Consider the following 461,373-nt stretch of genomic DNA (forward strand, 5'->3'; position numbering starts at 1 on the left):
GTAAGAATCAATCCCTGCACGTCATCACGAGCGGTATTGATGCGTTCTAGCATCGGCAGCACGAAGGCAAGCGTCTTGCCGGTTCCAGTCTGAGCTTCGGCTATGACATCCTGCTCCTTTTGTATCAAGGGTATTGACGCTTCTTGAATTGGAGTCGGAGTGTGAATGCCCAGCTCTTTGAGCTGCTGAACCAGCTCTGGGCAAATGCCTATTTTCTTAAATGTCGTTGTCATGTGAATGTGATATGCTCCCTTGTTTAAAATCCTCATGTTATTGTATCATGAACCGCCCTTGAAGCAAGCAAAGACCTTTTTATTACGGTAAAGCTTCAGCATAGAGCGGGTTCCACTCGTTCATTTTCCTTCCTTTTTATCAATATCAAAGGTAAGCACTTGCTCCAGCAGCTTCTCTTGCGAGGTGTCAGGCGTGAAGCTGACCGACTGCACGGTTGAGGAATCAAGCTTTGCCTTGAGCTCTATTCGCTTGTAGGAGAACTGCTGCGACTTGAGCGTTTCTGCGATGGCAGCGGCAGTGGACACAAGCTGTTCCTTGGACATGGCCGAGAACTCATCGACGGATGATCCGCCGAGCGCAATCACATAGTGGAGCTTCGCGCCTTCGCTCAGTCGAAGCAAGGCCGCCTGCTCTTTTCTGGCTGGATCATAGGAGAGATGCTCATAATGATGATTGAGCTCATCTTGAGAAATATGAAGCTTCTCCTCTTCATCTACGACTGCGGATACGTAGAACGGCTTGTATTGCAGTGCTGCAGCAATCGCGGCCTTTAGATCAGCGCTGCGTTCGTCAGCGAACTGCCATTCCAATGTATCCTTATAGCTGTCGCTTACATCTCCATCTGGGTAAACCTCAATCGAGGCTTTTCGCGGCACGCCATCCAAAATATATTCAAAGCTCCCAAAATGTTTATTGAACTTGAAATTGTAATAGACGCCTTTAAAACGGAGCGTTCCCTCCGGATACGTCCGGTCCACATATTGGCGAGTTTCGATCATAGCTTTGACATAACCAATCGGGTTACCCATAAGCGAGAAGTATCCATTGCAGCTGAATAGAAGAAGGGCGATAGAGACGAGCCCCAGTCCATATCGGCTAACGCTCCGCCTGCTGCTTAATGCTTGCTTCAAGAGAACGGCAGCACCAACGCCTACACAAGCGAGCACGAAGGCAATGACCATAAAGAAAGGGATATAGCTGCCGTTATTTTCACTAATCCAGCCTCCAAGCATCGCAAAGGGAAGGGTGGACAGCAGGATCCATAAGGAGCCTTGATAATACAATCTGCATGCAAAAGGCACGATGATCAGCAGCGGGAACGTGGACAGGAACTGCACGCCTGCTCCCGTAATCACACAGCTGAGCAGCGTAGCAGCGAGCACCGCAGCAAGCTTAATATTGCTTTGGTACTTTGCAAGCTTTTGAACAAGCGAGTGAATGTCGCCTGATTCTTTAGCCATTATCGGCTGGGCGATGTAATCCTCACTCATCTCTTCGTACAGCTGCCTACAGGCTGAGCATGTCTCCAAGTGCTCTTTGAGCAGGGCACTGCTCTCATCATGCAGCAAGCCTTCTATTTCAAGCGGCATGAGATCTTTTGCTAGATTACATGTCATCATAATGGAGCTCCTTTCGCAGTTTTTCCTTGATACGATAGTAATACACGCGGCAATAATTTTCCGTCTGCCCGATTTTGATTCCAATTTCCTTAAAGGAGAGCCCATACAAGAGCCTCAGTCGCATAATGTCACGCTGCGGTTGTGTAAGCGCATTGACCTTATGGATGATCTCATTTGCAAGCAGTGCAGTATGGGCGTGATCTTCCTGAATCATCTGCACGCCTATGCGGGTATCGGCTTCCATGTCCTTTGCATGCTTGCGATAATGACGGTACAGCTGATGCTTCGCGATGGCAAACAGCCAAGTTTTCAACGAAGATTGATGATGATAGCTTTCCATGCTCTTTAGGGCTTCAAGGAAGGTTGCCTGAATGAGATCATCGACAACCGTGTGATCTTTGCAGTGGCGTGACAAAAAGCGATGCAGCTCAGGATAACAACTTATATACAGCTCTTCGATGTCCTCATGCACAAGCCATCCTCCTTTCCTTGCCTGCTCAGCATGAGCGCTGCTTTCCGCAGCATTTGACGGCAAATCGTTTGTTATATCTATTAGTGTATCTTGGAATGGGTTTCGTTACAGTCTCAGGAAAGAAAAAATAAAGAAGAATCGAGGTGAAAGGGAGAAAGCGAAGAACTGGCCTAGTGGAACAGGATGAAGCGGGATAAAAGGAGCGCCTGTGTTCTTCTTAACAAGGAGCACAGGCGCATAAAAAGTATGGGGGAGCTAGAAGTCTAGCGGGACATCATTCTTATAGACGTGCACACTTAAAGCAAGCCCAATGGCAATCTGATTCGTAAGCATGGAGCTGCCTCCGTAGCTGATAAAGGGGAGGGAGATCCCCGTTAACGGCACAAGCCCGATATGCATGCCAATATTTACAAAGATCTGAAAGATAAACATGCCCAGCACGCCAATCACAAGGTAGGAGCCAGCCAGATCTCGACTGTCCCTCGCGATCCCGACCAAGCGCCAGATTAGGAGGAAATATAGCAGTATCAACAGTGATGAGCCAATAAAGCCATAGCGATGGCCAACAACGACAAATATGGAGTCTGAATAGGCATAAGGAACAAATCCCCCTTTTAAATACAAGCCATCGCTGCCGCTTAATTGTCCAGAACCAATCGCTTGAATGGCATTGTTGACATGCCAGGACTTGTCTGGGTCACTGGTTGGATCCAGGAAGGTTTGGATTCTCGACAGCTGATGCGGACGGATAAACTTGGCAAGCAGCTCTTCGTTCGCAAAGTACAGCCAGCAGATGATGCCGACAAGACCGCCGCTTAAGGCAAGCCCGCCAAACATATAGCTGGCGCGCATATTGCCCATCCACAGCATACAGAGCAGAATGCCAACGAACACTAGTCCAGTCCCGAGATCGGGCTGCTTTAAGATGAGCAGCAGCGGGATTAGAAAGATGAGCATGATAGGAGCAATGTCACGAAAGGAGCGAAGCTCATTCCCGTTATGTTTTTTTAACAGATGCACAGCAAGCAGGACGGCTGCAACCTTCATCATTTCTGATGGCTGGAGCTGGAACCCGCCAATGCCGATCCAGCGCTTCGCTCCATTAATAGACGTTCCGATGGCAATAACAAGCACGAGCAGCCCAAGGCCCAGTCCATATAGCGCATATGCGAACCGGCTGATGAGAACATGATAGTCGATTACCGCGATAAGAAACATGGGCACGCAGAACACCAAAAACAGCACGACGTGATTCCAATACAGTCCGTTCAGATCTGAATACTGGGTAGCATCATGCACAGCGACCGTGCCGACGGCAACTAAGCCGAGCAAGATGATGAAAGTAAATCCATCGATATGTTTAAGCTTTTTCAAATCAAGCATATGATTTAACCTCTATTTCCTCTTTTTCCTCGAATTTGGATGTTCGCTTAACACGGCTCTTTTGTTCATGTCACGCGTGATGCTGAGCAGAATCCCTGTGCTGGCCATGCACAGCAGCAGGGAAGAGCCGCCATAGCTGATAAAAGGAAGCGGCATGCCAGTGACAGGCAGTGTGCCGGTTACAGCTCCAAGATTAAGCAGAATCTGAGTCCCGATCATTGTGACGATGCCTGCAGCGAGCAGAACACCAAACGTATCCTCGCTTCTAAGCGCCGCGCGGAAGCCGCAGCCAAGATAAAGGACGAACAACATAATGACAAACAGCGCTCCGACCAATCCGAACTCTTCCCCAATTACGGCAAAAATAAAGTCGGTATGAGCTTCCGGCAAATAAAAATATTTTTGCACGCCGTGTCCAAGTCCTGTTCCAAGCGCGCCGCCATGAGCGAAGGCATATAAGGATTGGACAAGCTGATAGCCGGTGCCGCTTGCGTGATCAAGCGGGTTTAAATAAGATACGAGCCGATTGATTCGGTAGCTCTTGCCGAAGGCGAGCAAGAGACAGATCGGTATCAGACCTGCGCCAAGCATTGCAAGCTGCCCGGGGTGTGCGCCGCCAATTACGATCATCGTGATCGCAATCATAACAAACAGCAACGCAGTTCCAAAGTCTGGCTGCAGCATGATGAGCGCTAGGAGCAGTCCAACGACGATCAGGATCGGCAGCAATCCCCGCTTGAAGGAGGCGATACGCTCTTCTTTGTTGCTGATGAGCGCTGCCAAGTAAATAATAAGTGCGAGCTTGGCAAACTCCGTTGGCTGAAACTGAAAGGAGGCAATGCTGATCCATCTTCTGGCCCCATTCACAGGGGTGCCAATAAGGCTGACCAACAAAAGCAGCCCCAAGGCGGTCAAGATCAAGATAGGCGCAGCCTTCTTCCATGTCCGGTAAGGAATCGCCATACATATGAACATGGTCAATAGGCCGGCGATGGCAAACAAACCTTGCCTCGCAGCATAATGCCAAGGATTATCATAGCGGACCGCTACGACTCCCGCACTCGCGCTAAAGATCGTCACCATACCAATACTGACCAGACTTAAAGTCAGCAGCAGCAGGAGATAGTCAGGGCGCCCCTTAATCGGCTGCTTCATCATAAGACAACCTCCTGACCGTTACGTAACGTAATGAGGAACGCTTGAGTCTCTTGTATTACGACAGCGTGCTCGCTCCTTCTTGCGCGCTGTTTATCAGCCTCAATGCGGTAGCAGATGCCGACTTTAACCATTTTCAATCCTTGTTCTTAAAGGGAAGCAGCAATGTATCGATATCCATCTGAGGGTCAAGCCAATCCTCAATCATCTGGTGAGCCTCCTCTACCGTGCTTTCATCGAGCATGTAGTACCAGATGCCATCCATCATCTTCCCATCTCCCGTCAGCGCATAGCTGTGGAACTCAGGCACCTCATCTCTCATAAAGATCAGCTTGCCGAGGTCCACCATATTGCTTGGCGGGATGTCGGTCTGAAAATTGCTTCCTGCAATATTAAGCAATGTAGGAATCTTGCTTAGCTGCTTCCACTGAAGCGCGCGCGCTGTAATGGCCTGCAGGAAGATTTGGTTGCGTTCCATTCGATTCTGATCGGTATCTTCACGATAGCGGACATAATTCAAAGCCTCCAAACCGGTATACAGCGGCTTGTTGGCTGGGATGAAGAACTTGTCATGATTCCACTGCTTGTTTTCGATATCCTCTGTAATGGGAAGCGCGACACCGCCAAGCGCATCAACGACATCTCTAAAGCCCTTGAAATTAATGGAGGCGTAGTGATGCACCGGCTGCTCTAGCAGATGCTCCACCGTATTCACACTCATCTCGGCTCCGCCAAATGCATAGGCATGTGCGATTTTGTCTTCTTTGCCTTTGCCGATGATCTCCGTATAGGAGTCTCTTGGGATCGACAGCAGCAGCACTTGATGATCCTTGGGCCGAATCACGCTGTATATCATAGAATCCGAGCGCCCAACCTCCTGATCTCGCTGATCGATGCCAAGCAGCAGGAGGGAGAAGGGAGGCTCTTCGCTTAGATCAAGACTAGGGCGGTCTATATCGAGCGGCTTATACACCTGCTCTAATGATTGCTCTACGCGCTTCGCAAGCAAATGATCATAAGCCCATAGAGAAAGGGGCTTGCGAAAGGCAAAGCCCGAGGTGATTAAAATAATGAGAGCGAGCCAGATCATGCTCCACTTGCGTCTTTTACGTTTTCGATTCATGAATAAATAACCTGCCTTTCATTCAGCTCGAAGGAATTGGCAGCAGGGGATTGATGGAGATAAGAAAAAAGGGCTCCCCGCATGTGAGAGCCCGGCAATGAATGTAGACTAAGGAAGGGAAATCTCTTGCTCGTTAGAATCCAGTGGTTGATCGCGGTAGCCTTTCTTATGCAGCAGCTCAAGGGAATGATCTTTCCATGTGTAAACATCGAGTCCCTTCTCGCCGCCGCCCAGCACCCAGCCTAGTACGACGTCTGGAATGCCGTCATGATCGACATCCTTGATCTGTGTGAAATCCAAACCGTTGCCGGCTCCTTTTGTATCCCACACGACTTTCCATTGTCCCTCTACTTTTTTAAGCATGGCGACCTGATGACTGCTGTTCATGGAGCCGTCCTCAAACACCACAATCGCCTCTTCCGCTTGATCGCCGTCGATATCGCCAAACATAATGCCTGAGCCCTCTTCTTGAGACAATGGCAGCAGGATGCGGGAGCCCTCAGGCAGCGCTTGCCTAAGCTCATTTTCGTCCTCTGAAGCATCCTGTGCTGCTGGAGCTTGTATCAAGTCAATCGGTGCGGCCGGGATGCTGCAGCTCTGCATTCCAAGCATTGCCGCTGCAATCATCGTCGACATCCACTTCTTTTTCATTGCCGTATTCTCCTTGCCATTCTCTTCTTGTCCAGTGTAATGAAGTGTGGGCGAAAAGGGGTTATGAAATCGTTAAAGATAAGATGCAGGACCTTTGATCGGCAGCTTGAGGCGGACGGTGGTGCCTTGTTCCCATACGCTGTCGATCGTAATCGATCCCTGATGCAGCTTCATGATCTCCTGGCAGATCGATAAGCCGAGCCCGCTGCCTGAGGCCGACATCTTCCCATGATAGAATTTCTCTGTAATATAAGGAAGCTCGCTCGATGGAATGCCTTGTCCATTGTCTGAGATTGTAAGCAGAAGCGCATCGTTGCGAGCAGCCGCACTTAGTATGACCGTACCGCCTGCGCGAGTGAATTTGAACGCATTATCAAGCAAGTTGATCAGCACCTGCTTCATGCGATTCTCGTCCAGCAAGGCGGCAGGGAGAGTCGCAGCAGCTGTGACCTCGAAGTGAAGTCCAAGCCGCTCTGCGCGCGGCGTAAGCTGGGCTTCAATATGACGGAGCAGCTTCGGCACATCAACCGTGGATAAAGAGAGCTGTATCCGGCCATTCTCCAGCTTGGAGAAATCCAGCAGTTCTTCGACTAGCTGGGTCAAGCGGATGCTTTCCTCGTCAATAATATCAAGCCCTTCTCTCCATAGGCCCTCATCCTTGCTAGGATCTGCCTTCAGGGTTACGACCCAGCCATGAATATTGGTGAGCGGCGTTCTGATCTCATGGGAGATGGAGGAGATAAAGTCGTTTTTAAGCTCTTGATGCTGCTCAAGACGCGCAGCCATCGTGTTGAAGGTGTCTGACAACGTGCCAAGCTCATCCTGATACCGCTTGCTTGTCCGGATGGTGAGATCCCCCTCGGCCAACTGAGAGGCCGCTGCAGTCAGCGCGAGGATGGGCTCTGTGATCGTGCGGGACAAATAGATGCCAAGAATGGCAACGAGAATGAGAATGAACAGTCCTGCGCCTACTGCCCATGACGCAATATATTGGATCGTGGCAATGACTGGGGCCAAGGAGGTAACATAACGAACGACGCCTACGATCGAGCCTGCTGCCTGAAGCGGGTAGGAGACGGCAAGCAGCGTATCCGCTGAAGGCCCCCATGAGATGTCTTTGCCCCGCCAGATTCCGGGCTTGCCAGCCATGGCTGCCGCAATATCCGGATATTGGGTCATGCTGGGCTGATCCTCGTTGCCGTTGGAATCCTCCAGAAGCGTGAGAGAAGCATCTATAATTTGTACTTGCGCAGACGTATTTTGCGCAAATCCCCGCAGCAGGCGATCGGATTGCTTGCTTAATTCTTCTTCAGCGAAATAGTTATTGAAAAACGAAGCTGAGATTTCGGCTTGTTTGATCAGCGATTGCTGCACATTGTGATGATAGTAATGATTGACGGCAGCAATGAGTATGATTTCGAGCAGGCCTACAGTAATAAGAATGACGGCGAGGTAGCTGCCAACAAGTCTTTTTTGAATGCTCACGCTTAACCATCCTTTCTCAGACGATAACCGCGCCCCCACACCGTCTCAATCCATTGCGGATGAGAGCTGTCATCTTCAAGCTTCTCTCTTAGCTTGCGAACATGCACATCGATGGTCTTCGGGTCGCCGACAAAGTCCTCGCCCCATGCCAAGTTCAAGAGATCATCCCGGGTTAAGGCTTTGTCCGGATGCTCCATGAACACCTTGATGACAGCATATTCCTTCGGCGTAAGCTCGATCACCTGATCGTGCTTATAGAGCCGATTCGCGTCAATATCGAGGCGCAAGGGACCAGCTGTTAGGACATGACGGCTGCTGGCAGACGATAGCGGATCCTTCGGTATTTGTGTACGTCTCAGCACGCTGTTGATCCTTGCGACGAGCTCTAGCGGATTGAACGGCTTCACGATGTAGTCGTCTGCACCAAGCTCGAGCCCTCGAATCTTATCCAGATCCTGGCCCTTCGCGGTTAGGAACATGATGACAACATGCGGATCCTTAGCCCGAATGCGCTCGCAGCATTCAAAGCCGTCGATATCCGGCAGCATCACATCTAGGATGATGACATCAGGCTGGTGATGTTCTACGGCCTGAAGCGCTTCTGTTCCCGTTGATGACGAGATGACCTCAAATCCGCTGCGCTCCAGATTGATGCGAATGAAGCGCTGAATGTGTTGATCATCCTCCACGACGAGGATGGGTTGTTTTGTCTCGTGTTGCAGCATAGCAGCTACCTCCTTTGTCAGCACATGTGTTGAAGCAGGAACATCGTTGGTATTGGGAATCATGGCTCTTCATGTAGAAAATCTAGCTATTAAAAAAAGCCCCCCCACGTCCATAGGGAGAGCTCAACATGCAGCAAGCGAAGAATCAAGGCATCACAGCGGTATACAAGCGCTGCCTTAAGCTTCATTCCCCCTAGTCACAGCTTTGGCACTATACAACGTAAAGAGCATGAGCCCTTAGCCACATTATGAAAAGCCTTAATCCGGCAATCCCTGTTCTACCCATTGGCATCTTTCGATGTTTCCGGGCAGTGGCCTGTATTTGTATAGGAGCCTCACCTAACGAGGACCTGATTACGATTACTATGGATGAATAGTATATGCATCCGGCATGAATGTCAAGGCGAGGTGCGTTTTTTGCATGCAGCATAGACCAGAGAATTGCTGTATCTCATCGTATGCAAGCATGAAAACGAAATGAGCACAAAGCCTTTCTAGGATGTAGAATGAAAGCAGGCCTATTTCAAGTATTCTCAAGTCTTGCTATACTCATAAGCTTCATACGCAGCAGGGATCGTTCGTTGGATCACATCATGAGGGAGGAAGAAGAATAATGGATACCAATCAGCCATGGGAGCAAGCAGAGCCTGGAGTCACCCGTAGAATCATGAAGCCTGGACAAGCATTGATGATGATGGAAGTTCAATTCGAAGCAGGAGCAGAGGGCTATATGCATCGTCATGTGCATGAGCAGATGTCCTACTGCTTATATGGCAAGCTTGCCTTTACGATTGAGGAGAAGACGACGATTCTGGAGGCAGGGGACAGCATCGTCATTCCAAGCGATGCGCTGCATGGGGTGAAGGCGCTCGAAAGAAGCGGGCTGCTGGACTGCTTTACGCCGTTAAGGGATGATTTGCTTAACAGGTGATAGAAGGAAGGCTTCGTTAGGGAAAGGCCGCTGATTTAATCTCATAGAGGATAGCGATTAGAGAAGGACGATAAGCGCAGTGATTCGCGTCATGAGCTGTCGTTCTTTTTTTGTGCCTTAAACAAGATTTAAAGAGCGCTTGTCTGTCAAAAAGAAGTGGGTGAAGGGAGAGATTGACAAATGGAGGAAAATGGGATATAATTAACTTACATACCGACGGTCGGTATAATTAATGATCGTCTGATTGCTTTACGAGCTATCTATTCACCATACAGGCGGGATCATTTGAATCACGGTATATGTTTTATGGAAGCCCGGAAATCTGGATGTTGCAGCTGCATAAAGGTCTTGTTTTTCAACGCTATCTGTAACCATTTATATTTTGCGGTTCCCGTTTGTTCACTTATTCCATATAAGGAGGGATAATCAATGAAGCGATACAATGAGAAGATATTGGCAGATACGAAGAAGCTTGCCCAACAGTCGGTCGACAAGGCTATGCATAGCGCCGCTCACTTGACGAAACCGCCGCGCCACGTTGCTCGTGCAGGATCTGTCATCGGGGGAATTGCTGGAGGCATTCTGCTGGTAGTTGGCGGAGTATGCTTGCTGCTGCAATACCATACCGCAGCTTGGGTGACCTTGGTTGCAGGCGCAACAACGATTGTCTCCAATCGACTGAACTACAAGCGCAATCAATAGCGATAGAAGCCTGATATAGCCTATGCCAATGAGGAGGCTGTACAGCATAGGGGGCATAACGTGGTTATGCCCTATTTTATTTACCCAAATAGAATGCATAAGCTGCGTCATAGACGGACCAGCATTCTATTTGTCGATCAAAATTGCCTTTAGACGCAATTGCTCATCTTTATGTGATGGTCTCGGGTATAGGTTACTTATCTTAGCTGCTTAGGAGGATAACTCTTTGAAGTGGATCGAGAGCTGTTCATTAGTCTTCGGATTGAAGCGTACAGATACCAAGAGTCAGAATTCGCGTGTTCCCTGCTTGATCCACAGTTTGAATTGCTCTTCGGCTTCGTCAGAACTGAGCTCGGTACGGCCGATATGCTCATAATCAAGCACATTGGCTTGATAGCGCTTAATGGTTTCCTGAACGGCTATTCGTCCCCAGCGTGCATAATCTGGCTCAGCCTGAAGGGAGTCGGGGAGACCTCCATACAGCAGAAGCAGCAAGGCGAAGCCTGTGGCAAGTACTGCTGCTCTTGTTCGAAAAATACTTATGATCTTCATGGGTCTTCATCTCTCCTCAAGTATTTTTGCCCTGTTTCTTCAAAAGGCACTATTCACATCGTGTGTGAATAATGGTTATTTCATGCATCGAGCGTAACATGATTGAAGCGGCTAAGAAGGGCTGAGGCCGCATCCATCGTGGATTCGAGCGGCAATACTGCGCAGCGGTTGCCCGAGCTCCTTGTTGCGGGCTGGCGTGAGAACCTGCCAGCAGATTGTGATTCTCTCTTGTCTTGACTTGAGGTATAATGGTGGAATGCACTTTGAGGACAGATAGATAGTGGAGGCTTCGTACGTTTGGCTAATTATCCTTTTGAATTTAACCCGTCAGAACCGTATATCAAGCAGGCAAGCGATTGGATTGCAGATGTGTTCTATGATTTGCTGCCTGAGGCGGGCTTTGAAGTACGTGATGAACAGATATATATGGCGTTCCAACTGGAGCGAGCCTATCAAGAAAAGAAAACGATCCTTGCAGAAGCAGGGGTCGGCACGGGCAAGACGCTTGTGTACTTGCTCTATGCAATCAGCTATGCGAGATATACGAGAAAGCCTGCGGTGATTGCCTGCGCGGATGAATCGCTTATTGAGCAGCTCGTCAAGTCCGAGGGGGACATAGCGAAGATTGCCCAGCATTTGAACCTGACAGTGGACGCAAGGCTTGGCAAATCCCAGAGCCAGTATCTATGCTTGAACAAGCTGGATACAGCGCGTTATGGGGAGGAGGAGCGGGAGCTGTACCGCGATATCTATCAGACGCTGCCAGCGTTTGTTAGACAACCGGATACGTTGCAATCCTTCTATCCGTATGGCGATCGCAAGGATCATGCTCACTTGTCAGACGAGCAGTGGTCAAGAATCGGCTGGGATGTATTTCAGGACTGCTTAATATGCCCTCAGCGCCATCGTTGTGGACAGACGCTCTCGCGTGAGCATTACCGCAAGTCCAGCGATCTGATTATTTGCTCCCATGACTTCTATATGGAGCATGTGTGGACGTATGAGTCGAGGAAGCGCAACGGCCAGCTTCCGCTCCTGCCAGAACACAGCTCCGTCGTATTCGATGAAGGCCATCTGCTGGAGACGGCTGCGCAGAACGCGCTGACCTATCAGCTTAAGCACGGGATCTTTGAGAGCATCATTACTCGCTTGCTCGAAGGCGAGATCCGAGAGTCGCTAGCAGTAACGATTGATGAGGCAATTGAGCAAAGCGACATGTTGTTCGATACGCTGCAGCGAGCGGCAGTAAAGATTGAAGGCTCAGACCGTATGGAGTATGCGCTTAGCGAGTCGTTAAAAGATCAGGTTGGCCGCTTCCGTGCTGTGCTGAACACCATTGAAGAAGAGCTGGTCTACGAGAGTGGAACCTTTACGCTTAACGACTATCAATTAAAGATTGTCGAAGAGCATCTTGATATGATGCAGACTGCGCTCCAGCTCTTTGAAGAGCCCGAGCGGCTGATCACATGGCTAAGAGAGGATCAGGATGGGCTCGCGCTGGTGATTATGCCGAAGAAGGTGCAGGAGGTGCTCAAGGAGAGGGTGTTCGCACAGCAGCTCCCGATCATCTTCTCGTCAGCGACGATGTCTGTGGACAATTCCTTTGACTACATGATGTCAGGACTTGGACTCGCGCATTCACTACAATTTTCTACAGCTTCACCTTATGATTACGAGCAGCAGATGAAGGCAAGACTGTATGCTGCCTATGCGAGAAGAGACAAGGTTATGAAGACCATAGAACTGCTGCATGAATCCGAGGGAAGAGCCCTCATCCTATTCCGCAGCGAAGAGGATATGAGGCAGTTTAGACAAGAGGTACAGGAGATTGCTCCCATGCTCTCCTACCCGATGCTCTATGAAGGCACACAGGAGATCAGCCGCTTGATCGAACAATTCCAGCAGGAGGAGACAAGCGTGCTGTGCGCGGTATCCTTATGGGAGGGACTCGATATTCCGGGACCTTCGCTGTCGAATGTCATCCTATGGGACCTTCCATTCCCGCCGAATGATCCGGTCTTTGCAGCCCGCCGCCAGGATGCCAAGGATGCCTTTCTTGAGGTGGACATGCCCTATATGCTGCTTCGCTTGAAGCAGGGCGTTGGGCGATTGATTCGATCAAGCGGGGACAGCGGTATCGTCGCGATCTTCGGCGATGAATTGACACAGAATGAGGTAAGGCAGCAGGTTGAACGAGCCCTGCCTGTAAAAGGAGAGTTGGAATCATGTTGACGATAACGGGCTGCGAAGCCGAACAGGTGCGAGATCCATTCGGCATTCTAAGCGGAATTCGCTACGAATGCAAGGTGATGATCGAGGTTCCTGAAGAGGATGAGCTGTACTTGGAGAACGGTGTATATGCTCGCGTCATCTATCGTGTGGATGGCGAGCAAGCCGGTATTGTAAAGTATGATCTTCACGAGCGCTTTACTGAACGCTACTTGGATGTGGAGCTGGAAGAGGACGAGCTTGCACAGATCGATGCCTGCTGCCTTGAGCATGTTCGTAGTGAGCAGATAAGCGATTAAGAGCAGCCTTTAGGCCAAGCTTCGATTATAGAAGCGAGCATACAACAGCGGTCACCTCTTGTGTTATGGCATAAGCAGGTGACCGTTTTTATAAGAATGAACGTAGAGGAATGGAGGCGTGACATGATCTTTGTCAACTGGAGGCGCATATCCATCGCGACTCTATTGTTGCCGTTGATGTTTGTATGGTTTGACGAATACTTGATTCACGAAGGGGTGTTGGAAGGAATAGGTCTCGCATCAGCGATGATCATCCCGCCAATTGGCATGCTGTTCGCCATGCTCTCCTTTCGCAGCACGGAGTCTACTAGGGATCTTGCTCTTGTTGCTGCTCATTTTATGCTGGGACTGTTTTATTTTATATATATGTCTGTCGGGACGCTTATTTTCGGCATCTGACTCACGCTTGCAGGAATAAGACCTTAAGGGTAGTTATGTATGCCCACTAGAAACGAAGATAGACAAAGCTGCCGTAGGCAACCCAGAAGCAGTGATACAGCCCAACAGCGAGATACAAGAGAACGGTTGTCTGAATGAGCCCTTTATGGAGCCGGCGCGGCGGTAGCGCAGGATAGAGAAGGAGTAGCAGGATCGGAAGCGCGAGCTTCCACCCGTAAAAAGCGGACACATGCCATTCATACACGGCTTTTGCAATCGGATTTGCCTCCGTCACCCATCCAAGCTTGATTCCGACGTCTGTACAGAAGGCATCGAATAAGCTTAGTCCTATCATCGCTTTTATCCACACTCGCGTCCAGTCTCTGGACATCTCCATCCCTCCTTTGACTAGCAGCAGGCTGTATTGCTCCTTAACGGATGCTTGATTGCTGCTGGTGATCGATGATGATCATTGTTTCTACTAGCTTATTCCTAGATTGATAGTTTCATGATGGATCGAGCGCAAGGCAGGCGAACGGTCCTTTTTTTGTTGCAAATATGGCGATGAAATAAGATATGCTTGTCCATGTAGCGCTTATCAGCGGCTCCTCATGTTCGTCTTAGTGAGAGACTATTCAAGCTGCTATATCGAGTTGATATTAACAGCATAGACGGATGAGTGAGTTGCTATACGGCCTTGCTATTCATTGTGAGGGCTTATCAAAAACCGAATGCACGAAGGCATAACGTGAAGCATATGCCCTAGTCCTGTGGAAGGTGCTCTTCGTTAGCCGAGAGAGTAAACAAATCAGAAGCATGTAAAGGGATCGAAATTGTTTGCCGCATGCGGATTAGGATATGATCAACATGTAAGCGCTGTATCATGAGCTGCAGGAGGAGAAGCGGATGAATAAAGTGAAGCTGGCACTGATCGGAGCTGGACTTCGAGGGGTTAATTATACGAATGTTGCGATTGACCATCCCGAAGAGGTCGAGATTGTGGCGGTTGCGGAGCCTTGGGATGAACGAAGAGATCATTTTCAACAAGTACATCAGCTGCAAGATGAGATGTGCTTTACCGATTGGCGCGATATGCTCAGCCAGCCTAAGCTGGCCGATGCTGTGCTCATATGCACCCATGACCATATGCATTTTGAACCGACGATGAAGGCGCTAGATGCAGGCTATCATGTGCTGCTTGAGAAGCCGATGTCGCCTGATCCGGTACAATGCATACAGATGGGTGATAAGGCGAATAAGCAAGGCTTGGTATTTTCGATTTGCCATGTGCTTCGGTATACGCGATTTTTCGGCACGATCAAGCAAATGCTGGATGAGGGCAAGATCGGACGGCTAATGTCGATCCAGCATAATGAAAATGTAGGCTATTGGCATCAGGCACACAGCTTCGTACGCGGCAATTGGCGAAGCGAGAAGGAGAGCAGCCCGATGATCTTGGCGAAGTCCTGCCATGATATGGACATCTTACTGTGGCTCGCTGGCGCATCCTGCAAACGAGTATCTTCTTTTGGAAGCTTGTCGCACTTTCGATCCGAGCATGCGCCTGCCGGTGCAACGAAGCGCTGTCTGGACGGATGCCCTGCTGCAAATACATGTCTCTATTATGCGCCGAAGACTTATCTCACCGATGAGCCGAATTGGATGCAGCTTGCGATCAGCAATGACCAGAGTGTTGAGGCTCGTACAAAAGCGATTGAAGAAGGGCCATATGGGCGCTGCGTCTATTACTGCGACAATGATGTCGTCGATCATCAGGTGGTCAATATGGAGTTTGAAAATGAAGTGACGGCGGTGTTCACCATGTCCGCCTTTACGCAGGAATGCTCGCGCACAATCAAGCTGATGGGGACGCTGGGCGAGATTCGAGGAGCGATGGAGAAGAATGAGGTGGAATGGATTCCATTTGGAGCAGAGGAGTCAGAACGCATGGAGCTGGGGACGCCTGGCGGGCATGCGGGGCATGGAGGCGGCGATGAAGGCTTGGTTTGGGACTTTATCAAGCTTGTACGCGCCAATGGTCTGGAAAAAGGCTTAACTTCCGCTGACATATCCGTGCAAAGCCATTTGATGGCCTTTGCGGCAGAGCATGCCCGATTAGCGGGGGAGGTTGTTGAGCTTGCCTCTTATGCAGAACAGTTTAGGTCCAGCGATCAGTCGTAGTGCTTGAGCAAAGGAGCAAAAACTTTAAATTTTATGGATTGTTATTTTGTTCACAAATCTTTGCAAATTAACGTTCACGGAGAAAACATCCCGCATCCATTTTCCTTTATAATGCAAAGAAGAGGGCCATTGCTCTCGCAAACATGAACGATGTGAAATGGGATGTGGATTTGTGAACAAGAACAAGAAATGGTTCCAAAACAAATTTCTGTGGGGACTTGTCATCTTGATTATACTGCTGCTGCTGTTGAGGCTGCCGGAGCAAATGGATAAGAAGGCGTTGACGCCAATGAGCAATCAGCAGCTTGAGACATTCCTTACAGAGAAGCAGACAGGTTTCATATATATCGGACGTCCAACTTGTCCGGTATGCAAGGAATTCGAGCCTCGGCTTATTAAAGAAGTGAAAGCAAACAAAGCAGAGGTGCGTTATTTCAACACCGACGAAGCCCGCAAGGACAATGAACAACAGATGGTTGGGATGCTGAATGGACTTAATGTATCCTCCGTGCCAACATTCATTTATTTTAAGGATGGACAAGAGGTTGAGCGGATTCACGAAGGACAAGTATCCAAGGAAGATATCCAGCGCATCATGAATAAATACTTGCCGGCCTCATAAGCCAAGCATCATGAACGCCAACAAGACGCAATAAGGCGCTCCTATGGTTTCAATCTGTACGACAGCAGTTCGGCTGCGACACAGATTGGAAGCGGGAGCGCCTTTTATGTTAAAGCATGTGCCAGAGCTGCAAGCTTAAACGCCGGAATAGGCCATGAATCCGCCATCGACAGGGATAACCGCACCTGTGATGAAGCCAGACGTATCCTCATCCACGAGCCATAGCAAGGTGCCAAGCAGATCCTGAGGCGTACCGAAGCGGCGCATTGGCGTATGGGTGATGATCTTGTTTGAGCGCTCTGTCAAGCTGCCGTCCTCCTGAGTTAAGAGCGAGCGGTTCTGCTCGGTAAGGAAGAAGCCCGGCGCGATGGCATTGACGCGAATGCCCGCATCAGCAAGGTGCACGGCGAGCCATTGCGTAAAGTTGTTGATCGCGGCTTTGGCCGCACTATAGGCGCCTACCTTCGTTAGCGGAGCGAACGCGCTCATGGAGGACAGATTAATGACGACAGCGCCTGCTCGTCCAATCATGTGCTTAGCAAACACCTGAGTCGGAATCAGCGTGCCCGTAAAGTTCAGATCAAGCACATGCCGGAATCCTTCCACTTTGGTGTCAAAAAAAGAAGTAACGTCAGGCGTCTCAAGATCCTCTTTCCGAAACGTCTCATGAGTCGTATTGGCGCTCGGATGATTGCCGCCTGCTCCATTGATAAGGATGTCGCATGCTCCAAGCCGTTCGCTGACGATTGTTTGCGCATCCTGCACGCTTTTTGCATCGGTAACATCGCATGCGATGGCGATGGCTGTCCCGCCTTGCTTCGCGATCGCTTCAGCCACGGCTTCTCCCTTAGCGAGCGTGCGATTCAGGATCGCGACCTTCACGCCCTGACGAGCAAGCTCCACGGCCATCGCGCTGCATAGGACGCCTGCTCCGCCTGTAATGACCGCTGCCTTGCCTGCCAGAGAGGGATGCAGGGGAAGCGGCTTGGCCTGCGCATTAGGGTATGCTTCCTGATTGTTCATACAACTGCCTCCTTCGCTGCTTGTGCCCGCTGTGCGACCCGCTCATAGGCATCCCACAATCCCCATAGATGCATAATGCCAAGCGCTCGGTCGTACAGGCCATAGCCTGGACGGCACTGCTCGCCCCAAATATGGCGGCCATGATCGGGTCGAACGTATCCGACAAACCCGACGTCATGATACGCCTTCACGATGCCCGCAATATCGACGGTCCCGTCTTGGGTGCGGTGCGAGGTCTCGATGAAGTCGCCATTGTCATACACGTGGACATTCCGAATATGGGCAAATGGAATTCGATCTTTGAACGCATGGATCATCGCGACAATATCATTGTCCGGATTGGCGCCGAACGACCCGCTGCACAGCGTTATCGCATTGGATGGGCTGTCATACAGGCCAAGCATTCGACGCAAATTATGCTGGCTCGTAATAATGCGGGGCAGTCCGAATACCGGCCATGGCGGATCATCCGGATGGATGGCCATTTGGATGCCGTGACGCTCGGCGACAGGCACTACTTTTTGAAGGAAATAGTCAAGATGCTCCCAAAGGTCCTCTTCCGTAACGCCTTGGTATGCTTCAAACAAGCGGGTCAGATGCTTCAGCCGCTCAGGCTCCCAGCCCGGCATGGTCAGCTCGCTATTCTTATTAATGGAGTCGACCAGCTCAAACGGATCGATGCCATGTATGCGGGACTTCTCGAAGAAGAGCGCATTGGAGCCATCTTCCATCTGCTTGAACAGGTCGGTACGCAGCCAATCGAAGATCGGCATGAAGTTGTAGCAGATCACCTTCACTCCAACACGAGCGAGCTTCTCAATGGTCTTGATGTAATTGTCAATATACCGATCCCGAGAGGGGAGGCCAAGCTTGATGTCCTCATGCACGTTAACGCTTTCAACAACGTCGAGATGAAGGCCGTAGGCTGCTGCCTGGGATTGAACCTCCTGAATCTTCGCCCATGGCCATTCTTCGCCTGCAGGAATATCATGCAGCGACCATACGATGCCTTCAACGCCTGGGATTTGCTTGATTTGGCTTAAGGATACCGTATCATTGCCTTCGCCAAGCCATCGAAATGTCATACGCATACGTTCACCACCTCAATATGGTTAAAAACCTTGCTAACACTTCTTCTTCACTTCGCTGCTTGCTGGAATGAAATACTCGGAATATTGCGCTCGCAATACTTCAAGATCTGTAATGCTCAAGCTCAGATGCTCCTGCATAAGCGCTTCCGCACGCTCACCGTCTTGCGCTTCAATGTAAGCCGCCATCTGTTGATGATGCTTGTACAGATGCCGCCAATCCGAGGAGGCATTGAGCCACAATCTTCGGCTGCGGTTCAGATGCGCGTTCATCTGCTGCATGACGCTCCATATTCCGAGCTTCTGGCATCCTTCGAACAAGGTGCGATGGAAGGCCTCGTCTAGTTCGAACATTTGCTTGCCGTCATGCTTCTCCATGCTCTCTTCCTGAAGCATCAGATTGTGCTTCAGCTGCAAGAGCTGTTCTTCAGGAAAAGAGACGCATGCTAAGCGAATGACGGCCTTTTCGAGCTGCTCACGCATAAATCGCGCCTCCTCAACATAGGCAGGATCGATCAGCGCTACCTTCGTGCCGCGCTGAGGCAGCACATGCACAAGACCTTCCTGCGCGAGGCGAACGAAGCTTTCCCGCACAGGGGTACGGCTGACATCGAATGCAAGCGCCATCTCTTTCTCGGATAGCGAGGCGCCAGGCGGCAGGTCGAGATTCATAATGCGCAGCTTCAGCTCGTTGTACACCATATGGCCAGTGGAATCCGTTGAACGCTGGAAAGATCCATGCAAGGTACTCACCTCCTTATAACTACCATACTACCATACAAGTTGATGCTCGAATAGACAATTAGTGGAAGAGTGGGAGAGGTTTAAGTCATGATTTTGTTCCTGCTCTCATATAGTCCTACAATGAGCAGCGGCGGCAGGTAGACCGCTGGCGAATGGGAGGAGAGCAATGAATCCATACGTTGGGGTTGATATAGGAATATCGAAAATGTGCATCGTAGCGGAAGCCGATGAGGGCTTCCTTGAACAGCAGGTGGCGATTGACGCATCGACGAGCGTTGAGGAGCTGAACGCGAATATCGCAGCCTTTTTAACCCAACATCAGCTAGAACCCAATGGAATCGGAATTGGCGTCATGGGCTTGGTGGAAGGGGACGAGCGCATTTCATTCAGCGACATGGCCGTGCTGAATGGAGTTCGCGCAGAGCAATTGGGCAACGGCTGCTGTCCAGTAAAGCTGATTAATGATGTGAAGGCGGCGACGATTGCTGAGGCAAGACATTATCCCAATCATCGAGCCGTGCTCTTCGTGCTGGCTGATGCAGGCATCGCTGCTGGCATTGTTGTGGACGGCAAGCTGCTTCAAGGCGCCTCAGGCTGGTCAGGCGAGCTTGGCTATACGATGGTTCCTGTCAGCGGGCGAGTGAAGAAGCTGGATGATCTTGCCGGGGGAGCGGCGATTCTTCGTGAAGCAGGCGTGAGCAGAGAGGTGCTCTTGCGCAAGCTGGATCGGCATGATCCAAAGGCCAGTGGAATCATTCAGCAGGCAGGCTTCTACTTCGGGCTTGCGCTCACGAATCTTATTCATTTGTACAATCCAGATGTCATTATCGTAGGCGGCCGTACAGCAGAGTATCCGGGCTATCTGGAGCGCTCGGTTATGATCGCAGCGCAGTATACACTGCAGGACCTGTTTCAAGCTTGCCGCATTGAGACGGCGCTCGAACGTCATCTAAGCGTAGCAGTTGGGGCATGCGAGTATGTGAAGCAGCAGCTGGCACTGGTGCAGGGATGATTGCTGGCTCTAGATTGCGTATTGCATTGCAATTCACAAAGGCCTGGCTTGCTGCTGGTATGAAATCATATAGAAGCTTATAAGCGGTGCGATTGGGATGGGTTGATTACGAGGTGTTCTGCGCATATAAGGAGGAGATGGTGGAGCAATGGATGCCCAAGTAAAACGCTATTATCAGTTGAAGCAGAAGAAAAAGGAACTAGAAGCGGAGCTTCAAACCTTGCATGAAGAGATTATGGACTTCTGCCAAGAGCAAGCGTCTGCAGATATGGAGATCGGCGCTTACCGTGTGAAGCTTGTGCTGCAGGAGAGAAAGGAATACGATGATGCCAAAGTGTATGAGGCTCTGCCAGATCCTGAAGTATGGCGGCTCTGCTCCAAGGCGGACCCGTCCAAGCTTGCGGGATTAGTCAAGCTGAGGGTGATTCCTGAAGAGACGCTGAAGGATACGTACACACTAAAGCCGGTAACGCTGCTGAAGATTGAGAAGAAATAAAGATGCATCTCTACCAAAGTATAGGCTTTACAATCAAAGACTTGTGTTTTCATAGCAGCGTGGAGCAGATCGGCGCCAAGAGCAAATGGTGCAACGATACAACGATGCAACGATGATGGAAGACAGACAGTGAAAGAGGCTGCTGCTTTTCATTACGCACAATAATTGATGTGACTAATGATATCGTTTCAAGTGAAAGGTCTGCTTCAAGACGTTCTTGCAGCAGACCTTCTTATGCAGTCGTGGACGGAGCACTGCCGCGGCAGCCTCCTCGAAGCTAGAATATGCTTGCATCTTGGGGAACAGCGGCTTGGAAGAGCCTTAGCCAATAGGCAGCATTTCAATAAACGTATTTGCGGCTGAGGTTAGCGGAATTTGCTTCATGGTAATGATGCCAACCTTGCGCGGCGGCAAGGGCGGATCGACAGCGACCTCATAGAAGGTGTCCTTGTCGAGCTCGTTCTGGATAAAGTTCTTAACGACACAAGCAACGCCTAGTCCTCTGCGCACAAATTCCACCAGCAGATCCTCGCTGCCAAGCTCAATCTCGGGCTTCATCTCCACTCCCTGCTCAGCGCAGAATTGATCGATATAATTGCGTGTATTGCTGCCTTTTTCAAACAGGATTAGCGGAAGCTGTATCAATTGTTCCCATGTTAATGGCTCATGGATCGAATGCTTGTATTTTGCGCTCGTAATGAAGCAGTCGATCAGCTCCCAGCTTTCTAGGATTGTAACCTGCTTGTCAGATATGGGCAGATTGACAATGCCGAAGTCGATCTTGCCTGCCTTTAACAGCTGTATCGTCTCAGGTGTTGTCCGATTAGTCACTTGAATGTGAATATTCGGATAGCTTTCGTGAAATTGCTCAAGATAAGGTAATAGATAATGCTTGCACAAGGTGTCGCCGGCGCCAATGCGAATCTCGCCTTCCATGAGCTGATGCAGTTCGGCCAGCTTGCGCTCGCCCGTGCTAATAAGGTTCATCGCTTGCTCGATGTACGTGTACAGCATTTGCCCCGCATGCGTGAGATGAACGCCTTTGGAGGATCGGAAGAAGAGCTGTCCGCCCAGCGCATGCTCAAGCTGCTTAATATGGTGGGTAACAGCCGGCTGCGTAATAAACAGCTGCTCTGCGGCAAGCGTGAAGCTGCCGGCCTTGGCTGTCACATAGAAGACGCGGTACCACTCCATATTTTCAACCATGACATAAATCTCCTTTATAGAAGGTATTATAAACATTAATTTAATTTATATGAATATTCCCATTATACTGATCATAGGGAAACAATCTCAAGTATAGAAGAGGTGTGTCAATGACGATTACAGCAATTGTTGGTGCGAACTGGGGAGACGAAGGAAAAGGGAAAGTAACCGATGTACTCGCAGCGAATTCCAAATATGTGGTTCGCTATCAAGGCGGAAGCAACGCAGGCCACACGATTATTAATGATCATGGCAAATTTGCTCTCCACTTGCTTCCTTCCGGCGTATTCTATCCAGGCGTAACTAATATTATTGGACCTGGCGTAGCTTTTAATATCGGCGACTTTGTAAAAGAATACAAGGAACTGGTATCAAAGGGAGTGCCTGAGCCTATCGTTCGTATTTCTGATCGCGCTCAAGTGCTTATGCCGTACCATAAGCTGTTTGATGAACTCGAAGAGGAGCGTCTTGCGGATCGCCAATTCGGTTCCACGAAGTCAGGGATCGCCCCTTTTTATTCGGATAAATATGTGAAGCTTGGCATTCAGGTTGCAGACCTGTTAAATAAGGAACGCCTGCAATCCCGCATTGAGGCGGCTCTTGAATCCAAAAATATCATGATGGAATACCTCTACAAGAAGCCAGCGCTTAAGGTTGAGGATGTTATGAACGCCGTGCTTGAGCACGCAGACTTCTTGAAGCCGTTTGTATGCGACACGGTTACGCTTCTGCACGAAGGCTTGAAGAAAGGCGAGAAGATTCTCGTTGAAGGACAGCTTGGCGCGCTTCGCGACCCGGATCACGGTATCTACCCATACTCCACTTCTTCCTCCACGCTTGCAGGCTTTGCAACAGTCGGGGCAGGCGTTCCTCCGCATGCAATCACGCAGGTTATTGCGGTAACGAAGGCTTATTCCAGCTGTGTGGGCGCAGGCCCATTTGTTGGCGAGCTTGAAGGCGATGTGGCTCAGGAGCTTCGTGTTCGCGGTGGCGATGCAGGGGAATTCGGCGCAACAACTGGCCGTCCACGCCGCATGGCATGGTTCGATGCAGTTGCGACGAAGTACGGCTGCATGCTGCAAGGCGCTACAGAAGTGGTGCTGACCAATCTGGACGTGCTTGGTTACTTGGATGAGATCCCGGTATGCGTGGCATACGAGGTGGATGGCGAGCAATCGATGCATTTCCCAGTAACAGCTGAACTGGATAAGGCTAAGCCTGTCTATGAGAAGCTTGCTGGCTGGAAGAGTGATATCTCCGGCATCCGCACATTCGAAGAGCTGCCGAAGGCGGCACAGGATTATGTGCTTCGCATCGAGCAATTGATCGGAGTGCCGATTCACAATATCTCTGTTGGCCCTAGACGCGAGCAGATGATCATCCGTTAATTTGCGTTTGGATGGCCAATAAGGACAAATACGATAAAGTTGACAAGACCTTCGTTCCATGGGGTACACCCGTTGGAGAGCGAAGGTCTTTTTTTGCGCTCAATGATGGCTAGTTGAGCAAGCAACTCACTCCTATCGTAAGGGAAGAAAACGAACTCGTTTTGGAACATTAAAGGTTGAATGCAGGCGATCAGGCGGGCCTCATCCAGAAGCCCATCAACAGATGGATAGCAGGAAGCCAAGTTGTGCTCTACACGAGAGGGATCACTTAGAACAAGTCCAATGGATGAACAAGCTCGAAAAATATAGGCATGGACTTATCATGTCATCCATATGATGGAAGGGAAATCATCCATTTTATATTTGTAAACGCTTACCAATAATTGGAGGAGGGTGTTTATGAAAAGAAGAATATCGCTTCTATGCCTGATGGCAGCCATGCTGGTTATGGTTCCTCTGCTGCAGGCATGCGGCAAAGCGGGAGATTCCGGGGGGAAGGTTGAGCTTACGATGTCTGCATGGGGCAATCCAGCAGAGCTGAAGGTATATCAGCGAGCGATTGATGCATACGAAGAGAAAAATAAAAACGTAAGCGTTAAGCTGATCCCGATCCCAAGCGATGGCTACGAGCAGAAGCTGCTGACAGAGCTGTCGGGAGGCGCTGGAGCGGACGTATTCTATGTTGGCGATACGACGATGGCTAAGCTGGTGAAGAGCAATTCGGTGCTGCCGCTCGCTGATTTCCTGAAGACGGATGCAAGCTATACCAAGGCAGAGGAGTATGCTGAGGGCTTATGGGGAGCCGCTAAGCAAGGCGAGGAGCTGTATGGCATTACCGTCGACTGCAATCCATACGTCATGTACTACAATATCAAGCTGTTTAAGGAAGCAGGGTTGAAGACGCCGCAGCAGTATTTTGACGAGGGGACATGGAACTGGGATACATTCAAGGAAGTGACAGCAACGTTCAAGTCCATGAACAAATATGGATTTGTGCAGGAGAAAGGCTCTCTTCCTATGCTGAACTGGGTCTGGTCGAACGGCGGCAATATGTATGACAAGGAAGGCAGCTACGTGTATGACAAGGACCCGAAGGCGCAGGAAGCGATCGCTTATATTGCAGATCTCGTGAAGAGCGGAGGGGTCATCTATGGCGGCTCTCTGCCAAAAGGGCAAGGCATGGATGCGATGTTTATGTCTCAGCAAGTGGCAATGGTGACGGCAGGGCGCTGGCTGACACCAATGTTCAGCGAGAATAAGAGCTTGGAATTCGATTATATCCCATGGCCGACCAATACGCCGGAGAAGACGAACCCTTCTGGCATCGCGGTTGCTTATGTGGCGGTCAATAAGAATTCGAAGCAGCAGGAGGAAGCGAAGAAGTTCTTGTCCTTCTATGTATCGAAGGAAGGGCAGAAGGCGCGGCTTGCAGATACCGGCAATGCGGTGCCGTCAGTAGCAGGAATTGATGAGGTTGTGCTGGATACGGGAATTCCTGCCCATGCGAATTATCTGTTAACTGGTCGAGATATCGGTATCGCTCCAGGCTCTCCGCAGACGTATTATGCGCAAATTCCGGGGTTGTCCAATGAGGTGGAGGATCTATATGATCTGATGCTGCTTGGCAAGGCGAGCTCGGAAGAGACGATTGAAAATATTTCTTCGATCGTCAAGAAGAAGACGGAGGAAGCGAAGTAAAGCGTCCTCTGTGCGCATAAAGGAAGGGGAACTTCGGATGCATGATCGCAAGCGAAAATGGTGGGGGATGCTCTTCATCCTCCCCCAGCTGATTGGGCTAATCGTCTTCGCGCTGATTCCATTGGTGCTGACCTTTGTCATCAGCATGTCTGAATGGGACGGCTTTGGCACCATGGAATTCGTGGGGTTCGCGAATTTCTTGGAACAGTTCTTGGACCCTGATTTTAAGAAAGCAATGGTCAACACCTTGTATTATTCCCTTCTTACCATTCCATCGGGCATTGTGCTTGGGCTCCTGCTGGCTCTTGCTATCCATAACATTAGGGGCAAGACGCTGTACCGGCTGTTCTTCTTCATGCCCGTTGTCACAAGCTCAGTCTCCATCGGTGTCATCTGGATCTGGCTCTTGAACGGCGACTTTGGCATCATTAATCAGCTGCTTGGAATCGTGGGCATTACAGGTCCAAAGTGGCTGACTGACACGCAATGGGTCATTCCTTCCATCGCCATGCTGAGCATTTGGTGGGGATTAGGGTTCAATATGGTCATCTTCTTGGCAGGGCTACAAGGGATATCACAAACCTATTACGAAGCAGCGGTCATTGATGGAGCGAGCGCCTTCCGCAAGTTCTGGCATATTACACTCCCGCTGTTGTCGCCGACGACGTTCTTCGCAACGATTATGGCGACGATCAGCTCCTTCCAAGTCTTTGACCAAGCCTTCGTTATGACAAGCGGGGGTCCGGCCAAGGCGAGCTATACGCTCGTCTACCATATCTTCAACCGCGGCTTCGTCGAATCCAACATGGGTGCGAGCGCTGCTGCGGCCACGATTCTGTTCTTAATGATTCTCGTCTTGACGCTTATTCAATTTAAGTTCTCACGGAGGTGGGTGCACTATGAAGGCTGATGCTTCCAGGCAAATAGGGCACCAGCATATGCCATCCGAGCATGGACAGCCGCATGGCCGTCCGATTAGGAAGAAGCGAGCTTGGCATCTTGGAACAGTGCTGCTTCACCTCGCGCTGATCTTGGGCTCTGTGGTAATGGTGTTTCCTTTTTTGTGGACCATCAGCAGCTCGCTAAAGGACATTAGCCAAATCTTTATGATGCCTCCGAGCTGGGTCCCTGATCCTTTTGTATGGAGCAATTATGTGGATACGCTGCGAGCGATGCCGTTCGATGTGGCTTACTTCAACAGCTTCTACATTTCAATAGTCGTGGTCGTGGCGTCGCTGCTGACCTGCTCCCTTGCTGCATATGCTTTTGCTAAGATAAAATTTCCGGGTGCAGGGATTGTATTTATTCTCTTCTTATCGATGATGATGATACCGAAGCAGGTCACGATTGTGTCTTTGTACGTCGTGATCCAGAAGCTTGGGTGGGTGGACTCTCATCTGTCCATTATTATGCCAGCGGCTTTCTTTAACGCCTTCGGCGTGTTTTTGCTGAGGCAGTTTATGATGGGGATTCCTAGGGATCTAGAGGAAGCTTCAATTATGGATGGGGCCAATCCGCTCCGCATCTATTGGAACGTCATGCTGCCATTGGTGCGCTCTGCATTAGTGGCATTTGGAATCTTCGCTTTTAAGGATATTTGGAATCAATTTTTAGACCCGCTTATTTTCCTCAGCACGCCAGAGCGGTTTACCGTTCCGCTCATGCTGAATATGTTCAAGGGACTGTATGTTGCGGATTGGGCCTTGATGATGGCGGGAACGGCGATATCTGTCATTCCTGTGCTGATTGTATATGTAATCGCCCAGCGGCACATCATTGAGGGCATTGCGCTGACTGGGATTAAGGGATAACGGGTACGAGCGGCAAGGTGCAGGTCCTGATTGACAGGGGCTTGCACCTTCTATAAGTGATATTCATCATATAATGTTTGAAAAATAAAAATTAAAATAAAAGGTTGACTTTTTAGGGTGTAGTCCGATATATTAATAACCAAGAAATATACCTATAGGGGTATATGTATAAATGAGTTTAAGAGCACATCATTAGCATGGTATAGGATCTCATCAACAGCATAAAAAGGAGGAAGCTATTTTTTTGGTCGAAAATATACCCAGTGGGGTATAACGGAAACAATCATACTAAGCTGCAGAAAGAAGGAAGGAACTGCAATGGACATTGCATGGCTGTTGACCTTGATTGCCATTGGGTTTGTAGGTTCCCTGATCTCAGGGATGGTCGGAATTGGTGGGTCCATCATCAAGTATCCGATGCTCTTGTATATTCCGCCGGCGCTTGGCTTTATGGCATTCAGTGCTCAGGAAGTATCTGCGATTAGTGCCGTGCAAGTATTTTTTGCAACATTGGCCGGCATGTTTGCTTTTCGCAAGGGAGGATACATCAACCGATCCCTCGTGCTGACGATGGGAGCGGCGATTATTATCGGCAGCTTCGTTGGCGGATACGGGTCCCAATTTTTAACGGATGAGACCATTAACTTAACGTATGCGATTCTTGCGCTTATCGCTGCTGTCATGATGTTTATGCCGAAGAGGGGGGACGAGGTCGAAGACTATTCGAAGGTGAGCTTTAACAAGCCGCTTGCAGGCATACTCGCCTTCATCATTGGAATTTTGTCAGGAATCGTTGGAGCGGCGGGAGCATTCATTGTGGTTCCTGTGATGCTCGTCATTTTGAAGATACCGACACGGGTAGCCATTGCCTCGTCGCTTGCAATAACGTTTATCTCGTCGATTGGATCGACAGCAGGCAAGCTGATGGGCGGTCATATGCTGCTGATCCCGTCCATCGCGATGATTATTGCAAGCATGATTGCCTCGCCGATTGGAGCTAGAATCAGCAAGAAGCTGAATACACGGGTGCTGCAATGGATATTGGCTGTTCTTATTGCGGCTACTGTCATCAAGATCTGGGTTGAAATATTAGTTTAAGGAGGACATCAGAACAATGTCAGCATTGAAAGTAGATCAAGTATTGGATTGCAAAGGGCTGGCTTGCCCCATGCCGGTCGTGCGCACGAAGAAGACGCTGGAAGGCTTGAACACAGGGGAGGTGCTGGAGATTATGGCTACCGACCGCGGCTCAGTCGCTGATCTTCAAGGCTGGGCGAAGCGAACCGGGCATCAATATATTGGGCTTAAGGAATCCGGTCAAGTGTTCCATCATTACATTCGCAAGGTTGATCCAACCGAACTGAAGGAGGCGGTCAGTTATCCTCATACGATCACGCCCGAAGAGGTGAAGGCAAGACTGAGTCAAGGTGAGGCGCTTCATATCGTGGATGTGCGCGAGCCTGCGGAATTTGCGTTTGGCCATATACCAGGGGCGCTATCCATTCCGGTTGGCGATTTGGATAATCGATTGGATGAGCTTGATGCGTCCGACTCCTTTATTATCGTATGCCGCTCTGGCTATCGCAGTGATCTAGCCTGCCAGCTGCTTGAAGAGAAAGGGTATCACAAGGTAAAAAACATGGTGCATGGCATGAACGCTTGGGATGGAGACATCTTGATTAACGATTGAGCTTGAACCAGAATGGATCGACACTTTATTCATTTATATAAGGAGGATTATGAATCATGACAACCCCAACTGTAACTAAAATGAGTGCGAAGGAAGTGACCCGTTTCATCATCGGCAAGGAGGCGCTGTTTATCCTTGATGTACGCAACGAGGACGCTTATCAGGATTGGAAGATTGAAGGAGAGGGCATCGTTTCGATTAATATTCCTTATTATGAACTGCTCGATGAGATTGAGCCGGCGCTGAAGCAATTGCCTCCAGAGCAACCGGTGCTGGTTGTATGCGCGAAGGAAGGCTCATCCCAATTCGTTGCGGAGCAGCTCGCAGAAGCAGGCCGCAAGGACGTGTTCTATCTGGAAGGCGGCATGAAGGGCTGGAGCGAATATTTGGAGCCTGTTAAGATCGCGGATCTCAGCCAAGGCGGCGAGCTGTATCAATTTGTTCGCATGGGCAAAGGCTGCTTGTCGTATATGATCATCTCCGAAGGAGAAGCGGCAATCATCGATTCTGCCCGAATGACAGATGCCTATCAGCAGCTGCTTGCGGATAAAGGAGCGGTGTTGACGCATGTGATGGATACTCATCTGCATGCAGACCATATCTCTGGCGGCCGCACACTTGCAGCCAAGTATGATGCGCAATATCATTTGCCGCCAAAGGACGCCGAAGAGGTTACCTTCGATTATACAAAGCTTGTGGAAGGCAGCAACATCGTGGTCGGCAAGGAAGAGATCATCGTACAGCCGATCTACACACCGGGCCATACGATCGGTTCTACCTCGTTTATTATTGACGATCAGTATTTGCTGTCAGGCGATATTCTGTTTATCGAATCCATTGGCCGCCCGGATCTCGCAGGCCTTGCGGAAGACTGGGTCGGGGATCTCAGAGAGACGCTTTATGCACGCTATAAGCAGCTGCCTGAGCATCTAATGGTGCTGCCTGCTCACTTTGCAAGTCCATCGGAGCTGGGCGAAGATGGCCGTGTAGCTGGACAGCTCGGCGTGTTGTACCAGCACAACCCGGGACTTCATATCCATGATGAAGAGGAGTTCCGCAGAACCGTAACGGAGAATCTTCCGCCTCAGCCTCATGCCTATCAAGATATTCGCAAGACGAATATGGGCAAATTGGAGCCGGATGAGGACACGCAGCGCGAGATGGAGATTGGGCCGAACCGCTGCGCGGTGCATGACAACTAATCAGCTGTAGTGAAGCAAGCAGCGGTTACAATCAATCATTGTTTTCATTAGAATGAGACTCATATCTGCATGTCGAACGCATCATTGTTAAATAGGAGAAGGAGAGATTACGATGAATCACGATAAATTAGTTGACGCAACAGGGCTTGCTTGCCCGCTGCCTATTGTACGCACAAAGAAAGCGATGAATGAGCTTCAATCGGGTCAGGTGCTTGAGGTGCATGCGACGGACAAAGGGTCCAAGAACGATCTGTCGGCATGGGCAAAAAGCACAGGGCATGAGCTGGTATCGGATACCGAGGAGAACGGTGTTTATAAGTTTTGGATCAAAAAAGGCTAGCTTGAGGCAATGTCATCGAAGTTAGCGGCAGTTGATTGCCGCTTCAAGAAGCAGCGTCCACCTGTCAATGAATACAGCTGCCAATTCCATTTGGGAGTCTGACGACCTGAATGGAATGGATGGAACGCAAACGATTAATTACGATGCAAGCCCCTGTAGGTAAGGCAGCTATGCACTTTTATATACCTATGGGGGTAATTAAATTATTGAAAGATTGTTAGATTGCTATTGATTACTACACTTGCCTGAGCTCTATATTTTTTGCATAAAGAAGGGATGAATACGTGTGACACAACAAGCCGAGAAATCAACGATCGTACTGTTTAGCGGGGAGTTGGACAAAGCGATTGCGGCGTTTATTATTGCCAATGGGGCTGCTGCCTACGAGCAAGAGGTGACGATCTTCTTTACATTCTGGGGACTCAATGCGCTGAGAAAGGATCAGCAGGTGCCGGTCAAGAAGGGCCTGCTTGAGAAGATGTTTGGCTGGATGATGCCGAGGGGCGCAGGCAAGCTTCCTTTATCCAAAATGAATTTCCTTGGAGCGGGTCCGAAGATGATCAAGCATGTAATGAAGAAGCATAATGCGCTCAGCCTGCCTGAACTGATTGAGCTTGCACGCGAGCAGGGCGTGAAGCTCGTTGCCTGCACCATGACGATGGATCTGCTTGGCCTTAAGCAAGAGGAGCTGATTGACGGCATTGAATATGCAGGCGTAGCCGCCTATCTTGGCGATGCGACTGAAGCGAAGGTCAATCTGTTCATCTAGAGGAAGCGGCCTCATCCCGGCATATTGTTCGTCCGACACATTTCGGCAATAATATACCTATAGGTGTATAGGAAGGGATGACGAGCCATGAAGTACGATCATGATGTCAAAATGAGACTAAAACGCATCGAAGGCCAAGCAAGAGGCGTACTGAACATGATGGAGCAGGAGAAGCATTGCAAAGATGTTGTTAGTCAGCTGACTGCGATTCGCAATGCCGCTGACCGAGCGATTGCTTCGATTGTTGCTGCCAATCTGGAGAAGTGCATTCTAGAGGATACGGGCTCTTCAGGCGCCTCGCTTGATTCAAGCAAGTATGTGAAGGAAGCGGTAGATTTGCTGGTGAAGAGCCGCTAATGAGAAAGCTCTGGATCGGCGCAGGACTAGAGATGAAGCGAGAATTTTTGCTGGATGGCGGAATCACCGCATCATCTCATCGATGGACCGAGTGATTGATTCTTGTTTGAGTCTTTGGAGGCAGGAGCACTAGGCACTGCCTGACGTTAATTGATCATTATTAGACAAAAGTAAACTCGACGGGCTTCGCTGTGAAGCTCGTCTATTTGTTTTTTGGTTGAAAAAATTATCCATGTTCCGGGGCAATAGCGTCTATGTGAGGATGTTATGTTTAACGATATAATAGTGATAATGATTCTCATTATTAACAAGAGGAGTAATATTATGATCGACCCTATGTTCACCGCAGAGCAGGCAACCGTAAGCACGCTCTTGAACTGTTATCTTAGAGAGACAAGGAGCGGGGAATGGATGGCTTCCAGCCCGCTTGTCGGTCAAGCTCCGATTGTGCGAATAAAACTATCCGCCCTTCATCTTACGATCATTGCACCTGTGTGCTATCACTCGGAGACTGGCAGGCATCGCTACCGCCTTCCGATATATGTTCAATCGGCTTCACATGAGCTAAGGCCGATTCGCCTAACCACCCTTGCGTCCTTGCTGCTCGAACAGATCGCAGCTTCCGAGGGCACCTCATTTCCTGAAAAACTGCTGAAGCGCATCGTGAACAGCTGCAGGAATCTAGAGGGCTATATCCGTACAAGGCTTCATCATTCGGACAGCCTCTACGAGCCTAATCTCCGCTTTTTGGATTATGAGCAATCCCTTCTGTTTGGCCACCCATTTCACCCGAACGCGAAGTCCCGCGAAGGCTTTAATTCTGAAGAGCATTTCCACTGTTCGCCTGAGACTGGCGGGCGCTTCAAGCTTCATTACTTTGCCGCACACCACACCATTGTTAAGGAAGGTTCTCAATGGAAGCCTTCTGCCTCAGCTTCTGCGCTCATTAAGCGTAATCTGCTTGGTGAGCTTGTTCAGGAGAGCGCCAGGACAGGAGCAATTCAACGAGAGGATAAGACAAAGCCGGCTATTCACAGCTTTCTGCATGACCCTGCTTATGCGCTAGTGCCTGTTCATCCTGTGCAAGCGAGGTGGCTGCTTCAGCAGCCGCATGTGGATCGTTGGATGAGAGACGGCCTCCTTATCAACCTTGGCGGCTTAGGCGAGAGCTATGCTGCGACTTCCTCCATCCGAACCGTATACCGGGAATCCGCACACCTCATGTATAAGTTTTCCCTTCATGTGAAAATAACGAATTCGGTGCGCGTCAACAAGCGAGGCGAGCTGGATCGCGCGCTTGAGGCCTGTCAGGTCCTTGACTGTATTGAACCGAGGCTGCATGAGGTTCATCCTCAGTTCCACTTCATTCGCGACAGCGCCTATCTGACGTTGGGTGAGACCGAAGGGGAGGAATCGGGCTTCGAGCTCCTGATTCGGGAGAATCCGTTCCAAGGTGATGACGGGAAGCGGGCGATCGTGTCCGCATCCTTTACGCAGGAAGCCGTAGATGGGAGCAAGCCGCTGCTTGCAAGAATAATAGACCAGCTAATAATGAAGCAAGGCCTGAACGGCCAGTGCGATGAGAGCGTCGCACGCGTACGGATCAGCCGCGGCTGGTTCCAGCGCTATATGAAGCTTACGCTGTATCCGATGCTGTGGCTGTACAACGAATACGGCATCGCGCTTGAAGCTCATCTGCAAAATAGCGTCATCGTTCTAGGAGAGGACGGTTATCCTGAGCGCTTCTATTATCGGGACAGCCAGGGCTATTATTACGCTCGCTCCATGATTGGGTATTTGGAGCAGGATATCGAAGGCATTAAAGAGAGCGGCAATGGCTTCGACGACGCTATCGTAGAGGAGCGCTTTGGCTATTACCTGATCGTGAATCATATGCTCGGGATGATTCAATCGTTTGGCAGGGCCGGGCTGGTGAGCGAGAAAGTGCTGCTGTTCGACCTCTATGAAGCACTGCAATCGATGCGCGACCTGCACCGAATCTATAACGGGCTTATTGCTGCATGGCTTGGCAAGAAGGAGCTTCGAATCAAGGCGAATTTGATAACCCAATGCTGGGATATTGATGAGCTGGAGAATGAACTGGAGCAAGCGGTATATGCCCAGATGCCGAACCCTCTGCATGAGATTGGAGCGAAGGCTGCGCTCATCCGGAAGGCGAGACAGGTCACGGCTCCTTGGCGCGATCAAGAGCGGCTTGTGCCTTCGCAGCGCTCAGGATAAGGAGGACGAAGTTGCATGCAACAGCTTAGCATGAACAGTCAATTACGAGCGCGGCGCAGGGTGCTGCAGCAGTTGATTGAGGCGCTGCTGTTCGAAGGCGTCATAGTGCCGCAGGAAGGATTCGCATCCTCACAGCTCATTTATGATCCTGGGCACGCTGTAGGGGAAGCAGTGCCATCACTAGAAATCCCATCAGATGCTGCGAGGCAACCGCATTCCTCCGTAGTGGTCTTATCAGATGCTGCGAGGCAACCACATTCCTCCGTAGTGGTCTTATCAGATGCTGCGAGGCAATCATATTCCTCCGCAGTGGTCTTATCAGATGCAGTGAGGCAACCAAATTCCTCAACAGCAGTCATATCAGATGCTGTAAAGCAATCCGACGCTTCTGTGCAGCAGCTTGTATTTACCGGAAGGGATGAAGCGAAGCGGCTTGTAACCTATGCTTGCACAGCCCGCAGAAGATTCACCTTCGGCTGGCTGGAGCTGCTGGCTGAGCCGATCATGAGAACGGTTCAAGGACAGTCCGATCCCACAACCGAGGAGGCCTGTGACCCGCAGCTGTTTCTGCGAGAGGTGGTCGCCCATGCGCTTTCTTCCTATTCTATTCTGCCATCTTTCTATCAAGAGATTGCAGCCACCCTTCAAAACGAACAGCTTCGCTTGGAGGAAACGCGCACAGGGAGTGCCCTTGTCCATTTGTCCCTTGCTGAGGTCGAGGCGCTTGCCTCTCAGGGGCACCCCTATCATCCCTGTTTTCGCTCGCGGATCGGCTTCGACCTTGAAGACCAGCGAAGCTATGCGCCTGAGTTTGCACCCTCCTTTGCCGTAATGTGGGTGGCCGCTCATCAAGAGAAGGTAGGCACATGGGGGCAGGATGGGAAGGCATGGGAGCATGTCCTTGAGATGCAGCTTACCGCTTCGGAGCTTCAACGCTTGCAGGTTCGTCTGCTGGAGCATGGAGCAGAGCCTGCGACATATCGTCTCCTTCCTGTGCATCCATGGCAATGGGAAAGCTGCCTGCAGCATGCCTATGCGGAAGACATCGAGCAGCACTGGCTTATTCCGCTCGGCCTCGGCGAGCAGTCCTATAAGCCGCAGCAATCGATTCGCACCTTATCGAATGTGAGCACACCGGCAGGAGCGGCTCTGAAGCTGCCGCTTCACATTGTTAATACCTCCTCATTGCGGGAGCTTACACCGCATTCTGTAGCCGCTGCTCCAGAGGTATCCAGCTGGCTTCAGCGTGTGGTGGCCACCGACGATTACTTTTGGAAGGAAGCGCGAGTCGTTCTGCTGCAGGAATTCGCCAGCGCTTCCTACCTTCCTGCGAATGGAGCGCTAAGCGCGATCTGGCGAGAACCGATTGAAGCTTACTTGCAGGAGGGGGAGCAAGCTTATCCTTTCCATGCCTTGCTCACCGTTCAAGAGCATGGAGCAGCAAGAGCGAAGCGAGCATTCGCAGCCATGACAGCGGGCGTTGAAGCTTGCTGTGGTCAGGACATGGAACGAGCAGCAAGCGTAAGCGTCCAAGAAAATGAAGCTGGCAGAATGGGTGAGCAGCAGAGCGAGAGCCTCGCCATCCAACCATGGCTTACGCAATATGGACTCGAACGATGGTTTCGCGAGCTGATCCGAAAAGGGGTCATGCCGGTTGTTCATCTGCTTGCTGCTCACGGGATTGTGCTCGAATCGCATGCTCAGAATATGATTCTGATTCACCGTGAGGGCTGGCCAGTGGGGGTTGCGCTGCGGGATTTCCATGAGGGTGTTGAATTCACTGCATCCTATATTGCTTCGCCAGAGCTGGTTCCTGACTTTGCGCAGCTTCATCCAGCTTATCGGTCTGGTTCTGTTGGAGATTATTTCGAGATGCTGGATGTTCAATCTCTGCAAGAGATGATGATCGATGCGCTCTGGTTTATGAATATTGGCTTTCTGATTATGAGGCTTGCTGATGATGCGGAAGCTGAAGGGCAACAACGAGAAGCACTTGAGCAGAAGCTATGGCAGATCATACGCTTGGAGCTTGCGGAATATGAAAGACAGCATCCTAAGCTTCGCGAGCGGCTTGCAGAACTCAAGCTGTTCGTTCCGTATTGCAGCATTGAGCCATTGGCTCAGCAGCGCATGACAGGAACGGTTGCAGCCAAGCCGCAACAAGTGCCGAATCCACTGCATTGGTGCATGGAAACAAAGAACATGTGAATTGATGGACAGATCAAATCTTACTGAGGTGGAGACCTATGTTTATCGTAAATGATCGCTTAATCACGCAAGAAGCCTTTTCGGCTCGCGTCGAGCAATACAGTCAGCTGGAGCCCTTTCTAGCTGTAGAATCAGCTCGTTATGCCATATGCGCATCCGATGCCGAGATGGTTATTGCTTTAGTTGAACTGATTCGAGCAAGGAATGATTCTGTGCTGCTGCTCTACGGCGATACGCCGCTGGAATCGGCATTGGAGCGGGCGGCTGAAGCGGGGTGCTGCTGGCTGTTCTACGGCACGGTGCAGGACGCATACCGTGTACACATTCCTGAGGACACAGGCGATGCGCCTCCAAGCTTGTATCAGTTCAGCTCAGGTACGACAGGCAGGCCGAAGCTGATCGGCCGAAGCTGGATCGAGGTCATTGAAGAGCTGAATGCATATAATCAAGTCCTGCTTGCTCGTGGTCTTGGCGAAGCCGAGCCAGTTATTCTCACCTCCATCACTCATTCCTATGGGCTGATCACGGGAGTGCTGAGCGCCCTGCAGCGGGGAGCAGTGCCTTTGATCTGCCAGAACACGAACCCTAAGTACATGCTTCAGCGCATCATGAGAAGTGAGCGTCCGCTCGTGTATGCAGTGCCTGCGCTGCTGCAGACTCTGCTTCCATGGCTGCAGGCGAGAAAGCAGAAGGAGAAGCGGCTCTATGCGGTCATCTCTTCTGGAGCACAGCTGTCCATGAATCTGTGTCAGATGCTGCGCGAGCATACGGATTGCCTCATTCAGCAATACGGCTGTACAGAAGCTGGCTGCGTCAGTCTGGCAGTCGGCATGGTGAGCTTTGACGATCTAGGCAAGCCTTTAAGTCATATTCAAGTACAAGCTGCCTCCTATCCTACCGAAATGATCTTCTCAACGAAGCATGGCAAGCTCATCCCATCTGGAGATCTAGGCACGGAAGCGCCTGATGGAAGGCTGCGCTTTATCGGCCGCTTGGATGATCTGATCAATGTATCTGGCCTCAAGGTGCATCCCTTGGAGGTCGAGCAGATGATCGCGCGCATGGAAGGCATTCAAGAGGTAGTTGTGTATCGCGGCGCCCATCCTGTATCTGGCGATACCGTACATGCCATGATTGTGGCAGCTGGCTTGATTACCCGCGAGCAGGTGCTTGCTTGGTGCCAGAAGAGCCTTCCCGCTTATAAGGTGCCGTCTGAGATTGAATTCGTTCATGAGATTCCACGCCTGCCATCTGGCAAGATTAGCCGCAAGCTGCTTATTCAAGGAGGAACAGGATGCTAAGACGTGAAGAGCTGCATCATAAGCTGGTCATTTTAATGCGAGACAAGTTCAATTTGCCGCAGGAGACGCTGGCGGAATCTATGCGCTTGAATGAGGACTTGCGGATCGATTCGGTTATGATCATTCAGCTTATTGTCTATATTGAGCTTGAGCTCGGACTTGAGGTGCCAGACGAGACGCTTGACCCGAGAATATTTGCAACAATAAGCTCTGTGCTTGATTTTATGATGGAGCTGACTCCAGTGACGTTACCAGAAGAGCTGGAGGGCGCACGATGATCAAAGGCGAGGAAGTGAGCATTAAGGTTCACTGTATTGTAAGCAGTCTGTGCGAGGTCATTCGAGAGCAAAGCCACATTGATTACCGTCCGTTTTACTTTGGCCTATGGGATGCTCCCTTTGATGTTACGGTGGAGGGGGAGTTTACTTATTATCAGCATGATCTCAACCATCAGCATTATTACACCAGCTTCGAGCGATTGTTTGGAGCCAAAGTGCACGTGTGGTATGACTTTGAGGCTGGTTGCGAAGCAAATTTCACACGACTGAAGGATCTTGTGGAACATTCCTCGCAAGAGCGGTATGTGGCCGCTCAGATTGACATGTCCCTCATGCCTGAGCGCGAGAACAAGTTCAGCCAGAAGCCCTTTCCTCACTTTATGATTCTAAGAAGCACATCCGAGAAGCAGGAATGGCTGATGATTGATGCCGACTTTCGCTGGCGAGGCGTTGTCCCGGTACACAAGGTCGAAGAGGCGTTTGTAGGCAACGCCTTTGGCGGAGGCTTCTATGTGGATGCGAATGAACTGCAGGAGGCTGCCCCACAGAGGGTAGAGGAATATGGTGCAGCCGTATTTCGCAAGGAGAATGCACTGACGATGCGATTAAAGGAAGTTATTGAAGATATGGTGCGCGGGAGAAATGGCCTCTCGATCGAGCAGCTGACGCGGGCTGTTCGCCAGCTGCCGGTATTGGCAATTCGCAAGTACAGCTATGAGCATGCGCTCATGTACTTTTTGGACGAGACGGATGAGGATGACTCGATGTTCGAAACGTACTGTGACCGTATTGAGGAACTGGTGAAGGGCTATCATCAAGTGCAGTATATGTGCATCAAGATGGGGATGACCAAGAACGGCAAGCTGCTTGAAGGGGTTCTATCCAAGCTTGAGGAGATGGAGCGGATCGAGGCAAGCATCAAGCAAGAGGTACAGAGGCTGTATCATATTTGGCGGCGCAAGATGTTGGAAGATGCTAGTCAGGGACAGAACCCACAGCATGTAATTATGAGAAAGGAGAGGGCACGATGAAATTTGCATTTTGTACAATATCCTTTCGTCATCAATTGATCTCATTCTTTGAGCTTGTTGACTTTGCCAAACAGCACGGCTTTGATGGGATTGAGCTGTGGGGCGTCCATGCGGATCGCCTGTATGAGCAGTACGGCATGGGACGAGCCGATCAAGCGCTGCTGCAGAGAAGGCTTGCACAAGCAGGGCTTAAGATCTCCATGCTAAGCGATTACTTGGAGCTGTCGAGCCATGAGGGGTTCCTGCAGGCGCTTCAACGCTGCGAGCATTTAATGACGATAGCCGAATGGCTGGGAGTTGACCGCATTCGCACTTTTGCAGGACGCCTGGGAAGCAAGGAGATATCGCCATCGGAACGCGCCGTCAATATCCATAGACTGCGCCAGCTTGGCGAACGGTGCCGCCTTAGAGGAATGAAGCTCTTGATCGAGATTCACCCCGGCACCTTAACGGATTCGCTAGATTCGACACTGGACCTCGTCTGTGCGATGGAGGAGGAGCAGATCGGATTGAACTTCGACGTGCTGCATGCATGGGAATATGGGCGGGATGTGTCAGATACGCTCAGCCAGTTGAAGCCTTGGGTGCAATATTTCCATTTGAAAAATGTAGCGCTGCCGAGCCAGGTTCATATTTTCGAGCCTGCCAATGTCTATTCCGCCTCCGGCACACGCGAGGGGATGGTGCTGCTTAAGGACGGGGTTGTCGATTATAAGTCTCTAATGGAGCAGGCGCTGGAGATGGACTGCTATGCCTCAATCGAGTGGTTCGGACCGTCCCCGCTGAAGGTGTTGGGCGAGGAGATTCGCTGGCTCCGCCAGCTTCAAGGGCAGGCGCAGGCTGTTGAGGTGTAATGGAGGAATTCGATTTGCACGGTTATTCTGCTGTTATCTATGCCTGGCCTCCCGTATAATCAGGTGATGAGAAGGAAGATTGGCACAGCTTAATTAGATGCTTATATAGCTGTTAATGAAGCTCAAGGAGGCCATAGAATCACGGTTGGTTATATAAGGCTGTTGCTAATCGAAGGAGGAGCTTAGATTGAGATACATTCTTGCACAAGGCGTAGAAGAGGGCGAGTGTTATTATTTCGAAGTGGATCAGGATGGAACGGCCTACAGGCAGGTCACGGTCTTGGGCGATCAAGTGCTCGTCTCAATTGCTCCCCATTTTCACTTGGCGGAATCAGCCGTTGAGTGGTATGAGGGTGATCAGGAGATAAGCGCTGAATCATTCAACGAGGTATGGACTAGGGCGGTGGAACCGTATAAGGACGCATGGCAGCGATCAAAAGCGCACTATGCGATTGGTGTGCAAGTTCAAGGGATAATTAGGATGTTCTACCCTCAAGGTGTCATTATTCAATTGGATGAGGAAAGCTATGCCGTGGCCAATGATGCCTCGTTAAGAAAGCAGACGAATCCAGCTCATATGTATCCGGGCTTCGTGATTGAGGGCACAATTGGTGGATGTGATGAGGCTAACTTTTGGCTTGTTCTTGACCTCTGTACTGTGGTGGGTCCAGCAGAGTCATGAAAATAAGAGATTTAGATGTATTAAAACCATCTTGAAGCGCGTTGTCTTTACGCTCCTTAGCTTGTTTATAAGTGGATCCGAGCTTGATTGTTATATACCCTAGAGGGTATAATGAATTTATAATACCTGTAAGGGAAATTCAACAAGAGGATGATTGCTATGACATGGATGCTAGGAGCAATGCTTGCAGCTGTGATCATCATTGCAGCATGGTATCGTAAGTGGAGCATAGAACGTCAGATGAAGCTGACTGATCCTGAGCAGGTCTGCCGACAGCTGTCGGAAGAGGATGTACAGATCTTGGATATCCGCGATCCGTCGGATTACAATGAGAGGCATATTCCGAATGCAGTAAATATCTACATCGGCAGGCTGCCTTATGTCAGCAAGAAGGAGCTTCGCCAAGAAGAAGATATCATTATCGTGTCGCCCTCCAAGTCTAAGGTGAGACGTGCGATGCGCATTTTGAACAAGTCCGGCTTTCGCACAAGCGGGAGCATTGTCTGGAAGGAATCGAATTCTTTGCCTTGCAAGGAGAGACAGGCGTCATAATTGGAGTGTAGTGAAGCGGGTGGTTGTGCACTCGCTTTTTTGTTGCCTTGTAATTTGTAAGAGTAATTATTTAACCGTATGTTCACGATGTTTGCTTTGCACATGTAAAAGTACTTGAAGGGAAATTGGATATGGCATCGAATTTATGTAAAGTGCGAATGTATAGCGCACATGATTTCCCTGGGGGATTCGCACCTGTTGCTGCATAAGGGCAGACGTCTTTCTTGCGCATTTTTGACATGGTTTTATTTTGTCTTTTTATACGATTCGCACCTTTAGGCTTCTGAGCCCTTGCGGTGACTGGGTTCATCTTGGCCGCTGTCGCACCTCACGTAGGTGCGTGGATTGAAATTCCAGACAGAGATGGAAGATGAAGAGATCCCTGTTCGTCGCACCTCACGTAGGTGCGTGGATTGAAATAAAATAAATCAGCCAATCGACTAAATAAGCTGCAGTCGCACCTCACGTAGGTGCGTGGATTGAAATATCGAGAATCAAAATCTTAGGAAAATCACGATTGGTCGCACCTCACGTAGGTGCGTGGATTGAAATATCTGGAAGCACTACAAAGAAGTATCCTTGATCATGTCGCACCTCACGTAGGTGCGTGGATTGAAATTGGAGCATCCTTATCTGGACAAAGAGCAATTACTTGGTCGCACCTCACGTAGGTGCGTGGATTGAAATAATTAACTTAATATACAGTGGATAGCCCACATAGTCGCACCTCACGTAGGTGCGTGGATTGAAATACTTTGATGTTTGGGCAAAAGGAAGCACCTCACCTAGTCGCACCTCACGTAGGTGCGTGGATTGAAATTTGGAGAGCCAACCGTCTTTTGATCGCCTCGGGGTGTCGCACCTCGCGTAAGGGTGTGAGTAAAAACAAGGACACATGCAACCATAGTTCTACAAATAACAAAATGATATATAAAGCAGATTTATATTGACAAATGTTAACTTTGTTGGGGATAATAATAAGGGCCTAGGTGAAAGGAAGAAATATAGTCCTACATAACCATCCCTCTCATATGAGTTTTAGGTATAAATAAGCATGCTTAAACTATGAACGAATGATCATATAATATTTTATTAAAGCGTGTTCCATTCATTAAAAATATAATATAGCAGGTGATCTCATGAGTTTTTTGAATAAGTTTAAAAAAGGTGTGGCTGAAGCAGGGACGTTAGCGAAGGTAACCGTTGAAGTGAACCGTCTCAAGCTTCAAATCTCGAATAAGAAAAAAGAAATACAAGAGCAATATTCGCGCATAGGAGAGACTGTATTTCAGATTCGACAGCAGGGAGAGTCGGAGGCAAGTCTCGCAGCTATTGATGAACAATGTGCGAAGATTCTAGAGATTCAAGGTGAGATGCAGCAGCTGGAGCTTAAGATTAATGAGCTCAGCAATGAGAAGATATGCGGCTGCGGTAAGGTTCTTGATCTTGATGCTAAGTTCTGTGTATCGTGTGGACATAAGTTTGAAGAGGCGGTTGAGGTCTTCACCGAACCCGAGGAAGCGGAAACAGCAGCGTGTCCTTCCTGCCAACAAGCGGTACAAATTGACGCAAAATTCTGTGGCAGCTGCGGCTGCACATTGTCTTAGGGGGTCCCTATGCAGCAGTTTTCCCATGTGTTGCGCGAATATCGCAAGTGGATGGTTTCCTTGCCACTCGTAAATATGTTGCTGCCTTATGCCTTGTACATTTGTTTTGGTTCAATTGCAGTTGATTTTATCGTGAAGCTAACCTATACGATCTTCCCGCGTATTTTTGGTTCTGGCATTTTTACTGTTTTTAACTTCTTGGATTCATTGGCTTATTTCGGTTTTTGGATCGGTTTCTGGCTGCTTCTGGCTGCGAAAGAGATGAAGTGGGCGCCTTACGCCTTATTCGCAACAGTGTTCGTCCTGATCTTTCCATTCACAAGCTTTAGCTTGTTTATCGTGCTGAAGGCAGCGCTCTTTATCTGGCTAGGCTACTTGCTGCTTAAGTTCACTGCATCCTCCAGCTATTCAGAAGTCAACGAACGCGAGATTACCTTGTAATAGAGGAAACATATCACTATAAACGTCTTCGATCCAAACCCCGACATGTGCCGACATGAAGGGGTTTGTTTGTTGTCTATATCCTATTATATTCAAATGAATACTGGCTAAGCCAAGGAGGGGAAGGACTGTGAAGCGGAAACTTGTTCTGCTATGCTTGATGCTGTTCATGATCGGCTCAACCGTTAGTGCGACCAACGAATGGACGTTAACCCCATTCAAAGGAAAGCTGGTTTGGAATGGAGTGGATCTGCCCCGTGATCAGGATATGCCTTATTTGCACAACAACGGCACGGTATATATTCCGATACGCTCGCTAAGCGAGACAAGTGCAGGGATCGCGAGCTATGATGCAGGTACGAAATCCATTTACTTTGATACGTTCGGCTCATCCATCTCACAAGTGAGCTCTGCTATCTATAAGCAGGCAGCAAATGAACATGTAACACTCCGAATCAACAGTGATCAGGATATCTATCAGTCAGGGGAACCCTTAAGCATTTGGGCCACCTTGGAATCGAACAGCAGTTCAACCCTTGACCTATCTTATACGCTGCCGTTAATGAAATTTTATATCGAAGATCAGGATGGGATGACGGTAACAGCGCCCTATGCGCCTAAGCCTCAGACCAGATCGTTCAAGCCAGACGAACAGACTATTCAGCTATGGGATGGCTCCTTGGCTTATCAATATGCAAGGGCTCAATCCGAACTATTGGAAGAGTCCTCGCCTTTATTCAGGCCGCTTCATCTGCCGCCGGGGCATTATATCATCGGGGTAGAAAGTCAGTATATGATCGCAAAGAATGATAATGCCAATCTGAACGCGGATATGACGGAAATCAGTGTCAGTATCCCGATTGTAATCGAATAAGATTCTTCAACCATCAGCATGCGGCAGGCTGTCCATGTCTCACACCCATTTTGAACAGCGAATAGGCGTGCTGGAATTGAGCATGAAGCCAGTAGTAACAGCCTTAAAAGAATATATGGTGATAGGAATACAGCGGCTAAGAGGGCAGATGCTCTCATAGCCGCTTGTCTGTTTCAAGAAGTTAGCCCGATTTAATACTTTGCCACTCCTCATGCTGGCATGATGGACAACGGATAATCGCTAGAGTGACTTTTTGGATTAGAGGCTATCGAATTTCCTTCTGGCTTTGGTTAGCAGCTTGAACCTGAATTGATTGACATAGGCATCATTCTTAGCTAACAGCTTATAGGCTTCAAGTGTTGTTAGCATTTGAGCAAGCATAAAAATGCCAACAGCAATCAATCCGATGCACACGGGATAATAAGGGGCTAGGAAATCAGATGAAAGAACTTCTTTTTTCGCCAATCCAAAGGGGAGAATTCCCGCAAGAAGAAATCCGAATCCAGCAATAATCAAAATGGTGTACTTGTTCTTCAACTGCTCATAACGAGCATGTAATTCCTGGACATACTCCTAATCTATCAATAAGAATTCCTGTTTGAGCACTTTATATTTGTCTTCTTCCAATAAAGAGGCAGATACGATCAAGCCTATTCCAATCACTGCAAGCAACATTGTCGAAATGATATACATGGACGGCTCCTGCTTAAACAAAAAATATGGGACGAAGGCTAGTGCTGCAAAGAAACAGCCGAATGAGAGGGATCTAGTCGATTTGCGAGAAGTGAGCAGAAATCCTTCTTCCATTTCTTTGCTATTTTTAAGATTGCTTTATCCTCAATTGATTCACCGAAAGGTTCTTCAATGATCAAACTCCCCCTTTGCTAACTTCCTTTTGTTCAGTGTTAAATCGACTTGCAGTTCAATTGCTACCCCTAGCTTAGAAAATAATGGCTTTATCACTACCAGCTGCAGGTTGCACTTTGTCAATTTGAGGTTGCTGTTATGCAGCGCCGAGTTAGTTGTCAGGAACGATTGCTGAGGATGAACGACACGATATTGGGCGGTTCTGCTGTTGTTGTTTTGAATGGCGATGGGCTGCGATGCTTACTGCTGCGCTGTATCACAATATGTCTAATTGCGTGCGAAAATATTGCACAGCCCTTCAAATTATGCTGCTTGTCTTTCGGCTTGAACTCCCTTTATCATGAGATCAAGCCCCATGATGAAGAAATTATTGCCCGGGAAAAGTTTCTCTCCATTGCACTCTTGTAAGCGCTAACTTCGCTAGAGTTCAATTCTCCATTTGAATTCAGTACCTATCCATAAGCAAGGTCGTTTTTGAGCGTTTTGCCATACAGGTTCAATATTGCTGGTAGATTGCTGAACTTGGATTCGCAAACTAGACAAGATAGAGGACAACTTGGTCAAGCCTTGATGTGGTCGGAAAGCAAATTATTTCACAAATGATCTTTAGTGCCTCTAATTAGTGAAATCAGTGTAAAAGTGTGAGGACTTATCATCCGCATGTATATAAGATAAAGCGCTCGGAAGAAGCACTTTTGAAAGGGGGGATCTAAATCTAGCATCGTCCGAAACAGCAATACAGATGAATGAAATGCTGAACTGTCTGTACTTGAGAACAATGAAAAGGAGATGACCTTTATGTATTCCAATAAAAAATGGGTTTTTGTTCTGATGGCAGCCGTGCTGCTCATGTCACCACTATCTTCAATTTACGCCCAGCCAATGGATTCGGATTCTGTGATCACACAAGTGGAAGAGATCGAGCAGATAGAAGGAGAACGTGCTGCGGAGAATCCACAAGCTGTAACCGAACAGACAACGGATGCGAATGAACCAGCTGCAGATCCGGTGCAGCAAGCGCCGGAGCCTCATCCAAACACATCTGCCTCTAGTATGGATCAGGCCCAATTCCGCAATCTCGCAGCAGGACTGCCATATGAATGGTCTGAGCAGCCAGCCGCGTCGCGTCCTGATGACGGGAGCAAGCTTACAGATGGCAAATATGCTTCATTAGATATGAATGATCCGGCGTGGGTAGGACATGTTCGCGGCAAGACGCGTGAAGTCATGTTTGATCTCGGCGAGGAGAAGTCAATCGGCAGGATTAGCGCCCATTTTTTTCAAGACTATCCTGCGAACTCTATTTTGGTACCGCTAACCGTATCGATGTATGTGTCAGATGATAAAGTGAATTGGGGGCTCCTCTCCCACAATGCAACGCAGCTGCTATGGGGAGAAGGTCCTCCTAGACAGGAGACGTATGTCTGGGATGGGAACCGTGACGGCATCAAGGGCGGGAACACAGATGGCAAGCTGGCATATGCCCGTTATGTGAAAGTAACCTTTACGATGCATCATTCCCAATGGGAATACGTAGATGAGATCGAAATTATGGGTACGGACGGAATGGTCGAAGGTGCGGTCAAGGTACCTGCTGAACAGCCTCATTTTTTGCCGCCGGGTGAAGCAACAGCAGGTATCCATAACTTGAATTTGCTGTATAACGGTCAGTATGCCAATGGCTTGGGAGACTGGAATAAGGAACGCATCATCCCTAATATCAGCTATGTGAATAAGGATGGAGAGCCTACGGATTGGATGTTTGACGGTGTATTATATCTTGGGCTTGCTTCGCCTGCTGGTCGTGACTTCGGTCTTGGACAAACAAATCTAGGAGATTGGAACTGGTACTTAGACAAAACATTCGCCGCTGCAGGCGACATGCAGCAGTTAAATGAAGCGACGAAGGAAGTCGGAAGCAAGCTGAATCAGCCTGATCATAAAATGAAGGTTGTCCTCATGATTCCGAATCCAGGGGAATATTTGAATGACTTTGGTGATGTTGATGGCGACGGTGTAACCGAGAGCTTCAACGACTCCGCTGTGGGCAAGGAGAAGGCATTCGAGAATCGAGAAAAGGCCATCCAGTGGTGGCTTGATCAGGTACAGAACATATGGCAGGCACAACAATATTCTAATCTGGAGCTTGTCGGCATGTACTGGCTGGAAGAGCAAATCAGCACAAGCGCAACAGGACCGGCCTTGATCAAATCGGTTAGCGACAAGGTTCATGGCAAGAACATGAAGTTTTTCTGGATCCCGCATTCTTTGGCCTATAAGAGCTACATGTGGAAAGACGTAGGATTTGATGCCGTAGCTTTTCAGCCGAACTACTTTTTTGGCGATATGGATGCTGATCGCTTGGAAGATGCCGCGAATCTTGCCAAGCAATATGGAATGTCCAATGAAATTGAGTTTGATGACCGGATGCTGACAGATGGCGTATTCCGCGAGCGCTTTATCGATTACTTGAACAGCGGAGCTTCTACAGGCTTAATGCATCAGGGCTTCAAGGCCTATTACCAAGGCAATGACGCGATTCGCAATTTGGCGGTCAGCAAGGACCCGAGCTTGCGCTTAATGTACGACTGGCTGTACCAGTTCACGAAGGGAACATATGTTGTAAATAACAGCCCGGCACCTGAGGTAGACGTATTCCTCAATGGTCACATGATGGAAGGAGATACGGTTGTACCGGATACGGAAACCGTGCAATTTACCTGGAATGTCAAGGATGATGACGGCAGCGGATTAGTAAAGGTCACAGCCCAATTTGATGGCAAGCCTTACACCTCTGGAACGCCAATCGACTTAACCGGCAAACCAGGCAAGCACAGATTGGATATTACGGTTACAGCCGCCAAATCTCAAACGACTACGTATATCATAACGGCTGCCGCGAATGCTGACACGATGAGCACGCATGTGAAGCGCTTTGAAGAGCAGAAGCAGTTCATGACTTCGCGCGCCCCTCGTTCGTTGAACAATTATATCGCCTTGATGAAGCGTTACGAAGGAACGGATGCTGTTCAATTCAACAAATACCTGCTTGGCTTTCGCACAAGACTGGATCAATTGGCTGAGGCGAAGATGATCACGGATACCGCTTATACGGCATTGAAGGAAGAGGTCTATAATCTTGTTGGCAACCTAGCTGAAGGCAAGCCTGCAACGGCTTCATCGGTTGAAGGTTCCAGCAGTAGATTGGTGCCTGAGCATGCTGTAGATGGCTTCTCCTCGACAAGATGGGCCAGCAACTATGTGGATGACAGTTGGTTCCAGGTTGACCTTGGCGAAGTCAAATCATTCGATACGCTTCGGATTGACTGGGAATTGGCTCGTGCGAACACGTACAAGCTTCTCATTTCCAACGATCGACAGAACTGGACCAATGTGATCAAGGACAATGACGGCATCATTACGGCGCATGACGGCAAGGAGACGGTTCGCTTCAAGCCTGTCCAAGCAAGATATGTCAAATTCCAAGGCATCAAGCGTAATACGGATTACGGATATTCCTTCTTTGAGTTTGGCTTATACAACCTCTCAGGCGCTGAAGAGGTGATGCCAATCGACGGCACAACTGTAGACGTCAATGAATCTGCAAAGACACTAACGATCGATGGCCTGTTGATGGACGGCAATCTGGCTAAGGTATATCTGAAGATTGTCGATTCCAAAGGCAAGGTTCGTCACAATAGTGAGGTGAGAAGCACCGAAACGGGAAGCTTCGAATTCACAGTTAAGCTTACCGGCAACCTGAAAGGAACATGCGATGCCTACTTGTCGACCGATGGCATGACAGAGCCTGTGAAGCTTACCTTTACTTACGATAAGAAGGATTGAACAAAAAAGTTGACATAAAAGCTTTTTGCCCGTACAGGCACGCATAGGCTTCCGCCCACATAGAATGTAACGTTCCCTTGTTCGGATGGGTTCGTTCATGTCTTAGGAGGTGGAGTAATGTTTGGATTTTTGTCAACGATCGCTTTATTTATCAAGCAAATCTCGCTGCTTGTATCCTACGTTAAAAATAATGCTTTTCCCCAGCCTTTATCCGAAGAGGAAGAGCTGAAGCATCTTACACAGATGGCAGAGGGCAATGCCCATTCACGTAATATGCTGATTGAACATAACCTCCGGCTAGTGGCGCATATCGTCAAGAAGTTCGACAACACCGGAGAAGATCTTGAGGATCTTATATCCATAGGCACCATCGGCTTGATTAAAGCGATTGAGAGCTTCCAGCCGAACAAAGGGACGAAGCTTGCGACGTTTGCGGCTCGTTGTATCGAGAACGAGATCCTTATGCATCTTCGCAGCCTGAAGAAGACGCGCAAGGATGTTTCCTTGCATGATCCGATCGGGACGGATAAAGAAGGGAATGAAATCACCCTCATCGATATTCTGTTTACGGAAACGGACGATGTGGTGGATAAGGTCCAGCTTAAGATCGAGAAGAGCAAGATTTATCGCAATCTTGATATCCTGGACGAACGTGAGCAGGAGGTCATTCGCGGCCGCTTTGGTCTCGATGGAACCGGAGAAGAACGAACGCAGCGGGAGATCGCGAAGGAGCTCGGCATCTCCAGAAGCTATGTTTCGCGCATTGAGAAGCGTGCGTTGATGAAGCTGTATCATGAATTTTACAAGGCGAAGCGCTAGGTATTCAGGGATGGTTCCTGGGTGTGAATGGTTGCGGACCTCTCGATTCATGCGTAACATCACAAAGGATCTCATGCACATCTGCACAAGCAGAGGCTGAGATCCTTTTGACTTGTTTTCCTTTTGCGTATCATAAGGCATTCGATGCCAGCTTAAGCTTACGCACTCTCTTGTTCAACCTGAACAGACGGCTTCTTCACCTTCGTCTTCAGGTGATAGTCATGCGGATGAAGGAAGTAATCGATGGCGGCTGCTGTGTACATGAGCAGAAAGACCATATTCGGGTAGCCATACCGTGAGAACGTGATAAAAGGCATATAGATGACCGTAAAATATAGGATGGTCAGCAGCAGGGGCAAGCGATGGCGCCAGCTGCTTGTCTTTCGTGACATGCGCATGCCTATCAGACTCATAATGACCAGCAGGCCCTGAATGATATGCGCTTCTATTAGCCCTACACCAAGCAGAGGCAGCCAATAATAAGCTTCAAAGTAAAGCCCGATGAACTTGCCCAGCGTGTACCAGAGCAGATACAGCAGCGGCTGATGCGTAAAGCCGTATTTTAAGATGTCCAGGCCCTTGGCTACGGCGTCAGCGTCGGCCCCGTGATAGATCGTCGACGGATCATACTGCGGATAGGCCTCGAAGAATCCTGCTGGTAGATTCCAATTGAAGATTTGAGTGCCAAGCAAAAAAGGGCTCCCGCCCGAATCCGTGAACAATATAAATCGATCAAACGTAATGAGGTTGCGCATCCACCATGGAGACAACAGCACCATATAGGTTAAGGCGATCATGCACGTAAACTTAAGCATCTCTTTCCACGAGTATTTTTCTTTCCACCATAAGACGATGAGAACGGCAGGAAAGAGAGAGGCATGCGGTTTAAAGTAAGCAGCAGCAGCTGTCAGCATCCCAATAAGCACATATCCCTGCCAGCGTCTGGCTTGTACGGCAGAGATGAGCGCAGGGACGAGCATTAGAATCACAATGCGGAATAAGGATTCGGATAAAATAACGCCGGATGAGAAATAGTCGGGAGGATAGAGGGCGCTTACCATACAGGCGATCAGGGCTATTCTCGAATTGAACATATACCGCGCAATAATAAATACAAAGTACAAAGAGCCTGCTTGCAGCACACACTGAAATAAGCGGAAGGCAATGACGCCTCCGCCATCTTGCCCAAACAAGGCTAGGAAGCCAGCAAGAATGAGAGGGAAGCCCGGCATAATAAATGCAGAAGGCTCCGTTCCAGTATTGTATGCAAGCGTACCTTCATTCAGCAGCAGCTTCGCGGTTTGAATATATTTCACATCGTCATTGTTGGGGTTCGCAGGATCACCTAGAAGAAAATAATCTCCATAATAAAGAACGATCGATGCGGACATCACGAGTACAAACAACATGAGTCCAAGCAGCCATCGTTTTTCCTTGCTGTCTGTTATGGCATATGAGAACAACGACCTTCGCTTCCTTTCTACATAAACTAACACATATAAAGAGGATATCATAATATGGAGAAGGGTGTCTCCTGACTATGGGGAAGGTGGCGCCTAAGACTTTAGTCTAGAAAATCAAGGGAATAGCTATCTTCTTGGATTATGGAGTCTGTTGAAATGAGGATCATGCAAAGAGCCGCCAAAACCAATGTTTTGACGGCTGTTTGGGTAGAAACTATGCTATAGCGCGGCTTGTTTGCCATGCCTAATTGCAGGAGTTTGCAGGAGTGAGATCGCCTGCTTGTACTCAAATGATGAAGTTCATGTGACGGATAACATGTGAAATATACCACAATCATCCAGACACAGTTATTATTTTACACCCTTCATATAGCCCTGGATCTTCGGAGACAGGATAAACAGCAGAAGGCTGAGCACGAGTGCAGCACCGCCAATGACCCCAAAGTACATCATTTCAGTCTCAGGTGTATAGAACTTCACGATTTGCGCGTTGATGGCTTGTGCCGCGGCATTGGACAGGAACCATAAGCTCATCGTTTGCGCGGAGAAGGCTGCTGGCGCAAGCTTCGTTGTTGCAGACAAGCCAACCGGTGACAAGCACAATTCGCCGATCACAACAACAAAGTAGCTGAGCACGAGCCACAATGGATTTACCAAGGAATCGGCGCCACCAAAGTAAGCTGGCAGCAGGATGATCAGGAATGACAATCCGGCAAACAGCAGACCGAGCGAGAATTTTTGCGGGATGGACGGCTGACGATTGCCAAGCTTCACCCACATCCACGCGAATAACGGTGCTAGCGTGATAATAAAGAGCGGATTCAACGACTGGAACCAGGCAGGTGAGATATGAAGGCCTGCGAATTCCAATTGCGTGCGTTTGTCTGCATAATTGGCAAGAATGGTGGAGCCTTGCTCTTGAATCGCCCAGAACATAATCGATGCGATAAACAATGGAATATAAGCAATGATTCGAGAGCGCTCAACAGCGGTTGTTTTCGGACTGCGGTACATAAACACAAAGTAAAGGGTAGGGATCAGAATGCCCAAGACCCCGACGAGCTTAATGAATGTATCGAAGGTCAGAATACCGAGCGGAATGCTGATGGCAACCAAGATGCCGATCACTACGATGCCTGCGCCAATGATCGTAAAGACTTTCTTTTTTTCTTCCTTGGACAGCGGATTCACGACTACCGTTCCAGCAAGTCCGAGGTTCTTTTTACGAGTAATGACATATACGACCAAGCCGATGAACATTCCGATCGCAGCCAGACTGAAACCGAGGTGGAAATTGTTCATGCCGACCGTACCGACAACGAGTGGAGACAAGAAGCCTCCAAGGTTAATGCCCATATAGAAAATACTAAAGCCTGAATCGCGGCGGTTATCCTGCTCACTGTAGATATCTCCCACCATGCTGGAGACATTCGGCTTCAGTAAGCCTGTCCCTAATACGATGAGAATCATGGAGACAAAGAACAATGTGGCGTTGCCTGGAATGGCCAGCACGATATGTCCAAGCATAATCAGGACTCCGCCATAGAATACAGCTTTTGATGTCCCGAAGATGCGATCGGCTAGCCAGCCTCCGATGATGCCCGACATGTAGACGAGCGATCCATAAATCGACATAATCGCAAGCGCCAATTCCTCAGGAAAGCCTAGGCCGCCCTTTGTAACTTCATAGTACATAAAGAATACGAGAATCGCTCTCATTCCATAATAGGAGAAACGTTCCCAGAATTCGGTGAAGAAGAGGGTAAAGAGGCCCTTTGGATGTCCGAAAAATCCATTTTGAGGCACGCTCTCGACGATCTTCTCTTTCGTGATGTTCGACATAACAACTCTCCTCTTTGATGTCCTATTGCTTTACTGTGATAAAGTTGTGTTGTTCATCATTATAAAGGCTGATGCAACAGGACTCAATCAACAATATAAGGCAATTCATAGGATGAGCCGGATAATTATAGGTTATGCCTTGCACCTGATCTCTTTTAATAAGACATTAAAAAAGACTGCCCGAAGCATGTGAGATGCGTTCGGTTCAGCCTTTTTCCTTCTGATAAATATTGGTCTGTTATTCACTATTTCGCCATGTCTTTGAACGCTCTGTGACGAAGCGCTGATCGGCGATAAGCCTGCCTGCGTCTAGCTGTAAATAGGGAAGCGGGCTTATTGCTGCCCAATAAGCGTTTTACTTGAGGCGGCAGCTTCCGCTTGCGAGATTGGGTCAAACGCATGTTCCTTCTCTTGCTGGAGTGATTTGTTGAAGGCTTTCGATTCAATGAAGGATTGCTGCGATCAGCCTGTGTGGAATCCATTGTTGTATCGCAATCAACTTGTTCAGATGCGGATGCTGGCGGCCGATACCCGGTTGTACGGTTCCATCGTCTGGACAAGGCTATTCCTCTCCTTTAGCATCGATCCTTTACAATGCTTCATCGCTAGCTTGGGTATCGATGCATATTGCTCTCCATATCCATATGTGACGAGAGACTCATTCGACCTGTACAAATGTACAGGTGTTGCATCTGTTTTGTGTAATCATTCGGTTCGAAGCTCAATCCGCCGCTTGCGGAAGTCCTTAGGCACAACACCCTTCATCGAACGAAATACGCGAGAAAAAGTGTTGTAGGAACCGTATCCGACTTCCAGCGCAATCTCAGCAACACTCATATCGGTCGTAGCCAATAGGCTTGTGGCATGGCGGATGCGCAGATCGTGAAGGAAGTGAACAAAGGTCTGCCCTGTCGTCTCCTTCACCAGCTCGCTGATGCGGGATGCGCTCATATTGAAGCCCTGAGCAAGCCCTGATAAGCTGAGCTCCTCCTGATAATGGTGGTGGATATATTGAATCATGGGCCACACCGCAGCTTGCTTCGTCGTTGAGGCGCGCACCTGAGGGCTGATGCCTTCAAGACGGCGTCTGATTCGGTCGAATCTAATCAGGATCTCCTTGAGCTTGATCTGAATGAGCGAATGCTTCCACGCTTCATCATGCTCATATTCGTTGGCCAAGTCCTCAATCAGCCTAGTCATCTGTGTCTGCTCAGCCCCTTCCAACAAGATGGAGGGCTGCGTGTCATGCTGGTCCATCCATGCCAGAAATCCTTCGTCCTGATTTTTCTCCATGAGAAGGTCCATACTGAACATGCAGTTGTAGAGTACAAGCGTCTCGCCAGGATCGGTAAAGATCTCATGCACCTGATAGGGAAGAACGAAGGTGAAGGTGCCTGGCACCATCGCATGCATCGTATCATTGATCCTTTCTCTGCCCTGACCGCTTATCACAAATGAAAACTCCAAGAAATCATGGCGATGGGCTCTAAACCCGTTCGGGATGTGGTTCAAGCTGATATGAAGCGAACTTTTGCTGTTCATATTGGGATAGGATCGAAAATAATCCGGAATATGCGTCATACAGAATATTGGCCTCCCGAAGAATTGGGACATTTTTCGAAAAACACGCATGCTTTTCGATATAGTTACTATTAACATAGGAGCAGGAGTGAAGCAATACAAAAATAAATGAAAATCTTTTTTATGGAGCATTTCTTGACAATGGGGGGCATTGCCATGAATGAGAGCAAGGTGAAGATTGGAATCATTGGAGCCGGCAATATTGGCGGGGTGCATGCGGCTCAATTTTCGAGGCTTGGCGATGAGTGTGAACTAACCGCTATCACAGACGTATTTCGTCCGCAGGCAGCCAAGCGGGCAGAGAAGCATGGGATCAAGCATGTGCTGGATACACCTGATGAGCTTATTAAGCATCCGGAAGTGGATGCGGTTATCATCGGTGTGCCGAATCAATATCATGCAGATCTAGCGATTAAAGCCTTGAAGGCCGGCAAGCATGTCCTGTTGGAGAAGCCAATGGCGCTAAATGGAACAGAGGCAAGAAGAATTTATGAGGCTTCGCGTCAAACGGACAAGCTGCTGATGGTTAGCCATCAGATGCGTTTTGAGTCCGTGCCGATGATGATCAAGGAACAGATTGATCGCGGTGAGCTTGGGCGTATCTATACGGCTAAGACTGGATGGTACCGCCGCAAAGGGATTCCAGGCTGGGGGACATGGTTTACCCGCATGAACGAATCAGGCGGCGGCCCGCTGATCGATATTGGGGTGCACATGCTGGATCTAGCGTTGTATCTTATGGGCAATCCTAAGCCAGTATCGGTATATGGCGCCACTTATGCGGAGTTTGGACCGAAGCAAAGAGGGATTGGCACTTGGGGCAAGCCGAATTGGAACGGCGTCTTTGATGTGGAGGATCTCGCAACCGCTCTAATCAAGATGGAAGATGGCACTGCCTTGTCGCTAGAGGTGAGCTGGGCGGTTCATATGGATACTGACAATACGCCGTTCATCCATCTGATGGGCACAGAAGGAGGAGCCAGCTATCGTGGGGAGACAGGGAAGCTCCTGATGGAAAGGTTCGATCGGCCATTTGAGGTGGAGCTGAAGAAGCCAGAGGAAGATGAAGGCGAACGGCTTCGACTCAGCCGATACTTTTTGGAATGCATCCGAGAAGGCAAAGAACCTATGTCTTCTGCTTGGACCGGACTGACTAACAATATGGTGCTTGATGCCATATATGAATCGTCTCGAACGGGGCATGAAGTCCGACTTGACTGGAGCGGCATCTGACAGAAGCAACATCCTAATGAAGGTTTACGATACACATACAAGCAACAAGAGGAGGAAGGACATATGCTTAGAGGAGTTACGAGTGCAGGCTTAGGTTCAATTGAGAGCGAGGAACGCATGATTGAGCTGGCTGCTGCGTATGGATTTCAAGCGGTGGATCTCGATGCCGCTGCGCTTATCGCGCGTCATGGCGTGGACGGTGCGAGATCCTTGCTTCAGCAGCATGGTATTGTGCTGGGTGCGATTGGACTGCCTGTCGAGTGGAGAACGACCGAGGAAGCTTTTCGTCAAGGCTTGGAGAAGCTGGCCACTTACGCTGCAGCGGCGGCTGCACTAGGGGGCACAAGCTGCTGCACGTATATCCTGCCATCGACAGACTTGAAGCCAGCTCCGTTCATGGCGCAGGCAGCGAGAAGGCTGCGTACATGCGCACAGATTCTTGGCGCTTACGGCATCCGCTTAGGCTTGGAGTTCGTCGGTCCGCATCATTTGAGAACACAGTGGAAGCATCCCTTTATCTGGACGTTGGAGGAGACACTCGATCTGATCGCGGTCATTGGGGAGCCGAATGTCGGCCTGCTGTTCGATGCGTACCATTGGTATACAAATGAATTGAATGTTGCAGATATTGAGAAGCTCCGTCCTGAGCAGATCGTGCATGTCCATATCAACGACGCACCAGATGTTCCTGTATCTGAAGCTGCAGACAATCAGCGCCTGTATCCGGGGGAGGGCGTCATCGATCTAGCTGGTTTCCTTCAGGGCTTGCAGAAGATCGGTTATACGGGTGTGGTTGCTCAAGAAATCCTGACGGAGGCTCCATCGACAGAGTCGCCAGAAGTGCTTATGCAGCGCTCCAAAGCGGGCTTTGACCGGGTATTTGCCGCTGCGGGAATGGCATGATGGTTTGGCATGATAGTACGAGAGCGTTCAATTAAGATAAGCGCGCACTAATCCATAAGCGAAGAAGAGCATGAGGCATAGGAGAAATCTTCCGGCCTGATGCTCTTTCGTATGATCAGGCGAGCCAGAATCTTATGGCTGGCTTTTTTTGTGGTCGTTTTATGTTGGAGAAAAGGAAGCAGTAGTAGCGTGGCGGGCAGGGTCGCAAATCCATTTACAGGATCTATACATGCCCATGATATTCCATTAACATCCATTCGATATACTCTCTTGTACATGCGTGTTAGTCATCTTATAGAGGAGAGGGTAAGAAATCATGAAAAAGCGTACTTATCGAAAATGGAGTTCACTTGTGATGGTGTGCAGTCTTCTTGTTGGCCTGCTGCCGGCACCAGGCCTTGGGCATGCGATGGCTGGCGGACAAGCACCAGCCCTGCTGATTACTGAGATGGTCCCAGACACCACCAACATCTCTAGCAAGGACGGCTATGAATTTATCGAGATTTATAATGCGACGGACACCCCAATTGATATGAAACAGCAGCATCTATATTATGTGAATGGCGGCAGCGAGAAAGAGTGGGAATTAGCAGCGCCTGAAGCTCTTATTCAACCGAAACAAGCCATTGTGCTGTGGCTGATGAATAGTGTGAACGGTAAGCAGACCGCGCAGGACTTCAACACGGTATTTGGGACATCGTTAGTTGAAAATGTAAACTTGTTCCGGATGGATGCGGGCGACGGCATGTCTAATTCGGGACCAAGAACCGTAATCATTAGAGACGGGGCAGGCGTGGACATCGTACAAGCCTCCTACGACAACGATGAGCAGACCAAGCCGGACAAAGGCATGTTCTATCAGCATCCTGTGCCAAGAACAACAGCAATGGTGATGATGGATGCGCCTGGCACGCTGCCAGCCACACCAGGAACGGTAACAGAAGAGCAGCTAGTACCTGCCGCACCGTCTTTATCGCTCAATATCGAACATGTCTCCCAAGAAGAGATCTATACGGGCCTTGATGTTCCTGTCTATGCTGGAATTTCTGATTATATTGGGACGGTTACCGCAGATGTCTACTATAAGACTGAGCTGGAGCAGGAGTATCGGAATCTGCCATTGACTGTCACGGGCGCGACTTATGGGACGGTGATCCCTTACACGGAATTGCTTGGCGCCAATACGCTGAGCTATTATATTCAGGCACAAGATGAGCTTCAATTGGTAAAGTCTCCTGACGTTCACATGAAGCTTGCACCTGTGCCAACGGGCAAAGAACAACCTTCGCCGATGCTGATTACAGAGCTGCTGCCTAACAGTTCCAATGTTGGCGATGCAGACGGCTATGAGTTCATTGAGATCTATAACAACACGGACAACGATATAAACTTTAAAGACTATAAGATCTTCTACCGTTATACCGACTCAGGCCCAGATGCGGATGTGGTGTGGCCGACGGATCGTGAAGACCTGATGATTAGATCCAAGCAGACGATGGTGTTCTGGGTGATCAATAAAGCCAACTCAAGCAAGACCGTCGACGACTTCAACCATGCCTTTGGGACGAGTCTTGTGGAGAATGAGAATATCGTGAAGATATACAGCGATGGCATGGCAAATGGCTCACGTCGCGGTGTGGTGATTGGCACGAACACCCATAAGGAGATCGCTTCAGCCTACTATGACGGCAGTATCGTAAATGTGGAGAATCAAGGCACGCATTATCGCTATTCGACAGACGGCACAGGTGTTATGCTGCCCATCTACTCGGGAACGAAGCCGGCAACGCCGGGAATATGGGAGCCCGCTCAAGTACCTCCAGCAGCTGTTCATGAAGAGGATCAAGCAGAGCCCGTTGTTACTGATCTGACGAAGCCGCAAGAGGTGCAGCAGACTGACGATGTGAAGATCGTGCTGGATGCGAAGGATGATCAACAAGTCAAGACGGTGGCGCTCTACTACAAGACCAGCGGATCCAGCACTTTTACGAAGCGCTATTTGTATGAAAATTATAATGACAAGCTGTACAGCTATACGATCTACTCGCCCGATCTTATCGGTCAAGCGTCACTCACGTACTATGCTGAAGTGTCCGATGGATTCCATACGATAACGACGCCAACCCGAGACATCGCCATTACAGGCGGCGTTCAAGAAACTCCGCTCCGACTGAATGTGAAAGACGGCGACTTCGTACGCGGCACGAAGGTGATCAAGGCTTCTGCGAATGCGGTGGATGCCGAGCAATTGAAGCTTAAGCTTGCTGGCGAAGAAGCACAGGATACGTTCCGGGCATTAGAGCTCGACCCGATCTTTGCTTTTGATACAACGGAAGTCAACTATTACTTTAAAAATGCGGTTACGATGGGAGAAGACATTCTCTATACGTTCTTAGATCCCATTAACATTTATACGACCTTGTCTTATCCGATTGCTTCAGACCGACTCCATCTAGGCACCAATGAGATTGCGATTCGGGCTGGAACCAAGTCCGGACCATTTGATGATCGTCCAGAGGAAAACAAGGATGATTTCAAGGTGCGCAATGTCCGCCTTATACTTGCAGATGGTACCGCAATCTATGATTCGGCCTACAGTGACAAGGAGCAGGAGATTAAGATGGGCGACAGCTCTGGTCGCTTGGAGGCTCTTCCTCTGCGCTTTGAAATTACGAATGAGCATCTGGCTGCGAAGGCAGCCAAGTGGGATACGACGAAGCTTCAAGACGGCGAATACACCGTACAAGCCGTTGCACCAGATCAATCTACGGTATCGGCTGTTGTGAAGATTGATAACACCATTCCACAGATCTCACCTTCCTTGGAGGATGGCAAGACCTACCGCGGGAAATTTGTGATTCAGGCTGAAGTGAAGGATGAGCTGTCTGGGGTTGAGGCCGTCAAGGCCAGCTTGGACGGTGAAGAGATAAAGCTGCCTTATGCAGCTTCATCCGGAGAGCTTACACCTGGCCAACATACGCTCGTCATTCAAGCGACTGACAAAGTAGGCAACGAGGCTGTAACGACGGTTTCATTTGAGACGCCAGTGGAGAATCCAGACAAGCCAGCGGTTATCTCGGTTAAGGATGGAGAGACGGGGGTGTCGGTGAATCCGGTGCTGGCAGTCAAAGTCCGTGATGCGCTGAATGATACGATGAGTGCGATCTTTTTAAGAGGCTTCCATTATGATGCTTCACGTGCACAAGGCTTTGCAGGCTACAGAGGATCAAGCGAAGTAGAGCCTCCGAGACAGCTGGTTCCGGGTGGGGAGCAAGCGATGACGAAGGAGGACTACAACAAGATCAAGGCTGCTGACGGCCTGTATTTGACAGATGATGCGACGGAAAAATTCCCTTATCATCGCTTCGATATCACCTTGGATTCAAGCGTCAAAGCGACTGACCGAGTCGAGGTGGAGTGGAAGGGGAACTCGCTTGAAGGCCGGAAGGTAAGCATGTATGCATGGAGTCCTGCTGAGGGCAAGTGGAAGCTGCTGACATACCGTATCGCTGGAACAGAAGACTTTGAGTTGAAGCATACCGTGCCAGCCGGTGATTACAATAATGACGGCAAGCTTCACGTGATGATTCAAGATGAGAGGCCTGTATCCGAGGACCCGTATGACTTCTCTTTCATCTGGATGTCGGATACACAGTATTACTCCGAGAGCTACCCTGATATTTATGATAAAAATGTGAAATGGATTGTTGATCAGCAAGAGGCAATGGATATTCGCTATGTCATTCATACGGGTGATATCGTTGATGATGCAGATCAGGATTATCAATGGGTCAATGCAAACCGATCGATGAGTGTGCTGGATAACAGCAGCATCCCGTATGGGGTGCTGGCAGGCAATCATGATGTCGCTCATCAAACAGGCGATTACCATTACTACTGGCAGCATTACGGTGAAGATCGATTCAAGCATCAGCCGACTTATGGAGGGTCCTACCAGAACAACCGCGGTCATTATGATCTTGTTTCTGCGGGCGGCGTTGATTTTATCATCGTCTATATGGGCTGGAATATTGGAGACCAAGAAATTCAGTGGATCGACGATGTGCTGAAGCAGCATCCGGATCGCAAGGCGATTCTTGCCTTTCATGAGTATTTGCTTGTATCGGGTAATCGAGCCCCAATTGCTGACCAGATCTACGAGCAGGTTGTGATCCCCAATAAAAATGTGATTGCGGTGTTGTCCGGTCATTATCATGATGCGGAGACGCTGGTTGATCAGCTTGATGATGATGGTGATGGAACGCCTGACCGCAAAGTATATCAGATGCTGGCAGACTATCAAGGAGCTGAGATGGGTGGACTTGGCTACATTCGCCTGCTGCAATTTGATCTTGATGCTAATCAGATTCATGTGAAGACCTATTCGCCTTATCTAGATGATTATAATTACTATGATCCTGCGGCGTTCCCTGACAAGGATGAATTTGATATTGATGTGGATTTGTTGCCGATGGAAAAGCGTGTGGCGACCGATTATTTTCAAGTTAACCTGTATACCGATCAGCAGATTGGCAAGGTGGACAAGCTTACGAGCGGAAGCCAAGCTTCTGTTACATGGACAGGCTTGAAGCATGGACAGCTCTATCAATGGTACGTGCAAGCAGAAGATGACCATAGCGGAAAGTCCATCTCTGATGTTTGGAGCTTCCATACGAAATCTGCGGACAGCGGATCTGGCGGCTCGAATGGCGGCTCAGGTTCAAATAACAATCATACAGGCGGAACGACAGATCCCGAGCAAGGAGGAGAGGACGGTTCCGATGGGGATGGCTCTGAGGGCAGCGATTCTAATGGATCCACGGAACATGTTCAGCACTTCAAGGATGTTCCGGCATCTCATTGGGCTTATGACTATATTCAGGCCTTGTTGAAAAAGGACATCGTAAATGGAGTAGATAAAAACCACTATCGTCCGAATCAGGCGCTTACTAGGGCTGAATTCGCGAAGCTGCTGGTCAGAGCCTATGAAGTAAAGCCTTATCTCAGCAAGGTGGATCGCTTCAAGGATGTGGCCCATGGAAGCTGGTACGAGGAACCTGTTTACGCAGCAGCGGCTGCGGGATGGATTCAGGGCACAGGCGATGGCCGCTTCGAACCGAACCGCCACATTACACGCGAGGAAATGGCCGTCATGATCATGCGAGCCTATGAATGGAAGCATGGCACGGGAGAGAATAAGGAGAGGACCGCAGTCTATAGCGATCAGCAGCATATTAGCAAGTGGGCAATGGCAGCTGTTGCTGGCGCAAGCGAGCTTGGTTTTATGCAAGGCCAAGGACGCAATACGTTTGCCCCTTCCAAGCCTGCAACCCGTGCTGAAGCAGCAAAGGTTATCTATATGATGATCAACAGCCATTCATAAACGATGCGTGAGCAAAGCTCATTCATTCTTATCAACAATGAGCGAAAGAAAAAGGCGCTTCGGGGCAAATGCTCCGAGCCTTTTTCATCTGGCATGATCTAATTGGTCGGATATGGTATGATGAACGCATATTCATACTTACTACGATTCATAGAAAGGGTGGAATCATGGATCAAGCATTATTCAAGCAGCTCGCCTTTGTGCGCGAGGTTACACTACAACTTGTCCAGAATGTAAGCGAACAAGAAGCAGACGTCGTACCAGATGGATTCAACAACAACATCCGTTGGAATCTTGGACACATTTATCTTGTTCAGGAGGTGTTCGCGTTTGCCCGTGCAGGGGAGATTCCTAAGATTCCCGATGGTTTCGTGGAGTGGTTTAATATGGGGACCAAGCCTGCAGATTGGGAGCAAGCTCCTCCTTCCTTGGAAGAGCTTAGCGGATTGCTTCGAGAGCAGATCAAGCGTATTGAAGAGACATTTATGAACCGTTTGCAGGAGCGCTCAGCACAGCCGATGGCCATTCGCACGCTTAATCTTGAGACTGTAGAAGAGTTCCTGACATTCAGTTTGTATCATGAAGGCACGCATACTCAGGTGATAAAGTCCATCAAGAGGCTTATTCAGCATAGCTAGTCAATAAATATTACACATACGGACCCCCGCACCGCCCTCTTAGCGGCAGCGGGGTCTTTTTTTTGCCTGAAGCTTCTTGTAAGTCTTCATAAAAACTCCGAAGACAAGACGAGGCCACTGAAGAACTTACGTTTTTTATTCAATTTATCCCTATGTTTTCAATCTATTAACTTCAATATCCGCTTTAAGTTCACAGCAAATATCGTCATCGCACCTTGTAATTCCATACCAATCAGACCAGAGAAGTAGCTACATCATACCCGTGTCCATGTTTAAGTTCGCTATTCTTCGCTTCAATTTTGTAGCGTTCCTTCGATTTTTCTTTAAATTACTCTGTTTCCTTAAACGCCATCTGTTCCGAATGCTCTTCAGATTTAATCGTTACAGAGTAGGCTTTGCTCTTCGATCCTTCTTTATAACAACCCTCTTTAAACGGTCAACGCTTGCACTGTTCCACGTCAAAATAATAGGTGTCTGCCTGGTTTTTGCCGGTGCCTTTCTTGCCCTGTCGGGACTTCCGAATAGCCATATGACCGGCGCATACGTACATTCCGGCATCCTTATTAAATGAGCATTTTACATTAACTTGAGCCCTTGATACACAAGGATTTTCAAGCATAAAAAATGGACTTCACCCCAACTTGGTGAAGTTTTTGGGTGACCAAACCCAAGAAACCAAGAATGGAGAAAGTCATCTTGTATATTCTCCAAGAAAGACAGAGCGGACAGGATCCCCTTCCCTTGGAAGGCGATTTCCATAATCCTTTTCCTCTATGCGTCTTTGCCAATCCTGAAGCCCCCTTTATATAGTTTGTACCTGACTAGCAGGTGTATCTAAAGTATAGAGGGATATGGGTTAAAATAGGAATTTGCCATATTTAACGCGGGATATTGCAAGTATATGTGATATTATGGAAAATAATATGAGCTATTCTTTCTGTGTAGTCCGTCATAATTACGATCATAAGCTATGCATTTCTATCAAGTGGAGAGAACAACTTCGATGTGAGGCAGCTGAGTCATTTTTCCGATGTAGGAAATGTTATTGTTTCATAGTCGGAGGTGTCAAGTGAACGTTCAAGCAGATCCCAATAAAATCGAAGAACTCTCGCAGCAATTCAAGTGTTGGAGAAGAGAGCTGGAATCGAGCTATGTTCAGATGGTCAATGTGGCGAATCGTACCGCTGGTTCTGCTCGGTCCTCATATTCTGAGGATAGCGGGGTGCGGAGCGCAGCCAATCAAGTCGAACGATTAGCGCAAGAGATTCAGCACGAGGCTAGGGAACTGGTAGGGAGATTAGAAGAGCAATCCCGGCTGCTGTATCAGGCGGCTGGCGAGTACAGGCAGCTGGAGCGCGAAGCCGAGCGGAAGCTTCAATCCGCAGAATCTTCTCGCTTGCCCACAGAGTTACAGCGCTTTATTTCTCAAGGGGTACACGCTGGCAGTGGTGTTCTAGCGCCAATGAGCGTTCAGATACTGCCAGCGATGAAGCAATTGTATCGCATTATGGATCAGACCTCCTTTGTCAGGAAGCTGATGGATATGCTGCTGTCCAAGCAAGTGGCAGTTGTGCATGCTGACCCTATGGTCGCGGAATGGCTTCGTACCTTATCGGGCGGTACACCAGTAGAGAAGGAAGCGGCTCGCTTAAAGCTCTCTACGATTGCAATGTCCTTGACCGCGATTAAGGAAGCTCAGCAGGAGTACAGTGTATACCACTATTTCGGGCGCTCGGGTTATATGGACGAAGCGCGTGTGCGAGCGAATGAAGCAAGAGTGAAGCTGCGAGCACTAGGAGTGGATGATACCTACTACAATGAGCAAGTCAAGCTAGCGGGAATGAACCTGCTGGATTCGCTGGAAGCCTGCTGCTACAATCCGCTAAAGGACGACGGTTCGCCGATGCCAGAGCAAGCAGAGCTGCTTGCATATATTCAGCAGGCTATAACCAAGGGACAGGTTGATCCTCTGGATGCCTTGCAGTATCAACTGCTGGAGGAGAAGCTAAGGAAGATCGAGAGTGGAGAGCTTCCGCCAACAATATCCATCGCTTCTGAGCAGGTTTTTGAATAGGCATTGTTCGTTAACTAATCATTTGCCCGATGGAACGCTTATTGATGAGAACAATAAGTGGAACGAGACCACCTTTGCTTATTTTGAAACATACATCAAGCATGAAGGAATGGAAGCGCCGCTTACCCACTATGACAGCTGGGTAAAAGAGACGTATGGCAGAACGAAATGGGAAGGCTTCGTCAAGACATCCGGAGAAGTGACGATGGGCTTTACAAAAGGCCTGCTTACCGGCATCATTGAAGGCATCGTCGATACCGCAGGCTTGGCATACCAACTGGTCGTAGACCCTCAGCAGGTGGGGCAGGATATGCTGTATGCGGCAGAGTACCTTATACAGAATCCGGACATGGTGGTTGAGGCAGCCAAGCAGATGTACGCGAACTTCGAAAGTGCATCGCCTGAGGAAAAGGCAGAAATGATTGGCAAGGTGTCCTCCATTCTCGTGCCGGGAATGGGCGTGACGAAGGCTGGCAAAGCGGCGAAGGTGCCGGAAGCGTTAAGCAGCATGACCCAAGCGGTGAAGACAAGCAAGGCTGTAAACGTGCTGTCCGATCCCCTGAAGAAGCTCAAAGGGATCGATTGGCGAACTTACGCCAATTCGTTCCAAGATTGGACTAAAGGCCTCCAGCCAGGCCGTTATGCCGTAACACCAGAAGGGATGTTTATCAGGATACCGGATGAAACCTCTTCTGTGGTCAGGCGAATCGATGCTGGGGATGGTAAGAAGATTGAGGGAATGGGTAAACCTCCGCATCGTATTTTTGATGAAAATGGAAATCCTCTTCCTTTCGGCTTTTCCAGCGATAAGCAATATGATGATTTTGTAAAGTCTTTGAAAGAAGAGCTTCCAGAAGGGACACAAATCTTATTCCAAGGAAGTTCCGTGACTGGAGTGAGTCACAAAAAAGGATTACCATTTGACCAAGACAGAAAAAGCGATTTTGATATTGCTTTGGTTAATGATGATTTATTCTTAGAAGCATTAGAGATTGGAAGAGGTGGTGGGTTTAAAATGAAAACTGACCCAAATAGAATTGGACCACTGGATGAAAAACAGCTTGATAGACTTGGATTGTTGGAAATTATAGAAAAGAAATCAAAGGAAGCTGGTCGCCCTGTAAGTTTTATGTTATATGAGAGTGTAGAACAAGCACTTAAACGACCAAGTTTAACGGTGACACCATGATGAATAGGTACTTAAAGTTTGGTGTAAGTAATGATGATATGGAACTTGTGACAAAAGATTTACAAAAACTATTAAACATATGCTTTGAAGAGCATGAAAGTAGCTACTGGGGAGAATATAATGTTGCCCAATTATCCGAAACCGAGAATATTAGGCTGATTTATAATTACATTGACGATGACTGGCAGGAAGAAGATTTCAAAGAATATCCATTACTACTTGAACTAAATCGGATAAACGAACCTGAGAAGATGTCGCACCTTCTTTGTGAACATCTTTCTTATATTTGTCTATTGTATATGGATGAAATTGATGCAAAGGTTTCATCGAGAAGATATGTTCTTGAAAACGGTAAATTCAAATTGGTTTATGAGAACTTGAATAATAAAAAATAATGAATCGTCACACTTGTACATCTGTTTTTTTATTGGGCGGGCTACCCAGTAGAGATTGAAACACTATACCTCATCATTGCTAGCATAACCTTTGGTCTACATGTAAGATACTTTTACAAATTAAGATGCACGTACTGAAGGTCTGGAAAAAGTATACCTTTTTATCGTAGTAGCGTTACACAAAACAGGTCAATTATGGTCAGATACCACCATGATTGACCTATTTTTTGATATATTCATTTCTTGTGACTTTTCCCAATCTGTTTCAACTGCATATTAACCTACAACACAAAAAGGTGCTGGTTGAGGCAGCCAAGCAGATGTACGCGAACTTCGAAAGTGCATCGCATGAGGAAAAGGCAGAAATGATCGGCAAGGTGTCCTCCATTCTCGTGCCGGGAATGGGCGTGAAGAAGGCTGGCAAAGCGGCGAAGGTGCCGGAAGCATTAAGCAGCATGACCCAAGCGGTGAAGACAAGCCAGGCTGTAAACGTGCTGTCCGATCCCCTGAAGAAGCTCAAAGGGATCGATTGGCGAACTTACGCCAATTCGTTCCAAGATTGGACTAAAGGCCTCCAGCCAGGCCGTTATGCCGTAACACCAGAAGGGATGTTTATCAGGATACCGGATGAAACCTCTTCTGTGGTCAGGCGGATCGATGCTGGGGATGGCAAGAAGATTGAGGGGACGGGTAAAGTTCCGTCAGACTTTGCCGACCGTGCTAAACTTAAAGGACATTTTGACAAACACGGAAAAGAATTTGGCGGACTCTATAAAAATGTCGATGAGTATTTAGAAGGTGCAAAAAAAGTAATAAATAATGGCATAAAGGTGAAGTACGAATACAAGGATGAAATACGAACAGGTTACGTTAGATTTATGGGGAATAACAAAGATGGTAAAGCAAAGTTTGAATTTGTAGGAACAAATAATAATGGTGAAATTACTACGTACCATACTCAAAGTGGCAAAAAGTTCTGGAAAACTATTAATGGAGAGAATATCCCTGTAATAAATCCTGCCGAGTAAGGAGAGAGGTGTTAGAAATGAAGTATTGGGCTGTAGTTAAAAGACTAGACCCACATATTGAAGAGGAAGTAACTCTTGAAGTCGAAGGTTTTGAATTTACAGGGTTTGCCTTTATCTGCCCCTATGAAATTGAAGTAGGAAGGAGATACCCTGTATCAATAGGGTTTACTATTTTAGATGAGTTAATTATTCGTGAAATTTATGAGGGCAGGCAAGAATTGGAACGAATTGATGAAGGCTTCCAATACTATCTTCGGGGGTTATTACAAGTGGACTCAATTGACACTGGGGTCGTTTTTACTGACGAGGATGAGTATTTTGCTGATTATCCCGATTTGATAGGTAAGTATGTTGAAATGAAAGTTGATAGAATTAGTATTGAATTTTTAAAAGAAGATAACATATAAAGGACAACAATCATGGTGTGGAAAGGTAGACTATGTATTGTGGTGGGGCTACCCAGTGTCGAATGAACCACTTTACCTCATCTTACCAACATAACCTCTGTTCTACCTGAAAAAAGTTTTTATGAATTGAGCATTTTGCATATTTCCATTTATGAAGTTTAGGCAGTGGAAATATGGGGCCCGTTAAACTAGCATTTCAGCTAAATCAACTTCGAATACTCCAGACGTGCATGGCGTCTGCGGTGAGATAGGTTTTCAATCTGGAGTTGCATCGTTCTACGCTGGTTCTTTCGTTATAAAGCTCCTTCCAGCGTTTCGTGTCTCGATGTGGACTTGAATAGCGCCGCAATTCGTTTTTCGTATCGATTTTGACGAACATTCCATAGTTGGAAGATGAGCAAGCAGCCATCCCAAGTGGACAGTCTACCTTGCCAGTGACATGGGGACAGCGGAATTTCAGGTGTTCTCCATCAACGCCCCAATAAGTCAATATATAGCCTATCGAGCAACAGGGTGTGCCACTGGATGTCATGCCTGCAGGTGGTTCCTTCTCGTTGCGAAGGTTCATTGGAATAATCGCCTGCGCCTTTACGTTTCGCGCTGCTTCGTAGTTTTTAAGCTGGTCATAACCGGCATCAAGCACAAAGAACTTCACCTGTGTACCCGCAGCCACTTGTTCTATGAGAGTCGGAGCCATATCGCCGTCATTGACGTGAGCCAGTGTAACGGAGAGCGCCATCGGCAGCTCGCTTGCTGTGTCGACGGCGAGATGAATCTTGTAGCCAAACCACATGACCTTGTTGCCAAACGAATCGAACTTAGCTCTCCAGTTAGCATTGCCAGTCCGTTCGCTTTTCCGTTACGGTTGCTTCTTCTCATAAGCATGAATCGCGGCACTGTCAATCGCCACATGACTTCCGTCGATGATTCCCTCCTTCTTGCATTGTACAACGAGATCATCAAAAAGGAGCTTAGCCAATTCCTTGCCGGTTAATTCAGCGAACACGCGGCTTAAAGTCGCGATGGAAGGAGCCTCACGGTCCAGTCTAAGTCCACATTGATAACGAAAGCGAAGATCGACATCCAAACGACGATGTAGACCAGTAAGTGTATCGATGTTCTCAAGCGGGGCAGCAAGTAGCGCACGAAGAATCCCTTGCCTGCAATGCCCGTCGGCACCTCGGGGTGAATGACTTCTCAATTCCTTGGCATAGGGGCGTAAGTCCAGGGCACTGAAAAAGATAGGCAATCGTTCTTTGGATTCAAGTTTTTGAAGCTCATCAAAGGAAAATAGACTTTCTTGTAGAATATACAAAGTGACTTCCCTCGGGGTGAAGTCACTTTTTTGTGCTCAAAAACCTTTCGTGGAGCATTACCAGCAAGCCAGAAAATTAATAAACCAAGCGGATAAGCTGGAACAGCCAGGACAAACCGACGCACAGGTAATGACAGAAGTAAATCAGTTACTTGGACAAGACGGATGTCCTTTCCTGGGGTCCGTGTGATATAGTGGCTTCGAGGTGAAGAATGATGCAGGTGCACCGAATGTTCGAGATTATTTATCTTTTAATGCATAAGAAGACGCTCACGGCCAAGGAACTGGCTGATCAATTCGAAGTTTCACCACGGACGATTTACCGCGATATAGACACCTTGTGCGAGGCGGGCATACCGATCTATACCACAAAGGGCAAGGGCGGGGGGATAAGGCTCGTTGACTCCTACATATTGAACAAATCGATCCTTTCGGAAAAGGAGCAAGAAGAGATCTTATCCTCGCTGTATGGTCTCCATGCTGTCAGTGGAGATACCGAGCAGGTACTCTCCAAGCTCAGCGGATTGTTTAATAAGACAAGTCCAAGCTGGATCGAGGTGGATCTGTCTCAGTGGGGTGCGGATGACTCAGGGAAGTATCAGCTGCTTCGTACCGCGATATTGCAGCAACGGGTTATCGTGTTTGATTACTATAACAGCTATGGCCAATTCTCCAGACGTCGGGTTGAGCCGCTTCAGCTGTGGTTCAAGCATAAGACGTGGTATTTAAGAGCGTATTGCACAGACAAAGAAGCGGTGAGGCTGTTCAAGCTGACACGCATGAAGCGCCTAGAACAATTAGAAGACATCTTCGAAGAATGTCCTTTGCTTCGTACAGATGGCCTTTTGCCTGATCCTCCATCCAGGCAAACACCTTCGATTCAGCTCGTCCTTCGTATAGATGCCTCGCAAGCATATCGAGTATTCGATGAATTTGAAGAGGAGCAAATCACTAAAGAACAAGATGGCAGCTGGCTTGTTACGGTGGAATACCCAGAGGATGAGTGGGTATATGGCTATCTCATGTCGTATGGGCCTTATGCGGAAGTACTGGCACCTGCGTATATTCGAGACATACTCAAAGAGCGGCTGCAGCTTGCTGCGAATCGATATTTGTAATATGACACGCTGTTGTCATATTCCACCCCTTACAATAAGCTTATCAACTGCGAAAGGGGAAAGAAGAGATGGAACAGGTATCATTTTGTCAGAGCTGCGGTATGCCTATGAAGGCGGAGGACAACTTGTACGGGACCAATGCTGATGGCAGCAACAACGAAGACTATTGCATGTATTGCTTCAAGGAAGGGGCATTTACTTCCGATATGTCTATGGAGGAAATGATTGAGTTCTGTGTGCCGCACATGGTGTCAGGCAATCAGGAGATGACGGAAGCAGCGGCGCGTGCGAGCATGCAGGCATTCTTCCCAAGGCTGAAGCGCTGGGCCAAATCGGGAGCATAATGTCCCTTGCTCGTTGGACTAGCATGAGCAAATGGATTGGAAGCAGGAGAATAAGGTTTATAGATGCATATGAAATAGACGGAAGATCCAAGGACGCTTATGGCATTTCTTTGGATCTTCTCCTTGTATACTTGTCTTATGCTTGGCGAGGAGAATGGATATGGAATGGATTACGGCCAAGAGCCTTCTTGTGAAAAACAAGCATGCGGATTGGTTCGGCCATGATTATACGATGAACCTGTACCGTGGCTGCCATCATGGATGCATTTATTGTGATTCTAGAAGCAGCTGCTATGGAATCGAGCATTTTGATATCGTACGGGGAAAGGAAAATAGTGAGGAGCTTCTGCACCGCGAGCTTGCAAGCAAGCGAAGCAAGGGGGTCATTGGGATGGGCTCCATGAGTGATCCCTATAATCATGATGAGCCGGAGCAGCAACTGACTAGACGAGCTTTAAGCGTAATAAAGCAGCATCGATTCGGTGTGTCCATTGCAACAAAGAGCGCCTTGGTCACTCGAGACTTGGATCTGCTGTCACAGATTCAAGATTTGGCCCCGGTCAATGTCAGCTTGTCCATTACTGCAGCGGATGACACGTTAAGCGAGCGAATCGAGCGGCGAGTCGCATCTTCTTCTGAGCGATTTCAAGCCTTGAAGCAATTGAGAGAAGCTCAAATATTTGCTGGAGTATTAATGATGCCCATCCTGCCATTTATTACAGATACGGGTTCGAATATTAAGAGGATCATTAATCTGGCGCATGAAGCAGGCGCGAATTACATCTTTCCTTCGTTTGGTGTAACGCTTCGTGATAACCAACGCGAGCACTATTTTCGCTGGCTGGACAAGCTGTATCCGGGAATGAAGGAGCAGTATATACATACGTATGGATCACGCTATGGCTGCATGTCGACACGCCAGCGGAAGCTGGAGCAGGCATTCAAGGAGGCCTGTACAGAGCGGGGAATACTGTATCGCATGCCGGATATTATTAAGGCCTATAAGCAGGAGCGACAACTCGAAGAGCCTGAACAGCTGTCTTTATTCTGAGAAGGGAAGCGAGAACACCGTTGTCCCGCGATGAACGGCCCTGAATGGCGATTCTCTGCTTCCCTTTGGACAGAATATCGCGTACGATATAACAGATGTAAAGACGAGATAGAGATCCTATCATTGGAGTGAGAGTAACGATGACCTTGCATACGACAACCAATCATTCTGCAGCATCCTTCCATCCATCTCATGTACCAGCTTATGACTGTGTATTCACAACAGCCCCGCTTACGGAAGAGTATTGGCTGAGCCTTCCTAAGCTGTCGCTGGCTGAGGTAGTAACAGGGGAGAAGCCAGCATTAGAGACAGCAGCAAGCTTATGCTGGACGACTACGAGCTTGCATATTCGTTTTTGGTGCCTTGATGATCATGTCTTCAGCCCATACCAAGACCATGATGACCCTTTATACGAGGCCGATGTAGTGGAATGCTTCATTGATCCAGAAGGACAAGGCAATTTTCACTATGAGTTTAATCTAAGCCCCAACAATATTGTCTTTGATTCCAAGATCATCAATAAGAACGGCGAGCCCTATGAATTTCATACCGAATGGGACGCCCAAGATCTTGTGACATCCGTTCATGAAGGTGGGCTTGACGATCTCAGCATGATGGATAATGCTGATAAGAACAAGATTGCATCTGAACAATCCAAGCTGCTTGTGTATGATCTGGACATTCCTTTTGCAGCTCTTGGCTCAGCGCCATCCAAGGGGCAGGAGTGGAGGATTAATCTGTTTCGCATCGATCAGGATAAGGAAGGCGCACGTGCTTTCACAGCATGGTCGCCAACAGGGGAGATTAAGTTTCATGTGCCAGCCTTATTTGGCAAGCTGCAATTTGTGTAGCTTGTTCCAGCGCTGCTAGAACAGAAGTCATATCATGATGAAGACCTCAGTCACCGCGTAACAGTGGGACAGAGGTCTTTTTTTGATCCATGAGATTCTAACTCAAAATGCCCGTTTTGAAGAGGGTTCAAATAGAAGTTTGCTTGAAGCTTGTTTTCTAGTCGCATCCCCATATATGAAAGCATATCGTGTTACTAAACCAGGTTCTATCGAAAGCTTACTTAAGGAGGCGACGATATGCCAAGAAAGTCGAAGTCGGCAGGAAAGGCCTCAAGAGACAGACGACATCGCTTGAATAAATCTGTCTCCCATGAACAATGGCTGTTCAGCCTATTGGCGCTTGTCCTATTCGTGCTGCTTGTCATCTTATGCTTATGGTTTGCGATGGAAAATGTAACACATCCGATCATGCAGCTTGAATAACATAATCTCGCACATTTGAACAAATACTGTATAGGAAATCAGCAATGAGACGGATGTCTTCATTGGAAGATAAGGAGGTATGCCTATGGCGACAAAATCAAAATCAAAGACTCCTGCATGGAAGACGGGCGAGTGGAGTATTTCACAAGAGCAATACAAACAAATAGCCAACAAGCGAGAGCCTTCACGTTCCGTTTATAAGAATTGCATCCGAGCGTTCTTAGTGGGCGGAACGATATGCTTGATCGGACAAGTTATCCAACAGATGTTTATTTCGTTTGCAGGCATGAGCAAGGAGCAGGCAAGCAGCCCTACTGTTGTAACGCTTATTCTTATATCCGTCATACTAACTTGCTTTGGTGTGTATGACAAAATTGCGCAGTGGGCAGGAGCGGGCTCGGCTGTGCCTGTCACTGGCTTTGCGAACTCCATGAGCTCGGCAGCAATGGAGCACCGCAGCGAAGGATTGGTGCTTGGCGTAGGAGCCAATATGTTCAAACTGGCAGGTTCCGTGATTGTGTTTGGTACCGTCGCAGCGTTTATTATTGCGCTAATTTACTTGATCTTTGGCATCAATATCAAGCACGGATAAAGAGCATTACAGTGAGGAGGCAAACCAATGCATGTCGGCAGACAGACATGGCTGTTCAAGAACAAGCCGGTCATTATTAGTACGGGAACGGTCGTCGGTCCTGACGAAGGAGAAGGACCGTTAGCTGATACATTTGATTATGTGCATGAAGATCTGGATATGCAGGAGAAGAGCTGGGAAAAGGCGGAACGCAAGCTGCTAGAACAGGCTACACAAGCTGCAGTACAAAAATCAACCATACAGGAGAACCAAATCAACTATTTTGTAGGCGGGGATCTGATGAATCAGATCATAAGCAACACGTTTGCTGCTCGGAAGATGGGACTTCCCTACATAGGTGTATTTGGCGCCTGCTCAACCTCAATGGAGTCCCTCGCGATTGCATCCTTATTAGTGGACACCGGCAATGCGGAGTATGTGATGGCAGGAACGTGCAGCCATAACTGCACCGCGGAAAAGCAATTCCGCTATCCGACCGAATATGGTTCCCAGAAGCCCCCTTATGCGCAGTTCACGGTGACCGGAGCTGGGGCGGCGATTGTTGCTGCCACAGGAGACGGGCCTAGAGTAATCGCTGCCACCATCGGCAAGATTATGGATTTTGGACTTACGGACCCTTTCAATATGGGGGCAGCGATGGCGCCGGCAGCAGTGGACACAATCCAAGCGCATCTTGCAGACCTGAATCGCACGCCATCTGATTATGATCTAATCGTTACGGGGGATCTGGCAAGCGTTGGACTGCCGATTGCAAGGGATTTGTTCAAGGAAAATGGCCTATCATTAGAAGGAACGGTCTTTAATGATTGTGGATTGATGGTGTTTGATCTGGAGACCCAAGCCGTGCAGGCGGGAGGAAGCGGCTGCGGCTGCTCAGCAGTCGTAACCTATGGTCATATTCTTCAGCGGATGCAAAAGGGCGAATTGAAGCGGGTCATGATTGCCGCAACCGGCGCGTTGCTCTCCCCGCTGTCCTATCAGCAGGGCGAGAGCATTCCATGCATCGCCCATGCGGTAACGCTTGAGATGGAGGGATAATAACATGATCTATTTTTGGGCATTTGTCGTTGGAGGGCTGATTTGTGTGATAGGTCAGCTCATGTTTGATGTGGCGAAGCTGACTCCTGCACATACGATGGCCACTCTAGTGGTAGCGGGAGCCATCATCGATGGCTTGGGCTGGTATGAGCCTTTGATTGACTTCGCTGGCGCTGGTGTAACCGTTCCGATAACGAGCTTTGGCAACTCGCTTGTCCATGGCGCTATATTGGACTTGCACAAGGATGGCTGGATCGGCGCTGTAACAGGCATATTCAAGACAACGAGTGCAGGGATATCCGCTGCAATTGTATTTTCCTTCTTGGCAGCTCTGCTTGTGCGTCCTAAGGGCTAATTTTCAGTCAAGCAGTTAAGCTCCGACATGTAATGTATCAGTCATGCCAACTCGGGTATATGCCAGAAGCGTACATGAAGTAGCTGCCGTGCTTGCGCATAAGCTGTGTTCAAGTTGACGAGCTGCCTTAAGCAAGCCGCCGCAGGAGGCCTTCCAAGCAATTGGATAGGCCTCTTTGTGTTGATTTTATCTCTTCCATCAAACTGACAATCTGAATGTCTGGTGGAAGAAACAGGACGTTATCTTCTGGGACTGCTGAAAATATTTGTGGAATTGGTGAATAGTCGATCGTACTTAATTGTTGTAAAATGAGGAAATGAAAGCGGATAACTCATTTTAAGAACGTTAAGGGGGTCGTTGTCTTGAGTGCTGTAGCGCCTATGTATTCCATTATTCAGCAACTTCGTGATTCCTTGCAATCAAGCATATTAGGCAAGCCATTGGAAATAAATCTGCTGCTGACAGCGATGCTCGCTAAAGGCCATGTTCTCATAGAAGATGTTCCGGGCACAGGAAAAACTCAGCTTATTAAGTCCATTGCCAGAACAATCAATGGTCAATTTCGAAGAGTACAATGCAACCCGGATTTGCTTCCTACTGATATTACCGGCATGTTTATTTTTCATCCGAAGGATCAGGAGTTCGTATTTCGGCCTGGCCCTATGATGACGAATGTTCTTCTTGTTGACGAGATTAATCGGGCTACGACCAAGACGCAGTCCGCACTGCTTGAAGCGATGGAGGAGCGTCATGTGACGATTGAAGGGGAGACCTTTATGCTTCCCTCGCCATTCATGCTGCTTGCTACGCAAAATCCCATTGAGTTTGAAGGCACTTATGTGCTGCCAGAAGCTCAGATGGATCGCTTTATGATGAAGATCAGCCTTGGCTATCCCGATGAGATGACTGAACGCATCATGCTCGCGCGACATGTGGAGGGGCTGCCTTCCGAACGAGTTGATACGATCACGGATGTAACCGTTATTGAAGACATGCAGCGGCTCGTTGAAGAAGTCCATATCGACGATGCCATATTGGCCTATATTATTGACATTACTCGCCGTACGAGAGAGCACGATCAAGTCCTGCTTGGTGCAAGTCCAAGGGCATCCATAGCCTTGATGCAGGCGGCGAAGGCCTTTGCATGGCTGAACGGCCGCGATTATGTCTCGCCGGATGATGTGAAGGTGCTAGTCCGTTATGTGCTGGGGCATCGTCTGGTGCTAACGATTGATGCTAAAGTCGAAGGTATAGAAACGGCGGATATCCTATACGACATATTAAATCAAGTGACGGTACCTGTACGTCTGGGGATGTAGCAATGACAGGGCGCAGCCAGAACTCTCATATTCGCAAATACCTTGTAGTTTACGTTTCCCTCCTCATTTATGTGAGTCTCGTCTTTTATTTTTTGTTTCAAGGGGGCAAGACCTCGTTTATGGTGCTCGCTATGGCCACGGTTCTAGGGGCTTACTGGATTGCGGGGCTGTTTGGCGGCATTCGCAAGGCAGAAGGCACCCATCAATTCGGAGGCGAGCGGGCTGCACCAATCCAAGCAGGCTCACATATTCCGGTTACTCTTCAACTGCATATGCCTGGATGGATGCCAATTCCTTATATCGAGGTTCGTGATGAGCTGTATCGTTTCGATTCGCTTATCCATGTGCAGGAGACGATCGTTTTTTTGGATCAAAAAAGAACCGCGACGCTTAAGTATCATACTCCAATACTTGAGCGGGGCTGTTATCAGTTTGTGAGGACGACATGCACGACACGCGATTTGTTTGGATTATTTCGCTATCGTGGGCACTTTAAAAATGGACAGACGCTTTATGTTCTCCCTCAAATGATCCCGATTCAGAACTGGAAGCACGTATCCAAATATAAGGGATCGCTCGATCCAGAGGCTTTCTTCACGAAACATCGACGTGAGTCAACGGTCGTGGATGGGATTCGGGATTATGTTCATGGTGATCGTCTATCTCGAATTCATTGGAATGCAACCGCACGGAGCGGATCGCTAAAGTCCAAGCAATTCGAGCCGGAAGGAGCTCCGATGCTTGCGATTGTGCTTGATCTATCACAAGGTTCATATCCAACCGCTGCTTCATTTGAACTCGCAGTCTCCATTGCCGCATCTTTGATGCGCTATGCAAGACGAATGAAGCGGCGCGTAGTCATCGCAGGAGTCGGAGATGAGTTGAAGCTGTGGAGTGCAGAAGCTGTGCGTCATGAGACGACAGGACTTCGCGAGTGGCTGTCTTCCGTTCAGCCTGCGGCTTTGCCGGCAAGCGGAGAAGATCACGAAGCTGCATGGCTTCGCGCATGGCAGAAGCATCCAGAGCTAAGACGGGGAGGGACTATTGCTTGGATATCAGGGAGCCTGACGATAGAGCAGGAGCAAAGCCTTAGCCATCTCTCCAAGCTGAACTGGAACGGCAGCTTTATTGCTGCCTCTCAGCATGCAAGTCAAGATGCGCGGAGGCTCAGTTCGAAGCTATCCCGCTACGACTATTGTTATATCCCGATTGAGCGGCTCGATCAACTCCCTGAGCGATTGGAGGGGAATACAGCATGAGGACAAGCCAATCTGCTCAAGGCGTGAAAAGGTCCTTTTTACAATGGCATTGGGAGGATCGCTTGATCTGGGCAAGCTTGTTTGTCATTTTGACCCAATGGGCGCATACGCTCATTCCTTATTGGTATGAAGAAACGATCTCGATGACATTCTCCATGCTTAACCTAATGCTCGTGATTGGTTTGCTCATCCCTGTTCACCCATGGATACGCATACCGTTTGGACTCATCATTGTCGCTTATAGCGTGGTTGATCAGCTTAAGGCATATGATTTGTGGCTGCCGCTGGCTATGGAAGGAAAGCTCGGGTGGCTGCAGGTGCATCCGTATATTTGGCTTGTTGGACTGATTTGGATAACCTATGAGCTGTTTATGAGGTTTGTGCGAACAAGCTGGCATGTAACCTTGCTGCTTGTCATCCAACTGCTCGTATTCGGCATCTTGGATTCCTTTACGATGGATACCCTTTGGGATCAGGTAGCGTGGACGATGGGGGCCTCCTTGCTGTGGCTGATCGGTGTTCATTTTCGGCGCATGAAGGCCAGGTTTCCTGAACGCTGGGAGATTCGGCCCAAGTATGTGCTTCAGATTGCGCTCAGCGCGATCCTTCTCTTGTCTTTGGTAATAACAGTAGGCGTCAGCATGCCAGGGCTGCGTCCGATCTTGATGGACCCCTACACCGCATTCGTCATGAAAGGCGAACGAACGGGGCCGCTGGGTGAGCTAAGCGGGCTAGGGGCTGCGAATAGCGGGACAAGCGATCAAAGACTGGCCGAATCGGGCTATAGCTCAGATGACACGAAGCTTGGCGATGGCTTTAGGCTTAATTATTCGCCTGTGATGTTGGTGCAGACCGAGCAAGTTGGCTATTGGCGAGCGGAATCCAAGTCCATCTATCAAGGGGATGGCTGGCTTGATTATGAAGGCTATGACAACTCGCCATATGCCATCGTCGAGCAGAATGAGAGCCTGCGAGATGCTTTCTCAAGAGACAGCAAGGTCAAGACGACATTGGTCAAGCAAACCATAACGATGCAGCATCGCGGCAGCTATCCCGCGCTGTTCGGGATCGGAACCATTCAGAAGGTGGAGGCTGTGCAGTCAGAATCCAATGATCCGCTGTACTGGCATCGCTATGACAGCGAATTAGCATCATTTGGCAATCGAGATGCGTATCCTTCTTCATATACGATTGTGTCAGAGGTACCTGTCTATACACCGGATCAGCTTCGAAGTTCATCGCGCAACAAGACCTATACGCGCACATTGTGGGAGCCTTATCTACAGCTGCCGCAGGATTATTCGCCTAAAGTTGCAGAGCTGGCCCAGCAGATTGTAGAGGGGGCAGACAACGACTATGATCGCGCGAAGCGGATTGAGGAGTACCTGCGAACCAATTATCGGTATACGACTCAGCCGAATACGAAGCGGCGCGCCAGCGAAGACTTTGTAGAGTCCTTCTTGTTCGAGGTAAGAGAAGGCTATTGTGACTACTTCTCATCGTCGATGGCGGTTATGCTTCGCACCTTGAATGTTCCAACTCGCTGGGTCAAAGGGTTTGCTCCAGGAACCCGCAATATTCAATCCAGCGAATGGATCACAGGCCGTGAAGCATTGACGCTCGAATCCAGTGAGGGAACCTACCGAGTAACGAATGCGGATGCTCACTCTTGGGTAGAGGTCTATCTTGGCGACTATGGCTGGATAGCATTCGAGCCAACTCCAGGCTTTACGATGATTGAAGCCACGGATAATCAGGCGGAAGAAGTAGAACCAGAGCAAGAAAAGCCTGCGCAAGAAGAGCAGGAAATAAAGGAGACCCGAGCCGCTGATGAAGCGATGGAACTTCCAGCATGGCTTGGGCTGACAGCCAAGCTGATCGTAGGGACGGCAGTGGCAGCAGGATTTATCTTTGCACTTTTAAAATGGTATGCGGTTGGATTCTCCTTCCGGTGGTTCCGAATCTGGAACCGCAAGCTGACGATAAAGGAACGGATGATTCTAGAGACAGAACTGTGGCTCAGTTACTGCAGGCTCAAAGGAATGAAAAAGCATCCTGCAGAAACGGTAAGAGAGGCAGCGAAGCGATGGAGTGCAGACAAACCAGAGCTTGCAACCTCAGCTGCAATCATTGTAGAATGCTTTGAGCAAGCTAAGTATGGTCGAGAAGCCGTAACTTCCGACAATTGGCAGCGATTAAAGCAAGCAATCCGCCAATTTAAGCATACACGATGACGGATTTATGATAAGATGATCAACGATTGCCGTATTCGAAACGTACTGCATGTATCGGATACGGCATTTTTTTGCATGAAAATCAAGGAATATGGTATAGTTTTTCGTATAAAAAAAGAGGTGACCTCATTGTTTGAAGTGCTCATTCCAAGACTTCGAGTACGTACCGTATACGATATAGACCTGAATTTGCTTCAAGAAAAAGGATACAAAGGGATCATCACAGATCTTGACAATACATTGGTAGGTGCAAAAGACCCGCTAGCAACGCCAAAGCTGACGGCTTGGCTGGAGGAAGTAAAACGGCAGGGCTTCAAGCTCGTTGTTGTCTCTAACAATGATCAGGCACGAGTATCGACGTTCTGTGCGCCACTTGATATTCAATTCGTTCATAAAGCACGCAAACCTTCTTCTCGACCTTTTAGCAAGGGCATGGAGCTGATGGGGCTTCATCCGGAAGAAACGGTAGTGGTTGGAGACCAGTTGCTGACAGACGTGCTTGGCGGCAATCGAATGAAGCTGTTTACCATCCTGGTTCAGCCGATTGCCATTCAGGACGAAGGCTTCGGCACACGAATCAACCGACGCATTGAGCGTATCGTAACGTCACGACTTCGCAAACAGGGTCTCTGGCACGAGGAGGAGTAAATAAATACATGACTGAAATGACCGAACAACAAAAACAATGTGCAGGCTGCGGAGCGTTTTTGCAGGCAACGAATGCAGAGCAAGCAGGGTATATCCCGGAGAAGGCCTTAGAGCGGGAGCCTGCTATATGCCAGCGCTGCTTTAAGATCAAAAATTATAACGAAGCACAATCCGTAGCGATTGATCATGATGAATTTCTACGCATGTTAAGCCGAATTGGCGACGAGGATGCGCTTGTCATTCATATTGTCGATCTCTTTGACTTTGAAGGCAGCCTAATCTCCAGTCTTCAGCGCTTTGTAGGCAATAATCCAGTGCTGCTAGTAGTGAACAAGATTGACCTTTTGCCAAAAGGCATGAACTGGAACCGCATTCGCAACTGGGTTCAGCATCAAGCCAAGGAGCAAGGCATTCGGATCGTCGATGTCCTGCTTGTTAGCGCGAAGCGTGATCTAGGCTTCGATCGTCTAGTAGAAGTGGTGGCGGAGTGGCGCGGAGATCGCGATGTCTATGTCGTCGGCGCGACGAATGTAGGAAAGTCAACCTTAATCAACCGCTTAATTCGCGATTACAGTGATATGGATCGCGAGCTGACAACCTCCCGCTACCCAGGAACGACGCTTGATCTGGTCAACATCCCGCTTGAGGATGGCCGAAGCATCATTGATACGCCTGGGATTGTGTATACGCATCGCATGACTGAGCTTGTGGATCGCAAGGATCTCGGCGCGATTCTGCCTGATAAGACGCTCAAGCCAACGGTGTTCCAATTAAATGAAGGACAGACGTTGTTTTTCGGTGCTTTGGCACGCTTTGACTTTGCAGAAGGCGAACGCCAATCCTTCACCTGCTATATGTCCAATGCCATAAAGATTCATCGGACGAAGCTCGAACGAGCAGATGATCTGTATCGGAATCATGCCGGAGATATGCTTGCACCGCCTGCGAAGGACCGTCTTGAGCAGCTGCCGGAGTGGACCAAGCATCAGCTTCGTGTTCCACGTGGAGGAGAAATGGATGTTTTCATCTCTGGGCTTGGCTGGATTGCCTGCAACGGAAAGTCAGGGGCATTGCTTAATGTGCATGCGCCAAAAGGCGTCAAAGTAATGCTTCGTTCGACATTGATCTAATGGAGAAGAGGATCGGAGGAACTGGAGCTATGGGAAAGATCACTTCTATGTCAATCGATAATGGAAGGATTACGAGTGCTACACAGCTGTATGCTGTCATCGGGGACCCGATCCGCCACTCGAAATCTCCGCTTATGCAGAATGCGGCACTTAACAGCTGTCAGATTGATGCCGTTTATACCGCTTTTCATGTCAAACCAGAGCAGCTTCAAGCGTGTGTGGAAGGAATGCGCGCGCTCGGCATCCAGGGCATGAACGTGACGATTCCGCATAAGGAGCAAGTCATGAAGCTCCTAGACGAACTTGATCACAGCGCGCAGGTGATTGGAGCGGTAAATACCATTGTAAACGATAATGGCCGGCTTATCGGCTATAATACTGATGGCATGGGGTATGTGCGGTCTTTGAAGGAGGAAACCGGTGCTGACCTTCAATCAAGCCGCATCCTGATGATTGGTGCCGGCGGGGCGGCAAGGGGGCTTGCTTATGCGCTGCTTAATGAAGGCTGCGAGCAGCTGACCATTGCCAATCGCACCTTAGAACGTGCACACGCTATTGCTGCTGAGCTTCAAGCTTTCGGCTCGATTCAAGTCGCGCAGCTAGAAGACGGCAGGCCGGACATTTTACCTGAAGAGGTTGATGTTGTCATCAATACGACCTCCGTAGGGATGCATCCAGCAGTTGAGATCTCTCCGATGGATAAGAGCTGGCTTAGATCCTCAATGATTGTCAGCGACATTATTTATAATCCGCTTATGACGCAATTGCTTCATGACGCAGAAGAGATCGGCGCGGTTACGCATAGCGGTCTTGGCATGTTTGTCTACCAAGGAGCCATTGCATTTGAATTATGGACAGGACAGCAAGCGCCCGTTCACGTTATGCGTGAAGCAGTCCTTCAGGCGCTGTAGAAGTATGTTCTGTACAAGGCAAGTTAATGACCAATAGGAGTACTGCATGTACTCTCAGGAAGGAAGAACAAGATGTTAACAGGCAAACAAAAGCGTTATTTGCGCTCACTCGCTCATCACATTCAACCGATCTTTCAAGTAGGAAAAGGCGGGGTGAATGATCAATTGATCCGTCACATTGAGGAAGCAATTGAAGTGCGGGAATTGATCAAGATCTCCATTTTGAACAACAATATGGATGATCGCCAAGAAGTGGCTGAGGCGCTTGCTTCAGGCTCTGGTTCTGAGCTTGTACAGGTAATTGGCAAGACCATTGTGCTGTACAAAGAATCCAAGGATCATAAGGAAATCGTACTTCCTTAAAGCCTTGTACCTGCATTATCTGCTCAGGAGGCTTGAATCATGGGACAAGTCAAGAGACATGTAGGCATTATGGGCGGAACCTTTGATCCGATACACATCGGTCATCTCATAGCTGCAGAAGCAGCAATGGAGTGTGCTGAGCTTGATGAAGTATGGTTCATGCCTGCGCATGTTCCGCCACATAAGAGCCGTCAGCCAGAGGCGTCGGCTCATCAGCGGATGGAGATGACAGCACTTGCCCTAGCCGGAGAGGAGCGATTCCAGGCAAGCGCTTGGGAGATGGAGCAAGGAGGAGTCTCCTATACTCTTCATACTGTGCAAGCGCTGCAGGAACAATTCCCTGATACGCAATGGTATTGGATTATCGGTGCAGATATGGTTGCTTATTTGCCACAATGGCATGGAATCGAGGAATTGATAGCGCGAATTCGCTTCATCGGCGTCCGTCGACCGGGTACGCCATGGCCAATCGAGGCCTTGCCTTATGAATGGAGGCATCGTATTCTGGAGGCGGATATGCCGAAGCTTGATATATCATCAACGGATATTCGTAATCGCGTGAAGGAACGACGCTCCATCCGATACTTTGTTCCTGATTCGGTTCTTAATTACATACAAAGGTGGGAGCTGTATGAATAGAAGCCGTGATGAAGTGCTGCAGGCGGTTCGCGAACAGATGCCAGAACAGCGCTGGGCCCACACAGAAGGAGTTATGCAGTGTGCAGTGGAGCTGGCTAATCGCTATGGCGGGGACCCGGTCAAAGCGGATATCGCAGCACTGCTCCATGATGTGGCCAAGTATTGGCCGACGGAGAAGATGGAACGTATTATCGTAGAGCAGAAGCTGCCTAGCGAGCTGCTTTCACATGATAAATCATTATGGCATGCGCCTGTTGGCGCATTTGTTGCAGAGTATGAATTTGGCATAACGGATGTGGAAATACTGGATGCCATTCGATATCATACATCAGGACGAGAGAAGATGACGCTCTTGGACCGCATTGTATGCTTAGCGGATTATATAGAGCCAGGCCGCAATTTCCCTGGCGTGGATCATATTCGTGCACTCGCTGAGAAGAACCTTGACGAAGCGCTCGTAGCGGGATTTGATTCGACGATACAGTTCTTGCTTGAGAAGAAGCGTCGGATCTTCCCATTAACGGTGATCGCTCGCAACAGTTTGCTGGCTTCACTTGAACGAACTTCCTCTGATTCTAAGGCTTGAGCGGCTTTGAGAGATGGCCGATCGCGCTGCTTGGCAAAGCGATCATAGAGGGCGAAGAAAGCGGATGCTTTTGCAAGTTGGAAGCGAAATTGTTATGGTAGTCTTGTCTAACTCTAAACAAGGCTTCACACAGCGAAGCATAGAAGAATCATGTTCATAATGAAATTGTAGACCTTACACAAAGATAAACAAGAGGATAGAATGGAGGCTTACTATGACAGTTACACCTGAACAATTGCTTCAGTTGACCGTTGACGCAGCTGAGGATAAGAAGGCATCGGATGTTATTGCTTTAGACTTGAAGGGGATCTCGCTGATCGCAGATTACTTCGTGGTGTGCCACGGGAATTCCGATACACAAGTACAGGCGATTGCTTCTGAGATTCGCAAGACCGCACAAAAAGCGGGCGTTGATGTCCGTGGGACAGAAGGCTTGGACTCCGCACGCTGGGTACTTATCGACCTCGGCGATGTGGTTGCGCATGTATTCCATCGTGAAGAGCGCGAATACTATAATATCGAGAAGCTCTGGTCCGATGCGAAGGTAGTTGAGTTCGCATGACATTGACCCCGGGGTTAATACAACGGCTGCGCATTGACCGCGAAGTCTCGCCGTATGGATATTTTTTAACTGACGGAGAGCAAGATGTGCTCTTGCATTATACAGAGCTTACACGCAAGGTGAAGATAGGAGAAGAGATCGACGTCTTCTTGTTTTTTGATACAGAGGATCGTCTTGCTTCTACCATGAAGACACCGCTCATTACGCTTGGAGAGGTTGCGCTGCTGGAGATTGCAGACATCCATCCTCGCTATGGCTGCTTTCTTGAGATGGGGATTGGGCGCCAATTGCTGCTGCCTAAGTCGGAGCTTCCCGAATTCGCGGAGCTTCACCCCATGGTTGGGGAGCGCATTTATGTCGTGATGGCGCATGACAAGATCGGACGCTTGGTTGCCAAGATGGCGCTTGAGAAGGACCTTGAGCGCTACACCTTTCATGCTCCTTCGAACTGGCTGAATACGTGGCAGGAAGCTATCGTGTACCGCCCGCTTCGTATGGGGACCTTTATGATTGTAGAAGGCGGCGTGCTGGGATTTGGCGCGATTGGCTTTGTGCATGAGTCAGAGCGTCCGCGTCTGCTTCGATTAGGGGAAAAAGTACGCGTACGCATTTCGCATGTGCGTGAGGATGGCAGAGTGAATGTAACCTTGGCTGAGAAAAAGGAAGTAGGCATGGATCAGGATTCGAAAATGCTGCTGTCCTTTATTAAAGAGCGGCCAAATGCCGCGATGCCATACTCAGATGCAACAGATGCGGATATAATTAAGCAGCGCTTCTCGATCAGCAAGTCAGCTTTCAAAAGAGCGCTTGGCCGCCTGATGAAGGCAGGGCTTATCGAACAGAGCGGAGATTGGACCAAGCTTACTGCTCTTGGTGATGAACTCGCCATTGATGATGCGTTAAGCAGGCTTGAGACGACGAAGGCTTCGACCCGCAAGCCGGAAAAGAACACGCTAGACAAGCCGAAGCCTTCCTATGCAAGCCGCAACGAGCGCCCGCAGTCACAGCAGGGAAGACGAGAGCGTTCAACGAATACGAGCGATGCAGGATCTTCCCGTAAGCCGGCATCGTCTAGAACACCGCGCCAGAAGTAATTCATAGTCGTTCGGTGTTGCGGATATGATCCGTTTATGCGTGGAAAGTGGGATAGAGGATTAGCTGTTAAGCGGAATGCTGGCAGTTAATCCTCTTTGGTTTAGCACGGTTTTAAGAAGGGATGGATGAGCATGCAAGCGTATGGTCAATTCGCATTGGTCTACGATCGCTTGATGGAGGATATGCCCTATGCAGAATGGCTGGCCTTTGCTGAAGAGGCATGGGAGCGTTATGGCGTAAAGCCGACAACCGTTGTCGATCTTGGCTGTGGGACTGGAAGCTTAGCGATACCGCTTGCGAAGAAGGGCTATCGCGTTATTGGACTGGACCTATCGGATGCGATGCTTACCATGGGTCGAGAGAAGGAGAGCCAAGCAGGCAGGCTTAAAGGAGATATCCAGTGGGTGCATCAGGACATGAGAAGCTGGGAGGTGCCTGATGCGGTTGATGCGGTCCTGTCTTTTTGCGACAGCATGAATTATCTGACCGAGCCTGAGGATATTAAAGCGATGATTCGACAAACAGCAGGGCAGCTTCGCACTGGCGGCGTGTTGCTCATGGACATGCATCATGTGCGCCAGTTTGAGGCCTATGCGGAAGAGCAGCCCTTCACCTTAGATGAAGGGGACGTTGCTTACATATGGTACAGCGACTATGATGCTGATCGTATGGAGATTGAACATGAGCTCACGATATTTGTGCGTGATGATTCCACAGGGCGATATGAGCGTATTGATGAGAGCCATCGGCAGCGGGCATATGATCCCGCTTGGATCGAACAAGAATTAAGACAGGCGGGATTTGAGCAGATTGAATGGTACGGAGACTTTACTTTTGAAGCTCCAGCTGAGGACTGCCGACGAATGTTTGTTGCGGCCAAAAGAGCGTAGCGGCGTCTTGGGCATGACTTTGTTCAACACTAGACGAGCTTATATCGTCATACATTGACATTGGCTGTTTTTTTTCTTATGATGGATGTAATCTTTTTCAATGATTCATATGTTTTGACGGAGACTAGGAGTAGTAGCTTACGTTGTATGGCAGACAGAGAGTCGGCGGTTGGTGCAAGCCGATAGTCAGAAGACAAGTGAACTCACCTGGGAGTCGCATCGTTGAACAGCATGGATGGTATGTTCCGTTCATCCTTTAGATGATGCCGTGATGCTCGCGTTAAGAGCTTCAAGGGAGCGCAAAGCAAGGCATGGTTTGCGCTAACTAGGGTGGTACCGCGGGAACGTCAAGTCTCTCGTCCCTAGCGAATTCGCTGGGGATGGGAGGCTTTTTTTTGAGCCTAATGGAGTGCGAAGCAGTACATATGCAATGATTTACGCTGCTGCGCATTCGGTTACGGCAATAAACGATAATAAACAAGGGGGCTCTGTACGAATGACGACAGAAGAGAGACAGCCGGCAGGCTATCAGCCGCTTAACATCGAGCCAAAGTGGCAAAAGTATTGGGATGAGCACAAGACGTTTGCAACGCTGGAAGAGGGAGACAAGCCGAAGTTCTACGCTTTGGATATGTTTCCGTATCCATCCGGTGCGGGACTTCACGTAGGCCATCCAGAAGGGTATACGGCAACAGATATCCTCTCACGCTATAAGCGCATGAAGGGCTATAACGTTCTTCATCCGATGGGATGGGACGCATTCGGCCTTCCTGCGGAACAGTACGCCCTTGATACAGGCAAGCATCCGCGCGAATTCACGAAGCGCAACATTGATAATTTCCGTCGCCAGATCAAGTCTCTTGGCTTCTCATATGATTGGGATCGCGAGATCAGCACTACGGATCCAGAATACTACAAGTGGACGCAATGGATCTTCATCCAACTGTACAACCGAGGTCTTGCATACGTAGACGAGATCCCTGTCAACTGGTGTGAGGCGCTTGGAACGGTTCTTGCTAACGAAGAAGTTATCGACGGCAAGTCTGAGCGCGGTGGGCATCCGGTTGTACGCAAGCCGATGCGCCAATGGGTGCTTAAGATTACAGCATACGCTGAGCGTCTGCTTGAAGACTTAGAAGAGCTGGATTGGCCTGAGAGCATTAAGGATATGCAGCGCCACTGGATCGGCAAGTCAACAGGCGCCGAAGTGCGCTTCAAGATTGATGGGGTGGATGCTGAAGAGTTGGTTGTGTTTACGACACGTCCGGACACCTTGTTTGGAGCAACGTACTGTGTGCTTGCACCTGAGCATGATCTGGTTGAAAAGATTACGACCGAAGCCGAGAAGGCTCGGATTAAGGACTATCAAGAACAGGCTGCTCGCAAGTCTGATCTGGAGCGCACGGATCTTGCCAAAGACAAGACGGGCGTATTCACAGGCGCTTATGCGATCAACCCTGTAAATGGAGCGAAACTGCCGATCTGGATCGCAGACTATGTGCTTGCAGGCTATGGCACAGGTGCTATTATGGCGGTTCCGGGCCATGATGAGCGCGACTGGGAGTTTGCGAAGCAATTCGATCTTCCGATTATTGAGGTTGTGGAAGGCGGCAACGTGGAAGAAGAAGCTTATACAGGCAACGGCAAGCATGTGAATTCTGGCTTCTTGGATGGTCTTGATAAGGAAGAAGCGATCAGCCACATGGTGGAATGGCTTGCTGAGAAAGGTGTAGGCGAAGCAAAAGTAACCTATCGTCTCCGCGATTGGCTGTTCAGCCGTCAGCGCTACTGGGGAGAGCCGATTCCAATCCTTCACCTAGAAGACGGCACGATGAAGACAATCCCTGAATCCGAGCTTCCACTTGTGCTTCCAGAAGTGGATCATATTCGTCCATCCGGCACAGGTGAATCTCCACTTGCGAATGTGGAGGATTGGGTGAATACCATCGATCCGGAGACAGGCATGAAGGCTCGCCGCGAGACGAATACGATGCCGCAATGGGCAGGAAGCTGCTGGTACTATCTTCGTTACATTGATCCGAAGAATGATGAGCAGATCTGCTCCCCGGAACTTCAAGCGAAGTGGCTGCCAGTCGACCTGTATATCGGTGGTGTCGAGCATGCGGTGCTGCACTTGCTCTATGCTCGTTTCTGGCACAAAGTCTTGTACGATATCGGTGTGGTAAACACGAAGGAACCATTCCAGAATCTGATTAACCAAGGCATGATACTAGGCACCAACAATGAGAAGATGTCCAAATCCCGTGGCAATGTCATCAACCCGGATGATATCGTTTATGAATATGGTGCGGACACGCTTCGCCTATATGAAATGTTCATGGGGCCTCTTGAAGCTACGAAGCCTTGGAACACGAACGGTGTGGAAGGAATGCATCGCTTCTTGAGCCGGATCTGGCGTTTGTTTATCAATGAAGAAAATGCACTCAATCCAAAAATCATGGACAATGGCGGTACGGATGAGTTTATTCGCACATGGCATAAGACCGTGAAGAAGGTTACCGAAGATACAGATGCGCTTCGCTTCAATACGGCTATCAGCCAAATGATGATCTTCATTAACGATGCTTATAAGCAAGAGACCCTGCCGCGTCAAGCGATGGAGAACTTTGTTCAAATGCTTTCTCCTTACGCGCCTCACATTGCTGAGGAGCTGTGGGAGAAGCTTGGCCATAGCGGTTCTGTTACGTATGTACCTTGGCCATCTTATGATGAGAGCCTGACGGTGGATGCGCAAGTGCAAATCGTTGTTCAGGTGAACGGCAAGATTGTGGACCGCATCATGGTTCAACCGGATGCTGAGGAAGCTTCAATGCAAGAAACAGCGATGAGCTCTGCCAACGTTCAAGCCGCAATAGAAGGCAAGACCGTTCGCAAAGTCATCACTGTCAAGGGTCGTCTCGTTAATATTGTGGTCGGTTAACTTCTTGGCCATAAAATACATGGTGTACCTTTTCCAAATCTTCTTCATATTTGGCATGGGTCACTTGAATCAGCTGGTGGAACACACCTTCTAGTTGATTCTGCAGCAAGCGCAGCGCCTCGGCGGTAATGCCGCCGGGGACAGCTACGCGCTGCTTAAGTTGTTCTGGCGTAAAGCCGCCTTCTGTGAGAAGCTTGCCTGTTCCATGGACCATCTCACAAGCTAGGCGCGTGGCCTCCTTTTTATCTATGCCCGTCACTTCAACAGCTGCCTCTACCCATTTCTCTAGGAAAAATGAGATGAAGGCAGGTCCGCAGCTGCACAAATCACTCGTAATACGCGTGTATTCCTCCGATATTTGAATCGGTCTACTGATCGACATCATCAGCTGCTCGAGCAGCAATCGATCCTCAGTCTGTATACGGGAGCCGTACATTCCAATGGACGCCCCGCTCCACACATAATTCGTAATGCTCGGAATAATCTTAGCAATTTTACACTTCAACTGGCTTTCCAGATGCTCAATAAGAACAGGACTTGTGATCGATACAAGAATCAGATCTGGTCGATCGCACTGTGCGATCTCATCCACGACCTTTTTATATTCCATAGGTTTGATGCATAAGAACACGATATGGCTGTGTTCAATTACCTCTGCTATCGTTGAAGCGACATGTAATCCCTCGTATTGAGCGGCAAGCAGCTGTGCCTTTTGCGGGGTTCGATTAATGGCTGTGACCTGTTCTGGCTCCAGGGCCCCTGATTGAATCAGGGCTTCGATAAGTATGGATCCCATGCTACCTGTTCCTATGAATCCGACCTTCACCGGGGTATCCCTCCTTAACCGTATTGTTCGCCCACAGCTGCAAGGGATGATAACAGGAAATGGACTTGTCGTGACAAGGAATAGGCGAACACGATTATTCCATGATAGCTTCACTATATGTCGACATGGTTGGCCATTATTCCGCTCCAAGCTGTGATACTTGTGCGGAAGGTCATCTCGCCAGTACAGCGAGATGGAATCCTCCAACGTGCTGCGTCAGATCCTGCTTCCATGATTGCAGCGGCATTCGGAATTGTTTATGGGTAAATAAAGAGTCGGTGGATATGGAGCTTAAGGAAGTGCCATTGAACTGCTAACGATATTCTGAAATGAGAATAGAGGAGATGCAGGGATGAATCGAGGATTAAGGAAAAGTACATTCAGTAAGGAAAAAGTCATATTAACGATATGCGGTGGGGTTGGAGCTTTGTTATTTGTCCTCATGTGGATCCTGCCTCAATTCGCCAAGGAGGAAGCCGGCTGGCAGGCTATCAATCAGCTTGTTGAAGAGCGAATTTTGGAAGAGCAGCCAAAACCGACCGCTCGTGAGGAGAAGCAGCAGGGGCAGAAGGAGGCAGCGAATCCTAATGTTGCTTCATCCCATACAGAATCGAACAATCCACAGACTCAGCCTAATCAGGCTGCAGGCGAGTCTAGTGAACAGGTGTCGGCACCAGCTGCCGAAGGCTCTCTCAAGCAGCCAAAGCAAGCGCTGGAAGCAGAGCAGACAGCATCTGCTGCACGCCCACCAGCAGTGAAGCCAGAGGGCAGTATAGACATTAACACGGCAACAGAGGAGGAATTGACATCTTTGCCAGGCATAGGCCCCGCTAAGGCAAAAGCGATACTGGCATATCGAGAACAGCGTGGCCGTTTTAAGAAGCCGGAAGATTTGCTGGAAGTGAAGGGGATCGGCCCGAAGATGCTCGCTAAGATGAAGGACAAGCTCTATTTTGACTCGTAAATGAAGGCTTTATATCATTATGCTTAAGCCGCATATTGCGAAAGATCAAAAAACGTGATTACAATAGAAGCATAACTGGCGGATCAATGGACGATCTACAAGGCAGCAAGTGAGCGAACTAACCTTAGACAGGAGCATCAAACACATGACATCTACGATTAGAAAAGACTGGGATACGTATTTTATGGATATCGCTTATATGGTCTCTACACGCTCCCAATGCCCAAGGCGCCATGTTGGTGCTGTGCTTGTGCAGGGCAAGAAGCTGCTCGGAACAGCTTATAACGGAGCGCCTATGGGCGTGCCGGATTGCACAGAAGCTGGATGCATGATTGCAGAGCAGCTTGAGCTCGTGATTCATCCAGACGGTACGGAAGAGATGGTCAAGAAGGAGCGCTGCATCCGCACGATTCATGCTGAGCAGAATCTGCTATTGTTTACAGATCGAATGGACCGGGAAGGGGCGACCGTATATGTGACGGACCAGCCATGCTGGACGTGCGCCAATATGCTTGCCAACAGCGGAGTCAAGGAAATTGTATTCCACCGCCCTTATTTGAAGGATGCGGATAAAGTAACGGCTCTCATGAGTCAGTTAGGCATTACGTTTCGATCATTGGACCATTATCAACCTCCTGCCGAAACGGTTATGGAGCCTACTCCTTAATTTATTATTCATAGGTTTACTTACAAGGAAGAACCTTAATCTGGCTTAGCATTGCCGGATCTAGGTTCTTTTTTTACGTTGTATCTCGGCTAGAAATAAAGGAGGCGATTACATGCTGATGCGGCGCCCGATTGCAGCGTGTGCGGTGCTGTGGATCATCGGAATTCATTTGGCTGTATCCTACAAAGGGGTTATGGCCTGGGGAATGATAGCCTGCATAATGGCCATGCTAGGTGTTTTGTTTTATACGAAGAAACTATCGCTTTTGCTGCTGCTGTTATATGCGGCAAGCGTCATTCTATCCTATGGTTATTTCTTTTGGTACGATTCCAATCAGAGCTCTGCTTTTCAATCAACGGGCCTATCCGCTAGCCAATATATAGACAACACAGGTGAGTCTTCATTTGTTGGCCAAGCCGAGGGGTGGATTGATTCACCTGTTGAGGTTGATGGCGATCGTGTGCAATTTGAGCTTCGTACGATTAGCTGGACGGATTCTAAAGGCGAAGTAGCCGAGTTTCGCGGTGAGCGGCTGCTCGTTCAAGTGAAGCTGAAACAGAAGAAGGAAGTAGAGCAAGCGAGCCAATGGGCAAGAGGGCAGCGGGTAAACGTACAGGGGGAGCTGGAGCTTCCGGGGACAAGCAGCAATTTTGGCGCATTTGATTATAGAGAGTATCTTCGCTATAAGCATATGTATTGGCTGCTGAAGGGAGAAGGGGGACAGGCAGTCAGCTTCTTAAGTGATTCGTCAGCTTGGTCGCTGACGGGATTCATGGGCAGCATCGAGGCATGGAGAGAGAAGGCTGCGAGCATCTATGATCAACTGCTTCCCAAGGATCAAAGCACCTATCTCCAAGGACTTGTGCTTGGCATGCGAAGCGATCTGGATGTTCAGATTGAGCATTCCTTCTCAGAGCTGGGATTAACCCATGTGCTTGCCATTTCTGGTCTTCATGTTGCGGTATTTGTGGGGAGCTGTTTGTTTGTGTTCAGGCTGCTCAGACTTACCCGAGAGACCTCGCTTGTGATCGTGATGATCCTTATTCCGCTGTACGTTGTATTTACGGGAGCCTCTCCTTCTGTTGTTCGGGCAGGCATGATGTCTGTGCTGGCGCTTATTGGCCTTCGCCAGGGATGGATTAAGGATGGGCTTCATCTGTTGGCGGGAGCACTGCTCGCGATGCTGTTCTTTGAGCCGTATTATGCGATGAATGTCAGCTTTCAGCTGTCCTTTACCGTCACGGCAGGCTTAATCATTGGAGTACCTCTTCTACAGAAGCTGTGGCCTGTGAATTGGCCGGGCTGGCTGCGCTCCTCTTTATCGGTATCCATCACCGCGCAGCTCGTGTCTTTTCCCTTAACCATCTATTATTTTAATCAAATATCGCTCTTATCTTTGCTGGCGAATTTGGTCTTCGTTCCCTTTATCAGCGGTGTTGTGCTGCCGCTTGGGACGCTTACGCTACTTGTGTCTATAGCCTGGTACAAGGCAGCGCTTCCGCTAGCTTGGCTCTTGAAGCAGTGCAATGATCTAACGTTCACGCTTATTCACGGGCTGTCTCGTTTTGAACAAGCGACCCTAATCTTCGCCACTCCTCCATTATGGTGGATTGCCGCCTATTATGGATTGTTGCTCACCATTCTCTTTTCTCTTCATAAACTTAGAACAAGGAGTGGCAGGCATTCCTCTTCTACCGAGGATACTGTTCCGCTTGAAGCTTTTCAGCGCGTCTCTAGAAGCACAAGCAAAGTGCAAAGACTAGGCTTGTCAGGCGCCATACTCGCCTTCACGTTCACATTGTATATAGGTTATACGTATGGACCGCCAGCTCACACAACGTTGTCTGTCCTTGATATCGGTCAAGGCGACAGTCTGCTCTTGCACACTTCAAGCGGTCGCGCTATTCTCATTGATGGTGGCGGGACGATAAGCTTTGAACGAAAAGGAGACGAATGGAAGCGCAGGAGAAAGCCGTATGAGGTTGGTGCAAGCAGAATTGTGCCTCTCTTGAAGCAGCGAGGAATACGCCAGTTGGATGCGGTTGTTCTGACACACGGAGACGCGGATCATGCGGGTGGTCTTCAAGCCGTCATCGAACAAATTGGTGCGGACCGCCTCATTATGAATGGGACCTGGAAGACCTCATCCACGTTGACCCGACTATATCAAGCTGCCTTGGATCGCGGGATACCTATTATTGGCTGGAATGCGAATGATCAGTGGGAGATAGATGATACAGCCAAGCTTACAGTCATGTACCCGAGCAAACACGAGCTGCCGCTCCCTGTAGAGAAGGATCAAAATGACGCCTCCTTAGTGTTGATGCTCACCATGATGAAGGGGAAAGCGTCGGGCACGGTTCTACTAACTGGCGACATCGGCATGCCGCAAGAGCGAGAAATTGTGTCATTGCTGGAGTCAACAGATGTTGATATCCCTCATTTCATTGATGTCCTTAAGGTTGCGCATCATGGCAGCAAGACCTCGACTTCGAAGCAGTGGATGGATCATTTTAAACCGCGCATAAGCGTGATTTCAGTCGGCAAGAACAACCGTTACGGGCATCCGAGCGAGGTTACGCTTCAGACATTAAAAGAGGCTGGCAGTCAGGTATGGCGCACCGATCATCACGGGGAAATACAACTATCCATGGATTCGCAAGGTTTGAAGCTAAGAGCAAAACATGATAGGATGACTCAGTAGATTTATGCGGCTAAAGTTCATGATGATGCGTTGAACCAAGCAGGCAAACGATCCCTTACCCTACATAATTGTCACACAAACGAACAGACTTTTGAGCCTGTTCCTGTTATGATAATAGCTAATTCCAACCTTAACATTGAAAGATAAGAGAGAACTTATGCCGACTAATGCACATGTTTTAAGATGAGCATGTCACGATTTGGACACTTCACAATAAAAAAAGAAACCAACCTGCAACCATTTTCGCCTTGTTTGCGTCAATGGATATGCAAGAGAGGGGGATCTAAGTGGTAGAGCAAGAACTCATCCGAGCTGCTCAATCCGGCGATCGCGATGCTTTGATTACTCTTTTGCGAGAGATAGAACCGTATGTGTACCGTACGGCCTATTATCTGGTACACAATGAGCAAGATGCCATGGACGCGTCCCAAGAGGCCTTAATCCGCATTTATACAAAGATTAATTCGTACGAAGAGAAAGCGCAATTCAAAACATGGGTTCAGCGAATTGTGACTAATATCGTCATTGACAAATTCCGCCGCTCCAAGCCGACGGTGTCTATAGACGAGCACAATCTCGTGTTTCTAGGGAAAGAAGACGTAGAAAAAGAAGTGCTGTCATCTTATGCAGCTCAGGATATACGTGAGGCGATTGATCGCCTTCCTGAACATCACCGTACGGTAGTCGTACTGCGGTATCTTCAAGACTTTTCATACAATGAGATCGCGGAAAGTCTGAACTTGCCTCTAAATACGGTTAAGTCTTATCTATTCCGTGCGCGTCAACAACTGCAGACGATGCTGCAAGATTATGAGAAAGGTGGTGTGCGAGGATGAACTGCCAAGAGGTGGTGACACTTATGCAGCGTGAATTGGATCATGATTTGGATGCTCCAGAACAGAAGCTTCTGGCAGAGCATTTGAATCGCTGCCCCGCCTGTTCCGAGATGTATGAGCGTTTGAAGCTGCTTAATGAAGATTTGGAGATGCTGCCTAAGGTGATGCCGCCATTCAGCATTGTCGATTCGATTCTGCCGAAGCTTGATGAGATTGATCGTGAGCAGGCAGCCACTGCAACATCATTTGCGTCAGACCATAAGGAACAGCCGCGTGACCAACGAACAGCTGATCCACTAACTAAGACATCAGAAGGATATGGAATAGAGAAATCCAAGAAGGGATTTCGATTCAATTGGAAAGCAGCAGGTGCTGTTGCTGCAGCAGCTGCCGTATTCGGATTGATTATTGTCAATTCCGATCTGCCAAGAACACAAGAAGCTGCGGACTTTTCATCATTAGCCAATACAGCGTCAGAAACTGCACAGAACCAAAGTGCAGAAAAGGCAGCTTCTGGTTCTGAAGAAAAAATGGGTGCGGCCGCAGAAGACAGAAGCATCGCAGATTCGTCTAATCAAGAGATCGAAGGGGACTCGGCGGATAAGAGTACTTCGACTGCAGATCCAAAGGTTGATGACTCCGTGGCGAACCCCAATCAGCCTAGTGAACGGATGAAAAATGCGCCTGGAAGTGTGGCGGAGCAAGAGGTCAAAGTACCTGCCAAAGAGGACAACGGTTCGTCTGCAGACAGCAGCCGTGTTGGTTCCCAATCCATCGCTCCAGTAGATCCTACTATTCCGCCAAGCCGTGAAGGGGAACCTGTGCCAAGCAAGAATACGAATACGGGTTCAACGGATAGCGGCAGCCAAGGTGGTTCTACCACTCCGGAAGACCAGCCTGTAGTGGATGAACAAGAGGAACAAGTGACGGATACGAAGGATCTTCAGGGTGAAGATACGAAAAGTATATTTCAGATGGTAGATCAGGTCTATTCCTTGTCGCCCGATCAAGCATTTGAGATCATTTGGGTGGAAGGGACGCTGAAGCTGTATCAGAAGGAAGGCGAAGCCTCTAAGGAGGTTGCTGCGATTCCTTGGAAGTCCAGACCCGAGCATATCTCTTGGTCTGAGGACAGCAAGCAAGTGCGGCTTCATTTTACAGCTGCTGATAAAAAAGTGACGACATGGTCCTATGAGGTTGGCCAGGATGGGTTCAAGAACCGGACATCTGTCACCCAAGAGGGGGAGAGTGTTCTTCATCATACAGACCCCTCAGCTGAAGCTAACAAGGATGCTTCGGTCGACCAGCAAAATCAGCTCCCAACAGGCCAGAACAACAAGTAATAATAGCAGTGCATAAGCTAGCGGTGTTCACGATTAAAACATAATCTTGTCTTGGCTCTTTATGCACACATTGACTTGAAGCTACGTATAGTATGGTATATATGAAGTCAAGACGTTCCCGTACGTCGGTGTAACCATTAACACGCAAGGACCTAGGCTTGTGCTGTTAATGTTTATCATAGATGTTATGGGACAAAGGGATTGTTCGACAGATGTCGTTCAATCCCTTTGTTTTTATGAAGAAGTTTGTTATCATGAAGGGCGTACAATTGAAGGAGGTACCCTTGGTGGATGTGAAAGATGCGTTAAAAGAAATAAAGCGAGGCGAGCCTCGCTCTCTATATGTATTGTATGGTACAGAGAAGTATCGCTTGCAGGAATTTGTCTCTGAGCTGATTAACAGAACAGTCCCTGAGGAGAATCGAGACTTAGCCATAACCAAGATGGACACATCAGAGACAGCAATCGAGCAGGTCGTAGAAGAGGCTGAGACGATGCCGTTTCTCGTGGAACGCAAGCTTATTCTCGTTAAAGATCAGACGATCTTTGCATCGGGCAAGGATAAGATGGAGCATCGCGTAGATCGCCTGCTCAAGTATATGGAGTCTCCCCTTGAATCAAGCATTCTCGTGTTCTTAATTCAGGCGGACAAGCTGGATGAACGCAAGAAGACGGTCAAGGCGGCAAAGGCTGCCGGAGGCGTGCTATCCTTCCTTCCATTTGGCGCTGAGGAGCTTATGCAATGGGTGAGGAAGGAAGCTGAGAAGCGTTCGAGCCCTATGGACCAAGAAGCGATTCAGACTCTCTTGAACAATGCGGGAACGAATCTGCAAACGCTGGTCGTGGAGATTGAGAAGCTGAGCTTGTATGCAGGTCAAGGACAAGCCATTAATAGTGAGATGGTGGATCAGCTGATCTCGCGTACAACCGAACAAAATGTATTTCGCTTGGTGGAAGATGTGATTAACGGAAAAGTGGACTCTGCGTTATCCATGCTCTATGAGCTGCTGAAGCAAAAAGAAGAACCTATTAAGATTCTCGCTCTTATCATTCGTCAGATTCGTATTATGCTTCAGGTAAAGGAGTTGACTGGCCGCAGTTTCAGTCAGCAGCAGGCAGCATCCCAGCTTGGACTTCACCCCTATGCGGTGAAGCTCGCAGCGGAGCAAGCACGCAAGCATGACAGCAAAGCACTGGCAAAGTGGCTCTCTGAGGCAGCAGATCTGGATTATGCGATGAAGACAGGAAGAGTGGAGAAGACGCTTGGACTTGAATTACTTATGATGAAAATGGCTGCTCGATAATGATGCTAGCTTGGCAGCCCCACACATAAAAGAAGCCGTAAGTTGTTCGCATAGGCGATCACTTACGGCTTCTTCGCTTAGTGTCTAAGTATGAAAGGCTCGACTTACGCTTGTGCAAGCAGAGCGTTCAATTTTTGTGCCAAGCGAGATTTCTTGCGGGCAGCTGCATTCTTGTGGATCAAGCCTTTAGTAACAGCTTTATCCAACTTCTTAGACGCCAAAGCTACGGCTGTCTGAGCAGCTTCCGTTTCGTTATTAGTCAAAGCAGCATCTGCAGCTTTAACTGCTGTACGAAGTGCGGATTTTTGGGAAGCGTTAAGCATGCGACGTTTGTCGGATGACTTTACGCGTTTAACAGCGGATTTAATGTTTGGCATTGCTTTCACCTCCGTTGCATCGTAGTGCGACAACAGAATCCATTTTCGAATATAATAAAATGAAAAGGATTCACAACTTAAAGTATTCTATCATGATGTATATTAAATTGCAATACATAACCCGCTTGAACTCGCGATTTGGAAGGGGATTCACATGTGCTGTCATTTTGCTCTCGGGCTGCTTGTGCAGAATAACTTTCTTTTATGTAACGCAAAATAGATGGGAATAGAGTTAGCTTACGGGAGGAACAGCAATGACAGTGGATCTAAAAGCTTATTCTGTGCGGACAGACCTGGCTCTGGAGGCTAGAGAACTTGTTCAGCCAGATGCACATATTCCGATTCCGGGAGTATTCGAGGATGTGAAGGAGGAAGCGGGAATCAAGGTAACCCGCATTCATGTTCAAAATGAAGAAGGCGCGCGTGCAATCGGCCGTCTTCAAGGGCGATACCTGACCCTTGAAGTGCCTTCTTTGCGGCGCAAAGACTCAAAGCTGCAGGACCGTGTCGCAACAAAATTTGCTCAGCTTTTTGCAGATTACCTAAAGGAAGTAGGCGTACAAGAAAATCACAAGGTGCTTATCGTAGGACTGGGCAACTGGAATGTTACGCCGGATGCGCTTGGACCAATGGTTGTAGAGAACGTGCTTGTGACCAGACACTACTTCGAGCTTATGCCTGATCAAGTAAGTCCAGGATATCGGCAAGTTAGCGCAGTGGCGCCAGGAGTGCTTGGCATTACGGGCATCGAATCCAGCGAGATTGTTCAAGGCATCGTGGAGAAATCAAAGCCTGATGTTATTATTGCGATTGATGCGCTTGCTTCCAAGTCCTTGGAGCGCGTCAATACGACCATTCAAGTAGCGGATATCGGCATCCATCCGGGATCGGGCATAGGGAATAAACGCAAAGGGCTGACAAAGGAACTGCTCGGCATTCCTTGCATAGCCATTGGCGTCCCGACAGTATGCTATGCTTCCACCATTGTAAACAATGCGATTGAGATGATGAAGTCGCACTTTGCGCAGGAGACAGACCAAACAAGAGATATCCTTGGCATGCTGGATGATATTAGCGAGGATGAGCGCTTGGCTTTGGTTAAAGAGGTGCTTCAGCCTTTAGGCCATGACCTGATTGTGACGCCTAAGGAAGTGGATGAGTTCATTGAGGATATGGGCAATATTATCGCCAGCGGGCTTAATGCTGCTCTACATGAAGCGGTTGATAATAGCAATGTGGCGGCATATACCCATTAATATTTTTTCTGATGCAACAATGTTACATGATTCGTCATGTTTTGGTTTTTCATCCTAAATATTGACAATTATTTCAACCGTGTGCTTCAATACACATACATCCAAGCAAGGAGGTATTGTATTGATGAACACGGTTGAACGTTATCCTTTAACGGCCCCTCAGCAGCGGATATGGTATTTGGAACAGCTGTATCCGAACACAAGCATAGGTGTAATATCCGTTATGCTTCGCTTAAGGTCCAAAACAGACCGCTTAGACCCTGTCAAGCTGGAGCAATGCGTGCATCGAATACTAGAACGCAATGATAGCTTACGATTGCGCATTGTGGACCAACAGGGCTCACCGCCCTATCAGTACGTTCATTCTTATCATCCATCCTCACTTCCGCAGCTCGATATGACAGGGTTAACTCCAATAGAGCTAGAGACATGGCTCAGACAAAGATCGAACGAACCGATGGAATGGAATGATGCGCCTCTTTATGAATTTACGATTCTAACAAGACCCCACGACCTTCTGTTATACTTTCGCCTTCACCATATCATCTCAGACGGAATCACCATCCACCAGTTTATTGACGAATTAATTACAATCTATTGCTTGCCCCATGATTCGGCACCATGCCTTTATCCTGCAAGGCCATCCTACCTCACGTACATGCGCAACGAGACGCTTTATAATGAATCAAAGCGAAAAGAGCAAGATAAGCAGTTCTGGCTCAGTTATATGCAGAGACATCAATTAGATGAGCGTGAACAAGCGGAGTCCGCGGTCACTCGTGTGCTTCATCCTGCTGCCGATCGACATATGGCAGTTCTTCCTTCCTCTATTGCCAAACGGCTGTATGAGCAGTGTGAACATTACCAATGGAGTCTTGCGTCCTTTTTTACAGCGATGCTGCTTCTGCATCAATCGATCCATACCCAACATTCATTGTCTACCATTGGACTTACCATAAGCAACCGAACGGGACGAGAGGAAAAAGAGATGCCCGGGATGTGCGTCAGCATTCTTCCTATGCAGATGAACGTGCAGGAGCACCGAACGGCTGCCTCCTTTATTACGGCAGTCGCACGTGAGCAGTTCAAGCTGGTGCGCCATCAGCGCTATCCGTACAACGAGCTCGTAACGCTTCTGCGGGAGGAAGCAGGCATAGAGCCGCCTCTATTCACAACAGCTATTGAATACCGTGTGACGGATTGTTTGAACCTTCATGGGAATCCTGTGCTGGAATATGAATGGGAGCATATGCACTCCGGGTATGAGGAGAATGACCTGCTCTTGCGAGTCCATCAGGTGAAGGAAAGCGAAGCCATTCATTTGGAGCTGGATTATCGCACGCATGCATATACCAAGGATGATATCGTTAGCATGGCGGAACAGCTGCTATGGATAGCAGAGCAAATGGTGACTGCACCAGAGCAGTCACTGCAAGATATTGAGAGCTGCCCCACAGCGGATCGCCAGCTAATATCGGCATTTAATGCGACCGAACAAGCAGTCGATCTGAATCATCATGTTGTCTCATTGTTTATTCAGCAAGCGAGCCGTACGCCAACAGCTCTTGCTGTTATTGGAGGGGGGATTCAGCTTACCTACAAGGAGCTCGATGAGAGGAGCAATCAGCTTGCCTATACGCTAATCAGCATGGGGGTAACAAGAGAATCCATCGTTGCCATCATGATGGGCAGGACACCTGATCTGCTCGTGTCTATGCTTGCGGTATGGAAGGCAGGAGGAGCATGTCTGCCCATTGATCCTATGTATCCGATTGGGAGGATTCATTATTTGATGGAGGATAGCGGTGCCATCGTGCTGATCACGGACCGTTCGGGAGCTGTAAGCGATCTTTTGCATGAGGGGATTGCATGCTGCTTTTTAACAGGAGCGTGGTGGGGCCAAGAAAGTGAACGGAATCGAACACAGGAAGATAACCGACGAGATGAACAGTCCGGCTCCATTATGGCTTTGCCGGATCTCTCTGCTTGCCAACTGGCTTACTTAATTTATACTTCTGGCTCAACAGGGGCACCCAAAGGGGTCATGATCGAGCACCGCTCTTTCAGCAATACGCTGCAGTGGAGGAGACAGGAGTATGATTTTCAGGAGCAGCACGTGATCTTGCCGCTGTTGTCCAGTGCGTTTGATGGATTTTTGATCTCCTATTGGACACCGCTTCTTGCAGGCTGCTGCACGTTGCTGCCTACAGAAGATGAGCTCAAGGATCTAACTCTTATACAACCGCTGCTGAATCACTATGACGTAAGTCATCTTGTAGCAACGCCAACGCTGTATGAAGCAATGCTGGATAGAAGAGCCACGATGGATCTATCCAGCCTTCACCATGTGACGCTCGCTGGCGAGCGAATATCGAACAGGCTGCTCCATAAGTCGAAGGAGAGCTATCCGAAGCTCGAAGTGATTATTGAGTATGGACCAACAGAAAACAGTGTAGTTACAACTCTGCGTCGCCATGCTGCCCCAACTGAGCGATACAGCATTGGTCGTCCGGTAGCGAATCAACGTTTGTATGTCTTGGATGCGAATCGGAAGCTTAAGCCGATAGGGGCTGCAGGACAGCTGTATGTCGCAGGAGCAGGATTAGCTAGAGGCTATCATCGTCAGCCAGCACTTACAGAGGAACGCTTCCTTACTGGGGAAGAGGTGAGCAGACTCGGAGAAGAACGGCTGTATCAGACTGGAGACATCGCAGCTTGGCTGCCTAATGGCGAGCTTGAATTTATTGGGCGCGCGGATCACCAGATGAAGATTCGCGGCTACCGACTTGAGCTTGGAGAAATAGAGGCAGCGATTGCAGCGCTTCCTGATGTGGAGACTGCTGCCGTCATTGCCAACAGACAAAGCGAGGATCAGGAGCACAGACTGCTTGCCTTTGTCGTGCCGGTAGACGGCTTGCTGGACATAGAGCAATGCCGTTCGCTGCTGGAAAGACAGCTTCCGTCTTATATGCTTCCTTCGGCATGGATAATCATCTCTCAAATGCCGATGACTGCTCACGGCAAGCGAGATGATCAAGCGCTGCTCTCCCTCGCTCAAGACTGGGCAGCCGATCTTGCCTATATTCCAGCAGCAACGTGGGAGGAGGAGCAACTCGTTCGAATATGGGAAGAGGTGCTTCACATCAATCCTATCGGAGTGGAAACCTCCTTTTGGGATCTCGGCGGGGATTCGATTAAAGTCATGCACGTAACAGCGACTCTGCACGCAGCGGGATATGTATTAAGGGCACAGGATATGTATCGGTATCCGACGATTAGAATGCTCGCTCAGCGCATGATGAGAGCGCAGGACGAACATGCGGCAAGTCAGCTAATAGAAGGGGAAGTGCTGCTCACCCCCATTCAGCTCTGGTTCTGGACACAGTCTATTCGCAATCGGGACTGGTGGAACCAAGCCTTTATGCTGAGGTTTCATGCACGATGCCATCTCCCGGCACTCACCCGCATGTTGGATCAGCTTGTCGCGCATCATGATGCGCTGCGCATGGCTTTTGATCAGCAGCCGGATTCGGTTGTTCAACGCTACCGCAGCGTTGGAGATGGGGAGATGTACAGTCTGGACGTATATGACCTTCGCAGCCATGCTAATCCACAGATGGAGATCAGAAGGCTTGCAACGATCGTACAACAGAAGACTAGGCTCGCTAGTGGCCCGCTTCTTGCAGCAGCACTCTTTCAACTTCATGAAGAGGACAAGCTGCTTCTTACGATCCATCATCTGATCGTGGACGGATATTCATGGCGTTTGCTTCTAGAGGATGCCGCCGATTGGTATGGACAAGCCCTGGTAGGCGCTCCGCTTGAATTAAAGGCAAAAACAAGCTCTTGTCAGCAGTGGTCCCAAGCTCTGCATCAGTATGCTGCGAGCGACAAGCTGACGGAACAGCTAGCATATTGGAACGCTGTTGCCAGCTCGCCTAGAGGAACGCTGCCCATGAAGCGTACATGCGATTTGAATCGAATCGCGGATACAGAGGTTGTGGGCTTTGCGTGCACGTCAAGCGAAACCAATGATCTGCTGCGCAATGTGCATATGAAGACAGGGATCGATACGATGCCGCTATTACTAGCAGCTCTTGGAATAGCATTGAGAGAGTGGAATGGGCTTGAGCATTTTCGATTGGATATCGCAGGTCATGGACGGCAGTTGGCCGAGTCGGAGTGTGATGTATCTCGAACGGTAGGCTGGTTTACATGCACCTATCCGCTGGAGATGAACTTGGTTGGGCTTGGTGACAGAGAAGTAGCAGAGGTTGTTAGAAAAGGGCTGGCTTTAGTTCCCGATCATGGGATAGGATATGGACTCCTGCGGCACATAAGAGAATCAGATGAAGAAGGATTTGAGCTCGTCAATGAGGAGGAGCCTGCTATCTTTTTCAATTACATGGGTCAGTTCGGTCATGAGGCGGATAATGAATGGTTCGTGCTGGAGGAAGATGAATCTTTGCTTGGACAACTTCTAGATGGGGAGAACAAGAGATTTTACCCGCTTGAAGTCATCGCGAAGGTCGTCCAAGGCAAGCTTAAGGTAGTGATCGGTTACAGCCGCGAGCAAATATGCGCGCTTCGAATGTCGGAGCTTGCAAGCAGCTACAAGCGCCAATTGCTGCGAATGCTTCATGATTTGCTGATTGGACAACATAGGGAGGCAGGAAAGTCAGTACTTGAGCGCACTCTATAAACATATCAATTTTTAACAGAGAAAAGAGACAAGAATGGTTCTATCAAATAAAAAGCCCTCATAGATTCTAGTAATAGCGAATCTTTCACGTGCCCCTTGTTGCTCATGGAGTAGAGTTGAAGGAATCTGTCAGCTAGAAGAGGAGGGCTTTTTGTTATGAGATCAACGATCAAAACAATAAATATTGCACGCTGGAAAAAGAAGTGGATGTCCATTCTCACAGCCGGCCGAACCTTTATTCTAATGGCTATTGCCTCAGCGGTATTCATCATTGTCGTAGGCGTAGGGGGAATATTAGAGCAAAAGGGCCAATCCTCCCCCTTTGCATCTATGAGAGGGATTACAGCTCAGCTATCCTCCAGCTTGTTCTCTAATATGCTGGCGATGGAGATTCCGACGATGGAAGGGGAAAAAAGTGAAGATGCGATCTCGATGAATCAGGTAAGCCAGATGCTGTTTCGATTAGCGACGAATGTAAGCCTGAACGACCCAAGATCCTTGGTGGCAGGCGAACTCCCAGGCGCTGTGCGGGAAGTAGCAGTACCTCTGCGGCTTGGCACGGGCAATCAGGTGGCCAAGGGGCCAGAGGATCTAGCTCCTTCTGAGCAAGAAGCAGGAGCGGATAGTGACCTCTCTCACGGCGGCGCACCAAGTGATGATCCGACAGACGCTGTGGAACCAGTGAAGCCTGATTCTGAACCAGACAAGGAGCAGCCCGGTCAAGAGTCCGCTGATCAGGAGGGTAAGAATAAGCTTGTTTTCATTTATCATTCTCACAATCAAGAATCCTGGAAGCCGGAATTATCAAAGCCAACGAACAATCCCAATGATCCGAAGATCAATATTACGCTGGTAGGCAAACGAATGCAGCAGCAGTTGGAAAAGCAGGGCATAGGTACGCAGCACTCGAATGTCGACTACAAGTCAGCGATTAAAGATTACAATTGGAACCGATCCTATCAGTATTCGAATCAAACGGTCAAAAAGGCGATGGCGAACAATAAAGAGTTGGAATTTTTCTTTGACATCCATCGGGATTCCTCTAAGCGTGAGAATTCTACCGTGACGATAAATGGGAAAGACTATGCCAAAGTATACTTTATCATTGGTCACAAAAACCCAAATTGGAAGCAAAATGAGAACTTTGCTGCGAGCATACATGAGCGATTGGAAAATAAGTATCCAGGCATCTCCAAGGGGATATGGGGAAAGACAGCAAGCACAGGCAATGGAGAGTACAATCAATCGCTATCCCCGAACAGCGTCATTATTGAAATCGGCGGCATTGAGAACACGTTAGAGGAAAATTATCGAACGGCCGACGTTCTGGCTGAATTAATCGCCGAGATCGTGCATGAGAAGCAAGGAACAAAGACGGTACAGCAAACGAAAACGAAGGCCGACAATACCACAAGCTCAAAAGATAAAGCTAAATCGTAAATAGAGCGGTTTAGAAAACTTGATGTACGATCTGAAAAGGAGGAATCCGCATGAAACGTTACATGACCCGATTATTGGCCCTGATCTTATTTCTTTGCATCGGCGTATTCATTGGCATGGAGCTGACTCAAGCAGGGATTGAGCGTATTCAAGGACCGTTTGAGGATACGGTCATGGATCGCGGTTCTGTGCCGAGGACTCCTGATCAGGAAAATATCAAGCAAGCTCAGCAGGAGCAAACAAAAGAGGAGCAGCTTGCGCTTGCTGACAAAGAGCTTGAAGAACTGGAGCTTAGAATCAAGGCGCTGCGTGAACAGAAGCGGCAGGCTGGAAGTGAGGCATGGGATGACGAATCTATCGAACAATTAGCACGAGAGCTGCAGGCGAAGGAGAACGAGCTTACCTTAAGTGCAGCCGAGGATGCGCCTGTCAATAAGCTTGCTGATCAAACGGCAGGATTGCTGCAGCATTTGTCAGAGGCGGGAATTAAGGCTGTTGTTGGCATGTTTGGAGGACTTTTCTAATGAGGGAGCTTAGAGCAGCAGCTCTCATGCGGGTTTTCTTCTAATGCTGCTATGATGGTCTGAAGTGACTTCTTTTATTATTGAATGATCGTTCATATACACACGTGTTAGGGAGGCAGATGGGAGCCGAGAGGCTCCTTTTTTGTGTTCATTCCCCCAATTGGCGAATGATTCCATGAAGTCAAAAAGTACCAAACATTGATGTGAGGCGCCATCTTCGGTATAATATGTTGATTGAATAATTGGCCAGTAGTGGGGGTATGGATGACGAATGACGGAACTGCTGACGAGACAAAAGAAAATTCGTAATTTTTGTATTATTGCGCACATTGACCATGGCAAGTCTACACTTGCCGATCGGATCTTGGAATATACAGGTGCTCTCACCTCACGTGAGATGCAGGCCCAAGTTCTCGACAAGATGGATCTGGAGCGAGAACGAGGCATTACGATCAAACTGCAAGCGGTTCGCCTGAACTATAAGGCGGATGATGGCGAAGAATACATTTTGAACCTGATTGATACACCAGGGCATGTCGACTTCACATACGAGGTATCGCGAAGCCTTGCCGCGTGCGAAGGTGCGCTGCTTGTGGTCGATGCGGCTCAAGGAATTGAAGCGCAAACGCTCGCCAATGTATACTTAGCGCTTGATAATGATTTGGAGATCATTCCGGTCATTAATAAGATTGACCTGCCAAGCGCAGAGCCGGAGCGTGTGAAGCAGGAGATTGAAGACGTTATTGGACTTGATACTTCCGATGCGGTTCATGCTTCTGCGAAGGCTGGAATCGGAATCAAGGAGATCTTGGAGCAGGTGGTACAAAAAGTGCCTGCGCCAACAGGTGATCCAGAGGAGCCGCTCAAGGCTTTGATCTTCGATTCCCATTATGACCCTTACAAAGGGGTTATTGTATATGTTCGTGTCGTGAACGGCTCGATCAAGTCAGGCAGCAAGATCAAGATGATGGCGACGAACAAGACCTTTGAAGTGATTGAAGTCGGTGCGTTCAAGCCTTCCATGACCATTATCGATGAGCTGAATGTCGGCGATGTTGGCTTTATTGTTGCGGGGATCAAAAACGTAGGCGATACACGTGTCGGTGATACCGTAACAGATGCGAAGCATCCAACGGCTGAACCGCTGTCAGGCTATCGAAAGATTAATCCGATGGTATTCTGCGGTCTTTATCCGATTGAGACGTCTGATTACAACGATTTGCGTGAAGCGCTGGAGAAACTGCAGCTGAACGATGCTTCCTTAACCTTTGAACCGGAAACATCAACAGCCCTTGGGTTTGGTTTCCGCTGCGGCTTCTTGGGACTTCTGCATATGGAGATTATCCAGGAGCGCATCGAGCGTGAATTCAATATTCCGCTGATTACAACAGCACCAAGCGTTATTTACCGCGTCACGCTTACGAACGGTGAAGAACTGCAAATTGACAACCCTTCGCTTTATCCAGAGCAGGGCAAGATTGAGTTTGTAGAAGAGCCATTTGTTAAGGCGTCAATTATTGTGCCAAATGACTTTGTCGGCGCGATCATGGAGCTTTGCCAAGGCAAGCGTGGCGAATTCGTGGATATGCAGTATCTGGACACTACCCGTGTAACGATTACGTATCAGATTCCATTGTCTGAGATCGTATATGACTTCTTTGATCAGCTGAAGTCGAGTACGAAGGGCTATGCGTCCTTTGACTATGAGCTGTCCGGCTATCGCCGTTCGAACCTAGTCAAGATGGATATTATGCTGAACGGCGAGCAGGTTGACGCTTTGTCTGTTATTGTACACCGTGAACGTGCTTATAACCGCGGCAAGCTCATCTGTGAGAAGCTGCGCGAGCTTATTCCGCGCCAAATGTTTGAGGTGCCGGTGCAGGCATCGGTTGGTACAAAGGTTATCGCGCGCGAGACTGTTAAGGCGATGCGCAAAAACGTCTTGGCGAAGTGCTACGGCGGCGATATTTCCCGTAAACGGAAGCTTCTTGAGAAGCAGAAGGAAGGGAAGAAGCGCATGAAGCAGGTCGGCAGCGTAGAAGTGCCGCAGGAAGCATTCATGGCGGTTCTGAAGATCGACGAGAGCAAATAAAGGATTTGTGAGCATGGAGGCTATAAGCCTCCTTGTTCGCTTTAAAGATCTGTTTTGATGATGAACACGATCATGGGAATTGAGGATTCAACTGCCCATGAAGAGATACAAGTGAAGGAGGGAGCTACATGTCAGCTGCACCACATGCAATCTATATTCACATTCCATTTTGCACGAATAAATGTCATTATTGCGACTTTAACTCATATGTGCTGAAGGGACAGCCTGTCATGGATTACCTGAAAGCCATGGATCAGGAAATGGCGCGAACGGTTGAAGCCATCCCTCCACAGACGATTGACACCATTTTCGTAGGCGGTGGGACGCCGACTGTACTGGAACCCGAGCAAATGGCGTATTTTTTGAATACGGTAAAAACTCATTTCCCAGATTGGAATCCTGCGATTGAATTCAGCATGGAAGCGAACCCCGGTACGACTGACAAGGAGAAGCTCAAGGCGATGCGCGATGGCGGTGTCAATCGCATCAGCTTCGGTGTTCAGTCTTTTAACAATCACCTGCTTCATGACATTGGACGTATCCACAATACGGATGATGTATATCGAAGTCTTGAAAATGCGCGTGCGGTTGGGTTTGAGAACATGTCGATTGATTTGATGTTTGGCTTGCCGAAGCAGACCCTTGAGGTTCTCTCTGAGACGCTTGATCGCGCATTGGAGCTGGATCTTCCCCATTACTCGATCTACAGCCTGAAGGTGGAGGAGAATACGCTGTTCCATCGCTTGTACCAGCGCAATCAGCTGCCGCTTCCTAGCGAAGATGATGAGTTGATGATGTATCAAATGATCATGGATCGCTTGCGCAGCGCTGGCTACCATCAATATGAGATCAGCAACTTTGCCAAGCCTGGCTATGAGAGCAAGCACAATACGACGTATTGGCGCAATGAGGATTATTATGGCATCGGGGCTGGAGCCCATGGCTACGTGAACCATGCTCGACATATCAACATCAAAGGCGTTAATCCCTATATCGAAGCAGCCTGCAAAGGGCTGCCGCGCTTGAATACATTCACAGTGGACAAGAACGAGGCGATGGAGGACTTCATGATGGTCGGACTTCGCATGGATGAGGGAGCGAGCAAGACAAGATTTGCGCTTCAGTTCGAGGGCCGGCAGATGGATGAGGTGTTCCATAAAGAGCTGACCAGCCTGCTGCAAATGGAGCTGGTTGAGGAGCTCCCTGATGGATACCGGCTGTCCGAGAAGGGGATCTTGTTTGGGAACAATGTGTTTGGCACCTTTGTCGGGGCATTAAGTGAAGGCTGACAAGCTTGGTGACTTGAAGTTAAGCTTGCTGATAATGATTAGATTCATCAGCGGCTAGCAGCAAAATTTGAATCGTATACAGTAGAACCAAATATACAATGCGGCTTGTTGCATGGAAGAAGACAGCAGTGGAATGCTCAGAGGATTTTCCTTGAAGGGTTCACGGATTCTTACATGGCAGCAGCCGCATTTTTTTGTGTTTTTGACACGTATTCTCTTTACAGCTAGCCCTACAATCATTTTTCTCGAACAATCTGATAAAAAATGGTTGCAACACTATGCATATTGATGTATATTCATACACATCTATCGTGATAAAGATCACCAACAGCATAAGGAGGAACCATCGATGACAGCGGTGTGCAGACGCGCAACAGAACAGGATGTGGAGCAACTATATGAATTGATTCTCGGCTATTCCTTGCAGGGGATCATGCTGCCAAGGAGTCGTGATATGCTGAGGGATCAACTCCACGACTTTGTTGTAGCAGAAGCGGACGGCGAGCTGATCGGATGTGGATCATTGACACAATTGGGTCAAGAGCTGGTGGAGATCCGTTCATTAGGGATTCTGCCGACCTATAAAGGCAGAGGGGTTGGCACTATGATCGTGGACGAGCTCTTGGAAATGGCCAAGACACGAAGTCTCCCACGGGTGATGGCGCTCACTTATGAGGTTCGTTTTTTTGAAAAGAATGGGTTTGAAGTGGTGGAGAAGGATATCTTCCCTGAGAAGGTTTGGACGGATTGTGTCCACTGCAAGAAGCGCCATGCTTGCGATGAAATTGCAGTGCTTAAGATTCTAGAATAGCGGATTCTTGCTGCTCCTTAAAATATCGAAGCTAAAACGTACCGAACTGACTTGACAATCGTCTCGTCCGTTTGGTATTTTTGTATTAATGTTTAGCACTCGCTAGAGATGAGTGCTAACGAATTGAACTTGAACTGCATAAGCTATGAAGACAAAGGTTCAAGATTACTTGTGAGGATAGATAGAGAATCGACGCAGTGACAGCCACGAAGGAGGGATGCGCATGTTATCAGAACGCCAGCGCTTAATACTTGCAGCCATCGTCGACGATTATATAAGTTCGGCAGAGCCTGTGGGATCACGTACCATATCGAAGCGTGGAGATGTCGGCTACAGCCCGGCTACGATTCGCAATGAGATGGCGGACCTTGAGGAGCTCGGGTTTCTGGAGCAGCCGCATACTTCTGCTGGGCGTATCCCCTCACAGAAAGGATATCGCTACTACGTCGATCATCTCGTTCGATTGGATACACTGTCAGCTGAAGAGATGAAGAGACTGAAAACGATGTTTGCGGAGAAAATAATGGCCATGGAGCAAGTTGTTCAGCATGCTTCATCTGTGCTTGCTCAGCTGACGAATTACACATCGATTGCCTTAGGGCCTGAGATGTTCAGTACAACGTTAAGACATTTTCAGCTTCTGCCGCTAAGCGATGACACGGCTGTTGCCATTGTGGTGACAAGCACGGGACATGTTGAGAACAAGACCGTTTCCATTCCACAAGGTGTGTCGAGGGAGGAATTGGAGAAGGTTGTGAATATCCTGAATGCTAAGCTTGCAGGCATTCCATTGATTCAGCTTCGCTCTCAGCTGTATACAGAGGTTGGGGCCGAGCTTAATAAATATGTAAGCCACGCGCAGGAGATGATTGGTCTCATTGAGCATGTCGTTGGGGACACCGATTCGCATCGAGAAGTGTATCTTAGCGGAACCTCGAATATGCTGTTTCAGCCTGAATTTAAGGATATTGATAAGATTAAGACGATCTGGGATCTGCTGGAGGAGACGCCAGCGCTGATTAAAGTGATTGGAGATGTACCTTCCGGGATACAGGTCCGCATCGGTCAAGAGAATGAACATGAAGCCATTGCGAACTGCAGCCTGATAACGGCAACGTATACGTTGGATGGGCAGCCGCTTGGCACGATTGGACTTCTCGGCCCGACTCGCATGGAATATGCGCGTGTATTGAATTTGTTGAATGTGGTTTCCAAACAGCTTAATGTGTTTTTGAATCGCTGGCCCCACTGAGGTGGGCCCTCCGTTTCGGATATAAGGAAACTCGTCAAGTGAGGAGGTCAGCGGATTGACGCAAGGATCGAACACTTGGAACGAGAGCGATGAACGGCATGCGACATTGTTGAACAATGCTCAAGCTGTTCGAGCTCTTTGCTCTGCGATAGAGGGTACTTTAGGACCAAAGGGACTTGATGTTATGCTTGTCGGTCCCAATGGCGATGTCATTATTACCAATGATGGGGTGACGATCCTTGAATCAATGGATGTCAGTCATCCTATTGCTAAGCTCGTCATTCAGGTTGCAAGAGCCCAGCAGCATGAGGTGGGAGATGGCACGACAACTGCCACTGTGCTTGCTGGCGCACTTGTACAGGCTGGTGTGGAGCAGGTGGTTGAAGGCGTGCCTGCTGCCAAGGTAGCTGCTGGTGTGGAGCATGGAGTAAACATTGCAAGAGAGCTCTTGCAAGAACGCGCCATTCCGATTCAAGGCTTTGATGATCCTCTGCTGCATCAGGCAGTACATATTGCAGGAAGAGAACACAACGATATTGTACAGCTCGTTATGGACGCTGCTCGCGCAGTCGGAATTCACCAGCTGCAAAGTCCGCAATATCGTTTCGCAGACAGCATTGTTGCACATGAGAAAGCCAAGAATGAATGGTTTGAAGGGCTGCTGCTGAAGCAAAAGCCTCTTCAACAGGAATGGCACAGCAAGCGAGAGAACTGCCGAGTCGTTGTCATGCAAGACAGCTTGGAGCCAGAAGCGATGGATGAGCACCTGCTAACCACTGAAGCGGGCTTCGAGCAGTATATGAGGCTTAAGGCAAGCTTTATGGAGCAGCTGCAAGAGCTTCATGCCCTTCATGTCGGCTTTATCGTGCTCGAGCGAGGTATTGCGCCAGAGGCTGAGCAGTTCTGTCTGGATCATGAGATTATGGTCATTCAGAGGGTCAGCCGCGAAGATGTGAAGAAGGTAGCTAAGCTTACTGGCGCGAAGCCGCTTAAGCGTTCGGCACTGCACAAAGATCAAGAGGCTCTTCGTTCTATGCTTGGCAATGCCGAACTGGTTTATTATGATGAACGCTTGGAGCGAGTTAGACTGTATGCAGGCAAGACATCAGAATACACAGCTAGAACTGACAAGCTGGTCACCATGATTGTTGGCGCAAGCACAAGGGAAGTCGTTGGCGAGCGTGTGCGAATCGCTGCTGATGCTGCTGCTGCCCTGCAGGCTGCTGTGCAGAGCGGCATACTGCCTGGCGGAGGCGCAACTGAGCTAGCTCTTGCCTATAAGCTTGAACGCTATCGCGAAACAGTTAGAGGGATGGAGGCGTTTGGGATTGCGGCTGTAGCGCACGCTTTGCGCAAGCCGATGTCCCAGATTGTGCTTAATGCAGGCTTCAATCCACTTGAGAAGCTGGAGGAAGCAAGGGCAGCACAAGCGAGTGAAGGGACTGATACCATAGGGATTCACTGTGATACAGGGAGTCTGATGGATACCCTGAAGGCTGGCATTGTAGACCCTGCTCAGGTGAAGCTTCATGCGTTGGCTGCAGCAGGCGAAGTTGCCTGTGCTGTGCTTCGCATTCACACGGTGATTAAGATGAAGAGCCAATGAAGATGATGATCTATCTACTACAAAATTGATGATAGATGTTTGTATTTCAAATGGGAGGTGAATGGTTTGAAACCAGAACAAGAACAAAGCCAAACCAATACGGCAGAGCAAGAGAAGGATATGGAGCAAGTAGAGGCCAATGCTTCTCATGATCATATGCAAGAATCAGATTCAACCCCTGCTGCTGAGGAGGAGATTCTAGAGCAAGAAGCAAACGCACTGAATGCGGAGCTTCAGCAAGCTAAGAAAGAATCTGAAGAGAACTATCAGCGTTTGCTCCGTGCGCAGGCGGATTTTGATAATTTCCGTCGCCGTACACAAAAGGAGAAGGAGGATCTCGCCAAGTACGCTTCGCAGAAGCTAATCGAAGAGATCGTACCTGTTCTCGACAACTTTGAGCGCGCGATGGCTACAAAGCCAGGTACGCCAGAGGTTGAGTCTTTTGCAAAAGGAATGGATATGATTTTCCGTCAGCTTCAGCAAGTCTTGGAGCAAGAAGGCCTGCAGGCAATGAATACAGTCGGCGAAGCCTTCAATCCTGAATTCCATCAGGCAATTATGCAGGTGGAATCTGATGAGCATGAAGAGGGCATCGTGGTGGAAGAGGTTCAACGAGGCTATATGCTGAAGGACCGCGTTCTACGCCCAGCCATGGTAAAAGTGAGTGGTTAATCGTCCCAAGCGAGACCATTTAAATAATCATAACAATATAGGTTACGTAATGACTAAGGAGGTTATTCAACATGAGCAAAGTAATTGGTATTGACTTAGGAACAACAAACTCATGCGTAGCGGTTATGGAGGGCGGCGAAGCTGTCGTTATTCCTAACCCTGAAGGCGCGCGTACAACGCCATCTGTAGTAGGCTTCAAAAAAGACGGTGAGCGTATTACAGGCGAGACTGCTAAGCGTCAAGCGATCACTAACCCTGACCGCACGGTTAGCTCTATTAAGCGTCACATGGGTACTGACTTCAAAGTATCCATCGATGACAAAAATTACAGCCCGCAAGAAATCTCTGCTATGATCTTGCAAAAGCTAAAATCCGACGCAGAGGCTTATTTGGGCCAAACTGTAACGCAAGCCGTTATTACGGTTCCTGCTTACTTCAACGACGCTCAGCGTCAAGCTACAAAAGATGCGGGTAAAATCGCAGGTCTTGAAGTTCTTCGTATCGTGAATGAGCCAACAGCGGCTGCGCTTGCTTATGGCGCAGACAAAGAAGGCGACCAAACGATTCTCGTGTATGACCTTGGCGGCGGTACTTTCGACGTATCCATCCTTGAGCTCGGCGATGGCTTCTTCGAAGTAAAAGCAACAAGCGGTGACAATAGCCTTGGCGGCGACGACTTCGACCAAGTGATTATTGATTATCTGGTAGCTGAATTCAAAAAAGAACAAGGCATTGATCTTAGCAAGGACAAAGCAGCGGTTCAACGCTTGAAGGATGCAGCAGAAAAAGCAAAGAAAGAGCTTTCTGGCGTACTTACAGCTTCCATCAGCTTGCCGTTTATTACGGTTGTTGACGGGGTTCCACAGCACTTGGAGTTGAGCCTCACTCGTGCGAAGTTCGAAGAATTGTCCCATCAGCTTGTAGAGCGTACGCTTGGACCTACTCGTCAAGCGATGCAAGATGCGGGTCTTAGCGCTGCTGAGATCGACAAGATCGTATTGGTCGGCGGATCTACTCGTATCCCAGCTGTACAAGAAGCAATCAAGAAGCTTACAGGCAAAGAGCCTTACAAAGGCGTAAACCCTGACGAAGTGGTTGCCCTTGGTGCGGCTGTTCAAGCAGGAGTATTGACAGGTGATGTGAAGGATGTCGTCCTTCTCGACGTAACGCCATTGTCCCTTGGAATCGAAACAGCAGGCGGCGTGTTCACGAAGATGATCGATCGCAATACAACGATCCCGACGAACAAGTCCCAAGTGTTCTCCACATATGCAGACAATCAAACAAGCGTGGAAATTCACGTGCTGCAAGGGGAGCGCTCCATGGCTTCTGACAACAAAACACTTGGACGCTTCATCCTGTCCGATATTCCGCCAGCACCACGCGGCGTGCCTCAAGTCGAAGTATCCTTCGATATTGATGCGAACGGTATCGTTAAGGTATCTGCAATGGATAAAGGCACAGGCAAGAGCCAAAACATCACGATTACTTCCAGCAGCGGCTTGACGGATGATGAGATCGACCGCATGATGAAAGATGCGGAGATGTATGCAGATGAAGACAACAAGCGCAAAGAAATGGTCGAAGTGAAAAACAACGCGGACCAATTAATCTATACAACAGAAAAAACAATCAAGGACCTTGGCGACAAAGCGGATCAAGCGGAAGTTGCAAAAGCAGACGAAGCGAAGGAAAACTTGAAAAAAGCGCTCGAAACAAACAATGTAGACGAGATCAAGGCTGCTACAGAGAAGCTGATGGAAATCGTTCAGCAGTTGTCAGTGAAGCTCTATGAGCAAGCGGCTCAAGCCGAGCAAGCAGCTCAAGGTGCTGAAGGTCAAGCGCAAGGCGGAGCAAACAAGGATAATGTTGTTGACGCAGATTATGAAGTTGTAGACGAAGACAAGAAATAATCAGAGTCGCAGCAAGCAGTCAAAGTCTGGGATGACCAGGCTTTGACTTTCCTTTTGTTATCATCCAGAATAGATGTTTAGACCTATTATGGGGGTGGAAGAGTGGCAGAAAAGCGTGATTATTATGAGGTTCTTGGAGTAGGAAAGGACGCTGGCGAAGATGAGATCAAAAAGTCTTATCGCAAGCTCGCGCGCCAATATCATCCTGACGTAAACAAGGCTCCAGATGCTGAAGAGAAGTTCAAGGAAGTAAAGGAAGCCTATGACGTCCTGAGCGATTCTCAAAAACGTAATATGTATGATCAATATGGCCATGTTGATCCGAATCAGGGCATGGGAGGCGGCTTCTCGGGCGACTTCGGAGGATTTGGCGATATTTTCGATATGTTCTTTGGCGGTGGAGGAAGACAACGCGATCCGAATGCGCCACAGCGCGGCAACGATCTTCAATATACGATGACCGTAGAATTCAAGGAAGCGGCCTTTGGCGTTGAAAAGGATATCACCATCCCTCGCACCGAGGAATGCGATACTTGTCACGGATCTGGAGCGAAGCCTGGGACTTCTGCAGAGACTTGTTCGCGCTGCCGCGGAACAGGTCAAGAGGAAGTGGCACAGAACACGCCGTTTGGCCGCATGGTCAATCGCCGTACTTGTTCGGCTTGTCAAGGCCGAGGCAAGATCATTCGCGACAAATGTACGACTTGTCATGGCAACGGTACAATGAAGAAGCAGCGCAAGATTCATGTCCGCATCCCTGCAGGTGCCTTTGACGGCGCTCAAATTCGCATGACAGGCGAAGGGGAAGCTGGGCTTCGAGGTGGACCAAGCGGCGACCTGTACGTGGTGCTTCGTGTGAAATCACATGAATTTTTCAAGCGTGAAGATGATGATATTTACTGTGAAGTACCGGTCACCTTTGCTCAAGCAGCCCTTGGCGACGAGATCGAGATTCCGACATTACATGATAAAGTAAAGCTGAAGATTCCTGCAGGAACGCAGACGGGAACGAACTTCCGCTTGCGCGGCAAAGGAGTTCCGCATCTGCGCGGTTCTGGCAACGGAGATCAGCACGTGAAGGTGATTGTCGTTACACCGACAAAGCTCAATGACGAGCAAAAGAATGCGCTCCGTCACTTTGCAGACCTTAGCGGTGAAGCGCCGACAGGGACGCATGAGGAAGGCTTCTTCGATCGTATGAAGCGTGCTTTCCGCGGAGATTAGCGCTTAGCGGCATTCTAGCAATCGTGTTTGGTTTATATAAACCTAAAAAGAGAGCATGAGCCACATTGTTGGCTCATGCTCTCTTTACTTAGTGAACGCTAGAAGAACGGTGTTCCATATAATAATGAGGATATATCTCCTGATCGCGCTGTTGATTAGCTGCCTGTGCACATTCATAAAGCACATGCTCTACATAAATCTTGATATCTTCTACTTGCTTGCCACATAGATGACATTCCATCTTTTATCTACTCCTTATTGCAAGACTGCCCAGTAGCCACTGCATCTTGTTATTACCCGAGATAGACAGATATGAAACATTAGAGCAGGATACTATCCAGGCTCTGATGATCTCTCGGTGTGTGCATGATCGCTCCCTTCTGGAAGAGACGGTCCTATTAGCTTATGCAGATGTTTTGGTTTCATTAGCAGCATTTGTGAATATTTTGCAACAGGATGTGAAATAATAGTTAAGCGTTTACACCTATCAGGAGGGATACGGATGACAACACCTAACCAGGACAAGTTTCATTCATCTCAGCAGGCCCAATTCGCAGAGGATAAGCTCCCAGTGACGAAGTCTGAGGACGTCGAATACTCTGAAGAACTTGCAGATGCTGCGGACCATTCAGCACAAGCGCGCGCCAAGGCTGCGGATGAGAGAGCCGAACAATGATGAATCAACTGAATGTACAATTCCAACATGATGTTGAAGCAAGATTATTCGAGATGAAGCTGCAAGCGCTTCGAATTGATGGTGTGCGAGTCATCGACTCGACCCTCCCAGGGCTTGCAGCGTATGTCGTGCAGGCAGATGTGCCTATGGAGCTTATGCCTCAGATTGAAGCTGTTGTGCAGGATCATCATGGGCTGTACTAATCGAGCTGCATGTCTCCACCTTTGTTGAACTCCTTACATGTACGAACGGTTGTCCAGCTGCCGTTGTCGTTGTAAGGAGTTTGCTTTTTGTGTACAATGATAAGAATGTGGATAGATAGACTTGAATTGTAGACAAGGGGGACACATGCGTGTTTTGGCATGAATTGACGATACATACAACTGAAGAAGCAACCGAGATGATCAGTAATTTTCTGCATGAAGCAGGTGCAGGCGGTGTATCCATAGAAGAATCCGGAACGCTGAATAAAGAGAGAGATACATCATATGGACAATGGTACGAGAAGCCGTTAAATGATATTCCGGAAGGACAGGCTGTTATTCAGGGCTATTTCTATGACGGCATGGATCTAGCTGCAATTGAAAAGGAAATTAAAGAGCGAATTGAGGAGCTTCGCACGTATAACATCGATCCAGGCGAAGCTGCTATGAGCTGGAAGACGGTGCATGAGGATGACTGGGCGAATGCTTGGAAGCAGTATTTCAAGCCGATGCGCGTCTCAGAGCGCTTAACGATAAAGCCGACTTGGGAGCAGTACGAGCCTGAGACCGAACAGGAGCAGATCATCGAGATTGATCCGGGCATGGCCTTTGGTACCGGCACTCATCCGACAACTTCGCTGTGTCTGCGCACACTGGAAATGGTAATCAAAGGCGGAGAAGATGTGATTGACGTCGGTACCGGCTCAGGCATTCTTGCCATTGGCGCCATGAAGCTTGGAGCGAAGCAGGTGCTTGCCATTGATCTGGATCCGATTGCAGTGACGAGCGCGAATGCGAATGCTCTACTCAATGATCTGACAAGCAAGATTACAGTTCGAGAAGGAGACCTCCTGCAGGTGCTGAAGACGAGCGAATCCGCTTCAGCTGATGCACTTGGCGTTCAATTGCCAGTGCAAGTGGTAGTGGCCAATATATTAGCAGAAATTATTGTGCTGTTCCCTGATGATGTCTATGAAGCATTGGCTCCAGGCGGCATTTACATCGCGTCTGGCATTTACAAGGACAAAATTGATCTCGTAACGAACACGTTGGTGAAGAGCGGTTTTGCAATCCAAGAGAAGCATCATGATGAAGACTGGTGCGCCATCGTCGCTCGTAAAGATGGATAGAAGGGCGGGATGTGAATGGATGCTTTAAATGATATCTTGCGTATTAAGCTGGAGACGCTGCCGTTTGTATTGCTAGTGCTTATGATCGCCTTTGCGGTGCACGAATTCGCTCATGCCTACTTCGCATGGAAGTTTGGCGATCCAACAGCGAAGATGCTTGGGCGCGTGACGCTCAATCCTGCCAAGCATATGGACGTGCTTGGTACCCTGCTCTTCATTATTGCAGGGTTCGGATGGGCGAAGCCTGTGCCTGTTAATCGAGCGAACTTTAAAAATCCCCGCATGATGGGGATTGTCGTATCCGCAGCGGGACCGATAAGCAACTTGTTCTTGGCCTTTATCGGAACGATCATGCTCCATGTCAGCTTGAAAATGGGGTGGGTCGCGTTTGAAGGCATGACGCGTGCACAAGATGCGCTGATGATCTTCTTGAACTTATTTATTCAATACAACATTGTGTTATTTCTATTTAACCTGATTCCACTGCCGCCGCTAGACGGTTATCGCATCATTGAGGATTTGGCTCCAAGACGAGTTCAGGCGAAGTTGGCGCAGTACGAGCAGTGGTCGATCTTTATTTTCTTATTGATCGTGTTTATCCCACCGATTCGCGAGAGAACGATTGATCCTTTGTTTAGCCTAAGCTATGACATTCTTCTCGCTTTCAGCAGGGCGGCCTTTTTTATTACTGGCGGTTAAGCGTTATTTAAATTTTAACAACTCTAGCACTTCACTTCTAAACGTTGTATGATGAGGAATGTTGAGTACGATGCAAAAATATTTTGTGGCTCCCGAACAGTTCGGAGAGCAATATATTGAAATTACGGGGCAGGATGCCCATCATATCACGAAGGTTATGCGACAAAAGCCAGGAGATGCGTTCATCGTAAGTGACGGAGTATCTCGCGAAGCTTTGGTTCAATTGGATGTGATCGAGGACAAAGCGGTGCGAGCCATTATCGTTGAGCATCGCACCTTGGACCGCGAGCCTGCCATGCAGGTTGCGATTGCACAGAGCCTGCCAAAGGGCGACAAGATGGAGCTCATTATTCAAAAGTGCACGGAGATCGGTGCGGTGGCGTTTGTGCCTTTCGTGTCTGAGCGCACGGTCGTGCAGTACGATGCGAAGAAGGAAGCCAAGCGCATGGAGCGCTGGGGCAAGATTGCCAAGGAGGCGGCAGAACAATCGCATCGCAACCTTGTGCCAAGCATCGAGCGGGCATTGAGCTGGAAAGAGCTCCTGCAGTCGATAGAGGCATACGATCTTGCACTGTTTTGCTATGAGAACGAACAGGGGACTGAGCTTCGAGACGTTGCAAGGCCATTTGTAGAGCGCCGACTTGCGGACAACCAGCGTGCTGCTAGAGTTCTCATTATTGTAGGCCCAGAAGGCGGATTTGCAAGCCGCGAGGTCGAGGAGATCATGCAAGCAGGCGCCAAATGTGTAGGTTTGGGACGTCGCATCCTTCGTGCGGAGACAGCGGGCATGCTTGCCTTGGGCTGTCTTCTCTATGAGTCTGGAGAAATGGGAGGAATATAAGCCATGCCATCAATCGCCTTTTATACACTAGGGTGTAAGGTAAACTTCTATGATACTGAAGCGATATGGCAACTGTTCAAGCAGGAAGGCTATGAGCAAGTTGACTTTGAGCAAACCGCGGATGTATATCTGATCAATACATGTACCGTAACAAATACCGGAGATAAGAAGAGCCGTCAGATTATTAGACGCGCTGTTCGCCGCAACCCGGATGCAATCATTGCCGTGACAGGCTGCTATGCGCAAACGTCGCCAGCGGAGATTCTGGATATTCCTGGCGTAGATTTGGTCATCGGTAACCAAGACCGTGAGAAGCTCCTTGATTATGTGAAGGAGATTCAAGAGAAGCGCGAGCCGATTAATGCCGTGCGCAACATTATGAAGACCCGTGCCTTTGAAGAGCTTGATGTACCGGACTTTGCAGATCGCACCCGTGCATTTCTCAAGATTCAAGAGGGCTGCAACAACTTCTGCACATTTTGCATTATTCCATGGTCTCGCGGTCTGTCTAGAAGCCGTGAGTCTGATAGCGTGCTGAAACAGGCTCGTCAGCTTGTAGCAGCTGGCTACAAGGAGATCGTTCTGACGGGCATCCATACTGGCGGATACGGGGATGATCTGGAAAACTATGATTTGACTAATCTCTTGTGGGATCTCGATAAGATCGAAGGACTTGAGCGCATTCGGATCAGTTCGATTGAAGCGAGCCAGATCGATGATCGCATGATTGAGGTGCTGAACAAGTCCTCCAAGATGTGCCGTCATCTTCACATTCCGCTGCAAGCGGGCAATAGCGAAGTGTTGAAGCGCATGCGCCGCAAATACACGGCGGAAGAGTTTGCAGACAAGATTGCTCGCATTCGCGAGGCGATGCCAGATGTCGCGATTACGACAGACGTGATTGTCGGCTTCCCAGGCGAGACGGATGATCATTTCAAGGAAGGCTACGACTTTATGAAGAAGGTCGGCTTCTCAGAAATGCATGTTTTCCCATACTCGAAGCGTACAGGCACACCGGCTGCTCGCATGGAGGATCAGGTGGACGAAGAGGTGAAGCATGCGCGAGTTCATGAATTGATCGAATTGTCTGAGCAGATGCAGCTGGAGTATGCGAAGTCCTTTGTCGGACAAGTGGTAGATGTTATTCCTGAGGGAGCAGCAAAGGGCAGACAGGAATCTGGCCTTATCATGGGATACTCCGACAATTATCTCCAAGTTATCTTTGAGGGCAGCGAATCATTGATCGGCAAAGTATGCCGCGTGAAGCTTACTGAAGCGGGTGTAAATGAGTGCCAAGGCGTGCTTGTTCGCGTTATGGATTCGAACATGAACCAAGCAGCAAACATGTAAATGACACGATTATAGGAGGATTTCATCTCTTGCTTGATGGAGAGGGTGAAATCCTTCTTCTATTCGGTTAACATAAGTACATATACGAATACGGGAGGTTCTGGACATGAAGGAAATATCAGCAGGCGGAGTTGTGTATCGCAAGCAAAATGAAGCTTTGCAAATCCAGCTCATTCAGGATCGTTATGGGAAAATTTCTTTTGCAAAAGGCAAGATGGAGCCTGGAGAGACAGTGGAAGAAACCGCGCTGCGCGAGATCTTGGAGGAGACGGGCATTGAGGGCAGAATTGAAGCCCCTATCGATGTGATTCGCTATCAGTATGAGCATCCGATGCATGGGCTCGTAGATAAGGAAGTGCACTACTACCTGGTTGAAGCCAAGAGCGGGCAGCATCAGGCGCAAGTGGAGGAGATTCGCGGGGTAAGCTGGTTTTCCCCAGAAGAAGCATGGAAACAGCAAAAAGAGGCAGGCTATAATAATAATGACCACATTTTGCAGCATGCACTAGCGAAGCTGAACATTTCCACGGATGAAAGGTGAGATTAGAAGATGGATCAAGCATCTTTAGCAGCCTATATTGACCATACCCTGCTGAAAGCAGACGCCAATCGCAGTCAGATTGAAAGGCTGTGCCAGGAGGCGCGCGAGCATCAGTTTTACAGTGTTTGTGTAAATGGAATCTGGGTGAGCACCTGCCAGGAACTGCTGCGGGGCACAGATGTGAAAATTGCAGCTGTGTGCGGATTTCCGCTAGGAGCAAACGCTACAGCAGCCAAAGCCTTTGAAGCTGCACGTGCCGCCGAGGACGGGGCGAAAGAGATTGATATGGTGCTTCAGATCGGAGCGCTTTTAGACGGTGATTACGCGCTTGTAGAACAGGATATTGCGGCAGTCGTCAGGATGGTGGAAGGCAAGGCGATTGTAAAAGTAATCTTTGAGACGGGCATGTTAAATGACGAGCAAAAGATCACTGCTTGCAAGCTGTCCGAGACAGCAGGCGCACATTATGTAAAGACGTCGACAGGATTTGGCACAGGCGGTGCCACGGAAGCGGATATCAAGCTGATGAGAGCAAATGTGTCCTCATCGATTGGCGTGAAGGCCTCCGGTGGCGTAAGGGATTATGCGACGGCTGTGAACATGATTGAAGCAGGCGCAACACGTATTGGAACCAGCTCCGGCGTTCAAATCGTCAGCGGAGGCGTTTCCACACCGACAGGTAGCATAGCGGAAGGGCAGCAATCGAGCTCGCAATATTAAAAATGGTCTGAGCTCGAGCAATCTGGCCAGCTTCCTGGCTGCTCATCAAGCTGGCTGCATGGTGAAGCTGGTCGATGAACGGGTAGAACAGCAGGGCACCGCCGACATTAAGCACAATATGGCTCCAGGCGACGTATTGGCCGCTGCGGCTGCCGCCTAAGGAAGCGATGAGCGCGGTGAAGCAGGTGCCGACATTGGAGCCGATCACGATCGCAATGCCGACTTCAACAGGCAGGGCTCCTGTTGCGGCAAGGCCCATCGCCATTGCAATGATTGCTGCGCTGCTGTGTACGAGCGCAGTAATGATCATGCCGGCAAGAAGTGCCCAGACCAAGCTTTCTTGGGAACGCTCAAGGAACCAAGTGAACATGCCTCTTTCTTGAAGCGGCTCGCTGATCGTCTTCATCCATTCCATGCCAAGCAGCACCAAGGAAAAGCCCGCCAAGGCAATGGAGGCATACTGAAGCGGCTTCCACCAGTGCTGAACGCGTGGAATGATATTGGGAATAATATCATCAGCAATGACGCCCCACATCCATGCCGTAATCGACAGGAGCAGGAGCGGCAAGGCGTAATGGGTGATGTCAAGTCCAATCAATTCTGTCGTCAGGCAGGTGCCGATGTTCGTGCCGAGAATGATCCCTAAGGTGCGCGGGAAAGTAACAAGACCTGCGTTGACAAGCCCGATTGCAATGACGGTAATGGCCGTACTGCTCTGCATGGCGGCAGTCATGACGGAACTGAACAGCATGCCATGCATGGGCGTCTTGGTGAAGCGATGCAGAACGCGCTGCAAATAAGGGCCTGCCCAGAGATGCAGGGCGAATTCCATCGTTTTCATGCCGAATAGAAATACAGCAAGTCCAAGGATAAGGGGAAGTACGATTTCGTAGAACATACAGGTTCACTCCTCTTAGCTGGTCATCGCAGGTCTTGAAGACGACGGCATGCTCGTCTTCCATCGTGACCTTAGATTGAACGTCGAGATTCACACAATTCAAGCAGCATTTATGTAACTTTATGCATCTAAGAGGACAACCATGACAAGCATCCTTGGCTTGTCTTTCATTGGTTAGAGGAGGAGACATCTTATCGAAGCTACAAATGATTCACGCCCGCAAATCGTCTTATCGCGAGCAAGAAAGAAGCGGATCGAGCGCTCGCACCCGTGGGTGTACAAGACAGAGATTGATAAAGTGATAGGGGAGCCTGCACCAGGAGATTTGGTCGATATTTTAACGGAAAAAGGAAAGTATGCGGCAACAGGCTATTACAATCCTGCCTCGCAAATTACAGTTCGCGTTGTATCATATGAACGCGATGTGCAGATGGATAAGGATTATTTTGTTCGCTGCTTCACAGATTGCTTGTCGCATCGGGAGCGGTTTCTCGGCGAGGCAACAGCATACCGTCTTGTATACGGCGAGGCTGACTTCCTGCCCGGATTAATTGTTGACCGCTTTGATGACGTTCTGGTGGTGCAGATTCTGACATTAGGCATGGACACGAGAAGAGAAATGATCGTAGAAGCGCTTGTCGAGGTCATGCAGCCGCGTGGCATCTATGAGCGAAGCGATGTGCCTATTCGAGAGCGTGAAGGCTTAGAACAGGTTACAGGCGTGTTGTATGGCGAATGCCCGCGTCACGTGCAAGTGAAGGAGAACGAACTGACGATTGAAGTGGACATCGTGGCTGGGCAGAAGACGGGGTACTTTTTCGATCAAAGGGAAAACCGTGCTGCCATTGCTCCATTAATGACAGGCTGGGGCAAAAGAAGCGGGATCAAGCTGCAGGAAGCAGAGTCAGAGCAAGGAACAAGCCTCTTGCCTGTAAATGCCAATGGCAAGATCGTGACATTTCCCTGGTGGGATGGGGCGACGGTGCTCGAATGCTTTTCCCATACGGGAAGCTTTACGCTGCATGCTTGCAAATATGGCGCGAAAAAGGTTACATGCCTTGATATTTCCGAGCATGCCATAGAGAGCGCGAAGCGCAATGTGGCGCTTAATGGGTTCACGGATCGTGTTGAATTTGTGGTGGCGGATGCATTTGCCTATCTGCGCGCACAGGTTCGAGGACAACAGGAGCGCTCAGATCGCGCACTGGCAAGCGAAGGCAAAAAGCAAGATACCTCCAAGCCGCTTACCGCAGGAGGCGGACGGACATGGGATGTAGTCATTTTGGACCCGCCTGCATTTGCCAAGACAAGAGGGGCAGTGGCAGGGGCAACTCGCGGTTACAAGGATATCAACCTTCAGGGCATGAAGCTTGTCAATGAAGGGGGCTATCTTGTTACGGCTAGCTGCTCTTACCACATGCGTCCTGAGCTGTTTATGGAAGCGATACTGGATGCGGCGCATGATGCGGGCAAGGTGCTGCGCCTTATTGAATGGCGTGCAGCGGGACACGATCATCCGCAGATTGCCGGTGTGGACGAAGGGCACTATTTGAAGTTCGCCGTGTTTGAGGTGCGGACCAAAGGAAAATAACTGAGCCAAGCGCAATGTATTTGCTGAGAAGCTGTCATCTTGAGAAGCTGTTAATATGCCGAACAATGCGATTTAAGCATCGGTATAGAGAAGAACTGTAACTGTCTTGCAGGTCGTGGAAGTTGACCTGGGAGGCAGTTCTTTTTTTTGCAGTGGGCATCTTTGGCATGGACATGATTGCATATGCTGCCAAACCTGACAAACGTGTGTTCTGTGTGGTGCGCATGTTATAATGGCTCTATTAGTCTATGGGGAAGGATGAATGAGATGTCGTTAACGTTCATCATCGGACGATCAGGAAGTGGGAAATCCACTTATATACTAGATTCCATACGTAAAGAATTAATAGCTAATCCTCAAGGCCCACCCATTGTTCTGCTGGTTCCAGAGCAAGCGACCTTCCAGATGGAGCATGCGCTGGTGAAGACAGAGGGACTTCATGGGCTGCTTCGCGCGCAGGTGTTGAGCTTTCGCCGTCTGGCATATCGCGTTATGCAGGAGACTGGGGGGACGGCGCTGACGCCAATTAATGAAGAAGGCAAGAAGATGCTGCTCTATAAGATTTTGCAGCGAAGAAAGACGGAACTGCCCTTATTCTCATCTGCGGCAGAGCAGTTTGGCTTTATCGAGAAGCTAAACAAGCTTTTTGATGAGATGAAGAGATACCGTATTCAGGCGGCGGATATTGACGAGCATCTGTCCTATTTAGGAGGAAGCAGTCAGCCGCTCTTATCTGCAAAGCTTAAAGATATTGGAAGTGTTCTGCACGAGTTCGAATCCGAGCTTGCCAATCATTATCTCGATGGCGAGGATGTGCTGATGCGGCTTGCCGAGCATGTTCCTGAATCAACGTACGTGAAGGAGGCTGCCATATGGATTGACAGCTTCCACGGCTTTACCCCTCAGGAGCTGTCCGTGCTTGCCTCCTTGCTGCTTCATGCCAAGGAGGTGAAGCTTGCCTTAACGCTCGATCGGCCGTATGAGCAAGGTGAGACCCCGCATGAGCTGAATTTGTTCCATCCCACAGCCACCACTTATTGCAAAGTAAGAGAGATGGCAGAGACTTTGGCTGTGCCGATGGGAGAGCTCGTTTGGCTCCGAGCGCAGGATGGGATGCGCCTGCCGCGTGCTCGTCATGTGGCGAAGCTTGCCCATCTGGAGCAGCACTTTGAACGGCCGATTCCATGGAAGGGGGGCCATGCACACCCTGCTTCGTTATCGGCCGCTATGAGCGAGTGCGATGCTTCTGGTTCGAATGGAGCTGATCTGCTGCCGGTAGCGAAGCAAGCGGCGATGCGCGCTAATGCAGATGCTATTCGCATTCACGCTGCGGTCAATCGCAGGGCGGAGGTTGAAGCTTGTGCTGCAGATATGCTGCATCACGTACGCACAGGCAAGGCGCGCTGGCGTGATATGGCTGTGATGGTCCGAAACATCGGCAACTATGCTGAAATCATTAAAACCGTCTTCCAAGATGCGAAGATTCCGTACTTTATGGACCACAAGCGAGGTGTGCTCCATCATCCATTTGCGGAGATGACGCGTTCCCTATTTGATATTATACTCGGCTATTGGCGACCAGATGTCGTCTTCCGATTTGTGAAAACAGGCTTCATTCTTCCTTTGGATGGATCTGTGACAAGGCTAGACTTTGATCGGCTGGAGAACTACGTGCTCGCAACAGGAATTGAAGGTTCGAGATGGACGAATGGCAAGCCTTGGCCTGCCGTGCCTTCGTTATCCTTAGAAGTAGAGGAAGAAGCTCCCTCCGATAAGGAGCGATCCGCTCAAGCGCCGGAATGGATTGAGGAGCTAAGACAGCTGATTGTTAAGCCGATCTCTCATTTTGAGCAGCAGGTAACCAAGGCGAAGACGGTTGAAGGCAAGTGCAAAGCGCTTTATGAGTTCTTTATCGATCTGGAGGTTCCGAAGCGTCTTGAACAGATGAGCGCTGATTCTCTCTTCAAGGGGGATGTGGAGCGTGCTCGTGAGCATCGCCAGATGTGGGGAGCCATGATCGATATTATGGACCAAATGGTCGAGATGGTTGGCCAGGAAGAGATGAGTGTGGAACGATTTTTTGGCATGCTGGAAACCGGGCTTGAGAGCTTGAAGATGGCGTTGGTACCGCCAGCATTAGACCAAGTGCTGATCGCCTCCATGGACCGTACGCGCCCTGATCAGCTGAAGCATCTGTATGTACTCGGGGTGAATGACGGCATTATACCAGCACGGCCTGTCGAGGATGGCATTCTGACAGAGAATGAGCGTGATGTGCTTCAAGACATTGGGCTTGAGCTCGCCCCTGGCATTCGCAGAAAGCTGCTGGATGAGCGCTTTTTGATCTATACGGCCTTAACCGCATCAAGCGAGAGCCTATGGGTAAGCTATGCCCTTGCTGATGAGGAAGGCAAAGCGCTGCTCGCCTCTGAAGTCATCCGCCTGCTGCGCCGTTTGTTCCCTGAACTAGAGGAGCATTTAATCATGGCTGAGCCAAATGAGTTCATGGCTGAGACGGAACAGATGGCATACATTGCTCATTCTGAAGCAGCGCTTCGGCACTTGATCGGTCAGCTAAGGGAATGGCGAAAAGGAAGAAGCATTAAACCATTATGGTGGGAAGTATACCGTTGGTTTCAGGCAGAGCCGAAGTGGCATGATCGTCTGCGCACCCTGACGAGCTCGCTTGTGTACCGCAATCAGGTCGAAGCCTTGAATATAAGTACAAGCCGCAAGCTGTACGGCAAAAAGCTGAGAACAAGCGTGTCTCGAATGGAGCGCTTTGTTGCGTGTCCTTTTTCTCACTTCGCCTCTCACGGCTTGAAGCTGAAGGAGCGACAGGTGTACCGGCTGGCTGCTCCTGATATAGGACAGCTCTTCCATGCGGCATTGACCCGCTTTGCGATGGACTTGAAGGATGGCGGCAGAGAATGGGCAGCACTGACGCCTGAAGAGATGCAAGCAGAGTCTGATCGGATCGTGGATGAGCTTGCCCCGAGGCTTCAAGGGGAGATTCTGCTCAGCACGAAGCGTTATCAGCATATCTCCCGCAAGCTAAAGCGCATTGTGGAGCGAGCGGTTGTGATTCTAGGCGAACACGCCAAGCGAGGAGATTTCGAGCCGCTGGCGCTGGAAATGGACTTTGGTCCGAACAAGCCGCTGCCGCCATTAACCTTTACCTTGGAGAATGGATGTACGATGGAGATTATCGGACGCATCGATCGTGTAGATTGCGCGGACAGCGAGCAGGGCGTTCTGCTGCGTGTTATCGACTACAAGTCAAGTCAGACGGATCTGAAGCTTCATGAGGTCTACTATGGGCTCTCGCTGCAAATGCTGACTTATCTAGATGTGCTCTTGTCCAATGCGGAAGAGTGGCTCGGCCAGGAAGTAGTGCCGGCCGGAACGCTGTATTTCCACGTGCACAATCCGCTGCTTGTCTCTGCCAACGGCATGACCAAGGAGCAAGCGGAAGATCAGATGCTCAAAAAATTCAAGCTCAAGGGACTTGTTCTTGCTGACCGTGAAGTGGTCTCGAAGATGGATGCTCCCCTTGAGAAGGGGTATTCGGATATATTGCCGGTTGCGGTGAAGCAGGATGGTTCTTTCTACAGCAATGCAAGTGTGGCGACAACGGAGCAGTGGGATGTGCTAAGGCATAATGTGCGTGATATTATCCAGCGCATCGGCACACGCATTACAGATGGCGATGTGCATATCGAGCCTTATCGGATGGGGACGAGCAAGGCTTGCACATTCTGTTCCTATAAGCCGGTCTGTCAGTTTGACGAGCTTATGGAAGGCAATGAGTATCAGCAGCTTTCCCGCATGTCCAAGGATGAGGTATGGATGAAGCTTGAGGGAGGAGGAGACGAGCATGGAGAAGCTTAACATCGGCACCGGCATGATGCCGGCAGATCAATTATCAGGACTAGAGGCGGAGAGTAAGCACCAGACTAGAGAATTTGAGGATGTCCAGTCAACTGCAGCTTATGGCGAAGATCATGGCGAAGTTTTGGAAGGCCTTAATCTTGAGCGCATATCGGATCAGCAGGAAGCAGCGATTGTGGCGGATATTCCTGCCAAGCCGGTTGATTCGAGATGGACGGATGAGCAGTGGCAGGCGGTCGTCGATGGCGATCGCAATATTCTGGTTGCCGCTGCTGCCGGCTCAGGAAAGACCGCGGTGCTTGTTGAACGAATCATACGCAAGATTAGCGATGAAGTAGATCCTGTGCATGTTGACGAGCTGCTTGTCGCTACCTTTACAAAGGCTGCTGCAGCAGAGATGAGAGAACGGATCAGGCTTGCCTTGGAGAAGGAGCTTGCACAAGCGCCGGACTCCGAGCATCTGGCGCGTCAGCTGGCGTTATTGAATCGAGCTTCCATCACGACGCTGCATTCCTTCTGCTTGGAGGTCATTCAGCGGTATTTCCAGACGATTGAGCTTGATCCTTCCTTTCGCGTTGCAAATGAGACGGAGACCGAGGTGCTGCGTCAGGATGTGCTCTCGGATATGTTTGAGCAAAAATATGATTCGGATAACGAGACCTTCCGCCGACTCGTGGACTGGTTTAGCGGCGAGCGCAATGATGATGCGGCCTTTCATCTTATCCAGCGCCTATATGACTTCTCACGCAGTCACCCTTGGCCAGCAGAGTGGTTAAAGGGCATGGCCAAGGCCTTTCGCGCAGAGAGCGTAGAGGGACTGTCCAACTCGCCATGGGCGCATAGCATTATGCAGGATGCGAAGCTGTCCCTACATGCCATCGTGCAGCTTCTAAGCCAAGCTGCAAGGCTTACGACGGCGCCAGGAGGCCCTGAGCCTTACGCTGCAGCGATTCAAGCTGAGCTAGTGGCTGCGAGTCATGTTCAAGCTGAGGCTGAGCACCTGCCATGGCATGAACTGAAACCGCATCTAGAAGAGCTTGTGTTTGGAAGGCTGCCGGCGTGTCGGGGTGATCAATATGAGAAATCGCTGCAAGAAGAGGTGAAGGGTCTTCGCGACCAAGCCAAGGCTCGTTTTGCCAAGCTTAAGGATGAGCTGTTCTCAAGAGAGCCGGCGCAGTTTCTGCAAGAGCTGCAGGTCATGGCTCCGATTATGGATGAACTGGTTGATATCGTGCTTGAATTTGGCCGCCGCTATGAGGAAGCAAAGCGTGGAAAAGGACTGCTTGATTTCTCCGACCTGGAGCATTATTGCCTTCGAATTCTGCGAAGCGAAGAATCTACTCCGCAGGATACAAGGCCCTCTGAGGCAGCGCGGCAATATCAGCTTCAGTTCAAAGAGATTCTATTGGATGAATATCAGGATACCAACATGGTTCAAGAGGCGATCGTTGAGCTGATCTCACGTCAGCCAATTGGCAATCGCTTTATGGTCGGTGACGTTAAGCAGAGCATCTATCGCTTCCGCTTGGCTGAGCCAGGGTTATTTATGCAAAAATACGCTTCCTATCAATCAGACCGCAAGCTCCCAGCCGAAGGCACGCGAATTGATCTGGCTCGCAACTTCCGCAGCCGCAAACAAATTGTTCATGCTGTGAACATGCTGTTTAGGCAGCTCATGAATAAGCAGGTTGCCGAGCTTCAATATGACCAAGCGGCAGAACTGCAATTTGGCGCCGCGTATTATCCTGAGCCAGCGCATAGCGGCGAGGGAGCTTGGGCCGCTGAGCTGGTCCTGATTGAAAAAGGAAAGGGCGGAACGGCTCTTGATCTGGACGATCCTGAAGAAATCGCACCGCTTGAGCCGGCGCTTGAAGAAGAAGGAAATCATAGGTCGGACGATCTCTTTCATCCAGCAGAGATTGAGACAGCTAGGCTTGAGGCCAAGGCGATTGCGTCAAGAATACGTCGAATGCTTGGCGAAGAGGGCGGCGAGCCCTATCAAGTGCATGATGGGCAAGGCGGCATGAGAGCGGCGACATATCGTGATATGGTGATATTGCTGCGCGCAACGCAGGCTTGGGCTCCATTGATGGTAGAGGAGCTTCGTCTAGAGGGGATTCCTGCATACGCTGAGTTCAGCACAGGATATTTTCAAGCGACGGAAGTAGAAGTCATGATCTCGCTGCTCCGAGTCATCGATAACCCTTATCAGGACATTCCTTTGGCAGGGGTGCTCCGATCTCCGATCATTGGCCTGTCAGCTGAGGAGCTGGCGCTCATTCGTTTGCAGGGCTCCAATATGCCTTATTTCGATGCGCTGCAGCAGGCTTGTGCTGACGAGGCGCATGACGGAGAAGGAGCACTGGAGGGACAAGAGGGCTCTGCTCTTTCCCAAGATACGAGATTAAGACTGAGCCATTTTCTTCATCGCTTGGAGCGCTGGCGTGATGAAGCGCGTCAGGGCAGCCTCTCTGAGCTGATTTGGAGCATTTATCGTGAAACGGGCTACTATGAGTGGATTGGCGGTGTTGCTGGTGGACAGCAGCGTCAAGCGAATCTGAGAGCACTGTATGATCGGGCCTGTCAATATGAATCCTCATCGGTGCAGGGCTTGTATCGATTCTTGCGCTTTATTGATCGGATGAAAGAGACGGGGGGCGATCTTGGTACCGCTCGTGCCTTAGGCGAGCAGGAGGATGTTGTTCGCATCATGACGATTCATAAGAGTAAGGGACTCGAGTTTCCCGTCGTATTTGTTGCTGGATTAGCCAAGATGTTTAATCAGCAGGATATTCACGCGCCATTTCTCATGCACAAGCAGTTGGGATTCGGTCCAAGGTTCATTGATGAGGAGACGAGAGCGGCCTATCCCACGCTTGGGAATCTGGCCATTCGAAGGCAGATGAGGCTTGAACTGTTAGCAGAGGAGCTTCGCGTGTTATATGTTGCCTTAACGAGGCCAAAAGAGAAGCTGATTCTAATTGGTACGGTATCGGATGCGGAGAAGGCCATACAACGATTCGGCGAAGCGCTCGATATCGAGCCGCTCTTGCTGCCAGATTACTTGATTGCAAGAGCGAGGTCGTATCTGGATTGGATCGGCCCTGCCGTAATTCGTCTGGCTGCAGCTTCTGGCTGGAGACAGTATGCCGGGCTGCCGAATCGCAATGGCGCCTGCCTGATCGAAGATCCATCTGAATGGAAGCTTACCCTTCTGCCAGCTTCTATTATTGGAATGCAGGAAGCTCCTGCCTCTATGATAGAGGATTCAACTCATCGAGCAGACAGGCTGGAACGATTAGTGAAGGTAGAGCTGCTCTATGAGCAGGACGAAACAAGACGAGACATGCAAGAGCTCATTGACAGCAGATTGTCATGGCGCAATCCTTACCGCATTGCAGAGATGTTGGCCGCAAAGACATCCGTGACGGAGATGAAGCGTCTGTTCGCCCAAGAGGAGCTTCCAAGCTCGGATTGGGTACAGCAGCCCGAAGCTTTGGATGATGCCGCACAGGATCAAGCAGATGGTCAAGCGGATATAAGCTATACCCTGCATTTGAAGCGTCCTCGCTTCATGGAGAAAGAGAAGTTGACTCCAGCTGAGCGTGGTACTGCCTATCATCTGTTCATGCAGCATTTGCCGCTTCTTGAGGAGATAGATATCGACACAATTCAGGAAACACTCCAACGAATGGTTCAAAGAGAGCTGATGACGAAGATGCAAGCTGCGGCTATCAATGTCCAATCCGTGCAGGCCTTCTTCCACGACTCAATTGGAAAGCAGCTTGTTAAAGCCGCTTGGGTGAAGAGGGAGCTTCCATTCAGTTATGGACTGACCGCAGCTGAGGCGTATGCTATTGAGCTTGATCAAGACACAGAGAACGGCGAGAAGCTTCGTTATGTGGCGACTTCGACCTTTGCAGCCAAAGATGAAACCGGCCTTCTGGATGAGGAGACAGTGCTTGTTCAAGGAGTGATAGACTGCTTGTTCGAAGTCGAAGGAAGACTTGTATTGTTAGATTATAAGACGGATAAAGTGCTTGCGCATCGCGGAGGTATAGAAGCGCTTGCTAATCACTATCGTTTTCAGCTGGATCTGTACAGCAGAGCCATTGAGGAGATGTGGGGCCGGCCAGTGGACGATAAGGTGCTGTATTTCTTTGATTCCCAGCAATCGATTACATTGTAATTTAGGGCGATAAAGTTCTTCACAGCTAGTCTTGGGATAAAGAATCTTATATTGCTGAGCTGCCTATAATCGTAGAGGCTAGCAGCTGTATCGAATGGAGCTGTAGAAGGTAAACCCATTCCTGTTGAAGGATCATCGAGAGTCAGTGCAGCCATATATTCTATTATTCTGAGCCTTTTTAGAGTGACAGATTGATAGAGCTGCTAGCAGGTTGGTCCTTCAACGATTAATAAACTAGCATGTGTCGGTATGAATAATATCACAGTAACAGTTTCAAGACACTGTTATAATACAGATGCCGACATCTTATGGATGGCACCTCGATGATCGTATTGATTCTACAAATGGATGTACAACGAAGCTTGTAGAATCAATACGCTCACAGCGCATTTGTCGCTGCCTGTGTACAACAGGAACGAGGTGTCTTTTTTTTGTCACCGATTGGCTCTGGGCGAATACCATGTACCAAGTGAGCTTTAAGTAATGAGGAGGCCAACATGGATCACGCAAATCAAATGGGTCAATCGCCAGTGACAGCAGCAGGCCAGGTACAAGTGCCAGCAACTTTGCCAGCAGAGGTGCCTGCTAAGAAGAACATGCCAAGCGAGCAGTCCCAAAAGCAGGGCTCGCATGCAGATGCCATGCATCATTTGTGCAAAAATCATATGCATCACTATGTTCAGCTTCATACCCAAGACAATCAAGTGTACTCAGGCATTATTACGTACGTTGATGATCAATATGTGCATCTGTCTCCGCCTATGCCGGCTCCTGGGATGATGGGAATGCAGCAGCATTCGTACAACTGCATGCCAATGGATTGTGCCATGCCTCGTGCATATCATGGCGGGTATGGCGGTTATGGTGGCTATCATGGAGGGCCATATGGCAGGCCTAGACCGCCTTATTATGGCGGCGGCTATGGATACGGCGGTTATGGCTATGGAGGATACCCTGGGTATGGGTACGGTTATGGCGGGTACAGTCCAATCATCTTGCCCTTGGCCACGCTTGTAGCCTTATCGCTGCTGCCTTGGTAATGCAGATCTATACGATTATAAGCGAAGGGTGAGTCATTCCTCCTTCGCTTATTTTTCTTATCATATGGCGGAGAATTACAATGTAAACCGTTACGGGCTAAGTAGGGAGATCCATGCGGCTATAGCCTCTGCTGTCTCCTTCCACTGATCTTCTTTGGAAATATCCGCAGTCGCATCCCCTTTTTGAAAACCGTAGTCTCCAAACTGGGCGTGGTTGCCCCCTTCAATAATATGCTCGGTTGCAGATGGGGGAAGCAGGCTCCATTTCTCTTGATAACTCTTGAGATTGAGCACTTGGTCCTTGGAACCGTAGATCGACAATGCGTGAAGAGAGGTATTGGACAGATCATCATTGGCATAGGCAGCGAGCAGAATCAGGCCATCGAATTGATCTGCATGCTTGCCTGCATACGAAGCGGCCATTGCGCCCCCTAAGGAGTGCCCAGCGATAAAAGTAGCGGAAGACTTCGGGATATCATCAAGGATATCCTTCGCTTTATTGATGCCAAGCACAGCTAAGTTCAACGGCATTTTGACAATATAGGTATTGATGTGATGACTCGCTAGCTCTTTGGCAAGCGGCGCGTAGCTTTCAGGCTCAACAAGTGCTCCAGGATAGAAGATGATGCTGGCCTTTGGCGATTTTGGCACCTCAAATGAAATATGTGTAGATGAATTCGTTACCGATACATTAGCTGTACTTCCAAGCGCTTCAATCGCTTCTGATTCCGCGTGATAGGGGGTTAGGTATACATACAGGCCGATGCCGCCTCCAACGAGGATTATCAGCAAAAGGAAAGACAGGATGCTCCGTCTTCTATGCTTCATCGTCATACGCTCCTTCTTAGGTGTATAGAATCATCGGTTCTCCTCACTTTAGCGCAAGCGAATGGTCAATATCAAGTTGACCCCTTTGATCAGGATTGGACGAGGCTTCTGTTTTTGGTTATGATACTAATACTAGTGTTACATATCGATGGAGGGATCATTACATGGATTGTATTTTTTGCAAAATCGTAGAAGGGTCGCTCCCTTCCAAAAAGGTATATGAATGCGATCAGGTTGTAGCATTTGAGGACATTCAGCCTAAGGCGCCTGTTCATGTTCTTATTATTCCCAAGCAGCATATCCCTACAATGAATGACGTGGAAGGCGAGGAACAGTTTCAATTGATCGCCAAGATTCATGAAGTGGCACAGGTGGTTGCTCAGAAGCTCGGTATTGCCGACAGCGGCTATCGGTTAGTGAATAATTGTGGGAAGGACAGTGGCCAAATTGTATTCCACATCCATTACCATTTATTGGGTGGGGAGTCACTTGGCGACTTAGTAGGTCCAAAGGCCTGAGTAACGCGTGTTTTTTGAGCTTGAAAATGCAACAAATGCAACGCTTGCCATGAACAATTGTTTACAGTGAACGATGCAAGGTTGACACTGGATTTCCCTTTCACATATAATGTAGTTTGATGAACCGTGTAACCGTGTTTTTTTCTTGGACGGTCTGGTCGGAGGGAGGGAAAACTGGTGTCTGAAACTAAAGTTCGCAAAAATGAGACTATCGATGCGGCTCTTCGTCGCTTTAAGCGCTCCATCGCAAAAGACGGGGTCTTGGCAGAGGTTAAGAAGCGTAAGCACTACGAAAAGCCAAGCGTCAAGCGCAAGAAAAAGTCCGAGGCTGCTCGTAAGAGAAAGTTTTAGGAGGATAAGCACCAATGGATCTTAGCCAACGATTGAACGAAGATATGAAGCAAGCGATGAAAAGTCAAAACAAGTTCAAACTCTCCACCATCCGGATGATACGTTCGGCAGTCAAGAATGTTGAGATAGATCTTAAGAGAACTTTGAATGACGATGAAGTGCTTGATATTCTGAGTCGTGAAATCAAACAGCGGAAAGATGCCCTCCAAGAGTTCGAGAAAGCGAATCGAGTCGATCTTGCGGATAATGTAAAAGCAGAAATTGACATCTTGTCGGAATACCTTCCTGCTCAACTTTCCGAAGAAGAAATAAAAGCTATTGTACAAGGGACCATCCAAGAAACCGGTGCTTCTTCGAAGTCCGATATGGGTAAGGTTATGGCTGCTCTCATGCCTAAGGTCAAGGGACGTGCCGACGGCAAACTTGTCAATGCTATTGTTCAACAGTATCTGCAGTAAACCGAAAAGCGCAAACAGGAACGTTTATCAGGTCCATAATGGACAAAGCTTTCCTGACAAAAAATATAAGCATGGTTTATACATCGATGTTATAAACACTTATATTTTAGGAAGCACTCCTTATTTTAAGGGGTGCTTTTTCTATTGGGATGAAAATGAGGGCTAGGATTCAAATAATAAGAGAAACTACGAAAAACGATGAAACGCAAGGGATAGGAGTTACGTATAATCCCATATAATGAAATGAAGAACCTGATAGTCGGGTAAAGACGTTCGGAGGAGGTACTTTTGTGAGACAACAGCATACGAAGTCCATGAGCTCTATTGTAATCGCTGTCTTCATGCTGTTCGCCTTAGGTCTGACAGTAATTGCAGGAATGCCGAACCTTCCTGCAGCAGCTGCGGAATCGGTTAAGGCTACAACGAGTCAAGGCGATATTGTAGTTGTCGTTCCATTGGAAGGGGAGGTTAATCCGGTTCGCTATTCGTTCATGAAGCGCTCATTTGAGGAAGCGATGGCGATGGGAGCGGATACCGTTATTATTGAGATGAATACCCCTGGAGGACTGCTGAAGAGTGCGGAGGATATTGGAAAATTAATCTCTGACAGTCCAATGAAGACCGTGGTATATATTCATGACAAGGCGGCTTCGGCTGGCAGCTATATCGCGCTAAGCGCAGATCAAATTGCCATGTCAAGAGGCGCTGCAATTGGTTCAGCTGCGCTGGTCGATGTAAATCACAAGTTGATTGATGACCCCAAGACCAATGCCTTTTGGATTAGTCTTATGACAGGGGCGGCTGAAAAAAATGGTCGCGATGGAGACATCGCACGTGCTATGGTGGATGTAAAAGCAGAAATTGAATTGAAAAGCTTGAACAAAGTGAAGCCAGCTGGTGAGGTGCTTTCCTTAAACTCCAGCGAGGCCATTCAAGCAGGTTATGCCGAATTTGAAGCATCCTCAATCAGCGACCTGTTGAACAAGATGAATCTGAATGAGGCGCTCAGCACTACCATCGAGATGAAGACGACGGAGAAGATTGCTGAGTTTTTGAACCAGCCTGTCATTCAGACGATTTTGCTGTTCTTAGGTATTGCGGGCGTGGCTATTGAATTGATCGTGCCAGGCTTTGGGATTCCAGGGCTTGTAGGGATGATTGGATTCGGTCTTTATTTCTTCGGCTCTTATGTGGCCGGCCTTGCGGGGGTGGAGACCATTATACTGTTTGGAATCGGATTAATTCTGCTGGTGCTGGAATTGTTCATACCTAGCTTTGGAATATTAGGACTGCTTGGTTCAGCAAGCTTAATTGGCGGTGTTGTGAGGGCAGCCTATGATACGTCCAATGCGCTGGTGTCTCTAAGCATCGCCTTTGTGGCAGCGGTTGTTGTGGTTGTGATTGTCGGTTATATCTTCAAGCACAAGGGCATCTGGAATCGATTCATACTAAGAGACAAGATGACAACCGAGGAAGGCTATGTGTCCAATCGCAATGACCTTGAACTGCTTGGGCTTGAAGGTGAGGCGTTAACGACTTTGCGCCCTGCTGGAGTCGCCAGTATTGGCGAGAAGAAGCTTGATGTCGTTACCGATGGTGCTTTCCTGCAAAAAGGAACCAAGGTAAAGGTAATCAAAGTGGAAGGATCAAGGATTGTTGTTCGAGCAATCGAGGAATAATGAGTTCTAGGGTGTGCCTTGCCACTCCTTCTTTTGGGAGTATAAGGAAGATAGATGAAATTGAAAATGGAGGTTGTGCTCAATATGGATCCAAGTATTATTACATTTTTACTGATTGCTGCAGTCGTTATTATCGTACTCAGCGTATTTTTCAGCTTCTTCCCGGTGATGCTGTGGATTAGTGCGATCGCTGCGGGCGTTCGTATTGGCATTATTACGCTTGTGGCGATGCGTCTGCGTCGTGTAACACCAAGCCGTATCGTGAATCCCTTAATCAAGGCTACGAAAGCAGGCCTTGGCCTTAACATCAACCAGCTTGAGAGCCATTATCTGGCTGGCGGTAATGTTGACCGTGTTGTAAATGCATTGATTGCGGCACAGCGTGCTAACATCAATTTGGAATTTGAACGTGCTGCTGCGATCGACCTAGCAGGTCGTGACGTGCTTCAAGCCGTACAAATGAGCGTTAACCCGCGTGTTATTGAGACACCAATTGTCGCTGCCATGGCGAAGAACGGGATTGAGGTTAAGGTTCGTGCGCGTGTAACGGTGCGTGCCAATATTGATCGACTCGTCGGTGGTGCGGGTGAAGAGACGATAATTGCCCGTGTCGGCGAAGGTATCGTCACAACTGTAGGTAGCTCGGAATCGCATAAGGATGTATTAGAGAACCCTGATATGATCTCTCGTACTGTATTGGGTAAAGGTTTAGATGCAGGAACGGCTTTCGAAATTCTATCGATTGATGTAGCGGATGTGGATGTAGGCAAGAACATCGGCGCAAATCTGCAAACAGAGCAAGCAGAAGCAGATAAGCGAATCGCACAAGCGAAGGCAGAAGAACGCCGTGCAATGGCCGTAGCGCAAGAACAAGAGATGAGAGCTCGTGTTATCGAGATGAGAGCTCGCGTTGTCGAAGCGGAATCGCAAGTGCCGCTTGCAATGGCTGAAGCGTTAAAAACAGGAAATATAGGCGTTATGGACTATATGAACTTCAAGAACATTGAAGCTGATACGCATATGCGCGATTCGATTGGCGACAACAAAGGCAACGATACCAAATCGGAAAGCTAGGCGATAAGCCATGGATAAACTTTTTGAGATTATTTTCAGCAATCCCATTATTATGATTGCGATCATTGGCGGCCTATTCTCGCTGCTTGGCAAGAGCGGCAAGAAAAGAACAAACGGCATGCCTACCTTTGGCGGCAATTCAACCAGAAGTGACACACAGACTTCCAGCCCGAATGCATCTGAAGATGATGAGCTCATCACCTCTACCTTCTCCACAATGGCGGAGGAACGGGAAGAAGGGCGAGGTGGAATGGCGTATTCGTCGGATCCTTATTCGCTGGATTACGCTTCACAAGTAGAGACTGCAAGCAGCAGAATGGCTCCCCCTGCTCCTAAGGAGATGGAGACAGACAGCTATCAGCTCAATGTGAAGCGAGAGGAAGGCGGAAGGATATCTGCCGAACAGGCACGGCAAGGTGTTATTTGGGCCGAGATTCTGGGGCCGCCTCGAGCAAAGCGCCCTTATGGCCGTCGACCAATCAAATAGAACTCAATCGTAGAGAAGCTCTAATTTCTGTTTGGCATCCGTGATGTCATCAGGAATTAGAGCTTTTTTTGTCTATCTCAAGCCTTCATAAAGCTGTCATCTGTCGCATAAGTTGTAAAGTACAGGAAGGGGGCCTTATCTCACATGAGCCGCTTCACTCGCAAAGTACGCCAATGGACGGCGCAACTGTTCGATCTGCCGCAGGAGATGATGTTAGAAGTGCCCCGGCTTTCCATGATCGGCAATCGACAATTGTTTATTGAGAATCACCGCGGAGTGATCCATTTTTCAAGTGAACTTATGCGTCTTGCGCTATCAGCGGGAGAACTTGAGGTTCGTGGACAAAATCTCGTAATCAAAGGAATTTGGACAGAGGAAGTATTTATAGAAGGCGATATCCTGGAAGTTAAGCTACATGGAATGGAGGGGCAATGGTCGTGAAACCACCTGCTACAGCCAAATGGCGCGGTTATGTGCGAATCGCTGTTCGCGGCAAGCATACGGAGCAATTGATCAATGAGTTGTACACGCAAGAAATCTCAATATGGGACATCAGCCGTTTAGGTGAGGATCAGGTTAGTATGATGTTGATGCTGCCGGATTTCTTCCGGCTTCGTCCGCTTCTGCGGCGGACAGGCTGTAGAGTGCATGTGTTGGAGCGATACGGCCTTCCATTCTCGCTGAGGCAATTAAGCAAGCGGTCATTCTTTGCATCAGGGCTATTGCTGTTCTTGCTCGGATTGTACATGCTGTCTTCACTCGTATGGACAATTGAAGTGAAAGGAAATGAACGCATCCATACCGAGCAAATTCTGGAGGCTGCCAAGAAAGAAGGCGTATTTCCATTTCAGTGGTCTTTTCGTCTTAAGAAAATGGACGAGATCTCCAAAGAAATTCATGCACAATTGCCTGATGCTACATGGATCGGCGTCTCGAAGCAGGGGACGAAGATTATGATTCATGTAGTGGAATCCGCCGTTCCTGATTCGAAGAAGCTTGTGAACCCAAGGAATCTGGTCGCCAAGGTGGATGCTGTCGTCACGCAGATCATTGCTTCTCAAGGCAAAGCCGTTGTACGGCCCAACACGCGTGTCAAAAAAGGGAATGTGCTGATATCGGGTATCATTGGATCAACAGATATGCCTCGAATCGTGCCTGCCCAAGGAACTGTCAAAGGTCTTGTGTGGCATGAATACAACATCAGCGTCCCATTTTTAACGAAGGAAAAGACCTTCACAGGAGCGTATAAGGAGCGCCAATATATCCAACTAGGAGATAGAAGGCTTCAAGTAAGCGGGTATGGCGGAATCGAGTTCGCCAATTATGAGATTATAGAAGAGGAAGAACAGGCAGGAGTCAGCAGGATCAAGCTTCCAATTAAGTGGGTGCATGAGAAGATTATGGAAGTGGCGGAAGTGGCAAAAGAGCGAAGCGAGGACGAAGCGGTGCGGGTAGGGCTTGAACAGGCACATGCTGATATCGCTGCCAAATATGGCGGAGATTCTCGAATTGTAACGGAAAAAATTTTGCATCAGAAGGCGGACAATGGTAAAGTGAATCTAAAGGTGCTGTTTGAAGTCGAGCAGTCCATTGCGGTGGAACAGCCAATTGTTTCAGCACCAGAAGACTTAAGGCAAGGAGACTGAGGTTTTTGTCGCAACCATACACTGCTAAACTTGCATTACTGAACGCTGCAGAAGGTCTCGCTGTATTTGGACCGCAGGATAAGTTTCTCCGGCTCATTCAGAGCCGTACAGACGCGAAGTTAACATCCCGTGAAGCGGAAATCGCGATTGCTGGGGAGATGGAAGAAGTAGAGAAGTACAGGCAGCTGTTTGAAGTGCTGCTGGAATTGGTTCGCAATAACATCGTGTTGTCGGAGCGAGACATTATGTATGCACTTGAGCTCGCTCAGGAATGGAAGACAGAAGAATTGCTGGACCTGTTCAAAGGAGAGATTGCCACGACTTATCGGGGCAAGCCCATTCGGGTCAAAACGATCGGCCAGCGTCATTATGTTTCTACAATCAATAAGAAAGATATCGTATTCGGCATTGGACCCGCAGGTACGGGCAAGACGTACTTGGCCGTCGTACTTGCAGTCGCTGCTTTGAAAGAGAGCGCCGTTAAGCGCATTGTTCTAACAAGGCCTGCTGTTGAGGCAGGGGAAAACCTGGGCTTTCTGCCAGGGGACCTGCAAGAGAAGGTCGATCCTTATTTGCGGCCGCTTTATGATGCCTTATACGATGTTATGGGACCTGATCAGACGGCGAAGGCGCTAGAACGAGGCTTGATCGAAATTGCACCTCTTGCTTATATGCGTGGGCGAACATTAGATGATGCATTCATTATTCTGGACGAAGCGCAGAATACGACCCCAGAGCAGATGAAGATGTTTTTGACTCGGCTTGGATTTGGATCCAAGATGGTCATAACAGGGGACGTTACGCAAATTGACTTGCCTAGAGGCAACAGCTCGGGTCTTGTAGAGTCAGCTCGCATTCTAAAAGACATCGAGGAGATTGGAATGGTGCATTTTGCCGAGCAGGATGTTGTTCGTCATTCCTTAGTACAGAAGATTATTATGGCTTACCAAAAGGAAAGCGAAAACCAAGAATAGAGAGGAATGTTCTCTATGCTGCAAGCACATCATTCCGGCAACGGAAGTGAGAAGACACCTGTCCAGAAGGCAGGGTGGAAATATAGCATTGGTGTAAGAGTTATTATTTTTATATGTCTGGGCGTTCTGTTCTATTTTGGAATGTCTGGAAGCGTATTGCCGGAGAAATTCGATATTGAAGTTGGACATAAGAGCGAGAAGGATATCGTGTCGCCAAAGCAGATTGAAGATAAAAAGGCGACATTGAAGGCGCAGGAGGAAGCGGTTGAAGCCATTTCCCCGATTTATCCTATTGTATCGATTCGTCAGGAGAAGCTCATTGATGACATTTTTTCACGAATAGAAGATATCAATAAGGACGATCTCATCTCTTTTTCTGAGAAGGTGGACTTATTTCGGCGTGTCATCCCGCAGATGTTCGAGGATCACGTCAGTAAATTTGTTCGTGACAGCCGCAACAATGATACATACTCCGCCACACTGCTTGATGAGATTGCCAAGCGTGTGAGTGAGCAGGCTTATCAAATTCCAGAAGAGACGTATATTAAGATTGCTCGCTTGACGCCAGAGGACGTGCAGGAGATGCGCCCTGTGGGAAGAGAGATCGTCGGCAAGCTTATGAGCGACTCGGTGCTCGATGCAAGCGGTGCGCGTACAAAGGTTGCCGAGCACGTGAATGCCAGCAGCCTCTCTAAGCGCTCGTCGCGCGAGGTAGTCCAAGAGCTTGTGCGGCTGTCCATTACGCCGAACAAATTCTTTGATGCTGAAGCAACGCAGCTTGCGAAGGATGAAGCGCGAGAAAAGACGCCTGTTGTCTACATCAAGCAGGGAGATGTCATCGTAAAGCGCGGACAAGTCATTACACAAGAAACGTACGATCTCTTGAAGGCAAACGATCTTCTTAAGACAGAAGTGAACTTATGGCCGCAGTTCGGCCTTCTGGTGCTCTCCCTTCTGTTCACGTTTGCCATCTATATGTACATTCGCCAGAACAGCCTGCACCGATTCAAGTACAATAATACGCAGCTGCTTATGCTGGCATTGATCTTCGGGATTGAGATCGTGCTGTACACGATTGTGGCGGCTGCCCAATCTGCCACAGTACATTACGTAGGCTTTTTGGCGCCAGCAGCGTTAGGCGTTATTTTAGTTACGCTGCTGCTTGATGTGTCTGCCGCGTATGTATCTGCAATCGTATTGAGCTTGGCGGGCAGCATCATCTTGAATCGCCAGCAGGATATTTTGTTTGATTTTAACTACGGACTCTTGAGCCTGGTGGTGTCCTTCGCCGCAATCTTTGCGCTAAGCCGTGCCAGCCAGCGATCTACGATTATCAAGTCCTGCATGATGGTCTGCATCTTCGGTGCGGGCTCCGTATTTGTGCTGTCGATCCTGCAGGATGGCTTGATGACGAGTCGAGAGACATTGTTCGCTGCGGGCTTTGCCTTTGCGAGCGGACTGGTTACAGCTGTGCTGGTGCTTGGCCTTATGCCATTTTTTGAGGCAACCTTCGGCATCCTGTCGGCGCTTAAGCTGGTTGAACTGTCGAGTCCGAATCAGCCGCTCCTGCGCAAGCTGTTGACAGAGACTCCGGGTACTTATCATCACAGCGTGATGGTCGGCAACTTGGCCGAACAGGCCGCTGAGGCGATAGGGGCTAACGGACTGCTCTGCCGTGTGGGTGCCTTCTATCATGATATCGGCAAGACGAAGCGTCCAAGTTACTTTATCGAGAATCAAACCAATATGGACAATCCACATGACTTTATCGATCCTGATCTCAGTGCGTCCATCATTACGGCGCATGCGCGTGATGGAGCGGAAATGCTGAAGGAGTACAAGATTCCGAAGCCAATCCGAGATATCGCTGAGCAGCATCATGGAACGTCCTTCTTGAAGTTTTTCTATTTCAAGGCACTGAAGCTTGCTGAGCAAGAAGGTGTGGAGCCTAGCTTTACAGAAGATGATTTCCGTTATCCCGGACCTAAGGCGCAATCTAAGGAAGCGGCCATTGTAGGGATCGCCGACAGTGTCGAGGCTGCTGTTCGTTCCCTTCGCCATCCAACCGTGGATCAGATTGAGTCCATGATCCAGAAGATCATTCGTGATAAGCTGGAAGACAACCAATTCAATGAATGTGATCTCACGATGAGAGAGCTTGATAGCATCGCTCATTCTTTGAAGGAGACCGTTATGGGCATATTCCACTCAAGAATTGAGTATCCGGACATGGTGAAGGATAAAGCAAGCAAGCCGCAAGGGATTCAAGAGCCGAAGCCGAGCCAACAAGGAACAGCTCAGTCTAAATCGCAGGACAACGTGGATTCAGTTTCCTCGTCTGCGCCATCCGAAGCCTCGGATATTTCCGAGAAAAAGGATTCCAACAGTAAAGAATAGTGAGGCGAAAGATGCGATGAGTGTAACGCTTGAATGGAATAACGAACAGGATAAATACCCTATATCTCCAGGATTGATCGCAAAGCTTGAGGAATTGCTGCAAGAGGCAGCAAAGCTTGAGTCAGTGACAGAAGGAGAGGTTGCACTTACCTTCGTAGACAATGAAGACATTCATGAATTGAATCGTGATTATCGAGGCATTGACCGTCCGACAGACGTATTATCCTTTGCTCAGCACGAATCGACTGATGAGGAATTGGATATTCTGTATGAAGTAGAGGATGAATCAGAGCTTGCTCAAATCGGCGATATGCTGGGAGATATAATCATCTCCGTCGAACGCGCTCAAGAACAGGCTGAAGAATTCGGACATTCCATCGAACGAGAGCTTGGATTCTTGTTCGTTCATGGATTTTTGCATTTGCTTGGCTATGACCATCAGGATGAGGCTAGTGAAAAAGTCATGATGGACAAGCAGGAACTGGTGCTCCAGAAGATTGGATTAACCAGATAATGAAGCGGCCTTGGCGAGATACATTCTATGTTGCTGTAGAAGGCATTGTCTATGCTTTTAACACCCAGCGCAATATGAAAGTTCATGCCATCATCACGTTTATGGTGATCCTTCTTGGCATTGTGGCCAGGCTTTCATGGATGGAATGGCTGTGGATCATGGCAGCGATAGCAATGGTGTTTGCTATGGAGCTGATGAATACAGCGGTAGAAGCTGTTGTTGATCTTGTGATGCCAGACCCTCATCCGCTGGCTAAGATTGCTAAAGACACCGCCGCGGGTGCAGTATTTATCACGGCGGTGTTTGCCGTCCTTGTAGGTGTGGTCATATTCGCTAAGCCGCTTTTTTATATTGCACGAACCATGCTACTCTGACTTAAAAGGATATTTATTCTTCCTAGGAGGCTACGCTTATGAATGGACAACAATTGATGGAGCAAGCGAAGCAAGCTCGTGAGAAAGCCTACACTCCTTATTCCCAATTTAAGGTAGGTGCGGCCCTGCTGGATGAAAGTGGACATGTGCATGCAGGCTGCAATGTGGAAAATGCTGCTTACGGACCGACGAATTGCGCAGAACGAACCGCGCTGTTCCGTGCCATAGCGGATGGATGCGAGGCTCGAAGCTTCAAAGCTATTGCGGTGATCGGGGATACTGCGACTCCGATTACGCCATGTGGTGTATGCAGACAGGTGCTGATTGAGCTGTGCGATCCTAAGATGCCTGTTTATATGGGGAACCTAAAGGGAGATTTTGTAGAGACTACGGTTGGAGCGCTGCTTCCTGGAGCATTTGATCAGGACAGTTTGGAAAGCGATCCGGCTCGTCAAGCATAAATGTAAATAAGAAGAACTTGTGGGCGCCCGTTATCGTCGAGGAAGACAAGGGGCGCCTCTTGCATGTATGATAAGGAATATATGATATACACCGAATATATGATATACACCTCGCAGCTAAGAGTTGGTTTGAAATCATTCGAAGAGGAGATTAATGATAGATGGAGCAACCAAAACATTCGTTTAAATCAGGATTTGTGGCAATAGTGGGCAGACCTAATGTAGGGAAATCAACGCTAATGAATCATGTCATTGGTCAGAAGATCGCCATTATGTCCGACAAGCCGCAAACCACTAGAAATAAAATCCATGGTGTGTATACAACCGACACGACACAGATTGTATTTCTGGATACGCCAGGTATTCATAAGAGAAAATCCAAGCTTGGCGATTACATGAATCAAACGGCTTTGAACACCTTGAATGAGGTGGAGGCAATTTTATTTCTCGTTGACGTAAGTACTGGACTCGGCGGAGGTGACCGCTTCGTCATCGAACAGCTCAAGAAAGTAAACACGCCGGTTATCCTTGTCATGAATAAGATTGATCAAGTGCATACCGATGCGCTACCGGCTATGATCCAGACGTATCATGAGCTGCATGAATTTGCTGCCATCGTGCCAATATCGGCCCTTACGGGCAATAATGTGGATCGACTGTTAGACGTAATTACTACGTATCTGCCTGAGGGACCACAGTATTATCCAAATGATCAAATTACGGATCATCCAGAGCAATTTGTCGTGGCAGAGCTTATTCGGGAGAAGATTCTTCAGAATACGCGTGAAGAGATTCCCCATTCCATTGCCGTTGCGATAGAAGACATGAAGGTACAGGACAATGGGGTTGTCTACATTGCTGCGGTTATTTATGTGGAGCGCGATTCGCAAAAGGGGATTATTATCGGCAAAAAAGGAGCGCTGCTTAAGGAAGTCGGCAAGCAGGCGCGAGCTGATATCGAAGCGCTGCTTGGCTCTAAGACCTTTATGGAGCTGTGGGTTAAGGTGAAGAAGGATTGGCGCAATCAAGACCGGGTCCTTCGCGATCTTGGCTTTAGACATGATGCTTAATCGTTAAGCTCAGTCCGACCTTCTACTAACAGAATCGAATAGGTAATGTCAAGTGCCTGGGCTCGCAAACACTCAGCCAATTATTGCAACGGATATTCCCCCTTTGATGGAAACATCATAAATCTATGACGAAGTCATTTTACAAGAGGGGGATTTACGTATGCGTGATTTCTCGTGGAACGTGTTTGCAATGACTGGTGATGTGGATGCTTATATACTGTATTCGCATATTCGAAACCTGGACGAGCCGACAGAGCTTGAAGTGGAAGAACAAGAAACGCTAGAGCAGACCGTAGAGTGAATATGGCTTGTCGCATGGGAGGCGAAGGCGAAGGATGCTGTATCGGGTTGAGGGTATTGTCATCCGCAGTATGGACTATGGGGAAGGCAACAAAATCATTACACTGTGCACCAAATCGCATGGGAAGATGGGCGTATTGGTCCGAGGTGCGAAGAAGGTGCGCAGTCGCCATGCTGCGGCGACTCAATTATTTACATATGGCGAATATGTTTTTTTTCGAGGCATGGGTCAGATCGGCACGTTGAATGGATGTGAAATTCTAGAATCCCATCATGAGATCAGGGAGCAGCTCCATGCCGCTGCATACGCCTCTTATGCAGTTGAGCTTGTCGACAGGGCGTTGCAGGATGAAGAGGCAGGAGGATATATGTTTGAGCAGCTTCTTGCCTATCTTCAAGGCTTGTGCGAGGGCAAAGATGAGCAAGTTATGACGCATCTTTTCGAGATGAAGCTGTGTCAGGCTGTTGGTGTGGCGCCTGAGCTTAATAGCTGCGTGTGCTGCGGTCGGAACGATCAGCTGGTCTCTTTTGGCTGGAGGCTCGGGGGAGCTGTGTGCTCCACCTGCCGCAAAAGGGAGCATTCACAGTACCTGTCGCCGCTGCCTATATTGAAGCTGCTGCAGGTATTTGCTCATACAGATCTCCGAAGAGTCGGAAATGTGAAGGTAAAGCCCGAGACCAAGCAATTCCTTCGCACCTGCATGCGCGGGTACATGGATACGCATGTAGGTGTTCGCTGCAAATCCACAAGCTTTATCGAGCAGATGGAGAAATATGACCTTGCTCCGCCGAAGGTGCAGGAGAAGCCAGAGCAGCATACTGAAAAGCTTGAAGAGCAAGTACAAGATGATGCGAAGCTCGCTTGGAATCAAGATATTAAACTTGACGAATGATTATACATTCGCTATGATATCATTTATAGCTTTACAAGATTATAGCCTTGCTATGATGAAGAAAGTAATTGGTTGCAGTTCGCAATAAGCGATTCAGGGATGGTGGAAGCCTGAACGAACGGACGAATGAAAGGGCACTTCGGAGCAGGATTATTGAAGAAAGTGGATGGATTCATGATAGGGCTTCTTGTTAGGGAAGCATCCTTTCGGAATGTATCAAGTAGGGTGGAACCGCGGGAGACAACCTCTCGTCCCTACGTCTGGCATCAGGCGTAAGGACGGGGGTTTTTTGTGCTTTAAGATAAAGGGTAGAGCGCAATGAATGACCGCATACGTCAGAAGCCTTCTCGTTTACATGAATCAAACCAGAAGGAGTGAGTCGCATGAATTTTCAAAAAATGATTCTGACTTTGCAGCAATTTTGGGCAGAGCAGAACTGCATCATCGTACAGCCGTATGATGTGGAAAAAGGCGCGGGTACCATGAACCCGATGACCTTCCTTCGTTCCATCGGTCCTGAACCATGGAATGTTGCTTATGTGGAGCCATCCAGAAGACCAGGGGACGGTCGTTACGGCGAGAACCCGAATCGATTGTATCAGCATCATCAATTCCAGGTCATTATGAAGCCATCTCCAGACAATATTCAAGAGCTCTATCTCGAAAGCTTGGTGCGCCTTGGCGTTGACCCATCCGTTCACGATATTCGCTTTGTCGAGGACAACTGGGAATCCCCAACACTAGGAGCATGGGGGCTTGGATGGGAAGTATGGCTTGATGGCATGGAAGTTACACAGTTCACTTATTTCCAACAAGTAGGCGGCATTGATGCGCATCCTGTTGCTGTAGAGATCACTTATGGCTTGGAGCGCCTTGCGTCTTATATTCAGGATAAGGAAAATGTGTTCGATCTCGAATGGGTCGATGGCATCACTTACGGCGATGTATTCCATCACCCAGAGTACGAGCATTCCAAATATACGTTTGAAGTGAGCGACATCCAAATGCTGTTCCAATTGTTCAACACGTACGAGGCTGAGGCTAATCGCGCGATGGCAGAGCACCTTGTATTCCCAGCCTATGATTATGTGCTGAAATGCTCACACACCTTCAACTTGCTCGATGCTCGCGGCGCGATCAGTGTTACAGAGCGTACAGGCTTTATTACACGCGTACGCAATCTGGCGCGACAAGTGGCAGCGACCTATTACGAGGAACGCGAGAAGCTTGGCTTCCCATTGTTGAAGAAAGGAGAGGATCAGCATGCCTAAGCATATCCTTTTGGAAATTGGAATGGAAGAAGTGCCTGCCCGCTTTATGCGCGCAGCCATGGAGCAATTGAAGGAGCGTACAGCCAAGTGGCTGCAAGAAGCGCGAATTCAACATGAAGGCATTCTTACCTATGGATCGCCTCGCCGCTTGACAGTGCTTATCCAAGACGCTGCTGACAAGCAAAGCGACGTGCACGAGGAAGTCAAGGGCCCTGCTCGCAAGATAGCGCTTGACGAGAACGGTGAATGGTCTAAGGCAGCTCAAGGCTTTGCAAGAAGCCAAGGCATCACGCCTGATCAGTTTTTCTTTAAAGAGCTGAATGGCGTGGAGTATGTTTATGCAAACAAGAGCAGCATGGGATCAGAGACCAGCGATGTGCTTGTTGAAGGGCTGTCCGGTATTATTACAGCGATGACATTCCCTAAAAACATGCGCTGGGGTGCTCATGAGATGCGGTTTGTACGTCCGATTCGTTGGATGGTCGCCCTTCATGGCACAGCGATTATTCCGCTTGAATTTGCTCAGGTCAAAGCAGGAAATGTAACGCGAGGACACCGCTTCCTCGGTCAGGACACGATTATTGAGGAACCCTCTCAATACGTGGAAAAACTGCGTGAGCAATATGTGATTGTTGATATTGAAGAGCGCGAGCAATTGATCGTTGAACAGATCAAAGCCCTTGCCAAAGAGCATGACTGGGATATTGGCATGAAGGAAGATCTGCTTGAGGAAGTCTTGTTCCTCGTGGAATATCCTACAGCGCTATACGGCTCATTCGATGAGTCCTTCCTCCATATTCCTAAGGAAGTGCTCATTACATCCATGCGAGAGCATCAGCGCTACTTCCCGGTCTTTAACAAGGATGGGGAACTGCTGCCTCACTTCGTAACGGTGCGCAACGGAGATTCAAAAGGCATTGAAGAAGTGGCTCGCGGCAATGAGAAGGTACTGCGCGCTCGCTTGTCTGATGCCAAATTCTTCTACGCGGAAGATCAGAAGCTTGAGATTGCTGCTTGCAATGCGAAGCTTGACCAGATCGTCTTCCATGAAGAACTAGGAACACTCGGAGACAAAGTTCGTCGAGTGACGAAGATCGCTGACCAATTGGCTGAGGCGATTCAAACCGATGCACAAACAAGAACGCTTACTAATCGAGCGGCAGCTATCTGCAAGTATGACCTCGTTACACAAATGGTCTATGAGTTCCCTGAGCTGCAAGGCGTCATGGGCGAAGATTATGCTTTGAAGCTTGGTGAGCATCCAACAGTAGCACGTGCCGTTAACGAGCATTATAAGCCGCGTTATGCTGGAGATCCTGCCCCTGAGACAACAGTCGGAGCATTGGTGAGCATGGCGGATAAGCTAGATACAATGGTAGGGTGCTTCGCCATTGGCATTATTCCAACAGGCTCCCAAGACCCTTATGCATTAAGAAGACAGGCTACAGGCGTGGTACAGATTCTGCTTGAGCGCAATCTTCCTATTCAATTAACAACCTTGTTTGATATCACGATCCAAGTGTTGGATAATGAGGGATTGTTGAAACGAAACAAGGATGAAGTACGTAAAGACTTGTATGAGTTCTTCGGTCTTCGTGTCAAAAATGTATTGTCGGAGCAGGTGCGATATGACGTTGTAGATGCGGTTATGGCAGCTGGCTATGACGATGTGAAGTATGCGATCGAGCGCGGAGCGAGCCTGATGCAGGCCGTGCAGGTGGAGTCATTCAAGACGGTTGTGGAGTCATTCAATCGGGTTGCTAATCTAGCTTCGAAGGCGGCAACGACAGCTGTCGAGGCATCGCTGTTTGATCAATCCGAAGAGCAGAAGCTATATGACAGCTGGCAGTCGGCAAGCGCGAGCTACAAAGTAGCAGGCAGCACAGACGAAGCCCTCGCTGCGCTTAGCAGCATGGAGCAAGCGATTACGGACTTCTTCGAACATGTGATGGTAATGGCAAAGGATGAAGCCGTGAAGAACAACCGTCTGGCCTTGCTTAAGCTGATTGCGGATGATTTGAAGCAGTTCGCTGATTTCTCCAAGCTGGTTTGGGCGTAAGACGGACTCTTTTCGCCCATTACCATCGTTTTAAGTGGACTTGTGAAGCTGTGTTATCACCTGAAATATAGATAAAGAGGCCGCGAGACATGAAGAGATCTCCAATCTCTGACATGTTTCGCGGTTTTTGTGGGCATTTGACACATATTGAAGACCAATTTTTGAAAAGCTATTTTTAATTGCAGGAATTTTCGAACTTACAGCGTATATAATATACGAATCATGTAAGCTTCAGAAGTGACATGACCTTAACGTGGACAATGGAATCATGTTAAGTCAATGCGTGTTGTGGATACGTTTTTAGTCTCGGATTGGTGATGGTAAATGAAGCGAATCATATCGATCATTGTGGATGCAGATGCTTGCCCGGTTAAGGATGAAGTGCTGGCTGTCAGCCGTGAATACGGTGTGGATGTGCGATTTGTAGCATCCTACGCTGCTTACACGCACTTTCCATCTGAGCAGGAGCTTGTAAAGTGGGTATTCGTTGATCAGGATTATCAGGCGGCAGATATGTATATTGCAAATCATGCGCGGTCAGAGGATATAATCGTAACGAACGATTATGGTTTGGCCGCGCTCTGTTTGCCAAGAGGGGCCATAGTTCTAACGCCAAGAGGCAAACAACTGGATGCGTCGAATCTTGATGATCTTCTTACAAGCCGACATCTTGCAGCAAAAGCCCGTCGCGCTGGGCAGCGAACAAGAGGCCCGCGGCCGATGACAGAGGATGATCGCGCGTTTTTCCAACATAAATTGACAAAACTTTTGCTTCATTTGCAGGAGAACCATGCAACATAGCGAATAGTATATTTGTTCGATTGAAGGTGATGAGGCTGTGCACGGAAAAGGACTTATTCCTGAAGAATTCATCTCCGAGGTACTGAAGCATAATGATATTGTCGATGTCGTCGGCAAATACGTGCATTTGACGAAGCAGGGGAAGTATCTCAAGGGATTATGCCCATTTCATTCCGAGAAGACACCGTCATTCACTGTGACGCCGGACAAGCAAATTTACCACTGCTATGGCTGTGGCGCAAGCGGTAATGTCATTCATTTTGTAATGGGAATTGAAGGTTATTCATTCCCAGAGGCCGTCAAACAATTAGCAGAGGATGTAAGCCTGAACTTCCAATGGGATACCCTTTCCATGGAGCGAAGTCCGCAGCATGAAGCTAGGGAACAGATTATTGAAGCTCACGAGCTGGCAGCAAAGCTGTACCATTATATACTGATGAATACGGTTCATGGCCAGGAGGCGCTTGCGTATTTGCGCGAGAGAAGCTTCTCCGACAAGCTTATTGAACAGTTTCAAATGGGGTATGCACCCCCTCAATGGGATACACTTGTGCAGCTGCTCATGAAGCGCAATTTTCCTCTTCGCTTGATGGAGCAAGGCGGATTGATCTCGGCTAGACACCAGCAGGAAGGGTTTGTTGATCGCTTCCGTGACCGTGTTATGTTCCCGATCTGGGATCGCAACGGCAAAGTCGTAGGCTTTTCTGGAAGAATAATGGGAGAAGGACAGCCGAAGTACTTGAATTCGCCTGAGACGATGGTCTTTAACAAGTCTAAGCTCTTATACAATCTTCATCAGGCTAGACCCCAGATCAAGCGAACAGGACAAGTGGTGCTGTTTGAAGGCTTTGCGGATGTGATTCAAGCCTGGAACGGCGAGGTGCTGAACGGGGTTGCGACGATGGGAACTGCTCTGACTCAAGAGCATGTAACTGCCTTGAAGCGACTTACAGATCGTGTAGTTATTTGTTTTGATGGCGATGATGCCGGACAAGCTTCGACATTGAAGAGTGTGCCTATGCTTGAAGCGGGGGGATTGCATGTAGCGGTTGCCATGCTGCCGGATCGACTAGATCCAGACGAGTACTTGAAGAAGTATGGAGCGGAGCGATTCAGACATACAATCCTGGCTGCGGCAGTAACTCCGGCTAAATTCCAATTGCTAAGTTTGCGAAAACATCATACCTTGCTCGAAGATGATGGAAAAAGGCGTTACATGGACGAAGCGATGAAGGTTATTGCACCTATTGACTCGCCAGCTGAGCGTGAGATGCATTTGAAGGAGCTGTCAGCTCAAGTGGATATATCGCTTGAAGCGTTGAAGCAGGAATGCTTTGAGGTTCGGCAGAAGCTTCAAAAAATGCATTATGGCGGGGATAATCCAGACAATTGGTGGAATAATGATAGGAATGATAAGCGAAGTATGGCTCCACCTACGCTGAAGCCAGCTTATGTTTATGCAGAGCAGCGGCTGCTTGCTCTTATGTTTCAAGATGCCGAGGTTGCTTTATATGTTGAGGAAAGACTCGGCGAACAATTCAATGTAGATGATCATGCGGCGCTCGCCGCTTATCTATATGCTTACTATACCCAAGGGAAAGAACCGGATTTTAGCCGTTTTATGGCCACCCTGCACGATGATCGCTTGGAGCAGACGGCTGCGTCCATCTCATTGGCAGAGGTCCCCTTGAGTTATGATCATGCGCTGCTCAATGATTACATTGATCTTATCAAGAAGGTGCCGAGACAGCGTGAGGTCGAGAGCAAAAAAGAACAGATCGTGCAAGCAGAACGTGCTGGAGATGTGCTGCTTGCTGCTAAGATTGCACAAGAAATTATTGCCCTAGAGCAAGAACTGAAGCGTTAGCCGAGGAGTCTAGGGAGGAGGGAGTCGGAATATGGCGAATGATCAACATACTGGACTAGAAGCCGAGGCTGCTTTAGATCAGGTCAAAGATCAGTTGATTGAGCTCGGAAAGAAGCGAGGGACATTAACGTATAAAGAGATAGCTGAGAGATTGTCTACGTTCGAGCAAGACGCCGATCAGATGGATGAATTCTATGAGCAGCTAAATGATAATGGAGTTGAGATCACGGAGAACGAGGAGCTCAATACAAGCCCTACGCATGCCGAACCTGGTCATGAGGAACATGACGATTTCCATTATGATGATGATCTTTCATTGCCGCCAGGCATCAAGATTAATGACCCTGTTCGTATGTACCTGAAGGAGATTGGACGTGTTCCGCTCTTATCTGCTGAGGAAGAGATTGAACTCGCAGAACGTATTGAGAATGGAGACGAAGAAGCGAAGAAGCGTCTAGCGGAAGCCAATCTTCGCCTCGTTGTAAGTATTGCCAAGCGTTATGTAGGACGCGGAATGCTGTTCCTTGACCTGATTCAAGAAGGTAATATGGGTCTTATCAAGGCGGTAGAGAAGTTTGACCATCGCAAAGGGTTCAAATTCAGTACGTATGCTACATGGTGGATCCGTCAGGCGATTACGCGTGCCATTGCCGACCAAGCACGTACGATCCGTATCCCGGTTCATATGGTGGAGACAATTAATAAGCTGATTCGTGTATCCCGTCAGCTCCTGCAAGAGCTTGGGCGTGAACCGACGCCAGAAGAGATTGCCGCAGAGATGGAACTTAGCGTAGAGAAGGTTCGTGAGATCATGAAGATTGCTCAGGAGCCAGTATCCTTAGAGACACCGATAGGTGAAGAGGATGATTCTCATCTTGGAGACTTTATCGAGGACCAAGAAGCGCTGGCGCCAGCAGATGCTGCAGCATATGAGCTTCTGAAGGAGCAGCTAGAAGACGTACTCGATACTTTGACAGAACGTGAAGAGAATGTACTGCGTCTTCGTTTTGGCCTTGATGATGGCCGTACACGTACGCTTGAGGAAGTAGGTAAAGTGTTCGGCGTTACTCGTGAGCGTATTCGCCAGATAGAAGCGAAAGCCCTTCGTAAGCTTCGCCATCCAAGCCGAAGTAAGCGTCTTAAAGATTTCTTAGAATAGTGATTCCATGGATAGACCTTCTGTCGGCTGCCTAAGCTCGTACAGCGAGGTCTATTCTTCCTTATTCCTGCTGCTTCATGCAACCCTTTCAATATGACGTGAGAGTAAGGAGGATATAGACACTGGACACGGAACAAAAACATTTTATGAGGCAGGAAATTCAAAATTGGCGTAAAAGCCGGATACTGCCAGAAACATACTGTGATTTCCTGCTTACCTTATACGGGCTTGAGGCTGACAATCCAGCGCAAGCTCAATCAAGTCATTCGCAACAGCACTGGACCGATAAAGTCCTGTCCTTGACAATGAGGCAAAGTTTGACTGTTTTTATCAGTATTGCCTTCATTTGTATTGTTGGAATTTATTTTACCGTTTTTCCTTTGCCATTGCAAATATTGACCGTTGGAAGCCTCTTTTTTTTATTAGGCATTCGTGCGGTAAAAGTAAAAGAAGGTCACGCGGCAGCACGTTCCTTCCTCATGGGAGCGGGTCTGACTGTATTAAGCATCGGCGGTTACTGGATATTGACACAGCTTGAAGGCATTACAGCAGAAGAATGGCATTATTATCGGATTGGCTTCTTGCTGTTGGCTGCTGCATTGTGGTGCCTATGCGGTAACATGATTCGAAGCGCTTGGATTCAGTGGATAGGCGTGATGCACGGAGCTGTCGTCTACGCCCTCATGATTATGAAGACATTGCCAGAGATGAACAGTCTATTGCTGCAGTGGCTGTGGATACCCGAAAGCTTCTTGCTGGTTTGGCTGGCTTGGATGGTTCATAAGCAGAAGCGAGGCTTATCAGGTGCGCTGCTGCTAAGCGCACTATCGTGCATCATCGCGCCAGAACTGATGCAGTTCTTTCGTTCTGATATTGATTCAAGCTGGCTTGTTCAAGTGGAGAGCATTCTGCTCGCCAAGCTGTTAACGCTTTTTCTTATCGCTTTTTATTTTCGAAAACAGTGGGTGAAATGGATTCGTGACAATGAAACTGTCTAGACGTTTACAATGTATTGCTGATCTTGTGCCAAAAGGAAGCCGTATGGCGGATATCGGCTCAGATCATGCGCTTCTGCCGGCTTATCTGGTCAAAGTAGGGATTGTGCCTTTTGCTGTTGCTGGTGAAGTCAATCAAGGTCCCTATGAAGCGGCTCTTCGTCAAGTTAAAGGCAGCTTGATTGAAGATCAAGTTCAAGTCAGGCTGGGTGATGGGCTCGCTGTTCTCACTCCTAACGAAGTAGACTGCATAACGATTGCGGGTATGGGCGGCAGTCTGATTGCAAGCATACTCGATAAAGATTCTGCCAAGCTGGAAGGCGTGAGCACGCTTGTGCTTCAGCCTAATGTAGGGGAAGAGTTTGTCCGAAGCTGGCTGAGTAAGCACGGCTGGCTTCTTGTCGAGGAGCATATTTTGGAGGAAGACGGAAAGATATATGAGATTCTACTTGCTGTCAAGCAAGATGAAGACACCTTCAGCGTAGAGGATAAATTGCTGTATACAGAGCAGAAGCTAGGGAATGTGACCTTGGATCGGCAGTGGCTCATGCAGCTTGGTCCACATCTTATCCGCGAGCCTAATGATATTCTTATAAGAAAGTGGAGCAGTGAAATTGCGAAGCAGGACAAGATTCTGGCTACGATGGCGGCAACAAGCTCAGAAGAAGTAAAGGTGAAGCGTGAACAATTCGAAGCGTATAAAAAAGCATTGGAGGAGATTGTAGCATGCTGGCAAAAGGACAGACGATCATTCAATGGATGGAAAAACTAGCACCGAAATCTCTCGCCGTGCCTGATGATCGGATCGGGCTTCAGCTAGGATCGCTGCAGCGGGAAATCAATCGAGTGCTGATTGCGCTAGATGTGACAGAAGAGGTTGTGGATGAAGCGATTGCTCTGGGCGCAGAGCTGATCATTGCGCACCATGCGATTATTTTCAGACCTCTTAAGGACTTGCAGACCGATACCCCTCACGGACGCCTTTATGAGAAACTGATCAAGCATGACATCGCGGTATATATTAGTCATACCAATTATGATATTGCGGATGGCGGAATGAATGACTTGATGGCTGATGCGCTTGGCTTGCAAGGAACAAAGGTGTTGTGGAAGACAGGGGAGGACAAGCTTGAGAAGCTCGTCGTCTTTGTTCCTAAGACACATGAGGACAGCGTACGTACTGCAATCTTGGATACAGGAGCTGGGCATATCGGCGACTACAGTCATTGCAGCTTCAATCTTCAAGGAACAGGGACCTTCAAACCATTGGAAGGGACAAATCCTTATATCGGCACGACAGGGACTGTTGAGCACGTTGAGGAAGTCCGCATCGAAACGATTATACCCTCATCGATCAGAAGCCGTGTGCTTCGAGCTATGCTCAAGGCTCATCCCTATGAAGAGGTCGCTTATGATCTCTATCCAATAAGCCTGGAAGGCAAATCCTATGGGCTTGGAAGAGTCGGCAAGCTGGAGCAGCCTAAGCCTCTTGCTCAAGTCGCTGAGCTTGTCAAGGAGCGCTTCGAGGTCCCTTATGTCCGTGTAGTCGGCGATCTGGGCCGCGAGATACGAAAGGTGGCCGTTCTCGGAGGATCAGGCGGTAGAAGTGTGAAGCATGCATTGTTCCATGGAGCCGATGTGCTGGTAGCGGGCGATATCGATTATCACACTGCGCATGATGCGCTTGTCGCTGGCTTATGCATCATCGATCCAGGCCATAATGCCGAGAAGATCATGAAGAAGAGCGTAACAGATCGTCTTCAAAGTATGGCAGTGGAACAAGGTGCCAAGACCACTTTCCATGCATCTAATATTGCTACCGAACCCTTTCATTTTATGTAAAAGTTGAGTATTGAGTTTCTCTTGCGAACCTAGTATACTTACGAATGTTGCCGGAAAGTTTGTCAGACAATCGCTGGTGAGGTAGCTCACGAGAGGAAAGTCCGGGCTCCATAGGGCAGGATGCTGGATAACGTCCAGTCAACGCAAGTTGAAGGATAGTGCCACAGAAATGGACCGCCGATGGCCGCTTGCGGCACAGGCAAGGGTGGAACCGTGGTGTAAGAGACCACGAGGAACGCTGGTGACTTCGTTCCTGGTAAACCCCATCTGGAGCAAGACCTAATGAGACACATGCCCTGCGAAGGGCAGCCTTAGCCCGAGGTGTGTCTGGGTTGGTCGCTTGAGCGGCTTAGCAATATGCCGCCTAGATAGATGATTGTCTCCTAGTAGTGGAAGGGTTGTTCCCGCAACACCACGAACGGTACAGAACCCGGCTTATGCCAAGCTTTCCATCACTGCAACTTATTACTACAATTTAACAAGGGTGCTTCATTCGTCACTAAGACGAGGAAGCACCCTTTTTATACGCATATATGTGTGTCAAGGTTAATCAATAGGAGAGACAATGTCCGTTCTGCTCATGCTCATCTATCAGGTAATATCGCTACAGGCACACAACGATGCACCCATGACTTAGATCATTATCGATGCGATCCGAGCTTATTAAGAAAGCGTGATACCATGCTTGACAGCTTGCGGTCTACGTTTTGCGGATACATCGACAGCGAGCTTTGACGCTGTGATGCCATGCTCAGTGCTCGTTCGACGTCAATCGCGCCGTAGCCAAAATAATTATCCTTCCCCCCAGATCCTAAGTCAGCAGCGCTTTGACGCATAATATCATACACCTCTGTGTTGCGAAGCGACGGATTGATGGATCGAATGAGACCAGCAAGAGCGCTTACGTGAGGCCCGGCCATGGATGTGCCGGATAAGGCTGCGTACTGGTTGTCTGGATAGGTGCTGGCAATAGATGTTCCTGGCGCAACCACGTCGACATAGTTGCCGTAATTCGAATAGCTGGCCTTCGTGTTGTCCTGATTCGTTGCAGAGACAGCGAACACCTCGGGATAGGCTGCCGGGAAACCAGGCTGGCTTGTATTGTCATTGCCTGTAGCAGCAACCAGCACGACATCCTTGTCGTATGCATATTTGACCGCATCATGAAGGAAAGCGCCGTCTGCATAGTTGCCAAGGCTCAGGTTGATGACCTTCGCCCCTTGGTCGGTAGCCCATATAATGCCCTCTGCGACAGAATACGAGGTGCCAGCTCCTGTGCTGTCCAATACCTTCACAGGCAAGATAGGATTATTCCAAGTCATGCCGGCAATACCCTCGTGATTGTTGACTTCTGCCCCAATTATGCCTGCGACATGGGTGCCGTGCCCAACATCATCGTTTGGCGTTGTATTAGGATCAATGACATTATAACCCTTTAGCAGCTTGGACTTTAGATCCCAATGCTTCGTATCTACCCCTGTATCGACCACGGCAATGGTCACATCGCCGCTTCCCTTTGTCAGCGACCAGCCTTCATTCGCTTTGATCAGAGGAAGATTCCATTGATAAGGCTTATAAAACACATCGTTGGGCTCGTTCGATGTATTGTCTGCCATCGGTCGGAACGTGCGGGCATTGAGGCTGGTAGGTGTTCCGTCCGGGCGTTTTATATCATTGGTCATATACAGATAATGCGGCTCCGTATACATCGGATCATACTGGGAGAAGTACTGCTTCAGCTCTTCCATCCCCATTGCTTTGGACTTGAAAATGTAAGTATATCCTGATTTACGCACATGGGTGCAGGATATATCCTGTTTGATTTGATTCAGCTGCTCCTCGGTAGGAGGCGTGCGGAACCGAACGACCAATTCATCTTTATAGTAATGGCTAGTGCCCTGATTGTCTTCTCCATCCTTGACGGCAATATCCTTCATGGAGTTCGTGTCCACTGATTTGACCTGATATTTATGCTCTCTTGGATAAGGAACCATCCGCAGGTTGCGAAGCTGATGGTTGCGAATATTCTCGACCACCTGTTGGTTTACGATCGCGACAACGCCAAACGGAGAAGCTGCACCGCTCTTAGGGATACCTATAACGACATGCTGCTTTCCATTGATCTGCAGATTAGGAGAACGGTATTCCTTGCCTAGACTAACATGACGCTCGCCAGCGCGTATGTAGGTCGTAAGCTTCTTGTATACCTCGGGCTTATCCTTATGCGGGATGCTGCCGCTAGAGATGGCTTGTTTGTTCGATTTGTTGATCCAATACACATATTCAACATGCGGATGTGCGTCAACAAAAGATCGGATCTTGCTTGTTAGCTGCTGAGCGCTTAATGTCGACCACTCTGCAAGCCCTGTTTGAATATCGTTCATGGCATCGTGCTGTGAGAGCTGTCTTGTGATATTGACATCCTGCTGCAGAATATGCTGCTTTGATATGCGTTCAGCAGAAGCAGTGTGCACCTTAGCCTGCTTGTTGGACGGGCCTGTGCTGTTCCACAACAAAGGAACAGCCAGTACGGCAATTCCTAGTGCAGTAAGTCCGATTACGGTCCCTTTACGCATTGCGTATCCCTCCATTAATCCTTGAATTCATTTCTGGTCATGCAAATGATTGCCTCATGATGTAGGTTGAAACGAAGAGATGCAGATTATGCAGATGTGTAATTTAGGGAAAGTTTGGGTGGAAAGGAGTACCCTTTCCTATAAAATTGTGGTAGGATGTTGGTGCAAGCATTCATACTCAAATTGAAGCTACATACATGATTAATTGCCAGCCATATTTTTTAAAAGGATCGTTTAAGGGGGAGCAGACATGCCAGCATCCAATGTGAAGCAACTTTGTGAAGTCTCAAGAGAGAAACTGAAATTTGTAAATGAAAAATTGGAGTCTTTCCTTAATACGCACACGCTGCCGGAGCTTGTTCAAGACGTGCAAGAGGAAGAAACGGTAAGCTTCTATACAGGTTTCTTAAGTGATCTTCGCCATTTGCTTGTATTCTCTGAAGTCAGCTATGAGAAGTTGGGTGTAACGCTTCGCAGAGCGAAGTTCGATCTGGATTTTGCTGAACGAGCGCTGTATGATGTATACCATCAAGTGGTCAATGCCTACTTCTATCCTAAGAATGAATGCTACTCCGAGGATGGACGCTATGCTTATACCGGACAAGATGCAATTCGTTTCCGCATGAAGCCGATTCGCCCTGTACGTGATATTGTCTTGGAGATTAATAAGATCTTTGAAGAGCTGCGAGATGAATTGTCTTATTTTGAAAGCGATTATTTGACGCAGCGCAAGATGCAGGGGACAAAGTAATCTGGTTGGCTAAAGAAGCCCAGCCTTGCGGCAAGGATGAGAGGCGTGGATGATATTTTTACGATATAAATATAAATTGATATAGGAGCTTCCTTCAGGGGAAGCTCTTTTTTTTGTTAGCGCAAGTTGGAATCAGTTGTCGGGAGTACCCTTCACCTCTTCAGGAGAACCTCATAATGGAGGTGATATCATGACACAGGAGACATTTGTGAAATGCAGTGTTTCAAACTGTCATTTTTGGGGACAAGGAAATAAATGCCAGGCAGCTTCAATTGCCATTGATATTGACGCTCATGCAACGAAACTGATGGAGGAATATGCTGATGAGCTTAATGGTCTTCATCAAGATTGTGCTTCCACATCTTCTGTAACCTGCTGCAAGACGTTTAAGCCCAAAGATGCTAACGGCTGCTGAAAAGAGAGTGATGAATCATGAAGCATGATTATCGTTTCCAAGGCCGTCGCATAAAGCGAACACGAGAACGTGCTGAACAAGCAGAAGCTCATTCCTATAAGGAAGAGATCGCTCAAGAGCTGACGGCTCCGTTGTCGGCTGGTCGCTTAAGCGAGGTCAATGCGGAAGCTGAGGAAGAATCCAAAACATTCTCCGCTGTTATTGGAGTCGTTGCCGTTTTGTTCGCTTTTGTCTCTTTTTTCTTTTTCCCTTTTATTATGGGACTTACCAGTATTGCGTTAGGGGTATTTGCTTACTTTCAAGGCAGCCAAACAGCTGGTTTTACCGCTGCCGTGCTCGGACTTGTTGCCTTTTTGATGGCGATAATGTTCATTTAGCTCCTGCAAGGGCGTGAGGGTAATTTCTTTCACGCTCTTTTTTACGTGTAATCTTGAATTGCTGATCGTTAAAAAGATGGAGATTTGACACCAAAACGTGTACAATAGGAATGTTATATTGATCGACTCTTGGATCAACAACGGATGCCTGCCATCTGTTTTGATCTTTTTTGCTGTTAATGGAACGGGTATGCTGACTTTACGGTCATCCTAATGATAAGGAGGGTAATCACATGAGTACAACATCGGTTATTTATGCCGATCATAGCGCGTCAACACCTCCTCATCCTGAGGTGATCCGGACGTTAACCGAAGTGACACAACGCATCTACGCGAATCCATCCTCCATTCATGAGTGGGGAGGACAAGCTGATCAGCTTGTGCAGCGCGCTAGAGCAGTGATTGCAGAAGCGCTCAGAGTAAAGCACTCGGAGGTGCTGTTTACCTCTGGAGCCACAGAGAGCAACAATCTTGCTGTATTTGGCGTCGTTCGCGCCATGCAGTCACAAGGAAAGCCAGTGCATGTTATTGTATCCAAGATTGAACATGCATCCGTGTACGCCTGCTATGAGCAGCTGGAGCGTGAGGGAGTGGAGGTCACCTATTTGCCGGTGAATGCCTCAGGCCTAGTCGAGCCAGAGCAGCTGAAGCTCGCCCTGAAGCCCCATACAGCGCTTGTCAGCATTATGCATGTTAACAATGAGACAGGCAGCATACAGCCGCTTAAGGAACTCGGTGCGCTCATTAAGGCTGAGAGCCGCGCTCTATTCCATGTTGACGGTGTTCAAGGCCTAGGCAAGCTGCCAGTGGAGCTTGCGAGCTGGAAGGTGGATCTGTACAGTCTTTCAGGTCACAAGATCCGTGCTCCAAAAGGGGTCGGTTTGTTGATTCATCGAGGGCAATTCCCGCTAAAGCCGCTTATGTACGGCGGATCACAAGAAAAAGGGCTTCGGCCGGGGACGATGAATGTTCCAAGCATCGTTGCCTTGGCAAAAGGCGTTCGGCTTGCGACTGAAGGCCAAGAGGCGGCTTATGGACAGCTAAGACAGCTTCACGATCAACTTGTTGATTATCTACAGACACAGCCGCAGCTCATCATAAACAGCCCGTTGGAAGAAGCATTTGGTGCGCCCCATATCATCAATATATCTTTTGTGGGGATGAAGCCTGAGGTGGTGGTGCACGCGATGGAGAAGAGAGGCGTCATCTTGTCCACTCAATCCGCATGTTCCTCGAAGCTTGACAAGCCAAGCCGCGTATTGACCGCCATGACTAAGGACAACGCTAGGGCAGCGAGCGGACTTCGCATTAGTCTAGCTCCAGACATGACGCTTGAACAGGTGGAACTCATTGCAAAAGCGCTGGCGGAGACGGTGAACGAGCTTAAAGGGCTTATTCGTTAAGAAAGGGTGTCAAAAAGTGATGGAATACGATATGATACTGCTCCGTTATGGAGAGATTACGATAAAAGGGCGCAACCGCAGCCGATTTGAGAAAGCCGCTCACGAACATGTGAAGGCGGTTCTGGCTCCATTCCCACAAGCACGGATTATTAAGGAGTTCGGACGCTTATATATTGAGGCGAATGGCGAACCGATCCAGGAGATGATTCAGGTACTGCGACATGTTTTTGGCATTGTGTCACTGAGCCCTGTCAAGCGAGCGCCATCTGAATTTGATGCGGTGTTGAAAACAGCGATGGAGATGGTTGAGGAATACAATCCAGCGCCTGGCACTACCTTCAAGGTAACGGCTAGAAGAGCATGGAAGAAGTTTCCTCACACTTCACAAGAATTGAATCATCTGGTGGCAGCGCCAATCTTGAAGGAGTTTCCGAATCTATCTGTAAATGTTCGTCAGCCTCTGTTTAATCTGCATGTTGAGGTTCGTGAAGAGAACACGTATGTGTTCCATGAGGTAATTCCAACGGCGGGCGGATTCCCGCTTGGATCAAACGGCAAGGGGATGCTGCTTCTCTCCGGGGGCATAGACAGCCCTGTTGCGGGCTATCAAGCCTTAAAGCGAGGGCTTGAGATCGAAGCGGTGCATTTCCACAGCTTCCCTTTTACAAGCGAGCGTGCTAAGCAGAAGGTTGTTGACCTAGCACAAATTCTGGCTAACTATGCTGGCCGGATTCGTGTCCATATGGTGCCGTTTACCGAAGTGCAGACGAAGCTGCACCAGGCAGGAGAAGAGCATCTGACGATTACTTTGATGCGAAGATCGATGCTCCGCATTGCATCAATGCTGGCGGACAAGCGCAAGGCATTGGCGCTCGTAACGGGAGACAGTCTAGGGCAAGTTGCCAGCCAAACGCTGGGAAGCATGAATGTTATTGGCAGAGCGACGGAGCTGCCGCTCTTGCGTCCACTCATTACGATGGATAAGGAAGAGATCGTGCAGATCGCTCACCAGATTCAGACATTTGAGACGTCTATTCTTCCCTACGAGGATTGCTGTACGCTATTTGTTGCGAAGTCGCCAGCGACGAACCCTAACCTCAGAATCGTGGAGAAGATTGAAGCACGCATTCCTGAACTGGACGATCTCATCCAAGATGCGGTTGATCGCACAGAGATGATCACGCTGTATGCTGGACAGCAGCAGCCAGACGCTCTGCTTAAGCAACATAATCAGCCGCATGACCAAGCAGAGGAGTCGTTGCATACATCTTCCCCGGATCATGCTGTATCAGAGGGAAGCTCCAATCAGGAGGTAGGCGACTGGTTCTAGTTCCTTTGAACGGGGAAGCAAGCTGCAATACAAACTAAAAACGCACACGCATTGGAAGGATTTCGCAGTCATAACTCCATCTCTGCTGTCATACACCTGTACAACAGAGGAGGGACGGGCTGTGGAATCAATCTGGCTGTTAATCGAAATACTCGTTATCAATATCGTTCTTAGCGGCGATAATGCTGTTGTTATCGCGATGTCAACCCAGCATCTACAAGAAAAGCAGCGCAAGCAGGCCGCCTGGTGGGGAGCGCTTGGCGCCGTGCTGCTTCGAATCGCGCTTACCGTAGTCGCGATGAAGCTCATGGGCATACCGCTCCTGCAGGCAGCTGGAGGGATTATGCTATTCGTCATTGCCGTGCAGCTGTTAGCTGATAGTGGACATGAGGGCAATAAGCGTGAGGCCAAGGATAGCTTATTTGCTGCCATACGCACCATACTCGTGGCGGACATTGTCATGAGTCTTGACAATGTGCTTGCGATCGCGGCGATATCTAAGGGGCATTTTCCTTATCTGGTGATGGGCATCGCGCTAAGCATACCTATTATTGTGTGGGGGAGCACCTTAATCAGCACTTGGCTGAAGCGATTCCCGATATTGGTCTATGCTGGAGCGGGTATCTTAGGATTTACAGCAGGCGAGATGATTGCAGGGGATATGAGGCTGTCCGTATGGATGCCAAGTGTATGGCAATCATTGCAAGCCAGCCTGCCTTGGATACTCACGTTATTGGTGCTTGTCTTAGGCTTATGGATGAAGCGGCAACCAGCAGCGAACGGATAATAAGTGACGAGTGTGGCAGGTATGTATGATATACAACATGTCTTGTATCCTGCTTAACATCAACCAACTAAGCTTTCCGATGCCATAGCCGCTGCAGGCGGGGCCGGGAAGTTTTTTTTGAGGATAGTAGTAATTTTTTAATGGATCATATACACTAGTAAAAGTAAAATGGGCGCGAAAAACGTCGGTTGCGTCCTTTCATCCTTGTCCATTATTGTCATGGATGTCAGAGGTGATCTACGCTTGAACAGAAAAGAACCGGCAATTGGTATTGTCATTATTGCAGCTGGCTTATTTATATTGCTTGGGAAGTGGGGGTTTTTCTCCTTCCTCGGAGGTACGTTGTGGCCGTTGTTTGTATTTTTGGCAGGAGCAGCGCTGTATGTGCTCATTCGCTATAGAATGCTTCCCGCGGTGGCCTTCGTGCCTGCAGGTGCCTTATTGGTGTACGGATTGCTATTCATGATCTGTCATTGGGTAAGCTGGGGATTGTTTGCTTATCTATGGCCACTCATTCCATTTGGACTTGCTGTTGGGTTATTTGGATATTGTCAGTTGGATCCTTATGCCCAACGAGGGGTATACGCTTTTGCCATAGCGCTTGCTGGGATCAGCGCTTTGCTGCTCTTGTTTACTCTCTTTGTAGGTCTAATCGTTTATCTGATTGCCTTATTCCTGATTCTGGTCGGTGTCGTGCTTGTATTCGGCCCCCGATTCGGTTTGTGGCGAAGATAAGAAGCCCAGCATAAATGCTCCATTCATTTTGCTTGTAGAAGAAAGGAAAGATTGATTGTATGCATCAAAGAGATCATATTCGTAATATTGCCATTATCGCTCACGTCGACCATGGCAAAACAACACTTGTCGACAAGCTGCTCCAGCAGTCTGGAACGTATCGAGACAATGAAGCGGTTCAAGAGCGCGTAATGGATTCGAATGATTTGGAGCGCGAACGCGGTATTACCATTCTTGCTAAAAACACAGCGATCACGTATAAAGACCATTTGATTAATATCGTGGATACACCAGGACACGCTGACTTTGGCGGCGAGGTAGAGCGTATCATGAAGATGGTAGATGGTGTATTGCTTGTAGTAGATGCGTTTGAAGGCTGTATGCCGCAAACGAAGTTCGTCCTTCGTAAAGCCCTTGCTCATAACTTGACTCCTATTGTTGTTGTTAACAAAATTGACCGTCCAAACGCTCGGCCAGCTGAAGTCATCGATGAAGTGCTTGACCTATTCATTGAACTGGATGCGAATGAAGAGCAGTTGGAATTCCCCGTCGTATATGCTTCTGCCTTGAATGGGACTTCAAGTCTTGAACCAGAGAAGCAAGATGAGAATATGCAGGCGCTCTATAATACAATTATTGAGCATATTCCAGCTCCTACAGAAGATCCAGAAGAACCACTTCAGTTCCTTGTAACGCTGCTTGACTATAATGAATATCTTGGACGAATTGCGATTGGACGCGTGAACCGCGGTAAGATCCGCCAAGGACAGCCAGTTACGGTTATTAATCGTGAAGGACAATTGAAGCAAGCGCGTGTAGAGAAGCTGTTCGGCTTCCAAGGCTTGAAGCGCATTGAGCGTGATGAAGCTGCGGCAGGCGATATTATCGCTATCGCGGGAATTAAGGAGATCAACATTGGCGAGACCATTGCAGATCCAGCGAAGCCTGAGGCGCTTCCAGTGCTGCATATCGATGAGCCGACGCTTCAGATGACATTCCTTGTAAACAACAGTCCATTCGCAGGCCGTGAAGGCAAGTGGATTACTTCGCGCAAGATTCGTGAGCGTCTCTTTAAGGAGCTTGAAACCGATGTTTCCTTGAAAGTAGACGAGACGGACAGCCCGGATGCCTTTGTCGTATCAGGCCGCGGTGAGCTTCACCTTGGGATTCTGATTGAAAACATGCGTCGCGAGGGCTATGAACTACAGGTGTCCAAGCCTGAGGTTATTATTCGTGAGATTGATGGCCAGAAGTCCGAGCCCATGGAGCGTCTGCTAATCGATGTTCCTGAGGAGTCCACGGGAGCTGTAATGGAGAGCCTTGGATCACGCAAAGCGGAAATGGTCAATATGGTCAACCACGGCAATGGCAATGTTCGACTTGAGTTCATTATTCCAGCACGCGGATTGATTGGGTATCGTACACAATTCCTTACCCTTACACGCGGCTACGGGATCATGAACCATGCGTTCGATCATTATGGTCCTTATGTCGGCAGTCAGGTAGGCGGCCGTCACCAGGGCGTGCTCGTGTCCACTGAGTCAGGAAGCTCTACTTTGTATGGTATCTTGTCTGTTGAAGATCGCGGTACATTGTTCGTCACCCCGGGTACAGAAGTGTATGAAGGGATGATCGTAGGCGAGCATACGCGTGACAATGACATCGTCGTTAATATTTGTAAAGAGAAGGCGCTCACGAATGTTCGCTCTGCGACAAAGGATGAGACCGTCAAAATGAAGACACCGCGTCTGTTCTCAATGGAACAAGCGCTTGAATATTTGAACGATGACGAGTATTGTGAAATTACACCGAAGTCGATTCGTCTTCGTAAAAAGATTCTGAACAAGAGTGAGCGTGAACGTGCAGAGAAGCATCGCAAGAATGCAGAGGCGTAACGCGAAGTTTGTTGCAGGCTGGCAGTCTAGTATCATATCGTTGCTTTAGGTTTATAACAGACATCATGAGGTGCGGCAGGGGAGAAGGCTTTTTCTCCCTTGCCCCCAATCATCTTAGAATGAGAACACACTTTTGCTATCAAAGGAGTGTAAGATCATGCAAACTTGGTTGGCTGAACACCCCCTTGTCAGTTACGTGCTCATTTTCCTGTGTGTGATGTACATATTCAACAAAGTGTTTAGAGTTCGTAAACTGCCGATTCTGCAAGAAGTCGCTATCCATGTCCTCATGGCTATCGGCTGTTTTTTGTTATTAATCTTCCAAATCGACAAGCTGCCCATTCTTCAATGCTTGCTTGTAGCTGTAGCCTTAATGTTCATGGTTCGTGTTCGTTACTTTGTCGAAGCTCGACAAAAGAAGAAGGAGCAGCACTCCTAAACGTACGATGAAGTGAGGCTAAGGGAGGTTTTGTGTGGATGAAGCTTCAAGATGCACTGTTTAATTGGCTGCAGATGGATATTGTGTCGAAGAATAGACCTCAAGATCAAGCTGCTTTGGATACGCTTTATTTTTTTTCTGCTATGCTTGAAGAGGACCACAGCATTACGAATATCCGAGCAGAGGAAGATTCTACGCAGGATGACACTTATACGATCACTTATGAGCTAGACGGGCAGCAATCTCAAGTCAAGATAGACCGCGAACGTGCGGAACAGTTGTGGCGTGATATTGAAAGTAATCCGAAATATAACGAGTAAGTGAGGTTACGCATGAATCATCAAGCAAACTACCCACCGCGACATGCTAGACACACTCAAAGCAAACGCAAGAAAAAGAAGAAAAAGGGCATGGCAACATGGCTAAAGGTATTATTTACGGTTCTCATTCTTATGCTGCTTGCTATTCTTGTGTATGCAGGCTATTTAATTAAATATGGAAACGATTCCTTGGGAAGGATTTCGACTGTTCCGAATACAGCTGGCGGCTCCAGTTCAAATAGCAGCAAGGAACCAGTCGTTGTAAAGGAAGAACCGTTCTCGTTTATTCTCATGGGAATTGATTACCGCAAGGAGCTTCCAGGCTTGCGAACGGATGTTGTGATGGTTGGAGCGATTCATCCGGATACGCAAGAAGCAGTTCTTGTCTCCTTGCCCCGGGATACCTATTTTCAAATTCCTGGATATGGACCAGACAAGCTGAATCATTTTTATCCGAATTTTCACTCGCTGCAGAAAAAAGGTGTACTGGACAGTGCTACACCAGAAGATGAGATGAAGATCATGCTTGGCCAATATATGGGCATGGATCTGGATCATGCAGCAGTCATCAACTTCCAAGGCTTTGTCGACGCTGTTGATGCGCTGGGCGGAGTGAACGTGAATGTTGACCAGAACATGTGCTACCGCGACCGGGCTGACGGCACGAACATCAATCTGAAGGCCGGCCAGCAGACGCTGAATGGTCAGGAAACGCTTGACTTCGTACGTTACCGCAAGTCTAACTGCAGCCCTATGACAAAAGGAACGACAGACTTTGATCGCAATGTTCGGCAGAATGCTGTGCTGCAGGAGCTTATTGGCAAGATGCAATCCTTTGGCGGCATTGCGAAGGTTACCGACCTTATTGATGCGATCGCGGATAATTTCAAGGTAGATATGACACCTGAACAGATGCGTTCTGTGCTGACGACGTATCTCATGATCGATCGCAGCAACATTCATTATATATCCGTTGATGGCAATTGGGTGAGCCCTTACATTTATGTGGATGAAAATAAGCTTGCAGAAGCGAAGCAAATGATTCATGATGTACTTGAGGGGAAAAGCATTAACCCTCCTGCCGAGAGCACAGAAGGAACAGCGGATTCGTCTGTAGGAGAAGGGGAATAGCTGCACCACGAATGACGGCATACATGAAGCAACAACCGCATCGATAGCAAAATGGATGTAGGCAAGTGAGACAACCTGGAGTGTTTGGCTCAAAGTTCATGCAATTTTTTGGCCCTGTCTTAATACAATAAATTGTAACCATGAACTTCAATGTAGGAGGTCGCAAGATGCCAATAACCTTTGCAGCCTGTAACCAAGCTATGAATCATGCTCAATACCATACATGGCCAATGTTATGGCGTGTCATTGGTGAGCGTGTGGGCGTGGTTATGACTGGCAAGGGTCCATTTGCTAATGAAATGCCGGGGGAGGTTGCATTCGAGCGCTTCCTTTTATGCGGTATTGGAATAGTCATGAACAAAGCCTAGTGGAATTCCACTAGGCTTTTCGTGCTTATTTCCTGCTTGTTTATGCAAGAACTCGCATCCATTACGGCATGATGGATTAACGAGGGGGAGGGGAGGAAGGCGTGTTCTTTTGCTTGGGTATGCCGGTATCCTTGGAGGGCTGATGATCCTTCACGTCCCTTGGAATCTGAGGAACAATTCTTCCGACGATATCCGCAAGCTCATCCGTAAGCCCTCCTATCGGTCTACCGCTTTGCATATCATCTCCAATTTCCTTAAGGCGCTGGTTAAGATCCATATCGGCAGTCACATAAGCATTTACGCCATAAGGATCTTTACTTAAAGCCTCAGCAACGGAGAATTTAATCGTTCCCACTCTAGAACGATCCAAGCTGCCATCTACATCAATACCAACGACTGCGGTATTTCCAAAGACAACACAATTAACACCCTTAACCCCAGGCACATGCTTTGCAAGATCAACGAGATGCTTTCGAACCGCTTCCCTGTCATAAATCGGCGTTTTTGCTCCTGTATCTTGTTGAATGACCGTTCCAGGTGCCTTCGCTTGAGCTTTTGGAGAGGCGCTCTTATTTGCCGTACCGCACCCAGCAACAACTCCAACTACAAGGAAAATAATGAGTAGTTTTCGCATGTAAAGTATCAATCCTTTCACATCCATTCATGAAACAACATTTGCGGCATTGCTCAAACTATAGTGTGAGCGACGAACTCAGCTTTTATGTACGTGCAATAGTAGGGTCGCGAGACGTTCGTGCTTGTGTGATGCCGCATCAAAGCGGAGGGGAATTCATGAATAAGATTTTTGTATTGGATACGAATGTGCTTTTGCATGATCCGAATGCATTATTTGCTTTTAAAGATAATGAGGTTATTATTCCTGCTGTCGTCTTGGAGGAGATTGATTCAAAGAAGCGAAATGCGGATGAAATTGGTCGCAATGCGAGAGTGGTATCTCGGCTGCTGGATGGATTAAGAGAACTCGGACATTTGCACAGTGGCGTGCCTCTGCCTAACGGCGGAACACTGAAGGTGGAGCTTAATCATCGGAGCTTTCTCAAGGTTCAAGAAATGTTTGGCGAGATGTCGAACGACAATCGAATACTCGCGGTTGCGCTTAACTATAGCTTGGAGCAGCAGGATCTGGACACGCAAAAGCCTATTGTTCTGGTCAGCAAGGATGTGCTGGTTCGTGTAAAAGCAGATGTGCTCGGGCTGATGACCGAGGACTATCTTTCCGATCAGAGCGTGCGCTCCGGAGATGAATTGTACACAGGGTATCAGACGGTGCTGGTTCACCCGGCTGTGATCGATGAGTTTTATACGTATCGCTATTTGCAAATCAAACATCTACAGCTTCAGATGAAGCTTTATCCCCATGAGTTCGTCATTCTAAAAGACGAGATGGGCACTAGCAAATCTGCCCTGCTTAAAGTCAGCGCCGATGGAACGAAGCTTGAGCCCTTGTATTTAAGCAATGACCCTGTGTGGGGGATTACGGCTCGCAATGCACAGCAGCGAATGGGGCTTGAGCTGCTGCTCAATGATGATATCCCGCTCGTAACACTGTCTGGCAAGGCAGGAACGGGGAAGACATTGCTTGCGCTTGCCTCAGGTCTGCTTAAGGTTGAGGATGAGCGCAAATACAAGAAGCTTCTAATTGCAAGACCTGTTGTCCCAATGGGAAAAGATATCGGCTACTTGCCAGGGGAGAAGGAAGAGAAGCTTAGACCTTGGATGCAGCCGATCTATGATAATCTGGAGTTTTTATTTGACACGAAGAAGTCAGGTGATATTGACAAGATCCTGCTGGGCATGGGCAGCATTCAGGTCGAAGCGCTGACCTATATCCGCGGCAGGTCGATTCCAGGCCAATTCATTATTATTGATGAAGCACAAAATCTATCCAAGCATGAGGTGAAAACGATCGTCTCACGTGTCGGCGAAGGCAGCAAGATTGTGCTGATGGGTGATCCAGAGCAGATTGATCATCCATATCTTGATTCTGCCAGCAATGGTTTGACATATCTTATCGAGCGTTTTAAGCAGGAGACGATCAGCGGGCATGTGATGCTGGAGCGTGGGGAGCGCTCAAAGCTTGCTCAAGTGGCTGCCGATCTCTTGTAGGGTTCTATCGCAACGTGCATAAGGGAAGGATGCGCCTGCAGCTTGTTCAAAAGCGGCAGGCGTTTTTTGTGTGGCAAGATCAAGAAAATATTAGAAAAACGTCCATAACTAAAGTGATCCCAATCACACTGAGCGAGTTTGGTATTCGGTACGATTCAATCAACAAAAGAATGTTACTTAATTCACAATATAGAAAAGAGATCGGAGGAGCAAGGATGAAAAATCAACTGGTGATGATCGGCAATGGTATGGCAGGGGCGCGCTGCATCGAGGAGATTATAAAGCGGCAGCCCGACTTGTATGACATCACAATGATCGGGGATGAACCTTACCCAAACTACAACCGAATTATGCTCTCCAACGTTCTGCAGGGCAAGACGAGTTTTGACGAAATCAACATTAACGATTGGGCTTGGTACGAAGCTAACCGGATTCGCCTGATCTCCAATGAGCATGTTACACGCATTCGCCGTGAAGATCGTCAGATTGAGACGGATAAAGGAACCATTGTCTCGTACGATACGCTCATTATTGCGACGGGATCAAGTGCTTTCATTCTGCCCGTTCCTGGACATGACTTGGAAGGGGTAGTAGGCTTTCGAACAATCGCGGATACAGAAGCAATGATGGAGTCGGCGAAAACGTACAAAAAAGCTGTTGTCATCGGCGGAGGACTGCTTGGATTAGAGGCGGCTCGGGGCTTGCTCGATCGTGGAATGGACGTTCATGTTGTCCATTTGCTAAGCGACTTGATGGAGATGCAGCTCGATCATGCGGCAGCGACCCTGTTAAAGCGTGATCTGGAGAAGCAGGGCATGAAATTCCTGATGGAGAAGAAGACGACTGAGATCTATGGCGAGGATCGTGTACAAGGGATTCGGTTCGAGGATGGAACGAGCGTCGAGTGCGATCTAGTCGTGATGGCTGTAGGGATACGCCCAAATGTTGCGATTGCAAGAGAAGCGGGCTTAGAGGTAAACCGTGCAATCCGTGTCAATGATCGGATGCAGACGTCAGACCCTGCTATCTATGCAGTGGGCGAGTGTGCGGAGCATCGTGGGATTGCTTATGGGCTGGTCGCGCCCCTCTATGAACAAGGTGCTGTATTGGCCGATCACTTAACCGGCAAGCCGACAACAGGATATCAAGGAAGCATTTTGTCGACACAGCTTAAGGTTGCCGGCTGCGATCTATTTTCTGGAGGGGAGATCCACCCGTGTGAGAACACGAAGGCAATCGTTGTGCAGGACGAATGCTTAGGGACGTATAAAAAGGTGCTGGTGCGCGACAACAAGGTGGTTGGCGTGGTGCTGTACGGCGATGCTTCCGATGGAACACGACTATTCAGCATGCTGAAAAAACAGTCTGACATCTCGGAATTTACAAACGCCTCAGTGCTTCATAAGGCTGGCGAGGAGAGCGGACTTGACGTCGCCACGATGAATGCTGATGAGACGGTGTGCGGCTGTAATGGGGTAACCAAAGGAAGCATCGTAGGCGCAATCCTCGAACATGGACTTACGACGTTCAATGAAGTGAAGACAATTACCAAGGCAGGCGGCTCTTGCGGAAAATGCCGTGGCATGGTAGAAGCGATTCTTGCCCATACCCTTGGCGATAAATTCGATGCATCTGCTGAAGCAAACGGGATGTGTGGATGCACATTGCTGTCTAGGGATGAGGTTGTTGCTGCCATTAAAGAGAAAGGCTTGCATACGCCTAGAGAGGTGCGCAACGTGCTTGGCTTTAAGCATGAAGAGGGCTGCTCCAAGTGCCGGCCTGCACTGAATTATTATTTGCGCATGCTCCGTCCTAATGAGTATGAGGATGATAAAGCGTCGCGCTTTGTGAATGAACGAATGGAAGGGAATATTCAAAAGGATGGCACCTTCTCGGTGATTCCTCGTATGTACGGCGGAACGACGACGCCAGAAGATCTGATCCGGATTGGCGAAGTCGCGAAGAAATACAATGTTCCTCTCGTCAAAATTACAGGCGCTGCCCGTGTTGGGCTCTACGGGGTTAACAAAGAAGATGTGCCAAAAGTATGGGCCGATCTTGAGATGCGCTCAGGCTATGCTTACTCCAAATCGCTTCGCAATGTGAAATCCTGCGTTGGTGCGCAGTTCTGCCGTTTCGGCACGCAGGATTCCCTTGGTCTTGGCATTCGTTTGGAAAAGGAAATTGAAATGGTAGATACCCCGCACAAGATGAAAATGGGGGTGTCGGGATGCCCGCGCAACTGTGCGGAGGTACTGACTAAGGACTTTGGCGTTGTCTGCGTAGAGAATGGCTATCAGCTTTATGTGGGGGGCAACGGCGGAACGGAAGTGCGTGAATGCGACAGCCTCATGACCGTAACTACGGAGGACGAAGTGATCCTCATGGCTAAGGCCTACGTGCAGATGTATCGCGAGACTGGTATTTATGGGGAACGTACCGCACCTTGGGTGGAGCGTGTCGGAGTGGACACCGTTCGCATGACGCTTGCTGATCAAGCGCAAGCAGCCGCGCTCGCTGCAAAATTCGAGCATGCAAGAGATACGTATAAAGAGGCATGGGGCGAAGCGTTAGTGAACAAGCAGCGTACAGCGCTCTATACGGTTGAGAAGCGATAAGGGAGGAGAGCACGATGAGCATGACAACAGATAAGGTGAAAGTAATGAGACTGGATGAATTGCCTATGCAGATTGGGAAGGAGGTACAGGTAAATGGACAGTCGATCGCGATCTTTCGTTTATCGAATGGAGATGTTTGCGCAGTAAGCAATCGCTGTCCACATAAGAACGGCCCTCTCGCTGAGGGGATTGTGTCTGGAGAATTTGTGTTCTGTCCGCTTCATGACTGGAAGATATCGCTTGTGACGGGAGAAGTGCAAAAGCCAGACGACGGCTGCATTCAAACCTACGAGACGGATATCATCGACGGCTATGTGTATATCGGAGGTGCCAAGTAGATGAATGAGATCATTCAGCAAATTAACCAATCGGGGCTTGGCAAAGTAAACTTGCTTAATCAGAGCAAGGGCAAATATGTCGTCTCTTCCATGCTTGCAGGGTTATTCGTAGGACTTGGCATCATTCTTATCTTTACGATAGGAGGACTGCTGATGCCCGCTCAAGTTCCAAGCACCAAGATTATTATGGGTGTTTCGTTTGGAATCGCCTTGAGCCTTGTCATTATGGCTGGCGGTGAATTGTTTACGGGAAACAATTTTATTATGACCGTCAGTACGCTCGAGAAGAAGACGACGTGGCTCGACACGTTCAACATATGGCTTTACAGCTATGTTGGCAATTTAGCAGGCTCATTCTTGGTTGCTGCGATCTTTGTCCTTACGGGACTGGTAACTGGCAGCGTTGCTGAATTCATTCAATCGGTGGCAAGTGCAAAGATGAATGCACCCTTTATGGAATTGTTCATGCGTGGTATTCTATGCAACATCCTTGTCTGCCTAGCGATATGGTGCTCGGTGAAGCTGAAGGAAGAAACAGCGAAGCTAATCATGATCTTTTGGTGCTTGTTCGCATTTATCACCTCTGGATTTGAACATAGCGTAGCTAATATGACGCTTCTTTCCATTTCGCTTCTCGTCCCACATCCAGAGACTGTATCATGGGCAGGATTTGCTGCAAATTTGATTCCGGTGTCTTTAGGGAACATGGCAGGAGGAATTCTCTTTGTCGGAATGTCCTATTGGTATATTGCTAAGGGCAAAAAGGGAATGCAAGACGAGAAAAATATAAAGATTTGAAGATCCGTCGAAAACGCCGCATGGCGTTTTTTTCTTTGCAGCGAAATAGAGTTGTATGACCTAGCGGGTAAGGAAGTTATCTTTCGCCAAGCTGCTCAGGGGCAGAAGCTATTTAGGTAATGTAAATGTAACAGACAGGCCTCTATCATTAGTGGTAAAATAGTGAAATGAAAAGACAGCCCGTTCAATGCATTGTGAGTGATTCGTTCATGCCTAAGGATTCCATTACACTATCGGAAGGGAGTCTCTCATGCCCAGCACGAAGAAAATGATGGTCGCGGTTATGATGGTTCTCATCTCAGTGCTGATCTTCTCACAGCTCAATAATAAGCTGATCAAGGTAAACAACAACCGTGATCCGAAGCAATTGCAGTCGATTGGCGGAAGCCGTCTCGATCGAGATACCGAACAGCGTACTCTGCGTGTAGAGGTATCGCTCCCGAGACTGGCTTTTCTTAGCTTACAAAAAATGAATGAGACTTATATGGAGCGCTACGGTTATCACGTAGAACTCGTCAATCAGGAGGCTCCTCATGCTATGGACTCTTTGGAGGGGCAGTTCCGTCTGGGCCAGCCTCCAGATGTGCTTCTTATCGATAGCGAGTCTATTAAGCGCTATGCGAGAAAAGGCTGGCTGCTTCCTTTTGAATCCCCGATACATAATCTGGAAACTATTCCGTATTGGATGAAGGAGCAGGCACGCTGGAATGGATTGACATGGGGCGTTCCGGCATATATGGACCCGTATGTTCTCGTATGGAACAAGAAGTCGCTAGCTGCCTATACGGGTAAAGAGACGCCGCCTGCTTCAACGGCCGAATGGATGAATATCATGACCAATTGGTATACGGCTCATTCCCTTGAAGAACGTCCCGTGCAGGAAGGGGCCGGTCATGAGGAAGAATCCGTTTCAATGCTTCCAGAGGCCTTATTTGCGTGGCAGGAACAGGATCAGGCTGCTCTGCTAGCTTATATGTGGAGAATGGGCTGGATTCAGCCGAAGCAACCTGGCGAGCTTCGTGGCGAGCCTGATTTGTCCTCGTGGCGTCCACCCGGCTTATCGAAGTCTGGTTCAAATGGCGAACCTCCTGAGCGTTCTTCAAGCACGCAAGTTGCAGGAGGAAGCCAGGAGCAAGGGAGCGCACGAAGTCCTAATCAATGGCAGCAAAGCCTTATTGAGCTCCAAGAATTTGAGGAAGCGTTTCAACCCATTGCAGAGAAGCAGCAGATGCAATTATGGGATGCTCTCGAGCAAGGAGACGTACTGTTTGCTATGCTTCCTTACTCGGAAGCGATGCAAGGTCTCAAGGAGCCCTTTGCTTATGAGGAGCCGTGGGACGTGAAGGTGCCTTATGGCACATGGGTGCATGGAAGAAGCTTCGTCATCTCTGCGAATTCCTCATTGGAGGAGGAGGCGAGATCATGGATTCTTTATATGACCGAGCAGGAGCAGCTACAAGACATGTGGGAGCTGGTATCGCTTCTGCCTGCTGATGCAAGAATATTTGAGCAGAATGGGACCTCACAGCGCCGCTATGTAGCAGAAGCGTATTTGCAAGATGAGGATGCCATGCTTGCGATGTTGAGCAGATCCGAAGAACTACTAGACTTTATGGAGCCTTTGAAGCGATGGATGCTTGGGGATCTTCCATACGATCCTATGATGAAGGAATGGAACGAAGCATGGCATATCCTGCCCTTTGAGCAGACGCCTGCAGAGCAAGAGCCCGCAACTCCGAAAGTATAGGAGCGGGCTCTTGTACTGTTTAGTCATATGCTTGCATGATAGGAAGAATAATAGCTAATCACGCCTGCAACTCGGTGCTATAGCTTCACGGCGAGCTTTACGGTGAGCTGATGGGGCTCAAGCTTCACTTCCTTCGCTTCAATAAAGGACACGAGCTGCTGCGGGTAAAAGTTCAAATCAAATTGCTTTTCAAGATCTTTGCGGGTAGCTTCCGATAGTTCCAAGCCATTGAACTGCAACCGTTCCACGTGGAAACGGATGGCATGCTGAGGCTCATTTTCAATCGTATAACGTCCTTCAACATAGACCTTTAATCCTTCGCGTTCCCCAATCGCGGCGATTACATTGTCCTTAAACACGAATTGAAATTGGTTGAACATCTCGTCTTGCTTTCTCAAAAATGCATTCAATTCCTCATCTTTAATGGAGAGCGTATATTCAAGACCTTTCCCTTTGAGATTGCCATTCTCTTTTACAAAGTCGGGCAGCTTCTGCATGGACTGCGCAATCGCCTGGAAGTAATGCCTCACTTCAAACAATCCAACACTTTGCCAATACTTCGTAAACTCGCTGATCAGCTTCTGCATGGCTTCCGGATCACTGCTGTTTGCCACATCCAGATTCAGATCTTCTTTCAACTGAAGCATGCGCTCACGCTGTTCCTCTAGATTCGTGCGAACTTGAGTCAGCTCCCGGACGAGCGCAGCTTGCTCGGCTCTTAGCTGATCAATTCGCTTGACATTGCTCTTATAGGCGGCAAGGATTTCTTGATCGGTTTCTACTAGAAACTGATAATAATCCAAAAGGGCAAATATATCTTGAAGACGATCAGCCGACAGCGCCGCATCAAGCAGCATATCTCGTTCACCCATATAATAGGCACGAAGCACTCTGCCAGCATCCTTTTGTTTGGCTTGGAGCTTCTTTTCTTCTTTGTCTAATGCTTGTTCGAGATTAGAACGAGTAGAGATGGCTTCTTGCTCTCGCAGGGAGATGCGCTTGATCTCTTCGTCTAGCTCCTGAATGGACAGGCTCTGCTGTAAGATGTTCTTTACCTCATCAGAAGCCTCTGCTTTCTCCCACGGTATAGAGGGGATAGGCGCTGCATGAGCGGCAAAGGGAATGCACGCTAACCACAAAAGGAATGCGCAGATGCGAATATTGAATCCCGCAACTCTTTTGCCATATCGCATGAGGGACCTCCATATACTATTATCAAGCCGTAAATCATGATGTACCTCTACCTCTTCATCGTATGTAGCCAACCCTCCCGACATGACCTTCTAGTGAAATTGAAACCATGAAAGGGTGAAAGTTATTCGAAACACGACCTTATACAAACGAATTCAGCAGGAGTTGTCACAATTTCCCGATAATCGTATTCCCTTTTCACTCTTTATGTCAAGATGCTTATATGATCATGAAGATGGTTACTACATGAATAAACGTCCGAAGCTAGGCAGGGAGGGAGACTTCTATACGAGCGCTTATATCGGAGAAGGAATGGCTAGGACCCTTGTGCGTCGTTATGCCCGCTCTTGCAGCGAGCGAGGCTGGAACGAGAGGGATGTATACTGGGTAGAGCTTGGGCCGGGGACAGGACGGCTCGCTTATCAACTCATCAAGCATCTATCACTTATGAAAATATGTCCCAGGAAATATGTACTTGTTGAAAAAAGCCCGTATCACCAAGAGGAGAGCATGCAGCTGCTAGCTGAGCTTCAGCATGAGCAACATCAGATGGATATCGAATGGTGGAGCGAGGAGCAGTTGATGGAGAACGCGCATAAAGCGCCAATATTTGTCGTGGCTAATGAGCTGCTTGATGCATTTCCTGTCGAACGCGTGCGAAGGCAGGGGAGTCAGTTGATGCAGGCGTACATTGAGATGCATAAGGGGCATCAACATCTTGAGTGGGCGTGGAGAGAGGCGGCGGATGAGGTAACGGCCTTTATTCAAACACATCAGCTGCAGCTTTATGATGGCCAAATCTATGATGCGGCATTACAAGCTTCAAGATGGCTTCAGTCATTTGTACAGGGATTAAAGAAAGCGGAGTTGTTGTTTGTTGACTATGGAGGCACTAGTGAAGAGTTGACAGGAGAGCACCGCATGGAGGGGACACTGGCTTGCTATCATCATCATCGCGTGCAGTATGATCCGCTCCTTGCTCCTGGAGAGCAGGATATTACCGCTCATGTTGATTTTGATGTCATGAGTCGTGCCGTCAGTGCTTGCGCAGGTGCCAGGGTACATCCGCTTGTCACCCAGCAGCAATTCTTAGTGGAGGAAGGGCTCTTGGATGACCTGGTATCCCATCAGCTCCAAGATCCATTCTGTGAAGAAGCACGCTGCAACCGTGCCATTCGTCAGCTGCTCTTGTCCGATATGATGAGCGAGAGATTCCAAGTCATGAGGATCACGGTTGATCATCGTTAGAGATAGAGTCCATCATGTGCTTAAATGAGTGAGCCTGTTATAAGAATATTGCGCAAAAAAGCAAAATAGCCGGAGGTTCGCCTCCGGCTATCGGTAGAAGCAGCTGCTTCCGAGCCTGCCATTGTTAGAACGGCATACCCATTTTAAATACGGTCCAATACGAAAATCCGGTAAAGCATATGATCATGTAGGCCCAAAAGGAAAGTATGTAAGTACGTTCGCTAAGCTTCAAGTAGCCCAACAACACGAAGACGGCGGTTTGCATGAAAAACAGCAATGCCATCTCGATCATATCACCGGCAAAGGCCATCAGACCGATGACTAATGTCCAGAATCCAAGTACCCGAAACATTCTTGCCACGATTCATCCCCCTCTCCTTACTGCCGATCATCACACCTTGCATTGACAATATTTGCTCATTGACATTATAGCTGGATAAGCAATTGGTGTAAACTGCCAACTGTGAACAATTGCATATTATTTTTGCAAAACATCCTGTTGCAGCTTAAGGGCATTGCGGCGTGCGTATGTTTCATAGGGAAATTGGATATACATTTTAGTATCGATAGATTCTATGAACTCTACTATGGGCATAGAGATGAATAAACGGTGTATTAACCGAAGTGGATAAAGAAGGATGTCGTTAGGAGGTTATGGCATGACAGCGATCAGACAAGATGCTTGGACAGCCGATGATGATTTAATGTTAGCCGAAGTTACGCTTCGGCATATTCGAGAGGGAAGTACGCAGCTAGCTGCCTTTGAGGAAGTTGGGGAACGAATAGGGCGTACTTCTGCCGCATGTGGATTCCGTTGGAATAGTTGTGTGCGTAAAAAATATGAAGCAGCTATCCAGCTAGCTAAGGCGCAGCGCCAAAAACGAAGCTACATGAAAAAACAGCAAGTAGGTGCTCAGGTTGCCTCCGTTACGTTAGCGGAACCTGAGGAAATTCAATTGAATGCCGAAATTACTGATGATTCCTTATCTATGGATATGGTCATTCGCTTCTTAAGACAATGGAAGAATTCTCAGCAAGATCTCTCAAGACAAGTGAAGCTGTTTGAAAAGGAACTTCAAGAAAAGGATGAAGCCATTCAAAGGCTGCGTCAGGAAAATGAATATTTAAGTCGTCAGGTAACGGAGGTCCAAACGGATTATCGCACGGTCAATGATGATTACAAGACCCTTATTCAAATTATGGATCGGGCTAGAAGACTAGCTGTTCTGAATGAAGAGGAAGAGGAAGCGAAGACGAGATTCAGAATGGATGCAAACGGTAACTTAGAACGAATTGAATAACCAAGGGTATACAACGAATGCTGAAGCGTGTTACGGAAGTTTTACTTCCAGTAAGACGCTTTTTGTATGTTAGAATTGAAAGGGATATAGCAGATACACGGTCCACGAAACGAATGTGAGGAAAGGTTGAATAATAACCATGCGTATAGATATTGTCGGAGCAGGTTCAATTGGCTTGCTGCTAGCTGCTGTTCTTCGAAAGAGCGGTCAAGAGGTAAGAGTCTGGACGAGAACGAAGGAGCAGGCAGTAAGGATATCCTCCTCTGGAATCAAACTGCATGAATTAGATGAGCAAGCGTATCGTATAGATGGCGTTGAGGCTTTGCCATTGGATGAAGCGCCAGATATTCTTCGTACTAGACAAGAAAGACTCCAATGCCTCTTTCTCGTTGTAAAGCAGACTCATATTGATCAGCGTCTAATAGACATGCTAGGTAGAATGCCACTTGCTGCCAACGGGGTTGTGGTGTGCTTTCAGAATGGCGTCGGACATATGGAGAAGCTGGCTCGAGCGGTTCCTGCCGAAGCACTGCTGCGTGCGGTAACGACAGAAGCGGCCAAGCGAACCTCTTCCCATGAGGTTTGGCACACAGGCACAGGCTCTATTATGATAGAGGATTCGGATGAGCTGACGCCTGAACGAAAACTTCAGCTCATAAAATTGGATAAACAGTTAAATGATGCAGGATTTTCTTCCTTTTTGTCGAACCATATTCAGGATATCATCTATCGCAAATTGCTCGTTAATGCAGTCATCAATCCTCTTACTGCACTTCTTCGTATCCCGAATGGCTTGCTGTTAGAAGGTCAGGAGCGCCAGGATCTTATGCGTGCTGTATATGAGGAGGTCGCGATGATTTATGCGCGTGAAGGGATTCACTTGAATGAGGATGACTGGCAGCATCTTATAAATGTTTGTCAACAAACAGCGATGAATACCTCCTCGATGCTTGCAGATGTACAAGCAGGCCGCAAGACGGAGATTGATGCGATAACAGGCGCAATTATCCGCATGGCTGAGCAGCATCAGATCGACGTCCCCCTCCAGCGGGTGCTCTATCAGCTTATCCAAGCTGTGCAGAGCGCTTGATCTACTGAAGCGGCCGTTCAAGAAGAGATTAGGGGAGGAATATGAACAATAGAGAAAGGGGTGGATACTGACCATGTTTAGCTGGATTGCTGATTCCATGCTGTTGTTTACGGCGCTTCCATTTTTCCCTTTTATCATCCTATGGTTCTTATCTTCCTATTGGATAAAAGAGAAGAAGAGGCGAATGAAGCTGGCGATTGACGTAACGACCGTGTTCTTAGTTGCATCAGTTGCTGGTCTGTATAATGTGATCTTCAGTTCGGAGATGGGTATTTATCTTCTCTTGCTGATCTATCTGCTGACTGCGGGGTTGATTGGCGGATTTATGTACCGCAAGCAGGGGCAAGTGGATGTGCTTAAGCTGCTACGAGCAATTTGGAGAATTTCATTTCTTATCCTTTCCGTGGTCTACATCTTATTGATCATCATCGGAATTATGACGTATTTCTACAAGCTCTAATGGCAGCATAATCGGCTCTAAGCCCTCATTTCCTTCTTTGACGAAAGATGTGTGGATTGTGTACAATCGACTCTAGAGAGGGAGGCGGCTTACAGATGAATATACAGACGATGCCGATTCCAGTGCAGAACGCACTGTCTAGACATTACATAGAACAGAAAACAGATGTTTTACATACGATGTATGAATTTCATCCTGATCAAGATTGGGCAAAGAGAGTGGAGTGGCTGGATCAAGCGAGTTGTATTCGCGCAGACCAAGCTCAGTTGATTACCGCATTGTCAGACTATCAGCACAACATAAATGCCCATGAACAGGCGTTTGCTTCCTTGGAGCGCCTAAGAGATCCTAAGGCGCTTGTTGTTGTGGGAGGCCAGCAGGGCGGGCTGCTCATGGGGCCGCTCTTAATGATATACAAGGCGATATCCATTATTCGCATGGCACAGGAAGCAGAGCGTACGCTCGGACGCCCTGTTGTTCCTGTCTTCTGGGTGGCTGGAGAGGATCATGATTATGATGAAGTCAATCATACTTATCTGCTGACTTCCGAGCCAGCAGTAAAGCGTATTCGTTTATCGCAATCAAGCGAAGGGCGGACACCGGTCAGCTATCTTCACCTTACAGATGAGACTTGGGAAGAAGCGCTGAATGAAGTGGAGTCGATATTGCCACAGACGGAATTCAAGGAAGAGCTTATGTCTGACATTAGACATATTGCAGCCGAGAGCGACAGCCTGACTGAGCAGTGCGCAAGAATTGTTGCCAAGCTCTTTGGCGAGTATGGCCTTGTATTGCTGGATTCCGCTGATCCTGCACTTCGTAAGGTAGAGCAGGCGATGTTTGCTGAACTCATTCACAAGCAGGAGAAGTTGAAAGGTGCTGTGGAGAAGAGCGAGGAAGCAGTCCTTCAGGCTGGATATGAGCTGCAGGCGGTGCATCATAAGGATAGCGCCAATCTGTTCTACATTCATAAGGGCGAGCGGGTGCTCTTGTTGTGGGACGGCGTGTCCTATAGAGATCGTGAGGGCCAAGTACAATTTACATCCGATGAATTGTTGGCTGAATTGGAGCAGCATCCTGAGCGATTCAGCAACAATGTGCTAACCCGTCCGTTGATGCAGGAATATTTATTCCCTGTGCTTGCTACTGTGCTCGGTGCTGGCGAGATTGCATATTGGGCTCAGCTTAAGGAATCATTTCGAGCGATGGATATGAGGATGCCTTTATTGTGGCCGCGCATGAGCTTTACCCTTATTGAAGGCACGCTGCAGAAGCTGTTAACGAAGTATGCGGTAACCGTCGAGGATATTTGTTTCTCCTATGAAGAAAAGCGCGAAGCATGGCTTGCGGATCAGGATCATATTCATCTAGATGAACGATTCAAAACCCTTCATGACCGTGTAGACGCCGAGTATAAAGAGCTCCTTCAAGTGTTGAACGAATCGCTTCCGGCCTTAGGGAAACTTGGGGATACAAACCATGCCAAGGTGCTCGAACAAATCGAATTTTTGCATCATAGGGCCAAGGATGCTTTGTCCAAGCAGCATGAGACAGGACTACGGCATTGGGAAAGACTCAAAACCTCGATTTGGCCGCTGGATCGCCCGCAAGAACGCGTGCTGAACCCGATCCAATATGCTTGCCGGCATGGACAGCAGTGGTTTCTGCCTATTATGGAGGCGCCTGTTGTATGGAATGGGGAACATCGTTTAGTTTCACTGTAATACAATAAGAGTGTTCGTTGCCTGAACGCACGATTAATTCATAACATGCCAATCGGAGGGGAACCGTATGTCACCATCAAAATCTTTGCAAGATAGCATCATTCATGATATTGCCCTTGCTCCAGAGGGTCATTTGAAGATTGATTGGGTAAGGGCGCATATGCCCGTGTTGAACAGCATTCGCGAACAGTTCGAGAAAGAACAGCCCTTTGCTGGACTAAAGGTTGCAATTTCTCTACACTTGGAAGCAAAGACGGCTTACTTGGCAAAAGTTGTTCAAGCCGGCGGGGCCCAGGTGACGATTACAGGCAGCAATCCTTTGTCTACGCAAGATGATGTGTGTGCTGCGCTTGTTGAGGATGGCATTACGGTATTCGCAAAATACAACCCAGAGCCGGAGGAATATAAGAATCTATTGATTCGCACTTTGGAAACGAAGCCGGATCTAATCATAGATGACGGAGGCGATCTGATCTCCATCCTTCACTCTGAGCGCCCTGATCTTCGTGAACAGGTTCGTGGAGGGGCGGAGGAGACGACAACAGGCATTCTTCGTCTCAAGGCGATGGAGAAGGAAGGAAAGCTTGAATTCCCTATGGTCGCGGTCAATGATGCGTTCTGCAAATACTTATTCGACAACCGCTATGGAACAGGGCAGTCCGTATGGGATGGCATCAATCGCACAACTAATCTCGTCGTAGCTGGGAAAACGGTGGTTGTGGCAGGTTATGGCTGGTGCGGCAAAGGGGTTGCAATGCGCGCGAAAGGGCTCGGCGCAAATGTAGTGGTGACCGAGATTGATTCCATTCGTGCGGTTGAAGCCTACATGGATGGATTTACGGTGCTCCCGATGATTGAGGCTGCTAAGATTGGCGATATTTTTGTTACGGTAACGGGCAATCGAGACGTTATCCGCGGTGAGCACTATGACGTTATGAAGGATGGCGCGATTCTGTCCAACGCAGGCCATTTCGATGTTGAAGTCAATAAGCCTGAGCTTGAAGTACGCTCAACACAGGTGCGTACCGTACGTCGCAACATTGAAGAATATAAGTTAAAAGATGGTCGCAGCGTCTACGTACTGGCTGAAGGCAGACTTGTCAATCTCGCAGCTGGAGACGGGCATCCGGCAGAGATCATGGACATGACTTTTGCTTTGCAGGCGATGAGCTTGAAATACGTCAACGAGAAATATCAAGAGCTTGGCAAACAAGTGATTAACGTTCCTTATGAGTTGGATGAGCAGGTGGCTCGCTTGAAGCTCGCTTCTCTGGGAATTGCGGTAGATTCGCTCACTGATGAGCAGAAGAGCTACTTGGACAGCTGGCAAGAGCACTAATATTGCTTGGATTGCCGCAATCCTATAAGCAGGTCCCATATCTCAATTGTTAATAGCAGGCACTGGTGCAACATTCCAGTGCCTGTTGTCGTATAGTACATATCAGCCAGAATATCCAATAAATAACGAATAGACAAATAGGGGGTTATTTAATGGTTAAAAGGGACAGGATGTGCAGCATTCGTAAGTTAAGCAATATGAGCCTGATTGCTGTTCTGCTGGTTATGCTTATGATCATGGGTGGTTGCTCTTCTTCGGCAAGTGATCTTGCTTCAAGTTCATCAGCGAACACAGCGGAGAATTCAGAACTTGCGAATGCCTCAACCCAATCAGAAGCTCTTCCTGCGGCGACAGAAGACAGTAAAGCTGAAGGCAATAGCCAAGAGACAGGCGCTTCAAAGTTAAATTCTGCAGCCGAGCAGCGCAAGCTGATCTACCGGGCGAATCTTGTTATGGAAGTTCAGGATTACGAAGCTTCGAAGCAGCGCATTCAAGATATGATCCATCTGTCGGGGGGATACATTCTTGAGTTCAATGATCAATATTCGGAGTATGAGCGAGCTGGCTTATACAAGATCAAGGTGCCCGCACAGGGCTTCCAATCCATGCTGGAACAGTTGAACAAGCTGGAGCATCTGCGTTATGAGCGCAGCTATTCGGCAACGGATGTGACCGAAGAATATGTGGATTTGGAAGCAAGACTGAAGGTAGCCAAGGTGGAGGAAGAACGGCTGCTTTCCTTTATGGAGCAAGCGAAGAACACGTCTGATTTGCTGAAGTTCTCGGAGGATCTCACAGCTTCTCAGGAAAAGATCGAGCGAATTCAAGGCAGAATGAACTATTTGAATCAGAATGTATCGATGTCCACAATCGAGCTGAGACTCTATGAGACCATTATGGGAGCCAAGACCAGCACGCTTGAGCAAACGTTTGGCGAGCGATTGGACAGGACGCTTCAAGAAAGCGTGAAATCATTAATCGATCTGCTGCAGGGACTTGTGCTGCTTCTTACGGCGATGCTTCCATTCCTTGTTGTCATTGCGCTTGTTGGCCTTCCGGTGGCTTGGTTGGTGAGAAAGAGCAATCAGCGGCGTCAAGAGCGCCACAACCAGCGCCAATTGGAGCTGCAAGAACGCAACAAGCATTTATATGCATCTACGCATCAGCAATCGGAAATAGTGGTGGCCGATACAGCAGATACAGTTAAGAAAGAAGATGTACCACGGAAAGAAGCAACAGCACGAAATGAAGAGACAGCACAAAAAGAAGAGAAAACAGAGCCTGTATCTGGTATTGACAATGAAAAATAAATGAAACTTACAATAGAAATTATTGGGAATTATCGCTATCATCTAACATAAATAAGGAATAGAATCCGCGGTGGATCAGCATCTAAAGCGTTTTCGCGGGTTTTATTCTGTACATCTGCTTTTTTCAAGAAATCCTGCTGCCTAAGCAGGATTTTTTTTATGTATGGCGAATAGATAAGCGTTAGTGGTGGAAAGTGGTGAGATGTGGTGGAAAAAGGGGGAGGTGTGGTAGAGAATGTTCATGGGCGAATATCAGCATAACATTGATGACAAGGGCCGATTGATTATTCCTGCCAAGCTCCGTGACAACCTGGGTGCCACCTTTATCTTAACCAGAGGTTTGGACCAATGTTTATTTGTTTACCCGATGGATCAATGGTCGATTCTGGAGCAGAAGCTTCAGGCATTGCCGCTGATGAAGGCGGATGCGCGAGCATTTACCCGCTTCTTCTTCTCCGGTGCAACGGAGTGTGAATGGGACAAGCAAGGGCGCATCAACATTCCTAGCCATCTTCGAGAGTATGCCAAGCTTGAGAAAGAATGTATGGTCATAGGGGTTCAAAATCGTGTGGAAGTGTGGAGCAAGGAAGCTTGGGAACACTATTTTAATCAGTCAGCAAGTACATTTAACGAGATTGCAGAGACGCTGGTTGATTTTAATTTCTAACACGAGTCTATATCACTGCTGTTCGTGGCATACCAAGAAGAGGATTAGGAATGCAGGAGGAATGTAAAGTGTTTCATCATGTAACGGTACTACGAGAAGAGTCTGTAGCTGGACTTGCCATTCAACCGAATGGAATTTATGTGGACTGCACTCTGGGAGGAGCAGGGCACAGCGAGCTTATTGTCTCGCAATTATCTGATGGGGGAAGGCTTATCGCCTTGGATCAAGATGATTGGGCGCATGAGAACGCTAAGAAGCGGCTCGCTCCCTATCTGGATCATGTCACGCTGGTGCGTTCGAACTTTCGATACTTGGAAGATGCCCTTCAAGAGGCGCAAGTACCGCTTGTCGATGGTGAGAGACTGGTGGATGGCATTCTGTTTGACTTAGGCGTGTCTTCACCACAACTTGATGAAGGGGAGCGCGGATTCAGCTATAACCATGATGCTCCGCTGGATATGCGGATGGATCAAGAGGGAATGCTGACCGCCTACGATATTGTAAATGAATGGTCAGAATCTGAAATTGCCAAGATTCTGTTTGAGTATGGAGAGGAGAAGTTCTCAAGACGTATTGCGAAGGTTATCGTAGAGGCGCGTGCACAAGAACCAGTCAAGACAACCGGTCAGCTTGCTGAGCTTGTGAAAAAAGGTATTCCTGCGGCGGCTCGCCGCACGGGTGGCCATCCTGCCAAGCGGAGCTTCCAAGCGCTTAGAATTGCTGTCAATGATGAACTGGGCGCATTTGAGGATGCGATTCATGCCGCTGTTCGCTGCTTGAAGCCTGGTGGAAGAATTGCTGTCATCACCTTCCACTCCCTGGAGGATCGCATCTGCAAGCAAATCTTCAAGTCCTATGTGGGCAGATGTACGTGTCCGCCTGACTTGCCTATTTGCGGCTGTGGAAACAAAGGGGAGCTGCGTCTAGTGAACCGAAAGCCGATCCTGCCAAGCAGCGAAGAGATTGATGCCAATCCTCGCTCACGCTCAGCTAAGCTTAGAATCGCGGAAAAGCTCGATACGAAAGGAGATTAAGGAATGGCTTACGTTAGAGGGAATCTTGCTGTACGGCCAGAGCGTCGACCGGAAGAACCGGCACGCTACAAGGAAAGTAAGAAAAAGGTTGTCAAAAAAGCCACCCTCTCCACACGGGAGAAGCTGCTCTACCTGATGACCATTGTTGTTTGCTCGCTGGTTGCGCTTCTATTGATTTCTCGCTTCGCGGAAATCTACACCTTCAATCGCGATATGGAGGCGATGAAGAATGAGACCGCGAAGCTCGAAAGCGAGTCTCAGGTGCTCAAGGTGGAGATTGAGAAGCTTAGTGATTGGAATCGTATCGAAGCTTTTGCCAAATCTAAAGGTCTAGTGTACTTGGATGAGCCTGCTGAGATGAGCGTGCGCAAGACACAGATTGAGGACTGATGAGGCTTAACCTATGGTAAAACGTATTAAACTTAGAACCTTGTTTATTGGCGGATTATTTCTTTTGTTTTTTATTATTATTATTAGCAGGCTGTTCTGGTATCAGGTGTGGAATCGAGATTTCTGGCTCGATCTAGCTCAGGCAACATGGTCGACTGAACAAGAGATACCCGCGAAGCGAGGCACGATCTACGATAAAAATGGTGAAGTGCTGGCAATGGATGCTCCTGCCTATAATGTGGTTCTTAATCCAAAGGTCATTCAGACGCTCCGTACCAATGAGAAGCTTGTAGAGAAGCACATTGATGTGGAGCGTCTCATTGTTGAGAAGCTGCACGAGGTGCTGGGCAAGCCGGAGTCGGAACTGTATGAGCTTGCAAGAAAGAAGCGTGACAGCGGTGAATATCATATTTACCGGGAGGTTCGCAAAGAGGGCTGGATGATTGAACAGGAGCCTTATGACGAGCTTAATGCTTTTATTCAGGAAAAAGAAGACGAATGGAAAGTCAATGATATTGGCCTATATTTATTAAAGGATACAAAGCGATTCTATGCCAAAAACAATCTGGCCGCTCATGTGCTGGGTTATATGAATAAAGAGAATGAGCCGGTAGGCGGTATCGAGTCGCAATTCAACTCCATGCTGCAAGGCAAGCCTGGTTCTATCCAATATGATAAGGATCGTCAAGGAACGAAGCTTCCGACTGCCTCAGAGGTGTATACGCCTGCAGAGGATGGGAAGAACTTATACCTTACTATTGACGCAACGATCCAGCAGTATATCCAAGAGGCGATAACAGGCGTGTATGAACGCTACAGCCCATACAGCATATCGGTTATTGCAGCAGACCCGAAGACAGGCGATGTGCTTGGAATGGCGAATCTGCCGACCTATGACCCTAATAAATATTGGGAAGCGGCAACGGATCTTCGCAACTTCTACAATCCTGCAATCATGTCTACCTACGAGCCAGGATCGACCTTTAAGATCGTGACCTTGGCCGCATCGGTTCAAGAAGGAGTATTTGACCCTAATGAAACGTATAAATCAGGAAGCATTGTTGCAGGAGGCAGACCGATTCGCGACCACAACCATGTTGGATGGGGAACGATAACGTACCTTGAGGGCTTGAAGCGCTCAAGTAACGTTGCCTTCGTCAAGCTGGGATTCGAGAAGCTGAGAGAAGATCAATTCAAGTCCTATATCGATAATTTTGGCTTCGGGGAAAAGACTGGCATTGAGCTTCCGGGCGAGAACGCCGGCAAGATCCATTTCCAATATGCAGCTGATATAGCTGCTGCCACTTATGGACATGGTCAGCTCACCGTGACGCCGATTCAACAGATAATGGCGGTGTCTGCGGTAGCTAACGGCGGCAAGCTGATGGTGCCGCATATCGTCAAGAAGGTGGAGGATTCGCAGACGGGAGAGGTTCAAGAGCGTGCACCAGAAGTTGTGCGCGAGGTCCTTAAGCCCGAAATGGCGAAGCAGGTGAGCGAATACTTGGAGCAGGTTGTGGCTGACCAGCAGATTGGTACAGGTAAAGCAGCATATATTGAGGGATACCGGGTTGCCGGGAAAACAGGTACTGCACTTAAAGTAATTGATGGTGGTTATGATACCACTCGAGCCGTAGTATCCTTTATCGGCTATGCTCCTGTAGAGGACCCTCGAATCGCCGTTCTCGTTGTTGTCGATGATCCAAAAGATTATTATGAAGGAGGCGGCTTCGTCGCTCCAGTGATCTTCAAGGAGATTGTCAGCAAATCACTGCGATACATGGGAGTGCCAACTTCTCATCAAAGTGGGGATGAGGCAGATCATCGTGATGGACAAGCCGTTACACTTGCGACTACGCCAAACGTTCAAGGCTTGAAGCCAGATGCGGCGAAGCAGAAGCTGGCTGAAAAAGGGATTGTGTTTGAGACGGTAGGGTCAGGCAATGAAGTGAAGCGACAATACCCAGAGCCTGGTACGAAGCTTGCAGTAGGGCAGCGTGTGTATTTGCTGACCCAAGAGCCATCGCAGTTAAAACTGCCGAATCTAACGGGGAAATCGCTTCGAGATGTAGTGGAACTGGCCTCGCTGCTTCAATGGGAAGTGAAGGCTGAAGGGGAAGGCTACGTCACAGAATACGCCATCTCAACCAAGAACAATACGAAGGTTGTCTATGTGAAATTGAAGCCGAAGATACCATAGCTTGTTCTAACCCTAAGTTGTCCGGAATAGGTTGGTTATGAACCACTGTCGGACAAGGGGGAATGAACATGAAGTTGTCAGGCGTCACCGTACGAAAACGGTTGTTTGTCGGATTCATGCTGATTGCGATCGGCTTTGTAGCATTAATTGCAAGACTCGTCTATGTTCAATTATGGCATGGCGCGGAACTAAGCGAGAAGGCGGAGAATTCCTGGCGCCGTAACATACCTGTCACTGCTAAGCGCGGTGAGATTCTTGACCGTAATGGAGAGCGGCTTGCTTACAATGTCAGCTCTCCTACGGTTATGGCAGTTCCTGCGCAGGTTAGAGAACCGGAACGGACGGCTGAACAGCTGGCACCGTTACTTGGCATGTCTAAAGAATCTGTGCAGAAGCTGATCACAAAGCGCGAGCTTATCGTTTCATTGAAGCCGGGTGGGCGGAAGATTGATCTGGAGCTTGCTGCTAAGATACGAGATCTTCATCTGCCGGGCATCGTTGTTGCGGAAGACAATAAGCGCTTCTACCCGAATGAGACGCTAGCTGCTCATATTCTTGGCTTTGCTGGTGTTGATAAGGGGCTGACAGGAGTGGAGGCAAAGTATAATGCAGCGTTGACAGGGGTTGGCGGGAGTGTGTCCTTTCTTGCTGATGCAGGGGGCAATCTTATGCCTAACTCAACAGAAAAGTATGCCCCTCCGCGGGATGGTCTAAATTTACAATTGACGATTGACAAGGATATACAGACAATTATGGAGCGGGAGTTAGATCAAGCGATGCTTGAGCTAAAGCCAAAGCAAATTGTATCTATCGCGATGGACCCTAATACGGGGGAAATCTTAGCGATGGCGAGCCGGCCTGGATACGATCCTGGCAACTATAGTGATTACCCTTCCGAAGTATATAATCGCAACTTGCCGATCTGGATGACGTATGAGCCGGGGTCCACGTTTAAGATTATTACGCTTGCTGCGGCTCTTGAGGAAGGGAAAGTGAATTTGTATAATGAACACTTCTTCGATCCGGGTTATGTGGAGGTCGGAGGGGCAAGGCTTCGCTGCTGGAAGAAGGGCGGACATGGCAGCCAGACCTTCCTTGAAGTTGTTCAGAACTCATGCAATCCTGGCTTTGTAACGCTTGGGAACCGCTTAGGCAAGGAAGTTCTGTTCGATTACATAACGAAGTTTGGCTTCGGAAAAAAGACAGGGATTGATATGAGCGGCGAAGCGAGCGGCATCTTGTTCAAGCTCGACAAGGTCGGACCTGTTGAGCTTGCCACAACGGCATTCGGCCAAGGGGTGTCTGTAACCCCGATCCAGCAGATCGCTGCTGTCGCGGCGGCTATCAATGGAGGCAAGCTGCTCCAGCCGCACGTGGCCAAGGCTTTCATTCATCCAGAGACCGGTTTGGTGGTTGACGAGATTAAGCCAGAGCTTGTGCGTCAGGTGATCTCGGAAGATACTTCAAGCAAGGTAAGGGATGCACTGGAGCATGTCGTGGCAGAGGGGTCAGGTAAAAATGCCTTTATTGACGGATACCGTGTCGGCGGCAAGACAGGTACAGCGCAGAAGGTCATTAACGGACGCTATTCACCAGATGAGCATATCGTATCCTTTGTGGGCTTTGCGCCTGCGGATGATCCTCAGATCGTTATCTATACTGCCGTTGATGACCCGCAAGGCATTCAATTCGGGGGGCTGATCGCCGCACCGATCGTAAAGCGCATTATGGAGGATTCGCTTCACATTCTTGGAGTGGAGCCGCGCGAGAAACAGGTAGAACGCAAATATCTTTACAATGAAACGCCGCTTGTGACCGTACCGAATCTTGTTGGCAAGACCATTACGGATATTTACGAAGATATGAATATGAACTTTATGCTAGCCAAATCCGGTTCAGGTCAAACCGTGCTTCACCAAGCACCTAAGCCGGGAACCCGCGTCGAGCGGGGAACGACGATCCGAATATATATGGGTCAAGAAGAGACGGAGGAATAGACGATGCACCAGTTTTCACTCTCGGAAGCAACATCCTTACTTATTACAGCGTCTTTAAAAGGAGACCCTGCTACTATCATTCAAGGTCTAAGCAATGATTCGCGCCATGTACACAAAGGCGATTTGTTCTTCTGCATCTCAGGTACAGCACAAGACGGACATCAATATGCCCCGCAAGCTGTTGAGGCGGGGGCAGCCGCCCTTGTAGTCGAACGTGAGCTGGAGCTTGATGTGCCTCAGTTGGTCGTATCGAATGCTCGCGAAGCACTTGCGGCCTTGAGCACATGCTTCTACGGCAATCCAAGTCAAGCGCTGCGTCTGATTGGTGTTACTGGCACCAATGGCAAAACGACAACAACTCATCTTATTGAACGCATCCTGATGGATGCGGAACAATCCACGGGAGTCATTGGCACGATCGAAATGCGCTATGCGAACCAGACGTTCCCAATGTCTGGCACAACTCCGGACGCTATGCACCTGCAAGCCTCGTTAAGAGACATGGTTGATCAAGGTGTTCGAGCTTGTGCCATGGAGGTTTCCTCTCATGCTTTGGAGCAAGGACGCGTAAAGGGCTGCCGCTTCCGTACTGCCGTATTCACCAATTTAACGCAGGATCACCTGGATTATCATGGTACAATGGAAGCTTACCGAGAAGCGAAAGGTTTGTTCTTTTCTCGTCTTGGAAATACCTTTTCTGAGAAGGAAGAAGATCGCGCTTATGCCGTACTGAATGCGGATGATCCCGCTAGTGAATATTTCAAAGGCTTGACAACGGCAGAAACGATTCTTTATGGCCTACATGAGAATGCCCATGTGCGTGCATCCGAGATTAAGATTACAGCGCAAGGCACAAGCTTCAAGCTCGATACCTTCCGCGGATCAGCTGAAGTGAAGCTCAGAATGGTAGGCAAGTTTAATGTATATAATGCATTGGCTGCCATTGCAGTAGGGCTGATTGAGAACATTAAGCTTGATGACATCGTGAAGAGCTTGGAAGCTGTTCCTGGTGTGGCAGGCCGCGTTGAGCCTGTTGAAGCAGGCCAGCCGTACTCAGTTATCGTCGATTACGCGCATACGCCAGACGGGCTTGAAAATGTGCTCGAGACGGTGAAGGAGTTTGCTGAAGGGCAAGTGTACTGCGTATTTGGCTGCGGTGGGGACCGCGACCGCAAGAAGCGCCCGATCATGGGGCAGATTGCTGCAAAGTATGCGGATTACCTGTTTGTGACGTCTGATAATCCGAGAACAGAGGATCCAGAGCTGATCCTAAAGGATATTGAAGCAGGGCTGAAGGAGCACCATGTAGCAGAATCTCGCTATGAATGCATTGTAGATCGCCGTGCGGCGATTACAAAAGCTATTGAAAAGGCAAGCCCGCAGGATGTAGTATTGATTGCGGGGAAAGGCCATGAAACATATCAAATCATTGGCAAGGAAATTCATGATTTTGACGACCGCAAGGTTGCCGAAGAAGCGATAAGGGGATTGAATCTGTGATTGAAACCAATTTACAAGGCATTGCGTCCATGTGCGGCGGCGAGCTATTGCCTAATCAGGATGAGAAGCTGCTCATCGCTGGAGTAAGCACAGACTCGCGTCAGATCGTACAGGGTGGACTGTTTGTCCCGCTTGTTGGGGATCGATTCGACGGGCATGCCTATGTCGAACAAGCCATTGCGGATGGTGCGCACGCTGCTCTGTGGCAGCAGGATCACCCGCTGCCTAAGACATCATTGCCGCTTATCCTGGTGGAAGATACGCTTGAAGCTCTGCAGCAGCTGGCATCCAGCTATATCCGGACGCTTCCGGTTAAGGTCGTTGCCGTGACCGGCAGCAACGGCAAGACGACGACTAAGGATCTTATTGCATCCGTCTTGTCGCGAACGTTCCGCGTGCATAAGACGGATGGCAATTTTAATAATCATATTGGACTTCCATTGACGGTGCTTCGCATGCCAAAGGACACTGATATTGCAGTGCTTGAGATGGGCATGAGCAGTCGAGGAGAGATTGAACTGCTGACGAAGCTAGTTCATCCCGATGTTGCGGTTATTACGAATGTTGGGGAAGCACATCTGCTTCAGCTCGGCTCTAGAGAAGAGATTGCAAGAGCCAAAATGGAAATCATCAGCGGACTTAAGCCTGACGGGATTCTGATCTGCCATGGCGATGAGCCGCTGCTTGCACAAGTGTTTCAAGAGGAGCAAACCGAAAAACCGGAGCGCATGAGTGTGGTCACCTTTGGCTTTGGCGTCCAATGTGACTATCGTCCTGAAGGCATCATGCAGCATGAGGATGGCATGTCGTTCACTGTAGCGAACGAGACCTTGGGTACGAATGTGTACTCAATCCCACTGCTAGGCAAGCATAATGTGCTTAATTCGCTTGCTGCGCTTGCAGTAGGCCGTTTGTTCCGTGTGCCCGAGCCAATGATCAGCGCTGCGATGTCATCTGCAAGCATTTCCGGCATGCGGATTGAGAAGACGATAACGAAGGATGGCTGGATTCTCCTGAATGATGCTTACAATGCTAGTCCAACCGCGATGAAAGCTGCCCTTGATGTGCTTGCATCTGTAAGAGGGGGCAAGCGCATTGCCATTCTTGGAGATATGCTGGAGCTTGGACCGCGTGAAGAGGAGCTTCATGAAGAGGTGGGCTCAGGCATTCTTCCAGATACGCTTGACGTATTGCTTACGTACGGCAAGCTTGGCGCTTCGATTGCGAAGGGGGCGCTTCATCAATTGGCATCTGAAGCCGTTCACAGCTTCCAAGACAAGAATGAACTGCGAGACTATCTTCAGAGCCTAGTGAATCCTGGCGACACGGTGCTGCTGAAGGCATCACGCGGAATGAAGCTTGAAGAAATAGTAGAACCATGGATCAGTACGAAGCATTAGTCGGTCTGCGGTAACGGGAGGTGTAGAGGTTTGGACTTCAAGTTGATATTAATGACAATCGGTGTATCTTTTATCCTAGCCGTCATATTAGGCCCGTTATGCATTCCGTTGTTAAGACGGTTGAAATTCGGTCAGCAGGTACGTGACGACGGACCCCAGTCCCATCTGAAGAAGAAGGGGACCCCTACGATGGGCGGGGTTATCATTTTACTGGCATTTACATTGGCATTTGTTAAGTTCTCGGTACGAGATACTGATTTTTACGTATTGCTGGTGGCGACCTTAGGGTTTGGTTTGATTGGATTTTTAGATGATTATATTAAAATTGTATTTAGACGCTCACTAGGCTTGACCGCAAGACAGAAGCTGTTCGGACAGCTGTTTTTTGCGGCTGTTGTGTGCGTATTGCTTGCCAAGATGGATCACAGCACCTTTGTTGGCGTACCAGGTACGTCGTGGGGACTTGATCTTGGCTGGTTCTACTACATCTTCGTTGTGCTGATGATGCTTGCGATCTCGAATGCGGTTAACTTTACAGACGGTCTAGACGGCCTGTTGTCTGGAACAAGCGCCATCGCCTTTGCGGCATTCACGCTGATTGCCCTGCAAACTTCAGAGATTGCTGCTGCCGTCTGCGGAGCGGCTATGATTGGAGCGACGCTTGGCTTCTTGGTCTTCAACGTTCATCCTGCGAAGGTATTCATGGGTGATACAGGGTCGCTTGGTATTGGCGGAGCTATCGCAGCCGTTGCCATTCTGACTAAGACGGAGCTCTTATTTATTCTTATCGGCGGCGTATTCGTAATGGAGATGCTGTCTGTTATTATTCAAGTGGTGTCCTTTAAGCTAAGAGGAAAGCGAGTCTTCAAGATGAGCCCCATTCACCATCATTTTGAATTGTCTGGATGGTCCGAGTGGCGTGTCGTAATTACGTTCTGGGCTGTTGGGATTGTGCTCGCTGCACTCGGATTATGGATTAACAAGGGGTTGTAATCAATGAACCATCCAGATGCATATCAAGGAAAACGTGTGGTTGTATTAGGCTTAGCCCGCAGTGGCTTCGATGTAGCAAAACGATTTCATGAACGTGGTGCCGAAGTCATCGTTAATGATAAAAAGGACCGTGAACAATGCCCCGAGGCTTCTGAACTAGAAGCTTTGGGCATTTGTGTTGTATTGGGAGGTCATCCGGATGATCTGATTACGACAGATACGGCGCTAGTGGTCAAAAATCCGGGCATTCCCTATAGTGCGCCACCGATCGTGGAGGCTTTACGCATCGGAATCGACGTGGTCACCGAGATTGAGGTCGGATATCACTTGTGCAAAGCGCCGATTGCAGGAATTACAGGAAGCAACGGAAAGACAACCACGACGACCTGGGTCGGTCAGATGCTGGAGGCCGCAGGTCTAGATCCTGTTGTAGCAGGCAATATCGGCACACCGTTTAACAGCGTGGCAGGAGAGCTGTCAGAGAAGCAGCAAGTGGTCTTGGAACTCAGCAGCTTCCAATTAAAAGGGACACAGGCATTCAAGCCCCATGTGGCATGCTTATTGAACATCGCTGAGACGCATCTTGATTATCATGGGTCTATGGAGGATTACATCTCTTCAAAGGCAAAGCTGTTCGCCAACATGACAACAGACGACATCGCTGTGCTTAACGCGGATGATGACGTATGCCGGCAGATGGCGCCAGAGCTTCATGCTAGAGTATGGTGGTTCTCATCGAAGCAAGCCGTCGAGATCGGCGCTTATCTTGAGCCTACCTTTGTGGAAGCGGAGTCTAAGGCCGCAGAAGGAGAGGCGCTTCATCCCTATCTCATGTTTAAGGATGAAGAAGGACAGACCCATCGTCTACTGCCTGCACATGAACTAGGGCTTCCGGGGAAATTCAATGTGGATAATGCTCTTGCCGCAATTACAATCGCCGTTGCCTGCGGGGCAAAGCCCGAGGCCCTAATCTCTGCCTTGAAGTCTTTCAAGGGGGTGGAGCATCGCTTGGAATTCGTACGGGAGTTCGATGGCGTACGCTACTTCAATAACTCCAAGGCAACGAATACGATTGCCACACAGATGGCGCTGGATGCATTTCCAGGGAACATCATTTTGATAGCTGGAGGACTTGATCGTGGCCTTGACTTCAAAGAATTCGCTCCATACTTCGAGAAGTGCGTAAAGGGGCTTGTTGCCATTGGCGAAACCCGTCATATTCTTGAAGGCGTTGCGCAAGAAGCAGGTTTGAAGCAAGTAAAGATCGTCGACACTGGGGATAATGCTGAACTAGCGATTCAAGAGGCAGTTCTAGAGGCGAAGCAGATGGCTCTGGCAGGAGATATTATCTTGTTGTCTCCGGCATGCGCCAGCTGGGATATGTTCCCTTCATATGAGACTCGCGGACGCATTTTTAAGGAAGCGGTGCATAGTCTTAAGTAGAGGGGTGTTCAAGCCTCTACATTGTCAGACGAGGTGTACCGAATGGTCAAAGCAAAAACCGCGCCCGATATGTGGCTCATCCTTGCAGTCGTATCGCTATTAGCGATCGGTATCGTTATGGTGTATAGTGCAGGAGCTGTGCTAGCCTTTCGCGAGTACGGGGACTCCTTCTACTTTGTCAAGCGTCAGCTCTTGTTTGCAGGCTTAGGGCTGATCGCGATGTTCATTACGATGAACGTAGACTATCACGTATGGAAACGTTATGCTAAGATTGGGCTTGTTGCCTGCTTTGTCCTATTAATTATCGTATTGATTCCAGGCATTGGAGTTGTACGTGGAGGAGCAAGAAGCTGGCTTGGGATTGGATCATTTGGCATTCAGCCTTCTGAGTTCATGAAGCTTGGCATGATTGTCTTCTTATCGTACATGCTCTCAGAGTCAAAGCATTCCATAACAAACTTTACGAAGGGGCTGCTGCCCGCACTAGGCGTAATGGGGCTTGCCTTCGGTATCATCATGCTTCAGCCGGATCTTGGTTCAGGCACGGTCATGATGGGAGCCTCCTTGCTCGTCATTTTTGTGGCAGGTGTTCGCATGAAGCATTTGGTCGGACTCGGCATGATCGGTGTAGCAGGGCTGGTGGGTCTGATCTTGGCAGCGCCGTATCGGATGAAGCGGATTACCGGATTTTTGGACCCTTGGCAGGATCCGCTTGGTACAGGCTATCAGATCATTCAATCCTTATACGCCATCGGTCCTGGGGGTCTTACAGGACTAGGTCTTGGCGCAAGCCGACAGAAGTACAGCTACGTTCCAGAGCCGCAGACGGACTTTATCTTCTCCATTCTTGCAGAAGAGCTTGGGTTTATTGGCTGTGTGACCGTCATTCTCTTGTTCTTGATCGTTGTGTGGAGGGGGATGAGGGCTGCGATAACCGCGCCGGATACCTTTGGCAGCCTGCTTGCAGCTGGAATTGTTGGCATTGTTGCGGTACAAGTTATTATCAATGTTGGGGTTGTCATTGGCATGATGCCTGTAACAGGAATCACGCTGCCATTAATCAGCTATGGTGGTTCTTCTTTAACCTTGATGCTGACCGCATTGGGTGTACTGCTTAATATATCACGTTATGCGAGGTGAAAGAAATGCGCGTCGTGCTAAGCGGCGGAGGTACAGGCGGACATATATATCCTGCACTCGCCATCGCACGGGAATGCAAGAAGAGTGATCCCAATAGCGAATTTTTATATATAGGCACTGAAAAAGGCTTGGAGAGCAAGCTGGTCCGAGATGAAGGGCTGCCATTCGAGACGATTGAGATTACAGGCTTTCGCCGCAAGCTTTCTTTTGAGAATGTCAAGACGATTATGCGTTTCTTGCGAGGGGTGAGCAGGGCTAAAGAACTTCTAAGAACGTTCAAGCCGGATGTCGTCATTGGCACAGGCGGTTACGTTTGTGGACCGGTGGTCTATGCTGCTGCGAAGCTTGGCATTCCTACGATTATCCATGAGCAGAATGTTATTCCGGGCCTTACGAACAAATTCCTAAGCCGATATGCAAGTACGGTCGCCTTGAGCTTCGAGGAGTCAAAGTCTTACTTTGACAAGGCGAAGCATGTGTTGTTTACAGGCAATCCACGAGCAACTGCAGTTGTTGAGGCGAACCGAGAGCGCGGATTCGCTTCGCTTGGACTGCCGCAGGATAGCGAGCTTGTGCTGGTGGTTGGAGGAAGCCGTGGAGCTAGAGTTGTCAACGAGGCCATGATCGGCATGGTGCCGTTCTTGAAGAAGCTGCCTGATGTCCATTTTGTCTATGTAACCGGACAGCAGTACTATGAAGATACGAGAAAAGCAGTGCTTCAGGCGAATTCTGGTCTTCGGAATCACCTTCATGTCCTGCCTTATGTCAGCAATATGCCAGAGGTGCTTGCTGCAACAACCGTTGCCGTGAGCCGGGCAGGAGCTTCCTCGCTAGCGGAGCTCACGGCTCTTGGGATTCCATCGATCCTTATTCCTTCACCAAATGTGACCAACAATCATCAGGAAGCGAATGCGAGATCATTGGAGCAAGCGGGTGCCGCTGTGATGCTTCTAGAAAGCAAGCTGAGCGCACAGCAGCTCTTCAAGGAGATCGAGCAGCTTATCGTACAGCGTGATAAACGCAAGCTGATGAGTGATCGCGCGAAAGCATATGGACAACCAGATTCGGCTGCACGCATTGTAGCGGAGATGAAGCGATTGACGGGCGAGTAAATCTTGCCCGTTTTGCTTTGTGTTAGGGATGAAAAGGTGATAAATGAAGCAAGTGCATTGCCGCAGTGGGCGGGTGTCACACAACATGTGCAGCTGTCATAAGATACTCTATAATCGTGACTGTCTCCCTAAACATGACAGCCTAGTTGATGGTCTTATGCCTGACAGTGGAACAGGCAGAGCTAGGTCGAGGAGTAGGAGGTTATCCTATTTATCAGAGCGTTTGTTAAAGAATTGGGGATATAAACGATAGAAGCAGGCGCTGATTTATCCTTGATCAAGCTAGCTGTGAAAGGCAGGCAAAGCAGGAATATTTGTTCTTGATATTGCAGGAGGCATTTCAGGCATGGTCGGCGGGCCGCCTATATGAATGCCAGAGCTCATGGGTTAGATGTGTCGCGTATAAATAGAGTCAGCTGTCGGCTGATTGAAGAAGCCTGGATAATGGGATGCGAAGCGAAGGGTTTTCCACGCAGCAGGCCAATTTCATTGTAAACACCGGGCAAGCGACAGCGCATGATGTGCTCACCCTCATGAGGCGGATACAACAAAAAGTCATGGAAACCTACGGAATTGGGCTGGTTCCGGAAAATATGGTGGTGGGTGAGTGGTAATCTCGGAGGTGATACATTGGATAAATTGGTGATTGAAGGTGGAAAGCCTCTTTCGGGAACCATACGGATCCATGGAGCAAAAAACGCCGCCCTGCCAATCTTGGCAGCTGCCATCTTGGCGGATGGCGCAGTGGAGCTTCACAATGTACCGCAATTACTCGACATCGAGGTTATGTTGGACATCTTAAGGGGCTTAGGATGCCGGGCTTCGCATGATGGATATACCGTTGTTATTGATAGTTCAGGTCTACGAACATCTCATATTCCTGAGGATTTAATGCGCCAGATGCGTTCATCCATTTTTTTAATGGGGCCGCTGCTTGCCAAGTATCGTGAAGTGCATATTTATCAACCTGGCGGCTGCGCGATCGGTGAGCGCAAGATCGATCTTCACCTCAGAGGACTGCAAGCTTTAGGGGCGAAGATTGAGCAAAAAGGGAACCTGATGACCTGTCGAGCAGATCAACTGGTTGGCTCTGCAATTCATTTGGACTTCCCAAGTGTAGGGGCAACGGAAAATATTATGATGGCTGCCGTGCTTGCAGAAGGCAAGACGGTGCTAAGCAACGCTGCACGAGAACCAGAGATCGTTGATCTGCAGAACTTCCTGAATCGTATGGGGGCGAAAGTTAGCGGCGCAGGCAGTGACACGATTACAATCGAAGGTGTGAATAACCTTAGAGGTACGCAATACGAAGTGATACCAGACCGAATTGTAGCGGGAACTCTGATGATTGCTGCCGCCGCGACAAGGGGTGCGGTAACGCTGACCAATGCCTATTCCGAGCATCTCGTGTCGCTTATTCATATTCTCCGTCGTGCTGGGGTGCAGATCGCTACCAGTAATGGTATAATTAACGTGACCAGCTTTGGAAGACCTCGAGCAGTAGACCGGGTGGTCACTTCGCCTTATCCCGCCTTTCCTACGGATCTTCAATCTCAGCTTATGGTTTTGCTTACACTCTCCGATGGGGTGAGTGTAGTGAAAGAAACGATATTCGAAGGACGATTCAAGCATGTGGATGAACTCAGTCGAATGGGCGCTGATATTCGTGTGGATTTGAGCAGCGCTATTGTACGAGGCGTAAATAAGCTGTATGGAACAACCGTTGAAGCGACCGATTTAAGAGCAGGCGCAGCACTCGTGATTGCGGGGCTTGCTGCCGAAGGACCTACAGTCATAGAGAGAATACATCATATCGATCGCGGCTACGACGGAATAGAGAATATGTTTACACGACTAGGGGCTCGTATAAAGCGAATTGCGGCTGTGCCGAAGCTAGACATGGCGAATGGTTAGATGCTTCTAGTGTATGGACTGATCACACTGCGTATGAATAACGGTGAACGTGAGACATGATGGATCCGTCCCCTCCAATGGAGGGGATTAGGCATATTATATATTTTACAAGGGAAGGGGTGGTAGTGATTGCAAGTCAGAGCAATACCTACGCTGCCTACACAACCGCCCAAGAAGCGAAGAAGCACACGTTTGATTTGCATCATTGTTTTATTATGCCTTGTTTTGCTTAGTGTGCTGTTTTTTCGCTCTCCAATCAGCAAGGTCAACGACTTGCGATTTGTAGGTAACACGATGGCAGCCAAGGAACAGCTGAGCGAAGCAAGCGGGCTGAAGTCAGGTTCTCCATACTTCTTTATGTCAGAGGAGAAGATCAAAGAGGCGATCATATCCTCTTATCCCTTCATTCAATCTGTACAGATGGAGAAGCACTTCCCAGGCAAGGTAACGGTATACGTGAAGGAATATGAGACGGTTGCCTATGAGTTGAAAAGCGATGGACAAGTTGAGGCATGCTTGGAAAATGGCTCTGTTGTCCTTCTTAAGCAGGAAAAGCAGCTTGTATTGGAGAAGCCTTTATTAACCAACTGGTCAGATCCGAATGGAGATGCCGTGAAAAAGCAGCTTTCCACTTCGCTTGCGGCGATACCAGAAGGGCTTCTTGCTGATATTTCTGAGATTAAGTATGACCCTTCCGATTCTTTCAATGATCGAATCAAGATTTATACGAGATCTGGCTTCGAAGTCATTACGACGGTGTCCATGCTGCCTGACAAGATTGCTTACTTAAGCGGGATCGTCGAGACGCAGGAACCGGGCAGAATCACGATGCTGCAGGCAGACTCTTATATCTCTTATACCAACCTGTCAAAGGAAAATGCTGACGAGTAAGAGTGGGAAAAAAACTCTACTCAATATACGCAAAAAATGCTAGAATAAGTTTTATGGTATTTCAAGTCATAACCTACTAAATCTTGCATTTTCAGCACCGTGCTTGTCGAATTCTAGCTGGAATTGACATCTAACAAAATTATTTGTAAAAAAAAGAGGGAATGACTCAGCTTTGTTGAATACATACAGAGGAATCCGGGGATACACATACCAATTTATTAGATATATGGGAGGTGCCACGGCTTGAGCAGCAATGACATCATTGTGAGTTTGGACATCGGTACATCCAAAGTGCGCGCTATAATCGGCGAGATTAACAACGGGACACTGCAAATTATCGGCGTTGGATCTGCTGAATCAGAAGGTATTCGCAAAGGTGCGATTGTAGATATTGACCAGACTGTGCAATCCATTCGCAATGCGGTTGAGCATGCGGAGCGTATGGTCGGTATTGAAATATCCGAAGTCTATGTGGGTATAACAGGGAATCATATCGGGTTGCAATCCTCTCACGGGGTTGTGGCTGTTTCTAATGAAGATCGTGAGATTGGTGAAGAAGATATTGTAAGAGTCCTGAAGGCAGCTGAAGTGATCGCATTGCCACCAGAGCGTGAGATCATTGATGTCGTTGCCAAGCAATACGTTGTGGATGGACTTCATGATATCCATGACCCAAGAGGCATGATTGGCGTTCGCTTGGAAGTGGATGCGACGATTGTCACTGGGGCCAAGACAGGCATACACAACCTGCTCAGATGTGTTGAGAAGGCTGGCCTATATGTGAAAAATCTTATCCTTATTCCGATGGCTAGCGGTCAACTGGCACTATCGAAGGATGAGAAGATGGTAGGTTCTGTACTTGTTGATGTCGGCGCAGGTGCAACGACAATCTCTGTCTTCCAAGATGGCACACTTGCAGCGACTTCAACGCTTCCGATAGGTGGCGATTTTGTCACGAATGATATCGCTTATGGTTTGCGTACGATGTCAGATCAAGCAGAGAAGATCAAGCTGAAGTTCGGCTGTGCATGGATTGACGACGCTGCTGAGGATGTTGTGTTCAAGGTAACGCGCATCGGCAGCAATGTTGAGAAGGAGTTTAACCAGCTGTTCCTCGCGAACATTATTGAGCCTCGCGTTCAAGAGATCTTCCATTTGGTTAAAAATGAGGTGAAGCGGCTAGGGTTTACTGAATTGCCTGGTGGTTATATATTATCAGGCGGCACAGTATCGATGCCTGGCGTGCTTAGCGCAGCTCAAGCCGAGCTGCAAACTTCAGTTCGTATCGCGGTGCCTGACTTTATAGGCGTCCGCGACCCAGGCTTTGTAAGCGGGGTAGGCGTGCTGCATCACGTATTGCGTTCTGTACGCCCTCGTGGAGGTTCGAGCAATAAGAAATCCGCGCCACGCAAAGCAGCTCCTGTGGAGACTGCGACGAAGCCGGGCTTCATCGAAAAGATTAAGAATATGTTTAGTGAATTTATTTAAAAATGGACAAATTGACCTCATGCCATCCATGCACAATGAAGGGGAGATGGAGTACTCATGTTGGAATTCGAATTCGAAATGGAATCATTAGCCCAAATTAAGGTCATCGGCGTAGGTGGCGGCGGAAGCAATGCTGTTAACCGTATGATCGATAACGGCGTTCAGGGCGTTGACTTTATTACCGTTAATACGGATGCTCAGGCGCTTCACTTTGCGAAGTCTGAGCACAAGCTTCAGATTGGCGAGAAACTGACTCGTGGATTAGGTGCAGGCGCTAACCCTGAGGTAGGCAAAAAAGCGGCTGAAGAATCACGCGACTTGATCATGAGCACGTTGAAAGGTGCGGACTTGGTCTTCGTTACTGCAGGTATGGGAGGCGGAACGGGAACAGGTGCTGCTCCATTTATTGCAGAGATTGCACGTGAATGCGGAGCTTTGACGGTGGGCGTTGTCACTCGTCCGTTTACTTTTGAAGGACCGAAGCGCTCAAGAAATGCCGAGCAAGGCATTGAAGCGCTTAAGGAAAAGGTAGATACGCTTATCGTCATCCCGAACGATCGTTTGCTTGAGATCGTAGACAAGAAGACTCCGATGATTGAAGCATTCCGCGAAGCAGACAACGTTCTGCGTCAAGCGGTTCAAGGCATCTCTGACTTGATTGCTGTTCCAGGTCTCATCAACCTTGACTTTGCTGACGTGAAGACCATTATGACAGAGCGCGGCTCTGCACTTATGGGGATTGGCATTGCAAATGGAGAGAACCGTGCAGCAGAAGCGGCTCGCAAGGCGATTATGAGCCCGTTGCTGGAGACTTCAATTGATGGCGCGCGTGGTGTCATTATGAACATCACTGGCGGTGTTAACTTGAGCTTGTATGAAGTCAACGAAGCGGCAGAAATCGTTACTGAAGCATCTGATCCAGAAGTGAACATGATCTTCGGTGCGATTATTGAGGAAAGCATGAAGGATGATATCAAAGTAACGGTTATTGCAACAGGCTTTGAGAATAAGCCCATGCCATCGGTGAACCAAGTGCGTCGTCCATCTGCGAGTACATCCTCACCAGAACCTAGTGAGGCGCGCAGCAATCCTTCAACGCTTCGTCCGTTTGGCAATCAGCCTTCCTCTGATCAGTTGGACATTCCAACATTCTTGCGGAACCGTCCTCGTAACACGAATAATGATTAATGCCAATCCTAGCTCGCTAGGATTCAAGCGAAAGGGTTGTCTTGCAGTCTATGACTGTATGGACAACCCTTTTTTGTATTTACTTGTCAATGAAGGCTGCGGACCTTAACCATACTGGCTTCAGCGGAGAGTCATGTGCTCTTGGCTTTTTTGCAAAGGCTTACCATTTATTTCTCCATGACGACGAGTGACGGTGTCCGACAAAAAAAGTGACAATCCCCATCCAGCATTAGACAGACTTCGAACAGACCACTCTTTATACTAAAGTTAATTCTAACAGTGATTGACGGCTTGAGAAGGAGGGAGAATATTGACCGTCATATATGCCGATCTGGTGCTTGGTCTCAACCTTGTGTTGGACTGGACGCTGCTTAGGATGACGGCAAAGCTGCGGGGTATTCGTCCCACACGAACCCGAGTGATAGGTGCAGCCTTAATCGGCACCCTGTACGCAGGCGTCCTTTTTGTTCCCACGGTTCCTTTTTTGCTTACCCTTGGAGGAAAAGTTCTCATTTCTATTTGTATGCTGATGGTGGCGTTTGGATTTCACCAATTCGGATATTTCTTTCGTAACTTGTTAGCTTTTTATTTTAGCGCTTTTGTCATCGCGGGAGGTGCGATTGGTATACAGTATTTGCTGCAGGATGCAACCTTATGGGCAGTTTTTCAGCATACTGCCTCAGATGTGGTTCAAGAGAAGCTGAAGTTTGGGGCTGCTCTTTTAATGATCGGTCTGTGCTGTGCTTATGGGCTGTACCGGCTGTCGTGGGGCCAACAGAAGCAGCAAGCCCAGATGAACAGCTTTCTTGTTCAAGTCGAGATTGGAATAGGTGGACAGGTTTGCTCTTGCACAGGCCTTATTGACACGGGAAACAGCCTGAAGGAACCTTTGTCAGGCGCTCCGGTCATGATTACAGACGTAGAGCTGTGGCAAGGCATTCTTCCTGCTTCATGGCTGAAGGCGGTTCGTGAAGGGGATGTGCTGAATGGCCTCAATGAAGCATGCAGCGAAGAGGAGAAAGGGGTCGTTGATGAGGCGAAGCTGCGCATTATTCCATATCGAGGGGTAAATGCAAACTCGCAGTGGATGATTGGCTTCAAGCCAGATTATATTCACATTACCTATGATCAGTCGATATATCGTATCACACAGGCCATTATCGGCCTTGATAGCGGCAAGCTGTCAGCAGATCAACAGTTCCAGGCTATCGTGCATCCGGATATGGTTGATGCTTCGTTGAAAGTGGAGGGATGCGCTAGCGCATCTAGTGAGGCACTGGCGACGAAGGCATCATAGCGTATTCGAACATTCGCGGCAGTGAGATCAGCTTCTCTATTCCATTCTTAGGAGGTACAATGATGCGAACCAAATGGAAATTAATGATGCAAATCCAAATGTACCGAATTCTGCTGCTTCTAGGACTGAAGCGGGCGGATGTATATTATATTGGCGGCAGCGAAGCGCTGCCGCCCCCACTAACTCGCGAGGAAGAAGAGTATCTGCTCGGGAAGCTCTCAAGCGGAGACAGCGCGATCCGCGCGATGCTGATTGAGCGCAATTTGCGGCTTGTTGTATACATTGCCCGCAAGTTCGAGAACACCGGCATTCACATCGAAGATCTCGTGTCCATTGGCGCAATCGGCTTAATCAAAGCGGTCAATACGTTTGATCCTGAGAAGAAGATTAAGCTTGCGACCTATGCGTCGCGCTGTATTGAAAATGAGATTCTCATGTATCTTCGCAGGAACTCGAAAACTCGTACGGAAGTGTCATTTGACGAGCCGCTCAATATCGATTGGGATGGCAATGAGCTGCTGCTCTCGGATGTATTAGGAACAGAGAACGATACGATATATAAAAATATCGAGGAGCAGGTGGACCGCAAGCTGCTGCACAAGGCGCTCGATAAATTAACTGAACGCGAACGAGTCATTATGGAGCTTCGCTTTGGCTTATCGGATGGGGAAGAGAAGACGCAGAAGGATGTCGCGGATCTGCTTGGCATCTCGCAGTCCTACATATCCCGTCTTGAGAAGCGCATCATTAAGCGGCTGCGCAAAGAATTCAACAAGATGGTATGAACATTCGTTTGAACTGCATGGGACGGAATGCATGCCAATTCATGCCCCACCTCTTTAAGGCTACACCTCTATCCCTTTATAGCACCAAATAAGAGAGTCTGTGGCTTCGTTGGGCCGCAGGCTTTGCTCTGCCTGCACTCTGATTTGGCTACCCGAATTGAGAGAATGTGGGTTGATGGAAGACTTGTGGTAAGCAGGAATAATTCGGGGGCTCAAGGAGATAATGAACATTAATGTTTCTCCTTGGGAGGTAATCACGAATGACCCGAAATAAAGTCGAAATATGCGGTGTGGATACATCCAAGTTGCCTGTGCTTACGAATGTCGAAATGCGTGAATTATTCGTGGCTCTTCAGGATCGAAACGAACTCTCAGCCCGTGAGAAGCTCGTCAACGGAAATTTGCGGCTCGTGCTGAGTGTCATACAGAGGTTTAACAACCGTGGTGAGTTTGTCGATGACCTGTTTCAAGTGGGCTGTATTGGGCTGATGAAGGCCATTGACAATTTTGATCTTGGTCAAAATGTAAAGTTCTCCACCTATGCCGTTCCGATGATTATTGGCGAGATTAGGCGCTACCTTCGTGACAACAATCCGATTCGGGTATCGAGAAGCTTGCGGGATATTGCCTATAAGGCCTTGCAGGTGCGCGATTCCTTAACCAACTTGAACTCGCGTGAGCCGACGATTCATGAGATCTCGGAGGCGCTTAACGTTCCAAAGGAGGATGTGGTGTTTGCGCTTGACGCCATTCAAGACCCCGTATCCTTATTTGAGCCAATCTATCATGATGGAGGAGATCCCATCTATGTGATGGATCAAATTAGTGATGATAAGAATAAGGATGTGTCATGGATTGAGGAGATTGCTTTGCGCGAAGCGATGCACAAACTCAATGATCGTGAGAAGATGATATTGTCCATGCGCTTCTTTGAAGGGAAGACGCAGATGGAGGTTGCAGAGGAGATCGGGATCTCGCAAGCGCAAGTGTCCCGACTGGAGAAGTCCGCAATCAATCAAATGCAAAAGCATGTGCGCACCTAGGCATTATCAGTCCGGGTAGCTGCAATACTGCCATAATAGCAACCAACATGAAGGCCGATGCATCTGCATCGGCTTTTTCTAATGGGATTGGAGTGGAACTGCTGGGCTTATTAAGCGATTGCACACATATACTAGAAAGAAAGGCGTAAAGCCAAGAAACGTGATCAACCATTCTCGATATAGGTGTGGTGATGTGCTGTGAAAATATCCGATTTTCAAACTAAGGATGTTATTAATATCATTGATGGAAAAAAGCTTGGCCAGATCAGCGACTTGGAGCTGGATTTGAAACAAGGTAGAATTGATGCTATTGTAGTACCGAACTATAGCAAGTTTCTCGGAATATTTGGCGGCGGCACGGAACTTGTGATTCCATGGCGCAATATTGTGAAGATCGGTGAGGATGTGGTCCTTGTCAAAATGGAGGAGCCCCGTCCGCCGCGCTTGGATGAACCGGATGCATCCCTTACAACAACGTATCATTCATAGGCGTGGGCTGTCCCTTATGGTAAACTGAAGAAGAGGTGAACAGAGAATGGAACCATTTGTACGGACAGAACTTCAGGCCGATAAAGGCTCTAATATAACGGCGCTTGAGCTAAAGCACTGGATGAAGAAGATCCCTAATCTTAGCGCTGGCTTCACGACGAGAATCGGTGGCGCAAGCAAGCCTCCCTATGATTCCATGAACATGGCGCTGCATGTTGCTGATGAACAAGAAGCGGTCGTGCATAATCGCAAGCAGCTCTCGCAAGCAGTAGGATTCCCTTTTGAATCCTATACTTGTGCAGAGCAGGTGCATGGCAAGCATGTACATATTGTAACCGCATCTGAGGCCGGCAAAGGCCGATTGGAGCGAGAGGATGCGATTCAAGACGCAGATGCCTTGGTTACTAATGAGGAGGGGGTACTGCTGCAATCGTATTACGCAGATTGTGTGCCTCTATTATTTGTCGATCCTGTTCGCAAAGTAATCGGCCTTGCACATGCTGGATGGAAAGGCACGGTGCTTGGCATTGCGGTTGAGACTGTTCAGTGTATGAAAGAGCGCTTTGATAGTGATCCTAAGGATATTCTGGCAGCGATTGGCCCTTCAATCGGGTCTTGCTGCTATGAAGTGGACGAGCGGGTGATCAATCCTGTGAAGGAGCTGCTTGCGGGCATGGAAATTGAGGATAAAGGCATCCTTAAAGCGGCCTCGCAGGGTCGAGCCATGCTTGATTTGCGAGAAATCAATCGACAATTGCTGATCAAAGCAGGAATTTTGACATCTCATATCGAATGTACTACGTGGTGTACCAGCTGTCATTCGGATCTATTCTTCTCCCATCGCAGAGATGGAGGCAAGACGGGGCGCATGGCAAGTTGGATTGGCTGGAAGAAGGGATGAAACAATGACATTAGAACAACGCATTCAAGACGTGGAAGCGAGAATCCAAGCAGCATGTGAACGCAGTGGACGCAAGCGTCAAGAAGTGAATGTGATCGCAGTAACGAAGTATGTATCACTAGAAGCGACAGGCGCGGCGATTCGAGCTGGGCTGACACAAATAGGTGAGAACCGCTGGCAGGATGCGGAAGTGAAGTGGAGAGCTTACCAAGACGAAGCTGTATGGCACTTTATCGGCTCCTTGCAGTCCAACAAAGCAAAAGAGGTTGTAGGCAGATTTGCTTATATTCATTCTGTTGATCGAATATCACTCGCCAAGGCGATTGAGAAGCAGGCAAGTGAGCTTGAACTGAAGGTGCCTTGCTTTATTCAAGTTAATATATCAGGTGAACAATCTAAACAGGGCTTGGCTCCGGAAGAAGTAGCTCCTTTCTTGGAACAGCTAAAGCAGTATGCTCATATTCGTCCGATCGGTCTGATGACGATGGCTCCTTTTGAGGCGGAACCCGAGCAGACAAGACCTGTATTTCGAGGTCTTCGCTTGCTGCGTGATGAATTGAACCGCACAGTTGGCTTGAATGAGCCGCTAACTGAGCTGTCGATGGGCATGTCTAATGATTTTGAAGTCGCAATAGAAGAAGGTGCAACTTGGGTTCGACTTGGCTCTATTCTGGTAGGGAAAGAAGGGGAATAGCATGGGAGTAATGAACCGCTTTTTGAATTTTATTGGCATGCAGGATGAAGAGGAATACACGGAGCGGGAGAAGATTGCTAATAGTGAAGAATATGAGGCAGAACCCGAGCCGACCGTATTTGAGTCTCGCAAGACGACAAAAGGATCCAACATTGTGAGCATTCACTCGCAAAAGGCTTCAAAGATGGTTTTATATGAGCCGAGATCCTATGATGAAGCGCAGGAAATTGCGGATCATATTCGCAACCGCCGCTCGGTTGTCATTAACTTACAGCGCATACGCAACGATCAGGCGCTTCGCATTATCGATTTTTTAAGTGGAACCGTGTATGCTTTAAGTGGGAACATTTCTAAGATAGGAAGCAACATTTTCTTATGTGTGCCGGAGAATGTCGAGATTCAAGGCTCTATAACGGAATTGTTTTCAGAAGAAGCAGAACACAATCGAATGAGGTGAACCATGTTACAAAGTCAAATTGTGACTTATCTAAACTATTTGTTTCAGATCTACTGGTGGATGATTATTATTTATGTGCTGATGTCCTGGATTCCAAATGTGAGAGCAAGCTTCATCGGTGAATTTTTAGGCAAGCTTGTAGAGCCTTATTTGTCGATCTTCCGTCGTTTTATTCCTCCAATCGGAGGCATGCTCGACATTTCACCGATCGTTGCGCTGTTTGTGCTCAACTTTGTACAGCTGGGCTTAATAACCGTTGTACAAACCATCATAGGATAACACGCTGGAGACTGAAGCTATGTCTATGGATTCGATTATGGTCCATTTCCATCCCGATGAACGAGCCTTTGTTGATCGTGCGATGGAGTGGGTTCATCAGGCCGCGGAGAATCATGAGGTTCGCTTGACCGATTTTTTAGATCCGCGGCAAGCATACATATTGCAATCGCTTGTTAATCGCAACCCTGACGTCCATATGCGCCTAGACGGGGGCTCGTCGCATGCTGAACGCTGCCGAGCCATCGTCGCTCCAGATTATGTGTATCTGGAATCCGAAGAGCTGGACTTGCAGGTGCTTGCTGTTACTTCAAAGGATCAGAAGTTTCTAAGCCTCGAGCATAGTGACTTTCTCGGCGCTGTTCTTGGCCTTGGCATCAAAAGGGACAAGATCGGGGATATCCATGTCACAGAAGAAGGGTGTCATGTGGTCGCAGCCCGAGAGATCGCTTCATTTCTGGATACGCATCTAAGGCAAGTGCACCGGGTTCCTGTCATGACAGAGTTGCTCCCCATTGAACAGCTTCACGCCGTTCAAACGTCCTTTCAAATGATGAATTTGTCCGTCGCTTCGATGCGCCTTGATGGCATCGCGAGCGATGTGTTTCGGTTAAGCCGCTCTAAGATTGTACAACCCATCAAAGCAGGGCGATGCAGAGTGAATTGGAAAAGCGAAGAAGATCCCTCTACAGCATTGCGCGCTGGAGATGTCGTATCCCTAAAGGGATTTGGACGCTTCAAGGTTATGGAGATCGAAGGAGTGACGAAGAAGGGACGCATGCGAGTAAGCATAGGGATTTATGCATAAGCTGAAGGTATTGATTTGCTTTTGGTGATAAAGCAGGAATTCCGTCCGTTCTTGTCGAATATCGTAGCAACTATCCAAATAAGCTCGTACAATTCTAAGGAGGTGCGCCTATATGCCATTGACACCATTGGACATACATAACAAGGAATTCAGCCGCAAGCTGCGCGGTTACGATGAAGATGAGGTAAATGAATTTCTTGATCATATCATGAAGGACTTCGAAGCGATGATTCGCGAGAATAAAGAGATGCAGAACCATAATAAGCTGCTCCAGGAGAAGCTTGATCATTTTGCCAATATAGAAGAAACGCTCAGTAAGACGATTATTGTAGCGCAAGAAGCGGCAGATGAGGTCAAGCACAATGCAAAGAAGGAAGCGCAGCTTATTCTGAAGGAAGCAGAGAAGAATGCCGACCGCATTGTCAACGATGCCTTAGCCAAATCACGCCGTATCTCGATCGAGGTAGAAGAGCTCCGGAAACAGGCGTCGATCTATCGTGCTCGCTTCCGTACACTGGTTGAAGCACAGCTTGATCTGCTCAGTCATGACGGCTGGGATCAGCTGGAGCAGGTAGAAGTAAAAGAACTGGTATAGAGCCTTCCAGTAGGCATGTTCCGGTTTGACTTTTTAATCAAAACACGGTATAACTAGGTATAATTCAATCAAATGGTTAACGTCCATGATGGGAACGCACCTCTGTGTATATGTTCGGCCAGAGAGTCGGGGAAGCTGAGAACCGATGATCATTGCACACGAAGGACATCATCCCTGAGATATTAAGCTGAACGCGCACGGTGGGGCTTATGCATGCCTTGATGCGTCTTAAGTTTGATCGGCTCCCGCCGTTATACGGGCACCGCTTTTGTTCGAAGAAAGAGCGGTGATGAGTGTCGTGTACAGTAAGTACCTTAGGAAGCTGTTGTGAGGTATTGCTGCACGGAACAAGGGTGGTAACGCGAGTAAGCCTCGTCCCTTTTTGGGGATGGGGCTTTATTTTTTTGTTTATATTTCCGCTGCCCAATGTTTATCGTGGAACATTCCTTATGTCAAGATCAGATTGAAGCTGGCTCTTAACACAGCCGGATGCCAGCAAGGCATTGGCTGCTGTTCCCTTATAGAGAGAAGAAAGGATGAGAATGGTGAAAAAGGTTGACGTGAGAGAAAAAGCTCGTGATCGCGAGCTTCGTGTGCTGAACAAATGGAATGAAGAGAATACGTTCAAAAAATCAATGGAGGCTCGTGACGACAAGCCGAACTTTGTGTTCTATGAAGGCCCGCCTACAGCGAATGGTGCGCCTCACATTGGTCACGTGCTCGGCCGTGTTATTAAAGACTTTATTGGACGCTACAAGACGATGTCCGGCTACCGCGTTGTTCGTAAAGCCGGCTGGGATACACATGGCCTTCCCGTTGAGCTTGGTGTAGAGAAGCAGCTTGGCATCTCTGGCAAGCATGAGATCGAGAATTATGGCGTTGAAGCTTTCGTTCAAAAGTGCAAGGACAGCGTATTCGAATACGAGCACAAATGGCGTGAATTGACAGAAGCGATTGGCTACTGGACGGATATGGACCATCCGTACATTACACTAGATAATCGCTATATTGAGAGCGTGTGGAATATTCTTGCCACGATTCATGATAAGGATCTTCTCTATCGTGGTCACCGCGTAAGCCCGTATTGTCCTTCTTGCCAGACAACTCTGAGCTCGCACGAGGTTGCTCAAGGGTATGAAACGGTAAAAGATCTGTCTGCAACCGTTAAATTTACGCTTCGCGACAGCGGCGAGCATGTGCTGGCTTGGACGACAACGCCTTGGACGCTGCCTTCACACGTTGCTTTGGCGATGAATCCTGCGATGGATTATGTACGAGTCAAGCAAGGCGAGGAAGTTTTCATCGTAGCAAAGAATCTTGCTGCAGATGTCATGGCAGAAGGCTATGAGGTATTGTCAACACATAAGGGCTCAGCGTTTATCGGCAAGAGCTATGAAGCGCCATTCCCTTATGTTGTGCCTGAAAAGGGACATTACATTGTGGGCGCAGACTTCGTTACTGACTCCAGCGGTACAGGTATCGTTCATATGGCGCCTGCTCACGGGGAAGATGACTATCGCACAATTCGCGACAATGGCCTTAGCTTCGTAAGCGTAGTGGATGCGAGCGGTAAGTTCACATCAGAGGTAACCGATCTTGCAGGACGCTTCGTGAAGGACTGCGATATTGATATAGTGAAAATGCTGTCTGAGAGCGGCAAGCTGTTCAGCAAAGAAAAATATGAGCACAGCTATCCATTCTGCTGGCGCTGTAAATCACCGCTTCTCTATTATGCGACAGAATCGTGGTTCATTAAGACCACAGCGGTTAAAGAACAATTAATAGAAAATAATAAAAAGGTCAACTGGTATCCTTCCCACATTCGTGATGGACGCTTTGGCAACTTCCTTGAAGATTTGATCGACTGGAATATTTCTCGTAACCGCTACTGGGGAACTCCGCTCAATGTGTGGGTATGCAACACCTGTAACGGCGAATTTGCTCCTCACAGCCATCAGGAACTAAGAGAACGCTCCATTGAGCCAATCTCTGAGGATCTTGAGCTTCATAAGCCATATGTGGACGAAGTGAAGCTGTCCTGTCCCCATTGTGAGGGCGGAGTGATGGAGCGTACGTCCGAAGTGATTGACGTGTGGTTCGACAGCGGCTCTATGCCATTTGCGCAATACTATCATCCATTTGGCGACGAGAAGACCTTCCAAGAGCAATATCCAGCTGACATGATCTGCGAGGGCATCGACCAGACACGCGGCTGGTTCTACAGTCTGCTTGCCGTATCTACCCTCTACAACGGTCAAGCACCGTATAAGGCGGTTATTGCGACAGGGCATATTCTCGATGAGAATGGCCAGAAGATGTCCAAATCCAAGGGCAATGTAATCGATCCTTGGGAGATCATCAATGAATTCGGTACGGATGCATTCCGCTGGGCGCTGTTATCCGATAGTGCTCCGTGGAACTCGAAGCGCTTCTCGAAGCAGATTGTAGCAGAGGCCAAATCAAAGGTCATTGATACGCTAGTCAATACACATGCGTTCTACACGCTGTATGCCTTAATTGACCAATTTGATCCTGCTCAGTATGAAGAGCAAGCATCCAACAATAAGCTGGATCGCTGGATTGTGTCCCGCTTGAATTCTTTGATCACGACGGTATCCAAAGGCCTTGAAGCGAACGACTTCTTGAATCCTGCCAAGGCGATTGAGAATTATGTCGATGAGCTCAGCAACTGGTATATTCGTCGCTCGCGTGATCGCTTCTGGGGAAGCGGCATGACAGAAGACAAACTGTCTGCCTATCAGACGCTTCGCTATGTGCTCTTGACACTGTCCAAATTGATCGCACCATATGCGCCGATGATTGCTGAAGACATCTATGGCAATCTTGGCGGCAGCAAAGAGAGTGTTCATTTGGACGATTATCCGCAGGCAGATGCTGCGGCAATTGATGAAGAGCTTGAGCGCGATATGGAAACTGCACGTCAGATCGTTGAGCTCGCGCGCAATGTGCGCAATGAGACCGGCATTAAGACGCGTCAGCCATTGTCCGAGCTGATTGTATCCATGGATCAAGCTTTTGATCTGGCAGGGTATGAAGCCGTAATAAAGGATGAGATCAACGTCAAGCATATCCTTGTAGAAAACAGCGACAGCGGCTTTGTTGACTTCAGCCTGAAGCTTAACCTTAAAGTGGCAGGTAAAAAATACGGCAAAAATGTTGGGCCGCTGCAGCAAGCACTTCGCGCATTAAGTGTGGAGGATGCTCGCAAGGTCGTGGAACAAGGAGCATTCCACTTTACTTCTCCAGAGGGCGAAGCACTAACGGTAACGGAAGAGGAGCTTCTCATCGAGAAGCAAGCGAAGGAAGGCTTTGCCTCAGCTTCGGGCTATAAGCTGACAGTGGCGCTTAATACGGAGATTACACCTGAGCTTGAACAAGAGGGCTGGGTTCGCGAGGTCGTCCGCGTGATTCAGGATACGCGCAAGAAGCTTGATCTTCCGATTGAGAAGCGTGTAGACCTTGTGCTGAACGTGGATGAAGAGCTCAAGGCAGCGATTACTGCTTTTGAAGCAACCCTTCGCGATAATGTATTGTTGTCAGAGCTTACATTTGACCAGGTTGAGAATATGGAGAAGATTGAGCTTGGCTCCAAGGTTATCGAGCTTGCGATCCGTTAATCATGCCGTTTGATTTCTAAGAATCAATTTCGACATGAGTGGAAAGCATGAAAGGGAGTACATCTATTCGAATGCATCGTGAAATAATGGGTCACACTAACGTGTAGATTCAGGATTCAGGTTGCTAAACGTTCATGATAAGAGGAAGAGCGTTGACCAAAGCGAGATTGCTTTAAGCTTGGTCACGCTCTTTTTTCAAAAATACGGATACGGTTGTCCAAGTTGGGAGTGAGGACATTGAGTCGACGCAAAAATCAAATGAAGGTCAATCTCGCGGAACAGAATAAGTCTAATCAAGCGGACAGCACAGTTATGCAAAAGTCGGACCAAGAGCTGCTCAAGGAAACCTATACGTTAACACAACAGCTTGCTATAACGCTGGAAAAATCAAGAATTCGCGAATACAATGAGCTGCTGCTTAGTCCAAGGAGATTGATATGGAATAATTTGCTTGGCGGCATGGCCCGTGGTGTAGGGATCGCGATTGGGTTAACGGTGATTACGGCTACCTTGCTCTATTTTCTGCAGATGCTGGGTGCGCTTAATCTTCCGATTATTGGCGATTATATCGCAGATATTGTTCGTATTGTCCAGAAGCAGCTGGATTCGAGCATGTATTAGTGCAGAAGTTCTGAATCATCGATGACGACGTCTGGTTCAAGCAATGGTTCGCCTTCTCCTTCATCCATATATTGATCATATTGATGATTGCGCACGATGGTAACATGGCGGCCTGTAATATCGGTGGCCACAAAGCTTTCGAATGATTCTACACAGCCATCGAGTTCATCAGCGGCTTCAATGTACAGATTGTCATAGCTGTCAACATCATTTTCCTCATGAAGGGCTGGGGAATTGGAATTACCCCAGGATTCAACGATCTGCCAAGCATCTTCACCATCGAAGCCCGTTTGGTCCTTCTCATCCATGCTCGTTCGGCCAAATGGCGGTGTTAGAAATTGTTCTTCCACTGGCCTGTTGTAGGAAAGCTGCTGTTCAGGGCTATGCTCAACGCAGTACATCGTTTCAGGAATGGCTTTGAGCCGATCATAGGGAATATCCTTTCCACATACCACACATGTTCCATAGGAGCCTTTATCCATTAGCTTCAAAGCGGTAACGATTCGTTCAAGCTGGATCTCATGATGCTCATTCAAAGCGACATCTTTTCCACGCTCAAACATTTCCGTACCAAGATCTCCTGGATGATTGTCTATGGGTGACAACTCGCCGGTTTCTTCACGCAAGCTATGTGATAGACCGTAGTGGTCAGATTGTTGGAGACGCGCTTCATAATCCGTTTTCATATCCTGTAGCTCTTCTTTTAAGGAATGAAGCTGTTGTGATGTAAGATGCGACATAATGTGTTCTCCTTCCTTGCTCGCTTACTCGCATAAGGTTGACATGCTTCTTGTCGGTATTAGCATGCTCGGAATACAGAAATAATGACATGGTAAATGAATGATGGCTTGAATTGGACGATATTTTTAAACTTATGATACAATGAGCGAGTTAACATATTTGTGGAAACGTTCATAAAGAGGTGACATTGAGCCAGTGTGGTATTATGGGATTGCATTAATTGTATTTTTATTGGATCAAGGAACGAAGTGGATCATTGCGAACCGAATGGAGCTTCATCAAGAGATTTCTGTCATCGGCGACTTTTTTATCATCACCTCTCATCGCAACCGAGGAGCTGCCTTTGGGATCTTGCAGGAACAGCGGTGGTTTTTCATTGTTGTTACGATTGTTGTGGTTGCAGGACTCGTATGGTATTTGCAAAAGATTCGCCGAGAGCCCGGACGCATTCTGCCATTTGGGCTTGCGCTGATTCTTGGCGGTGCTGTAGGTAATTTCTTGGATCGCTTATTATTTGGGGAAGTTGTGGATTTTCTAATGTTCAACTTTGGAAGTTATACCTTCCCGATCTTTAATGTAGCGGATAGTGCGATCTGCATCGGGGTTGGCTTTGTGCTTCTTGATACGATCCTCTCAATACGTAACGAGAAATTAAGTGAACAGCAAGAAGGGAAATAATGAATGATGAATCAAGAGCATGTTTCTGACAGTATGTCAGAAGAGCGTGAAACGCTAGTGTTTGTGGTATCAGAACAGGATGCCAAGGAACGCATCGATAAATATATTACCGAATCCATTGAAGAGGAGGTATCGCGTTCTCAGGTTCAATTATGGATCAAGGACGGACATGTCTTAGTCAATGGCTCGGCCATCAAGCCGAATTACAAATGCGCTGCAGGCGACACGGTAGCGCTCATCATGCCTGAACCAGAAGGCGTGGATATTGTTCCAGAGGATATCCCGCTGGATGTATATTACGAGGATGCAGATGTCATTGTCATTAACAAACCGCGAGGTATGGTTGTCCATCCTGCGCCGGGACATGCTTCAGGAACGGTTGTTAACGCGCTGATGCATCATTGCAAGGACTTGTCCGGCATTAATGGAGAGCTTCGCCCTGGCATTGTGCACCGAATTGACAAGGACACCTCAGGACTGTTGATGGCTGCCAAGAATGATCGAGCCCATGTATCGCTTGCCGAGCAATTGAAAGAGCATTCTGTACTGCGGAAGTATGTAGCGGTTGTCCATGGCAATCTTCAACATGAACAAGGCACGATTGATGCGCCAATCGGGCGCAATGAGCATGATCGCAAGATGTATACCGTGACAGAGCGCAACAGCAAGCATGCCGTAACTCACTTTAAAGTGCTTGAGCGTTTCGGGGATGCGACATTGGTTGAACTGCAGCTGGAGACAGGACGAACACATCAGATTCGGGTGCATATGAAATTTATTGGGCATCCGCTTGTGGGAGACCCTATGTACAGTCGAGTAACAAAAAGCCTGAAGATGGAAGGTCAAGCGCTGCATGCCAAGCTGCTTGGATTCAAGCATCCTTCTACTGGAGAGCTGGTGCAATTCGAAGCACCGATTCCAGAGGATATGGAACACTTGCTTATGACGCTTCGCAATCGCTAATTTGCGATGCAGATGCTTATCATTTTTGAATACCTCATGAGTAATGCTAAAGGGCCTTATTGAAAGGCCCTTTTTCCATATGCATGTTACATAAACGGATTCTGTGCAGCTAGTACAAATCATTGCCCATATCGTCCATTCATCAAAGACGCGGATTCCTTCATAGTAGTAGAGTAATTGGTTAGGATGTTGAAGGAGGATACAACGATGAGTGTTGAACAATATCAAGAAACGTATATCCAACAAGTATTTGCAGATCGCATTGGCGGAGCAAATTACGGCAAGGATACAAATATTTATAAATTCGAAAAAATTAAACGCGCGAAGGCTGCTGCGAAGCTGGCTTATCCTGATGTTGAGCTTATTGACATGGGTGTAGGCGAGCCAGATGAGATGGCTGACTCCGGCATTGTAGCGAAGCTTGCTGAAGAAGCAGCCAAGCCAGAAAACCGCGGTTATGCGGATAATGGCATTCAAGAATTCAAGGTTGCTGCTGCGAATTATGTTGCGAATGTATTTCAAGTGGATGGCATCGATCCGGATACGGAGATTGTCCATTCGATCGGTTCAAAGCCAGCGCTTGCCATGCTTCCGTCCTGCTTTATTAACCCAGGCGATGTCACGATTATGACGGTACCGGGCTACCCTGTGCTTGGAACGCATACCAAGTATCTTGGTGGAGAAGTATATACAATCCAATTGACGAAGGAAAACCAGTTCCTGCCTGATCTAGAGAGCATTCCAGCCGATATTTGCAAGCGTGCAAAGCTCTTGTATTTGAATTATCCAAACAATCCAACGGGAGCGGCAGCGACAGCGGAATTCTTCGAAAAGGTTGTTGCTTGGGCGAAGGCCCATCAGGTGATCGTCGTGCATGACGCGCCATATGCAGCACTCACCTATGATGGCGTAAAGCCGCTCAGCTTCTTGAGCGTGCCTGGCGCCAAGGATGTCGGCGTAGAGCTTCATTCCTTGTCAAAGTCCTATAACATGACGGGCTGGCGGATCGGATTTGTTGCAGGGAATCCGCTTATTGTCAAAGCTTTCAGTGACGTGAAGGACAACAACGACTCTGGCCAATTTATTGCGATTCAAAAGGCAGCGATTTACGGGCTGACGCATCCGGAAATTACAGAGGCGATTGCAGAGAAGTATTCCCGACGCCATGAAATGCTTGTTCAGGCACTCAATGAGATAGGCTTCCATGCTGAGAAGCCTAAAGGATCCTTCTTCTTGTATGTTGAGGCGCCAAAAGGAGTTGTAAACGGGCCCGAATTCCATTCAGCCGAGGATTTCTCCCAGTACTTGATTCGCGAGAAGCTCATTTCGACTGTGCCATGGGATGACGCTGGCCGCTTCATTCGATTCTCCGTGACGTTCCAAGCTAAAGGGATTGAAGAAGAGACGCGCGTCATTAATGAATTGAAGCGCCGTCTAACCGATGTGGAGTTCATATTCTAGAAGTAAGCAATCAAGCTCTGGTTAACACAATAAAGCCTCCCTTAAGTGGGGAAGATAATAGAAGCTTCTAAGCGCAGCCCTGTGAGGATATACATTCCTCTCAGGGTTGTATTTGTCTGTGTCATTGATACGTCTTCACTCCGAAATAGCGGACAACAGCAAGGGGAAGCAGTTAAGCTTGCAAAACAATAAGCTTAGGCTTGACATTAGATAGTCGGAGTGGCATAATCCTATTAAACGCATATTGAGCCTTTAAATCAGTCCAGAGAGGCTGGCAAGGTCACGCTCGGAAGCGAATGGGTAGAGCGGGCAGATGGGAAGTCTGGTGGTACGAGAGATCACAGATTCCGATATACATCTGACTCGACATCTCTCTACATCTGTAGATGAATGCTGCAAGTTCCTGACAGGAACAGCTGCAGGTTCGTCCATAGGGAGAACTACAACCATTACGCATGACATTACGCAGAACATCCTTGCCAAATACGGCAAGGATTTTTTTGTGTCTATAAGACAGACGTGATTAAAGGACTTCGAAATATGTGAACGAGGCTTAAGATGCGGGCAGCATATAGCAATCAAAAGTGGATCATACGAAGGGAGGACGTGCAGTGAGTATGACAGACTACAATGTTATCATGGATGACGCGGCGGTACGTAGAGCGCTGACTCGAGTTGCACACGAGATTCTAGAGCGTAATAAGGGGATCGAAGGTTGTGTGCTTGTCGGGATAAGAACAAGAGGCATTTACTTGGCACAGCGTATTGCCGAGCGAATTCAAGCCATTGAAGGTGTCAGCATCCCTGTAGGCGAGCTCGATATTACAAGATATCGGGATGATCGAAAAGTGGTGGAAGACGATAGTACGACTGTTCCAGGGGAAGCTTATCCGATCGAAGGCATGAAGGTGATCTTGTGTGATGACGTGCTCTACACAGGAAGAACCATACGCGCAGCGATGGATGCCATCATGGATCACGGCCGACCTGCGATGATTCAACTTGCGGTGCTTGCTGATCGCGGTCATCGAGAATTGCCGATTCGTCCAGATTATGTAGGCAAGAATGTTCCTACATCGAAGGCAGAAGAGATTCAAGTCTTCTTCCAAGAGGCGGACGGCATCGATGAAGTTCGAATTTCGCATAACAGGGGGTAACACACCATGACGATGATCCGTTTGTCAAGAACGACAAAGGAACGCAGCCTGCTGGGACTAAAAGACCTTAGCCGTGAAGAAATCACCTTCATCCTTGATCGAGCAGCTCATTGGGAGCAACAGCAAGAAAAGGTAACGCCGACATTAGTGCACAAGTTCGTTGCGAACATGTTTTTTGAAAACAGCACGCGCACACGCAATTCATTTGAAATGGCTGAGAAGAGGCTTGGCATGGAAGTCATCAATTTCTCTGCGGAATCCTCCAGCGTAGAGAAGGGCGAGTCCATCTACGATACCGTCCGCACGCTTGAGTCTTTAGGAATGGACGTAGGCGTCATTCGCCTGAAGCCGGTTGGACTGCTTCAGGAACTGGCTGAGCGCGTTCAAATCCCGCTCATTAATGCAGGAGACGGCAACAACGAGCATCCGACGCAAGCGCTGCTTGATCTTTATACGATGCGCAAGGAGTTCGGTAGTTTGGAAGGGCTCAATGTAGCCATCGTGGGGGATGTAGAACACAGCCGCGTGGCAAGATCGAACTTGTGGGCACTTGAGAAGTTTGGAGCTAGCGTCAACTTCTGTGCGCCAGACAATATGAGGACAAATGACTTGGATGTCTCTTATATCTCCTTCGAGGAAGCGCTCCGTGCAGATGTTGTCATGATGCTTCGCGTTCAATTGGAGCGTCATAAGGGAAGCGGCTTGTTCACTTCTACCGAACAATATCGAAGCGCTTATGGCATGACCGCAGAACGAATGGGGATGATGAAGGAGCATGCGATCATCATGCACCCTGCGCCAGTCAACCGCAACGTGGAGATCGATGATGAACTGGTGGAATGCAGCAAATCGAGGATCTTTACTCAGATGAAGAACGGTGTCCCAGTACGGATGGCAGTCATGGAACGAGCATTACGCTAACTTAGAAGAAGATGATCATTGAAAACCATAGATCGAAATAAATACTTGGCGAGTGTAAACGCACACGCTGCTTGCGGAGAGGGGAAGTACGATGTTGATACTTGCAAATGGACGCGTATTAAATGAGCAAGGCGAACTGATGGAGGCCCATGTATGGGTAGAAGACGGTGTGATTCGCCGTATAACCGATGTGAAAGCAGAGCTTCCAGATGGTGCACAAGTCATAGACGTAAAAGGGAAATTTGTCTCTGCAGGGTTCATTGATATGCATGTTCACCTTCGCGAGCCGGGGTTCGAACACAAAGAAACGATTGCAACAGGATCACACTCAGCTGCAAGAGGCGGATTTACAACAATCGCCTGCATGCCGAATACGAAGCCGGTGATTGATACGGCGGATACAGTGGAATTGATTAAGCAAAAGGCAAAAGAAGAAGGCATAGTGAAGGTGCTGCCTTATGGCTCCATCACTAAAAATGAGCTGGGCCGCGAGCTGACAGATTTTGAGGCGCTTAAGGAAGCGGGGGTTGTTGGGTTTACCGATGACGGTGTCGGCGTCCAAACAGCTCAAATGATGAAGGATGCAATGGCGCGTGCGCATGCGCTCGGCATGCCGATCATTGCTCACTGTGAAGATGAGTCGCTTGTAGTAGGCGCGCCTGTCAACGAAGGTCCATTTGCTAAAAAGCACGGACTAAAAGGAATTCCGAATGAATCTGAGGCGATTCATGTCGGCCGCGATATTCTCTTGGCAGAAGCGACTGGGGTACATTATCATGTCTGCCATGTCAGCACGGAGCAATCGATTCGATTAATTAGACAAGCCAAACAGCTTGGCATCAACGTCACAGCAGAGGTATGTCCGCACCATCTTCTGTTGTCTGATGAGGACATTCCTGGTCTAGATGCGAACTGGAAGATGAACCCTCCGCTTCGTTCGCCACGGGATGTGGAGGCCTGTATCGCTGCTTTAGAAGACGGAACGATCGACATCCTTGTTACAGATCATGCACCGCACAGCGCTGAAGAGAAGGCCCGCGGCATGCAGCTTGCGCCATTTGGCATCGTCGGCCTGGAAACGGCATTCCCGCTCATGTACACGAAATTCGTGGAGACAGGAAAATGGACGCTCGATATGCTGATCAAGCGTATGACATCGATTCCTGCAGCAACCTTTGGACTGAACACAGGCAGATTGGAAGAGGGGGCGCCAGCTGATCTTGCGGTCCTTGATCTTGATACAGAGCGCGAAGTGAGTCCAGAAGAATTCCTGACGAAAGGGCGCAATACCCCATTCACAGGCTGGAAGCTTAAAGGCTGGACGGTCATGACGATCGTTGACGGCAGCGTCGTATGGAGCGATTCCGTGCAGTAAGCAGCACGAAGACAGGTGTTTGAATGCAATTAGCAAGATCGATTCAGAGATATAGATAGATAAACATAAGGATTCGCCTAGATGGTGGAGACTGAGAATGAAAGCGAGGAGTGACTAGCATGCAAGCTAAATTGTTATTGGAAGACGGAACACTCTTTACGGGAACATCCTTTGGTTCAGATCGGGAGTCCGTGGGTGAAGTTGTATTTAATACAGGAATTACAGGATACCAAGAGGTGCTGTCTGACCCATCCTACTGCGGACAAATCGTAACGATGACCTACCCGCTGATCGGAAACTACGGGATTACACGTGATGATTTTGAATCCATCCGCCCTTATGTACATGGGTTTGTGGTTCGCCGTCATGAAGAAATTCCAAGCAACTGGCGTGCAGAATACTCGGTGGATCGCCTGCTTAAGGAATATGATATTCCAGGCATCAGCGGCATCGACACGCGTATGCTTACTCGCAAGCTTCGCCACTTTGGAACGATGAAAGGGATTCTTGCAACAGGGAACAAATCGATCGAAGAATTGCAAGAAATGCTTCAAGCAACTCCGCTGCTGCGTGATCAAGTCGCGCGCACGTCAACAACCCAGATCTTCTCAAGTCCTGGAAGCCGTGAGCGCATTGTGCTCGTAGACTTCGGTGCAAAGAGCGGGATTCTGCGCGAGTTGACGCAAAGAGGCTGTGATGTGGTTGTTGTGCCGCATACGGCAACGGCGGATGAGATTCGCGCCCTCCGTCCTGATGGAATCCAGCTCTCCAACGGCCCTGGGGATCCGAAGGATGTCCCACATGCAATTGAGATGCTCCAATCTGTACTCGGCGAGATTCCGGTATTCGGCATTTGCTTGGGTCACCAGCTGTTCGCGCTTGCCTGCGGAGCAGACACGGGTCGCTTGAAATTCGGCCATCGCGGCGGCAACCATCCTGTTAAAGAACTTAGCACGGGACGCTGCTTCATCACTTCGCAAAACCATGGCTACACCGTCGTAGAAGAATCGGTAGCTAACACAGAACTGGAAGTTACACATATCAACAATAACGATAAGACAGTCGAAGGGCTGCGTCATAAGCAGTATCCTGCTTTCTCCGTACAATATCATCCAGAGGCAGCGCCAGGACCACATGACAGCAGCTATCTGTTTGATCAATTTATCGAGATGATTCGTGAACATAAGCGCAATACACCAACAATACCGCGTCAAGCGGCGCTCGTAGCTCAGCTGAAAGGGGAACAATAACATGCCAAAAAGTAAAGACCTTAAAAAGATTCTCGTTATTGGATCCGGACCTATCGTGATCGGACAAGCGGCAGAGTTCGACTATGCCGGAACACAAGCTTGTGAAGCACTGAAAGAAGAAGGCTTTGAAGTTGTTCTCATTAACAGCAACCCAGCAACCATCATGACCGATACAAATATGGCTGACAAAGTATATATTGAGCCTATTACACTCGATTTTGTAAGACAAATTATTCGCCAGGAGCGTCCAGATGGCTTGCTTCCAACACTCGGCGGACAAACAGGACTTAACATGGCGGTTGAATTGGCTCGCGCAGGTGTTCTGGAGCAGGAAAATGTGCGTCTGCTCGGCACACAGCTGGATGCCATTGAACGTGCCGAAGATCGCGATTTGTTCCGCGAACTGATGAGAGAACTAGAGCAGCCAGTACCAGAAAGTGACATCGTAACCTCTGTACAGCAGGCTGTTGACTTCGCGAATCAGATTGGGTATCCAATTATTGTTCGTCCCGCTTATACGCTAGGCGGAACAGGCGGCGGTATCTGTGATAATGAAGAACAGCTTCGCGATATTGTCGCTTCAGGTATTCGCTACAGCCCGATTGGACAATGCTTGATCGAGAAGAGCATCGCTGGTATGAAAGAGGTTGAATACGAAGTGATGCGCGATGCGAACGACAACTGCATCGTCGTATGCAACATGGAGAACTTCGATCCGGTTGGCGTGCACACAGGCGACAGTATCGTAGTAGCGCCGAGCCAAACCTTGTCTGATCGTGAGTATCAAATGCTTCGCTCGGCATCGCTTAAGATTATTCGCGCGCTCAATATCGAAGGCGGCTGCAACGTACAATTTGCCCTAGATCCTGACAGCTATCAGTACTATGTGATCGAGGTTAACCCTCGTGTGAGCCGCTCTTCCGCGCTTGCATCCAAGGCAACGGGTTATCCGATTGCGAAGATGGCTGCAAAGATCGCAGCAGGCTATACGCTTGATGAGATTGTTAACCCTGTAACCGGCCAAACTTATGCTTGCTTTGAGCCAACACTTGACTATATCGTATCGAAGATTCCTCGCTGGCCATTCGATAAGTTCACGCAAGCGAACCGCAAGCTTGGAACACAAATGAAAGCCACTGGCGAGGTTATGGCTATCGGCCGCACCTTCGAAGAATCGATTCATAAAGCGATTCGCTCGCTTGAGATTGGCGTGCATCGCTTATATTTGAAAGGAACAGACGAGTTGTCGCAAGAAACGCTTGAAGCGAGACTACAAGCTCCAGATGATGAGCGCTTGTTCTTGATCGCGGAAGCATACCGCCGCGGCTACAGCCTGCAGGCCATTCATGATCTGACAAAAGTAGACTGGTGGTTCCTTGATAAGCTCGAGCGCATGATTCAGTTTGAAGACCAACTGACTGCTGAGGAGAGCTTGTCTAGCGAAACGCTGTACGAGGCTAAGCGCATGGGCTTTACTGACCGTGCGATTGCGGAGATTCGCAGTGAGAAGCTAAGCGAAGGCTCGCATCTGACAGAAGCTGAGGTGCGCACTTCCCGTAAGGAGCAAGGCTTCATTCCGGTCTATAAGATGGTTGATACTTGCGCTGCGGAGTTCGAAGCGACAACGCCTTACTACTACTCCACTTATGAAACGGAAAATGAAGTAACGGAGACGACAAAAGAGAAGATCGTTGTTCTTGGCTCAGGACCAATCCGGATCGGACAAGGAATTGAGTTCGACTACTCTACGGTGCATGCCGTATGGGCGATCCAAGATGCTGGCTATGAGGCGGTCATTATCAACAACAACCCTGAGACTGTATCGACTGACTTCAGCACGTCTGACCGCTTGTACTTTGAGCCGCTCTTCTTCGAGGATGTGATGAACGTCATTGAGCAAGAGCAGCCAATCGGCGTTATCGTACAGTTTGGCGGCCAAACGGCAATTAACCTGGCAGCTCCGCTTGCAAAGGCAGGAGTCAAAATTCTCGGAACGAGCCTTGACAGCATTGATGAGGCGGAGGATCGCAAGAAATTCGAAGCCCTGCTCTCTAGACTCAATATTGCCCAGCCAAAAGGCAGCACCGTTACATCCGTCGATGAGGCAGTAGGAACAGCACAAGGACTAGGTTATCCGGTACTTGTTCGCCCATCTTATGTGCTTGGCGGGCGTGCGATGGAGATCGTATACTCTGACCAAGAGCTTCTAAGCTATATGGAGCAAGCCGTGAAGATCAATCCTGAGCATCCGGTGCTTATCGACCGCTACATGCTTGGCAAAGAAGTAGAGGTGGATGCGATCTGTGACGGAGAGACGGTCCTTATCCCAGGAATCATGGAGCATATTGAACGCGCAGGTGTTCACTCTGGTGACTCCATCGCGGTATATCCTCCTCAGCACCTGAAAGACGAATTGAAGCAGAAAGTCGTCGACATTACGATTCGAATCGCCAAGGAATTGAAGACGATAGGTCTAGTCAACATCCAATTCGTCATCTATAAGGACGAAGTATATGTGATCGAGGTTAACCCGCGCTCATCCCGTACAGTGCCATTCTTGAGCAAGGTGACGAATGTACCGATGGCGAATGTCGCAACAAAGCTTATTATGGGAAGCAAGCTCAAGGATCTTGACTACCAAGAAGGCTTGTGGCCGGAGGATGAGCATGTATCAGTGAAAGTGCCTGTGTTCTCCTTTGCGAAGCTGCGCCGCGTAGAACCAACACTTGGGCCTGAGATGAAATCGACAGGCGAGGTTATGGGCCGCGATAAACAGTATGCGAAGGCGCTGTACAAAGGCTTGATCGGCTCCGGCATGAAGATTCCGGCAACTGGATCAATCATCTGCACAGTAGCGGATAAGGATAAAGAGGAAGCAGTAGAGCTCATGAGAGGCTTCTTTAATCTCGGCTACAAAATTATTGCAACAGGCGGCACGGCACAAGCGCTTGAGGATGCAGGCCTTAAAGTCACGCATGTGAAGAAGCTGACGGAAGGTTCTCCGAACATTCTGGATCTTATCCGCAATGGCGAAGCACACTTTGTAGTCAATACGCTGACAAAGGGCAAGACGCCTGAGCGCGATGGCTTCCGCATTCGCCGTGAGGCTGTAGAGAATGGTGTCGTATGTATGACATCGCTTGATACCGTAAGAGCCCTGCTTGAAATGCTTGAAACGATCAACTTCTCATCGAGACCGATGCCAACCGTTCAAGCTTAATCTGATTATAAAGTGACACAAGGAGGCCGATTGCGCCTCCTTGACTTGCGAATAGAGGCTGATTGCAGCCAAGATTACCCATGTCTGAACGGAGGAAGTGAATTGATGAAGCCATTAACCTTAGAGCAAGCCGCGAATCGCATCATGGTCGCACTTGATTACCCTGACGCTATGGCTGCAAAGCAGCTGATGATGCAGCTTGAAGGCATTCCGTGCTACATGAAGGTCGGCATGCAGCTGTTCTATGCGGCTGGCCCTGACTTTGTACGGGAGCTGAAGGATCGCGGATACCGTGTCTTCTTGGATGTGAAGATGCATGATATTCCGAATACCGTCAAAGGCGGGTCTAACAGTGTTACCAAGCTAGGCGTTGATATGTTCAATGTTCATGCCGCTGGGGGCTCACAGGTGTTGAAGGCGGCGATGGAAGGGGTTCGCGATGCATTGAATGCTGACTCCAAGCTAGAGATGCCAACGGTGATCGCGGTTACGCAGCTCACCAGCACAAGTGAGCAAATGATGAATGAAGAGATCGGCATCCAAGGGGCAGTTCGTGACAGTGTTGTTCGATATGCTCGATTGACGAAGGAAGCGGGGCTTCATGGCGTTGTGGCATCCCCGCAGGAAGTTGCGCTGATCAAGCAGGCCTGTGGAGAGGATTTTAAAACGATAACACCTGGCATTCGCCCAGCAGGGAGCGCCATCGGGGATCAAAGCCGAGTTATGACACCTGAACAAGCCTTTGCTGAAGGGACGGACTATGTCGTAATCGGCCGTCCGATAACGGCAGCGTCAAGCCCGCGTGAAGCGTTAGAATCTATATTGGAAGGATTGATGTAACATGACAACTCTTGAACATACTATTGCCAAGCATCTATTGAATATTAAGGCAGTTGCCCTTCGTCCGAATGAGCCTTTCACTTGGACTTCTGGGATCAAGTCGCCAATCTATTGCGATAATCGTCTGACGATGTCCTACCCTGAGATTCGAAACGCTGTTGCAGAAGGCTTTGCGGCTCTGATCCGAGAGCTTGCTCCTGATGCTGAAGTGATTGCAGGAACCGCAACTGCAGGAATTCCACATGCCGCATGGGTGGCAGAGAAGCTGAACCTTCCAATGGCCTATATTCGTGATAAGGCGAAGGGACATGGCAAGCAAAATCAAATCGAAGGCATGATCAAGGAAGGGCAGAAGGTTGTTGTCATTGAGGACTTGATCTCAACTGGCGGAAGCTCACTTAAGGCAGCATTGGCAGTGAAGGAAGCGGGTGCCGAGCCTGTTGCCGTATTGGCCATCTTCAGCTATCAACTGGACAAAGCTGTTCAAGCATTCGAAGAAGCAGGCATTCCGCTTCATACGTTGTCCAATTATTCGGCATTAATCGAGGCTGCGCTGGAGATGAAGGTTATCGAGGAATCCGATCTATCCGTGCTTCGAGCTTGGCGTGAAGATCCATCCACGTGGGGAAAGTAATCCCAGCAAGGCTGCAACTATATAGTAGGGATTAGCGTTATAAAGGGAGACAGAGCAGATGATTTCTGCTCTGTCTCCCTTTTTGTTGATTCTAAGCTGCGAGGTGAATCGTAGACTAAGCATCGATGCTGGGAAAGGATGCACTCGTACTCTAGTCTTCGTCGTCCCAATCGATCTCAAGAATAGTGCCGGTAGAAGTTACTTTGACTTCAGCTTCACGGTGATCGTTGGTGTTGATCTCGATCTCATAGACAAGACTGCCATGCTCATCATCCGTGTCTACTTCCTCAACCGTTCCTGGCACGCTCGCAAGGGCGATCTTGATAGCCTGCTGCTTCGTAATGATGCCAGCAGGCTTATGATTGGAGGAGGAGCCTTGAGATGGGATAGAGGGTTTAGCATCATAATGATCGTCACGATCTGATCGATCATCAAACTCGTCGTCATGATCATCATCGTCTAGCTTCATATCCTTTTCCCAAGTGTAGACACCTGTTGTTGCATCAATATAGAGTTCATCATGCTCATCATCACGATGGTCGAATTCAACTTCATAATATAGCGTTCCGTTGATACGCTTGAATTCGATTTCTTCAATTTTGCTTTGCTTGGAAGCTGCCGCCGCGATTTTTTTGGCTTGCTCTTTGGAGATCGCTTGTGCACTGTTAGTTTTGACCTGCGAAGGCTTATGGACATCTTCTTTGGCGCTAACGATCGAATTCATGCCGATGCCAGCGGTTAAAAGAGCTGCGGCAGCCGTTGTTGTGATCATCCATTTCTTTGTCTTTTTGCTCATGTTTATCATTCTCCTTTGCTCGATACGTGTTCTTGAACTGACAAGACCAAGTATACGTGCTCAATATGAGAATGCCGAAAGAGCAAAATGAGAAATGAATGAGAGATGGAGAAGAATCGTTTAGTCTTCATCCCATTCAATAGAGATGATCTCGCCAGTGTAGGCATTGATGTACAGCTTGGCTTCCTGCTTATCCGAAGTGTTCATCTCGATTTCATACACGAGCCAATCATCATCCTCCTCAAGTTCGATGGAGGTGATCTTGCCTTTCACCTGCGCCAAGGCGATTTCCTTTGCCTTTTGCTCACTAATGAGCGCTTTAGATGGCTGCTGTGTTTCATTCTCCTGCGCTTGCTTGTTCGGCTTGTTTTTCGAGCCAGACGAGGAAGGAGGTTCTTCTCTACTGCTTGTATTATGGTCTGTAGAAGGTGCTGGATTCGGCTCAGAGCCCTCATTCGATTGATTATTGGCATCAGATGGAGGCGTAGGCTCTGGGCCAGCAGTCCTCGTCATTTGCTCAATATTGCCACTTGCTGCGTGCACAAGCAGTCTATAGCTTCCTTGTGCATTCGCAAGCTTTACCTCATAAGAGGGGTACGAAGTTTGAGAGCTTCTTGCGATGCTGGTGATGGTGCCTTCATATTTTTGCTCTATTCTAGCTTTGATCTCTTCTTGATGAAGCAGTTGTTGATCTTCCTTCGTACTCCAGTAGATCATGCTCCCTAGAATCATGATCAATAGCAGGGCTGCAGCAGCCCACAGCCGATAACGTTTGTTATGCATGAAATCACCTAACTTCATATATGTTGCCTTCAGTATATAAAACAAAGATGAGAAAACGCTGAGTGCCGATCTTTATTCGTTGAATACAAGGGTAAAACTGGTGAATTTCCCTTCTTGGCTGATCACTTCCAGCTTGGCATTATGAGCGTCTGCTATGCGCTTGGCAATAGACAGGCCTATCCCTGTGCCTCCAGTGTCTCGGTGTCTAGCTTCATCTACACGATAGAAGCGGTCGAATACATGTGGAAGGCTTTCATGTGGTATCCCGATCCCATGATCAGTAACCGTTATGAAGGGCTGGTCTCCTTGTTGACCGAGACACAGCTCGATCGGTTCGCTGCTGTACTTTATCGCGTTATTCAGCAGGATAAGCAGCAATTGCTTGATTTGAAGGCGGTCTGCACACACCACAAGCGTAGTAGGGGAGGAGAGCTGAATGTTGCGGTTATAAGCTGTTTCAACCATCGCTCTTAATTCCTGAGCGAGCTCGGTCAGGTCAAATTCAGTTAGATCCAATGCTTGGCTGGATTCATATCTCGCGAGGTCCAGCATTTGCTGCGTCATCAGCTTCATTCGGATGGCTTCAGCATGAATGGCTTCAATGGCTTCATGAAGAATCTCAGGATCATTGGCTCCCCAGCGTTTTAGCATATCTGCATAGCTCTCGATGACCGTAAGCGGTGTCTTGAGCTCATGCGAGGCGTCAGACACGAACTGCTGCTGCTTCATATAATTATGCTCCAATTTATCGATCATCGCGTTGAAAGTTGTGGCAAGCTGATAGAGTTCATCCTTCGAGCGGTCAGCAAGACTGATCGGAATAAACTGATCGCTTTGTTGAATCTCTTCCATTGTTCTAGCCATGCTCGTCACGGGCTTAAGAATGATTCGGCCAAGTACTTGTCCTGCAAGCAGGGAAGGAATGATCATGCCTATTGCCGCTATGAGCAGAATGCCTCTTAACACAGATAGATTATGCGAAACATTAGGCAGCGCCTCAGAGAACTCAAGCATCACGACTTCACCTTGCTCCCAGATCACGGGCAAGGTGGCTCTTGCAATGAGTGTCTTGTCCATGGCTATCCATTCTGTGCCTTGTTTCTTTGCATTAGACACAAAGAGAGCTGGCAGTGATGAATCTTTGGCTACTGTCAGGAGCACGCGCTGGTTCTCATCAATCAATCGAATCATTCCATTAGGCGGAAGAAAGGCGCGAAGCATCTTTCTTGCAGCTTGATCTGCAGTAGATCCTTTTAGCGCTTCGCCCATCTGATCAGCGCTCATTTGAACACGGTTAAGCGCTTCTTGCTTCGTGCTTTGATAGAAAAAAGCATAAATCGTCAAGTTGACGATGACAATGGCAAGGATTAGCCACACCGTGGTTAGCAAATGAATCTTTCGACGGATGTTCAAGCTCCATTCACTCCTTCATCATATAACCAACACCTCTTATGGTATGGATATAGGGCGTTTGGAAGGGGCGATCAACCTTATTGCGCAGATAGCGTATGTATACGTCCACCACATTGGTATCGCCGTAATAATCATATCCCCAGACGTGAGTCAGTATCTGCTCTCGCTCCATGACCTGATGGGGATGCTTCATTAAGAACAACAAGAGATCGTATTCTCGCGGGGTCAGGTCAATGGCTTGCCCACCTCGCGTCACCTCTCTTGACTTCTCTTGTACGATAAGATCGCCAAGAACTGTACGGTGCTCATCGATCGGTGAAGATGCGGTCGTTATAGCGTGCACAGCCGCTGCCGTTCGAAGGCATGCTCGAATGCGCGCCAATAGCTCTTCGAATTGAAAGGGCTTCGTAATATAATCGTTAGCGCCCAGATCAAGTCCACTTACCTTGTCGTGCACAGAATCTCTTGCCGTAAGCAGAATAACGGGCGTATGCGGGTCGGATGCGCGCATCCGGCGAAGCACCTCAAGGCCGCTCCATTCCGGGAGCATGACATCAAGCAGAACCAAGCTCCAAGAAGAATGGTTCACTTTCTGAAGTCCTTCAGTGCCTGTGTGGGCGAGCTCAACTTGATAGCCCTCATGCTGCAGCTCCAGCTGAATAACGCGGGCGATCTTGCGATCATCTTCGATAATTAGAATGCTTGGATGTTGTGCAGGTGTAAGCTCATTTTGCTGCATGTTCATTTGTTCTCCTCTTTGTGTTTGCGTTGTGCTACAAGCATATCTACTATTATAACTTTCATGCAATAGCGGTCTCAGGTAAAATTAGGAAAACCATGTCATTCGTTACAACCGTTGTAACTATTTTTACCTATAGATGAATTATACTGGTAAAGGTTTGGTCCAAAAACATTATTTGAAGAAGGGGGTATCGCCATTGTTTAGGAAGCTTCGCTTCAAGAAGCCGGTATCGCGAGCCGAAGACACCCCAATAGAGAGCGAAGAGCAAGCTGAGTCAGCAGAGCCAGTTGATCTTGACAAGGGGCAATCCATATCAGAGCGCAAAGCGGCTGAGGATGCGTTTAATCGCGCTCGTGATAATACATATGATCCACTGCTTCGTGTAACCGAAGTGAAGCGCACGTTCCAGGTTGGAAGCGAGCGCATACAGGTGCTAAAAGGCATTAATATGGAAGTCTCTCAGGGTCAGCTAGTAATGCTGAAGGGACGATCCGGCTCAGGCAAGACGACACTGCTCAATATGCTTGGCGGCCTTGATCTGCCGACAGAAGGCGAGATCTGGTTTAAGAACGAGCCATTCTCTACTTGGAGCGATGAGAAGCGCACCTACACGAGAAGACAGGATATCGGCTTTATTTTTCAGGCATTTGCCCTGATGCCGTTGTTATCTGCCTATGAGAATGTAGAACTGTCCCTGCGCATGGCGAAGGTGCCGAAGTCACTTTGGAAGCCAAGGGTTCAGCATTGCTTGGAACTGGTTGGCCTCGGTAAAAGGATGAATCATCGTCCTTATGAGATGTCCGGTGGCGAGCAGCAGCGTGTAGCGATAGCCAAGGCTATAGCCCATAAGCCATTGCTCTTGCTGGCGGACGAGCCTACCGCGGATTTAGACACACAGATGGTTGCTCAGGTCATGGGTGTATTTCACCAAATTATTCGTACAGAAAACATATCCATTTGTATGACAACCCACGATCCTACTATTTTGGAGGTTGCAGATCATGTTTATGAAATGGTTGACGGCAGATTCGTCTCCAAAGTCGGCGCAGCGCCGACGGTCTAATTGGAGGAAAGGCACTTTACTAGTCATATCCATAACAATGCTGCTCACGACAGCTTGTTCGATTCTTCCGAAGGAGGAAGAAGAGGAGGTGCTGCCTCCGATCACACCGCCTACGATATCAAAGAAGCCAGAATATGAAGTAACGAAAGCGACGCTTGAGACGAAGGTATCTGCCAACGGTAAGCTGATGTCTCAGCAGGAAGAGAACTTATATTTTACGCTTGATGGCAAGAGAATTAAAGATGTGCTCGTCAAGAACGGGGATAGTGTTAAAGCGGGACAAACATTAGCTATGCTTGATGTTGAGGATATGCAGAAGGATTTGCGCTCAAAGCGTCTGCAGCTGCGCAAAGAAGAGATGCAGATGAAAGAAACACTCCGCAATAAGGATGAGATGGATCCGATCCAATTCGAGGAGGCGCAGATCCTGTTTGAGGAACGCCGCCAAGAGATTGCAGATCTTGAGAATGATATTGCCAAGGCGGAGTTGAAGGCTCCTTATGCGGGCACGCTTGTCTCTTTGAATATGAAAAAAGGAGACGCCACCAAATCCTATGAGACAGTCGCTATTGTAGCGGATACTTCGCGACTTGCGATTGCAGTTCAGCTCTCAAAAGAGGATCTCAAGCGAATTGCGCTGGATATGGAGACGGTCGTCAGCATTAACAACGTGGATAAGAAGCTTAAAGGCAAGGTGAAGTCGCTGCCGAACCCATCCACAGACAACAATAATAACAACGGGCAGCAAGGGCAAGGGAATCAGCAGGATCGAATTGATCAGTATGTGCTGATTCAAGTGGATCAGCTCCCTGAAGGACTGAAGCGTGGAACACCGCTCAATGCACAAATTATTATTCAACGCAAAAAGGATGCTGTCGTCATCCCAACCGCTGCACTTCGCACCTTAGGCTTACGTACATATGTTCAAGTGGTTGATGAAAATGGAAAACGCGAGGTGGATGTTGAGGTCGGCCAGCAAACACCAACACAAGTCGAGATCTTGCATGGGCTTGAGGTCGGACAGAAAGTAGTGGGTCGATAATGGGAGTTCCACTATTCCGATTTTTATTTCGCAAAATGTGGAATACGAGGTGGATGACACTTAGTACATTAATAGGTCTTATCGTTGCGGTGTCCTTTACCGTAAGTATTCCCATGTACGCTGATGGAGCTTTAAAACGAGTCATCTCGCAATCCATACAGGAGAACAGCGAGGGCTTGCCTGCGGGCTCGCTTCTCCTGCGCTACCAATCCACAGGCGGGGAGAAGACAGATCTAGCAGCACTCCAGGATGTAAATACGTTTATTGAGCAGGAAGTGCAGGACAAAATCGGCTTCCCGGCTCTGTTGTATGTGCATTCTCAGCAGATTCGGCCGACTGAGGTCATTCCTGTCGATCCGACCAAGGTTGATGCAAGTCGGGTCCGCAATATGACCCTCGCCAGCTTATCTGAGCTAGATAAGCAGGTGGAGATATCGAATGGGAGAATGAACAAGGACGGCAATATCAATGGAGCACTCGAAGTGGTTATGCTCGAGGATGCCATGTACCGCAATGATCTTCATATTGGAGATGAGCTTGATTATCCAGTCTATGGCGGCTCGAATGTGAATTTGCGGGTCAAGATTGTCGGTACCTTTAAGCCAGTGGACGAGAAGAGCGCATTTTGGTATCAAGGCTTCGAGAGCATGATGAACACCTTGTACGTTACTCCGAAGACGCTGCACGATGTCGTGCTGAAGGAGAATAAGGTTCAGCTGCAGAATTCCAGCTGGTATTATGCTTTTGACTTGCGAGAGATCAAGACGAGCCAGATTGCCGAGCTTCGTTCTACATTGGACCGTCTGGGCATTGAGCTTTATCAGAAGCTAAAGGGAACGAATGTAGAGCTGTCCTTTGCGAAGCTTCTCGATGAATTCCGCTCGCAAAGCTTAAGGCTGCAAATGATGCTGTTTACGCTTGCTGCCCCAATGATCGCGATGGTGTTCTACTTCATCGCGATGAATGCGAATCAAGCGCTTGAGAAGCAGCAGAGTGATATCTCCGTGCTTCGAAGCCGCGGAGCAAGCACGAAGCAGATTATACTGATGTATCTGCTGGAGGGCGTGATCCTCGGGGGCCTTGCTTTGCTGGCCTCGCCATTCTTTGGCTGGTTCATGGCGAAGTCCATCGGCTCAGCCAATGGCTTCCTGGAGTTTGTTAACCGCAAATCGATCCCAGTCGGCTTCTCGAGTGACGCGGTTATCTTCGGCGCAGCAGCAGTCATTATTGCTTTGACGGCTACTTTGATTCCAGCGATCGCAGCAGCGAGATCCTCGATTGTCAACCTGAGACAGAAGATGGCGCGCAAGGATAAGAAGCCGTTTTGGCAAAAGTGGTTCTTGGATATTGCCTTGCTTGGGCTTGCTGGCTATGGCTACTACTTGTCTAACCAGCAGCAGCTCTTGTCCTTCCAGACAGGGATGACCTCCGATCAGCTTCAAGTGCAGCCATTCTTGTTCTTTGTTCCTGCACTGGCCATTTTTTCGATCGGGCTCTTTTTCTTAAGAATCTTCCCGTGGCTGCTGAAGCTGGTTCAGTGGATGTTTTCTAAAGTGCTGCCATTGCCGTTCTACTTGACCTTGACGCAGCTGTCGCGATCGGCAAAATCCTACTACCCGCTGATGATCCTTCTCATCTTGACGTTGGGATTAGGGGTTTATAACTCATCTGCGGCTCGTACCATTGATTTGAACTCTACGGAGCGCACTCAATACAAGTACGGAGCGGATGTCGTCCTTCAGACGGTATGGGAAAGCTCGGCCGAGTTCGAACCGAATAGCAATCAAGGCAATAACGGCGGAGGCCAAGGCAACGGGGGGAACCCGGGCGCTGGCGGACAACAGCAAAAACCAAGCAAAATTATTTTCAACGAGCCGCCGTTTGAATTATTCAAGCGTCAGCCAGGGGTTGAAGCAGCGACACGCGTGCTGAAAACCAAGGCGAATGTAATCGTGTCCGGCCGCTCGATCGGCCAAGGCATGCTGATGGGAATTGACAATGTTGACTTTGCTAATGTGGCCTGGCTGAGAGCGGATATGTTCCCTGTGCATCCTTATAAATACTTGGATGCGATGGGCAAGTATACAGAGAGCGGAGTCATTATCTCCTCCAACACAGCAAGCAAGTATCAATTGAAGCCGGGAGATTCGATCTCGATCTCAATCTCAGACCAGATGGTGGACTTCGCCATAGTTGCGGTTCTGCCATATTGGCCGACGCAATACCCGGATCAAGCACCATTCTTCATCGCGAATCTGGATTATATTTATGACCAATCTCCGATTCAGCCTTATGAAGTATGGCTGAAGATGAAGGAAGGCGCGAAGCTAGCACCTGTTATTGAATCCTTGCAGAACGCCGGCATCGAGCTTGCTTCGGTTACTGACGTAAGATCTGAGCTTATTGCTCAGAGCAAGCATCCATCCCGAGGCGGAGTGTTCGGTATCCTGAGCATGGGCTTCCTGATATCCATCGTTGTATCGTTGATCGGATATCTGTTGTATTGGTTCTTTAATCTATCAAGCCGGGTTGTTCAATTCGGTATTTTGCGGGCGATGGGTCTATCGAGAGGCCAGCTTACGGGTATGCTGCTCTTGGAGCAGCTGTTCACAGCTGGGTTATCTATCGGTCTTGGCATTGTTATTGGCAAGATTGTCAGCTATCTTTTCTTGCCATTCCTGCAGGGGACAGAAAGTGCTCAAATGCAGGTGCCTCCATTCCGAATCATATTCGATTCTAGAGATACGCTGCAATTGTATTTCGTTGTATTGGTCATGATGATTCTTGGAGCATCCATGCTGTTTATGCACATTCGACGCCTTCGTGTTCATCAAGCCGTGAAGATGGGAGAGGAGCGGTAACGAATGATTCAATGTGAAGGTTTAGTCAAAATTTATAAGACCGATGACCTCGAGGTCGTTGCGCTTCAAGGCCTTAATTTGACGGTGAATGAAGGCGAAATGATGGCGATCATCGGCAACAGCGGAAGCGGGAAATCGACGTTTCTGAACATATTGGGCGGTCTTGACCGCCCTTCTGCCGGCAGCATTATGGTGGATAAGTGGAACTTGCTTAAGATTACGGATGAGGAGCTTGTCAAGTATAAGCGAGACACAGTTGGGTTCATCTGGCAGAACAATGCGAGAAACCTGCTTCCTTATCTTACGGCGCTTGAGAATGTAGAGATGCCGATGATGCTGTCGGGACGCTTGGACCGTCCTTATGCCAAGCAGCTCCTTACATGGGTAGGATTGTCTCATCGGATGAACAACAAGCTTACGGAATTGTCAGGGGGAGAGCAGCAGCGGGTAGCGCTAGCGATCGCATTGTCGAATAAGCCGAAGCTTCTGCTTGCTGACGAACCGACGGGCTCCGTAGATTCTGAGACCTCTGATATGATTATGGACATTTTCCGCAAGATGAATCGAGAGATCGGCATTACGATCGTGATCGTTACTCACGATATGGAGCTTGCAGGTAAAGTAGACCGAGTTGTCGCGATCCGTGACGGTCTAACGAGTACTGAGTTTATTAAGCGGAATCCAAGCTTGAATGAAGAAGGCAAGCAAGGATTCATGAATGAAGTCGGCCATCAGCTTCATGAGGTCCATGAGGCCTACGTTGTTGTCGATCGTGTGGGGCGTTTGCAGGTTCCAAAGGAATTCCTGAATGCACTAGATATTAATGACAAAGCATCAATGGAATTCGATGGAGACAAGATTGTGATTCGCACACCAAACAAGTTGGAGGAGTAAATAGATGAGAGCAAAGACGAAAGTACGAAAATGGCTGATCACAGCCCTGACCTTAACGATGGTGTTCCCCATTCTTGCAGCGTGTACCAACAACACGAACCAAGAGAGCAAGCAAGAACAAGTGCTGCGTATTGGCGTAGTCTATGGGGGCTTTGATGACTCCTATTTTAGACAGCAATTTACGGATGCTTATGAGCTGACTCATAAAAATGTGAAAATCGAGATTGTGCCAGCGATCAATTATATGGACCAGCAATTCGAAGAGCCGGATAAAAATGGCATGCGCAAGGAACCAGATCGTCTTGAAGCGATCAAGAAGATCATGGAGGGCGATAATCCTGTTGATGTTGTCGTGACCGATGTATCGCAATTCCGCAAGCTTGCTAGAGATGGAATGCTGACATCGCTTGATCCGAGAATCCAGCAGGATCAGCTCAATACCGATGACTTTGTGCCAGCTGTCATTGATGGCCTGAAGAGCATGGGCGACGGCACTCTATACGGATTAAGCCCAACCTTTATGTCCTCTGTCATTTTGTACAATAAGAAGATCTTCACAGATGCAGGGGTTGAACCACCTAAAGACAACATGACATGGGATGAGTTGTTCAATCTGGCCAGCCGCGTATCCACTGGCGAAGGAAAGGACCGTGTATTTGGCTTTAACTTTGAGCGTTATCCGAGCGATGGCGGGTTCAATTCGTTGATGAGCAATTACACCGATCCGCTTAATCTGCGCTTTGTTGATGATACCAAAGAAAAGCTTCTTGTGAACAGCCCGCAATGGGAAAAGTCCTGGTCTCAAATTACGAAGCTGCTCAATGAGAAAGTCATGCCTTCTTCAGAAGATATGAATGTGGTATACGATGAAAATTCGGCACCTGGTCCATTCGACTATGACTTCTTTATTTCCGGTCGTCTCGCGATGGTGGTAGGTGACTACGGCTATATCAATGGCGATTTGTCCAATGTAATGAAGAATGCGGCCAAGATCAAGAACTTCAAGCCGTTTGAGTGGGATGTTGTCACAATTCCTTCTCATCCAGAAGCGGAAGGTGTATCGGGTTATGTGCAATTGTCTAACATCTTCTCCATTAATCAGAAAGCGCCAAATCCAGAGGTTGCATGGGACTTTGTGCAATTCTTGAATGGAGAAGATTGGAGCAAGCTGCGTTCACGTAGCAGCTATGAGCTTGTGTCTCGCAAGTCTTTCATCAACCCGCCAGCAGGTTCCAACTACAATATCGGAGCCTTCTATAATGTGAAGCCATCTACGCCTACAGGCTCCTCGATGAATGATCTGATGATGGAAGGCAACGGCAACTACTGGCAATTGATTGAGCTGGGTCGTACAGAGTTCCAAGAGGTTGTCAAAGGAAGCAAGAGTATTGCAGAAGCTCTGAAGTCCTGGGAAACAAAAGGAAATGAGCTTTTGCAGCAGATTAAAAACAATCCGGATGGCGGAGGCATCATGCCGCGAATCTATGGGGGATAATCGCGATCCTTTCTGTCTAGCCTTTGAACTTATCTAAATGCATAAATGCTATGGTTGAGGGATGTCAGCAGTTGCTGGCATCCCTTTTTTACATCTATCATGATGAAATGGGGCGACTTGGGACATAGTAAAGGGAGTGTAAGGAAATCATGGTGGATAAAAGAAACCGATGCAGCACAAGGAGAGGTTCAAGATGAACATAAAGTGGGTATACTGGGGCAAGCTGTACGACTCCAAATTCCAAGCAAGGGTTCTGCAGCAGCGACTGGAGCATGATGCATGGATGTACGGCTATAATACGCCACAGGAGATTGAGGTGTACCGCTCGCGCAGAGGCAAGTATGGGGTAAGATTTATATTGTAATTGCGCGAGGAATCCCATTCATTATCACCTATTATGGATCTTCGTCCTAGGGTCCAGAAGCTTGCGCGAAGAGGCAGGTTAAGAGACTTTTATCGTAAATGGTTAATCCCATAAAAAAAGTTTGAAATGTTTCTTGACTGAACCTATATTCATGTTGTATAGTATTACTTGTCGCTGATAACAGTGACTTCTGAAAATGGCGCGGGGTGGAGCAGTCCGGTAGCTCGTCGGGCTCATAACCCGAAGGTCGTAGGTTCAAATCCTGCCCCCGCAACCAATCTTAACAAGCTTTACAACAATGGGCCCTTAGCTCAGTTGGTCAGAGCGGTCGGCTCATAACCGATTGGTCGTGGGTTCGAGTCCCTCAGGGCCCACCATAATACTAACAGTTTCATAGATTCATAGCCTATTATGCCGGGATGGCGGAATTGGCAGACGCACAGGACTTAAAATCCTGCGGTAGGTGACTACCGTACCGGTTCGACCCCGGTTCTCGGCACCATTTCAATCAACAACTATGAATGATGAATTGTTATGATTATGGAATAACACTCCTTTCGCCCCGGCGGAAGGAGTTTTTGGATTTTATTAGGGTTATGTGAATGGAACAAATGGGATGATAGGAGTGGATGGCGTGAGCTTCAAGATCGAGAACGACTGGAAGGACTTGCTGCATGATGAAGTGCGCAAGCCTTACTTCAAGCAGCTATGGGGATGGCTCTTGCAACAATATGATAAAGAGCGGATCTATCCTCCGCTGGATCATGTCTTTACGGCGTTTCGACTGACACCATATCAAGATGTGAAGGTTGTGATTGTTGGACAAGATCCATATCACGGTCCTGGCCAGGCTCATGGTCTCAGCTTCTCTGTGCTCCCAGGAGTACGTATTCCTCCGTCCCTTCTGAATATGCTCAAAGAGTGTGCGGAAGACATGGGGACGACGATGCCGAATCATGGTTATTTGGAGTCTTGGGCGAGACAGGGAGTTCTTATGTTGAACACCGTAATGACAGTTCAAGAAGGACAAGCTAATTCGCATAAAGGGATGGGCTGGGAGAATTTCACAGACCATGTGATCACAAGGCTTAACGATCGAGAGGACCCGATTGTATTTGTACTGTGGGGAAGCCATGCGCAGGCCAAAATGAAGATGATTGACTGCTCAAAGCATCATATTATAAAAGCGCCTCATCCGAGTCCACTGTCAGCACACCGTGGCTTTTTCGGCAGCCGTCCGTATTCCAAGATCAATGAAACGCTTCGCGCGTGGGGGATTGAAGAGATAGACTGGCAATTACCAATGCTGTAGATGAGCTTATTTGATCGTGCATTCCTGTTGACCGCTCATGATAGGAACCAACAGGAATGCATGTTTAATGGGAACGTTGACAATTCAAATTAAGCCATGATATAGTGTATTTACCGTATTTATCTTGTTATGATCTGTTAGCTCAGCTGGGAGAGCACCATCTTGACAGGGTGGGGGTCAGTGGTTCGAGCCCACTACAGATCACCATATTCGTATTCAAGGAGTCCTTCGATGAAGGACTCTTTTTTGTTGTAAAGAGAGTTCCTGATTATGCATGGCTAGGGCTTAATCGCAAAGCGCACATAGCCTTACTTTTCAGCTGGCATTCAGGTGTTGAATCCTAGCTTCATGTATAATAGAGGTGCATTCACAATGGATGGAGGACAATCTATGATGCAGGTCAAGGGAATTCGTATACTCGTCGTCGATGACGAGCCGAATATTCTTCAATTTCTGGAGCTTGGTCTTTCAAATGAAGGGTATGATGTGAAGACGGTGCAGGATGGCATGAGTGCAATTTCCATGATGAAGGAATATCAGCCTCATGTAGTCATTCTAGATGTTATGATGCCGGGGATGGATGGTTTTGAGGTCGTCCATATGCTGAAGAAGATGGATCAGGTTGCGGTGATTATGCTTACAGCGAAAGATGAAGTGGATGACCGTGTAAAAGGTCTTCAGCTTGGTGCTGATGATTATATGGTCAAGCCCTTCAGCTTTGTGGAGCTTCTTGCCCGCATTCAAGCGCGTGTGCGCAATCAGTTTCCCAATCTTGCCGGCGAAGTAAACCTGGGTGCCTTCACCATTGATGATCGGCGCAAAGAAATTCGCAAGAGCGATCAACTCCTTGAGCTGTCGCCAACAGAATATGAGCTTCTTAAATTTATGATTATGAATCATGGACTTGTATTAAGCAAGTCGCTAATTCTTGATAAAGTGTGGGGGTATGACTTTGGCGGTGAAGAGAACATCGTCGAGGTGTACATCCGTTCGCTAAGAGACAAGCTTGGAGATCGCGAGCATCAGCTGATCCGCACCTTGAGAGGAGTAGGCTATCGCTTGGATCTTGCTTAGAAGGAGGAACTTGTTTGAAGGTTACAGCCAAGGATGGACGATCCAGATGGAAGTGTCTCAACATCCGCTCACTCCGCGGCAAGCTGCTGTCAATCTCCTTACTGCTTGTCGCCGTTATTCTGGTTGTGGTAGGCATTTTGCAGCATATTTTCATGAAGCAGTATACGTATCAGAATAAAGCAGAAAGCATGCTTAACCAGGTCATCTCGATACCTCCTGAGACATGGAGACAAGGGGGGCTGCCTATACCAAAGCCTGAGGGTGCAGATCAGATGAATGCTTCCGATCAAGCTTCAGATAAGTGGGCTCAGGAAGTACAAGACGATGACCAGAGTGGGAAGGCAGGTAAGTTCGACGAAGGAGAAAAAACAAGCAGTGATGCAGCAGGAAAACGCGATAGAGCTCCTGCTCCCATGCTGTTTTTACCAGGGTTGACGCTAGCTTATGTGGATCAAGAAGGGCAGTACAAGACACTTTCAGAATGGAATGATGGCGGAACAGCCCCTAGGCTAAGTAAAGCAGAGATCGAAGCGATTCTGCTTACTAATCAGTACGAGCGCAAGCTTTTTTCAAACTATATGATCGTAGATAACGAACAAGGCGAGGAGCAGTTGGTTGTCTTCTCACCTGTGCCGCTTCGACACCCGATCGGCTTGGTACAGATAAGCACCGCGACTGCGCCGATGAAGGGAGAACTAAGCCGTCAGCTTATGATTTATATTGTGCTGTCGCTTATCGCTTTAACAGCAGGAAGTCTTGTCTTTATGCCGCTGCTGCGCAAGACGCTGCTGCCGCTGTCCAACATGGTTCATACCGTAGAGCAAATCAATGCGGGCAATCTGCAGCAGCGGCTCTCTGTAACCGAAAAGCAGGAGGAAATTGACAAGCTCGCATCATCCTTTAACGATATGTTAAAACGACTGGAGGCGTCATTTGAAGCAGAAAAGGAAGCAAAGGAGCAGATGCGCCAGTTTATCGCAGATGCGTCACATGAGCTGAGGACTCCATTAACCTCTATTCATGGCTTTCTTGAGGTGCTGCTTCGTGGTGCCTCTAAGCATCCAGAGCAGCTTGATCGAGCGCTAAAGAGCATGTATGGGGAATCAGAACGAATGAACAAGCTGGTTCATGATCTGCTGCTGCTGGCGAAGCTTGATCGAGCGCCTGAACTGACTGCAAGTGAAGGGAAGCTCGGCCTCATGATTGATGAGATGGAGCCACAGTTAAGGCTGCTTGCGCAGCAGCGGAAAGTGAGCTTTGACCTGGATTGTGGGATTAGCTGCATCTATGATCGCGACAAATTAAAGCAGGTCGTTCTCAATTTGTTCTATAATGCGGTTCAGCATACAGATCCAGAAGCGGGCAAGATCAAATTGAGCTTAAAGCAGCATCAGCACAAGTGGGTTCAGCTTCAAGTCCAAGATAATGGCATAGGAATTGATGATGAGCACATTCCTCTTCTCTTTAACCGCTTCTATCGAATGGATCCTTCACGTGCACGCAAGCATGGAGGAGCGGGTTTAGGGCTATCCATCACAAAATCGATTATAGATCTCCATGGAGGACGTATTGAGGTTCGCAGCGATCTGGGATCGGGGACGACCTTTATCGTTACTCTGCCTCTTGATCAACGTCAGCCGTAAGCAGGTAAGCCGATGCGAATTGCGCTTTGACTTGACTAAGCGGTTAGCTCGAATGAGCTGCTGGCATAAAGAGAGCAATCTGCAAATTAAAAGAGGCTTCATCCGGCTTCCGTCGTTCAACGTAATGTCAAACCCATCTCTTCTAAAATAGGGTGCTCTTTCATATGAATGATGAAGGGCACTTGCTGTTCTAGTTCTTGTGATGAGGGGGAGTTGGCATGGGGGCGCTGTTGTTTACTTGGCTTGTAGGATTATTCGGTATTGTGGGTATCGTTTGCTGGTATTTGCTCATGTTTATAAAGAGCGACAGCCATGCTTATGACGAGCAGTATGTATGGTTAAGAAAGGTGAAGCAATAGTTCGTTTAGATCGCCATAAAAAAGGCCACACTGAATACGGAATGAATGATGACCGATAAGGAAGTGGCTTTATGTCTGTCGAAAAAGTGCTGCAGCTCATGTTGAGCTTGTGCGTAGCTGGTGTTCTCATGCTGGGATGCACGCCAATGCTGATGGGGGGACCTGATGACCTCATCGATATTCCTGTACACGAGGAACAAGACTCCAAGCCTCCCATATATGAAGAGGTATATGGGCGACCGATTACAACGGATGTTTACACCCCCTGATTGGATAAACCTAGATGAATGAAATCATAGCCTCTGTGTGAAGCGGCAGCAGCCGTGAAGCAAGAGGCTATTATGTTTCCGCTAGAAATAAGGTGTATACACAACATGACGGCTTTTGTATAATAAAATGCTAATGGACGAAACGGAGGTACAGCAATGCCAGCAGAAATTATCGAAGTAAAGACACAAGATCAACTTGATGCATGTATTCAGATCAGACAGGCTGTCTTCGTGCAGGAACAGAATGTTCCAGCTGAACTTGAGGTGGATGAGTACGATCGGCTTGATGCCCATTCCATGCATGTGCTCTTAATGATGGATGGTCAATATATTGCAACAGGAAGAATAAAGCTTATTGATGAGTTCACAGCGAAAATGCAGCGTGTAGCCGTACTGGCTGCCTATCGAGGCGGGGGAAATGGCCGTTCGCTTATGCTTGGCTTGGAGCAGCTTGCAAGGCTTCATGGAGTAGAGATCTGTATCCTGGATGCGCAGTGCCATGCGGAAGGGTTTTATCAGTCGATGGGCTATCTCACAACTTCCGATGAGCCTTTTTATGATGCGGGGATCCTTCATGTTCGCATGCAGAAAAAGCTGTAGATTTATAATAAGAACTCATTTTTCCTTCCAACACCGTAATTTTATTTCGTATTCATAAATGACGGCCCAACGGGCAACCTATAACTGTCAGCACGAGTCCTTGCAGATTCGTGAAATATATATCGACAGAGGGAGATGAACCGTATGGAACGTGAAACCATCGTTGCTGTTCAAAAAAATGGGGATGGTGATCTGACCGCTTTTCAGACGAACTCAGGTCGTGTGCTTGGGTACGATGAAGCGATTCAAGCCATTCAAAATGGAGAGCTCGCAGGAGTAAACACATTTAAAGGACGAGATGGAGGGACATACATTCGCGGAGACGCGGATGGTGATCCAGCCAATAATCTAGATCAGCTGCCGATGTTCTAAAAGCAGAGAAAAACGCTGTGCCCTTCGAGGCACAGCGTTTTTTGTATGGGTGGTGCAGTATTAAGGTCTGATGGAATAGGTCTCGTGCTGGTTAATAAATGGCATTGGGCCTGTGTGACCGTCCCATTCGGGCCGCGTATCCCCATAATGCATTAATAAGATTTTGGATTGGATGGACGGGGGCAAAGTCAGCAGCTCCTTTATCGTAGCATGCACCTCGCCTTCTCCTTCAAGCTGGCAATCGTGCCAAATGGTATGTACGCCTTGTTCAACCAAGGACTGCAGCAAGTCTGGCTGAAAACGAATATCCGCGCTATAAAAAAAGGTATCATTGATGAGCAGCGAATAGCTTTGTTTCCCGGGAATATGAGGTGTCTCCATCCACTCGACCTTAAGCTCTGGTGTGATCTCATGAGCTTGTGCTGGAATTATGGGTATAACCTCAAAAACATCTTCTATACAATCTATCCCTGGCTGCGTCATTCCAGCCTTCAAGGAGTGCTCCCAAAGAGGTTCTAGCAGCGTATTTGCTATGAACAGCTTCGGCCGCCGCTGATGCAAAAACTTCATCTGAAAGGCATATTCCTCAAGCCCGCCGATATGATCAGCATGCAAATGTGTAACCAAAACCCCTTCGAAATCATTGAAGCTTTGCTCTATTTGATGGATGGCTAGGGGAGCGGTAATTCCACAGTCGATTAGGAATGTTTGCTTCGAGGTGGAGATCATCGCATTATTGTTATAATAACGCTTGGCGAATGCACTGCCAGTCCCTAGCATCTGAATTTGAATAGACATTGGATGTTTCACGCCTCCCTTTCATTCCCATTCCTAGACCTTCCTTAACTGTATCATGCTGCTGGGTAGGTACACAAGCCGATTTATGGGTGCTGCATAGCTTATGTTAAGTAACCCTCAGCAATATCCCATGATACGGACAAAGGTGGTTCAGAGAAATGGCTAAAGGAAAATCGACAAAGAAGAAAAAAGAGTTAAGCGGCGGGCGTGCACAAAATAACATGCGTATGGTCACTTCTGATCGATGCGAGGCATGTCCCACTCCTTGCTCACGGGGCCTTGCCTACGCTGCTCGTATGAAGGAGCCGGGGGCTGTTGGCCAAGGTGTTCCTTGCGTTCTTACGAAAACGAAGATTGGGGGATAAATCGTTCCCTCTTATACCTTGTAGATCTTGAATCAACCAGCATTTAGGAGGAGGCCCATATGGCTTCCTTTTATTTTGATTTATCCCTCTAAAAGTTCAATGAAAAAGGGGAGGCATGTCCAAGGAAATGCGCAACTCTGCTGTATAAAAAGAGTATAACTATACAACAAAGCAATTGGAGGTACCCACATGAAATGCAAGAAAATTGCGGCACTCGTATTATTGGGTTCAATTATTGGAGGCACGTATGTCTCTTCGATTCCTCAGGCCCATGCACAGAGTGGTTCAGAACGGATTGAAGTACAAGTAAATGGCAGTAGCGTATCAGACGCCGGGGTGATCATTGATGGTAAAACCTATCTGTCCGTCCGTGAGCTTCAGGATACGATTCAAGGGTTTATTTATTGGGATGCAGCCAATAAGAAGCTGTACATCGATAAGCCGAATGTCCATATGATGACGTTCAAGGACAAGAACATGTTTGGCAAGGTTCAAACGGGCAAGACGACATTTTCAGTTCATGTCCAAGTGGATGACTTGAAATCCAAAGTGGATGGCATTCGTTTGAGTATTGTAGATCCAAATGGAAAGTCGACCGATATTGAGCAGTCCAAGCTAAGTGCACAAGAGGATAATTTCTGGTTCCGTTCGAAGGATTTCAGCTATGATTTTAAATCGAAGGGAAAATATACCGTCAATTGCTACTTAAAGCAGCAAAATGGCGACTATACGCTGGTATCCAAAAAAACACTGGATGCAATCTAATGAATGACTTTGATGGAGCAGTGGTTATACTATAAGCATGTATCGATAATATGGAACTTCGTTTTACAGCTTGTACATAGCAGATATGAGCATGTATGCTTACATTGACCTCAATAACAGAACATGTTACGATACATGATATTGCATTATCAAATCACTGTAGGATTCAAAGGAGAACGATTCAATGAGCGAACATAAGCATGATGCGAACTGTGGGCATGACCATGACCATGATCACGAGCATGAAGAGTTCGTTGTTACCTTGATCGATGAGGATGGCAATGAAATAGATATGGCTCTTGTTGAGACATTTAATGTGGAAGATCAACTATATGCCCTTTTGCTTGAGCGCAACAACCCTGAAGCAGATGGCGTTATCGTACGTGTGGATGAAGACGGAGACGATATGGTCTTGAACGCAATTGAAGACGATGAAGAGTGGAATCGTGTACAACAAGCTTATGAAGAACTAGCTGCTTCTGAAGGCTAAGCATAAGCAGTAAAGAAGCTCCAAGGAATATGGAGCTTCTTTTTTATGTTCATTTGCGTCGCAGAGCTGAACATGGGACTACTTTCTCGGGTTGCAGTACATGAGTCTGCCATTGAACAGCTGGAGTTCGGCCTTCCATGTCTTGGCGAGGTAGCGGCAAAGCTCATTGGCTTTGGATTTATCACCGCTTGTTGCTGTATCGGGTAGCACGACCTCAACATAATGCGAAGCGGCATCTTCTTTCAGATTCGTGCCAGTTCCCAGCAGAATACAGCGGTAAATGGGTTCATTCCCTTGAAGGATAAGGCCTTTATCCTCGAATCCTGGCTTGCTGGTTATGGTGTATGGAAAGGCGGCCTCCTCATATTCCCAACTGAGCTGCCGGCCAGTCAGGGCAGCTTGTTCCTTGTAGTGCATCAACTGTTCCTGCAGTCCTTCAAGATTAATGGAAGGGATCGTGGATCCTTTAACAAATGAAATGATCGCACGTTGGCTCATCATCTAGCCTCCTGTCTTAGTGCTTCGTTGAAATACTCCCTCTTACACTGTACACATCAAGGTGGACAAATAGTCCAATATATTTGCACGAGAAGCCTTAGTGGCAGTCACACAGCACACCCTTACACCAATAAAAGTTTACATAAAAAAAGCAAGGCTGCCCGATACTCCAGACAACCATGCTCCTATGATCAATGAGGCTACTCGAAGATAGCCGTCTCTTCTTTTATCACCTTAACATAATGGATGCTGCGATCTTCAGGACCTTTGACAGGCAGACCTACATCAACATGATCTCTGATGTAATCAATATTATCCTGAGAAATCACTTCCCCAGGAAGCAGGATTGGAATGCCTGGCGGGTAAACATAGATAAACTCCGCAATGATTCTCCCTGCTGATTCCTTGAACGGTATAATCTCCGTATCCCCATAAAAAGCATCGCGCGGAATCAAAGAGAGCTGAGGGATCTCCGGAATCTTCACAACAAGCTCTTGCACTTCATTGACATTGTAATACTGCGCAGACAAATCGCGGAGCGCACGAAGCAGAATGCCGATCGACTCCTCGTTATCACCAGAGGTAACAAGACAAAGAATGTTGTACATATCGCTAAGCTCGACCTCAAGATTGTAATGCTCGCGCAGCCAGTTTTCTGTCTCATAGCCGGTAATGCCAAGATGGCGCACATGGATGGTCAGCTTGGTTGGATCATAGCTGTAGGTCGCCTCGCTGCCCAGAATCTCATCTCCAAAGCAATATAAGCCCGGAATTTCATTAATCTGTTGTCTTGCCCCTTGTGCTAAGTCAATTGCCTGCTCGGCAATCGCTTCGCCATTCAAGGCAAGATTGCGTCTTGACGTATCAAGTGATGCCAGCAGCGGATAAGAGGTCGAGGTTGTTGTCAGCATGCTGAAGATGGTTTGTATGCGATAAGGGTTAACAAGGCCATTCTTCGTGTTGACATTCAAGATCGAGCTCTGCGTCATTGAACCGCCTAGCTTATGCACGCTCGTTGCTGCCATATCGGCACCAGCCTGCATGGCAGACATCGGGAGTTGGTCATGAAAATGAATGAGCACACCGTGCGCTTCATCCACCAATACCGGTACTTCATAGGAATGCGCAAGATCTACGATTTCTTTGAGATCGGCACAAATTCCGAAGTATGTGGGATTAATAACAAGCACAGCCTTAGCATCGGGATGCTTCTCTAAGGCTCTGCGAATCGAGCGTGTCGTGACGCCATGGTCAATGCCAAGATTGCTGTCACGCGCCGGAGAGACAAATACCGGCTTCGCTCCTGCAAAGATAATCGCAGACATGATCGACTTATGCACGTTGCGTGGAACGATAATTTTATCTCCAGGCGAGCAGACGGACATAATCATCGTTATGATCGCTCCGCTCGTTCCTTGTACGCTAAAGTAGGTGTAGTCCGCACCGAAGGCATCAGCAGCTAGCTGTTGCGCCTCCGCGATGACCCCCGTAGGCTGGTGAAGATCATCCAGCGGGGCAATATTTATCAGGTCTATGGAGAGGGCCTGATCACCAATGAAAGATCGGAACTCCTGGTCCATTCCGACGCCTTTCTTATGGCCTGGAATATGAAATTGCACAGGATTGTTCGCAGCATGCTCCTTTAAAGCAGTAAATAATGGTGTTCGACGATGGTCCATCGCGGTTTCACAACCTTTCGTGTTGGGATAAGCTCTGACCCAGCAGGCTATCGCTTGAATTAAACAAACAAGCATAAGTTTAACAAAAACAGGGGGGAATGCAAGTACAATTTCAAGCCTTTATTAGGAGAATGTTCGGAAATACCGGACGATGCTTGTTCAAGAGAATGTCATGACCCTGCATAGTAAAATGTGGTAGGATGTGATGGGAGGGAAGTTATGAAAAAACCATTGTTTGTCGTTGTGCTTATGCTCATGATGGTATTCATCGGATTCGGCATTATTATTCCTGTTCTGCCGCGCTTGATTACAGATGCAGGCGCCAATGAATTCCATTTGGGCTTAATGCTCTCTATTTATTCGTTGATCTCATTCGTTCTGTCGCCGCTGTGGGGGGGCTTGTCAGAGCGGGTAGGCCGCCGTCCCGTTATTCTGATTGGAATATTCGGATTCAGCTTGAGTTATCTGCTCTTCGCGCTAGCTGACGGCCAGCTATGGCTGATGTATGTGTCGCGCATTTTAGGCGGCTTGTTTGCCGGAGCTGTGACTGCTGTGATAGTGGCTTATGTGGCGGATATGACGACAGAGGAGACAAGAACGAAAGGAATGGGCCTCGTGGGAGCTGCCATTGGGCTTGGCTTTACGTTTGGACCCGCTTTTGGCGGATTGCTTAGCCGCTATGGGCTGTTTGTTCCTTTTGCAGCCGCTTCATTGCTGACCTTGATTACAGCCATACTCGGGGTATTCTGGCTGAAGGAATCGCTGCCGAAGGAGAAAAGACAGCAGCGAGCAGCTCAGGCATCAAGATGGACAGCCTTTGCCGGCCGGATGAAGTATTTGTACGTGCTGTCGTTCTTCGTGACCTTTACATTAGCAGGCCTAGAAGCGACTCTGCTTTATTTCCAAGCGGTGCGCATCCCTGATGTGACAACGGAGGACATAGGCTGGATGTTCTTCTTCTGTGGATTGGCAGGTGCGCTGGTTCAAGGGGGCGTGGTACGGCGTTACATCAAAAAAGGCGGGGAGCATAAAGCTATCTTTGCAGGGCTGCTGCTGTCTGCTTTAGGCTTCGTCCTGCTGTTGTTCTCCAGTTCATTTTGGAACGCCACGATATACCTGTGCATCTTTGGCATTGGCAATGCGCTTATAAGGCCTTGTGTGACATCACTGATTACACAGAAGTCGACAGTTAGCCACGGCGTCGCTTCGGGACTTAATTCCTCCATGGACAGCTTTGGCCGTATTACCGGACCGCTGCTTGCTACGGCGGTATTCAGCCTGCATGTGAATCTGCCATTTGTAATTGGTGCAGTTCTGTCTGTTGGCGCGCTTGGCTTGCTATTCAAGTTTGTAGCGCTGGATCGAGCGGGCAATCGTGAGCGTATGCCAGCCTAAGGAGGAGCAGGCACTTTGCTGCTCATGCTTGATACAGTTGTAAGAGGATAGCGTAATAAGTTGATCGTTAAGTAAGCTTATACTAGGTATATCAGATTGAGGTTATACACTAATATTCATATACCTCTCTACAATAAGGGGACTGACTGTTGTTATAAGACACCATGTCAGTCCCCTTTGTTGTATTTGGAAGAGTAGATGCTTTACGGGAAGAGCGGCAAGCTTTCCTCACTCAGGCTTCGCCTGCGGTGCAGCAACACCATGCATGATGAACTGAACCGTACGTTCAAGCTCTGTCTCGTCGTCTTGCCATGGTCCATTTGGCAAAAAAAGATGACGGACCAAGAGAAATCCCACCACATTGGTTATCGTGAAGCGAAGAATCGCATGGGAGGGGAGATTGATAAGCTCCTTGTCAGCTTTGGAGCGCTCCACGACAAGCTGTGCCCGGTAGAATAGCTGCTCCGTTACGGTCTTTATAAATTCCTCGCGGAGCTCCTCATGAAAAGGAATCTCCTGAATAAGCAGGCGGATGGCCTGCTTATGCTTTACGAAAAAGTCATGCCGATTCTTAAGCACGGCCATGACGAACTGGGCATAGCTGTCATGTGGGGTATCCACGATTTGCTGCAGGTCTCGAAGTACGAATGGGGCAAGCAGCTTGGTCATGAGCGGCGAGAGGATCGAGAACAACAGGTCTTTTTTGGTTTTGTAGTGTCGGAAGATGGTTCCTTCAGCAACGCCTGCTTTTTTGGCGATCTCATTGGTGGATGCAGCGGCATATCCCTTCTCAGAAAAAATGTCCAGCGCGGCTGCTGCAATCCTCTTCTGTTTATCTGTCATTTTCTCCCGATCTTCAAGTTCTAGCTGATTCAGCAGTTCAATCCATGCGGATTGCTCGTTATGATCCTTAGACAACGTTTATCACTCCTACATCAAATCGATCGATATTTTCGAAGCGCCCATACATTTAGCACAAGAAACGCAGTCGCGAATAAAACAAGCACCATAATGGATGGGGCGATTGCCTCGAAGCCTTTGCCACGTATCATAACATCAATTAGCGCGTCAGAGCCATAGGTGAGCGGGAGCAGCACGGATATCCATTGAAGCCACTCAGGCATTGCCTCCAGCGGGAACAGTCCACAGAAGAATACCTGCGGCACAATGATGAGCGGAATGAATTGGAACATTTGAAATTCATTCGCAGCAAATGCCGACATAAGCGTTCCCAAGCTCAAGGCTGTCAATGCGAGACAAAGGGCGATCAGCAGTACGTACCAGAAGCTGCCCTCGATTTGCAAATGCAATACATAGGTAGCGTATGCTGTAATAATGATGGTTTGCAGTAAAGCGAAGAAACCAAATCCAATCGTATATCCAGCAACGATCTCCGATCGTCTAAGCGGCGAGGCCAGCAATCGGTCAAGTGTGCCGTAGGTTCGTTCGCGCAGGAAAGAGACTCCTGAGATCATAAACACGAACAAGAAGACAAAGACGCCGATGAGCATGGGACCGATGCGGTCGAAGGTGCTCATATCCTTATCCCCGTACAAGGTGTCCACGACAAGCTCAGGCTGCGCAATTTGGACGAAAGGGGCTGCTTGCTTGGCGTTTGCAGGTGATGGGGGCAGCTTCTCTTGCAGCTTAGCCGTTAAGGGAGCAACCATCGACTGCATCGCTTCTTGAATGGATTGCATGGTTTCTTTGCTCATCGAAGGATCGCTGCCTTCTAAGGTCACATTTACAAGCGGCTTCATATTTTCGATGGTCAATTGAAGATATGCATCGAGTGCTCCATCCTCCATGGCTAGCTTCGCCCTATTCTGGTCATCATAACGGATCCAATCCGGATGAATGCCTTCAACAACCTCAGCTATCGTGGCTTCTGCGACATAACCGATTTTCGGTTCAGGAAGAGAGCCGCCAAACACCGCATACATTAAGGTCATAACAACAAGCGGAGCAACAAAGATCAGAGCGAGCGTCCGCTTGTCCCGACGCATCTGACGGATGATTCGACGGACTATTGCGCGTATTCTCATGCTCTTGCACCTCCACTGAATTGAATAAACACTTCTTCTAGCGACTTTGCTTGATGCTGGTCTTTCAGCTCATCAGGGGAGCCTACTGCTATCAATCTTCCATCGCGCAAGAGCGCAATCCGCTCGCATTGCTCAGCCTCATCCATAACGTGAGTCGTTACTACGATTGTGGTTCCGTTCATTTTCAGCTCATTGAGCGTCTTCCATATCGATTGGCGCAATACGGGATCAATACCTACAGTAGGTTCATCCAGTACGAGCACCTCTGGTTCATGAAGCAGGGCAATCGCAAGAGACAAGCGGCGCTTCATCCCGCCAGAGAATTGATGAATGGGCTTCTTGGCATGGGGAAGCAGGTTAACAAGCTCTAGTACGGCTTGGATTCGTTCTTTCTTATACGCACCTTTTAGTCCATACAAGGAAGCGAAGAAATCTATATTTTCATAGGCGGACAGTTCATGATAGAGCGCATCCGACTGCGCCATGTATCCGATACGCTGGAATACTTGAAGATTAGGCAGCTTCGTTCCAAGCGTGATGACCTCGCCTGTATCCGGCTGCTCCATTCCAATCATCAGCTTAATCGTTGTTGTTTTCCCGGATCCAGAGGGGCCAAGCATGCCGAACATATCTCCTTTTTGCACAGAGAAACTAGTCGGGTGGATAACGGTGTGCTTTTCATACGTCTTCGATACCTCCCGCAGTGCGATGACGGGCTGGTTCATGCTGGATGGCTTCATATCGATCATCATCATGCTCTCCTTCACATGGGCATATTCATGAAATGAGCGAAGCTGCCCAAGAATTAAAAGTGAGTAATCACTCATTTTTTTATCATTATAATCCTATCCTCCTTCCTTGTAAAGATCTAACTCGTAAAGAATAAGTTGCACGTGTGGGAAGGCAATCACTCTTCGTTCGTAGCTTGCTCCAAATAAAAAACACTCCCTCTTATCAAGGAAGTGTCTCTAATTATGAATGCAATGCTTGTCCTGCGAGCTTGTACAGCGGCATTAACCGTTCAATCGTCTCGGAAGCAAGCTTCATAAAGGCATCGCCATTCTGAAGAATAGGATTGCTCGCATCGATATGGCGCCCAACGAGCCACTCGGCCGATTTGATATCACGGAAGCGGATAAGGGACTGCTCCAGCTCTTGCTCGGACATATCCTTAAGGAAAGTGGCTTCTTTTTGCATATGATCTTGCGAGACCACATAATCTTGTGGCACAATCTGCTGAATTTGCTCCATATCCTTCAAAAACAAGGATGCGATCTGCTGCTTATTGGTTGCTTCATAGATGAATGCAAGCCAAATAAAGACATGATCATCGAACAATCCAACCTGAAAGTGAGGCAATGCCTTATAGCCTCGTTTATTCGGTCCAATCGCAAGCCAGGTGTCCTTCGGTGGATTTACAGTTCGGCGTGCATGCTTGGCAATATGCAAAAACATCTCTTGGCCAGCGAGCAATGCGGCTTCACCGCTTAACTGTTCGCCGATGAGACGGAATTTTGGCTGTATGCGATCACGAATGGCTTCCATTCGGGCATCAAGGCCTTCGATATGGAACGTCTCGAAGTCGGCAGCGTGAAAGCCGTTAAAGGTCATGTATGATTCATCCTTTCTTCTGTAGGTTCTCATTTATTATAGCATATTGCTTTCATTTAGATCTTTCTAGCGCAGGCTGAAGCAGGAAATCCACAAACTTGCGCGGTCTTAGGCTTCACAAGCATAAAGAAGCATTTCTTTCTAAAATCGAGTCAATAATCCAAGTTGCTCTTACATATGATGGAATATGGAAGCGATGACTAGGTAAGGAGGGATTGCCGTGAATCGCAGCGATGAAGTGGAGTACTGTAATTTGGAGTTACGTTTTGACCGTCGGCAAATCCAGAACCTCATCCGTGACCTTATTCAAGCAGGGTATTCCTTGTATTGGAGTGAAAATGAATCGCTGTTTATCGTCTCCATTCGGACAGGACGCAAATTGGTAAAGCTTCGATTCCAGCGGATTAACAACCGCTATAAAATTGTTGGGGACTACACGATACGAGATGAGCGTCTTGCAGAATTCATGGAGCGGTTAATTGGGGATTCTAGAGGTCATGCGGTAGTAAAAAGGTTCAAGGATCGTCAGATACTTGTGGAGAACATCATGTTTGGGGAACGGATCCGCCTAGTTGAGATTAGCGGTATGGAGCAGAAGGTGCTGTACCAGAAGCGGCCGACTGTAACGGCAGAGGAAATGATTCAAGCGTATCAATCAACCCGAGCTGAGGAACGAATGGATGCACTTCGTATTGAAATTGATGGGAAATTGAGCGAATTATATATGGCCATGTCTGAGCAAAATGAGGATATGATCCAGTCCTGCAAGGCTCGGCTGACCCTATTAAGAAAAGAAATGCTGCAGCTTGAATGGTAAACATACGCAAGACAACCCTAACATCCAAGTCGAATGAACGCTCGTCGATGGATTGTGGGGTGTTTTGCTGTGCAGAATAGGTGTTTAGAATCCCTCGCCATGATAACGGCTATGAAGAAGCGCACATGAATCTGCTTGAGGGGTTCACTTCTATGGTGAAAAAGGGTAAAATAACACTAATGCTTTCTACTATATCTAGATAAAGGGTGGAAGATCCATATGTCTAAAACACAAATTGGTGTGATTGGACTTGCTGTAATGGGCAAGAACTTGGCACTGAATATCGAAAGCCGTGGCTTCTCCGTATCGGTGTACAACCGTTCGCGCGAGAAGACAGAAGCTCTTATGAGCGAGGCACCAGATAAGAACTTGACGCCTACATATTCGATTGAAGAGTTCGTTCAATCGTTGGAGGTTCCGCGCAAGATCTTGATTATGGTACAAGCTGGACAAGCAACAGATGCAACAATCGACCAATTGATTCCTCATCTTGATCAAGGGGATATTATTATTGATGGCGGTAATGCTCATTACCCTGATACACAGCGCCGCAGCAAATATCTTGAGGATAAAGGCTTCCGCTTTATCGGCACCGGCGTGTCCGGTGGTGAGGAAGGCGCATTGACAGGACCTGCCATTATGCCTGGCGGCCAAGAAAGTGCGTACAAGCTGGTTGAGCCTATTCTTACAGCGATCTCTGCAAAAGTAAATGAAGAGCCTTGCTGCACATATATTGGACCAGATGGCGCAGGACACTACGTCAAAATGGTTCATAACGGCATCGAATACGGAGACATGCAGTTGATTTGCGAAGCTTACCATCTGTTGACTCATGTGGTAGGTGTTGATACAAAGGAATTGCAAGAAATCTTCTCCGATTGGAATAAAGGCGAGCTTGACAGCTATCTGATCGAGATCACAGCTGACATCTTCTCCAAGTATGACGAAGAAACAGGCAAGCCAATGGTAGATGTAATCTTGGATTCCGCAGGCCAAAAAGGTACGGGTAAATGGACAAGCCAAAATGCATTGGATCTTGGCTACCCGCTTACTATGATTACAGAATCCGTATTCTCCCGCTTCTTGTCTGCGATGAAGGACGAGCGCGTTGCAGCTAGCAAAGTGTTGTCCGGCCCTGAAGCGAAGCCATTTACAGGCGACAAAGCTGAGTTTATTGAAAAGATCCGCAAGGCGCTCTTTGCAAGTAAGATCGTATCCTACGCGCAAGGCTTCTCACAAATGCGCGTTGCTTCCCAGGAATACAATTGGAATCTTCCGCTTGGCAACATTGCGAAGATCTTCCGCGGCGGCTGTATCATCCGCTCCCAGTTCCTGAACAATATCAAGGAAGCCTACGATCGCGATGCGGAGCTTAAGAACTTGCTGCTCGATCCTTACTTTAAGGAAATCGTGGAGGATTACCAATATGCATGGCGTGAAGTGATCAGCACAGCTGTCGCAAACGGCATTCCAGTTCCAGGCTTCTCCTCTGCGCTGTCCTACTATGACAGCTATCGTACAGAGCGTTTGCCAGCGAACCTGCTGCAAGCACAACGCGACTACTTTGGTGCGCATACGTTCAAGCGTGTGGACAAGGAAGGCTCCTTCCACTACAATTGGTTGAATAGTAACGAATAATCTCGTTATTGCAATAGACGCCGGGCTGGTCATCAGCTCGGCGTTATTTGTAACCCTTCATGTGGGCTGCAGCGTAATGGATCGGGAAAGGAAGGAAGCCAATTGGAATGCATTATGGAACTATGGGCGGCTCTTAGGATGAGGTAGAGGCATTCCAAAGCCCATAGGCGGCTTCCTGCAAGTATAGGCGAAGTCGGTCACTCTCAGAATCAAGCAGTCTAGAACGATGAAGCATAATGACGGAGACCTCTGCAAAGTAGCGATAGTTCTTAGCGATGCGCTCTTTGTCTAGCTTCTCAACCCATTCCGTCTGGTTTGCAAGTTGATTCTTGATCATGCTCAGCGCCCACAGCACGTCTTCTTTGAGAAGGGTATGCTGAGGATCAAGAATCAGCGCCATACGGGCAGCTACGGTGCGCTGATGATTGGGTTGATCAGGGTTCGAAGGATGCGGCATCTTCGTTCACTCCTTAGGGAAGGTCTGTCAGCTGAATGCATGCTGGAAAGGCGAAGACGTTATTTCCATAATACTTGACCTTCGGCACGCATATTATCATCTTTACGTAGAAACCTTCATTTTTATACATGGAAGATTGTCGAATAGAAGTTGGCTATGGTATCATATGGGAAGTTTACCTATAGGAGTTGAAACGTATGCTGACCGAAAAGAAGCACGATCTTTGCCATCATATTATTTTGATTGGATTTATGGGCACGGGGAAATCCACAGTAGGTCAGCGTCTTGCCGAATACTTGCAGGCCCCATTTATTGATTTGGATCATGAAGTGGTACACCGGGATGGTCGAACAATACCGGAGCTATTTGAACAAGAAGGAGAAGGGTACTTTAGAGACTTAGAATCAAAGACATTGATGTCTTGTCTGCAGTCTGATGTGCCCTGCATCATGTCAACAGGCGGCGGTGCGGTGCTTCGCTCTGAGAATTGCGAGGTCATGATACAAAAAGGCTTCGTTGTTCAACTGACTGCTGAGCTAGAGACGATTGTGGCAAGAGTTGCGGGGGATTCTAACCGTCCGCTTTTGCAAGGGAACGCGTCAGAGCGCGTCCAACAGCTAATGGACGCGCGTGCTGGGCGATATGGCTTTGCGCATTGCCAGATTGCAACGGATCAATGCGATGTGGAACGTATTATCAACAGCATACTGGAAGCTTATGATGCTTATTGCTGTGCTACGAAGGCAGCTGAGTAGGGCCTGAGATGCTGTTCCACGCAAGCATCCCGCCTGACATGTTGACGGCTCCTTCGACGCCAAGATGCTGCAAATACTCGCAGACTCTCTCGCTGCGGTACCCACTACGGCAAATTAAAATGACCTCAGGTGCTGTTGTCACTTCGGTTATCCGTTCTGGGATCTCATTCATTGGAATATGAACGGCTCCCGGAATCATGCCGTGGATGACTTCTTCATCTTCACGAACATCAATCATATGTAGCTTCTCGCCTTGATTCAGACGTGTAAGCAATTCGGTAACTTCAATTTGTGGTACAGTATCCATTTGTTAGAGCCTCCTGACTTGCACGAATCATCTCGTGTGGGTGTGAGGTTGATCACATCACTTTCACAGAATACGTACCGAATCTATATTTGTCAATTGCACGATGCAAACAGAAGCACGGCAACCTGCAGCAAGCTGGTATTAAAGCCTTTCCTATGGAGGGCATCTAAATGATAGAGGAATGGGAGTGTATGAGATGGATGTACGCGTTACACCAACGCCACAATTAAGTGGAGATATTCAAGCCTTGTCTTCAAAAAACTATACGACACGCTATTTGCTGGCAGCTGCCTTGGCAGAGGGGCAGAGCACGATCTATTATCCTGCGCATAGTGAAGACAGCGATGCAATGCGCCGCTGCTTGCGTGATCTTGGAGCCGTATTGGAAGAAGATGATACGAAGATTGTTCTTACAGGGTTTGGCGGTTCTCCTAAGCTGGTTCCTGAGAATAAGCAATTAAATGTGGGCAATGCAGGCGCTGTTCTGCGCTTTCTTATGGGTATCGCATCATTGCTTCCAGAAGTACACTTCATTAATGCTTATCCGGATTCGCTTGGCAAACGGCCGCATGATGATTTAATTGATGCATTGGAGCAGCTTGGAGCTAAGATTACGCATCGCGAGGGCAAACTGCCGATTACCATTCACGGTGGAGACCTTCACGGGGGAGCAATCAACGTATCGGGCAATATCAGCTCTCAATTTTTGAGCGCATTGTTATTCCTTGCACCACTGCTCAAGGAAGATACAACGATTCAAGTGACGGATGACCTAAAGTCCAAGGTGGTCGTTGGCCAGACGCTTGAGGTGATTCGAGAAGCGGGAATCACGATTGAGGCTAGCGAAGATCTGATGCGCTACCATATTCCCGGCAATCAGCATTATCAGGCGAGAACGTATCGGGTTCAAGGCGATTATCCGGGCTCAGCGGCTGTGCTTGCCGCTGCAGCGGTAAGTGAATCGGATGTTACGCTTCGTGGGCTTACTGAGGACAGCAAGCAGGGAGAGCGTGCAATTGTTGATGTGCTGCGCATGATGAACGTTCCGTTTACGCACGAAGACCATGTCATTCATGTGAAGAGCAAAGGCAAGCTGAAGGCGGTTGAATTCGATGGCGACGCAGCGACAGATGCTGTGCTTGCCATGGTTGCTGCTGCTGTATTTGCGGAGGGAACCTCCCGATTCTATAATGTGGAGAATTTAAGATACAAAGAGTGCGACCGCATAACGGATTATGTCCATGAGCTTCGCAAGGCTGGAGCGAATGTTGAAGAGCGGCAAGCGGAGATTATTGTACACGGCCGCCCCGAGGGCGTTGAAGGCGGCGTGGAGATTGATGCTCATTACGATCACCGTGTTATTATGGCCCTGACGGTTGTAGGCCTGAGAGCAAAGCAGCCAATAGTGATCCGTGATGCTCACCATGTTGCGAAGTCCTACCCGATCTATTTTGACCATCTGAAGGCACTTGGTGCTCAGGTGGAATGGCTGGATTCCTAGACTAGCCATTCTATGATTGCGCTATACTAAATAGATGGCATGCTCAGCATGCGCGAGAGGCATTTCATGAGAACATGGGGGGATGAATGATGTCATATGCACAGCCAACACAAGAGGAATTCAAGGCTTTGCTGGAGAACAGCAGCACTATTGCTGTAGTGGGATTGTCAGATGATCCCACAAGAACGTCACACTTGGTTGCAGCAGCGATGCAGCAGCGAGGCTATCGGATTATTCCGGTTAATCCCAAGGCAAGTTCGATTCTTGGCGAGACCTGTTATGCCCGGCTTCAAGACGTTCCCGAGCACATTGATATCGTGAATGTGTTCCGCCGCAGTGAATTCTGCCTAGAAGTTGCAAAGGATGCTGTGGAGGTCGGGGCAGATACTCTGTGGCTCCAACAAGGAATTGTGAATGAAGAAGCCTACCAGTATGCGAAAGACCACGGCCTTGAGGTAGTAATGGACGCTTGCATCAAGGTTGTCGATGCGGTTGTTAAGCCGAATCGAGGGTAATGAGCGTCCGCTTCTGAAGCGAAACAAATAAGATATAGACAACAAATCACAAAGAGATTCGTGAATGTCCGGCTTCATGGTATAATAATCTAGACCATGACGCGTTGTTCGCGCTCTTAAGCCGGAGTGACGCTGCCAAGAGGCGCTAGAGCTCCGGCTTTTTGTTGTTCATCATCATTATTTAATAGGTAAGGAGCGAGGGCTCATGAATCAAATTGGATCGCTGCAGCAGCTGTCCCGGTCTTTATCACAGCCCTTATTCCTACTGCCGGCGATTGCGGTTGTGCTGGCAGCAGGACACCTGCTTCAAAGCTTTGGCTTCACAGAAGCCGCAAACTGGCTGTCTTGGGCAGGAAAAGGCTTGCTTACCATGCTGCCTTACTTTTTCGCAATGGGCGTCGCATTAGGGATGTCCAACAACTCAGGCACGGCAGGCATGGCAGCTCTCGCTGGAATGCTCATTTTTTATCAGATCTCGCTACACGCGGGATCCTCCGAGATGGAGCCGACGGTGCTTGTCGGCATTCTGTTTGGCCTATTGGCAGGTTATGTGCATGAACGCTGGAGCAATCTCAAGCTGCCCGAGTATCTTCAGTTTTTTGCTGGAGCACGCTTTGTCATGCTGGTCATGCTCATATTCTCGTTGGGGCTTGCGCTCGTTTTAATGCTGATTAACCCTTTTCTGCTGCAGGGAATCGCTTTTTTGGGCAATGAGGTGCTAGAAATGGGCTCATTTGGCGTGTTCCTATACGGCGTTCTTCATCGTGTTCTGGTTGCATTTGGAATGCATCATATATTGAATAACCTCGTATGGTTTCAAATGGGTGAGTATACAGACGGAAGCGGCTTTACGGTAACGGGGGATCTGCCGCGATTCTTTGCGGGGGACCCTACAGCAGGTACATATATGGCAGGCTTATATCCAATCATGATGTTTGCACTGCCAGCGGTTGCGATGGCTATCATTCACGAGTCTCGTGAAGACCTTCGTCCAAAAGTGTTCAAAACTTATATGAGTGCTGCGCTCGGCTCTCTATTAACAGGAATTACAGAGCCTATTGAGTTTGCATTCTTGTTTGCTGCGCCTTACCTGTTTATCGCTCACGCTCTATTGACTGGAGGGGCAATGTGGATTACAGCTGAACTCGGCATTCGCCACGGCTTCTCCTTTTCCGCTGGAGCAATCGACTATGTTGTGAACTTTCACTTGTCCGAGCGGGCATGGCTTATTATTCCGATCGGCATCGTATTTGGCCTTATCTATTATCTGCTGTTCCGATTTGCGATTCGAAGGTTCCAGATTCCAACTCCTGGCCGCATTGAGGGATCGCTGCTTGATGATATGGCGGGGGATCTGATGCACCGCACACCGCTTATTATTCAAGCGCTTGGGGGCAAAGATAATCTTATTGATATTCAAGCCTGCATTACAAGATTGCGTATTCGAGTCAAGAATGATCGCTGGATAGATCGTCATGCTCTGCGTACGCTGGGAGCAGCCGGGGTGATACGGCTTGGAGGAGGTCATGTTCAAGTTGTATTCGGAACATACTCGGAATTGATTCGAGATGAGCTTCTGAAGCGTCTGCGCAAGGATGCGAAGCAGGTCTGGCTGCTTGCGCCGCTTCAAGGCAAGATGATGCCGATCGAAGATGTGCCGGATACCATCTTCGCAAAGAAAATCGTAGGCAATGGCGTGGCGTTCATGCCTGACAGAGGAGAGCTTGTCTCGCCTGTGGCAGGTGTTGTGCGCAATGTGTACCCGACGATGCACGCGATCGGGATCGAGAGCGAGGAAGGGCTTGAGATTCTCCTGCATATCGGCATCGAGACGTCCACGCTGAATGGAGCCGGCTTCCAAGCTTGTGTGGAAGAAGGCGATACGGTTAAGCCGGGGCAATTACTAATTAAGTTTGATATTCCATACATCAAGAAGCAGGGTCGTTCACTTGTTACCCCAATGGTTATTACCAACGGAGAACGGGTGGCCTCCTGGAGCTTCGCACCTTATACACATGTGAAAAAGGCACAGACCTCGGTGATGTCTGTGCTCCTCAAAGAAGACAGCACTAACGGGGGTGAGAAGCGTTGACGCATAAGGTAAAAGGCATTGGAGCATCGATGGGGATTGCAATTGGCAAGGCGTTTGTGCTTCCAACCTGGGAATGGGATATTCGAGAGGAGCGTATGGATCCATCGGATCTCGCAAAGGAATTTGAGCGCTTGTATGATGGAATACGTTCCTCGAAAGATGAGATTGTTTTTCTGCAAAGTGAGATTCGCGAGATGGTGGGCAGAGAAGAGTCGACGATCTTTGACGCCCATCTTGCCATACTGGATGACCCGATCTTTATGAGTGAGATTCAAGGAATCATTCAACGTCAGTACAAAGCGGCAGAGGTTGCGGTGAAGGAAGCGATCGACCACTTTGTAACGATGTTTGATCTGCTTGATGACGAATATATGAAAGAGCGCGCGCTGGATATTAAAGACGTGGGCAATCGCCTGCTGAAGCATCTGCTAGGGGCGCCGGAAATCAGGCTGCCTGAGGATACTCAGCCTTATATTCTCGTTGCGAAGGAGCTGTCTCCATCTCAGCTTGTGCATTTGAATCCGCAAAATGTGCTCGGCATTGCAATGCTGCAAGGAGGCAGAACCTCTCATTCGGCTATAATGGCTAGAGCGCTCGGCATTCCGCTTGTAGTTGGTCTTGAAGGCAAGCTGAGCGAGCCGATTCAGACTGGAGACCATGTCATCGTGGATGGCGAGAACGGCTACGTCTATGTTGAGCCGAATGAGGAGATCAAACATTGGTACGAGGAGAGAAGAAAGGCCTATATTCGGGAAGCGGATGAGCTTGCCAAGATTAAGGATCTGCCTGCCGCAACGCTTGATGGCCATACGATTCAGCTGGCCTCCAATATCAGCTCGACCAGGGAGCTTGATATTGCGCTCGGCGTCGGGGCAGAGAGCGTAGGCTTGTTCCGAACCGAATTTCTTTACATGGATCGCTCGTATGCGCCAAGTGAAATTGAACAGTACACGGTATATCGTGAAGTCGCTGAGACCTTCCCTGGCCAGTCAGTCATTATTCGTACACTGGACATCGGCGGAGACAAGCCGCTTGATTTCCTGCAGCTGGCCGATGAAGATAATCCATTCCTCGGATACCGAGGAATCCGAATTTGCTTGGATCAGACGGACATCTTCAAGACACAGCTTCGCGCACTGCTTCGCGCCAGCGCCTATGGAAAAATCAAGATATTGCTGCCAATGATCAGTTCGTTAGAGGAGCTGTATGCGGCAAAGGATGTGCTTGAGCAGGCCAAGCAGGAGCTGAAGCAAGAGGAGATTGCCTATGACGAAGATATTCTTATAGGCATGATGATTGAGATTCCGGCTGCAGCAGCATTGGCTGATCTTTTTGCAGAAGAAGTGGACTTCTTTAGCATTGGAACGAATGATTTGGTGCAGTATACGCTTGCTGTCGATCGGATGAATGAGCAGATTGCCCATATGTATGATCCGTTCCATCCTGCGGTGCTGAGATTGATTCGAAGCACGGTTCTTGCAGCGAAGAAGCATGGCATCATGGTTGGCGTATGCGGCGAGATGGCAGGAGACCCGCGTGCGGTTCCGTTATGGGTTGCGCTGCAGGTGGATGAGCTTAGCATGTCTTCTCGCTCTATTCCACGAGTGAAGCATGCCATCCGCAAGAGCTCTTTCGAAGATTCGCACGAGAAGGTGGAGCGGGTATTCCAGTGCCGCCGTAAAGCGGAAGTTGACGAGCTGCTAGGCATTGAGCATGGACCAGAGGCTGTTGATAACAAGCCTGAGACTGCACAGAATTAAGGTGGAGGTGGGAGAGTCTCCTACTTACTCCACTTACGAGTTGAGCAATAGAGAAAAGTAAACACAGAGCAAGACAAAGGAGCTGCCTAAGAAGGGCAGCTCCTTTATTGTAAAGACATATCCCCGGTTTCGACCAGGTGAAGGAAAGCTTCCTGTAAAAGGATGAGATTTCCTAGCTAGGTCATTGCATACCATGACCTTGGCAAGAAGCAGGCCACAGGTCTGCTGACCACATCATCATTTGGCAGCAAGCTCATCGCAAAATGCTTTGCCGTATGCAGGAAGGTCCGGCGGGCGGCGAGCTGAGATCAGGTTGCCGTCAACAACGACTTCTTCATCGAGCCAGATGGCGCCAGCGTTCTCCATATCATCGCGGATGCCTGGTGTGGACGTTACTTTTTTGCCTTCTAGAATTTTGGCAGAGATGAGCACCCAGCCTGCATGGCAGATTTGGCCTATAGGCTTGCTGGCGTCATTCATATCTCTTACAAGGCGAAGCACGTCCTCATAGCGGCGCAGCTTGTCAGGAGCCCATCCGCCAGGCACTAGAATCGCATCGTAATCAGAAGCTTGAACGGATTTGAAAGCATAATTCGACGTTGCAGGAACGCCGTATTTGCCGATATAGGTTTTTCCCGCCTCATCGCCTACGAGATGAACGAGCGCTCCTTCCTCGCGTGCTCGGTATACGGGATACCAAAGTTCTAAATCTTCAAACTCATGATCGACAAGCGCAATGATTTTTTTACTTGCAAGTCTCATTTTTAATAGTCCTCCTTGGAAATTCATCCTATTTTAAATGTTCAAAAAGGATCTAGAAATTGTACATTTTCCTCATTATTTAACCATACTTGCCCAACAAATAACACATAAACAAACGAAATAATGTGATAAAATGTGATACTAATCATATCGATTTACAAAGGCGTAATATGTAGTTTTTCTAAATGTGTAAATAAATACATGCAAACTTTTTGCAGGAATACGATCAAAAAAGTCGAAATAGTTCATATCTTTTAAGATTAAAAGAAATTTATGTTGAGTTCAGCATGAGATGGGTGAGTTGAAGAAGTATATGTTTTAATGGGGGGATCATCATGAATAAGCGTTGCAGTTGTGGGCATGACATGGATATTACTTTACGTACTGTTGTACATGCAAGAACGATCGAGATTCATCATGTACCAGTGTATACTTGTGCGGAGTGCGATTACTCCGAGCTTCTGCCTGAATTGAAGCAGGAAGTTATACAGCTGATGAAGAAGATGATGCAAGAAGAGCGTACGGGCAAAATGAGCGCTTATTTTGATGATGTGAATGAAGTGGCCAGCGTACTGAAAGAATGCGTAGATGCCGGGGGCTGGCATCTTGATGAATTGTTCCAACAGATCGGCGAAGAACGGGTGAATCACCTTCTCGATTTGTATTTGATGGCCAAGACTTGGAATGACAAGGAATGGATGTGCGATATTCAACGAAGACTAAAGCAAATCTCTGGTTTTAGAACGGAGACGTATCGGGTTAAAATAAGTTGAATAGAAGCATCTGAAGGGAGGATGGGAATGAATAGCATTCATTCTATAGAGGATCTAGAAGCATTTATTGCAGGTTCGCATGAACATCCGGCGGTGTTGTTTAAGCACAGCACAAGATGTCCAATCAGTGCCCAAGCTGCGGAAGAGATGAAGCAGGTTACAGCGCAATTTGAAGGGAAGAACATTGCATTTGGTCTTGTCTTAGTCGTTGAGGATCGCGAGGTATCGCTCGCTGCGCAAGATAAGCTTGGTGTCAAGCATGAGTCGCCGCAGGTGATGCTGCTGAAGGATGGGAGCGTAATCTGGCATGTTTCGCATCATCAGATTCGCTGTGATCGATTGGAGTCGATTCTCTCTCCAGTGAGCTAATTTTCGACAATTTTCATGTAAACTTAAGCGTGACATTGCGAATTTTCTGAAAATATCGTATGATTGACTCTAATATGTGTCGCATGTACGTATTAAATAAATTGGTTATTGGAGAGAAGGATCGTGACAGTAACTATTTATGATGTAGCAAGAGAAGCAGGCGTCTCGATGGCGACTGTTTCTCGAGTCGTGAATAATAACCCTAATGTAAAGCCACAGACCCGCAAGAAAGTGTATGAAGCGATTGAACGTCTTGGCTACCGTCCGAACGCCGTAGCTCGTGGTCTTGCAAGCAAGAAGACAACGACTGTAGGCGTTGTCATTCCTGACATTTCGAATTCCATCTTCGCCGAGATTGCACGGGGTATTGAGGATATTGCGAACATGTATCATTACAATATCATTTTGTGTAATGCCGACAAGAAGAAGGAAAAAGAGATTCGCGTTATCAACACCTTGCTGGAGAAGCAGGTAGACGGCTTGCTCTTTATGGGCGGTGTCGTTACTGAGGATCACCTTCAGGCGTTCCGTACGGCATCTGTGCCGATCGTGCTTTGTGCGACAACGGACGAGCAGGGATTGGTTCCATCGGTGGATATCGACCATGAAACGGCTGCTTATGACGCGGTTAATACGCTTATCCGCCACGGACATCGCGATATTGCGATGATTAGCGGAACGCTGCAGGATCCAGCGAATGGGTTCGCAAGATTCCAAGGCTATAAGAAAGCTTTGGAGAACGCGGGTATCGAGTACAAGGAAGACTTAGTACGTATTGGCAATTACCGCTATGAATCCGGCATTGAAGCAATGAAGTATTTCCTAGGCCTGAAGAAGAAGCCAACAGCGATCTTCTCAGCGACTGATGAGATGGCGATTGGTGCAATCCACTGCATCCAAGACGCAGGACTGTCCGTTCCGGAAGATTTCTCCATTATCAGTGTGGATAATATCCGTATGGCTTCTATGGTGCGCCCTCAATTGACTACGGTTGCACAGCCAATGTATGACATTGGTGCGGTCTCCATGCGCTTGCTAACGAAGCTGATGAAGAAGGAACATGTGGATCATGCGCATGTCATTCTTCCACATGAAACGATTCTTCGCTTGTCTGTAAGCTCAGTAAACGAAGAATAGGTTTAAGGTGCTCACAAGAGCAGGATGTTTACAAAAGCCCCGTTTGTCGGGGCTTTTTATCTGCTTAAAGATCATGATGGGGGGTTGATCATAATGACAATTGGCATTATTGGTGCGATGAATGAAGAGATTGCACTGCTGCTGGAAGCGTTGACAGACAAACATGAGGTTCAAGCTGCGGGTACGACGTACTATACGGGCATATTGTACGGCCAGAACGTCGTTATCTGCAAGTCAGGTGTAGGCAAAGTGAATGCAGCGGTAACCACACAGGTTATGATTGACCGCTTTGATGTTGGGAAAGTATTGTTCACGGGTGTGGCGGGTGCGGTTGACCCTGAGCTTAACATCGGGGATATCGTCATCTCAAGCGCCTGCCTGCAGCATGATATGGATGTAACACCGCTTGGATTCAAGCGGGGCGAGATTCCATACCAAGAGGAGTCAATCTTTGCGGCAGACCCAGCATTGGTTCAACTCGCACAGACAGTATGCGAATCGCGTTTTCCAGGACGTTATCGTACAGGCATTGTGCTATCAGGTGATCAATTTATTGCGAGCCGTGATAAGGTTCGAGAACTTCATGAAACCTTCCAAGGCGCATGTACGGAAATGGAAGGCTCAGCTGTTGCGCAGACATGTGCGCGCAATAGCCTCCCATTTGTTGTTATTCGCTCCATGTCTGACCGTGCAGATGGCTCGGCAGATATGAATTTTGCCGAATTCACGGTTATGGCCTCTAAACACTCACACCTTATTATCCAAGATATGCTGCAATCCATGTAGAAGGCTGCACTATGTATGAAGAGGCTTCTCCCATATACAGGAGAAGCCTCTATTTATGCTGCATGGAACGATGGAGAAACCGGCAGGTCATCGTACTCCATCTAGCGATAATGTCTCTCATCCATCTTAGCGCACGTATTCCATCGCAAGATGAGACACCTTCAGATTGTGCTCCGAAATCAAGGATCGTCTTGGCATTGGGGTCCATGTGCTCACATCGTCTAGCCATGTTGTTGGGAGTTCATGAATCGCTTGCTCCTTCCAGCGCTGAATCCATGATTCAGGAAGAGGAAGAATAGGGGAGTGATCCAGTTGTGCCGCAAGTGGATGATCAATCATCTCAAGCCAAAGCAGACTCCAAGCTCTTGGAACGACTCTCCAGATGTCATAGCCGCCTCCGCCTAGTGCTACCCACTTTCCATCACAGAATGCATGGGCAGCTTCATGAATAATACGTGGCATTTCTTTATAGATCTTCATGCTGCAATGCATATGGGACAGAGGATCCAAGGCATGGGCATCACAGCCGTGCTGGCTGACAATCAGGTCGGGTTTGAACACGGCCGCGGTCTGTTCCACTGTGCGTTTAAAGCAATCAAGCCAAGAATCATCCTCCGTGTAGGGATCTAGAGGAACATTGACACAGGCGCCGAAGCCTTCTCCTTCCCCTCGCTCATGTACGAAGCCTGTTCCAGGAAATAAGTACTTTCCTGTCTCATGAATGGAATAGGTCAAGACATGCGGGTCGGTATAGAAGGACCACTGGACCCCGTCGCCATGATGAACATCCGTATCAATGTATAACACTCTCGCTTGATATTTCTCATGAATGTGAGAGATAGCGACGGCAGCATCATTGTAAACGCAAAAGCCAGCGCCCCGTTCAGGAAAGGCATGATGCAGCCCGCCTCCAAGATGAAGAGCATGCGAAGCTTGTCCTGACATAACCGCCTCACATGCTGCAATCGAGCCGCCTGCAATGGAGGCGGCTGCTTGATGCATCCCTATGAAGTAGGGAGTCTCTTCATCATGCAGCCCGTATTGCTGCGCTCTTAATATCCAGTCAGGGTCTGGCAGCTCTTCGCTGAGCTGTATCACAGCCTCAATGTAATCTTCCCGATGTATGCGCTGAAGCGCTTGCAGACTGGCAGGGACGGAGCTATGTAACTGCTCTTTGCTTAATGCTCCGATCTCCATAAGCAGATCATTCGTGAGCAGGACTCGAAACTGATCAAAGGGATGCTCCTGATAAAAACGGTATTTCAGCACCTCTTCATTAAAAATAAAGACAGGTTGGTTGCTCATGAGGCAAAACCTCCAATTGTTAATACATAAACCGCTGCCGAAAACGAAGTCGATCAAACTGTTCCTTGGATGACAACGGCACATCCTTGCCAATTCGAACCATTAAACAATTCGCTGGATGAGAGCATATTTCTGGATCATCGGTCGCATACCAGATCATGCCTGCGGACTTCATGAGCAGTTCCATCATCTTGCGATAATCCCACACATTAAGGCCCGTTCCGTCCAGATCCCAATGCCAGTAATACTCGGTCGTGTACACAATGCAGTTCTCCAACTGATCATCCAAGAAGGCGAGCCCAATCATTTGCTTGCCTAGTCCAATCCCTCGGTAATCTCGGGCCACTTCAATGGCGCCAAGCTCGATAAGATCGTCCATCTTTCCTTCTGACCAGCGCTCGAGCGGGTCTGGATAATGAAAGGTCACATAACCGATGATCATGTCTTCGTCTCTCGCGATAATAATACGGCCTTCTTCTAGTTCTGCAATCTCAATCAGTGCCTGCTGCTGCTCATTAGGACGGCGGAAGGCATCTAGATCAGCGTGCATGTGAAGTGTCTCGATCGTGCTGGACTTCACAGGGCCTTCAATAATAACGACCCGATCCTCGAAGGGTATGACTTGAGCATGATAGCGCTTGAAGTGTTCCATATCGACAACTCCTTTAAGAGGCTCCTATTCGGTTATAGCAAATATAGGAATAAAAGAAAAGGCTTAACGCAGCTAAAAATGAAAATATGGATAATTTTGAAAAGGAAATAATAGGCACATACATAAAGCTGTGCTATAATAAATGTGCCAAAATCTTCAAAAAAGGTTCCTTGACACCATAGAATTGCACCATCGTCCTATCGTTAATACGTCTCATGTAAGCGGTTTAACTACCGTTACAAAGCCATGAAATGGTCTAGAGAAAGAATTGAAACAGGGAGATGAGTCTGAATGAGCAATGTGCAAGGAGAGATCGTAAAGGCAACGGCAGTTAATCCGAATCTGGTAAGTTATGAGGAAGCTTACTCTCAGTTCAATTGGGAGGAAGTAGAGAAGCACTTTACTTGGCATGAATCGGGCAAAGTGAATATGGCTTATGAAGCGATTGATCGTCATGTTGAAGAAGGCAGAGGCGATAAGGTTGCTTTGTATTACAGCGATAATGCTCGCGACGAGGCGCTGACGTATGCTGATCTATCGAGAAGATCGAACCAGTTTGCGAATGTACTGCGCAAATACGGCATTCAAAAGGGCGACCGCGTCTTTATTTTTATGCCAAGAACGCCTGAGCTCTATGTGAGCTTGCTCGGTGCCATCAAGGTAGGCGCTGTGATAGGTCCTTTATTCGAGGCTTTCATGGAGACAGCCGTTAAGGATCGCCTAGCAGACAGCGATGCGGTTGCGATCGTGACAACGCCAAGCTTGCTGCCACGCGTGTTGCGAGACGAGCTTCCTGCATTGAAGCATGTCGTGCTGGTTAGCCAGGATGCTGATTCCGTAGAGGGCACGATTAACTTTACTGATGAGATGGCCGAAGCTTCAGAGGAAGCAGAGATCGAGTGGCTGGATCGTGAAGATGGATTAATTCTGCATTACACCTCTGGTTCGACTGGAAAGCCAAAAGGTGTGTTCCATGTGCAAAATGCCATGGTGCAGCATTATTATACAGGCAAGATGGTTCTTGATCTTAAAGAAGATGATATCTACTGGTGTACAGCTGACCCAGGCTGGGTTACGGGTACATCTTATGGAATCTTTGCGCCATGGCTGAATGGAGCTACCAATGTGGTTCGCGGCGGACGCTTCAGTCCTCAGGATTGGTATGGAACGATACAGCGCTATAAGGTAACGGTATGGTATAGTGCGCCAACTGCATTCCGCATGCTGATGGGTGCAGGAGATGAGGTGCAGAAGGAATTCGATTTAAGCTCTCTTCGCCATGTTCTATCCGTCGGTGAGCCGCTAAATCCTGAGGTTGTGCGCTGGGGCTTAAAAGTATACAATCAGCGCATTCATGATACGTGGTGGATGACAGAGACAGGCGGACATTTGATCTGCAACTATCCTAGCATGGATATCAAGCCTGGCTCGATGGGACGTCCTATTCCTGGGGTTCAAGCCGCGATTATCGATGATCATGGCAACGAGCTTCCACCTTACCGCATGGGCAATCTGGCTATTCGCACACCGTGGCCATCTATGATGCGCAAGATCTGGAATAATCCTTCTAAGTATGAAGAGTACTTCCGATTGTCAGGATGGTATGTATCTGGAGACTCAGCCTATCGCGACGAGGATGGATATTTCTGGTTCCAAGGCCGTGTAGATGATGTCATTAATACATCGGGTGAACGCGTAGGGCCATTTGAGGTGGAGAGCAAGCTGGTTGAGCACCCGGCGGTTGCTGAAGCGGGTGTGATTGGCAAGCCGGATCCTGTTCGTGGCGAGATTATCAAAGCTTTCATTTCCTTGCGCGAAGGATATGCGCCATCTGAAGACTTGAAGAAGGATATTGCTAAGTTTGTAAAAGAAGGATTGTCCGCACATGCTTCTCCCCGCGAGATTGAATTCAAGGATAAGCTTCCTAAGACGAGATCCGGTAAGATCATGCGTCGGGTGCTGAAGGCATGGGAGCTGAATCTTCCTACAGGCGATCTGTCCACAATCGAAGACTAAGAGCAGCAGCACAAGCAATCTTACGGATCAATGATGATGAGCGACACAGTTATGCGATAACAGGCATTGCTGTTACCAAGCATCGCTATAATTCGTAATGGAATCTACAATGGGCATATCCTATGAAACAACGGACTTACCTTGCCGTGTTTCATAGGGATGCCTTTTTATTTTGCTTAAGCTATTTGGGATAATAACAATATGCTAGAAGCGGTCACTCTTGAATATTAGATCGAATCGTGTGATGTGACATACATATTTGCCAAAAGCATCTTGTATGCGTACCAAATGAACGAATGCCTTAAATATGCCAACTAGATGTCTTGGAAAAATAAAAAAAGCTCCTTGGAAGTGGGGGAGGTAAAGCATCCTCCACTTCCAAGGGGCTTGAATATTACGATCAAATTGCTATTATGTTTGAGTTAGCTTCCGACCTGCACGGAGCTTGAGGCTTGTGATTCTCCAGCGCTGTTAACTGCCGTGATTCGGTACCACCCCTCTGGCTTCAAGGTAATAATCTCAAATTCAGGGTTAGGCGTGGAGCCGATTCGCTGGTATTTGCCGTTGCTTGAGGAACTGAAATACACATGATATTCCGTTCCTTTTGCGGAGGCTTTCCAACTCAAGCTGATGCCATTGTTCGTTTTCTTATAGCTAAGCTGCGAAGGTGCTTCCGGCACAGATTCGCTTGGTGTTCCGGTCTCTCCAGTTCCAGGCGTTTCTTCAGGAGTGGAAGGATCGGTTGGTTCAGTAGGCTCTTGCCCTGATCCATTATCAGTGCCATTACCGTTGTCCTGACCACCGCCATTGTCACCAGGCTGCTCAGGAGGAGATTTGTCACCCCATGCAGCAGTAGCAGAGCGGCCAGATTCATTGCCGACAACATCCACAGCAGTAATATAGTAGCTGTATGAATTGCCTGCAGTAATGTAGTCAATGAATCGCATCTCGTCACCGGTAAGTACGGTCGTACCCACCTTCTGATAGCTGCCTCCATTCATAGAGCGGTACATGCGATAGCCAACAACATCCTTTTCAGGGGATTGGCTGAATCGTATCCGTACCGAAGAATCGCTGACAGGCTCCACTCGGACAGTTGCAGGGGCACTAGGCGCCTTGCCGTCGTCTTTGCGCGGATCAGGCTTGGAAGGAGCATCTGACGTTGCATCCTGCGGCAGATAAGACTCCAATGAACGGCGTCTGCTGCTCGACGATAGATGATTGAGCGCTTTTTTAAGCTCCTCAACCAGTTCACCAATTGGCTTCTCACGTTTAACGACAATCTTTTGCTTCGTCATATCATCAGGGGTTGCTTCATTGGCAATGTAGTTAACCCCGTTGTACGTAATGTACTTCATATTGACAAGCACGTCTTCTTGTTCTGTCGGTATATACTTGCGATTAAAAATATCGGTTACAAGACGGTTCGCTTGGCGAGTAAGCTCGCTTGGAAGCTTGCCGCTGTATCCGGATACTGTCATGCGGACAATGCCATCAGGTCTTTCAAAGTCCTTGGTTTGCAGCAAATCAGGCTTATCCTTCATGACTTGGTTCATAACTTTTGACCAAATTTCGGTTGAACGGGAGTACGCACTCCTATTCAGCAGATGAATTTGCTGTTCGTAACCGACCCAGATCCCCATTGTAACGTCTGGCGTGTAGCCCACGAACCATGTATCTGCATAGTTCTGTGTCGAACCGGTTTTCGCTGCGACATCGATGCTTCCGTATCCGTCGAACTCGCTTCTTACACGACGACCTGTGCCTCGAGAATCAGAGATGACCGTCTTCAGCATATCTGTCATCAGGTACGCGCTTTGCTTGGATACGACTTGCTCGGGCTTCGTCTCATGCTTGTAGACGATATTTCCGTTAGAATCCATAATCTTCGCGATGAAGTAAGTCTCGTTGAATTGGCCCTGATTGGCAATTGCTCCATAAGCGCCGGTTAGTTCTTGTACGGATACACCTAAGCTCAATCCACCGAGTACACCTGTCTGAGCCTGATAATCTGCAGGCTGAATCGTTGTAATGCCAACCTTCTCAGCGAACTTCCATGATTTGTCAATTGTTACTTTGTCAAGGAAGATCTTCAGCGCTGGAAGGTTCAAGGACTGATTCAATGCATCTCTAGCGGTAACTAGTCCTTGATATCTGCCATTGGCATTACCCGGAATATGATACCCTCTGTTGCTGTCCTTCAAAATGATCGGAGCATCGTCCACGATGGAAGCAGGCTGAATAAGACCCGCATCAATCGCAGGCAAGTAAGCTGCAATTGGCTTCATTGTCGAACCAGGCTGGCGCAGCATCTGCGTAGCAAGGTTCATCTGCTCCTCATAGAAATCACGGCCTTCGATCATACCGAGAATTGCCCCTGTACGATTATCAATCATCATACCGGCTACCTGCTCGATGCCTTTGGTCTCGCTATCTGGCGTGAAGTTGTCCGGGTTGTCGGAGACCTTCTTCATTGCTTTGTAGATCGTCTTGTCAATGGTCGTGTATACGCGATATCCGCCGCGCTGAAGTTCTAGACGAGCATTTTCGATCAGTGATGCATTTTCTTTTTTGCTAAGATCCGCTTTGGTTAAAGTAGGGTTCTGCTGAAGCACGAGAACTTTAGCGGCTTCACGCTCAGCTTCCAACATCAGGTATGGATAGGTGGCGTAGGCTTTTTCTTTTGGCTCGGCAAGAGAACCGCGGATGTCAAAGGCAACGGCTTCATCATATTGCTGCTGTGAAATTTTTTGTTCTTCGAGCATGCGTCGTAATACGAGCTTCTGACGCTCGATGGCTCTCTCGATCCCTTTTTCGTTATATTCGCCTTTTCCTGTATAGGCGGTATAAGCGGAAGGGAGCTGAGGGAGACCTGCTAAGTATGCGGCCTGCGCAACATTAAGCTCTTCAAGCTTATCTACGTTGAAGATGCCCTTTGCTGCGGCTTTGATCCCAAACACATTATAGCCGTTCGATCCGTTGCCGAATGGAACCTGATTTAAATAAGCAGTAATGATTTCTTCTTTTGACATGGAGCGTTCGATTCGCATTGCAAGCAAAATCTCTTTTGCCTTGCGGCTGTCTGTACGATCCAAATTTAAAAATACACGACGAGCTAATTGTTGGGTTAGGGTACTTCCTCCTGTCTGAACAGGCATTTTCATGACCTTTTGCACAACGGCTCGTGATAAGCCTCGTATGTCTATTCCGTTATGCTCCCAAAAACGATTGTCTTCTGTAGCGATAAGAGCATCGATTACTACAGACGGGATCTGATTAAATGTAACGAGGGAGCGGACTTCATCTGTTCTCAGCTGACCGATCTGAGAACCGTCGTTGAAGTAGACATATCCTGTAATGGCGTTCTCCATAATCTTCTCTTGGATGAGTTGTTCGCTTCGAATCGGCTCATCCTTGACAAGAGAAGTGACATATCCAAGTGCCGCACCGCCTACAAAGAAGCAGCATAGCACTGTAAAGAGCATGAACCACTTCGTTACCGTCCATAAGGTACGGCCGAAGGATCGCTTTGGACGTGCTGGAGAAGGATCGCCACTGGTCTTTTTCTCCTCAACCATGCATGTTTTCCTCCTTAATGATTGCAGCGCTCTTCATTATACCATAAAAAAGTACGCAATATCTGCAACTATAGACGGATCAAAATGCAAATAGTTACAAGATTAGACGACTTTACAATCATTTATGTATAGTTTGCTGGAAAAATGACGGACAGGCAGGAGAGGAGAAAACGGAGCTGCATGCTGCGAGCCTTCTTAAAGCGAAGTCGCCTTAATGTGAATGCTTTATAGAGAGACGAAGAAGTGAAGAGCAAGGGAGATGAGTTCATAGAGGGGGCTAATCTAATGAAGGGAATAGGGTATCAAGATTGAAGATTGGAAAAAGGGGACTGGAGACGGGCAAAATAAAAAGCTGTCCAAAGCCAGCTAATGCTGACTCGGGACAGCCTCTTATGATTAACGGCTGTAGAACTCGACGATTTGCTTCTCGTCAATTTCAGTGGACAACTCAGCGCGCTCAGGAAGACGAATAAACTTACCTTCCATTGCTGCTTCGTTGAACTCAATGTAAGCTGGCAGGTGATGACGACCTTCTACAGCTTCTTTGATGACTTTCAAGCCACGGCTTCTTTCACGAAGGCCGATAACATCCCCTGGAGTTACCAAGTAGGAAGCGATGTCGACTTTCTTGCCGTTTACAGTAACGTGACCATGAGATACCAATTGGCGAGCACCAGCACGAGTGTTGGAGAAGCCAAGACGGTAAACAAGGTTGTCCAAGCGGCTTTCGAGCAAGAACATGAAGTTCTCACCAGCGATACCTGGAAGCTTCACTGCGCGATCGAACAAGTTGCGGAATTGCTTCTCGTTCAAACCGTACATGTGGCGCAATTTTTGTTTTTCTTGCAATTGAACGCCATAACCGCTCAATTTCTTGCGTTGGTTAGGACCGTGTTGTCCTGGCGCGTAGTTGCGCTTTGCCAATTCTTTACCAGTACCGCTCAAGGAAATACCAAGACGACGGCTTAATTTAAACTTAGGACCTGTGTAACGTGCCATGTAATATTGACTCCTTTGTCTACAAAAATATAGGTTGAAATGCGGGTGTCTTCGTGTGAGTGCCATGCTGAAGCCAATTAAGAAGAGATCAATCGGATTCTTCGCATCCTCGGCTCAGGTACGAGTAGTTTCAGCCGCTGTCGCACCTGCGATGAGACTCTGAGGGTGACACAACAAATTCGCCCATATTCATCACATAATTCTATAAGAAATGAATAGTCAATGTCAAGAGGAAATGACGTTAGTCCGCATTGCGCCTTAGATCGACATAATCCGACGGAACTATTTATCATGATTCGACATAGTTCCAAATGCCTATATTTTTTATGGAAACTTATGATTCTTGCTTCAAAGTGTAGTATGATAGAATTGTACAATCTTACTAGAACATAAAGGAGATCAAGATGACGGATCGCCAGTTTCCCCATCATAGATCATTAACGATAACTGAATCTAGCAACCCGAATGCTGCTTCAATGTATTGTAAGGCTGATCCCGTAGAGCACAGTGACTCCTTCATTCCGAGTGACATCACGGAGCATGATCTCCCTTATATTGAGTCTTTTGTACGACAGGCTTATTCTAGCTGGCTGTGGCATATTCCTAGGCATGTGGTTCAGGAGCTTGGTACTCCTGCTCTATACAGCTATGATGGCATCTTGTTGTCTGAAGGTTCATGGAACCAACAGGAAGAGAGAGGCTTTGACAGTGAGCGCTTGGTTCAAGCCTCAATTAAGAGCGGCAGGACTGAGATGTGCTTATATGAGGATCAGGCTTATGTAAGCGTTCCGATTTGTTCACACCAATCGGAACTGGTGTTTGCTGTATTGGTGTACGAAGCAAAAGAGGATTGGACGCGCTCGGAAGCCTTGGCTATAGAAGGATGGGCTCTTCAGCTGCAGCAAGGATTCTACCGGGAGTATGAGCAGCTCTTCATTGACGATTTGAATCGTGCTCGCTGCCATGCAGAATTTGAAGCCAAGCGCAGAGACACGGTATGTGATATGATCCAGACCATTCACCATCATATCGATGTGGATGCGGTGCTCGCCCAGATCATGCTCGGCGTGAAAAAGCTGTTGCCGACAGCTACAGCTGAAGTTTACGTTACGCAGGAGCTTCGTATCGATAATCCTAGAGTCAAAGTTCTGATGTTTCAGCCGTGGGAAGATACGATCGTTAAGCAGGCGTTTATTACGGGAAGCGTGTGCTCGGATGAGCGGGACGACGGCTGCGAGATCGCGCTTGCGCTCAAAGGAAAGCAGGGAGCCTACGGCGTGCTTAAGCTTCTCTTCGAGCAAGATGTTCCCGAGCCCTCTGAGCTTCAATTTGTTCAATTGATTGTTGAGGCAGCCGGGGCAGCGTTTGAGAATGCCAAGCTTCATGAGCAGGCGAATGCGGTTATTCAAGAGCTCAGCTTCATTAATGATCTGACGACAAGAATTAATCAGACGCTGCATTTAAAAGAGATATTTGATGACGCTACTCAGGAACTGTCGCGTGTATTTCAGGCTGAGTACTGCATCTTGCTGCAGTATCATGAGGAGCTTGCCCGATACGAGCTCGTCTCACAAAATGTTCGTGAAGATCATGATTCGATTCAAGAAACGATTTGCTTCTATAAGCATCTGCCGATTGTAAAAGAGCCCTTCATTATCTCTGACGCTATGGAACAAAGCTATGGGCAGATTGACTTCTTCGAAGTGCTCAATCTTCGATCGGTCATTGCAGCGCCGCTTATTGCTGGAGGCGTTATCAAAGGGATTGTGATTGTAGGCGATTCCGAGCCGCGGTTCTTTACCTATGATAATTTCAAGCTGCTGCAGAAGCTTGCTCAGCATATGGGGCTTGCGATTGCCAATGCGACGCTGCATGCGCAGGTGAAGCATCTTGCAGACAAAGACCAGCTGACGGGATTGTATGCAAGACATTACTTGAATCAGCAGATCGACGAACAGCAGAGAAGCACGCGCTGCGGGTCTTTGATCGTAATTGATATCGACTTCTTTAAGCTCATTAATGATACGTATGGACATCTAATGGGCGATCAGATCTTAAGCCAGGTCAGCCGTGTTATCAGCTCTTCCATTCGTGAAGGTGACATTGCGGCTCGGTGGGGCGGAGAAGAAATTGCCATTTACTTTCCCAACCTGCATGCTTCCAATGCGTATAAGATTGCAGAACGAATTCGAAAGCGGATCGAGAAGGAGACAGAGCCAAGCATAACGGTATCCAGCGGAATTGCACAGTGGGGGCAGCATGATGAGCATATCAGTGTGGAGAGCTTGTTCAATCGCGCAGACATGGCATTGTATCAAGCGAAGCAGATGGGTAGAAATACGATTCATATTCATGCAGAAGCAGAATAAGGCGAATAACGAATTTCGTATTGAGATACGCTAGACGAGACGGTGATTGTCACTGTCTCGTCTTTTTGCTGTATTGTAAGCCGATTATATGAGAATGCGGGGTGAAGCCGTATGAACATGAAAAGAACAGGTGCCATGCGAAGGTTTCTAATGATGCTGATGTGCTGCAGTTTATTGTCTATCGCGGGCTGCCGCGGCCCCAGCGATATGCATCCTCATGAAGTGGTAACAAGATCAATTGATGGCTTGTCTGGGGAGGACCATTTCCTTTTCAAAGGCATGACGGAGATTCGAGCGGGTGAACGCGAGGTGCTTACGAAGCGTCTTCGGTTCGAAGGACAGGTTAAGCATCATCAAGGAATGTATATGAGGCTTATAACCCATCCGCGAAAGGAAAATACGACGACAAGCCGCTGGAACCCCTTGAAGCTGCTCGAGGAGCTGGGGGAGGCAGAAACGACAGTGGAGCGTGTTGAGCCGACGAAGGTGTTGTATGCGTTATATGCTCAGCAAGGCACTTCAAAAAAAGAGCGTGGCGTTACAGAGCCGACATTTCCGTTAGATGAGGCACAGGCCTATCATATTCAAGTGGAGGGGCAATCTGCCAAAAAGATCTTCGCTTCTAAAGTATGGGAAGACTATAATCAGATCGTGCTGCCCCATGAAAAAGTGATGGCCGTACATGATAAGCTCAGCCGTTCAGACGCGGTGCGGCTGGAGCAGGAATTGAACGAGGCGGAAGCTAAGCATCGAGCTGAACTGGACAAGCTGCTTAAGGGCTGTAAGGTTGATGCTGAATATGTATTGTGGATTGACCGTAAATCACAGCTTCCTTTGCGTTTGGATGGCAAGATGAAGGTGTATTATAACGATAAGGGCAAGTCTAGTGAGACGATAAGGACGGTTTCGGAGTTCACACGAACTCGCTGACTTGGCCAAAAGGACATGATACAATAAGAAAGGTTTGGCAGCAATTGCCGCTCTCGCTGTGGCATCGGCCATAGTGAATGTAAATGCACAGTCATCTGAGGAGGAACAAAGGCATGAAAGATCCACGTATTCAGCAGTTAGCACACAATCTGGTCCATTATTCGATTGATGTACAGCCAGGGGAGAATATTCTTGTGGAAATGATCGGTTCAGAGCGTGAATTGGTCAATTGCTTGATTGATGAGATTGGCAAGGCTGGGGGTCGCCCATTTGTCGAATTGACAGATCGCACCGTACTTCGATCTCTGCTTATGAATGCATCGAAGGAACAGATGGAGACTTGGAAGGAATATGACCTGCTTCGCATGGAGCGTATGGACGGCTATATCGGCATTCGTGCAGGCGAGAATGCGAATGAGCTGTCTGATGTTCCAGAAGAGAAGCAGAAGCTGTATAGCTCCATCTATTCTCATCCCGTACATATGGAAGAGCGTGTGAAGCGCACGAAGTGGGTAGTGCTTCGTTACCCGAATGCTTCAATGGCACAGTTGGCCAACACATCTACGGAAGCTTTCGAGAATTTCTATTTTGATGTATGCAATCTTGATTACTCGAAGATGGATCGCGCAATGGATGCGCTGAAGGAACGGATGGAGAGCACGGACAAAGTGCGTCTTGTCGGACCTGGAACGGATATCAGCTTCTCGATTTGCGATATTGCCGCAATCAAGTGCTCCGGTCAGCGCAATATTCCAGATGGAGAAGTGTATACGGCGCCTGTTCGAGACTCAGTTAATGGCACAATTACTTACAATACGCCAACCTTGTACAACGGCACCACGTTTGAGAACATCTCCTTTACCTTTGAGAATGGCAAGATCGTGGATGCTAAGAGCAATGACACGAAGCGCTTGAATGAGATCCTCGACTCTGATGAGGGAGCTCGTTATATCGGAGAATTCGCGATTGGCGTGAATCCGTATATCCTTCATCCGATGAAGGACATCCTATTTGATGAGAAGATCGCAGGCAGCATTCACTTTACGCCAGGTCAAGCTTATGAGGAAGCAGACAACGGCAACCGCTCATCGATTCACTGGGATTTGGTGCTTATTCAGCGCCCAGAATACGGCGGTGGCGAGATGTACTTTGACGATGTGCTTGTACGCAAGGATGGCCTGTTTGTGATCCCTGAGCTAGAGCCTCTTAATCCCGAATATTTGAAGTAATTAGACAAGCGTCTGAATTTTGGAAATACCACTATTTTCAGAATGAAATTCCTTGCAGGCATAAAGTGTTCAAGGTATGATGATGGTAGTAAGTGAACATACTTCAATATTTCTCATTATATGGAGGGATTACGATGTCCGACAACACGGCAGTAGTAGAAATTTCCCAAAAAGCAAACCAATTCAGATCTTCCATTGTTCTGCAAGCAGAGAACAAATACATCGATGTTAAAAGTATCCTGGGGTTGTTCACTACTTTGGTTGGCAATCATGCCTATGAATTGCATGTCCATGGACCAGATGCTGACGAAGCGAAGAAAGCCATGTCTGAAGTATTCGAAAAGCATGGTCTTAATGTAAAGGTTGTAAGTGAATAAGAGATTGAAACTTTGAGTTCAGATGAACTGCAAAAGGCCGAGAATAACGAGAACCATTCTCGGTCTTTTTGTGTTTGTCTCTTGTGTTCAACATCATGATAGTCTAATATGGTGAATAGAACAATCATGATTCCGGGTCATAGGGGGGATATTGGCATGACTTCGTCGAATGCAATGCAGCAAATAAATGATAGAGCGCTGACCTTGTTGGAGGAGGAAGCGCATCAGATAGAGAAGCTTATACAAGTTCAAATGGAGAACTTGGCGACTCGTTACTGCCCTCTCTATGAGGAAGTGTTGGACACGCAGATGTATGGCTTCTCCAGACAGGTGGACTTCGCGGTGAAGGCGGGTCTTGTGGATGAGAATCTTGGCAAGCAGCTTGTCAGCAAGCTAGAACGCAATCTGGCAACACTGTATGAAGCGCTTGAACAATCACTGCGCAGATCGCAGCGATAAGATACCAGCTTCGCTGGAAGCATCCTTTAAACATGAGTAACCGTTGTCTAACGGTTATTGCGATGTCATTTCTATGCCATGAAGAATGTAGAGATGTGGCTGCTGCAAGACGAAATGAACATTCTGATAAGGTAAAATGAAAAGCTTGAATGACGAGTAGGTCATTCAAGCTTTTTTTGTGAGTTAAGGACTCGCTTAGGCAGGGATCAGATAGAAGGAGGCTCCGAGAATCACATACACAACTAACAGCAGCAGCCCTTCGTACCAATTGGTTTTGCCGTCTTGTGAGATGGACTTGGCGATAAATACCGAGACCATAATGGCTACTATCTCAATAATTGAGAATACATAATCCATTGTATTGCCGAACGCTGCACTGACAAAGACGAGCACAGGGGCCACGAACAAGGCGATCTGCAAGCTGCTTCCAATCGCGATCTCTACAGATGCGCCCACCTTGTTCTTCATGGCCAAGAAGATGGCAGCGGCGTGTTCAGCGGCATTGCCTACGATTGCAATGACAAAAGCCCCGATAAAGAGCTCATTCATGCCAAATTGCACAGAGAGCGCGTCGAGTGTGCCGACGAGCCATTCACTGGCGAAGGCAACCATAACCGTTGCAACGACAAGCATCAGGATGGAGGTCGACTTGCTCCAAGCGGGGGCTTCTTCGAGCGTAGGTTCTTCTTCCTTTTGCTCTTCAGCTAGAATGTCCTTATGGGTCATCATGGAGAAGACAAGCCACAGAATATAAGCGAGTATAAGCACGCCAGCCACGATAAGGCTCAGTGTCGTAACCGATGCATCAGAGATCGTATGGGTATTAAAGAAGACAGCGGGTACAAATAAAGCAATGGTGGCAAGCACCATCAAAGAGCCGTTCATTCTAGCCAGATCGGCATTAAAGCTTTGGACCTTATACTTCAGACCGCCGCAGAACAGGCTTAGACCAAGAACAAAGAGCAGGTTGCCGATGATCGAGCCGGTTAAGCTTGCCTTGACCATCTCAAACATGCCTTCCTTTACTAGAAATATCGCAATGATAAGCTCTGTTGCATTCCCAAAGGTTGCATTGAGAAAGCCTCCCACACGTTCTCCGGCATAATGGGCTACGCTTTCAGTTGCCTTCCCAAGAAAGGCGGCAAGCAGAAGAATAGCTCCCGCAGAGAGAATGAAGTTAACGATCATCCCCCAATGCAAATAGTGGCCGGCGGCGCTAGCAGCAAACAACACTACGAGTGCGGCATAAAATATTTTTGTTTTCACAATTCTCTCCTCCATCAACAACAATCTACATAAGTAACTTGAACGGATTTTATTTCCAATATACCTCGCTGACAACTTATTTTACACCTAAAATAGTTTCATGAAAATACGTGTTTGATTTCACGAAAATCGTTCAGTACAATAAGGGTAATGAAGAGAAGGAGGATGACGACGATGGCAGAGGAACAATTGTTGAATGAGGAAGGTAATATTCGAATTTCGAATGATGTCGTTGCGACCATCGCCGGCATTGCTGCCTTGGAGACGCCGGGGATAGCGGCGATGTCTGGAGGGCTATCGGAAGGCTGGGCGAAGCGCTTAGGCGGCAAGAACGTACAGAAGGGCGTCACCGTGGAAGTAGGCCAGGTGGAAACGGCAATCGATCTGCGAGTAATCGTGATTTACGGAATGCCAATTCAAGAGGTGTGTAGGCAGCTGCAGCTGAATGTTCGCGAGGCTGTGCAGAATATGACGGGACTTTCCGTTGTTGAAATAAACGTCAAAGTAGAGGGCGTAGATTTCAAGGATGAAGAGCCAGAGGAGATCCCGCGCATTAAATAAAGAAAAAAAAGACTACACAGGCCGAATCGGCCGGTAGTCTTTTCTATGTTCTACAGTCGTTTTTCTCGTTGTCTTCTCTTGTGAGACTCGGTTCCACTCTCTTGATATGCTTAGCAGTATTCCAACGCTAGCCATCGTGATAAACAGCGATGTTCCTCCGGAACTGATAAATGGCAGCGTAACCCCCGTAATCGGAATCGTTCTCGTGACTCCCCCGATATTAATGAAGGCTTGAATGGCAATATTGCCGATAATCCCTACACCCACAAGCGTCCCGAATATATCCGGACAGCGAAGCGCTATGAGCAGCCCGCGGAATATAAAGTAGGCATAGAAGCATAAAAAGATTGTTGTGCCAATGAAGCCGAGCTCCTCTGCAATAACGGCAAAAATAAAGTCGTTGTACGGATAAGGAAGATAGAGCAGCTTCTGAATGCTTTGGCCAAAGCCAGCGCCTGTCCAACCGCCGTGAGCAATCGCTTTGAGAGACTGCAGCAGGTTGTAGCTTGCGTTCTGAGCATCATGGAACGGGTCGAGCCAAGATTGGATGCGTCCCATCCGATAACCGCCGTCTGTTCCGCTGGATGGGATCAGCATGTTGATGCCGAGCACGGTAATGACACCGAGCAGACCAACAAGGGCGCAGTTGAAGATGTGCTTCAGATTGGCTCCGCCGGCAATGACGATAATTCCAGCGGTAATGGCGAGAATAAAGGCTGAGCCAAAGTCAGGCTGCAGCATGATTAGTCCGATCACAAAGCCGACTATGATCATCACGGGGAATAGTCCCCGCTTGAACTCTCTGAATTTCTCTCCCTTTTTCGTAATCAGAGCGGATAAGTACAGCACGATCGCGATCTTGGCGATCTCGGTGGGCTGCAAACTAATCTTTCCCAGTCTGAACCAGCTCCTGGCTCCATTGATAGATACGCCAAAGTAAGGCACTAACAAGAGCAGGACAGCCGTAACAATAAATAAGGGCAAAAACCATTTTTTATAGAACTGATACGGGATGTTCATTGCAATGAGCATTGCAATAAACCCAAGTACGGCCCACATCAGCTGACGTTTGACGAAGTAGAAGGCATCGAAGTTGAAATCTTTTGAAACGGCAGCAGTATTAGAACTCGCACTAAATACCATGACGACGCCGAAGCCCACGAGCAGCAAGGTCAGCACAAGCAGTTGGAAGTCCGGCGTTCCTTTACTGAGCTTAGGGGACGAAGGTTTACGTTGCATGGATTTGTATGATGTTCGGTTCAAGGATTAACCTCTAGGCAACCAGTGCTTGCTTCAATTGCTCAAGCTTCTGCTTTGCAGTCTTAAGGATGTTTTGGGGAATGGTCCCTTCGTAATCCACGCCGTGCGGAAAGGATGCGCGGCCCATGTAGACAGCTTCAATCTTCAAGAGCGCATCTGCTTTCTCCAATTTGCCTTCCGTTACGCGCGTATTGATACGAACATAGTAATCCGCGTGATTGTCTTTATCTTCGATCTTAAGATCGTATGTAGCGCGGTACAGTTCCCATTGCCCACGAAAAAAGCCAAGCTCTTCGGATACTTCGTCCAAGTAGGCTAATTCGGATACAAGGCCATCAAGGCCTGAATTCTCAATAATCATGTGCCATTTCCTCCTTAAATTCTACATATCGCCAACTTCAATCTATTCCATGATAGTATGTTTGAACCCGTTCTGCAAGATAGCGAATCTTGCAATGTCTACGGAAGAGAAAGGAAATGATGTGAAATTAATGTGAATTATTATACATCATGAACCAATGATTCCAGATGATGCAAGTGGACTGTTCTATTTATGGAGAGCATGTGATCTATGAGAAGCATGATAAGGATGATAAGCGTTAAGCCGGCGTGCTTGTATCCGCATTCACCACCAAGCAGCGGTTATGCTACAATAAGGTCCATAGCGAGGCGTTGAATCTGCTGATTCAAAGACGGGAGAGGACGTTGAGTATGATGGACAATTGGAACATTCATCTAATGGAGTGGCACTTCGAAGATACGATCCAGTGGCGAAGGCACTTGCACATGAATCCGGAGTTATCTTATCAGGAGAAGGAGACATCAGCCTTCATTGCTCAGAAGCTCCTCGAATTTGGTATCGACGTTAAGACCGGCATTGGTGGTTATGGGGTCGTTGGCACGATATATAATGGAGAAGGCCCGATCGTTGCGCTGCGTGCGGATATGGACGCGCTTCCGATTCAAGACGAGAAGGCATGTGAATATCGATCAACGGTAATGGATGTGATGCATGCTTGCGGCCATGACGGCCATGTGGCTTCGCTGCTCAGCGCAGCCAGGCTGCTCAATCAGCACCGGGACAAGTGGAAGGGGGAGCTTCGCTTTATCTTCCAGCCTGCTGAGGAGGTAAGCCCTGGCGGCGCACAAGCGATGATTAAGGAAGGCGTGCTCAAGGGTGTAGATGCGATCTACGGGGTGCATTTATGGGCGCCATTGAAGCTTGGACAGATTGCGACCCGTGAAGGAGCGATGATGGCTGCGGTTGACGACTTCAATCTGACGATCTATGGGAGAGGCGGCCATGGCGGCATTCCGAACGCGTGCATTGATACGGTCGTTATCGGTGCTGCGATTGTTCAGCAGCTGCAATCCATCGTAAGCCGCAATGTGTCTCCACTAGAGCCGGCTGTTATTACGGTAGGATCAATTCAAGCGGGAAGCACACAGAATGTCATTGCGGATCGAGCGGTGCTCAAAGGTACAATTCGCTCTTTTAATCCTGAAGTCCGCGAACTGCTGCGTGCTCGGTTGGAGACGATGGTAGAGCATATGTGTGCCATGTATGGCGCTACCTTTCAATTGGATTATAAGGTGGGCTACCCAGCTGTCGTGAATCCTGCAGCGGAAGCCGCTAGAGTTGAACGAGTGGTAAGAGAGACTTTTGGCGAAGAATATGTAGCTGCTACGGAGATGATGATGCCTGCAGAGGACTTCTCCTATTATTTGAATGAGATCCCGGGTTGTTTTGTATTTGTGGGGGCTGGCAATGACGAGGGAGCGAAGTATCCTCACCATCATCCTCGCTTCGATATAGAAGAGCAGGCTATGCTTCATGCCTCTAAGCTGCTCATTGCACTGGCCTTGGATGTGCTGTCTAGCGGGAATATTGTGATTAAAAAATAGAATCGGCATAAAAAAATAGACAATGGGGAAATCTATCCAAGAAATCATAAGAGCAGGATGCGAAACGGCTATGATAGGCTCTCCTCTTCCGGCAGCATGGGGAGATAATGAGCTGGCCAAGGCATCTTGAACAGGAGTGATGAACCATGTCTACGATTAGAGAAGTCATGTCTGCCCCGACGGCGACCTTGACGATTCAAGACAATATTTATGAAGCAGCCGTACTCATGAAGCAGTACAATGTTGGATTCATTCCGGTGCTTGAGCAGGACAGAGTGGTGGGGCTCTTGACAGACCGAGACATTGTCGTGAGAGGCATAGCGGAGAAAAAGCCAAATTCGTCCCGCATTCGCGATGTCATGACGGAAGAGCTGTATGCCGTGACCCCAGATCAATCCATTGATGAGGCGGCTGATCTGATGGCTGAACACCAAATTCGAAGACTGCTAGTGATCGATGACGGGAAATTGGTTGGCATCGTCTCCCTCGGCGATCTTGCAGTACGGACACCGCTGATGGATGAAGCCAGTCATGCGCTGAGCGAGATCTCAGAATCGCCCTATACGCATTAAACTTAGAGTTCATCCCCGCAGGAGAAACTTTCTCTGGTGAAGGGGATGGGCTTTTTTTCATAACCATCAGCAGTACGCCGAAAGAACATGCTTATGATAAAGGAGAGTAGGGCGATGGGCTCATTTGACTTGGTCGTTCAGCAAGATATGACGATATTGGTATATGCGAACAGTCCTCTTTATGAAGACATGCGTCAAGCCTTGCAGCGATTCGCTCAACTTGTCAAGCATCCGGCCGGTATACATACGTTCAAAATGTCGTCGATTACACTGTGGAACGCAGCTTCAGCAGGGATGGAGAGCGAGGAAGTGATTGCGCTCTTGGAGCAGCATGCCTCCACGCCTGTGCCGATGAAGGTGAAGCAGGACATCCAGTTGTGGATGGGACGATATGGCCTGTTCACATTGGAGGGCGAAGAAGGTGCTGGCATTCTAGAGCTTACATGCACTGATCGAGCTGTGCTAGAACGCATGATACAGGATGGAGAGCTTGGCTTAATGTTCAGCGGGCGCATGTCAGAGCACACAGCATGGGTCCAGGCCAAGCATAGAGGCAGGCTTAAGCGGGATTTGGCAAGAGCGGGATACCCTGTCGTTGACCGAGTCGGCTATAGAGAGGGGGAACGGCTAGCCTTCTCTTTAGCAGTGACAATCGCGGAAGGAAAGCCATTCGAACTTCGAAGCTATCAGCAGGAAGCCATTCAGGCCTTTGTAGGCTCGGAACAAGTGCTCGGAGGTGATGGTGTTGTCGTTCTCCCCTGTGGAGCGGGCAAGACGGTAGTGGGCATTGGTGCAATTGCAGCCCTTCAAAGTGAAACCTTGATCCTTACTTCCAACGCAACTTCGGTGAAGCAGTGGAAGTCCGAGCTGCTGAAGAAGACGACGCTTAGAGAGGATCAAATCGGTACCTATACCGCCAATGAAAAGCAGGTTCGGCCGATCACGATCTCGACTTATCAGATGATGACTTTTCGTCGTCCTGATGAAGAGGAATGGATTCATATGCATTTGTTTCATGAGCGGAACTGGGGGCTGCTTATCTATGATGAGGTCCACCTCCTCCCAGCGCCTGTATTTCGAACAACGGCCGATCTTCAGGCTGCAAGGCGACTTGGCTTGACTGCGACCCTTATTCGGGAGGATGGCTGTGAGCAGGATGTATTTTCGCTTATAGGTCCAAAGCGGTATGAGAAGCCTTGGAAGCAGTTGGAGCAGGAGGGCTGGATTGCGAAGGTGCACTGCGTAGAGGTTCGCGTTGGGATGGAGGAACACTTGTCCGAGTGCTACCACACCGCTTCTGAACGGGACAAGGCACGCCTCGCAGGAGAAAATGTGCAGAAGGGGCAGGTTGTGGATCGACTGCTAAAACGCCACTCTTCTGAGCCGACATTAATCATTGGACAATACCTGAATCAGTTGAAGACGCTCGCAGAGCGCCTGCATATTCCGCTTATGACAGGAAAGACTCCGCAGGAGGAACGAGAGGAGCTGTATAGGCAGTTCCGTTCAGGTCAAATCAGGCAGCTCATCGTCTCGAAGGTTGCGAACTTTGCAGTAGATCTTCCTGATGCGACGATTGCCATCCAGATATCGGGAAGCTATGGCTCCAGACAAGAGGAGGCGCAGCGGCTTGGCAGGGTGCTGCGAGCCAAGGCAGATGGAAGAGATGCTTACTTTTATTCGGTAGTAACGGATCAATCCAAAGAACAGGAGTTTGCGAGAAAGCGGCAGTTATTTTTGCTTGAACAAGGATACACTTATGATGTGATGAAGGGAGAGGGAGTTTATGAAGCTTGCGGAGCTATTGAACATGCTTCTGAAGGTGAATCGTGATCACCCTGTAGCCCGCTTATGGCAGAGATACGCTCAGTCGGAACAAGACCTTCGACAGGCATTGGCGGGCATGTCGCCTGAACTGAAGCCGTTGTTCAAGGTGCTGATGCGCTTCGCGGGCCCTCTTCCCTTCGAGGCTAATAAGCTGGATGAATGGCATGGGCAATGCGAGCAATACCCAATTGGTTATGTGCAAGCAGCGCTGCCACTCTATATGAAGCTTGGTCTAGTAGCACAATTGGAGCTCAGTTGGGGCGAGCAAGCCTATGTCATTCCTCAAGAGATCTATGAAGCTGCAAGCCATGATCATCTTGTGGAGAACCGCCTTGTTGATGACCTGTCTTATGGCTCTCCGATGCATGAGCTTCTTCCAGTCATGCCTTCTGCGACGATTGAAGCGGGAGAGGAAGCGGTGCAGGATTTGTTTAGAATCATGGTCCTGGCAGCCCAAGGCGAACTGTCTTTTACATCAAAAGGCGTTCTGCAGAAGAAAATCATTCAGCGTCTTGAAGGAATGCTTCGCATAGAGGAGAACGCCTTGAAAGCAGACGGATTTCTGTGTCCGACAGCTCCGTTTCTATCTTCACGGTTGGCGCTGATTCTAGAGCTTGCCTGCGCAATGAAGATGATTGCACCAGAGCCTGATGGATACAAGATTAATGCGCAGAAACTTCATTATTGGCTGGACAGCTCGGTCAATCACTGGAGACGAGCGCTGCATGAGATTGTGAGGAAGCAATATGTTCGAGCTGATGTAGAGATGCATCAAGGCATAATAGCTATAGAGCAGTGCGGGCATCCCTCCGAGTGGCGTTCGGTTTCGAAGGTGCTCAAGTATGTGGAATCGACGTATGGCTGCTCGAATAGATCAATGGGATGGCTGCGAGACTGGCTTCTGGCCTCGCATGCCCTTGGCCTGTGCGATCTGGGCAGGCTGCCTGAAGGCGAGTGGTATTACCGCTGGAAGGCAGTGCCGCTGGAACAGCAGGATGCATGTAGCCAAGAAGAGGGGCCGCAGCTGTTCGTTCAACCCGATTTTGAGATCATGACGGTTCCGGAATGCTCGTTTCGAGTGCGATATGAGCTTGAAATGATGGCTGAACTTCAAGCATCCGAGCCATTGTCCATCTATAAGCTCCGCTTTGAATCATTTAAGAAAGCCCTTGAGCGAGGCAGAGCGAGGGAATGGCAGCTGGAATTTCTGCGCCTGTTTGCAGTGAACGGCGTGCCTTCATCGGTGGAGGATGCTCTCGTACAGTGGTCTTTGCAGCTTAATAAGGTTCATATCCAAGAAGCGCTGCTTGTTCGATGCCAAGATGAGGAGGCGTTTGAACGTATACAAGTCGAATGCCAAGAGGATATACAACATCTGCGGCTCGTGCCGATTGGAAGCAAGGACTATATTCTCGCAGCTGAACATGCAGAAGATATAGCGAAAAAATTGACGCGCATGGGGCTCTTGTCTCCTCCTAAGAGCAGACAGGAAGCGAAGGGATTGATCCCTCCATTTGCAGTTTCGGTTCGCCCTAGCGAAGAGGGAGAGATTCATTTAGGCAAACAGGAATTCAAAGAAGAGATGATGCAGGATTTAAAAGGAACAGTTTACAGTATTGGTAGGTTGAAGTATTATGAAATGGATGCAGATCTCTTAGCGGAGACGATGGCATCAGCGCCGTATTATCGACTTCCAGAGATGTGGACCAAGTCGATGCGTACGTATCATGCTTCAACGATGAGGGAACTGATTCAGACTGCCATTGAGCTGAGATTGTCGATTGAAGTAGAGCTATCTAATCATGAGCGAAGGCTGCTTACTCCATGGCGCCTTCAGAGCACTCCTGCAGAGCTAACGCTCTTGGAGGCTTCTCTTGACAACAGCAATCGCCTGAATCGGGTATCCTTTGACCCGAAGCAGTTCAAAGGTGTGCGCATTCTGCTTCCAGCATGGCTCTGAAGGAGATTGCGGTAGCCTTGATGAGAATTGAGCGTGATAATCGTGCAGCAGCATGAAGTTGTCGATATGGCCGCTCTGCTTACTCATGCTTATGAACTCGGTGACATGATTAAGGATTCGGCCGAAGTGGCGAATTATCTATATTGGAAGGTTAGGGTTGAATCGCATCAGGAAGCCCAGCAGATGATTAAAGAATTCGCACGCAAGAAGGAAGCGTTCTCCGAGACAGAGCGCTTTGGACATTTCCATCCAGATTATCATAAAGCAAAGGCAGAGATGGAGGAGACGGAGCTTCGCCTGAATGCAATTGAAGCGGTTCGCAGCTTCAAAGAAGCGGAGGATCAGCTTGATCAGATGCTTTATGAGCTCTCTTCTTCAATTGCGCATGCGGTATCTGACACCATCAAAGTGCCGAGCAATGCCCTAAAGCCTTCCGGCGGCGGCTGTGGGAATGGCTGCAGCGGCGGCTGCGCCAGCTGCGGTTAGTCGTATGAATGGAAAGAGAGGTAAAGCATGTTTCCAGTACGTACAGGATTGATTATATGGGTTAGTGATGTGAAGGCGGCACGCAACCTTGAGAAATATGGAAGTCTTCACTATATCTCAAGAAAGATGCATTACGCTGTTCTCTATGTCAATGCAGAATTCGCAGAAGAGACGATGAAGAACATTAAGAGACTTCCATACGTCAAAAAGATCGAACGCTCTTATCGCAATGAGCTTAAGACGGAATTCAGCGGTCAATTCGAAGAGAAAACTCGCTTTTACGGCATGTAAGCTTCTACTCCTGCTTAAGCCCTATGCGAGCTTGGCAAGCAGGCAGGGGAGATATCCTAGATCAGGGTATCTTCCCTGCCTATTTGCATTTTTCACAGAATATTCACCAATTGCTAAAGTTTCCCTAAAAAAGTGTAAAAATGTATGTACTAAACTTGTGAATGGCATACGTATCATGTAATATAATGGGTAATTGTCTAGATAAAAAGACCTAATATGGTGGAGAGTGGTAGCTGTGAGGGACAAGGTGATGGAGCGATGGAGTACGTACGAACCGTTCTATGTCATGTTGGGTGATAAGAAAATAGCGGACATCGTCATTACTAATCATGCTAAGACTCGCTTTGATGACCGCATTTCGCATGCCGATACGAACACGGAGAGCATTGCGGAATGGATGTGGGATTGCTTGAAGCAGCAGCGAATCTCCGCTTACTACCGCAATGAAGAAGATGTGTACCTGATTGATGACGATATTGTGTTTGTAGCCGAGTTTGTTCCATCAGATCAGGACATGGATTTGGCAGGCAACCCGCTGATGAAGATGATTGTTGTCACCTACCTAGGTCGAATGTCCGAGACCATGGAGCTAAGAGACCTGAAGACATACTATTCATGGCTGCGCCATTCGAGACGTATGACCTTGGTTAAGAATTCGCGGAAGAGAAGATAGCTTCATCCACATGGATACGATAGATCGCCATTGCCTCATATCTAATGCTGCAAATCGCTGTACTCCTTAAGGGGTACGGCTGTTTGCGTAGTGAGCATATATGGCATTGTGATATAATAATAAACGAAATAGACGCAAGGGAGAAGGGATGAGTAAGCGATGGGAGTCAGCTTTCACCAATTACATATTTTTTATACCGTAGCGACCAAAGGCAGCTTCTCAGCAGCGGCTCTTGCGCTTCATATGACACAGCCAGCCGTGACCATGCAGATTCAATCGCTGGAGGATTACTTCGGCACGAAGCTGTTTCATCGCTCAACGAAGAAGCTCTCCATTTCTGACGCGGGCAGAACGCTGCTTCCCTATGCAAGGCGAAGCATTGATCTGGTGCATGAGACGGAGCAGGCGATGGCTGTATTTACGAATGAACTCCATGGAAAGCTCCAACTGGGGGCGAGCCTAACGATAGGCGAGTATGTGCTGCCGCACCTGCTTGGTGCCTTTGGCGTGAAGCATCCACAAATGACACTCAATATGAAGGTTATGAATACAACCCAAATTGTAGAAGGGATTTTGCAGCATCAGCTTGATCTTGGACTTGTTGAAGCTCCTGTAACAGAGACGGGAGTCATCGTAGAAGCCGTCATGTCCGATGAACTGATGCTGATTGTGCCAAAGAGCCATGCTCTTGCTGGACGAGAGACGATAACGATGCATGAGTTGATGAACTGCTCCTTTATTATGCGCGAGCAGGGTTCAGGCACGAGACTTGTTATGGAGGAAGCGCTTCGTAATAATGGCGTTGATCTTACAGCGCTGTCGATTGCGATGGAATTGGGAAGCACGGGTGCCGTCAAATCGGCGGTAGAAGCAGGATTAGGCGTGACGATGCTGTCTCCTTCTGCCGTTCGTCATGAAAGAGCGCTTGGACTGGTAGATACGCTCAGAGTGGAGGGGCTGTCTTTGAAGCGGCAATTTTATGCCGTGCATCGCAAGGATGGCGTGCTGACGTGGCCAGCGACCGCTTTTTTAACCTTTTTAAGACAGCAAAAGGAAGGGGCCAACGAGAAATGAGTGAATCCCTGTACGATTCAAAAGGATTGCCCGCAGTGAACGGCGGTGCCGATTTACATACTCATACGACTGCTTCAGATGGAATGGAATCTCCAGCTTCTAATGTAAGGCTTGCTAAGCAGGCAGGTCTTGAGGCGATTGCTATTACCGACCATGACACCGTTGCAGGGCTTAAGGAAGCGCGAGAAGAGGCAGAAAAGCTCTCGATTGAGCTTGTTCCCGGCGTGGAGATTAGTACAGTTGAGGAAGGCATCGATATTCATGTTCTAGGCTACTTTATCGATGAGCACGATCCTAAGTTTCTTGAGCGGCTGAAGGGACTGAGAAATACACGCGATATTCGCAATCAAATGCTGGTCGAGAAGCTTACAGCGCTCGGGATTCCACTTACGATGGACGAAGTGGTGGGGGAGCTTGATCGTCCACTCGCAGAGGGCGAGACCGTGGGGCGTCCACATATTGCTGACGCGCTCGTTAGAAGAGGAGCGGCGAAGAACATGAAGGACGCGTTCGATCGCTACCTGGGCAAGGATGGAGCAGCCTATGTGAATCCTCCTCGCATTCGTCCGTTAGATGCCGCAGCATGGATTCGGGAAGCAGGTGGCGCAGTTGTGCTTGCTCATCCGGGATTGTACGGAAGCGATGAGCTTGTTGAGCGCATTGTGGCTGAGATCAAGCCGGATGGCATTGAAGTATGGCATTCGGATCATGGCGAGGCAGATGCAGCTCGATATTATGCGCTGGCAGAACGTTTAGCTGTGCTAATGACCGCTGGCTCGGACTTCCACGGCGCTCGTCAAGGGGACGTATTTCACGGGGCGCTTGGAAGCCGAAGAATCAATATGCATGTAGTTGAGCGCTTAAAGCATATCGCTTCGCATGGAGGATGCTAAGTTATACGCTAGAGGGAGTGCCGTTATCAACATGATTAAAACGATAGGACTCTTTGCGCATGTGGATGCTGGCAAGACCACGTTTGCAGAGCAGCTGCTTTATTTAACACGCGCGATAGCTGAGCCCGGCAGGGTGGATCATCGCAGCGCTTTTTTAGACAGTCATGAGATCGAGCAAGAGAGAGGTATTACGGTTTTTGCTGACCAAGCCACATTTGCCTACAAGGATCATATCTATCACCTTATTGACACTCCCGGGCACGTCGACTTTTCTCCTGAGATGGAGCGCACGATCCAGGTTATGGATGCTGCGATCATCATCGTTAGTGCAGTTGAAGGCGTAGAAGGACATACGGAGACCGTATGGCAGCTTCTGAAGAAACAGCATGTCCCGGTCTTTTTCTTCATCAACAAGACAGATCGAACTGGAGCGAATCTTGATGAGGTTGTTGCTCAGATAAGAAGCTTGTTCACAACAGATCTCTTCTTGCTTCCAGCCACGCAGGTAGCTGAAGAGTGGAGCACAGAACAGATTGAGTTTGTGGCGGAGCGTGACTCATTGCTGCTTGAAGCCTATCTAGAGCGAGGAATCGATGAGTTCCGCTGGCGGCAAGCCTTGAGCATGATGGTTATGGAACGAAGTGTATTCCCGCTAGGGAGCGGCTCTGCCCTTCATCATCACGGCATTGAACCATTCTTCGCTATGCTGGATGGATTAGTTATGACCTCCTATGATCCAACCGAACCCTTTGCAGCACAGGTGTACAAGATTCGTTATGATGCTGCGGGCACGAGAATGACTTTTTTGAAAGTGCGAAGCGGGAGCTTGCAGGTAAGAGGCACAATAAGCTACAAGCATAACGATAATGAATATACAGAGAAAGTTACCCAGATTCGCTCTATTAATGGCAAACAGTTGAAGCAGGTAGAGCGTGCAGCAGCAGGGGAGTTGTGTGCGGTTGCGGGATTAACGATGGCTGCGTGCGGTCAGGGGGGTGGTGCGCTCTCCAGCCAAACAGCCGTTGAACTGATACCAGCGCTGAAGTCGAAGGTGATTCTGGAGCCTTCAGTTCACCCGAAGGATGCCCTAAAGGTCTTCAGAATGCTCGATGATGAGGATCCTTCCCTCAGCGTTAGCTGGGAGGAACGAACGCAGGATATTCATCTTCACGTCATGGGCGTTATCCAACTTGAGGTGCTGGAGCGGATCGTGCTGGAGCGATTCCAGCTGAAGATTCGCTTTGGCGAACCGCAAATTCTATACAAGGAAACGATCGGAGATGCAGTAGCTGGCTGCGGCCACTTCGAGCCCTTGAAGCATTATGCAGAGGTTCATTTGCGGATCGAGCCAGGTCCTCGTGACAGTGGGATCGTTTTTCTCAATGCGTGCCATCCGGATGTGCTGCCTGTCAACTATCAGCATCTAGTGGAGCAGCATATTCATGAGCGCGAGCATCACGGCCTGCTGACGGGTTCTCCTCTAACGGATCTGCACATTACGCTCCTCAAGGGACGCGCGCACAATAAGCACACCCATGGCGGAGATTTCCGCGAGGCTACGTTTCGTGCAATACGTCAAGGGCTTGAGCAGGCTGAAAATATTCTGCTTGAACCGATCTATGATTATAAAATTAGAGTTGCGCTCGATCACATGGGCAGGGTGCTCTCAGATATTCAGCAGGCGCACGGCAGCTTCCAACCGCCTGAGATTGAGGGGGATAAGGTAACGGTCACAGGCAGGGTGCCAGTGGCTACCTTCATGAACTATAGTGTGGAGCTTGCCTCCTTTACTCAAGGAAAAGGAAGGCTCAGCTTGATGCTTGGCGGGTATGAGCCTTGTCATCAATCGGAGCAGGTTATTGAAGCAATCGGCTATCAGAAGCAGGCTGACCCTGAGTATACGTCCTCGTCTATTTTTTGTGCAAAAGGGCAAGGGTATGAGGTTCCGTGGGAAGAAGCAGCTGGTCATATGCATGTGTAATGGGAATAGACGCATACGCATGTGATGGTCACGCATAACATGTAAAAAAGCAGCATCCGTATCTCTGATACGCATGCTGCTTTTGTGAGTGTGAGAGGACATTGTAGAGCTAAGGCTTAAGTAACGTTCTGTACGGGTATTAGCCGCCCTGCTTCATCTCAAATGCTAAGGAGCGGATGCGTCCTTCCTCTGGAGTGATGTAGAGCGTCTTTTGTCGATCATAAATCACAAAGCCCGGCTTGGCTCCGCTCGGCTTGCGTACGTAGCGAATGAGCGTATGATCGACAGGCACTTGGCTGGAATGCTTCGCTTGGCTGTAATAAGCAGCAAGCTGAGCAGCTTCTTCGAGTGTTGCATCTCCGAATTCCTCGCTTCGAATGACAACGTGCGAGCCAGGGATATCCTTGGTGTGAAGCCATGTATCATTTGGCTTTGCTAGACGATTGGTAAGGTATTCGTTCTGGATATTGTTTTTGCCGACATAGATCGGAATGCCTTCTGAAGAAGTGTACAGGTACAAGGTAGGACGGCTGTCCTTCTTCTTGCGCTTCTGCTTGCGTCCTCGGTCGCGAAGCAGCCCTTGCTCAATGAGTTCCTCGCGAATCTCTTGAGCATCCTGCATATTAGCGTCTGACAGCTGCTGAAGCAAAATGTCATAGTACGCATTCTCCTTCTTGGCCACGTCCATCTGTTCATGAACGACCTGCATGCTGTTTTTCAATTTATTATATTTCCTAAAGTAACGCTGTGCATTCTCTGATGGCTCAAGCAGCGGATCAAGCGGAATATTTAGCACTCCCATGTGTTCATCATAAAAGTTCTCAAGCGCAGTGGACGTATCGCCCCGTTTGATCTGATACAAATTCGCAAACAACAGCTCGCCCATAATGCGATACTTGTCTGCATCCTGCGCTTCTTGAATCGTATATTCCAGCTTATCAAGCTTTTTTAGATTCTTCTTCTTCTCCTGCTCAAGGAATCTTGTCAGGTCCCCAACGCGCTGCTTGACCATGTCGCGCTCGGCCTTGTCGCCATAGAAGGCTTCCATGCAGTCGCTAATGCTGTCATACATCTTTAGAGAACCTGAAATGTGCGTAAGCGGCAGGACAGAGAAATAGCTCTTGCCATCGTCTGACTCTACAATGTTCGATTGATAGTGATTGCTTCGAATAGGCTGCATCATCTGCTCGAAAGCAGACCATGCACGGTTCAGCCAATCAGCACTTTCCAGCTGGCCGATGCGGTAAACCCATTCCTTGGCTAAAAGCGGACTCACGCCAGACAACTGCTGCACAAGCCACTTGGCTGCCAAGTCCGGATGCTCCTCGTCAAGCTCGGCTTCTTGGGAGAGGAGCTGCTTGAAGGCTTCCTCGCTCATATCAAGCGGGTTAGTCTTCAACTGCTCAGGAGGCGCCGTATACGCAAAGCCTGGCATGATGATGCGATAGCTGCTGATGGCAGGGGTAATGTGATGAATGCCGTCAACGATCTGTCCCGTTGCAGGTTCGGTGAGAATGATATTGCTGTGGCGTCCCATAAGCTCAATAATGAGAAGCTTCACCGATTCATCGCCAAGTTCGTCGCGCTTGCGAATGTAGATATGAATGACACGCTCCATGCCAACTTGCTCTATTCGTTCAATAATGCCGCCTTCGCAGTATTTGCGCATAAGCATGCAGAACATTGGCGGCTCTGGCGGATTGACGAACACCTGCTCACTGAAGTGAATGCGGGGATAAGTCGGGTTCGCCGAGAGGAGCAGTTTTCGATTCGCCCCTGCAACCCGCATATGTAGTACAAGATCATGCTCTGTTGGTTGATGAATTTTATGAATACGAGTCGTACCGGTCATCTGCAGCTCATGAACCAGCGCTCTTGTTACCATTCCGTCTAATGACATAATGAAGGTCTCCTATTCCATTGATGACTTCCTCTCTATGATGCCATACTTTTGTCCAAAACTTAAGAGCTCCCTTCGTATTCCGGTGGGATATTTTCGATCTTGTCCGAATAGATTTAGCCTAGAGGCTGTTCGAGGGGCCGACGAAGGTGTCGAACGAGGAATATGCCGGGGTTCGATCATCCGTCTATAAGCAATGCCTTGGATGGAAAAGCGATCAGGAGGAAAGGAGAACGTGCAATGGAACAAAAGATGTGGCATCAGCTGTCTAGTGAAGAGCTGCTGCACAAGCTGGACGTTGAAAAAGAGCTAGGGCTTTCCGCAGAAGAAGCATCCAAGCGAAGAGAGCAATACGGGAAAAATGAGCTCTCGGAAGGAAAGAAAATATCGCCTATTGCATTGTTTTTGAACCAATTCAAGGACTTAATGGTGCTGGTGCTGGCAGGCGCTACGCTTGTATCAGGCATTCTTGGGGAATATCTGGATGCCATAACAATCATCGCCATTATTTTGTTAAATGGGATTCTTGGCTTCGTGCAGGAGTTTCGGGCGGAACGCTCTTTGCGGGCGCTAAAGGAACTGTCCGCCCCGATGGCAAAGGTGCTGCGGGCAGGGCGATTGGAGCATATATCTGCAAGTGATCTGGTGCCTGGAGATGTGGTTCTCCTGGAGAGCGGTGATCGAATCCCGGCTGATCTGCGCTGGCTCGAGACCAATAGCTGTTATGTGGAGGAATCTGCCTTGACCGGAGAGTCTGTTGCTGTAAGCAAGCATGCGCAGGCAATTGCGGATGCAGAGATTCCGCTTGGCGATATGCGCAACTTCGGCTTCATGGGCACCATGATGGCAAGAGGGACAGGCAAGGGTGTTGTTATGCGGACGGGCATGGAGACCGAGATGGGCAAGATCGCGCATCTCATTCAGAGCACCGAAGAGATGGAAACCCCGCTTCAGCATCGCTTGGAGCAGCTTGGCAAAATTCTAATCGCTGTTGCCTTGGGACTTACGGTTATGGTTGTGGTGGCAGGTATTCTGCATGGACAGCCGGCCATGGGCATGTTTTTGGCGGGTGTGAGCTTAGCCGTCGCTGCTATACCAGAGGGCTTGCCTGCGATTGTGACCATCGCTTTGGCGCTTGGTGTACAGCGGATGATTAAGCGTAAAGCGATTGTTAGAAAACTGCCTTCTGTTGAAACGCTGGGCTGCGCTTCTGTCATTTGTTCGGACAAGACAGGCACGCTGACTCAAAATAAAATGACGGTCACGCATGTGTGGCTTGGCGACCAAGGGCTTGATGTTAGCGGCGAAGGCTTTGAGCCTGATGGGCAGATTACCCATCGCGGGCGTATGGTTGATCTGAAGACAAATCAATCGTTGCGGCGTCTGCTTCAGATCAGCGCATTGTGCAACAATGCTATGCTGCTTGAGCAGGATAGCGATTCAGAGCCAGCTGGAAAAGCGCAAAAGAAAAAGACGGATGAAAAGCGTCCTGCCTGGGGGATCAAAGGCGATTCGACGGAAGGTGCGCTGCTTGTTCTGGCCGCCAAGCTTGGAATAACGCCAACCAGTCTTAGCTCTTTGTATAAGCGAGAGAGCGAGCTGCCGTTCGACTCGGAGCGAAAGCGCATGTCTGTGGTTGTGTCTCATCAAGGAGGGCGCATGGTCATGACCAAGGGTGCGCCTGACGTGCTGCTTGATCGCTGCTCGTATGTGTTGTGGGAAGGCAACGTTATCCCACTAACCGACACATTGAAGCAGAAGGTCAAACAGGCCAATGAACAAATGGCGAAACAGGCGCTGCGCGTATTAGGCTTCGCCTATCGTGAGCTAAAAGGCAAGGAATCCGTGGATGATGAGCAGCGCATGGAGTCTCAGCTGGTCTTTGTCGGCTTGACGGGCATGATCGATCCGCCGCGCCGTGAAGTGCGCGATGCGATTTATCAATGCCGCAAAGCAGGCATCAAGACGGTCATGATCACGGGGGATCATCAGCTGACGGCTGAGGCGATCGCTTCGCAGCTTGGCATTATGCCTAGAGACGGCATGTCTGTCAACGGCTCTAAGCTGTCCAAGCTTAGTGATGATGAACTCGACAACATTGTGGATCAGGTGTACGTCTATGCTAGAGTCTCCCCGGAGCACAAGCTTCGCATTGTGAAGTCGCTGCAGCGAAAAGGGCATGTCGTTGCCATGACGGGAGACGGGGTGAATGACGCGCCTGCAATCAAAGCCGCTGATATTGGGATCGCGATGGGGATTACGGGAACAGACGTAACGAAGGAAGCCTCAGCCTTGATCCTTAGCGATGACAACTTTGCCACCATTGTGGCGGCAATTGAGGAAGGGCGGGGCATCTATGAGAATATCCGCAAGTTCATTCGCTACTTGCTTGCTTCCAATGTTGGCGAGATTCTTGTCATGTTCTTTGCCATGATGATGGGTCTTCCTCTTCCGCTGGTGCCGATTCAGATTCTATGGGTGAATCTGGTGACGGACGGCCTGCCAGCGATGGCGCTTGGTGTGGACCAAGCGGAAAAGGATCTTATGGAGCATCGTCCGCGTTCTGCTAAGGAGAATATTTTTGCGAGACGACTTGGATGGAAGATTATCAGCCGAGGCATTTTGATTGGCTTATGCACCCTTGCTGCCTTCTGGCTCACGTTAAGCGTGAACCCTGACAGTGCCGAGCAGCTGACGCAGGCACAGACTGTCGCCTTTGCCACGCTCGTCATGGCTCAGTTGATTCATGTGTTTGACTGCCGCAGCTCACGATCCATTTTCCATCGCAACATTTTGCAGAACCGTTACTTGGTGCTCGCGGTCTTGTCATCAGTCATTCTCTTGCTTGCTGTGCTCTACATTGAGCCGCTGCAGCCGATCTTCAAGACAGTGCCGCTTGGCTTAAGAGACTGGGCTATCACCTTCGTTATGGCGGGAATCCCAACATTTCTGATGGGTATCGGCTCAGTCATGTCCGGCAGCAAGCCGTCAACGAAGCGTCGGAGCAGCACATATCCGCCTAATCGCCGTGCGGCGTAGCTAAGGCCCTCTTCATAGGCAGGTGTAAGGGCAAGGGATGCTTTGCTTGTTTCAGCCGTTTATTTCATACGAAGCTATCAAATTAATGCAAATCTTCAAGCAGTTCTTAAATACCTTTTCCTGTCCGATTCCTGTATCCTAACCTTAGCGCTAAGTGCGTATTGCCTATATAAACATTGGAATACGTGGTCTAAGAGAAGGAGTGGCTGACATGCAATTTACAAAAATGAACGGACTAGGCAATGACTTTATTGTGATATATGGTGAAGCGGTACTTCCTGAGCATGCATCTGAGCTTGCAGTGAAAGCCTGCAATCGCAACTTTGGCATCGGTGCAGACGGATTAGTGTATATTTTGCCTTCAGCGAACGCGGACTTTATGATGCGTATTATCAACTCTGACGGTACGGAGGCGGAGCAGTGCGGCAATGCGATCCGTTGTGTGGCCAAATATGTGGCTGACCATGGCTATAAGGATGGCGATGAGCTGACCATCGAGACGCTGGGAGCGGGCGTGCAGCGTGTTCAACTGCAAAAGGAAGATGGGATTGTAAAGATGGTGCGTGTGGATATGGGCGCTCCAGTGCTTGATGGGCTTCAGATTCCAACGACAGTGGATCAGAACCCCGTTATTGGGCATCCCATTGAAGTCGGAGATCGTACATTCCACTTTACGGCAGTATCCATGGGCAACCCTCATGCAGTCATCTACGTGGATGATGCAGTGAACGTTGATCTTCATACATGGGGACCACGGCTTGAGGTGCATCGTCTATTTCCGCGCAAAATCAATGTCGAGTTTGCCACAGTGAACAACCGCAATCAAGTAGATATGAGAGTATGGGAGCGCGGAGCAGGCCCTACGCTGGCTTGCGGTACCGGTGCCTGCGCGACGCTCGTATCTAGTGTGCTGAATGGGAAAACAGATCGGCAAGCAACGATATCTCTTGCAGGCGGCGACTTGTTCATTGAATGGGATGAGACGGACAATCATGTGTACATGACAGGACCTGCAGAGGTTGTCTTTACTGGCCGATGGCTCAAATCATAAAGAATGGCCCATATCGATACAGGTAAGCGAGACGCCCTGCTTGGGGCGTCTTTTGTTCCATTTAAGAACTTTTTTGGAATGTGTCATGTTTTATGCCACTATTTTTGGTAGAATCATGGTAGTTCATGTGCGTGAACCCTTTGAAGAATAGATAAAAGATCATAGGAGAGAGCGCAAACGGTCGTGACGTTCTTATATTGTTATCTATTTATGGCTGATATTTGGTTCGTTGACTGTTGCGAAGCAGCAGCATGAACCGTATAACGTAATAACGACGACTGAAATGATGGGGAGAGCAGGAGGCTGACTGTGATGAGTAATGGGGTTGTGACGCTTAGAGAAGCGATGAGACAAGGCGTAGTAGTAGGCGATGGAGCAATGGGTACCTATTTGTATGAGCAGGGATTTCCAGTGGGCATCTCATATGAGGACCTCAATCTTACAGCTCCAGATACGATTCGGAATATCCATCGTGAGTATGTGGCGGCTGGCGCCAAGCTCATTGAAACCAATACATTCACAGCCAATCGCGAGAAGCTGATTCGCCACGGGCTGGAAGGCAAGGTAAAAGAGATTAATAGAGCGGGAGTGCGGCTTGCTAGAGAAGCTGCCGACGGCCAAGCTTATGTAGTTGGCGCTCTAGGCTCCATCCGAGCAGGCAAGAGAGAGAACATCGATACCTCCCAAGTCATGCGTGATTATGAGGAACAGTTGTCGGCCTTGCTGGAAGAAGGCGTGGACGGCCTCATGTTTGAGACATTCTATGATCTTGAGGAAATGCGGCTTGCCTTGCATATTGCTAGAAAGCTGGATCAACAGGTGCCGATTATTTGCCAATTCGCGGTAGAAGACTCGGACCGTACGAAGGACGGAGTGCGTCTGACTGAGAGCTTCCGCATCCTGCATTTGGAAGGCGCTGATGTTGTAGGGCTGAACTGCCGCATGGGACCTAATGGTCTTCTCCGAGCAATGGAGCAGGTAGATGGCCGGGATCGCTTCCCGTTGTCTGCGTTCCCTAACGCAGGGATGCCAGACTACGTGGATGGCCGATACAATTTCGTTGCATCTGCGGAATACATGGCGGACAGCGCTGTGCGCTTTGCAAAGCTTGGGGCTCGAATCGTAGGCGGATGCTGCGGTACCACCCCTCATCATATTCGAGTTATTGCGGAGGCCATCGAGGCCTTGGATCCATTAGAGCTTCCGCAAGCACCTGAGATTGTCGCGCTAACATTAACGGGACAAAGCCAATATGCGCCTCTTCTCGTAACGGAGAGTGAAGCATCAGAGTTGGAAGTGGACGAATCCATTCCTCAGGCATGGCATGCATCCGGCCATGACAATCTTGATCGGCAGGAATCTATTATTGATCTTGTAGAGCGCCGCCATACGGTGATTGTTGAGCTTGACCCACCGCGTGATTTGTCCATTCAAAAGTTTATGGAGGGAGCAAGAGCGCTCAAGCAGTGTGGAGCCGATGCGCTGACGCTTGCGGACAACTCCATGGCCGTTACGCGTATGAGCAACATGGCACTTGGACATCTTGTTCATGAAGAGACAGGGATTCGTCCATTGATTCATATTGCCTGCCGCGATCGCAACCTGCTTGGTACGCAGTCTCATATGATGGGCCTTGACGCCTTAGGCATCGACCATGTTCTTGCCGTTACAGGCGATCCCGCTCGCTTCGGCGACCTTCCTGATTCGAGCTCGGTCTATGACTTGACGTCCTTTGAGATTATTCGGATGATCAAGCAGCTTAACCGCGGAATGGCCTTCTCGGGCAAGCCGCTGAAGCAAAAGGCCAACTTTGTTGTCGGCGCGGCTTTTAATCCGAATGTGAAATATTTGGAGAAGGCAGTCGAGCGGCTGCATCGCAAGGTAGAGGCTGGTGCGGACTACATCATGACACAGCCGGTCTATGACGCGGCCTTGATTGAGCGCATGGCAGAGCTTACGCGAGACATCCCGATTCCGATCTTTGTCGGCATTATGCCGCTTGCGAGTGAACGCAATGCAGAATACTTGCACAATGAGGTTCCAGGCATTCAGCTTTCTCAGGATGTAAGAGCGCGCATGAAAGGCCTTGAAGGCGAAGCGGGACGCAGAGAAGGCGTGGAAATAGGAAAAGAGCTTCTTGATGCTGCGATGAAGCATTTTAATGGAATCTATCTCATTACCCCATTCATGTTCTATCAGATGACAGCAGAACTGACATCATATGTATGGGAAAAAGCGGAACGCAAGCAGGACCCCTTGTTTCGTCTAACATAATCAATTAAAATAGGGTAATGGATGTGGTTCCCATGGTATTTAGCATGACCGGATATGGTCAATCCGCGAAGGAAATCGGCGGATACAAGATTAGTATTGAGATGAAATCCGTAAACCATCGCTACAGCGAGATTGTGCTCCGGCTCCCAAGAGAATGGGCGAATCTGGAGGATCGCTTGCGTCGGATTGTGCAGGGTCGCATCCGTCGCGGACGTGTCGATGTGTTTATTAACAAAGAACATGTTGGTGAGACTGCTTGTGCGGTTGATGTGAACATGCAAGTGGTAGATGCTTACATGCAAGCAGCTAATCAGTTGAGTGAAAAGTACGGCTTGTCCGGAGAGATCGAAGTGATGGATGTGCTTCGTCTGCCGGATGCAGTAACCGTTAGTGAGAAGACAACATGGTCGGAAGAGCAGCTCATCGCCTGCTTGGAAGATGGACTGACTGAAGCCTTGGAAGGATTGTGTCAGATGCGTACCGTTGAAGGGGCGCATCTGGCACAGGATACAAAGGAACGTGTAGCTCGTCTGGAAGTCATTCATGGAGAACTCGTAGAATGGGCCCCAGTTGTTGTAACGGACTATCGTGCTAAGCTGAAGCAGCGGCTTGAACAGCTGTCAGAGCAGCATCTGACCTTTGATGATACAAAGTTCGGCATGGAGGTTGCTCTCTTTGCTGAGCGCAGTAACATTGACGAGGAGTTAACGCGGCTCGACAGTCATTTTCAGCAGTTCAAAAAGCTGCTTGAGAGCGAGGAGCCTATTGGCCGCAAACTCGATTTTCTCATTCAGGAAATGAATCGAGAGACGAATACGATCGGCTCAAAAGCGAATCATCTTGAGATTGTAAACCGAGTCGTTGAGATGAAGGCAGAGCTTGAGAAGATTCGAGAGCAGATCGCAAACATGGAGTAGCGACATTTTAGAGGAGGTCCAAGAATGGCGATTAAATTGATTAATATCGGTTTTGGGAACATTGTTTCCGCGAACCGAATTATTTCGATTGTGAGTCCGGAGTCGGCTCCAATCAAGAGGATTATTCAAGAGGCTCGTGATCGTCACATGCTGATTGATGCGACTTATGGCCGCCGCACGCGCGCTGTAATCATCACAGATAGTGATCATGTCATTTTGTCTGCGGTTCAACCAGAAACTGTAGCTCATCGTCTATCCACGAAGGACGACGACAACGACGAATAATACTGCTTGTTTAGTAAGTTTTGTTACATAAACTTGTTAAGCAACCTCTGAAAATGGAGAGAATCATGAGAAAAGGTTTGTTATTTGTGCTGTCCGGTCCTTCAGGCGTAGGAAAGGGCACGGTATGCAAGGCATTACAAAAGAAAACGACGGATCTTACGTATTCGGTATCCGTGACCACCAGACAGCCGAGGCTTGGCGAGGTTGATGGTGTAAACTATTTTTTTAGAAGCAGAGAACAGTTTCTTGATATGATCGAGAATGACGAGCTGCTTGAATATGCGGAATACGTAGGCAATTATTACGGTACACCGCGCGATTTCGTTGAGAAGACGCTGGCAGAAGGGAAAGACATTCTGCTTGAGATTGAGGTTCAAGGTGCGCTGATGGTGAAAGAGAAGTTCCCTGAGGGGATCTTTATCTTCCTAACGCCTCCATCCTTAGAGGAACTGAAGGATCGCATTCGCGGACGTGGAACAGAGAATGATTCGGTCATCGATCATCGCATGAATGTGGCGGTCGAGGAGATTGCATTAATGCAGCATTATGATTATGCAGTCGTCAATGATGAGATTGATCTTGCGTGTCAGCGTATAGAAAGCATCATTATTGCCGAACATTGTAAAATTTAGATCGCATATATCTTCTGAGGAAAAGGCGCACATTCAAGGTGTGCCTTCTGACAGTTGTAATAAGAGAATAGGGGTGCAAAAACTATGCTATATCCTTCCATCGATGAATTGGTGAACAAAGTGGACAGCAAATATTCCCTCGTTGTCGCGGCTTCTCGCCGTGCTCGTGAGCTTCGTGAAGGAGATCGTACACAATTGCTTCAGCCGAAGTCCCACAAGTATGTTGGGATGGCGCTTGAAGAGATCTACAGTGATTATATCGACGTAGAGTCCAGCGAAGAACAGCAAGAAGATCTAAGAGAAGAGGCTGTTCAGTAAGCTTGGCTGTCATGCCATAAGAATGCCGGAGCATCGCGTATTGAATCATATCATTCAGTAGGCGATACTCTCGCATTGATGACATCCGCGTTCATTTGTATGGGTAAAGTAACAGCCGATTGGTTGTTGCTTTTTTTACCATATGAGTGCTCTGTTATCGGATGGTTTGAAACTAGATATCGTTCTTTTGCGATAATACAACCTCTAATCGCGGTCGCTCATCATGAAATGGCCTGAGTAGAGGTTTTTTTCACGAGATAGAACCTGGATCGCCGCTTTGGCGGTAATCCTATGCTGTTGAACTTGAATGCCGCTAAGAAAGCCTGTGCTTAGGCTTCTTGCTGAGCTGCTAAGGGCTTGCACTCTTTCATCCGAGTGAAAGCCAAGAGAACCAGGCGCTGCGGCAGGATGTTGGTCATCAGCGTGAAGAAAGGGTGGGAGCTTATGTTACATGGCAAGACGATAGTCGTTGGGATTACGGGAGGTATTGCGGCCTATAAAGCGGCAACACTGTGCAGCAAGCTGAAGCAGGCGGGTGCTCATGTTCATGTCATCATGACGAAGAGCGCCACTCAATTCATAACCGAACTTACGCTGCAAACCCTTACTCGCAATCCAGTCTATACCGATACATTTGATGAACGGGATGCCTCAGTCGTCTCTCACATTGATCTTGCGGACAAGGCAGATCTGTTTGTCGTTGCGCCTGCAACAGCGAATATCATCGCGAAGATGACCTATGGTTTAGCTGATGATATGCTGTCTACTACTTTGCTTGCTACTACAGCACCGATTATGGTTGCGCCGGCTATGAACGTTCATATGTACGCCCATCCAACCGTCCAGCACAATATGCAGGTGCTTGCTGAACGTGGCATGATGATGATCGAGCCTGATGAAGGCATGCTTGCCTGCGGTTATACAGGAAAGGGCAGACTTGCAGAGCCCGAATACATTGTCGAGCAGATCGAGGCTTATTTTTCTAAAATGACAGCTGCAAAAGATGACAGAATGGCGTTCTCCGCTAATCAAGAGGATGCGCTGACTTCATCGAAGCTGCAAGGCAAGTCTGTCATGATCACCGCTGGCGGTACAATTGAGCGGATTGATCCGGTTCGATATATTACGAATGATTCCTCTGGCAAGATGGGCTTTGCGATTGCGGAAGCCGCCCGCGACTATGGAGCGAAGGTTACTTTAATCGCAGGACAGACGCAAGTCGAGCCGCCAGAAGGCGTTGAAGTGATTCGTGTGGAATCTACCCAAGACATGTATGATGCCGTTATGTCTCGCTTCGACAATATGGATATTATCGTGAAGGCGGCGGCGGTGTCGGATTACAGGCCTGCTGTCCGTGCAGATCAAAAGATTAAGAAGACAACGGATCGCATGACGATTGAGCTTGTCAAAAATCCAGATATTCTTCAAGAGCTTGGAGCAAGGAAGAATGGCCAGTTTTTGATAGGCTTCGCTGCAGAGACGCATGATGTAGCAGCATTTGCGCAGGACAAGCTTCGTCGGAAGCAGTGCGACCTGCTTGTCGCAAACGATGTCTCACGAGATGATGCGGGCTTCGGCTCCAACAACAATGAAGTGCAAATTTATGATGCAGATGGTCTTGTGGAGAGCATTCCGCTGTCTACCAAGCACTCCATTGCGCACCGGATTCTAGATATCGCATACGAGCGTCTTCCGCTAGAGGTGGATGAGCTTGAATAGAAACCCATGGTCTGACAACAACGAGCCTCGGCTGTTTGACGAGGCTAAGAGTCTTCCTCTTATTGCACGCATTATCGTAGATGTTCCGAGCAAGGATACGAATCGTCCTTTTGATTATATTGTGCCTGAGTCGATGAGTTCATGGATTGAAGTAGGCAGTCGAGTAAGCGTGCCCTTTGGCCCGCGAACCCTGCAGGGCTTCGTCATTGAGCTTATGCACGGATCAAGCATTGAATCCAGTAAGCTAAAAAAGGTACAGCAGCTGCTGGACGTGGTTCCACCGCTTCCGCCTGATCTCATTTCTCTTGCTGCTTGGATGAGCAGTCGTTATGTCTGCACGTACACTGCCTGCTTGCAGGTGATGATTCCTAGTGCGCTTAAGGGGAAGAGCGAGAAGGCGGTGCGGCTTGGCGCTGAGGCAGCGGCGTATTTGCAGCAAGCCCCTGCATCAGCTTGGGACGAATCAAGCACAAGCCATGAACTGCATGGGGCTATCGATGAGAGTGACAGCCGAGAGCAGTATAGGCATACCCGCCATGCCGCAGCTAGTCCGAGTGAGGAGCTGTCCGGGCAGCAGGCTGTTATGGGGGAAGAGACGCTGATCGGCTCTTTGCTGCGGCACCGTGCGGATGAGCCGCTGCTGCGTCAGGTGTGGCAGTATGTCCAAGCGCATGAGCCGATAGCCGCGAATAAGCTGCTAGAACGGTTTCCCCATGCCTCGCGGCTGATTAAGACCTCTCTGCTCGCTGGCTGGCTAGTAGAGACAGAACGCATAAAAGACCGCATTGGGGTCAAAAAGCTGAAGCGAGTGTCGCTTAATCTCTCATTCGAAGAGGCGAGGCAGCATGCAGCTGCTATTCGAGCAAAGCGCCAACAGGAGGTTCTTAGTCAGCTCATCGATAATCAGGGGGAGCTGCCGCTTAAAGATCTGAACGCTTCTGCTGTCAAAGCACTGGCAGACAAGGGATTGTTGACGATAGATGACGTTGAGGTGCTTAGAGATCCTTATTCCGGAAGGAACTTCAAGCCTTCGGAGCCGCTGCCGCTTACGGAAGAGCAGCAAGGGGTCTTTGATCGGATTAAGGAGGCGCTTGACTGTGACGCCCCTCAGTCCTTTTTGCTTCACGGCGTGACGGGAAGCGGCAAGACAGAGGTATATTTGCAATCGATCGCGCACTGCTTGGAGCAGGGAAAGGAAGCGATTGTGCTTGTCCCGGAAATATCCCTGACTCCCCAGATGGTGGAGCGCTTCAAGAGCCGCTTTGGCTCTAAGGTGGCGGTTATGCACAGCCGCTTGTCTCAAGGTGAACGCTATGACGAATGGCGCAAGATTCGTGAAGGGCGCGTTCAAGTTGCGATCGGTGCCCGCTCGGCGGTGTTTGCTCCTTTTCAGCATATTGGACTCATTATTATGGATGAGGAGCACGAAACCTCCTATAAGCAGGAAGAGACCCCAAGGTATCATGCTCGGGATGTATCCATTGAACGGGCACGGCTTCACCATGCTGTCGTTGTGCTCGGCTCAGCGACGCCTTCTATTGAGACGTATTATTCGGCAAAGGTGAAGCATGATGAGCCCCTGCCACGTGGGCTTGAGCCGCCATTATATCCACTTAAAATGCTGAGCATGCAAGAGCGGGTAGGAGGGCGCCCTATGCCGCCTGTTCGTATTGTTGACATGCGCGAGCAGCTTAAGATTGGCAATCGCTCGATGTTCAGCGGACCTTTGGAACAGGCGATAGAGGAGCGGCTTGAGCGCGGCGAGCAAACGGTGCTTCTTCTGAACCGAAGAGGCTACTCGACCTTCGTTATGTGCCGAACATGCGGCTATGTCGCTCAGTGTCCGGAATGCGATATTTCTCTTACGTATCATATGAAGACAGAGCATCTGCGGTGCCATTACTGCGGTTATACAGAGCGAGCCCCTTCGCTGTGTCCTTCCTGTGAGAGCGAGCATATTCGTTTTTTTGGAACGGGCACGCAGAAGGTTGAAGAGCAGCTGGCGAGACGCTTTCCGGGTATTCGGGTCATACGGATGGATGTGGATACGACGACGGAAAAAGGCTCGCATGAACGAATGCTTCAGCAGTTTCGCGAACGCAAGGCGGATGTGCTGCTGGGTACGCAGATGGTCGCCAAGGGCCTTGATTTCCCATATGTGACGCTGGTTGGCGTCATTGCAGCGGACTCAGCGCTGCATATGCCTGATTTCCGCGCATCAGAAAAAACCTTTCAGCTGCTGACGCAGGTTGAAGGCCGTGCCGGCCGGCATCATCTTCCGGGCGAGGTCATTGTCCAGACCTATGCGCCAGAGCATTATTCAATCACTTATGCTTCTGGACATGACTATACCGGCTTTGCTTCTGATGAGCTTCGGCACCGCATGGCTCAGATGGTGCCTCCCTTCAGCCGAATTGCACTGCTTACGATGACGCATGAGCAGCTGCCGCTCTTGGTGCGTGCTGCTGAGAATGCAGCCCTTCGGATTAAGGAGCTTGCGGAGCGCAAGGGATACTTGCAATCGCTGCATCATGCCACAGAAGCTATCGATGTGTTTGGTCCAGTGGCTTCTCCGATTCCGCGAATCAAGAACAAATACCGCTTCCAATGCGTTGTGAAATGCCGAGGGCATATTGATTTGTCCGCTCTCATGGCAGAGGCGATGGCTACCCTTGAGCCCATGGCGAAGGAGCAGCATGTGCAGTTCAGTGTAGATATTGATCCTCAGATGATGATGTAAGCGTACATTTGATCATAAAATAAGCATATAGAGAATTTAACTTGTGGGATAGGAAGGTGTTAAGATGGCTATTCGAATTATTGTACAAGAGCCGGATCCAGTGCTTCATGAGGTGGCAAAGCCAGTATCAAAGTTTAATGCGAATTTGCATAAGCTGCTCGATGATATGGCGGAAACGATGTATCATGCGGAAGGCGTAGGCCTTGCCGCTCCTCAAATTGGCATTTTAAAGCGTGTGATTGTCGTTGATGTTGGCGATGATAACGGCCTTATCGAGATGGTGAATCCTGAGCTTGTCGAGACAGAAGGCGAGCAGCTTGGCCCTGAAGGATGCCTAAGCATTCCTGGACTGAACGGTGACGTGCTTCGCCATCAGAAGATTCGTGTAAGAGGCCAGGATCGTCATGGGGAGACTTGGGAAATGATTGCTGAGGATTTCTTAGCCCGTGCATTCCAACATGAGATCGATCACTTGAATGGTGTGCTCTTCACTTCTATTGCTGAACGTGTGTATGAGATTCCACGCCAAGATAAGGAGTAAACATGACCAAAATCATATTTATGGGGACGCCGCAATTTGCCGTTCCCTCTTTGCAATTGCTTATTGACGAAGGTTACGAGATCGCTGCCGTTGTGACTCAGCCAGACCGCCCAGTCGGACGTAAGCGCGTATTGACACCAACACCTGTTAAGGCGCTTGCCCTGCAGCATGATATTCCTGTGTGGCAGCCTGAGAAGCTGCGGACTTCTACGACGGTTGAGGATATCAAGGCTGCTATGCCCGATCTTATCGTAACAGCAGCATACGGACAGATCCTGCCGAAGCAGGTGCTGGATGTTCCGCGTCTAGGCTGCATTAATGTCCATGGCTCATTGCTGCCTGCATATCGCGGCGGCGCCCCTATTCAACGATCGATCATGAATGGAGAGCAGGAGACCGGCGTAACGATCATGTATATGGCGGAAGGAATGGATACGGGCGACATGATCAGCCGCGCCGCGCTTCCCATCACGGATGAGGATAATGCGGGAACAATGTTCGAGAAGCTGAGCCTTGTTGGCGCAGAGCTGCTTAAAGATACCCTGCCGAAGCTGATCGCAGGAGATATTCAAGCGGAGCCGCAGGAGGAAGCGCTTGCGACCTATTCCCCTAATCTAAAGCGTGAAGATGAGCGCATCGATTGGAATCGAACCTCGCGTGAGCTGTTCAATCAGGTGCGCGGGCTTGTTCCATACTCTGGCGCGTATACGACATGGAATGATGAAGTATTCAAGATATGGGCCATGCGCGTGCCCGAATCTTCTAAGACCCATACAGGCACTCCAGATGCTGAGCCAGGAACTGTGCTTGCAGTAAGCGAGACTGGCATAGTTGTCCAGACTGGTGATGGCACCGTAACGCTGACAGAGGTTCAGCCGGCTGGCAAGAAAGCAATGGCTGTGCAGGACTTTGCTCGAGGCGGCAAGCTTACGCCGGGGACGGTGCTGCTGTGACGCATTCGAATGTGAAGCAGAACAGACGTCGTACTGCTCGCGAGGTCGCCCTTGATGTGCTGGTCCAGGTGGACAAGGATCAGGCGTACAGCAACTTGCAGCTGAATGAGGCCCTTACGGAAGCGCGCTTGGAGCGTGCGGATGCAGGGCTTGCGACAGAGCTTGTCTACGGTACGATCCAGCGCTTGTCTACGCTCGATGGCGTGTTGGAACAGAAGGTGAACAAAGGCATCCGCAAGTTGAAGCCTTGGATGCGCAATCTGCTTCGCATGAGCTTGTACCAGATGCGCTATCTGGATCGTGTGCCGGATCACGCGATCGTTAATGAGGCAGTGACGATTGCTAAGCGCCGCGGTCAGCAGGCGATGGCAGGCTTCGTCAACGGGGTGCTTCGCGCTGTGATGCGAGAGCCTGAGCTGTGGGAAGCGAAGGAGAGCATGTCACCTTCTGAACGAATCGCTTGGGAGCATTCTCATCCGGAATGGCTTGTGAAAGAATGGATCAAGGCTTACGGGCTAGAAGAGACAGCATCGATCTGTGAAGCGAACAATGAACCGCCGCATACGAGCATTCGAGTGAACCCGCTTCGTGCCAACCGCGAGGCGCTTATCGAAGAGATGAAGGCCCAAGGCATGTTTATAAAGCCTTCCGTCTTATCGAAGGATGGGATTATTGGGATCGGCACCGGCAATCTAGCTCATTCCGTTTGGTATAAGGAAGGGAAAATCTCAATGCAGGACGAAAGCTCCATGCTGGTTGTGGAGGCGGTTCGCCCCGAATCTTCTATGCGCGTGCTCGATTGCTGTGCCGCGCCTGGGGGGAAATCCATGCATATCGCGGAGCGGATGGGCAATAAGGGGGAACTTATCTCGAATGACCTTCATGCTCACAAGATCGCGCTGATTGAAGATCAGGCGAAGCGTCTTGGCTTGTCCATGATTCATACGATGAATGAAGACGCCAGCAAGCTTGGCGCATGCCTTGCTCCTGACAGCTTCGATGTGGTTCTCTTGGATGCGCCTTGTTCAGGCTTTGGCGTCATCAGACGCAAGCCTGATCTGAAGTGGCGCAAGACGCTGCAGGATGTGAAGGCCATCGCGAAGCTGCAGCATGAATTGATCCGAGAGGCGGCCAAGCTGGTTCGGGCTGGAGGGCGTCTTGTGTACTCTACTTGTACGATTGAGCCAAGGGAGAATCGCGATATTGTCGAGCAATTCGTGAAGGAGCATCCAGAATGGACGCTTGATGATTCTTGGAAGCAGGCGCTTCCGCAGGATAAGCTCTCAGAAGCCTTTCAACGTAGTGAAGCAGGCATGCTGCAGGTGCTTCCGCACGATGCGGACTCAGATGGGTTCTTTATTGCCTCTTTGGTGCGTACTGCGCAGAAGTAGCAAAGCGTAATCTCAATTAAAGCAGTGATACCTATACTGCCTGTACGCTTCGTCCCAATTCACCGACTTCTGCGCTATAGACATGCAGCAGCATGTAACAGCATACAACTGCATGTCATGGTTGGCGGCTAGGAATCTAACTCGAATTGAATATCGAATATTTGACCCGTGCGATTAAGGAGGCTTCCCTTCCTTGGCGCACGGCTTTTTTATTTGCTGATTATAGATGGCTTGCCTGTCGTAGAAGCATTATCGTGAAAGGGTTATTCGGATGAGCGATATCCTGTCTTATTGCAGGATGAGCATACTTACTGAAGAATGATGAACAAGTATGCGGCGGCAGATAAGTTTACCTCGTTCCTTTAGATCATGAGATCATCGGAACGGCAAATTCCCATTTTGCATGGTGTACGTCTTATAGAACTGCTCATACGGCTTCTTTTTTGACCATAAACATGAGGTAGCAGAAGCTAGAACGATAGAATAGACGGTAGAATGGGAATAACTATAGGGGGGCGGTTATGCTGAGTTGTCATTTGTGGTAAAATAAATCGAATGCGGCTGCATCACGACAAGTCCGCATCGCATGCAATGATATAAATAACAGAACAGGTAGTGAGGCAAACAGATGAAACCCTTTATATACGATTATACGTTAGAAGAATTGCAGACATGGGTAAAGGAGCAGGGAGAGCCAGCCTTTCGCGCCGGGCAAATCTTTGACTGGATCTACGTGAAGCGCGTGACGGATTTTGAAAACATGACGAATCTGTCGAAGTCGCTTCGTACCAAGCTGAACGATAGCTTTCAGTTTGTAACCTTGAAGGAAATTACCCATATGAAATCGTCAGATGGAACGATCAAGTTCTTGTTTGGACTGCATGATGACCATGCAATTGAGACGGTTGTGATGAAGCACAACTATGGCAACAGCGTCTGTGTGACCACACAGGTTGGCTGCCGTGTCGGCTGTACATTCTGCGCATCCACGCTTGGAGGATTGAAGCGCAACCTGACTGCTGGCGAGATTGTCGCTCAGGTGGTGGCCGCTCAGAAAATATTGGATGAAACGAATGAGCGTGTGAGCAGTATCGTTATTATGGGTACTGGTGAACCATTTGAGAATTATGAAGCTACAATGAACTTTCTCCGCATTATGATACATGAGAAGGGACTGAATATTGGACAGCGCCATATTACTGTCTCGACAAGTGGAATCGTGCCAAGCATCTATAAATTTGCTGAGGAGAATACACAGATTAATCTTGCGATTTCCATTCACGCTCCTAACGACAAGCTGCGCTCTAAGCTGATGCCCGTGAATCGCCGCTTCCCATTCGAAGATGTGATGAAGGCTCTTAAATTCTATCAAGAGAAGACAGGGCGCCGCATTACATTTGAGTATGCTCTGATTGGCGGGGTGAATGACCAAGTCGAGCACGCGGAGGAATTGGCAGAGGTATTAATACGCATGGACATGCTCGCACATGTGAATCTGATTCCAGTCAACTATGTGCCAGAGCGCGATTATGTTCGCACACCAAAAAATGAAATCTTTAAGTTCTATAACGCTCTAATTGATCGCGGCATCAACGCCACGATCCGCCGTGAGCAGGGCCATGATATTGCAGCAGCTTGCGGTCAGCTGCGTGCGAAGCATTTGGAGTCTAATGCGAGGTGATGAAAGATGAATGCTGTACACCGCTCGGATGTAGGACGAGTCCGTGCAGTTAATGAAGATCGCGCTTATTCGGAGACGCTCGACAACGGTTATACGATTGCTGTTGTTGCCGACGGCATGGGAGGACATCAAGCTGGCGATGTAGCAAGCCGATTGGCAGTGGAGACGATTGTGAGAGAATTGTCAGCCCTGCCTGCTGAGCTTGATGCCAAAGAGCGAAGATCCTCGCTTGAGCAGGCGATTCTTCGAGCGAATGATACGATATTTCACATTGCTTCACAGGATGAGAAGTATAATCATATGGGAACGACCGTTGTTGCAGCCCTTGCTTATCAGCAAGAGGTGATTATTGGTCATATCGGTGATAGCCGAGCTTATGTCGTAAGCCGCAATGCGATCAGGCAGCTGACAGAAGACCATTCCCTTGTCCACGAATTGGTGCGAAATGGACAGATCACAGCGGAAGAAGCGGAGACGCACCCGCGCCGAAATGTACTTATTCGTGCACTCGGCACAGATGAGGATGTGCAGGTGGATACCGTGGAATGGTCGCTTAAGAATGATGAGGTGCTGCTGTTGTGCAGCGACGGCTTAACACGTATGATTGATGACTCCACGATCTGGACGATTACGATCGATCCATCCTTGCCGTTAACGGTTATTGCAGATCGCTTGATTGCTCGTGCGATTGATGCCGGGGGCGATGACAATGTAACCGTTGTGCTTGTGCAGGGACAGGAGCCTGGCATCAAGAAAGTGGGGTGTGACGATTGATTGGAACGACGTTGGCCGGAAGGTATGAAATGATCGCACAGGTAGGCGGCGGCGGGATGGCGCTTGTGTATAAGGCGCTTGATGTATTGTTGAACCGTTATGTCGCTGTAAAGGTGCTGCGTCAGCAATTTGTTCATGATGAGGAGTTCATTAAGCGGTTCCGCCGCGAGGCGCAATCGGCAGCCTCTTTGTCGCATCCAAATGTTGTGAGTATCTACGATGTCGGACAAGAAGACGACATTCATTATATCGTCATGGAATATATTGAAGGCCATAATCTCAATGAAATTATTAAAGAGCGTGCGCCGCTGCAGGTGGAAGAGGCTGTTCGCATTGCGACTCAGATCTGTGATGCGCTCGATCACGCGCATCAGAACCATATTATTCATCGCGATATTAAGCCGCATAATATTTTGATCGGCAATAACGGCAGAGTGAAGGTTACGGACTTTGGAATTGCGCGGGCAGTAACCTCTTCTACCATCACGCAGACAGGTTCTGTGATTGGCTCGGTCCATTATTTCTCGCCTGAGCATGCGAAGGGCATCTCGACAGGAGAGAAGTCTGACTTGTATTCGCTTGGCATTGTGCTGTATCAGATGCTTACCGGCAACCTGCCGTTTCTTGGGGAGAGCCCGATCAGCGTTGCGCTTAAGCATTTGCAAGAACCGTTCGAAGAGCCTAGAGTGGTCAATCCTCATATTCCGCAAAGCGTGGAAAATGTCATTTTGAAGTCGATGCGCAAAAATCCTTCAGAGCGATATCAATCCGCTAAGGAAATGCTTAATGAGTTAGAGACTTGCTTGTCGCCGCAGCGCGCTTATGAGTCAAAGATTACGTTTACGAAGCCGGCCTATGACGATGAACAGGAGACGAGAGTGATGCCTGCTATTCGTGATGTACCGTCGAAGGAGACGTATGAGGACGAAGAGGAGTATGATGATATCGTGGAGAGAAGAAGAGAAGGGCGCAGTCCGTCTGGCGCTCCGATGGCAGGGGCCAATCATTCTTCGCATTCCCGGACAGAGAATGGCGGGGAAAGACCGGATTATCGCAGTGTTCCGTCTCGTGATCGCCAGCATATGAACCATACGCCGCCAAAGAAGAAATGGGTGAAGCCGACGATATGGATTACGAGCACGCTCGTATTTCTAGGCATTATGATTGGCGTCGTCTTCTATGTGAAGAGCTTGCTTAGCGTTGGCGAGGTCGTATTGCCTGACCTTGTGAAGCTGACGGAAGAAGAGGCGGTTCAGAAGCTGGATGCGCTACAGATCACAGTGGAGGACCCGATTATTCGCGAACCAAAAGAGGGCTTTGAGCCGGGGGTTGTGTTCAAGCAGAGCAAAGCGGCAGGCACGACAGTGAAAGAGGGCTCAAGCATTAAGCTCTATGTGAGTGAGGGTGAACCGAATAAGCCTTTGCCTGAGCTGGTCGGCTTGGAATTCAATGAGGCGGTCAAGCAGTTGATTGCGATGGGCTTTGACAGCACGCAGATCTTGCAGAAGCCCGTATATGACGATCAGGTGGAGGAAGGACATGTGGTGTCGATGAGTCCTAACGCAGGTCAAGCCATCGATCCGAAGAAGGATACGATTATGCTTCATGTAAGCAAAGGCCAAGAGTCGTTTGGCATGCCGAATCTAGTGGGGCTGACGAAGGAAGAAGCGCAGGCCGCGCTAGATAAGCTGGAGCTTAAGCTGGCGAAGGATGGCATCATCGAAGAAGCAAGTTTTGTTCAACCGAAGGGCAAGGTTATTAAGCAGTTCCCGTTTGAACCCAATGACCAAGTCAAAAAAGGCGAGGAAGTTAAGCTCTATATAAGCTCTGGTTACCCGCCAGAGGCATTGAATTATGTCTTTAGCCTGCCGGTGTCTCCTGCCGAGAATGGCAAGCAGAGCACCATCCGCATTGTATATACCGATGCAAGAGGCGAGAACCAAGAGTGGGATACACGCAAGATTTCGTCCACGCAAGTATTCAACATCGAGCTTGTGCTTGCTCCTAACAAAGATGGGGTAGTGTCAGTATATCGCGATGGTCAGTTTTTAGATACGTATCCTGTCACTTATACCGATGCGAAGCAAGGAACGGTGCCCACGCCTGGGGCAGAGGAGACAGGCGCCAGGCCAGGGCAAGAATCCACACAAGCACCTGAACAAGGAAACGGGCAAGGAGCCGAAGAAGGATCATCCTCAGAAGGACAAGGGGGAGAAGGCGACGCTGTGACAGAGAACGGCGGAGCATGACCTCAACATGACATCAGATGATGGAGGATAAGGAATGCCTGAAGGTTTAATTGTGAAAGCATTAAGCGGCTACTATTATGTTCGCCCAGATGGGCAGCAAATGACGGAAGTTGTACAATGCCGTGCTAGAGGAATATTCAAAAAGAGAGGCGAATCCCCGCTTGTCGGGGATCGTGTCTTATTTTCAATGACGGATAATGGCGAGGGGACGGTGGAGGAGATTAAGCCTCGTTCTTCCTCGCTCATTCGTCCGCCTATTGCGAATGTAGGCTTGGTGCTGCTGACTTTTTCAGTGCTGGAGCCAGACTTCAACTTGCAGCTGTTGGATAAGTTTCTTGTCCACATTGAGCATGCTGGTCTAGAGGTCGTTATTGTTTTGACCAAGTGGGATTTGCTTGAGGATGCGGCGAAGCAAGATGAGGTTGAGGCCTCCGCTGCACTTTATCGCAGCATAGGGTATCCCGTTGTCATTACAAGCTCGAAGCAGAAGTCCGGGTATGAGGCCTTGTTTGAGCTGCTCTCACATGAGATCAGCGTTTTTGCCGGACAGTCTGGTGTTGGGAAGTCATCGCTTCTCAATACAATGATCCCGGGTGCCATGCTTGAGACCAATATGATCAGCCATCGCCTTGGACGAGGCAAGCATACGACCCGTCATGTGGAGCTCTTGGAGCTGCCGCGAGGAGGTTATATTGCAGACACGCCCGGATTCAGCCAACTTGACTTTTTGGAGCTTGGTGTGGAACAGCTAAGCGATTGCTTCCGAGAATTCAAGGCTCTATCCGAGCAATGCAAGTTTAGAGGCTGCACGCATACGCATGAGCCGGGCTGTCAGGTGAAGGAAGCGCTTGAAGCAGGCGACATAGCGGCCTCACGCTATGAGCATTATGCGCTCTTTCTAGAGGAGATGAAAGAGAAGAAGCGGAGGTATTAAGATGAATTCAAATCAAACACGAACGGTCAAGATCGCTCCATCCATTCTATCAGCCGATTTTGCTCGCTTAGGAGAAGAAGTGAAGGATGCGGAGCGTGGGGGAGCAGATTGGATACATATTGACGCGATGGATGGGCGCTTCGTTCCGAACCTGACCTTTGGTCCACTGGCTGTAGATGCGGTGAAGCAGCACACCTCCTTGCTCCTCGACGCTCATCTCATGATTGTGGAGCCAGAAAAGTATGTGAATGACTTTGCCAAAGCAGGCGCTGATCTGATTACGGTGCATGCAGAAGCATGTCCTCATTTGCATCGTGTTGTTTATCAGATCAAGGAAGCGGGTGCTCAAGCAGGCGTTGCACTTAATCCTCATACCCCGTTAAGTGCAATTGAAGAGGTGATTGCTGATCTTGATCTAGCTCTTATTATGACGGTCAATCCAGGCTTCGGAGGACAACGCTTTATTGAGCGGGGCATTGATAAGGTGCGGCGGCTGCGCGAGCTGGCGGATCAAGTCGGGCACGCGAAGCTTCACATTGAAGTTGATGGAGGGATCAGCTCAGCAACAGCCGCTTCGGTGGTTCGAGCTGGAGCAGACGTGCTTGTTGCAGGCAGTGCAGTATTTGGTACTCCTGATCGCAAGGCCGCTATTGAAGCGATTCGTTCTGCAGCCAGCAGCTAGTGCCTGCTGAAGGAGAGGAGAGAGGTCATGAATTGGAAAAGTGCGTTGCTTGCGGGCTTTTGGAGCTTCGCTGTCGGAACGCTCATTGGGATGTATGCCTTTGTTCAGACTCCCTTTAATATCCTATGTTCTGTAGGGGCGCTGCTGCTTGCCATTTTATATTTCCGCAAGTATCAGACGCGGGGCATGCGCATTGCATTTGTGCTGTTGGTTATTGTATATTTTCTGCTCTTCATATTGATGATGAGCTTCTATATTTATACGGTGGATATGCAGTCTAAGCTCTAGGGTGAAGATAAGCTATTATAAGCTGGGACAGACATAGGCATGGGAAGGTTTGCATATGATGGTTACATGAGCAGGGTCTCATGTAGCCTTTTTTATTTCCTGTAAGCCCGGCTTGGCTGCTTCGTGATGCAGTGAAGTTGGAGGGGATCGTCGTACCAATTTTCGTTAACCATAAATGACTAGAATGAGGAGGGTGGAAGATGAAGTTTTATACGTTTAAGCTGCCTAAGTTTCTTGGAGGGTTTGTTAAGGCGATCTTAAACACTTTCAACAAGAACTAATGCGGCGGCCCACTATGCTGAATCCGGCCCTTCCATCCTATATGATATAAACCCGCAATGTGCGGCATCCGTTCGACATGGCTCTTCTATTGAAAGTGATTATACGGGTTTCGGCAAGCAAAAAAGCACCTGAATTCAGGTGCTTTTTGTATAAGTCTAAGTATTATACGCGAGTCAATTTACCTGCTTTTAATGCGCGTGTGCTCACGTAAACACGTTTTGGTTTTCCATCAACCAAGATGCGTACTTTTTGCACGTTAACGCCCCAAGAGCGGCGAGATTTGTTATTCGCGTGTGAACGGTGGTTGCCTGAACCAGGACCTTTACCCGTGATAAAACATTTGCGAGCCATACCTACACCTCCTTATCCCTAAACAACCGGTACAACCAATCAAATACTCCAATATCATACCATAGCCTATTTTAAGTAGTCAACAGAATCCATAACTTTGTTTGTGATGGCTGTTTATTTCTCAATGCTCTTATAGTACAATGGTATCTAGTCCATAATACTCGAAAAGAGGAGTGAACGAACCATGGCCATTGAACTCAAACTAGAACAGGGAAATGTGAACATTTCAGAAGACGTAATCTCCGTAATTGCAGGTTCAGCTGCAATGGAAGTTTACGGTCTTGTGGGCATGGCTTCGCGCAAGCAACTGAAAGATGGCATTGCCGAACTACTCGGTCGTGAGAATCTGTCACGCGGTGTCGAAGTTCGCCGTGTCCAAGATGCGCTGCACATCGATTTATATATTATTGTAAGCTACGGTACCAAGATATCTGAAGTTGCGCACAACATTCAAGTTAAGGTCAAGTACGTATTGAACGAAATAGTCGGCCTTAATGTCGAGCAAGTTAATATCTTTGTGCAGGACGTTCGTGTATTAAGCTAGGAAGGGGAATTTTCTTTGAATATGCGTTCTTTGAATGGAACACAATTTGCGAATATGGTACTGAGCGGAGCAGACTCGCTCCACAGCCATGTCGACCACGTGAATGCCTTGAATGTGTTTCCGGTACCAGATGGGGATACGGGCACGAATATGAATCTGACGATGACGGCAGGTGTCAAGGAGATAAAGGACAAACGGTCAGCCTCTATCTCGAAGACAGCAGAGATCCTGTCAAAGGGCCTTTTAATGGGGGCTCGCGGGAACTCTGGGGTTATTCTGTCCCAATTATTCCGTGGCTTCAGCCGTGGTGTTGCTGGTCTTGATGAAGTAAATGCGGTGCAATTCGCCCATGCGCTTCAAAGTGGAGTAGATACGGCATATAAGGCGGTCGTTAAGCCTGTTGAAGGAACAATCCTGACGGTAGCGAAGGATGCAGCGAAGCATGCCGTACATATTGCTCGCCGCACGCCTGATATTCAGGAACTGGTTCGCGAGGTGCTTGCCAAGGCGAATGAATCGCTGCAGCACACACCAGAACTTCTGCCTGTGCTTAAGCAAGTAGGTGTCGTGGATTCTGGCGGGCAAGGGCTCGTATATATTTATGAAGGTTTCCTTCGTTTCCTAGAGTCGGGCGCAACACAGACCACAAGAGAGACTCGCGATTCGAAGGATGAGCAGGCTGCTCTTATTGCGGATCGAGTAAAGCAGCTCGACGCGAATCAATCTGCACAAGCGAAGCTTCATACTGAAGACATTGAATTCCTGTATGATATGGAATTTTTTATCGATCTCACAAGCGGAACGGGTAAGCCGTATAACGAAGAGGAGTTCGAGAAAGCGCTATCAAAGAACGGAGATTCGATTATTCTCATTGCAGACGACGAGATCGTCAAAGTGCATGTGCACTCCAGACGTCCAGGCGAGGTATTTGACCTTGCGATGGCTTATGGGGAATTGACTCGGATGCACATCTTGAATATGCGTGAGCAGCATCGCGAACTTCTCCATGGCGAGCATGAGGAGTCTTCCGATCAGGATGGCGAATCCGCGCCGGCAGAAGTATTTGCCGAGATGCCGCATGAGGAATCCCTCAGCCTGCATAACGAGAATGCTGAGCCGCCAGCTGATGAGATTGCGGCTTACGGCTTTATTGCGGTAGCGATGGGAGATGGAATCAAGGATATTTACCAAAGCCTTGGTGTGGATGTGGTGCTCTCGGGCGGCCAGACCATGAACCCGAGCACGCAGGATTTTATTGAAGCGATTGAGACAATCTCTGCACAGCATATTATTATTCTGCCGAACAATTCCAACATTATCATGGCGGCTAAACAAGCTGCTGAGATTGTTGAACGTGATGTGACGGTGCTTGAGACGAAGACGATTCCGCAAGGAATTGCCGCTGCGTTTGCCTTCCAAGAGGAGGAATCTCTTGAGACGAATGTGGAAACGATGCAAGAGGCAGTCGCTCATGTCAAATCTGGACAGGTTACGTACGCGGTGCGTGATACTCAGTTTGATGATTTAGAGATCAAGGCAGGCAACTTCATTGGAATCTTCGGCGGCAAGATTGTGGCTACGACAGAAGAGCTCACCGAGACCTGTGAGCAGCTCTTATCGAAGATGCTCGAGACAGGCGGAGAGATTATTACGATCTTGACGGGTGAAGATGCGAAGGAAGACGAGACGGCTTCGCTTGTCGAGTGGGTCGAGGAGCATCACCCTGACGTTGAAGTCGAGGTTCATACTGGAGGGCAACCGATTTATTCCTATATTATTTCTGTAGAATAATTTTAGGTTAGATCACTCGTAAGATCACTCACAAATGTTGTGATGGGGAGGCCATGATATGGCACAAGTTCGAATCGTGACGGACAGTACGGCTGACATCCCGGTTGAACTGCGCGAACGCTATGGGATTGAGATGGTGCCGCTTAAGGTTCATTTTGGTCATGAAATGTATCAGGACGCAGTAACCATTGATGCGGATCAATTCTATCAGAAGCTTGTCGAGTCGCCAAAGCTGCCGACAACGTCTCAGCCGTCACCTGTAGAGTTTTTAGATGTATTCAATCGGTTGAACGAGGAGCCAGATACGCCCATTATTTCGATCCATCTGTCGTCTGCATTCAGCGGCACCTATCAGTCCGCTATGCTGGCCAAGAGCATGATGGAAGAAGCAAGCGATATTACGATTGTAGACTCCAAGTCTGCATCATATGGCTTCGGCAGCTTTGTTGTACTCGCAGCGAAGATGGCACAAGATGGGAAGACCAAAGAAGAGATTCTTGAGGCGATTCAGTGGATGCAGGAGCACCGGAAGCTGTTCTTCTTGGTTGATTCCCTTGAGTATTTGCAAAAAGGAGGCCGTATCGGGAAAGCGGCAGCCTTGTTTGGAACTTTGCTTAACATCAAGCCGATTCTTTCCATTGATGCCGAAGGTGAAGTGTATTCGGTGGAGAAGGTTAGAGGCTCGAAGAAGGCAGTTCAGCGAATCGTGGATATGTTGGAGCAGGATTTCAAGGATGTTCCTGTCCATGTAGCTGTTGGCTATACAGACAGCCTTGCGGCGACTGAACCTGTGGTTGCGGCATTGAAAACTCATCTGGATATTAAGTCTCTCATGCACACCCGCATTGGGGCAGTCATTGGCACTCATGTGGGGCTCGGTGTAGCTGCCGTGTTCATGTGGCCGGCTGTCGGACCAGACGGAGAGCCTATTCCAGAGACGCAGTAGAGGCTCTAAAGATAAACGAAAATGATTGATTATAACTCAATTCCAGTTACGATGGTCAAAGGCGTGAGTGCTGCCAAGCAGCAAGAACTTCACGCCTTTGGCATTTCTACGGTCGCTGATTTGCTTTTATATTTCCCGTATCGATATGAAGATTTTCATGTGCGCCGCCTTGACGAGGTGAAGGATGGCGAGAAGATAACGATTGAAGGACGCATTGTAAGCACTCCAGTCGTGCAGCGCTTTGGCAAGAAATCAAAAGTGACTGTACGCATTATGGTTGAGGAATGGCTCGTGAGCGCGACATGGTTTAACCGTCCTTATATGCGTGAGCAGCTGACGCAAGGACGCGATGTGGTGGTGACTGGCAAGTGGGATCAGCGCCGCCTTCAAATTACAGTCGCGACCTCTGAGTTCGCAGATCGTGGCGCGATGCGCAAGGATACGCTGCAGCCTGTATACTCTGTTCGAGGCAAGATTACGCAGAACTGGATGCGCAAGACGATTGCGCAGGCGATGCTGCAATTCTCAGAGACCATATCTGAGGTTCTGCCCGCGGAGCTTATGCGCCGCTATCGGTTAATGCCTAGGAAGCAGGCCATTGCGGCATTGCATAATCCTCAAGATGCGCAAGCAGGCAAGCAAGCTCGAAGAAGAATGGTGTATGAGGAGCTGCTGCTCTTTCAGCTAAAGCTCCACGCCTTTCGCGCTCTCAATCGAGAGCGGGCAGATGGTGTTGCTCATGAGGCATCGAATACCCAAGTTAAAGAATTCGTACGCTCTCTTCCATTTGAGCTCACCGATGGCCAAAAAGGGGCGGTGACAGACATCTTGGCAGATATGCGCTCACCTTATTGCATGAATCGTTTGCTTCAAGGAGACGTAGGTTCTGGTAAGACCGTTGTCTCTGCGATCGCTTTGTATGCATCTGTGTGTTCTGGGTATCAAGGAGCGCTCATGGTGCCAACGGAGATTCTTGCCGAGCAGCATATGCGCTCGCTTATGAAGCTCTTTGAGCCTCATGGCATTCAGATTGCATTGCTGACAGGCAGTGTAACTGGACGCAAGCGCAAGGATGTTCTTGCTGGGCTTCAGATGGGCGCTATTGACATTCTTGTCGGCACCCATGCATTGATCCAAGAGGATGTCTTCTTTAAGCGGCTGGGGCTTGTTGTAACGGATGAGCAGCATCGCTTTGGCGTCAACCAGCGCAGTATTCTTCGACGCAAAGGCATGAATCCAGATGTTCTGCTCATGACGGCGACGCCAATCCCAAGAACGCTCGCTATTACGGCGTTTGGAGATATGGATGTCACTTCGATCAAGGATCGGCCTGCAGGTCGGAAGCCGATTAAGACCTACTGGGTCAAGCATGAGATGCTGGAGCGTGTGCTCGGATTTATCCGCCGCGAGGTGGATCAAGGCAGACAGGCGTATATGATCTGTCCGCTTATTGAGGAATCGGACAAGCTGGATGTGCAAAATGCGATTGATGTCCATGTCCAAATGCAGCAGGCTTTCCCTAATCTTAGCGTCGGATTGCTGCATGGACGGATGAGTGCAGCGGAGAAGGATGAGGCGATGCGTGCTTTCAGCTCAGGCAGCACCCACTTGCTGGTCTCCACGACCGTTATTGAGGTTGGGGTTGATGTGCCTAATTCCACGCTGATGATCATTATGGATGCAGAACGCTTTGGACTGTCTCAGCTTCACCAGTTGAGAGGGCGTGTAGGTCGAGGCGAGCATCAGTCTTACTGCGTGCTGATCGCTGATCCGAAGTCGGAGGTCGGCAAAGAGCGGATGCGCATCATGACGGAGACGGAGGACGGCTTCGAGCTGTCTCAGCGCGATCTTGAGCTTCGAGGACCGGGCGATTTCTTTGGCACGAAGCAGAGTGGACTTCCTGAGTTCAAGCTTGCTGATATGGCGAGTGACTTTGCGGTGCTGGAGCAGGCAAGAGAAGATGCAGCCGAATTGATTGGAATGGAAAACTTCTGGACGACGGCTGAATACCGCCCGCTGCATGACATGCTTAAGCAGGAGCAGCTGTTTCAAGGAGAGCTCTTGGATTAGGCGTGATATGGGACAAGCACTTTCGCATACAATGGTACAAACGGAGATGACTTGCGCTTTTCGGTAGAGTTCAGATCCTTACTGAAGCACTTCGCAAGTCTACATTTGTGCCGGAGGTGTGCTTGCGATGTCTTATGTGAAGTATGGCATTAGTCCACAGCTTGTAGAACGGGTCAAGACGAAGATGCGTAACCCAACCACGAAGGAGAAGATCAAGCGCTTGATTGATGGGGTTACCAAGCATGATTTGCAGGATCGAGCAATTGTCCGGCGGCTTGTTCGTCAAGCGGCCAAGGTTCTTCATGAGCCATTAACGGATACACAAGAGACGCAGTTGGTGCAATTCGTCATTGCTCAGAAGATTGATCCGAATAATACGTTTCATCTTATCAAGCTGTGGGGAATGTTTCGCTAGATGACAGTCGTTGAATAAAGATGGACATTGAGGCTGCTTGTGCAGCCATTCATAGGAGTGGCTTTGTCTCAGGATGAGGAAGGCAAGCCTCCGATGATGTAGTATAAAAAAGCGCGGAGCGTTCGTATTGAACGGCTTCGCGCTTTTGGCTTATTGAAGGGAAAAACGCAGTAATGATAAGAATTGAGAATTTGCTTAAGACTGAGCAAACTATCTCTTACTCCTGTTGGCTAGGCGCTATCACTCCTGCAGGTGCTCACTTCTGCTGATTCATTTCACTTATGAGCTTTTTCATTTATGAAAATAAAATCCCCATTGACGCTTGTCAGCACATTAGAACAAAATCGGGGGATCATCAATCGCTGCGATACAGGCTGGACTGTCATGATGCACACGTCCCACCTCGCTGCTGACAGGATACATGTCCAACCACTCATCCGGTGCCGGCTTCAGCAGCGCTTGAAGCTGTCGTACATCGCTGTTGTCGCGCTTTAGCCATGTGTCGATATGCTCTGCGGGGAGCAGCACAGGCATCCGATCGTGAATCGTTTCCATCTTTTTGTTAGGGGTCGTTGTAATGATGGTGAAGGTGCTGATCTTTGCGCCATCTACGGGGTGCACCCATGTGTCATACAAGCCCGCCATATGAAAAAGCCTGCCCTGCCCTGGAACAATTCGCATCGGCTGCTTATTCTTCTTATCGATAAGCTTCCATTCGTAGAAGCTGTCTGCGGGAATGATGCAGCGCTTGCGCTGAAAGGATTGCCTGAAGGCAGGCTTGTCAAGAAGGGTCTCTGCTCTTGCATTAATAGTGCGATAGGCGATCCTCTCATCTTTAGCCCATGAAGGGATGAGACCCCAACGCAGCGGTCCTATTCGCCGCTTCTGTCCGTCATGAATAAGCGCCGGCATGACTTGGCTGGGCGCTACATTGTATCTGGGCTGATGAAAAGGCAGCGGGCTCTCCTCAAGCGAATAGTAAATGAGCAGTTCCTCCCAGGTTACAGTTAACGTATACCGTCCGCACATCGTTGCTCCTCCTCTTGCTCCGAACTAAAGACTAGTTCGATTGTAGCATAAGCAAGACAAGCTGCCTAATTGCTGGCGCGGCATGCTAGACGCCTTGAATGCATATCAGGCTGGAGGGGCTAGCGCTGCGACGATGCCTGAATAATGTCGGCTGCCGGAATCCAACGCTTCTCCTCGCTTTGCTGCAGCCGAACGGCTCTTCGCGCAGGGTCAATCTGAATAATGGTGCCTGTGACTTGCTTGTTCTCAATCTCATCGAACAGGGTGAGTACAATAGGCGCCTGCTCCTGCATGGAATGGGCAATCATCATGGACAAGTATTCAAGCTCCTGAGTGTCAAGCTTAGGACGTTCTTGCTTGATGATGCGCTCTTGATGATGCAAAAAGGCTTCTTTGTGTTCAGGCAGCATCATGCGTGAAGATTCAAACAGCCCATTGCCTTCCAGCTTCTTGCTCATTTATAATGACCTCCAATCTTCTGCGCACGATCTCGCGCTTGCCCTGCAGCTTGGAGAGAGGAGGCTCTCATGATGGCGGCATTGCCGTACTTGAGCTTAATCTGATCAGCCGCTTTCTCCAGCGCAAGCTCCCTTTCCCGGTCGTGGAACAAATCCAACTGCACGATCTGATCGCTGACGAGATCTGTTAGAGAGACACCGATGCTTCGGATTGGAGCCCCGTTCCAGTGCTTCGTGAACAAGGACATCACCGTTTGATACACCTCGCTGGTGAGATTGGTCGGTTCTGCTAGCTTCTTCTGGCGGTGAAAGCCTGTGCTCTTGTTAAAGTTTGCGCCTCGACAGCCGACGGAGACGACATAGCCCATAAAGCCTTTGCGGCGGGTGCGCTGGCAGACGAGCTCTGTAAGCTCAAGGAGTGGAATGCGAATCTCTTCGAGTGTACAATAATCGTAAGGCAAGGTCATCTGATGACCGATGCCCTTCTGCGTGTTATGGGTGTTGGGCTTGACAGGTGAATAATCCTTGCCATTGGCGATCATCCACAGCACTTCACCGTTGACTCCCCACTTCGCTCGAAGGCGTGACAGAGGAACCTTGGCCAGGTCGCCGATGGTATGGATGCCCATGCGGGTCAGATGTTTTGTCATGCGCGAGCCCACCATGAACATCTGATGGATGGGAAGCGGCCACAGCATCGCTTCGATATCGTTAGCTGCGAGCGTCCAGATGCCGGATGGCTTCTTCTTGGCATAGTTGTCACAGGCCATCTTGGCCAGCACTTTATTCTCGCTAATGCCCACTCGAATGTAGATGCCGGTATCCTTTAGAATCTTCTCTTGCAGGCTTCGCGCAATCTCTTCTGGCGGACCAAACAGCTCTTGGCTTCCGGTAATATCCAAGAATTGCTCGTCAATGCTGTATGGCTCCACAAGATCAGTGTACGTCTGCATAATGGCTGTAATCTCAAGAGAGACCCGAATGTATTCCTGCATTCGAGGGCGAATCACGATAAGATCCGGACACTTGCCAAGCGCTTCCCCAAGACGTTCCGCGGTCGTAATGCCATGCTTCTTCGCCAGAGGACAGGCGGCGAGGATAATGCCTGATCTTCTCGCCGGATCTCCTGCGACGACAACCGGTTGATCGAAGTATTCGGGATGAGCCGCCTTCTCCACGCTTGTATAGAAGGATTGGCAGTCGGCCAGCATAATGACCCTGTTTTTCTTGTCAGGTAGCTTATTCATAATGTTCCCCGCCATTCCATATTGAAATAAGCGCTCAAGCGCGTATGAAGCTCTGCGCGCACATATCCCCACAGCATAGAGCACTTATGATGGTAGCCGCGGCACAGGTAATGGGCCTCGACGCCAAGCTCGGTTCTGCGCTCTTCATAGATCTTGAGCCCGTGAGCACGCATCTGCTTGCGCAGGCGAACAAGATCCATCGTAATCTGATCCTGCGCACGCCGAAGAAGCATGCTGTAAAAGGCGCCCATCTTGAGCGGCGTCTTCCCTAATACGGACAGATCACGCTCCAATGCATCAAGCAGAATCGGCAGCAATACGCATTCCTTAATGAGGTGAAGATCTTCTTCTGTCTCCAAAGGTGCCGCTCGCTTTGTCACAACAATCTCCTCGATCCTTCGCAATAGTTACGTATAAATGGGCAAGCTAGTTGAACATGCAGCTTATACAATATTCTCAATATACACGAACGTACGTTCTTGTATCAATAGGGAATTATTTCTCGCTGTTGTCCAAATTCAAGAAATGCCTCATTAAATGAGTTACCTCGCTGCGGAGCAGTCCCCGCAGCATATAGAAGGAATGCTCGTATCCCTTGCATGAATAGTGCACGCGAATGCCGTGGGGCTGTCTTTCCTGCTCGTGAATGTGAATATTCCGTCTGCGGCACTCACGCCGCAGCTTCGAAGAAGACAAAGCGGCTTGCTCTTCTGCCTGCTCAAGGGCTGCAAGGTATAAATGAGTCATCTTAAGCGGTGCTTGAGTCAGATGGCTCATATCACGCTTAAGCGTGTCGATCACGAGCGAATGAATAACGTATTGCTTGACAAGCAGGGCATCGGCAGCGCGCGAAGCCGGATCTGACGGGAAAGTGGCTTGAGATGTCATCTTGTTCATCTCCTTTTCTAAAGGGACCTTTTATGCGAAATGAAAGGATTACGAACTTATGTTCTTATTGTATTCAATATACCGAACAAATATTCGTTTTTCAAGCCGGGAAAATAAAGATTGGGCTGGAAATGAAGCGCAGTACAGGAGAATTTTACGTAAAGGATAATTTTGGGTGTTGTTCAAGAGGCAGCGTTTACGCTAAGGTTAATTAGAAAGGAAACCCGATTGACTTGGACATGGGCGAGGAGTCAATGGGAGATAGGGGGATGTTCATGATTACGAATTTGACGTTTGAGCGTGTGGCGATGGAAGACACACAGGCTACCTATGAGTTTCAGGGCATGAATGGGGATGAGCCGGTTACGGGCTTGTTTGAGTTGAATTTGAAGCGTTATATGGAGCTAGAGTCAGAGGGCAGCGATGAAGCGCTCCATCATGCCTTGTACTGGCTGTCGCCGATCCAAAGCGATGCGCAGTATTGGGCGGGCATGAGGCTTTTTTTTCGCATTTATAAGCATTATTTGGAGCAAGGCACATACATAGAGCAGGGATAACCGTGAACCTTGAGGGAGTGAAGAGCTTGAAAATAACGCTTCATAAAGGTGAGGTACTCTTCCATCAGGGAGATACGAGCGCTTATTTGTACCGAATTGTAAGCGGACTGTTTAAGGTGACCCACATTCATGAGAATGGCAATGTTGTGATGTTTAACATTTTGTATCCGGGAGAGGTTGTGCCTCATCATTCCTTGATTTCTCCGCAGGAGTATCGCGGCACAGCGACAGCCTTGACGGAATGCAAGGTAGAGCGCATCCTCGCAAAGGACTGGTATGAGGAGCTTGAACACAACAAGGATAAAGCGATTGAGATCGCGAGACTGCTGCAGGAGAAGATCGGTTTTTTGCATCAGCGCATTGATTATATGGCGATCGGCACGCCAGCAGAGCGATTGAGGCTGTTTCAAGAGTGGCTGACCGGCTATGTTCCGTACGAACAGGTGACAGAGCTGTTGACGCAAGAAGAGATCGGGCAGTTCATTGGCGTTAGAAGAGAGACGGTCAATCGCCTCCTGCGGCAGAACAGCCATGAGCAGATGTAAGTATTGAAAGTCTGTAATCCGTGATGGATTGCAGGCTTTTTTATTGCGGGCAAAATGTCAGTTAACAAGCAGAGCCGCTGAATGATGGCTGGGATCATAACAACACGCGATAAGCATTCACGGGAAGAGAAGCAAAGGAAAGCAAGCCGCCATTTCCGTGATGCCCAGTGCAAAGGAAAGCAGCGCATGTTAGGTCTAGGACAATCCGTCGCGCACATAGGCTGGTAGTGTGGGTAATTTATTCGGGTGATAAGCTGCAGGAAGCTGGAGGCTGTAGAAGATAAATCTTGTTGATCTTAAGATTTATGCGGGGCTAAGAAGGAATCTTTCTTTACTTCATCAGAGCATAGGAGGAATGCAGGATGTCTGAGACTGATCAACCGCGAGTGAGATCTGAAACCAAGGCGATCAAAGGGCCGATTCAAGCGGCCGCCGAGGTTCCTCAAAGCTACAACCAAGAGCGAAGCTATGTACCGTTTCGCGGACTTTATGATCCATGTCCTCCACGAGGGCCGAGGACGTATGTGGTTCCACCGAATCAATATATTACGTTTCAGCCTCCCAATTTGCCGCAGTTTACCCCAGCAGAAGCATTAGTTTACGGTACCTTGTGGCCGGCCCTCTTCAGCCCTTATCGACCACAGCGCGGAGGTGGAGCCCAATGAACGAGCACCCGTTTCGTACACCTGAATACCATCAAAGGCTAAGAGAGCTGCAAGAAGTGGACTTTGTTCTGCTTGAGCTAAATCTATATTTGGATACCCATCCGAACGATCAGCAGGCCATTCAGCAGTTCAATCATTACGTAGGCGAGCGAATGAAGCTCGCTCAGGCTTTTCAGGAGCAGTATGGGCCGTTAATGAATTATGGACATTGGTTTTCAGGAAGTCCGTTTACTTGGGCAGAGACACCTTGGCCGTGGCAGATCTGATGGGCGACAAGAAGGAGTGATGGATTACCATTCAAGCGTATTAAGGAGGAATTGCTTTGTGGGTGTATGAGAAAAAGCTGCAATATCCGGTCAGGGTAAGCAAGTGCGACCCTCATATGGCGAAGCTGCTCTTGGAACAATACGGTGGTGCGGATGGAGAGCTTGCCGCGGCTTTGCGATACTTAAATCAGCGCTACACGATCCCTGATAAGGTGATCGGATTACTTACAGATATAGGAACAGAGGAATTTGCTCACTTGGAAATGATTGCCACTATGGTATATAAACTGACGAAGGATGCGACGCCTGAGCAGCTTGAAAAGGCCGGACTTGGCGCGCACTTCGTCGCTCATGACAGCGCCTTGTTCTATAGCAACGCAGGCGGCGTGCCGTGGACAGCGGCCTACATTCAAGCCAAGGGAGATCCGCTTGCCGACCTGTACGAGGATATTGCGGCAGAAGAGAAGGCAAGAGCGACCTATCAATGGCTGATTGATCTGACGGACGATGTGGATTTGCAGGACAGCCTGAAATTTTTGCGTGAACGCGAAATTGTGCACTCCTTGCGCTTTCGCGAGGCGGTTGAGATTATTAAAGAGGATCGCGCGGTGCGAAGAATATTCTAATTCAGGATAGATTGCTGCAGCATATAGGCTTAGAGAGGATGAGGTCAGCCTTCGCAACAGGGTGGCCTCTTTAACTTGGCTCGAAGCTTATGCAGTGCTGCCGGGCGCTGCTGCTTGCCTTAGAAGTCGATGATAACAGTAGCTGCTTTCGCTTTTCATCTGCTATAATAAGGGATCATTTATATGAAATGAAGCAGCAGACGAGGTTGCTGCAAGGGAGAGGACGAAGATATGCCGTTTACTTTTGCGCATCCAGCTTATGCGCTTCCCCTTGAGCGGGTGTTCAAGCGATATATGAGCATGACGGGAATCATCCTGGGGAGCATGGCGCCAGACTTCGAATATTTCATTGCTTTGGAGCCGTATCAGCATATTGGGCACACCTTGAAGGGACTGCTGCTTGAGGCGGTGCCGCTCAGTTTGCTGTTTGCTTTTTTATTTCATCGTATCGTGAAGGAGATGCTGGCCCTTCATTTGCCCTCCATCTGGCAGCTTGATCAGAGAGCCTTTGCTCTTGTCCAAAAGCATGCTTGGGGACTTCGGTCGATTCGGGATTGGATTGTCTTTTTGCTGTCTGTTGCGTTAGGCTTCTATTCCCATGTTGTGATCGATGGCTTTACTCATGCTTCAGGAGCAGCTGTGCGCCGGTGGCCGTGGCTTAGTGAAGAGATAGTAAGCATCCCTATCTATAAATATCTTCAGCATGGCTTGTCGCTGCTGGGACTAGCTATTCTAGGCTTATGGATGCTTAGAGTGCTTCGCAGCATTCCAGCTGACAGCCTGGAGCCGGCATTCATACGCGCGAGCGAGAAATATGCCTATTGGACAATCGTACTGTTGTCCGCTGTGCTGGTGTGGGGATTGAAGCTGATCTTGACTGCTAGCAGCAATCTAATCGGCATAACGGTTGTAGCCAGCTTGTCCGGAACGATGCTTGGCATTTTGCTGGCATCATGGATCATGAGACATAGACATGCAGGAAGGAGGAATAGACAATGAAGGCGGCTCAAGCTTATGAGATTACAGACGCAGCATTAGAAGATTTGGCAGCCATTGTAGCGATATACAATTCAACCATACCGAGCCGCAGCGTAACGGCAGACTTGGAGCCTGTGAGCGTGGAGAGCAAGCTTCAATGGTTCGAGGAGCATTCTTCTGACCATAGACCGTTATGGGTTGTAAAGCAAGGGGGAGAGGTTGCTGCATGGCTCAGCTTCCAATCCTTCTATGGACGCCCTGCTTATAATGGAACGGCGGAGATCAGCATATATATCAGCGAGAAGCATCGCTCGCAAGGACTTGGCAGCCTGCTTGTTGAGCAGGCCCTTCAAGCTTGCCCGCGGCTCAAGCTGGATAGTCTTGTAGGCTTCGTCTTTGGCCATAATGAACCAAGTTTGGGGCTGTTAAGAAAGTATGGCTTTGAACAGTGGGGACTGCTGCCAAGGGTGGCAAAGCTTGATGGTGTCGAGCGCGACTTGGTCATTGTTGGGCGGCGTATTGAGTCGGGGCCGATTTACGACTGAGGTGAGCCTAACTAAAAGGCCTTGATTATTTGGAAGCTTCGCGACCGATAATCAAGGCCTTTATCTGTTCCTTGTGTAGAGATATTAATCCGAGAAGATCGATTTAGTGTAATTATTGGCTTTTTTTATTATAACGAAACAAGGATGTTCCGCTGGGGTCTTTGCAGGTGTACGCTAAGAGAATGAGTTTATAAACTACAAGCCTGCTGGACAAAAAAGCACAGGGCAGCAGAAGACAGCTCCCATCATGCTTAAGGCAGGAGGATGGAAAATTGGTCAAAAAGCTGCAAATCACCAAGGTGCAGACTAAAAAAGTACATGGAGCTCATTTCCTGTTTTTGCTATGATGAGTGGTGCACTTAAGCAGCGGAAGTTCGTTAATAAACGGTGTAAATGGAAGCGGAAATGAGCGCGGCTGAGCAAAAAATGATGATGTCAAAGGAGATGCTATGGGTACGATTCCGAATGACATTTGTGAGGTGCTAAAGCAAAATGAGCAAGCACCTGCACCTGAAGAAATCAAGTATTGGCTGCGATGTGATCGCACGCTGAAGGGAGGCTTTCAGCATACGTATGTGCTGCTGACAGAGAAGGAGCTTGTTCTTGTACATGATCCGCTGACGATGCTCACAGAGACGACGTTTACAGGATATACCGCGGTAACGAACAAAGACAAGTGGAGCAAGCGATTCATCACAAGGTGGAACAAGGGCAGCAAGCACAATACGGTGCAGAAAAGCATATACTCCCGCGACCCGGATTGGAAGGTAGAGTGTCTCGCGGCTGAGCAGATTGAGAACGTCTTCATCGTCAATCTTGTTGCTGCAGGACTGCTAGTCGTGAAGGACTTGAACGGAGAAGAACGAACGTTAGCAGCATTCAGCAACAGCCAGATGAAGAAAGCGACAAGGCTGGTATCGCAATTTGAGAAGCTAAAGAGGCTTGAAGCTTCAAAAGAGGAGCGGGACGAGGAGAAGGGGGCAGGCACCTGCCCAACCTGCGGCATGCTGTATCCGCAGCAGGAGCGCAAAGTATGCCCAAAGTGCATGAAGAAGCATGCGATCTTCAGCAGATTGCTTGGCCTGGCGGGCAAGTATCGCGTATCGATTGTCTTTATTGTGCTGTTCATGCTGCTTAACGCAGGAACGGGACTTGCCATTCCGTACTTGCAGGGGACCGTGCTTTTTGATCAGGCGCTTGGCGGCACCGGCCCTTTTGCAGGACAGATTGCGCTTGTGATCGGCTTGATTATTTTATTTCGAACATTGTCGCTTGTGTTTGGTGTGTTGTTCGGCATGATTAACGCGAGGCTTGGAGCAAACGTGGCCTTTGACCTGAAGTCCGGAGTATTTACGGCGATGCAGCGCTTATCGCTCAGCTTTTTTCAGAAAAAGCAGACTGGCCAGTTGATGACAAGGGTGAACAATGATGCCACTGAGCTGCAATTTTTCTTTGTGGACGGGATTTCCTACTTTATTGTCAATGCAATGAATATTGTAGGTATTGTCATCATCTTGCTGTTGATGGATTGGAAGCTTACCTTATTATGCTTTATCCCAATGCCATTTGTGATGATTATCATCCGTCAGGCATTCCCGAAGCTGTGGCGCTTGTCATGGCGGAGGCATCGACGTGTGGCTGTGATGAATGCGATCATCAGCGACACGACAAGGGGAACGCGTGTGGTTAAGGCCTTCGGCAAGGAGCGGCAGGAGATGGATCGCTTCCAGCATTCCAATATGGCCTTTGCAGGGGCTGAGCAGAACTTTAATAAGATGAACAGCACGGTATTTCCGATTTTGACGATGCTGACGCAGTTTGGAGGCTTGATTATTTGGGCCTTTGGCGGAGCGAAGGTCATGCAGGGCGAACTGACTTTTGGAGTGCTGATGACGTTTATCAATTACATTTTCATGCTGTATGGCCCGATCCAATTTATGAACAATATTGCAGGCTGGTGGTCGTACTGCATGTCCGCGGCACAGCGCATCTTTGAGATTCAGGATGCGGTGCCGGATGTGAGCGAGAAGAAGGATGCTATTCATCTAGAAGTGATTCGCGGCGAGATTGAGGTCGATGATATCTCATTTGGCTATGAGCCGAACAAGATGATTCTGAAGCAGGTGACGATGCATGCGCGCCCAGGCCAAATGATCGGTGTTGTCGGGCACTCAGGCGCAGGGAAATCAACGCTTGTGAACTTGATTTCGCGGCTATACGACGTCAATGAAGGCGAGATTCGAATCGATGGTCACGACGTGCGGGACCTGTCCTTCGATACGCTGCGCAGCCATATTGGCATTGTCTCGCAGGAGACCTATGTGTTCATGGGAACGATTGCCGAGAATATTGCGTATGCGAATCCAGACTGTACGCTGGCTGATATTGTGCATGCGGCCAAGATTGCCAAAGCACATGACTTTATTGAGAAGCTGCCAGACGGATATGACACCATTGTCGGCACAGGCGGCCACAGCCTATCAGGCGGAGAGAAGCAGAGGTTATCGATAGCAAGAGCGATTCTGCACAACCCGTCGATTCTCATCTTGGATGAAGCAACTGCTTCGCTGGATACCGAGACGGAGCTTCAGATTCAAGAAGCGCTTGAGATGCTCATTCAAGGGCGAACGACTATTGCCATCGCGCATCGATTGTCTACGCTTCGCAACGCCGACTATCTTATTGTGATGGATAAGGGCAAGGTGATGGAAGCAGGGACGCATGATGAACTGATGCATCTTGAAGGCATGTATTACGAGTTGGTTCAAAAGCATGACAAGGCGCTGCAAATGAGAGGAGTTGGTTGATATGCCGCATGACGAGACGGTGCAGCGAGAAGGAGCGGCAAACGGGACGGTATCCTTGGCCGAGGCCGCCAAAATCAAATATTTGACCCCTCACAATGCTCGATTTGTGCGAACCAAAGGGAATATGCTCAGTGTGACGGTGGAGAACAAGGCCTATCCGTCGGTCTACCTTCACTGTTCCTTTCCCCATTCCAACCGCAATCAGTACATATCGGTGCGGACGCTAGAGAATGAGGAAGTGGGCATGATCGAGTCATTGGATGACTTCCCGGCGGAGTTGGCGGAGCTTCTTAAGGAGCAGATTGCGATCCGTTATTTTGCTCCTGTCATTTCCAAGGTGCTTGCGATTAAGGAAGAGTTCGGCTACGCCTACTGGGAGGCAGAGACACAAGCGGGACGATGCCGATTTACCGTTCGCAATGGCGGCGGGAATGTGAAGCTCGTGTCAGATCAGAAGCTGCTTATTCAGGACGTGGATGGCAATCGCTTTTTGATTGAACGGCTGGATCAGCTAAGCGAAAAGGAATATCGAATGGTGGAGATGTGCCTATAAAGGAATCCGCCTGCTGAGGAGAATATAGGAGGATAGCCATGAATCTCTGCTTTGAGCTGTCGGAGCAAGACGAACGAGCGGCAGCGCAGGCTGTCGGGGAGAAGATCCGCTATTGTGTGCCTGCTGACCTCACGCTTACGGGGCGTAGGACGGAGGGCTACCTCGTTGTTGGTGAGGAGCGCTATGGCATCATCCAGGATGGAGAATGCAAGGAGTCGCATGCCATCCATGAGGCGACTGAGTATAAGGTGATTCCGTTGGTAGGCAACGTCTTGCTCGAGGCGAAGGAACAGGATGGGTGCCGAATTGCAGCAAGGGCTTCCATGCAGCATGCAGCAAGATATGCCTATATCGCGCAGATTCTCACCAGTGTAGCGAGCGAGAAGCCGATTCGAATTTACAATCAGGAAGCAGAACCGGCCTGTGCAACATGCGGGGGGCCGCTCATTAGAGGAACACGCATTTGTCCCAAATGCATTAACAAGGCTGCAGCCTTCAAGCGTCTATGGGGAGTGTCTATGTCTCATTGGAAAATGCTTACCTTGGGCGTGCTGCTGCTGTTTGCGATGACAGGATTGTCATTGCTGGGTCCTTATCTTCAAAAAATACTCATTAATGCTGCGCTTGAGCCACCTTCAGGCCAGCAGGCTGATATGCGTCTTTTTATGATTGCGATTGCTGGAATGGCAGGGGTGCTAGTTGGGGGAGAACTGCTCACAATCGCGAAGGGACGGATTATGACGAGCGTGAGTTCGAATATTGCGGCAGATCTGAGAAAGCTCGTATTTGACCGCATTCAAGCACTGTCGCTTGGCTTTCTGACTTCCCAGCGCGCAGGCGATATTATGAATCGGATCACCTCAGACACAGATCGGATCCGGAATTTGATTCAAGAAATCTGCACGATGGCGATTCTGCAGCTTATTACATTGGTATCTGTAGGCGTGCTGTTGTTCCAGAGCAATGCGATGCTTGCGGTTATTGTGATTCTGCCCGCCCCTCTTGTCGCCTATCTGCAGGTGTATATTTGGCGCCGAATCCTAAGGAAGCTTTCCCATAAGCAGTGGCGCATTCATGACAAAGCGAACTCTTTCCTGCACGATGTGTTAAGCGGCATTCGAGTGGTAAAGTCGTTTGGCAAGGAAGCGCGGGAAATACAGCGCTTTAGGGACTACAATACGCAATTTGCCCAGGCAGCGATTCAGACGGAAAAGGTGTTCAGTATGCTGTCCCCGATCTCCAACTACCTGATTCAGATCGGGCAGTATATCGTCTTGCTTGTAGGCTGCAATTTCATTGTGGGCGGCACGCTCAACATCGGCGAGCTGGTTCAGTTCACCAGCTATGCGGCAATGATCTATGGTCCGCTAACATGGCTCATGTACATGCCGAGATGGGTAACGAATGCGGTGATTGCAGTGGATCGCGTATTCTCGGTTATTGATGAACAGCCTGAGATCATGGATACAGAGCATTCAGTTAAGCACTCTATTCAGGGGCGGATTGAGTTCCGCAATGTCACCTTCGGCTATAAGACGTATGAGCCGGTGCTTAAGGATATTCATGTGGAGATCAAGCAAGGTGAGATGATCGGGCTGGTCGGGCATTCAGGCTCCGGCAAGTCGACGATGATCAATCTAATCTCCCGCTTCTATGATGTCACTGAAGGCGAATTGCTCATTGATGGTGTCGATATTCGCCACATCCAGCAGGAGGCGCTCAGATCACAGATCGGTGTTGTCCTGCAGGAAACGTTCCTGTTCAGCGGCACCATCACCGACAACATTCGTTACTCGAAGCCGGAAGCCACCTTGGAGGAAATCATTCAGGCGGCAAGAGTAGCGAATGCCCATGAGTTTATCATTCAGCTGCCTGATGGCTATGATACGAGATTGGAGGAGAACGGGAACAATCTCTCAGGAGGGGAGCGGCAGCGAATTGCGATTGCGCGCGCCGTGCTTAGCAATCCAAGCATTCTAATCTTGGATGAAGCCACGGCTTCCTTGGATATCGAGACGGAGGGGGTCATTCAGGAGGCGCTGCAGCGAGTAACGGAACATCGCACTACGATTGCCATCGCGCACCGATTGTCTACACTTAGGAATGCCGACCGTCTGTTTGTCTTGGAAAAAGGGGAGATCGCGGAGATCGGCACGCATACGGAACTGATGGAGAAGCAGGGGATTTATTATAAGCTCATTATGGCGCAGCGCAATATGGCAAAGCCGAAGAAAATAAGTTCTGTGCAGGAGAAGTCTGCCGCATCGGATTCGTTGTCTGCACAAGCGGTTACGAATTAGACGAATTAGATCAATAGAAAGCCCATTCATCATGGGCAAAGATATGAAGAAGGAAAGAGCACATGAGGTCTCGCTTGAGACAGGATCATGTGCTCTTTGTTGTTATTGTAGCAGCGAAGAAGAATGAAACTTCAAATAGCGAAGGAATTAGGGTACACCTCGTTTTTTATATATTGTATAATTGTGGAATAAATAGGAAGTACATTGTATAAGTTGAGTTATCAAAGGAGGGATGAGTTGTGCAGGCAGGGTTCTGGATACGATTGGGCGCAGCGATCTTGGACGGCATCATCATAGGCATACCGGTAAGTTTGTTTACTGCTATTATGTTTTCTGACTACTATGTAAAGTTCATGAACAACCTGCTCATGGGTCTGTATGGCCTATTGGTTCCTGTAATGTGGGCAGGTTATACGATTGGGAAGAAGATATGCAATATCCGAATTCAGAAGCTAGACGGCACCGAGCCTACGATTGGGACCATGCTTCTTCGCAATGTGGTAGCTGGCGTCATTTATGGCGTGACCTTTGGCATTGGACTGATCGTAAGCGCCTTTATGGTGGGCTTAAGGGAGGACAAACGAGCCGTTCACGATTTTATTGCAGGCACAGAAGTCGTGCATGATTAAGCATAAGGCGGTCTGAAAGGAGCGTTCTGAGGTGTGGAGTATAGCTGTGCTGGTTATCGAACTGTTGGCAGATGATGTGCCCATGTGGGTAAAGGAGCAAAGAGATCGTCTTCGGGCTCGTTATATTCTCTTTCGATTTAGACGAGAACATTGGATGGAAAAGGAATGTCGGGACGCGAGATTTTGCAGAGCCTTGATTCACAAGCACTATCCCCGCTGCCTTCTGTTTGACTTGCATTATCGCAAGCAGTTGTTGGAGATGCCTGGCATGCGGACAGACTTTATACGCTTAGTAAAGACAACCTATGGAGAGTCTTAGTGATAATAGCGACAGCGGATGAGACAAATGAGGAAGCTTCGAGCAGGGATGATAGGTGAGGGGGGTGGTGGTGTGGCGCCGCGCCTATTCTTGCTTGGCACTTGAAGGCGATGAAGCAGTCGTGCGCTGCCTGAGTGTTGAAACCTGCAGCTATCCCTATGCGTATTAATGGTTAAGTTCAAATAATGAGGGGAGCAGTGAGCAATGGGACTATTTGACGGATTGATGGGCAACGCATCAGAGATTAAGCCGCAGGAAGTGGAGCAGGAGCTTCGTCCGATTCTGACAGAAGGAGAAGCAGTCGAATCGGTATTTAAGGTTATTCGGGACATGTTTGTATTTACGAATAAACGACTCATCCTGATTGATAAGCAGGGCATTACAGGGAAGAAGACGGACTATCATTCTGTGCCTTATAAGAGCATTAGCCACTTCAGTGTAGAGACTGCAGGCACCTTCGATGTGGATTCGGAGCTCAAAATCTGGATTTCCAGCGGGGTTGAGCCGACGATTAGCAAAGAATTCCGCAAGGATTCTAATGTATTTGCCGTACAGGCGACATTAGCAAAGCACGTGCTGAAGTAGAGTTTTAAGCTTGCGCCTTGGGGCTTGCCCCTGGGCTTTTCTTTTTTTATGCTTATATGAACCCAAGTACTTTAGACCTTTACATCCTTGTGCAATCTGCTTTACAATCCGCTGCGTTCCTATCATAGGCGTCCTGATGATTCGGACTCGTCGCATACGATGATCCGTAGAAATAGGATTTGCTGTCGGGATAGTTTTGGTATAGATCAGAGTTCTGTCTTGGAGTCTCACTTCCATTCATCTTGTGAGTCTTAATCCCATATGTGGGGGCGGTCAAGGCCCAACGTTCGCATATAGTCAAGCAGTTGGCCTGTATGAACAGATTCGTGGTAAGCAATGCGCAATAACATGCCGCCGAGCGTTTTAACATAAGCACCGACATCTAAGAGGTCTATTTTGATTTGTTCCAAGTCGTCTTCACGAATGGTCTGGATGTATTGCAAGAATTCCTCGCGATAAGGCTGGGCAAACGCAAGTTCATCCTCTACAGATAGGAATGCTCTAGCTTCAAATGGATTGACTACATTAGACAGACCTTTACTGCCTCGTCCTTTAAGAACCTGGTGAAAAAGAAATTCGCCTTGCAATAGATGTCTAATGATTTCAGCGCAAGTAAGAGCGTCAGGGTCAGGTTTCCAATGTAATTTATCCTCGGGAATCGCTCTCCATACCTTAATGCTCCTGCTTCTAATTTCTTCAAAATTGGAAATGATCAGATCTATCGCATTCATATAAATGCCTCCTCCTTGTCTTAAAATCAGGTAGATTATACTCATTCATTTGTATAGAAGCAATAATTTACATGAAATATCATCCAATTGTATGAAAAAAAGCGGCGCCAAGAACGATAGCATGGGGACTGAACCCATTGTTCTTTGATGCCGCTTTATATTTAGATCGTATCGACGTTTTCAATAGGGGATGCTATGTAGCACTCTAAGCTTGACGCTGAAACGTCGCTTTGCGATAAACACGAACACACCACTTGAGAGCAGGCTCGGTCTGGCGATGTAAAATATGCACGATAAATGCGCAGATGAGAGCAAGTGCCATGCCGCCAAGCACATCAAACGGGAAATGCACGCCTACGAATACGCGGCCAATTCCAATCAAGGATGCAAGAGCGAGCATTAGGATGCCGATTCTCCGCTTTACTAGAAGCGCGGCAAAGGCCAGCGAGAAGGCGAAGGTGCTGTGATCGCTCGGAAACGATGGGTCTGCATCATGGGTAACCAACTGATTGACCGTCAAGCTGACAAAAGGACGAGGGTGATCAATCATTGGCCCGATCACAAACATGCCTATTCCGAGAGCAAGCATAGCGGTTAATACACTATTAAAGGCGATGCGCTGATTCTCAAGCTTACCTGTGAACCAGAGCACCACCATTATTCCGATCATGACCCACACCAGTTTTTCTGCAAAAAACGTCATTGCTTCATCAAGATAGCCGTTGCTTCCAGCAAATTGATTTACAAATTGGAACAAACTTTCATTCAATGGAACTTCCTCCTTTACAAAATCTTAACACATTATAAGGAAGGAAGCTTAAGAGAAGCTTAAATCGTGTACATCTTCGTTATGATTTTATCTTTGCAAGTGCTAATGTTTTTCTTAACAACGACAGTGGAATTTCAATATTGTCTTCCCCAGCATGGTGAGAACCTTCGCGCCGGCGTTTCTCGCCCAACAAGTAGTAGTAATCCAGCTGATTATGGTTGCTGATCATCCAATAGGTGGGCATGACGTATTCCGGATGAAACCATTCAATGACCTTGGTCTGGGGAGCGGCAAAGGCCAAATTAGCCAGTGCAGCACCATGGATAGACACAATAACCTTAGCTTGTGAAAATAACTGGATCTGTTCTGCTACGCTCAGCGACTCCAGATCATAGCGGACAAAGCCCTGGCGAGCAAGCAGTTGATACACCGCTTCCTCGTTTACGACCTTGCGAATGCCTGCTTGCCTGCGGCTAATGTAGATGCGCTCCGCGGATTGAAACGAGGAGTCGCGATAAGGAAGCAGCATGCTGCGAATCGTGCGTGTTGCCCACTTCGGATATTCGGCATGCATGATGGAGGAGGGAACGACGAGCTCATCAGCTTGAAGATACGTCTCTGGAGAGGTTTTGATCATCGCCTCCTCATGAAGGCCAAGCATCGCAAGCGTCTCATAATAGAATCCTGCCCACACATTCGGATTGATGATCAAGTGGTCGTAGGGATGGTGCCGCAGCATGCGCAGCCTTGGCAGTACATCGTAGAGCCAATGAAAGTAGTTGCCGGCTCCACAGAAAGTAAGTACAGCCGCACGGCCGGACAGGCGCTGGAGCAAAGAAGGCTTCCACGCTTGAAAGATAGAATGACCATCACCCTCAATGATGGTGTTGGTTGGACGATGATAATCAACGGATACATCCGATAATAACAAATTGTCGGGTGTTATTATTGCTCCATATGCTCCCCATACACGCCCATTTGGAATTGTGGCGACAAAGCCTTTATGCGGCTTGCGGCCATAGCCCCACAGGTAGCGATGAATAGGGTCGTGAATGCTTTTAGCCGTAATATAACGTGTCCATTCTCCAAAGGAAAAGGGCTGATAGCTGCTCGTATCATATGCACCCTGCACAGATTGAATCCAGTCGAAGGTCGTCATATGCCCTCTGGGAGGAGTAGATTCAAGCGAACTCATCCGATGCCCTCCGATCTATTTTTTCTACTATTCATATTCGTAGAGAGAGAAATCGGTGTTTCTGTAGATCGGAGATGTTTCGATCTATTGTGATGGGAATATGCAAAGACTCCGTCTCCCGAAGTGAATGTGCACCGAAGCGTACACTCACAATGGAGAGACGGAGTCTTGTTAAGCTTCTATATATGGTTGCGGGCTTGAAGCCAGCTTAGCATTTGAAAGCAGCTTGATTACCGTCTAGATAATCACCAGCACAGTCCATTGCGATATTCATCCATCTCATCAATCGCAGTGGACAAGAATGGTGCTCACTCCGGATAAGAAGATACAGATTCAAGCAAGCGGCGATAGGCGGCATCGAAAGCCTCAGGATTCGTATTCACCTCTTTAAAGCTCGTCATGCAGGAGGCCGCAATGTCCTGCGCCAGCTCAGGATGATGCTTCCCAAGGCTTCGCAGCAGCTCATAATCTTCAACGCCAGCACGCATCGCTTCTAAGCGCATGCTGAGGAGCGGTCCATCTGGGCCAGGATACACCAAGTGCGTATCCCCCGCGGGAACGCGCCGATTATGCACATGCGGCGCAAGCAAGGGATTAGTGAGTTCAAAAGGATCTTGATCCTTGAAGTAATAATTAAAGCCCCAGTGCAAATAGCCAGCGAGATCGTATTTATAATTGCCCCAGTGGAGATAGCGAGTCTTAAGCAGCGGGAAGTCTAAAAATCGATTGAGATACTCGCCGCCAGGATTCCAGCATGTATAGAACCACAGCATATCTCCGAGCTTGCGATAGTCCTCATAAGCCTGCCGGTTTAATTCATATTCCTTGTTAGTTGGCACCCAAATGTCGACTGCGCCAGCGACACTCGTATTGATCACGGCATCGATAAGCGGAACACCGGGAAGGCACTTCCGAACAATGCCTGTTAGAACGCGATAATCTGCTGCAGAAGGCTCGATGGGTTCATCTGCAACATGCTGAACGAGAAGCGGCAGCCAGCCCTTCTGGTCCAGCCAGCTCCGCCATGCCGCCAGATATCGGGAGATAAACTCATAGCCTTCTTTTGAAGTGGCCTGAATGCTGGGATCGCTGCTAAGAACAAATGTAGGGTCCTCCCAATTGATTCTTTTGCCGACATGCCCGCCTTCAATATGAGTGAAGCCAAGCTCAAGACACAGGGCAACGAGACGCTCTGCTTTGGTAAAATCAAAATGATAGCCCCCATCCGCTTGCTTCTCGATATCCACAAACGCATGGTCCACCATAACATGCGTTTGTCTGCAGCGTCTCATCGCCTTCAAATACTGTTCAAGCATCGACCAGAAGGGCTCTGACCAGAGCTCAAGCCCATGGCGGTCAGCGATATTGCGGATTGAATACCAATTCGTAATCTGCAGATGTCCTTTCGCAGGAACACGTGCGGCAGATACCTCAAGATAGACAGGAACAGCATAAGCGTGTTCGTTGACGCGGATCGTTAATTGTCCGTGGTATGCTCCTGCCGATACATGTTCAGGAATGTCCCAGCACAGGTAATAGGCAGCCGTCGGCGCTGGCGGCATAGAGCTCCCATGGACAGGAATCAGAGCGTCATACACCCGAAATGGAGCTTGCCGCGTTACATAAGAAGGAGCGGAAGTCCCAACGGGTATAGTAGATACATCAACATCCGTATTCTCGTTAACCTGTACATCTAGAAGTTGGAATGCAAAGAAGGCTAGCCCAGCCTGATTAGAATGAGAATCAGGCTGTTCGGATTGGAATGTAAAGACAAGCTCAGACTGCTCAGGAAGAGCATTCATAAGAATTTGACAGCTTGCAAAGGAGTCGCGTGCGCTGATTAAGGAGATACGAGGGTCGCTGGAATCAGTAATGCTCTGATCGGGATAAAGCCATTCGTTCGCAGAATAGACTTGCAGCTTCATAACCGTCACCTCTTGTGTGTTGTCTTATCGTTAAGGCATCATAGATATTGAGACAGATAGCAAGAAGATGCTAATTGCTTTGATTTGTAGCTTCGGTAATTTTGATTTGAGATTCTTCTTTTAATTCGCGCAGAAAGGATGCAATATCCATATCCGAGGTGGAGAACTTCAGCATGGATCCGCTAATATCCACATATTTGTCCCAGGTGCTGATCTTGGCTGGCGGCAGTCCTGGTGACACCTCATAGAAGGCTGCTACATTTTTCTCTGCGAATACTTCCACCTCTTCACCAAAGTGGCTGACTACTTCTTTGTTGTTGAATAACGGAGGGGCATCGCCAATCTTGGCAAGATTGGTTTGATGCTCGGGTGAGAGATAAGCCATCAGCACCTTGAAGGCCGCATCCTTATGCTCGCTGTACTTGTTAATGACAAGCAGGTTGCTTCCAGCAGGAGGCGCAGCTTCTTGCCCGTCTCCCCAGACTGGCAGCGGGGCAGCTTCCATATTTGCCGCGACTTCAGGATCGCCAACTCCCCAGCGCAAGTATTCAATCCAGGATACAATCATGCCTACGTTCTTTTTGGAAAATTCATAATCTTTGCGCGCCTCAGGATCTTCATTGAAGATGCCAGGAATGCTGTAGATTCTCTTCATTAGCTCTAGGTAACGCGTGACAGCCGGCTCTTTATCAATCAATACCTCTCCTGTGTCGGGGTCCGTTAGGTTGACGGCCAGCTGGGATAAGGGGATGGTGACCTCACCAGAGGCAAGTCCAGGTCCCATCTCCAGCCCGCGATATTGAATGCCATCGCGCTCGGCTGTCATTTGCTTGGCAAGCTCAACGACTTCATCCCAAGTCAGACGTTCCGTTGGATACTCTACACCGAACTTATCGAACACCTCTTTGTTATACCAAATGCCATAGGGACTATATTGAATAGGGAAGCCCAGGATTCTTCCTTGTCCCTCCTTGTCGAGTGCTCGCATGGTAGCAACAAGTGAAGCATCGAGCGTATTCAGATCGAATTGATGCTTGGCAATCATGTCATCGAGTGGCTCAATCATGTCAAGCTCGAATAATGGATCAAGCCCCCAGTTGGCAAAAATAATATCCGGCACAATTTTCTGGGCATTCAACTCCTGGAGGGGCTCAAGCTCAGCTCTGGCATCAACGAGCTCAATGGTCACGTTTGGCAGCAGATCTTCAATACCGCGATAACGCTGCTCAAAAGCATCAGGACCCCACGGATACAAAACCTTGATCGTAACGGGTTCGTCGTTGTCTGCGTTTGCTGGTTCTGAAGCGGAATTGCTGTTCGTATTCGATTCTGTCGCGTTTCCTGAGGAAGCCTCTGTGGGAGCATTAGATGACGATGTACAGCCAGAGAAGATCGCCGTTAACATAAGAATGGCAATGAGCAGCATACTCTGATAGCGTTTTCGATTAGACATACCCTTAACCCCTTTCGTTTATAGACAACATCGATTCGGCTTGTTGCAACAACTCCATTATAGGGAAGCAGGTGTTAATTTAGTGTTAAGTCGCGCAGCAGCGCTTTAATTTGATGCAACCCTAGCACCCTTTACGGTGTTAATATTGAGATAGGGATGAAACGGAGGGATGGACGTGAAGAGAAGCTTTCACATCTTATTTGATAAAGGATGGAGACATTTCGTGGCTTGCATATTCATGTGCTTATGTTATATCGCTTTGTTTTTATCCAAACTCGGAGAAGAAGACAGATGGCTGCAGCTTCTATTTGTTCTGATTATTGGAATGACTTTGTGGGAATGCGCAACATTTATATATGCGCGCAGCCAGAAGCCAAAAGTGCTGGTGCTGGAAGAAGAGGGGATGCTGCTTAATGGAGCACGCATACATCAGAATGAGATTGAGAAGATCATGCTGACCCATTATTTTCGTGATCCAACTGTAGGGATTCTCCCTGTGAAGCGGCGATGGGTGCCTCGCCGTTATGTATTTCGCTTCAGTGAAGATGGGAGCGTACAAGCGGACGAACTCCGAGCATGGGCGAAAGAGAGAGAGATCAAGGTGGTCTATCAGAAGTTCTTGCGATGGTAGCCTAGGTTGTACAACCATCCCATCATTTTATTCAAGGAAATGTGAGTTCTGGGTACAGATGTTAATCTTTCGTGTGATCGACGGATAATAGAGCATTTGCGAGCATTTTCAATAGGAAGCTGATCTTTCCTAGGATCAGGCTCGGCAGGCAGCGATTCATCTCGATATATATTTAACAAGGGCGTTATATTCCGCATTGGTCCGGTTTGGAGCGCATATACATTGTGGTATAATAATGTTAGTTGAGGTTAACCCAAATACACATGAAGAAAGGATCAGGATACCAATGCGTCCCCGAAGGATGATGCCCCAAAGGACAATCTGGAAACGTTATGATCTTTCCTACATCTAGCTCCTCTCGCAGGCTTGATTGACGTCTAAGACCGAATCAGACTGACTGCGGAGGATGAACAATTTATGATGATTCGAAGGATGAATTCCTCATATTGCACCCTGCACGTCAGTTGCAAACAACAATTGCGAAGGACGAGAGGGTATCAAGATGAGGAGAAACGAACAATTACGTAAGATAGGTTGGATGTTGTTAGGATCAATTCTGCTTGCCGTAAGTTATTATCACATTAATTTTCAGAATAACTTGGTGGAAGGCGGATTTGTAGGACTTGCGCTGATCGGGAAGTATACTTTGGATTGGTCGCCAGCTCTTACTGTATTAATGCTGGATATTCCGGTGTTTATTGTGGCTTGGTTTTTGAGCGGTCGTCAGTTTATTCTGAACACGGCCATTGCAACGGGAACGTTCTCGCTCGCTTATGAGCTGTGCGAACGCTTCTCACCGATTGTACTTAACTTTGGTTCAAATTTGTTTTTGGCTGCCGTGCTGTCAGGACTATTGACAGGACTAGGGGCAGGGCTTGTGCTCCGATTTGGCGGAGCGACGGGCGGCGACGATATATTAGCCTTGATGCTGAGTCGCGTGTCCAAGTTAAGTGTAGGAACTGTTTTTATTCTATTCGACGTGGCGGTATTATTGCTATCATTGTTTTTCCTGCCACTGATGGATATCTTGTATACGATTTTGGCTGTGAGCATCGCCGGTCAAGTGATTACTTGGACGATGCAAGCTGGAACAGCCCGCCGTGCGCATACAAGTTCGGCGAAGCCGGCCCCTGCGACAGCAGTGCGGCATCAACACGGATAAATGAATATCCAAGGAACCGATGTATCGAGGGATACAGACGGTTCCTTTTTCTGTTTTTATGGCGAAAAATAGCTCTTTTCCCTAAGTAGAATGCATGTTCGTCCAAACGCCAGCATATGTTTGTCAGTATAGGAGGATGAGATCCTCTATCGGGATTTAGAGCGTGAGCTTAATACGAAAGAGCTGTACCCTATGTCGAGCAAGGAGGGGATACGCATGGAGCCTGTAATAAAAGGTGTGTTGGATAAGCTTCCGCCTTGGAGCTACCAGTTGTTTGCGGTTGTTATTGCCGTTGGCATTATTTTTTATTTTGTTAAAACGCTATATGTAAATAAGCGCTTCAGCGATATGATCTCAGACGTATTGCGCCGAGACGACCGTATTCATACGTATCAGGAAAAGATGGATGCGATGCGTGAGAAGCAGGAAGAAAGCGAGCAAACCGTTCAGCAGACATTATCAGCCATACGCAACTTCGAATCCTTTTTGAATACATTCAATGATCTGCGGCTGGTAAAAGACCCTTATCTGGTTCTCACGGAATCCTCCTTTTTGCTTCAGCGCATGCTCGATATGCTGGCGATTGATATGAAGCTCAAGCCAGGCGTCCATCACCGGTGCGGCATATGGCTGTATGAGGACCAGATGCTGACCCTTCGGTTTTCCTCAGCAGGCTTTCCGAAGCACTATGTAGGCGAGCGCGCGCTGCATGTGGATCGATCGGTTGCTGGGCGGTGCTACCGCAAGCAGGCGATTGTTCAGATTGCAGATGTGACAAAGGATGAAGACTGGGAACGCAATGTAGAATCCAAAAGCCCCTACAAAGCACTGCTATGCTTGCCGTTAGGCAGCTTTGGCGTGTTAACCATCGATGGCCTGGAACCGTTCCATGAAGCAGGACGGGCAATCGGCGAAATATATGCAGGTCTCGTTATCAGCGTGCTGACAGAGCATACGCGCTCCTTCGATCGCTGGGCGATGCATGCGGTTGGGACGGCTGGGCTGATGGGAAAGGACTTTCCTGAAGAAGAGGATGCTTAGCATGTAAGAGAAGCTTGGTATAACGGATATAAATTAGCAAACACTACCTCTCATAAGAATAGGGAGGTCGTGATATGTATCATTCTCATACCGTGCTTTGGGGCAAGCGGCTAGCGATATGCTTCTTCATCGGGATGCTTCTGGCTGCAGGCTGGAGCAGCGGCAGCAAGAGCAGCTTCGCACTAGAGCGAGACATGGAATTACTGGATCAGGATAAGCAGGCGGCATCCAATAAGAAGCGATCTGCTGATGGCCCGTGGGCAGCCTTCGTTCGTCAAGGTCAGTTGTGGATAAACATAGCTGGCAAGGAAACAAGACTGATCCGTGAATCGACAGTATCTCGTCCCAGATGGTCGCATGACGGTTCCCAGATTGCTTATACGCTGCACGACAAGGAATGCTGGGTCTATCAGCTGCACACTAAGCGAGCATTGAAGCTGTCTGACGACGCTCGCTCCTATCAGTGGTCGCCAACCAAGAATGTGCTTGCCGTTCAAGAAGGGAAGCTGTTGAGCCTTTATGATGGGGCGTCTAATGGAGACTCTGTTCAGCTTAAGCCAGTCATCAGCGGTGTAGGAAACTACAGCTGGCAGCCAGGAGGAGAGCGATTCCTTGTCTCTTCTCAAGCAGCGCTGCTGCCATCAGGCTGGACTCAGGTTCAATTGTACAGTGTTCCTGAGGATGCCAAGATGGACTCAGGTAAAGTCCAGCTTCTATATACTCTCCCTGCCCAAGAAGATGATTTTTTTGCTGTAGGAACAAGTATTTTCAAGTGGTCGCCCGATCAGGAGTGGGTCGCTTTTTATGCTGTTCCGACTGCTTCTCTCTCCGCGGACGGCAACACGCTCTGCATGCTGTCGCGTGATGGCAAGTGCTTCTATACGCTCAACATGATGCTGAAGGAGCCAAATTGGTTTCAATGGTCACGAGCTAAGACTCCGCTGCAGCTTGCCAACATAGCAGGGGGCGGCCGGATGACAGTGGAGAATAAGCATCTCGTCGTAAATACGGCGCCTGCTTCGCAAGGGAAAAACAACACCCCTGAGGGGTATGCGGACCGTGATCTTGCTTGGGTGGATGACTCCCGAATCGTCGTGTCGCGCTCCAAGGAAACCGAGTGGTCAGAAGACGAGTCCAAACGTCCGCTTCCTCGACTCGTCATTCAGAACATGGATGGCCCTAAGTCTCATGCGCTAACGAGCCCGCCATCTGGATGGGGCGATTTTTATCCATATGTTGATGATGCTTGGGACAGGCTGACTTGGGTGCGAACAGATCGCAAGCAGGCTCAAGTCTGGGAAAGTGCAGTGGCGGGAACGCATCACCGTCTCATGATTCGACAATTGGATGTCCCCGAGTCCTATTACGAACGCTGGGACTGGTCAGAGGTGCTGGATTGGCATTCTACTTAAGCTTGGGCTGAGGGTGCTGTGTTTGGAAAAAATAAATAGAAGCTGTTCTCCCGTTGGAGACGGATGGCAGGCTGTGGTAAGATGAGGGTGTTGTTAAGTATCCATCCGGGATACTGGGTGAACTCAGATAGGGGTGAATAGATATGATGGGAGCGTGCACGGTAGGCTTCAGGTTCGATATCTACTACCGTTGATGAGTTATACTTCCAACGATTATTAACACCATACGGAGGTATAACGATATGAATGAACAAGTACAGCGTGCGATATTGGTAGGTGTAAACCTTAATCAGCAGAGCAACTATGATTTTGATTATTCCATGCTTGAGCTAGGTAACTTAGCTGAGGCCTGTGAGGTTGAAGTAATTGGGCAAGTGACCCAGAACCTAGAGAAAGTCAATCCATCTCATTATATTGGAACAGGCAAGATCGACGAGGTTAAAGAGCTGCTCACGATGCTTGATGGCAACTTGGTCGTCTTTAACGATGAACTGTCTCCATCCCAAATTCGCAATCTTGAGCGTGATCTGGACTGCAAGGTTATTGATCGCACGCTATTGATTCTCGATATCTTCGCAGAGCGTGCGAAGACGCGCGAAGCTCAGCTTCAAGTAGAGGTTGCGAAGCTTCAATATATGCTGCCTCGATTGGTTGGCCTGCGTGAATCGCTAGGACGCCAGAGCGGCGGGGTTGGTACGAAGAACAAAGGAGCCGGGGAGACAAGGCTTGAGCTTGATCGCAGACGAATCGAAGATAAGATCACGGCCCTTCGACGAGAGCTTGACACGGTTGTCGCGCACAGACAAGTGCAGCGGAAGCAGCGCAAGAAAAACGATCTGCCTGTGGTATCGCTGGTCGGCTATACGAATGCGGGCAAATCAACGGTCATGAACGCGATGATGAATCGATTCAATCCCGATTCAGGCAAGCAGGTATTTGAAAAGGATATGCTGTTTGCAACCTTGGACACGTCGGTGCGTGAAGTGCCGCTGCCGGATAACAAAAGCTTTTTGCTTACAGATACGGTAGGCTTCGTCAGCAAGCTTCCGCATCATCTGGTCAAGGCATTCCGTTCCACGCTGGAAGAGGTGGCAGAAGCTGATCTGCTGATCCATGTTGTGGATTATGCCAATGAGAATCGAGAAGAACTGATCCGCATTACCAATGATACGCTGGAGGATATCGGAATTCGCGATATTCCTGTCGTTTATGCGTATAACAAGTCGGATCTAATTGAGATGGCCATTCCAAAAGTGGAAGGCGAGCATATTTACATGTCCGCGAAGCGGGGAATAGGCATTGAGGAACTCGTAAAGCTTGTTCGCAGCCATATCTTCAAGGATTATGTGAAGTGTGAAATGCTGATCCCTTATGACATGGGACAGTTGGTTTCCTATATGAACGAGCATGCTCACGTCGAAGCTGCGGAATATGAGGAGACAGGAACGAAGCTTACTTTAGAGTGCAAGGTGAGCGATTATAACAAATATCAGCAGTATGTTGTGCAGCAAGCATAGTGCTCACATAAGCAGCGGGTTGTCCTAATCGAACTCTTGTGATGAGAGAACATTCCCCAATTACTTGCAATAAAAGGTCTCGCCTTCCACTTAACCATGGAAGGCGAGATTTTTTCATGAATATGATGTGGCTAGGAGTCCAAACTAGCCCATTTTTTAGTATGGGGATAAGTGCTAGCGTAGACTATGGTTTATCGAATGGGGAAAAAGGAGCGGCAGCGAGTTGAATACATTTGCTACAGCAAAGCAATAACTAGCAGTTCGAACAGCACTAATGGCAGGATGACGTTGTTGTAGTAATAAGGATTATATGCTCTAGCATCTGGCTGACTTTGAGGTACGCTGATGTGCAGGCAGCGATGATCGACGCCCACGATCGTTCCATCAATCGTCTGACCATCGATGGTTGTGATTCGAACCTGACGATTCATCGCTCGCTGAGCAGCTTGATACGAGTTGTCTCTAGCTTGCTTTAGCTGCTGTACAGAATTCGGGTCGGCTTGATATACAATATTGGAAGACGGCTGTACGTTCATGATAACCTCCAGTGCATCTTTTTAACAGTTTATGCAGGAGCCCAAGCGTGTGTTCAAAGAGGATCATTCGAGGGGTTAAGCAGATTGTAAACCCGAATTCTGCGCATAATAACAATAGCGAAAAGACGATGAGAAATGGACCATGCTAGAGAGGGGTTATTATACGATGAGTATTGTGTTGGGAACCACAGCAGCACTTGTGTCGGCGGGTGGCGCGATTGCAGCGGTAAGTGAATTTATGTATAAATTGGCCATTAAAAGGACGAGCAAGGAATTCCTTTCACAGCGCTCAGAACTCGGTGAATTGGATGAATGGCAAAAGCAGGCTCAGGCAAATGAGGAGTGGCGCAGTGCGCATCCTTTTGAAGAGCTGACCCTATATGCTTATGATGGGCTTAAACTGCACGGTTATTATTTTGCAGCGAACATCCCAACACATAAACTAGCCATCTTGGTTCATGGATACTCTGGACAAGGGCTAGACATGGCTACCTATGCGGGAATCTATACCGATACGCTAGGCTTCAATGTGTTTATGCCGGATAATCGAGGACATGGGAAGAGTGAAGGGCATTATATTGGATTTGGCTGGCATGATCGCTTGGATATTTTGAAATGGATTGAATATTTTGTGGAGCGCTTTGCCGGTCAGGTTGAGATTGTGCTACATGGCGTATCGATGGGCGGTGCTACTGTGCTTATGACGAGTGGCGAGAATCTTCCCTCTCAGGTAAAGGCCATCGTGGCTGATTGTGCATACACCTCTGTACATGAGGAGCTGACCTATCAGTTGAAGCAGATGTTCAAGCTGCCACGCTTCCCGCTGCTGTATACGACAAGCATTGCCTGCAGGCTGCATGCAGGTTATTCCTTCAAGGAAGCAACGGCACTTGAGCAAGTGAAGCGGGCAAGGACGCCAATTCTGTTCATTCATGGGGAAGAGGATACCTTTGTACCTACTCATATGGTCCATCCGCTGCATGAGCACTGTGGCAGCGAGAAGGAGCTTTGGCTCGTTCCTGGTGCTGCGCATGGGGCTTCCGTCCTTGTTGATTATGAGGGATACCGGGAGCGGACGAGACAATTCGTGTCACGCTATGTGAATTGAAACATTGGAATACAGGTGAAAGAGTACTGTATATGGTGTAATCACTTTAACATTTTGTCAATATGTGGTTTGAAACCCCTCCTAATCTTTGTTCGTATGATACTTGTGAAAAGGTTACTCAGGACAAAGGAACCATGACAAAATGATGACGGCTGTTAACGAAATGAGTCAGAACAATGAAAAGCCAATGAATCATTGGCTTTTTTTGTCTGTTTATGTAGAATCGTGACGCAATATAGGATATTATTTCAATTAAAAGAAGATTGCTAGTCTTGCTGACACATCTATATAATGAGTAAGCAGATTAACATGGGGTTTGTAATGATGTCTAGAATGATGCAAGAAGTGATACATAACCATTAAGGTTAGTCTTCATTCAAAAGCAAGGGGGGATACATATTGGCTTCGATTCCATATTTCGTGTTTGGGGCGCTCGATGTTATTGCTATTGTTGTTTTGACGAGCAAGATGTACAAGCTTTCACTCGCTAAGCATTTGTGGAAGATGGTTGCTTTTGCAGTTAGCTTATCCTTCTTCTCGTATTTGATGAGAGTGGTGTTTGAGATTCCGCAATTTGATTTCCCTGCACAGTATGTTTTAATGTCTCTATTTTTTATTTTTGTTTTAGGTGTGAAGTATTATCATGCTGCTTTTATAGTTGGGGCAGGAACAACGATATTTTTATCCTTGCAGTTAACGGTGTATCTGGTATTTGCAACATTTGGATTGGCAAATGTAGAGATCTTGAAGAATAATACTGGACTTTATGTTCACCTACTACAATTTTTTGCAGAGCTTGTTTGTATAATGGTGGCTTTGTATCTTCATATAGGCCGCAAAGGCTTCTCATTTGTTACCAATGAATCAACAAGAGAGTCAAAGTTTGATCGATCAATCGTGCTAGCTACGTTGCTTTCCGTTACAACCATTTGCCTTACCATTTATTTTGTTTATACAGAGAACACGTTAAGTATCATCATTATGGCTGGTGCCAGCTTTATTATTTCTTATTTATTATCACATAAGCGAGTTGATGATCATGATAGAGAAGCTTTCGAGGCATATATCGCGAGACATCAAGAAGAGTGATCCTGCTCTATCGGTAAGTCATGAAGTTCTGGAATATGCAATCGGAATACGTTTGAACTTTATAGCAACGATTTCTTTAACATGTATGTTTGGAGCATTAACTGGAAAGTTTCTTGAAACGATAACTGCAATGACTGTTTTTATCATCGTTAGGAAGTTTTCGGGTGGGTATCATATGAAATCTCTAACCTTATGCGCCATTGTTTCCTCCATATTATTCGGAGTTATTCCGTTCATTCCTATTTATGGGGAATATGTTTTTTACCTTACATTTATTTCAAGCTTAATCTTTCTATGGTTCTCGCCTAACATTATGGAGGACTTGAATCCTTCAAAGTGGGATCCATATTTAAAGCCAATCTCTACGATGATCGTTATGTCGAATTTTCTTATAAACTCACCTATCCTAGCTCTTGCATTCTTTGCGCAAGCTATACTTATTATTCCATGGAAGGGAGGTGAATCTACATGAACAAGAACATCGCTCGTACATTGGCAAAATACTTAGAAAAAAAGGCATTGAGTGATTCCAGAACATCAAAAGTTGCTATAGGTGCTAAGCCGCTGCCTAAAGAGTTGAAGAAAAACTAACAGCTCGTTCATTATTTCTGACGATACTCAAGTCTGAGTTTGGGAGTTTTAGTGACAGTGGTAACTACATGAGTTTGGCAGCAGATCCTTCTTCTAAGATTCAATGACTTTTTTATATACCATAATATTTAATGGAAGAAGTATGCAGATATTGGTTGTTTGGATGAACGAATGTTTGTATTTTGATCACGAACTCATCATCTGTGTGGAGTCCACCTACTGGTGGGCTCTACTTTTATGATGGATTTAACGGGTAGGTGTGTGGTATCCCTAACTAGAAATGTTCGCAGGAAAGCTAACGCATCTAGAGCCAAGGTTATGCAAAATATGAATTTATGTTCATTTATTTTTTTAATATTAATTGCAAGGAATTGACGTAACTTTGTTTTCTTCCATCCTGTATATTGCATTCAGCGTGTTGGATTCATTTGCCGTTCATTCATTGGTTCATAAATTATACAAGCTGCCTATGCGAAGATATAAGTATCACATCTTTGAATGTACTTTAATGATAGCCCTGATCTCTTTCCTCATGCGAGTGAAGTTTGAAATGCAAATATGGGACTTGCCTGTGCAGTATGTCATCTATCTCCTATTTTATCGCTTTGTCTTAAAGTACGGGCTGCATATCTCTGCTTTTATCATTGGCTCTGGACTATCGGCGTATATCTCGCTCCAAATGATCATTTATTACCTAATTTCACTAAGTGGTGTCGTGACGAAGTCCGTCATTCTGGATACAAACGGTATAGGTGTGTAGAAGCAGATCTTGAAGTACTCGAATACGGTATTGGGATCAAGCTGAATAGGTATGGGGTACTCATCCTAACATCGATACTTGGCATCCTATTGCATCAGTGGGTGAATCGTTAATTGCTCTTATCAGCATTTCTGTGCTGCGAAGATTCTCGGGTGGCGTTCATTTTCGTTCATTAACACACTGCATGCTAGTAACATCACTAACATGTACCCTGATACCCATGATCTCTCTGTCAAAAGGGACTTTGATGCTGTTGGCCTCGATTTCATTTATCTTTATGTTGATATTTTCTGAAACCCCAATACATAGTAGGATGGAACAGATATGTCTTAAGTCTCTTTTTCTAAAATTGTGGCGAAAAAGGAAACGAGAAAGTAATCGACGTCCGTGTAATATAATATTGATCTGGTGTTCTTTGTGGTATTCTTGTATGATGGAAACATTATACGAATTAGGAGGAAAATATGAAAAAAGTATTAGGGGTATTATCATTCGTCATTTTAATAATTGGTTTAGTGGGGTGTGGAGGTGCTAAAGAGGAGTCAAGTACATATACTTTGAGTGCAGCCGGCACCGAAATAGAAGTGACATATTATTATAAAAACGATGAAGTCACAAAGCAAACTACGAATAGTACAGTTGCTTACGCTTCAATGGGAGCGGCGAATAAGGAAGAAGCAGAAACCATTATTGAGCCTTTAGCAAAGCAGTATGAAAATGTAAAAGGTATTAAGCATGAAGTTGAATACCAAGAGGATAAGCTTGTGGAAAAAACTGAAGTTGACTATACCAAAGCTGACTTAAAAGAAGTGTCAAGGTTAACAGGGTCTATGTTTGAGGATGCTGAGGAAGCTGGTTTTGTTAGCATGAAGAAAAGTGAAGAGATGTTATTAAGTAATGGATTTACAAAGAAATAAAAGATATTAAGTGCTTTATAATAAGATCATTTATCTATTATTTAAAACCAATATAATTGTAAAGAATCCACTAATGTCGTTTCTTTATCTAATTGAAAATTAGGCTGCTCTGATATTCGGGGCAGCTTATTTTTGATGTTTCGCCCCCAATTCGCACCCAATTTTAATTTATAGGGTTTTATTACAAAAAACAAATCCTTCAAAGCCTTGGTATATAAGGGGTTGTAGAAAATTAATTGAGCGCCCTATTGCTAGGGCGCTCTCATGGGAGAGGAGAAACCGGACGAAGAGCTTATGGGGAAACGTAAGTCTTCTCCGCGGTTGTCTACGACATTCGATGATGTCGATACTTACAGGATAACCGGATCGAGATCTTTTATACGTTTCATGAAATAAAAATTTGGTTGTTCTAGAGTGTGATGTCCCTTCTATATGCCCTGCTGCTCGTGGGAGAGGTTCTCGTATGGGATTGCAATCACTTACGCATCTTATAGGTGACTATGGCAGAAATAAAGGAGATGACCCTACGATGAAGTACGTAGTGATTGTTGCCCACCCCAATCCGGACAGCTTCACACAATCTGTATGTCACACAGCTGTTCAGGCATTGGAAGCTTCTGGACATGAGGTGAAGCTGCGAGACCTGTACAAGATAGGTTTCAATCCGCTTTTGAGTGTCGATGACTTCAAAAATTCGAAGTCAGGTGAGATCAGTGAGGATGTCAAGACAGAGCAGCAGCATATCGCATGGGCAGATGCTCTTATCGTGATTTATCCATTGTGGTGGGCTTCATTGCCAGCCATTCTTAAGGGCTATGTGGATCGCGTCTTTTCCTATGGCTTTGCATACAGCATGGATGGAAATGGATTGCAGAAGCTCTTGAGTGGAAAGTCAGCTGTGCTGTTTACAACGATGGGGAACACGGAAGAGCACTACAACAATGTAGGAATGTTTGAAGCGATGAGGAAAACGGTGGATGAAGGAATTTTTGATTTTGTTGGAATAAAGGTGCTTGAGCACAAATATCTCACCTCTGTGACAACAGTCGATAATGCGACACGCGAGCAGATGCTTGAAGAAGTTAAAAGCGTGCTCGCAAAGCAAAAAATGTAACGTCGCCTTGCACAACGTATTAAACCTATTGCAAGCGCTGCAATGTGTTGAACCTCCGTTCATGTATGTAGAATGGAGGTTTTTTAATCATCATGATCAAAGTAGGGTTCATGTTAAATAGGATAGATATGGAATCATGTTCATTTATACAGTTGTCTTTATTAACGACTTGAAAATATGGTACGATTAACGTCAGCAATACAAGCATAATGCAGTTATACGATGTATAGGAAATGTGGTGAAACGAAAGTGCGAGTCATATCCGGATCAGCAAGAGGGCGAACATTGAAGGCCGTGCCAGGCATGAATACTCGTCCGACAACGGATAAAGTAAAAGAAGCGTTATTCAGCATGATTGGACCTTATTTTGAAGGTGGAGTCGTGCTTGATCTGTTTGCAGGAACAGGAGGCTTAGGAATTGAAGCGATAAGCCGAGGGATGGACAAAGCCATATTTATCGATATGGACACAAAGGCGATCGACACAATTCGATATAATGTGAAAGTGGCTTCAGTGGAATCAAAGGCTGAGATCTATCGAAATGATGCTAAGCGGGCACTAAAAGTGCTGGAGAAGCGGGGAAGCCAGTTTGACCTTGTATTCATGGATCCTCCTTATCGTTATACCGATGCCGATCAATTGCTGGCCACCATGATTGAGGGCCAACTTCTAGGAGAAGATGCAGTGATCGTTATCGAACATGATTCTGCGCATCAATACCCAGAGACCATTCAATCCTTCACAAGCTGGAAGCAGGCGAAGTATGGAGACACAACGTTAAGTCTATATCGGCGTGCCGTTCAAGATTCGTCTTCTGGCGCTCATGAAGTGTAATGGCAGAGGAGATGGAAATGTTGACAACACCTATCGAACGAGTACCCCGTATTGCCGTCTATCCTGGCAGCTTCGATCCTGTGACGCTTGGACATTTGGACATCATTGAGCGGGCATCCAGGCAGTATGACAAACTGGTTGTTGCGGTGCTGAATAACTTGAAGAAGCAGCCGCTCTTTACGGTTGACGAACGCATGGAACTGATGCGTACGGTGACAAGCCATCTGCCCAATGTCGAGGTGGACAGCTTCCGTGACCTTACGGTTCAGTATGTGGTTCAGAAGGATGCCAACGTTATTGTACGCGGCATAAGAACGGTAACGGACTTTGAATATGAGCTTCAGATGGCCTCGACGAATCGCAAGCTTAATCCTCAGGTGGAGACCATTTTTATGATGACCAATCCCAAATACTCCTTCCTAAGCTCCAGCATGGTAAAGGAGATTGCGTATTTTAATGGAGATGTATCAGAATTTGTTACACCTGAAGTGGAAGAAGCCATGAGACTTAAGTTTGTGCGATCATAACAGCGCTCGTAATAAGTGGGTACATAAACGTAAAACCTTATCATTTGCCACTTGTTAACGAGAATAGTGTGACAGCAGCTTGGCAATAACACTGCCAATTATGAATAAGGCCAGCAGTCCGCCAGCGAAGAGCAGCAGGGCAGGCCATTGGCCCCAGCCCTCTCCTGTGCCCATAAGGGATATCCAACGATCCAGCGACGTTCCTGCTTCGGGACGAGCATAGGTGGTTTCTGATATTGCCAGAGTAGGCATCGCGCCCTCCCATTGCAGCAGCAGAGATTGCAGAGGAGTCCAGCACAGATAGGTCAGGCCAAAAGCGCATACCGCATGCAGCAGTCTTGATTGCAGAAATGCTGCATATCGGAGATCAGTTTGCTTAATAAGGCTGTGAACCTGCAAATGCGCGCTGAAGCCGCTCCAAGCAAGCACGGCGCTTACTAGTGCTGCCTGAAAGACGGGAGACGAAAAGGACAATGTCCCGATCGTGAATGCTCCCAGATTAACTTCAAATAATCCATTCAACACAATACTGCCGATCCGATCCGGCATGAGCAGCTTCATCACTTGAATGAGAACGGAGAAGATCATCATATAACCGCCAATCATCATGAGTGTCTGCACCGCAGAAGCGGTCGCTTCGCCGAGAAGCTTGCCTAGTGATCTGCCATCACTCCGATGAGCTTGTTCCATCGTATGCAGCACTCGCTTGAGGAGCGAAGGGGAAGTATTGGGTTGTGACTTGTCCAAGGGCCGAAATTGTTGTGCATCGGCAGAAGCTCTGCCTGCGGGAAGCTTTGCCTTACGGCTTGACAGCAATCGAATAAGCAGCATGGAGACGAGAGCAGACAGCCAGTGGAAGATCGCGAGTGATAATCCTGTATTGGCTGCTTCCATGAAGCCGACGCCAACGACCGCAATCATAAATACGGGGCTGCTGGCATGAGATAGGCCAAGCAGGCGTTCCCCTTCTTGGCGATTAATGAGCTCTTGCTTTCTTAAGGCGACGACCGCCTCAGCGCCTGCTGGATAACCGGCGGTCCAGCCAGCAGCCCAAGCCCAGCCGCCTGCGCCTGGGATGCGAAAGAGCGCCCGCATCAGTGGATCAAGCAGCACGCCTAAGCCATGAACAAAGCCATAGGCCATCAGCATTTGAGATAGAATGAGAAACGGCAGCAATGCCGGAAATATCATATTCCACCATACTTTTAAGCCTTGAAGAGAAGCTTGAAATGCTTCATCGGGATAGGCAATGATGCAGAAAACGAGCATGAGGGCGGTTCCCCCAGCTGTAAGCGTATAAAAGGGCTGCTTGATCAGGGGGCTTTGCGTAAGCCGAGTATGCTTCATTACGTTCACCTCAGAGCAGAGTTGGATGGTCATATAAAAAAGGAATAGCTTGACGCGAATGACCGTAATCTATATGTACGTGCAGAGGACGGGCTTTAGACCTGCACGGAGGAGGCGTTCATGCAATGGTAGAAAAGCATATGCAGGATCATAGAAATCAGCGGGGGAATTGGACGGTATGGCGATGGCTTATTGTATGCCTGTTGGTCGTATACGTCGTTGTGTTTATGCCAACTCCCTATGTCATCTACACACCGGGCAGTGCTGAGCCCGTAAAGCCTATGGTTCAGGTAGGGCAAGACGATGTGACGGAGAGCGGCACCTTTATGCTAACAACCGTGAGAAGGACATATGCCAATATCGCACTTTTAGGCATTCATTCATTTGATGATAATGCGCAAATTGCCAAAAAAGAGGATGCGCTTCGAGGGCGTTCGGAGGCAGAATACAACACAGAGCTTGTTTTTAGCATGACCGGTTCTCAAAGCAACGCGATTCTTGCAGCATATAATTATGCAAAGATCCCTTACAACATTGAGCAGAAAGGGTTGTACGTTATTGCCAATCTGCCCGATATTGCAAAAAACACCTTAAAGACGAATGACCGCATTGTCGAGGTGGAAGGACACACGGTGAATCAAGTGAAGGAGCTTCAGGCGATTATAAAGGAACATCGCGTTGGAGACACTTTGAATGTTGTCGTCGAACGTGACGGCAAGAAGGAGCAAGCTTCTGCAACGCTCGTTTCATTCACCTCAAGCCTAGACAAAACGAAGAAGCAAATTGGTTTTGGCATTCAGTTTGGAGAGAAGACGGAAGTTGTCCCAACGAAGAAAGAGCATGTCATCACATTTAAGGACAACAATATCGGTGGTCCCTCTGCAGGCTTAATGTTTACCCTGGAGCTCATTAATCGCTTGACACCAGGAGACCTAAGCCGCGGCTTGAGAATTGCAGGCACCGGCGAGATTACACCCGATGGCGAAGTGGGGATTATCGGCGGAATCCAGCATAAAGTAGTTGCTGCGGATCGGGAAGGGGCTGAGCTGTTCTTGGCTCCTGAAGGCAATTATAAAGAAGCGAAAGCCAAAGTGGATAAAATGAAGACGAACATGAAGGTTGTATCCGTGCGAACCTTGCAAGACGCATTAGATGCCATCGAGACCTTTCAAAAATAAGCATGACGTTGGGATATCATCTGTATCATTGCTGTTCATGAATAGGCTGACAAGAAGAGGGTGCGCTTAGGCGCATCCTTTTTTAGATGAGGGTTGTAAAAAGAGGAAATAAGGAGTAATATTGTTTCTTAAGAAACAATATTCATTGGTTTATAAAATACATTTAATAAGTATATATATCTATATTGTTTCCTAGTAAACAAAAAAAAGGTGTGGTGGCAGTGAGTGGAACAAAATCGTTAGAAGGGCAGATCCATGAGTTGTATATACAATTCCTTCATCTGCAAGAGGAGCAGGAGAAGCGGGAACGGGATGTATTCCTTGCCGAGCTTCAGCAATCCATAGGGAAACAGGCGTCTTTTCACTTGACCGATATTCATGTGCTCGCTTGTATTGGGAAGCATGAACCGATCAATGTTACTTCCATTGCCGAGCGCATGTCGTTAAGCAAGGGAAGTATTTCTAAGATTAATGCCAAGCTGTTAAAAGAGGGATGGATTCGCAGGACTCAGCTAAGTGACAACAAAAAAGAAATCTACTTTCGGCTGACGCCAGCTGGAAAGAAGATATTTTTGCGTCATGAGGAATTGCATGAGGAAGCAAAAGCGTTGTATGTCTCCTATTTGAGACGATATCCTGATGATCAGCTGCGCTTTATTAAGCAATTGCTCGTAGATGGGATTTCTGCCATAGAAGGCGGTCAGCTTCATTTGAGAACAATGAAATGAGAACAAGGGGGGGAGTGCGGATGAGTCGTAACTCGACTAGAACCAGAGCAAAATCATCTTATATACTGTATGTGGTAGGGATAAGTGCCTTTTTAGCGTCACTTATGCAAAATATATATTCGCCTATTATTCCCATGCTTCGGGATTCATTTGAAGTCCCGATATCCTTAGTGAACTTGTCTGTATCGTTGTTTATTTTGATCATTGCGGTGCTGCAGATCGTAATGGGGCCGATCATGGATGCGAGGGGGAGCTATCGCCTATTAATCAGCGGACTTGTCTTGACGGTTATCGCGAGTATTGGCTGTGCGCTTGCGACTCATTATCCGTTGTTCCTGCTCTGCAGAGTGCTTCAAGCGGTTGGCACGGCATCGCTGCCGCTCGTGGCGGTTACCACGATCAGCAGTACATTTGAAGGCGTTGAGCGCGGACATGCAATGGGAACGTATCAAATGCTTCTCTCCCTTGCGCCGGCGATAGCTCCTGTGCTAGGCGGCTTTATTGGTGATCATTATGGCTATGCAGGCATCTTCTGGTTCTTGACTGGAGTGTCGGTGTTAATGGTGGCACTGTCAATGCGCTATTTTCCTAAAGACAATACGAAAAAGAAAAAGCCCGCTGCAATTCCAAATGTTGCAAGGACATACATTCATATCGCAGCAAATAAAGAAGCGAAGCCCTTGATGTTGATTGGATTTGTGTATTTTTTCATTTATTTTATTATTCTTGTGTTTTTGCCTGCTTTATTGATTGATCATTATGGAGTCGGTTTATCCTTAGTTGGATTGTTGTATCTTCCGATGGCGCTTAGCAATGTTGCGGGCACCATGATCTATAAGGCTCTGCAGGCAAGGTGGCCGCGTGCCGCTTTGTTCATTTGCGGCAATGCGCTGGCAGCTGTCAGTCTATTGCTGTTTGCAGCAATGGAATCTTTCTCGATTCTAGGACTGTCGATTGCTCTATTTCTGTTTGGCATGTCGGGCGGGGTGCTCATACCTTTGTTTACGACGATGCTCAGTGAGGCGTTCGAGTCTGAACGAGCCAGTGCGCTTGGCATGTTTAACTTTGTGCGCTATGCAGGGATGGCGGCAGGACCGATATTCAGTGGAATGTGGCTTGCTGTCTTAAGCGATATCTCCTTGTTTTTCACACTAAGCTTGGGATATGCGCTGCTTGTTATTCTCGTCAGCAAACCGATGTGGAATCAGGTGCGTGGCTGGATCCATAAAAAAAGTTCGAAGGCAGAGCATGGAGCTTAATGATAAAAAGATCGAGTCTACTCAGAGTTCTCTGGATAGACTCGATCTTTTTGGCTGTTAAGAGGCATCATTACCGTCTTATTGGCGGTTCATAATAGTCTCGGTAAGCAAGCTTTCCCGTCCAATTGGAAAACGCATTGGCATATATGGCTGTTGCCTGCACATCAGCAGTCAGCCCGCATATGCCTCCTAGCTGGGCATTGTCTCGTGTCACTTTGTGAACAATCGGGCAGGATGCGGTCTTGCGCATTCGCTTCAACAAGGTTTGCCCCTTCTCATTGAATCCTAGCACTCGAATGTAGGCAGGGCCTTGAGCGAGCGCTTCGGGACCAAAGTGCACCTTGCGATGCCCAAGCAAAATATGCGTGAGCATGCGTTGAAGCTTGGTGCGGGTATAGCGTTTTGACTTGATGTGAGCAATAAACGCCTCCGTTGTAAGCTCAGCCAGCTGCGGCAGCGCTTGCTCCATGCGATATTCAAGTCCTTCGGTCACCTCAAGCAGTTCAGCCAGCTGCTGACGAGAGGAACGCTGCAATTGATAGAACAGATGATGCTCAAGCTGCTTCCAAGAGACAGGAGCGCGCCCCATGTCTTGCGCCTGCTGCAAAATATTCCATGACGAAGCAGGCATATAGGAAGCGGGGGAGTGATCTTCGATAATCAGCTTGCGAATCGCCGTGGCGCTAGCGATGAACGAATCATTCACATCTTGGTCGTGATACCCTGCCTTCTGCCTTGCAATCGTATATGGGATAATCGAACTTCGAATGCGATGGAGGGCAATGAGATAATGAAGGCCTAGTGAATTGTTAGGCTCTGCGATCCAAGACGGGTCGCTTTTCTCCAATGCCGTGCCCTGCTCTAGTGCGTCGTCGGCATTCTCCACATGGGACAGCGGAGAAGCCGTGCTGCATGAAGCCGCAGCTGCAAAGGCTGCGGGATAATTCATTCCATGCTTAAGATGATGGCGCAGCGAGGCTTGGAATTCATCGGATTCATCACTCAATCGCTCAGCTGCGGCGGATAATGCCGCAAGATTGCCGATCTCGCTGCCAAAGCACAGCGTATCGACAATGCCCGTGGCTTCAAGCAGCGATACTGCTCCATAAGCAAACCATTCCGCAGGCTGAACCGAATAGGCAACAGGCAGCTCGATAAGGAGATCCACGCCTTGATGCAAAGCCATGTCTGCGCGCGACCATTTATCAAGCAATGCAGGTTCGCCGCGCTGCAAGAAATGGCCGCTCATCACTGCTACGACAGCCTCCGCACCCGTTACTTTGCGAGACTGCTGGATATGGTAGACATGTCCGTTATGTAAAGGGTTATATTCAACAATGATGCCAACCGTTCGCATTCATGTTATCCTTTCTATACTAGGGATGACCTCTATTATATCGAATCTCTCCCTGGTTGGGAAAGCGTGTGTGCTGTAAGATGATAGGGCATTCTTCTTTTGAATAAGAAAAGAAGGATCGGGTTTGCATTCGATGCGGTTTGTTCGTTCAAACTAAACGAGTAGAGAAATAATCTGTCAAACGAATTTGGTTGACAAAGCATAAGCCTAATGGCTATAATTAATTTTGTTTGTTTGAGGTGATATCATGCACTTTAATTATCGAGATGTGAACCGAGGTCAACGTGTACATATTCGTGAGACGCTTCCAGTCGATGACGTGATTAAGGAACGTAACGATATTCAGCACATTGAACCGGTTGATGTCGATTTAACTGCAACGGCAGCGGATGAAGGCAGAGTCGATGTGCATGGTCGCATCACGGCGACGATGAACACGGTCTGTTCCAGATGCTTGGAGCCGCATGAAGAGACCGTTGTTATTCCGTTTCATGAGCAATTCATGATGGCGGATGCTGCAGATCTTCCAACAGACGACGAAGATGAAGTCATAGTTGTGACGGATGAGAACGTTGATCTGAAGCCATATGTGGAGGAAGCGGTCTTTGTTCATTTGCCATTCGCACCGTTGTGTAAGGAAGACTGTGCTGGTCTTTGCCCTACATGCGGGAAGAATCGCAATGAGCAGTCTTGTGATTGCTCGAATGAACGAATTGATCCGCGACTGGCGGGGTTGCAAGATTTCTTTAAGAAATGATCAACCGAACCTACAAGGTAACATGGAAATAACGTAAGGAGGTGGGAACATGGCAGTACCTCAAAGAAGAACTTCCAAAACACGCCGCGATATGCGCCGTACTCATTTTAAGTTAGAGGTTCCGGGCATGGTTAAATGCGAACAATGTGGTGAGTTGAAACTTGCGCATCACGTATGCAAAGTTTGCGGAACATACAAGCAAAGAGAGATTATCAAACAATAATCTTGGGATGGGACTAGCGTTAAGCGAGTCGTCCACCTGAAAATAGCATCTCATCCTTGTGGTGGGATGCTATTTTTTTATGCCAATCCATACATAGATTGACGTGCCCAAATGGCTGCATCCTTAAGCCTTATACCTAATTCCAGATGCTGTAATGAAACTGGAGCTTTTCAATTAAGGTATTTTTATATATACTTGATTAGTACCTGGTTCTAAGAAGAGGTTTTAATCGAAATCAATATTTTTCATTCATCATATATCTATTCTAAATGTGCGCCATGTTAGACACACTAATAAGGAGGTGCGGGACATGGTTCGGTTGCCGAAGAAAGAGCGTCATCAACAATTAATGAAAATGATTGAAGATAATCCGTTCATTACGGATCAAGACTTGACCCGCATGCTCCGGGTGAGCATTCAAACGATTCGCTTGGACCGGATGGAATTAGGCATTCCTGAGCTTAGAGAGCGCTTGAAGCTGATGGCAGAGCAGTCCTATGATCAGGTTCGATCACTTCCTCTAGATGAAGTGATTGGTGATATCATTGATTTGCAATTAGACCGCAGCGGCATCTCTATTTTTGAGATCAGGCAGGAGCATGTCTTCTCTAGAACGAAGATAGCACGCGGCCATCATCTCTTTGCACAGGCGAACTCGCTTGCTGTGGCCGTAATCGATGACGAGATTGCACTCACAGCAACGGCGGATATTCGCTTTGTTCGCCAGGTCAAGCTTGGTGAGAAATGTATCGCCAAGGCATATGTGAGGTCCATATCCGGAGAACGCCATAAGGCGAAGGTCGAAGTGTTCAGCTACGTAGGCGAAGAACTTGTGTTTCAAGGACACTTTATCATATTCCGTTCAAAAACTGAGTCTGGCGGAGAAGGAGTAGAGCATGAAGATAGTCATTGATGCAATGGGCGGCGACCATGCCCCGAAGAGCAACGTAGAAGGGGCATGTGAAGCAGCGAAAATGTGGAAGGATATGGAGATTATCCTCGTGGGAGATGAAGCGCAAATACGTCCGCTCTTGCAGGATGCTCCGAGCAATATTACAGTTGTACATGCTCCTGAACGCATTGAGGCTGATGATGAGCCGGTGAAGGCGGTACGTAGGAAAAAAGGCGCCTCTATGGTCATGGCAGGCAGGATGGTTCGTGAAGGTGAAGCGGACTGCATGATCTCGGCGGGCAACACAGGCGCTTTGATGACCACAGGGCTGCTTGTGGTTGGCCGTATGGATGGCGTGGAGCGTCCAGCGCTTGCTCCGATGCTGCCGACAACAGACGGCAAGGGAGTGCTTGCGCTTGATCTGGGAGCGAACATGGATGCGAAGCCTGAACATCTCGTTCAATACGCCATTATGGGAAGCATTTATCGCGAGAAGATGCACGGCATGCCGAAGCCTCGTGTAGGCCTTTTGAATGTCGGAACGGAAGCCAAGAAGGGCAATGAACTGACAAAGGAAGTATTCCCGATGCTGGAGAAGGCAAACATTCATTTTGTAGGGAATGTCGAAGCTAGGGATGTGCTTGAGAGCAATTGTGATATATTAGTTTGTGACGGTTTTGTCGGAAATGTGATGCTGAAATCGTTGGAAGGAACGGCAGGTTCGTTATTTGATGTTCTGAAAAAAGAATTTACACGCAACTTCATGACTAAGATGGCAGCAGCCATATTGATGCCAGGCTTGAAGCGGCTGAAGAAGATGATGGATTATAAAGAGCATGGCGGCGCTCCGCTGCTAGGACTGCAGGGGCTCGTCATTAAGGCCCATGGCTCCTCTGACAAAAGAGCGGTCTTGAATGCAATCCGGCAAGCGCGTACGGCTTTGGAGAATCAGTTGATCGCCACAATTTCTTCTGAGATTGCTGGGAATAATAGCGGGAAGTGAGTTGAAATCGTGATGAAGATGCCTTCAGTGGGAATTTTGGGGACTGGAAAATATGTGCCAGAACGTATTTTGTCAAATGAAGATTTGGCACGAATGGTAGATACCAATGACGAATGGATTGTGACAATGACAGGAATGAAGGAGCGCCGAATTGCTGCAGAGCATGAGGCGACTTCTGACTTGGCGTATGAAGCGGCTGTGCGTGCTATAGACGCAGCAGGCTTAACGGCTGAAGAGATTGATCTCATTATGGTGTGCTCGGTAACACCAGACATGATGTTCCCATCTACAGCCTGCATCGTTCAAGAGCGTCTAGGGGCCAAGAATGCGGCTGCATTCGATCTATCGGCTGCTTGTGCTGGTTTTATTTATGGCGTAGCAACCGCAACAAGCTATATCAAGACTGGCATGTACAAGCATGTGCTCGTTATTGGTGCTGAGACGCTGTCTCGCATTACGGATTATACCGATCGCAATACGTGCATCCTGTTTGGCGATGGCGCTGGAGCTGCTGTGCTTGGCCCAGTACCAGAAGGAAGAGGGTTCCATTCCTTTGAGCTTGGCGCAGATGGCAGGGGATCGGAGCTGCTTACGCTAGAAGGCGGTGGTTCTCGCTATCCAGCCTCTATGGATACGCTTGAAGGCAAACGACACTTCATCTATATGAATGGCCGCGAAGTATTCAAATTTGCTGTGCGCATCATGGGCTCGGCTGCGGAAGAGGCGCTTGCCAAGGCTGGCAAGACGAAAGAAGATATTGATCTTCTGATTCCGCATCAGGCGAATATTCGTATCATTCAGTCTGCAATTGATCGTTTGAATCTTCCAGCTGAGAAGTGTATGATCAATATTCCGAAGTACGCGAATACGTCAGCAGCCTCCATTCCGCTTGCTCTAGCAGAGGCCGTGGAGGAAGGCCGGATTAAAGAAGGGGATACGATCGTCCTCGTAGGGTTTGGCGGCGGCTTGACATGGGGAGCTGCTGTTCTGACTTGGTAGTGTTAGTTCAGTAAAGGGGTGACAACTTTGGGCAAAATTGCATTTATATTCCCAGGCCAAGGCGCTCAAGCCATTGGCATGGGCAAAGATGTGTATGATCAGGTTCCAGAAGCTCGCGAGATCTTCGATGTTGCGAATCGTGTCCTGGACTATTCCTTAACCGATATTATCTTTAACGGTCCAGAGGATCAATTGAAGCAAACGGCGAACACGCAGCCAGCATTGTTAACGACAAGCTATGCGCTCTATAAAGCCTTTGAGAAGAAAGGCATCAAGCCGGACTTTGTCGCAGGGCATAGCCTTGGTGAATACAGTGCTTTAGTGGTAGCCGGCGTGATGACGTTCGCTGAGGCTGTTGCGATAGTGCGCAAGCGCGGTCAGTTCATGGAACAGGCTGTTCCTAACGGAGAAGGCGGCATGGCAGCGGTGCTCGGCGCATCGCGTGAAGCACTCGGCGCGTTATGCGACGATATAACAGCCGTAACGGCATCTGTAGAAATGGCGAACGTGAATTGCCCGGGCCAAATTGTCGTGTCTGGTGCCGCTGCAGGCATTCAGGCTGTTGTGGAACGCGGCAAAGAAGCAGGGGCGAAACGTGTTCTTCCATTGGAAGTAAGCGGACCGTTCCACTCCTCCTTAATGAAGCCTGCTGCTGTTCGCTTGGATGCGGCACTTAGCGAAGTGCACTGGCAGGATGCGTTCATTCCAGTCGTATCCAATGTATCCGCACATGCGGAGCAGAATGCAGATCGTATCCGCACCTTGCTTGTAGAGCAGGTATTTTCTCCTGTGCTATGGGAAGATAGCGTGCGTTATATGATCGAACAAGGGACCGATACGTTTATTGAGATTGGTTCTGGCAATGTATTATCGGGTCTGATCAAGAAGATCGACCGTTCCGTCCAGATTGTGACGCTGAACTCCTTGGAAGCGATTCAAGCCTATACCGCTCAATAATCGAAGCATGGCAATGGGACGGCTTGGGAAGCTCGTTCCCATATATGACCATATGAGTATATGAGGAGGAATTAAGATGTCGAATATGGAAGGTAAAGTGGCGCTGGTAACGGGTGCTTCTAGAGGAATCGGACGCTCGATTGCCCTTGCTTTGGCTTCAGCCGGCGCCGATGTCGTTGTGAACTACGCTGGCAGCGAGACTGCTGCAAAGGAGACGGCTGAGGCCATTGAAGCCATGGGACGCCGTGCCATCACCGTGCAGGCCAATGTCGGCAAGTCCGACGAGGCAGAGCAATTAGTTAAGACGGCCTTGGAACAATTCGGTCGAATTGACATTCTTGTGAATAATGCCGGGATTACTAGAGATAATTTAATTATGCGCATGAAAGAAGAGGAATTCGATCAAGTGATCGAAACGAACCTCAAGGGCGTCTTCAACTGTCTGAAGTCTGTAACAAGACCAATGATGAAGCAGCGCTCCGGACGCATTATCAACATTTCATCTGTTGTAGGCGTTATGGGCAATCCTGGCCAAAGCAACTATGTTGCAGCTAAGGCTGGCGTGATTGGCCTTACAAAGGCTTCCGCTCGCGAGTTGGCATCCCGCGGCATTACAGTTAACTGTGTCGCTCCAGGCTTTATTGAGACGGAGATGACCCATGTGCTGCCTGAGGAAACTCGCGCTGAGCTGATGAAGAGCATCCCGCTTGCGCGTCTAGGCGCTCCAGAGGATGTCGCGAAGGCGGTTCTGTTCCTAGCATCTGATGATGCGAACTACATGACAGGGCAGACGCTTCATGTCGATGGCGGCATGTATATGTAGGCTTACCAGTCTATGATTTCATAGACTTTGAGCAATTTTTTGTTAGATGTTGTTCCATATGGCAATTTAGAAGGTTTTCTCGTATAATACCAAAGAGGAGGTGAACCGGATGTCTACTGAAGTGTTTGAGCGTGTTAAGCGTATCGTCGTAGAACGCCTTGGCGTTGACGAGGCTGAAGTGACTCTCGAAGCATCTTTTAAGGATGATCTTGGCGCTGATTCCCTCGATGTAGTGGAATTGGTGATGGAACTAGAAGATGAGTTTGATATGGAAATCTCTGACGAAGACGCAGAGAAGATTACATCAGTTGGTGAAGTTGTAAACTACATACAATCTCATACCTAAGATTGTAGAGTCCCGTTACTATAACGGGACTTCTCCTCATTCATGTAAGGATTCTTTCGTCATAAGATGCGTTGTTTCAACGTATTCAATCATAAATAGAGCGTCAACTTTTGAACAATCGAGGTGAATTTCTTTTGAAGAACAGGGTTGTAGTGACCGGCATGGGAGTAATTACAGCACTAGGCTCAGATCTAACAACATTTTGGAACCATTTGTTAGAAGGGAAGTCTGGTGTCTCTCTCATTGAATCATTCGATGTTTCTGAATACCCAACACAAATTGCAGCGTCGGTCAAGGATTTTAATCCAGAACTGTATATGGATAAAAAGGAAGTTCGCCGAATGGATCGCTTCGTACAGTTCGCTGTTGCGGCCAGCAAAAAAGCGGTAGAAGATGCGAAGCTGAACATGGCAGAGGAAGATCCTGAGCGTGTCGGCGTAATTGTGGGCTCAGGCATTGGCGGGCTTGGAACTTGGGAAGATCAGCATCATATTCTCATTGAAAAAGGGGCAAAGCGTGTAAGTCCATTCTTTATCCCGATGATGATCGCCAATATGGCGTCTGGTCAAGTGTCCATGACCCTTGGAGCGAAAGGGCCGAACACCGCAGCAGTATCTGCTTGCGCAACGGGAACTCACTCCATCGGTGATGCCTACAAGATCATTCAGCGCGGAGACGCCGATGTTATGATCTGCGGGGGTGCTGAAGCAACGATTCGCCCGCTTGGTCTTGCCGGCTTCTGCTCAATGAAGGCGATGTCCACGCGCAATGATGAGCCGGAAAAAGCAAGCCGTCCGTTCGATACAGGACGCGATGGTTTTGTGATGGGTGAAGGCTCAGGTGTGCTTATCATTGAGTCTCTCGAGCACGCATTGAAGCGTGGAGCGAATATCTATGCGGAAATTATCGGCTACGGCATGAGCGCAGATGCGCATCATATTACGGAGCCAGATCCTACAGGCGCTGCTCATTGCATGATGCGTGCCATTAAGGATGCGGGCATTGATCCGTCTGATGTCGATTATATCAATGCACATGGCACGTCGACTCCAGTGGGAGATCGCTCTGAGACAACGGCGATCAAGGCTGCGCTTGGCGAGCATGCGTACAAGGTAGCTGTTAGCTCCACGAAGTCAATGACAGGCCATCTGCTTGGTGCAGCTGGCGGTATCGAGGCGGTTATTTGCGGTTTGACATTAAAGAATGATATGATCGCGCCTACGATTAACCTTGACAACCAGGATCCTGAGTGTGATCTTGATTACGTTCCTAACGTGGCGAGACAGCAGGATGTAAATGTAACGATGTCGAACTCGTTCGGCTTTGGCGGACACAATGCGACATTGGTTATGAAGAAATACGAAGCATAAGGAGTCATACAGTTGAATGCAGATCTGAAGCAGTTACAACAGAAACTGAATGTTACATTTCGAAATAGACAGCTGTTGAAACAGGCATTCACTCATGCATCTTACGTGAACGAACATCGCTTCGGTCATCATCAGGACAATGAACGTCTGGAGTTTCTTGGTGATGCTGTGCTGGAGCTCACTGTCTCCGAGTTTTTGTTTGAACAATGTCCGAATCGGCCGGAAGGCGAGCTGACGAAGCTTAGAGCTTCTATTGTATGCGAGCCATCGCTTGTGAACTTTGCGAACCGGCTTCACTTCGGACAATACGTTCTATTAGGCAAAGGCGAGGAGCTAACAGGTGGTCGTACAAGACCTGCTCTGCTTGCAGATGTGTTTGAGTCGTTTGTTGGTGCGCTGTATCTGGATCAGGGCCTAGAGCCTGTCCGTGAGTTTTTGCGGCGTTTCATCTTCCCACTTATCTCCTTGGACGGCAAGCTCCAAACCAATGACTATAAGACACAGCTGCAGGAATTAACGCAGCAGTACAGTCTTGGTTCATTGGAGTACCGTATCGTGGAGGAGCGCGGTCCGGCTCATGAGCGTGAATTCGTATCCGAAGTGTATATGGGCGATGAATGTCTAGGTCGCGGCTTAGGACGCTCCAAGAAGGAAGCGGAGCAGCACGCAGCTGCACAAGCACTTGAACATGTCGTCATCCCGAAATCATAACGTACTGTGGACCGGCGCGTTGCCGTCGGTCCGTTTCGCAGAAAGAGCAAAGACCAGCTTGCGGGACGAGGCTTGAAGCCATTGTCAGGATGGCTGATTTTTGCTCTTTCTACCATATAGGAAGAATATGGGTGTGAATGATGCGTGAAGGCATCTGTCATGTCCTCCTATTGGCGAATCCACTAGCCTTTGAATATAGTCTGCTATGCATAATGGATGGCGTAACCTTACATATTCAACTGATGAGATTGCGATTGTAAGATAAAGATTCACTAAGGATGGCGATATGCTGTACACGAAAGAATACTAGAGGTGAATGGATAAATATGTTCCTGAAACGGTTGGAACTTGCCGGTTTTAAGTCGTTCGCGGATCGGACGGAGTTGGAGTTTGTTCAAGGTATTACAGGTGTGGTTGGTCCGAATGGCAGCGGCAAAAGTAATATATCGGACTCCATCCGTTGGGTGCTTGGCGAACAGAGTGCCAAATCTCTGCGCGGCGGCAAGATGGAGGATATCATCTTCGCAGGAAGTGACGCCCGCAAGGCTGTCAACTTTGGCGAGGTGTCGTTAACATTAGATAATAGTGATGAATCGCTTCCGCTAGACTTCAATGAGGTCACGGTCACTAGACGCGTGCACCGCAGCGGGGATAGCGAGTATTTTATAAATAAGCAGTCCTGCAGGCTCCGTGATATTACGGAGTTGTTTATGGATACAGGAATTGGCAAGGAGGCTTACTCCATTATTGGACAAGGCCGAATTGAAGAAATATTGAGCACGCGTTCTGAGGATCGCCGGGGAATCTTTGAGGAAGCATCGGGTATTGTGAAGTACAAATCCCGCAAGCGCGACGCAACGAAGAAGCTTGATGAGACAGAGCAGAACCTCGTACGCATCCATGACTTAATTGTGGAGCTTGAGGATCAGATTAATCCTTTAAGGGAGCAATCCGAGAAAGCACGTCACTATAAGCAGCTCAAAGAACTGCTCAGAAACAAAGAGATTGCGGTATATGTCCATCAGATTGAACAGCTGCACCACAATTGGCAGGAAGCAAACCAGAAGCTTGCACAGTTGAAGGAGAAGGAGCTGTCCTTGTCAACGGTGGTAAGCGAGCATGATGCGAAGCTTGAAGTACATCGTGTTGCGCTTCGCAAGATCGAAGAAGAACTGGAGAAGCTGCAGGCTACCCTGCTCCATTACAGCGAGGAGTACGAGAAGTGCGAGGGTCAAGGTGAGGTGCTGCGTGAGCGCAAACGCAATCTTACCGCCAATGAGCAGCAGCTTAAGGTTACGATTGCGCAGACTTCGGAGCGTCTTCACTTAAAGCAGGCAGAACTGCAAAGCGTGAAGGACAAGCGGCTTGCCATCGAGATCGAGTTGAATGAAGCGCAGGGCTTGATTCAAGCTGAGCAGGAACGCCTAGTTGGCGTCGCCGGAGGCGCAACTTCTGATGCGGAGGAGTCCTTGAAGGGTCAATTGCTTGAAGTATTGAATCAGATGGCGCAGCAGCGCAACGACATTCGTTACTATGAGCAGCAGCGTGAAGCCCTTCAGAAGCGTCTAGATAAGATGGCGCAGGCTCGGCAGAAGCGAGAGCAGGAACAGAAGGAACTGCGCAAAAAAAGTGCGGATACAAATCGTCGAATGGAGACCTTGTCTGATGATCTGAACTATATTCGCAATCGCTATACGAAAGAAGGCGAGCAGCTAAAGCAGGATGAGAAACTGCTGGAGGAAGGTCAGCAAGCGATCCGCAAGTGGCAGCAGCGCTATGACTCGCTGATCTCAAGACGAGATACGATGAAGGAGCTGCAAGATGATTTTGACGGCTTCATGCTTGGGGTAAAAGAGGTGCTTAAAGCCTCCCGCCGCCCGAATGGGCTCACAGGTGTCCATGGTGCGGTTGCCGAACTCATTACCGTTCCAGAGTATTTGGAGACTGCCGTCGAGACGGCTCTTGGGGCGTCGCTTCAGCATGTGGTGATGGAGAATGAGTCCGTATCCCGCCAAGCTATTGCATTTTTGAAACAAAGACAGCTGGGACGAGCAACCTTTCTTCCGCTGGATGTCATTCGAACGCGCACGATGCATGATTCCGATCGCCGTACGATCGAAGGCATGGAAGGCTACGTAGGTATTGGTGTCGATCTGGTTAAGACCGATGCAGCTTATGCCCAGATCGTAGGCAGCCTCCTTGGCAATGTCGTCATTGCCGAGAAGCTCGAAGATGCGAACCGTATCGCAGCCAAGCTGAATTACCGCTACCGCGTTGTGACGCGCGAAGGCGATGTCGTGAATGCAGGCGGATCCATGACAGGCGGAAGCTTGAATAAGAAAAGCGCCAATCTGCTCGGCCGCAAGCGTCAGCTTGAGCAGCTGGAGCATGACATAGCAGAAGTCGAGCAGCAGCTATTCAAATTAACCGATTCAATAGCAGAGCTCAAGCAGCGCTGTTCTCAAGGGGTTAAGCGTCTCGATGATTTGCGAGAGCAAGGAGAGAGCAAGCGCCTGACGCAGCAGCAGCTTGCAACAGAACTTCAACAGCTGGAGAAGGAAGTTGCTCAGCTGGATAGCGCGGTAGAGCTGGAGAATCAGGAGCTGTCCTTAGCGAATGACGAGATGAAGACGCTCGACGCTGGACGATTAACAGCGGAGGGCCGTCTTGCTGAGCTTAAGGTGGAAGAAGACAAGCTGCAAGTAGCGATCCAGCAGGCTGAATCGAAGCGCAAGCAAAATGAATCGGCTAAGGAAGAGCTGCAATCCCAGCTTACGGACCTGAAGGTCAGACACGGGAAGCTTGATCAAGAGTTGTTCTCGCTTAATGAGCAGCAAAAGCGTACTGAGCTGGACTCCAAAAATTATGAGAAAGAGTATACGCATCAGACGCAATCGTTGATTCAAGTGCAGATTGATCTGGAAACCGTTGAGCGTGAACTGCTGAAGCAGGTGGAGGACTTGAACCATTTTGGAGCTAAGAAGCAAGATGCTGCTCAGAATATGGACTTCAAGCGTGCGGAAAGACTGCAATCCCAGCAGACGCTGGAACTGGCTGAGAGCGATACGAGAGAACAGCGTACCGAACTGAAGCAAGTGGAAGAGGCAATGCGGCATACTGAGATTCAAGCCAACCGCCTTGATGTAGAGCTTGACAATCTGCTTCGCAAACTGTCCGAGGAATATGAAATGAGCTTCGAGCAGGCGAAGCAGCGTTATATGATTCCTGAGGATATCGGAGCTGCTGAGCTTGAGGTGCGCAACCTAAAACGTCAAATCTCGGCCCTTGGCGAAGTCAATCTCGGTGCAATTGAAGAATTTGAGCGGGTGAACGAGCGCTATCAATATTTAAGCGAGCAGAAGAACGACCTGATAGATGCCAAGACGACGTTATATGAGGTTATTAAGGAGATGGACGATGAAATGTCCAAGCGCTTTAAGACAACATTTGACGCGATTCGCAAGCAATTTGTCGTCGTATTTGCTAAGTTGTTTGGCGGTGGACGAGCAGACCTTGTCATGGCTGATCCTGAGCGAGTGCTGGAGACAGGAATTGATATCGTCGCTCAGCCGCCAGGCAAGAAGCTGCAGAATTTGCAGCTCCTATCGGGTGGCGAGCGCGCCTTGACCGCGATGGCTTTATTGTTTGCCATTCTTCATGTTAAGCCTGTGCCATTCTGTGTATTGGATGAGGTCGAGGCGGCTTTGGATGAAGCAAATGTTACAAGATTCGCGCAGTACCTGCGGGAATTCTCTGAAGTCACGCAGTTTATCGTGGTGACACACCGAAAAGGCACGATGGAAGAAGCTGATGTGCTGTATGGCGTTACGATGGAAGAAGGCGGGGTATCGAAGCTCGTATCCGTCAAGCTTGAAGATGATGAAGCGATCATTGCGTAGAACGGGGGAGAACCATGAGCTTTTTTAAAAAACTAAAAGAGAGTATCGCAACGAAAACGGAAACTGTCACTTCGAAGTTTAAAGAAGGACTAGAGAAGACAAGAAAAGGATTTGTGGAGAAGGTTACAGATCTCATCACTCGTCGGAAGAAGATCGACGAAGAGTTCTATGAGGAACTCGAAGAAATTCTGATCGGGGCGGACGTTGGCGTAACAACCGTCATGAACCTGATTGATGATCTTCGAGAAGAAGTGCGCAAGCGCCGGATTGAGGAAGCGGCAGATCTTCAGCCTATCTTGTCTGAAAAACTAATAGGGCTGCTGCGCGGCGATGAAGAGAATGACATTCGTCTCAATCAAGGTGGATTGACGGTTATCTTGTTCGTAGGCGTGAACGGCGTAGGCAAGACAACGACAATTGGCAAGCTTGCTCATCGCTATAAGCAGCAGGGAAAAAAAGTGCTGATGGCGGCAGGGGATACCTTCCGCGCAGGCGCAATCGAGCAGCTTGAGGTCTGGGGCGAGCGTGTAGGCGTTGATGTCATTAAGCATCAAGCAGGCTCTGACCCAGCGGCGGTCATGTTTGATGCCGTTCAGGCAGCGAAGCAGCGAAGCGCCGATATCCTGCTGTGCGATACAGCGGGCAGATTGCAGAATAAAACTAACCTGATGGAAGAGTTGAATAAGATCTTCCGTGTCATTCAGCGTGAAGTTCCAGACGCTCCACATGAGGTATTGATGGTGCTTGATGCGACCACTGGTCAAAATGCCCTCTCGCAAGCCAAGCTGTTCGGAGAGAAGAGCGGTGTGACAGGTCTTGTGCTTACAAAGCTGGATGGCACAGCGAAGGGCGGTATCGTCATTGCAATTCGCCAAGAATTGAATCTTCCCGTGAAGTTTGTTGGCCTTGGAGAGAAAATGGACGACCTTCAGCAATTTGATTCAGAGCAGTTTGTTCATGCTTTGTTTGCAGGGCTGATTCAAGACCAAGAGAAGGAACAGCAAGCAGAAGCCTAGTGGCTCTATAGGACGCAAAACAAGGCAGTGACGGCATACGTCACTGCCTTGTTTTGTGGTGATTCATATGATCTGCTGGAAAATGGGATTGAGGTACGGATTGACTCATTATTCACCTTGATCTGGATATGCAGCTTGCAGAAATAAAATGGATTGACGAATCAACTCCTTTAAGACGTCAATATCGATATCATCCACTTTATTAACGTAAACACAGGATTTGCCGGTTGTATGTTTCCCGAAGTCGGCCAGCAGCCGCTCTCGTTCATGATCGCCTGTTGCAAAGTAGAGACTGATCTTCGCTTTTCTTGGCGAGAAGCCGACAAGAAAGTATTCGCCAGAGTGACCGGTTGGATAGGTATAGCGATAGGAGCCGAAGCCAATCATCGTGGGGCCCCACATCTTTGCCTTGTAGCCGGAAACCTCAGTAAAGATATCGAGCAGCCTGTAGGCATCGGCTTTCTTGCGTTCATTCTCGATCGCTTCGATAAAGGCAATGACGCTTTCTCCAGTTTCCTTTGTCTTTAACTCATACACGATGATCGTTCTCCTTTGTGTGTAGGATGAATGCTGCTCATTAATACTGAGCTTGTCTACTCATCTTGCGCCAATTGCTTCTACTTTAATCAAGTGCATATGACGTGTCAATTAAAAAGCAGAGAAGTGTATCGAGCTTCACTGTCTTGAATGTCATAATCATGAACAGCCTATGTAAAGGGTTCAGTGTGCTCAATAACGGTCTTTGATGACTGGTATTTTAGCCAAAGCCCGAATAGAGAGGACAGCATGAGCATGAATCCGCCAAACCAGTATACCATTTTTGCTCCCCACAGATCAGCAACAGCTGCAGAGAAGGCGATCGATAACCCGAATAGGAGGGTTGATAGTGATTGCTGTGCTGCAAATAACTGCGGCTGGTCATATAGAGGCACGAGCTGCTGCATATAGGTTCGCTGTGCAATATCGCGCAGTTGAAAGCATGGACCCATGCATACGACGAGAATTAAAGCCCAATACGGCTTTACATTCCAGGCATAGAGCAGCACAAGAAGGCTGAAGCAGAAGGAGCCTAAGATAATGGAGCCTAGCAGTTTGCGCTCTATCCATTTTGACAATGGGAGAAGGAGTACGCCTCCAATTAGCGTGCCGACATAATAGGCTGCGTTAATATATCCCCACCAGGCTTCAGATTGCTGCAGCACCTCTTTTACGAAAACAAGCGTAACGGCTCCAATCCATATTCCGCCTGCTATTCCTTCCATGATGTCCATCATGGTTATGATCCTTATGCGAGGATGCGAAAAGAGCACATGCCAACTGCTCCACCATGCTTTTGGCGCACGTTCGACTGGCTTCTCCTCTCCTAATACGGAGGATGAGGGAATCAATACTTGCAGCAAGCTGCTGACTAACAGGAGAATAACGCATAGATGAAGGACTCCAATCTCGCCAATCTTTGCAATCCATAGGCCACCTAGTGTCCAGCCAAGCAAAGATATCATTTGGGTACCTGTAGTAATCAGATTGTTGGAGCGGACCCAATGTGCCTGCTCCACAATTCTAGGGTACATCGCGCTGGCTGCTGCATGGGCACAACCGCCTGCATAGCCCGTCATTGCTGCACATAGCAAGGCCAGCAGGCTAAGCAAGACCGGATCATCATATACGAATAGCCCGAGAAGAGCGAACAGCAAGCTAAGGACTGACTGCAAGTGCTGAAATCGGCTAGCAACCTTCCGCAGCGTCCATCGTTGATACCAATAGGGTAGACTGACTCCGCTCGCTAAGACGGATAATGATCGGACAAATGTAATAGATCCTGCAAGTAAAGCTGACCCTGTCGTCTTATAGAGGAGTGCAATCCATGTCATTAACCATAGTGATGTTGCAAATTCCGCTGCAGAACGACCTGTCCATAACGTATAAAACAGGCGATTCACGAGCTGCTCATCCTTTCCAATCATACTTACAAAACAATTCTGTTTATTAACTATAATTGGAATCTATACTGCTGTCAATTTAAAAGGAGAGGATAGTCAATCGCCAAGAAGGCTGCACCTGCATATACTGTTAATCCGATCATGATATAGGCAGAAGCGGAGGGCGGCGAGATGGATACAGGCCGGAGGCAAAGACTTGAAGAGAGGGCGAATACATGGACGCATCTTGTAGGACTAGTGTGCAGCGCGGCAGGAAGTGCGCTTCTTCTCACGAAAGTACTTCCAACTTATGATTGGAGGATCTGGCTAGGCGTACTGACGTATACGTGCTCACTCATGCTGATGTTTACGACTTCTACGCTGATGCACTCGCTTCCAGAAGGAGAGAAGAAAGAGCGATACATCAAGTATGATCATATGGCGATTTATTTGTGCATTGCAGGCACGTACACTCCTTTTTTAATGATTACCATTCAGACAGAGCACAGTATGCTTTTGCTGGCAGGAATATGGGTGTGCGCGGGGATTGGGGTACTGTGGAAATACTACTTTACGGGAAGATATGTCATCTGGTCGACCTTAATCTACTTGCTTCTTGGTTGGAGTGCATTATGGGTATGGGGACCGCTGCAAGACTCCCTCACTGGTGCTGGTTTGGTTTGGCTGCTAGCCGGAGGGGCGGCCTATAGCATCGGTACAATATTTTTTCTTTGGCGGAAGTTAATGCATCATCACGCCATCTGGCATGTCTTTGTCATTCTGGGTGCTGCCTGTCATTACGTGTGCATGTGGCAGTACGTATTTGCTTAATTGCCTACGCTCTAATTAATGAAGTCTGTTCAACGTGCAAATATCAATCTGGTGCAGCAATCGATCAAATCGCGGCTCTTCCTGCCATATACACGGATCGCAATTCCTTGACTTGATGATGTGACATTCGAACATCTAACCCCCGAAATAGGCTTCTCTCCAGCAGCGCCTGCTTTTTCTCCGGATGCTGAATCATTTCGTTTAATTTTGCAATTAGTGCTTGAAGCCGTTCCACTTTCTCGATCAGCAGTTCACGATGCTTCACTAAGGCTTCCGACTCATTGAATGAACCGTGCTCAATCAACTCCTTGATCGTTGATAAGGGAAGTTCCAGCTCTCTCATCAGGAGAATATGCTGAAGCAGAGTGAGCTGCTCTTGTTCATAATATCGATAGCCGTTGCTGCCGTAATAGGCAGGCTTGAGCAGTCCAATCTGGTCATAATAGCGCAATGTTCGAATGCTTACCCCGGATTGTGATGCGACTTCATTAACGGTGTATGCCATAGTCGACCCTCCTTTTCTAGTTCTAGCATAAGGGATGACGCGGGGAGAGAGTCAAGCGATCCTCGCGATTTTTGGCGAAAGATAGGAAAAACCGCATCGTAGTGCATGTTTCGACAGGGGAATAGTTCGTAATACCTATTGAGTGCTGTGGCAATCTTTCAATATACTAGAATTGCACTACCATTATCAACCAAATAGGAGGCTGAGTAATGAATCGGAACTTCCCGTTATCGCAAAAGTTTTTGCTCAAAACTTTAAGCGCTATGCTTGGTGCAAGCCTGCTAATAACTGCTCCGGTAGGTTCATTGTCAACGGTGCATGCCGCAAGCGACACTTCGCAGGCAGAAGTAGAAGCATGGCAAACGAACAAAGCCTATTCTGCAGGAGACATCGTATCTCATCAAGGGAAGATCTATCAAGCAAAGTGGTGGTCGTACAATAGCCGACCTGATGCCAAAGTAACCAATGAATGGGACACCCCATGGAAATTACTTAGTGACAGCGGCAAGGACACCACGCCACCTACATCTCCAACTCAACTCGTCTCAACAGAGCAAACCTCCACATCGATTACTTTATCCTGGACAGCATCTACCGACAACGTGGCCGTATCCCATTATGATGTGTATCGCAATGGCAGCAGAGTAGGCAGCACCATTGCCAAGATGTTTACTGACTATGAATTGAAAGCGGATACACTGTATCAGTATATGATCCGCGCGGTAGACACATCAGGCAATGAAGCGGGAAGCACAACGATACACGCATCTACGAAAGCGGTTGCAGGAAGCGATCTCCAGGTTGGAGAGAGCCGCGTGCTGTCAGATGCTCAGATTACGCAGCTATGGAATGGCTTGAATCCGGCTTTTCTTCCGGATGCAGCTGCAGCAGCGATTCAGACCGCTCTGCCTAAGGCGGAGTATGAATCCACATTCCCGCTTCGCTACGGTACTGCTGAGTGGGATGCCATTGCCAAAGGAAAATACTATTACAAACCGAATCAATCTGACTATTACTCCTATGATAATTTGGTAGCGGCTGTGCGTGAGATGGCCAACATAAAGTACAAGGAAGTGATCCGACAAGGCAACTCCAATGTCAAGCAAATCTACCGTTTGGACAAGCATTTGAAGACCGAAACGCTATTATATCAAGCGCCTGATTTTAATGATGCGAATATGGCCAATCTGCCGAAGATTACCCGCATCGTAGACTTTGGAAGCTTCTTAAGCGAAGGATCGAGCAATGATCGCAAGCGCGAGTTGGCTGGCTTCCTAGCCAATATTGCTCATGAAACAGGCGGCGGCTGGTCAACGGCTCCTGGCGGGGAGCTTCGCTGGGCTTTGTTCTTTAATGAAGAGCTGAATTATGTGAACACAGACAATATTGGCTATGTAGATGAGGACAACCTCTTCTGGAAGCCAGTTGCAGGCAAATCCTATCATGGCCGCGGGCCAATCCAACTAAGCTGGAACTACAACTATGGATTGATCAGTTCAATTGTATACAGCGATCCTTCCATTCTGCTCAATGACCCTGACAAGATTACAGCAGATGGCAAGCTGGGATATATCACAGCGCTCTTGTTCTGGATGACTCCACAAGATCCTAAGCCTTCGAATCATGACATTATGATTGGACAATGGGTGCCGACGACAGAGCAGTTGGCGAAAGGGCTTGTTCCTGGCTTCGGAGCAACCATCATGGTGATTAACGGGGGACAAGAAGGGAACTTATCGGAAGAAATGATGCCGGTTAAGCGCCGGGTCGATCATTACCGCGACCTGACTACCCGCATGGGCGCCACGATTACAGGGGAAAAGCTGGACACAGCAGGAATGCAGCCGTTTTAATTCGCAGAAGAATCTATTTTTGAGCAGGTTGACACAGAGATGCTTGTTTTCATGCTGGGTTTACTACTACTAGTATAGCCATTATAGGAGGTATATATGATGTACTCAAAATTTCCTTTTTCGCGATCTTTTATTCTTCGCAGTTTAAGCGCTGTGCTTGGTGTGACATTGCTGCTTTCCAGCAGTCCGGCAGCAATGGCTGCAGGCGAGCCTGATTCTAGCGTGCAAAGTGCTGCAGCGCAGTCCCAGTCTACTGCCCCTGCATGGGAAGCCTCCAAAGTCTACGTTGGCGGAGATATTGTATCCTATGAAGGCAAGCTGTTTAAGGCCAAATGGTGGACCCAAGGAGACAATCCTAACGGAGCCCTAAGCAGCACGGACTCGCCTTGGCAGCATATCGGTTCAGATACAGGCGGAGGAACGGACACGACACCGCCAAGCACACCTCCAGGACTTGCCTCAACAGCTCAGACTTCGTCATCCATCACTTTGACTTGGAACGCATCAACGGACAACGTAGGCGTGACTCAATACGATATTTACCGCAACAATATCAAAGTAGGCTTTTCGGCTACGACTTCTTACACGGACAATGGTCTGCAGGCTGATACCGCATACAGCTACACGATTATTGCTGTAGATGCTGCTGGCAACGCTTCCACTGCGAGCACACCTCTTTCAGTCAAAACAGCAGTAGACAATGGAAGCGGAGGTCCTTTCCTTGAAGTAGGACAGAGCCGAGTTATTACTGACGCTCAGGTTCAGGCCACTTGGGGTGGGATTGATCCTAACTTCCTCCCTTCTCAGGCAGAAGCCGCTGTTACAGCAGCGCTTTCAAAAGCAGACTATGAAGCATTGTTCCCACTTCGCATAGGATCAAGTGAATGGCATACTGCAGCAGCGGGCAAGCCTTATTACAAGCCGAATCAAGAGGATTATTACTCGTATGAAAATCTGATCGCGGCTGTTCGAGATACTGCAAATATCAAATATAAAGAGGTATACCGTGGAGGAAGCACCTGGACGAAGCAGATCTGGCGACTCGACAAAACGACAAAGACCGAAACGTTATTGTATGAAGAGCCGGAGTTTAACGCGGAGTGGAATCTGAACAAGCCAACAACTTCACGCATTGTGGACTTTGGTACCTTCCTTAAAGAAGGAAGCGAGACGAACAAGAAGCGCGAACTAGCTGCATTCTTAGCTAATATCGCCCACGAAACAGGCGGCGGATGGTCGACGGCTCCTGGTGGGGAGCTTCGCTGGGCTTTGTTCTTTAATGAAGAAGTATCTTATATTAACAACTCCAACATCGGTTATGTGCAAGCCAACAGTGATTACCCTGCTGTAGCGGGCAAATCGTATCATGGCCGTGGCCCTATCCAGTTAAGCTGGAACTACAATTATGGACTAATCGGTTCTATTATTTTCGGCGATAAGCACGTATTGCTGCAGAATCCAGAGAAAATTACACAAGATGGCAAGCTTGGCTTTATGACAGCCATACTGTTCTGGATGACTCCACAGGATCCAAAACCATCCTGCCACGATATTATGGTAGGCAACTATGTGCCAACGTCTGCGCAGCTAGCAAAAGGACTTGTACCGGGGTTTGGAGCAACCATCATGGTGATTAACGGTTCCTTTGAAGGCAACAAGGACGAAAGCGATATTCGTGTTGGCCGGCGTGTTGGCCATTACCTTGACATTACAAGCCGCGCTGGTGTTGATGTGACAGGGGAGAAGGTAAATACGCTGGGTATGCAGCCCTTTTAATTAAAACTCAAGGTTCCCAGGGGGATTTTAGCCCTGGGAATCTTTTTTATTAGGATATTTTGCTGCTGACGACAATGTTAAGGTAAAGTGCTTGACATTGTAGATTGAATCAGATATGATAATTGAGGTTGATGGGCTGTAAAGTGTTTTTCCTTGACGAAAGGAGTGGCCCGTTATGAATGATGAACAACTGCTAGAGAAGACGAACCGCATCAATATGCTGTTTGATTTCTATGAACCGCTTCTTACAGAGAAGCAGCAGACGTTTTTGAAGTGCTACTTTCAAGATGATTTCACATTGGGTGAGATCGCTCAGGAATTTGGCATTAGCCGTCAAGCGGTGTACGAGCATATTAAGCGGGCGGAGCAGACGCTAGAGTCGTATGAGAGCAAGCTAGCGCTTCTTCAGAAGTTCGAGGCTCGCACGAAGCTGATGGGAGAGCTTGAGCATCGATTAACACATACGCTTAACATACCCGACCCGCAGCGCGCGGAACTGCAGGAGGTTATCCGTGAACTGCAGGCGTTGGAATAAGGGAACGGGGTGAATCCATATGGCATTTGAAGGACTGACAAGCCGACTGCAAAACGTATTTGGCAAATTGCGCGGCAAAGGTAAGGTAAGTGAAGATGACGTCAATGAAGCGATGCGAGAAGTTCGACTTGCCCTTCTTGAGGCAGATGTTAACTTCAAGGTCGTGAAGGATTTCATCAATAAGGTGAAAGAAAAGGCCGTTGGCATTGAAGTGATGAAGAGCTTCACGCCAGGAATGGCCATTATTGATATCGTCAACAAGGAATTAACCGAGTTGATGGGCGGAGAGACGGCGAAGCTTGAGAAAGCAAACAAGCCGCCAACCGTAATCATGATGGCGGGTCTTCAAGGTGCAGGTAAGACAACGACCTCCGGCAAGCTGGCTAAGCTTCTTCAGAAGCAGAATCACAAGCCGCTTTTGGTTGCTGCAGACATTTATCGCCCAGCGGCGATCAAGCAGCTCGAAGTGCTCGGAAGTCAGATTAATGTTCCTGTATTTGCATTAGGCGATCAAGTAAGTCCGGTGGAGATTGCGAAGCAGGCGCTTGAGCATGCACGCGAGAACCATCTGGATTATGTCATTATTGATACTGCAGGCCGACTGCACATCGATGAGGCGCTGATGGATGAGCTGAAGCAGGTTCATGCAGCTGTCAATCCAACTGAGGTGCTGCTTGTTGTTGATGCCATGACAGGTCAAGATGCGGTCAACGTCGCAGACAGCTTCAATCAGCAGCTTGCGCTGACCGGGGTTGTCCTCACGAAGCTCGATGGAGATACACGCGGTGGTGCTGCGCTCTCCGTTAAGGCCGTGACGGGCTGTCCGATCAAGTTTGCTGCTACAGGCGAGAAGGTCGATGCACTTGAGCCGTTCCATCCAGAACGCATGGCATCGCGAATTCTAGGCATGGGTGACATGCTGTCCTTGATTGAGAAGGCGCAGGCGGGCATCGATGCTGATAAGGCGAAGGAAATGGAGATGAAGATGCGCAATGCATCCTTTACCTTCGATGATTTCCTTGAGCAGATGCAGCAGGTGAAGAAGCTTGGACCAATTGATCAGATCCTTGACATGATCCCAGGCATGAACAAGGTCAAGCAGACGCAGAATCTTAAAGTAGATGAGCGCCAGATGGGCCGAATCGAGGCTATTGTGCGCTCGATGACGAATGAAGAGCGTAAAGATCCTGATCTTATCAATCATAGCCGTAGAAAGCGGATTGCAGCAGGCAGCGGCACGCAGTTGGCTGATGTCAATCGACTCATCAAGCAGTTCGATGAGATGAGAAGAGTGATGAAGCAGTTCTCGGATATGATGGGTCCTAAAGGGCCGAAGATGATGAAATCGCTGAAGAGCAGAGCTGGTAAGGGGAATAGATACCCATTCCGCTAATGCTTCATATAGAATTTTCTTAAGGAGGTGAAAGTCGTGGCAGTACGTATTCGTTTGAAACGTATGGGTGCTCATAAAGCTCCATTCTATCGTGTGGTTGTTTCGGATTCCCGTTCCCCGCGTGACGGTCGTTTTATCGAGGAAATCGGTTATTATAACCCAGTAGCTCAACCTGCAGTAGTCAACATCGACGAAGAAAAAGCGTTGAAATGGCTGCAAACAGGAGCTCAAGCTTCTGACACTGTTCGTAACTTGCTTAGCCAAGCTGGTGTTATGAAGAAGTTCCATGAATCCAAATTCCAGAAATAATGAATCATCGGAGGGTGAAAGATGGAAAAGTTAGTGTCAGTCATTGCACAGGCTTTGGTCGATCATCCGGATGAGGTCCGTGTGACTACTGTTGAGAAGGAACATGTGGTCGTTTACGAACTGCATGTTCATCCTGATGATGTCGGTAAAGTCATCGGCAAGCAGGGACGCATCGCTAAGGCGCTGCGGACGGTTGTCACATCGGCAGCCGTGAAGGTTCCTAAACGTGTTGCTGTGGACATTATTTCTTAATAAGTCGAATGGGGTTAGGATCATATCCTAACCCTTTTTCGTATAATCAGATTGTTTCAAGCTACACTAGCCTTAAGGGCACATGATGATGACTATGTTTGATAGGTGCAGGAGGGAGCGTTAAGGGTCACAATGGATAAATCCTTATTTACGGTTGGAGTTGTTGTCAATACGCAGGGCATTCGAGGAGAAGTGAAAATCGTTCCCCATACAGATTTTGCTGAGGAGCGCTTTGCGCCAAAGAGCAAGCTTGTATTGGTGCAAGAATCCTCCAACCGGATGGTGCCGGTTACCGTGGAACATTCACGTTTACATAAAAATATGTATGTTGTGAAGTTTAAGGAGTTCAATAATATTAATGAAGTGGAAGCCTTCAAAACATGGCTGATTAAAGTATCTGTAGAAGAACGTGAGCCGCTTGAAGAAGGCGAATATTACTATAGCGACATTATTGGCTGCATGGTTGTAACAGAAGACGGCGAGGAGCTTGGTCCGATTAAGGAGATTCTTGCACCTGGCGCCAATCATGTCTGGGTTGTTAAAATGCCAAAAGGCAAGGATTTGCTGCTGCCTGTTATTGATCCTGTCATTCTGGATGTGAATGTGAAGGAGAAGAGAGTCACGGTTCATCTTATGGAGGGACTAATGGAATGAGAATCGACGTTTTGACCCTGTTTCCTGAGATGTGTGAAGGGGTGTTCTCTTCAAGCATCATGGGACGGGCTAGAGACAAAGGGATTGTAGAATTAAATGCGCTCAATTTTCGTCCGTTCTCGACCAATAAGCATTCTACAGTGGATGACTATCCATATGGCGGAGGCGGCGGGATGGTCCTGAAGCCAGAACCGATCTTTGCTGCAGTTGAGCATGTGATGGCAGAGGCTGATTGCCATGCGGCAAGCAAGGGGACTGAAGGAGAATCAGAAGGGAGCACTGTAAGCTCAAGGAGCAAGCCGAGAGTCATTCTGATGTGTCCTCAGGGCGAAACTTTTACGCAGAAGAAAGCAGAGGAACTGGCGAAGGAAGAGCATCTAATCTTTATTTGCGGACATTATGAAGGTTATGATGAACGGATTCGAGAGCATCTTGTGACCGATGAGCTGTCGATAGGGGATTATGTGCTGACAGGTGGAGAGCTGCCTGCAATGACGATTGCAGATGCGGTTGTACGTCTGCTTCCCGGTGTGCTCGGCAATGAAACTTCTGCGGTTACAGATTCCTTCAGCACAGGCCTGCTTGAGTATCCTCATTACACACGGCCAGTCGACTTCAGAGGCTGGAGCGTTCCCGATGTGCTGATGTCAGGTCATCATGCCAATATTGAAGCTTGGAGAAGAGAACAATCTTTGAAGCGAACGTTCATGCGCAGGCCAGACTTGCTCCTCGGAATGGAGCTGTCGAAGCAGGATCAGGCGATCTTAAGACGATTGAAAGAACAGAGCGCGAACGGCGAAGATAAGCTGAGCAAGCTGGATTAAGCGGCTTTGAACGTACACTTGAAGGATGTTCGCTTTCAAGTGCGCAGCAACTCCTCTGAGGTTATAGGCGCAAAGGCAAGGGCAGAAGCTTAAAGATTCTGCCCTCGTTAATCGCTTGTTACGTTCTATGTGGTCTTGTCCTCGTTGAGTTCAAAGGCAATGACCGTGTCAATGTCGCATGGCAGCGATGCTTGCGGGAAATTGGCGAACAGATAGCCTTTAAAGGCTTCTCCATTCCACGGAGTGGAGATATTCACCTCTGCGCCATCCGCCAGCCGTCTCGCCTGCTTGACGCGTCCCTGAAGGTCTTCGAATGCAATAGGGCCGATTCCGCGCTCTAGGATATGCGCATACAGCGTGTTGCCAGCCTGCGTATAGCGTCCCCATTCAGGCTTGTCGAAGCTTGCCGCTGCACATCCGTATATGCTGCTGCCATTGCGCTTCATCCATGCGCCTACCTCGCGCAGCACCTCTTGAGACTTCTCAGGGATTGCGCCTCGCGCATCAGGCCCTACGTTCAACAGCAGATTGCCATTCTTGCTCACACATTCCACAAGACCGCGTATAACGGTTTTTGCCGTTTTATAATCCTCATCATAGGCATGATATCCCCAGTGCTGATTAAGCGTAATGCATGCTTCCCAAGGAACAGCATTCCCAAGCTCATTCACGATGCCTTTTGGAGGCAGAATTTGCTCTGGAGAGGCAAAATCCCCAGCGTAGCTTTCTGGCTCAGCCGCCAATAGGTTGCCTCCTAAACGATTGTCGATCAGTACATTTGGCTGCAGCTCACGAATCATCGCCACAAGTTCGCTTGCCTTCCATGTCTCGCCCTTCATTTCATCATAAGAGAAATCAAACCACAGCACATCGATTGTGCCATAGTTCGTCAGCAGTTCTTTTACTTGACCGTGCATATAGCTTACGTATCGATCGAATTGATGTTGAGCAGCTTTGAAGGCATCGCTGCCGCGCATAGGATGGATGCGATCGTGATAAGCTGGGTAATCCGGGTGATGCCAATCGATCAGCGAGTAGTATAGGCCTACCTTCAGCCCTTCTGCGCGAAAAGCATCCACGTATTCCTTCACTAGATCACGCTGTGCTTTCGTGTTGGTGGCTTTGTATTCCGTCAGCTTGCTGTCAAACAAGCAGAATCCATCATGATGCTTGGCGGTCATGACCGCGTACTTCATACCTGCTTCTTTTGCGAGCTTTGCCCACTGCCTTGGATCGTAGAGATCAGGATCAAAGTCTTCAAAATACGGCTGATACGCTTCAATAGACATCTTCTCCTGGTTGCGAACCCACTCCCCGCGGGCAGGTACAGCATACAATCCCCAGTGAATGAACATGCCAAAGCGGTCTTGCATAAACCAATCCAATCGATTTTCTTTTTCGATTTGCTGCATGATGCTTATCCCTCCTATGTAGACTCGAAACTCATTCTTATTGTAGTCGGAAGAAGCTATAATGAAGATAGGGAGAACTAATCCATTTTTGTACAATATTAAGATAGGATGGGTACTGATATGGGCAAGGAAGAACTGCTTCAGCATTACTTCTCTCATCTGAACTTGGATGTGCAGGAGGCCAACTATACGAAGTGTCCGAAGACATGGCGCGAGATTAATTTTGTTCCATCCTTTAACCGACTGTATCTTATCGAACAAGGCGAAGGAGAAATTCAAGTAGGGGGACAACGCTACTGTCCGTCGGCTCATGATCTTGTCATTATGCCGGCACAGGTGAAGCAGTCCTACACGACGATCAGTGATGCCACTTATCTCAAGTATTGGGTTCATTTTACGGCTGTCGTGGGGGAGCGGTCGTTATTTCAACTGCTGGACACTCCGGTTGTGCTGCATTTGACGGCAGATGCGTTTATACATGCACAGCATAAGATGCAGGAACTAAGAAAGATTCATATGGAACGCGCATGGACGAGCCCGCTTCGCAAGCGAGCAGCTATGCTGCAGCTTCTGGAGCTGTATTTTTCCTGCATAGGATTGCAGCAAATTCAGCTGCGATCGAAGGATGCTGATAAGCTTAATGTCATTATAGCCTACATGGCAGAGCATATTGATCAGCGCATAACGGTGCAAGAGCTTGCCCGCCAGCTTCACCTGCATCCTAATTATTTTATTACCTATTTTCGCGAGCATATGGGAGAATCACCAATTCAGTATATGAATAAGATGAAGCTTGAGCATGCCAAGCAGCTTCTGCTTACTGGAGAGCTGCACATTCATGAAGTGGCTGAACGAGTAGGGATGGATGCTTATTATTTTTCTCGCCAATTCAAGGAGTTCACAGGATTTAGTCCAAGCGGTTATAGGGCATCACATCGAGCAGAGGGAAAATGAGCATAAAAAAGCGGTCGATACGAATAGTGAACGAGAAGATAACGTTTGATTCGAACATCGACCGCGTGTGTTCCTGCTTAAGAATAATGCGGTGATCATATTTGGTTTTACTAAAACGACAAAAGCCCTACCTCTCTTTCGTCCTTGCGGCTCCTTGACCGCGCCAGTGTGAATAAGTGTTACCAATAGTCAAGCTTCTAATTAAATAAGGGAATTAGACGAATGAATATGAGGAGAAATCTTATTCTTTCTTGAGGAACAAATCTTGAGGGTGATTCGCAACAATTAATATTATAGCATACTCGCAAATAAAATGCTACCTTAATTTCATTTCACCTTGACTGACTGTGCTCCAAATGCGTTTATCTTTAAGTAGAGCTGCGCTATAATGAAGAATAAATAGTAGCGAAGTATAACATGTAATAGGATAGGATGTTGAGGTAGGAAGCCATGGAAAATGTGAAATTGGAATCTTGGCAGGCTCGTGTCGATGCAGCGCGCGTCCAGGCATCAGATGAGAGTGTCGTACTTATGGATGAGATGTTGAACGAGCTTAAGCTATTGCATGAGCAGAATGCGCAGCTTCGGAAGTCATTAGTACAAGCGAGACAGAAGTCGAAGATGTCAACCAAGCTGAAGGAAGCTTTGTACGAATAAGAAAAATGGTTCGATACGGATCGTTTCATGTTGTACATAGGGGATGGCATGCTTTCTAGTTGGTGAAAATGATCTTGTGTTTCTGCTATGGTTATGATACAATAACTTTCGTTGTGTGGAATACGGTGGTCCTCTACATACAATGACGGGTGCGTAATAGGTCGTGCTCTGAGATGTAAGAACACCTGTGTGGAAGGAGGGAGTCCTAGATGAATATCGTACAAGCGATTACGCAAGAACAACTTCGTAAAGATGTACCAAGTTTCCGTCCTGGTGATACTTTGAAAGTTCATGTAAAAGTTATCGAGGGAACTCGTGAGCGTATCCAGCTTTTCGAAGGTGTTGTAATTAAGCGTCGTGGTGGCGGCATCAGTGAAACGTTTACTGTTCGTAAAATTTCCTACGGTGTAGGTGTTGAGCGTACATTCCCGATTCACTCGCCAAAAATCGATAAAATCGAAGTGGCTCGCCGTGGTAAAGTGCGTCGTGCGAAGCTTTATTATCTTCGTAAACTTCGCGGTAAAGCAGCGAGAATCAAAGAAATCCGTTAATGAAACACCGGGGGCTTGCAGATTACGCAAGCCCCTTTTGCTATATTCCACAAAATCGTATAGTCTATTAGCATGAGTATAGATCTCGATAAATACACATCCTAGGAAGAGGGCGAGGCAGGCTTATGGACAATGAAAGCCAAGTGAACAATTCAGGCAGTGCAGGATCTTCTGAGCAACAGACGAGAAGCAATAAGAATGAGCTGCTAGAATGGGTAAAAGCCATCGCCGTTGCGGTTGTACTCGTCGTTGTCGTTCGATGGCTATTGTTTGCCCCGTTTATCGTTGATGGTCCATCTATGGAACCTAACTTCTGGACGGGCGAGCGCTTGATTGTGAACAAGGTGCTCTATAATTTCCGCGAACCAGAGCGAGGAGAAGTCGTCGTGTTCCATGTTCCACAGGAGAACCGCGATCTCATTAAGCGTGTCATTGGTGTAGCGGGAGATACCGTTGAGTACAAAGGCGACGATCTTTTTGTCAATGGCGAGAAGATTGATGAGCCGTATCTAAAAGAAGCACTGGATCAAGCACATGCTGAGGGCAAGCTGTACAACGACCGGGATTATCCAAATGAAATGCTAACGGAGACGAAGGTGCCTGAAGGTCATATCTTTGTGCTTGGTGACCACCGGAACAACAGTACGGACAGCAGAGCGCTAGGGTTTATTCCTTTGGAAGATGTCATTGGCCGAGCAGATGTCATTTTCTGGCCAATTAAACATATTCAGATCGTGAAGCATCACTGATCGGATAATCAACAGCAAGACACACACGGGAGGTGATGACTGTGGCGATTCAATGGTTCCCTGGTCATATGACCAGAGCAAGAAGACAGATCCAAGAAAAATTGAAGCTTATCGATGTCGTCATCGAATTGCTGGATGCGAGGCTGCCAATGTCAAGCCGCAATCCAATGATTGATGAGATTCTTGGGAACAAGCCTCGATTAATTCTACTAAACAAGTCCGACTTGGCAGACCCTGAGCTTACGGCGAGATGGCAGGAAGTCTTCCTTAAGGAAGGGCATAAAGCGATTGCCATCGATGCATCAAGCGGAACGAATGTTCAGAGCATTCCAGTTGAAGCAAGAAAGCAGTTGGAAGAGAAGTTTGCGAAGCAAATTGCCAAAGGCATGAAGCCGCGAGCGGTTCGCGCGTTGATTGTGGGCATCCCGAATGTTGGGAAGTCGACACTGATTAACAAGCTTGCTGGCCGCCAGGTTGCAGCAACAGGAGATCGTCCAGGCGTCACGAAAGGTCAGCAGTGGATTCGAGTTGGCTCTGAGCTGGAATTGCTCGATACGCCAGGAATCCTTTGGCCGCGATTTGAAGACCAGATGGTCGGGTATCGCTTGGCTGCAACAGGAGCGATCAAGGATCAGATCTTGAATGTAGAGGATATTGCCTTTTATGCTCTGCGTTATTTGACGACGCATTATGAGGAGCAAGTCAAGCAGCGCTTTGAAATAGAAGAGCTTCCTCCTCAGCTGGATGAGGATCCAAATGCTGTTGTCGCCGTGATGGAAGACATCGGAAGGCGTCGTGGATGTCTGGTTAGCGGGGGCAGAGTGGACCTTGAGAAGGCATCGGGCATTATTCTTCGAGAGCTTCGAAGCGGCAAGCTCGGCCGAATTACGTTTGAGACACCATAAAGGCTTACTTCACGGTATACTAGGGCACAGCCGCTTCTTCCTTATAGGAGGGGAGCGGTTGTTTTATTTTTCGTTCCAGAACGATTGCTTCCGAGGTAGATTCAGGATTTGATTTTTGTGCGGGATAGCGGCGAGCCTCCCTTAAGGTGAGGCTGCCCAGTTGATTGGCTCTGAGAAGGTTGTCTCATGGGCTTAGGAGGAATGTAGGATGGGGAAAGGTAGCAGCACACCGAAGGAGACGATTGATCTGCTTCAATGGGAACGAGAGCACTGGGAGCAAGGCTTTGATGCAATCGCGGGCATTGATGAAGTAGGCAGAGGCTGCTTGTTTGGCGATGTTGTCGCAGCGGCGGTAATTATGCCGAAGGGCTTGATTCTAGATGGGGTCGATGACTCGAAAAAGTTGTCCGAGAAGAAACGCGAGAAGTTGTACGAGGAGATTATTGAACATGCACTGGCATGGAGCGTCGCACGTATTGATGCACCGACTATTGATGAGCTGAATATTAAGCAGGCCACTCGTCTTGCGATGAAGCAAGCGGTGGAACAGCTGCAGCTAGCACCGGATGTCTTATTTGTCGATGCGGAAAAGATCGATCTCCCCGTGAGACAGCATGCCATTATTAAAGGAGATGCAACCAGTCAGTCTATCGCCTGCGCCTCGATCCTGGCAAAGGTGACAAGAGACAGGTTGTGTATGCAGGAGTGGGAGTCGCAGTATCCGGACTACGGGATTGCCATACATAAGGGATATGGCACGAAGCTTCATCGTGAAGCCATTGTGACCCATGGCCCTACGCCGATGCATCGCCGCTCCTTTTTAACAAAACTGTTGTCTGAGCCTGAACCGACTCTATTCTAATAGAGGGAGAGGACATCATTTATTCTTTTATTCTAGCAGCATGTTATAGTAACAAGGCTATAGCGGGATTATATTACTAAGCACCAGGGAAACCTGGTGCTTTTTTTAATGCAAATGAGAAAAATAATATTAGCTGCTTGAAATCTAGAGAAGGACCACCAAATTTTGATTTCACAGGCTGAAAATCTGCTTGTCAGAATTTACAGGTAGGTTAGTAGGGCACAGGCATGATAATATAATTTTTGTTCTTATAAGATACACAACTGTCCTTTGTAAGAGGACAAAATAAATGAAATGTCCGCTATACAGAAAAGGGGTTGTTGACATCATGAAAAAAGTGGGCTTGTTTATGCGAATCCTTATCGCCATTGCGCTTGGGGTAGGCATTGGCTGGATTGCACCGACGTGGATCATTCGCATATTTTCAACGTTTAACGAAATATTCGGCAATTTTCTGGCTTTCTGCATACCACTTATCATTATCGCCTTCATTGTTCCTGGAATCGGGGAATTGGGAAGAGGGGCAGGCAAGCTGCTTGGTCTAACGACCTTTGTTGTTTATTTATCTACTGCACTGGCTGGAATGCTGGCCTTGTTTGTTGCGAAAAATGGGTTTCAAGTGCTGCTGCCCCCGACTCTGCTCCAAGCGGTGGGCAACCCGGGTGATGCGCTGCTTCCGAGCTACTTCAGCATCGAGATGCCCCCTGTCTTCAATGTAATGACAGCTTTGCTGCTCGCATTCCTGCTTGGCATTGGCATTGCTGCGACGCAAGCCGAACAGCTGATGAAGGCGTCCTCAGAATTCAAGGCGATCATTGGGAAGGTGATCTCATCAGTCATCATTCCACTCTTGCCAATTCATATTATGGGGATCTTTATGAACATGACGCAGGCTGGAGCGGTTGCGATGATCTTGCAGGTATTTCTTAAGGTGTTTGCTGTTATTCTTCTGATGCATCTGGTCATGCTGATTCTGCAATACAGCACAGCGGGGCTGTTAAATAAGAAGAATCCGCTTCGCATGATGAAAGTCATGATTCCAGCTTATATGACAGCCCTTGGAACGCAGTCTTCTGCCGCCACAATTCCGATTACGCTGCAGCAGGTGAAGAAGCTTGGCACCGATGAGGACATAGCGGACTTTACGGTTCCATTATGTGCTACGATTCATATTACAGGCTCAACCATTACGTTGACGTCCGTTGCTTCCATTATTCTGCTGCTGCATGGCCAGCCCTTGAGCTGGGCACAGATGATTCCATTTATTTTGATGCTCGGCATAACGATGATCGCAGCGCCTAGTGTGCCAGGCGGCGGCGTTATGGCTGCGCTCGGTCTCTTTCAAACGATGCTTGGCTTCGACGAGGCGATGATCAGCTTGGCGATTGCCCTATATATCGCTCAGGACAGCTTTGGCACAGCTGCAAATGTAACAGGAGACGGAGCGATAGCGCAGATTGTTCATGCGATTAAGCATCGAACTTTTCAGAGTGCGCAGCTGGACAAAGGACGAACGATCAACAGTGAAACCACAAAAACACCTCTTTAACAAGGAGGTGTTTTTTGTTTGGGCAAGCAAGACTGGGTAGGAGGGTGTATTTTTCGTGTCAATATAGGAATATTCATGTCGAATGAAGAAGTGGTAAGACAGCAAGGATAGAAATTGCAGGGTTAGGAGAGAGTAAGATGCCAAACGTACTGTCTAAGCTGCTCTGGTTGATCGGAGCAATTCTGCTGATATGGGTCAACAACCAGGTGCTCGGCTATAGCAAGGTATTGTCCCAGCAGACGGGTGAGAGCATTTATGGAATTGCAGGCACATGGCTGGTTGCCTTTTGGTCAGGTGCTTATCTTGTGCTTCTTGGAGGCTTGAGAAGAAGGAAGCCGATACATAAACCTCTGTTTTTTCTCGGATTTTTGCCGTGCCTGCTGCTATCCATTCTGCCATACACATATCATTGCTTGCCGATAGGCGAGAAATTTTTTTATGAGCTTATTCAAAGTTCCTTTCATATGATATTTTTCAGCTTGGCTAGTGGATTTACGCTCATGCTCAGTCTATGTCGATTCCAGCCTTAATCGCGCAATAGCAGGTGAGAATAGCTAGAGGGATACACTCTATCGCAGATGCGGTATCGTCATAATAGAGATGGATCAGCCATTGGCTGCTAGGCATTCGAACTGGATCTAACACAATCAGCAGAATCGGCAATTATGATTCATTCATAGGTCATTCGATTGATGCAGTAGAGCTTGCCCCATTCAAACTATCATCCTGTCAGCCGATAAACAATTTATAGAATAGTAAGGGTACGGAGGAAAAGAGATTGAATATTACAAGCATGGTACGGGGGATGATTGGAGAGGCGAAGCCTGGAGATGTTCGGGCTTTGGAGCTTAAGCAGGGGCAAGTCGTGCGCGGCGTCGTGCTTCATACCGAGGAGGGAAGCCAACAGGCTGTTGTTCAGATCAATGGCGTGCCTGTCAAGGCGATGCTGGAGTCCCCGCTTCAAGCCGGGCAATCCACCTTGTTAAGGGTCGAAGGCCAGCAAGACGGCGTAATCATCTTGAAGCCAGCAGGAGAACTGCTTCAGCAAGGTTCGCTTAGCATCGCTGATGCAATCAAGCAATCCGGCTTGCCAGATGAGCCATGGGCAAGATCAATGTTAGCTGAATTGAAGCGAAGCGGAGTAGAGCTGACGCCTGAGGTGATGGCCAAGCTGACGAAGGCGGCTTCGCTGCTGCCAGCTGGCAAATCGCTGGAGGAATGGATGCAGACAGCGATTGTTGCTTTGAAGCGACAATTGCCGATCACCGCAGAGACGATGAGGGGATTGCAGCAGATTATGTTTGGCAAGCCCATGCATCAGCTGCTTCAGCGCTTCTTGGATGCGCTCAGCGCATCAATGCCGCTAATGAACGCTTCAACTGGAGCTGAGATGACAGGCAGTGGGGGTGCGTCGTCGACGCTGGGCCGCATGCAGCAGGCTCAAGCGCTGGTGCAAAGCTTCATTCAAGCGATGCCAATAGCCAATGATGAGCAAGGTGCGTCAGGCGTGCTGCGACAATCAGGTGCGCCTAATGGGCAGAATACGACCGTTCAAGGAAACAGCGGAGCAGCAGGTAATCAACAGATGCGTGCGGAGCCCACTGCTCAAGGAGCAGCGGCTTCGACGGCGCAAATACAAGCTCAAAGTCAAGCTGAAGGGTCCCGTCTGAACGGGCAGAGTGTCAATGAACGGGCAGGTTCGCTGCCTGCTTCACAGACTGCCCATGCAGGTGAACCAATGACGAGAGTGCAATCGCCAGAGAGCCAGCTTACGCAAGCGAGCCGAGCAGGAGGTGAGCCTGCAAGTTCCTCGACGTACACGAGTCAAGCCCAAGGACAAGTGCCGAGCGCTGTGCAAAGCGAGTCATGGGTGGGCAGGCTGCTGCAAGTGCTTGGGGTTAACCATGAATATCAAGTGCGCACGACGATGATTCAATCGATGACTAGCGCTCCTGCCGAGACACCGCAAGCCGCACCGCATACAAGCGGTCAAGCCGACGCTTTCGGCTCCGCTCAGCGAGCACAGACACTGCAAGCAGCTCAATCAGCGACGGCAGAACTTGCAGCTTCTGCACAAGGAAGCGAACCACAAGCTGCTAAGGGAGCCGCTTCTGCTCCAACACCTCTGAATCCTCAAGCGATACAGGGGACGAGTCCGGGAGCCGTCCAAGAGACGGGAGCAGAGACGATTAAGAGTGCGCTTATGCAGCTGCTGCAAAGCGATGCGCTGCCACCTAGCGTCCGTGAGGCTGCGCAAATGATTGTTTCCAGCATAACGGGGCAGCAGCTGCTGTTAAGCAGTGATCGGAGCCTGCCATTTGCTCACATTAGCTTGTTTGTTCCATTGATTACGCCAGATGGGGAAGAAACCGCAGCCGTACATATTCAAGCTCGTCAAGGCAAGAAAGGGGAGCTTGACCCATCCAACTGTCGGTTATGGTTCGATCTTGACCTGAAGGCAATGGGACATACCGTCGTGGACGTTAATGTTATTGAAAAAATGGTGGCGCTGAACATTCATCATGCCAATGAAGATATTCGCAAGAGTCTTGAGCCCTATCGTCCAGAAATTGATTCGGCGCTGCAAGGAATCGGTTACCAGCTGTCCGCGTTCCGGACCCTTCCGATCTCAGAAGAAGAGCATTCCTCATCCGTCAAGCAAACGTTAGAGGACTACACGCCTGCGCCATACAAAGGAGTGGACGTGCGCATATGACAAGCAGCAAGCGTGAAGAAAAGGAGCAACCGACAAGGCACCAGCGAGCCCGAGCTGTTGCCTTAACCTATAAGCCAGGGGAGCAGCTGGCTCCCGTAGTGGTTGCCAAAGGTCAAGGTCTTGTAGCAGAGCAAATCGTAGATCGCGCTAAGGAAAGCGGAGTGCCGATTCAAGAGGATGCGTCGCTCGTGGAGGTACTGTCCAAGCTGGATATTGATCAGCAGATTCCAGCGGAGCTGTATCATCTGGTCGCGGAGGTGCTGACTTTTATTTACCGCTCGGATCAGCGTGCAGCCAAAGGATGGATAGAGGAAGAGTAGTGGTTTGACTCGAAGAATAGGAAACTATCAGCTGCGAGAGATGTGCTGCAAGTGATATCTGAAGGGAGTGATGGCTTCGTGCAGGCTCACAACCATAAGGAATCGTGTAATGAACATAAGCTTCAAGCGGGACTTAATAGAATCGCAAAAGGCAAGTACGCGGAGGATGCCGCTAGTCGCTACATTGTGAAGGAGCTTGGCTGGGATATTGTTGATCGCAACTGGCGCTGCAAGGCTGGCGAGATTGATCTCGTTGCTCGCGATGGCGAATGGCTTGTGTTTATTGAAGTGAGAAGCCGATCGGCAGCTGGCAGCCGCTTCGGCTCAGCACGTGAGGCGATCTCACCACGCAAGCAGCATCAGGTGAGGAAGCTTGCTGAACTGTATATGTACAGCAAGCGTCTAACAGAAGTGCGCATTCGCTGCGATGCCATCGTTGTTACTTTGGAGAGCACGGTGAACAAGGTGGACTACAGCTATCATTTGGAGCATATCCGACAAGCGTTTTAACTGATTAATCATCAGCTAAAGTACAATGATTGACTTCATTCCTCATTGAATAGCACGGCAAAGAGTGATGCTCACAACATATCAATAGTATATCGTAACACGAAAGCCCATCTCCTCATAATGAAGGGGATGGGCTTATTAGTGCTCTTAACAGCTAGTGCTGCTTATGTAAAGGGTGTGGCTGCATGCATTGTTCGGTCCAAGCTGCGATAGCGAATGGCTTCGGCAAGATGAGGAATATCGATCACCTGCTCCTGCTCTACGTCTGCAATGGTACGAGCGAGCTTCAGCAATCGATCATGTGCACGAAAGCTTAAGCCTAACTGGTCATATACCTTGCTTAGCAGCTTGTTCGCTTCTGCGGTAAGCGGGCAGAATTGGCGGAGCCAAGCCCCTGTCAGCTCACTATTGAATCGTACAGGCAGTGCTTTATATCGTTGTGACTGTATGCTGTGCGCACGAAGAACAGCACTTCGCATGTCAGCAGAAGACACCGTGTGGCCCTCCCATTCTTGCACTGCTGCTCGCGGCACCTCCAGTTGCAGATCGATTCGGTCCAGCAGCGGACCTGACAGGCGAGAGCGATATCTAGCCAGTCTTGCAGGTGTGCAGCGACAGACCTGATGGGAAGAACCGTCAAATCCACAAGGACATGGATTCATCGATCCAGCGAGCATCAGGTGGGCTGGGAATTGATATACAGCCTTTGCTCGACCAATGGTGACATAGCGGTCTTCGAGCGGCTGCCGAAGAAGTTCCAGCGCTTGCCTTGGGAATTCAGGCAGCTCGTCCAGAAACAGAACACCTCGGTGAGCGAGGCTTACCTCGCCTGGCTTAGGAATGCTTCCGCCTCCGATTAATCCTGCCTGTGATATCGAGTGGTGTGGGCTGCGGAACGGACGGATGCGCAGCAACCCATTGCTGCTTCGCTCCCATTTTCCAGACACGCTGTAGATCTTTGATACCTCCAGCGCTTCTTCCTCGGTTAGGGGAGGAAGAATGGTCGGAAGACGCCGAATCAGCATTGTTTTCCCTGTACCAGGAGGCCCGCTCAAAAGGATGTTGTGCATGCCCGCAGCGGCAATGGTCATCGCTCTTTTGGCATGGGACTGACCTTTCACATCTGAATAATCTTCGAAGGAATCTGCGTATGGAGGGCTGTGGTCGAATGTGCGCATCGCATCAACGTAAACAAGAGAAGGGAGCAAAGCGGCAGCCGCTTCTTCTGTGGCACAAGGCTTAAGTTCAGCTAAGCTTTGAATGCTGTAGACAGTGATTCCCTCAATGAGCGAGGCCTCCTCCGCATTGCCAGCTGGGACCAGCACATGTGTGATTCCTTGCTTCTTGGCTTCATCGACCATAGAGAGAATGCCTGGCACTGGTCGAGTAGAACCGTCCAATGCGAGCTCCCCTACAATCAACATCTCCTCAAATGGACGAGAGCTCACTTGAGCGCTTGTCATGAGCAGGCACAGGGCGACGGCAAGGTCAAATGATGCCCCTTCCTTGCGAAGATCAGCTGGAGCAAGGTTAATCGTGACTCGTTCAAGTGGAAATACAAAGCCGCAATTGCGGATAGCGCTTCGAACTCGGTCTACGGATTCTCTGACAGCGGCGTCTGGCAAGCCGACGAGGTGAACCTGCGGCAGTCCGGGGGAGATATCTGTCTCAATGTGAATGATCTTTCCATCGATGCCATACACATTTGCACTTAAGGCATGCCCATACATAAAAAACACCTCTCCTTTCACGATAGTGCGAATGGCTCGCAATCATCCGTGAAGAAAGGTGCTTCCTTATCTTTCACTATTCATGTTATGTAGATTATAGAGAAGAACCTGCTGGAACGTCAAGTTTAATGACCGATCTCAATATGAGATGAAATCCATATCAAACAAATGTACTTATTTTCCATTTGATAGCCACTCAATTCACGATAAACATGGTACAATGACATCGGATTGGTTTTATTTTCCGTGAAGATGATAGTTGATGTCGAGTTTCGCCGTTCGATCTGTCATCACACGTCAGACTCTGTCAAGCATAGCCTGTCAATGGCAGGCTACTGGGCCGGCGGCTGTTCTTCAGTGGCGAAGTAGGTGCTTAGGAAGCGGCGGCATACTTGTCGTATGTTTTAGGAAGCGGTTACTTTTGTCGAATTTTGTAAGTTACAGCGTTGTGCAGGTCCAGCATCACGTCAGTTTATCCTATAATAGGCTAACGATCGGATAGGGGGAAGCGCAATGAATATCCATGAATATCAAGGTAAGGAAGTATTGAGACAATACGGTGTCGTCGTGCCAAACGGTAAGGTGGCTTACACGGTGGATGAAGCTGTGGCTGCAGCCGAAGAGCTTGGTTCTTCTGTCGTAGTGGTTAAAGCGCAGATCCATGCAGGCGGTCGCGGTAAAGCAGGCGGAGTAAAGGTGGCAAAGAGCATTGATGAGGTACGCACGTATGCGGATGAAATTCTCGGCAAGGTGCTTGTGACCCATCAAACGGGCCCAGAAGGCAAGGAAGTTAAGCGTCTTCTTATCGAACAGGGCTGCAATATTCAAAAGGAATATTATGTAGGTCTTGTCGTTGACCGTGCCACAGGTCGTGTCGTCATGATGGCTTCAGAAGAAGGCGGTACGGAGATCGAAGAGGTCGCGGCAAAGACACCTGAGAAGATCATTAAGGAAATCGTAGATCCTGCAATCGGGCTGCAAACATTCCAAGCCCGTCGCTTGGCATACGCGATCAACGTTCCAAACGAGTTGGTCAACAAAACGGCGAAGCTGATGATGTCCTTATACCAAGCATTTGTTGACAAGGATTGCTCTATCGCAGAGATTAACCCGCTTGTCATTACAGGCGAGGGAGATGTGATGGCGCTTGATGCGAAGCTGAACTTTGATTCCAATGCATTGTTCCGTCATAAGGATATTCAAGCACTTCGTGATTATGATGAGGAAGACGAAAAGGAAATCGAGGCGTCGAAGTATGATCTCAGCTACATTGCACTCGATGGCAACATCGGTTGTATGGTTAATGGAGCGGGTCTTGCGATGGCAACGATGGACATTATTAAATATTACGGCGGTGAACCGGCTAACTTCCTAGATGTAGGGGGCGGTGCAACGACGGAGAAAGTAACAGAAGCATTCAAAATCATCTTGTCAGATGAGAACGTAAAAGGCATCTTCGTCAATATTTTTGGTGGAATTATGCGCTGTGATGTCATTGCAAACGGAGTTGTTGAGGCAGCAAAAGAAGTTGGGCTGGAACGTCCCCTTGTTGTTCGTCTCGAAGGAACAAACGTCGAGATTGGCAAACGCATTCTAAACGAATCTGGACTGAACATTGTATCGGCTGATTCGATGGCGGATGGCGCGCAAAAGATTGTCGCATTGGTTCAATAATCTGGCGAATGAGGAGATGAATATGCGATGAGCATCTTAATTAATAAAGATACGAAGGTCATTACACAAGGTATTACTGGCGCTACAGGTTTGTTTCATGCCAAAGGCGCGTTGGACTATGGCACGCAAATGGTCGGCGGCGTAACGCCTGGCAAAGGAGGGCAATCCGTTGACATTACGCTTGAAAGCGGCAAGCTGGTATCCTTGCCTATCTTTAATACCGTAGTTGAAGCGAAGCAGGTGACAGGTGCAACAGCAAGCGTTATCTATGTTGCTCCTCCGTTTGCTGCAGATGCGATTATTGAAGCCGTTGATGCGGATCTTGATCTTGTCATCTGTATTACAGAAGGCATTCCGGTTATGGATATGATTAAGGTGAAGCGTTATATGGAAGGCAAGCGTACAATTCTAGTTGGGCCTAACTGCCCAGGTGTCATTACACCAGGCGAATGCAAGATTGGAATTATGCCGGGTTATATTCATACGCCTGGACATGTTGGGGTTGTATCGAGAAGCGGAACATTGACTTATGAGGCTGTTCATCAGCTCTCCACTCGCGGTATTGGCCAATCTACAGCAGTAGGTATTGGCGGAGACCCTGTGAAGGGGATGGAATTCATTGATGTATTAAGCCGCTTCAACGAGGATCCGGATACCTACGCAGTCATTATGATTGGTGAGATTGGCGGAACTGCGGAGGAAGAAGCTGCAGAATGGATCAAAGCGAATATGACAAAGCCTGTGGTAGGCTTCATTGGCGGTGCGACTGCGCCTCCAGGAAAGCGCATGGGTCATGCAGGAGCGATTATCTCTGGGGGCAAAGGAACGGCCGCTGAGAAAATTGCGAAGCTGCAGGAATGCGGTGTGCAAGTAGCGCCAACGCCTTCAGAAATGGGTTCTACACTTGTAAAAGTGTTGGAAGAGCAAGGGATTCTGGAGAAGTGTGTTACTCATCAGCATGCATAAATGATTGCGAGGTAAGCAACCTTTCGACAACAACTGTTGAGAGGTTGCTTTTTTTTGTTGGTAACCACAGAATATCAAGCTTGTGAAATTAAAAAATTGACTAGAAGGAAGCGGTTTTTGTAATGAAAGTAAACCGCTTGTGAGTGAAAGATCGCTGCTGTATTGCAAGGAATCGCTTGCAATCTATGAGCGAGTAACGCACAATAGGGGAAGCGATCTCAAACGCTTTCCTTCTATATATATATGTATTTTTAGGAGGAATAGAGATGCGTGTGTGGAATGTTAATCAGTGTTTGGTTGGACTTCATCATATTCAAGGGATTGGCTGGCATACGATTCAACTATGCAGCACCTTGATTGGTTTAAGCAACATCCATGAGTGGCTGAATCGAAGCGCTGCTGATTGGCAGAGCGCAGGGTTTAAGCCGAGCGTAGCAGAAAGGCTTGCAGGCGGCTTTACAGATGAACGCTTGAACATTTTTTTAGAGAAGACGTATAATTCAGGTGTGGATTGGATTACGCTGATGGATGAAGCTTATCCGGAGTATCTGAAGGAGTCCCCAGAACCTCCTTGGGTCTTATATGGCATGGGGGCTTGGGAGGCGCTCCATCTTCCATGCATTGCAATTGTAGGAACTAGGCATTGCACAGGTTATGGCAGGAAGGTAGCTTATCAGCTAGGAAGAGACTTGGCCTTGGAAGGTGTTGGCGTCGTAAGCGGACTTGCCCGGGGAATTGACGCCGCAGCACATGAAGGCGCTCTCACTTCAGGCTCCACAATTGCTGTGCTCGGTTCGTCCTGTCAGAACATCTATCCTCAAGAGCATCATCAACTAGCGCAGCGGATCGCGCAGTCTGGATTAGTCCTATCGGAGTCACCGATCGGGACGGCATCTCATCCGGGCTTGTTTCCTAGACGCAATCGAATTATTGCAGGGTTGTCCCTAGGGACGGTAGTCGTAGAATCGCAAGCGCGCGGCGGAGCGATGATTACAGCGAGTCTTGCACTAGAGATGTCCAGAGAGGTATTCGCTGTTCCTGGACCCGTAACTTCACCTAAGTCGGAAGGCACTCTTCAGCTTATTCGAGAAGGAGCGGCTGCGGTTGGAACAAGTGCGCATATCATGAAGGAAATAAGAGGCCAGTTGACAACAGCACCTCATAGAGACAATAATGAAACGGTCATGGATCATGACGAGCATGTGGAGCTTAACGACCAAGAGCAAATGATATTGGATGTTATTGAAGCACAAGAATCGACATTTGACGAGCTGCTCATGAAGAGCGGGTTGACATTTGCGCAACTACATCATATTTTGTTATCCTTACAATTACACAATAGAATCCAAGAACGCCCAGGAGGCGTTTATGGATCGATATGGACGTAGGGTTTGTTGGAGAGGAGGAACGCCTATGGCGGATTCACTAGTTATCGTAGAATCACCTGCCAAGGCCAAGACGATTGGCAAATATCTAGGCAGTAAATATATTGTGAAGGCATCGATGGGCCATGTGCGTGATCTACCTAAGAGTCAGATTGGGGTAGATGTTGAACAGAATTTCGAACCGAAGTACATTACGATTCGGGGCAAGGGCTCTGTCTTGAAAGAGCTTAAGGATGCGAGCAAGAAAGTAAAGAAAATCTATCTCGCAGCTGACCCCGATCGCGAAGGAGAGGCTATTGCATGGCATCTAGCTCATGTGCTTGACATCAAAGAGGATGCATTGTGCCGCGTAGTATTCAACGAAATTACGAAGCAAGCGGTGAAGGATGCGTTCAAGACACCGCGTCAAATAAATATGGACCTCGTGCATGCTCAACAAGCGAGACGTATCCTTGACCGTTTGGTCGGTTACAAGATTAGCCCACTGCTATGGAAAAAGGTTAAAAAAGGATTGTCCGCAGGACGTGTTCAATCCGTGTCGGTCAAATTGATTATTGATCGCGAGAATGAGATTGATGCATTTGTTCCTGAAGAATATTGGACCATCACGGTTCAACTCGAAAGCGGGAAGTCAAGCTTTGAGGCGAAGTTCTATTCCCTCAATGGGACGAAGAAGGAGCTTAGCTCAGAAGCAGACGTAAAAGAAATCCTGCAGGCGATTGAGTCTCAGCATTATATTGTGCAAGAGGTGAAAGAGAAGGAACGTCTTCGCCATCCTTCACCTCCATTTACGACAAGTTCGATGCAGCAGGAAGCAGCGCGCAAGCTGAACTTCAGAGCAGCTAAGACCATGTCTGTTGCGCAGCAGCTGTATGAAGGGGTAGAACTTGGCAAGGAAGGGACAGTCGGTCTAATCACTTATATGCGTACAGACTCGACTCGAATCTCGCCCACTGCGCAGGAAGAAGCAAAGGGCTATATTAGTGACAAGTATGGCAGCGATTATGCTCCAGAGACACCGCGCCAATACTCGAAAAAAGCAACGAACGCGCAGGATGCGCATGAGGCGATTCGTCCGACTTCTGTGATGAGAGATCCTGAGACGGTTAAGCCTTATTTGTCTCGTGACCAGCTTCGTTTGTATAAGCTCGTGTGGGAACGCTTTGTTGCGAGCCAAATGACATCTGCGGTTATGGATACGATGACGATCGACATTAAGGCTGGAGAAGCCGTATTTAGAGCTAATGGCTCGAAGATTCGCTTCCCGGGCTTCATGAAGGTATATGTGGAAGGCAATGATGATGGAACGGTCGAAAGCGATAAGCTCCTTCCGCCGCTATCCATTGGCGACACGCTAAAGCAGCAGGACATCGAGCCGAAGCAGCACTTTACTCAGCCGCCGCCACGATATACGGAGGCTAGGCTTGTGAAGACAATGGAGGAGCTCGGTATTGGGCGACCAAGTACATATGCTCCTACCCTTGAGACAATTCAGAAGCGCGGCTATGTAGCGATAGAAGAGAAGAAATTTGTTCCGACTGAGCTTGGCGAACTGGTGATCCAGTTGATGGAGGAGTTCTTCCCAGAGATTCTGGATGTCGAGTTTACCGCCCATATGGAAGATGATCTCGACCATGTGGAGGAAGGAACAGAAGATTGGCATCAGGTATTGGATCATTTCTATGAATCTTTCGAGAAGCGTCTGGAAGTCGCGGAAGAGGAAATGAAGGAAATCGAGATTGAAGACGAGGTGTCAGACGAGATCTGCGAGAAGTGCGGCCGTCATTTTGTCTACAAGATGGGGCGCTTTGGCAAGTTTCTCGCTTGCTCGGGATTCCCGGATTGCCGCAATACCCGTCCGATCATTAAGGACACCGGGGTTAGCTGTCCGAAGTGCAAGGAAGGCAAGCTGGTAGAGCGCCGCAGCAAGAAAGGACGCATATTCTACGGCTGTGATCAATATCCTACTTGTGATTATGTAATGTGGGATAAACCATCAACCAAGCCTTGCCCAACCTGCGGCAGCTTGATGATTGAGAAGCGAAGCAAGCAGGGAACGAAGCTGCAGTGCACGCAGTGCGATCATGTCGAGATGAATGAAGCAGACGATGATGAATAAAATAGGCTGGCATTACAAGTAGGCTGGCTGTCCGATACAAGCTAGAGTAGGGGGAACATAGAGGATGAATCAGCCTAGAGTAACCGTGATTGGCGCAGGGCTCGCAGGAAGTGAAGCCGCTTGGCAAATTGCCGAGCGCGGTGTGCCAGTAACTTTGTATGAAATGAGACCGGTGCGCAAGACGCCTGCGCACCATACCGATCAATTCGCTGAACTCGTATGCAGCAACAGCTTGCGTGCGAATGGATTGACGAACGCTGTCGGCGTCCTTAAGGAAGAGATGCGTATGATGAATTCATTAATCATGTACGCTGCCGACAAGCATGCTGTGCCTGCAGGCGGAGCCTTAGCCGTCGACCGCGAAGGATTCTCCAAGGAAGTAACGGATCAATTGAAGAATCACCCTTTGGTTGAAGTGCGCAATGAAGAGTTTACCAGCATTCCTGAAGAAGGCATTACGATCATTGCAACAGGTCCTTTGACCTCGCCAGAGCTGTCGGAGAAGATCAAAGCGCTGATGGGCGAAGAATATTTTTATTTTTATGATGCTGCTGCTCCTATTGTTGAGAAAGACACCATAGATATGAATAAGGTGTATTTGGCGTCTCGCTATGATAAGGGTGAAGCTGCGTATTTGAACTGTCCGATGACTGAAGAGGAATTCAATGCATTTTATGAGGCGCTGATCACGGCAGAAACAGCAGAGCTCAAGGAATTTGAGAAAGAGATTTATTTTGAAGGCTGTATGCCGATTGAAGTGATGATGAAGCGCGGCAAGCAAACAGCACTCTTTGGCCCGATGAAGCCAGTAGGACTTCCAGATCCGCGTACAGGCAAGACGCCTTATGCTGTCATTCAGCTGCGCCAAGATAATGCTGCAGGCACCTTATATAATATTGTAGGCTTCCAGACTCACTTGAAGTGGGGCGAGCAGAAACGGGTATTCCAAATGATCCCTGGCCTTGAAAATGCGGAGTTTGTTCGATATGGCGTAATGCATCGCAATACCTTTATCAACTCTCCGAAGCTGCTGCAGCCAACGTACCAGCTGCAAGGCCGCTCTAATCTATTCTTTGCCGGTCAGATGACAGGTGTAGAGGGGTATGTTGAATCAGCAGCCTCTGGCTTGATTGCAGGCGTTAACGCGGCTCTTACTGCGCTTGAGCAGGATACCATTTTGTTCCCTAACGAAACAGCGCTTGGCAGTATGGCTCATTACATCACAACAGCAGATTCTAAGCATTTTCAACCGATGAATGCGAACTTCGGACTTTTCCCGCCGCTTGAAAAACGCATTCGAAACAAAAAAGAAAAAAATGAAGTAATTGCCCAGCGTGCCATTGATGCGCTGCGCAGCTTCGTAGAATCTGGTGCAACGAAAAGGTCTTAACCACGTATAGAAGAAGCAGTTGGGCAATCCCGCTGTTTCTTTTCCATTTTTTATAGAAGGGTGTGGCTCATATGGAAATGCAATTTCATGCTACAACAATTTGTGCGATTCGACATAATGGTCGAGGAGCCATTGCTGGAGACGGCCAAGTAACATTCGGAAACAGTGTCGTAATGAAGCAGCATGCAAAGAAAGTACGTCGGTTGTATCGCGGGCAAGTGCTTGCAGGCTTTGCAGGCTCGGTCGCAGATGCCATTACGTTATTTGAAAAGTTTGAAGGAAAGCTTGAAGAGCATCATGGAAATCTGCAGCGTGCCGCTGTTGAACTGGCGAAGGAATGGCGCAAAGATCGCGTGCTTCAGAAGCTGGAAGCGCTAATGATTGTCATGGATTTGAATCATATGCTGCTGATCTCTGGCGGCGGTGAGATTATTGAACCCGACGACGATATACTCGCAATTGGATCCGGAGGGAACTTCGCTCTATCTGCTGCCCGTGCCCTAAAGCGCCATGCTCAATCTATGAGTGCGAAAGAGATGGCTGAGGCTTCTTTGCAGGTTGCATCAGAAATATGTGTTTACACAAATAATAATCTGGTTGTAGAAGAGATTTAGCGGTAAGATAAACTTACGAGAGTTGGAGGGATCATGATGAGTCAACAAGCTTGGACACCTCGACAAATTGTTACGGAGCTTGATAAATACATTGTAGGACAGAAGGATGCCAAACGGTCTGTTGCTGTAGCACTGCGCAATCGTTATCGTCGCAGCCAGCTGGAGGATTCGATTCAAGATGAGATTGTTCCCAAAAATATTCTGATGATCGGACCTACTGGTGTAGGTAAGACAGAGATCGCTAGACGACTGGCGAAGCTTGTGAAGGCGCCATTTGTGAAAGTGGAAGCCACGAAGTTCACAGAAGTTGGGTACGTGGGCCGAGATGTCGAATCGATGGTCCGTGACCTTATTGAGACCGCGATTCGCATGGTAAAGCTTGAACGCACCGAGAAAGTACAGGATAAGGCTGAGGAGCAGGCAAACGAGCGTTTGGTTGAGATTCTTGTGCCATCACCGGCAAGCAAGAAGCAGCAGCGCAACCCGTTTGAGATGCTGTTCGGCTCCAATAACCAATCAGAAGAGTCCAATGAAGATGCAGAGGACGATGCAGGACTGAAGGAAAGCCGCCGCAAGGTGCGCTTTGACCTCTTCTCAGGCAAGCTTGAGGACGACATCGTGGAGATCGATGTAGAAGAAGCAGCGCCGAATATGTTTGACATGTTTGCAGGGCAAGGTAATGATCAGATGGGCATGAACATGCAGGAGATGCTCGGCAGCCTGATGCCGAAGCGTACCAAGAAGCGCAAGCTCACGATCAAAGAAGCGCGCAAGGTGCTGACTCAAGAAGAAGCAGGCAAGCTGATTGATATGGATGATGTTATTCAGGAGTCCGTTCGAAGAGCAGAGCAGTCGGGTATCATCTTTATTGACGAGATTGATAAGATTGCAGTAGGGACTAGAGGATCTGGGCCTGACGTATCCCGTGAAGGCGTACAGAGGGACATTCTTCCTATTGTTGAAGGATCCACCATCATGACAAAGTACGGTCCTGTCAAGACAGATTATATTCTGTTTATGGCGGCAGGCGCCTTTCATATAGCGAAGCCATCGGATCTAATCCCAGAATTGCAGGGACGTTTTCCGATTCGTGTTGAGCTTACGAGTCTTTCTGTGGAGGACTTTGTATCTATACTCACTGAGCCAGAGAATGCCATTACCAAGCAATATGTCCATTTATTGAAGACAGAAGGACTCGATCTTGAATTTTCTCAGGGTGCCATTGAAGAAATTGCCAAAATGGCCCAAACGGTTAACCAAAATATGGAGAACATTGGTGCGAGACGCCTGCATACGATCATGGAGAAGTTGCTGGAGGATCTTTCTTTTGAGGCGCCAGAGTTAAATCTGCCACAATTCACCATTACGCCGGAGTATGTACGAGAAAAACTGGCCGGTATCTCTCAAGATCGTGATTTAAGTCAATACATTCTATAGCTAATAAAAAGCATTAACTGTAAATAAATACTAAATAAATGTAATATAATGTATAAAATATTAAAAAGCCCTGTCTTTTCTTTAAAAAGATAGGGCTTTTTTCTTATTGTATTCTTTTAGAAAGTTTAAGATGATTAAGATACCATAGTGAAAAAAATGTTAGATTTTGATGGGTGAAATTCTCGAATGTGCAGAAGGTTTTTGTCATTACGACAAAAAGAATGATAAAACCACAAATTCTGTCACATTACTACTGACGAAATTTGTCGAATCAAGAAGGAGAATTTCAAAGTACGTAGAACTGAATATAACAGCGATGGTTTAAGAAAGTGAGGAAAGTGAAGTGAACCTGCTAGGTGGCGTACATTTCAAGCAGCTAGAGGGAGCTTTACAGGCTGCTTCTGCTCGACAGAATGTGATATCGAATAATTTGGCCAACGTGGATACTCCACACTTTAAGCGAAGTGAAGTGCAATTTGAGTCTTTATTGCGTGAGCAATTGACCGGTGGGACATTAACAGGGCGGCTTACAAATGCGAAGCATATCCCCATAGGACCCAGTCAGTCAGTTCCCAAATGGCAGGCTGTTACCGATCAATCCACCGTCGTTGGCAACAACGGCAACAACGTCAGCATTGATGTGGAGATGGCCAATGAGGCGGAGAATCAGTTGAAATACTATACATACATTCGTCAGATCAATCACGATATCAACATGAAGCGCACAGCTATGGATGTTAGGAGGTAGTAAACATGAACATAAGTAACAGCTTTCACATTAGTGCTTCTGGTTTGACTGCCCAGCGACTTCGAATGGATGTGATATCCTCTAATATCGCTAATGCCGAGACGACTCGCTCACAATTCGTAGATGGAAAGTTTGTTCCATACCGAAGACAGACAGTTGTCATGTCAGAATCAAAAGGGAGCTTTCAAGATACGCTGCAGCAGGCTATGGGAGCTGGATCTAATCCCAAAGGCGTGAAGGTAGCCAAAATTAAAGAGGATCAATCGCCATTCAAGCTGGTTTACCAGCCTACACATCCTGATGCTGATGAGAATGGATATGTACAGATGCCAAATGTGGATATGGCAAAAGAACAAATTGATTTCATTGTTGCATCTCGTTCTTATGAGGCAAATGTTACCGCACTTAATGCCTCGAAGGCCATGATCATGAAAGCATTGGAAATTGGTAAGGGCTAAACTCTTGATCTAAACATTTAATGTTGTGTATCTTAGAAATCTAGAAAAGAAAGGGAGTCCCTTTACATGATTTTAAACTCAACACTTCCCGTTGAAACCTCTAATCTTGCATCTGCAGCAACATCGATCAAACGCACTCCTTCAGAAGTTACACAGTCTTTCAGCTCCTTTTTATCAGATGCAATATCTCAAGTTGATGCTCAAGAAAAGCAAGCACAAGCTTTAAACACGAAATTTATGCTCGGAGAGGTTAATGTCGATGAACTTATGGTCGCGTCCGAACGCGCGTTATTAAGTTTGCAATTGACCACACAAGTGCGTAACAAGGCAATTGAAGCGTACCAAGAAATCATGCGCATTCAAATGTAATTACAGCAGGTATGATTCGTTCTGGTGGGGTGACAAGCATTGAATGAAAAATTAGCACAGTACCGGGAACGAGGCACTCAGTACTGGAATCAATTCAGCAAGAAGCAAAAGTGGCTGCTTCTAGGAACGCTCGTCTTCTTAGTTGCCACAATCGGTGTCATTACATATCAATTATCCAAGACGGATTATGAATTAGCCTTTAAAGATCTAAATTCAAGTGACGCCGCAGGAATTATCGAGTATTTGAATGGCAACGCCGTTCCTTATCAATTGAGTCAGGATGGAAGCAGCATCTCTGTCCCGGCGGCACAGGCGTCCAAAGTACGCATTGATGTAGGTGCTCAAGGCCTTGTGAAAAATGGCTCCATAGGATTTGATTCTTTTGGAAATGAAGGCTTGATGAGCGGCATGACAGATAACGTGTTCGATGTGCGCTATAAGGATGCTCTAAATGGCGAGATCGAGCGAATGCTTCGCCAAATGCAAGGTGTGCAAGATGCGCAAGTGCTTGTAAACCTTCCAAAAGAGACTGTGTTCTCTAGTGAACAAGGTGAAGAAGCATCGGCATCGGTTATCCTTAAGTTCAAGCCAGGCTATGGACCTAGTCAGCAGATCGTTGACGGCTATTATAACTTGGTTAAGTCGGCAGTACCGAACCTCCCGATAAGCAATATCACATTGTCTAGCGACGAAGGTCCTCTCTATGCGACAGACTCTCCAGGCTCGACAGCCAACGGACTTTCAAACACGGTAGAAGAGCAGCTCGTTATTCAGCGCCGCTATGAGCGTGACTTAAGCGAGAAGATTCGAAGCTATCTCACCAGTGTTGTGAAGTCTGACCAAGTGAACGTACTCGTCTCTGCTAATCTCAACTTTGATAAAGTGAATAGAGAAGAGAATCTCGTAACTCCTGTCGACACGGAAAACATGAAAGGGATCGAGATCAGTGCGCAAGAGCTTCAGGAATCGTTTAGCGGTACCAGCGGGGCTGAAGGTGGTGTAGCTGGAGCGGGAGATCAAGATGTTGTGAACTATCCGGGTGCCGGAAGCTCTGGCAATAGCACATCTGAAAAATCTCAATCCACGAAAAACTACGAAGTGAATCGAATTAAAAACGTAATTCAATCCAGCCCTTATGCGGTACAAGATGTAACGATACATGCATCTGTACAAGCTGATAAGATGGATGATGCCAAGATTCAAAGCATAGAGAAAGTACTTCGTTCCATTGCAGCTGCACAGCTGAAACAATCCGGAACTACTATTAGTGACGCAGAGTTAGAGCAGAAAGTTTCTGTCATGACTCAAAATGAGACTAATGAAGGAATATTGAATGCGACTTCCATCCCAACCTGGGTATGGTATGGGGCTGGAGGCCTTGCTTTGCTGCTTATCGGTGGCGGGACTGCTTATGCCATTAGCCGTCGTCGTAAGAAAGCGGAAGAAGAAGAGTTCGAGGAAGACCTGTCGCTTATTCCAAGTCAGGTTGAACTTCCATCGATTGATTTGGAACATACCAATAATGAGAATCAAGTGCGCAAGCAGCTTGAAGCGCTGGCCAAGAAAAAGCCAGAGGAATTTGTCAACTTGTTACGTACTTGGTTAGCTGATGATTCGAGGTGAGTATAGATGGCAAGACCATCTCAAGGATTAACGGGACGACAGAAGGCAGCGATCTTGCTCATTTCGCTCGGACCAGAAGTATCTGCTCAGATCTTTAAGCATCTGAGAGATGATGAGATTGAACAACTGACATTAGAGATTGCAAATGTTCGCAAAGTAGATTCAGCTGAAAAGGACGCCGTTTTGAGCGATTTTCATCAGATTTGCTTGGCTCAGGAATATATTTCTCAGGGAGGCATCGCTTACGCGAAAGAAATACTTGAGAAAGCCCTTGGCTCCAGTAAAGCCGTTGATATTATTAATCGACTCACAGCTACGCTTCAGGTAAGGCCTTTTGACTTCGCGAGAAAAGCAGATGCGCTGCAAATTCTTAACTTTATTCAAAATGAAAGTGGTCAAACCATTGCGTTGGTGCTTTCTTACTTGCAGCAGGAGCAGGCTTCTCAAATTCTGTCTTCTCTGCCGCCAGAAAAGCAGGCGGATGTGGCAAGACGTGTTGCATTAATGGACAGTACATCTCCGGAAGTTGTGAGCCAGGTGGAAGCCGTATTGGAACAGAAGTTATCGGCAACGGTCACACAGGATTATACGAGCGCTGGCGGCATCGAATCGATTGTCGGCATCTTGAATGGGGTCGATCGCGGTACAGAGCGTACCATTTTGGATTCCTTGGAAATTCAAGATCCGGAGCTTGCTGAAGAGATTAAGAAGAGAATGTTTGTATTTGAAGATATCGTCAATATTGACAACCGCTCTATTCAGCGAATTATACGTGATGTGGAAAATGCAGATCTGCAGCTTGCGCTTAAAGTGGCAAGTGAAGAAGTACGCAATGCTGTATTTCGTAATATGTCGAAGCGCATGGCGGATACCTTCAGAGAAGAAATGGAGTTTATGGGCCCAGTAAGACTGCGCGATGTAGAAGAAGCACAGACAAGAATTGTTGCGATTATTCGCAGATTGGAAGAGTCTGGCGAGATTATTATTGCACGTGGTGGAGGAGACGATATCGTTGTCTAATATCATCAAATCTTCACATTACATACCCGTAGAGCAGATGAGAATGCTGGAAGCGGTCCGTAAACACCAAGAACGCTTAATAGAAGAAGAGATCATTCCAGAACCGAAGCCGTTGACGGAAGAAGATTTGATCGCTCAGGACAAGCATTTGGCAGAGCTAAGAAGCTCAATTCTGCAGGATGCGCAAGTTTTTGCTGAGCAGCAGGTCAAGGAAGCGACGATCACGGCAGAGCAGCTGCTTGAAAAGGCTCAAGAGCAGATTCAGCAGTGGTGGGATGAGCGAAGAGCAGAAGATGAGTCAATCAGGGAACAAGTGAAGTCAGAAGCTTACCAAGAAGGGCATCTAGCTGGTACGGCGCAGGCAGAACAGGATATTCAAGCCGCGTACGAATCTAAGGTTAGAGAATCTGAGGAACTGCTCTCGCAAGCATATACAGCCAAAGATCAGCTCATTCAAGAGGCGGAGCCCTTTGTTGTAACATTAAGCTGCTCCATTGCGGAGAAGATTATTGGAACCCAACTGACCCTTGATCCCGATCTTGTTCTTCAAATGGTCCGCAAGCAGCTTGCAAGGAAGCGGGAGAGCGGAGTTATCACATTATGTGTTTCTCCTCAGCAATTCAGCTTCATGAATGCGGCAAGAGAGGAATTGAGCCTTGTGATTGACTCTCAAGCGGAACTGCAAATTATTCCTGATGCGAGTGTAAAGGATCATGGTTGTGTCATTCGATCATCACTTGGCAGCATCGATGCACGAATCGATACTCAGCTAGAAGAAGTGAAGAAGGCATTGCTTCAGGTGGCTCATCAGCAAGAGGGAGAGGTCAGCGATGAAGGCTAACCACAAGATCACATGGGACCCACTGAAATATACCGATTATTTGCAGCATGTTGATCCTGTGCGTGTGAATGGAAAAGTGACGCAAGTGATTGGGCTCACAGTAGAATCAGAGGGTCCGGATGCAAGCATCGGTGAGGTATGCTACATCTATCCGACAAAAGGGCAGACGCCCTTGTTGGCAGAGGTTGTGGGCTTCCGTGATAATAAAGTGCTGCTGATGCCTTTAGGCGAGCTTCAAGATATCGGCCCTGGCTGCGATGTTGTAGGTACAGGCAAGCCGCTTACAGTCCAAGTTGGCTCTGAATTGCTGGGCAAAGTTCTTAATGGACTAGGACAGCCCTTGGATGGTTCATTTCTGCCCACGCGGATGGCCAAGTATTCGACCTCTGCAATTCCATCAAACCCGCTAAAGCGCCCTAGAGTAGAGCAGCCTATCGGAGTTGGTGTAAGGGCTATTGATGGACTGCTCACAATTGGCAATGGGCAGCGGGTCGGCATTTTTGCCGGCTCGGGTGTTGGCAAGAGCACCTTGCTTGGCATGATTGCCAGAAACACAGCGGCCGATGTGAACGTTATTGCGCTTATTGGCGAGCGGGGCAGAGAAGTGCTTGAATTTATGGAGCGAGATCTGGGTCCTGAGGGATTGGCTAGATCGGTCGTCATTGTTGCAACATCGGATCAGCCTGCACTAGTGCGTATCAAGGGGGCTGTTATCGCTACAACCATTGCGGAGTACTTCCGTGATCGCGGGATGAATGTCATGCTCATGATGGACTCGGTCACAAGATATGCGATGGCAATGCGAGAAGTAGGTTTGGCTATTGGAGAACCTCCTGCAACTAGAGGATATACTCCTTCTGTATTTGCCAGCTTGCCAAAGCTGCTTGAACGAAGCGGAACAGGACCTGCGGGCTCCATTACCGCCTTTTATACCGTGCTTGTTGACGGGGATGACATGAATGAGCCGATTGCTGACGCCGTGCGAGGGATTCTTGATGGTCACATCGTATTGAATCGGAACATTGCTCATAAAGGACATTATCCAGCGATTGATGTGCTGGCAAGCGTGAGCCGTGTTATGAAGGATATTGTTCCAGAGGAGCAGCAGCTTGCAGCAGAGCGGTTAAAACGGCTGCTTGCCCTATACAAAGAATCAGAAGATCTTATCAATATCGGAGCCTATCAGCATGGCTCCAATCCGGCAATTGACGAAGCCATTCAGGCCATGGAAGCCATTAATAGCTTTACGAAGCAGAGAGTGACTGAATCAGCTACATATGAAGAGACGACGAGTCGCCTATTGATTGAATTTTCAGGGAGATGATTGAGACATGCGAGGCTTTCACTATTCCTTTCAGAAGATCCTGGATTTGAAGACAAATACCAAGAAGCAGTCTGAATGGGTGTTATCTCAAGCGATAGGACATCTGCAAACAGAAGAACAGCGGCTTTCGAGCATACGAGAAGAGCGCAAGCAGTTCACAGATAAGCTCCAAGAGCTGTGCAGCTCATGTGCTCCGGTCCAGGCGCTGGTTAGCATTCAAGAGTATATCGCACATCTCGATCAACAATTGCTGTATGCCAATGAACGAGTAAGACATGCAGAAGCAGACGTTCAAGAGAAGCAAACGGCGCTTCAAGAACGGGTAACTGACGAGAAGCTGTGGCTCAAATCAAGGGAGAAAGCGAAAAACGCATTTCAACAAGAAGTCCTTCGTGCTGAACAGATAGAGATGGATGAAATGGCTACCGTCCGTTATCATATGGCTGCTCGTTGACGAAGCGTATACGGGTAAAGCAGGAGGGATGGCAGTGGCTAAAGATTTAATAGAAGAAAAAGAAGAAGATCAGCCCTATACCAAATTTGAACGATTTCTATTTTTTGCAACGCCTATCATTTTTTTGATTGTGCTTTTGATCGTTTTATTGTTTGTATTCAGTTCCAACTGGCGTGGACAGATGCTGGATATTGTGGAGAAGGTGCCAATCGTAAATAAGTGGCTTCCTGATCAAGGGAAGAAGCCATCCACAGATGAAGGCAAGAAAGAAGCAGAACCGGATCTTAACAAAGAAGTAGAAGACCTTAAGGCACTGCTTGCTTCGAAGGATAATGATTTGCGCGTGCTGGCCGACAAGCGCACAGAGCTTGAACAGAAGGTCAAGGAGTTGTCAGGCAAAGTCGAACAAGCAGAGAAAAGGCAGGAAAGCGATCGTGCAACATCTGAAGAATATGAGAAGCAGGTCAAAGAGCTCGCCAATATGTATGCAAGCATGATGCCGTCAAAAGCGGCTCCAATCATGGAGAATCTGACGATGGATGAGCTTGTGCTTGTCTTCAATGCGATGAAGAATGATGACCGCGTAAAGATTCTAGAAAAGATGAATCCGAAGATTGCAGCAGAAGCCTCTATTCGTTTGAAAGATGTGAAGCCAACGGAAAGCCAAGCCATTGCAGCTTTACAATCGCGATTGACGAAGATGGAGACTGATAAAAATCCAAGCACTGGGCTTGACAAGGCACAAATCAATCGCACATTTGCGAGCATGACTCCAAAGAGCGGAGCTGACATCCTGCTTGAGACTGCAAAGATCAGCCAAGATAAAGTTCTAGCCGTGTTAAATGCTGTGGACGATTCCACTCGCTCCAAGCTGATTGATGCAATGACTCAAATTGATAATGCTGCAACAGCTAAGATTGTTGCAAAGCTGTTTCCATAACGTGATGCTACAGCCTTCTAATGAAAGGAGGTGAAAAATATGAATATTGGAACGTTAATGTCTGCTACGTCGACAAATGCTGCAGCAGCGGGTACCAAAAAAAGCGCGGCTAGCGCAAATGGCGAGTTTCTAACTACGCTGCAGCAGTACATGACAGAATCAACGGGTACTTCGCCAAACACTACTTTGCTTTCTTTTTGGTTCACTGGCAATCAGGAGCAATTAGGCGAGGCGCTTGAGGAGCCGACTGACTTATTGGCGTCGCTCGAACAGCTATTGACGCTTCAGCCCGAGCAGCTTGAAGAACAATTGCTCCATGACCCTGAACTGCTTCAAATGGTACAGTCTTGGATTCAGCAGGCCGCGATGTTTCTTCAAGTGCAAGGTGCGGATGCTCCTTCTCCTGAGCAGTCTATGGCTCTTCAGGTGCTTACGGAGCAGCCTGAGACTGTCATGTTCGTCGTTCGTGATCAATTGGAGCAGCTCAAGTCGCTGATCCAGCAGAGCAATGAATCGCTTGGGTCACAGGAAGTGAAGACGACGGCAGCTGAAGGGCAGAAGCTGCTTCAAAAGTTCGAGTCCCTGCTGCAGCAGTTCGGGGCTAAAGATGCGAAACCAGTAGTACAGCAGCAAGTTCTGAACAGCACTCCGCAAGTAGCGGGGCATAACCCTGCACTTCATACGCATCAGATGCTACAATCTGTCACATCTGAAGGCGATGCAGCAGCAATGAAGCCTATGCATGCAGCTATGGACTCAGCAGCAACTGCAGCTGATGATGGAGCGCAAAGCAATCAGGTCATGACGGCTGGGCAATTTGCGATTAAGGCAGAAGGAACGGGCGCAGCCAAAGCAGCAGCTCCGATACAAGCACAGCATTTTGCGAAGGACATGTCTACTTTTGTGGTAAAGCAGCTTGCTTTTACAACCCATGAAGGAGTCTCCCATGCGAAGATAACGTTGTATCCTGAGCATCTCGGTCAAGTGGACGTGCGGCTCACCATGCAGCATGGTCAGCTCGTAGCCCAATTCATCACAGAGCATGCCGCTGCAAAGGATATGATTGATCAGCAGCTCTCCATGCTGCGCAGCGCACTGCAATCGCAAGGGATTCAAGTAGACAAGCTCGAAGTCTCACAGCAAGTAACGCAAACAGCGGGATCATCACTATCCTCCAATATGTTCCAAGGAGAGAGACAGTCTAATCCTCAAGGTCAGTCATCATCTTCTTCCGGATCGTCCACTGCTTCAACATTGGATGAGAACGGGGAACTTGTGGATGCAGAAGAAGCCCATCAAGAGAGCGCAAGAAGTATAACAGCAGGCTCTTCATTTGAAGCAAGCATTTAAATTGATGCAGCTAGGACCGAAGGAGGTGTGAACAACGATGACCGCAAATGCAGGCATTACGAATAATTTGCTGTGGCCGAACTACAGCAAAGAAAACCTCGACAAGGTTAAGCCAACAGGTGCTGAGAAGACGCTTGATAAGGATGACTTTCTGCATATTTTGATTACGCAGCTAGCCAATCAAGATCCCATGCAGCCTATGGAAGACAAGGAATTTATCGCCCAAATGGCACAGTTTACTTCAGTAGAGCTATTAAATGGGATCTCGACACAGCTTCAAGCGATGAATCAGTCCTTAGGCATGTCTTCTTCACTCATCGGCAAGGAAATATCTTGGCATGGTGTCGGTGAAGCAGGCGCAGACGGCAGCACTATCCCTGTTATCATGTCGGGAGTTGTAGACTCCATCATCATCCGCCAAGGAATTAGCTATGCGAAGGCGGGAGATCAAGAGATCGCACTTACCGATATATTGGAGATCCGCAATCCTGGTACAGGCGAGTCTGGCTCTGAGGAGAGCGGTTCTGAGGCTGAGGGCGGCAATGAAGCAGGTGAGCAGGCGTGAGAACGAATTTTCACCTTGGGGGAATAAGACCTCAGGCACCGATTCAACCGGCTCAGCCGCATAAAGCAGCGTTTAAGGAAACAGCGTCAGAAGCAGCGGCTCCCTTTAAGCAGCTGCTTGAGCGTGAGATCAAGCGAAGCGATAGTGTGCAGTTCAGTCACCATGCCTCGAAGCGAATCGAGGAGAGGGGAATGACACTGACGCCAGAGGTGCTCAAAAAGATTAACGAAGCAGTTGACCAAGCAGCAGCTAAAGGTTCTAAACAATCTTTAGTGCTGATGAATAATGCTGCTTATATCGTCAATGTGCCTTCGCGTACCATCATTACGGCATTGGATAAGCCGTTCCAGCAAGGGCATTTATTCACTGCCATTGATAGCGCGGTGTGCATTGAATAACAGCAGAACATTGAATGGCTGGACCACAATGGAGGCCATCGTCCATGGACCGATTGAAGTGGACGCTTAACCTAACTAATGGAGGTTGACTAAATAATGATTCGTTCCATGTATTCAGGTGTTTCTGGTATGCGCGGCTTTCAAACGAAGCTGGATGTCATTGGCAACAACATTGCAAATGTGAATACAACTGGCTTTAAAGCAGGACGCGTAATGTTCAAGGATATCATGAGCCAGACGATGTCGGGTGCGTCTGCAGCTAATGATGGACAACCAGGCGTGAACCCTAAGCAAGTCGGCTTAGGTGTTCAGATCGGCTCAATCGACACGGTGCACACGGGCGGAAGCGCGATGACAACCAATCGCCCTCTCGATTTGCGCATCGACGGTGATGGATTCTTTACCGTCATCCTTAGTGAGGATCAAGAGGTGCCTTTCCTGACTCGCGCAGGAGACTTCCATCTTGATGCAGCAAGACAGCTTGTTACATCTGACGGATTATTCGTTACGGACAACGGTGGTGCGCCAATTGTTCTTGAGGATGATGTTACTTCGTTCACAATCTCACAAACAGGTGAGATCATCGCCACACGTTCCGATGGCACTACAGAACCTACTGGCGTTCAGCTTGGTATTGGCAAGGTTGTCAACCCAGAAGGTCTCGAGAAGATCGGAGGCAATCTCTATCGCATGACGCCAAATGCCAATGTGGATGGGGAATTCGAATACGTGACAGCAAATGATGCAGAAGCCGGCACAGGGGCTCTCGTTTCCGGTCAGCTTGAGATGTCAAATGTCGACCTGACTTCAGAATTCGCAGAGATGATTGTCGCTCAGCGCGGATTCCAAGCGAACTCGCGTATCATTACAACTTCTGACGAAGTGCTTCAAGAAGTGGTAAATTTGAAACGTTAATAGGTAGGTAAGCTGTCTTATAAGCTAAAGCACCATTTCTGGGCAGCCTTAACGGGCTGTCCAGGATGGAAATAAGGGGGAATAAGTCGATGGTGGAAGTAACAAGATTGAATGGTTCAAAGATCTGGGTTAATGCTCTCCATGTTGAATTAGTCGAGGAAACCCCTGATACATATATCACTTTATATAATGGAAAGAAAGTAATCGTTCGAGAGCCTGCCTCAGAGGTTATTCGTCAAGTTACAGCATATTTACAGACAATAGGAGCGCTGGCTGGAACGATGAAGCTGCATACAACGGAGGAACAGTCATGAAACGAATGCTGCCATGGATAATCACAATGCTCTTGGCTTTGACCTTAATTGTCTTGATTGTGATTATGTTAATGAACACAACAGGTAACGGCCCAACCGCAGGCCAAGTCGAGCAAGGTTCGGAAGCTCATATGAAGCGGCTTACAGCAGATGAGATTCTTGAAGTAACCAGTACAATCGGTGATATCACGACAAATTTGGCTAATCAGGATCAAATCGTAAGAATCGCTTTTGCTTTTCAGCTTGATAGCAAGAAGACGAAAGGCGAATTTGACAAGATCATGGATATCAAGATTAAGCCGATCATTCTAAAGACGCTTGCGGATACAACAAAAGAGGATCTGCAAGGAACCAAGGGACAAGATCAGCTTTGTGACAAATTGGTCGAAAGCATTAATAAAATGCTGCCATCCGGTAAAGTCATTCAAATTGATATCACAGATTATGTATTGAGCCCGATGAGATAATGAACAAACATATTGACGCTGATTCCTGTAAGGGGGGTGAAACGATTGGTTGACGTTTTATCGCAAAACGAAATTGATGCCTTGTTAGCAGCGCTATCATCAGGAGAGATGGATGCGGATGAGCTTAAAAAAGAAGAAACACAAAAGAAGGTTCGTTCCTATGATTTCAAAAGAGCTGTACGCTTTTCTAAAGATCATATTCGAACGCTTACCCGCATTCACGAGAACTTTGCAAGGTATTTGACAACCTATTTTTCTGCGCAGCTTCGTACTTTTGTTCAGATTAACGTCGTGCAAGTGGAACAGCTGCCTTATGATGAATTTATCCGTTCAATTCCGAAAATGACGGTGCTGAATATATTTGAAGCCGAACCCTTAAAAGGAAGAATGGTGCTGGAAGTCAATCCAAACGTAGCAATGGCCATGCTTGATCGCATGCTGGGCGGAGCAGGATTAGCTCCATCGAAGATGCAAGGCTTCACTGAAATTGAGACAACCGTGCTGGAGCGCGTATTCAGCCGAGCTTTTGACAGCCTGCAGGAAGCGTGGAAGACGGTTATCGATATTCGTCCTCGATTGGAGAGCTTTGAGACCAATCCACAGTTCATGCAGATCGTCTCACCAAACGAAACGATCGCCTTGATCTCGCTGAGTACGAAGATCGGAGATACCTCAGGCATGATTAACCTGTGTATCCCGCATGTTGTTATCGAGCCTATTATGCCTAAGCTGTCTGCCCATCATTGGTTTGTCTCCGAGAAAAAACAGAGTGAACCGATCGAAGTCGAGATGCTTAAGCATCGTCTAGAGCAAGCTAAGCTGCCTATCGTTGTAGAACTAGGGCAATCGAACATTACGGTACAAGAAATGATGCAGCTCTCTATTGGTGATGTCATTCCGCTTGATAAAAAAGTTGGAGAAGGACTTAGTGTTCGAATTGGCGAACGACTGAAGTACTTTGCAACACCAGGAAATGTCAAGGAACGGATGGCTGTACAAATTGAGCACGTGCTAGAAGAGGGAGTGGAAGAGTATGACGAGTAAGGAATACTTGTCTCAGGAAGAGATCGATGCATTGCTTAAAAAGTCCGGAGAAACGGAATCCGCAGCACAGGCACCAGCTCCTTCAATCGATCAATACCTGACCCCGATGGAAGTTGATGCACTAGGGGAGATTGGGAATATCACTTTTGGTAGTGCTGCAACAGCGTTATCCACTTTGCTTGGCCGCAAGGTAGATATCACAACTCCTGTCATTAGAGTGCTTCATAAGGATGGACTGGAAGAAGAGTTTCCAAGGCCGCATGTGGCTGTCCATGTTCATTATGTGGATGGCTTTGAAGGAGTCAATTCTCTTGTCATTAAGACGCGAGATGCTCAAGTGATTGCGGATCTAATGCTTGGCGGAGACGGCACGAACATTTCAGGTGATGAGCTCAATGAGATTCACATCAGTGCCGTGCAGGAAGCGATGAACCAGATGATGGGATCGTCGGCGACGTCCATGTCGACCATTTTCAACCAGCTGGTTAACATATCCCCTCCGGGAATTGGCATATTGGATATGGAGAATGGCGAAGGCAACGAGATGCTGCCTGAAGATAATGTTCTAATTAAGATCTCTTTCCGACTTATGATTGGAGATTTGATCGATTCGACGATCATGCAGCTATTGAATGTTCCTTTTGCAAAGGATATGGTGCATCGCTTAATGGGAGGCGCGCTCGAAGGGCAAGACGAAGCGGTTCTTGCCGAAACGCCAGTGATGGAATCGCCTGTCGCGGCAGCTGCAGCTGCAGCTGTAGAAGCGCCACCAACGCCTGTGACTAGTCCTCCTGTGGCTAATCCTGAGCCTGCTGCACGCCAAGAGGCACCGCAAGCCTATCCAATGGGGCAGCCCGGCGCACCAGTTCCCCAAGAGCATGGATATGCTGCTGAACCTATGTATGCGCAGCCGCAAGCTCAACCAAGAGACTACGGACACGTTCAAGCGGCGCCTGCAAGACCTGTAAACGTTCAACCTGTACAATTTGCAGACTTACATCAGGCATCTTCGGCTCCAGTAGATTCCAACCTAAATTTATTGATGGACATCCCACTTCGAGTCACAGTAGAATTAGGTAGGACTCATAAGCAAATTAAGGATATCTTAGAGCTGTCCCAAGGTTCAATTATTGAACTAGATAAGCTTGCAGGTGAGCCAGTCGACATACTCGTTAACAACAAGCTGATTGCCAAAGGCGAGGTTGTTGTTATTGATGAGAACTTCGGCGTGCGTGTCACGGATATTCTTAATCAATGGGACCGAATACAGAAACTACAATAATTGTGCTTAGGGAGGAAATACGTTAATGGCTAACCGTATTTTGATTGTTGATGATGCAGCTTTTATGAGAATGATGATTCGCGATATTCTATCTAAAAATGGCTTTGAAGTCGTTGCTGAGGCCGCTGATGGCGCTCAAGCGATTGAAAAATATAAGGAACACAAGCCTGATCTGATTACGATGGATATTACAATGCCTGAAATGGACGGAATTACGGCGCTAAAAGAGATTCGCAAAATTGATCCAAGCGCAAAAGTTATTATGTGTTCTGCGATGGGGCAGCAAGCAATGGTTATCGATGCGATTCAAGCGGGAGCGAAAGACTTTATCGTCAAACCATTCCAAGCGGACCGTGTGTTGGAAGCTATCAAGAAGACATTGGGTTAATGCATGAATTCGACGGATATCAAACTGCAGAGTCCTCAGGTTGAGGGCTATATCGGAAATGTATTTACGATCTTGCTGTCCTTGGCCGTGATTATCGTATTAATTGTTTTGCTTATCCGTTTCCTGAGTCGAAAAAATCGATTGTGGCAGGGTAACAAGAGCATGAGAACATTAGGCGGCATGGCTGTAGGACAGAACAAGTCGCTGCAGGTCGTCGAAGTCGGGGATGTCGTTTACGTGCTCGGAATCGGTGATGATGTAACATTGATTGATAAAATCAGCGATCCCGAGCAGGTAGCGAACCTGAACGTTTTGCTTAGACAGGAGCATCAAGATCCAGTCTTGCCCATTCCTGCTCCGCTCAAGAGTTGGCTGAAAAATGTGACAGATCGTAACAAGAAGCAGCAAGAAATCGCTTTGCGCAATGATCATGAAGAAGATCACAACACAGCGAACTTTCATGAATTGCTGCATGCCAAGCTAGAGCGACAAAGTGATCGCAGGGCTAGAATGGATCAACTGCTTAATAACGACGATACCAAAGAAGAACGGTAGATGGATTCATGAATAAAAAAACCTTCATTGCGCTGACAGCGATGATATTAATCTTGTGCTTTGCGGCAAATGAGGTTGGGGCTGCTCCCGTTATTCCAAACATTGATATCAGTGTAGGAGGGGAGGGAACACAGCCAGGCGTAACCTCGATGTCGCTCGTATTGCTCATTACTATTTTGAGTATTGCTCCGGCGATCCTTATATTAATGACCTCTTTTACAAGGATTGTCATTGTGCTTGGTTTCGTAAGAACATCACTTGGTACCCAGCAGATGCCGCCGAACCAAGTCCTGATAGGGCTGGCCTTATTCATGACCCTATTCGTCATGTCGCCTACATTGGGCCAAGTGAATGATGTTGCCGTTCAGCCTTATCTGAAAGGCGAGATTACACAGACCCAGGCATTAGAGAAGGCTACTGTTCCAATGAAGCAGTTCATGGCCTCTCATACACGGGAGAAGGATCTGCTCTTGTTCATGAAGTACACAAAGACCGAGAAGCCAGCCTCTGTTGAGGATATTCCAATTACAGTGCTCGTTCCAGCTTTTGCGATTAGTGAGCTGAAGACGGCGTTTCAGATGGGCTTCATGATTTTTATTCCGTTTCTCATTATAGATATGGTTGTGGCAAGTACGCTGATGTCTATGGGGATGATGATGCTTCCTCCGGTAATGATCTCATTACCTTTTAAGATTCTATTATTCATACTCGTGGATGGATGGCATCTCGTGGTCAAATCACTGCTTAGTAGTTTTAATTTAGGTTAATTGCTGATACAGCTAGAAAGGGATGAGCAGACATGAGTGCTGAGTTTATCATCGGGCTAGCGGGACAAGCGGTGTATACAGTGCTCAAGGTAAGTGCTCCGATGCTGATCGCTGCACTCGTAATAGGTTTATTAATCAGTATATTCCAGGCCGCAACCCAGATACAGGAGCAGACCCTTGCTTTTGTACCTAAGATTATTGCCGTGTTTATCGTAATCTTGATTTTTGGACCTTGGATGTTAACAACAATGATTGATTTTACGTACAACATCTTGAATAACTTACATCAATATATCGGTTAGGGCTGTGGAACCATGGACATCATCTCTCAGGCGTTCCCTGTTTTTTTGCTTATCTTTTGTCGAATTTCTTCGTTCCTTGTCGCGGCGCCTGTCTTTTCATCCAAAGGGGTGCCGAATATATTCAAAATAGGGCTCGCTTTTTTTATCAGTATCATCGCTTATTTACTGTTTGGGATAGGGGTAAGCGTCCCTTCAAATGGCGAATACATATTATTTATAGTAAGAGAAGTCATGATTGGCTTGCTGATTGGCTACATCGCAACACTATTTTTCACAGTAGTTCAGATTGCAGGCTCATTTATCGACATGCAGATTGGATTTGGGATTGCGAATGTGATTGATCCTTTGACGGGCATGCAGTCTCCAGTTGTCGGTAACTTCAAGTACGTGTTCGTCGTGCTGCTGTTTTTAGGTTTAAACGGACACCATTTTTTTATCGACGGAATCATGCATAGTTTTGAGTGGATGAATGTTGGCGCTAACCCCTTTTTCGAGCTTATCGCTAACGGCTCCATCTTTAAATTTGCAGCAAAATCTTTTATACATGCATTTATGATTGCTTTTCAAGTTGCAGCTCCGATGATTGTCGCATTGTTTTTAGCGGATGTCGCATTAGGATTTCTAGCAAGAACAGCACCTCAATTCAATGTGTTTGTTGTAGGGATCCCGTTCAAGTTCATTATCGGCATTGCGATGCTGGCACTTGTCGTTCCTAGCTTTGTCTATGTTATGCAGCAAATCTTTGAAACGATGTTTCAAGCGATGGATCAACTGCTTCGCTTGATGCCTTAGGCGGGAGGTCATCAATATGTCAGTCTCTACACGATATTCCCATACGCTTGATTTACAGTTGTTTTCTCAAGAGAAGACAGAGAAGGCCACACCGAAAAAGCGACAGGAATCTAGGCAAAAAGGGCAGGTGGCCAAAAGCCAGGAGCTGCCGGGGGCAGGCATTCTAGTTCTCACATTTGCGAGCTTAATGATGCTTGGCGGATTCTACAAAGACCGCATCCTTAATCTGTTTCGAGATCCACTGCTTGAACGAATGAACATGGACTTGACCATTAATAACGTGATGGATTATTTCAGCCATTTGTTCATTCAATTTCTTATCATAATGGCACCTATCTTTATCGTCGTTATGATCGTAGGGGCAGTAATGAACTATGTACAGATCGGCTTTCTCTTTACTGGGGAACCTCTAAAGGTAAAATTCAGCAAAATCAATCCAGTAGAAGGCTTTAAAAAAATGTTCTCGATGCGCTCGCTGGTTGAGCTGGTAAAGTCAATCATTAAGCTCGTCATTATTGGAGCCATTGCTTATATGTCCTTGTGGGGAGAGCAGGACAAGATTATTCAGTTAAGCCATATGCCTCTGCCTGCCATTCTATCTTTTACCGCTCAGCTGACGGTAATGCTAGGGATAAAGATTGGAGCGGCGTTATGTGTATTAGCCATATTTGATTATATGTATCAGAAGTATGAATTCGAGAAGAGCATTCGGATGTCAAAGCAAGATATTAAGGATGAATACAAGAAAATGGAGGGGGACCCCCTCATCAAGAGCAAGATTAAGGAGCGTCAGCGGCGTATGGCCATGATGCGAATGATGTCAGAAGTGCCAAATGCTGATGTGGTCATCACCAACCCGACACACTTTGCAGTAGCGATTCGATATGAGGGCAGCACGATGGAGGCTCCTACTGTTATTGCGAAGGGACAGGACTATGTTGCACTCAAGATTAGAGAGCTGGCAAAGGACCACGGCGTTATAACAATGGAAAACAAGCCGCTTGCGCGTGCCTTGTTCGAACGGACCGAGATCGGCGACTCGATCCCCGGTGATTTGTTCCAGGCTGTCGCGGAAGTCCTGGCATATGTATATAAGCTAAAAGGCAAAGTTCAATGAGTGGATTGTCGGATGGAGGTAAGAAGCTGTGAAGGCTAGAGATTTGATCGTACTAGTTGGAGTCATTGGCATCGTCTTAATGATGGTACTGCCTCTGCCAAAGATGCTGTTGGATATCCTGTTAATCATCAATATATCGATGGCGCTTATGATCCTTCTGATCGCGATGAACACGAAGGAAGCACTTGAATTCTCCATCTTCCCTGCAATCCTATTGATTACAACATTATTTAGGATTGCGCTCAACGTATCGTCGACCAAGTTGATTCTTGGTGAAGGTGATGCGGGTGAAGTCATCAAGACATTTGGTGAATGGGTGTCTCAAGGGAACATTGCTATCGGATTGGTCGTTTTCCTGATCTTAGTTGTGGTGCAGTTCATCGTCATTACGAAGGGGTCTGAGCGGGTAGCGGAGGTTGCTGCGCGCTTCACCTTGGATGCTATGCCAGGGAAGCAGATGGCTATTGATGCTGACTTGAATGCAGGGCTTATCAATGAACAGCAGGCAAAAGAGCGCCGTGAGAAAATAGAAAGCGAAGCTGATTTCTACGGAGCAATGGATGGTGCCAGTAAGTTTGTCAAAGGGGATGCTATTGCAAGTATCGTCATTTTGATCATTAACTTGGTTGGCGGCTTTATCATCGGCATGGCTATGCATGGAATGCCATTTAAGGATGCCGCAAATACATATTCTATTCTATCGATTGGTGATGGGCTCGTGAGCCAAATCCCTGCGCTCTTGATCTCAACAGCTGCAGGATTGATCGTCACTCGATCAGCTACGAAAGGGAATCTAGCGGAGGATCTCAGCACACAGATGTTGGCTTATCCTAAGCTTTTGTATATCGTTGCAGGTACAATTGCGATGCTAGGCCTATTTACACCAATTACAGTTATGTCAACACTGCCGTTTGCCGCAATCCTTGCATATGCTGGGTATCGCATGCAGCAGAATCTGGAGCAGAAGGCAGTATCGGAAGAGCAGCTTGAGGAAGAGCAGCAGATAGAAGAAGTGCGCAGCCCTGAAAGTGTAATCAATCTGCTCCAAGTTGATCCGATAGAGTTTGAGTTTGGCTATGGTCTCATTCCGCTTGCAGACGTTCAGCAGGGAGGGGATCTGCTCGACCGGATTATTATGATACGCAGGCAATGCGCGCTCGAACTGGGACTCGTTGTTCCAGTCATACGCATTCGCGACAATATTCAGCTTAAGCCAAACGAATACATTATTAAGATAAAAGGCAACATTGTCGCCCGTGGTGAATTGCTGCTCAATCATTACCTAGCCATGAGCCCGGGTTATGACGATGATTCGGTGACTGGAATCGAGACTATGGAGCCAGCCTTCGGTCTTCCTGCTCTATGGGTAGATGAGGCAATGAAGGAGCGGGCCGAGGTATCCGGCTACACAGTCGTGGATCCGCCATCCGTAGTCGCTACCCATTTGACAGAGATCATCAAGAAACATGCTCACGAGTTAATTGGCCGCCAAGAAACAAAGGGTTTGGTCGAAACGGTGAAAGAGCAGCATCCAGCAATTGTCGAGGAACTCATCCCGAACTTAATGAACATAGGGGACGTTCAAAAGGTTCTAGCCAACCTGCTGCGAGAGAAGATCTCTATTCGAGATCTGGTAACTATATTCGAAACATTAGCTGACTATGGTACCTATACGAAGGATCCTGACATCCTCACGGAATATGTAAGACAAGCTTTGGCTCGTCAAATCACGCAGCAATATTCTATACCTGGAGAGACGCTTCGCGTCATTACGGTAGGACCTACTTTAGAGAAAAAGATTGCGGATAGTGTTCAGCAAAATGAACAAGGTTCTTATCTTGCAATGGACCCAGGCACGACCCAGCAAGTATTCCAGCGATTCCAAGAACAGATTGGGCGACTGGTTCAATCCGGTTATCAGCCGATTGTGCTTGCATCACCGGGCATAAGAATGTATCTTCGCCAGCTGATGGAACGAACAATGCAGGATATTCCAGTGTTATCCTACAATGAGCTAGAACCAAATGTAGAAATTCAAAGCGTTGGAGTGGTTAATGTATGAGGGTGAAAAAATACGTTGTTGCAACCATGCCCGAAGCGATGAGTCAGATTCGGCAAGAGCTGGGTAAAGATGCGGTCATCATAAGCACCAAGGAAATCAAGGCAGGAGGCTTCCTTGGAATGTTCAACAAGAAGATGATTGAAGTGACGGCAGCCGTGGATGACGCTCCCGTACAAGCAGCTCCAGCAGCATCTGTACAGGCTGCTGGAGCATCAAGCGCAAGGCAGCAGCCGCCTGTTGTTCCTGTCTCTCATGCAAGATCCGCTTATGCGGGAAGAACGGAAGCGGCAACCGTAGTGAAGTCTCCAGCCAGTCCGACGGAACAAGGCAATGCAGCGATACCGGATAGGCTCGTTAGAGAGAGTCAACCATCTAAGCTTGCTCTTGAGGAGAATGAAGATTTCCTTATCGCGCCAACATCTAGAAAAGCAGCTGTTGAAGAGGATGCTGCAGCAGCCAGCTCGGTTCGACATACGAGTGATGAGGATTGGAAGGTTGAACTGAAGGAAGTTAAGGCCATGGTCAAATCCATGATGATGTTAAATGAGCAGGATGCATGGCCAGCATCAGCCAAGACCTTAGCTCAGCGTCTAAAGGATCAAGGGGTACGCTCTGATTTAGTCTATCAGCTTATGACTCCTGTGCTAGAGCTTTTTCGCAAAGAAGGAAACGATACTCCTACAATTCAGCAGCTAAAGCCGCCACTTGCTGAACAGATGCGCAAGCGACTGCAGCAGCATCGCAAGCTTGGCCTTACAATTGAAACGAAGATTGTGTACTTTGCTGGTCCGACTGGAGTAGGCAAGACGACAACAATTGCGAAGCTCGCAGCTGATCAGATGTTTCATCATCAGCGCAATGTAGGCTTTATTACTTCGGATACGTATCGAATTGCCGCAGTGGAGCAGCTAAGAACGTACGCATCCATTCTGAACGCACCGCTTGAGGTGGTGACATCTCCTAACGATTTGCAGCGTGCGGTGTCTGCGTTACAGACTCATGATTTGATCCTTATGGATACCGCAGGACGCAATTACCGCAATCCGCTTCATGTTAATGAATTGAGTTCTTTACTAAAGCCATTGCCAGGCTCAGAGATGTTTCTTGTACTCAGCCTGACATCTAAGACAGAAGATATGGCTTCAATCATAAAGCAATTCCCTGAAGGATCCATTGATCGCATCGTTTTTACGAAGCTTGATGAGACTGATTCGTTCGGTTCAATCCTGAATTTAACGGAGATTACCGACATTCCATTCAGCTATGTAACATGCGGACAAAATGTACCTGATGATATTCAAGGCTTTGACCCATCCGAGATGGTGAAGCAATTGCTGGGAGATCAAGCCTCATGATGGATCAGGCTCAAGCTCTTCGCAAACTTGTACAGCGAGCATCACAAGACAATGACAGCAAGCAAGCCGAACAAAAGCCGCATACCCCGCGCGTGATTACGGTAACGAGCGGCAAGGGAGGCGTAGGCAAATCCAACTTCACCTTGAATTTTGGAATTATGCTGCAAGAGGAAGGGATGCGCACCTTAATCTTCGATGCCGATATCGGCATGGCGAATATCGATGTGCTAATCGGCTCGCCTTCTTCACTGAGCTTATACCATGTGTTAAATGGTTCTAAGCGACTTGAAGAGATTGTACAGGTAGGCCCTAGCGGCATTCACTATGTACCAGGCGGCTCAGGGTTTAAGGAGCTGCATGAGATGCCATCAGCGTCTCTTGAACGTTTTCTGGATGAGTTATCCGAGTGGTCAGAACGCTACGATGTCATCTTGTTTGATACCGGAGCGGGTCTTAGCAAGGAAACGATACGATTTGTGGCAGCTGCAGACGAGACATTTGTTATTACAACGCCTGAGCCGACAGCCATTGCTGATGCCTATGCTTTAATAAAAGTGGTTCATACGCAATTTCCAGAAACCTCGTTCCGTATCGTCGTTAATCGGGTAATAGATTGGAGTGAAGGAAAACAGACGTCAGAACGCCTCATTTCCGTAGCTAGACGATTTTTGCAGCTGGAGCTTCCTGTACTAGGCTACTTGCATGATGATCCTCATGTGATGCAGGCAGTGAAGAAGCAAACGCCGTTCACCCTGTTGTACCCGAATATTCAAGTGTCGAAGCAAATGAGACAGCTGGCAAAAGTATTCTTGTATGATCAGGAGCAGCAAAAATCAACAAAAGGAATTTCCGGGTTTATTCATCGCTGGTTGAGACGTAGCACCTAAAATGGATGAGGTTCAAGACTTCACGATGTATCCAATCATTTTCGTCCTGAAGGAGTGTGGTCGGTGATGTCAGCAAAGCGAGTTCTCGTTGTCGATGATTCACCTTTTATGCGTAAGATTATTTCTGACTTGATTGCACAAGATGTGTCATTTAAAGTCGCAGGTACCGCTTCGAATGGACAGGAAGCCATCGAGCAAGTAAGGCTGCTTGCTCCTGATGCCATTACACTGGATGTTGAGATGCCGACGATGAATGGAATTGAAGCTCTTCAAAAAATTAGAGAGGAGCATTCCACTCCAGTCATTATGCTGTCGAGTCTCACAGAGGTGGGCAGACAAGAGACGATCTCTGCCCTGGAGAACGGAGCTTTTGACTTCGTCTGCAAGCCTAGTCCACATGGCGGCAACCAGGATATCCATCAAGTTGGTCAGATGCTGCATGAGAAGCTTCATGCTGCGATTCAATCGGAAGAGCGAAGACAACGGTTGAATCAGCTTGAAGCGGAGCGAGCTGAGAGACAAGCGCTTGCAGCCCAACAAATGGCTGCAGCTGTTGAAAACGAACAGATACATAATGCCAAAGAAGAGCTGGAAAAGCACCGTATCGAAAAGCGCACGGATAAGCCTTCCTTCTCACCGCTGTCTAAAAAACAGACGGAACCTCGGTCTTTGCCTAAGAAGAAGAGCCTTGATAAGGCAGCGCAAAAAGCAAATATAGAGCTTCATAGACCAGAAACACCCTCGCGTTCTTCTCCTCAGGCAGATGGGGTGGAGAAGAAGAGAGCGTCTGCTCCATCTCTCCAAAGCAAAAGACCTCAACAGTCACCATTGGAGAGCACTCCTAACGGCAATCGAGCAGAGCACCCGCCACATACTGTCAGTACAGGAATGAAGGCAACGGCTCTCCATGATCTTGTCGCCGTAGGCACTTCAACAGGTGGACCGCGGGCATTGAAGACGCTGTTGTCCGACCTGCCTGGTGACCTGGAGGCTCCAGTCGTCATTGTTCAGCATATGCCGCCAAATTTCACAAGATCGTTGGCGCAGCGGCTGAACACTTATAGTAAACTGGAGGTAAAGGAAGCTGAGGATGGCGATGTGCTGAAAAAAGGCTGTGCCTATCTAGCTCCCGGCGGTCAGCACATGCGTGTTGTAAAGGATCATAAGGGACAGTATCAAATTGCGCTGAATCGAGACGAACCTTGTTCAGGGCATCGGCCGTCGGTTGATCGATTGTTTGAATCGCTGCTGCCGCTTAAGCAATTGAAGCTGCACCTTGTCTTACTGACAGGCATGGGCAGCGACGGAGCCAAGATGATGAAGACCTTGTATGATCAAGGCGTTCATTCCACCTTTATTGAGAGTGAAGAGACTTGCGTCGTATACGGGATGCCAAGAGCGGCTATGGAGCTTGGCTGTGTGACTCATGCCATACCAATCCATGAGATGGCAGGGCAAGTCGTACAAGCAATACATAACGGATAAAGCGAGAAGAAAAGCATGTGAAGGAGTGTTCGACCTTGGATCTTAATCAGTATTTATCCATGTTTTTAGATGAAGCGAACGACCACCTGCAAGCATTGAATGACAATATGATGGAGCTTGAAAACCAGCCTGAAGATGTCAGTATCGTACAGGTTATCTTCCGTTCGGCCCATACGCTGAAAGGGATGTCTGCCACGATGGGCTTCGAAGATCTGGCCTCTCTTACCCATGAGATGGAGAATGTGCTGGACCTTGTGCGCAACCACCAGTTATCGATGGATGACTTTATCTTTGATACCTTGTTCAAGAGTCTTGATTCGTTAGAAGCAATGGTTGAAGATATCGCTAACGGCGGTGAAGGCAAAGCAGAGATTAAGAGCATTGTCGAATCTTTGCAATCCATCGTAAAAGGCGAACACAACAAAGAACAGCCAGCTGAAAGTCAAGAGACGACGGCTGCTTCAAGCCATGATGAGCGCTTGGATGAGTTCCAGCTCAGCATTATCGAGCAATCCATCGAAGCAGGGATGCAGGCTGCTTATATGAAAGTAACGCTTCGAGAAGATTGTGTGCTGAAGGCGGCACGTGCCTACATGGTGTTCCAAGCGCTTGGGGAGCAAGGCGAGATTGTAAAGTCCACGCCACCTGCGCACGAGATCGAACAAGAACAGTTCGAGCAGACCTTCTCCATTTATGCAGTTACGACCCAGACCTTAGAAGAAATCCAAAAAGCAGCAGAGCAAGTATCTGAAGTAGATTCGGTTGTGCTTCAACCTTTGACAGCGGACAATATCAAAGATTGGAACAAGCTGCTCCAAGCGGCGACAGCATCCAAAGAGGAAGTGGCCGCAGCCGCTGCGCCTGCCATTGAGAAAAAGGCGGATGATGCACGAGTCACGGAGACTCCAGCCAAGCCAAGTGAAACCAAGAAGAAGCCGACTGGAGGCGCAGCCGCTCAAGGGAAGGGGCAGCAGCATCGCACAATTCGCGTTGATATTGATCGCCTGGATGTGCTGATGAATCTATTAAGCGAGCTTCTTATCGATAGAGTTCGATTGGAAGATTTGGCGACAGAGTTGAAGTCGAATACCTTAACAGAGACCGTTGAGCATCTGGTGCGCGTAAGCGGTGACCTGCAGAGCATTGTCTTGAAGCTTCGCATGGTGCCGATCGATACCGTATTTAATCGGTTCCCGCGCATGGTAAGAGACTTGGCCAAATCTTTGGATAAGAAGGTTGACTTCCAGATCTCAGGAGCGGACACAGAGCTTGATCGTACGGTTATTGATGAGATCGGCGATCCGCTCGTCCACTTGCTTCGTAATGCGATCGATCACGGTCAAGAATCAACAGCAGAGCGTATTGAGGCAGGCAAGCTAGAAACGGGGACTGTTCATCTGCGCGCCTATCAGAGCGGCAACCACGTCTTTATTGAGATTGAAGACGACGGGAAAGGCATTAACCGCGACAATGTGCTTAAAAAGGCAATTAAAAACGGCATGCTGACTGAAGATCAGGCAAAGCTGCTTTCAGATGAGCAGGTATATATGCTGTTGTTCGGCTCCGGCTTCAGTACGGCTGAGCAGGTATCGGATATCTCAGGACGCGGAGTTGGGCTAGATGTTGTAAGGTCGAAGATCGCTTCATTAGGCGGAGAAGTTGTTGTGAAGTCTACGCTAGGCAAGGGGACGACCTTCATCGTACAGCTCCCGCTTACGCTTTCGATCCTTTCTGCGATGCTGTTCCGTCTAGGAGACGAGAAATATGCGATTCCACTCACATCGATTGTAGAAACCGGGCTTGTTACGAAGAAGGATATTCGCAATATTCATGGCGGCATTCGCATGATCAACTACCGCGACAGCGTGATTCCGCTCGTGTCATTGAGTGCAATCTTTGAATGTCCAAGCTACACAGATGTGGATGAAGAGGAGACAGAGATCATTATCATCCGCAAGGGTGAACGGCTAGCAGCAATTGCTGTCGATGACTTTATTGGGCAAAACGAAATTGTACTTAAGCCGTTAGGCAGTTACTTGGGAACTGTCCAAGGCATATCTGGCGCCACAATTCTAGGTGATGGACAAGTAGCGCTGATTATTGATCCCAATACGCTAATCCAATCCTAATGGAGGTATGAACATGTCAGAGGAAATGAAGATTGTCGTTTTTAAGCTTGCTCATGAGGAATACGGGATTGAAGTAGATAAAGTAAAGACGATTGAACGCATGATGCCAATCACCCGTGTCCCTAAGACGTATAACTTTATCAAAGGCGTTATTAACTTGCGTGGTGTAGTTGTTCCTGTTATGGAACTAAGCGGCCGCTTCGGCCTTTCGCAAGAAACGTACACAGACCAGACTCGTATTATCATTGTCCAAGTAGGCGAGATGGAGATTGGCTTTATCGTAGATTCTGCGAATGATGTCATTGATATTCTAGAGGACAAGATCGAGCCTGCTCCAGAAGTGGTGGGCGGCATTCAAGCAAGATACCTGCGTGGCGTCGCAAAAATAAGCGAAGAGCGCCTGTTAATCCTCTTGAACTTGTCAGAAGTGCTTCGGAAAGACGAGATTGTAAACTTAGAACAATTAGAGGTATAGAGCCGTGGCTTTATTTGATAACCTAGGTGAATTCAAATTAGACGTCTTGCGCGAGATTGGCAACATTGGAGCTGGACACGCAGCTACCGCATTATCTCGGCTGCTGGATCGGCCAGTTGATATGGATATTCCAAAAGTAAAGCTTCTTCCTTTCGAAGAAATAGCGGAAGAAGTTGGGGGAGCGGAGCAGGTCGTTATCGCCATTTACTTTCGTGTTGAAGGCGATGCTCCCTCGCATTTGTTCTTCATGTTTGAACTAGAACCTGCGAGAAGACTCTTATCCGAGCTTCTTCAGGTAAAGGATCTAGATGAAGACAACTTTAGCGAGATGGATATTTCGGCGTTGTCGGAGATTGGCAACATTTTAGCAGGCTCATACTTGTCGTCCTTGGCTGATTTTACTCAGCTTGCGATGTCGCCTACTGTACCTCAGCTTGCTATTGACATGGCTGGAGCGGTATTGAACTATGGCTTGATACAGTATGGCGAAATGGGAGACTGCGCGTTATTTATTGATACGAAATTCTTACAAGATGTTCGAGACATTCAGGGAACGTTCTTCCTTATCCCTGATCCAGATTCATTTGCAAAAATATTCGCAGCTTTGGGAGTGCCTATTGAATGATAGAGGAAATGAACGTTGTGAAAGTCGGAATGGCCGATCTGAACATATGTATCAGCGGCTCCATCCGTACAACAGGGCTTGGGTCTTGTGTAGGAGTAACGCTGTATGATCCATTGACGAAGATTGGTGGACTTGCTCACGTCATGCTCCCAAGTTCAGAGATTGCAAGAGAAGGCTCTATGAATCTTGCAAAATATGCTGACACAGCTATTCCAGAGCTTGTTGCCCGTTTGACTGAAGCGGGAGCGAGCTTGTCGCGAATGCATGCTAAGATGGCGGGAGGGGCGCAAATGTTCGCCTTTTCCTCCCAGCATGAATCGATGAGGATTGGTCCAAGAAATATAGAATCCTGCAGGGAAATGCTGCAGAAGCTTAACATTCCTCTCTATGCGGAGGATACTGGCGGTAATTACGGCAGAACAATAGAAATGTTTTGTTCTGACGGGCGTCTCAATATTCGTAGCGTACAAAAGGGAACGAAGGATATATGATGACTGGAACGATACGATGGAACATGGTAATGGGAGCTTGCGGTTTTGTCTTCACGACATTAGTCTCGATAAGCTCCAATCTGTGGTCGACAAGTCTAATCAGAGGATTGATTGCAGGTGCAATCTGGTTCTTGCTTGGATTCTTGCTGCGCTATGCCGCGGGCATTCTGAAAGCACCTGGGCGAGAGGAGCCCCAAGATCAAGCGGCTTACAATGCTAGCTCTAGCGGGCATAACGTCGATATGTCCACCCCAGATGAAACGGATACGTTGAAGGATTTACTAAGAAACACACCAACTGAAAATGAGCCGAAGGCAGTTTCGCATGAAGAGCAGGAAATCAAATTTGAACCGTTGACTCCGCCCAAATTCGTGTCTAAGCTGCCGCAAGATGGCGAGCAATTGGCACAAGCTGTTCGCCATATGGCTAAAGAGTAAGGAGGCACGTGATCGGTGAGCGTACAAAAGAAAACGACTTGTTCTCATTTTGAGTTGTGGGTCCAATGGAAAGAACATCAGGATATTGAAGCAAAAAAACAATTAATAGAACTGTATCTGCCGATCGTAGATTTTGTATCCAATCGACTCGCGGCTGGATTGCCACGAAATGTATCAAAAGACGACCTAACAAGCAATGGCGTACTTGGCTTGATAGATGCCATTGAGAAATTCGACTATTTGCGGGGCCTTCAGTTCGAAACCTATGCGTCTTGGCGAATTCGAGGGGCGATTCTTGATTCTCTGCGTTCTGGGGATTGGGTGCCTCGATCTGTTCGCGAGAAGGCCAAGAAAATTGAAGAAGCCTATCAAGTGCTTGAACAGCAGTATTTAAGAACTGTTACTGATGCAGAGATGAGTCAGTACTTAGAAGTAACCGAGAAAGACTTTCGTACGATGGTTCAAGATGTTTCCATCATGACATTATGCTCACTTGAAGATCCGATTCGAGAAGAAGATTCTGAGATGAGAATCTCTGTTTTGGTTGACGAAACCGCTAAAAACCCGGAATATAAAGTTAATGAACATTTCCTAAAATCTTCATTGGTTGAAGCAATTGACAAATTAACAGAAAAAGAAAGAACAGTTGTATCCTTGTTCTATTATGAAGATTTGTCTTTGAGTGAGATTGCAGAAGTGATGAGCTTATCACCTTCTCGCATCTCGCAGCTGCATTCGAAAGCAATCCTTCGCTTGCGCTCAGTGCTGGAGAAGAACAAGGCCATACTTATGGAAGCGTAAGCGTTGTTAACGATAGTGTCTTATGATCAAATAATTGGGGGGGACGCCATGAGCACGACGATGATGCTGGAACAATACTTGGAAGTAAGCTTGTCTGACGATAAAATGACGGCTTACCTGCTCATCGGAGACGTAGACCAAAACATACAATTTACGGAAAATGAATTATTGCAGTTCCTTAGAAACAACCAGGTCCAGTATGGCTTGAAGGAGGAGGTGCTGCGCGATATTGCGCGGCGCCCGCTTCTGTATACGAAAGAGCCAGTTATTGTAGCAATCGGAAAAGAGCCTGTTGATGGAACAGATGGCAAGGTTGAGTTATTGATGGTAATGAAAGGGTCTTCACGACCGTTGGAGCAAGATGACGGCAGTGTGGATTTGAAGGAAATCCAGCAGTTGAACAACGTAACGCGTGGGCAGCGTATCGCACTGCGTAAGCCAGCAACATCGGCAATCGCAGGTATCAATGTGCGTGGGGAAGAAGTTAAAGGCCGAGATGGCAAAGAGGCAAGACTGAAGCTTGGCAAAAATGTTGTGACAGATGATGAAGAAGTGGCTGCTTATGCCGCGATTGACGGACTTATCGTAAAGACAGAAGGGGATAAGCTGAATGTCTTTCCTGTGTATGAAGTCAATGGAGATGTTGATTATCGTACCGGTAATATCGACTTCGTTGGAACAGTCGTTATTCGCGGCAATGTGCTGACCGGCTTTCGAATTAAGGCTGCAGGAGATATACGCGTCATTGGCGGCGTTGAAGGGGCTCAGCTGGAGGCACAAGGCTCCATTGAAATCTCTGGAGGTATCATCGCTGGGCACAAAGGAAGCATTCAGGCGGGTCAGCAGATCAAATGCTCTTTTGTTCAAGAGGGCAATCTGAGCGCAGGGACGGATATTATTGTCTCGCAAAGCATTCTCCACTCAAATGTTCGCGCTTCCAAACAAGTCATCTGCAATGGGACGAAGGGACTTATCGTGGGAGGCAGGATCCAGGCTGGAGAGCGCGTTGTAGCTAGAACGATAGGCAACAGCACTTCAACCCAGACGACTATAGAAGTAGGGGTACTCCCTGAGCTTAGAAATGAGCTGAATGAACTGCGTCAGCGATATAGAACGACGACAGAAAGCCTGGATAAGACAGAAAAAGCATTGACCCTGCTGGATAAGCTTGCAGCTGCTGGCCAACTGACCGAAGATAAGATGCAGATGCGGCTTAAGCTGAACATTACGAAGAAAAGTGTTGTGCATGAACAAACGGATATTCGAGAACGTATATATGAGTTAGAGAAGGCTCTGGAGGGTTCAAATGATGCGCGAGTGGATGTGCATCAGCTTATATATGGAGGCAGCAAGATGGTAATTGGCCGCTATACCCGCTATGTGAAGGATGTTAGCAAGCATGTGTCCTTCCGATTTATCGATGGCGAGATTATGATGGTCTCTCTGTAATATTCCATGAGACTCAGTGATTGAGGTGATCCCATGAATATGAAGCCAGTCGAACTGCAAATTGCCATTCCGCGGACACAAGAAGTATCCACGCTTCATCAGCAGATGCAGCATCGGATGATGGCGGATCAGACCGTGTTAAATGAGCAGGCGGAGAAGCTCACGGAAGCGCTTCGCAAACGTAATGAGAAGCTTCAAGAATCCACTGAGGGACGCATTCATGATGAGGAGCATAAGCAGCAGTCGAAGAATGATCAGCCGAAGGGGCAGAAGGCAAGCGATGTTTCGGAGGAACAGGATCAAAGTGTGCCTGCCGAGCACCCCTACAAGGGAAAACACATTGATTTTTCGGTATAGTCATTGACACATAATTATGAATGCAAGGATGACGCCGCTAACCCACTTGTTTGGGGGAGCGGCGTTAGTATCCATAAATAGCAATAAGAGCGCAGAATGAGGAGAATGACATGAACGATCCATGGATCTATCTCGTGTTGTTAGGTGCAGTTGTGATGGTATGCGGGCTACTACGCCCAAAGACAGCTAATGGCACGACAGCAATCAAGCAGGAGATTGAGGACACACTAGAGCATTATATTGAGGAAATGGCAGCGGAGAACGATAAACTGCTTACAGTAGTTGAACACATGAAAAAAGAGCAGAATTTAAGAGATGATTCGCTTCGCAAACGCATGGATCTGCTTGAAGGAAAAATAGCCCATCTTACTGAGAAGCAGCAGCTGCAGAATCATCATGTGGAAGCGCGCATTACCAATATGCAGCAGCAATCGGTGCGCCAGAGGGACAAGCTCCTCCCAATGGCTGATGAGCATGAACAATCAAGGGAGACGAGTGTTTCTACAATGGAGTCCAACAGCAATGATATACATTCGAATGAGACGGAGATGAGCAGTCTCATTACAGCAGCAGAGTCAGAAGAGCTGCCGTCCATTCGCAAACGATACAAGGATATATTCGAGCTGCTTCATGAAGGCATTTCCAGCCACGATATCGCCCTCCAGCTGAATCTTCCACAAGGCGAGGTTGAAGTGATCATCCAGCTTGGATTACAGGAGGCAGAGCGTGTTTAAGAATCGTGAATTTTTGATTGGCCTTGGAGCAGGCATCATCATTGGAGCCTTATTGCTCCAGATGATCTGGATCGGACAGCAGCAAACGAGAACACCGCTGACTGAGATTGAGCTCCAGCAGGAGGCTGCTAGGCAAGGATACGATCTTGTCAATAAAGACTCTAAGATTGCAGAAGATGGACAGCCAAAAGCTCCGGCTAAATGATAGGATAAAAGAAGTTGCATGCTGTAGGCTGTTATGGTATATTAGTTGACGGTGTTAATAACACACGCCGATTAATTTCGTCAAGGGTGCTTGCTGTCGTGGGCAACCGTGCGGTAAGTCTTGACGGGAGATGACATTGGCGGAGGAAAACTAACCATATTAGGAGGTGTAGTGAAGATGGCAGTTATCTCCATGAAACAGCTTCTAGAAGCTGGTGTACACTTCGGTCACCAAACTCGTCGTTGGAATCCGAAAATGGACAAATATATCTTCACAGAACGTAACGGTATTTACATCATTGATTTGCAAAAAACAGTGAAAAAAGTAGAAGAGGCTTACAACTTTGTTAAGTCTATCGCAGCTGACGGCGGCACTATGCTGTTCGTTGGTACGAAGAAGCAAGCTCAAGATTCCGTTAAGGAAGAAGCAGAGCGTTGCGGCAATTACTTCATCAACCAACGCTGGTTGGGTGGTACATTGACTAACTTCGAAACAATCCAAAAACGTGTTGAGCGTTTGAAGAGCCTTGAAAGAATGGAAGAGGACGGAACTTTCGAAGTATTGCCGAAGAAAGAAGTTATCATTCTTCGCAAAGAGAAAGATCGTCTTGAGAAATTCTTGGGCGGTATCAAGAACATGAGAGAATTGCCAAGCGCATTGTTCGTTATCGACCCACGCAAAGAACGTATCGCAGTAGCTGAAGCTCGCAAATTGGGTATCCCAATCGTTGGTATCGTTGATACGAACTGTGATCCAGATGAGATCGATTACGTGATCCCTGGTAACGATGACGCTATCCGCGCTGTTAAGTTGCTTACTTCTAAGATGGCTGAAGCGATCATGGAAGGCAACCAAGGCGAAGAAGCGGTTGTTGAAGCTTAAGTTATAGAACTGAAATGACAAAAGGGTGGTAGGCAGGTGTTTCACCGCTCGCCGCCCTTTTTTTGGCGATATGAAGCACAATACTTAAATGAAAGCCTTAAACAGGCTTTAAATTATCAGTTGGAGGGACAATAGAATGGCAATTTCCGCAGCTCAAGTTAAAGAACTACGCGAAAAAACAGGTGCTGGTATTCTTGATGCGAAGAAAGCATTGGAAGAGGCAAATGGTGATTTGAACAAAGCATCTGAGATTCTTCGTGAGAAAGGTCTTGCAGCAGCAGCTAAGAAAGCAGACCGCGTTGCAACTGAAGGTGCAGTTCAATCTTACATCCACGCTGGCGGACGTATCGGCGTATTGGTTGAAATCAACTGTGAAACTGACTTCGTAGCGAAGACAGATCAGTTCCAAGAGTTTGCTCGCGACATTGCTATGCATATCGCAGCATCTTCTCCAAAATACATTCGTCGCGAAGAAGTACCTTCTGACGAGATTGAAAAAGAAAAAGAAATTCTTAAGGCTCAAGCGCTTAACGAAGGCAAGCCTGAGAAGATCGTTGAAAAAATGGTTGAAGGCCGCATTAGCAAATACTATGAAGAAATTTGCTTGATGGAACAATCCTTCATTAAAGATCCAGACAAAACGATCGATCAATTGCTGAACGAAAAAGTATCGAAAATCGGTGAGAACATTTCTATCCGTCGCTTTGTTCGTTATGAGCTTGGTGAAGGTCTTGAGAAAAAACAAGATAACTTTGTTGAAGAAGTTATGGCACAAGCGAAAGTATAATATAGGCTTATACGATATTCGCTTTGTCTAAGCAGCGATCAACATACGCTCTGAAAAAGTTGGAACACTTGGTGTTCCTTCTTTTTTAGCAGTTGGTTATGAAAAGTGGAGGGTATACATTGGAACAACCGGTTTATAAACGCATCGTATTGAAAGTTAGCGGAGAGTCGTTGGCAGGTCAGGCTGGATACGGCATTGAGTCTGAAATGATCAATTCCATCGCAGAGCAGGTAAAGGAAGTTGTTGAACTTGGTGTGGAAGTAGCCATCGTATGTGGCGGCGGTAACATCTGGAGAGGCATCGCAGGCAGCCAGAAAGGTATTGATCGTGGAACAGCAGACTATATGGGGATGCTCGCTACGGTGATGAACTCGCTAGCCTTGCAAGATGCGCTGGAACAAATCGGCGTGCCTACTCGTGTTCAAACTTCAATTGCGATGCAGCAAATTGCTGAACCTTACATTCGTCGCCGTGCCATTCGCCACTTGGAAAAAGGCCGCGTGGTTATCTTTGCAGCAGGAACAGGGAACCCGTTCTTCTCGACGGATACGACAGCAGCGCTGCGTGCTGCGGAGATCGAGGCAGATGTAATCTTGATGGCGAAGAATAAAGTTGATGGCGTATACTCTGCAGATCCATTCAAGGATGAGGGTGCAGAGAAGTTCGAAACATTGACTTATATGGAAGTGCTGAATCGTAATCTTGGAGTTATGGATTCTACTGCAACTTCGCTTTGTATGGACAACAATATCTCGCTTGTCGTGTTTGCCATTACGGAAAAAGGCAATATCAAACGTGTCGTACTCGGTGAGAAGATCGGAACTACGGTGAAAGGGAGTGTAGAATAATGCCACAATCCATTAAGAAAAATGCAGAAGAGCGCATGGAAAAAGCCATCTCTTCATTGAGACGTGAGCTTGCTACTCTTCGGGCAGGTCGCGCAAATCCTGCATTGTTAGATCGTGTTCAAGTTGAATACTACGGTGCATTGACTCCAGTGAATCAGCTTGCAAATATTAATACACCTGACCCTCGTACAATGGTAATTCAGCCATGGGACAAATCCTCTATCTCCGAAATTGAGCGCGCTATTCTCAAATCGGATCTAGGACTTACTCCTGCAAATGATGGAACCATTATTCGATTGACGATTCCTCCACTCACGGAAGAGCGTCGCTTGGAGCTTGTGAAGCAAACGAAAAAATATGCTGAAGAAGCGAAGGTAGCGGTTCGCAATATTCGCCGCGATGCGAATGATGACATTAAAAAGCTGGAGAAAACCGACATTTCCGAAGATGAATCCCGTCGCCATCAGGAAGATATCCAAAAGTCCACGGATAAATTCATTGCTGAGGTTGACAAGGTATTAGCAGCAAAAGAAAAAGAAATCATGGAAGTGTAACAGCAAACTTTTTCTGCGATTTATGCCCCTCCGAACGGTGGGGTTTATTGTCTTTTTGGTACTGAATGACTATAGTAGAAGAAGGATTTTAAAGGTTCTATCACCGGGTTGGAGGAGACCGAATGATTAAGCGATTCCAAGCATGGTTGGCAGATAGGCAGAATCGCCACAATACAGAGCTGCTTCTCGATAAGGAGAATGTTCCTTATCATGTAGCCGTGATTATGGATGGCAACGGACGATGGGCCAGCAAGCGCGGTTTGCCGCGAATTGCGGGTCATCACAGTGGAATGAAGGCCGTCAAGCGAGTCACGATTGCTGCAAATGATCTCGGCGTCAAAGTATTGACCATGTATGCTTTTTCAACTGAAAATTGGAAGCGTCCAAGAGATGAAGTAGACTTCTTGATGAAGCTGCCTCAGCAATTTCTTGCCATTGAGCTTGATGAGCTTATTGAGAATAACGTGCAGGTTCGCATGATGGGATATCGCGACCAGCTTCCAAAGCATACGATTGATGCGCTTGAAGAAGCGATTGAGAAGACGAAACACAATACGGGTCTAATTCTCAATTTTGCGCTTAATTATGGTGGAAAACGAGAGCTCGTTGAAGGCATAAAGGAAATCGCTCGTGATGTGAAGGATGGTAAGCTTCAACCAGATGAGATTGATGAAAGAACAATGGAGGCCCATTTGCTTTCTCATGAGCTGCCTCATCCTGATCTACTCATCCGTACAAGCGGTGAGCTTCGACTGAGTAATTTTATGTTGTGGCAGATCGCCTACAGTGAGCTGTGGTTTACTGATGTTTATTGGCCAGAGTTTACTGAGGCACACCTGAAAGAAGCGGTTGCTGAATACCAGCGCAGATCCCGTCGCTATGGTGGATTACAATAAGTTGGAGGATTAGTCTGTATGAAACAGCGCATCATTACAGGTGTTATTGCTGGCGGCTTATTTGCGATTCTTGTCTATCTTGGCAGAGTCCCATACGAATTATTGATGATCGCGCTAGCATTGATCGGATTTTACGAATTTGCGCGCATGCACCATTCAAAACCATTCGATATAGCTTCACTGCTCGGATATGCTTTGATTTTGTTTTTAGTGGTTCCGTGGGAGAAGTGGGGCGTATCGCTGCAATACCCAATGGAATCCACAGTTTGGTTTGTTATGTTTGGACTTTTGTGCATTACGGTTATTTCGAAGAATCGCATTCCTATACAAGCTGTTTCACAACTGCTGTTGGGTGCTTTTTATATTGGGATAGGCTTTAAGTATATGTTGATGACAAGGACGTTTTCAGAAGATGGCTTATTCTGGACCGTTCTGCTCTTTGCAGCGATATGGGCCTCAGATATTGGAGCCTATTTTACTGGACGAGCCATCGGCAAGCATAAGCTCTGGCCGTCTATTAGTCCTAACAAGACGGTTGAAGGAGCTATTGGTGGAATTGTAAGCTCGTTAGTCGTTTGCATCCTTGCTCTATTTATACGACCGGACATGCTGAATATTCCGCTTACTTTTGGCATAGGTCTTGCAGCGTCCATTGTAGGACAAATGGGGGATCTTATTCAGTCAGCATACAAGCGAGTTGTAGGCGTCAAGGACTCGGGAACTTTGCTTCCGGGCCATGGCGGCGTGTTGGATCGCTGTGACAGCTGGCTCATCGTGTTCCCCTTTTTACACTTCATTGGCTTGTTCACGCTGTAGATCTACCATTTACAATTGAGGTGCACGTATGAAACGAATATCCGTCCTAGGGTCGACAGGATCAATCGGTACCCAGACGCTGAGTGTCATTGAGCATCATCCGGAATCCTTTGTCGTTGAGGCGCTAGCGGCAGGAAGAAATGCAGAGCTGCTGCTGAAGCAAGCGCATCAGTTCAAGCCGCGGCTTGTTTCCGTTCAAGACAAGGTTACGGCAGACGCGGTTAAGGACGAACTTCCTTCAGGAACGAAGCTCGTGTATGGAGAAGAAGGCTTGATTGAAGCGGCGAGCTGTCAAGAGGCTGACACTGTTGTTACTGCTGTCGTGGGAAGCGTTGGCTTGAAGTCGACCTTGGCTGCAATTGAAGAGGGGAAGACAATAGGACTTGCCAACAAGGAGACGCTTGTTACCGCGGGTCACCTGGTTACTGCAGCCGCTAAGCGAAAAGGTGTCAAGCTCATGCCGATTGACAGTGAGCATTCCGCAATCTTTCAGAGCCTAAATGGAGAATCGATGTCTGATGTTGATTCCATTACCATCACGGCATCAGGAGGAAGCTTTCGCGATCGTACTCGCGAGCAGCTCGCACATGTTACGGTCGAGGAGGCGCTTAAGCATCCGAACTGGTCCATGGGCGCCAAGATCACGATCGACTCAGCAACGATGGCCAATAAAGGTCTTGAGGTTATTGAAGCGCATTGGCTGTTCGAACTTGATTATGATCGTATTCATGTTCTTATTCATCCAGAGAGCATTATACATTCCTATGTGGAATATGTAGACGGCTCGATCATCGCGCAGCTAGGTGTTCCGGATATGAGAGTGCCTATTCAATATGCATTGTCCTATCCTGAACGAATGACTTCCCCTGCAGAACGCTTGAATCTAGCCAAGATTGCTAAGCTTCACTTCCGTGAACTCGATACGGCCCGTTATCCGATGGTGAGATACGCCTATGAGAGTGGAAGAATCGGCGGAACGGCCACCACCGTATTTAATGCGGCCAATGAAGTTGCGGTTGCACGTTTTCTTCAAGGAGAGATTGCCTTTCTCGATATTGAACGCATCGTTGAGAACGCGCTTGCTGGCCATCGCGTCCAAGTCGATCCTTCATTGGAGATTATTGAGGAAACAGATAGAGAAATTAGACAGGCTGCACAAAAGTTCTAAGGGAGACCGCCAGGTCATGCATGCAGAAAACCTCCAAAGTTAGAAAAACGGGATTCTCTTGTGCCGAATCGGAGAATAATGATAATCTAGAAGACATATAGTGACCCGCAAATTAAAGGAGGATGCTGCACTGTGCAAATGGTACAAGTCGTTTTCTTGACTGTGCTCGTGTTTTTCATAATCGTTACAATCCATGAATGGGGACATATGATTTTTGCGAAGCGTGCGGGCATTCTCGTTCGTGAGTTTGCGATCGGTTTTGGACCGAAAGTATTTTCTTATGTGCGAGGCGAGACGCGTTATACGCTTCGTTTGCTTCCAGTCGGTGGCTTTGTCCGCATGGCAGGTGAAGACCCTGAGATGGTCGATCTGCAGCCCGGACAAACCATTGCGGTCAGAGCGAAGGATTCTCAAGTCAGCAAGCTTTATTTGGACCAGCTCGATTTGAGAAAAAATGTAATACGTGGCGAGATTGAATCGTTGGATTTGGAGAAGGAGCTTAAGCTCGCCTTAATCGTGGATGGGGAAACGATGCATTTCACCGTTCATCCCCAAGCGATGATGATTGTCAAAGGTCAAGAGATTCAAATTGCACCGTTAGACAGACAGTTTGGCAGCAAGACAGTAGGACAGCGCGCTTTGGCAATTTTCGCAGGCCCGCTTATGAATTTTATCCTGGCATTTCTCCTGTTTGGCTTGTACATACAGCAAGTAGGTATGCCAGTGGATAATCCAACCTATGTGAAGGTAGGGGAAGTAACTGCAGGCATGCCTGCTGAAGCGGCTAGCGTGAAGAAGGGGGATATTATCGATCAGGTGAACGGCACCGTCATTGGCGGTGATCGGGAGAAGCTGATTAAGCTGATTGAAGCCTCGGAAGGAAAGCCGATGGACTGGGTCATTAATAGAGACGGTGAGCAGCTGAACCTGTCGATCACACCTGTGGCTGTTGAAGGACAAAAAGGCGGCAAGGTTGGCATTGCTCCGATATTGCCTACTCGTTCCGCTACAATTGGCGAGACTGTAACGTATGCAGGCAATGCTATGGTGACCATGACTAAGAATATCTTTGAAGGCTTCAAGCAGCTCATCTTTGGACAATTCAAATTGGACGACTTGGGTGGCCCTGTTCGAACCTTTGAAGTGACAGGACAATTTGCGAAGCAGGGCATTGACCAGTTAACGCTGTGGACAGCTATTCTTAGCTTGTATCTCGGGATATTCAACCTGCTTCCGATTCCAGCCCTCGATGGAAGCCGCCTTGTGTTTTTAGGATTGGAAGGGCTTCGCGGCAAGCCGATTGATCCTAATCGCGAAAGCATGGTTCATTTTATTGGATTTGCCATGTTGATGCTGCTTATGCTGGCAGTAACCTATAACGATATTTTGCGTTTAGTAAAAGGCTGATGACAGGCATCGCTTATACAAACGTTCGGGAGGAACTTTTTCGTCATGTCGAAGGAGAAACAATTTGTATCTGAGATTACACCCCAGCAAGAGGACTTCTCACGCTGGTATATTGATGCAATTAAAAAAGCGGACCTAATGGATTACTCTCCGGTGCGTGGCTGCATCGTGTTTAAGCCAGACGGCTATGAAATCTGGGAGCATATCAAAGAAGAGCTTGATCGTCGCTTTAAAGAGACGGGACATCGCAATGCCTATTTCCCAATCTTTATTCCAGAGAGCTTTTTCCAAAAGGAAAAGGAGCATGTCGAGGGCTTCAATCCAGAGCTTCCTTGGGTAACGGAAGCAGGGGGAGAGCCGCTTGAAGAAAAGCTGGCTATTCGCCCAACATCAGAGACGATGATTGGACATATGTATGCCAAGTGGATACAGTCCTATCGCGATCTTCCGGTTCTTATTAATCAGTGGGCGAACGTGGTGCGCTGGGAGAAGCGCACGCTGCCATTCCTGCGGACAAGTGAGTTCTTGTGGCAAGAAGGCCATACGGCTCATGAGACGGAGCAGGAGGCTCGCGAAGAGACGATGCGCATGCTCGATATTTACCGCGACTTCGTTGAGAACTACTTAGCGATTCCTGTGATTGTTGGTCAGAAGACACCTTCTGAGAAGTTTGCTGGAGCAGTAGATACGTTCTCGATCGAAGCCATGATGAAAGATGGACGTGCTGTGCAAGCAGGGACATCCCACTATCTGGGTACGAACTTTGCGGTTGCCTTTGATATTCAGTTCTTGGGTCGGGAAAATACGCAGGAATATGTTCATACGACATCTTGGGGAGTCAGCACTCGCTTGATCGGCTCCTTGATTATGGTTCATGGCGATGATCGCGGCTTAGTGCTTCCGCCAAAGGTTGCGCCAACACAGGTGATTATGATTCCAATCGGACCTGCAAAGCTTCGTGATCAGGTCATCGCTCGTGCTGATGAATTATTCGGTGAATTGAAGTCTGCTGGCGTACGCGTTCGCATGGACGATCGCAGCGACATGAGCCCAGGCTGGAAGTTCAATGAATACGAGATGAGAGGTGTTCCGGTTCGCCTTGAGATCGGACCTCGCGACATGGAAAATGGCGTGTGCGTGCTCGTTTCCCGTGTGACTGGCGAGAAGCGCGTAGTTGAGCAAAGCAAGCTTGTCGATGAAGTGAACAAGATGCTTGAGGATGTGCATCAAGAGATGTATAATCGAGCTTTGGAGTTCCGCAACACCCATTTCTACTCTGTTGATTCGGTAGATGAGATGAAAGAATTAATGGAAGAGAAGCGCGGCTTCAGTCTTGCCGGCTGGTGTGGATCATTGGCTTGCGAGAAGCATGTGAAGGATGAGACGGGAGCAACAAGCCGCAACATTCCTTTCGAGCCCGAAGAGACGAAGAGCACGTGTTTGGTATGCGGAGAACAGGCAAAACATACCGTAGTGTTCGCACGCGCGTATTAATGATATGCTAGAGTAGTGTAAGAAGCATGGACGGAATGGCTTCCGGCATGAGAGATCATCCAGCGTTACAATGGAAGATAGCTCAAGAGCGGCAAGCCATTTCTTTTTTAGAGGAGGGACCGGTGTTACGATGGAGGAACAAAGACAGCGCTTTGAGTTAATGATGAAACAAGTCGGACTGCCTTCGGAGTTGATGCACACCCATTTCCAGGATGGATGGATCCGTCAGGTAGAGACAAGCAGGTCGAATCGGGAATGGACGATCCATATCGGGAAGCGAAGTATCGTTCCTTCTGATGCTTATCGTACGTTCTGCTTGACCGTACAAGATAAATTATCGCATATCGCCAAGATACGCATTATTTTTCACTACGAAGATGTTGTAACGGGCCAAGAGGTTGTCGATGCGTATTGGCATCTATTTATAGAGTGGGTCAAACGCGAGGTTGCCTCGGTAAACGGCTGGCTTCATCGCGCGAAGGTTGAAGTCGAGAACGAACTCGTGACGCTCTTCCTCTCCGATGAGATGACGTTGAACCTGGCGAAGAAAAAGCAAATTGATGATTATGTGAAAAAGTTCTATCAAACCTACTTCTCGCGAGAGCTTCGCGTTCAAATGAAAGTAGGCGTGGTGGACCATGAAGCAGTGGAAACCTTCCAAGAGAAGCTGGCTGAGGAGGAGCGCTTGGCTGTTGCTCAATTAATGGCTGATGCCGAGAGAGAAGCAGCAGAGCAGGCGGCGATTGATGCCGGCAATGCGCCTGAGAAGCTTCAGCATGGCTATGAGATTAAGGATGATCCCGCTCCAATCATGAATGTTCAAGAGGAAGAGAAGCGGATTACTGTACAGGGAACGGTGTTCGGGCTTGAGGTCAAAGAGCTGCGCAACGGCAGCACGCTGTATACGTTTAATGTGACAGACTTCTCGGACTCGATCTTGATTAAGATGTTCGGCAAGAATAAAGATGATGTTCTGAAGCTTAATCTTATCGCGAATGGCAAGTGGGTTAAAGTGCGCGGCAGGGTTGAATATGACCGCTTCATGATGACGCCAGAGCTTGTTATGATTGCTTCTGACATTCAAGAGGTGACAGCTCCGCCCGAGCGTCAGGATACTTCTGAAGAGAAGCGGGTCGAGTTCCATTTGCATACGACAATGAGTGCCATGGATGCTGTGACTTCCGTGGATCAATATATTAAGCAGGCTGCGAAGTGGGGCCACAAGGCAATAGCGATCACCGATCATGCCAATGTGCAGTGCTATCCAGAAGCAGGCAAGGCAGGGAAAAAGCATGGAATCAAGGTCATTTATGGGCTGGAAGCGAATGTTGTGGATGATGATATTGCGGTTGTGCTGAACGCGGACTCCCGATCGCTTAAGGAATCGATATATACCGTATTTGATATCGAGACCACGGGTCTATCTGTATCCAACAACAAGATTATTGAGCTTGCGGCGGTGAAGATGCAGGACGGCAAGGAAATTGATCGCTATAGTTCCTTTGTCGATCCGCATGAGCGAATCCCATACAATATTCAGCAGCTGACGAACATTACCGATGATATGGTGCGCGGTGCGCCCGAAGTGGATGAGGTGCTGAAGAAGTTCGTTGAATTTGCAGAAGACAGCGTGCTGGTCGCGCATAATGCTCGATTCGACGTCGGCTTCATCCAGCATAATTTGAAGCTGCTTGAGCTGCCGGAGATGACCAATCCCGTGCTCGACACGCTTGAGCTGGCACGTTTATTGCATCCAACATTGAAGAACCATCGTCTGAATACATTGGCTTCAAAATATAAAGTGGCATTAGAAAGCCATCACCGTGCGATCGATGATACCATTGCGCTTGCTGGCATATTGACAGGGCTGCTTCATGATGCATATCAGCTTAAAGGTCTTGAGGAGCTGGACCGTTTAAATGACTACGTAGGACAGAACCTGCGCAGCGCAAGGCCGTTTCACTGCAATATCTATGCGCTTGATCCGGTGGGTAAGAAAAACTTGTACAAGCTTGTGTCCTTGTCTCATACGGAGCATTTTCATCGTGTGGCCACGATTCCACGCAGCAAGCTTGTGGAGAATCGCGCTGGATTGCTTGTAATGTCAGGCTGTGAGAAGGGTGAGCTGTTTGAGACCGTATTGAACAAATCGCTCGAGGAGGCAGAGCGGGTTGCGGAGTTTTACGATGTGCTGGAGATTCAACCGCTCACGATGTACATGCATCTGCTTGAAAAAGGGCTGGTCGGCTCTCAAGCTGATATCGAAGATGCGCTCAAGAAGATTGTGTC

General features: G+C 48.3%; 434 protein-coding genes, 4 tRNA genes, 1 other RNA gene, 3 pseudogenes, 1 CRISPR repeat array, 1 riboswitch and 1 other annotated feature (2 of these 445 only partly in view). Of the genes and pseudogenes, 371 read left to right on the top strand and 71 right to left on the bottom strand.

Annotated features, from left to right (window positions below; genetic code table 11):
• From B9Y93_RS01035 to B9Y93_RS01075, 9 genes are all read right to left on the bottom strand, one after another.
• Positions 1-233, bottom strand: partial view of a DEAD/DEAH box helicase gene (locus tag B9Y93_RS01035; protein WP_085492508.1) — the 5' portion only. It extends 1,447 nt beyond the left edge of the window; the window shows 233 of its 1,680 coding nt (coding positions 1-233); it begins with the start codon at positions 231-233; its stop codon lies beyond the left edge, outside the window.
• A 120-nt stretch (positions 234-353) separates the two neighbouring features.
• Positions 354-1,634, bottom strand: coding sequence for a zf-HC2 domain-containing protein (locus B9Y93_RS01040; RefSeq protein WP_085492509.1), 1,281 nt, complete (start codon positions 1,632-1,634; stop codon positions 354-356).
• Positions 1,621-2,106, bottom strand: coding sequence for an RNA polymerase sigma factor (locus B9Y93_RS01045; RefSeq protein ID WP_176228811.1), 486 nt, complete (start codon positions 2,104-2,106; stop codon positions 1,621-1,623). The genes B9Y93_RS01040 and B9Y93_RS01045 overlap by 14 nt, the downstream gene beginning before the upstream one ends.
• A gap of 255 nt (positions 2,107-2,361) precedes the next feature.
• Positions 2,362-3,489, bottom strand: a complete 1,128-nt coding sequence (locus tag B9Y93_RS01050) for an FtsW/RodA/SpoVE family cell cycle protein (RefSeq protein WP_085492511.1) — start codon at positions 3,487-3,489, stop codon at positions 2,362-2,364.
• 12 nt (positions 3,490-3,501) lie between these two features.
• The gene (gene ftsW / locus B9Y93_RS01055) at positions 3,502-4,647 is read right to left on the bottom strand and encodes a putative lipid II flippase FtsW (protein WP_244903259.1); all 1,146 of its coding nucleotides are present in this window, start codon (positions 4,645-4,647) and stop codon (positions 3,502-3,504) included.
• A 133-nt stretch (positions 4,648-4,780) separates the two neighbouring features.
• On the bottom strand, positions 4,781-5,767 hold the full coding sequence (locus B9Y93_RS01060) for an LCP family protein (protein ID WP_085492512.1): 987 nt from the start codon (positions 5,765-5,767) through the stop codon (positions 4,781-4,783).
• Positions 5,768-5,875: 108 nt separating this feature from the next.
• Positions 5,876-6,418, bottom strand: coding sequence for a hypothetical protein (locus tag B9Y93_RS01065; RefSeq protein ID WP_085492513.1), 543 nt, complete (start codon positions 6,416-6,418; stop codon positions 5,876-5,878).
• Between the two features lie 72 nt (positions 6,419-6,490).
• Positions 6,491-7,903, bottom strand: coding sequence for a sensor histidine kinase (locus B9Y93_RS01070; RefSeq protein ID WP_085492514.1), 1,413 nt, complete (start codon positions 7,901-7,903; stop codon positions 6,491-6,493).
• A gap of 2 nt (positions 7,904-7,905) precedes the next feature.
• Positions 7,906-8,628 carry a response regulator transcription factor gene (locus B9Y93_RS01075; RefSeq protein ID WP_085492515.1) on the bottom strand — a complete coding sequence of 241 codons (723 nt, stop codon included), beginning with the start codon at positions 8,626-8,628 and terminating at the stop codon, positions 7,906-7,908.
• A gap of 183 nt (positions 8,629-8,811) precedes the next feature.
• Positions 8,812-8,982: riboswitch (M-box (ykoK) riboswitch) on the bottom strand.
• A 259-nt stretch (positions 8,983-9,241) separates the two neighbouring features.
• Here B9Y93_RS01075 and B9Y93_RS01085 point away from each other — a divergent pair.
• Entirely contained in the window at positions 9,242-9,559 is a 318-nt protein-coding gene (locus tag B9Y93_RS01085) for a cupin domain-containing protein (protein ID WP_085492516.1), read from the top strand.
• A gap of 429 nt (positions 9,560-9,988) precedes the next feature.
• Complete coding sequence (locus B9Y93_RS01090; protein WP_085492517.1) at positions 9,989-10,261, top strand: hypothetical protein; 273 nt, start codon at positions 9,989-9,991, stop codon at positions 10,259-10,261.
• Between the two features lie 285 nt (positions 10,262-10,546).
• Here B9Y93_RS01090 and B9Y93_RS01095 read toward each other — a convergent pair whose 3' ends face one another.
• Positions 10,547-10,813, bottom strand: a complete 267-nt coding sequence (locus tag B9Y93_RS01095) for a DUF3889 domain-containing protein (RefSeq protein WP_085492518.1) — start codon at positions 10,811-10,813, stop codon at positions 10,547-10,549.
• A 102-nt stretch (positions 10,814-10,915) separates the two neighbouring features.
• Here B9Y93_RS01095 and B9Y93_RS25005 point away from each other — a divergent pair, with 102 nt between their 5' ends.
• The 4 genes from B9Y93_RS25005 to B9Y93_RS01110 all read left to right on the top strand — a co-directional run bounded on the left by B9Y93_RS25005 (position 10,916) and on the right by B9Y93_RS01110 (position 13,740).
• The gene (locus tag B9Y93_RS25005) at positions 10,916-11,050 is read left to right on the top strand and encodes a hypothetical protein (protein WP_280522874.1); all 135 of its coding nucleotides are present in this window, start codon (positions 10,916-10,918) and stop codon (positions 11,048-11,050) included.
• Positions 11,051-11,110: 60 nt separating this feature from the next.
• Entirely contained in the window at positions 11,111-13,045 is a 1,935-nt protein-coding gene (locus B9Y93_RS01100; protein WP_085492519.1) for an ATP-dependent DNA helicase, read from the top strand.
• Positions 13,039-13,341, top strand: coding sequence for a DUF6509 family protein (locus B9Y93_RS01105; RefSeq protein ID WP_085492520.1), 303 nt, complete (start codon positions 13,039-13,041; stop codon positions 13,339-13,341). The genes B9Y93_RS01100 and B9Y93_RS01105 overlap by 7 nt, the downstream gene beginning before the upstream one ends.
• A gap of 123 nt (positions 13,342-13,464) precedes the next feature.
• Positions 13,465-13,740 carry a hypothetical protein gene (locus B9Y93_RS01110; protein WP_085492521.1) on the top strand — a complete coding sequence of 92 codons (276 nt, stop codon included), beginning with the start codon at positions 13,465-13,467 and terminating at the stop codon, positions 13,738-13,740.
• Positions 13,741-13,786: 46 nt separating this feature from the next.
• On the opposite strand, the gene B9Y93_RS01115 is transcribed toward B9Y93_RS01110, so the two are convergent.
• Complete coding sequence (locus tag B9Y93_RS01115) at positions 13,787-14,110, bottom strand: DUF5658 family protein (protein ID WP_085492522.1); 324 nt, start codon at positions 14,108-14,110, stop codon at positions 13,787-13,789.
• A gap of 515 nt (positions 14,111-14,625) precedes the next feature.
• Between B9Y93_RS01115 and B9Y93_RS01120 the strand changes: the two genes are divergently transcribed.
• Positions 14,626-15,900 (top strand): Gfo/Idh/MocA family protein, encoded by a 1,275-nt coding sequence (locus B9Y93_RS01120; protein ID WP_085492523.1) that lies wholly within the window; start codon positions 14,626-14,628, stop codon positions 15,898-15,900.
• A gap of 172 nt (positions 15,901-16,072) precedes the next feature.
• Entirely contained in the window at positions 16,073-16,522 is a 450-nt protein-coding gene (locus B9Y93_RS01125; protein WP_176228812.1) for a thioredoxin family protein, read from the top strand.
• Positions 16,523-16,657: 135 nt separating this feature from the next.
• Here B9Y93_RS01125 and B9Y93_RS01130 read toward each other — a convergent pair whose 3' ends face one another.
• From B9Y93_RS01130 to B9Y93_RS01140, 3 genes are read right to left on the bottom strand one after another with little or no spacing between them, the layout of a single operon-like run.
• A complete protein-coding gene (locus B9Y93_RS01130; protein ID WP_085492525.1) occupies positions 16,658-17,545 on the bottom strand; it encodes an SDR family oxidoreductase in 888 nt (295 codons plus the stop codon).
• Entirely contained in the window at positions 17,542-18,636 is a 1,095-nt protein-coding gene (gene uxuA, locus B9Y93_RS01135; RefSeq protein WP_085492526.1) for a mannonate dehydratase, read from the bottom strand. Before uxuA ends, B9Y93_RS01130 begins: the two co-directional genes overlap by 4 nt.
• Before the next feature lie 33 nt (positions 18,637-18,669).
• The gene (locus B9Y93_RS01140; RefSeq protein WP_085493909.1) at positions 18,670-19,335 is read right to left on the bottom strand and encodes a GntR family transcriptional regulator; all 666 of its coding nucleotides are present in this window, start codon (positions 19,333-19,335) and stop codon (positions 18,670-18,672) included.
• A 208-nt stretch (positions 19,336-19,543) separates the two neighbouring features.
• Between B9Y93_RS01140 and B9Y93_RS01145 the strand changes: the two genes are divergently transcribed.
• Both B9Y93_RS01145 and B9Y93_RS01150 read left to right on the top strand, forming a co-directional pair.
• Entirely contained in the window at positions 19,544-20,389 is an 846-nt protein-coding gene (locus tag B9Y93_RS01145) for an ROK family protein (RefSeq protein ID WP_085492527.1), read from the top strand.
• 148 nt (positions 20,390-20,537) lie between these two features.
• A complete protein-coding gene (locus B9Y93_RS01150) occupies positions 20,538-20,885 on the top strand; it encodes a hypothetical protein (protein ID WP_085492528.1) in 348 nt (115 codons plus the stop codon).
• A 321-nt stretch (positions 20,886-21,206) separates the two neighbouring features.
• On the opposite strand, the gene B9Y93_RS01155 is transcribed toward B9Y93_RS01150, so the two are convergent.
• Entirely contained in the window at positions 21,207-22,091 is an 885-nt protein-coding gene (locus B9Y93_RS01155) for a LysR family transcriptional regulator (RefSeq protein ID WP_085492529.1), read from the bottom strand.
• A 110-nt stretch (positions 22,092-22,201) separates the two neighbouring features.
• On the opposite strand from B9Y93_RS01155, the gene B9Y93_RS01160 reads away from it, so the two are divergent.
• The 23 genes from B9Y93_RS01160 (at position 22,202) to sigK (ending at position 48,947) form a co-directional block, all read left to right on the top strand.
• Entirely contained in the window at positions 22,202-23,479 is a 1,278-nt protein-coding gene (locus B9Y93_RS01160) for an adenylosuccinate synthase (RefSeq protein WP_085492530.1), read from the top strand.
• A gap of 399 nt (positions 23,480-23,878) precedes the next feature.
• Positions 23,879-25,177 carry an ABC transporter substrate-binding protein gene (locus B9Y93_RS01165; RefSeq protein WP_085492531.1) on the top strand — a complete coding sequence of 433 codons (1,299 nt, stop codon included), beginning with the start codon at positions 23,879-23,881 and terminating at the stop codon, positions 25,175-25,177.
• 37 nt (positions 25,178-25,214) lie between these two features.
• The gene (locus B9Y93_RS01170; protein WP_085492532.1) at positions 25,215-26,087 is read left to right on the top strand and encodes a carbohydrate ABC transporter permease; all 873 of its coding nucleotides are present in this window, start codon (positions 25,215-25,217) and stop codon (positions 26,085-26,087) included.
• Complete coding sequence (locus tag B9Y93_RS01175) at positions 26,077-26,988, top strand: carbohydrate ABC transporter permease (protein ID WP_244903260.1); 912 nt, start codon at positions 26,077-26,079, stop codon at positions 26,986-26,988. The genes B9Y93_RS01170 and B9Y93_RS01175 overlap by 11 nt, the downstream gene beginning before the upstream one ends.
• Before the next feature lie 318 nt (positions 26,989-27,306).
• Positions 27,307-28,086 (top strand): sulfite exporter TauE/SafE family protein, encoded by a 780-nt coding sequence (locus tag B9Y93_RS01180; protein ID WP_085492533.1) that lies wholly within the window; start codon positions 27,307-27,309, stop codon positions 28,084-28,086.
• A gap of 16 nt (positions 28,087-28,102) precedes the next feature.
• Positions 28,103-28,678, top strand: coding sequence for a sulfurtransferase TusA family protein (locus B9Y93_RS01185; protein WP_085492534.1), 576 nt, complete (start codon positions 28,103-28,105; stop codon positions 28,676-28,678).
• A gap of 56 nt (positions 28,679-28,734) precedes the next feature.
• The gene (locus B9Y93_RS01190) at positions 28,735-29,880 is read left to right on the top strand and encodes an MBL fold metallo-hydrolase (RefSeq protein ID WP_085492535.1); all 1,146 of its coding nucleotides are present in this window, start codon (positions 28,735-28,737) and stop codon (positions 29,878-29,880) included.
• 112 nt (positions 29,881-29,992) lie between these two features.
• Positions 29,993-30,220: a sulfurtransferase TusA family protein gene (locus B9Y93_RS01195; protein WP_085492536.1), complete on the top strand. Its 228-nt coding sequence runs from the start codon at positions 29,993-29,995 to the stop codon at positions 30,218-30,220.
• A 286-nt stretch (positions 30,221-30,506) separates the two neighbouring features.
• Positions 30,507-30,989, top strand: coding sequence for a DsrE/DsrF/DrsH-like family protein (locus tag B9Y93_RS01200; protein WP_085492537.1), 483 nt, complete (start codon positions 30,507-30,509; stop codon positions 30,987-30,989).
• 87 nt (positions 30,990-31,076) lie between these two features.
• Positions 31,077-31,346 carry a metal-sensitive transcriptional regulator gene (locus B9Y93_RS01205; RefSeq protein WP_085492538.1) on the top strand — a complete coding sequence of 90 codons (270 nt, stop codon included), beginning with the start codon at positions 31,077-31,079 and terminating at the stop codon, positions 31,344-31,346.
• 324 nt (positions 31,347-31,670) lie between these two features.
• Positions 31,671-33,587 carry an IucA/IucC family protein gene (locus tag B9Y93_RS01210; protein WP_176228813.1) on the top strand — a complete coding sequence of 639 codons (1,917 nt, stop codon included), beginning with the start codon at positions 31,671-31,673 and terminating at the stop codon, positions 33,585-33,587.
• A 15-nt stretch (positions 33,588-33,602) separates the two neighbouring features.
• Positions 33,603-35,795, top strand: coding sequence for an IucA/IucC family protein (locus B9Y93_RS01215; RefSeq protein ID WP_085492540.1), 2,193 nt, complete (start codon positions 33,603-33,605; stop codon positions 35,793-35,795).
• A 38-nt stretch (positions 35,796-35,833) separates the two neighbouring features.
• Positions 35,834-37,096 carry an AMP-binding protein gene (locus B9Y93_RS01220; RefSeq protein WP_085492541.1) on the top strand — a complete coding sequence of 421 codons (1,263 nt, stop codon included), beginning with the start codon at positions 35,834-35,836 and terminating at the stop codon, positions 37,094-37,096.
• The gene (locus B9Y93_RS01225; protein ID WP_085492542.1) at positions 37,090-37,374 is read left to right on the top strand and encodes a phosphopantetheine-binding protein; all 285 of its coding nucleotides are present in this window, start codon (positions 37,090-37,092) and stop codon (positions 37,372-37,374) included. Before B9Y93_RS01220 ends, B9Y93_RS01225 begins: the two co-directional genes overlap by 7 nt.
• Entirely contained in the window at positions 37,371-38,405 is a 1,035-nt protein-coding gene (locus B9Y93_RS01230; RefSeq protein ID WP_085492543.1) for a DUF6005 family protein, read from the top strand. The genes B9Y93_RS01225 and B9Y93_RS01230 overlap by 4 nt, the downstream gene beginning before the upstream one ends.
• Positions 38,402-39,259: a sugar phosphate isomerase/epimerase family protein gene (locus tag B9Y93_RS01235; RefSeq protein WP_085492544.1), complete on the top strand. Its 858-nt coding sequence runs from the start codon at positions 38,402-38,404 to the stop codon at positions 39,257-39,259. The genes B9Y93_RS01230 and B9Y93_RS01235 overlap by 4 nt, the downstream gene beginning before the upstream one ends.
• A 187-nt stretch (positions 39,260-39,446) precedes the next feature.
• Positions 39,447-39,941, top strand: a complete 495-nt coding sequence (locus tag B9Y93_RS01240; RefSeq protein ID WP_085492545.1) for a hypothetical protein — start codon at positions 39,447-39,449, stop codon at positions 39,939-39,941.
• A 159-nt stretch (positions 39,942-40,100) separates the two neighbouring features.
• The gene (locus tag B9Y93_RS01245; RefSeq protein WP_176228814.1) at positions 40,101-40,493 is read left to right on the top strand and encodes a rhodanese-like domain-containing protein; all 393 of its coding nucleotides are present in this window, start codon (positions 40,101-40,103) and stop codon (positions 40,491-40,493) included.
• A gap of 320 nt (positions 40,494-40,813) precedes the next feature.
• Positions 40,814-41,313: a CRISPR direct-repeat array (repeat unit 32 nt; unit sequence GTCGCACCTCACGTAGGTGCGTGGATTGAAAT).
• A gap of 319 nt (positions 41,314-41,632) precedes the next feature.
• Positions 41,633-42,100 carry a zinc ribbon domain-containing protein gene (locus B9Y93_RS01250; RefSeq protein WP_085492547.1) on the top strand — a complete coding sequence of 156 codons (468 nt, stop codon included), beginning with the start codon at positions 41,633-41,635 and terminating at the stop codon, positions 42,098-42,100.
• 9 nt (positions 42,101-42,109) lie between these two features.
• Positions 42,110-42,541: a hypothetical protein gene (locus tag B9Y93_RS01255; protein ID WP_085492548.1), complete on the top strand. Its 432-nt coding sequence runs from the start codon at positions 42,110-42,112 to the stop codon at positions 42,539-42,541.
• A gap of 130 nt (positions 42,542-42,671) precedes the next feature.
• A complete protein-coding gene (locus B9Y93_RS01260) occupies positions 42,672-43,415 on the top strand; it encodes a hypothetical protein (protein WP_085492549.1) in 744 nt (247 codons plus the stop codon).
• A 1,665-nt stretch (positions 43,416-45,080) separates the two neighbouring features.
• Positions 45,081-48,128 (top strand): DUF4855 domain-containing protein, encoded by a 3,048-nt coding sequence (locus B9Y93_RS24445; protein WP_176228815.1) that lies wholly within the window; start codon positions 45,081-45,083, stop codon positions 48,126-48,128.
• Between the two features lie 117 nt (positions 48,129-48,245).
• Positions 48,246-48,947, top strand: coding sequence for an RNA polymerase sporulation sigma factor SigK (sigK, locus tag B9Y93_RS01275; RefSeq protein ID WP_085492551.1), 702 nt, complete (start codon positions 48,246-48,248; stop codon positions 48,945-48,947).
• Positions 48,948-49,105: 158 nt separating this feature from the next.
• Here the strand turns inward: sigK and B9Y93_RS01280 are convergent, their stop codons facing one another.
• The 4 genes from B9Y93_RS01280 to B9Y93_RS24315 form a co-directional block, all read right to left on the bottom strand.
• The gene (locus B9Y93_RS01280; protein WP_176228816.1) at positions 49,106-50,410 is read right to left on the bottom strand and encodes an ArnT family glycosyltransferase; all 1,305 of its coding nucleotides are present in this window, start codon (positions 50,408-50,410) and stop codon (positions 49,106-49,108) included.
• Positions 50,411-50,761: 351 nt separating this feature from the next.
• Positions 50,762-52,252, bottom strand: coding sequence for a peptide MFS transporter (locus B9Y93_RS01285; RefSeq protein ID WP_085492553.1), 1,491 nt, complete (start codon positions 52,250-52,252; stop codon positions 50,762-50,764).
• A gap of 245 nt (positions 52,253-52,497) precedes the next feature.
• Positions 52,498-52,812: a hypothetical protein gene (locus B9Y93_RS01290; RefSeq protein WP_085492554.1), complete on the bottom strand. Its 315-nt coding sequence runs from the start codon at positions 52,810-52,812 to the stop codon at positions 52,498-52,500.
• A gap of 145 nt (positions 52,813-52,957) precedes the next feature.
• Positions 52,958-53,833, bottom strand: coding sequence for an AraC family transcriptional regulator (locus tag B9Y93_RS24315; protein WP_176228817.1), 876 nt, complete (start codon positions 53,831-53,833; stop codon positions 52,958-52,960).
• Positions 53,834-53,989: 156 nt separating this feature from the next.
• On the opposite strand from B9Y93_RS24315, the gene B9Y93_RS01300 reads away from it, so the two are divergent.
• From B9Y93_RS01300 to B9Y93_RS01315, 4 genes are all read left to right on the top strand, one after another.
• On the top strand, positions 53,990-55,066 hold the full coding sequence (locus B9Y93_RS01300; protein ID WP_176228818.1) for a Gfo/Idh/MocA family protein: 1,077 nt from the start codon (positions 53,990-53,992) through the stop codon (positions 55,064-55,066).
• 63 nt (positions 55,067-55,129) lie between these two features.
• Positions 55,130-55,969 carry a sugar phosphate isomerase/epimerase family protein gene (locus B9Y93_RS01305; protein WP_085492555.1) on the top strand — a complete coding sequence of 280 codons (840 nt, stop codon included), beginning with the start codon at positions 55,130-55,132 and terminating at the stop codon, positions 55,967-55,969.
• Positions 55,970-56,285: 316 nt separating this feature from the next.
• Positions 56,286-61,352, top strand: a complete 5,067-nt coding sequence (locus tag B9Y93_RS01310; protein WP_085492556.1) for an S-layer homology domain-containing protein — start codon at positions 56,286-56,288, stop codon at positions 61,350-61,352.
• 167 nt (positions 61,353-61,519) lie between these two features.
• Entirely contained in the window at positions 61,520-61,990 is a 471-nt protein-coding gene (locus tag B9Y93_RS01315; RefSeq protein WP_085492557.1) for a DinB family protein, read from the top strand.
• Positions 61,991-62,148: 158 nt separating this feature from the next.
• On the opposite strand, the pseudogene B9Y93_RS01320 reads toward B9Y93_RS01315, so the two are convergent.
• Positions 62,149-62,558 (bottom strand): annotated as a pseudogene (locus B9Y93_RS01320) (transposase); the annotation flags it as partial.
• Between the two features lie 501 nt (positions 62,559-63,059).
• Here B9Y93_RS01320 and B9Y93_RS01325 point away from each other — a divergent pair.
• From B9Y93_RS01325 to B9Y93_RS01345, 5 genes are all read left to right on the top strand, one after another.
• Positions 63,060-64,064, top strand: a complete 1,005-nt coding sequence (locus B9Y93_RS01325) for a hypothetical protein (RefSeq protein WP_085492558.1) — start codon at positions 63,060-63,062, stop codon at positions 64,062-64,064.
• 205 nt (positions 64,065-64,269) lie between these two features.
• Complete coding sequence (locus tag B9Y93_RS01330) at positions 64,270-65,253, top strand: hypothetical protein (protein WP_139829124.1); 984 nt, start codon at positions 64,270-64,272, stop codon at positions 65,251-65,253.
• The gene (locus tag B9Y93_RS01335; protein WP_085492560.1) at positions 65,253-65,648 is read left to right on the top strand and encodes a hypothetical protein; all 396 of its coding nucleotides are present in this window, start codon (positions 65,253-65,255) and stop codon (positions 65,646-65,648) included. The genes B9Y93_RS01330 and B9Y93_RS01335 overlap by 1 nt, the downstream gene beginning before the upstream one ends.
• A 365-nt stretch (positions 65,649-66,013) precedes the next feature.
• Complete coding sequence (locus B9Y93_RS01340; RefSeq protein WP_139829125.1) at positions 66,014-66,676, top strand: hypothetical protein; 663 nt, start codon at positions 66,014-66,016, stop codon at positions 66,674-66,676.
• Positions 66,677-66,693: 17 nt separating this feature from the next.
• A complete protein-coding gene (locus tag B9Y93_RS01345) occupies positions 66,694-67,083 on the top strand; it encodes a hypothetical protein (RefSeq protein WP_085492562.1) in 390 nt (129 codons plus the stop codon).
• A 211-nt stretch (positions 67,084-67,294) separates the two neighbouring features.
• Here the strand turns inward: B9Y93_RS01345 and B9Y93_RS01350 are convergent.
• A pseudogene (locus B9Y93_RS01350) lies at positions 67,295-68,398 on the bottom strand (transposase); the annotation flags it as partial.
• 212 nt (positions 68,399-68,610) lie between these two features.
• Here B9Y93_RS01350 and B9Y93_RS01355 point away from each other — a divergent pair.
• The 21 genes and pseudogenes from B9Y93_RS01355 to leuS all read left to right on the top strand — a co-directional run bounded on the left by B9Y93_RS01355 (position 68,611) and on the right by leuS (position 88,747).
• On the top strand, positions 68,611-69,516 hold the full coding sequence (locus tag B9Y93_RS01355) for a helix-turn-helix transcriptional regulator (protein WP_244903261.1): 906 nt from the start codon (positions 68,611-68,613) through the stop codon (positions 69,514-69,516).
• A gap of 68 nt (positions 69,517-69,584) precedes the next feature.
• Positions 69,585-69,860: a zinc ribbon domain-containing protein gene (locus B9Y93_RS01360; RefSeq protein ID WP_085492564.1), complete on the top strand. Its 276-nt coding sequence runs from the start codon at positions 69,585-69,587 to the stop codon at positions 69,858-69,860.
• Positions 69,861-70,020: 160 nt separating this feature from the next.
• Positions 70,021-70,911, top strand: a complete 891-nt coding sequence (locus B9Y93_RS01365) for an SPL family radical SAM protein (RefSeq protein WP_085492565.1) — start codon at positions 70,021-70,023, stop codon at positions 70,909-70,911.
• Between the two features lie 140 nt (positions 70,912-71,051).
• Positions 71,052-71,762 (top strand): carbohydrate-binding family 9-like protein, encoded by a 711-nt coding sequence (locus tag B9Y93_RS01370; protein WP_085492566.1) that lies wholly within the window; start codon positions 71,052-71,054, stop codon positions 71,760-71,762.
• A 237-nt stretch (positions 71,763-71,999) separates the two neighbouring features.
• Positions 72,000-72,185, top strand: coding sequence for a hypothetical protein (locus B9Y93_RS01375; RefSeq protein ID WP_085492567.1), 186 nt, complete (start codon positions 72,000-72,002; stop codon positions 72,183-72,185).
• An 85-nt stretch (positions 72,186-72,270) separates the two neighbouring features.
• Positions 72,271-72,777: a stage V sporulation protein AC gene (gene spoVAC / locus B9Y93_RS01380; protein WP_085492568.1), complete on the top strand. Its 507-nt coding sequence runs from the start codon at positions 72,271-72,273 to the stop codon at positions 72,775-72,777.
• A gap of 27 nt (positions 72,778-72,804) precedes the next feature.
• Entirely contained in the window at positions 72,805-73,815 is a 1,011-nt protein-coding gene (spoVAD, locus tag B9Y93_RS01385; RefSeq protein ID WP_085492569.1) for a stage V sporulation protein AD, read from the top strand.
• A gap of 4 nt (positions 73,816-73,819) precedes the next feature.
• On the top strand, positions 73,820-74,170 hold the full coding sequence (spoVAE, locus tag B9Y93_RS01390; RefSeq protein ID WP_085492570.1) for a stage V sporulation protein AE: 351 nt from the start codon (positions 73,820-73,822) through the stop codon (positions 74,168-74,170).
• 380 nt (positions 74,171-74,550) lie between these two features.
• Positions 74,551-75,489, top strand: coding sequence for an AAA family ATPase (locus B9Y93_RS01395; protein WP_170936440.1), 939 nt, complete (start codon positions 74,551-74,553; stop codon positions 75,487-75,489).
• Positions 75,490-75,491: 2 nt separating this feature from the next.
• Complete coding sequence (locus B9Y93_RS01400) at positions 75,492-76,748, top strand: DUF58 domain-containing protein (RefSeq protein ID WP_085492572.1); 1,257 nt, start codon at positions 75,492-75,494, stop codon at positions 76,746-76,748.
• Positions 76,745-78,982 (top strand): DUF4129 domain-containing transglutaminase family protein, encoded by a 2,238-nt coding sequence (locus tag B9Y93_RS01405; protein WP_085492573.1) that lies wholly within the window; start codon positions 76,745-76,747, stop codon positions 78,980-78,982. The genes B9Y93_RS01400 and B9Y93_RS01405 overlap by 4 nt, the downstream gene beginning before the upstream one ends.
• Positions 78,983-79,111: 129 nt before the next feature.
• A complete protein-coding gene (locus B9Y93_RS01410) occupies positions 79,112-79,630 on the top strand; it encodes a YqeG family HAD IIIA-type phosphatase (protein WP_085492574.1) in 519 nt (172 codons plus the stop codon).
• A 17-nt stretch (positions 79,631-79,647) separates the two neighbouring features.
• Entirely contained in the window at positions 79,648-80,760 is a 1,113-nt protein-coding gene (gene yqeH / locus B9Y93_RS01415; RefSeq protein WP_085493913.1) for a ribosome biogenesis GTPase YqeH, read from the top strand.
• Positions 80,761-80,789: 29 nt separating this feature from the next.
• On the top strand, positions 80,790-81,671 hold the full coding sequence (gene aroE / locus B9Y93_RS01420) for a shikimate dehydrogenase (RefSeq protein ID WP_085492575.1): 882 nt from the start codon (positions 80,790-80,792) through the stop codon (positions 81,669-81,671).
• Positions 81,672-81,743: 72 nt separating this feature from the next.
• Complete coding sequence (gene yhbY, locus B9Y93_RS01425) at positions 81,744-82,034, top strand: ribosome assembly RNA-binding protein YhbY (RefSeq protein ID WP_085492576.1); 291 nt, start codon at positions 81,744-81,746, stop codon at positions 82,032-82,034.
• A gap of 39 nt (positions 82,035-82,073) precedes the next feature.
• Positions 82,074-82,673, top strand: a complete 600-nt coding sequence (locus tag B9Y93_RS01430; RefSeq protein ID WP_085492577.1) for a nicotinate-nucleotide adenylyltransferase — start codon at positions 82,074-82,076, stop codon at positions 82,671-82,673.
• Positions 82,666-83,259 carry a bis(5'-nucleosyl)-tetraphosphatase (symmetrical) YqeK gene (gene yqeK / locus B9Y93_RS01435; RefSeq protein WP_085492578.1) on the top strand — a complete coding sequence of 198 codons (594 nt, stop codon included), beginning with the start codon at positions 82,666-82,668 and terminating at the stop codon, positions 83,257-83,259. Before B9Y93_RS01430 ends, yqeK begins: the two co-directional genes overlap by 8 nt.
• Before the next feature lie 214 nt (positions 83,260-83,473).
• The gene (gene rsfS, locus B9Y93_RS01440; RefSeq protein ID WP_085492579.1) at positions 83,474-83,821 is read left to right on the top strand and encodes a ribosome silencing factor; all 348 of its coding nucleotides are present in this window, start codon (positions 83,474-83,476) and stop codon (positions 83,819-83,821) included.
• Positions 83,818-84,684, top strand: a pseudogene (locus B9Y93_RS01445) (CvfB family protein); the annotation flags it as partial. The gene rsfS and the pseudogene B9Y93_RS01445, both read left to right, overlap by 4 nt.
• A 357-nt stretch (positions 84,685-85,041) precedes the next feature.
• A complete protein-coding gene (locus B9Y93_RS01450; RefSeq protein WP_342351846.1) occupies positions 85,042-85,806 on the top strand; it encodes a class I SAM-dependent DNA methyltransferase in 765 nt (254 codons plus the stop codon).
• A 111-nt stretch (positions 85,807-85,917) separates the two neighbouring features.
• Positions 85,918-86,173 (top strand) — a binding site (T-box leader).
• Between the two features lie 129 nt (positions 86,174-86,302).
• Entirely contained in the window at positions 86,303-88,747 is a 2,445-nt protein-coding gene (gene leuS, locus B9Y93_RS01455) for a leucine--tRNA ligase (protein ID WP_085492581.1), read from the top strand.
• Here leuS and comER read toward each other — a convergent pair.
• Complete coding sequence (gene comER, locus B9Y93_RS01460; RefSeq protein ID WP_085492582.1) at positions 88,728-89,573, bottom strand: late competence protein ComER; 846 nt, start codon at positions 89,571-89,573, stop codon at positions 88,728-88,730. The two genes, leuS and comER, sit on opposite strands and share 20 nt — an antisense overlap.
• Positions 89,574-89,690: 117 nt before the next feature.
• Between comER and B9Y93_RS24450 the strand changes: the two genes are divergently transcribed.
• The 7 genes from B9Y93_RS24450 (at position 89,691) to holA (ending at position 97,391) form a co-directional block, all read left to right on the top strand.
• On the top strand, positions 89,691-89,840 hold the full coding sequence (locus B9Y93_RS24450; protein WP_169025990.1) for a hypothetical protein: 150 nt from the start codon (positions 89,691-89,693) through the stop codon (positions 89,838-89,840).
• Positions 89,841-89,925: 85 nt separating this feature from the next.
• Complete coding sequence (locus B9Y93_RS01465) at positions 89,926-90,537, top strand: ComEA family DNA-binding protein (RefSeq protein ID WP_085492583.1); 612 nt, start codon at positions 89,926-89,928, stop codon at positions 90,535-90,537.
• Positions 90,538-90,682: 145 nt separating this feature from the next.
• Positions 90,683-91,204 carry a deoxycytidylate deaminase gene (locus tag B9Y93_RS01470; RefSeq protein ID WP_085492584.1) on the top strand — a complete coding sequence of 174 codons (522 nt, stop codon included), beginning with the start codon at positions 90,683-90,685 and terminating at the stop codon, positions 91,202-91,204.
• Between the two features lie 112 nt (positions 91,205-91,316).
• Positions 91,317-93,908 carry a DNA internalization-related competence protein ComEC/Rec2 gene (locus tag B9Y93_RS01475; protein ID WP_085492585.1) on the top strand — a complete coding sequence of 864 codons (2,592 nt, stop codon included), beginning with the start codon at positions 91,317-91,319 and terminating at the stop codon, positions 93,906-93,908.
• A 287-nt stretch (positions 93,909-94,195) separates the two neighbouring features.
• The gene (locus tag B9Y93_RS01480; RefSeq protein WP_085492586.1) at positions 94,196-94,744 is read left to right on the top strand and encodes an RNA polymerase sigma factor; all 549 of its coding nucleotides are present in this window, start codon (positions 94,196-94,198) and stop codon (positions 94,742-94,744) included.
• Complete coding sequence (locus B9Y93_RS01485) at positions 94,741-96,087, top strand: anti-sigma factor family protein (RefSeq protein ID WP_085492587.1); 1,347 nt, start codon at positions 94,741-94,743, stop codon at positions 96,085-96,087. Before B9Y93_RS01480 ends, B9Y93_RS01485 begins: the two co-directional genes overlap by 4 nt.
• Positions 96,088-96,374: 287 nt before the next feature.
• Complete coding sequence (holA, locus tag B9Y93_RS01490) at positions 96,375-97,391, top strand: DNA polymerase III subunit delta (RefSeq protein WP_085492588.1); 1,017 nt, start codon at positions 96,375-96,377, stop codon at positions 97,389-97,391.
• A 104-nt stretch (positions 97,392-97,495) separates the two neighbouring features.
• On the opposite strand, the gene rpsT is transcribed toward holA, so the two are convergent.
• Complete coding sequence (rpsT, locus tag B9Y93_RS01495; RefSeq protein ID WP_085492589.1) at positions 97,496-97,768, bottom strand: 30S ribosomal protein S20; 273 nt, start codon at positions 97,766-97,768, stop codon at positions 97,496-97,498.
• Between the two features lie 254 nt (positions 97,769-98,022).
• On the opposite strand from rpsT, the gene gpr reads away from it, so the two are divergent.
• The 20 genes from gpr (at position 98,023) to deoC (ending at position 122,709) form a co-directional block, all read left to right on the top strand.
• Positions 98,023-99,024, top strand: a complete 1,002-nt coding sequence (gene gpr / locus B9Y93_RS01500) for a GPR endopeptidase (protein WP_085492590.1) — start codon at positions 98,023-98,025, stop codon at positions 99,022-99,024.
• A 124-nt stretch (positions 99,025-99,148) separates the two neighbouring features.
• Positions 99,149-103,726: a non-ribosomal peptide synthetase gene (locus tag B9Y93_RS01505; RefSeq protein WP_085492591.1), complete on the top strand. Its 4,578-nt coding sequence runs from the start codon at positions 99,149-99,151 to the stop codon at positions 103,724-103,726.
• 156 nt (positions 103,727-103,882) lie between these two features.
• On the top strand, positions 103,883-105,166 hold the full coding sequence (locus B9Y93_RS01510) for a stage II sporulation protein P (RefSeq protein ID WP_085492592.1): 1,284 nt from the start codon (positions 103,883-103,885) through the stop codon (positions 105,164-105,166).
• Between the two features lie 50 nt (positions 105,167-105,216).
• Positions 105,217-105,690 (top strand): DUF3679 domain-containing protein, encoded by a 474-nt coding sequence (locus B9Y93_RS01515; protein ID WP_085492593.1) that lies wholly within the window; start codon positions 105,217-105,219, stop codon positions 105,688-105,690.
• Between the two features lie 271 nt (positions 105,691-105,961).
• A complete protein-coding gene (lepA, locus tag B9Y93_RS01520; protein WP_085492594.1) occupies positions 105,962-107,782 on the top strand; it encodes a translation elongation factor 4 in 1,821 nt (606 codons plus the stop codon).
• A 128-nt stretch (positions 107,783-107,910) separates the two neighbouring features.
• Complete coding sequence (hemW, locus tag B9Y93_RS01525) at positions 107,911-109,071, top strand: radical SAM family heme chaperone HemW (protein ID WP_085492595.1); 1,161 nt, start codon at positions 107,911-107,913, stop codon at positions 109,069-109,071.
• A gap of 349 nt (positions 109,072-109,420) precedes the next feature.
• A complete protein-coding gene (locus B9Y93_RS01530; RefSeq protein ID WP_085492596.1) occupies positions 109,421-109,882 on the top strand; it encodes an N-acetyltransferase in 462 nt (153 codons plus the stop codon).
• A gap of 223 nt (positions 109,883-110,105) precedes the next feature.
• Positions 110,106-111,134 (top strand): heat-inducible transcriptional repressor HrcA, encoded by a 1,029-nt coding sequence (hrcA, locus tag B9Y93_RS01535; protein WP_085492597.1) that lies wholly within the window; start codon positions 110,106-110,108, stop codon positions 111,132-111,134.
• A gap of 55 nt (positions 111,135-111,189) precedes the next feature.
• Positions 111,190-112,740 (top strand): TCP-1/cpn60 chaperonin family protein, encoded by a 1,551-nt coding sequence (locus tag B9Y93_RS01540; protein WP_085492598.1) that lies wholly within the window; start codon positions 111,190-111,192, stop codon positions 112,738-112,740.
• 66 nt (positions 112,741-112,806) lie between these two features.
• Positions 112,807-113,412: a nucleotide exchange factor GrpE gene (gene grpE, locus B9Y93_RS01545; RefSeq protein ID WP_085492599.1), complete on the top strand. Its 606-nt coding sequence runs from the start codon at positions 112,807-112,809 to the stop codon at positions 113,410-113,412.
• A 71-nt stretch (positions 113,413-113,483) separates the two neighbouring features.
• Complete coding sequence (dnaK, locus tag B9Y93_RS01550) at positions 113,484-115,325, top strand: molecular chaperone DnaK (RefSeq protein ID WP_085492600.1); 1,842 nt, start codon at positions 113,484-113,486, stop codon at positions 115,323-115,325.
• 102 nt (positions 115,326-115,427) lie between these two features.
• Positions 115,428-116,549, top strand: a complete 1,122-nt coding sequence (dnaJ, locus tag B9Y93_RS01555; RefSeq protein WP_085492601.1) for a molecular chaperone DnaJ — start codon at positions 115,428-115,430, stop codon at positions 116,547-116,549.
• Between the two features lie 502 nt (positions 116,550-117,051).
• Positions 117,052-117,225 (top strand): YfhD family protein, encoded by a 174-nt coding sequence (locus tag B9Y93_RS01560; protein WP_085492602.1) that lies wholly within the window; start codon positions 117,052-117,054, stop codon positions 117,223-117,225.
• Positions 117,222-117,428: a hypothetical protein gene (locus B9Y93_RS01565; RefSeq protein ID WP_085492603.1), complete on the top strand. Its 207-nt coding sequence runs from the start codon at positions 117,222-117,224 to the stop codon at positions 117,426-117,428. Before B9Y93_RS01560 ends, B9Y93_RS01565 begins: the two co-directional genes overlap by 4 nt.
• A 149-nt stretch (positions 117,429-117,577) precedes the next feature.
• Positions 117,578-118,558 carry a 50S ribosomal protein L11 methyltransferase gene (gene prmA, locus B9Y93_RS01570; protein WP_085492604.1) on the top strand — a complete coding sequence of 327 codons (981 nt, stop codon included), beginning with the start codon at positions 117,578-117,580 and terminating at the stop codon, positions 118,556-118,558.
• A gap of 15 nt (positions 118,559-118,573) precedes the next feature.
• Complete coding sequence (locus B9Y93_RS01575) at positions 118,574-119,257, top strand: site-2 protease family protein (protein ID WP_085492605.1); 684 nt, start codon at positions 118,574-118,576, stop codon at positions 119,255-119,257.
• Between the two features lie 70 nt (positions 119,258-119,327).
• Complete coding sequence (locus B9Y93_RS01580) at positions 119,328-120,098, top strand: 16S rRNA (uracil(1498)-N(3))-methyltransferase (RefSeq protein WP_085492606.1); 771 nt, start codon at positions 119,328-119,330, stop codon at positions 120,096-120,098.
• A 3-nt stretch (positions 120,099-120,101) separates the two neighbouring features.
• Positions 120,102-121,448 carry a tRNA (N(6)-L-threonylcarbamoyladenosine(37)-C(2))-methylthiotransferase MtaB gene (mtaB, locus tag B9Y93_RS01585; RefSeq protein WP_085492607.1) on the top strand — a complete coding sequence of 449 codons (1,347 nt, stop codon included), beginning with the start codon at positions 120,102-120,104 and terminating at the stop codon, positions 121,446-121,448.
• A 106-nt stretch (positions 121,449-121,554) separates the two neighbouring features.
• Positions 121,555-121,989 (top strand): NUDIX hydrolase, encoded by a 435-nt coding sequence (locus B9Y93_RS01590; protein ID WP_085492608.1) that lies wholly within the window; start codon positions 121,555-121,557, stop codon positions 121,987-121,989.
• Between the two features lie 9 nt (positions 121,990-121,998).
• Entirely contained in the window at positions 121,999-122,709 is a 711-nt protein-coding gene (gene deoC / locus B9Y93_RS01595) for a deoxyribose-phosphate aldolase (RefSeq protein WP_085492609.1), read from the top strand.
• On the opposite strand, the gene B9Y93_RS01600 is transcribed toward deoC, so the two are convergent.
• The gene (locus tag B9Y93_RS01600; RefSeq protein WP_085492610.1) at positions 122,642-123,607 is read right to left on the bottom strand and encodes a Na/Pi cotransporter family protein; all 966 of its coding nucleotides are present in this window, start codon (positions 123,605-123,607) and stop codon (positions 122,642-122,644) included. The genes deoC and B9Y93_RS01600 overlap by 68 nt on opposite strands.
• Positions 123,608-123,800: 193 nt before the next feature.
• On the opposite strand from B9Y93_RS01600, the gene B9Y93_RS01605 reads away from it, so the two are divergent.
• From B9Y93_RS01605 to B9Y93_RS24455, 4 genes are all read left to right on the top strand, one after another.
• On the top strand, positions 123,801-125,198 hold the full coding sequence (locus B9Y93_RS01605) for a class I SAM-dependent rRNA methyltransferase (protein ID WP_085492611.1): 1,398 nt from the start codon (positions 123,801-123,803) through the stop codon (positions 125,196-125,198).
• Between the two features lie 267 nt (positions 125,199-125,465).
• Positions 125,466-129,089 (top strand): helicase-exonuclease AddAB subunit AddB, encoded by a 3,624-nt coding sequence (addB, locus tag B9Y93_RS01610; RefSeq protein WP_085492612.1) that lies wholly within the window; start codon positions 125,466-125,468, stop codon positions 129,087-129,089.
• Entirely contained in the window at positions 129,076-133,278 is a 4,203-nt protein-coding gene (addA, locus tag B9Y93_RS01615) for a helicase-exonuclease AddAB subunit AddA (RefSeq protein ID WP_244903262.1), read from the top strand. The genes addB and addA overlap by 14 nt, the downstream gene beginning before the upstream one ends.
• A gap of 497 nt (positions 133,279-133,775) precedes the next feature.
• Positions 133,776-134,318 carry a hypothetical protein gene (locus tag B9Y93_RS24455; RefSeq protein ID WP_176228821.1) on the top strand — a complete coding sequence of 181 codons (543 nt, stop codon included), beginning with the start codon at positions 133,776-133,778 and terminating at the stop codon, positions 134,316-134,318.
• A 90-nt stretch (positions 134,319-134,408) separates the two neighbouring features.
• Here B9Y93_RS24455 and B9Y93_RS01625 read toward each other — a convergent pair whose 3' ends face one another.
• Entirely contained in the window at positions 134,409-135,146 is a 738-nt protein-coding gene (locus tag B9Y93_RS01625) for an alpha/beta hydrolase (protein ID WP_176228822.1), read from the bottom strand.
• Between the two features lie 164 nt (positions 135,147-135,310).
• Here B9Y93_RS01625 and B9Y93_RS01630 point away from each other — a divergent pair, with 164 nt between their 5' ends.
• The 25 genes from B9Y93_RS01630 (at position 135,311) to rnpB (ending at position 158,789) form a co-directional block, all read left to right on the top strand.
• Positions 135,311-135,664 carry a histidine triad nucleotide-binding protein gene (locus tag B9Y93_RS01630; protein ID WP_085492614.1) on the top strand — a complete coding sequence of 118 codons (354 nt, stop codon included), beginning with the start codon at positions 135,311-135,313 and terminating at the stop codon, positions 135,662-135,664.
• A gap of 177 nt (positions 135,665-135,841) precedes the next feature.
• Positions 135,842-136,015 carry a 30S ribosomal protein S21 gene (gene rpsU / locus B9Y93_RS01635; RefSeq protein WP_005547957.1) on the top strand — a complete coding sequence of 58 codons (174 nt, stop codon included), beginning with the start codon at positions 135,842-135,844 and terminating at the stop codon, positions 136,013-136,015.
• Positions 136,016-136,029: 14 nt separating this feature from the next.
• Positions 136,030-136,473 (top strand): GatB/YqeY domain-containing protein, encoded by a 444-nt coding sequence (locus B9Y93_RS01640; protein WP_085492615.1) that lies wholly within the window; start codon positions 136,030-136,032, stop codon positions 136,471-136,473.
• A 290-nt stretch (positions 136,474-136,763) separates the two neighbouring features.
• Positions 136,764-138,152 carry an NfeD family protein gene (locus B9Y93_RS01645; RefSeq protein WP_244903263.1) on the top strand — a complete coding sequence of 463 codons (1,389 nt, stop codon included), beginning with the start codon at positions 136,764-136,766 and terminating at the stop codon, positions 138,150-138,152.
• Between the two features lie 84 nt (positions 138,153-138,236).
• Positions 138,237-139,226, top strand: a complete 990-nt coding sequence (gene floA / locus B9Y93_RS01650; protein ID WP_085493918.1) for a flotillin-like protein FloA — start codon at positions 138,237-138,239, stop codon at positions 139,224-139,226.
• A 10-nt stretch (positions 139,227-139,236) separates the two neighbouring features.
• Positions 139,237-139,713, top strand: a complete 477-nt coding sequence (locus tag B9Y93_RS01655; protein WP_085492616.1) for a hypothetical protein — start codon at positions 139,237-139,239, stop codon at positions 139,711-139,713.
• A 144-nt stretch (positions 139,714-139,857) separates the two neighbouring features.
• On the top strand, positions 139,858-140,154 hold the full coding sequence (gene yqfC / locus B9Y93_RS01660; protein WP_085492617.1) for a sporulation protein YqfC: 297 nt from the start codon (positions 139,858-139,860) through the stop codon (positions 140,152-140,154).
• Positions 140,151-141,359, top strand: coding sequence for a sporulation protein YqfD (gene yqfD / locus B9Y93_RS01665; RefSeq protein ID WP_244903264.1), 1,209 nt, complete (start codon positions 140,151-140,153; stop codon positions 141,357-141,359). The genes yqfC and yqfD overlap by 4 nt, the downstream gene beginning before the upstream one ends.
• 5 nt (positions 141,360-141,364) lie before the next feature.
• Positions 141,365-142,333, top strand: coding sequence for a PhoH family protein (locus B9Y93_RS01670; protein ID WP_085492619.1), 969 nt, complete (start codon positions 141,365-141,367; stop codon positions 142,331-142,333).
• A gap of 15 nt (positions 142,334-142,348) precedes the next feature.
• The gene (locus B9Y93_RS01675; protein WP_085492620.1) at positions 142,349-144,730 is read left to right on the top strand and encodes an HD family phosphohydrolase; all 2,382 of its coding nucleotides are present in this window, start codon (positions 142,349-142,351) and stop codon (positions 144,728-144,730) included.
• 16 nt (positions 144,731-144,746) lie between these two features.
• A complete protein-coding gene (gene ybeY, locus B9Y93_RS01680; protein ID WP_085492621.1) occupies positions 144,747-145,244 on the top strand; it encodes an rRNA maturation RNase YbeY in 498 nt (165 codons plus the stop codon).
• Entirely contained in the window at positions 145,244-145,618 is a 375-nt protein-coding gene (locus B9Y93_RS01685) for a diacylglycerol kinase family protein (RefSeq protein ID WP_176228823.1), read from the top strand. The genes ybeY and B9Y93_RS01685 overlap by 1 nt, the downstream gene beginning before the upstream one ends.
• 38 nt (positions 145,619-145,656) lie before the next feature.
• Positions 145,657-146,079: a cytidine deaminase gene (cdd, locus tag B9Y93_RS01690; protein ID WP_085492623.1), complete on the top strand. Its 423-nt coding sequence runs from the start codon at positions 145,657-145,659 to the stop codon at positions 146,077-146,079.
• A gap of 161 nt (positions 146,080-146,240) precedes the next feature.
• The gene (gene era / locus B9Y93_RS01695) at positions 146,241-147,149 is read left to right on the top strand and encodes a GTPase Era (protein ID WP_085492624.1); all 909 of its coding nucleotides are present in this window, start codon (positions 146,241-146,243) and stop codon (positions 147,147-147,149) included.
• Positions 147,150-147,309: 160 nt separating this feature from the next.
• Positions 147,310-147,450: a YqzL family protein gene (locus tag B9Y93_RS01700; RefSeq protein ID WP_085492625.1), complete on the top strand. Its 141-nt coding sequence runs from the start codon at positions 147,310-147,312 to the stop codon at positions 147,448-147,450.
• Between the two features lie 34 nt (positions 147,451-147,484).
• Complete coding sequence (gene recO, locus B9Y93_RS01705; protein WP_085492626.1) at positions 147,485-148,342, top strand: DNA repair protein RecO; 858 nt, start codon at positions 147,485-147,487, stop codon at positions 148,340-148,342.
• 383 nt (positions 148,343-148,725) lie between these two features.
• A complete protein-coding gene (glyQ, locus tag B9Y93_RS01710) occupies positions 148,726-149,613 on the top strand; it encodes a glycine--tRNA ligase subunit alpha (RefSeq protein WP_085492627.1) in 888 nt (295 codons plus the stop codon).
• Positions 149,606-151,672, top strand: coding sequence for a glycine--tRNA ligase subunit beta (glyS, locus tag B9Y93_RS01715; protein WP_085492628.1), 2,067 nt, complete (start codon positions 149,606-149,608; stop codon positions 151,670-151,672). Before glyQ ends, glyS begins: the two co-directional genes overlap by 8 nt.
• A gap of 324 nt (positions 151,673-151,996) precedes the next feature.
• Positions 151,997-152,473: a YaiI/YqxD family protein gene (locus tag B9Y93_RS01720; RefSeq protein ID WP_085492629.1), complete on the top strand. Its 477-nt coding sequence runs from the start codon at positions 151,997-151,999 to the stop codon at positions 152,471-152,473.
• 37 nt (positions 152,474-152,510) lie between these two features.
• Positions 152,511-154,340 (top strand): DNA primase, encoded by a 1,830-nt coding sequence (gene dnaG / locus B9Y93_RS01725; RefSeq protein WP_085492630.1) that lies wholly within the window; start codon positions 152,511-152,513, stop codon positions 154,338-154,340.
• A gap of 31 nt (positions 154,341-154,371) precedes the next feature.
• Positions 154,372-155,499 carry an RNA polymerase sigma factor RpoD gene (gene rpoD, locus B9Y93_RS01730; protein ID WP_085492631.1) on the top strand — a complete coding sequence of 376 codons (1,128 nt, stop codon included), beginning with the start codon at positions 154,372-154,374 and terminating at the stop codon, positions 155,497-155,499.
• 317 nt (positions 155,500-155,816) lie between these two features.
• Positions 155,817-156,497, top strand: coding sequence for a hypothetical protein (locus B9Y93_RS01735; RefSeq protein WP_139829126.1), 681 nt, complete (start codon positions 155,817-155,819; stop codon positions 156,495-156,497).
• Positions 156,484-157,266, top strand: coding sequence for a tRNA (adenine(22)-N(1))-methyltransferase (locus tag B9Y93_RS01740; protein ID WP_085492633.1), 783 nt, complete (start codon positions 156,484-156,486; stop codon positions 157,264-157,266). Before B9Y93_RS01735 ends, B9Y93_RS01740 begins: the two co-directional genes overlap by 14 nt.
• A complete protein-coding gene (locus tag B9Y93_RS01745; RefSeq protein WP_085492634.1) occupies positions 157,221-158,336 on the top strand; it encodes a Nif3-like dinuclear metal center hexameric protein in 1,116 nt (371 codons plus the stop codon). Before B9Y93_RS01740 ends, B9Y93_RS01745 begins: the two co-directional genes overlap by 46 nt.
• Before the next feature lie 54 nt (positions 158,337-158,390).
• Positions 158,391-158,789, top strand: an RNA gene (gene rnpB, locus B9Y93_RS01750) — RNase P RNA component class A.
• Between the two features lie 188 nt (positions 158,790-158,977).
• On the opposite strand, the gene B9Y93_RS01755 is transcribed toward rnpB, so the two are convergent.
• A complete protein-coding gene (locus B9Y93_RS01755) occupies positions 158,978-160,912 on the bottom strand; it encodes a S8 family peptidase (protein ID WP_085492635.1) in 1,935 nt (644 codons plus the stop codon).
• 250 nt (positions 160,913-161,162) lie between these two features.
• On the opposite strand from B9Y93_RS01755, the gene B9Y93_RS01760 reads away from it, so the two are divergent.
• The 12 genes from B9Y93_RS01760 (at position 161,163) to B9Y93_RS01815 (ending at position 170,863) form a co-directional block, all read left to right on the top strand.
• Positions 161,163-161,663, top strand: a complete 501-nt coding sequence (locus B9Y93_RS01760) for a DUF3907 family protein (RefSeq protein WP_085492636.1) — start codon at positions 161,163-161,165, stop codon at positions 161,661-161,663.
• A 190-nt stretch (positions 161,664-161,853) separates the two neighbouring features.
• Positions 161,854-162,078 (top strand): DUF1540 domain-containing protein, encoded by a 225-nt coding sequence (locus B9Y93_RS01765; RefSeq protein WP_085492637.1) that lies wholly within the window; start codon positions 161,854-161,856, stop codon positions 162,076-162,078.
• A 17-nt stretch (positions 162,079-162,095) separates the two neighbouring features.
• Complete coding sequence (locus B9Y93_RS01770; protein ID WP_085492638.1) at positions 162,096-162,455, top strand: hypothetical protein; 360 nt, start codon at positions 162,096-162,098, stop codon at positions 162,453-162,455.
• 233 nt (positions 162,456-162,688) lie between these two features.
• Complete coding sequence (locus B9Y93_RS01775) at positions 162,689-163,858, top strand: cysteine desulfurase family protein (RefSeq protein ID WP_085492639.1); 1,170 nt, start codon at positions 162,689-162,691, stop codon at positions 163,856-163,858.
• 19 nt (positions 163,859-163,877) lie between these two features.
• Positions 163,878-165,188, top strand: a complete 1,311-nt coding sequence (gene thiI / locus B9Y93_RS01780; protein WP_085492640.1) for a tRNA uracil 4-sulfurtransferase ThiI — start codon at positions 163,878-163,880, stop codon at positions 165,186-165,188.
• A 121-nt stretch (positions 165,189-165,309) separates the two neighbouring features.
• Positions 165,310-165,975 (top strand): TerC family protein, encoded by a 666-nt coding sequence (locus tag B9Y93_RS01785; RefSeq protein WP_085492641.1) that lies wholly within the window; start codon positions 165,310-165,312, stop codon positions 165,973-165,975.
• 243 nt (positions 165,976-166,218) lie between these two features.
• Entirely contained in the window at positions 166,219-166,710 is a 492-nt protein-coding gene (locus B9Y93_RS01790) for a glutamate synthase (RefSeq protein ID WP_085492642.1), read from the top strand.
• 59 nt (positions 166,711-166,769) lie between these two features.
• Positions 166,770-168,605 carry a translational GTPase TypA gene (typA, locus tag B9Y93_RS01795; RefSeq protein ID WP_085492643.1) on the top strand — a complete coding sequence of 612 codons (1,836 nt, stop codon included), beginning with the start codon at positions 166,770-166,772 and terminating at the stop codon, positions 168,603-168,605.
• 157 nt (positions 168,606-168,762) lie between these two features.
• On the top strand, positions 168,763-169,044 hold the full coding sequence (locus B9Y93_RS01800) for a YlaH-like family protein (RefSeq protein ID WP_085492644.1): 282 nt from the start codon (positions 168,763-168,765) through the stop codon (positions 169,042-169,044).
• Between the two features lie 38 nt (positions 169,045-169,082).
• Entirely contained in the window at positions 169,083-169,364 is a 282-nt protein-coding gene (locus B9Y93_RS01805) for a hypothetical protein (RefSeq protein WP_085492645.1), read from the top strand.
• 12 nt (positions 169,365-169,376) lie between these two features.
• On the top strand, positions 169,377-170,495 hold the full coding sequence (locus tag B9Y93_RS01810) for an LCP family protein (RefSeq protein WP_085492646.1): 1,119 nt from the start codon (positions 169,377-169,379) through the stop codon (positions 170,493-170,495).
• A gap of 167 nt (positions 170,496-170,662) precedes the next feature.
• A complete protein-coding gene (locus B9Y93_RS01815) occupies positions 170,663-170,863 on the top strand; it encodes a hypothetical protein (RefSeq protein WP_085492647.1) in 201 nt (66 codons plus the stop codon).
• Between the two features lie 76 nt (positions 170,864-170,939).
• On the opposite strand, the gene B9Y93_RS01820 is transcribed toward B9Y93_RS01815, so the two are convergent.
• Entirely contained in the window at positions 170,940-171,497 is a 558-nt protein-coding gene (locus B9Y93_RS01820) for a YhcN/YlaJ family sporulation lipoprotein (RefSeq protein ID WP_085492648.1), read from the bottom strand.
• Positions 171,498-171,655: 158 nt separating this feature from the next.
• Here B9Y93_RS01820 and B9Y93_RS01825 point away from each other — a divergent pair, with 158 nt between their 5' ends.
• The 5 genes from B9Y93_RS01825 to B9Y93_RS01845 all read left to right on the top strand — a co-directional run bounded on the left by B9Y93_RS01825 (position 171,656) and on the right by B9Y93_RS01845 (position 178,491).
• A complete protein-coding gene (locus B9Y93_RS01825; RefSeq protein WP_085492649.1) occupies positions 171,656-172,990 on the top strand; it encodes a PhoH family protein in 1,335 nt (444 codons plus the stop codon).
• 215 nt (positions 172,991-173,205) lie between these two features.
• Positions 173,206-175,608, top strand: a complete 2,403-nt coding sequence (nirB, locus tag B9Y93_RS01830) for a nitrite reductase large subunit NirB (protein ID WP_085492650.1) — start codon at positions 173,206-173,208, stop codon at positions 175,606-175,608.
• A 14-nt stretch (positions 175,609-175,622) separates the two neighbouring features.
• On the top strand, positions 175,623-175,946 hold the full coding sequence (nirD, locus tag B9Y93_RS01835; protein WP_085492651.1) for a nitrite reductase small subunit NirD: 324 nt from the start codon (positions 175,623-175,625) through the stop codon (positions 175,944-175,946).
• The gene (locus tag B9Y93_RS01840) at positions 175,947-176,744 is read left to right on the top strand and encodes a formate/nitrite transporter family protein (RefSeq protein WP_085492652.1); all 798 of its coding nucleotides are present in this window, start codon (positions 175,947-175,949) and stop codon (positions 176,742-176,744) included. It begins immediately after the preceding gene.
• A 250-nt stretch (positions 176,745-176,994) separates the two neighbouring features.
• Positions 176,995-178,491: an extracellular solute-binding protein gene (locus tag B9Y93_RS01845; RefSeq protein ID WP_085492653.1), complete on the top strand. Its 1,497-nt coding sequence runs from the start codon at positions 176,995-176,997 to the stop codon at positions 178,489-178,491.
• Positions 178,492-178,568: 77 nt separating this feature from the next.
• Here B9Y93_RS01845 and B9Y93_RS01850 read toward each other — a convergent pair whose 3' ends face one another.
• On the bottom strand, positions 178,569-179,684 hold the full coding sequence (locus tag B9Y93_RS01850) for a hypothetical protein (protein ID WP_085492654.1): 1,116 nt from the start codon (positions 179,682-179,684) through the stop codon (positions 178,569-178,571).
• Between the two features lie 244 nt (positions 179,685-179,928).
• Here B9Y93_RS01850 and B9Y93_RS01855 point away from each other — a divergent pair, with 244 nt between their 5' ends.
• Entirely contained in the window at positions 179,929-180,930 is a 1,002-nt protein-coding gene (locus B9Y93_RS01855) for an SAM-dependent methyltransferase (protein WP_176228824.1), read from the top strand.
• A 124-nt stretch (positions 180,931-181,054) separates the two neighbouring features.
• Here the strand turns inward: B9Y93_RS01855 and B9Y93_RS01860 are convergent, their stop codons facing one another.
• The gene (locus B9Y93_RS01860; protein ID WP_085492656.1) at positions 181,055-181,291 is read right to left on the bottom strand and encodes a DUF2626 domain-containing protein; all 237 of its coding nucleotides are present in this window, start codon (positions 181,289-181,291) and stop codon (positions 181,055-181,057) included.
• Between the two features lie 298 nt (positions 181,292-181,589).
• Here B9Y93_RS01860 and B9Y93_RS01865 point away from each other — a divergent pair, with 298 nt between their 5' ends.
• The 34 genes from B9Y93_RS01865 to B9Y93_RS02030 all read left to right on the top strand — a co-directional run bounded on the left by B9Y93_RS01865 (position 181,590) and on the right by B9Y93_RS02030 (position 219,115).
• Entirely contained in the window at positions 181,590-182,231 is a 642-nt protein-coding gene (locus tag B9Y93_RS01865) for an RsfA family transcriptional regulator (RefSeq protein WP_085492657.1), read from the top strand.
• Between the two features lie 139 nt (positions 182,232-182,370).
• On the top strand, positions 182,371-183,321 hold the full coding sequence (locus B9Y93_RS01870; protein WP_085492658.1) for a ketopantoate reductase family protein: 951 nt from the start codon (positions 182,371-182,373) through the stop codon (positions 183,319-183,321).
• Positions 183,322-183,394: 73 nt separating this feature from the next.
• Positions 183,395-183,781 (top strand): DUF3397 domain-containing protein, encoded by a 387-nt coding sequence (locus B9Y93_RS01875; protein ID WP_085492659.1) that lies wholly within the window; start codon positions 183,395-183,397, stop codon positions 183,779-183,781.
• A gap of 95 nt (positions 183,782-183,876) precedes the next feature.
• Positions 183,877-185,505, top strand: coding sequence for a bacillithiol biosynthesis cysteine-adding enzyme BshC (gene bshC / locus B9Y93_RS01880; protein WP_085492660.1), 1,629 nt, complete (start codon positions 183,877-183,879; stop codon positions 185,503-185,505).
• Between the two features lie 67 nt (positions 185,506-185,572).
• The gene (locus B9Y93_RS01885) at positions 185,573-186,844 is read left to right on the top strand and encodes an adenosylhomocysteinase (RefSeq protein ID WP_085492661.1); all 1,272 of its coding nucleotides are present in this window, start codon (positions 185,573-185,575) and stop codon (positions 186,842-186,844) included.
• Positions 186,845-186,996: 152 nt separating this feature from the next.
• Positions 186,997-188,154 carry a DUF4349 domain-containing protein gene (locus B9Y93_RS01890; protein WP_085492662.1) on the top strand — a complete coding sequence of 386 codons (1,158 nt, stop codon included), beginning with the start codon at positions 186,997-186,999 and terminating at the stop codon, positions 188,152-188,154.
• 235 nt (positions 188,155-188,389) lie between these two features.
• A complete protein-coding gene (mraZ, locus tag B9Y93_RS01895; protein ID WP_085492663.1) occupies positions 188,390-188,821 on the top strand; it encodes a division/cell wall cluster transcriptional repressor MraZ in 432 nt (143 codons plus the stop codon).
• A gap of 68 nt (positions 188,822-188,889) precedes the next feature.
• Positions 188,890-189,855, top strand: a complete 966-nt coding sequence (rsmH, locus tag B9Y93_RS01900) for a 16S rRNA (cytosine(1402)-N(4))-methyltransferase RsmH (RefSeq protein ID WP_085492664.1) — start codon at positions 188,890-188,892, stop codon at positions 189,853-189,855.
• 3 nt (positions 189,856-189,858) lie between these two features.
• Positions 189,859-190,245 carry a cell division protein FtsL gene (gene ftsL, locus B9Y93_RS01905; RefSeq protein WP_085492665.1) on the top strand — a complete coding sequence of 129 codons (387 nt, stop codon included), beginning with the start codon at positions 189,859-189,861 and terminating at the stop codon, positions 190,243-190,245.
• A gap of 13 nt (positions 190,246-190,258) precedes the next feature.
• Complete coding sequence (locus B9Y93_RS01910; RefSeq protein WP_085492666.1) at positions 190,259-192,445, top strand: penicillin-binding transpeptidase domain-containing protein; 2,187 nt, start codon at positions 190,259-190,261, stop codon at positions 192,443-192,445.
• A gap of 68 nt (positions 192,446-192,513) precedes the next feature.
• On the top strand, positions 192,514-194,442 hold the full coding sequence (locus tag B9Y93_RS01915) for a stage V sporulation protein D (RefSeq protein WP_085492667.1): 1,929 nt from the start codon (positions 192,514-192,516) through the stop codon (positions 194,440-194,442).
• A gap of 3 nt (positions 194,443-194,445) precedes the next feature.
• Positions 194,446-195,942, top strand: a complete 1,497-nt coding sequence (locus tag B9Y93_RS01920) for a UDP-N-acetylmuramoyl-L-alanyl-D-glutamate--2,6-diaminopimelate ligase (protein ID WP_085492668.1) — start codon at positions 194,446-194,448, stop codon at positions 195,940-195,942.
• Positions 195,939-197,342, top strand: a complete 1,404-nt coding sequence (locus B9Y93_RS01925) for a UDP-N-acetylmuramoyl-tripeptide--D-alanyl-D-alanine ligase (RefSeq protein ID WP_085492669.1) — start codon at positions 195,939-195,941, stop codon at positions 197,340-197,342. The genes B9Y93_RS01920 and B9Y93_RS01925 overlap by 4 nt, the downstream gene beginning before the upstream one ends.
• Positions 197,343-197,372: 30 nt before the next feature.
• Entirely contained in the window at positions 197,373-198,335 is a 963-nt protein-coding gene (mraY, locus tag B9Y93_RS01930; protein WP_085492670.1) for a phospho-N-acetylmuramoyl-pentapeptide-transferase, read from the top strand.
• Between the two features lie 3 nt (positions 198,336-198,338).
• On the top strand, positions 198,339-199,778 hold the full coding sequence (murD, locus tag B9Y93_RS01935) for a UDP-N-acetylmuramoyl-L-alanine--D-glutamate ligase (RefSeq protein ID WP_085492671.1): 1,440 nt from the start codon (positions 198,339-198,341) through the stop codon (positions 199,776-199,778).
• Positions 199,779-199,820: 42 nt separating this feature from the next.
• Positions 199,821-200,918, top strand: a complete 1,098-nt coding sequence (gene spoVE, locus B9Y93_RS01940; RefSeq protein ID WP_085492672.1) for a stage V sporulation protein E — start codon at positions 199,821-199,823, stop codon at positions 200,916-200,918.
• A 5-nt stretch (positions 200,919-200,923) separates the two neighbouring features.
• Positions 200,924-202,030, top strand: coding sequence for an undecaprenyldiphospho-muramoylpentapeptide beta-N-acetylglucosaminyltransferase (gene murG / locus B9Y93_RS01945; protein WP_085492673.1), 1,107 nt, complete (start codon positions 200,924-200,926; stop codon positions 202,028-202,030).
• 449 nt (positions 202,031-202,479) lie between these two features.
• Positions 202,480-202,644, top strand: coding sequence for a hypothetical protein (locus B9Y93_RS01950; RefSeq protein WP_088547417.1), 165 nt, complete (start codon positions 202,480-202,482; stop codon positions 202,642-202,644).
• A gap of 16 nt (positions 202,645-202,660) precedes the next feature.
• Positions 202,661-203,944 (top strand): UDP-N-acetylglucosamine 1-carboxyvinyltransferase, encoded by a 1,284-nt coding sequence (murA, locus tag B9Y93_RS01955; RefSeq protein ID WP_085492674.1) that lies wholly within the window; start codon positions 202,661-202,663, stop codon positions 203,942-203,944.
• Between the two features lie 129 nt (positions 203,945-204,073).
• Positions 204,074-204,835 (top strand): cell division protein FtsQ/DivIB, encoded by a 762-nt coding sequence (locus B9Y93_RS01960; RefSeq protein WP_085492675.1) that lies wholly within the window; start codon positions 204,074-204,076, stop codon positions 204,833-204,835.
• 243 nt (positions 204,836-205,078) lie between these two features.
• Entirely contained in the window at positions 205,079-206,323 is a 1,245-nt protein-coding gene (gene ftsA, locus B9Y93_RS01965) for a cell division protein FtsA (protein ID WP_085492676.1), read from the top strand.
• A 57-nt stretch (positions 206,324-206,380) separates the two neighbouring features.
• Positions 206,381-207,511 carry a cell division protein FtsZ gene (gene ftsZ, locus B9Y93_RS01970; RefSeq protein ID WP_085492677.1) on the top strand — a complete coding sequence of 377 codons (1,131 nt, stop codon included), beginning with the start codon at positions 206,381-206,383 and terminating at the stop codon, positions 207,509-207,511.
• A gap of 310 nt (positions 207,512-207,821) precedes the next feature.
• A complete protein-coding gene (locus B9Y93_RS01975) occupies positions 207,822-208,808 on the top strand; it encodes a sigma-E processing peptidase SpoIIGA (protein ID WP_085492678.1) in 987 nt (328 codons plus the stop codon).
• Positions 208,809-208,870: 62 nt separating this feature from the next.
• Entirely contained in the window at positions 208,871-209,593 is a 723-nt protein-coding gene (gene sigE / locus B9Y93_RS01980) for an RNA polymerase sporulation sigma factor SigE (protein WP_085492679.1), read from the top strand.
• A 260-nt stretch (positions 209,594-209,853) separates the two neighbouring features.
• Positions 209,854-210,636 carry an RNA polymerase sporulation sigma factor SigG gene (gene sigG, locus B9Y93_RS01985; RefSeq protein ID WP_085492680.1) on the top strand — a complete coding sequence of 261 codons (783 nt, stop codon included), beginning with the start codon at positions 209,854-209,856 and terminating at the stop codon, positions 210,634-210,636.
• A 198-nt stretch (positions 210,637-210,834) separates the two neighbouring features.
• The gene (locus tag B9Y93_RS01990) at positions 210,835-211,125 is read left to right on the top strand and encodes a YlmC/YmxH family sporulation protein (protein WP_085492681.1); all 291 of its coding nucleotides are present in this window, start codon (positions 210,835-210,837) and stop codon (positions 211,123-211,125) included.
• Between the two features lie 46 nt (positions 211,126-211,171).
• Positions 211,172-212,026, top strand: coding sequence for a peptidoglycan editing factor PgeF (pgeF, locus tag B9Y93_RS01995; protein ID WP_085492682.1), 855 nt, complete (start codon positions 211,172-211,174; stop codon positions 212,024-212,026).
• 4 nt (positions 212,027-212,030) lie between these two features.
• A complete protein-coding gene (locus B9Y93_RS02000; protein ID WP_085492683.1) occupies positions 212,031-212,720 on the top strand; it encodes a YggS family pyridoxal phosphate-dependent enzyme in 690 nt (229 codons plus the stop codon).
• A gap of 1 nt (position 212,721) precedes the next feature.
• A complete protein-coding gene (locus B9Y93_RS02005) occupies positions 212,722-213,177 on the top strand; it encodes a cell division protein SepF (RefSeq protein WP_085492684.1) in 456 nt (151 codons plus the stop codon).
• 3 nt (positions 213,178-213,180) lie between these two features.
• On the top strand, positions 213,181-213,456 hold the full coding sequence (locus B9Y93_RS02010) for a YggT family protein (protein ID WP_085492685.1): 276 nt from the start codon (positions 213,181-213,183) through the stop codon (positions 213,454-213,456).
• 19 nt (positions 213,457-213,475) lie between these two features.
• Positions 213,476-214,261 carry a YlmH family RNA-binding protein gene (locus B9Y93_RS02015; RefSeq protein WP_085492686.1) on the top strand — a complete coding sequence of 262 codons (786 nt, stop codon included), beginning with the start codon at positions 213,476-213,478 and terminating at the stop codon, positions 214,259-214,261.
• 112 nt (positions 214,262-214,373) lie between these two features.
• Positions 214,374-214,856 (top strand): DivIVA domain-containing protein, encoded by a 483-nt coding sequence (locus tag B9Y93_RS02020; RefSeq protein WP_085492687.1) that lies wholly within the window; start codon positions 214,374-214,376, stop codon positions 214,854-214,856.
• Positions 214,857-215,401: 545 nt separating this feature from the next.
• Positions 215,402-218,494: an isoleucine--tRNA ligase gene (ileS, locus tag B9Y93_RS02025; RefSeq protein WP_085493919.1), complete on the top strand. Its 3,093-nt coding sequence runs from the start codon at positions 215,402-215,404 to the stop codon at positions 218,492-218,494.
• Positions 218,495-218,806: 312 nt separating this feature from the next.
• A complete protein-coding gene (locus B9Y93_RS02030; protein ID WP_097675959.1) occupies positions 218,807-219,115 on the top strand; it encodes a DUF5665 domain-containing protein in 309 nt (102 codons plus the stop codon).
• Here B9Y93_RS02030 and B9Y93_RS02035 read toward each other — a convergent pair.
• A complete protein-coding gene (locus tag B9Y93_RS02035) occupies positions 219,112-219,855 on the bottom strand; it encodes a TraR/DksA C4-type zinc finger protein (RefSeq protein ID WP_085492688.1) in 744 nt (247 codons plus the stop codon). The two genes, B9Y93_RS02030 and B9Y93_RS02035, sit on opposite strands and share 4 nt — an antisense overlap.
• Positions 219,856-220,051: 196 nt before the next feature.
• Here B9Y93_RS02035 and lspA point away from each other — a divergent pair, with 196 nt between their 5' ends.
• The 10 genes from lspA to pyrE all read left to right on the top strand — a co-directional run bounded on the left by lspA (position 220,052) and on the right by pyrE (position 232,355).
• Positions 220,052-220,534 carry a signal peptidase II gene (lspA, locus tag B9Y93_RS02040; RefSeq protein WP_085492689.1) on the top strand — a complete coding sequence of 161 codons (483 nt, stop codon included), beginning with the start codon at positions 220,052-220,054 and terminating at the stop codon, positions 220,532-220,534.
• Positions 220,535-220,567: 33 nt separating this feature from the next.
• Positions 220,568-221,497 carry an RluA family pseudouridine synthase gene (locus tag B9Y93_RS02045; protein ID WP_244903325.1) on the top strand — a complete coding sequence of 310 codons (930 nt, stop codon included), beginning with the start codon at positions 220,568-220,570 and terminating at the stop codon, positions 221,495-221,497.
• A 207-nt stretch (positions 221,498-221,704) separates the two neighbouring features.
• Complete coding sequence (locus B9Y93_RS02050; RefSeq protein ID WP_085492691.1) at positions 221,705-222,958, top strand: LL-diaminopimelate aminotransferase; 1,254 nt, start codon at positions 221,705-221,707, stop codon at positions 222,956-222,958.
• 617 nt (positions 222,959-223,575) lie between these two features.
• Positions 223,576-224,115, top strand: a complete 540-nt coding sequence (pyrR, locus tag B9Y93_RS02055) for a bifunctional pyr operon transcriptional regulator/uracil phosphoribosyltransferase PyrR (protein ID WP_085492692.1) — start codon at positions 223,576-223,578, stop codon at positions 224,113-224,115.
• A gap of 12 nt (positions 224,116-224,127) precedes the next feature.
• Positions 224,128-225,036 carry an aspartate carbamoyltransferase catalytic subunit gene (locus B9Y93_RS02060; protein ID WP_085493921.1) on the top strand — a complete coding sequence of 303 codons (909 nt, stop codon included), beginning with the start codon at positions 224,128-224,130 and terminating at the stop codon, positions 225,034-225,036.
• A 91-nt stretch (positions 225,037-225,127) separates the two neighbouring features.
• A complete protein-coding gene (locus B9Y93_RS02065; protein WP_085492693.1) occupies positions 225,128-226,411 on the top strand; it encodes a dihydroorotase in 1,284 nt (427 codons plus the stop codon).
• Between the two features lie 119 nt (positions 226,412-226,530).
• Positions 226,531-227,661 carry a carbamoyl phosphate synthase small subunit gene (locus tag B9Y93_RS02070; RefSeq protein WP_085492694.1) on the top strand — a complete coding sequence of 377 codons (1,131 nt, stop codon included), beginning with the start codon at positions 226,531-226,533 and terminating at the stop codon, positions 227,659-227,661.
• A gap of 1 nt (position 227,662) precedes the next feature.
• Complete coding sequence (gene carB, locus B9Y93_RS02075; protein WP_085492695.1) at positions 227,663-230,881, top strand: carbamoyl-phosphate synthase large subunit; 3,219 nt, start codon at positions 227,663-227,665, stop codon at positions 230,879-230,881.
• 105 nt (positions 230,882-230,986) lie between these two features.
• Positions 230,987-231,721 carry an orotidine-5'-phosphate decarboxylase gene (pyrF, locus tag B9Y93_RS02080; protein WP_085492696.1) on the top strand — a complete coding sequence of 245 codons (735 nt, stop codon included), beginning with the start codon at positions 230,987-230,989 and terminating at the stop codon, positions 231,719-231,721.
• Position 231,722: 1 nt separating this feature from the next.
• The gene (pyrE, locus tag B9Y93_RS02085) at positions 231,723-232,355 is read left to right on the top strand and encodes an orotate phosphoribosyltransferase (RefSeq protein ID WP_085492697.1); all 633 of its coding nucleotides are present in this window, start codon (positions 231,723-231,725) and stop codon (positions 232,353-232,355) included.
• A 151-nt stretch (positions 232,356-232,506) separates the two neighbouring features.
• On the opposite strand, the gene B9Y93_RS02090 is transcribed toward pyrE, so the two are convergent.
• From B9Y93_RS02090 to B9Y93_RS02105, 4 genes are all read right to left on the bottom strand, one after another.
• Entirely contained in the window at positions 232,507-233,151 is a 645-nt protein-coding gene (locus B9Y93_RS02090; RefSeq protein WP_170936420.1) for a PepSY domain-containing protein, read from the bottom strand.
• 120 nt (positions 233,152-233,271) lie between these two features.
• On the bottom strand, positions 233,272-233,934 hold the full coding sequence (locus tag B9Y93_RS02095; RefSeq protein WP_176228826.1) for a PepSY domain-containing protein: 663 nt from the start codon (positions 233,932-233,934) through the stop codon (positions 233,272-233,274).
• Between the two features lie 72 nt (positions 233,935-234,006).
• Positions 234,007-235,347 carry a sensor histidine kinase gene (locus tag B9Y93_RS02100; RefSeq protein ID WP_085492700.1) on the bottom strand — a complete coding sequence of 447 codons (1,341 nt, stop codon included), beginning with the start codon at positions 235,345-235,347 and terminating at the stop codon, positions 234,007-234,009.
• Positions 235,348-235,354: 7 nt separating this feature from the next.
• Positions 235,355-236,086, bottom strand: coding sequence for a response regulator transcription factor (locus B9Y93_RS02105; RefSeq protein WP_085493922.1), 732 nt, complete (start codon positions 236,084-236,086; stop codon positions 235,355-235,357).
• A 313-nt stretch (positions 236,087-236,399) separates the two neighbouring features.
• On the opposite strand from B9Y93_RS02105, the gene B9Y93_RS02110 reads away from it, so the two are divergent.
• The 17 genes from B9Y93_RS02110 to B9Y93_RS02180 all read left to right on the top strand — a co-directional run bounded on the left by B9Y93_RS02110 (position 236,400) and on the right by B9Y93_RS02180 (position 249,437).
• Positions 236,400-237,152, top strand: coding sequence for an ABC transporter ATP-binding protein (locus tag B9Y93_RS02110; protein WP_370738956.1), 753 nt, complete (start codon positions 236,400-236,402; stop codon positions 237,150-237,152).
• Positions 237,091-238,194, top strand: coding sequence for an efflux RND transporter periplasmic adaptor subunit (locus tag B9Y93_RS02115; RefSeq protein ID WP_085492702.1), 1,104 nt, complete (start codon positions 237,091-237,093; stop codon positions 238,192-238,194). Before B9Y93_RS02110 ends, B9Y93_RS02115 begins: the two co-directional genes overlap by 62 nt.
• Complete coding sequence (locus B9Y93_RS02120) at positions 238,194-241,055, top strand: ABC transporter permease (protein ID WP_085492703.1); 2,862 nt, start codon at positions 238,194-238,196, stop codon at positions 241,053-241,055. Before B9Y93_RS02115 ends, B9Y93_RS02120 begins: the two co-directional genes overlap by 1 nt.
• 3 nt (positions 241,056-241,058) lie before the next feature.
• Positions 241,059-241,949: an ABC transporter ATP-binding protein gene (locus tag B9Y93_RS02125; protein WP_085492704.1), complete on the top strand. Its 891-nt coding sequence runs from the start codon at positions 241,059-241,061 to the stop codon at positions 241,947-241,949.
• Positions 241,950-241,953: 4 nt separating this feature from the next.
• Complete coding sequence (locus B9Y93_RS02130; protein ID WP_085492705.1) at positions 241,954-243,444, top strand: ABC transporter substrate-binding protein; 1,491 nt, start codon at positions 241,954-241,956, stop codon at positions 243,442-243,444.
• A gap of 193 nt (positions 243,445-243,637) precedes the next feature.
• The gene (locus tag B9Y93_RS24460) at positions 243,638-243,808 is read left to right on the top strand and encodes a hypothetical protein (protein WP_170936383.1); all 171 of its coding nucleotides are present in this window, start codon (positions 243,638-243,640) and stop codon (positions 243,806-243,808) included.
• A 200-nt stretch (positions 243,809-244,008) separates the two neighbouring features.
• Positions 244,009-244,085: transfer RNA gene (locus B9Y93_RS02135), tRNA-Met, on the top strand.
• Positions 244,086-244,108: 23 nt separating this feature from the next.
• Positions 244,109-244,185, top strand: a tRNA-Ile gene (locus B9Y93_RS02140).
• A gap of 36 nt (positions 244,186-244,221) precedes the next feature.
• A tRNA-Leu gene (locus B9Y93_RS02145) sits at positions 244,222-244,310 on the top strand.
• Positions 244,311-244,442: 132 nt separating this feature from the next.
• Complete coding sequence (gene ung, locus B9Y93_RS02150) at positions 244,443-245,120, top strand: uracil-DNA glycosylase (protein WP_085492706.1); 678 nt, start codon at positions 244,443-244,445, stop codon at positions 245,118-245,120.
• A 131-nt stretch (positions 245,121-245,251) separates the two neighbouring features.
• Positions 245,252-245,327 (top strand) — tRNA-Val (locus tag B9Y93_RS02155).
• Between the two features lie 183 nt (positions 245,328-245,510).
• Positions 245,511-246,194, top strand: a complete 684-nt coding sequence (locus tag B9Y93_RS02160; RefSeq protein WP_085492707.1) for a response regulator transcription factor — start codon at positions 245,511-245,513, stop codon at positions 246,192-246,194.
• Between the two features lie 14 nt (positions 246,195-246,208).
• Complete coding sequence (locus B9Y93_RS02165) at positions 246,209-247,837, top strand: sensor histidine kinase (protein WP_244903265.1); 1,629 nt, start codon at positions 246,209-246,211, stop codon at positions 247,835-247,837.
• Positions 247,838-248,055: 218 nt separating this feature from the next.
• Positions 248,056-248,196: a hypothetical protein gene (locus tag B9Y93_RS24465; RefSeq protein WP_176228827.1), complete on the top strand. Its 141-nt coding sequence runs from the start codon at positions 248,056-248,058 to the stop codon at positions 248,194-248,196.
• 71 nt (positions 248,197-248,267) lie between these two features.
• Positions 248,268-248,465, top strand: a complete 198-nt coding sequence (locus B9Y93_RS02170; protein ID WP_085492708.1) for a hypothetical protein — start codon at positions 248,268-248,270, stop codon at positions 248,463-248,465.
• A gap of 156 nt (positions 248,466-248,621) precedes the next feature.
• On the top strand, positions 248,622-249,065 hold the full coding sequence (locus tag B9Y93_RS02175; RefSeq protein WP_085492709.1) for a GNAT family N-acetyltransferase: 444 nt from the start codon (positions 248,622-248,624) through the stop codon (positions 249,063-249,065).
• Between the two features lie 135 nt (positions 249,066-249,200).
• Positions 249,201-249,437 (top strand): DUF3892 domain-containing protein, encoded by a 237-nt coding sequence (locus B9Y93_RS02180; protein WP_085492710.1) that lies wholly within the window; start codon positions 249,201-249,203, stop codon positions 249,435-249,437.
• A gap of 60 nt (positions 249,438-249,497) precedes the next feature.
• Here B9Y93_RS02180 and B9Y93_RS02185 read toward each other — a convergent pair whose 3' ends face one another.
• Positions 249,498-250,235, bottom strand: a complete 738-nt coding sequence (locus B9Y93_RS02185) for an MBL fold metallo-hydrolase (protein WP_085492711.1) — start codon at positions 250,233-250,235, stop codon at positions 249,498-249,500.
• Positions 250,236-250,393: 158 nt separating this feature from the next.
• Here B9Y93_RS02185 and B9Y93_RS02190 point away from each other — a divergent pair, with 158 nt between their 5' ends.
• The 3 genes from B9Y93_RS02190 (at position 250,394) to B9Y93_RS02200 (ending at position 251,855) form a co-directional block, all read left to right on the top strand.
• The gene (locus B9Y93_RS02190; protein WP_085492712.1) at positions 250,394-250,600 is read left to right on the top strand and encodes a hypothetical protein; all 207 of its coding nucleotides are present in this window, start codon (positions 250,394-250,396) and stop codon (positions 250,598-250,600) included.
• Positions 250,601-250,789: 189 nt separating this feature from the next.
• Positions 250,790-251,365, top strand: coding sequence for a hypothetical protein (locus B9Y93_RS02195; protein WP_085492713.1), 576 nt, complete (start codon positions 250,790-250,792; stop codon positions 251,363-251,365).
• A gap of 184 nt (positions 251,366-251,549) precedes the next feature.
• Positions 251,550-251,855, top strand: coding sequence for a DUF1292 domain-containing protein (locus tag B9Y93_RS02200; RefSeq protein ID WP_085492714.1), 306 nt, complete (start codon positions 251,550-251,552; stop codon positions 251,853-251,855).
• A 78-nt stretch (positions 251,856-251,933) separates the two neighbouring features.
• Here B9Y93_RS02200 and B9Y93_RS02205 read toward each other — a convergent pair whose 3' ends face one another.
• Complete coding sequence (locus B9Y93_RS02205) at positions 251,934-252,353, bottom strand: DUF1885 family protein (RefSeq protein WP_085492715.1); 420 nt, start codon at positions 252,351-252,353, stop codon at positions 251,934-251,936.
• A gap of 200 nt (positions 252,354-252,553) precedes the next feature.
• Positions 252,554-254,032 carry an aminotransferase class I/II-fold pyridoxal phosphate-dependent enzyme gene (locus tag B9Y93_RS02210; RefSeq protein ID WP_085492716.1) on the bottom strand — a complete coding sequence of 493 codons (1,479 nt, stop codon included), beginning with the start codon at positions 254,030-254,032 and terminating at the stop codon, positions 252,554-252,556.
• 219 nt (positions 254,033-254,251) lie between these two features.
• Here B9Y93_RS02210 and B9Y93_RS02215 point away from each other — a divergent pair, with 219 nt between their 5' ends.
• The gene (locus B9Y93_RS02215) at positions 254,252-255,427 is read left to right on the top strand and encodes an MFS transporter (RefSeq protein WP_085492717.1); all 1,176 of its coding nucleotides are present in this window, start codon (positions 254,252-254,254) and stop codon (positions 255,425-255,427) included.
• Between the two features lie 228 nt (positions 255,428-255,655).
• Here the strand turns inward: B9Y93_RS02215 and B9Y93_RS02220 are convergent, their stop codons facing one another.
• The 4 genes from B9Y93_RS02220 to B9Y93_RS02235 form a co-directional block, all read right to left on the bottom strand.
• Entirely contained in the window at positions 255,656-256,345 is a 690-nt protein-coding gene (locus B9Y93_RS02220) for a TetR/AcrR family transcriptional regulator (RefSeq protein WP_085492718.1), read from the bottom strand.
• Positions 256,346-256,362: 17 nt separating this feature from the next.
• A complete protein-coding gene (locus tag B9Y93_RS02225; RefSeq protein WP_085492719.1) occupies positions 256,363-257,472 on the bottom strand; it encodes an ABC transporter permease in 1,110 nt (369 codons plus the stop codon).
• Entirely contained in the window at positions 257,469-258,197 is a 729-nt protein-coding gene (locus B9Y93_RS02230) for an ABC transporter ATP-binding protein (protein ID WP_085493924.1), read from the bottom strand. Before B9Y93_RS02230 ends, B9Y93_RS02225 begins: the two co-directional genes overlap by 4 nt.
• Positions 258,198-258,444: 247 nt before the next feature.
• On the bottom strand, positions 258,445-259,083 hold the full coding sequence (locus tag B9Y93_RS02235; RefSeq protein ID WP_085492720.1) for a YktB family protein: 639 nt from the start codon (positions 259,081-259,083) through the stop codon (positions 258,445-258,447).
• A 220-nt stretch (positions 259,084-259,303) separates the two neighbouring features.
• On the opposite strand from B9Y93_RS02235, the gene B9Y93_RS02240 reads away from it, so the two are divergent.
• Together B9Y93_RS02240 and gndA are read left to right on the top strand one after the other, a co-directional pair.
• Positions 259,304-259,900, top strand: a complete 597-nt coding sequence (locus B9Y93_RS02240) for a hypothetical protein (RefSeq protein WP_085492721.1) — start codon at positions 259,304-259,306, stop codon at positions 259,898-259,900.
• Between the two features lie 219 nt (positions 259,901-260,119).
• The gene (gene gndA / locus B9Y93_RS02245) at positions 260,120-261,538 is read left to right on the top strand and encodes an NADP-dependent phosphogluconate dehydrogenase (protein WP_085492722.1); all 1,419 of its coding nucleotides are present in this window, start codon (positions 260,120-260,122) and stop codon (positions 261,536-261,538) included.
• A gap of 133 nt (positions 261,539-261,671) precedes the next feature.
• Here the strand turns inward: gndA and B9Y93_RS02250 are convergent, their stop codons facing one another.
• Positions 261,672-261,995 (bottom strand): hypothetical protein, encoded by a 324-nt coding sequence (locus tag B9Y93_RS02250; protein WP_085492723.1) that lies wholly within the window; start codon positions 261,993-261,995, stop codon positions 261,672-261,674.
• 197 nt (positions 261,996-262,192) lie between these two features.
• Between B9Y93_RS02250 and B9Y93_RS02255 the strand changes: the two genes are divergently transcribed.
• Positions 262,193-262,750, top strand: a complete 558-nt coding sequence (locus B9Y93_RS02255; protein ID WP_085492724.1) for a shikimate kinase — start codon at positions 262,193-262,195, stop codon at positions 262,748-262,750.
• Here the strand turns inward: B9Y93_RS02255 and B9Y93_RS02260 are convergent.
• The gene (locus B9Y93_RS02260; protein WP_085492725.1) at positions 262,731-263,057 is read right to left on the bottom strand and encodes a rhodanese-like domain-containing protein; all 327 of its coding nucleotides are present in this window, start codon (positions 263,055-263,057) and stop codon (positions 262,731-262,733) included. The two genes, B9Y93_RS02255 and B9Y93_RS02260, sit on opposite strands and share 20 nt — an antisense overlap.
• 196 nt (positions 263,058-263,253) lie before the next feature.
• Here B9Y93_RS02260 and aroA point away from each other — a divergent pair, with 196 nt between their 5' ends.
• From aroA to ptsP, 4 genes are all read left to right on the top strand, one after another.
• Positions 263,254-264,558 carry a 3-phosphoshikimate 1-carboxyvinyltransferase gene (aroA, locus tag B9Y93_RS02265; protein WP_085493925.1) on the top strand — a complete coding sequence of 435 codons (1,305 nt, stop codon included), beginning with the start codon at positions 263,254-263,256 and terminating at the stop codon, positions 264,556-264,558.
• An 89-nt stretch (positions 264,559-264,647) separates the two neighbouring features.
• Positions 264,648-265,073: a CoA-binding protein gene (locus tag B9Y93_RS02270; protein ID WP_085492726.1), complete on the top strand. Its 426-nt coding sequence runs from the start codon at positions 264,648-264,650 to the stop codon at positions 265,071-265,073.
• 205 nt (positions 265,074-265,278) lie between these two features.
• On the top strand, positions 265,279-267,165 hold the full coding sequence (locus tag B9Y93_RS02275; RefSeq protein WP_085492727.1) for a glucose PTS transporter subunit IIA: 1,887 nt from the start codon (positions 265,279-265,281) through the stop codon (positions 267,163-267,165).
• Complete coding sequence (ptsP, locus tag B9Y93_RS02280) at positions 267,162-268,925, top strand: phosphoenolpyruvate--protein phosphotransferase (protein ID WP_085492728.1); 1,764 nt, start codon at positions 267,162-267,164, stop codon at positions 268,923-268,925. The genes B9Y93_RS02275 and ptsP overlap by 4 nt, the downstream gene beginning before the upstream one ends.
• A 237-nt stretch (positions 268,926-269,162) precedes the next feature.
• Here the strand turns inward: ptsP and B9Y93_RS02285 are convergent, their stop codons facing one another.
• A complete protein-coding gene (locus tag B9Y93_RS02285; RefSeq protein WP_085492729.1) occupies positions 269,163-269,687 on the bottom strand; it encodes a type 1 glutamine amidotransferase domain-containing protein in 525 nt (174 codons plus the stop codon).
• A gap of 335 nt (positions 269,688-270,022) precedes the next feature.
• Between B9Y93_RS02285 and B9Y93_RS02290 the strand changes: the two genes are divergently transcribed.
• The 4 genes from B9Y93_RS02290 (at position 270,023) to B9Y93_RS02305 (ending at position 272,752) form a co-directional block, all read left to right on the top strand.
• Positions 270,023-270,460: a hypothetical protein gene (locus tag B9Y93_RS02290; RefSeq protein ID WP_085492730.1), complete on the top strand. Its 438-nt coding sequence runs from the start codon at positions 270,023-270,025 to the stop codon at positions 270,458-270,460.
• 27 nt (positions 270,461-270,487) lie between these two features.
• A complete protein-coding gene (gene ytxJ, locus B9Y93_RS02295) occupies positions 270,488-270,829 on the top strand; it encodes a bacillithiol system redox-active protein YtxJ (RefSeq protein WP_085492731.1) in 342 nt (113 codons plus the stop codon).
• 123 nt (positions 270,830-270,952) lie between these two features.
• The gene (ccpA, locus tag B9Y93_RS02300; protein ID WP_085492732.1) at positions 270,953-271,966 is read left to right on the top strand and encodes a catabolite control protein A; all 1,014 of its coding nucleotides are present in this window, start codon (positions 270,953-270,955) and stop codon (positions 271,964-271,966) included.
• Positions 271,967-272,059: 93 nt separating this feature from the next.
• On the top strand, positions 272,060-272,752 hold the full coding sequence (locus B9Y93_RS02305) for a 5'-methylthioadenosine/adenosylhomocysteine nucleosidase (RefSeq protein ID WP_085492733.1): 693 nt from the start codon (positions 272,060-272,062) through the stop codon (positions 272,750-272,752).
• 126 nt (positions 272,753-272,878) lie between these two features.
• Here B9Y93_RS02305 and B9Y93_RS02310 read toward each other — a convergent pair whose 3' ends face one another.
• A complete protein-coding gene (locus tag B9Y93_RS02310) occupies positions 272,879-274,057 on the bottom strand; it encodes an acetoin utilization protein AcuC (protein ID WP_085492734.1) in 1,179 nt (392 codons plus the stop codon).
• 19 nt (positions 274,058-274,076) lie between these two features.
• Positions 274,077-274,709, bottom strand: a complete 633-nt coding sequence (locus B9Y93_RS02315) for a GNAT family N-acetyltransferase (RefSeq protein WP_085492735.1) — start codon at positions 274,707-274,709, stop codon at positions 274,077-274,079.
• Positions 274,710-275,000: 291 nt separating this feature from the next.
• On the opposite strand from B9Y93_RS02315, the gene acsA reads away from it, so the two are divergent.
• A complete protein-coding gene (gene acsA / locus B9Y93_RS02320) occupies positions 275,001-276,725 on the top strand; it encodes an acetate--CoA ligase (RefSeq protein ID WP_085492736.1) in 1,725 nt (574 codons plus the stop codon).
• Positions 276,726-277,147: 422 nt separating this feature from the next.
• Here acsA and B9Y93_RS02325 read toward each other — a convergent pair whose 3' ends face one another.
• The gene (locus tag B9Y93_RS02325; protein ID WP_085492737.1) at positions 277,148-280,303 is read right to left on the bottom strand and encodes a transglycosylase domain-containing protein; all 3,156 of its coding nucleotides are present in this window, start codon (positions 280,301-280,303) and stop codon (positions 277,148-277,150) included.
• 396 nt (positions 280,304-280,699) lie between these two features.
• Positions 280,700-281,302: a 30S ribosomal protein S4 gene (gene rpsD, locus B9Y93_RS02330; protein WP_085492738.1), complete on the bottom strand. Its 603-nt coding sequence runs from the start codon at positions 281,300-281,302 to the stop codon at positions 280,700-280,702.
• 404 nt (positions 281,303-281,706) lie between these two features.
• Here rpsD and B9Y93_RS02335 point away from each other — a divergent pair, with 404 nt between their 5' ends.
• The 5 genes from B9Y93_RS02335 (at position 281,707) to B9Y93_RS02355 (ending at position 286,666) form a co-directional block, all read left to right on the top strand.
• Entirely contained in the window at positions 281,707-283,671 is a 1,965-nt protein-coding gene (locus tag B9Y93_RS02335) for a sensor domain-containing diguanylate cyclase (protein WP_085492739.1), read from the top strand.
• Positions 283,672-283,782: 111 nt separating this feature from the next.
• Positions 283,783-284,601, top strand: coding sequence for a hypothetical protein (locus B9Y93_RS02340; protein ID WP_088547377.1), 819 nt, complete (start codon positions 283,783-283,785; stop codon positions 284,599-284,601).
• 113 nt (positions 284,602-284,714) lie between these two features.
• Positions 284,715-285,830: an aminopeptidase gene (locus B9Y93_RS02345; RefSeq protein ID WP_085492741.1), complete on the top strand. Its 1,116-nt coding sequence runs from the start codon at positions 284,715-284,717 to the stop codon at positions 285,828-285,830.
• A gap of 134 nt (positions 285,831-285,964) precedes the next feature.
• Complete coding sequence (locus B9Y93_RS02350; protein WP_085492742.1) at positions 285,965-286,207, top strand: HPr family phosphocarrier protein; 243 nt, start codon at positions 285,965-285,967, stop codon at positions 286,205-286,207.
• Between the two features lie 156 nt (positions 286,208-286,363).
• Positions 286,364-286,666 (top strand): DUF1507 family protein, encoded by a 303-nt coding sequence (locus tag B9Y93_RS02355; protein ID WP_085492743.1) that lies wholly within the window; start codon positions 286,364-286,366, stop codon positions 286,664-286,666.
• Positions 286,667-286,861: 195 nt separating this feature from the next.
• On the opposite strand, the gene cax is transcribed toward B9Y93_RS02355, so the two are convergent.
• Positions 286,862-287,932, bottom strand: a complete 1,071-nt coding sequence (cax, locus tag B9Y93_RS02360) for a calcium/proton exchanger (protein WP_085492744.1) — start codon at positions 287,930-287,932, stop codon at positions 286,862-286,864.
• A 174-nt stretch (positions 287,933-288,106) separates the two neighbouring features.
• Here cax and B9Y93_RS02365 point away from each other — a divergent pair, with 174 nt between their 5' ends.
• A complete protein-coding gene (locus B9Y93_RS02365) occupies positions 288,107-288,493 on the top strand; it encodes an Asp23/Gls24 family envelope stress response protein (protein ID WP_085492745.1) in 387 nt (128 codons plus the stop codon).
• Positions 288,494-288,505: 12 nt separating this feature from the next.
• Here B9Y93_RS02365 and ftsW (B9Y93_RS02370) read toward each other — a convergent pair whose 3' ends face one another.
• On the bottom strand, positions 288,506-289,732 hold the full coding sequence (ftsW, locus tag B9Y93_RS02370; protein WP_085493926.1) for a putative lipid II flippase FtsW: 1,227 nt from the start codon (positions 289,730-289,732) through the stop codon (positions 288,506-288,508).
• Positions 289,733-289,766: 34 nt separating this feature from the next.
• Positions 289,767-290,114: a YugN family protein gene (locus tag B9Y93_RS02375; protein WP_085492746.1), complete on the bottom strand. Its 348-nt coding sequence runs from the start codon at positions 290,112-290,114 to the stop codon at positions 289,767-289,769.
• Positions 290,115-290,464: 350 nt separating this feature from the next.
• Between B9Y93_RS02375 and B9Y93_RS02380 the strand changes: the two genes are divergently transcribed.
• From B9Y93_RS02380 to B9Y93_RS02425, 10 genes are all read left to right on the top strand, one after another.
• On the top strand, positions 290,465-291,658 hold the full coding sequence (locus B9Y93_RS02380) for a M20 metallopeptidase family protein (protein WP_085492747.1): 1,194 nt from the start codon (positions 290,465-290,467) through the stop codon (positions 291,656-291,658).
• A gap of 146 nt (positions 291,659-291,804) precedes the next feature.
• A complete protein-coding gene (locus tag B9Y93_RS02385; RefSeq protein ID WP_085492748.1) occupies positions 291,805-292,230 on the top strand; it encodes a CBS domain-containing protein in 426 nt (141 codons plus the stop codon).
• Positions 292,231-292,344: 114 nt separating this feature from the next.
• Positions 292,345-294,063 (top strand): DNA repair helicase XPB, encoded by a 1,719-nt coding sequence (locus B9Y93_RS02390; RefSeq protein ID WP_176228828.1) that lies wholly within the window; start codon positions 292,345-292,347, stop codon positions 294,061-294,063.
• A complete protein-coding gene (locus B9Y93_RS02395) occupies positions 294,017-296,017 on the top strand; it encodes a helicase-associated domain-containing protein (protein WP_085492749.1) in 2,001 nt (666 codons plus the stop codon). The genes B9Y93_RS02390 and B9Y93_RS02395 overlap by 47 nt, the downstream gene beginning before the upstream one ends.
• Before the next feature lie 36 nt (positions 296,018-296,053).
• A complete protein-coding gene (locus B9Y93_RS02400) occupies positions 296,054-296,503 on the top strand; it encodes a YlbF/YmcA family competence regulator (RefSeq protein ID WP_085493928.1) in 450 nt (149 codons plus the stop codon).
• A gap of 27 nt (positions 296,504-296,530) precedes the next feature.
• Complete coding sequence (locus tag B9Y93_RS02405) at positions 296,531-296,794, top strand: YlbG family protein (RefSeq protein WP_085492750.1); 264 nt, start codon at positions 296,531-296,533, stop codon at positions 296,792-296,794.
• A gap of 235 nt (positions 296,795-297,029) precedes the next feature.
• Positions 297,030-297,467 carry a hypothetical protein gene (locus B9Y93_RS02410; RefSeq protein WP_085492751.1) on the top strand — a complete coding sequence of 146 codons (438 nt, stop codon included), beginning with the start codon at positions 297,030-297,032 and terminating at the stop codon, positions 297,465-297,467.
• 159 nt (positions 297,468-297,626) lie between these two features.
• A complete protein-coding gene (locus tag B9Y93_RS02415) occupies positions 297,627-298,541 on the top strand; it encodes a selenium metabolism-associated LysR family transcriptional regulator (protein WP_085492752.1) in 915 nt (304 codons plus the stop codon).
• Positions 298,538-299,434, top strand: a complete 897-nt coding sequence (locus B9Y93_RS02420; protein WP_085492753.1) for a PHP domain-containing protein — start codon at positions 298,538-298,540, stop codon at positions 299,432-299,434. Before B9Y93_RS02415 ends, B9Y93_RS02420 begins: the two co-directional genes overlap by 4 nt.
• Positions 299,435-299,465: 31 nt before the next feature.
• On the top strand, positions 299,466-301,415 hold the full coding sequence (locus tag B9Y93_RS02425) for a GTP-binding protein (RefSeq protein ID WP_085492754.1): 1,950 nt from the start codon (positions 299,466-299,468) through the stop codon (positions 301,413-301,415).
• A gap of 139 nt (positions 301,416-301,554) precedes the next feature.
• Here B9Y93_RS02425 and B9Y93_RS02430 read toward each other — a convergent pair whose 3' ends face one another.
• Positions 301,555-303,315, bottom strand: a complete 1,761-nt coding sequence (locus tag B9Y93_RS02430; RefSeq protein ID WP_085492755.1) for an Rqc2 family fibronectin-binding protein — start codon at positions 303,313-303,315, stop codon at positions 301,555-301,557.
• A gap of 240 nt (positions 303,316-303,555) precedes the next feature.
• On the opposite strand from B9Y93_RS02430, the gene B9Y93_RS02435 reads away from it, so the two are divergent.
• The 19 genes from B9Y93_RS02435 (at position 303,556) to spoVM (ending at position 326,064) form a co-directional block, all read left to right on the top strand.
• Complete coding sequence (locus B9Y93_RS02435) at positions 303,556-306,354, top strand: calcium-translocating P-type ATPase, SERCA-type (RefSeq protein WP_085492756.1); 2,799 nt, start codon at positions 303,556-303,558, stop codon at positions 306,352-306,354.
• A 211-nt stretch (positions 306,355-306,565) separates the two neighbouring features.
• Positions 306,566-307,405: a diaminopimelate epimerase gene (gene dapF, locus B9Y93_RS02440; RefSeq protein WP_085492757.1), complete on the top strand. Its 840-nt coding sequence runs from the start codon at positions 306,566-306,568 to the stop codon at positions 307,403-307,405.
• 312 nt (positions 307,406-307,717) lie between these two features.
• Positions 307,718-309,679: a bifunctional homocysteine S-methyltransferase/methylenetetrahydrofolate reductase gene (locus B9Y93_RS02445; protein WP_244903266.1), complete on the top strand. Its 1,962-nt coding sequence runs from the start codon at positions 307,718-307,720 to the stop codon at positions 309,677-309,679.
• Between the two features lie 32 nt (positions 309,680-309,711).
• Positions 309,712-310,596: a YicC/YloC family endoribonuclease gene (locus tag B9Y93_RS02450; protein WP_085492758.1), complete on the top strand. Its 885-nt coding sequence runs from the start codon at positions 309,712-309,714 to the stop codon at positions 310,594-310,596.
• A gap of 24 nt (positions 310,597-310,620) precedes the next feature.
• Positions 310,621-310,881 carry an extracellular matrix/biofilm regulator RemA gene (gene remA, locus B9Y93_RS02455; RefSeq protein WP_005548256.1) on the top strand — a complete coding sequence of 87 codons (261 nt, stop codon included), beginning with the start codon at positions 310,621-310,623 and terminating at the stop codon, positions 310,879-310,881.
• A gap of 65 nt (positions 310,882-310,946) precedes the next feature.
• On the top strand, positions 310,947-311,513 hold the full coding sequence (gene gmk / locus B9Y93_RS02460) for a guanylate kinase (RefSeq protein ID WP_085492759.1): 567 nt from the start codon (positions 310,947-310,949) through the stop codon (positions 311,511-311,513).
• 84 nt (positions 311,514-311,597) lie between these two features.
• Positions 311,598-311,831, top strand: coding sequence for a DNA-directed RNA polymerase subunit omega (rpoZ, locus tag B9Y93_RS02465; protein WP_085492760.1), 234 nt, complete (start codon positions 311,598-311,600; stop codon positions 311,829-311,831).
• A gap of 444 nt (positions 311,832-312,275) precedes the next feature.
• Complete coding sequence (gene coaBC / locus B9Y93_RS02470; protein WP_085493930.1) at positions 312,276-313,550, top strand: bifunctional phosphopantothenoylcysteine decarboxylase/phosphopantothenate--cysteine ligase CoaBC; 1,275 nt, start codon at positions 312,276-312,278, stop codon at positions 313,548-313,550.
• A 31-nt stretch (positions 313,551-313,581) separates the two neighbouring features.
• Positions 313,582-316,290 carry a primosomal protein N' gene (gene priA / locus B9Y93_RS02475; protein WP_244903326.1) on the top strand — a complete coding sequence of 903 codons (2,709 nt, stop codon included), beginning with the start codon at positions 313,582-313,584 and terminating at the stop codon, positions 316,288-316,290.
• A gap of 64 nt (positions 316,291-316,354) precedes the next feature.
• Positions 316,355-316,831 (top strand): peptide deformylase, encoded by a 477-nt coding sequence (gene def, locus B9Y93_RS02480; protein ID WP_085492762.1) that lies wholly within the window; start codon positions 316,355-316,357, stop codon positions 316,829-316,831.
• Between the two features lie 2 nt (positions 316,832-316,833).
• Positions 316,834-317,784 carry a methionyl-tRNA formyltransferase gene (gene fmt / locus B9Y93_RS02485; RefSeq protein WP_085492763.1) on the top strand — a complete coding sequence of 317 codons (951 nt, stop codon included), beginning with the start codon at positions 316,834-316,836 and terminating at the stop codon, positions 317,782-317,784.
• Positions 317,781-319,175 carry a 16S rRNA (cytosine(967)-C(5))-methyltransferase RsmB gene (rsmB, locus tag B9Y93_RS02490; RefSeq protein ID WP_085492764.1) on the top strand — a complete coding sequence of 465 codons (1,395 nt, stop codon included), beginning with the start codon at positions 317,781-317,783 and terminating at the stop codon, positions 319,173-319,175. The genes fmt and rsmB overlap by 4 nt, the downstream gene beginning before the upstream one ends.
• Positions 319,176-319,803: 628 nt before the next feature.
• A complete protein-coding gene (rlmN, locus tag B9Y93_RS02495; RefSeq protein WP_085492765.1) occupies positions 319,804-320,856 on the top strand; it encodes a dual-specificity RNA methyltransferase RlmN in 1,053 nt (350 codons plus the stop codon).
• Positions 320,857-320,862: 6 nt separating this feature from the next.
• A complete protein-coding gene (locus tag B9Y93_RS02500; protein ID WP_085492766.1) occupies positions 320,863-321,630 on the top strand; it encodes a Stp1/IreP family PP2C-type Ser/Thr phosphatase in 768 nt (255 codons plus the stop codon).
• Positions 321,627-323,879, top strand: coding sequence for a Stk1 family PASTA domain-containing Ser/Thr kinase (gene pknB / locus B9Y93_RS02505; RefSeq protein ID WP_085492767.1), 2,253 nt, complete (start codon positions 321,627-321,629; stop codon positions 323,877-323,879). The genes B9Y93_RS02500 and pknB overlap by 4 nt, the downstream gene beginning before the upstream one ends.
• A 34-nt stretch (positions 323,880-323,913) precedes the next feature.
• The gene (gene rsgA, locus B9Y93_RS02510; RefSeq protein WP_085492768.1) at positions 323,914-324,813 is read left to right on the top strand and encodes a ribosome small subunit-dependent GTPase A; all 900 of its coding nucleotides are present in this window, start codon (positions 323,914-323,916) and stop codon (positions 324,811-324,813) included.
• A 1-nt stretch (position 324,814) separates the two neighbouring features.
• Positions 324,815-325,495 (top strand): ribulose-phosphate 3-epimerase, encoded by a 681-nt coding sequence (rpe, locus tag B9Y93_RS02515; protein WP_085492769.1) that lies wholly within the window; start codon positions 324,815-324,817, stop codon positions 325,493-325,495.
• 27 nt (positions 325,496-325,522) lie between these two features.
• The gene (locus B9Y93_RS02520; RefSeq protein ID WP_085492770.1) at positions 325,523-325,783 is read left to right on the top strand and encodes a hypothetical protein; all 261 of its coding nucleotides are present in this window, start codon (positions 325,523-325,525) and stop codon (positions 325,781-325,783) included.
• A gap of 200 nt (positions 325,784-325,983) precedes the next feature.
• The gene (gene spoVM / locus B9Y93_RS02525) at positions 325,984-326,064 is read left to right on the top strand and encodes a stage V sporulation protein SpoVM (protein WP_085492771.1); all 81 of its coding nucleotides are present in this window, start codon (positions 325,984-325,986) and stop codon (positions 326,062-326,064) included.
• 163 nt (positions 326,065-326,227) lie between these two features.
• Here the strand turns inward: spoVM and rpmB are convergent, their stop codons facing one another.
• Complete coding sequence (gene rpmB, locus B9Y93_RS02530; protein ID WP_085492772.1) at positions 326,228-326,416, bottom strand: 50S ribosomal protein L28; 189 nt, start codon at positions 326,414-326,416, stop codon at positions 326,228-326,230.
• A 184-nt stretch (positions 326,417-326,600) separates the two neighbouring features.
• On the opposite strand from rpmB, the gene B9Y93_RS02535 reads away from it, so the two are divergent.
• The 5 genes from B9Y93_RS02535 (at position 326,601) to B9Y93_RS02555 (ending at position 332,182) form a co-directional block, all read left to right on the top strand.
• Positions 326,601-326,960, top strand: a complete 360-nt coding sequence (locus B9Y93_RS02535) for an Asp23/Gls24 family envelope stress response protein (protein WP_085492773.1) — start codon at positions 326,601-326,603, stop codon at positions 326,958-326,960.
• A gap of 54 nt (positions 326,961-327,014) precedes the next feature.
• Positions 327,015-328,751 carry a DAK2 domain-containing protein gene (locus tag B9Y93_RS02540; protein WP_176228871.1) on the top strand — a complete coding sequence of 579 codons (1,737 nt, stop codon included), beginning with the start codon at positions 327,015-327,017 and terminating at the stop codon, positions 328,749-328,751.
• Positions 328,752-328,809: 58 nt separating this feature from the next.
• Positions 328,810-329,697 carry a DegV family protein gene (locus B9Y93_RS02545; RefSeq protein WP_085492775.1) on the top strand — a complete coding sequence of 296 codons (888 nt, stop codon included), beginning with the start codon at positions 328,810-328,812 and terminating at the stop codon, positions 329,695-329,697.
• Positions 329,698-329,718: 21 nt separating this feature from the next.
• Positions 329,719-331,767: an ATP-dependent DNA helicase RecG gene (gene recG / locus B9Y93_RS02550; protein WP_244903267.1), complete on the top strand. Its 2,049-nt coding sequence runs from the start codon at positions 329,719-329,721 to the stop codon at positions 331,765-331,767.
• A 127-nt stretch (positions 331,768-331,894) separates the two neighbouring features.
• On the top strand, positions 331,895-332,182 hold the full coding sequence (locus tag B9Y93_RS02555; RefSeq protein WP_085492776.1) for a stage VI sporulation protein F: 288 nt from the start codon (positions 331,895-331,897) through the stop codon (positions 332,180-332,182).
• A gap of 333 nt (positions 332,183-332,515) precedes the next feature.
• Here B9Y93_RS02555 and B9Y93_RS02560 read toward each other — a convergent pair whose 3' ends face one another.
• The 5 genes from B9Y93_RS02560 to B9Y93_RS02580 form a co-directional block, all read right to left on the bottom strand.
• Positions 332,516-333,211: an SOS response-associated peptidase gene (locus B9Y93_RS02560; protein ID WP_085492777.1), complete on the bottom strand. Its 696-nt coding sequence runs from the start codon at positions 333,209-333,211 to the stop codon at positions 332,516-332,518.
• Positions 333,212-333,330: 119 nt separating this feature from the next.
• A complete protein-coding gene (locus B9Y93_RS02565) occupies positions 333,331-333,669 on the bottom strand; it encodes a YolD-like family protein (protein WP_085492778.1) in 339 nt (112 codons plus the stop codon).
• A complete protein-coding gene (locus B9Y93_RS02570) occupies positions 333,666-334,916 on the bottom strand; it encodes a DNA polymerase IV (protein WP_085492779.1) in 1,251 nt (416 codons plus the stop codon). The genes B9Y93_RS02565 and B9Y93_RS02570 overlap by 4 nt, the downstream gene beginning before the upstream one ends.
• Positions 334,913-335,296, bottom strand: coding sequence for a YhjD family protein (locus tag B9Y93_RS02575; protein WP_085492780.1), 384 nt, complete (start codon positions 335,294-335,296; stop codon positions 334,913-334,915). The genes B9Y93_RS02570 and B9Y93_RS02575 overlap by 4 nt, the downstream gene beginning before the upstream one ends.
• A gap of 115 nt (positions 335,297-335,411) precedes the next feature.
• Entirely contained in the window at positions 335,412-335,804 is a 393-nt protein-coding gene (locus B9Y93_RS02580) for a YhjD family protein (protein WP_085492781.1), read from the bottom strand.
• Positions 335,805-336,079: 275 nt separating this feature from the next.
• On the opposite strand from B9Y93_RS02580, the gene B9Y93_RS02585 reads away from it, so the two are divergent.
• The 13 genes from B9Y93_RS02585 (at position 336,080) to B9Y93_RS02645 (ending at position 347,179) form a co-directional block, all read left to right on the top strand.
• Entirely contained in the window at positions 336,080-336,361 is a 282-nt protein-coding gene (locus tag B9Y93_RS02585; RefSeq protein WP_139829127.1) for a hypothetical protein, read from the top strand.
• 26 nt (positions 336,362-336,387) lie between these two features.
• Positions 336,388-336,906: a Crp/Fnr family transcriptional regulator gene (locus B9Y93_RS02590; RefSeq protein ID WP_085493932.1), complete on the top strand. Its 519-nt coding sequence runs from the start codon at positions 336,388-336,390 to the stop codon at positions 336,904-336,906.
• 419 nt (positions 336,907-337,325) lie between these two features.
• Positions 337,326-337,571 (top strand): spore coat associated protein CotJA, encoded by a 246-nt coding sequence (locus B9Y93_RS02595; RefSeq protein WP_244903327.1) that lies wholly within the window; start codon positions 337,326-337,328, stop codon positions 337,569-337,571.
• Positions 337,568-337,837, top strand: coding sequence for a spore coat protein CotJB (locus B9Y93_RS02600; RefSeq protein ID WP_085492784.1), 270 nt, complete (start codon positions 337,568-337,570; stop codon positions 337,835-337,837). The genes B9Y93_RS02595 and B9Y93_RS02600 overlap by 4 nt, the downstream gene beginning before the upstream one ends.
• A gap of 56 nt (positions 337,838-337,893) precedes the next feature.
• Positions 337,894-338,463: a manganese catalase family protein gene (locus B9Y93_RS02605; protein WP_085492785.1), complete on the top strand. Its 570-nt coding sequence runs from the start codon at positions 337,894-337,896 to the stop codon at positions 338,461-338,463.
• A gap of 231 nt (positions 338,464-338,694) precedes the next feature.
• Positions 338,695-339,462, top strand: coding sequence for a DUF4184 family protein (locus B9Y93_RS02610; protein ID WP_085492786.1), 768 nt, complete (start codon positions 338,695-338,697; stop codon positions 339,460-339,462).
• Positions 339,459-339,986, top strand: coding sequence for a GNAT family N-acetyltransferase (locus tag B9Y93_RS02615; protein ID WP_085492787.1), 528 nt, complete (start codon positions 339,459-339,461; stop codon positions 339,984-339,986). The genes B9Y93_RS02610 and B9Y93_RS02615 overlap by 4 nt, the downstream gene beginning before the upstream one ends.
• 449 nt (positions 339,987-340,435) lie before the next feature.
• Positions 340,436-342,793 (top strand): ABC transporter ATP-binding protein, encoded by a 2,358-nt coding sequence (locus B9Y93_RS02620; RefSeq protein ID WP_085492788.1) that lies wholly within the window; start codon positions 340,436-340,438, stop codon positions 342,791-342,793.
• Between the two features lies 1 nt (position 342,794).
• A complete protein-coding gene (locus B9Y93_RS02625; protein ID WP_085492789.1) occupies positions 342,795-343,346 on the top strand; it encodes a DUF1854 domain-containing protein in 552 nt (183 codons plus the stop codon).
• A 38-nt stretch (positions 343,347-343,384) separates the two neighbouring features.
• A complete protein-coding gene (locus tag B9Y93_RS02630) occupies positions 343,385-345,646 on the top strand; it encodes an ABC transporter ATP-binding protein (protein ID WP_085492790.1) in 2,262 nt (753 codons plus the stop codon).
• Positions 345,647-345,885: 239 nt separating this feature from the next.
• Positions 345,886-346,275 (top strand): RDD family protein, encoded by a 390-nt coding sequence (locus B9Y93_RS02635; protein WP_085492791.1) that lies wholly within the window; start codon positions 345,886-345,888, stop codon positions 346,273-346,275.
• 31 nt (positions 346,276-346,306) lie between these two features.
• A complete protein-coding gene (locus B9Y93_RS02640; protein ID WP_085492792.1) occupies positions 346,307-346,594 on the top strand; it encodes a hypothetical protein in 288 nt (95 codons plus the stop codon).
• A gap of 204 nt (positions 346,595-346,798) precedes the next feature.
• Positions 346,799-347,179, top strand: a complete 381-nt coding sequence (locus tag B9Y93_RS02645) for a PH domain-containing protein (RefSeq protein ID WP_085492793.1) — start codon at positions 346,799-346,801, stop codon at positions 347,177-347,179.
• A 251-nt stretch (positions 347,180-347,430) separates the two neighbouring features.
• On the opposite strand, the gene B9Y93_RS02650 is transcribed toward B9Y93_RS02645, so the two are convergent.
• The 5 genes from B9Y93_RS02650 to B9Y93_RS02670 form a co-directional block, all read right to left on the bottom strand.
• Positions 347,431-347,910 (bottom strand): DinB family protein, encoded by a 480-nt coding sequence (locus B9Y93_RS02650; RefSeq protein ID WP_085492794.1) that lies wholly within the window; start codon positions 347,908-347,910, stop codon positions 347,431-347,433.
• A gap of 205 nt (positions 347,911-348,115) precedes the next feature.
• Positions 348,116-348,679 carry an undecaprenyl-diphosphatase gene (locus B9Y93_RS02655; RefSeq protein WP_085492795.1) on the bottom strand — a complete coding sequence of 188 codons (564 nt, stop codon included), beginning with the start codon at positions 348,677-348,679 and terminating at the stop codon, positions 348,116-348,118.
• Between the two features lie 79 nt (positions 348,680-348,758).
• Positions 348,759-349,874, bottom strand: coding sequence for a glycosyltransferase family 61 protein (locus B9Y93_RS02660; protein WP_085492796.1), 1,116 nt, complete (start codon positions 349,872-349,874; stop codon positions 348,759-348,761).
• A gap of 308 nt (positions 349,875-350,182) precedes the next feature.
• Positions 350,183-351,799 carry a DUF4091 domain-containing protein gene (locus tag B9Y93_RS02665; protein ID WP_085492797.1) on the bottom strand — a complete coding sequence of 539 codons (1,617 nt, stop codon included), beginning with the start codon at positions 351,797-351,799 and terminating at the stop codon, positions 350,183-350,185.
• A 70-nt stretch (positions 351,800-351,869) separates the two neighbouring features.
• Positions 351,870-353,252, bottom strand: coding sequence for an ABC transporter substrate-binding protein (locus B9Y93_RS02670; RefSeq protein ID WP_085492798.1), 1,383 nt, complete (start codon positions 353,250-353,252; stop codon positions 351,870-351,872).
• Between the two features lie 223 nt (positions 353,253-353,475).
• On the opposite strand from B9Y93_RS02670, the gene B9Y93_RS02675 reads away from it, so the two are divergent.
• The 5 genes from B9Y93_RS02675 to hflX all read left to right on the top strand — a co-directional run bounded on the left by B9Y93_RS02675 (position 353,476) and on the right by hflX (position 359,015).
• Positions 353,476-353,883, top strand: coding sequence for a hypothetical protein (locus tag B9Y93_RS02675; protein ID WP_139829128.1), 408 nt, complete (start codon positions 353,476-353,478; stop codon positions 353,881-353,883).
• Positions 353,884-354,421: 538 nt separating this feature from the next.
• On the top strand, positions 354,422-355,045 hold the full coding sequence (locus tag B9Y93_RS02680; protein WP_085492800.1) for a YitT family protein: 624 nt from the start codon (positions 354,422-354,424) through the stop codon (positions 355,043-355,045).
• Positions 355,046-355,261: 216 nt separating this feature from the next.
• Positions 355,262-356,086 carry a GAF domain-containing protein gene (locus tag B9Y93_RS02685; protein WP_085492801.1) on the top strand — a complete coding sequence of 275 codons (825 nt, stop codon included), beginning with the start codon at positions 355,262-355,264 and terminating at the stop codon, positions 356,084-356,086.
• 74 nt (positions 356,087-356,160) lie between these two features.
• Complete coding sequence (locus tag B9Y93_RS02690) at positions 356,161-357,498, top strand: TolB-like translocation protein (RefSeq protein ID WP_085492802.1); 1,338 nt, start codon at positions 356,161-356,163, stop codon at positions 357,496-357,498.
• Between the two features lie 242 nt (positions 357,499-357,740).
• The gene (gene hflX / locus B9Y93_RS02695) at positions 357,741-359,015 is read left to right on the top strand and encodes a GTPase HflX (RefSeq protein ID WP_085492803.1); all 1,275 of its coding nucleotides are present in this window, start codon (positions 357,741-357,743) and stop codon (positions 359,013-359,015) included.
• Positions 359,016-359,251: 236 nt separating this feature from the next.
• On the opposite strand, the gene B9Y93_RS02700 is transcribed toward hflX, so the two are convergent.
• Positions 359,252-359,551, bottom strand: a complete 300-nt coding sequence (locus B9Y93_RS02700) for a hypothetical protein (protein ID WP_085492804.1) — start codon at positions 359,549-359,551, stop codon at positions 359,252-359,254.
• 166 nt (positions 359,552-359,717) lie between these two features.
• On the opposite strand from B9Y93_RS02700, the gene B9Y93_RS02705 reads away from it, so the two are divergent.
• The 10 genes from B9Y93_RS02705 to coaD all read left to right on the top strand — a co-directional run bounded on the left by B9Y93_RS02705 (position 359,718) and on the right by coaD (position 366,491).
• On the top strand, positions 359,718-360,659 hold the full coding sequence (locus B9Y93_RS02705; protein WP_085492805.1) for an alpha/beta hydrolase: 942 nt from the start codon (positions 359,718-359,720) through the stop codon (positions 360,657-360,659).
• Positions 360,660-361,058: 399 nt separating this feature from the next.
• Positions 361,059-361,748: a hypothetical protein gene (locus B9Y93_RS02710; RefSeq protein WP_085492806.1), complete on the top strand. Its 690-nt coding sequence runs from the start codon at positions 361,059-361,061 to the stop codon at positions 361,746-361,748.
• Entirely contained in the window at positions 361,699-362,220 is a 522-nt protein-coding gene (locus tag B9Y93_RS25150; protein WP_170936416.1) for an accessory gene regulator ArgB-like protein, read from the top strand. The genes B9Y93_RS02710 and B9Y93_RS25150 overlap by 50 nt, the downstream gene beginning before the upstream one ends.
• Complete coding sequence (locus tag B9Y93_RS25010; RefSeq protein WP_258960765.1) at positions 362,217-362,339, top strand: hypothetical protein; 123 nt, start codon at positions 362,217-362,219, stop codon at positions 362,337-362,339. Before B9Y93_RS25150 ends, B9Y93_RS25010 begins: the two co-directional genes overlap by 4 nt.
• Before the next feature lie 550 nt (positions 362,340-362,889).
• Entirely contained in the window at positions 362,890-363,099 is a 210-nt protein-coding gene (locus B9Y93_RS24320) for a hypothetical protein (protein WP_139829129.1), read from the top strand.
• Positions 363,100-363,196: 97 nt separating this feature from the next.
• The gene (locus tag B9Y93_RS25155; RefSeq protein WP_176228829.1) at positions 363,197-363,634 is read left to right on the top strand and encodes an accessory gene regulator B family protein; all 438 of its coding nucleotides are present in this window, start codon (positions 363,197-363,199) and stop codon (positions 363,632-363,634) included.
• Positions 363,564-364,016: a YehR family lipoprotein gene (locus B9Y93_RS02730; RefSeq protein ID WP_085492810.1), complete on the top strand. Its 453-nt coding sequence runs from the start codon at positions 363,564-363,566 to the stop codon at positions 364,014-364,016. Before B9Y93_RS25155 ends, B9Y93_RS02730 begins: the two co-directional genes overlap by 71 nt.
• Positions 364,017-364,545: 529 nt before the next feature.
• Positions 364,546-365,130, top strand: coding sequence for an NAD(P)H-dependent oxidoreductase (locus B9Y93_RS02735; protein ID WP_085493933.1), 585 nt, complete (start codon positions 364,546-364,548; stop codon positions 365,128-365,130).
• Between the two features lie 249 nt (positions 365,131-365,379).
• Positions 365,380-365,964, top strand: a complete 585-nt coding sequence (rsmD, locus tag B9Y93_RS02740) for a 16S rRNA (guanine(966)-N(2))-methyltransferase RsmD (RefSeq protein WP_085492811.1) — start codon at positions 365,380-365,382, stop codon at positions 365,962-365,964.
• A gap of 17 nt (positions 365,965-365,981) precedes the next feature.
• A complete protein-coding gene (coaD, locus tag B9Y93_RS02745; RefSeq protein ID WP_085492812.1) occupies positions 365,982-366,491 on the top strand; it encodes a pantetheine-phosphate adenylyltransferase in 510 nt (169 codons plus the stop codon).
• A 54-nt stretch (positions 366,492-366,545) separates the two neighbouring features.
• Here coaD and B9Y93_RS02750 read toward each other — a convergent pair whose 3' ends face one another.
• Entirely contained in the window at positions 366,546-367,838 is a 1,293-nt protein-coding gene (locus B9Y93_RS02750; RefSeq protein WP_085492813.1) for a nucleoside recognition domain-containing protein, read from the bottom strand.
• A gap of 125 nt (positions 367,839-367,963) precedes the next feature.
• Here B9Y93_RS02750 and B9Y93_RS02755 point away from each other — a divergent pair, with 125 nt between their 5' ends.
• From B9Y93_RS02755 to B9Y93_RS02765, 3 genes are all read left to right on the top strand, one after another.
• Positions 367,964-369,016 (top strand): YlbL family protein, encoded by a 1,053-nt coding sequence (locus tag B9Y93_RS02755; RefSeq protein WP_085492814.1) that lies wholly within the window; start codon positions 367,964-367,966, stop codon positions 369,014-369,016.
• A 221-nt stretch (positions 369,017-369,237) separates the two neighbouring features.
• Positions 369,238-369,744 carry a MarR family transcriptional regulator gene (locus B9Y93_RS02760; protein ID WP_085492815.1) on the top strand — a complete coding sequence of 169 codons (507 nt, stop codon included), beginning with the start codon at positions 369,238-369,240 and terminating at the stop codon, positions 369,742-369,744.
• A gap of 20 nt (positions 369,745-369,764) precedes the next feature.
• Positions 369,765-371,003, top strand: a complete 1,239-nt coding sequence (locus tag B9Y93_RS02765; protein ID WP_085492816.1) for an MFS transporter — start codon at positions 369,765-369,767, stop codon at positions 371,001-371,003.
• Between the two features lie 70 nt (positions 371,004-371,073).
• On the opposite strand, the gene B9Y93_RS02770 is transcribed toward B9Y93_RS02765, so the two are convergent.
• Entirely contained in the window at positions 371,074-372,360 is a 1,287-nt protein-coding gene (locus B9Y93_RS02770) for a nucleotidyltransferase (protein ID WP_085492817.1), read from the bottom strand.
• Between the two features lie 247 nt (positions 372,361-372,607).
• Between B9Y93_RS02770 and B9Y93_RS02775 the strand changes: the two genes are divergently transcribed.
• The 12 genes from B9Y93_RS02775 to ftsY all read left to right on the top strand — a co-directional run bounded on the left by B9Y93_RS02775 (position 372,608) and on the right by ftsY (position 385,356).
• The gene (locus tag B9Y93_RS02775) at positions 372,608-373,117 is read left to right on the top strand and encodes a YceD family protein (protein WP_085492818.1); all 510 of its coding nucleotides are present in this window, start codon (positions 372,608-372,610) and stop codon (positions 373,115-373,117) included.
• A gap of 49 nt (positions 373,118-373,166) precedes the next feature.
• Positions 373,167-373,340: a 50S ribosomal protein L32 gene (rpmF, locus tag B9Y93_RS02780; RefSeq protein WP_085492819.1), complete on the top strand. Its 174-nt coding sequence runs from the start codon at positions 373,167-373,169 to the stop codon at positions 373,338-373,340.
• A gap of 319 nt (positions 373,341-373,659) precedes the next feature.
• Positions 373,660-374,253 (top strand): transcription factor FapR, encoded by a 594-nt coding sequence (fapR, locus tag B9Y93_RS02785; RefSeq protein WP_170936433.1) that lies wholly within the window; start codon positions 373,660-373,662, stop codon positions 374,251-374,253.
• Positions 374,237-375,235: a phosphate acyltransferase PlsX gene (gene plsX, locus B9Y93_RS02790; RefSeq protein ID WP_085492821.1), complete on the top strand. Its 999-nt coding sequence runs from the start codon at positions 374,237-374,239 to the stop codon at positions 375,233-375,235. Before fapR ends, plsX begins: the two co-directional genes overlap by 17 nt.
• A 12-nt stretch (positions 375,236-375,247) precedes the next feature.
• Entirely contained in the window at positions 375,248-376,234 is a 987-nt protein-coding gene (locus B9Y93_RS02795; RefSeq protein ID WP_085492822.1) for a beta-ketoacyl-ACP synthase III, read from the top strand.
• A gap of 27 nt (positions 376,235-376,261) precedes the next feature.
• Positions 376,262-377,191, top strand: a complete 930-nt coding sequence (gene fabD, locus B9Y93_RS02800) for an ACP S-malonyltransferase (RefSeq protein WP_085492823.1) — start codon at positions 376,262-376,264, stop codon at positions 377,189-377,191.
• Between the two features lie 76 nt (positions 377,192-377,267).
• A complete protein-coding gene (fabG, locus tag B9Y93_RS02805) occupies positions 377,268-378,014 on the top strand; it encodes a 3-oxoacyl-[acyl-carrier-protein] reductase (protein ID WP_085492824.1) in 747 nt (248 codons plus the stop codon).
• 109 nt (positions 378,015-378,123) lie between these two features.
• On the top strand, positions 378,124-378,360 hold the full coding sequence (acpP, locus tag B9Y93_RS02810; RefSeq protein WP_085492825.1) for an acyl carrier protein: 237 nt from the start codon (positions 378,124-378,126) through the stop codon (positions 378,358-378,360).
• A gap of 134 nt (positions 378,361-378,494) precedes the next feature.
• A complete protein-coding gene (gene fabF, locus B9Y93_RS02815) occupies positions 378,495-379,730 on the top strand; it encodes a beta-ketoacyl-ACP synthase II (protein ID WP_085492826.1) in 1,236 nt (411 codons plus the stop codon).
• A gap of 12 nt (positions 379,731-379,742) precedes the next feature.
• Positions 379,743-380,441: a ribonuclease III gene (rnc, locus tag B9Y93_RS02820; protein WP_085492827.1), complete on the top strand. Its 699-nt coding sequence runs from the start codon at positions 379,743-379,745 to the stop codon at positions 380,439-380,441.
• A gap of 326 nt (positions 380,442-380,767) precedes the next feature.
• Positions 380,768-384,340 carry a chromosome segregation protein SMC gene (gene smc / locus B9Y93_RS02825; protein WP_085492828.1) on the top strand — a complete coding sequence of 1,191 codons (3,573 nt, stop codon included), beginning with the start codon at positions 380,768-380,770 and terminating at the stop codon, positions 384,338-384,340.
• Positions 384,341-384,354: 14 nt separating this feature from the next.
• Positions 384,355-385,356, top strand: coding sequence for a signal recognition particle-docking protein FtsY (ftsY, locus tag B9Y93_RS02830; RefSeq protein ID WP_085492829.1), 1,002 nt, complete (start codon positions 384,355-384,357; stop codon positions 385,354-385,356).
• A gap of 108 nt (positions 385,357-385,464) precedes the next feature.
• Here ftsY and B9Y93_RS02835 read toward each other — a convergent pair whose 3' ends face one another.
• Together B9Y93_RS02835 and B9Y93_RS02840 are read right to left on the bottom strand one after the other, a co-directional pair.
• Positions 385,465-385,893, bottom strand: a complete 429-nt coding sequence (locus B9Y93_RS02835; RefSeq protein WP_085492830.1) for a DUF1801 domain-containing protein — start codon at positions 385,891-385,893, stop codon at positions 385,465-385,467.
• A 170-nt stretch (positions 385,894-386,063) separates the two neighbouring features.
• Positions 386,064-387,296, bottom strand: coding sequence for an MFS transporter (locus B9Y93_RS02840; protein ID WP_085493934.1), 1,233 nt, complete (start codon positions 387,294-387,296; stop codon positions 386,064-386,066).
• Positions 387,297-387,467: 171 nt separating this feature from the next.
• Between B9Y93_RS02840 and trhA the strand changes: the two genes are divergently transcribed.
• A complete protein-coding gene (gene trhA, locus B9Y93_RS02845; protein ID WP_085492831.1) occupies positions 387,468-388,106 on the top strand; it encodes a PAQR family membrane homeostasis protein TrhA in 639 nt (212 codons plus the stop codon).
• Between the two features lie 64 nt (positions 388,107-388,170).
• Here trhA and B9Y93_RS02850 read toward each other — a convergent pair whose 3' ends face one another.
• Positions 388,171-388,611 (bottom strand): MerR family transcriptional regulator, encoded by a 441-nt coding sequence (locus B9Y93_RS02850; protein ID WP_085492832.1) that lies wholly within the window; start codon positions 388,609-388,611, stop codon positions 388,171-388,173.
• A 209-nt stretch (positions 388,612-388,820) separates the two neighbouring features.
• On the opposite strand from B9Y93_RS02850, the gene B9Y93_RS02855 reads away from it, so the two are divergent.
• The 8 genes from B9Y93_RS02855 (at position 388,821) to trmD (ending at position 396,207) form a co-directional block, all read left to right on the top strand.
• Positions 388,821-390,464, top strand: coding sequence for a glycoside hydrolase family 19 protein (locus B9Y93_RS02855; protein ID WP_085492833.1), 1,644 nt, complete (start codon positions 388,821-388,823; stop codon positions 390,462-390,464).
• A gap of 96 nt (positions 390,465-390,560) precedes the next feature.
• Positions 390,561-392,240 carry a glycoside hydrolase family 19 protein gene (locus tag B9Y93_RS25015; RefSeq protein ID WP_085492834.1) on the top strand — a complete coding sequence of 560 codons (1,680 nt, stop codon included), beginning with the start codon at positions 390,561-390,563 and terminating at the stop codon, positions 392,238-392,240.
• Between the two features lie 175 nt (positions 392,241-392,415).
• Complete coding sequence (locus tag B9Y93_RS02865) at positions 392,416-392,775, top strand: putative DNA-binding protein (protein ID WP_085492835.1); 360 nt, start codon at positions 392,416-392,418, stop codon at positions 392,773-392,775.
• A 19-nt stretch (positions 392,776-392,794) separates the two neighbouring features.
• Positions 392,795-394,168 carry a signal recognition particle protein gene (gene ffh / locus B9Y93_RS02870; protein ID WP_085492836.1) on the top strand — a complete coding sequence of 458 codons (1,374 nt, stop codon included), beginning with the start codon at positions 392,795-392,797 and terminating at the stop codon, positions 394,166-394,168.
• Positions 394,169-394,204: 36 nt separating this feature from the next.
• Complete coding sequence (gene rpsP, locus B9Y93_RS02875; RefSeq protein WP_085492837.1) at positions 394,205-394,477, top strand: 30S ribosomal protein S16; 273 nt, start codon at positions 394,205-394,207, stop codon at positions 394,475-394,477.
• A gap of 21 nt (positions 394,478-394,498) precedes the next feature.
• The gene (locus B9Y93_RS02880; RefSeq protein WP_085492838.1) at positions 394,499-394,729 is read left to right on the top strand and encodes a KH domain-containing protein; all 231 of its coding nucleotides are present in this window, start codon (positions 394,499-394,501) and stop codon (positions 394,727-394,729) included.
• A gap of 132 nt (positions 394,730-394,861) precedes the next feature.
• Complete coding sequence (gene rimM / locus B9Y93_RS02885) at positions 394,862-395,383, top strand: ribosome maturation factor RimM (RefSeq protein ID WP_085492839.1); 522 nt, start codon at positions 394,862-394,864, stop codon at positions 395,381-395,383.
• Complete coding sequence (gene trmD / locus B9Y93_RS02890; protein ID WP_085492840.1) at positions 395,380-396,207, top strand: tRNA (guanosine(37)-N1)-methyltransferase TrmD; 828 nt, start codon at positions 395,380-395,382, stop codon at positions 396,205-396,207. Before rimM ends, trmD begins: the two co-directional genes overlap by 4 nt.
• A 125-nt stretch (positions 396,208-396,332) precedes the next feature.
• On the opposite strand, the gene B9Y93_RS02895 is transcribed toward trmD, so the two are convergent.
• Entirely contained in the window at positions 396,333-397,619 is a 1,287-nt protein-coding gene (locus B9Y93_RS02895) for an alpha-L-fucosidase (protein ID WP_085492841.1), read from the bottom strand.
• A 120-nt stretch (positions 397,620-397,739) separates the two neighbouring features.
• Here B9Y93_RS02895 and B9Y93_RS02900 point away from each other — a divergent pair, with 120 nt between their 5' ends.
• From B9Y93_RS02900 to B9Y93_RS02950, 11 genes are all read left to right on the top strand, one after another.
• Positions 397,740-398,573, top strand: a complete 834-nt coding sequence (locus B9Y93_RS02900; protein WP_085492842.1) for an AraC family transcriptional regulator — start codon at positions 397,740-397,742, stop codon at positions 398,571-398,573.
• Positions 398,574-399,023: 450 nt separating this feature from the next.
• Entirely contained in the window at positions 399,024-399,230 is a 207-nt protein-coding gene (locus tag B9Y93_RS02905; protein WP_085492843.1) for a hypothetical protein, read from the top strand.
• 209 nt (positions 399,231-399,439) lie between these two features.
• Positions 399,440-399,781, top strand: coding sequence for a 50S ribosomal protein L19 (gene rplS / locus B9Y93_RS02910; RefSeq protein WP_085492844.1), 342 nt, complete (start codon positions 399,440-399,442; stop codon positions 399,779-399,781).
• A gap of 125 nt (positions 399,782-399,906) precedes the next feature.
• A complete protein-coding gene (gene lepB / locus B9Y93_RS02915) occupies positions 399,907-400,530 on the top strand; it encodes a signal peptidase I (RefSeq protein ID WP_085492845.1) in 624 nt (207 codons plus the stop codon).
• 41 nt (positions 400,531-400,571) lie between these two features.
• The gene (gene ylqF, locus B9Y93_RS02920; RefSeq protein ID WP_085492846.1) at positions 400,572-401,435 is read left to right on the top strand and encodes a ribosome biogenesis GTPase YlqF; all 864 of its coding nucleotides are present in this window, start codon (positions 400,572-400,574) and stop codon (positions 401,433-401,435) included.
• A 208-nt stretch (positions 401,436-401,643) separates the two neighbouring features.
• Complete coding sequence (locus B9Y93_RS02925) at positions 401,644-402,297, top strand: ribonuclease HII (RefSeq protein WP_085492847.1); 654 nt, start codon at positions 401,644-401,646, stop codon at positions 402,295-402,297.
• A 328-nt stretch (positions 402,298-402,625) separates the two neighbouring features.
• Positions 402,626-403,846, top strand: a complete 1,221-nt coding sequence (locus B9Y93_RS02930) for a dicarboxylate/amino acid:cation symporter (protein ID WP_085493935.1) — start codon at positions 402,626-402,628, stop codon at positions 403,844-403,846.
• A 137-nt stretch (positions 403,847-403,983) separates the two neighbouring features.
• Positions 403,984-404,376, top strand: a complete 393-nt coding sequence (locus B9Y93_RS02935) for a hypothetical protein (protein WP_085492848.1) — start codon at positions 403,984-403,986, stop codon at positions 404,374-404,376.
• 248 nt (positions 404,377-404,624) lie between these two features.
• Entirely contained in the window at positions 404,625-406,562 is a 1,938-nt protein-coding gene (locus tag B9Y93_RS02940) for a hypothetical protein (protein WP_085492849.1), read from the top strand.
• Positions 406,559-406,882, top strand: coding sequence for an EscU/YscU/HrcU family type III secretion system export apparatus switch protein (locus tag B9Y93_RS02945; RefSeq protein ID WP_085492850.1), 324 nt, complete (start codon positions 406,559-406,561; stop codon positions 406,880-406,882). Before B9Y93_RS02940 ends, B9Y93_RS02945 begins: the two co-directional genes overlap by 4 nt.
• 78 nt (positions 406,883-406,960) lie before the next feature.
• Positions 406,961-407,392, top strand: a complete 432-nt coding sequence (locus B9Y93_RS02950; protein ID WP_085493936.1) for a YraN family protein — start codon at positions 406,961-406,963, stop codon at positions 407,390-407,392.
• Between the two features lie 164 nt (positions 407,393-407,556).
• Here the strand turns inward: B9Y93_RS02950 and B9Y93_RS02955 are convergent, their stop codons facing one another.
• Entirely contained in the window at positions 407,557-409,122 is a 1,566-nt protein-coding gene (locus B9Y93_RS02955) for a YifB family Mg chelatase-like AAA ATPase (RefSeq protein WP_085492851.1), read from the bottom strand.
• A 513-nt stretch (positions 409,123-409,635) separates the two neighbouring features.
• Between B9Y93_RS02955 and sucC the strand changes: the two genes are divergently transcribed.
• From sucC to B9Y93_RS03225, 54 genes are all read left to right on the top strand, one after another.
• Positions 409,636-410,796, top strand: coding sequence for an ADP-forming succinate--CoA ligase subunit beta (gene sucC / locus B9Y93_RS02960; protein WP_085492852.1), 1,161 nt, complete (start codon positions 409,636-409,638; stop codon positions 410,794-410,796).
• Between the two features lie 27 nt (positions 410,797-410,823).
• Positions 410,824-411,762, top strand: a complete 939-nt coding sequence (gene sucD, locus B9Y93_RS02965; protein ID WP_085492853.1) for a succinate--CoA ligase subunit alpha — start codon at positions 410,824-410,826, stop codon at positions 411,760-411,762.
• Positions 411,763-412,028: 266 nt separating this feature from the next.
• The gene (dprA, locus tag B9Y93_RS02970) at positions 412,029-413,150 is read left to right on the top strand and encodes a DNA-processing protein DprA (RefSeq protein WP_085492854.1); all 1,122 of its coding nucleotides are present in this window, start codon (positions 412,029-412,031) and stop codon (positions 413,148-413,150) included.
• 25 nt (positions 413,151-413,175) lie between these two features.
• A complete protein-coding gene (gene topA, locus B9Y93_RS02975; protein ID WP_085492855.1) occupies positions 413,176-415,266 on the top strand; it encodes a type I DNA topoisomerase in 2,091 nt (696 codons plus the stop codon).
• A 64-nt stretch (positions 415,267-415,330) separates the two neighbouring features.
• Complete coding sequence (gene trmFO / locus B9Y93_RS02980) at positions 415,331-416,656, top strand: FADH(2)-oxidizing methylenetetrahydrofolate--tRNA-(uracil(54)-C(5))-methyltransferase TrmFO (RefSeq protein WP_085492856.1); 1,326 nt, start codon at positions 415,331-415,333, stop codon at positions 416,654-416,656.
• A gap of 71 nt (positions 416,657-416,727) precedes the next feature.
• Positions 416,728-417,270: an ATP-dependent protease subunit HslV gene (gene hslV / locus B9Y93_RS02985; RefSeq protein WP_085492857.1), complete on the top strand. Its 543-nt coding sequence runs from the start codon at positions 416,728-416,730 to the stop codon at positions 417,268-417,270.
• A 36-nt stretch (positions 417,271-417,306) separates the two neighbouring features.
• Positions 417,307-418,707 (top strand): ATP-dependent protease ATPase subunit HslU, encoded by a 1,401-nt coding sequence (gene hslU / locus B9Y93_RS02990; protein ID WP_085492858.1) that lies wholly within the window; start codon positions 417,307-417,309, stop codon positions 418,705-418,707.
• A 343-nt stretch (positions 418,708-419,050) separates the two neighbouring features.
• Positions 419,051-419,455, top strand: coding sequence for a flagellar basal body rod protein FlgB (gene flgB, locus B9Y93_RS02995; protein ID WP_085492859.1), 405 nt, complete (start codon positions 419,051-419,053; stop codon positions 419,453-419,455).
• Between the two features lie 5 nt (positions 419,456-419,460).
• Positions 419,461-419,913, top strand: a complete 453-nt coding sequence (flgC, locus tag B9Y93_RS03000) for a flagellar basal body rod protein FlgC (RefSeq protein ID WP_085492860.1) — start codon at positions 419,461-419,463, stop codon at positions 419,911-419,913.
• A 66-nt stretch (positions 419,914-419,979) separates the two neighbouring features.
• Positions 419,980-420,282: a flagellar hook-basal body complex protein FliE gene (gene fliE / locus B9Y93_RS03005; protein ID WP_085492861.1), complete on the top strand. Its 303-nt coding sequence runs from the start codon at positions 419,980-419,982 to the stop codon at positions 420,280-420,282.
• A 39-nt stretch (positions 420,283-420,321) separates the two neighbouring features.
• Positions 420,322-421,905, top strand: a complete 1,584-nt coding sequence (fliF, locus tag B9Y93_RS03010) for a flagellar basal-body MS-ring/collar protein FliF (protein ID WP_085492862.1) — start codon at positions 420,322-420,324, stop codon at positions 421,903-421,905.
• A gap of 6 nt (positions 421,906-421,911) precedes the next feature.
• Positions 421,912-422,925: a flagellar motor switch protein FliG gene (gene fliG, locus B9Y93_RS03015; protein ID WP_085492863.1), complete on the top strand. Its 1,014-nt coding sequence runs from the start codon at positions 421,912-421,914 to the stop codon at positions 422,923-422,925.
• Positions 422,918-423,766 carry a FliH/SctL family protein gene (locus B9Y93_RS03020; RefSeq protein ID WP_085492864.1) on the top strand — a complete coding sequence of 283 codons (849 nt, stop codon included), beginning with the start codon at positions 422,918-422,920 and terminating at the stop codon, positions 423,764-423,766. The genes fliG and B9Y93_RS03020 overlap by 8 nt, the downstream gene beginning before the upstream one ends.
• Positions 423,756-425,090 carry a flagellar protein export ATPase FliI gene (fliI, locus tag B9Y93_RS03025; RefSeq protein ID WP_085492865.1) on the top strand — a complete coding sequence of 445 codons (1,335 nt, stop codon included), beginning with the start codon at positions 423,756-423,758 and terminating at the stop codon, positions 425,088-425,090. The genes B9Y93_RS03020 and fliI overlap by 11 nt, the downstream gene beginning before the upstream one ends.
• A gap of 7 nt (positions 425,091-425,097) precedes the next feature.
• Entirely contained in the window at positions 425,098-425,544 is a 447-nt protein-coding gene (fliJ, locus tag B9Y93_RS03030; protein ID WP_085492866.1) for a flagellar export protein FliJ, read from the top strand.
• A gap of 34 nt (positions 425,545-425,578) precedes the next feature.
• A complete protein-coding gene (locus B9Y93_RS03035; RefSeq protein ID WP_085492867.1) occupies positions 425,579-426,484 on the top strand; it encodes a MotE family protein in 906 nt (301 codons plus the stop codon).
• A gap of 39 nt (positions 426,485-426,523) precedes the next feature.
• The gene (locus B9Y93_RS03040; protein ID WP_085492868.1) at positions 426,524-427,834 is read left to right on the top strand and encodes a flagellar hook-length control protein FliK; all 1,311 of its coding nucleotides are present in this window, start codon (positions 426,524-426,526) and stop codon (positions 427,832-427,834) included.
• Positions 427,835-427,871: 37 nt separating this feature from the next.
• A complete protein-coding gene (locus tag B9Y93_RS03045) occupies positions 427,872-428,399 on the top strand; it encodes a flagellar hook capping FlgD N-terminal domain-containing protein (RefSeq protein ID WP_085492869.1) in 528 nt (175 codons plus the stop codon).
• Positions 428,396-428,797, top strand: a complete 402-nt coding sequence (locus B9Y93_RS03050; protein WP_085492870.1) for a TIGR02530 family flagellar biosynthesis protein — start codon at positions 428,396-428,398, stop codon at positions 428,795-428,797. The genes B9Y93_RS03045 and B9Y93_RS03050 overlap by 4 nt, the downstream gene beginning before the upstream one ends.
• 96 nt (positions 428,798-428,893) lie before the next feature.
• Complete coding sequence (gene flgG, locus B9Y93_RS03055; protein ID WP_085492871.1) at positions 428,894-429,712, top strand: flagellar basal body rod protein FlgG; 819 nt, start codon at positions 428,894-428,896, stop codon at positions 429,710-429,712.
• An 89-nt stretch (positions 429,713-429,801) separates the two neighbouring features.
• Positions 429,802-430,026: a flagellar FlbD family protein gene (locus B9Y93_RS03060; RefSeq protein WP_085492872.1), complete on the top strand. Its 225-nt coding sequence runs from the start codon at positions 429,802-429,804 to the stop codon at positions 430,024-430,026.
• Positions 430,023-430,493 (top strand): flagellar basal body-associated FliL family protein, encoded by a 471-nt coding sequence (locus tag B9Y93_RS03065; RefSeq protein WP_085492873.1) that lies wholly within the window; start codon positions 430,023-430,025, stop codon positions 430,491-430,493. The genes B9Y93_RS03060 and B9Y93_RS03065 overlap by 4 nt, the downstream gene beginning before the upstream one ends.
• Before the next feature lie 45 nt (positions 430,494-430,538).
• Positions 430,539-431,537, top strand: coding sequence for a flagellar motor switch protein FliM (gene fliM, locus B9Y93_RS03070; protein WP_085492874.1), 999 nt, complete (start codon positions 430,539-430,541; stop codon positions 431,535-431,537).
• Positions 431,527-432,819, top strand: coding sequence for a flagellar motor switch phosphatase FliY (gene fliY / locus B9Y93_RS03075; protein ID WP_085492875.1), 1,293 nt, complete (start codon positions 431,527-431,529; stop codon positions 432,817-432,819). Before fliM ends, fliY begins: the two co-directional genes overlap by 11 nt.
• 25 nt (positions 432,820-432,844) lie before the next feature.
• Positions 432,845-433,207 (top strand): chemotaxis protein CheY, encoded by a 363-nt coding sequence (locus B9Y93_RS03080; RefSeq protein WP_085492876.1) that lies wholly within the window; start codon positions 432,845-432,847, stop codon positions 433,205-433,207.
• A 3-nt stretch (positions 433,208-433,210) separates the two neighbouring features.
• Positions 433,211-433,762, top strand: a complete 552-nt coding sequence (locus B9Y93_RS03085; RefSeq protein ID WP_085492877.1) for a flagellar biosynthetic protein FliO — start codon at positions 433,211-433,213, stop codon at positions 433,760-433,762.
• Positions 433,763-433,803: 41 nt separating this feature from the next.
• On the top strand, positions 433,804-434,529 hold the full coding sequence (fliP, locus tag B9Y93_RS03090; RefSeq protein WP_370738955.1) for a flagellar type III secretion system pore protein FliP: 726 nt from the start codon (positions 433,804-433,806) through the stop codon (positions 434,527-434,529).
• 32 nt (positions 434,530-434,561) lie between these two features.
• The gene (fliQ, locus tag B9Y93_RS03095; protein ID WP_085492879.1) at positions 434,562-434,831 is read left to right on the top strand and encodes a flagellar biosynthesis protein FliQ; all 270 of its coding nucleotides are present in this window, start codon (positions 434,562-434,564) and stop codon (positions 434,829-434,831) included.
• Between the two features lie 12 nt (positions 434,832-434,843).
• Positions 434,844-435,623: a flagellar biosynthetic protein FliR gene (fliR, locus tag B9Y93_RS03100; RefSeq protein ID WP_085492880.1), complete on the top strand. Its 780-nt coding sequence runs from the start codon at positions 434,844-434,846 to the stop codon at positions 435,621-435,623.
• 16 nt (positions 435,624-435,639) lie between these two features.
• Positions 435,640-436,740: a flagellar biosynthesis protein FlhB gene (gene flhB, locus B9Y93_RS03105; RefSeq protein ID WP_085492881.1), complete on the top strand. Its 1,101-nt coding sequence runs from the start codon at positions 435,640-435,642 to the stop codon at positions 436,738-436,740.
• Positions 436,741-436,768: 28 nt separating this feature from the next.
• Positions 436,769-438,802 (top strand): flagellar biosynthesis protein FlhA, encoded by a 2,034-nt coding sequence (flhA, locus tag B9Y93_RS03110; protein ID WP_085492882.1) that lies wholly within the window; start codon positions 436,769-436,771, stop codon positions 438,800-438,802.
• Entirely contained in the window at positions 438,799-440,157 is a 1,359-nt protein-coding gene (flhF, locus tag B9Y93_RS03115) for a flagellar biosynthesis GTPase FlhF (RefSeq protein WP_085492883.1), read from the top strand. The genes flhA and flhF overlap by 4 nt, the downstream gene beginning before the upstream one ends.
• Positions 440,154-441,044: a MinD/ParA family protein gene (locus tag B9Y93_RS03120; protein ID WP_085492884.1), complete on the top strand. Its 891-nt coding sequence runs from the start codon at positions 440,154-440,156 to the stop codon at positions 441,042-441,044. Before flhF ends, B9Y93_RS03120 begins: the two co-directional genes overlap by 4 nt.
• A 66-nt stretch (positions 441,045-441,110) precedes the next feature.
• On the top strand, positions 441,111-442,529 hold the full coding sequence (locus B9Y93_RS03125; RefSeq protein WP_085492885.1) for a protein-glutamate methylesterase/protein-glutamine glutaminase: 1,419 nt from the start codon (positions 441,111-441,113) through the stop codon (positions 442,527-442,529).
• A 35-nt stretch (positions 442,530-442,564) separates the two neighbouring features.
• Entirely contained in the window at positions 442,565-444,658 is a 2,094-nt protein-coding gene (locus tag B9Y93_RS03130) for a chemotaxis protein CheA (RefSeq protein ID WP_085492886.1), read from the top strand.
• 13 nt (positions 444,659-444,671) lie between these two features.
• Complete coding sequence (locus tag B9Y93_RS03135) at positions 444,672-445,133, top strand: chemotaxis protein CheW (protein WP_085492887.1); 462 nt, start codon at positions 444,672-444,674, stop codon at positions 445,131-445,133.
• A gap of 4 nt (positions 445,134-445,137) precedes the next feature.
• Positions 445,138-445,758, top strand: a complete 621-nt coding sequence (locus tag B9Y93_RS03140; protein WP_085492888.1) for a chemotaxis protein CheC — start codon at positions 445,138-445,140, stop codon at positions 445,756-445,758.
• A complete protein-coding gene (locus B9Y93_RS03145; protein ID WP_085492889.1) occupies positions 445,755-446,249 on the top strand; it encodes a chemotaxis protein CheD in 495 nt (164 codons plus the stop codon). Before B9Y93_RS03140 ends, B9Y93_RS03145 begins: the two co-directional genes overlap by 4 nt.
• The gene (locus tag B9Y93_RS03150) at positions 446,246-446,686 is read left to right on the top strand and encodes a hypothetical protein (protein WP_244903268.1); all 441 of its coding nucleotides are present in this window, start codon (positions 446,246-446,248) and stop codon (positions 446,684-446,686) included. The genes B9Y93_RS03145 and B9Y93_RS03150 overlap by 4 nt, the downstream gene beginning before the upstream one ends.
• 15 nt (positions 446,687-446,701) lie before the next feature.
• Positions 446,702-447,487, top strand: coding sequence for a FliA/WhiG family RNA polymerase sigma factor (locus B9Y93_RS03155; RefSeq protein WP_085492891.1), 786 nt, complete (start codon positions 446,702-446,704; stop codon positions 447,485-447,487).
• Between the two features lie 48 nt (positions 447,488-447,535).
• Positions 447,536-448,936 carry a flagellar assembly protein A gene (locus tag B9Y93_RS03160; protein WP_085492892.1) on the top strand — a complete coding sequence of 467 codons (1,401 nt, stop codon included), beginning with the start codon at positions 447,536-447,538 and terminating at the stop codon, positions 448,934-448,936.
• 39 nt (positions 448,937-448,975) lie between these two features.
• Entirely contained in the window at positions 448,976-449,293 is a 318-nt protein-coding gene (locus B9Y93_RS03165) for a hypothetical protein (protein WP_244903269.1), read from the top strand.
• Positions 449,294-449,403: 110 nt separating this feature from the next.
• Positions 449,404-450,027 carry a DUF6115 domain-containing protein gene (locus tag B9Y93_RS03170; protein WP_085492894.1) on the top strand — a complete coding sequence of 208 codons (624 nt, stop codon included), beginning with the start codon at positions 449,404-449,406 and terminating at the stop codon, positions 450,025-450,027.
• Positions 450,020-450,232 (top strand): hypothetical protein, encoded by a 213-nt coding sequence (locus B9Y93_RS03175; RefSeq protein ID WP_085492895.1) that lies wholly within the window; start codon positions 450,020-450,022, stop codon positions 450,230-450,232. The genes B9Y93_RS03170 and B9Y93_RS03175 overlap by 8 nt, the downstream gene beginning before the upstream one ends.
• Before the next feature lie 177 nt (positions 450,233-450,409).
• Positions 450,410-451,114 carry a 30S ribosomal protein S2 gene (gene rpsB, locus B9Y93_RS03180; RefSeq protein ID WP_085492896.1) on the top strand — a complete coding sequence of 235 codons (705 nt, stop codon included), beginning with the start codon at positions 450,410-450,412 and terminating at the stop codon, positions 451,112-451,114.
• A gap of 136 nt (positions 451,115-451,250) precedes the next feature.
• Positions 451,251-451,901, top strand: a complete 651-nt coding sequence (gene tsf / locus B9Y93_RS03185) for a translation elongation factor Ts (RefSeq protein WP_085492897.1) — start codon at positions 451,251-451,253, stop codon at positions 451,899-451,901.
• Between the two features lie 119 nt (positions 451,902-452,020).
• Positions 452,021-452,749, top strand: a complete 729-nt coding sequence (gene pyrH / locus B9Y93_RS03190) for a UMP kinase (protein ID WP_085492898.1) — start codon at positions 452,021-452,023, stop codon at positions 452,747-452,749.
• A complete protein-coding gene (gene frr, locus B9Y93_RS03195; protein WP_085492899.1) occupies positions 452,749-453,303 on the top strand; it encodes a ribosome recycling factor in 555 nt (184 codons plus the stop codon). The genes pyrH and frr overlap by 1 nt, the downstream gene beginning before the upstream one ends.
• A gap of 122 nt (positions 453,304-453,425) precedes the next feature.
• The gene (locus tag B9Y93_RS03200) at positions 453,426-454,199 is read left to right on the top strand and encodes an undecaprenyl pyrophosphate synthase (protein ID WP_085492900.1); all 774 of its coding nucleotides are present in this window, start codon (positions 453,426-453,428) and stop codon (positions 454,197-454,199) included.
• 18 nt (positions 454,200-454,217) lie between these two features.
• Positions 454,218-455,015, top strand: coding sequence for a phosphatidate cytidylyltransferase (locus tag B9Y93_RS03205; protein WP_085492901.1), 798 nt, complete (start codon positions 454,218-454,220; stop codon positions 455,013-455,015).
• Between the two features lie 28 nt (positions 455,016-455,043).
• Positions 455,044-456,183 (top strand): 1-deoxy-D-xylulose-5-phosphate reductoisomerase, encoded by a 1,140-nt coding sequence (locus B9Y93_RS03210; RefSeq protein ID WP_085492902.1) that lies wholly within the window; start codon positions 455,044-455,046, stop codon positions 456,181-456,183.
• A 132-nt stretch (positions 456,184-456,315) separates the two neighbouring features.
• Positions 456,316-457,590, top strand: coding sequence for an RIP metalloprotease RseP (gene rseP / locus B9Y93_RS03215; protein ID WP_085492903.1), 1,275 nt, complete (start codon positions 456,316-456,318; stop codon positions 457,588-457,590).
• Positions 457,591-457,635: 45 nt separating this feature from the next.
• The gene (gene proS / locus B9Y93_RS03220) at positions 457,636-459,084 is read left to right on the top strand and encodes a proline--tRNA ligase (RefSeq protein WP_085492904.1); all 1,449 of its coding nucleotides are present in this window, start codon (positions 457,636-457,638) and stop codon (positions 459,082-459,084) included.
• Positions 459,085-459,214: 130 nt separating this feature from the next.
• Positions 459,215-461,373: the 5' portion of a PolC-type DNA polymerase III gene (locus B9Y93_RS03225; protein WP_085492905.1), read on the top strand. Its footprint extends 2,158 nt past the window's final position; 2,159 of the gene's 4,317 nt are visible here — the first part of the coding sequence; the start codon lies at positions 459,215-459,217; its stop codon lies off the right edge, out of view.

The sequence above is a fragment of the Paenibacillus aquistagni genome (assembly GCF_900177815.1).
Taxonomy (GTDB): Bacteria; Bacillota; Bacilli; order Paenibacillales; family Paenibacillaceae; genus Paenibacillus_B; species Paenibacillus_B aquistagni.

What these genes read in the sequence shown, in the direction of transcription:
- B9Y93_RS02600 (WP_085492784.1), top strand. Translation starts at nt 337,568, where the DNA reads ATGAACGAGCACCCGTTTCGTACACCTGAATACCATCAAAGGCTAAGA.
- hslU (WP_085492858.1), top strand. Translation starts at nt 417,307, where the DNA reads ATGAGTCAACAAGCTTGGACACCTCGACAAATTGTTACGGAGCTTGAT.
- rsgA (WP_085492768.1), top strand. Translation starts at nt 323,914, where the DNA reads ATGCCTGAAGGTTTAATTGTGAAAGCATTAAGCGGCTACTATTATGTT.
- B9Y93_RS03205 (WP_085492901.1), top strand. Translation starts at nt 454,218, where the DNA reads ATGAAACAGCGCATCATTACAGGTGTTATTGCTGGCGGCTTATTTGCG.
- B9Y93_RS01245 (WP_176228814.1), top strand. Translation starts at nt 40,101, where the DNA reads ATGACATGGATGCTAGGAGCAATGCTTGCAGCTGTGATCATCATTGCA.
- B9Y93_RS02250 (WP_085492723.1), bottom strand. Translation starts at nt 261,995, where the DNA reads ATGCCGCATCCTTCGAACCCTGATCAACCCAATCATCAGCGCACCGTA.
- spoVAE (WP_085492570.1), top strand. Translation starts at nt 73,820, where the DNA reads ATGATCTATTTTTGGGCATTTGTCGTTGGAGGGCTGATTTGTGTGATA.
- B9Y93_RS24465 (WP_176228827.1), top strand. Translation starts at nt 248,056, where the DNA reads ATGGGGGCGCTGTTGTTTACTTGGCTTGTAGGATTATTCGGTATTGTG.
- B9Y93_RS01085 (WP_085492516.1), top strand. Translation starts at nt 9,242, where the DNA reads ATGGATACCAATCAGCCATGGGAGCAAGCAGAGCCTGGAGTCACCCGT.
- B9Y93_RS01115 (WP_085492522.1), bottom strand. Translation starts at nt 14,110, where the DNA reads ATGTCCAGAGACTGGACGCGAGTGTGGATAAAAGCGATGATAGGACTA.
- flhB (WP_085492881.1), top strand. Translation starts at nt 435,640, where the DNA reads ATGTCAGTCTCTACACGATATTCCCATACGCTTGATTTACAGTTGTTT.
- B9Y93_RS01655 (WP_085492616.1), top strand. Translation starts at nt 139,237, where the DNA reads ATGGATAAACTTTTTGAGATTATTTTCAGCAATCCCATTATTATGATT.
- B9Y93_RS02225 (WP_085492719.1), bottom strand. Translation starts at nt 257,472, where the DNA reads ATGAGAATACGCGCAATAGTCCGTCGAATCATCCGTCAGATGCGTCGG.
- B9Y93_RS01190 (WP_085492535.1), top strand. Translation starts at nt 28,735, where the DNA reads ATGACAACCCCAACTGTAACTAAAATGAGTGCGAAGGAAGTGACCCGT.
- B9Y93_RS01205 (WP_085492538.1), top strand. Translation starts at nt 31,077, where the DNA reads ATGAAGTACGATCATGATGTCAAAATGAGACTAAAACGCATCGAAGGC.
- yqeH (WP_085493913.1), top strand. Translation starts at nt 79,648, where the DNA reads ATGACCGAACAACAAAAACAATGTGCAGGCTGCGGAGCGTTTTTGCAG.
- carB (WP_085492695.1), top strand. Translation starts at nt 227,663, where the DNA reads ATGCCAAAAAGTAAAGACCTTAAAAAGATTCTCGTTATTGGATCCGGA.
- B9Y93_RS01210 (WP_176228813.1), top strand. Translation starts at nt 31,671, where the DNA reads ATGATCGACCCTATGTTCACCGCAGAGCAGGCAACCGTAAGCACGCTC.
- B9Y93_RS01235 (WP_085492544.1), top strand. Translation starts at nt 38,402, where the DNA reads ATGAAATTTGCATTTTGTACAATATCCTTTCGTCATCAATTGATCTCA.
- B9Y93_RS02520 (WP_085492770.1), top strand. Translation starts at nt 325,523, where the DNA reads ATGAATTGGAAAAGTGCGTTGCTTGCGGGCTTTTGGAGCTTCGCTGTC.
- B9Y93_RS02680 (WP_085492800.1), top strand. Translation starts at nt 354,422, where the DNA reads ATGTTGTTAGGATCAATTCTGCTTGCCGTAAGTTATTATCACATTAAT.
- B9Y93_RS01515 (WP_085492593.1), top strand. Translation starts at nt 105,217, where the DNA reads ATGAAACGTTACATGACCCGATTATTGGCCCTGATCTTATTTCTTTGC.
- B9Y93_RS01095 (WP_085492518.1), bottom strand. Translation starts at nt 10,813, where the DNA reads ATGAAGATCATAAGTATTTTTCGAACAAGAGCAGCAGTACTTGCCACA.
- B9Y93_RS02435 (WP_085492756.1), top strand. Translation starts at nt 303,556, where the DNA reads ATGGAACAAAAGATGTGGCATCAGCTGTCTAGTGAAGAGCTGCTGCAC.
- B9Y93_RS02210 (WP_085492716.1), bottom strand. Translation starts at nt 254,032, where the DNA reads ATGGACCATCGTCGAACACCATTATTTACTGCTTTAAAGGAGCATGCT.
- def (WP_085492762.1), top strand. Translation starts at nt 316,355, where the DNA reads ATGGCTATTCGAATTATTGTACAAGAGCCGGATCCAGTGCTTCATGAG.
- rplS (WP_085492844.1), top strand. Translation starts at nt 399,440, where the DNA reads ATGAATATCGTACAAGCGATTACGCAAGAACAACTTCGTAAAGATGTA.
- B9Y93_RS02560 (WP_085492777.1), bottom strand. Translation starts at nt 333,211, where the DNA reads ATGTGCGGACGGTATACGTTAACTGTAACCTGGGAGGAACTGCTCATT.
- acsA (WP_085492736.1), top strand. Translation starts at nt 275,001, where the DNA reads ATGAGCAATGTGCAAGGAGAGATCGTAAAGGCAACGGCAGTTAATCCG.
- gndA (WP_085492722.1), top strand. Translation starts at nt 260,120, where the DNA reads ATGTCTAAAACACAAATTGGTGTGATTGGACTTGCTGTAATGGGCAAG.
- fliJ (WP_085492866.1), top strand. Translation starts at nt 425,098, where the DNA reads ATGCGAGGCTTTCACTATTCCTTTCAGAAGATCCTGGATTTGAAGACA.
- coaBC (WP_085493930.1), top strand. Translation starts at nt 312,276, where the DNA reads ATGTTACATGGCAAGACGATAGTCGTTGGGATTACGGGAGGTATTGCG.
- B9Y93_RS01910 (WP_085492666.1), top strand. Translation starts at nt 190,259, where the DNA reads ATGGTAAAACGTATTAAACTTAGAACCTTGTTTATTGGCGGATTATTT.
- B9Y93_RS02420 (WP_085492753.1), top strand. Translation starts at nt 298,538, where the DNA reads ATGAGTGAATCCCTGTACGATTCAAAAGGATTGCCCGCAGTGAACGGC.
- pyrR (WP_085492692.1), top strand. Translation starts at nt 223,576, where the DNA reads ATGACAGACTACAATGTTATCATGGATGACGCGGCGGTACGTAGAGCG.
- B9Y93_RS01755 (WP_085492635.1), bottom strand. Translation starts at nt 160,912, where the DNA reads ATGCGTAAAGGGACCGTAATCGGACTTACTGCACTAGGAATTGCCGTA.
- ftsY (WP_085492829.1), top strand. Translation starts at nt 384,355, where the DNA reads ATGAGCTTTTTTAAAAAACTAAAAGAGAGTATCGCAACGAAAACGGAA.
- B9Y93_RS01330 (WP_139829124.1), top strand. Translation starts at nt 64,270, where the DNA reads ATGGGCTTTACAAAAGGCCTGCTTACCGGCATCATTGAAGGCATCGTC.
- B9Y93_RS01355 (WP_244903261.1), top strand. Translation starts at nt 68,611, where the DNA reads ATGATGCAGGTGCACCGAATGTTCGAGATTATTTATCTTTTAATGCAT.
- rpsT (WP_085492589.1), bottom strand. Translation starts at nt 97,768, where the DNA reads ATGCCAAACATTAAATCCGCTGTTAAACGCGTAAAGTCATCCGACAAA.
- B9Y93_RS25015 (WP_085492834.1), top strand. Translation starts at nt 390,561, where the DNA reads ATGATGTACTCAAAATTTCCTTTTTCGCGATCTTTTATTCTTCGCAGT.
- B9Y93_RS01145 (WP_085492527.1), top strand. Translation starts at nt 19,544, where the DNA reads ATGAATCCATACGTTGGGGTTGATATAGGAATATCGAAAATGTGCATC.
- plsX (WP_085492821.1), top strand. Translation starts at nt 374,237, where the DNA reads ATGAAGATAGTCATTGATGCAATGGGCGGCGACCATGCCCCGAAGAGC.
- B9Y93_RS01090 (WP_085492517.1), top strand. Translation starts at nt 9,989, where the DNA reads ATGAAGCGATACAATGAGAAGATATTGGCAGATACGAAGAAGCTTGCC.
- era (WP_085492624.1), top strand. Translation starts at nt 146,241, where the DNA reads ATGGAGCAACCAAAACATTCGTTTAAATCAGGATTTGTGGCAATAGTG.
- dprA (WP_085492854.1), top strand. Translation starts at nt 412,029, where the DNA reads ATGCGTGTGTGGAATGTTAATCAGTGTTTGGTTGGACTTCATCATATT.
- proS (WP_085492904.1), top strand. Translation starts at nt 457,636, where the DNA reads ATGTCGAAGGAGAAACAATTTGTATCTGAGATTACACCCCAGCAAGAG.
- murD (WP_085492671.1), top strand. Translation starts at nt 198,339, where the DNA reads ATGAACCATCCAGATGCATATCAAGGAAAACGTGTGGTTGTATTAGGC.
- B9Y93_RS01230 (WP_085492543.1), top strand. Translation starts at nt 37,371, where the DNA reads ATGATCAAAGGCGAGGAAGTGAGCATTAAGGTTCACTGTATTGTAAGC.
- B9Y93_RS01855 (WP_176228824.1), top strand. Translation starts at nt 179,929, where the DNA reads ATGAATAAACGTCCGAAGCTAGGCAGGGAGGGAGACTTCTATACGAGC.
- gmk (WP_085492759.1), top strand. Translation starts at nt 310,947, where the DNA reads ATGAGAAAAGGTTTGTTATTTGTGCTGTCCGGTCCTTCAGGCGTAGGA.
- B9Y93_RS01345 (WP_085492562.1), top strand. Translation starts at nt 66,694, where the DNA reads ATGAAGTATTGGGCTGTAGTTAAAAGACTAGACCCACATATTGAAGAG.
- B9Y93_RS02260 (WP_085492725.1), bottom strand. Translation starts at nt 263,057, where the DNA reads ATGGATACTGTACCACAAATTGAAGTTACCGAATTGCTTACACGTCTG.
- B9Y93_RS02335 (WP_085492739.1), top strand. Translation starts at nt 281,707, where the DNA reads ATGACGGATCGCCAGTTTCCCCATCATAGATCATTAACGATAACTGAA.
- B9Y93_RS01160 (WP_085492530.1), top strand. Translation starts at nt 22,202, where the DNA reads ATGACGATTACAGCAATTGTTGGTGCGAACTGGGGAGACGAAGGAAAA.
- yqfC (WP_085492617.1), top strand. Translation starts at nt 139,858, where the DNA reads ATGAGCCGCTTCACTCGCAAAGTACGCCAATGGACGGCGCAACTGTTC.
- flgC (WP_085492860.1), top strand. Translation starts at nt 419,461, where the DNA reads ATGAACATAAGTAACAGCTTTCACATTAGTGCTTCTGGTTTGACTGCC.
- B9Y93_RS24320 (WP_139829129.1), top strand. Translation starts at nt 362,890, where the DNA reads ATGCAAATATGGGACTTGCCTGTGCAGTATGTCATCTATCTCCTATTT.
- B9Y93_RS03150 (WP_244903268.1), top strand. Translation starts at nt 446,246, where the DNA reads ATGATGACTGGAACGATACGATGGAACATGGTAATGGGAGCTTGCGGT.
- gpr (WP_085492590.1), top strand. Translation starts at nt 98,023, where the DNA reads ATGACAGTGGATCTAAAAGCTTATTCTGTGCGGACAGACCTGGCTCTG.
- B9Y93_RS02685 (WP_085492801.1), top strand. Translation starts at nt 355,262, where the DNA reads ATGGAGCCTGTAATAAAAGGTGTGTTGGATAAGCTTCCGCCTTGGAGC.
- B9Y93_RS02405 (WP_085492750.1), top strand. Translation starts at nt 296,531, where the DNA reads ATGTTTCCAGTACGTACAGGATTGATTATATGGGTTAGTGATGTGAAG.
- B9Y93_RS02215 (WP_085492717.1), top strand. Translation starts at nt 254,252, where the DNA reads ATGAAAAAACCATTGTTTGTCGTTGTGCTTATGCTCATGATGGTATTC.
- B9Y93_RS01575 (WP_085492605.1), top strand. Translation starts at nt 118,574, where the DNA reads ATGGATGCTTTAAATGATATCTTGCGTATTAAGCTGGAGACGCTGCCG.
- mraZ (WP_085492663.1), top strand. Translation starts at nt 188,390, where the DNA reads ATGTTCATGGGCGAATATCAGCATAACATTGATGACAAGGGCCGATTG.
- B9Y93_RS03040 (WP_085492868.1), top strand. Translation starts at nt 426,524, where the DNA reads ATGAATATTGGAACGTTAATGTCTGCTACGTCGACAAATGCTGCAGCA.
- B9Y93_RS02160 (WP_085492707.1), top strand. Translation starts at nt 245,511, where the DNA reads ATGATGCAGGTCAAGGGAATTCGTATACTCGTCGTCGATGACGAGCCG.
- B9Y93_RS01625 (WP_176228822.1), bottom strand. Translation starts at nt 135,146, where the DNA reads ATGAAGCATAGAAGACGGAGCATCCTGTCTTTCCTTTTGCTGATAATC.
- B9Y93_RS02365 (WP_085492745.1), top strand. Translation starts at nt 288,107, where the DNA reads ATGGCAGAGGAACAATTGTTGAATGAGGAAGGTAATATTCGAATTTCG.
- sigK (WP_085492551.1), top strand. Translation starts at nt 48,246, where the DNA reads ATGTTTGGATTTTTGTCAACGATCGCTTTATTTATCAAGCAAATCTCG.
- B9Y93_RS01765 (WP_085492637.1), top strand. Translation starts at nt 161,854, where the DNA reads ATGACACAGGAGACATTTGTGAAATGCAGTGTTTCAAACTGTCATTTT.
- mtaB (WP_085492607.1), top strand. Translation starts at nt 120,102, where the DNA reads ATGCCATCAATCGCCTTTTATACACTAGGGTGTAAGGTAAACTTCTAT.
- B9Y93_RS02645 (WP_085492793.1), top strand. Translation starts at nt 346,799, where the DNA reads ATGGGACTATTTGACGGATTGATGGGCAACGCATCAGAGATTAAGCCG.
- B9Y93_RS02650 (WP_085492794.1), bottom strand. Translation starts at nt 347,910, where the DNA reads ATGAATGCGATAGATCTGATCATTTCCAATTTTGAAGAAATTAGAAGC.
- B9Y93_RS01600 (WP_085492610.1), bottom strand. Translation starts at nt 123,607, where the DNA reads ATGTTCTACGAAATCGTACTTCCCCTTATCCTTGGACTTGCTGTATTT.
- spoVE (WP_085492672.1), top strand. Translation starts at nt 199,821, where the DNA reads ATGGTCAAAGCAAAAACCGCGCCCGATATGTGGCTCATCCTTGCAGTC.
- trmFO (WP_085492856.1), top strand. Translation starts at nt 415,331, where the DNA reads ATGAATCAGCCTAGAGTAACCGTGATTGGCGCAGGGCTCGCAGGAAGT.
- rpsD (WP_085492738.1), bottom strand. Translation starts at nt 281,302, where the DNA reads ATGGCACGTTACACAGGTCCTAAGTTTAAATTAAGCCGTCGTCTTGGT.
- B9Y93_RS01915 (WP_085492667.1), top strand. Translation starts at nt 192,514, where the DNA reads ATGAAGTTGTCAGGCGTCACCGTACGAAAACGGTTGTTTGTCGGATTC.
- B9Y93_RS03060 (WP_085492872.1), top strand. Translation starts at nt 429,802, where the DNA reads ATGGTGGAAGTAACAAGATTGAATGGTTCAAAGATCTGGGTTAATGCT.
- bshC (WP_085492660.1), top strand. Translation starts at nt 183,877, where the DNA reads ATGAATATACAGACGATGCCGATTCCAGTGCAGAACGCACTGTCTAGA.
- rlmN (WP_085492765.1), top strand. Translation starts at nt 319,804, where the DNA reads ATGAAACCCTTTATATACGATTATACGTTAGAAGAATTGCAGACATGG.
- B9Y93_RS02255 (WP_085492724.1), top strand. Translation starts at nt 262,193, where the DNA reads ATGCTGACCGAAAAGAAGCACGATCTTTGCCATCATATTATTTTGATT.
- cdd (WP_085492623.1), top strand. Translation starts at nt 145,657, where the DNA reads ATGAATGGACAACAATTGATGGAGCAAGCGAAGCAAGCTCGTGAGAAA.
- B9Y93_RS01920 (WP_085492668.1), top strand. Translation starts at nt 194,446, where the DNA reads ATGCACCAGTTTTCACTCTCGGAAGCAACATCCTTACTTATTACAGCG.
- B9Y93_RS02345 (WP_085492741.1), top strand. Translation starts at nt 284,715, where the DNA reads ATGAAAGATCCACGTATTCAGCAGTTAGCACACAATCTGGTCCATTAT.
- B9Y93_RS01180 (WP_085492533.1), top strand. Translation starts at nt 27,307, where the DNA reads ATGGACATTGCATGGCTGTTGACCTTGATTGCCATTGGGTTTGTAGGT.
- B9Y93_RS01185 (WP_085492534.1), top strand. Translation starts at nt 28,103, where the DNA reads ATGTCAGCATTGAAAGTAGATCAAGTATTGGATTGCAAAGGGCTGGCT.
- B9Y93_RS02030 (WP_097675959.1), top strand. Translation starts at nt 218,807, where the DNA reads ATGCAAAAGTCGGACCAAGAGCTGCTCAAGGAAACCTATACGTTAACA.
- B9Y93_RS02610 (WP_085492786.1), top strand. Translation starts at nt 338,695, where the DNA reads ATGCCGTTTACTTTTGCGCATCCAGCTTATGCGCTTCCCCTTGAGCGG.
- B9Y93_RS02415 (WP_085492752.1), top strand. Translation starts at nt 297,627, where the DNA reads ATGGGAGTCAGCTTTCACCAATTACATATTTTTTATACCGTAGCGACC.
- B9Y93_RS01400 (WP_085492572.1), top strand. Translation starts at nt 75,492, where the DNA reads ATGACAGGGCGCAGCCAGAACTCTCATATTCGCAAATACCTTGTAGTT.
- B9Y93_RS02545 (WP_085492775.1), top strand. Translation starts at nt 328,810, where the DNA reads ATGGCACAAGTTCGAATCGTGACGGACAGTACGGCTGACATCCCGGTT.
- B9Y93_RS02005 (WP_085492684.1), top strand. Translation starts at nt 212,722, where the DNA reads ATGGGAGTAATGAACCGCTTTTTGAATTTTATTGGCATGCAGGATGAA.
- pyrF (WP_085492696.1), top strand. Translation starts at nt 230,987, where the DNA reads ATGAAGCCATTAACCTTAGAGCAAGCCGCGAATCGCATCATGGTCGCA.
- B9Y93_RS01850 (WP_085492654.1), bottom strand. Translation starts at nt 179,684, where the DNA reads ATGCGATATGGCAAAAGAGTTGCGGGATTCAATATTCGCATCTGCGCA.
- B9Y93_RS02945 (WP_085492850.1), top strand. Translation starts at nt 406,559, where the DNA reads ATGACAAGCAGCAAGCGTGAAGAAAAGGAGCAACCGACAAGGCACCAG.
- B9Y93_RS03145 (WP_085492889.1), top strand. Translation starts at nt 445,755, where the DNA reads ATGATAGAGGAAATGAACGTTGTGAAAGTCGGAATGGCCGATCTGAAC.
- B9Y93_RS01150 (WP_085492528.1), top strand. Translation starts at nt 20,538, where the DNA reads ATGGATGCCCAAGTAAAACGCTATTATCAGTTGAAGCAGAAGAAAAAG.
- rpe (WP_085492769.1), top strand. Translation starts at nt 324,815, where the DNA reads ATGAATTCAAATCAAACACGAACGGTCAAGATCGCTCCATCCATTCTA.
- ftsZ (WP_085492677.1), top strand. Translation starts at nt 206,381, where the DNA reads ATGTTGGAATTCGAATTCGAAATGGAATCATTAGCCCAAATTAAGGTC.
- B9Y93_RS02555 (WP_085492776.1), top strand. Translation starts at nt 331,895, where the DNA reads ATGTCTTATGTGAAGTATGGCATTAGTCCACAGCTTGTAGAACGGGTC.
- B9Y93_RS01285 (WP_085492553.1), bottom strand. Translation starts at nt 52,252, where the DNA reads ATGTCGAACATCACGAAAGAGAAGATCGTCGAGAGCGTGCCTCAAAAT.
- B9Y93_RS01215 (WP_085492540.1), top strand. Translation starts at nt 33,603, where the DNA reads ATGCAACAGCTTAGCATGAACAGTCAATTACGAGCGCGGCGCAGGGTG.
- sucC (WP_085492852.1), top strand. Translation starts at nt 409,636, where the DNA reads ATGAATATCCATGAATATCAAGGTAAGGAAGTATTGAGACAATACGGT.
- B9Y93_RS01740 (WP_085492633.1), top strand. Translation starts at nt 156,484, where the DNA reads ATGAAACTGTCTAGACGTTTACAATGTATTGCTGATCTTGTGCCAAAA.
- B9Y93_RS01360 (WP_085492564.1), top strand. Translation starts at nt 69,585, where the DNA reads ATGGAACAGGTATCATTTTGTCAGAGCTGCGGTATGCCTATGAAGGCG.
- B9Y93_RS03125 (WP_085492885.1), top strand. Translation starts at nt 441,111, where the DNA reads ATGTCAGCAAAGCGAGTTCTCGTTGTCGATGATTCACCTTTTATGCGT.
- B9Y93_RS01255 (WP_085492548.1), top strand. Translation starts at nt 42,110, where the DNA reads ATGCAGCAGTTTTCCCATGTGTTGCGCGAATATCGCAAGTGGATGGTT.
- B9Y93_RS01685 (WP_176228823.1), top strand. Translation starts at nt 145,244, where the DNA reads ATGAAGCGGCCTTGGCGAGATACATTCTATGTTGCTGTAGAAGGCATT.
- B9Y93_RS02775 (WP_085492818.1), top strand. Translation starts at nt 372,608, where the DNA reads ATGCACTTTAATTATCGAGATGTGAACCGAGGTCAACGTGTACATATT.
- B9Y93_RS02090 (WP_170936420.1), bottom strand. Translation starts at nt 233,151, where the DNA reads ATGAGCAAAAAGACAAAGAAATGGATGATCACAACAACGGCTGCCGCA.
- B9Y93_RS02195 (WP_085492713.1), top strand. Translation starts at nt 250,790, where the DNA reads ATGAAATGCAAGAAAATTGCGGCACTCGTATTATTGGGTTCAATTATT.
- B9Y93_RS02315 (WP_085492735.1), bottom strand. Translation starts at nt 274,709, where the DNA reads ATGGAACACTTCAAGCGCTATCATGCTCAAGTCATACCCTTCGAGGAT.
- ybeY (WP_085492621.1), top strand. Translation starts at nt 144,747, where the DNA reads ATGAGTGTAACGCTTGAATGGAATAACGAACAGGATAAATACCCTATA.
- flhF (WP_085492883.1), top strand. Translation starts at nt 438,799, where the DNA reads ATGAGGGTGAAAAAATACGTTGTTGCAACCATGCCCGAAGCGATGAGT.
- B9Y93_RS02855 (WP_085492833.1), top strand. Translation starts at nt 388,821, where the DNA reads ATGAATCGGAACTTCCCGTTATCGCAAAAGTTTTTGCTCAAAACTTTA.
- B9Y93_RS02540 (WP_176228871.1), top strand. Translation starts at nt 327,015, where the DNA reads ATGGTACTGAGCGGAGCAGACTCGCTCCACAGCCATGTCGACCACGTG.
- B9Y93_RS01870 (WP_085492658.1), top strand. Translation starts at nt 182,371, where the DNA reads ATGCGTATAGATATTGTCGGAGCAGGTTCAATTGGCTTGCTGCTAGCT.
- B9Y93_RS01810 (WP_085492646.1), top strand. Translation starts at nt 169,377, where the DNA reads ATGAATCATCAAGCAAACTACCCACCGCGACATGCTAGACACACTCAA.
- B9Y93_RS02905 (WP_085492843.1), top strand. Translation starts at nt 399,024, where the DNA reads ATGGAAAATGTGAAATTGGAATCTTGGCAGGCTCGTGTCGATGCAGCG.
- B9Y93_RS02665 (WP_085492797.1), bottom strand. Translation starts at nt 351,799, where the DNA reads ATGAAGCTGCAAGTCTATTCTGCGAACGAATGGCTTTATCCCGATCAG.
- B9Y93_RS02700 (WP_085492804.1), bottom strand. Translation starts at nt 359,551, where the DNA reads ATGAACGTACAGCCGTCTTCCAATATTGTATATCAAGCCGACCCGAAT.
- yqeK (WP_085492578.1), top strand. Translation starts at nt 82,666, where the DNA reads ATGAATAGAAGCCGTGATGAAGTGCTGCAGGCGGTTCGCGAACAGATG.
- B9Y93_RS02450 (WP_085492758.1), top strand. Translation starts at nt 309,712, where the DNA reads ATGGTATTTAGCATGACCGGATATGGTCAATCCGCGAAGGAAATCGGC.
- B9Y93_RS01110 (WP_085492521.1), top strand. Translation starts at nt 13,465, where the DNA reads ATGATCTTTGTCAACTGGAGGCGCATATCCATCGCGACTCTATTGTTG.
- hslV (WP_085492857.1), top strand. Translation starts at nt 416,728, where the DNA reads ATGGAAATGCAATTTCATGCTACAACAATTTGTGCGATTCGACATAAT.
- B9Y93_RS01840 (WP_085492652.1), top strand. Translation starts at nt 175,947, where the DNA reads ATGAATGAGATCATTCAGCAAATTAACCAATCGGGGCTTGGCAAAGTA.
- B9Y93_RS02795 (WP_085492822.1), top strand. Translation starts at nt 375,248, where the DNA reads ATGAAGATGCCTTCAGTGGGAATTTTGGGGACTGGAAAATATGTGCCA.
- B9Y93_RS01140 (WP_085493909.1), bottom strand. Translation starts at nt 19,335, where the DNA reads ATGGTGTACAACGAGCTGAAGCTGCGCATTATGAATCTCGACCTGCCG.
- B9Y93_RS01105 (WP_085492520.1), top strand. Translation starts at nt 13,039, where the DNA reads ATGTTGACGATAACGGGCTGCGAAGCCGAACAGGTGCGAGATCCATTC.
- B9Y93_RS02620 (WP_085492788.1), top strand. Translation starts at nt 340,436, where the DNA reads ATGGGTACGATTCCGAATGACATTTGTGAGGTGCTAAAGCAAAATGAG.
- B9Y93_RS01640 (WP_085492615.1), top strand. Translation starts at nt 136,030, where the DNA reads ATGGATCTTAGCCAACGATTGAACGAAGATATGAAGCAAGCGATGAAA.
- B9Y93_RS02010 (WP_085492685.1), top strand. Translation starts at nt 213,181, where the DNA reads ATGTTACAAAGTCAAATTGTGACTTATCTAAACTATTTGTTTCAGATC.
- fliE (WP_085492861.1), top strand. Translation starts at nt 419,980, where the DNA reads ATGATTTTAAACTCAACACTTCCCGTTGAAACCTCTAATCTTGCATCT.
- B9Y93_RS02020 (WP_085492687.1), top strand. Translation starts at nt 214,374, where the DNA reads ATGCCATTGACACCATTGGACATACATAACAAGGAATTCAGCCGCAAG.
- B9Y93_RS01050 (WP_085492511.1), bottom strand. Translation starts at nt 3,489, where the DNA reads ATGCTTGATTTGAAAAAGCTTAAACATATCGATGGATTTACTTTCATC.
- rpoD (WP_085492631.1), top strand. Translation starts at nt 154,372, where the DNA reads ATGGCGAATGATCAACATACTGGACTAGAAGCCGAGGCTGCTTTAGAT.
- B9Y93_RS02850 (WP_085492832.1), bottom strand. Translation starts at nt 388,611, where the DNA reads ATGGCATACACCGTTAATGAAGTCGCATCACAATCCGGGGTAAGCATT.
- remA (WP_005548256.1), top strand. Translation starts at nt 310,621, where the DNA reads ATGGCGATTAAATTGATTAATATCGGTTTTGGGAACATTGTTTCCGCG.
- B9Y93_RS01770 (WP_085492638.1), top strand. Translation starts at nt 162,096, where the DNA reads ATGAAGCATGATTATCGTTTCCAAGGCCGTCGCATAAAGCGAACACGA.
- coaD (WP_085492812.1), top strand. Translation starts at nt 365,982, where the DNA reads ATGTTGACAACACCTATCGAACGAGTACCCCGTATTGCCGTCTATCCT.
- B9Y93_RS02765 (WP_085492816.1), top strand. Translation starts at nt 369,765, where the DNA reads ATGAGTCGTAACTCGACTAGAACCAGAGCAAAATCATCTTATATACTG.
- B9Y93_RS01510 (WP_085492592.1), top strand. Translation starts at nt 103,883, where the DNA reads ATGAGATCAACGATCAAAACAATAAATATTGCACGCTGGAAAAAGAAG.
- B9Y93_RS01805 (WP_085492645.1), top strand. Translation starts at nt 169,083, where the DNA reads ATGAAGCTTCAAGATGCACTGTTTAATTGGCTGCAGATGGATATTGTG.
- B9Y93_RS02385 (WP_085492748.1), top strand. Translation starts at nt 291,805, where the DNA reads ATGTCTACGATTAGAGAAGTCATGTCTGCCCCGACGGCGACCTTGACG.
- B9Y93_RS02325 (WP_085492737.1), bottom strand. Translation starts at nt 280,303, where the DNA reads ATGGTTGAGGAGAAAAAGACCAGTGGCGATCCTTCTCCAGCACGTCCA.
- deoC (WP_085492609.1), top strand. Translation starts at nt 121,999, where the DNA reads ATGGATCAAGCATCTTTAGCAGCCTATATTGACCATACCCTGCTGAAA.
- B9Y93_RS01040 (WP_085492509.1), bottom strand. Translation starts at nt 1,634, where the DNA reads ATGATGACATGTAATCTAGCAAAAGATCTCATGCCGCTTGAAATAGAA.
- B9Y93_RS02615 (WP_085492787.1), top strand. Translation starts at nt 339,459, where the DNA reads ATGAAGGCGGCTCAAGCTTATGAGATTACAGACGCAGCATTAGAAGAT.
- B9Y93_RS02585 (WP_139829127.1), top strand. Translation starts at nt 336,080, where the DNA reads ATGATTACGAATTTGACGTTTGAGCGTGTGGCGATGGAAGACACACAG.
- B9Y93_RS02750 (WP_085492813.1), bottom strand. Translation starts at nt 367,838, where the DNA reads ATGAAGCATACTCGGCTTACGCAAAGCCCCCTGATCAAGCAGCCCTTT.
- B9Y93_RS01250 (WP_085492547.1), top strand. Translation starts at nt 41,633, where the DNA reads ATGAGTTTTTTGAATAAGTTTAAAAAAGGTGTGGCTGAAGCAGGGACG.
- B9Y93_RS01775 (WP_085492639.1), top strand. Translation starts at nt 162,689, where the DNA reads ATGAGTACAACATCGGTTATTTATGCCGATCATAGCGCGTCAACACCT.
- hrcA (WP_085492597.1), top strand. Translation starts at nt 110,106, where the DNA reads ATGTTATCAGAACGCCAGCGCTTAATACTTGCAGCCATCGTCGACGAT.
- rpmB (WP_085492772.1), bottom strand. Translation starts at nt 326,416, where the DNA reads ATGGCTCGCAAATGTTTTATCACGGGTAAAGGTCCTGGTTCAGGCAAC.
- B9Y93_RS01405 (WP_085492573.1), top strand. Translation starts at nt 76,745, where the DNA reads ATGAGGACAAGCCAATCTGCTCAAGGCGTGAAAAGGTCCTTTTTACAA.
- spoVAD (WP_085492569.1), top strand. Translation starts at nt 72,805, where the DNA reads ATGCATGTCGGCAGACAGACATGGCTGTTCAAGAACAAGCCGGTCATT.
- fliP (WP_370738955.1), top strand. Translation starts at nt 433,804, where the DNA reads ATGATATTAATCTTGTGCTTTGCGGCAAATGAGGTTGGGGCTGCTCCC.
- B9Y93_RS02125 (WP_085492704.1), top strand. Translation starts at nt 241,059, where the DNA reads ATGATTCAATGTGAAGGTTTAGTCAAAATTTATAAGACCGATGACCTC.
- B9Y93_RS01800 (WP_085492644.1), top strand. Translation starts at nt 168,763, where the DNA reads ATGCAAACTTGGTTGGCTGAACACCCCCTTGTCAGTTACGTGCTCATT.
- B9Y93_RS02390 (WP_176228828.1), top strand. Translation starts at nt 292,345, where the DNA reads ATGGGCTCATTTGACTTGGTCGTTCAGCAAGATATGACGATATTGGTA.
- rimM (WP_085492839.1), top strand. Translation starts at nt 394,862, where the DNA reads ATGGATAAATCCTTATTTACGGTTGGAGTTGTTGTCAATACGCAGGGC.
- spoVAC (WP_085492568.1), top strand. Translation starts at nt 72,271, where the DNA reads ATGGCGACAAAATCAAAATCAAAGACTCCTGCATGGAAGACGGGCGAG.
- B9Y93_RS02290 (WP_085492730.1), top strand. Translation starts at nt 270,023, where the DNA reads ATGAATAAGCGTTGCAGTTGTGGGCATGACATGGATATTACTTTACGT.
- fliI (WP_085492865.1), top strand. Translation starts at nt 423,756, where the DNA reads ATGAAGGCTAACCACAAGATCACATGGGACCCACTGAAATATACCGAT.
- aroA (WP_085493925.1), top strand. Translation starts at nt 263,254, where the DNA reads ATGGATGTACGCGTTACACCAACGCCACAATTAAGTGGAGATATTCAA.
- acpP (WP_085492825.1), top strand. Translation starts at nt 378,124, where the DNA reads ATGTCTACTGAAGTGTTTGAGCGTGTTAAGCGTATCGTCGTAGAACGC.
- sigE (WP_085492679.1), top strand. Translation starts at nt 208,871, where the DNA reads ATGCGAACCAAATGGAAATTAATGATGCAAATCCAAATGTACCGAATT.
- fliR (WP_085492880.1), top strand. Translation starts at nt 434,844, where the DNA reads ATGGACATCATCTCTCAGGCGTTCCCTGTTTTTTTGCTTATCTTTTGT.
- B9Y93_RS01675 (WP_085492620.1), top strand. Translation starts at nt 142,349, where the DNA reads ATGCTGCAAGCACATCATTCCGGCAACGGAAGTGAGAAGACACCTGTC.
- B9Y93_RS02050 (WP_085492691.1), top strand. Translation starts at nt 221,705, where the DNA reads ATGAGTGTTGAACAATATCAAGAAACGTATATCCAACAAGTATTTGCA.
- recG (WP_244903267.1), top strand. Translation starts at nt 329,719, where the DNA reads ATGATTGATTATAACTCAATTCCAGTTACGATGGTCAAAGGCGTGAGT.
- B9Y93_RS01370 (WP_085492566.1), top strand. Translation starts at nt 71,052, where the DNA reads ATGACCTTGCATACGACAACCAATCATTCTGCAGCATCCTTCCATCCA.
- B9Y93_RS01340 (WP_139829125.1), top strand. Translation starts at nt 66,014, where the DNA reads ATGATCGGCAAGGTGTCCTCCATTCTCGTGCCGGGAATGGGCGTGAAG.
- rsfS (WP_085492579.1), top strand. Translation starts at nt 83,474, where the DNA reads ATGACAGTTACACCTGAACAATTGCTTCAGTTGACCGTTGACGCAGCT.
- B9Y93_RS01315 (WP_085492557.1), top strand. Translation starts at nt 61,520, where the DNA reads ATGGATCAAGCATTATTCAAGCAGCTCGCCTTTGTGCGCGAGGTTACA.
- B9Y93_RS02270 (WP_085492726.1), top strand. Translation starts at nt 264,648, where the DNA reads ATGTCATATGCACAGCCAACACAAGAGGAATTCAAGGCTTTGCTGGAG.
- B9Y93_RS24455 (WP_176228821.1), top strand. Translation starts at nt 133,776, where the DNA reads ATGGATCACGCAAATCAAATGGGTCAATCGCCAGTGACAGCAGCAGGC.
- typA (WP_085492643.1), top strand. Translation starts at nt 166,770, where the DNA reads ATGCATCAAAGAGATCATATTCGTAATATTGCCATTATCGCTCACGTC.
- B9Y93_RS02880 (WP_085492838.1), top strand. Translation starts at nt 394,499, where the DNA reads ATGGAAAAGTTAGTGTCAGTCATTGCACAGGCTTTGGTCGATCATCCG.
- lepB (WP_085492845.1), top strand. Translation starts at nt 399,907, where the DNA reads ATGGACAATGAAAGCCAAGTGAACAATTCAGGCAGTGCAGGATCTTCT.
- B9Y93_RS01580 (WP_085492606.1), top strand. Translation starts at nt 119,328, where the DNA reads ATGCAAAAATATTTTGTGGCTCCCGAACAGTTCGGAGAGCAATATATT.
- B9Y93_RS02770 (WP_085492817.1), bottom strand. Translation starts at nt 372,360, where the DNA reads ATGCGAACGGTTGGCATCATTGTTGAATATAACCCTTTACATAACGGA.
- B9Y93_RS02175 (WP_085492709.1), top strand. Translation starts at nt 248,622, where the DNA reads ATGCCAGCAGAAATTATCGAAGTAAAGACACAAGATCAACTTGATGCA.
- uxuA (WP_085492526.1), bottom strand. Translation starts at nt 18,636, where the DNA reads ATGCGTATGACATTTCGATGGCTTGGCGAAGGCAATGATACGGTATCC.
- B9Y93_RS01430 (WP_085492577.1), top strand. Translation starts at nt 82,074, where the DNA reads ATGGGACAAGTCAAGAGACATGTAGGCATTATGGGCGGAACCTTTGAT.
- B9Y93_RS01865 (WP_085492657.1), top strand. Translation starts at nt 181,590, where the DNA reads ATGACAGCGATCAGACAAGATGCTTGGACAGCCGATGATGATTTAATG.
- nirD (WP_085492651.1), top strand. Translation starts at nt 175,623, where the DNA reads ATGAGCATGACAACAGATAAGGTGAAAGTAATGAGACTGGATGAATTG.
- fliY (WP_085492875.1), top strand. Translation starts at nt 431,527, where the DNA reads ATGACGAGTAAGGAATACTTGTCTCAGGAAGAGATCGATGCATTGCTT.
- B9Y93_RS02000 (WP_085492683.1), top strand. Translation starts at nt 212,031, where the DNA reads ATGACATTAGAACAACGCATTCAAGACGTGGAAGCGAGAATCCAAGCA.
- rpmF (WP_085492819.1), top strand. Translation starts at nt 373,167, where the DNA reads ATGGCAGTACCTCAAAGAAGAACTTCCAAAACACGCCGCGATATGCGC.
- B9Y93_RS02060 (WP_085493921.1), top strand. Translation starts at nt 224,128, where the DNA reads ATGATCCGTTTGTCAAGAACGACAAAGGAACGCAGCCTGCTGGGACTA.
- B9Y93_RS01225 (WP_085492542.1), top strand. Translation starts at nt 37,090, where the DNA reads ATGCTAAGACGTGAAGAGCTGCATCATAAGCTGGTCATTTTAATGCGA.
- B9Y93_RS02340 (WP_088547377.1), top strand. Translation starts at nt 283,783, where the DNA reads ATGAACATGAAAAGAACAGGTGCCATGCGAAGGTTTCTAATGATGCTG.
- B9Y93_RS02670 (WP_085492798.1), bottom strand. Translation starts at nt 353,252, where the DNA reads ATGTCTAATCGAAAACGCTATCAGAGTATGCTGCTCATTGCCATTCTT.
- fabG (WP_085492824.1), top strand. Translation starts at nt 377,268, where the DNA reads ATGTCGAATATGGAAGGTAAAGTGGCGCTGGTAACGGGTGCTTCTAGA.
- B9Y93_RS01820 (WP_085492648.1), bottom strand. Translation starts at nt 171,497, where the DNA reads ATGCGAAAACTACTCATTATTTTCCTTGTAGTTGGAGTTGTTGCTGGG.
- B9Y93_RS02070 (WP_085492694.1), top strand. Translation starts at nt 226,531, where the DNA reads ATGCAAGCTAAATTGTTATTGGAAGACGGAACACTCTTTACGGGAACA.
- B9Y93_RS02865 (WP_085492835.1), top strand. Translation starts at nt 392,416, where the DNA reads ATGAATGATGAACAACTGCTAGAGAAGACGAACCGCATCAATATGCTG.
- B9Y93_RS02705 (WP_085492805.1), top strand. Translation starts at nt 359,718, where the DNA reads ATGAGTATTGTGTTGGGAACCACAGCAGCACTTGTGTCGGCGGGTGGC.
- B9Y93_RS02180 (WP_085492710.1), top strand. Translation starts at nt 249,201, where the DNA reads ATGAACCGTATGGAACGTGAAACCATCGTTGCTGTTCAAAAAAATGGG.
- B9Y93_RS01700 (WP_085492625.1), top strand. Translation starts at nt 147,310, where the DNA reads ATGCGTGATTTCTCGTGGAACGTGTTTGCAATGACTGGTGATGTGGAT.
- B9Y93_RS02690 (WP_085492802.1), top strand. Translation starts at nt 356,161, where the DNA reads ATGTATCATTCTCATACCGTGCTTTGGGGCAAGCGGCTAGCGATATGC.
- B9Y93_RS01365 (WP_085492565.1), top strand. Translation starts at nt 70,021, where the DNA reads ATGGAATGGATTACGGCCAAGAGCCTTCTTGTGAAAAACAAGCATGCG.
- B9Y93_RS01450 (WP_342351846.1), top strand. Translation starts at nt 85,042, where the DNA reads ATGAGCATGCAAGCGTATGGTCAATTCGCATTGGTCTACGATCGCTTG.
- B9Y93_RS01130 (WP_085492525.1), bottom strand. Translation starts at nt 17,545, where the DNA reads ATGAACAATCAGGAAGCATACCCTAATGCGCAGGCCAAGCCGCTTCCC.
- B9Y93_RS24445 (WP_176228815.1), top strand. Translation starts at nt 45,081, where the DNA reads ATGTATTCCAATAAAAAATGGGTTTTTGTTCTGATGGCAGCCGTGCTG.
- B9Y93_RS25150 (WP_170936416.1), top strand. Translation starts at nt 361,699, where the DNA reads ATGATAGAGAAGCTTTCGAGGCATATATCGCGAGACATCAAGAAGAGT.
- trmD (WP_085492840.1), top strand. Translation starts at nt 395,380, where the DNA reads ATGAGAATCGACGTTTTGACCCTGTTTCCTGAGATGTGTGAAGGGGTG.
- B9Y93_RS01470 (WP_085492584.1), top strand. Translation starts at nt 90,683, where the DNA reads ATGACATCTACGATTAGAAAAGACTGGGATACGTATTTTATGGATATC.
- B9Y93_RS02755 (WP_085492814.1), top strand. Translation starts at nt 367,964, where the DNA reads ATGGTAGAAAAGCATATGCAGGATCATAGAAATCAGCGGGGGAATTGG.
- hflX (WP_085492803.1), top strand. Translation starts at nt 357,741, where the DNA reads ATGAATGAACAAGTACAGCGTGCGATATTGGTAGGTGTAAACCTTAAT.
- B9Y93_RS02895 (WP_085492841.1), bottom strand. Translation starts at nt 397,619, where the DNA reads ATGCAGCAAATCGAAAAAGAAAATCGATTGGATTGGTTTATGCAAGAC.
- B9Y93_RS02430 (WP_085492755.1), bottom strand. Translation starts at nt 303,315, where the DNA reads ATGTCATTAGACGGAATGGTAACAAGAGCGCTGGTTCATGAGCTGCAG.
- B9Y93_RS01815 (WP_085492647.1), top strand. Translation starts at nt 170,663, where the DNA reads ATGCCAATAACCTTTGCAGCCTGTAACCAAGCTATGAATCATGCTCAA.
- B9Y93_RS02580 (WP_085492781.1), bottom strand. Translation starts at nt 335,804, where the DNA reads ATGACATCTCAAGCCACTTTCCCGTCAGATCCGGCTTCGCGCGCTGCC.
- leuS (WP_085492581.1), top strand. Translation starts at nt 86,303, where the DNA reads ATGACGACAGAAGAGAGACAGCCGGCAGGCTATCAGCCGCTTAACATC.
- B9Y93_RS02120 (WP_085492703.1), top strand. Translation starts at nt 238,194, where the DNA reads ATGGGAGTTCCACTATTCCGATTTTTATTTCGCAAAATGTGGAATACG.
- hemW (WP_085492595.1), top strand. Translation starts at nt 107,911, where the DNA reads ATGTCAGCTGCACCACATGCAATCTATATTCACATTCCATTTTGCACG.
- B9Y93_RS01300 (WP_176228818.1), top strand. Translation starts at nt 53,990, where the DNA reads ATGAATGAGAGCAAGGTGAAGATTGGAATCATTGGAGCCGGCAATATT.
- B9Y93_RS02425 (WP_085492754.1), top strand. Translation starts at nt 299,466, where the DNA reads ATGATTAAAACGATAGGACTCTTTGCGCATGTGGATGCTGGCAAGACC.
- B9Y93_RS01630 (WP_085492614.1), top strand. Translation starts at nt 135,311, where the DNA reads ATGGATTGTATTTTTTGCAAAATCGTAGAAGGGTCGCTCCCTTCCAAA.
- nirB (WP_085492650.1), top strand. Translation starts at nt 173,206, where the DNA reads ATGAAAAATCAACTGGTGATGATCGGCAATGGTATGGCAGGGGCGCGC.
- B9Y93_RS02535 (WP_085492773.1), top strand. Translation starts at nt 326,601, where the DNA reads ATGGCCATTGAACTCAAACTAGAACAGGGAAATGTGAACATTTCAGAA.
- B9Y93_RS02200 (WP_085492714.1), top strand. Translation starts at nt 251,550, where the DNA reads ATGAGCGAACATAAGCATGATGCGAACTGTGGGCATGACCATGACCAT.
- glyQ (WP_085492627.1), top strand. Translation starts at nt 148,726, where the DNA reads ATGAATTTTCAAAAAATGATTCTGACTTTGCAGCAATTTTGGGCAGAG.
- B9Y93_RS01950 (WP_088547417.1), top strand. Translation starts at nt 202,480, where the DNA reads ATGCGAAGCGAAGGGTTTTCCACGCAGCAGGCCAATTTCATTGTAAAC.
- B9Y93_RS03065 (WP_085492873.1), top strand. Translation starts at nt 430,023, where the DNA reads ATGAAACGAATGCTGCCATGGATAATCACAATGCTCTTGGCTTTGACC.
- murG (WP_085492673.1), top strand. Translation starts at nt 200,924, where the DNA reads ATGCGCGTCGTGCTAAGCGGCGGAGGTACAGGCGGACATATATATCCT.
- B9Y93_RS01220 (WP_085492541.1), top strand. Translation starts at nt 35,834, where the DNA reads ATGTTTATCGTAAATGATCGCTTAATCACGCAAGAAGCCTTTTCGGCT.
- B9Y93_RS01845 (WP_085492653.1), top strand. Translation starts at nt 176,995, where the DNA reads ATGCCCAGCACGAAGAAAATGATGGTCGCGGTTATGATGGTTCTCATC.
- B9Y93_RS01155 (WP_085492529.1), bottom strand. Translation starts at nt 22,091, where the DNA reads ATGGTTGAAAATATGGAGTGGTACCGCGTCTTCTATGTGACAGCCAAG.
- rpsB (WP_085492896.1), top strand. Translation starts at nt 450,410, where the DNA reads ATGGCAGTTATCTCCATGAAACAGCTTCTAGAAGCTGGTGTACACTTC.
- B9Y93_RS03210 (WP_085492902.1), top strand. Translation starts at nt 455,044, where the DNA reads ATGAAACGAATATCCGTCCTAGGGTCGACAGGATCAATCGGTACCCAG.
- B9Y93_RS03080 (WP_085492876.1), top strand. Translation starts at nt 432,845, where the DNA reads ATGGCTAACCGTATTTTGATTGTTGATGATGCAGCTTTTATGAGAATG.
- B9Y93_RS02350 (WP_085492742.1), top strand. Translation starts at nt 285,965, where the DNA reads ATGTCCGACAACACGGCAGTAGTAGAAATTTCCCAAAAAGCAAACCAA.
- sucD (WP_085492853.1), top strand. Translation starts at nt 410,824, where the DNA reads ATGAGCATCTTAATTAATAAAGATACGAAGGTCATTACACAAGGTATT.
- ytxJ (WP_085492731.1), top strand. Translation starts at nt 270,488, where the DNA reads ATGAATAGCATTCATTCTATAGAGGATCTAGAAGCATTTATTGCAGGT.
- fmt (WP_085492763.1), top strand. Translation starts at nt 316,834, where the DNA reads ATGACCAAAATCATATTTATGGGGACGCCGCAATTTGCCGTTCCCTCT.
- B9Y93_RS01505 (WP_085492591.1), top strand. Translation starts at nt 99,149, where the DNA reads ATGAACACGGTTGAACGTTATCCTTTAACGGCCCCTCAGCAGCGGATA.
- B9Y93_RS01465 (WP_085492583.1), top strand. Translation starts at nt 89,926, where the DNA reads ATGAATCGAGGATTAAGGAAAAGTACATTCAGTAAGGAAAAAGTCATA.
- B9Y93_RS03165 (WP_244903269.1), top strand. Translation starts at nt 448,976, where the DNA reads ATGAAGCCAGTCGAACTGCAAATTGCCATTCCGCGGACACAAGAAGTA.
- B9Y93_RS02395 (WP_085492749.1), top strand. Translation starts at nt 294,017, where the DNA reads ATGAAGCTTGCGGAGCTATTGAACATGCTTCTGAAGGTGAATCGTGAT.
- ftsL (WP_085492665.1), top strand. Translation starts at nt 189,859, where the DNA reads ATGGCTTACGTTAGAGGGAATCTTGCTGTACGGCCAGAGCGTCGACCG.
- rpoZ (WP_085492760.1), top strand. Translation starts at nt 311,598, where the DNA reads ATGCTATATCCTTCCATCGATGAATTGGTGAACAAAGTGGACAGCAAA.
- B9Y93_RS02230 (WP_085493924.1), bottom strand. Translation starts at nt 258,197, where the DNA reads ATGAACCAGCCCGTCATCGCACTGCGGGAGGTATCGAAGACGTATGAA.
- B9Y93_RS02305 (WP_085492733.1), top strand. Translation starts at nt 272,060, where the DNA reads ATGACAATTGGCATTATTGGTGCGATGAATGAAGAGATTGCACTGCTG.
- B9Y93_RS24450 (WP_169025990.1), top strand. Translation starts at nt 89,691, where the DNA reads ATGTCGACATGGTTGGCCATTATTCCGCTCCAAGCTGTGATACTTGTG.
- B9Y93_RS01075 (WP_085492515.1), bottom strand. Translation starts at nt 8,628, where the DNA reads ATGCTGCAACACGAGACAAAACAACCCATCCTCGTCGTGGAGGATGAT.
- B9Y93_RS01590 (WP_085492608.1), top strand. Translation starts at nt 121,555, where the DNA reads ATGAAGGAAATATCAGCAGGCGGAGTTGTGTATCGCAAGCAAAATGAA.
- B9Y93_RS03200 (WP_085492900.1), top strand. Translation starts at nt 453,426, where the DNA reads ATGATTAAGCGATTCCAAGCATGGTTGGCAGATAGGCAGAATCGCCAC.
- B9Y93_RS01395 (WP_170936440.1), top strand. Translation starts at nt 74,551, where the DNA reads ATGTATTCCATTATTCAGCAACTTCGTGATTCCTTGCAATCAAGCATA.
- B9Y93_RS03170 (WP_085492894.1), top strand. Translation starts at nt 449,404, where the DNA reads ATGAACGATCCATGGATCTATCTCGTGTTGTTAGGTGCAGTTGTGATG.
- B9Y93_RS02375 (WP_085492746.1), bottom strand. Translation starts at nt 290,114, where the DNA reads ATGATTATTGAGAATTCAGGCCTTGATGGCCTTGTATCCGAATTAGCC.
- yhbY (WP_085492576.1), top strand. Translation starts at nt 81,744, where the DNA reads ATGTTAACAGGCAAACAAAAGCGTTATTTGCGCTCACTCGCTCATCAC.
- B9Y93_RS02925 (WP_085492847.1), top strand. Translation starts at nt 401,644, where the DNA reads ATGGGGAAAGGTAGCAGCACACCGAAGGAGACGATTGATCTGCTTCAA.
- B9Y93_RS02275 (WP_085492727.1), top strand. Translation starts at nt 265,279, where the DNA reads ATGAATCAAATTGGATCGCTGCAGCAGCTGTCCCGGTCTTTATCACAG.
- fliG (WP_085492863.1), top strand. Translation starts at nt 421,912, where the DNA reads ATGGCAAGACCATCTCAAGGATTAACGGGACGACAGAAGGCAGCGATC.
- floA (WP_085493918.1), top strand. Translation starts at nt 138,237, where the DNA reads ATGGATCCAAGTATTATTACATTTTTACTGATTGCTGCAGTCGTTATT.
- B9Y93_RS01560 (WP_085492602.1), top strand. Translation starts at nt 117,052, where the DNA reads ATGACAACACCTAACCAGGACAAGTTTCATTCATCTCAGCAGGCCCAA.
- sigG (WP_085492680.1), top strand. Translation starts at nt 209,854, where the DNA reads ATGACCCGAAATAAAGTCGAAATATGCGGTGTGGATACATCCAAGTTG.
- dapF (WP_085492757.1), top strand. Translation starts at nt 306,566, where the DNA reads ATGCAATTTACAAAAATGAACGGACTAGGCAATGACTTTATTGTGATA.
- B9Y93_RS01305 (WP_085492555.1), top strand. Translation starts at nt 55,130, where the DNA reads ATGCTTAGAGGAGTTACGAGTGCAGGCTTAGGTTCAATTGAGAGCGAG.
- B9Y93_RS02570 (WP_085492779.1), bottom strand. Translation starts at nt 334,916, where the DNA reads ATGAATAAGCTACCTGACAAGAAAAACAGGGTCATTATGCTGGCCGAC.
- thiI (WP_085492640.1), top strand. Translation starts at nt 163,878, where the DNA reads ATGGAATACGATATGATACTGCTCCGTTATGGAGAGATTACGATAAAA.
- B9Y93_RS01890 (WP_085492662.1), top strand. Translation starts at nt 186,997, where the DNA reads ATGGTTAAAAGGGACAGGATGTGCAGCATTCGTAAGTTAAGCAATATG.
- pyrE (WP_085492697.1), top strand. Translation starts at nt 231,723, where the DNA reads ATGACAACTCTTGAACATACTATTGCCAAGCATCTATTGAATATTAAG.
- B9Y93_RS02565 (WP_085492778.1), bottom strand. Translation starts at nt 333,669, where the DNA reads ATGAGCAAGAAGCTGGAAGGCAATGGGCTGTTTGAATCTTCACGCATG.
- B9Y93_RS02900 (WP_085492842.1), top strand. Translation starts at nt 397,740, where the DNA reads ATGGGCAAGGAAGAACTGCTTCAGCATTACTTCTCTCATCTGAACTTG.
- ffh (WP_085492836.1), top strand. Translation starts at nt 392,795, where the DNA reads ATGGCATTTGAAGGACTGACAAGCCGACTGCAAAACGTATTTGGCAAA.
- B9Y93_RS02285 (WP_085492729.1), bottom strand. Translation starts at nt 269,687, where the DNA reads ATGAGACTTGCAAGTAAAAAAATCATTGCGCTTGTCGATCATGAGTTT.
- B9Y93_RS01875 (WP_085492659.1), top strand. Translation starts at nt 183,395, where the DNA reads ATGTTTAGCTGGATTGCTGATTCCATGCTGTTGTTTACGGCGCTTCCA.
- pgeF (WP_085492682.1), top strand. Translation starts at nt 211,172, where the DNA reads ATGGAACCATTTGTACGGACAGAACTTCAGGCCGATAAAGGCTCTAAT.
- B9Y93_RS03045 (WP_085492869.1), top strand. Translation starts at nt 427,872, where the DNA reads ATGACCGCAAATGCAGGCATTACGAATAATTTGCTGTGGCCGAACTAC.
- B9Y93_RS01485 (WP_085492587.1), top strand. Translation starts at nt 94,741, where the DNA reads ATGAACTGCCAAGAGGTGGTGACACTTATGCAGCGTGAATTGGATCAT.
- B9Y93_RS01120 (WP_085492523.1), top strand. Translation starts at nt 14,626, where the DNA reads ATGAATAAAGTGAAGCTGGCACTGATCGGAGCTGGACTTCGAGGGGTT.
- B9Y93_RS01565 (WP_085492603.1), top strand. Translation starts at nt 117,222, where the DNA reads ATGATGAATCAACTGAATGTACAATTCCAACATGATGTTGAAGCAAGA.
- B9Y93_RS01885 (WP_085492661.1), top strand. Translation starts at nt 185,573, where the DNA reads ATGTCACCATCAAAATCTTTGCAAGATAGCATCATTCATGATATTGCC.
- B9Y93_RS02015 (WP_085492686.1), top strand. Translation starts at nt 213,476, where the DNA reads ATGTCTATGGATTCGATTATGGTCCATTTCCATCCCGATGAACGAGCC.
- B9Y93_RS02205 (WP_085492715.1), bottom strand. Translation starts at nt 252,353, where the DNA reads ATGAGCCAACGTGCGATCATTTCATTTGTTAAAGGATCCACGATCCCT.
- B9Y93_RS02310 (WP_085492734.1), bottom strand. Translation starts at nt 274,057, where the DNA reads ATGAGCAACCAACCTGTCTTTATTTTTAATGAAGAGGTGCTGAAATAC.
- B9Y93_RS01530 (WP_085492596.1), top strand. Translation starts at nt 109,421, where the DNA reads ATGACAGCGGTGTGCAGACGCGCAACAGAACAGGATGTGGAGCAACTA.
- recO (WP_085492626.1), top strand. Translation starts at nt 147,485, where the DNA reads ATGCTGTATCGGGTTGAGGGTATTGTCATCCGCAGTATGGACTATGGG.
- ftsW (WP_085493926.1), bottom strand. Translation starts at nt 289,732, where the DNA reads ATGCAACGTAAACCTTCGTCCCCTAAGCTCAGTAAAGGAACGCCGGAC.
- B9Y93_RS02445 (WP_244903266.1), top strand. Translation starts at nt 307,718, where the DNA reads ATGAGTAATGGGGTTGTGACGCTTAGAGAAGCGATGAGACAAGGCGTA.
- B9Y93_RS01335 (WP_085492560.1), top strand. Translation starts at nt 65,253, where the DNA reads ATGAATAGGTACTTAAAGTTTGGTGTAAGTAATGATGATATGGAACTT.
- addB (WP_085492612.1), top strand. Translation starts at nt 125,466, where the DNA reads ATGTCGTTAACGTTCATCATCGGACGATCAGGAAGTGGGAAATCCACT.
- B9Y93_RS24460 (WP_170936383.1), top strand. Translation starts at nt 243,638, where the DNA reads ATGAACATAAAGTGGGTATACTGGGGCAAGCTGTACGACTCCAAATTC.
- B9Y93_RS25010 (WP_258960765.1), top strand. Translation starts at nt 362,217, where the DNA reads ATGAACAAGAACATCGCTCGTACATTGGCAAAATACTTAGAAAAAAAG.
- B9Y93_RS02935 (WP_085492848.1), top strand. Translation starts at nt 403,984, where the DNA reads ATGCCAAACGTACTGTCTAAGCTGCTCTGGTTGATCGGAGCAATTCTG.
- B9Y93_RS02045 (WP_244903325.1), top strand. Translation starts at nt 220,568, where the DNA reads ATGTCAGAAGAGCGTGAAACGCTAGTGTTTGTGGTATCAGAACAGGAT.
- smc (WP_085492828.1), top strand. Translation starts at nt 380,768, where the DNA reads ATGTTCCTGAAACGGTTGGAACTTGCCGGTTTTAAGTCGTTCGCGGAT.
- B9Y93_RS02130 (WP_085492705.1), top strand. Translation starts at nt 241,954, where the DNA reads ATGAGAGCAAAGACGAAAGTACGAAAATGGCTGATCACAGCCCTGACC.
- B9Y93_RS02660 (WP_085492796.1), bottom strand. Translation starts at nt 349,874, where the DNA reads ATGAGTTCGCTTGAATCTACTCCTCCCAGAGGGCATATGACGACCTTC.
- B9Y93_RS03120 (WP_085492884.1), top strand. Translation starts at nt 440,154, where the DNA reads ATGATGGATCAGGCTCAAGCTCTTCGCAAACTTGTACAGCGAGCATCA.
- ftsW (WP_244903259.1), bottom strand. Translation starts at nt 4,647, where the DNA reads ATGATGAAGCAGCCGATTAAGGGGCGCCCTGACTATCTCCTGCTGCTG.
- B9Y93_RS02930 (WP_085493935.1), top strand. Translation starts at nt 402,626, where the DNA reads ATGAAAAAAGTGGGCTTGTTTATGCGAATCCTTATCGCCATTGCGCTT.
- B9Y93_RS03085 (WP_085492877.1), top strand. Translation starts at nt 433,211, where the DNA reads ATGAATTCGACGGATATCAAACTGCAGAGTCCTCAGGTTGAGGGCTAT.
- B9Y93_RS02035 (WP_085492688.1), bottom strand. Translation starts at nt 219,855, where the DNA reads ATGTCGCATCTTACATCACAACAGCTTCATTCCTTAAAAGAAGAGCTA.
- B9Y93_RS02500 (WP_085492766.1), top strand. Translation starts at nt 320,863, where the DNA reads ATGAATGCTGTACACCGCTCGGATGTAGGACGAGTCCGTGCAGTTAAT.
- B9Y93_RS01065 (WP_085492513.1), bottom strand. Translation starts at nt 6,418, where the DNA reads ATGAAAAAGAAGTGGATGTCGACGATGATTGCAGCGGCAATGCTTGGA.
- spoVM (WP_085492771.1), top strand. Translation starts at nt 325,984, where the DNA reads ATGAAGTTTTATACGTTTAAGCTGCCTAAGTTTCTTGGAGGGTTTGTT.
- B9Y93_RS01170 (WP_085492532.1), top strand. Translation starts at nt 25,215, where the DNA reads ATGCATGATCGCAAGCGAAAATGGTGGGGGATGCTCTTCATCCTCCCC.
- B9Y93_RS01060 (WP_085492512.1), bottom strand. Translation starts at nt 5,767, where the DNA reads ATGAATCGAAAACGTAAAAGACGCAAGTGGAGCATGATCTGGCTCGCT.
- B9Y93_RS02190 (WP_085492712.1), top strand. Translation starts at nt 250,394, where the DNA reads ATGGCTAAAGGAAAATCGACAAAGAAGAAAAAAGAGTTAAGCGGCGGG.
- frr (WP_085492899.1), top strand. Translation starts at nt 452,749, where the DNA reads ATGCCACAATCCATTAAGAAAAATGCAGAAGAGCGCATGGAAAAAGCC.
- lepA (WP_085492594.1), top strand. Translation starts at nt 105,962, where the DNA reads ATGACGGAACTGCTGACGAGACAAAAGAAAATTCGTAATTTTTGTATT.
- dnaK (WP_085492600.1), top strand. Translation starts at nt 113,484, where the DNA reads ATGAGCAAAGTAATTGGTATTGACTTAGGAACAACAAACTCATGCGTA.
- B9Y93_RS02730 (WP_085492810.1), top strand. Translation starts at nt 363,564, where the DNA reads ATGAAAAAAGTATTAGGGGTATTATCATTCGTCATTTTAATAATTGGT.
- fliQ (WP_085492879.1), top strand. Translation starts at nt 434,562, where the DNA reads ATGAGTGCTGAGTTTATCATCGGGCTAGCGGGACAAGCGGTGTATACA.
- aroE (WP_085492575.1), top strand. Translation starts at nt 80,790, where the DNA reads ATGGGAAAGATCACTTCTATGTCAATCGATAATGGAAGGATTACGAGT.
- B9Y93_RS02095 (WP_176228826.1), bottom strand. Translation starts at nt 233,934, where the DNA reads ATGCATAACAAACGTTATCGGCTGTGGGCTGCTGCAGCCCTGCTATTG.
- B9Y93_RS01745 (WP_085492634.1), top strand. Translation starts at nt 157,221, where the DNA reads ATGCTGGCAAAAGGACAGACGATCATTCAATGGATGGAAAAACTAGCA.
- B9Y93_RS01165 (WP_085492531.1), top strand. Translation starts at nt 23,879, where the DNA reads ATGAAAAGAAGAATATCGCTTCTATGCCTGATGGCAGCCATGCTGGTT.
- B9Y93_RS01375 (WP_085492567.1), top strand. Translation starts at nt 72,000, where the DNA reads ATGCCAAGAAAGTCGAAGTCGGCAGGAAAGGCCTCAAGAGACAGACGA.
- B9Y93_RS24315 (WP_176228817.1), bottom strand. Translation starts at nt 53,833, where the DNA reads ATGACGCATATTCCGGATTATTTTCGATCCTATCCCAATATGAACAGC.
- B9Y93_RS02170 (WP_085492708.1), top strand. Translation starts at nt 248,268, where the DNA reads ATGTCTGTCGAAAAAGTGCTGCAGCTCATGTTGAGCTTGTGCGTAGCT.
- B9Y93_RS02735 (WP_085493933.1), top strand. Translation starts at nt 364,546, where the DNA reads ATGAAGTACGTAGTGATTGTTGCCCACCCCAATCCGGACAGCTTCACA.
- B9Y93_RS02115 (WP_085492702.1), top strand. Translation starts at nt 237,091, where the DNA reads ATGTTTATGAAATGGTTGACGGCAGATTCGTCTCCAAAGTCGGCGCAG.
- B9Y93_RS01175 (WP_244903260.1), top strand. Translation starts at nt 26,077, where the DNA reads ATGAAGGCTGATGCTTCCAGGCAAATAGGGCACCAGCATATGCCATCC.
- B9Y93_RS03135 (WP_085492887.1), top strand. Translation starts at nt 444,672, where the DNA reads ATGTCAGAGGAAATGAAGATTGTCGTTTTTAAGCTTGCTCATGAGGAA.
- B9Y93_RS01720 (WP_085492629.1), top strand. Translation starts at nt 151,997, where the DNA reads ATGAAGCGAATCATATCGATCATTGTGGATGCAGATGCTTGCCCGGTT.
- B9Y93_RS01195 (WP_085492536.1), top strand. Translation starts at nt 29,993, where the DNA reads ATGAATCACGATAAATTAGTTGACGCAACAGGGCTTGCTTGCCCGCTG.
- B9Y93_RS02185 (WP_085492711.1), bottom strand. Translation starts at nt 250,235, where the DNA reads ATGTCTATTCAAATTCAGATGCTAGGGACTGGCAGTGCATTCGCCAAG.
- B9Y93_RS02355 (WP_085492743.1), top strand. Translation starts at nt 286,364, where the DNA reads ATGACTTCGTCGAATGCAATGCAGCAAATAAATGATAGAGCGCTGACC.
- B9Y93_RS02630 (WP_085492790.1), top strand. Translation starts at nt 343,385, where the DNA reads ATGAATCTCTGCTTTGAGCTGTCGGAGCAAGACGAACGAGCGGCAGCG.
- B9Y93_RS02955 (WP_085492851.1), bottom strand. Translation starts at nt 409,122, where the DNA reads ATGTATGGGCATGCCTTAAGTGCAAATGTGTATGGCATCGATGGAAAG.
- trhA (WP_085492831.1), top strand. Translation starts at nt 387,468, where the DNA reads ATGGATACAGGCCGGAGGCAAAGACTTGAAGAGAGGGCGAATACATGG.
- B9Y93_RS02105 (WP_085493922.1), bottom strand. Translation starts at nt 236,086, where the DNA reads ATGCAGCAAAATGAGCTTACACCTGCACAACATCCAAGCATTCTAATT.
- B9Y93_RS01825 (WP_085492649.1), top strand. Translation starts at nt 171,656, where the DNA reads ATGAATAAGATTTTTGTATTGGATACGAATGTGCTTTTGCATGATCCG.
- tsf (WP_085492897.1), top strand. Translation starts at nt 451,251, where the DNA reads ATGGCAATTTCCGCAGCTCAAGTTAAAGAACTACGCGAAAAAACAGGT.
- topA (WP_085492855.1), top strand. Translation starts at nt 413,176, where the DNA reads ATGGCGGATTCACTAGTTATCGTAGAATCACCTGCCAAGGCCAAGACG.
- B9Y93_RS01760 (WP_085492636.1), top strand. Translation starts at nt 161,163, where the DNA reads ATGCCAGCATCCAATGTGAAGCAACTTTGTGAAGTCTCAAGAGAGAAA.
- flgG (WP_085492871.1), top strand. Translation starts at nt 428,894, where the DNA reads ATGATTCGTTCCATGTATTCAGGTGTTTCTGGTATGCGCGGCTTTCAA.
- B9Y93_RS02235 (WP_085492720.1), bottom strand. Translation starts at nt 259,083, where the DNA reads ATGACCTTTAACGGCTTTCACGCTGCCGACTTCGAGACGTTCCATATC.
- B9Y93_RS02625 (WP_085492789.1), top strand. Translation starts at nt 342,795, where the DNA reads ATGCCGCATGACGAGACGGTGCAGCGAGAAGGAGCGGCAAACGGGACG.
- B9Y93_RS02065 (WP_085492693.1), top strand. Translation starts at nt 225,128, where the DNA reads ATGTTGATACTTGCAAATGGACGCGTATTAAATGAGCAAGGCGAACTG.
- addA (WP_244903262.1), top strand. Translation starts at nt 129,076, where the DNA reads ATGGAGAAGCTTAACATCGGCACCGGCATGATGCCGGCAGATCAATTA.
- B9Y93_RS03160 (WP_085492892.1), top strand. Translation starts at nt 447,536, where the DNA reads ATGAGCACGACGATGATGCTGGAACAATACTTGGAAGTAAGCTTGTCT.
- glyS (WP_085492628.1), top strand. Translation starts at nt 149,606, where the DNA reads ATGCCTAAGCATATCCTTTTGGAAATTGGAATGGAAGAAGTGCCTGCC.
- B9Y93_RS02380 (WP_085492747.1), top strand. Translation starts at nt 290,465, where the DNA reads ATGATGGACAATTGGAACATTCATCTAATGGAGTGGCACTTCGAAGAT.
- B9Y93_RS01310 (WP_085492556.1), top strand. Translation starts at nt 56,286, where the DNA reads ATGAAAAAGCGTACTTATCGAAAATGGAGTTCACTTGTGATGGTGTGC.
- B9Y93_RS01475 (WP_085492585.1), top strand. Translation starts at nt 91,317, where the DNA reads ATGCTGATGCGGCGCCCGATTGCAGCGTGTGCGGTGCTGTGGATCATC.